This window comes from Natronorubrum halobium, assembly GCF_051351675.1.
GTDB lineage: Archaea > Halobacteriota > Halobacteria > Halobacteriales > Natrialbaceae > Natronorubrum.
In genome coordinates, this window is the sequence record NZ_CP195595.1 from 2,367,928 (window position 1) to 2,819,971 (window position 452,044).

Genomic DNA, 452,044 nt, shown 5'->3' on the forward strand with positions numbered 1-452,044 from the left:
GGCTCGCGTAGTCGCGACTCGATTCCCGCGGTCCGCTTTTTTCGCCGGTCTCGGGCAGCCGATTTGGTGGACCCGTTCGCGACGGTTAGTGGATCCGTTCGGTCCGGTATCGACCGACTACTGGCGACGCTACTCGCTCGAACCCGTCCACGTCGCCGTCAGGGCGACGTACAGGCCGATGCCGAGTAGCAACAGCAGGTAAAACGACCACTGTGGCCACGACGTCCCGAGAAAGATCAGCGTCAGGAACACGACCCAGCAGGTGACGATGAGCAGATCACCGACGAGTCGAGCGACGTTTCTCACGATTCCGCTTGACGGGCGATCCGAGCGGTCGGAACTGGTGGAGTTATCGGTTGCCATTGGGTTGACGGGGGACGGAGTGTAGGTGTCGAGTGATCATCGGTATCCGGTTGGTTAGAAGTGATAGCCGTAGTTCTCGGTCAGTCTGTAGGCGCCGACGCCCCAGACGTAGCTCTGCCCCGGCCACCAGGTGCGGGCGTTGTTGAATCCCGCGATGAGGACGTCTTCGTCGTCGCCCTGCGGATCCGAGTAGTAACTCACCGAGCCGCTGTCGCCGTCGGTCAGATCCATCTCGCCGCCCCAGCGGATCTGGCCGTGCCGACAGAAGTTGTCGGTGAAACAGGTGACCGCATCGATACCCTGAATCTTTCCCCTGGTGTGGCCGGTCACCGCACCGACCTTCTCGAGTTCCTCGTTACGAGCGATGAGATCCGCGAGTCCGAGTCGGGTGAGCTGGCCACGCACACGCGACGGCGACGGTGTATCGATCGCGGTCGAGGGCTGCACCCGACCCTCGGGCTTGATCGCGGCGACGTCCTCGGCCGGATGGGCGTGTGAGACGGACCCCAATTCGACGGAGTCGGACCCATCGACCGGGAGGCTGAGCCGGTCGCCGCTCGGATCGGCACCGCCTTCGAACGCGTGTTCGGCGGTCACGAAGAACTCCTGTTCGCTGTCGGGATCGTACATGACGGGGCCCAGCGTCGCGATGCTGTCCGCCGTCTCGCAGGCGACACCGCTCGGAACATCGTCACTCGAGACGGAGTCGACGAGTCGCGGCTCGATATCCTGAGGGCCGCCGTCCTCGATGTCGTCGACGTCGCCGATCGTCTCGATATCGAGGGAGATGTCCTCGAAGAGCCTATCGAACGTCTCTCTGAACGAACTCGGGTCGCTCGAGATGCCGACGGAGACGGTGGCCGTTCCGCTGTCGTACGAGCCGGGAACGACCGCGCTCCCGAGATAGCCGGTAAACGCCGTTCGTGACAGCAACTCGTTCAGTTCGAGGGCCTTCTGGACGGACGCGTACCACTCCGCGGGAACGGATCGCGTTCGCTCCTCGAGCGACCACGGGTCGTCGGGGTCGGCTCGGACGTATGCCGTGACGATGGGGACCTCGCCGTCCTCGGCCGCGAGGAAGTCGTCGACGCCGAGCGCTCCGGCGACGCCGAGCGCGTAGCCGCCGGTAACGAGGGTCCGAAGAAACTCGCGACGATCCATGCCGGTCTCGACCCGGTCACGAATCGTTGCGATCCGATGAACGAGATGCTCAGTGTGTGTGCCTTCCATACCGCGATTCTGGTGTCTGCAATGTGCGTTCAGTCCACGACGCTAAAGCTAATGTCCACATACATCGGCGGGCCGATGGTACCCGAATATAACGACGAAATCGGCGATACCGATTGTGCCTGCACCTGCTACTCGTTTTGTATCACGCGTTTTGTGACCTGTAGACGGCAACGGGAGCAGTATCGAAACGTTCGTAGGCGGTCACAAACCCGGTCCCGATATAAAACCTGTACGACTGAACGCGAGCGTTCGTATCGGTTCGCCATCCAGTAATAACTGTCTTCGTGCTGGTGACCACGAAGGCAGCTACTGGCGGGCAGCAGTTGCCCACTAGTGCGACTCACTCCCGATCGGTTCGCGTCCACGACACACGATCCTCCTCATCCCTCGTGGCGAGCTCCGAACGATCAGTGTTGGTCGGACGCGAACCGTTTTTCTCCTCTCCTCTGTGCCGTTCCCCCCGCTGACAGCTGTGTGTACTCGTTCGATCGCTGCTGAACGATGTCCTCGGTCGGTCACGGGCTCCACTGTAGCGTTCGAGTCGCCGCCGATCTAGGTTCCGGAGCGACGGGAAACCGGGTCCGATCGGCGAAAACGGTTTTTGGTCCCCCCACACATCGTATATCATGCACGTCCGTATCGCGGCAGGGGCATCCGCCGAGGAAGCGTCGGCTATCGCCGCCGCACTGGCCGAACACGTCGGCGAATCGGTCGAGGTGTACGTTGGTGACGACGACGAGCCGCTGGCGACTCAGGAGACGCCAGACTCAGGAGCGTCCGGGGAGATGCAACCCGGGTCCGGCTCTGGAACCGACGCTCCCTCGAGCGAATCCGCAGGGACCGGACAGCCGGACGACCTCGGCCCGACCGACCGCGAGCGACGGCTTCGGGCGGAGATCGAGGATATCCTCGAGGGCGGCCCCGAGAAGTATCGCGAGCAACTGGAAGAGACGGACAAACTGTTCGTCCGGGACCGCCTCGAGCTGTGGTTCGACGGCGAGAACAGCGCGTTCCAGTTCGAGGACGGCAGGTTCGCGGCGTTCGACGACTGGCATCCCGACGGCACCGGCGAGGAGACCGACGATCGGCTGCCGGCGGACGGACTCATCACCGGCGGAGCGACTTTCGAGGGACGGGACGTCCACTTCATGGCCAACGACTACACCGTCAAACGCGGGAGCATGGCCAAGAAGGGCGTCGAGAAGTTCCTGCGGATGCAACAGCGCGCGCTGAAGACCGGGCGGCCGGTGTTCTACCTGATGGACTCCTCCGGCGGCCGGATCGACCAACAGACCGGCTTCTTCGCGAACCGCGAGGGGATCGGGAAGTACTACTACAACCACTCGATGCTCTCGGGGCGAGTCCCGCAGGTCTGCGTGCTCTACGGCCCGTGTATCGCCGGGGCCGCGTACACGCCCGTCTTCGCCGACTTCACGATCATGGTCGAGGGGATGTCCGCGATGGCGATCGCCTCGCCGCGGATGGTCCAGATGGTCACCGGCGAAGAGATCGATCTCGAGGAACTCGGCGGCCCGCAGGTCCACGCTCGGGAGTCCGGCTCCGCCGATCTGATCGCGGAAGACGAGGAACACGCCCGGGAGCTCGTCGCCCAACTGATCACCTACCTGCCGGACAACTCGGACGAGAAGCCGCCCCGGCAGGAGCCGACGGCGCCGTCCCGATCGCCCGGCGGAATCGATTCAGTCGTCCCGCAATCGCCGAACAGGGGCTACGACATGACCGACGTCATCGATCGAATCGTGGATTCGGGGTCCTACTTCGAGTTACGGCCCGATTACGGGCCCGAAATCATCACGGCCTACGCCCGAATCGACGGCCGACCGGTGGGAATCGTGGCCAACCAACCCGCACAACGCGCCGGAGCGATCTTCCCCGACGCCGCCGAGAAGGCCGCGGAGTTCGTCTGGAAGTCCGACGCGTTCAACATTCCCTTACTCTACCTCTGTGACACGCCGGGATTCATGGCCGGCTCGCAGGTCGAAAAGGAGGGCATCCTCGAGCAGGGCAAGAAGATGATCTACGCGACGTCGTCGGCGACGGTCCCGAAACAGACCGTCGTCGTCCGGAAGGCCTACGGAGCGGGGATCTACGCGATGGGCGGCCCCGCTTACGACCCCGAGAGCGTCCTCGGGCTCCCCTCCGGCGAGATCGCGATCATGGGTCCCGAGGCGGCGATCAACGCCGTCTACGCGCGCAAGCTCTCCGAGATCGACGATCCGGAGGAGCGCGAGCGGATGGAACGGGAACTTCGCGAGGAGTACCGCGAGGACATCGACGTCCACCGGATGGCCAGCGAGGTCGTCATCGACGAGATCGTTCCTCCGAGCGAGTTGCGCGCGGAACTCGCCGCCCGGTTCGCGTTCTACGAGGACGTCGAGAAGTCCCTGCCGGACAAGAAACACGGAACCGTGCTCTGATACCGAGCAGCGCCGCTGGTAGTGACCGGTTTCTCGAGCGATCGGCTCGCCGTTTCTCCGCGCTCGTCTCGCCGGTTCGCGGATAGCCGCCTCGACCGTCTCCCAGGCCGCGTCGTCGACGGATTCGATCCGCCCTCGAGTCGGCCCTGCGTCGGTTTCGAGTCGATCGTAGTGACTGTTTGAGACGGATTTCACGGCGTTTGATGCTGGTTACCGTACCGAAATGCCGAGGCCGAGCGGCCTACGCCTGGCATAACAATACCCCGTTTGCTCGAAGCGCAGCGTGCGAGCGGCACGCTCCCGACGGTCGACGCTACCGACGACCGGTTCGACTCCGGCGGGGAGAGTATGAGCTCCGACGGCGCACACCTGCACTACCAACTGCCAGTCGATATTTCGCCGGTCGCTCTCGAGCGGTTCTTCTGGGTCCTCGTCGGCCTCTCGCTGGTCGGAGACATCGTGACGACGTTCGTCGGACTCCACCTGGGACTGGCCGAATCGAACCCGGTCGCGCGGAGTGCGATCGACGGCTACGGGCTGGCCGGAATGCTCGCCCTCAAAGGAGTGGCGATCGGGATCGGACTGGTCTGTCGACCCATGCTTCCGACGGCCTATCGAGCGATCGTTCCCGCGGGGCTCGCGATTCCCTGGACCGCCGCCGTCTGTATCAACCTCTACGTGATCTCGACGGCGATCTGAGAGTGGTGACCGACGCCAGTTCCGTGACCGCCGGGAGAAATATCCTGCCGGGCCTACCGTTGTGAGTCGCTAGAATCGTGCTCGAGCGTGACGCTCTCCGTTTCGGATTCGCCCGACCGTGACTCGGGCGACCGGTTTTGGGTGACCCCGCCTTCCTCCAGCGCCGTCCGAATCGCTCGCAGTTCGACGAGAATCTCCTCGAGCACGTCGTCCGAGTCGCCGCTCGTCGGTGACTCGGTGGTCGACCGGGCCCCGGACCGGGCCGGCGAGACGCGGCTGCTGATCAGTTGCTGGATCTCACGGGGGGTCGGGATGGTTCGAAAGCGCATCTCGACGCCGGAGCCGCCGGCGGAGCTGACTTCGACGGTGCCGTAGCCGACGCGAGTTCCGATCGCGCTCTGGCTGTAGGACGTGTTCTGCACCTTCTCGAAGTCGATCCGTTTGACGTCTCGAGAGAGGATACCCCGCTTCTCGTAGAGGCCGCTGGTGGTCACGACGTAGTCCGTGCTGCGGATCCAGAGCACGGACCAGCCGACGATCGGGACGACGACCAGCGCCAGCACGGCCGTCAGCACCAGTCCGGCGACCGCGTTGAACGGGACGACGAGCAGTGCGAGGACCGGGAACGCGAGGAGCGCCGCCGTCGGCGCGATCGTTCGCCGGTCCGGGCCGCCGGCCCAGAGGACCGACTCGTCGTCGTCCAGCGAGAGCCACTCGAGGCCGCGGTCGCCGTCGGTAGGGGCTGTCGATTCCGTCATCGCTCACTCCTCCGCGTGCTCGCGTTTCAGCGAGAGCACGGTGCGGTCGAACTCGCAGACGAGGTGGTCGTCCTGATTGAAGACCTCGACGCGCATGGTGACGATCCCGCGCTCGCCGTCGCTGGTCTCGCGTTTGTCCGTCACCGTCGACCGGGCGCGGATCGTATCGCCGTGGAAGACGGGACGGGGGTGTTCGACGTCGTCGTACGAGAGGTTCGCGACGATCGTCCCGTCGGTCGTCTCCGGGATCGACACGCCGACGGCCAGCGACATCGTGTAGAGCCCGTTGACCAGTCGCTCGCCGAACTCGGTCTCGCCCGCGAACGCCGCGTCCAGATGCAGCGGCTGCTGGTTCATCGTCATATCGCAGAAGCGCTGGTTGTCGCTCTCGGAGATCGTCCGTCGGCGCTCGTGCTCGATCGTCTCCCCCACGGTGAACTCCTCGTAGTACAGTCCGGACATAGGTTCGGAGTCGCACAGCGCCGATAAAAACGTGGTGCTCGCCGAGGCGGGAACGTTCGCGTCACCCGAGGGTGAGACGCCGCCTATCGAGCGGTGAGTCGTCCGATACGCTATAGTCTCGAGCGGCGGAATCGCCACTCGAGTTGATCGGATACGAATGGGAGTGACCGATGCGGAAGCCGCCACGGCCGTCGCGACAGCCGCGGCGATCGGCGTCGTGTTGCTCCTCTCGGTCGGCGTCGGTCCCTCGAGTGCGGCGCTGGATACGGACTCCACCCGGCTCAGCGGAACCGTCACCGACGAGGACGGGGAGACCATCTTCGCCGCGAACGTCACCGTCAACGGCTCCGGCCAGGTGGCGAGGACCAACGCCGACGGCTTCTACAGTCTCGAACTCGAGGGAGGCGAGTACGAGGTCACCGCCGAGGCGGACGGCCACGAACCGAAGACGTGGACCGAGACCCTCTCGGCCGGACGATGGACCCGAACCGACGTGACGCTCTCCGCCGCCCCGACGGAACTCGAGGGGACCGTCACGAATCCCGACGAGGAACCGGTCGAGGGCGCGACGGTCCGCGTCGTCGGCACCGACCTCGAGACGACGACCGACGAAAACGGCAGCTACGCGTTCGAACTCGAGCCGGGGAGCCACTCGCTCGAGACGAGCGCGGAGGGCCACAACACGAGACGATCCGGCGTCGTCGTCGCGGAGAGTCGGGTGACGACGCGGGACGTTCAGCTATCCGACGGCGGTCGGAGCGACGACGGTGAAGACGAGGAGAGCGACGCGGATGAAAACGGGGACGACGAGAGCGCGGAAGAGGACGGCGAGGGCAGCGATGACGAGACGGACGGTGACGACGAGCGGAGCGACGAAGACGAGCCTGCTGGAGCGGACGATACCGACCCCGACGGTTCGACGAGCGCCGAGGGTTCCGACGGAGGAATCGAGGCCGACGCGTCCGGCGGTGACGCTCGAGAAGCGGACTCGGCTCCGGCCACGAATCGCGAACAGGTTCTCACCGTGCTGTTTTTCGCCGGAACGTTTCTCGCCGCGATGATCACCGCGGCGGCGGTCGGTCTGTATCGAAATCGGTCGCGGTAACCGTCACCGCGTGCCCGACGAGCGCAAGGCACATATCGAAGCCGCTTCGGACCGGACCAGCGACGAGGTGAGTCACGTGACCGGACAGCGAATCGCAGGGACGGACCGATCGAGCGATCCGGATCGGGTGGCGGCCGCCATTACCGACCGCGGGACGGCGCTTCGAGACGGCCTCGAGGACCTCGTCGACGGAATCGCCGACGCCGACGTGGTGTTGCTGGGCGAGGCGTCCCACGGTACCTCGGAGTACTACCGCCTTCGCGCCGAGATTTCGGCGCGGTTGCTCGCCGATCACGGGTTCGAATTCGTCGCCGTCGAGGGCGACTGGACCGACTGTTTCGACGTGACGGAGTACGTTACGGGCCGATCTGACGCTGATAGTGCCCGAAACGTCCTCGAGTCGTTCGAGCGCTGGCCGACGTGGATGTGGGCCAACCGGGAGGTCGTCGAGTTTCTGGACTGGCTGGCCGACCGCAACGCCGACCGCGAGCGGGGCGAGCGCGTGGGCTTCTACGGTCTCGACGTCTACAGCCTCTACGAGTCGATGGCCGCCGTCATCGACTACCTCGAGGACCTCGACCCCGAACTCGCGGCCCGTGCGCGAGACGCCTACCACTGCTTCGAACCGTACGGCGAGGACGCCCGCGAGTACGCCCAATCGATCCGACTCGTGCCGGAGGACTGCGAGGACGAGGTTCTCGAGGTGTTGCGATCGCTTCGCGAGGACGTCGCGGAGCAACGGACGGACGCGGCGGGGCAAAGTGCGGAAGACGGCGACGACGATCCGCTCTCCGATTTCGCCGCCGAACAGAACGCACTCGTCGCGAAGAACGCGGAATCGTATTACCGCGAGATGGCCCGCGGCGGCAGCGAGTCCTGGAACGTCCGCGATCGACACATGAGCGAGAGCCTCGAGCGCCTGCTCGAGTTCCACGACGGACCGGGGATCGTCTGGGCGCACAACACCCACGTCGGCGACGCTCGCGCGACGACCATGCGAGATCGCGGCAAACTCAACCTCGGGCAACTCGCCCGCGAGGAGATCTGCGCCGACGATTCGGACGTCGCGTGCGTCGGCTTCGGCTCCCACCGCGGCTCCGTCATCGCTGGCGACGAGTGGGGTGCGTCGATGGAGCGGATACGGGTACCCGAGGCGAAAACGGGAAGTCTCGAGGCCGTCTTTCACCGGAGCGATCTCGAGGACGCGATCGTCCGGTTCGATCGCGGATACGGAACTGCCGACGACGAGGATCCGCTCGCGGACCCGCGCGGCCACCGCGCGATCGGCGTCGTCTACGACCCCGAATACGAGGGCGGTAACTACGTTCGGACGGTGCTCCCGGATCGGTACGACGCGTTCGTCCACGTCGATCAGACCGAATCGCTCCACCCGCTGGGACTCGAGGGCGGAGAGACGCCGCCGGAAACGTATCCGTGGGGGCTCTGAAGGCTCGCGGAACCGAGCAGCGCGTCACTCCACCATCTCCGTCTCCTCGCCGGCGTCGCGTTGCACCCAGATCGTCTTCGCGTTCACGAACTCCCGGATCCCGTCGCGCGCGAGTTCGCGACCGTAGCCGGAGTCCTTCACGCCGCCGAAGGGTAATCGAGGGTCGGATTTGACGAGTTCGTTCACGAACGCGAGTCCCGACTCGAACCGGCGAGCGACCCGTTCGCCGCGCTCGAGGTCCGCCGTCCAGACGCTCGCGCCGAGACCGAATCGGGTGTCGTTGGCTTTCTCGATCGCGGCGTCCTCGTCGGGCACGCGAAAGATCGACGCGACCGGGCCGAACAGTTCTTCGCGATCCGCCGGGGCGTCGTCGGGGACGTCCGTCAGCACGGTCGGTGGGTAGAACGCGCCGTCGCGGTCCATCGGTTCGCCGCCGAGTCGGCAGTCGCCGCCGGCCTCGAGAGTCTCCTCGACCTGGCCGTGGAGTTCCTCCATGAGGTCCTCGCGGGCCTGCGGGCCGAGGTCGGTGTCCTCGTCGCTCGGATCGCCGACGGTCTGTTCGTCCATCGCCTCGACAAAGCGGTCGACGAACTCGTCGTAGACGTCGTCGACCACGATAAACCGCTTCGCCGCGATACAGGATTGGCCGGAGTTGATCAGACGGGCCTGGACTGCCGTCTCGACCGTTTTCTCCATCGGCGCGTCCTCGAGGACGACGAAGGGGTCGCTGCCGCCGAGTTCGAGGACGTTTTTCTTGAGTTCGCTCCCGGCGGTTTCGGCCACCGCGCGGCCCGCACCGTCGCTGCCGGTGAGCGTGACGCCCTGAATTCGATCGTCCGCGATCACGTCGTCGATCTCGTCGGAGCCGATGAGCAGCGAGGTGAAGGCACCCTCCGGGAACCCGGCCTCCCGGAAGATCTCCTCGATCGCTTTCGCACACCCGGGAACGTTCGAGGCGTGTTTCAAGAGGCCGACGTTGCCCGCCGCGAGGTTCGGCGCGGCGAATCGAAACACCTGCCAGAACGGGAAGTTCCACGGCATGATGGCCAGAATCGGCCCCAGCGGCTGGTAGGCGACGAGCGTGCGCGCGTCGGGTTCGCCGGCGACGACGTCGTCCGCCAGGAACTCGGCGGCGTGTTCCGCGTAGTACTCACAGACCCACGCGCACTTCTCGACCTCGTCGCGGGCTTGCCCGATGGGCTTACCCATCTCCTCGGTCATCAGTTGGGCGTACTCCTCGGCACCGTCCCGGAGGACGTCGGCTGCCGTCGACAGCAGTTGTTGGCGATGCTCGACCGGCGTCTCTCGCCACTCCTCGAAGGTCTCCGTCGCGCGCTCGAGGTGCTCCTCGCGGTCCTCGGCCGACGTCTCGTCGAAGGTGTCGACTACCTCGCCGGTCGCCGGATTCTGGCTCTCGATGGACATGGCAGCTTCGACCACGGGGAGGCGCTTCAAACGCAGGGGTGGCTATGGAAGGAGCGTCTCGAGTGGCTCGGTCGACGGTCACGAGCACCCGACCGGGGAGGGGATGCGTTGGCAAGCCGACGTACTTCCGCGGCCGCGACGTAGACGGACTCACGAATCCGATGACTGTCTCAGACGCAACAGCGAAGCCGGAGGAATCGGAGAGCGCCGTCGAAACGGCCCGCCGCCAACTCGAGCGGGCGGCCGCCCACCTCGACGTCGATGCGGGCGTCGTCGAACGACTGCGACACCCGACGAGCGTCTATCGCGTCACGGTGCCGCTGGAGCGCGACGACGGTTCCAGAGAGATGTACACGGGGTATCGCGCCCACCACGACAGCGTTCGCGGGCCGTACAAGGGCGGGTTGCGCTACCACCCCGACGTGAGCGAGGAGGAGTGCGTCGGGCTGTCGATGTGGATGACCTGGAAGTGCGCCGTGATGGACATCCCCTTCGGCGGCGGCAAAGGCGGCGTCGTCGTCAATCCGAAGGAACTCAGTAACGACGAGAAGGAGCGACTCACCCGTCGCTTCGCGGAGGAACTTCGCCCCGTTATCGGCCCGATGGAGGACATCCCCGCGCCCGACATGGGGACCGGCCCGCAGACGATGGCCTGGTTCATGGACGCCTACTCGATGCAGGAAGGCGAGACGACGCCGGGCGTAGTCACCGGCAAACCCCCCATCGTCGGCGGTTCCTACGGCCGCGAGGAGGCACCCGGTCGCAGCGTCGGCATCATTACGCGCGAGGCGATGGACTACTACGACTGGGATCGCGAGGAGACCACCGTCGCCGTTCAGGGCTTCGGCAGCGTCGGAGCCAACGCCGCCCGGTATCTCGACGAACTCGGAACCTCCGTCGTCGCCGTTTCGGACGTGAACGGTGCCATCTACGATCCCGACGGCCTCGACACCAACGACGTCGAGGATCACGACGAGACGCCGGGGATGGTCTCCGGCTACGACGCACCCGAGACGCTCACGAACGACGAACTCCTCGAGTTGGACGTCGACGTGCTCATTCCCGCCGCGATCGGGAACGTCCTGACCGCCGAGAACGCCAGCGACGTCAGCGCAGACATGATCGTCGAGGGGGCCAACGGGCCGACGACCTCGAGCGCCGACGAGATCTTCGAAGAGCGCGGAATTCACGTGATTCCGGACATCGTCGCCAACGCCGGCGGTGTCACGGTCAGTTACTTCGAGTGGCTGCAGGACATCAACCGCCGGAAGTGGCGTCTCGAGCGCGTCAACGAGGAACTCGAGACCGAGATGCTCCGTGCCTGGAACGCCGTTCGAAAGGAGTACGAGGCGCGGGACGTGACCTGGCGCGACGCGACGTACATCGTGGCGCTCGAGCGGATCGCCGACGCCCACGAGACGCGCGGGCTCTGGCCGTAGCGAGGGCAGCACCGGTGTACCGATCGCGTGTCGGCTCGGGTTCGGAGTACCGATCGAGTATCGATCCGGAGTTCGAGTGTCTGAACCCGGTGGTAGCCGATGCGACACGGACGTCTCGAACCGAACTCGTCGGCCCCGAATCGAAAGTCACACCAGAACCATTGTAATCCGGAGGCCCAACATTCGAACGATGACTTCGACTGGCCGCAGCACGCTCGACCGACGGACGGTCCTCGCTTCGATCGGCGCCGGTTCGCTGGCCGCACTCGCGGGCTGTACGGGTGACGATGACGGCGACGAGGACGACGAGTCCCCCGTCGAACCCGAAGCGGTCGACGTCGACGAGAGTGCCACCTGGCTGACCACGACGGTGACCGACGAACTGACCGGCGACGAGTTCACCATCGGCGACTTCGATCAGCCGGTCGTGGTACACCGGTTCACGATCGGCTGCGCGGTCTGTCACAGTCAGCACTACGAGTTCGACGAATTCACCACGGCCACCTCCGCGGACGTCGAAATCGTCGATCTGACGATCGATCCGCACGTCAGTTCGGACGACCTGCGAAGCTACGCCGACGAAGACGGCTTCGAGTGGCGATTCGGCGTCTCCTCGGAGGCGATGACGAGAAGCCTGGTTTCGGACTTCGGCCGGGAGATGAACAGCAGTTCGGCCTCGCCGATAGTCGTCGTCTGTCCGAACGGCGAGACGTATCGGGTCGGAAAGATCGTCGACGCCACCGAACTCGAATCGGTGATCGAGGATGTCTGCTGACCATCTGTACGGCCGTCTGCTCACCATGTACGGCCGTCTGCTCACCATGCACGGCCGTCGTTCGTCGTCGGCTCGGTTCCGACTCGCTATCGCCCCGTTCGCGTGGCGACGAGTCCCACGATGACGTCGACGGCCGCCGCGTTGCTCGAGTTCTTTCTGCTCGGGCTCGCGACGCCCCTGACCGCGGCGTGCGTGATTCCGCTCTACCCGGGTTTCATCGCGTACCTGGCGACGACCGGTGAGCGCGATCGTAGCCCGCCCGTCGGCGTGCTCGGCGCGCTCGTCGTCGCGGGCGTGATCGCGTTCATGATGACCGTCGGGCTTCTCTGGACCGCGGTCTTCGGCACGAGCGTCACGAACGCGGTCGATCGCGTTTCGCCGATCGCGTTCGGGGTACTGGCCGTCGTCGGGACGGTGCTCCTCGTCGCCCCGACCGCGTTCTCTCGGCTGCCGTCGGTCGAACCGCCGCACTCCCGGTATCCGACGCTGTCCGCGTTCGGATACGGCTTCTTTTTCGGCGGGATCGTCATCCCCTGTAACCCCGGACTGATCGCGTTGTTTTTCAGCCGGTCGACGGTCGCGTTCCCCGCGTTCGACTCCCACCTCGAGGTCATGCTCGGTTTTCTCGCGTTCGGCCTGGGGATCGGCACGCCGCTGCTGGCGTTCGCACTCCTCTCGCAACCGTACAGTCGCCGCGTTACCCGGACGCTCGCGCGATACAGTACGCCGATCAACCGGGTCGTCGGACTCGTGCTCGTCGCCGTGTCGCTGTACTACCTGCTGTTCGTCTTTCGCGTCGTTCCCGGTTTCGGCGGCCTCGAGCCGGTACTCGACGTCTCGGTACGCCGTCCCGGCTACTGACCGAGATCCCGCGGGTTGGCTGCCGGCTGGCCCGTCCGCCCTGAAGACCCGCCCCGAGCGGCGTCGGTTTCGGTCCCCCACCCCTCGTTCAGAGTGAAAGCGCGGTCGTGGGTGGGGTGGACCGTCGGGTCGGAATCGCTCGGAGCCGGCTCAGGAAAAGGAGGAGAGATCGGCGTCGTGCGCTCTCGACGGACTCTCGGTACCCGAGAGCCGATCGTACGTCGGGAGATCCTCGAGCGAGGAATCCCGTCGAACGGCCTTCACGATGTGTTTCGGATCGGTGACGAGCCGGTGCAGGAGATAGCTCCTCTGGGAACGACCGCCGCCGGTCTTCTCGGACTCGATGACGCCGAGGAAGGCCTGTTCCTTGAGCTGTCGATACAGCCCGTTCTCGGTGATCGGATCGGTGGCGACCAGTTCGCAGATGCCGACGTAGCGCTCGTAGACCTCCCGGGTCTTGTACGTCTCGCGGTCGCCGGTGATGATGCGACTCGCCAGCGCGTACAGCGCGAGTTTCGCGTGGACCGTCGCGCCACTCGTGAGTTCCTCGATCCGGTTGATCTCGGCGACCTCCTGAGCCTGCTGGATGTGGTCCTCCGAGACGGTCTCCGAACCGGTGCGGCGAGCGAGTTCGCCGGCTTCTTTGAGGATCTCGATCGCCTTTCGGGCGTCGCCGTGTTTCTTCGCGGCCAGCGCCGCACAGAGTTCGATCGTCCCGTCCTCCAGGACGTCGGGCTGGAACGCGTCCTCGCGGTTGCGCATGATCTCTCTGAGTTGGGAGGCGTCGTAGGGATGGAAGAACAGCTCGCGATGCCCGAAACTGCTGTCGATGCGTTCGTCGAGCGTCTCCCGGTACTTGACCTTGTTACTGATGCCGATCACGCCGATGTAGGCGTCCGTCTTCTGGGCTTCCCGGGCGCGGGAGAGTTGCATCAAGATGTTGCTGTTGTCCAGTTTATCGATCTCGTCGAGGATGACGATGATCGAGTCGAAAAACTGCTCGAGAATCTCCCAGATGTGCTGGTAGTACTCCATGGTTCCGACCCCCCGGACGGGAATACTCCCCTGATAGCCGGTTTGTTCCTTCAAACTGAGCGCTAACTGACGCGTCGCGCGCGTCTCCGTGTTCGCCTCGGAGCAATCGACGTAGAGGACGCCGCAGTCGATCTCGTTGGTTCGGGCGGCGTTCTGCGCTCGCGTAGCCACGTGTCGGGAGATGAGACTCTTTCCGGTGCCGGTCTTGCCGTAGATCATCACGTTGTTCGGCGGATCGCCGCGCGTAATCGCACCGACTTCGGCCGCGACGGATTCGATCTCGTCGTCCCGGCCGACGATACGGTCCTCGTCGGGAACGTGACCGACGTGGAGGAGTTCCTTCCGATTGAAGACGGGATCGTGAGAGTGGAAGAGCGGGTCCCCAGCCTGATCAGCCATACCTCCGTCCTCGAAGACGGACATAATAAAACTATGGAAGGTAGTTCAGACTGATAGCCGGCCGGTAGCTGTAGTGGTGGGCGACAATTCGGCCGTTTCTACTCGAGGCGGCTATGTCCCGGATTCAGACTGAACCGGTATCGAGACCGGTCCAGATAGCGAACCGAGTCGCTTCCACTCCCGACGGTCGTGATCAGAACACCCACACCCCTCGTTCAGAGTGAAAGCCGGGAGCAGAAGTGGTCGGTACGAGAGCCGACGGAGCGGAGTCCCGGAAGAGAGATGCGAAACGATGCAGTCGTTCAGGGACGGTACAGACCGGAAAGACGCTCAAGGTCGTTACGGATCGGAAAGACGCTCAGGATCGTTACAGACTGAAAAGCAGTTCAGAGACGGGACAAATCGGAACGGCCACCCACTGGCTGGGAAGGAGACGCACCGTATCCCACCCATACACGGTATTCTTCGCATCTATCTTCTTCGATCGATATTCGTCTAGCTAGTATAGTAGTATTGTATGTTGTGGTGCCGGTAATAGTTTCCTTGAACTACTATCTTGAAACCATCATCCCCTGTGGGTAGCCGCTCTGTTCGTGTCACCTCCCACCGGCCACGGCTACTGACGCGCTTTCACTCTGAATTGGGTGTGTGGGTCCCGGTCCATCGCGTCGGTTGCCGTGAGACGACTCGACGACGGACCCGCCTCGAGCCCCACCCCCAGTTCAGAGTGAAAGGTTCCTGAACCGATAGAACGGATCCACGGCACTGTTCGAACGCTCGTCCCTACACGTTCATCACCATCCGCCGGAGTGAACGAAGAAGCGGGTGAGTCTTTTCACCAGCCCGGAATATCCGCTCTGGTTGCTCCCAAACTGACGAGACCCACCTAGAGGGTAGTACTCGACGGCGTCTCTCGTGATGTGAATCGGATACCGACCTCGGATTACCGCTTTCGAGGTCGTCCCATCCGGTGTCGTCCGTCACCGCTCCCACCGTTCCAAATCCACACTCACAGACCGACCCGTCCCGCCGTCCTCGTTTCACTCTGAACGACGGGTCTCCCCCTATCGAGTATCGCAGATCGGAGGCCGTCGGGACACCCCACCACCCGCTCGAGCCGTTTCACTCTGAACGAGGGGTGTCCGTCGACCCCCCGCTCCCGAATCAACGTTGGGTCCACGGCGCACGCTGTTGACCTACGGATCCCGTCACTCGTGGCTCGGCGACGGCCATACGGCTCGCAGGCGCGCCCTCCCTGAACAAATCCGGAATCGGACGGCGGCAGCGAGCGGAGAAAAGTGACCGTCCGACCAGTATAAAAGGACGTATCGAGAGCCTGGATTGACAGGGCACTGTACACCATGATAGATATTCGCTACGCTTATCCTCCCGACCGAAAAAGAGGCCAATATGACCGAGGGCGTGAATCCATTCGAAAGCCTGCAGTCACAGATCGACGAGGCTGCAGCCCACCTCGAAATCGGCGACGACGTAATCGAGCGGCTCAAACATCCCGAGCGCGTGCTCGAGACCAACCTCACGATCGAGACCGACGACGGTGACCTCGAGCGATTCAAAGCGTTCCGATCGCAGTTCAACAACGACCGCGGACCGTACAAAGGCGGCATTCGCTATCACCCGCAGGTCTCCCGCGACGAAGTGAAGGCGCTGTCCGGCTGGATGACCTACAAGACCGCAATCGTCGGCATTCCGCTCGGCGGCGGGAAAGGAGGGATCATCATCGACCCCGACGACTACTCGGAGGCCGAACTCGAGCGCGTCACTCGCTCCTTCGCGAAGGAACTGCGCCCGCTGATCGGCGAGGACCGCGACATCCCCGCGCCCGACGTGAACACGGGTCAGCGGGAGATGAACTGGATCAAAGACACCTACGAGGCCCTGGAGAACACCACCGAGCCGGGAGTCATCACGGGCAAGAACATCGCCAGCGGCGGCAGCGAGGGCCGCGTCGAAGCGACCGGCCGGTCGACGGTGCTCACCGCCCGCGAGGCGTTCGACTATCTCGACAAGGATCTCGAGGGCGCGACCGTCGCCGTTCAGGGCTACGGTAATGCCGGCTGGATCGCCGCGAAGCTGATCGACCGCATGGGTGCGACCGTCGTCGCGGTCAGCGACTCGAGCGGCGGCATCTACAACCAGTCCGGACTCGATCCGGTCGCGGCCAAAGACCACAAGAACGAGACCGGTAGCGTCGTCGGCTACGAGGAGGGCGAGGAGGAACTGACGAACGAAGACGTTCTGACGCTGGACGTCGATCTGCTGATTCCGGCCGCCCTCGAGAACGCCATCGACGCCGACCTCGCCGAAGACGTGCAGGCGGACGTCATCTCCGAGGCCGCCAACGGGCCGTTGACGCCCGAGGCCGACGCGACGCTCGAGGAGAAAGACGTCTTCGTCATTCCGGACATCCTCGCCAACGCCGGCGGTGTGACCGTCAGTTACTTCGAGTGGGTGCAGAACCGCCAGCGCTTCTACTGGACCGAACAGCGGGTCAACGAGGAACTCGAGGAGATCATCGTCGACGCGTTCGACGCCCTCGTCGCGACGCTCGAGGAGTACGACCTCGATAACCCCCGGACCGCGGCCTACGTGGTGGCGATTCGGCGGGTCGCCGAGTCGTTCGAGGAAGCCGGCACGTTCCCGTAAGTCGCTCGAGGTTCGGAACGGCCTGATACCCGTTCGATTCGATCGATTTTCGAGGTATTACGGATCAGTTGTTTCCGTATTCATCGTTTGTACACGACTACTACACCCCGCGCATTCACGCCGTAACTCGGTATCTTTTTGGCGGTTGCTGGCGACCGACGCACAGAGCGAATGGTACGCGAACGGCTCGCCGACTATCGTGATCGCGTTCGTGGCCAACTCCTCGCGGCCTTCCGCGAGGAGCACACCCCGCACCAGGTTGCTGCGAGCTTCGCGATCGGCGTCTTCATCACGGCCATGCCGACCGGTGGACTCGGAATCGGGCTATTTTTCGTCCTGGTCTCGATCTGGTCGTGGATGAGTAAACCAGCGTTATTTGCGTCCGTCGCCGTGCTCAACCCGTTCGTGAAACCGGGTGTCTACCTCGCGAGCTTCCAGATCGGTGCGTTCGTGCTCAGGTCGGATTCGGTGGGTTCGCGCGACGGCACGACGACCGAGTCCGCGTGGACCGCGGTCAAGCAGCTGTTGGTCGGCAATCTCCTCGTCGCGACCGTCTTCGCGGTTCTCGGATACATCCTCGTCCTCTATCTGACGCGATCGCACCGCCGTCGAATCGACCGATGCTCCGGCACGTCGCTCGTGTCGCTCGTTCTGGGCCGATTCCGACGATAGTGATCGCCGAAGCAGCGGGGCTGTACGTGTTATCGACGCGACAGACAGTCACAGATCCAATAAACATTTAGCAACCGGACAGTGATTGGTGGGACAATGAAACGCAGAACGGTACTCGGCGGACTCGGTGCTGCGGGACTCGCGAGCCTCTCCGGGTGTCTGGGCCTGGTCGGCATGGACGAACACGAATCGTCACCGGTCGGCGTCGCCGCGAGCGTCCGTGACGAGACGGGATACGCCCAGACGGCGATCGACGATATCGTCGTCGAAGAGGAGGTCGGCGTTAGCGCCGCCACGGAGACGATCTCCGTCACGAATTACCTGACCGAACACGAGAAAGAGGTGAGCATCGGGCCACTCGTCAGCCAGCGCGCAGCGGTCTTCATCGCGCTCACAACGCCACAGATCGGCATCGCCGGGCGGAACGTCAACCCCGTCGAAGACATGACGACCGAGGAACTCATCGAGTTAGTCGAGGAGAACTACGACGATATCAGCAACATCTCCCGCGAAGAAGACGACGAGATCACCGTTCTCGGGTCTGAAACGACCCGCTCGCGGTTCGACGCCGACGCGACGTTCGACGGCCACGAGTTCACGGTCGACGTTCACGTCAGCGAGGCCGTCGAGACGGAAGACGACGACCTGCTCGTGACCATCGGGGTCTATCCGCAGGAACTCCGCGGGCAAGAAGAGGAGAACGTCCTCGCGCTCATGAACGGGATGACCGCCGATATCGATACGAACGATGACGGGGACGACGAAGGGACCGGCGACGAGAGCGACGAGAACGAAAACGACGAGAGCGGTGACGATGGTAACGACAGTGAGAACGGTGACGACGACGGCGATGAGGACGACGACGGCGGGGTCCTCGGAACCCTCGAGTAATCGGTCGATTCGATACGCGCCCGCGTCGCCGGTTCTCGGTTCGTCGCTCAGACGATGCCGAACCCGTACGCGAAAGTGACGAGTCCGACGGCGACGAGGACGGCACCCGTTCCTTTCGTGGCCCGAACTCTGTCGGCGTCCTCGAGGTCGGCACGGTCGTCGTCGGCGAGCGGTGCCATCCCCTGTCGGTGCTGAGCGGCGACGATGGCCGGTGCGTATCGGATGCCGGCGACGCCGAGGCCGACGAGGACGAGACCGAGGAGTGCGTACCTCACGGTTCCACGGACGGCGCTACAGTCCCAACTCGCGACCGATCACGAGGTGCTGTATCTCGCTCGTTCCCTCGCCGATTTCCATCAACTTCGCGTCCCGGTAGAACCGCTGGGGTGCGAAGTCGGTGGTGTAGCCGTAGCCGCCGAGTACCTGGACGGCGTCTTCGGCGACCTCGCGGGCGGCCTCGCTGGCGTCGAGTTTCGCGAGGGCCGACTCGCGAGTGACGGGGTCGCCCCTGTCGTAGGTGCGAGCGGCGCGGTGAGTGAGCAGTCGGGCCCGTTCGGTCTTCCGGTGCATGTCGACGATCTTGTCCCGGATGGCGTCGAACTTCGAGATGGGCTGGCCGAACTGCTCGCGCTCCTTGCTGTAGGTCTTCGCGTGGTCGTAGGCTCCCTGAGCGAGCCCCGTCGAGAGCGCGGCGATCGAGATGCGGCCGCCGTCGAGCGTCTTCTTCGTCTGGTTCCAGCCCTCGCCTTCCTCGCCGAGGAGGCGGTCTTCGGGGAGCCGGACGTCCTCGAGGCGAATCTCACAGGTCGGCGAGGCGTTCAGCCCCATCTTCTCCCAGATCGTACTCACCTCGAAGCCGTCGTCCTCGCGAGGATCGACGATGAACGTCGAGATACCGTCGTAGCCCGCGTCAGGGTCCGTGACGGCCTTGACGAGAATCGAACCGGCCTCGGAGGCGTTGGTGATGAACTGCTTGGTGCCGTTCAGCACCCACTCGTCGCCCGCCTTCTCCGCCGTGGTGTTCATATCCGACGCGTCGGACCCGCTTTCCGGTTCGGTTAGCGCCCATCCGCCGAGATACTCGCCCTCGGCGAGCGGGCGCAGCCAGCGTTCCTTCTGGGCGTCAGTGCCGAACTGCTCGATCGGTTTCGACGCGAGCGACGTGTGGGCGACGTAGGAGAGTCCGATCGACCCGGACACTCGGCCGAGTTCTTCGGCGACCAGCGCGTACATGAGCGTATCGCCGCCGAGACCGCCGTAGGCCTCGTCGATCGGAACGCCCATCATATCCAGGTCCGCGAGTTGCTCGAAGATCTCCGCCGGGAACCGGTGTTCGTCCTCGATCTCCTGAGCGATCGGTTCGATCTCGGTCTCGCAGAAGTCCCTGACGGTCTCCCGGATCATCCGGTGTTCGTCGGGTAACTCGGTGTCCATACGCAATACTTGCCGAGGGATGGAATAAACGCACCGACCGAGTTCGCCGTGAGAGGGGACCCAGGTCGACTCCATGTCGAACGCTCGAGTCGGCGCCGGTTCGCCCGCTTGCGTTACCAGCCGCGGTCGTCGTCCCGATCGTCGTCGCGGCCGTCGGACTCGCTCGAGTCGTCCCACGGATCCGAGTCGTCCGTCTCCTCCGCGTCGCTCCACGGATCGGAACTGTCGTCCCACTCGCGGCCGTCGTCGGTCGATCGGTCCTCGTCGCGGTCCGTCCGCTCGCGGTCGTCTCGAGCGTCGCCGTCCCACGTGTCGCCTCGGCCGGCCAGTTCGCCGCCGTCGGAGCGCACCGCGGCGCGCTGATCGGGGATGAGGTCGAGTTCAGTGTTCGTATCGCCGAGCAACAACAGCGCGTAGTACTGGAAGTAGGTCGCGATCGGTGTCCAGACGAGCGCGACGAACAGCAGGATGGTCAGCAACGCGACGATACCGACCAGTACCGACAGAATCACGCCGATCTCACCGGCGAAAACCACCAGCAGGGCGATCACGATGCCGAACGGGATGAGCAACGCGAGAATTCCGAACATCATCACGAACGTGGCGGCGATTGCGATCGCGAGCGAGAGGATCCAGGCCAGCACGAGGTAGACCACGTACTCCGTCCAGTGGCCCGTAATCGTCGGCCAGAACCGGCTCCACCCGTTGAGAACGCCGCGATCCTCGAGCAGCATGACCGGCGCGACGAACTCGTCGGTGAAGCGGCGGACGAGCGAGTAGACGAGATACAGTCCGATTCCGTACAGCGCGTACAGTCCGATGAGAGCGTTCGAGAGCGTGTCAAAGCCGCCCTGAAGCCAGAGCACCGCTGCGGGGGCGGCTCCGAGGGTCCCGGCGACGAGCAACAGACCGACTCTAAACAGGAACAGTCGGAGCCCGTTCCCGAGGTTCGCCTTGAAGTACCGCCGTACGTGAACCTCGGTCGATCGTAACGACTCGACGAAGACGAACTGCATGACGGCGCTGATGATCGCGTACAGCAGCCAGAGGAACAGCACGATCCCGCCGACGATCAACAGCAACAGCAGTATCTCTTCGACCGGTACGTCGTCCTCGAACTCTTCGACTTCGGTGGGCGTCTCTTCTTCGAACGTCGGCTCGTCGGCGAACGTGCCGACGTCTCCGCCGGGGGCCGTCGGTCCCCCCATTCCGAAGGAACTCACGAAGAAGACGATGACCGCGAGTTTGATCCACAGTCCCAGACTAACCGGTGTCAGGAAGTTCCGAGTCGTCTCGAGCGCGTCGCTGAGATTGTCGATCGCATCCATTGTCTATACATTTCATTGCACTGTTGATAATAATACTGCTCCGGCGCCGCTTTGCGGCCGCAACGACCCGATCGGCTGCCAACGGGCGCCCGGTGGAAACATTGCTGCTGGACACGTCTCATCGACGACAGTTCGGGACGCATTTAACACCAGAGCACCCACATCCGATGTATGGACATCCGCCGGCTCGCACGAGGGAGCGTCGAGTGGGATCGCCTCGAGCGCGTGATCCGGACGCTGGCGGATCGGTACGACCGCGAGGAGGTTCGCGTGGAGTTTCTCGAGGCCGACAACTGGCTGTCGACGCCCTGTGTCATCGACGAGCGGTGGTTCGTGAAGATCGTCTCCCGACAGAACGCGCTCGTCCACGCGGTGTTGACGACGGGCCGGAACGTCGGTGCGGTGTCCGCGGGTACCGGCGGCTTCTTCGGCCGGTTCGACACGCCGCGGCAGATGGTCGAACACGAGTACGAGGCGACCGAGCGGATGCGCGAAATCGGTATCAACGCGCCCCAGCCGATCGAGGCCTTCGAGGTCAACGGGCTGGGCGTGCTCGTCCTCGAGTATCTGCCGGAGTTCCGGTCGCTGGACGACGCGCCCAACTGGCTCGTCGCCGAACGGGCGCCGGAACTGTTCACGATGCTGGCCACCCTCCGCGACCACGGGATGGCCCACGGCGACCTGCGCGCCGAGAACATCCTGCTGTGTGAGGACGAGTTCTACTTCATCGACGCCACCAACGTCCACGACGACCGCGTGGCCGAGACCACTGCCTACGATCTGGCCTGTGCGCTGGCCGTCCTCGAGCCACGGATCGGCGCTCGAGACGCCGTCACGGCGGCTGCGGCGGTCTACGAATCCGAGGAGCTACTCTCCGCCCGCCGATTCCTCGATTTCGTCCGCCTCCGCCCCGATCACGAGTTCGATTCGACGACGTTACGCACCGAACTCGAGAAGGCGGCCGATCTGGAGCAGCGCTGAGCGGGTGGGTCTCGAGCAGTAGCCGTGTCTGTCGGACCGGGATCGGCCGAAATCAATAGATCGATTACACAATGTCGGTTTTATTGGATCGGACGGTGGGAGAGTGAGGTGAGAGGCGGATACGCACACGTCGCTTCTCCTCCCAATGACCGACCCGACAGCGCACTCACCATCAATACGGGCCGTACTCTATCTCCGCCACCGGGCGTCGCCGGACACCGTCCAGCGACTCAGAGAGCTCGCCGAACGGGTCCGTCGGCTCGAAGCCGATGGCATCGCCGAGGCGGCGGTCGAAACCTGGAGCTGCGTGACGCCCGCCGTCGAAGAGCTCGGCGATTCCGGCCCGTCGGTTTCGCTTACTGTGAAAGCGTTTCGGACGTGGGCGTCCGACGAGGGATACGCGCTCGAGCCGGGCTCGATCGACGCGAGATCACTTCGATATCCGGCTCCCGATCGACCGTCCGGATTCGGGTCCCGATCGCCTGTCTGGCCGTCTACGAGGGCGAGGAACTCCGTTGTATTGCTCCGTGCTCGGACGGCGAGCGGACGTACTCCGTCGAACAGTGTCTCGCCGCGCTCGAAGCTAGCCTCACCGAACCGTTCGCGTTCCACGACCGTCTCGACTCGGCACGCGAGGACTCGACGGAGAACGATCCCTAGCCATACGGTTCGGATTGGCGACTGGTGTCTCTCACTCGGAAGTGAAAGCCAAATCCGAATCGTAACCCGCCTCAGGTGTCGTTTCGTGACGGCCGAACCGTCGGGGTGGAGTCGCTGGCCTGTGCAGGCACCACACGCTTTGAGCGGATGACTCTACGTTCGCCCATGTACTCGCGATTTACCGACGCCGACGTCGGCAAACGGGTCGAGACGGCCGCCGGTGAGCCCATCGGGGTCGTCACGATGACCGGCGACGAGACGGCGTACGTCGAACTCGAGTCGGGTGCGACGGACTCGATCAAAGCCATCCTCGACTGGAACGCCGATACCGACAATATCGTTCCGATCGGCGGGGCCGTCGTCCGCGAGGTGACTGCGGACGTGGTTCGACTCGAGGGGGAGAACACGCAGGCGGCGACCGAAGCGGGAACCGACCCCGTCTTCGATCGCGACGACTCCACCGGTCAGGAGGGCGACGAACGCGAACAGCGAGCCGGTGGCGGACGCGGCGACGAAGCGGACGAAGACGACGCCGACGAAACAGCCGCTGCAGGCGAGGGGAGATCGGGCAAGGCGATGGAGCCCGAAACGGACGAGATGACCGAATCGGGGACGGAACGCCACCCCGAGAGCGAGGACCAGCCGCCCCAGGGTGACCGAACGGTGACGAAAGACCGCGGCGAGGAGGAGGATCGATGAGCGAGGGAACGGTCTCGAGTGCGGCGAGGCGAGTGGTCTCGGATCCGCCCAATCGGTCGCTTCCACGACGGTCGTCCTCGTCGAACCAGAACAGCCTGTCCGCCGAAGCCTGCCGTTCCGACGGGATCTCCTGAACTGAAACATGTCGCGTGGCATCGGCGAGTTCGATCTCGTCCAGGAGTCGATCCCCGAGTGGCTGGCCGTCGTCATCGCCCTGCTCACGCAACTGGGCGACGTCTGGTTTCTGGTGCTCGTCCTGACCGTTCTCTACTGGATCGACACGCCGAATCGCGACGATATCGCCGCCGTCGCGGGCGTCGCGCTGGCCGGAATGGGTCTGTACAAGGGCCTCAAGGAGGTGTTCGGTCTGCCCCGTCCCGAGGCACCACTGATCGATCCGTTGCTGTTGCCGTGGCTCGTCCAGCCGCTGTACGAGGCGACGGCGACCGCCGGCGGCTACGGCTTCCCGAGCGGCCACGCCGTCAACGCGACGATCGTCTACGTCGGCCTGGCGAGCGTCCTCTCGGCCGGCTCGAGACGACTCCGATACGGCGTCGCCGCGACGCTCGTCTCGCTGGTCTGTGTGACGCGCGTCGCGCTCGGCGTCCACTACGTCGTCGACGTCGCCGCCGGCGTCGCGGTGGGATTGACCCTGCTGCTCGTCGCTCAAGCGCTCCTCCAGCGGGAGTTCGCCGACCGCGCGACGATCACGTTCGCGCTCGGCATCGGGTTCAGCGCGTTCTTCCTCGTCGCGAGCGATCGGTCGCCGAGCGCGACGTTCCTGTTCGCCGGCTCGCTGGGTGCCTTCGGCGGCTGGCAACTGGTCATGCTCGGACGACGACTCGTCGACGTCCCGTCGCGCTCGAGTGCGCTTCGCCCCGTCGTGTTGCGAGGTGGGGCGGCACTGATCGTGACGATTCCGCTCGTCGTCGCGCTCGATGACGCCGTGCTCGTATCGATCACCACTGCCGCCGGAATCGTCGGACTCGTCGCGGCGGTCGTCGTCGTGACTCCCGTCGCTCGGCACTCGGATCGGGCACGAGAGCTGTACGCTCGCGTCCGTCGGCCGGGGCGATCGGACTAGCGGCGGATCGGGGCGCGATTCGATCCGTGAGTTACCGATGCCATCCGACGCCTGCTCGTGTGTGACCCACCATCAGGATTTTTCACGTCGCTCGTCGTCCGTTTCGGTATGAGCAAGCAAGCGACCGAACGGGAGTACGGCCACTACATCGGCGGTGAGTGGACGGATGGCACCGGCGACACGTTCGACAGTCGAAACCCGGCTACCGGCGAGACGCTGGCGACGTTCCAGCGTGGGACGGTCGACGACGTCGACGCCGCCCTCGAGGCCGCCGAAGACGCCTTCGACGAGTGGCGCTCCCTGTCCTACATCGATCGCGCGGAGTACCTCTGGGATATCTACCACGAACTGCGGGACCGCCATGAGGAACTCGGCGAGATCGTCACGAAGGAGTGCGGAAAGGAGATCTCCGAAGGGAAAGCTGACGTGACCGAAGCCTGGCACATGGTCGAGTGGGCTGCGGGCAACGCCCGGCACCCACACGGCGACGTCGTCCCGAGCGAGGTCGCGGGGAAGGACGCCTACATGCGCCGCAAACCCCGCGGCGTCATCGGCTGTATCACCCCGTGGAACTTCCCGGTCGCCATCCCGTTCTGGCACATGGCTATCGCCCTCGTAGAGGGCAATACCGTCGTCTGGAAGCCCGCCGAGCAGACGCCGTGGTGCGGCCAGACCATCGCGGAGATGATGGACGACGCGGGGATACCGGACGGCGTCTTCAACATGGTCCAGGGCTTCGGCGACGCCGGCGCGGCGATCACGGACGACGACCGGGTCGATACGGTGCTCTTTACGGGCTCCGCGGAGGTCGGCCACGAAATCTCGGGCAAGGTCGGCAGCGAACCCGGCAAACTCGCGGCCTGCGAGATGGGCGGCAAGAACGGGATCGTCGTCACCGAGGAAGCCGACCTCGACATTGCCGTCCACTCGGCGATCATGTCGAGTTTCAAGACGACCGGCCAGCGCTGCGTCTCGAGCGAGCGCCTGATCGTCCACACCGACGTCTACGACGAGTTCAAAGAGCGGTTCGTCGATATCGCCGAGGATATCGCGGTCGGTGACCCGCTCGAGGAGGACACCTTCATGGGTCCCGCCATCGAGGCCGACCACGTCGAGAAGATCCGCAAACACAACGAGTTGGCCCAACAGGAGGGTGCCGAGGTGCTGGTCGATCGGTTCGAACTCGATGACGAGGAGATTCCGGACGGTCACGCCGAGGGTCACTGGGTCGGCCCCTTCGTCTACGAGATCGAGTACGACTCCGAGCTGCGCTGTCTGCAAGAGGAGTGTTTCGGCCCGCACGTGGCCTTACTCGAGTACGAGGGGGACATCGATCGGGCGCTCGAGATCCACAACGACACGCCCTACGGGCTCGCCGGAGCCGTAATCTCGGAGGACTACCGCCAGCTCAACGCCTTCCGCGATCGCGCCGATCTCGGCCTCGCGTACGCGAACCTGCCGTGTATCGGCGCGGAGGTTCAGTTGCCCTTCGGCGGCGTGAAGAAGTCCGGGAACGGCTACCCGAGCGCCCGTGAGGCTATCGAGGCCGTCACCGAACGGACCGCCTGGACGCTGAACAACTCGAAGGAGATCGAGATGGCACAGGGACTGTCGGCTGACATCACGACGAGCGAGGACTGAACGCGAACCGGACCTCGAGTAGCGTTCGATCGGCGCCTCGTGACGGCGTTGATTTTACCGACCGTTCCGATTCGGATTCGACCGTGAGTAGCGCTCAGTTCAGACGAAGACGGTACCGGAGCGGTCATCTACCTCTCCGATAGCTGTCAGAAACGGCGTGCTGAATACAGATGCTGAGTTCAGCACGGATCGCCATCTCTATCCGGAGTTGAATATCTGAATCAGCCGTCACGTACGACTGCGTATTGAACGGACGCCGGAAATGATGAAGTGACCATCACCGGTCGTTAGTTCTCCTCCCGGATGAAGGCAAGTACTTCTTCGGTGAAACGATCCGGCGCGGTGAGCATCGCCTCGTGTGCGTGCCCATCGAAGGTACTGATCCGGCTGTTCGGGAGTGCGTCGTGGACCGGGTCCGTTGCATCTTTCAAGAGCGGAGGGCTCTCGCTGCCGGACAACAGCAACGTCAGCGTCGTCATGTCGGCGAACCGGGTTGCATCGAATTCGTACTCGCCGACCGCTGATAAGCTGCGGGGCCAGACGTGTGCCGCGTCTACGAGGTCCTGCCAGTCCGGTGCTGAGCGTTGCGCGTCGATTTCCTCTGGCGTAGATCAGGCGATTTCTTGCAGGAACAGGACAAGCACCTGCTCGTTTTTACCGTCGTCCAGCAGCCGTTTCATTTCCGCGAGCACCTCATCGGAGTAGAGTTCGTGATCGTCGAACGTAATGGGTGGCTCGTACAGGATGAGTTTGCGTAGATTATCGGTTCGCAGGGCCGCTTCAAGCGATAAGAGGGCACCCGATGAGTGCCCAAGGAGGGTTACAGGTTCGTCAACCGCCTTGACGACCGCAGCCACGTCCTCGAACTCTCGTTCCAAGTCGTACTCGTCCGCGTCGCCGCTCTCACCGACACCACGGCAATCCATCGCGTAGACCGTGCAGTGGTCCGCGAAGGTGGTACGGACGTCGGATAACTCCCAGAACCTGTGGTCACAGACACCTCCGTGGACGAGCACGAGCGGTGGCCCGCTCCCCGTCCGTTCGAAGGCAATCTCAGTCCCGTCTGCGGACGTGGCTGTTTCCATTTCCCCACCCGTGTTTGGTGGTGTTGCTTCTGCCATAGGTGGTTTACCCTCATTCCTCTATGAGACGCAACCACATAGAGCCATCTTGTGAAAAACCTCCATGGTCTGAACAGGAAGTACGACTCGCCTTGAGTCGAGCAGTCGGCGAACGATATGCACCCTGTATTCAACACGACTCGCTAGACGTTATCTGAAACGGATAGGAACCTCATCGGTCAGTTCGCCCGACAGGTTTCCGGTTCTCGTACCGATGCTCGACGAACCAACAACGGACGGGAGTTCGTCGTACTCCCTCGCTCAGTTCACGATCGATTCGGCAATCGCGATCAGTTCGTCGTCCGCGAGTTCGCCGCTGACGGTGTAGGTGAGTCCGTCGTCGGTCCACTCGACGATCGTCCTCGTCTCGGTGACCTCGCGAATCGTCGCGTCGACGTCACCGACCTCGACGGGGTCGCTGTCGGGTTCGAAGACCGGATCCTGCGCCTCGTCGGCGACGCCAACGGTCAGGAACGAATCCGTGTCGTCCGCGTACTGCAGTGTCGCGCTCCAGCCGACCATGTTCTCTCCGGCCAGTACGCTCTCGAGGGTGTACTCGGCGGGAACGTCCGGGTGGGGGAGATCGAACGGTACGTCGGCGTCGGCGGCGTCGACGTCGTCGTACTGCTGGGGCACGAGATCGTCGAACTCCCTGATCTCTGCGTCTTCCGGCGGTTCGAACGCGAAGACGTCGTCGTCGATCTCCTCGTCGAAGGCGACCTCCTCGAACGCGATCGTGGTCGTCAGCTCCTGCCCGATCGACGACGTGACCTCCTGTTTCACGGGGTAGTCGGTCTCCTGATCGATCCAGAGCGTCGCCGACTCGTAGAGTGCATCGTCGCCGTCGGCGGTGAGTTCGAGGACGTAGACGTCGCGGTCGGCGACGGTATCGGTCCCCTCGACCGACGCGTTCATGTCGGTCGTGAAGGCCTCGACGAACCCGTCGTTCAACGCCTCCCGGTCGGCCTGATCGAACCCGAGATCCATCTGGACGGCCTCGTTGTCGTCTTCGTCGTACATCCAGATCGTCGAGCCGTCGGTCACCATCACGTCGATCGGTTCGGGTTCGTCGCTCTCGACGACGTCGGCCCGGTACTGGTCCGGTGCTCGCTCCCACACGTTCTGCGTCGTCGTGACGGATTCCGATCCGTCGTCAATCGTGACCGTCTGGGTTCCCTGGACGGTCTCCACGTTCGATTCGGCGTCGATCGCGGCCTCGAGCAGCGCGTCCGCATCGGGCAGTTCCTCGTCGGACAGGTCCTCGTCAGGCAGTTCTTCGTCGGGGTCTTCGTCGACACTCGCGTCGTCCCCGGTGCCCACCGCGCCGAGACAGCCGGCGGTGACCAACAAGAGGGCGACGATCACTGTCGAGACGTGTGTTCTCTTCATTGCTTCTCGATCACATCTCTGGAATCCGATCATATAAATCGTCGATCGCGTTTTCCGGATCAGAATAACCGGGTGATGGTGTCAGAGAGCGAATGCGTCTCGCTACGCGGTAGCGAATCGCTTATCCGACGGTTCGTGGAACAACCGAACACATGAAAGCAGTCGTCCTCGCGGCGGGTCAGGGCACGCGCATTCGACCACTCTCGGATTCGGTTCCGAAACCGATGCTGCCGGTGGCTGACCGGCCGCTCGTGGCCCACACTATCGACGCCGCGGTCGACGCCGGAGCGGACGAAATCGTCCTCGTTATCGGCTACGAAGCGGACACCGTTCGCGAGTACTTCGGTTCGGAGTACCACGGCGTCCCCGTCAGCTACGCCGTCCAGACCGAACAGGCCGGCACGGCCCACGCCGTCAACACGGCTCGCGAACACATCGAGGGCCCGTTCGCCGTCTTGAACGGCGACAACCTCTACGATCCCGCAGCGATCGATCGACTCTTTTCCGAGTGTCCGGCCGTCTGCGCCATCGAGGTCGAGAACCCGCGCAACTACGGCGTCCTCAGTACCGAGGGCGAGTCGGTCACCGGGATCGTCGAGAAACCGGCCGATCCACCGACGAACCTCGCCAACGCCGGGGCCTACGCCTTCCCCGCGGAGGCCCGCCAGTGGCTCGAGGTGCCCGAGAGCGAGCGCGGCGAACACGAGATCACCGACGTGCTGGCGACCGTGATCGACGAGTTCGACGTCACGCCGGTCACGCTCTGTCGCTGGCTCGATGTCGGCCGACCCTGGGAGTTACTCGAGGCCAACGAGTGGAAGATCGGCGATCTCGACCGTCGGATCGACGGCGACGTGAGCGAGGACGCCCACCTGGCGGGAGACGTGGTCGTCGAGGACGGCGCGACGGTGAAGCCGGGCGTCGTCGTCGAAGGCCCGGCGCTGATCCGATCGGGCGCGACCGTGGGGCCGAACGCCTACGTTCGGGGGGCGACGCTGATCGACGAAGGTGCGAAAGTCGGCCACGCCGCGGAAGTGAAAAACAGCGTGCTCTCTCGAGACGCGGCGGTCAGTCACCTTTCCTACGTCGGCGACAGCGTCCTCGGTCGCGACGTCAATTTCGGCGCCGGGACGAACGTTGCGAACCTCCGGCACGACGACGAGGATATCGACGTTACGGTGAAAGGCGAGCGCGTCTCGACCGGTCGGCGAAAGTTCGGTGTCATCGCCGGCGACGGCGCGAAAACGGGGATCAACTCGAGTCTGTCACCCGGTCTGAAACTCGACACCGGTGCGACGACGCTGCCCGGTGAGTCCGTCAACCGAGATCGGTAGCCGAACGCGACCCGCTACGCGGTACTGCTGCGATCGAGAGGGACGAATCCGCTGGAATCGGGCGCTGTAACCACAGGATACTGTTTCCTCGGTGAGTTTCGAGCGGCTACTCGAGCGACGTGAGCCCTCGAGCGAGTCTCCAGAACGGGCTCGAACGACACCAGGAACCCCCCTGCGTCCGAGTACTCGGTTCGAGACCGAATGCGCGTAGCGACCACGACACCGCTCGAGCGGTCTGTACGACGAGGCTACTAAAGGAGTCCCCCGGCGTACGGTCGCCCCACCGTCGACCCCCATGGCTCCAGCTATCGTTCACTTCCTCGTCGGTGCGTCGCTGCTTCTCCTGTTGGCGACCCCGTTGGCGCTTCGATTCGAGACCGTCCGTCGATACCAGTTGTGGCTGATCCTCTCTGGCGGGCTCTGGGGACTCGTCCCGGACGTGCACCACGTCGCTCCCGTCTCCCAGCGCCGCCTCGAGTCGCTCCACGCCTCCTCGTGGGCCGACCTGTTCGCGTTCCACAACACGCTCGACCAGCCGCCGCTGGCCGACATGAGCCTCGAGCTGATATTCGGTGCGATACTGCTCTTTCTGGTCGCGATCACCGTTTTCACGGCCGTGGGGAACAGGTCCGCGGGGAACGGGCACGGAACCGCCTCCGAGTCACCGCTCGCCCAGTTCGTCACGGCCGTCGTCTGCGTCGCGCTCGCCGCCCTGATCGCCGGGGTCGTCCTCGGCGCCGGGTTACACGCCACGAACCGACTCGAGTCTGTCGCCGCGCTGTACGGACGGGAGGGGGCCCGAGCGGGGGCAGTACTGTTGCTCGCGTGGAGCGTCGTCACCGGAGCAGGAATCGCGGCGATTATCGCGGTAACGGACGAGACCATGCGGGCGACCGATCCGGTCGCGGGAATCTCGGTCGGACTGCTCGTCGCCGTCGTGGGCTGGCTCTTCGGCATCGCCGTCGCCCTTCCCCTCTGGATGCAACGCTTCTTCGCGGTCTCGCGCCCGTTCCCGTATCTCCACTGGCAGAGCCTGATCGGATTGCTCGTCTTCGGGTTCGTCTTCGGACTCTGCTACTCGCTGCTTCGCCGACTCGTCGGCCCGCTCCCGACCGAGAACTCCGACGTGCAGGCATCGAGTTCGACCCAATAGCTCGGCCGTCCGGCACTCTCGGTTCGGTCCCGCGGATCCGCGACCGAACGCAGCGACCGCTCGGTTGCCGTTATCGCTCGGTCGCCGTCTACCGTTCGCATCGAGCGACGGCTCCAAATCGTGTTGGGTTAAAGACTATCACTAAAACCGGTATACTACGCTACAGCGGGAACTCCGCTCGTTCGTTTCCGACGAGGAGTCGTGATTCCCGCTCCGAAGTCGCGGTGTGGGCGATGGGACCGCAGTGGTGTGTGACTCGTAAGTGGTGTGTCAACCGCAGCCCAGCCCACGTACTCTTGGCTCGAGTGGAACATAATCAGTGTATTGGATACCGCCTGGCCACTGAACTAGACTGACGTTTCGTGGACGAACCGCTCCGTCTGCTGCGCTGACGTAACGCTCGTGGTGATCGTAACCGTTCTGTTGTTGTTTTCGATCGCGAAAGCGCTCAGTGCGTCGATCTCGATACGCTGGGTTCGAGTGACGGTCGTGCCGGCCTCGAGGCGTCCGATCTCCTCGTCGCCCTCCCAGACGAGCGTCTCACCGGCGAAGACGGTAGCGACGGCCCGAACGCCAGTCGCGTCGGCGGTGCCGGTGTTGGTGAGCGTCGTGGTGGCCTCGCGGCAGGCCGCCCCGCACTCGGTTATCTCCACGATAGTTCCCTCGAAACTGACGTCGCTCTCGACGTCAGTCGCCGGACGTTCGGTCGCGGCGACCGGGTCGACGGCGTCGTCGGTCAGTGGCTCGTCGACGGCGGGTATGGTGGTGGTCGAGTCGATGGCGCCCCCAGTCACGAGCGGCAGGCTAGCGCCGGTGATCACCGCGAGGGCCGTCCGTCGATGCATGAGTATGTCGAATCTCGTCGAAACGTCGGTGAGGGGACCGCTGGGCCGGAAGCACCCGCCACATCGCGGAGAACGATCACTGATCCCTGTCTCTCTGTTAGGCGGCTCCCGGATATGAACGTAGCTTGCACACCCACACTCCGACGCGACCGTCGCTTCGGCAGATCGCTTCGTGGAGGCGGTTGGCTCCCGCTTCGTCGCGTCTCGTCGTGTCGCACGCTCGAGACGGTGGCGAGCGACGATCACGCCGTCGGAGACCGGCGACGACCACATCGTCGGGACGTGCGACGACTACACCTCGGGGACCTCCGACGTCCGGTGGACATCCCCGAACTGATAGCCGCGTTACCTGCTGTCAGCGGTTCTAGACGGCTCCGGTGTCGACCGCCGTCCGCGCGTAGAGGTCGATCATCGAGAGGGCGATGACGGTGAGCGGAAACGCCACGTCCGCGAAGGTGGTCGACTCGAGCCGAAGCGCGGTAACGACGATCGGTTCGGTGAGCGTTCCGGCGACGAGGAGCGTCCCGGGGCTGAGAAACACGAGCGCGAGTCCACAGAGTGCGGCCCAACTGAGACCGCGCTTCCACTGGCGGCTGTACAGGTGTCCGGTGCCCGGGAAACAGAGGGCGAGGAGGTACGCCGGCCACCTTCTCGCGTGCCCGCCGAGACGCCGCGGCAGGCGCATCGTCACCTGCGTTAACGTCATCGGTGTCGCCTCCGGTAAGCCGTGGATCGATGGTCGACGCGATCCGGTTCGACTGTCCTCGGTGCGTCCATACTAGCCGGGTCCACAGTCTCATTGAAAAACGTCAGTCAGACGGTCGTACGACACGACCCCGCTACCGTCCTGCCAGACCCACGACCGAACAACGGCGAACGACGCAGCTCGCCTATAATAGCCCACAGAATACACCGCCCCGTTTTTGTAGACCGGTCACAGAACACGCCCATGGACGACCAGTACAGTGGACCGACTCGTCCATCGTGCCACCACCGAGTCGACGAGCCGACCACGTGTTGTACCTGCGGAGCCGAAATCGGACCGCGCGAACGACGCCTGACGTGGCGCGTCCGCGACGGCGAGGAACTCTTCCGCTATCACTACTGCGGCGACGCCTGTCTCCCGACCCCTGCGTTCGGATCGGATTGACATCCTCCCGCGCCTGAAGACGTCCCCAGAACGCTCCGCGTTCTGGTGTGCGAACGAGACGCGACGCGTCTCGTTACCGCTGGAATCCCGGTCGCGGTTGGGATAGTTACGGGTTTGGGTCGTCGCCGTCGTCTTCTTACTGCTCCTCTGGCTCAGACTCGTCGGCACCGCGCCACCGATTCCGCTCCTCCACTGGGAGAGCCTCGTCGGGTTGCTCGTCTACGGCGCACTCATCGGTCCAGTGTTCCCCCTGGCGAAGGCGACGGTGGAAACGAACGCTCGAGCGACGCGATCGCAGTGATCGAACCCTCCGTCGTCACCCGCTAGCAGCGATCGACGGGAACGGAAGACATTTGTCGCAGCTAACCGATCCACTCGAGGAACACGCATGTCCGAGCCGTACGGCCAGCGCGGTCGCGTCCTCGCCGGCCTCGTCCTTCTGGCGCTGCTCGCCGGCTGTCTGGTCTGGGCGGGCGCGACGACCGGCGATCTGACGGAAAGCCGATATCCGGACGAGGTCGAGGTCACGCCGGACCGCGAGTCGTACGTCGGTGACCGGGTCGTCCTCGGCGGGTTCGTCGTCGACACCGACCCGGTCGTCATCGCGACGCGTGCCAGCGGCCACGGCCGGTTCACGCTCGTGGACGCTGACACACAGCTCAAAAGCGGTGACGGGCCGCTCGAGGAGGGCGATCGAGTGACCGCGTTCGGAACGCTCGAGGACGAGTCGACTCTCGTCGTCGAACGCACGATCACTCGCGAGTCGTCCGAGACGGGCTACATGCTGCTCGTGTCCGCCCTGGGTGGGCTCGTGAGCGCGTGGTGGTTCGTCCGCCACTGGCGCTTCGACCGGGGCGCGCTCGCGTTCGTGCCGCGAGCGCGACCGCTCGGTCTCCGAACCGCTCGCGAGCGCGGAGCGAGCGGGGATCGTCGATCGCCAGTCGAAACGGAGCGTCGGTCCGAACCGCCGCGAGAGGGTGACGCCCCATCGTCCCAGGACGACGGTCGATCCGCAATCGAACACGCGGACCAACGCGGGCGAGCCGCCTCGGACGGAGGTGACCGACGTGCCTGACGTCCTGACGCACGTCCTCGCCGGCTACGTCATCGGCACGCTCCTCACCTTTCGAGAGGAGTCGCTGCGGCCGGCACACGTCGCGCTGGTCGTGATCGGCGCGCTCTCGCCGGACTTCATGAAGATTCAGCTCCTGTTTCCGGACGGCTTCGTCGCGTGGACGCTCGGCGTGCCGTTCTCCTGGAGTCCGCTGCACACCGTCGCGGGCTCCGTCCTCGTAATCGGGCTGGGCAGCCTGCTCGTGGCACCGGCCCAGCGCAAACGGGCGCTCGCCCTGCTCGCGGTCGGTGCGCTCTCACACCACGTCCTCGATCTCCTGCTGTTGACACCGACGGGGGAGTCCTACGCCGTCTTCTGGCCGCTGCTCGAGCACCGGGTCCCCTCGGCGGATCTGTACCTGAGCAGCGACCGCTGGCCGGCGATCGTCGCCGGTCTCTGTGCCCTCGTCGTCTGGGTCGTCGACCGCCGTCGCACCGGTGCGCCGGAGACGGCCCTCGAGTGACCTCCCCATCGTCCGCGACCGACCGCACCAGTTATATTTCGCCTCCACTTCATCCCGGCCAGCATGTGGCCACTCGGACACGTCGCCGTCGCCTATCTCTGTTACACGCTCGCGACTCGAGCCCGCTTCGACGCCCCGCCGGCGCACGTCCCCGCGCTGATCCTCGTCGTCGGGAGTCAGTTCCCGGATCTCGTGGACAAGCCGCTGGCGTGGTACCTGGGTATGATTCCGACGGGGCGATCGCTCGCCCACTCGCTGCTCCTCCTGGTCCCGCTCTCGATCGCCGTCTCTCTGGTCGCCGACCGACACGACCGCGGCGAGTACGGAATCGCGTTCGCGATCGGCGCGCTCTCGCACACGTTCGTCGACGTCCTGCCGGTGATCTGGAACCCCGAGACGAGTCCGAACCAACTCCTCTGGCCGATAACCCCGGTCGAACCCTACCCGAGCGGGCCGCCGACCGTCCTTGGACTGCTGCAGGAGTCGATCACGGAGCCGTACTTCCTTCTCGAGTTCGTCCTCGCCGCCGTCGCGTTCACGCTCTGGCGTCGCCACGGCTCCCCCGGCCTCGAAGTGCTTCGCACCGCGCTCGAGCGGGTGCGACCGACGCCGAGTTAAACTGCTCAGTCGAAATGCGAGTCGAAGCGACCGCTATCGACGGGTTGTTCGACGGCGTCGACAATACGCCCGTACCCGGGGCACTGAGCAACGATAGAAGCGAAGACGACTATCGGATCTCCTTCCACTCCGCGTCGCAGTCCGGACAGATCCGGACGGTCTTGATCTGATCCGGGTCGTTTTCGGTCTTCAGGGGTTTCTCACACTCGCCACAGACGAGTCGATCGTACGTGTCCTTCTCGAGTTCGCCTTCGCGGAGTGCCTTCCGGACTGATCTCATGTTGCCCCCCTACGAAGGTAGGGGTCAAAAAGACCGGTGCTTATTTCGAGGCCGTTCCGTCACCGATCCAACAGCTTGTCTCCGCCGGCGTTCGTTTCGAAAGAATTGACCGTCCCGCCGAGACAGGACGGGTATGAACGAATCGGCGGCCGTTCACGGGCGCTTTCCGGGACGAACCTCCGTGTTCGGGTCGCTGTGCGTCGTGGTCTTCCTGGTCAACCTCGGTCGCGTGATCTACGCGCCCCTGCTCGAGCCGTTTCGGACGACGTTCGGCGCGAGCGCGGGGGCCGTCGGCTTGCTCGCGACGCTGGCCTGGATCGGAAGCGGAGCGCTGCAGGTGCCGACGGGCTATCTCCTGACGCGCGTACCGCGTCACTGGGTGATCCTCGCGTCGGGAGCGGTCCTCGCGGCCGCCTCGGCGTTCGCGGCGACGGCGGCGAACCTCGAGGCGCTCTACGTCGGCGCGCTGTGCATGGGCTTCGCCAGCGGCGCGTACTTCGTGGCGGCGAATCCGCTGGTCAGCGAGTTGTTCCCGGCGCGGGTGGGGCGAGCGATCGGCGTCCACGGGATGTCGAGCCAGACCGCCGCGGTCGTCGCGCCGCTGCTGGTCACCGCATTCTTCGCGGTGATCTGGCCGATCGCGGCCTGGCGCGTCCTCTTCCTCGCGATTTCGCTCGTGACCGTCTGTGCGACGGCCGCGTTCTTCCTCGCTGCGAGACGCGCGACGCTGCCGACGGCCGGGGAACTCGACCGGAACCTCCTGGCCGCGCTTCGACGCCAGTGGCCGATCATCGCGACGGGAGTTGTGATCGTCGGACTCACGAGCTTGGTCTGGAACGGCGTGTTCAACTTCTACGTGACCTATCTCGTCGAGGTGAAGGGGCTCTCGGGGAGCTACGCGCGAACCCTCCTCACCCTGCTCTTTCTGGCCGGCGTTCCGGCGTTCGCGCTCACCGGCTGGATCGCCGATCGGATCCGATTCCTGCCGCTGTTGCTCGCCATCGTCGGCGGTTTCGTCCTGTCGTTGCTCGCGCTAACCGTCGTTCAGGGCACGTGGTCGATCCTCCTCGTGACGGCGCTCATGGGCTACGTGATCCACAGCATCTTCCCCGCCTCCGACACCTACCTGCTCGCGTCCGTTCCCGACGACAACCGCGCGAGCGCGTACGCCCTGTTCACCGGCATCATGATGCCGATTCAGGCGCTCGGGAGCGCGATCCTAGGCGCCGTCGTCGACGCGGGCTCCCGTTCGACGACGCCTTCCGACTCGCCGCGGTCGGTCTCGCCGGCTCCCTGTTCGTCCTCGTCGCCCTCGCCGCTTCGGGTCGGCTGCCGTCCGGGGACAACGGTTGACGGCGCGCTCCGGTCGACGTTCGGCGCGCCCTTGACTCCCCCGCGGTTCACCTGCTGCCCCGCGGTCTATCTGGCCGGAGTCGTGGGCGTTTTACCGGTCCGGCCGAACACTCCACCGATGGAGTACGTTCAGGAGCGGATCGCGACGCTCCACGCATTCGGCGGGACGAACGGGGATTCGGGTGGCACGCTCGCCCGCGACGCCGCCGCCGCGGTCGCCGATACGACCGTCGTCGTCCCGATGACCGCCCGCGAACACGAGAACCCCGCCGCCGAGCGCGTCCTCTCGGAACTCGAGACCCTCGAGCCCGCCCCAGCGGCCGTCGTCGTCCCCGTTCGAGCCGACGCCGCCGAGATCGACCCGTTTCGGCGGTGGCTCGAGTCGTTCGCCCTGCCGATCCAGGTCTGCTGGTGTAACGCACCCGAAGTCGAGACGCTCCTCGCGGACGCGGGGCTGGCGAACGGGTTCGGAAAGGGACGGGACGTCTGGCTCGCGCTCGGCCCCGCCGCCGAGGCCGGCGAGTACGTCGTCGTCCACGACGCCGACGCCCGGAGCTACGAGGCCGCACACGTCCGACGACTGCTCGCCCCGCTAACGATGACGTTCGACTTCTCGAAGGGGTACTACGCGCGCGTCGAGGACGGACGGCTCTACGGGCGGCTCTTTCGGCTGTTCTACGCGCCCCTGATCCGAACGCTGGCGGCCGATAACGACGCCCCCGTGGTCGACTACCTCGAGGCGTTCCGGTACGCGCTGGCCGGCGAGTTCGCCGCCACCGCGGACCTCGCCCGACGACTTCGGGCCCCGCGGGCCTGGGGTCTCGAGGTCGGCACCCTCGGCGACGCCTTCGACTACGCCGGCTTCGATGGCTCCGCTCAGGTGGACCTCGGCCGACACGAGCACGATCACCGCGCGGTCGCCGGCGAGACCGGCCTCGAGGGAATGAGCCGCGAAGTCGCCGCGGAACTGTTACGCGTCGTCGAGGAGCGCGGCGTCGAACCCGACTACGAGACGCTGCAGGAGCGGTACCTCTCCGCCGGCGACCGGCTGATCGAGCAGTACGACGCGGATGCGGCGTTCAACGGCCTCGCGTACGACCCGGCGAGCGAACGCGATCAACTCGCGCGCTACGCGAAGTCGATCGCCCCGCCCGGTGCCGATCGCCGACTGCCGCGATGGGTCGACGCCCCCTTCGAACCGAGCGCGGTACTCGAGGCGGCCCAGCCCTGGCGGACGGACCGGCGGGCCGGTCGACGCCGGCCCGATCGGATCGACACCGGCGCACAAGACTAATCTGCCCACCCTTCGTTGTGGCGGGTATGAACGCGACCGCCGACGAACTGGCAGGGGTCGTCGACCTCTTCGGCGGGTTGACCCGGCCGGAACTCGAGCGGGCGCTCTCGGAAGCCGCGTTCCGCGCCGACGGGCAGTCCGTCGACGAGTCGGCGCTCGAGGCGGCGATCGACGACGCCCTCGAATCCTTCGCGCTCGTCGAGTACGAGCGGAGCGTCGACGACGACCGCCAGTCGCTGCTGGTCGCCGGGCCGACGGCGTTTCCGTCGGTTCCCGAGCACGCCGAAGACGTCCCGCACATCCTCGATATCGACCGACGCCACCTCGACCGCGACGCCCTCGGCGAGCGGGTCCACGACCAGTTCGTCGAGGCCGCCGACGCAGCCGTCGACGCCGACGACGGCGATCGGATCCGGCACCTGCTCGACGTCAGTTACGACGTCGAAGCGTGGGCGCCGGTCGATCTCGCGAGCGAACGAGACCGTCTGGAGGAGACCCTCGAATGAGCCACGAACCGACCGCAACCCCGTGAGCGACTACCAATGTCACAGAAGACCTTGACCCTCGAACCGGTCGCGAGCCACGAACCGGTCGAGATCGGCGACCAGGAACACGACGCGGCCGTTCTCGCGCCGGTCATCGAGCGCGACGGCGAGGATCACCTGCTGTTTACCCGGCGGGCCGACCACCTCGGCGAACACCCCGGCCAGATGAGCTTCCCCGGCGGCGGTGCCGAACCCGTCGACGAGACGATTCTCGACACCGCGCTTCGGGAGTCGAACGAGGAGATCGGCCTCGAGTCCCGGGAAGTCGAAGTCGTCGGCCAACTGGACGACATCCGGACGATCACGGAGTACGCGGTCACGCCGTTCGTCGCTCGCGTCCCCGACCGCGAGTACGTCGGCGACGGCAACGAGGTCGCAGAGATCGTTATGCTGCCGCTGTCGGGACTGCTCGATCCCGACAACTACGAGTACGAACGTCGGGACCACCCCTACTACGGCGACGTCGTCATCCACTACTTCCACGTCGACGGCTACACCGTCTGGGGCGCGACGGGTCGGATTCTCGTGCAGTTGCTCGAGTTGACGACCGAGTTCGAAGCGCCCGAGGGACTGGATCGCACGCACTACTAGCGACGTACGAGGATTCGCTCGCTGCGATTCTCCGAAACCGCCCTAGTTCCGTGGCGGCTTCCCGCCCGACTGCATCTCACCGACGACGGAGAGCGACGCGTCGTCGATGGTTTCCTCCGCCTGATCCGCGTCGCCGAAGCCGGCGCTGACGACCCGCGTCAGCGCTTCTTCGACGGTCTCGTCTAGCTCGGTGATCTCGTCCGGGGACACCTCGAGGACGAACCCCGTCGTGATGTTCGGCGACGTGGGCAAGAAGAGCAGGACCCGTCCGTCCGGCGTGGTGCGCCCCGTCTTGAACGCCGTCATCCGCAGTCCGCCCCAGGTATCGATCCTGACCGGCGTCTGGAGGGTGTCCCCCGAACCGATCGTCGTCTCGGTGGCCGTCTTCGAGGCGTTGTAGACGACGCGAATGACCGGCACGCGATTCGCCAGATAGTCGACGATTCCCTCGAACACCTCGCCGGTCGTCGTCTCCGTCGTCTGCCCGATGGCGTACATCGAGAGCGCGATTGCGCCCACGAACGTCACCACGCGGAGGAAACCGGCGAGCTGCTCGCGAGCGTACTCGCCGACGCCGGGGAGGAACGCCTCGAGCGTGGTGGCGTTGAGCAGGATTCCGGGCGTAACGCTCGCGATGAACGAGTAGAGCGTGTAGACGATGAACAACGTCACGAGGACGGGCCCGATGACGATGAGCCCGCGTCCGAAGTCCCCTTTCACCGAGTTCATGTCTCCACTCACGGTCTGAGTCAGGGGCCCCTCCTACGAGTAGATTGTGGACTCGCCGCGACCGAATTCGACTCCGCGTTCGGAACGCCAGGTTTTTGCGCGCCGACCGCACAGAACGGCTATAGTCGCGTAGACGCCACGACTCGCGACCGGCACCGATCGTCGGTTCGACGACGCGTCGCGCGAGTACTCCACCGATGTTGACCACGAGCACCGTCGCCCGCGCCGGACTCGACGCGATCGCCCTGAAACCCGCCGAGTGTGACGTCTCGAACGCAACCGACCTCCCCGTCGAGACGATCGCGATCGACTACGAGGGCCGCGACCATCTCCCGGCTCACGAAACCCTGTCGACGCTCTCGAGCGGCGCGGACGTCCTGGTCACGACGCCCGTCCGCGCTGACGGCTTCGATCCGCTGGGCGACGACTCGCTGGTCACCGATCTCCCCGACGCGGTCGGGCGCGTTCTCGTCGCGGGTCACCCCGCCTACCTCACCGACGAGGAACGGGACCGGGCCGTCGCGCCCCGCCTCGGTGCCGCCCTCGAGACCGCTCCCGACGCCTGGGTCGGCACCGAGAGCGTCGAACGGATCGCGATGGCGACCGGTGCGACCCAGTACGACCTGCTCTCGCGGACGACCCACCGAGAGCTCCAGGCACTGCGATCGGCCGGGTTCGACGGCGAGATCGCTATCTACGCGCCGACGGTCCTGACCGACGACGAGGATCGCATCCTCGAGGCCGTCGGGGAGTACGTCTCCCGCCGACGGCCGGTCGCGCGGGCGCTGCCGGACGACGCCGCGACCGACACGAACGCGACCGGACGCAGCCGAGAGATCCTGCTCGAGGCGGCGACGGACTACGCGCTCGCCGGCACTCCGGACGACGTACGCGCACAGACCGACGCGCTCCGCGAGGCCGGCGCGACCACGGTCGTCGGCTATCCCGCGCAGGGGCTCGAGCCGTTTCTCGCCTAATCGGCTACGCTCTTCGTGAGACTGCTCGAGTGAACGTCGTTGTGACCGGAACGAGTGTTCTGCAGTTGCTGGCGGCACGGATTTCCACGTCCTCCCCAGCCGATTCGTTCCCTCACTCCGTTCGGTCACTCATCCAATGGAAGACGCTTTGCGTCTTCCAGGCCGTCCCTCGCTGCGCTCGCGACGACCTCGCACGGTTTTGAGCGGCGTCGAACCGATTGTGAGACGCCGCTTAGCGCGCGCCACGGCACGTGGATCGACCGGTCCGATTTCGACGCGGCCCCGAAGGTCACCGCTTCGAATGACCGACACTATAAGTGACGCGGATGCGCAGGACAGCGCATGTCGCTACTCGCCGAACACACCACCACGACCGCCGCCGACGCCCTCGAGCGGGCCGAGGTCGCGGTTCTCCCGACGGGGAGTACCGAACAGCACGGCCCGGCGCTGGCGCTCGGAATGGATCACCTGGCCGCCGAGGCGTTCGCTCGACCGGCGGCCGATCGCGACGATGCAGTCGTCCTGCCGACGATACCCGTCGGCGTCAGCGTCCATCACCGCCAGTTCGACGGCACGCTGTACGTGACCGAAGAGACGTTCGAACGTTACGTCGAAGAGACGATCTCGAGTCTCGCCGAGCACGGCGTCCGAAAGGCCGTCGTCGTCAACGGCCACGGCGGGAACACGGACGCGCTCCGACGGGCCGCACGAACCCTGTGCGAGGACCGAACGGCCTTCGCGCCGCCGTGGAACTGGTGGGACAGCGTGGAAGACGTCGCCGACGACCTGTTCGACGAAGAAGGTGGCCACGCCGACGCGATGGAGTCGAGCCTGCTCTGGCACCTCCGTGAGGACCTCGTCGATCCGGACGCGCTCGAGGAAGCGGAGGCCGGCGCGAGCGAGGCGTGGGGCGAGTCCGTCCACGGCGCCGCACTCGGCTTCGACACGATCGATTTCTCCGAGAGCGGGGCGGTCGGTCGGCCGACGCAGGCCGACCCCGAGAGGGGAGCGCGGGTGTTCGACGCCGGACGCGACCAGTTGCACGCGCTGCTCGACTGGCTCGTCGACCGACCGCTCGCGGACTGCTGGGCGCGTGATCACAAATGAGCGGGAACGGAGACGACCCCGAACTCGCCGTCGGCGCGGACGCCTTTACTCAGTCGGGTACCGGCCTCGAGATCGCCGTCGTCGGCGCGGGGGCCGTCGGCGCGACGACGGCCTACGATCTCGCGTGCGAGGGTGCGGACGTGACGCTGTACGAGAAGGGACGGATCGCGAGCGGCTCGAGCGGCCGCGCGGCGGGCGTCTGTTACAGCGCGTTCGCCGATCCGATCGATAGCGAGATCGGCAGCGACGCGATCGAACGGTTCCGCGACTTCTCGGGCGACGACACCTTCCCGTTCGTCGAGTGCCCGTACGTCTGGCTCGCCCGCGACGAAGACTCGGAGCGGGCCGACGCGATCCGCGAGCAGGTCCGGCGGATGCAGGAGAACGGCATCGTCGCGCTCGAGGCCGACGGCGACGCGCTCGCGGACCGCTTCCCGACGCTACGGACGGACGACGTGGCCGTCGCGGGAATCGCCGGCGCGGCGGGCTACACCGATCCCGCGACGTACACCGCCTGTCTCGCCGCTGCCGCGAACGGGGCCGGCGCGACCCTCGAGCCCGATACGCCGGTGCAGGTTCGGACCGATCCCCCGCGGGTTATCCTCGAGGACGACACCGAACGCGAGGTCGACGCGGTGGTCGTGACCGCCGGCGCCCACACGAAACGGCTCCTCGCGGACGCCGGCGTCTCGATCGCGATGAAACCCTATCGCGTGCAGGCGCTCGTCGCGAGCGCCGACCTCGAGGAACCGATGTGTTACGACGCGACGGACTCGTTCTACCTGCGACCGCATCCCGAGGGCCTTCTCGCGGGGAACGGGACGGAACACGTCGAGGCCGATCCCGACGACTACGAGCGCGACGCTGATCCCGACTTCGCGGACGACCTGCTCGCACGCGTCTCACACCGACTCCCCGACGCGGACCTCGAACTCGAGCGCGCGTGGGCCGGCCTCTGTACGGCGACGCCGGATCGGGACCCGCTGGTCGGGGAGCTACGGGACGGGCTGTACGTCGCGACCGGGTTCCAGGGCCACGGCTTCATGCGCGCGCCGGCGATCGGTCAGCGACTGGCAGAACAGGTGCTCGGCGACGACGGAATCGACGCGTTCGATCCAACCCGGTTCGACGGCGACGAGTCGTTCGAGATCGTCGACGGGATGTCGATCGAGTCCGAGCAGTAATCCGAATGGAAAAGCGGGGTCGGCGACGGTGAGTCAGTCGTCGACGGCGATCTCGTCCGCTTCCGGGGCGGACGCGGCCTCGGAATCGGCGTCGTTCACCGACCCGTCGCCGTCGATCGAGGAGTCCTTCGGAATGTCGATGCGCAGCGTGCCGGTTTCGGTCAGCGTCGCCTCTCCCGCGTCGGGATCGACGACCGCGTCGTTCGGCAGTTCGGCCTCGCCGTTGAGTTCCATCCCGCGGCCGGGAAAGCGCATCTCGTAGCCGTCGCGGAACTGGCGGAATCGCTCGATCCGAATCTTGACGTTTCCTTCCAGATAGCGGACCTGTACGTCGTCGGGTTCGGCACCCGGGGCGTCGAAGACGACCTGATAGCTCGTCTCGTTCTCGAGGACGTCGACGGGCAGCGAGCGGTGTTTCTGGACGCGGCTGTTCGCGCGGCCGACCTGTCGGTAGAGGGCGTTACCGATCGACTTGCGGAGGTCGCTGGGGCTCACGGGGAGTCACCTCTGGACGCGACGTTCGAGGCCGCAGTGGGGACCGGGAGGTGGGTCGAGGACATGACTTACCATCGGCTACACTAGCCCCATTCATATCTCTTTTGATAGAACAAAATAAACGTCTGACGAGTTCCGCGTTCACGAAACCGGGACGGGGCCGTGAAGCTATAGCTCGACCCGCTCGAGACAGTCGCTTCCCCCACAAACCGGACACGAGAGGTCGGTCACCTCGAGGTCCTCGGGCTTGTCGTAGGTGTAGTGGTTCTCGAACAGGTCGAGAAAGCAGTCCTCCGCGGTACAGACGAGTTCCTCCGTCGGTGGCATGTAAGGTAGTACCGTCACGAGGACCATCAACGTCGGGGTATCGGCACCTCGAGTCGGCGCGTTCGGTAGTGCTGTCATTTCGTAGCGATTGCGCCGACTGTGACTGCAGCAAGAGGCGTGATGATTCGTGTACGCTGCTCACGCTGGCGGCGGTGATTTCCACGTCCTCCCCAGCCGATTCACTCATGGTTCGAGAGACCTTCGGTCTCTCGTCATCAAGCGAAACCGAAGGTTTCGCGGACCTCGCGAATCTTTGATTCGCTCAGTCACGAAAGACGCTTTGCGTCTTTCGAACGACTCCGTCTGCTCACGGGCGCGAAGCGCCCGTTCACGGGTCACTTCGTTCCCCGTTCACCTCGCGGTTCTCGCTCACGACGTTCGCTCCGAACCGCTCATCGTTCGCATGGTATGCGGGACCGTTGGTCCCGCACTACTCGCATGGTCTGCGAGACCTGCGGTCTCGCACTATTCGCACGGTCCGCGGGACCAAGATCCCGCGCTACTCGCGACGACCTCGCACGGAGTTGACTCGCAGTTCGCCAGTGGCTCACTGCGAGACAGCGCGCGCCACCGCAACGTGGCTCGACCGGACCGACGTGGTACGTAGATCACCGCTACCAACCGCGGATTCCACGAGTAGTTCGGTCCCTGACGTGTCTGGAAGCCGGTTCGATCGAAACTCGCGCGAACAGTACCCGATCCCTGCCTTCGTTTCGCCGTTTCGGTGCTCGAGACGTGAACGAGGCCCGACGGTATCTCGTGTGTCGGCCGCCCGACCGAACCACCGCCGGGTGGGACTGAAAGGGGCTGCCGGTCCGCCGCGGAGCGGCGCGACCGGCAGGGGCTTTCAGGTAGTCACGGTTTTACCGCTCGAGGCGCTACCCGACGATATGACTGACCCCGAGACGCTGTCGGTGACGATCGTCGACGGCTACGTCGACGAACCCGCCCACTTCGGGGTGCCGCCGTACATTTCGACGTATCCGCGATACGCGGCCGGAGCGCTGATCGATGCGGGGGTGCCGCGCGAGCAGATTACGTACCACACGATCGATCGGCTTCGCGACGAGCCGGATTACTGGCGCGACGTCGACGAGGCCGACCTGCTGCTCTACCTCGGCGGCATGACCGTCCCCGGAAAGTACGTCGGCGGCACGCCCGCCGAACCGGACGAAGTGCGAAAGATGGCCTGGACGGCCAACGGGACGAGCCTGATGGGCGGTCCCGTCAAGTTCGGCGTCGGCGACGAGAACGCCGGCGCGACCGAGACCGAACGTCAGGATCTGGACTTCGATTTCGTCGCCAAAGGCGACGTCGAGGCCGCCGTCTACGACCTCGTCGAGAGCGGCCTCGAGGGGTTCAACAACCGGATGCGCGACGTCGACGAGGTGTCGCGGTGGGCCCAGGAGGGCGCCTTCATCGTCGAGCAACACCCGAACCACCCGGACCACCTCATCTGCGAACTCGAGACCTCCCGCGGCTGCGCCTACCGCTGTTCGTTCTGTACGGAACCGCTCTACGGGAATCCCACGTTCCGGTCGCCGCCGTCGGTCGTCGGCGAGGTCGACGCCCTCTCGGACTACGGCGTCCAGCACTTCCGAATCGGGCGGCAGGCGGATATCCTCGCCTACGGCGGCGATGGCGAGGCGCCGAATCCGGACGCGCTGCGACAGCTCTACAGCGGCATTCGGGAGGTCGCCCCGGACCTCGAGACGCTCCACCTCGACAATATGAACCCGATCACGATCGTCGAGTGGCCCGAGCAGAGCCGCGAGGGGATCCGGATCATCGCCGAACACAACACGCCCGGCGACACGGCCGCCTTCGGCCTCGAGTCGGCCGATCCGCTCGTTCAGGAGGAGAACAACCTGAACGTCACCGCCGAGGAGTGCTTCGAGGCGGTCAAAATCGTGAACGAGGAGGCCGGCTGGCGACCCGGGGAAGATCCCGAAGACGCCCCGACGTTCGGCGACGACGCTCCGCGACGGCTCCCCAAACTCCTGCCCGGGATCAACCTCCTGCACGGCCTCAAGGGCGAGCGCGAGGAGACCTACGAGCGCAACCGCGAGTTCCTCCAGCGGGTCTACGACGAGGGCTACATGCTCCGGCGGATCAACATCCGGCAGGTGATGGCTTTCGACGGCACCGACATGAGCGAGACGGGGGCCGAGATCGCGAACGAGCACAAAACGCTCTTCAAACGGTACAAACAGCGGGTTCGCGAGGAGATCGACCGGCCGATGCTCGAGCGCGTCGCCCCGCCCGGAACCGTCCTCCCGGACATCCACCTCGAGTACCACCAGGACGGGAAGACCTTCGGTCGCCAGCTGGGGACCTACCCGTTGCTCGTCGGCATCCCGGGCGAGCGGGAACTCGAGCGGACGATCGACGTCGCCGTCGTCGATCACGGCTATCGCTCCGTCACCGGCGTCCCCTATCCGCTCGATCTCAACGACGCGTCGATGGACGAACTCACCGCCGTCCCCGGTATCGGCGACCGCACCGCGGGCGACATCGTCGTCAACCGCCCCTACGACACCGTCGCGGACGCCGACCTCGAGACCCAGTTCGACCTCTCGCAGTTCATGACGACGCGAGCGCTCGAACGCGTGCAGTGATCGACGCCTCGAACAGCCACGATCGTCTCTCTAGAGCCGTTTCCGTCCGTTCCCGCCTCGGTTGGTAGGTGCTCCCATCCGACACCCGGAGTTTCTTTCAACTGTTCAGACTGCCGATCTGTCGGTAGTTCTATTACGAATGAGAATCAGAGGTGAAATCGAGGGTCTACTGTGGAAATATCTGAAAAACTCCTGTGTCTGTTCAGTGCGGACGTTTCGGCAGAGGAGGATCGTTACGTCATCGAGGTACCACGTCAAGAGGTCGAAACCGGCGACATCGACCCGGAGGAAATTTACCGCGTCGCACTTATCTCCCGGGAGGAGTCGACAGAGACCGAGGAGACGACGGCACAGCCACAGACGGCACCGTCGGAACCACAGCCACCGGTCGACGTCGGCGAAACGCGCTACGTCGAGATCGAAGATATCGGCAAACAGGGAGACGGCATCGCCCGCGTCGAGCGCGGCTACGTCATCATCGTCCCCGGTGCCGACGTCGGCGAACGCGTCAAGGTCGAAGTCACCGAGGTCAAATCGAACTTCGCCGTCGGCGAGATCATCGAAGAGACCTTTTAGCGGCAGTCGCCCGGGTCTCGAGCGGCTACGGGCCGCATCGATCCCGACTCGCGTTCGAGCGCTGCCAGACGAAACCGCGATCCCGCTCGAGTGGGGCGTCAGCGGGCGTACTCGTCGACACCGAGCTCGGCCGCGACGAGACCGGCCTGTCCGCGCCGCAATAGATCGGATACGGTCGACACCGCGTATCCGAGTTCGGTCGCAATCTCCTCGAGCGTGGCGGTCCGCGGAATGTCGTAATAGCCGAGCTCCCAGGCGGTCCGGATCGCCCGTCGCTGTTTCGCCGTCAGTCGCGACTGCGAGATCCGCGGCACCGAGCCGACGGAGACGACGTCGACCGTCAACTCGTCGGGAATCTCCTCGCGGAACTGCCGGAATTCGCGGGACGTGACGACGAGTGTGACGATCATTCGCCGGTCCGGGAGGTATTCGATCGGTGGAATCACCGCGAGCGTGTCGCGCTGAAACGCGGTCGCGAGGTCCCGGTTGTACGCGTCGAGTTCGTTTCGGAGATACGAGTAGCAGCCGTCGGTCCCGTCCGAATACACCTCGTACTCGTCGACGTCGAGTTCCGTCCGAAGCGCCGACTCGTACGCGTCCGGGTCGCCTTCGACGTAGTTGATCGTCGTCTCGACCCCGTCGGCGGTCGTCACGTAGAGTATCAGTTCGCGCGTCAGTTCCCGCTCGGAACAGACCAGCGAGTGGATCGGATGTATCGTCGTTTCCGTGTGCGTGATCGCGATTCGTATCGCCCGCATCTCTCGGTCTGTTCTTCACTTCCGGTCGCGCACTTATAAAACTGCGAAGCGTTTCGTACGAACAGTTTGGCCAGCAGGGATCCGTGTTTCGACACCATGCGTCTCTCTGACGAGCCGGACGAGGATCAGGCAGTTCCTCCCGATGAATTTCTCGAGCTACTGGGCGATCGATACGCTCGCCGAATACTACAGCTGCTCTGCGACGAGCCGATGGCCGCACGAGGGATCGCCGACGCCGCGGAGATCTCGGAGCCGACCGCGTACCGCCGCCTCGACCAGCTCGAGGCGGCCGGGCTCGTCGAATCGGAGCTACTGCTCGATTCCGACGGAAACCACTACAGGCAGTTCCGCACGATCCTCGAGCGAGTGACGGTCCGGTTCGGTGAGGACGGTCCGACGATATCCGCTCGCACCGACCGACTGGAGTCCGATCACGAACGCGCCCGGCGGAACGGACCGCTCGACGCGACCGTTACCGATCGGTGAGGTCGTCCGCTCTCGACGGACTGCACGACTGCGAGAGCGGAGCCGAGTCCCTACTCCGGAATCGTCTCCCGAAACGTCTCCGGATCGTCGTGGAAACAGTCGCCGACGACGATGGCGTCCGCGCCGGCCTCGAGGATCTCCGTCGCCTTCTCCCGACTGTCGATGCCGCCGCCGTAGAGCAGCGTCGTCTCCTCGAGATACCGCGCTGCGGCCTCGACGTCCTCGGGACCGCCGTAAGTGCCGGAGTACTCGACGTAGAAGATCGGAAAGCCGTAGAACGTCTCCGTCGCGAGCGCGGCGCCGGCGACCTGGTCGGACGTGTAGGTGGTGTCGACCCCCGAGGTGACCGCCGCCGTGGACTCGAGGTGCTGGACGACGTAGCCCTCGCCGATCAGGGACGCCGTGAGATCGGCGATGGCGTCGACGCCCTTCGAGGCGATGAGATCACCGACGATCGGTAGTCCGGCCCCCAGAAGGTCCTCGGGTGCGCGTCCGACCTCGGTGAAGAGATCGACGTGCTTGCCGACGAAGTGGTCTCGATCGCCGTTGTAGACCGCCGGCACGGCGACGAAATCTGCGGCCTCGATCGTCTCTCGAGAGACGTGGTCGGAACTGTACGGCTCCTGAAAGACGGGTATCGACGGGTAGGTCTCCGCGATCGCTCGAATCGCCTCGAGCGTGTTGGCTTCCGTGACGTCGTCGGAGCCGCCGACGATCACTAGATCCGTCCCCTCGAGAGCGCTGATATCGGCCGGCAACGGCTTCGCCGGATCGACTTTCGTGATGTGGGAGATCCCGTCCCAGTCGAGAGTCATGCCGGCACCTTCGAAGAACGGTCTCAATTCCCTGTCGATTTTGCGGTCGACGGGGATCGACCCCTGCTCGCTGGCACCTTATTCCTCGAGCGGCGTGCCGTCCACCCGCTTCGCTCCCTCGGAGTCGTGGACGACGACCTCGTCGACGTCCGGAGCGGCGGGCTCGTAGCTGTCCCGAACGGCGATAGCTTCCTCGAGTTCTCGTACGGCGCGCTCTTTCAGCGCGCGAGCGAGGTCCTCGGCGTCCTCGCGGGAGATGTCTCGCCCGAGTCCCTCGCACTCGTGCGCGCGGACGAAGCCTTCCTCGTCGCCGGTACCACCGGCTTCCCGTTGCGCTTCCAGCGCAACGCTGTCGACGGCTTCGCCCATCGGCTGGCTGGTTCCAGAGAGGGCGACGCTGAACGGGTACGTCTGGCAGATCAGCGGTCGATCGTCGTGAGCAGCGCAGGCGCCAGTCCCATCCTCTCCCTCCTCGTAGAAGGTGCAGTCGCCGCAGTCGTCCGTCTGGAGCGCCCACTCGAAGGTCTCGCCCGCGAGATCGCCGTCGTCGTCCTCCGTGAGGCCGTACGGCATCGGCCGGGCGACGTCGCGCCAGTCGTACCCCCCGTCGTAGGCGTCGCTCTCCTCGAGGTCGCGGACCTCGTCCGGAAACACGGTCGCGGTGTGTTCGTCCTCGCCGTGGCCCTTACAGCAGGCCCCACAGCGGGTACACTCGAAGCCGATCGACTCGATGGCGTCCGCGAGGTCGTCGATGATGAGGGTGCGGGCCTCCTCGAGTTCGGCTTCGAGCGATTGCACACCGGATACTACCGGCGAAGGCGGAAAAGTCAGTCGCTCTGCGAGGGCGGAACAGTCAGTTACTCCGCGAGACCGGCGTCGCCCGTTCGCCGTTCCACGCGAGTCGCCCCTCGACGTCGAGCTTCTCGAGGTGGGCCGCGACCGTCGCCCGCGCGAGATCGCGGACGCCGGAGAGATCCTTCTCGTAGGCCGCGTCGAGGACCGCCTCGAGCGTGTGCGCCCCGCTCTCGACGGCCTCGAGGATCTTCCGTTCCCGGCGCTTTCGGTGGGTGAGCAGGCGCTCGAGGGTCTCTCGGGGGGCGTCGATCTCTGGACCGTGGCCGGGATGGAGCGCCGGCGGATCGATCGCCCGGAGGCGCCGCAGGGTCGTCACGTAGGCGCGCATGTCGCCCTCGGGCGCCCCGACGACGACGCTGCCCTCGCGGACGGCACAGTCGCCGCACAGGATCGGCCCGTCGCGGCCGGCCTCGAGTGCGACGTGGTCGGGCGCGTGGCCGGGCGCGTCGAGGACGCGAACTCGCTCCGCTCCGAGCGAAATCGTCGTTCCCGGCGTGAACGTTCGATCGGGGTCGAGACCGGTCGCCTCGCGGAAGCGGTCGACGCGGCCGTACCGCGCCCAGACGGTCGCGTCCGTTTCGGCGGCGTACGCGTCGACGGCGCCGACGTGATCGGGATGAGTGTGCGTGACGAGCACGTGTTCGACCCCGCGGTCACGGACCGCGCGGTCGAGTTCGTCGGTTCGCGCCGCGGGGTCAACGAGCATCGCGGACTCGTCGCCGAGCAGGTAAGCGTTGGTCGCCCCGCCCGGCGCGCGCGTCGCGACCGGAATCGCCAGTTGAGTGAGATGCATATCTCGAGCGTTGCAGCGGGCGAAAAAGTGTGTGTCGACAGGTCGCCCGAATTGATGCCGGCGGGCCACCCCCATCCGTACCCCCGTACAGATGTGGACCGGGTGCCGGGCGGTCAGCGTTTGAGGAAGTAGACCTGTTTGCGCGCGTCGCGGAAGCTGTATCGGGAGCCGACGAGGCCGACATCCTCGAGACGATTGAGCGCGTAGCGGACGGTTCGGTCGGGCAGAAGCGACTCTTCGGCGAGCTGACCCTGCGAGAGCGGCGAGTCGGTCTCGAGCACTTTCGCGACCAGTTTCGCGCTCGGCGGGAGGTCACGGAGGCGGTCGCGGTATTCGTCCTCTGAGAGGGTATCTTCGGCGGCACCGGCACGGTCCTCGGCTGTACTCATGCTCATACCTACCACAGCGGAATCGGTGTTGGTAAAGCTTCCCTATATGTAGATACGAATAGTCCAGTTTGTATAAGGAGTATGAATGAGGTATTAACACAGAACTCGGAACCGGGCCACGTCGCTCGATTGTAGTTATATACCCCCGCTCTCGAGCGACGGACTCGCACCGACCGAGTGTTCGACGATCACGGGTTCCGGAATTCCGGATTACACGGACCGAAACCAGCGAATTTCCCGAACCGCGGCGATCGATCCGGTTCGTCGTCCGTGCGTCCGCTCGCCGATAGACTCCAGTATCGTTTTATCCTCCGGCTACTGTAGTTGCGTCCAGTGTGAAAGGACAGGAGTGGTACCAGGCCGACGACGTCGCCGAGGAGTACGACGACAAGCGGTTCTCCCAAGGCGGACAGCTGATCGACCGCCGGGAGAAAGAAGCCGTCCTCAAGGCTATCATGCCCGTCGAGGACCGAAACATCCTCGAGATCGCCTGTGGTACCGGGCGGTTCTCGGTGATGCTCGCCGAGCAAGGCGCCGACGTCGTTGGACTCGATATTTCGGCGGCAATGTTACAGCAGGGTCGCGAGAAGGCCCGGAACGTGGAACTCGAGGGGTCTCTCGAGTTCCTTCGGGGTGACGCGGGGCGGCTCCCGTTCCCGGACGATCACTTCGACACGGTCATCGCGATGCGGTTTTTCCACCTCGCGGACGATCCGAAGGCGTTCTTGGAGGAGATGCGTCGCGTGTCGCGCGAACAGATCGTCTTCGACACGTTCAATCGGTTCAGTTCGCGCAGCATCTACAACTGGGCGCTGCCGATGGGATCGCGACTCTACTCGAAGAGCGAAGTCGCCGTCCTCCTGGCCAAGACGAACCTGACGCTGGTCGACGTCGAGGACGACTTCATCGTCCCCTACGGGTTCTACCGGTCGATTCCGAACGGGCTCGCGTCACCGATCCGAACGCTCGACGAGGCCATCGGGAAGCTGCCGGTGTCCGACCACCTCGCGTCGGTTTCCTACTGGAACACGCAGGTACGCTGACGGAACCCACCACTCATCGACGCTGCTGTCCAGTACGGTACTCAGCCCGATAGGCTGTTCCCGCAGTGGGACGGGATCGAGACGAGACGGTTCCGGACGGTCGTCATCACTCGGCGGAAAACCCCCCTGTTTTTACTACCGACGAACGCTACCACAGGGTATGGAGCTCTCGGTAGTGGTCTCGACGCTCAACGACCGGGAGCAGTTAGTGTCGTGTCTCGACGCCCTCGCGGAGCGAACGCCCGCGTCGACGGAAGTGATCGTCGTCAACGGTCCCTCCTCCGACGGAACGACCGGCGTCGTACGCGAGCGCGCTGACGTGGACGTGCTCGTCGAGATTTCCGAGCGAAACCCCAACGTTTCGAGAAACGCGGGCCTCGGAACGGCCACCGGCGACGTCGTCGCCTTCCTCGACGGCGAGTACGCGATCGAACACAGCTGGTACGACGCCGTCGAACGGTCGATCGCCAACGGAACGGACGTCGTCACCGGTCCCGTAACGGGCGGTGGCACTGATTACGATCTTCGGAAGCCACGATCCATCGCGGGTCGCAGCGTCACGCACTTCGACGGCGACAACGTCGCGTTCGACCGAACCGTCCTCGAGGCCTTGGACGGGTTCGACGAGTACCTCGAGGCCGGCGGCGAGCGGGACTGTGCCCATCGCGTAGCCGCCCTCGGCTTCGACGTCACCTGGGACGCGGAGATGGCAGCCAGACTCGAGGTCGGGACCGACGGCGGCCAGACCGACCGCGACTGGGGGGCCACCTACCGCTCGCTCGCGTATCGTCTCGCGAAGAACTACGGGCCGCGACCGACCGTCCTCGGCCGAACCGTCGGCAGCGCGCTCCGCGACGGATTGACGAGCATTCGCGGTGTCCTCGCCGGTGACGAGAAGCCGACCGGGTGGGTGTCCGACGGCACCGACGTCGTCGCCAACACGGCCCGCGGACTGGGAGACGGCCTCCGTGCTCGCTACACCGATCGGTCGGCGCACCAAAACCCGAACGGGCTATCGGTGCGTCACGACCGGGCGGTACAGTTGTACGATCGCCGCGAGGAGTAGTCGATCCTGCCGTCGATTTCGGTACTCGGTGCGGAACGGCAGCGCTCAACTCTCGTTACTCGGTGCGAAACACCGTTCTCGAGTCCCGTTACTCGCCGCGGAACTCCGGCTCTCGATCCTCGAGTCGCGCCTCGAACCCCTCGCGGTAGTCGTCGGTGTCGTCCAACTCGTACCCTAACTGCCGTTCGTAGGCCAGCCCCTGCTCGAGCGGCATTTCGAAGGCGGCGTTGAGCGCTTTCTTGGCGTTTCGAAGTCCGAGCGGCGCGTTTTCACACAGTTCGTCGGCGAACGCTATCGTTCGCTCGTCGACGGCGTCGGTCTCGACGACCTCGTGGACCAGCCCCATCTCGGCGGCCGCCTCGGGGTCGACGAACTCGCCCGTGAGAACGATTCGCTTCGCGTTCGAGAGCCCGACCAGTCGCGGCAGGCGCTGGGTCCCGCCGCCGTGGGGAAAGGTGCCGAGTTGGACCTCGAGCAGCCCGTATCTCGCCTCGCGGCCGATGATCCGGAAATCACACGGGAGGGTGAGTTCGAACGCACCCGCGGGCGCGGCGCGTTTGATCCCCGCGACGACCGGTTGACGGGTCTCCTCGATGGTCTCGAGGAGGGCCGGGAAGACGTCGCGATCGATCTCGGAGTCGGGTTCGACCCGATCGCGCATCATCTCGAGGTCCATCCCGGCACAGAAGACGGGGCCCTCGCCGAGCAGCGTCGCCGCGCGAACGTCCTCGTTGTCGTCGACTCGTTCGAACGCCTCGCTCAGGTCGCACATGAGGTCGACGGTCATCGCGTTTCGCTTCTCGGGCCGGGAGAGATAGACGTCCGCCCGCGCGTCGTTCCAGTCGATCGCCGCGAGTCCGGTGCCGATGGATTCCATAGCCATTCGATCGATTGCCAGCCACGTAACTGTAGTAGCTAAGATTGTCCTGTTGCTCGGAGTGAGTCGTGAAACCGGCGTTCAGTATAGGTAGAGACGTTCCTACTCCGAGTCGGCCAGACCACGTGCGGTGGCGCGCGCTGAGCCGCGGTGAGCCGACGGTGAACCGCGGCTCGAATATGCGCGGGGTCGTCGCGAGTAACACGAGCGACTGCGTGGAAGACGCGAAGTGTCTTCCTTTGGATGAGCGAGCGACCGTGGAGCGAGCGAATCGGTTGGGGAGGACGTGGAAATCATCGCCGCCAGCGTGAGCAACATGCTCGAGTCGACTCCATCTCATTCATGAAACGAATCCGACATGCAAACCGCCGTTGCCGTAATTCCGGATGACGAATCGTCGGCCAGGTCAGAACGAATCGACTAACCCTCGAGCACTTCGTAGGAAACGTCCGCGTCCCGGAGCGTATCGGTCACTCGGCCGACTTCGTTGGCCGTGACGACCGCGGTCACCTCGAGGCCGCGTTCGGCTCCCTCGGCGGCGACCTCGCCGGCCGCGAACGGGAGGGTCGGATCGGTCCCGGCCTGCCGGCAGGCGACGACGGCTTCGACGCCGGCGGCGACGACGAGATCGGACTCGTCGCAGCGTTCCGACACCTGCGTCGAGTCGACCGCGCGACTCCCGCCGGTGCGAACCGCGGGGACCTGCAGGACGGTGACGGAGCCCGGCTCGAGTTCCATGACGCCCTCGAAACTCGTGACGCCGACGTCGGTGCCGGCCTCGGCGTCGGTCGTCGCGACACCCGTTGCCGGCCCCTCGCTACTGGGGGTCGCGTGGAGCAAGCCGTTCTGGACCGAGAGCGTGACGGTGTCGCCTTCCTCGACGTCGTCGGTCGCGAGGTAGGCCGCCTCGCTCATCGCACCGAGGACGTCCCCGGTCACGTGATCGGCGAACCGGCGGACGTCGTCGGCGGTTCCGAAGAGCCAGTCGACCCCTTCCGGCGTCACGCGATAGCGCGAACGGCCTTCCTTCTCGACGAGACCATCGTCGACGAGTTCGCGGATGTACTCGCTGACGGCCTGACTCGTCACGCCGACTTCCTCGGCGATCTCACCCTGGCTGACGGCGGGCTGGCGCTCGGCGATCTGGACGAGGATCCGAAAGCGCGTCGCGGCCCGCTTGTTGTCGAGGACGTCGACCATACGTCTACAGTTTCACGAGCGCGCCAAAAAGGTACGCGGTCGGCCGCGGATACGTCCGGCGATCGGTGAGTCACGGAAGACCAACGCCACGAAACGGCGATTTTCTCGGAGAGTCACGAGGCGTCAAGTTGATAGCAGGAGGGTGCTTCACTCTTCCATGAATATGTCGCCCGCTTCCGCCGCGATCGACACGGCGTCGGTCACCGGCCTCGAGGCTGCAGGCGCGACGCTGACGCCGGCAGTGCTCGGTTCGATGGGATTGACTGACGCGCTGGCGTGGGTCGCCATCGCGGCGTTTCTCGCCGCATTGCTCCTCCGATGGCAGGGCGTCCTCGAGCCGGCACGACACCTCGCGATGGGCGCCTGGCTCGCCTTCGGCGTCTTCTGGCTGACGATGGTGCCGTACTACTACTACGACGTCCAGAGCCCGCTGCAGACGATACTGGCGCTCGCTGCGCTCCCGCTGTGTGCCTACACGGGATATCTCCTCTGGGACGGACGCGACTCGCTGTTCCTCCTGACGAAAGCGGTCGCGTTCATGGGGCTCATCTACCTGCCCGCGGAGACGATTCCGATCGTTCGAACGTGGCTGATCGAGACGACTGCGGCCCAGACCCACTACGGAATGGAACTGTTCGGCTACAGTCCCGGTCTCACCGAAGGCACGAACGGCTACGAGAGTCGGTTCGACTTCGACTCCGAGGAGACGGTGACCGGACGGACCACCTACATCATCCTCGCCTGTACCGGACTCGGCAGTATGGCCATCTTCGGCGGGCTCGTCGCCGCCGTGAAGGCCCCGCTTCGGCGGAAGGCGACCGCCTTCGCGATGTCCGTCGGCGTCATCTGGTTCCTCAACCTCGTTCGAAACGTCTTCATCGGGTTGGCCTCCCCGTGGGGCTGGTTCCAGCAGGACTGGCTCGTCTCGTTCATGACCGCGTACATGGGTGCCGAGGAGAGTCGCGTCTCCTTCCTCGTCGCGCACAACTACATCGCACAGTCGCTCTCGGTCGTCGCCCTCGTCGGGATCACCTACCTGCTCGTCAAGATCCTCCCCGAGATCCTCGAGCCGCTCGAGGACGTCCTCTTCATCCTCACGGGCAACGAGTACGACCTGTTCGAGGCGCTCGGCAAGGACGACGTCCGGGCCGACGGTGGCCTCGACCAGCAGTGACCGAAACCGTCGACCTCCCCGTCTCGCCCGTCGGACGCGCGCTTTTCGTGCCCGAAGCCGATGCGCTCATCATTGCGGACGTTCACCTCGGCAAAGCCGCCGATTCGAGCGTCGACGCGCCAATCGACGACGGGCGAGACGTTCGCGACCGACTCGAAACCCTGCTCGCTCGCACGGACCCCGACACGGTCGTCGTCGCGGGCGACCTGCTCCACGCCTTCGACCGAGTCCCGCGCGGCGTCGAACGCGACCTGGCCGCCTTCGAGGCCGTCGCCGACGCGGCCGGTGTTTCCCTCGTCATCACGCCCGGCAACCACGACACGATGCTCGAAGGAGTGTTCGACGGCGAAAGGGGAGCCGAGTATCGCCTCGCGGACGGCGAAACGGTCGTCTGCCACGGCCACGAGGAACCCGACTGCGAGGCCGCTCGGTACGTTATCGGCCACGACCACCCGGCGCTCTCCGTCGACGGGCGAAAACTGCCGTGTTTCCTCTACGGACCGGGCGTCTACGAGGGAGCGGACGTGATCGTCTGTCCCGCGTTCACGACGCTCGCGGCGGGTGCGACGGTCAACGGCATGCGCGCGCGAGACTTTCAGTCACCGCTGGTCACCGCTATCGATCGCTTTCACCCGGCGGTCTGGGACGCCTCGAGCGAGGAGCCGCTGTGGTTTCCGCCGCTGGGCGAGTGTCGACAGCTGTTGTGAGCGACGGATTGACGGACTAGTTCCGGCGTATCCACCGGAGGAGTGTCTCTCCGAACCGGTGTAACAGCAAGACGATCAGGGATGCAACCGTCAGCGAGATGCTCATAACGACCACGAACAGCCGGGCGAGCCGTCGATCGACCCCTTCGGGTCGCCCTGTACCGTTTCCCGTCATTCCGTGAGGCTACCACCTGGAAACGGAAAGTGACCGTGCCTGATCGTCCGGGCCGCTGCACTCGGCTCCCCGCGACGCGGCGAGGTATCGCGTGCCCGCCGACAGAGTAGGCTACCGAGACAGGTCCTCGAGCACCGCGCCCGACGCGAATCGGCGCAGGTCGAGGGTCTCGAGATCCAGTTCCCGCTGCACTGCGGGGCAGGCGGGAAAGAGTACCTGAAAGCCGCGATCGAATCGATAGCCGTCCCGCTCGAGCGTCCGAACCCGGCCGCCGACCGTCTCGAGGCGCTCGAGGAGCGTGACGTCCACCCCGCCGCCGAGGTGGCGGGCCGCGACGAGACCGGCGAGTCCACCGCCGACGACGACCACCCGTGGAGTCGGCTGCATACGTCACCCGTCACACCGAGGGCGGTAAAATCGCGGACCTACTCATGCAGCCGATTCGGTGCTCGCGGCGCTCGACGGGCGCGTACGTCGACTGCAGTTGCACGTCACATATCCGTCAACACTCGCAGTGCGAACCCGGTAAGGATCAGGAGGATTCCGGCGATCATCGCGAACGGCGGAATCGGGACGGGGATGAGGACGACACCAACGACGATCATGATCGTCGAAATGCGAACCATACGGCAGCTACGACGGACCGCCAGGTAGGGCTACGGCAAGCATGCACAGCGACCCGCTCCGAGAGCCCGCCGCCCGGTCGACAACCCATCCCGCCGATATTTATGAGCTGCCGACTAGCTGTGTCACAGCATGGTTTCTGCGACCGTTACGCCGATCGAGCGCGGCACGATCACCACCGACGTCAACAACATCATCGAGGGCTTTACGCTGGGAACGGCCGACGAGCCGAATCCGGAGACGACGATGGGTGACGGCCCCGTCTACAACCTCGTGATCGAACACCCCGAGGCGACGATCCTCTGGGACACCGGGTCGCATCCGGAGGCCGATTCGGGACACTGGCCGCCGGACCTCTACGCCTCGTTCGAGCACACTGGCCTGCGCCCGCTCGAGGACGACCTCGCCGACGCGGGCTACGAAACCGACGATATCGACTGCGTGATCCAGACCCACCTCCACCTCGACCACGCGGGCGGCCTCTACGCGTTCGAGGGCACCGACACGCCCGTCTACGTCCACGAGCGGGAACTGCAGTTCGCCTACTACAGCGCCAAGACGGACGCGGGGGACGAGGCCTACGTCGCCGGCGACTTCGACCGCGATCTGAACTGGGAGATCGTTCACGGCGACCGGGAGTACCGCTTCGAGGACCTCGAGTTCGTCCACCTCCCCGGTCACACGCCCGGCCTCCTCGGCGTGCGACTGGACCTCGACGACGCCGGAACCGTCGTCCTCGCCGGCGATCAGGCCTACACGCGAGCGAACTACCGCGACGAGCAGCCGATGGGCGGCCAGTTGCTCTGGAGCAAGCGCCACTGGCTCGAGAGCCTGCGCACCGTCAAAGACCTCGAGCGTCGCCACGACGCGACCGTCATCTGTGGCCACGACGGGGACGACCTCGAGACGTTGGAATCGCTGTAACGTCGCGAACGAGTCGGGGAGTCCGTCGCAACTCCGCGCTCGACTGCCGCGACCGGACTGCCGTAGCCGACACGATTTTCCCCCTCGGAACGGCGATAGGTGTATGGAATCCGCTGACGAAACCGACCGGCCGGCGTTCCAGCCCGTCTTCGAGAACCGCGTTCGATTCGCCGAAACCGACCAGCAGGGAATCGTCTTCTACGGCGAGTACTTCACCTTTCAGGACGAGACCGTCTCCCAGTTCTTCCGAGAAATCGACTACAGCTACGAGCGGATGGAAGCCGACGGCTGGCAGGTCCACGTCGTCAACACGGAACTGAACTATCGCGACGCGGCCGAGTTCGGCGACGTGCTCGTCAACGAACTGCGCGTCGCCGAGATGGGGACGGCGAGCATCACGTTCGAGTACCGCGCGAGACGGAAGTCCGACGACCGACTGCTCGCCGACGGCAGCGTCACGCAGGTCGCCGTCGACCTCGAGACCGAGGAACCGATCGCCGTCCCCGACGCGTTCCGGGAGGCCGTCGCGGCGTTTCAGGGCGGTCTCGAGACGGCCGACTAGCGGCGTCACTACTCGAGGTCGGGTCCGAGTCCGAAAAATCGTCCCGAAACGGCGCTAGTGAACGCCGACGTACGCCTCGCGAACGTACTCGTTGTCGTGGAACTCTTCGGAGGTCCCCTCGAGTTCGATCTCGCCGGTTTCGATCAACGAGAGCCGTTCGGCGTGACGAAGCGCGAACGTCGAGTTCTGCTCGGCGAGGAGGATCGTGAGTCCCTCGTCCTGAAGCCGTTCGATCGCTTCGCTGATGTCCTGGATGATCACGGGTGCGAGCCCGATCGTCGGTTCGTCCAGCATGAGCATCTCGGGATCGCTCATCAGCGCGCGACCGATGGCGAGCATCTGCTGCTCGCCGCCGCTCATCGTCTCGGCTTCCTGCTCGCGACGCTCGTCCAGCCGCGGGAACAGTTCGTAGACCATATCGAGGTCCGCCTGGACTGCGTCGCGATCGTCTCGGAACTGAGCGCCCATCAGCAAGTTATCGTGGACCGAGAAGAACGGGAACAGATCCCGGTCCTCCGTGCAGTAGATCAGTCCCTCGTGGACTCGTTGCTGTGGGCCGACCGTCGCCAGATCCGTTCCGTCGTAGGTGATGGACCCCTCGTAGTCGACGAAGCCGGCGACCGCGTTCAGCATCGTCGTTTTGCCGGCCCCGTTGGGGCCGATCACGCCGTAAATCTCGCCCTTCTCGACCGACAGCGAGACTCCCCGTAGCGCGTGTGACTTGCCGTAGTAGACGTTGAGATCTTGAATGTCGAGCATTGTATCGGACATTATATTCCCTCCCCAGCGAGGTAGGCCTGCTGGACCTGCTGGTTCTCGGCGATCTCCTCCGGGGAGCCCGCCGCGAGCTTTTCGCCGTTGTTGAGCACGACGACTCGATCGACGAGTTCCATCAGCCCGCCCATGTTGTGGTCGACGACGACCATCGTCATCCCTTCCTCACGGAAGCGCTCGATCTGCTCGGCGAGGGCGGTTATTTCGGCCTGATTCATCCCGGCGAACGGTTCGTCGAGCAACATCATCTCCGGTTCGGTCGCCAGCGCCTTGGCGATCTCGAGTCGCCGGACGTCCGCGTGGGGCAACTCGTCGGGCATCTCGTCGAGTTTGTCCTCGATGTCGATCCGTGCGGCGTACTCGTAGATCTCTTCGTCGCTGGCACCGCCGTGGAGTGAGGCGATGCTGTTCGGCAGCGTGAACAGCTTGATGTTGCCGGCGACGGGGTAGAGATCGATCGGGTTCGACTCTTGAGAGACCCGCGAGAGGCCCTTGTTGACGACTTCGTGAGTCTTGTCGTCGGTGATCTCGTCGCCGTTGAACCGGATCGTTCCCTCGGTGACGTCGTAGATGCTCATGATGCAGTTGAACACCGTCGACTTGCCCGAGCCGTTCGGGCCGATCAGACCGACGATCTCTCCCTCGTCGACTTCCATCGAGAAGTCGTCGACGGCGACGAGCCCGCCGAATCGTTTCGTGAGCCCGTCGATCTCGAGGACGCTCATTTCTCGTCACCTCCGATCGCTCCGAGGCGGTGCCAGATCATGCGGAACAGTCCGTCTCGTGCGAACACGAGGACGAACAGGACCAGCAGCCAGAGCATGACCCAGCGCGTGGAGTGGCCGAACCAGAGACGCAACACTTCGTCGCGCAACAGCACGAACAGGAACGCGCCCCCGATCGGACCGAGGACGGAGCTCATGCCGCCGATGACGGCCATCGCGATCATCTCGATACTCCGTTCGACGACGACGAAGGTGTACGGATCGACGTTGCCGCCGAAGTGGGCGAGCAGGACGCCGCCGATCCCCATCGTGAGCGAACTGAGGACGAACGACCAGAGCTTGAACTTGGTCGGGTTGAGTCCGGCCGCGGAGACGGCGGACTCGTTCTCGCGGATCGCGACGAGGATCATCCCCACGTTCGACCGGGCCACGAACGTCAACGCGGCTGCGATGAACAGCATCGGGATGAGCATGTAGTAGTACCGCATCGTGAAGTCCCAGGTGAACACGTCGACGGCCTGGAACCCGTTCTCACCGCCGAACGTGCCGCTGAATCCAATGGTCAACCGGTAGAACAGGAGCACGGCGACGAAGGTCACGAGCGAGAAGTACGGCCCGGACAGTCGAAGCGAGGGGAGCCCGATGAGCAGTCCCAGCAGCAAGGCTGCGAGGATCGAGAGCGGGATCGTGAGCCACATCGCCATGTCGGGATTGACGTGGACGACCAGCAGCGCGGTCGTGTAGCCGGCAGCGGCCGATAGCACCGAGTGGCCGAAGCTGATGTACCCGGTGTAGCCGCTCTGGATGTCCCATCCCATGGCGAAGATCGCCCAGATACACGCGAGCGTGAGCGTTCGCATGTAGTTGCCGACGAGCAACGGCGCCCAGGTCGGGACGGAGAAGAGTGCGAGCAGCGACACGACGAGCGCGCCGAGTTGCAGACCGGTAACTTCCCCGAAGTACGATCCGAGGGTGCGGTTGAACAGGTTCGCACCGGGCTGGAACGCCCGATCGACCGGTCCGAGGACGCGGTTGGCCGCTCGACCGCCCGGCTCGAGGATCGTTTTGCGAACGGTGCTTCGTAGCTGTCCGACGCGCGTAATATCTTCACTCATGGACGAACTCCCTCCCGTACAGTCCCTGTGGGAGCAGGAACAGCACGACGAGTAGTATTACTAACGAGAGGATTCCCCGGAAGCCCTGTCCCATCACGGCGACGGTGAGCGTCTCGGTGTACCCGATCAGGTAGGCGGCGATGATCGAGCCCTTGATCGAACCGATGCCGCCGATGACGACGATGATGAACGCCAGTGCAAGCGGGTTCAGCCACATCAACGGCGTCGCAGCCTGATTGCCACCGAGGAAAATCCCGGCGATTCCCGCGAGTGCACCGGCGATGACCCACGTGCGCGTCTGCACCGAGTGCAGGTTAACGCCGGTGAGCTGTGCACCGCGTTCGCTCATCGACGTCGCGAGGATCGATCGGCCGCCGTCGGTCTGGGTCACGTAGTACCACAGCAGGCCGATGGCGAGCCAGGAGATGACGAATCCGGCAAGATCGTTGTACGAGACCGACGTCCCGGCCAGACCGACGGAGCCGCCGATGACCGTGTAGGAGTACGGCTGGTCGCCGAAGATACCGAGTGCAACCTCCGTCCCCGCAGTCGCGACGACGACCGTCGCGAGGAACGTAATTATGGGGTTATCTTCTATGTATCGGACCAGACCCATATACAGTCCGAGCGAGAGCAACGCGATGATCGCCACAGCGAGCGGGAAGACGACGATCTGGGGCAATGCAACCGATTCCCAGATCACGTCTCGGCTCAGGATCATGAACACGTACGCGCCGGACATGATCAACGCACCGTGGGCGAGGTTCAACACGCCACCGACGCCGAAGATCATCGTGAATCCGATGGCGATGAGTGCATAGAGGGCACTGATCATCGCCCCGGTAACCAGTATCGAGAGGAACGATTCCAACATTCCTAGCTCATCCAGTGGGGTGCCGTGTGGTCCTCAGTTCGGTGCTTCTCGGGGAACACGCACTCGATGTCGCCTTCGGGGAGCCACTGGGTTACCGGGAAGTTCGTGATCGTCCCGTCGTCGTCACGCTCTTCGACGTTATCGTGTGGATACTCGTCGTCCTCGCCATAGAACGAGATGTCGGCTGCGGTACCCGTGTACTCCATCGACAGCATCGAGTCGACGATGTCGTCGAGATCGCTGTCGTAATCTGCCGTACCCGCGTCTTCGACGGCCTCCGTGTACAGATGGATCGCGTCATAGGTGTTGAATCCCATGTACATTGGGAGCGACGGTGCGTCGTCGTCGTCCTCGATGAACGCCTGGTAGTCCTCGACAAAATCGAGCGTCTTGTCGGTGATGTCGGTCGTGCCGGCGGCGCCCGACTGCGACGTTGTCTCGTAGGTCGCAGCCCCTTCCGAGAGTTCGTAGAAGTCCGGCGTCATGGATGCGACGTGGATCCCTTCGATACCGAAGTCGAGTTCCTCACGGTGCCACGCCCCGAGCAACTCGGAGCCGATAATGTGAGCGAAGAACCGGAAGACTGCGTCGGGTTCCGCCTCGACGAGATCGCTCACGACGGGGCTGAAGTCGTCGATCTCAGTCGACAGTGTCTCCTCGTGGACCACGTCGTAGCCACGATCCTCGAGTTCCGCAGGCAGGTTTTCGGTAAACGGTTCCGTCCAGGCTGCGTCGTCTGCAAGGTATGCGAACGTATCCCAGCCGTGTTGCTCGTTGAGGTAGTCGGCGTAGTCACCCATCGCCTCGGACTGGAAGTTCGAGTTGATCGGGCCGGATCGGAAGATGTTCTTGTGTGCGTCGTAGTCCGAGCCGGTCGATCGCTCGATGATCGCCGGTGATGCCGATCCAGTGACGATGTACGGCACACCCTCCTCGGCGATCATATCCATAATATTGAGCGAAACCTCACTGGCGAAGGTCCCGATGATCACGTCGACGTTCTCCTGATTGATCAACCGAGACGTCTCGTCCTGGGCTGGCGAGGCCTGACCGCGAGTGTCCGCGGTGATGAGTTCGACCTCCTGGTCCAGAATCCCGCCATCGTCGTTGAGTTCTTCGACGGCCATCTGTGCGCTTCGGTCGGACCCAGCCCCCTGGGTGTTTTCCATCGGCGCGAGATGGCCGATTCTGAAGACATCGTCGTCGTCGCCGCTGATACAGCCCGCGAGCGTCGTCGTTACCGCACCCGCACCGGCAGCCCCCAGAAACGTTCGTCGTCCAATCGCACTTTTCCCCAATTTATTCGAGCCGCAAATATTATTGTCGTTAGTCATTATCAACCACTTAGGTACCGTTTCCCATCCACCCCTTCCGATCCGTACTTAATAAATATGAGGGAAGTTAGCAAATATCGGTTGGAGGACAAACATCTGTGTGTTGGTGAGCCTTTTCAGATAACATTGTCACTGCAGTTTAGCCCACAGGATACCACTGATTAGACGACCGACTGCGGTGTCACCGTTCCGTCTAACAGACGATACTCACCGTTTTCGCGTGCGACGACCCCTTCGTGAAACAGGTGGTCGAGGTGGGCAAACGCCTCCCCAGGCCCGTGGACGACGTGGATCCCCTCCAGGTCGCCGAACAGCTCCGCGCTGACCGTCCACGCGTCTGCCGGCCCCTGCTTCCGGAGGACGTCGAGAATCGACTCCGTTCGATCCCGGTGATGTCCGATAATCTCTCGTGTACGGGCAGTCGGCGTTTCGATCGGATCGCGGTGGCCGGGCCAGACTCGCTCGTACTCCCGGGCTGCGATTCGCTCGAGGGTGTCGAGGTACGTCGCGAGCGGACGCTCGACGCGGACGTCGGCGCCGCCGACGTTCGGTGTGTACACCGGCAAGACGGCGTCACCGACGAACGCCGCCGATCCGTCGCTCGTCTCGAAACAGCAAAGCCCCGCCGCGTGACCGGGTGCGTGGACCGTCTCGAGGCTCCGGCCGCCGACCTCGAGCACCGTGCCGTCATCGATCGGTGTTACGTCGGCCGGCTCGCCTTCGGTATGGGACAGTTCCGTGAGAAAGGCCAGTAACTCCGCCTGTTGCTCGTCGGGGACGCCCCACTCGTCCAGGTACGCTCGTCGCTGCTCGTCGACGGCAGCCATCGCGTCGGAATCCTGCTCCACGAGTGGCGCGTCGGCCTCGTGGACGTACACCGTCGCGCCGCTTTCCGTCTGGATCTCGCCGGCGAGTCCCGCGTGATCGACGTGGAAGTGTGTCAGGACGATATCGTCGACGTCCGAAAACTCGTAGCCCCGTTCGGCTAATCCATCGCGGAGTTCCTCGCGAATGTCGGTCGTCGCGAGGCCGGTATCGACGAGTGCGAGTTCGTCGTTCGCCTCGTCGGCCAGGACGTACACGTTGTTTCGCCCCTCGAACTCGTCGTTCCCCAGCGTGATGCGGTTCATGTCGTCACTGCACAGGCTATCCGCTCGTAACTGTACTGGTAGCGGCACCGGTTCTGGAATCGGGGGACGGGTCGGCGGAAATCAGGTACGTGCAGAGATCGCCTGATCGCAGAGACCGATTGACTACAGAATCAACGGTCACAGAACCGACTGGCCACAGAATCGAACGGCTACAGCAATCAGTCAACTACAGCACGTGTCCGTGCTCAGCTCTCGAGTTCGGTACGCAACAACTGGTTGACGTCACCAGGGTCAGCACTCCCGCCGGTCTTTTGCATAACCTGGCCGACGAGGAAGTTGATCGCCCCGTCGTCGCCCGACTCGTAGTCGTCGACGGCGTCGGGGTTCTCGTCGATCGCCGCGACGACGGCCTGCTGGACTTCGTCCTCGTCGGTCTTGCCGAGCCCTTCGTCCTCGACGATCTCGTCCGGCGCTTTTTCGTCGTCGAGCATCGATCGCAGCACCGTCTCGCGGGCGTTTTTCGCCGTGATCTCTTCCTCGGCGACGAGTTCGACGAGTCGCGTCACCTCCTCGAAGCGTCCCTCGAGATCCGTAATCTCCATGTCGCGGTAGTTGAGTTCGCCCAGCAGGTTGTCCGCGACCCAGGTGGCGGCGAGGTCGGGATCGAACTCGCTCGCGACGTCCTCGTAGAAGTCCGCGACCTGCTTCGTCGAGGTCAGTTTCGAGGCGGCCTCCTCGTTCAGGCCGTACTCCGCCTGGAACCGCTCGCGTCGCGCGGAGGGGAGTTCCGGAATCGAGATCTCGTCCTTCCAGTGGGAGACTCGCAGCGGCGGCAGATCGGCCTCCTCGAAGTAGCGGTAGTCCTTCTCCTCTTCCTTCGAACGCATCGAGACCGTGATCCCGCGGGACTCGTCCCAGTGGCGGGTCTCCTGTTCGACGGCGCGACCGCGCTGGATGGCGTTCTTCTGGCGGGTCTCCTCGTAGGCCAGGGCCTTCTGGGCGCCCTTGTGGCTCGAGATGTTCTTGACCTCCGTCCGATTCGCGGCTGCGAGCGCCTCCGCGCCGATATCGGTCACGTCGCCGCTCTCGATCTCGTCCTCGGGGATGATCGAGAGGTTGGCGTCGATTCGCAGGCTGCCGTCCCGTTCGGCGTCGAAGACGCCCAGGTACTCGAGGACCTCCTCGAGTTTCGCGAGGAAGGCGCGAACTTCGCCCGGACTGCGGAAGTCGGGAGCCGTGACGATCTCCATCAGCGGCGTCCCCGCGCGGTTGTAGTTGACGAGGGTGTACTCCGCCGAGTCGATGCCGCCACCGCCGCCGACGTGCTGGAGGCTGCCCGGATCCTCCTCCAAGTGGGCGCGCTCGATCGCGACCGTCCGACGCTCGCCCTCGACCGAGACCTCGAGTGCTCCCTCCTGACAGATCGGTTCGTCGTACTGGGTGATCTGGAAGTTCTTGGGCAGGTCGGGGTAGTAGTAGTTCTTCCGGTGGAACCGGGTTTCTTCGGGGATGTCGGCGTCGATCGCCTTGCCGATCTTCACGGCGCCCTCGACGGCGGCTTCGTTCAGTACCGGGAGCGCGCCGGGCAGTCCGAGACAGACCGGACAGACGTTCGCGTTCGGCTCGTCGGTCTGGTCGGTCGAACAGCCACAGAAGATCTTCGTGTCGGTCTCCAGTTGGACGTGGACCTCGAGGCCGATGACGGTCACGAGATCACCCTGCTGGACGGTCTGGGCAGTCATTGGGCCTCGATTCGGGCCCGCAGGGGTAAAGCGTAACGACTGACGGTGCGCCGCGGTACACTCGTATTACATCGACGGTCGAACAGGTTACGGTCTCGATTACTCAATTCGATCGGGAGAACGGTCTCGTGTCTTTTTGCTTCGCGAACACGCACAGTAAACGTGGGTGTGATCAATGTCAACAAGTAGCTTTCGGTTGTCCTGGCGACGGTATCGCGCGATACCGATCGTCTACCGAATCGGTGCCGCGTTCGTGCTCGGATCGATCGTCGGTCTGCTCGTCGGCGAACCCGCAACGGTACTCCAGCCACTGGGCGATATCTTCGTCCGGCTGCTGAGTATGATCGTCATCCCTATCGTGATCTTCACGCTGTTGATGGGGATCAGACGGATCTCGCCGTCGACGCTGGGGAAGGTTGGTGGACAGGTGATCGCGTTGTACGCCGTCATGTCGGCGATTGCAGTGTTCATCGGGCTGGCAGTGGCAAACCTCGTCAATCCCGGGACAGGGATGACCCTCGCGGAGGACGTGGAGTTCGAACCGGCGGATACGCCCGATTTCGCCGAGGTGTTGATCGGCATTGTCCCGGAGAACCCGATCGGGGCGATGGCGGAGGGCGACGTGCTCGCGACGATCTTCTTCGTCATCGTCTTCGGACTCGCGCTCTTGTTGCTCGAAGAGAGCACCGAAGACGAGGCCGTCCGATCGGGTGTCGAGTCGATCTTCAACATAGTCGAGGCTGGTACCGAGGCGCTGTTCAAGATCGTCTGGGGCGTCATGGAGTACGGCGTTATCGGCGTTTTTGCCCTCATGGCGGCGGTCTTCGGCGAGGCTGGTGCCGATGCGATCGTCCCCTTCGCCATGTTGATTGCGGCGCTTACCGCCGCGATCCTGATCCACATCGGGGTCGTCTATCTGGGCGGGCTTATCATCGTACTCACCCGGCAGTCGCCGATCGCGTTTCTTGCAGGTTCGAAGGACGCGATCGTGACCGCGCTCTCGATTCGCTCCTCGAGCGGGACGCTGCCGGTAACGATGGCCAACGCCGACGACAACTTGCGAATTAACGAGGGTATCTACGGGTTCTCGCTGCCCCTCGGCGCGACGATCAACATGGACGGAACGGCGATGTACCAGGGCGTCGTGGCCATTTTCGCCGCCAACCTCGTCGGCGTCCAGTTGACCCTCGTCGAACAGGTAACGGTCGTCCTTATTGCTGTGCTCGCGAGCATCGGCGCCGGGGGCGTCCCCGGCACGGGACTGATCATGCTGACACTGGTGCTGACGCAACTCGGCCTTCCCCTCGAGGTCGTCGGCTTCGTCGCCGGCGTCGATCCCATCCTCGATCGGCTGCGGACGATGACGAACGTGACCGGCGATCTGGCCGTGACGACGGTCGTGGCTCATTGGAACGACGCGATCGACTTCAACGGCGGCTCCTGGGTCGACCCGACACGCGGCCTCGAGATCGGCGACGACACCGCCGCGAGCGGGGACTGATCCCGCTCACGGCGTCCCGCCTCGGAATCGCCGCTTCGGTTCCGTCGCCGCGCCGAATCCGTTCTCGAAAAAAGGGGAGCGGTGCGCTTCGGACGGGCCGGGTTCCGGCCCGCCGACTCCGATCACTCGTCGCGCGTCGTCGTCGAATCGGTGTCCGCCCCGATCGTTACGACCGCCGTTCCGAACGGTTGCAGCGTCTCCTCGAAGGTCGCGGTCGATTCCGTGTCCGGGAAGATCCCGATGATGTGAGCCGTTTCGTCGCCACCGTTGTAGAGGCCGTGCGGCGCCATTTCGGAGACGACGGTACACTGTCCGTTCCGGAGGTCGATCGTGTCGTCAGCGATCGTCGCCTCGACCGCCCCGCGGTCACCACGAGCAGTTCCTCGGTGCTGTCCCGGTGGGACGGCAGGTAGTTTCCGGGCTCGATTTCGATGCTGACGATCATCATCTCCTCGGCGCCGGCGTCGGTCCCGTTCGGCATCCCCGGCGTCAGCGGGAAGTACCCGCGCAACCGGGCGTGTTCGTCGCCCTCTTGATAGACGTCCGCGCCCTCGAACTGGTACAGATCGACGGCTCGAGGCACCCCGGTGTTCGACTTCGATGTAGTTGCCATACTGTCTCTCCTCGGTGATTGCGGGTCGTCACGCGACGGCGTGAAAAGTGCCAACTCGATGCGGGGCGGCCTGAATCACGTAGACAAACGCGCGCTCAGAACACAACGGTTCCTCACGGCGGACGGAGAGACCCCCTCCCGACAGAACGGGGCGACGGCACACTGCGGGATCAGATCCGGCGGTAGCGGGACTCTCTTTCTGCGAGGAGAGAATCCGCCCTTCAGGGCGGGGAGGACGTCACCTCGCTTCCTCGAGTTCCTCGAGCGCCTCCGGATTCTCGATGCTGCTCATATCGCCCAGATCCTCGCCCGTGTACGTGGCCTCGATGGCTCGGCGGATGATCTTGCCCGACTGGGTCTTGGGGAACTGGTCGACGAACAGGATCTCGCGCGGCCGGAACGGCTTCCCTAACTCCTCGCCGACCTGCGCGCGCAGTTCCTCGCGCAACTCGTCGGTCTCCTCGTAGCCGTCGTCGAGGACGACGTAGGTGACGACCGCCGTCCCGGTCGTCTCGTCCGGGGCCCCGATAGCCGCGGCCTGGTTCACCGACTCGTGGTCGATGAGGGCCCCTTCGACCTCCGCCGGGCCGACCTTCCGTCCCGCCACGTTGAGCGCGTCGTCGGCCCGACCGTGGAGGAACCAGAAACCGTCCGCATCCTTCTGAGCCCAGTCGCCGTGGTTCCACAGGTCCTCGAACGTCGACCAGTACTCGTTCAGGTAGCGCTCGTCGCCGGACCAGAGCGACTTCGTCATCGAGGGACAGGAGTCCTTGGCGACGAGGAAGCCGCGCTCGTTGTCCTCTTTCACCGACTCACCCTGCCGATCGACGATATCGATATCCATGCCGAGCCCCGGCCCGCCCAGTGTACACGGCTTCAGCGGTTCGGTCGGCATCGGCATCAGGAAACAGCCGCAGATCTCCGTGCCGCCGGAGATGTTGATGATCGGCGCCTCGCCGCCGCCGACGTTCTCGTAGAACCACTGCCAGGATTCGGGGTCCCAGGGCTCGCCGGTCGAGCCAAGCAGGCGGAGCGAGGAGAGGTCGTGTCCGGAGAGCCAGTCGTCGTCTCCGGCTCCGCCGGAGCCGGATGGCTCGTCAGACTCCGTCTGACGCTTGCCGTGCTTGCGGAGCGCCCGAATCGCGGTCGGCGAGATGCCGAACTGCGTGAGTTTGTGCCGGTCGATCATCTCCCAGAAGCGATCCGGTTCGGGGTAGTCGGGTGCGCCCTCGTACATGAAGACCGTCCCGCCGAAGGTGTGGGTGCCGATGAGGGTCCACGGTCCCATCATCCAGCCGATATCGGAGACCCAGAAGAACCGGTCCGAGGGTTTGAGGTCCATCCCGAAGTAGACCTCCTTGGCGCACTGTACCTGCACGCCCGCGTGGGTGTGGACGATCCCCTTCGGTTTGCCCGTGGTGCCTGAGGAGTACAGCAGCATCGACTCCTGACTCGAGTCGAGCGACTTCGTCTCGTAGGCGTCGTCCTGCGTTTCGACGGCGTCGGTCCACCACTCGTCGCGGTCGTCGCGCCAGGGAATTTCGTGTTCGGTGGCCGAATCGCCGGCACCGAGTCTGTCAAAGACGATCGTATTCTCGACGTGTCCCGCTTCCTCGATGGCCTCGTCGGCCGCCGATTTGAGGAAGACCGGCTTCCCGCGGCGGTAGAAGCCGTCACCGGTGAACAGGAGTGAACACTCCGAATCCTCGATCCGAGTCGCGGCCGCGTCGACCCCGAAGCCGGAGAAGATGGGGACAGCGATCGCGCCGACCTTGAAACAGCCGTAGAGGATCGAGACGACCTCGGGGACCATCGGCATGTAGAGCCCGACCGTGTCGCCCGTCTCGATGCCGCGTTCCTCGAGCGCGTTCGCGACCTGATTCGACTGTCGGTGGAGTTCGTGGTAGGTTACCTCTCGGACCTCGCCGTCTTCGCCCTCCCACATGGTCGCGACTTTGTTTCGCCGTTCGTCGTCGACGGCGGCGTGGCGATCCACGACGTTGTGGGCCACGTTGAGTTCCCCGCCGGGGTACCAGTCGGTGAACTGCGGCCCCTCGCTGTCGTCTCGTACCTCGTCGTACGCCTCGTAGAACTCGATGTCGAGGTAGTCGACGAGCTCGTCCCAGAACCAGTCGACTCCGCTCTCGGGTTCGCCGTCGACCTCGCTCGTCGTCCGCTCGATGAGATCGTCGTAGTCGTCGATCCCGTACGTCTGCATGAAGTCGTAGACGTTCGTCGACTCGACGAACTCTTGGCTCGGTTCGTGGACGATCTGATCGACGTCTTCGAGGCTCGGATCGGTAGTGTTCCCTGTCATCGTTACTCGTAGGTTAGCGTCATGCCCCCATCAAACATTAGGTCTCCGCCGTCGAGGTGTCGGCCGAGATTGGAGAAGCCGATCAGATAGAGGTTGGCGACGTCGACCGGTTCCATCATCTCCTTGACGCGGGACTGGCCGAGCATCACGTCCTGGATCACCTCGTCGACCGAGATGCCGCGTTGTTCGGCGGTGTCCTCGAGCTGGTCCGTCACCAGCGGCGTCTTCACGTAGCCGGTGCTGACCGAGAACGCGCGGATCTCGCCCTCGCCTTCGGCGGCGATTGACTGGGTAAGGCCGCGCAGGCCGAACTTCGAGACGTTGTAGCCGACCTTGTCGCTGGTGACGTAGTGGCCGTGAACCGAGCCCATGTTGCCGATACAGCCCTGGCCGTTCTCGGTCTCCCGAAAGTGTGGCATACAGAGCTTCGAGAGGTACAACGGCGCTCGAAGCATGATCCGGTGCATGAGGTCGTACGTTTCCATCGGGAAGTTCTCGATCGAGTCGATGTGTTGCATCCCCGCGATGTTCGCGAGATACTTGAGGTCGCCGTGCCGTGCGGCTTCCTCGACGATACGTTCGAGATCGTCGTCGTCGGTCAAGTCCCCGACGATCGACTCGATCTCGCCCTCGAGACCGAGTTCCTCGCCGCGGTCGATCGTTTCCTCGAGTCCGTCCTCGTCGATGTCCGTCGCGGCGACCGTGAGCCCGTTTCCGGCGGCAGCGAGGGCCGTTGCCCGCCCGATCCCCGATCCGGCGCCCGTTACGAGACAGACGTTCCGGGCGGTAAACGCGTCGTCGTCGATCGATTGAATATCGTCCTGTGTCACCGTCGGCGGCGTAACCTGATCCTGAGACATATCTATCGCTCGGTGTACGTTACCTCGGGACGCGCTAAAAGTCGTCTGTTAACATATCAACGGTCGTTTCGTCTGGCCATTCCGTGTGCGCGCCTATTCGCCGGGTAGGTGGCTCGAGAGTTGACGATTCGTGCGGATTTGCAAAATCGTATACGTATCCCGCGTCAGTGATCGAAAAATTCGAGTCGGAGAGATGCGATTACGGATGAGTAATATTAATACCTTGTATGTGATTTGCTCTCTAGTAATGATCGATCTCGATATCGACATGCGGCAGTACGATTGCCCGTTCATCGATACGACTGACGATGTCGATATCGCCTTCTCGGCCGTCCAGTGGCAGTTGGACACCGACGACGAAAAACTCGAGACGCGACTCATCGCGAAGGGGAAGTCGACAGGCGCGCTCGAGACCGGGCTGCGCGAACTCCGCGAGCACCCGAACATGACGGAGTGTTACATCCTCTCGAAGCGCGACGCCGTCGCCCAGATCGGAACGAAGATCGAGGAGACGAACGCGATGCGAACGATCGACCGGAACGGCGGTTACATCACCGGTCCGTTCCGGATCGAAGACGGCCGCGAACGGTGGCACGTCGGCTTCGACGACGACGAGGACGAGGATCACACGCTCGCCGAACTCGAGCGCCACAACGACTACACCGTCGAAGATCGCGACCAACTCGGCCCGACGGCGCTGTTCGACCTGCTGGAGAACTCCGATAGCGCGATGCGGCTGCTCGAGGGCTGTCGATCGCTCACCGAGACCGAGCGCACGACGTTCGAGGTCGCCTCCAGAGCGGGCTACTACGAGACGCCGCGCGAGACGACGCTCGAGGAACTGGCCGACCACTTCGACGTCTCGAAGACGGCCGTTTCGATGAATCTGCGCCGCAGCGAACGGAAGGTCCTGAAGGCGGCGTTGACGGCCCTCGAAAACATCGACGACGGCGAAAGGCACTGAGAACTTCCTCTCGTCGACCTCTAGTCGGAGTCCGTATCCGATCGTCCGAGCGATGAGACGCGACGCGATACCTCGACGGCCGACTCGAGCGACCGATCCGCGTCCGAGCCGCGTCCGAGCCGGCTTCGACGCCCCGTCCTCGAGCGTTGTCTCCGACGCGAGTCGTGACGACGATACCGAACGCGACGGACGCGAGTAGTCCGCCCCGCGATTCCGCATCAGGCCTCGAGAATCTCGTCCTCGTCGTCCTCGGGAACCGCGAGCGACCCGTCTAAGACGGACACGCCGCGTCCGCCGACCCGGACGCTACCGTCGACGCGAGCCCGAACCAGCCCCGGGCGGTCGACGTAGTGGCCTTGCTCGAGGCGGAGCTCGTCGGGGAAGTCGTCGTCGAACGCGCCGAACCGATCGAGATACGCGCTGACGGATCCGCTCGCGGTGCCGGTGACCGGGTCCTCCGGCACGCCGGCCCCTGGCGCGAACATTCGGCCGTGAAGCGTCGACTCGCGGTCGAGCGCGTCGAACGTGAAGAGATAGATGCCGGTGGCGTCGAACTCCTCGGTCAGGTCCTCGATCGCGTGCATATCGGGGTCAGCACTCCCGAGGTCCGAGAGGTAGGTGATCGGGACGATCAGGAAGGGGAGGCCCGTCGAGGCCACCGCGAGCGGAATGTCGTCGCTCGCACCCTCGAGGGCCGCCTGACCGACGCCGAGCGCGTCGGCGACGCGGTCGTAGCCGACGTCGACCTCGCGGATCTCCGGCGTGTCCTGTGTCATCCAGACCGTGCCGTCGGGTTCGAGTTCGATCTCGAGTTCGCCGACGTTCGTCTCGAGGGTGTACGTCCCGGTCTCGAGGCCCTCGTCGTGGAGGTGGGCGAAGCTTCCGATCGTCGCGTGTCCGCAGAGGTCGACCTCCTGCGTCGGCGTAAAGTACCGAACCCGGTGATCGGCGGTCTCGCTCGAGCGAAGGAACGCCGTCTCGCTGACGGCCATTTCGGCGGCGATCGATTGCATCTGGCCGTCGGAGAGGCCGTCGGCCTCGGGGACGACGCCGGCGGGGTTCCCCGCCAGCGGCTCGTCGGTAAAGGCGTCGACCTGCAAGATCCGAGTCGTGTCCATACCACGTCCGTGGGACGAACGACGTATCAATCTACTGTCCTCGGTATCGCCGTGACCGTCGACTCCGGACGGCACGGTTCGTCGACCGTTCTCAGTCGTCGCCGGTCTGCTCGACGGACTGGCCGTCGTCCCCGACCGTCGGCAGATCGCCCGACTCGTGCGTCCCGACCGGCGGACGGTTCACCTCGGCCGCGGCCGAGGCCTCGAGATCGGTCGTCGACTCGAGTCGCTCCATCGTACCCGCTTCTCTGGCGTCCTGATCGATCCGCATCGAACAGAACTCGACGCCGCACATCGAGCAGAAGCGAGCCTCCTTGTAGTTGTCCTCGGGCAGCGTCTGATCGTGATAGTCCCGAGCGCGGTCGGGATCGAGCGCGAGATCGAACTGCTCGCGCCACTCGAAGTTGTAGCGCGCCTCCGAGAGCGCGTCGTCCCAGTCGCGCGCGCCGGGGCGTTCGTTCGCCACGTCGCCGGAGTGGGCGGCGATCCGGTAGGCCGCGAGGCCGTCGCGGACGTCTTCCTCGTCGGGGAGGCCGAGGTGCTCTTTCGGCGTGACGTAACACAGCATCGCCGCGCCGGCCTCGGCCGCCATCGCGGCCCCGATGGCGCTCGTGATGTGGTCGTAGCCGGGCGCGATGTCGGTCACGAGCGGCCCGAGGACGTAGAACGGCGCGCCGTCACAGACCTCTTGCTGGCGCTCCACGTTCTCGGCAACCTTGTGCATCGGGACGTGACCCGGACCCTCGACCATCACCTGCACGTCGTGCCCCCAAGCGCGACGGGTCAGTTCGCCCAGCGTATCCAACTCGGCGTACTGAGCCTCGTCACAGGCGTCGGCCAGACAGCCGGGTCGGAGGCTGTCCCCGAGGCTGAAGGTGACGTCGTGCTCGGCGAAGATCTCGCAGATCTCGTCGTACACCTGAAACAGCGGGTTCTGTTCGCCGCGGGCCTCCATCCACGACGCCATGATCGACCCGCCTCGGGAGACGATTCCCGTCTTCCGGCCGTCGGTCAACGGCAGGTGTTCCGCCAGAATCCCGGCGTGGATCGTCATGTAGTCGACGCCCTGTTCGGCCTGTTTCTCGATGACCTCGAGCAACAGCTCCGTCGTGATCTCCTCGGGATCGCCGGCCCGCTTTACCGCCTCGTACAGCGGCACCGTGCCGATCGGCACCGGCGAATGTTCGACGTGCGTCTCGCGGATCTCGTCGAGATCGCTTCCGGTGCCGAGATCCATCACCGTGTCCGCGCCGTAGTGGACCGCGGTGTGGAGTTTCCGGAGTTCCTCCTCGAGATCGCTCGTCGTCTCGCTGTTGCCGATGTTCGCGTTGACTTTCGTCGCGAACGCGCGGCCGATGATCATCGGATCGAGCGCGTCGTGATTGACGTTCGCCGGAATCACCGCCTGTCCCTCGGCGACCTGTTCCCGGACGAACTCCGGCTCGCGGTTCTCGCGCTCGGCGATCCGTTCCATCGCGTCGGTGACCGTCCCCTCGCGGGCGGCTTCGATCTGTGTTCGCGCCATCGATAACTAGGTTGTATCATCGAGTTATATAGGAGTTGTGCTGTCCGCGGCGAGACCGAACCCACGGTTACTGACGATCCTCAAGTCGGGATCGATGATCGGTGCGACACCGATGGCGGTCAGTAGCGGTGATTCAGGCTCCAGTTCAGACCGTCGAACACGTGCAGTGGTGCGCGCTGCGGCACGGCGAACGAACAGTGAGTCGTGCCTCAACGACGTGCGAGGTCGTCGCGAGTAGCGCGGGACCTTGGTCCCGCGGACCGGGCGAATAGTGCGAGACCGCAGGTCTTGCAGACCATGCGAGTAGTGCGGGACCAACGGTCCCGCATACCATGCGAACGGCGGCTTTGCCGCCGTGAGCAGACGGGCCGATGGCCCGCGAGCAGACGGGTGCGAAGCGCCCGTAAGCAGATGAAATGAGCGACTGCGTGGAAGACGCAAAGCGTCTTCCTATGGACGAGTGAAAGAGCGGTAGCGACTGAACGTTAGCGCGGAACCGGCGGTTCCGCGAACCATCCTTACGGCGCAAAGCACCGTGCGGAGAAATCGGCTGGGGAGGACGTGGCAATCACCGCCGCCAGCGGCAGCAGCGTACTCGTCTTCGTGGAGCCACGTTCAAACAGGTCTGTGCTGTCCAAACGAACGTAAACAGTTGTACCGCGAGGAGAACGATCTACACGGGAGGATACATCACTCGAGCGTCCCGACGGGCCCACCACGAACACGAACGGTCAGCGAGTCCTCGAGACCGTCGGGGACCGAGACTGGAATAGTCACCGCTGCCTGCCCGCGTGACTCGGGGCCGTCGTCCACGGGAATCGTAACCGTCCTCTGCTCGTCCTCGATGGCGAGCCAGTACGCCCCGGGCTCGGCACCGACGGTGACCACAGCCTCGACGCTCTCGCCCGGCCGAATCCGATCCTCGAACCGAATCGACTCGAGCGAGAGCGACGGCGACTCGAGGTCGACCGAGAGCGTGTGATCGAGGGTCGTCGTACGGACAGGTATCTCGGCGCTCCCGTCGACATCACCGCCCGTATCCGGTTCGTCGGTCAGAATCTCGACGCCGAGTTCGGACTCGACCAGCGCGATCCGGTTGCAGATCGTCTGCTCGGCCGAGCCGGCGAAGAGCAGGCCGACGAGCGCCCCGTCCTCGAGGAACACCGGCGACCCGCTGTCGCCGCCCTCGGACATCGGGCCGGTAACCAACTGCTCGCGGAGCAACACCGGGCCGTGGTCCTCGCCGAAGTTCACGCGAACGCTGGCGCTGGTCGCCTCGATTTCGGCGCTCGTGACGCCCGTCGTGCGCCCCGTCTTCGTCACCGTCTCGCCCTGTAGCGCCTCGTACTCCTCGCGTCGGATACCGGTCGGCCATGACGCCTCGAGTTCGAAGTAGTCTGCTGACTCTAGCTCGCGCTCGACGGACCGGGCGGCAACGTCGACGCGGACGCCCTCCTCGATGGGAACGTAGCCGACGAGTTCGCCGACCGCGTCGTCGGCTTCCCCGCCGTCGTGAGGCGAGGGCTGGAGGATCGGTGCACCGGGGTCCGCGGCGTTCGACCGGGCGTAGACGTGGTTGTTCGAGAGGCGAACAAGGTCTCCCGACTCGATATCGTCGCGCCAGACGATATCTTCGGCGTCCGGATCGGTGACGCGTGCCGGGTACGGCCCGCCGGTTCCCGCCGTCAGATTCGTGTTGCTCTCGCTGACGCCGGCGGGTACGGGTCGGTGGCGTCCCTCTCGACCGGGTGCGGCTTCGGGGACCGTCTCGAACATCGACAGCGCGTCGAACCCCTCGCGCTCCTCGTCGTAGCCCGCGTCGACGACGTCGATAGCGACGTCGTCGCCCGCGTCGGCCACGCGCTTCTCGACGTCGTCTTCGTCCGCGAGACAGTCGGCGGGCTCTTTCTGGGTGACGAAGACGGTCACCCGATCCTCGCGCTCGTCGTAGTCGACGCCGATCACGTTCTTGCACTCGAGGAGGTACTCGTAGTCCTGGGTAGTGGGCATGGGCTATCTCACCGTCTTCCACAATATTCTTCCCACTGCATATTGAATTTAATCGACACCGACACGCAGTGAGGACTGCGGGTTTCAGCCCACTTATGGGCGTCGCCACCCTGCCCCCGAACGGGTGCCATCAGATGTCCGATCTCCCGGACGACTTCGACTGTACGATCACTACCTGGAAGTATATCTACGGCCTGTGTCGCGACGTCAGCGACGAGGTTCGCGAGGACGCGTTCGAACCCGACGTCGTCGTCGCGCTCGCCCGCGGCGGCTGGTTCGCGGGGCGGTGTCTCTGTGACTTCCTCGGACTGGACGACCTGACGAGCCTGAAGATGGAACACTACGTCGGGACCGCCGAGAAGAGCGGCGAACCCACCGTCCGTTACCCCATGCCCGAGGGCAGCGTCGAAGGGAAGGACGTCCTCATCATCGACGATATCGCCGACACCGGCGGCTCCATCGAACGGGCCTACGAGTACGTCGCGGAGCGGGACGCCGGCGAGGTCCGAACCGCGACGCTCCAGTTGCTCGGAACCAGCGAGTACCAACCCGACTACGTCGGCGAACACTTGGACGAGTGGACCTGGATCGTCTACCCCTGGAACTTCATCGAGGACATGGTCGATCTCATCTCCAGCGTCATGGCGCAAGCCGAGCAGGACTCGTTCACGCAGGAGGAGATCCGCTACTATCTCTCGGAGTTCCACAACATCGAGCGGATCGAAATGGAGATCGCTCAGCCGGACCGCATTCCGGAAGTATTGAACGAGATGGAGCGGCGCGACGTCCTCGAGTCCGCCGGACCGGGCGAGTGGATGCTCGTCAGCGACTGAGCGGCCGGTAACTGCCGGCGGACGGGCTGTCGCCGCATCGGTCGCGATTCTCGAGCGTCGCTCGAAGCCGCACGGAGCTTACGACGAACCGAGCGAGGGCGGGACCTCGAAGGCGACGACTTCGTGGCGCGTCTCTCGGTGGTGATCGGTGCCGATCGCCGTCGCGCTATCGCGCCCGTCGGCCGTGTGTTCGAACGAGCAGCTCTCGCACGTCACCAGATACTGCTTCGGTCCGTCGTCCCGATCGGTTGACTCCCTGTTCGTGAGCATACGCCCACATACACCACCACCTTGCTTGAGGGATTTTCCAAACAGATTTGGATTGAAGGAAAAACGGTACGTGTCTCCTACTGAGAGGTTCAGCTGGTATCTCGATCCTTGCTGGCGGTTACGACACGGTTCCGAACGGACAGATAACGTACCGGACGCGTTCGTTACTCGGCGACCGATTCGGCATCGCTCGAGTCGGGTGGCCCCGCCCTCGAATCCGTCCCTTCGTCGTCACTCTCGTCGAGCAGCGACTCCTTCCACGTGCCGCGCGTGAACCACGCGACGGCCGCGAGCGCGCCGACGATATCGCCGATGACGACGCCGGTCCAGATCCCCGTCGTCCCCCAATCGGCGACGAAGATCAGGTAGTAGGTGACCGGCACGCGAACGATCCAGAGGCCGAGGACGGCGAAGGCGAGTGCCGTCTTCGTATTCCCGGCTCCGCGGAACGCGCCCTGAACGACCTGCATGACGCCCATGAAGACGAACGCGAACGCGGCGAACCGGAGGTAGGTGACGCCGTGAGCGAGCGTCTCGGCTCGGCCCGCCTCCTCGGCCGTGAGGAACACCGCGACGAACGGCTCCGGGAAGAGGAACGCGAGCGCGCCGGCGACGAACATGATCCCCGCGACCACGCCCGAGGCGATCCACGTCGCCTTCGCCGCCCGGTCGGCCCTGCCGGCGCCGAGGTTCTGGCCGACGATCGAGTCTGTCGCCTGTCCCACCCCCATCGCCGGTAAGAACGCGAGCGAGATCAGCCGGTTGCCCAGTCCGTAGGCCGCGACGACCGCCGGCGGGAAGGTGACGACCATCGCCGTCATCGCGACCAGCGCCAGCGCCGTCATCGACTGCTCTATCGCCGTCGGGACGCCCAGCCGGGTGATCTTGGAGACGTACTCGAGGCGCGGGCGGAGGTGTTCGATCCTGATATCCGGACCGACGTCCGTGTAGTACAGCAGGTAGAACCCGATCAGCGTCGCGATCCCTCGAGAGACGACGGTCGCGACGGCGGCCCCGGCGATCTCGAGGCGGGGGAGCGGCCCGACGCCGAAGATGAGCAGGGGGTCGAGGACGAGGTTGATGACGACGCTGATGACCATGACGCGCATCGGCGCGCGGGTGTTGCCGTAGCCCCGCATGAGCGCGGCGAAGACGAAGAAGCCGAAGACGAAGGGGACTCCGAGGAAGAAGATCTGGAGGTAATCGGCCGCCAGCGGGAGGATTGCCGCCTCGGTGGCGCTGTCGGCGGGCAAGATATCGAGCATCGGCTGCGTCGCGAAGTATCCGACGATGCCGAGGACGATCGCGACCAGCGAGATGAACGAGATCGTCTGGCCGGCGATCAGCCCGCCCTCACCGCTCTCGGCACCCGTGTGCTGGGCGATCAGGATCGCGCCGGCCGTCGTGAAGCCGGCGCCGACCGCGATCACCAGAAAGAGCAGCGGAAAAGCGAGGCTCACCGCACCGACGGCGTCGGGCGAGAGCGCGCCGAGCCAGAAGGTGTCGCCGACGTTGTAGGCGACCTGCAGGAGCTGGATGACCACGAGCGGCCACGCCAGCCTGAACATCGGCCGGACGAGCGACCCCTCCGTGAGGTTACTTTCGTCCAGCGACTCGCCGGAAGACATACTACCAGCGTATCGCTCGACTTACTTGTTTTCTCGTGAGGTGTGATATCGCCAACCACTCCCGGCGACTACTCGTCGTCGAACGCTCGCGCAACCTCGAGCGCCGTCGTGTCGTCGTGCAGATCGACGCGGCGGACGATGTCGGTTCCGGGCTCCGCATCGTGTTGCTGGCCGTGTGCGGTGTCACCGGCCGGATCTGCCCCTTTCCTCGGGTTCGCCGACTCGTCGTCTCCGCCGACGGTCGATCCGGGGACCGACTCGCGGTCCTCCTCCGGTTCGGAGTCGCTCGCTCCGTTCGGATCGACGTCGAGACAGTCCGGACAGAAATCGTTGTCTCCCCAGGCGAGCGTGTGAACCGGCACCCCGAGAACGACGAACTGACGCGCGTAGCGGCGGTGGGTTCCGTCGTCGATCGCCGTCTCACAGCGAACGCACCGGCGCGGGTCCGCCTCGAACCGCTCGTCTTCGAACCGGTACTCGATCCCGAACGTGTGGGCCGGATACAGCGGGAGTCCCTGGAGCGTCCAGAGGACGAACACCGTCCCGAAGAAGAGCGCCATCGAGAGCCAGACTGCGGCGCTCGAGTCGACGAGGAAGAGCGGACCGGCGAGCGATCCCGCGAGAACTCCGATCGGGAGTACCCGCCGGATGAGCGCGAACGTCTCGACGCGGACGCGAAACGCCGCGTCGTCCGGACGCGCGTCAGTTGGCCTGGACATCGACCCGACGTTCGAACGGTGTTCGGTAAACGTTTGTGGCAGTTCCGCAGTCGGTCGGTCCACGACCGCCCGTCAGTTCCGCCTCCGCTCGAGTCAGTCCGCAACCGCTTCGGTCGCTTCCGTCTCGATCGCCGCGTCCTGCACCCAGAGGTCGCCGAACAGTTCGTCCTGCTGGAGGCGGACCCGGCCCCGGTGGGCGAGAAAGAGGAGGGCCAGATAGGTCATCACGCGGGTCCCGCCGATGCCGTCGATTTCGGCGTACAGCACCTCCTCGCGGCCCCGTTCGTACTGGGACTCGAGTTCCGCCTCGACGTCGTCGATGACGGCCTCGATGTCCTCCTCGTGGGTCGTGTGCGTGACGTCGTCGCTCGTCGGCTCGTCGTCCACCCGGAAGTCGTCGCCCGAGTGGTAGTTCAGCTCCTGCATCCCGCGGTCGTAGCCCCGCGGCGAGTCGCTCGTGTCGTAGGTCCGGGACTCCTTCCACCAGGTGCCGCGTTCGGCCCCGCGCAGTTCCCGCACCAGTTCGTCGAGCGTCTCCGGCTTCCCGCGGGCCTGCTTGCGCTCGAGGCGGCGTTCCATCTCCGCCTCGAGGCCCTCGACGGGGTCGAAACCGGGCGGGCCGCCGTCGGCGTCGGGGTCGCCGCCGTCCATCGGCCCCTCGTCCGCGAAGGGCGCCTCCCACGGCGGGAGTTCGTCCTCCTCGGGTTCGTCCGGGGCGAACAGCTCGTCGCTTTTCATCCGCAGGAGGACGCTCGCGTAGAACAGCGCCCGACCCGAGGTCCGCAGGTCGGCGTCGTCCAGCGCCTCGAGGAACTTGTCCGTCACCGCGACGATGTCGATGTCCCAGGGATCGATCTCGCCGTTCTTGGCGAGCTGGACCAGGAGTTCGACGGGTTCGACTTCGTCTTCGTCGTCTTCCGCGTCGCCATCGTCTCCCGTCGTGATGTCCCCGGCTTCGGAGAACTCGAGGACCGATTCCTCGGAGTCCGGCGCTCGGTGATCGGTGCTCGAGTCCGATGGTTGATCCGACGACTCGCCCGGCGGCTCGCCGTCTCCCGGTTCTCTCCGGTCGCCGTTCGACCGTTCGGAGCCGCCTGACGGCGGCTCCCTATCCTCGTGGCCGGCGATGTTCAGCGGAATGTCGTCCTTCCCGCCGTCCGTATAGAACTCGTCGTCGCGCCGTTCGCTTCGCTCACGGTTCGCTTCGCTCTCCGGTCGCGTATTCGAGGACCCCTTCGTCGCCTCCGGCTCCTCGGGCTCCTCGCTAGTCACTCGCCGGCACCTCCTCGCCCTCGTCGGACCCGTCGCTCAGGTCGATGCCGGTCACCGCGCTGACGTTGTCCTGTTGCATCGTGACGCCGATGGCCCGCTCGGAGCGATCGAGCATGGCGCTGCGGTGGGAGACGACGACGAACTGCGCCTTCTCGGAGAGTTCGTCGACCATCTCGCCGATCCGGTCGGCGTTGACGGCGTCGAGGAACGCGTCGACCTCGTCGAGCGCGTAGAACGGGGCCGGGTTGTGCCGCTGGATGGCGAAGATAAAGGCGAGCGCCGTCAGGGACTTCTCGCCGCCGGACATCGCGTCGAGCCGCTGAATCGGCTTGTCGCCCGGCTGGGCCTTCATCGTCAGCCCGCCGTCGAACGGATCGGCCTCGTTCTCGAGGTGGAGCGTCCCGGTCCCCTCCGAGAGTTTCTCGAAGATTTCCGTGAACTGCTCGGCGATCTCGTCGTAGGAGTCCATGAACGTCCGCTTCTTTTGGGTCTCGTACTGCTCGATCCGGTCGCGGATCCCCTCGGCCTCCTCGACCAGCGTCGCCTTCGCGTCCTCGAGTTCCTCGAGATCGCTCCGGACGTCGTCGTACTCGTCGATCGCGAGCATGTTCACCGGCTCCATCGCCTCCATATCCGCGGTCAGGTACTCGATCATCTCGAGAACCGTCTCGTGGTCCGGCACGTCCTCGGGGTCGTAGTCCCCGACCTCGCTCTCGAGGCTCTCGATCTCCCACTCGAGGTCGCCGACCCGGCTTCGGGTGTTCTCGAGTTTGCTCTCGACGGCGTTGACCCGATCCTGTTGCTGGTCGCGTTTCGTCCGCGCGTCTGAGAGTTCCTCTTTGAGGTCGCCGCGCTCGTCTTTCAACTCGGCGAGTTCGTCCTCGAGGTCCGCGACGGCCTCGCGTTTCGCCTCGAGTCCCTCCCGGTTCTCCTCGATGGCTGCCTCGTACTCCTCGATCCGGTCTTCGTGCTCGGCTTTGCGGTTCTGTGCCGTCTCGATGTCGTCGTGGAGGTCCTCGATGGCGTCCTCGGCGTACTCCTTCTCGAGGCTCAGTTCGTTGAGTTTGCTGTCGAGATCCGATATGCGGTCCTCGCGCTCGTCGATTCCGGCCTCGAGTTCATCGATCTGTGCGGTGAGTTCGGGGATCTTCGAGTCGGCGAGTTCGGTCTCGAGATCGTCGATATCGGCCTCGATCGCCTCGACTGCGGCGGTCTTCTCCTCGATCTCGCTCGAGATTTCGGTCATCCGCTCGTCGACGGAGTCGCGTTCGTCCTCGAGCTCCGCGAGGTCGTCCTCGAGCGTCTCGATCTCCGTTTCGATGGAGTCGCGTTTCGCCTCGAGGTTCTCGAGTTTGCTCTCGATCGAGCGCACCTCGTCGGCCGCGTCGGTCTTGCGGTCGCGAGCGTTGTCGAGTCGCTCCTCGACGCCGCGCAGTTCCTCGCGCAGCTCCTCGCGTTCCTCCTGTAGTTCCGTGATCTGTTTCGCGACGCGCTCGAGTTGGCCCTCGCCGCCGCCGGTAAAGGAGTAGCGCGAGCCGCCCCCGGAACCGCCGGTCATCGCGCCGCTCTTCTCGACGAGGTCGCCGTCGAGGGTGACCATCCGGTAGTCGCCCATGTACGAACGGGCGGTCTCTAGGTCCTCGACGACCAGCGTGTCGCCGAGCACGTAGGAGAAGACGCCGCTGTACTGCCCGTCGAACTCGACCAGGTTGTACGCGAAGTCGACGACGCCGGGATCGCTCGGCGCGTTGGGCAGCCGACGCTGGTTCATGTCCGTCATCGGCAGGAACGTCGCTCGGCCCGCGTTGCGCGACTTGAGGTGGTCGATACACTGCTGGCCGATGACGTCGTCGTCGACGACCACGTTCGCGAGTCGGCCACCCGCCGCGGTCTCGCAGGCCACGGCGTACTCGCCGGCCACGGTACCCAGCTGAGCGACTGCGCCGTGGACGCCGTTGATGCCCGCGTTGAGGATCGTCGTCACCGCGCGGCCGAACGAGGAGTCGCCGCTCTCGCCCGCGTTGGCCTCGAGTTCGGCGTACTCCTGCTGTTTCGCCTGGATATCGTCGTCGACGTCGTCGACGTCCGACTGGATGCGTCGCTTCTCGCCCTTGAGGTCGTCGACGACGCCCGCGATGTTCTCGCGGTTCTTCTCGGCCTTCTCGAGTTCCCGCTCGAGTTCCGAGCGCTTGCTCTCGATCTCGGGAATCTCCTCGCGGCGCTCCTCGATCGTCTCTTCTTTCTCGCTGATCTCGTTCGAGCGCCGGCGCGCCTCGTCCAACAGCCGATCCTGCTCTCGCTGGAGGTCGTTTTTGGCCGTTTTGGCCTCCTCGAGATCGTCCTTGCGGTCGGCCAGATCGGCTTTCAGCTCGTCGAACTCGGTGTCGACGGCGTCGATCTCGGCCTCGAGTTCGTCGCGTTCGGTCTCGCGCTCCTGGATCTCGCTCGTGATCGAGGCCTTCTCGAGTTTGTGTTCGCGCATCTCGTCGTCGAGCTCCTCGATCCGCTCTTGCTTGCGGTCGATCTGGACGAACGCCTCGCGGCGGTTCGACTCGGCCTCCTCGATCGCCTCCTCGCTGGATTCGATCTTGTCCTCGAGCCGGGAGATCTCGCCTTTGATCTCCTCGATCTCGCTCTTGATCCGGAGCTGTTCGTCCTCGCCCTTGCGTTCGATCTCGGCGTTCAAGTCCTCGAGGTCCTCCTGCAGGCGAACGACTTTGCCTTCCCGTTCGTCGAGTTCGCGCTGGAGGTCCGCGAGGTCCTCGGCGAGTCCCTCCGCCTTCGACTCGGCGGACTCGAGGTCCGCGCGCTTCTCCTCGAGTTCGCTGGCCTTCTTGTAGCCCTCGTACTCCTCCTTCTCGCGGCGCAGCCGGCGGTATCGCAACGCTTCGCGCCGCTCGTCTTCGAGCTGGGCGAGCCGGTCGCGTTTCTCCTCGATGCGCAACTCGGCCTCGTCAATGCGCTCTTCGACGACCTCGAGCTCCGCGAAGGCGTCCTCCTTCTTCGCGTCGAACTCCGCGACGCCGGCGATCTCGTCGATGATCTCCCGGCGCGCGTGGGGGGTCATGTTGATGATTTCGGTGACGTCGCCCTGCATGACGACGTTGTAGCCTTCGGGGGTGACGCCGGCCTGTGCGAGCAGGTCCTGGATGTCGGAGAGGTTGACCGAGCGGTCGTTGAGGTAGTAGTAGGAGTAGTAGTTGTCCTCGGTCTCCTTGACCCGCCGGCGGATGCGAATCTCGTCGATGTCGCCGACGTCTTCGCTACCGGCGGCGTTGACGACCTGCGTCCGCTCGAGCGTGTGATCGGAGTTGTCTAAAATCACTTCGACGGTGGCCTCGCGCGGGCCGCCGGAGTCGTTGCCGTCCTCGTGACCGGGGTTGTAGATGAGATCGGTCAGTTTCTCGGCGCGGATCCCGCGCGTACGAGCCAGTCCGAGCGCGAAGAGGACGGCGTCGATGATGTTCGATTTCCCGGAACCGTTCGGTCCCGTGACGACCGTGAAGTCCTCGTAGAAGGGGATCTTCGTCTTTCGGCCGAAGCTCTTGAAATTGTCCAGAACGAGTGCCTTGATATACATTCTCTTCTCGAGCCCTCCGTCCCTACCGGGGATCGTGGCTGGTGTCGTTGCGAGGTCGGCTGCCGTCGATATCGTCGACGGTCGACCGCTGTCGCGACGTCGCCACGCAGTTATGCGACAATAATGTCGTCGCTACCTGAGTCTTCCGCTTCGTCCTGAGCCGCGGCCTCCTCGCCGTCGGCATCGGCCGCGGCTTCCGCGACCTCGTCGGGTGCCGCTTCCTGCGTCACGTCGCCTTCCGGGGCTTCTTCCTCGCCGCCGCGTCGGTTGGGCACGCGGGTCGGCGACTCGGTATCGAGTTCGGCCTCGAGCACGCGAATTCGCTCTTTGGATTCGATGAGTTCGTCCGTCAGCCCCTCTACCGTCGACTCGAGTTCTGCAACCGTCGATTCGAGTTCCTCGACGCGATTTTTCGACATATCTCCTAGCGGTCGGTCTGGCCACATAAACGTACGTCAGACAAAATTAATTTGTCTGGTACGTTCCAGTCGGCTACAGAGCACTGCATCGCCCGATAGTCACTCCTGCTCGGACCGGCGGAGAGGATGGGTGAGGCGGTTAGTTGTCGTCTTCGCGCCACTTGTGCTCGCACTCCGAGCAGATGAAAAAGCGCGTCTCGCTCTCGTCGGCCGACCGAATCTGTTGCATGTACCAGTGGGCGCGATCGTGGCCGCACTCGGGACAGCGGGCGTCCGTCTCCGGCAGGGAGGTCTCGCCGGAGGACTCGATGACCTCGCCCGCCTCCTGGTCGTCCGTCACGATGTACTCGTCGGCGTCACCTTTCGGCTTCGTAAAGCCGCAGCTACCGCACTCCCAGCGCCCGTCGTTGGCTTTCATCATCGAACCGCATTCGTCGCAAAATTCCATTAGTATCCGGGCTACATCGGCCGAGAGACTTAAACGACCCGTTTGGAGTCATCGGCGGGAACGATCCGAACGCACTCCGGCGGGAACGAGCCGAACGCGATCGGGAGCGGGACCGTGAGCGCGAGCGGACGAATCCGCCGCAGCGCTCGAGCGTCGACCGGTGCGGTAATCGCTCTCAGAACGCCGGACGGAAATCCGATTTTTATATACCCAGTCGTGATACCTTCGGGCATGTTTGGAACGAGCGGTATTCGTGGGGCGGTGGGCGAGGAAGTAACGGCCGAGTTGGCGCTCGCCGTCGGCCGTGCGCTGGCGTCCGAGGGGTACGAACGCGTCGTCGTCGGCCGCGACGTCCGCGAGAGCGGAACGATGCTGGTCGACGCACTCACGGCCGGGATCCGGGAGTGTGGCGGCGACGTTATCGAGATCGGGATCGCCCCGACGCCGACCGTCGCCCGCGGCGTCGACTGGCTCGACGCCGACGCCGGCGTCGTGATCACCGCCTCGCACAACCCGAAGACCGACAACGGGATCAAACTCTGGTCGCCCGCCGGCCAGGCGTTCGACACCGACCGCCGCGCGGCGATCACGGATCGAGTCGAAAACGAGCGCTACGACCTCGAGCGCTGGGACGGTCTCGGCGACCGACACGGGCACGAGGGGCTGCTCGAGCGACACGCCGAGACGATCACGGACACCGTCGACGACCTCTCGGGACTCGACGTCGTGGTCGACGTCGGCAACGGGGCCGGCAGCGTCACGGCCGAGGCGCTGGTCGAACTCGGCTGCGAGGTGCGAACGCTGAACGCCCAGCAGGACGGTCGGTTCCCGGGCCGACCCAGCGAGCCCAACGAGGAGACGCTCGAGGACCTCCAGCGACTGGTCGGCGCGACGGACGCGGACCTCGGCGTCGCCCACGACGGCGACGGCGACCGGATGGTCGCGGTGGACGAACGCGGCGAGTTCGTCCCGAAGGACCTCCTGCTCGCGCTGTTCGCCCGCGAGGAAGCCGGTGACGGGGACCGGGTCGCCGCGCCGGTGGACACGAGCCTCGCCGTGGACGACGCACTGGCGGCCGTTGGCGCCTCGGTGACGCGAACGGCCGTCGGCGACGTCTACGTCGCGGAGCGGGCGACCGAACCCGACGTCGTCTTCGGCGGCGAACCCAGCGGCGCGTGGATCTGGCCCGACGAGACCCTCTGCCCGGACGGCCCGCTCGCGGCCTGCAAACTCGCCGCGATGGCCGAGCGAGCGGGCTCGCTCGGCGACCTGATCGACGACCTCGAGACCTATCCGATCCGGCGGACCTCCATCGAAGTGGCGGACAAGGCGGCCGTTATGGAGCGCGTCGAGGCAACGGTTCGCGAACGCGACCTCGAGGTCGACGCGCTCGACGGCGTTCGGATCGAACACGGCGACGGCTGGACGCTCGTTCGCCCCAGCGGGACCGAATCCGTCGTCCGGATCACGGCCGAGGCGCGCGACCCGGACCGCGCCGAGGAACTGTTCGAAGACGCTCGCGGGATCGTCCTCGAGGCGGCCGAGGGTGACGAGTCGACCGGAGCTACTGAGACGCCGTCCGCCGAGTAGCTCGCGGTCCCGAACCGACCGACTATCGCTCGCCGGCCATCGCCGAAAAGAGCCGCTCTTCGAACTCGGGCTTGCTGATCCCGTCCGAGGGACCGATCCCGTTCATGTGATCGACGGACACCTGGCCGCCGCCCATCCGGGCGTGGCCGCCCGCGTTGGCCATCGGGATGTCGCTGATCGCGTGTCGCAGGGTCTCGCCCATGTGGACCCGGTCGTCCCGCGAGCGACCCGAGAGGTGGATCGTGCTGTCGTTCTGGCCGTAGACGACGACCGCCGTGACGCCCTCGAGATGCATGAGTTCGTCCGCGGCCTGCGGGATCGCGTCGGTGTTCGAGAGCTTACCGACGTCACAGACGGCGAAGGGGCCCTCGACGCGTTTCTCGGTGATGGCCGTCGCCTTGACCTGCAGGACGTCGTCGCTGACCTGCGGGTTGGCGATCCGATCGAGTAGGTCCTCGTCGATACCCGAAAACAGCGAGGCGCAGGCGTCGAACTCCGCCCGCGAACAGCCGTTCGTCAGCTGATTCGTGTCCGACTGGATACCGTACAGGAGACCCGTGGCGAGCTCTTCGGAAACCTCGAAGCCCCTGCCGTCTTCGCCCTCCATCGTCGCCCCGAGTTCGTCGAGATACTCGACGACGATCGTCGACGCGGCACCGTACTCGGTACGAACGTCGGTAAACTCCGTTCCCGCACCGTTGCCGGGATGGTGGTCGACGACCGCGACCGGTTCGACGGTCTGGGACCCGGCGAAGCCGCGCGGGGTGTTGTGATCGACGAGAACGACCGCGTCGGCGGCGAGTTGCGAACTCGCTTCGATCGACTCGAGGTCCAGGTTGAGGACGGTCCGGAACGCGCGGTTTTCCTGATGGCGGATCTCGCCGGCGTACTGCAGCGTCGTCTCGGTCTCGACGGCCTCGGCGATCCGAGCGATCCCCATCGCACAGGACATGGCGTCCGGATCCGGGTTCGGATGCATCAACACCGCTACGTCGTCGTATTTCGCCAGCAGGCGCTGGAGACGGGCACCGGGCGGCCGACGAAACCAGCGCACGACCCACCAGCCACCGACGACGGCGGCGACGGTCGCGAGGACGAGCAAGGAGAGCACCAGCGGCTCGAGGGACTGTAGTTCGTCGACGACGGTCTCGACCAGCAGCGCGTCGGCCTCGAGAAACGCGCTGCTGATCGAGAGGTCCCGGTCGCTCATACCCGACAATCAAATCGAACCCCCAAGAAATTTCCCCCTCACTCGACAGTTTTCAGTCACTAGCCGCTCGTATCGTCGCGGTATGGCCCTCAACGGCGACGGTAGGCCTCGATCGCGTCCCGATACCCCTCCCGATACGTCGGGTACGCGAACTCGTAGCCCAGCGCTCGCAGTTTTTCGTTGGAGCAGCGTTTACTGGTCAGGATGCGGCGCTTCCCGGCCGCGGAGATGTCCGCGTCCTCGAGTCGCTCGGCTTTCGTTTGCTTCGGCGGGTATTCGAGGCCGCACTTCTCGGCCAGCCAGTCGGCGAACTCCCACTTGTGGGCGGGTTCGTCGTCGACGACCTGGACCACCTCGCCGCGGGCGCGGTCCTCCTCGAGGAGGTAGCGGATGGCCCCGGCCGCGTCGTCGCGGTGGACCATGTTCAGGTAGCCCTCGGTGACCGGCCCCTCGAGGTAGCGCTCGAGGCGGTAGCGGCCGGGGCCGTAGAGGCCGGCGTAGCGCGCGACGGTGCCCTCGAAGCCGTACTCGGGGGGCACCTCGAGGGCGATCCGCTCGGCCTCGGCGAGCACGTCGGTCTTTTCGGTCGTCGGATCGATCGCGGTCCCTTCGTCGACCCAGTCGCCGTCGTGGTCGCCGTGGACGCCCGTCGAGGAGGTGTATACTAGCCGCTCGGGGCTGTGCTCGCGCTCGCCGAACTGTTCGATGGCCGTCCGCAGCCCGTCGACGTAGACCTCGCGGGCCGCGTCCGCACCTCGGCCGCCGCTGCTGGCCGCGAAGACGATGGCGTCGACGTCGGGGACGGCCCCGAGATCTTCGGGATCGGTGACGTCCGCCTGGACGGCCTCGAACCCGGTCTCTTCGATCTCCGCGACACCCTCGTCGGAGCGGCGGACGCCGATCGCGTCGTGACCGCGCTCGGTGAGTTGGCGGCCCAACTCGAGGCCGACGTGACCACAGCCCAGGATTGCAACGTGCATAGCGTCTCTCGTGGGCGGACGTACATAATTTCCGCGCTCGAGACGAAAACGGATACCCCGCGACGGCTACGACTGCTTCTCCGTCGCAGTTGCGAGGGGGGCGGGTACCGACGAGATCCTCACGATTCGGGTGTGGCTCGAGATGGCCGTGCTATCTCGGCATCACGAGAGACGACGTCTCTCGAACGACAACGAGACGCACGCGTCTCGTCATGCCCCTTCGGGGCGGGGAGAATGTCAAGGGGCGCCGTCGGCGATCACGTACTGGATGTGGACGAACTCCTCGAGCGACATCGGGGCGCGCTGCTCGAGTTTCTGCTGGACCTCCTTCGCGTCCAGTTCGATCTCGAGTTCGCTCTCGATCGCGTCGACGTCGAGGACGGCCGTCGACATGCCCAACAGGAGGTGTTCGCAGGCGATGGTCACCATCTCGTCGGGCTCTGGTTCGCCGTCCTCGAGCGACTGTATCTGGGCCGCTTCCGGGAGCGTGAGCGCGGGCGACTCGGACTCGAGGAGCGCTTCCGCGGTCTCCCGGTCGACGTCCGTCCGCTCGGCGACGGCGTCGACACCGTGCTGGTCGACGACGGCCCGCAGATCGTCCTCGTACTCGTCGCGGAGGTCGGCGGGCGAGTCGGGGACGGTCATCCGCTGGTCGTAGAACATACGCGACGAAACGGGCATCCCGCTGAAAGGTATTATCATACGCGCCGACCCGCCCGTGTACGGTCGCGGGCCGATACGTTCGTTCTCGGACCGGTCCGTTCGTCCGCGCTCGATGTAATTGTCCACCGGAACGTTCAATTACCCGTGCTTACATGAAATCCGTATGAAAGTTGCCCTGATCGGCGTTGGTCAGGCCGGTGGCAAGGTCACTGAACGGCTCACCCGCTTCGACGCGGAGATGGGTTACGGAGCCGTCCAGGGCGCACTGGCCGTCAACTCCGCGGAACCGGACCTCCAGTCCCTCGAGTTCGCCGATACGCTGTTGATCGGCGCGGACCGCGTCAACGGTCACGGCGTCGGCGGCGACAACGAACTCGGCACCGAAGTCATGCAGTCGGACATCCAGCAAGTGCTGGGCGCGCTCGACGGTCGCGTCACCTCGAGCGCCGAGGCGATCTTCGTCGTCGCTGGCCTCGGCGGCGGCACCGGCAGCGGCGGCGCGCCGGTTCTCGTCCACCACCTCCAGCAGGTCTACGACGTTCCCGTCTACGCGCTCGGCGTCCTCCCGGGGCGCAACGAGGGCGCGCTCTACCAGGCCAACGCGGGCCGGTCCCTGAAGACGATCGTCCGCGAGGCCGACTCGACGCTGCTCATCGACAACGACGCCTGGCACGAACAGGGCGAGAGCGTGGAAGGCGCGTTCGACACCATCAACGGCAAGATCGCCCAGCGTGTCGGCTTGCTCTTCGCCTCCGGCGAGGCCGTCGAGGGCGTTGGGGAAAGCGTGGTCGACTCGAGCGAGGTCATCAACACCCTCCGTTCGGGCGGCGTCTCCGTGCTGGGCTACGCCTCGGAGGTCGCGAGCGAGGACAGCGGCGAGAACATCCGGACCGCGATGAGCGTCTCGCGACAGGCTCTGCTGACGGGAACCAGCCTCCCAGATGCGACGACTGCCGATTCGGCACTGCTGGTCATCGCCGGCGAACCCGAACGGATCCCGCGGAAGGGGGTCGAACGCGCGCGCCGCTGGCTCGAGGACGAGACCGGTAGCATGCAGGTCCGCGGCGGTGACTTCCCGCTCGACAGCGACCGACTCGGGGCGCTGGTCCTGCTCGGCGGGGCCGAACGCTCCGATCGAGTTCAGGAGTTCATGAATCGCGCACGCGAGGCGAACCGGGCCCAGGAACGCGAAGAAGAGCGATCCGATCCCGCGGAGCAGTTCGCGGACGACCGCCTCGAGAACCTCTTCTAGCTTCCGCCGAAACGTCGGAAGGGCTTTTTCGTTCGGGTTCCGTGACTGTGCCAATGAATGTCGAGTGGACTGGTGGTGTCGTCGAGCGAGAGGACGACGGCGGCCCGCCGACGGTGGAGGAGTGGCGGTCGATCGCCGTCCCCGAATCGCGGGCGGCGTTCGCGGACGCGACGAAACCGATCGCCTACCGAACGACGGTCGCGGATCCGCGCGCCGACGAGACCGAGCGCGCGCTGCTGGAACTTCGCGGGAGCGCCGCTCGAGTCGAGGTCTGGTTGAACGGAGCCAAGATCGGTGACTGCCACCCGTTCGTCGGTCCGTTTCGGACCACGTTCGATCCCCGACCGGAGAACGAACTGGTCGTCGTCTGTGAGCGAGCGAACTCGCTGGCCGGTGGTGCGACCGTCGACACGATGGACGACGGCCCGACCGCGGACACGACTGACGACGGACCGAGCGCACGCGCCACGCCGGGCGTCCGGTGGGAGGTCGACGTCGAGGCCCGGCCGCAGCGGTTCTGCCGGACCCTCGAGGCGCGGCCCCGATTCACCGACGACGGGGGCGTCATCGACGTCGAGTGCGAGATCGACGCCGGCGAGGCGATCGACAACGCGATCACGTTCTCGCTGCGGCCGGAGGGCTTCCGCGGGAGCGCGGCGATGCAACGCGTGCCGGTACGGGCGGCCGCGGGCGAGCGAGTGACGGTGTCCGACACCCTCGAGATCCGGGAGCCGTCGCTGTGGTGGCCGCGGGGGTACGGGCCCCAGCACCGGTATACGGTGCAGGCGAAACTCGGTGGCGATACGATCGCGAAGACGGTCGGCTTCTGCGACGTCGAACGCGACGGTGAGGACGTCCTGGTGAACGGACGGCCGGTTCGTCTCCGCGGGTTTACGCGGCTGCCGGGCGGGGATCCGGTCGCGGACGTCGAACGCGCCGCCGCCGCGAACGCGACGCTCGTGCGCGCTCGAGCGCACGTGCCGTCGGAGTCGCTCTACGCGGCCTGTGACGAGGCCGGACTCCTCGTCTGGCAGGACGTCGCGGGAGTCGAACCGAACGGAGGAGCCTCGGCCGACCGCGCCGGAGCGCTCGCAGCGACGCTCGAGGAGCGGTACGCCCACCATCCCAGTCTCGGAATCTACGGCGTTTCCGACGAGTCGGACGGTCCGTTCGACGGATTGTACGGGAGGGGGTTCCTGACGAAATGCCGATTCCGCTATCGGGCGTGGCGAGCGGACGCCGATCGCGATACGGCCGAATCGGTCGCCGAAACGGTTGGGAAGCGCATCGCGGAACCGGCGGCTGCCGAGTCGGTCGATCGATCGGTGCCGGAACGGCGTCCCGTTATCTCGAGTACGGGTCCGCCGGGGACCGATCCCGACGCGACGCGCCTCTCTCCCGGCTGGGAGTACCTCGCGGCCGCGGATCTCGAGTGGCTGCTCGAGCGCGATCCCTCGCTGGGGCGGCTCGTCGCAGGCTTCGACGCGGGATCGCTGGCTGCGGAGGACGTCGACGCCGCCGAGATTCCGGGGCTCGATGCGGGGATCCTCGAGCGGCGAGTCGGAACCGACGCCGGTCTCGAGGAGAGCCGGGCGTATCAGGCGCAAACGTTGAAGACGGTCGCGGAGACGCTTCGTCGCCACGAGTCGGGGCTGCTGACAGGGCCCCCGCTTCGCGACGCGGCTGCCGGCGGCGGGATGGGTGTCCTGACCAGCGACGGCGACGAGAAGCCGGCGTATCGCGGACTCGCTCGGTCGTTCGAGCCGGTTCAGGCGGTTCTCGACGGGCCGCCGGTTTCCGGGTCCGTCGGGATCACGCTCTGTAACGACACGCACGACGGCCTCGAGGTGACCGTCGCCTGGGCGGCCGGCGACAACGCGGGTGAGACGACGGTCGACGTCGCCCCCCTCGAGACGACGGCCGCTGGAACGGCCGACATTCCCGGGACGGCGAGCCGAATCGAACTGACAGTCCGGGTCGGTGATCGGCGGGTTCGTAACCGGTATCGTTTATAAGCAGCCCGCATACCATGTTACAGGCCGACACAGTCCGTGGAGGCCCCTGCTAACGGTTTTCAGGGGTTACCCTACCGGTACATTTAAATTGGAGGCGCCAGTAGGTATGGCTACCAGAACGCCACCGGGGCGCGTATCGCTCGACGATCGATGACAGGAAATCTTATTCACCGAGGTTTCGCAGATCCTGAGCGAACGCTGTACACGGTCACTCGTCTCTCACCTACGACACACACCCGACCGCCGGGTATGGGTCGTACTCGAGGCAGTCGACCGGCGCTCCGGTGCGGGTATGGCACAGAGGTTTGACTAACACATGGTAGACGAATCGAAAAACATCGAACTGACAGAGGACGACCTAGAGAACAAATCGAAAGGGCAGCTCATCAAGATGGCCGGGCAGCTGCGAGACCGGCGAAACGAGCTGAACCAGATGGCCTCCGACCGGGCTTCCAAACGCGACGATCTCAACGCCAAGACGCGCGAGAAAGTGGACGAAGCCCAGGAACACCGCGAACAGCGCGACGAGCTCAACGAGCAGGTCCAGGAGCACAAGGACAAACGCAACGAGCTCAACGCCGAGGCCAACGAGCTGTTCGACAAGGTCGAGAAGCTCAAATCGGACATGGAGCTCGACGAGGGCAAGGATCTCGAGGAGCTCGAAGAGGAGATCGAGCAACTCGAGTTCAAACAGCAGACCGAAGTCCTCTCGAGCGAGGAGGAGAAGGAGCTCATCGAGAAGATCGAGGGCAAACGCGAGGAGTACGAGGAGCGAAAGGGGAAACTCGACCAGAACGAGGACCTCGAGGAGCTCGTCGAGGAAGCCGAGGAAGTGCGATCGGAAGCCTCCCAGCACCACCAGAAGGTGACGGAGCTCGCCGACAAGGCCCAGGAACACCACAACCAGATGATCGAGGCCTATCGCGAGGCCGACGACATCCGTGACGAGGCCGACGACATGCACGAGTCCTTCGTCGAGGCCCAGGAGGCCGCCGACCAGCACCACGAGGACTTCGTCCGCGTCCAGAAGCGCCTGCGCGAACTCGACAAGGAAGAAGAGCAGGAGCGAAAGTCCGAGCGCGACAAGAAGAAAGAGGAGGCCAAGGAGGAGGCCGAGGAGATTTACCAGAAGTTCAAGGAAGGCGAAACCCTCGACACCGAGGACCTGATGAAGCTCCAGAAGACGGGACTGCTCTAGGTCGATCTCGTCTACCGGCACGATTGCCGTTTTGTTCTCTTTCGTTTCTAGACCGGACGGCGTCTCGAGACAGGACGCGTAGTCGTCGCTGTGTCGAACCGCCGAACCTGGCGGTCGGGTCTCGAGATCGGGAATCGGGACGAAGCGATGGCTGTACCCCTGGCGCTAACACATCCGTTCGACGTACTGTTTGTAACCTGAGTGTTTTCACACTGTGTGAACGGAGTGAGCTATTTTGTGCGCTCGCGTTATCGACGTGATATATCAGGATCATGGAAACGAATACGCATCGTTCGACGAAGGGTACGGCGAACCGGGAACTGCTCACCGAGTTTTATGCCGGCTTTAACCACTTCGTTACGAACCGTGATGGACGAGCGGACGTGGCCGCGGCGCTGGCCGACGACGTCAGCTGGACGGCGATGACGAGCGGCGGGCAGACGGAACGAACCTATACGGGTATCGACGACGTCGTCGAAAACGCCGCCGCGACACCCCGTGAGGGGGCGGATCACCTGCAAGCGCTTCCGGAGCGGTTCACGGAGGCGGGTGAAACCGTCGTAGTAGAGGGAGCATACGTCGGGACGGCCGACGGAACCCCGTTCGATATCGCGTTCGTCCACGTCTACGAACTCGAAGACGAAACGATCCAGCGGTGTCGGGCGTACACCGACACCGCACTCGAGCGACGGACGTTCGCTCACTAACACCGTGTCCGTGACACAACACGCGAATTCCGACCACCGATCCGAAGTATCCACCTCATACCGATGACAGTCGATCAGCATTCATCAAGCATGCAACGAGACAAAACTGACGCAGGTGTCCTCGTCCCCGGCATCGATGCACCGAGCACCGTGGCCTGTCTGCGGTCGCTCCGGCCGCGCGGCGTCCATACCGTCGTCGCCTCCGACTCGACGGCGACGCCAGCGGCCGCCTCGAAGTACTGTGACGAGTTCGTCCGCGTGCCGGATCCGACCGACGACATCGCTGCGTACGGTGACGCGTTGCTCGAACTCGCCGAACGGTCGGACATTCGAACGATTATCCCGGTCCGAGAGGAGGACGTGTACGTGCTCGCCGACCGGAAGAACGCGTTCGCGGAGGTCGTCGACACCAACTGGCCCGATTTCGAGACGCTGCGACAGGTCCAGGACCGCGTCGAACTCTTCGCCGCCGCCGACGCGGCCGGCGTCGCCGTTCCCGAAACGGCGTTACTCGACCAGTGGGACGACTGGGACAGCGAGACGATCGTGAAGCCGCGGTATACGGTCGCCGCAGCCGGCTATCTCGGGGATGACTCCGGGCGAGTCGAAATCGGCTCGACGGAGTACCAGACGCCCGGCTCGCCGCCGGATCCGCAGGCCGCCGTCGAACGACGCGGCCACATGCCGCTCGTGCAGGAACGGATCTCCGATTCGCGGGAGTTCGGCTTCTTCGCCCTCTACGACGAGGGCGAAGCGGTCGCCACCTTCCAGCACTGCCAGCGCCGCGGCTGGGAGTACTGCGGTGGTCCGAGCGCCTACCGAGAGGCCGTCTACGATCCCGAACTCGAGAGCGCCGGCCGGGACCTGCTCGACGAACTCGAGTGGCACGGACTCGCGATGGTCGAGTTCCTGCGCGACACCGACGACGAGGAGTACAAACTCATGGAGATCAATCCGCGATTCTGGTCGTCGCTCCCGTTTTCCGTCACTGCGGGTGCGGACTTTCCGTACTACTACTGGCAGCAGGCAACCGGCAAGCGAATCGAATCGGACGCGACGTACGAGCCCGGAACCGGCGGCCACCTGCTGCGGGGCGAGCTCAGCTACCTCCACAGCGTCGCGACCGAGGAGTACCCTATGGTCGAACGACCGTCGTTCGCCGGGGCACTGCGCGACGTCGCGACGTCGCTCGTGCGCGAGCCGCGTTTCGATTACGCGGTCGCCGACGATCCGGCGCCGTTCTTCCAGGACGGACTGAACCTCGTTCAGGCGTGGCGAGCGAGCCAGTCGAGATCAGATCCGCGCGACGAGAACCTCGAGGACGACGACTCGACACTGGCCGTCGACGACGGCTCACGGGACCCGGAGGAGTCGGAGCCCCCCTCCGCGGAGCCCCACGGGGCACCGCCGTCGCAGGCCTCACAGCATCTCGACGACTGAGAGGGTCGGTTGTAACTGGTTACCGGAACACCGCGAGACGGTTCGCGGTTGCGCCGGAAATGACGTCCAACCGGCCCTATGACACTGTCCGAACGAACGACGGACAGTTCTTTTCTCACGGATACAGTAGGTAGAGGAACACGGCGTAGCCGACGACGAGACCCGCCCCGTCGAGTCGCGTGAGTCGACGGCCGTAGCCCATCATCGCGACCAACACGATCGTAAAGACGACCAGCACCGGGAGCTCGAGCCGTAGCGTACTCGTCGCGATGTCGATCGGGGTGATCAGCGCGACGATGCCGAGGACGGCGAGGATGTTGTAGATGTTCGAGCCGACGACGTTGCCGATGGCGAACTCGGTCTCGCCGCGGAGGGCGCCGACGACCGAGGCCGCCAGTTCCGGCAGCGAGGTGCCGAGTGCGAGCACGGTGAGCCCGATAAAGAGGTCCGAAAAGCCGAACGCCGAGAGCAGGCCGGTGCCACCCGAGACCAACCAGCGCGAGCCGACGACGAGCGCGATCAGGCCGCCGACGACGAGCGCGACGTCCCGGAGTGCGATTCCCTCGCCGGCGTCGGGATCGTCGGCCATCGGTGCCGGGTCGGCGTTGACGTAGTAGACCAGATACGCCGTGAACCCGGCGAGAACGAGGAGCAAGATCGTGCCCTCGAGCCGACCGATCGTCCCGTTGGCGCCGAGGACGACCAGCAGGACGGCCGCGAACATCATGAACGGGACGTGCCGGCGCATGACGATCGGACTGATTCGGAGTGGTTTGATGAGCGCGGCGAGGCCGAGCACCAGCCCGATGTTGGCGATGTTCGAGCCGATGACGGCCCCGAGTCCGATGTCGGTCGAGACGTTCAGTGCGCCGATGGTCGAGACGAACAGTTCGGGTGCGGTCGTCGCGAACGCGATCACCGTCACGCCGACGGTCGCCGCTCGGAGCCCGATCCCCAGTGCGAGCCGTCCGGCACCGGCGACGAGCAACTCGGCACCGCCGTACAGCGCGACGACGCCGGCAGCGAGGAGAACGAGGTAGAGCGGAATACCGGAGAGCATGGCGGCGGCTACACGCGAACAGCGTAAAAGCGGTCCGAAACCGAGTGCGTTCGCCCGGCTATTGGTCGGCGATTCGCGCCCGCGATCACCGGACGATCGTCACCGGAACGGGTGCCCGACGGACGACGCGCTCGGCGACGTCATCAGAACGCAACGCGTTCTGATTGGCTCGAAAATCTGGCGGGTTTTCGAACGCTACCGAGCAAGGGGAATCGCCTTCGCGAAGTCACACCCATTATATCCCCGCCGGATCGACTGTCCGGTATGGCTATGGACGTCTTCGGGTTGCTCGGCAACCCGGTCGGTCACTCGCTGTCGCCGCCGATGCACGAAGCGGCCTACGACGAACTCGGTCTCGAGGCGCGGTACGTCACCTTCGAGCCCGACCCCGAGGACATCGCGGCCGCAATCGACGGGGCCGAGGCGCTCGGGATCACGGGCCTCAACGTGACGATCCCGTTCAAACGAGATGTCCTCGACTGCGTCGCAGCCGACGAACTGGCGTCCCGGATCGGCGCGGTCAACACGGTCGATTTCACCGGCGAGCGACCGACGGGCCACAACACCGACGCGGTCGGCGCGCTGCGTGCCCTGCGCGACCACGACGTGACCCTCGAGGACGCACGCGCGGTCGTCGTCGGCGCGGGCGGTGCCGGGCGAGCGATCGCGTTCGGCCTCGCCGACGCTGGCGCGACGGTCGAGATCGCCAACCGGACCGAGTCGACGGCCCACGAGCTCGCCGCGGACGTGCCGAACGCGACGGGACACAGCCTCGAGGAGGACGAACTCGCCGATCTGCTCGCGGAGGCCGACGTGCTGGTCAACGCCACCAGCGTCGGGATGGAAGAAGACGCAACGCCGGTACCCGCCGAGGCGCTCCACGGGGAACTGGCCGTGCTGGACGCGGTCTACCGGCCCCTCGAGACGCGACTCCTCCGAGAGGCGGCCGAGGTGGGTGCGACGACCGTCGACGGCGCGTGGATGTTGCTCTACCAGGGTGTCGAGGCGCTCGAGCTGTGGACGGGGCGGGACGCACCGGTCGACGCGATGAACGAGACGCTTCGCAAACACCTCTGAGGCCGCCGAATCGGCCCGGTATCGAGCCGGTGGAGGATCGTATCAGGCGAATTTAAGTGATGGAACCAACTATATCGGCACAATGGCAATCCTCCAGAAGTTGAAATCGCTGCTGGGGTTCGGTGATTCGGACCCGGAGCGAGGGCGCAGTCGAGAGGTCGGGGTAACGGTCGAACGGGAAGGGGCGCAGGAGGACAGTGTCGAATCCGAATCGACCGAGACGGAGTCGGAACCGACCGTACCGTCGAGTCCCGCCGACGCGTCGGAGACCGAATCCGCCGACGACGGCGATGTGGACGCTACCGCCGACGAATCGGCCGCCGCCGACACGACCGCCGCGGCGTCGACTGACTCCATGACTGAGTCGACCGACGAACCCGAGGAAGCGGCCGAGCCCGCGGAGGCGGCCGGCCCGTCTTCTGCAGACGCGACGCCGACGGACGAGAAAACACCTGACATCTCCGAGGACGGGGTGCCGGTCGAGGAGGCCGAACCGGAAGAACTGGCCGAAGACATCGAGTCCGAGGAGTCGGCCGACGAAGGCGAAGCCGCACCCGACGCCGTCGAAGACGAAGCCGAGCCCGACGCCGACGAAGTCGAATCGGAAACGGATGACGGAGACGAGACGGACGCGGAACCGGAATCCGAGACGGAACCGGAACCCGAGACGGAACCGGAACCGGACGAGCCGGCGGACGACGCGGCCAGTCGGGAACCGGTCGATTCGATCAAGGGGATCGGTCCCGCCTACGCCGACCGCCTCGCGAGCGCGGGTGTCGAGACCGTCGCCGACCTCGCCAGCGCGGACGCGGCCGAACTGTCCGGCCAGACCGACATCTCCGAGAAGCGCCTGCAGGGCTGGATCGACCGCGCGGAAGTCCGATAACGACTCGCCGGCCGATTCATCGTTCCGTTCTCCACTCTCGCGATTCGTTGCTTCGCACGTCGTTTTTGCCGGTCAGTTCCCGTCACGGCACGGTCCGGATTCCTTCGCCGAACCGCAAGAAGATTAGGCTCCCGGCCCCTCTCGAGGCACATGAGCGATCCGCGCGTCGTCACCTCGCTCGAGTCGTTTCGAGCCGCCCTCGGCGATCGGCTCGAGCACAGCGCTCCAGCAGCCGCTGACGCGACGACGCACACCAGCGGACTCCGCGTTCCCGTCGAGCTCCGGGTCGCCGTCGACGATCCGTTTCTCGCCTACCGTCGAGCGCGTGCTCCCGAGAGTCGCGGCGGCGTCTTCCTCGAGACGACCGGCGGCCAGCCCGGCTGGGGCTACTTCGGCGTCGACCCCGTCGACCGGCTGACGGTCGGTGCCGACGCGGTCATGCGACCACGAGCCGACGACGGCTCCCCCACGCTCGCGGTGCTCGAAGCGCTCCTCGAGCGGGACGAACTGGTCCGCGGCGACTGCGACGTGCCCTACCCCTGCGGAGCGATCGGCTGGCTCTCCTACGACGTCGTCCGCGAGCTCGAAGCGCTCCCCGAATCGGCCGACGACGACCGCGGCCTCCCGCGACTCGAGGTCGGGGTCTACGACCGTCTGGCCGCCTGGGAGGCACCCGCCGACGACTCGGCCGAGGGAGTGACGCTGCGCGTGACCGCCTGTCCGCGGCTCGCGGTCGACGGCGGTGGCGAGACGGCTGCTCCCGCCGACGAGAGTATCGAAGCGGCCTACGAACGCGGCCGCGAGCGCGCGCTCGAACTCGCGCGGGCCGCACTCGAGGGCGATCCGACCATCGGCGAGCCGTCGGTCGCGACGCCGAAGGCGACGTTCGAGAGCGACTGCGGCCGGGAAGCGTTCGCGGATCGCGTCCGGCAGGTCAAGCAATACATTCGCGACGGCGACACCTTTCAGGCGAACATCTCCCAGCGGCTGGTCGCCCCCGCCGCGGTTCACCCCGTCGCGGCCTACGATGCGCTCCGGCGGGTGAATCCGGCCCCCTACTCGGGGCTACTCGAGTTGCGCGCGGCCGATCTGGTGAGCGCCAGCCCCGAACTGCTCCTCGAGCGGGGGGAGCCACGCTCCTCGAGTTCCTCTCGCGACGGCGATTTCGTTCGGACGGAGCCCATCGCGGGCACGCGACCGCGCGGGGAGACGGCCGCGGAAGACGCGGCACTCGAGGAGGACCTGCGCACCGACGAGAAGGAGCGCGCCGAGCACGCGATGCTGGTCGATCTCGAGCGAAACGATCTGGGAAAGGTCAGCGAGTACGGCTCCGTCGAGGTCGACGAGTACCGCCGGATCGACCGCTACTCCGAGGTGATGCACCTCGTCTCGAACGTGACGGGCCGCCTTCGATCGGACGAGACGCTGGCCGACGCGCTCGCCGCGGTGTTTCCCGGCGGGACGATCACGGGCGCACCGAAGCCGCGGACGATGGAGATCATCGACGAACTCGAGTCGACCCGGCGCGGCCCCTACACGGGCAGCGTCGGCATATTCGGCTTCGACGGACGGGCGACGCTCAACATCGTCATTCGGACGCTGGTCCGTCACGCCGAGGAGTACCACCTGCGCGTCGGCGCGGGCATCGTCCACGACTCGGATCCCGGACGCGAGTACGACGAGACGCTGGACAAAGCTCGCGCGCTGATCACCGCCGTCGACGAGGCGCTCGGCGAGCGGGCGGGGATGGCGCTCGAGACCGGCGGAGGTGAGGAGCGTGAGTGACGCGACGACCGATGGGAGCCGAATCCTCGTCGTGGACAACTACGACTCCTTCGCGTACAACCTCGTCCAGTACGTCGCCGAAGCGATCGCTTCGGCGGGCCCTGCGACGCCGTCGCAGGACGTCGGCGAGGTCGCAGAGCAGATCGTCGTTCGGCGCAACGACGAGATCGATATCTCGGACCTCGAGCGGATCGATCCGACCGGCATCGTCGTCTCGCCGGGTCCGGGGACGCCGGCGGAGGCGGGGATCTCGATTCCGCTGTTCGCCGAGACCGAGTACCCGATTCTCGGCGTCTGTCTGGGCCATCAGGCGCTCTGTGCGGCCAACGGCGCGCCGGTCGTCCACGCACCGCACGTCGTCCACGGCAAGCCCTCGACGGTGAGCCACGACGGGAACGGACTCTTTGCGGAACTGCCGGAGACCTTCCAGGTCGGACGCTATCACTCGCTGGCGGTCGACCGCGAGGACCTCCCCGACGAACTCCTCGAGACGGCCCGGACGACCGACGAACGCGGCGTGCTGATGGCAGTTCGACACCGCGAGAAGCCCCATATCGGCGTCCAGTTCCACCCCGAGAGCATCCTCACGCGCAGTCACGGCGGGGCCGCGGACGGGGACGGCATCTCGCTCGCGGTCGGCAAGCGGATGATCGCGAACTTCTGCCGATTCGCCGCGGAAACCGAGGCGAACGCTGCGAACAGCGAGGTGTGAGCGTCCGTGAGCGACGACCCGATCTACCACGTCGACGGCGACCTCGTCCCCGCGAGCGAGGCGACCGTCAGCGTCGACGATCGCGGCTTTCGGTACGGCGACGCCGCCTTCGAGACCCTGCGGGCCTACGGCGGGACGATTTTCGAATGGGAGGCCCACGTCGAGCGGCTCGAGCGAACCTGCGAGGCGCTCTCGCTCGCCCACGGCCTCGCATCCGGCGATCTCCGGGCTCGGATCGACGAGACGCTCGCGGCGAACGACCTCGAGGACGCCTACGTCCGACTCTCGATCACTCGAGGGGTCCAGCCGGGCAAACTAACACCTCGTCCGGAGGTCGATCCGACCGTCGTGATCTACGTCGCACCGCTTCCTCGCGGGGGGCTCGAGGGCGACTCCGTCTGGGACGGACCGGCGACCGTGCGGACGGTCGGGACGCGCCGGACTCCCGACGAGGCGATTCCGTCCGCGGCGAAGACGCACAACTACCTGAACGGGATACTCGCGCGTGCGGAACTGCGAGCCGAGAGCGAGGACGGGACCGGTGGGGCGGACGAGGCGCTGATGTGTGACCTCGACGGATACGTCGCCGAGGGTGCGACGAGCAACCTGTGTTTCGTCCGCGACGGGACGCTCCACACGCCGTCGACCGACGGGCCCGTGCTGCCCGGGATTACGCGAGATATCGTGCTCGAGTCGGCTGCAGAGGTCGGGATTTCAGTTACGGAAGGTCGGTACGAACTCGAGGACGTGTGCGCCGCAGACGAGGCGTTCCTCACGAATCGGACGTGGGAACTGCGGCCGATCACGACGCTCGACGGGCGGGATATCGGCGGCGGGCCGGTCACGGACCGACTTTCGCGACTGTACGACGAGCGCGTCGAACGGGCGTGTTACGAGTGATCGCGTTCGCTCGAGGGGCTACAGGCTGTTATCGGAACGGTCGTAGCAGTACCGCGCCACCGAGAACCGTCGCCCCGAACGCGATCGCGGCGCTGTGCGTCGGATCGGCGACCAGCGCGCCGGCGAGCAGGTAGCCCCCCGCGAACAGTCCGCAGGCGATCGCAGACGCGGCGATAGTCCACGACACGTCCCACTTCCAGCCCCGATCCTGTGCGCAGTGGGTCTCGTGTGCGTAGGGGACGAGCACACCGACCGGCAGGAGCAGCAGAAAACCGGCGGCGAACGCGTCCCAGTACCAGCCGCTGCCGAGGCCGACGACCATCGCGAGCGGAACCGCCGTGAGCGAGACCGTCAGGGAACCCGATCGGAGATCGTCCCGGAACCGATCGCGGAGACTCGAGTTCGTGGCGGACATTGTGTTATCCTGAAACGAGGGCCGCGGATAAAAGTCTATCCGGAATACAACAGATCCGATTCCGAAACCTCCGTCTCAGGTGTCGCGGGACCGAAGCGGGAGTACCGGCATTGCGACCGTGAACCCGATCCCCAAACCGACCGCACCGCCGAGGTACTGGATCGGCTCGAACCGACCGAAGACGAGCACTTCGGCGGACGCGATGAGTACGAAGCCGAAGATGGCCCACAGGAGTACCGAGAGAACGATATTGCGGACGATCCACTGGCTCACGTATCCGCTGCTCGTTCGGAGAGCGAGCCCATAGTCGTATCGGGAATCGGCTTCTATACGCTGACTTCGTCATCGGTGGCTCGCCCTCGATGTCGGCTTCAACAGGTTCAAGCGGGCCACCGTCCGATTCCCTATCGTGCTTTCCGGCGGCCGACGACGGCTGTTCGACCTCTGGCGGCGCGTGTTCGACCTCTCGTGGCCCGTGATGGTCGAGCAGTTCCTCCGGACGCTGATGCGGACGACGGACATCATCGTCACCGGCCTGTTCTCGCCCGCGGCGGTGGCAGCCGTCGGGCTGGCGGATCTGTACGCTCGGCTCCCCCTCCGGATCGGGCTGGGGCTCGGCAGCGGGGTCATCGCGCTCTCGAGTCAGGATACGGGCAGCGGGGCGACGGCGAACCGGGACGAAGCGATCACGCAGGCGATACTGCTCGGCGCGGCGGCCGGCCTGCCGTTCGTCCTCTTCGGATTTCTCTTCGGTCAACGGGCGATCGACGTGCTGGGTGCCGAATCCGAGGTCGCCCGCATGGGCGGGCTCTACCTCGCGATCATCTTCGCGACGAGCCCCGCCAGACACGTCGCACTCGTCGCTGCGCGATCGATTCAGGGCGCCGGAGACACGCGGACGCCGATGTACGTCAACGTGGTTTCGAACGGGCTCAACATCGTCGGGACGCTCGCGCTCGGACTGGGGCTCGGGCCCGCGCCGCGGCTGCACATCATCGGCGTCGGTATCGCGACCGCCTTCGGCAACGTCTTCTCGGCACTGGTGCTCGTCGCGGCCGTCTGGAGGTCGCGGACGCCCGCCGGCTTCGTCCGCCCGCGCCAGTGGACGATCACGAGACAGTTGCTCGCGATCAGCGCCCCGCGAATCGCGGAGGGGCTGGCGACGACCATCATCGAGTTCCCGTTCAACTCGATCCTGCTGTTCTTCGGGACGGAGGTCAACGCCGCCTACCAGATCGGGCGGCGGGTCTACCAGCAACTCACCGGGCCGCTCTCGCGCGGCTATCGCACCGGGACGAGCATTATCGTCGGCCAGACGCTGGGCGACGGCGATCCCGCCGGCGCGCGATACAACGGCTGGGCTGCTGCGGCCCTCGGGGTGGTGACTATCGGCTCGCTCGGCGCGATCCTCTTCGCGGCCGCCGAACCGCTGGTCGCACTGTTCACCGACGACCCGGAAACGCTGTTCTACGCGAGCGGCTTCGCCCGCGCGTACGCCCTCGCGGCACCGGTCACCGCCCTGTACATCGTCCTTGCAGGCGCACTCACGAGCGGCAGCGACACGCAGACGCCGTTCATCGCCCGCGTGTCGGGAATGTTCGTCGGCATGCTCGGCGTCTCCGCCGTGGGAGGGATCTATCTGGGCTACGGCGTGCCGGCGATCTACGCGTCGATCGTCGTCTACTACGTCTGGGCGACGACCTACGTCGCCGTCGGCTTCTATCGCGGCGGCTGGATCGAGCGAACGCGGACCATGATGGACGAGCGCGGCAGCACGCCCGGCGAGGACTGAAGCGGTCACGGCTCCGTCCGCCGGTCTCAGTCGTCGGACTCGAGTGCCGACCGTTCGGGTTCTCTGGATTCGGTCGGCGCCGCGACGAGTTCGCGGTCCGTTCCCGTCAGCCCGAGGACGAACTCGCTGCCGAACGCCGACGCCGGCGTCTGGAAGCCGGTCGGAACCCGATTCCGGGATCCGTCGCGGCCCTCGATGAGTCGCTCGGCGGCGGTCACCGCGGCCTCGGCCGTGAGCGCGTAGGGGTTCGGCGTTCGGAGTCGAGCGCGGGCCCGACGGCCGGTCGGGGCGTCGACCGCCTCCCCCCAGATCGTCGCCGTATCGGCGGCGAGTTCCCGTTCGTCGGGGCCGTCGACCTGCGCATCGACCAGCCGTTTCAACCCGCCTTTGATCGGCCGGCGCTCGAGCAGCCAACTCATCGAGTCGACGACGGTCATCGCGCGGGCCGCCCACGGCGGCACGGCCGCGTACACCTCGATCGAATCGATCCCCGTACTGTGAGCGGCGGTGACGACGTCGGCCCACGGGACCGAGACGGCGTGCTCGGGGCCGGTACCGAAATCGATCTCGCGCGTCCGAAAGGCCACCGGAACCTGGATCAACCGACCGTTTCGGCGAATGACACCGTCGGTTCCGAGCTGTTCGACGAACGTCCGGGCGGTCCCCCGCGAGAGCGGGCCGTTACCTTTGACGCCCAGCGAGAGATCGGTCGCGGACGGCAGTTGCTCGTGGAGAAACGCCGCCAGACAGTCCGAGGGGACCACCTCGAAGCCGACGCCGGGCAGAAGCGTCACGTTCGCGTCTCGAGCCGCGTCGTTCCGTCGGCGCAACCGCTCGAACACCCGAAACTCGCCGGTGATGTCGAGATAGTCGGTTTCGGTCTCGAGACAGGCCTCGACCAGCGGCTCGGCCGTCTTCACGAACGGGCCCGCACAGTTCAATACGGCGTCGAAACTTCTGACGTGGGCGGCGACGTCGTCGGAGAGGTCGAAGGTGCGTCCTTCGACGCCGAGTTCGTCGGCCTGCCGGGCGACGGCGCGTCCGTCGCGACCGGCGATGGCCGGCGATCCTCCTCGAGAGACGGCTTCGCGGGCGATCAGTCGACCGGTGTAGCCGTACGAGCCGTAGATGAGAAGGGAGTCCATTGGCCGTCGTTTGGCTCTTAGGGTGTTAAAGTTGCGTCAGACGGGTACCGTATCGAAACGTTCACCACAGCAGATCAATAACCGAGGCGCCAATGGATGCCTCACAGCGGATTACCGCGCTCGAAGCGGTACCGACGGAGTCGACGGTGGTCTTTCGGGTGACGAACGACGACGACGAGGAACGGGAAGCGATTCTCGTGTCGACCGACTGCGCTGACGGATCAGCCGGCGACTGCAGCGATGGACCGACCGACGACTACGAGGACGAGCAATCCGGCAACCGCACCGACGGCACGCGAGTCACCTGCTGGCTGAACTACTGTCAGCACCTCACCCACATCAAAATCGACAAAGGATCGGGGGCGCCGATGCGAGACGGGGAACTCGTCTGTGCGAACCACGGCGCGTACTTCGATAGCGGTTCCGGGAAGTGTACGTACGGTCCCTGTGAGGGCGCGTATCTCACGGCTCTCGAGGTCACCGTCGACGACGGCGACGTCTATCTGACGGACGACGAGTACGCGTTCGTGGGTGCGGGGCCGATCGACGACGGCGACGATCTCACGTCGACCTCGAACGTCAAAATCTAGTCCACGGATTAGGGGATCGCAGCGGGGAAGACCAGGTCTCGTTCCTGATCGTACTCGAGCAGTCCGGCGTCGACCAGCCGCGGCAGGTGGTCGTGGTAGAGTGAGATGTAGACCTCGTGGACGCGCTCGGCCGAGATGTTCGTCACCTTGCGGCCGGTTTCGCGAACGGCGACCTCCTCGGCGGCGTCCGGTAGCGTCAGCGATTCGCCGTAGGTCCGCATCACCTCGAGCAACAGCCGTCGACGCTGGTCGGCGAGCAGACCGAACGCCCGGTCGACCGTCGTCGCTGACAGTTCACAGGACTCGAGGTTGTCGAGGACCGCCAGCACGAACTCGACGCAGTCGGACTCGGAATGGGGTGTGGCAGTCATTCGTAGGCTCCGTGAGACCGCTCGGGGCGGACGACTTCCCGCGACGCGACGACGAAGTTGGTGAGAGGTGTCGATGGGACGCGCGGGTCGGCCGTCCGCCGTTCGAGGGTACGTACCGATTTCTCGGCTCCACAGTAAATATTAGTATCGAATCCGTTTCAGGTTGTCAGCGAAAACTGATTGTATCGCCGAGCGGTACGTCTCACTCGATCGTTAGCGTCGGCTCGGAGACGGACTCGCTCTTGCAACTGGGGCATCGCGACGGCAGGTTCAACAGGTCGTCGAAGTCGTCGAAGCCGCAGTCGCGACACGTCGGCGGTGCGACGAGCAACTGTTCGTCCGTCTCCGCGCTGTCTACCGACCGGAAGACGTGTTCGGCGTGGCGGAGCACCGAGTGGGGCGTGAGATCGAGCCGGACCGCGAGCTCGCTCGGCGTTGCAGGTTCCTCACGGAGGGCGTCGGCGAGTCGCTGCCGCGTCGTTTCGTCGGCCTCGCGCATACCCGAAGGACGTGCGTCGGACCCTTACATGTCCCGCTCGCGTCCGGCGACTCGAGAACTGCTGAAAGGACAAACCACTTACCCCGCGCTGGTGAACACCGTGACATGAAGGCCGTCGTCCTTGCCGGCGGATACGCGACCCGCATGTGGCCGATCACGAAGCATCGGCCGAAGATGTTCCTCCCGATCGGTGAGTCGACCGTCATCGATCGTATCTTCGCCGAACTCGAGTCGGACGAACGAATCGACGAGGTCTACGTCAGCACGAACGAGCGGTTCGCCCCCGACTTCGAGGCCCACCTCGCCGACAGCGAGTTCGAGAAGCCGACGCTGTCGATCGAGGAGACGAGCGAAGAAGACGACAAGTTCGGCGTCGTCGGCGCGCTCGCTCAGCTGATCGACCGCGAGAGCGTCGACGACGATCTGCTGGTCATCGCCGGCGACAACCTGATCAGCTTCGATATCGCCGACTTTCTCGACTACTTCGAGGAGCGAGACGCACCGACGCTGGCCGCCTACGACGTCGGCTCCCGCGAGAAGGCCAAATCGTACGGGCTGGTGGAACTCGACGGCGAACGGGTCGTCGACTTTCAGGAGAAACCCGACGATCCCAAGAGTACGCTCGTCTCGATCGCCTGTTACACGTTCCCCGCCGACTCGCTCTCCCTGCTCTCGACCTACCTCGAGGACGGGAACAACCCCGACGAACCCGGCTGGTTCGTCCAGTGGCTCCAGAACCGCGAGGCGACCTACGCCTACACGTTCGAGGACGCCTGGTTCGACATCGGCACGCCCGAGAGCTACCTCGATGCCGTCGCCTGGCATCTCGACGGCGACTCGCTGGTTGCCGACTCGGCGACCCTCGAGAACACCACGATCGGCGACAACGTCCACGTGATGGCCAACGTCACCCTCGAGAACACGAACCTCGATCAGGCGGTGATCTTCCCGAAGGCGACGGTTCGCAACGGCGACATCCGCCGATCGATCATCGACGAGGGGACCCATCTCGAAGAACTCGATCTCGCCGGCGCGCTCATCGGTGCCCACACGACGATTACGAACGGCTCGCCGCGGTAAGCGGACCTGGCTAGCGCTTCTGCCAGCGAACGGGGAACCGCCCGACGACACCGCTGGACGATACAGCTATACGTCTCCCGTGTGATGTGTGTCGACAAGCTACATGTCCGAGGGGGTTCAAGCGATCCTCGACCGGCGCGCCGAGGGCGTTCCCTGCGAGGAACTCGCAGCCGCCTTCCGCGAGCACCGCCGCTGGAGCGGCGACGATCCTCGGCTCCTCCTGGCCGAGGCCGCCGCGTCGACGACCGGCCAGGGGTTCGTCGGTGGCATCAAGCCGACCGTCGAGCGGTTTCGGGAGGCGTTCGTGGCCACCGAGCGCGTCGACTCCTTCGACGCGCTCGCGGCGCTCGATCTCGAAGACGACGACCTGATCGACGCGTTCGGTGCACAGCGAAAACGTCACGTCCTGCTCGAGGCCGCTCGCGCGCTCGCGGATCGACCGGAAGCCGACGATCTTGACGCACTACTCGGCTGGGCGAGCGCGGCGAACCAGTATCGGTACGACGCGGATCCCGTCGGCTCGATCGCCGGCGTCGGGCCCTCGAGTTTCCAGTACCTCCGTCAACTGGCCGGAATCGAGGCGATCAAACCCGATCCGACGGTCGTCGCCCTGATCGACGATATCGACGACGACCTCGAGCCGTCACCGCTCGAGACGACGACCGATCTGCGGACGATCGCTTCCGGCGAGTGGCTGGCCCTCGAGTCCTCGTATACGCCCCTGGAGATCGACCGCCTCGCGTGGTGGCTGTTCACCGACGCGGACGACCGGGAGACGATTCTCGAGGCGTACGGATCGACCGTCGAACAGGGCTGATCGCGGCTCGGCAGCCCCGCGCGATACTCGTCAGTGCAGTTACGCCGGCAACTGCTGTATCCGCTCGAGTCCGCTCTCGGCCTCCCGTTTCGTCCGCTCGAGCGGCTCGACGATCTCTCCGGGCAGGTCCATCCGATCGGCCAACGTCAGCAGCGTCTCGAGTTTCGTGATCTCGAGGCGTTCGATGGCGCGGCCGTGTTCCGCCTCGACGAGGTCGCCCAGAACGGGATCCTGCAGATCGTCGACGACACCCTCGCGTTCGTCGCGCAGGCCTTCGAGCGCCGAACTCTCGATCGGGCCGGGTTCCTCCTGGAGCCCCTCGAATATCGGCTCGAGGCGACCGATCTGCTCGGTCGTCGTCTCGCTGTGGGCCGCGTAGTACTCCGCTAGCTCCTCGTCCGTCGCCGACTCGGCCAGTTCGGTCTGGAACTCCTCGAGTTCGCGTTCAATGTGGTAGAGTTCGCGAAGCTCTCGGACGAACAGGTCGCGTTGGGATTCGATCATGCAACCGACGATGTCGCCGTCGAGTCGCAAAGAGATTCGGCCGTCGAGTGAAACGCTACCTCGAACCGCTCCCCCGCTCCCGGAACGCGGCCTGCTCGTTCCAGCTGTAGAACCTCTCGAACCCCTCCCTCACGTCGTTCGCTCGGATGCAGAACCTCACTCGAGTCGCGCATCCGAGATCCGCAACCGCCCCCGCGTCCCCTCCCACTCCGTCTCGTACTCGAGGTCGATCCGCCGCTCCATGTGCGGCCCGTCGACCACCAGCGTCTCAGAACCACCTTTTTCCGCCTCGGGTGGCTTCGCCACCACTCGGCGCAAAAATCTGGACCAAAAAGAGCCGCTCGTTCACTCCGTTCACTCGCGGTAGAGAATCCTCTACTCGAGTCGCGCATCCGAGATCCGCAACCGCCCCCGCGTCCCCTCCCACTCCGTCTCGTACTCGAGGTCGATCCGCTGCTCCATGTGCGGCCCGTCGACCACCAGCGTCTCGAACTCGCCGCCTTCCCCGAGGATGTGGACACCGTACTCCTCGTGTAGATCCTCGAGTTCCTCGATGGCCTCGCGATCGAGCGTCCGGCCGAGCCACGACTCGTCCAGTCCTTCCGCCGCGACCTGAATGATCGTCATTTCGAAGCCGGCCTCGAGCATCGCGTCGGCGAGTTCCCGCGGCTCCTCCTGCCAGAGCGGGGCGTACAGCTCACAGCCGAGTCGATCGCACATGCCCTGGATGCGGCTCGTCTGGTACTCGCTCTCGACGGCCCCGGCGGTGACGCCGGCGATGCCGCCCTCGAGTTCCGCGTCGAGTTCGGTGAGCGCGGCCTCGAGCGGCTCGAGTTCGTCGTCGCCCTGCGTGCCCGAGTCGGCCGCGTCGGCGGCCTCGAAGTCCTCGGGTTCGACGTCGACGAGCGGGATCTCGGTGCTCTCGGCCGCGAGCGCGGCGAGATCGGTGGCGGGAACGTGGTACATGTAGGAGTCGCCCGTCGGGTGGACGGTGACGAGGCGGGAGACCTCGAGCCCGTCCTCGAGAGCCCGGTACAGCGCCCAGGAGGAATCCTTGCCGCCCGAAAAGAGACTCACCCACGTGCCGTCTGTCTCGCTCATGGTCGTCACTACGGGTACAGGAGTAAATGGGTACCGAGTCATCCTGCGAGGGCGTTACTCCCTCGAGTCCGGGTCGCCGTCCGACTCCGGGTCGGCCGCCTGTTCCGCAGTCGATTCCGGATCGACCGTGGATTCGGTGTCCGGTTCTGGATCGACCGTCGGGTGCGGTTCCCTCGCCGGTCCGCCGTCGGTAAGTTCCGACGGGATGTTGGCGTTGGATCCCTGATTCGACGCTCCCGTCCCCGATCCATCGGCGAGTTCCGCCTCGTCCTCGTTTCGAGTCCCGCTGAAGTACGACGCGACTCTCGCACCGACGAGACTGACCACGATCGCGGCGACGACGAACAGCGCGAGCCGTTCGCCGGCCGTCACCGCGAAGCTCTCGTTTGACACGGCGCCGAACTCGTAGGCCGGCACCGCGAACGGCTCGATCACGCCCTGTTGCTCGAGGAAGTACGCGGAGAAGCCCCGGACCACCAGCGAGACGGCGACGACGATAAAGGGGAGGTTGAGGAAGGACGACCGTATCGGCTCGTCGCCGATGGCCTCGTCGAGCAGTCGGCCGGCGCTGGCCGTCAGGGCGGCCATCGCGAGCCACGGCACGGCGTCGAAGGCGAACTGCATCGCCGGGATCACCACGCCGGGCGGATCGTCGAGACTCGAGACGCCGAGGACGCCCGCGAAGAGCCCGACGAGGGTCAGTCCGCCCGCGACGACGTACGTGACGACCGAGACCTGCCCGGAGTACAGCGACTCGCGCACCTGGTGGGCGACTCTGGCTATCCAGTCGTCGATGTTGAACCCCTTGTAGAGCAGGAAGATGCCGATGACGGTCGTGATGGCGGCCGCTCCCTGTGCGGGGCCGAGGAAGGTCGCGAGCATCGGGAAGACCAGAAACGTCAGCCCGATCGGTACGAGCACGGTCTGGCGGAGCTCCTCGTCGGCGAGGAACTGCTTGAGCAGGTAGTACGTCGACTCGATGTCCCGCGCCTGTCGAACCACGACGCGGTCGACCGAATCGACCTGCACGCGGCTCTCGACGATCGGTACCAGCCGCTCGTCCTCCGCGCTGTCGATGACGACGACCGCGGAGTCCGGATCGTACGTGGCCGCGAGTTCGTCGATCTGCTTGGCGACGGCTCGGTCCGCCGAGACCATCGACTCTCGGTCCCCGGAGACGACCGCGACGACGACCTCTTCGTTCTCGTCGCGCAGGTTCTGGGCGACGCGCAGCGTCTCGAGCAGGGAGTTGACTCCCGAATCCTCGGGATCCGCCAGCCCGACGTCGGTCACGAGCGCGCGGACTGCCTCCCAGCCGACGACGGGCGACCGAAGACCGGTCTTGCGACCCACGTCGTCGGTCCGATCGAGACAGACGACCAGCGTTGTCACGGTTGCTGTTCCATGCTGTGTGACGATAAAACCACTTACTCGTTCGAATCGTTGACAGGCGGCGTTCGGCGTGCGTCGACTCAGGTCCGCAGCCGGAACTCGCGGTCCTCGGCGAGCCCCGAGACCCCGGCTCCGAACGCGTAGGCGACCTGCTGGGCGCCGGTGCCGACGCGGGCCATCAGCGGCCGGTCGGGTTCGAACTCCTCGACGGCGACCTCGTCTCGATCCAGCCGGTCCGCCAGTTCGGTCTCGATCTCTCGGCGCGTCCCGAGGTGGTCGACGAGATCCATCTCGTGGGCCTCCTCGCCGAGGTAGATCCGGGCCTCCGTGTCGCGGACGAACTCGCTATCGAGGCCGCGGCCGTCGCTGACCCGCTCGACGAACGTCTCGTAGTAGTCGTCGATCAGTCCCTGCAGGTACTCGCGTTCGGCCTCCTCGAGGTCCTTCAGCGGCGTCCCGGCGTCCTTGAACTCCCCGGCGGCGAAGCGCTCGTAGGAGAGGCCGACCCTCTCGGCGAGGTCGCTCGCGTTCACCCGGGAGCCGATGACGCCGATGGAGCCGACGATGCTCCCGTCGCGGGCCCAGAGTTCGTCACAGCCGCTGGCGATCCAGTAGCCGCCGCTGGCACAGACGTCGGTCGTGTACGCGACCGTCGGCCCGTCGAAGCGTTCGGCCGCGAGCCGGATGTCGTCGCTCGGGACGACCTCGCCGCCCGGCGTATTGAGCTTCAGGAGCAGCGCGTCGACGCTTCCGTCCTCGTCGGCTCGATCGATCTGGTCGACGATGTCGTCGGCCGGGGTCGACCCCGGACTCGAGGGGAACCGCCCCCCGCCGCCGTCGCGGGTGATCGGCCCCTCGACGGCGACCTCGGCGACGTCGTAGTCCGGAAACAGCGAACTCGCGACGTTCCCCGCGATGCGGAGACCGACGAGCACGACCGCGAGCGCGAGCACGATGCCCACGAGGTCGGTCATGTTCGCCGGCGCGACGACGAACAGGGCGACGCCGACGGCGGCGAACACCGCGGCGCCGAGCGCGACGATCAGGAGTCGACCGAGTCCGTCACTGCTGACCATAGTTCGCACCTCGAATCATATCGCTACCTGCGGGTGGCATCCGTTAAGCACTGGTGGTTCCCGGCCCCCGAACTCGGGGGCGCGAGAAGCGACTCACAGCGGAAACGGCGTCGCCTGCTCGCTCAAGTCGCTGGCGGCACAGCGAGACTCGAGCCGGTCCAGTCGCGGCCCGACGTGTTCGCGGACGAGCATCGCGAGCGCGTTTTCCGCTCCTTCGCCGGTGATCCCAGTTACGCGTGGGTCGCCGTTCGAACTGGAGTCGTCGATCGTTGCGAGCAGCACTCGGTCGCGGTCGGCGAACACGACTCGTCCGTGGTGGACGCCGTCGACGGGATAGTTCAGCCAGTCGAACTGCGGCTCACAGATCGTCGCCTGCGGCACGGCGGAGCGGACGACGTTTCGAACCTCCTGCGAGCGCGACCCGACGTAGACGTCGACACCGCGCTCGGCGGCGGCCCGCCAGCGCTCGAGGCACCGGCTCTGGATCATTCCCGCGTCCGGAACCGTCACGAACAATTCCTCCTCGGCGCTATCGGCGATGTCGTGGCCTCGAGAAACGACGTTCTCCCGGCCCTCGACCGTCCAGCACGCACCCGATTCCGTCGGATCGATCGCGGACGCGGGATCGAATTCGGAGCCGGTCGAACCGTCGGCGAACCGTTTTCGGGCCGGCTCGAGTCTCGCGGTGATCTCCCCGAGCGGGCTCGCGGCCAGCCAGTTCGCTCGCCACTGCGATGCGTCGGCCGCGAGCGCGACGGTCTCGCTGGAGGCGTCGTACTCGACGAGGCCGACGTCGGCGAGGGCGGGCAGGTGATTGTGAACGAGCGTCGTCTCGACGGGTCGCCGGTCCGATTCGGTGACGTCGACGAGGCGGGTCTCGTCCTCCCGCGCGACGAGCATCGCGGCCAGGTCGGCGACGGGAAGCGCCTCGTCTCGCCTCGAGAGCAGGGCACAGGCGATTCGACTGCGTGCGGGCTGAAACGCGTCGAGCGTCCGATTCAGCCGTTCTTCGTCGTCCACCGGTCGATCGGTCAGGGTTTCGAGGAAGTCGGTGACCCACTCGGTCTCGAGAAGCGGATGGTCGGCGAGAGCGACTCGGCGCGTCTCGTCGTCACCGACCTCTCGAAGCACACCGAGGTCGAGCAGTCGCGGAACGTGGCGGTGGACGAGTTCGATGTGTACCGTCCGAGACTGGTCTTCGGTGACGATCGGAGACCGATGCGTCCGAACTGCGACGTCGGTTGCGAGCTGCTCGAGCGACAGTGGCTCGCCCCGTTCGAGAAGCGTCGAAAGCACGTATCGGCGACCGGGATCGGCGAGAACGTCGAACGCAGTAGTCGTCCGCTCGGTAGCGAGGTCCGAATTCATTGACGGATAGAAACGATGGGTGCGGGAAAGGAGTGTACCAGCGTGCTCTGGTATGACCGGGAAGTATAGCTAGGGAATCGTGACGTTCATCCGTCACTCGTCTCGTCGCTCTCGAAGTAGGCCGTGAGGAGTTTCTCCTGTGCGACCCGGAGATGCTGGTGAAACGTCTGGCGAGCGATTCCGAGTCGGTCGGCGATTTCGCTCGCGTCACTGCTTCGCGTCGGCCACTCGAAGTAGCCGCCGTAGTAGGCCGCCTCGAGGGCGGTTCGCTGTTTCGTCGTGAACTCGCGCTCGAGTTGCTGGCGGAAGTCACCGCGGGTCTCGACCGCCTGCTCGTCCGTGCGTTTCGAGACGAGTTGCATGTCGGGATAGGCCGTCGTCACCGCCTCGACGAGATCGCGAACCTCCACGTCCGGGCTGACCTGCACGATGCAACTCGAGACCCCGTCCTCGACGACTTCCGAGCGCATTCGGGCGCCGTAATCCGCGAGCAGGCCGGTGATCGTCGGACCCCGAACGACGAACTCCCAGTGACTGTCGTCGCCGTCGGTATCGATGCGACGCAACTCGTCGATCGACGGGTGGTCGCCGGCGATCGACCGGATCCGATCCGGGTCGACGTCGCTGATCGTGACGTAGTAGACGAACGTCTCGTCCGTCAGCGGTAACACGTGATCGAGGGACAGTCGACAGCCGGTTCGAGCCGAGAGATCGATACAGACGTCCTGCCGGTCGGTCGACTCGAACTCGAGTTCGACGACGGTGTCCAGATAGAGGAGTCGACGCACCGCCATCGCGTTGATCGCGTGACCGATCGTGCCGCCGAACTCCTGGAGCACCCCCCGTTCGCGGTCGGCGAACGCGGCCGATTCGTGGGCGGCGACGACGAGCAGGCCGTACGCTCGCCCGCTCGCGACGATCGGAACGACCGCCACCGAGCCGTAATCGCGCTCTCTGGCGTCGACTCGCCACTCGTCGACGGGACTCTCGCGAAGGTGCCGATAGCACTGGACGGTTCCCGTTTCGACCGGCGATTCGCCCGAGACGTCGTGTTCCGGGTCGACGAACGACGAGAGGACGTCCTCGACGCCGTCCGCACTGATTCCGGCCCACACCTGGGGCTCCCACGGGTAGCGATCGAGCGTCACGCCCGTATCGACCCGGCCGATGGCGGCGAACTGGTAGGCGTCGGCGGCCGCGAACGCGTCGACGATCGCGGTCTCGATCTCGTCGCGCGTCTCCGCCGCGACCATCGTCTCGTCGATCGTTCGAATCGTCGCGTTGAGGCGCTCGAGACGCTCGAGTTCCCGTTCCCGGGCCTTTCGGTCGGTGATATCCCGCCCGACGCCGGTGAAGCCGAGGACGGTCCCGGTCTCGTCGGTGATCCGTGCGCTGTTGAACTCGTAGGGGATGTGCGCTCCGTCTTTCGTCAACACGCGCCCCTCGGCGGTGACGCGCTCGCCGTCTTCCATGATCCGTTCGATCGCCCGCTCGATGCGGTCCCGATCCGGCGGCGCGATGAACTCGAGCGGGGTCATCCCCTCGAGTTCGTCGGCGTCGTAGCCGGTGAGTTGCTCGAACCGGTCGTTCCAGTGGATCAGATTTCCGTCGACGTCGTAGGCGTAGAGCAGGTCCGGTTGAACCTCGAAGATACTCTCCGTGAGTGCCTTCTCTTCGCGGAGTTCGCGCTCACGCGCTTTCCGGTCGCTAATATCCCGCCCAATGCCGGTAAAGCCGAGGATCGTGCCGTCGTCGTCGGTGATTCGAGCGCTGTTGAACTCGTAGGGGATTCGGTCCCCGTCGCTCGTGAGGAGATTCGCTTCGGCGGTGACGTATCTGTCTTCCTCGAGAATCCGCGTGATCGCGTCGGCGATCCGCTCCCGGTGCTCCGGTGCCACGAACTCGAGGGGAGCCATCTCGGCCAGTTCCGCCTCGGTGTACCCCGTCACCTCCGGAACCCGGTCGTTCCACTCGATGTAGTTTCCGTCGGCGTCGAACGCGTAGACGATGTCCGGTTGGGCCTCGAAGACGCTCTCCGTGAACGCCTTCTCCTCCCGAAGTTCTCGCTCCCGTTCGTACGCCGCCGTCCGATCGTGAACGAGTATCGCGTAGCCCAGGAGATCGTCGCCCCGGTCACCGATCGGCTCGGTGGCCGACTCGTCGCGATCCGATTCGGACGCGACGGCCACGTCGTCGCCTCGGACCGGCGCGATCACCTCGCGGACCCAGAGTCGACTCCCGTCGCTCCGGAGTCGCCAGCCGTCGTCTTCGGTTCGTCCCTCGGTACGAGCCCGTTCGAGGAGCTGTGACGGACGCCCGGTTTCGCGGCTCTCGGGCGGGAAGAAGGCGCGATAGTTCGTCCCGACGATCTCGTCCTCGTCGTACCCCGTCAGCTCCGACGCACCCTCGTTCCACGTGACGACACGTCCGTCGGCGTCGAGCAACCAGACGGCGTGGTCGCTGACGAGGTCTGTTAGCTGTCGAACGTCGAGACTGAACTCGGCCGGGAATTCGGCGTTCGTCGGGGGCTCGGGTTCGTCCGAGCCGCCGTCACACTCCGACGATGAATCCGTCATTGGAAATCAAACGGGGTCGGTCATCGAACGTCCCTCATCAATGTTTATGCAGATTACTACGACCACTCTAGCACGGGAAAAGCTGATGGTAGCTAGCGCCACCGTTTTATCCCACAGCGACGGCAGCGACGCGGATTGGCCGCGAACAACTATCGGAAACCGACGACGTTACCGGCTCCCAGTCCGCCTACTCGAGTATGACTGATATCGCTATCGTCGAGAGTCGGGCCGATCGCGCGTCGGTCCACATCTGCGACCAGTTGCGCGAACTCGCCGACTGGGAGACCGCGGCGGACGACTCCCGGCCCGCGGCCGCGGGGGGCGGAACCGTCTCTCGACTCGACGGCGTCGAAATGCGTTCCTTCGACGACCTTCACCTCGAACTCGAGCGCCCCGTCGACGCCTTCGACTGCGACCCCGACCTGCTCGTCTTCGCCTCGCGACACTCCGGTGACACGGGGCCGCTGCTGACGGGGCACTTCACGGGGAACTTCGGCCCGGCCGAGTTCGGCGGCGAGGACGACGCCGTCGCCGAGGCGTGTCCGAACGCGCTCGCACGCCTGCTCGAGGCGTTCGACGAGTACGCGCCCGACGGCTACGACGTCGGGATGGAGTGTACCCACCACGGCCCCACCGACATCGGCTGTCCGTCGCTGTTCGCCGAACTCGGGAGCGACGACGAGCAGTGGGACGACCCCGATGGTGCCGCGGCCGTCGCCCGCGCGATTCTCGACCTCCGGGACGTACGACCCCACCGCGGGACCCAGGTCGTCGGCTTCGGCGGCAACCACTACGTCCCTCGATACGAGCGTATCGTCCGCGAGACGCCGTGGGCCGTGGGCCACGTCGCGGCCGACTGGGCGCTCGAGGCGATGGGCCATCCGAGCGCCCATCGCGACGTCCTCGAGTCGGCGTTCGCGGCCAGTGGGGCCGACATCGCCGTGATCGACGGCGAGTGGCCGGTTCTCGAGGAGACGCTCGCGGAACTGGACTGCCGACTCGTGAGCGAGACCTGGCTGCGCGAGGTCGGCGACCGCTCGCTCGACCTGGTCGCCGACGTCGAATCCGCACTCGGGAGCATCGAGGACGGAATCCGGTTCGGTGATCGACGGGACCCCTCGTTCACCGTCGTCGACCTCCCGGCCGAACTGGTCGACACCGCGGAGGGGATCGACCCCGACCGCGTGCGAGCGACCGTCGAGACGAATGCCGTCGCCTTCGCAACCGAAAACGGCGGCAGTCGCGTCGGCGCTCGGGTCGCGGTTCCTGACGCCGAAACCGACGAATCGGGCACCGATACGGCGAGCGCGCGCGAGACGATCGTCGCGGAACTGGCGACCGTCCTCGAGGAGAAGTACGAGACTGTGCGGCTCGAAGACGATGCCGTCGTCGCGGAACGGAGCGCCTTCGACCCGGCGCTAGCGCTCGAGGCCGGCGTTCCGGAGGGACCGGCGTTCGGCGCGCTCGCGAACGGCGAGTCGGTTACCGTCGACGGCGAAACCATCAATCCCGAGAGAGTTCGTGCGAAACGGACTGATCAGTTCCCGATCTAATCGGACCGAATCGAGCAGTAATGGCCCCATATCGGGGCCGGTATCGGCATTCGAGGCGTCAGCGAAGGGTCAGTAATCGATCCGTACCGTGTCAGACATCCGTCTGACGTGTAGGGGAAAGGTAATTATGCTCCATCTTCTAGACTGGGCCAAGAATGGACTCCATCATCGACGACGCCATCGACGAGGCTGAAAACGGGGAGTCGGGAGACGCCCCCGACGATGCCCCACCACAGGGCGGGCAGTCGCCGACCGGAGACGAACCGAACCAGACCGGAACGATGACCGACGACGAACTGGAGGACGTACTGCAGGACCTCCAGACCGACATCACCGTCGTCGGCTGTGGCGGTGCCGGCGGAAACACCATCAACCGCATGCACGAAGAAGGGATTCACGGCGCGAAACTCGTCGCCGCGAACACCGACGTGCAACACCTCGTGGAAATCGAGGCCGACACCAAGATCCTGATGGGGAAACAGAAGACCAGCGGCCGCGGCGCCGGCTCGCTCCCGCAGGTCGGTGAAGAGGCCGCCCTCGAGAGCCAGCAGGACATCTACGACGCCATCGACGGCTCGGACATGGTCTTCGTCACGGCGGGTCTCGGCGGCGGGACCGGGACCGGTTCCGCCCCGGTCGTCGCCAAGGCCGCCCGCGAGGCCGGCGCGCTGACGATTTCGATCGTCACGACGCCGTTTACCGCGGAAGGTGAAGTTCGGCGGACGAACGCGGAAGCGGGCCTCGAGCGCCTGCGCGACGTCTCGGATACTGTCATCGTCGTCCCCAACGACCGCCTACTCGACTCCGTGGGCAAACTGCCCGTCCGACAGGCGTTCAAGGTGAGCGACGAAGTCCTCATGCGCTCGGTGAAGGGCATCACGGAACTCATCACGAAGCCCGGCCTCGTCAACCTCGACTTCGCCGACGTTCGGACCGTCATGGAGCGCGGTGGCGTCGCGATGATCGGTCTGGGCGAGTCCGACTCGGAGGCCAAAGCCGAAGATTCGGTCAAAACGGCACTTCGATCGCCGCTACTCGACGTCGACATCTCGGGCGCGAGCTCCGCTCTCGTCAACGTCACCGGCGGCAACGACATGGCCATCGAGGAAGCCGAAGGCGTCGTCGAAGAGATCTACGATCGAATCGATCCCGACGCGCGCATCATCTGGGGGACCTCGATCGACGAGAGCCTCGAGGGCAGCATGCGGACGATGATCGTCGTCACGGGCGTCGAGTCGCCGCAGATCTACGGCCGACCCGACGGCGAGGCCGTCCAGCCCGAAGCGCCGGCTCAGGGCGAAGACATCGACTTCGTCGACTGATCGAGACCGGGAACGAACGCGGAACCGAGCGACTGCGCGTCGGCGATTCGAGTCCCATCTCGTTGCTGCTCGTTTCTCCCGTACCACACGCCAGAACCGGCTCCCCAGTTGCTGGTTTCGAGCCGACGGCCCCTCCCCCTTTACTCGGCCTTTCTCAACAGATCGGCTTCGGATCGAGGCCGAGGTCGTCCAGTGACTCCGCGTACGTCTCGTAGGCGACGCCTATCGCGTCCTCGGCGGCCGTCCGCGCGCGATTCCAGTCCTCGGGTCCGTCACAGAGTCCCTCGAGTACCTCGAGCGCTCGATCACCCTGGGCCGCGGTTTCGGTCCGCAGTTCCCGGAAGACGTCGGCGCGCCGCTCGTCTCCTTCGTTGACGAAGAAGCTCACGACCTGCAGGTGCGTCCGTTCGCCGACCAGCGATCGACCGACGAGCCCGCCGAGGCGGGCCGCCGTCGTCTCGAGCGATCGAAGCCGATCGTGCAGTTCGCTGGCGTCCGCGTCGGCTTCGTACTCGCCGTCGAGGAAGGCCACAACTCGATCGTAGTGTTCACGCTCTTGCTCGCAAAATTCGGCGAAGGCGTCCTGTGCGTCCGTGTGTTCCTCATCATCGGCCCACGACTCGAAGGTCTCCATCGCGGCGCGTTCGCTGTTCGCAACCGTCCGAAGGACCGACTCCTCGGTCAGGTCCGCGTCGGTGAGCGCGACGAGGAGTTTCGACGATCCGAGTCGCTCGAGTTCGTCAGACAGCGATTCTTCGACCGAGTCCTGGAATTCGGCGGCGTCCATACCGAGACGACACCGCGAAGCGTGTTGAACGTTGGTGACAGTCCGGCTCGGCCACGGCTTTAACCGCCGAGAACGCGTATCGATTGCCATGACCGACCGGAGCGACGCCGACGAGCGACCGACCGACGAAACGCCTTCGATCGCTCCCGACACGCTGGCCGACCGTCTTCGATCCGACGACTCCATGACCGTCCTCGACGTCCGCGACCGCGACGAGTTCGAGCGCTGGCACCTCGCGGGCGACGGGGTCGAGGCCGTCCAGATTCCGCACATGAAGTTCATTCAGGCCCAGGCCACCGGCGACGTGACCGACCTCGCGGCCGATCTCGAGGAACCGATCGTCGCGGTCTGTGGTCACGGGGAGGCGAGCGCCCACGCCGTCGGACTCCTCCGGGAGGCGGGCGTCGACGCGGCCAACCTTGCCGGCGGGATGGACGCCTGGGCCGACCTGTACGTGGCCCGCGAACTCGACGTCGACGCGCCAGCGACGGTCGTCCAGTACGATCGGCCCTCGAGCGGGTGTCTCGCCTACGCGATCTACAGCGGCGGCGAAGCGGCGGTGATCGATCCGCTTCGAGCGTTTGCCGACCGGTACGTCGCTGCTGCCGACGAGCGGGACGCGGAGATCCGGTACGCCATCGACACGCACGTCCACGCGGATCACGTCAGCGGCGTTCGAGCCCTCACGGAACGGACTGGCGCCGAACCGGTCGTTCCGGAGGGAGCGACCGATCGCGGGCTGACGTTCGACGCGACGACGATCGGCGACGGCGACGAGTTACGGGTCGGCGACGCGACGCTGACCGCGGTCGCGACGCCCGGCCACACGACCGAGTCGCTCTCCTTCCGACTGGACGACGTCCTGTTCACCGGCGACACGCTGTTTCTCGAGGGTGTCGGTCGCCCGGACCTCGAACGCGGCGACGACGGCGCGGGCGCTGCCGCCGGACGGCTGTACGAGTCGCTTCGGCACCGTCTCTCGGCGTTCCCTGACGAAACGACGATCGCGCCGGGACACTACAGCGAGGCCGCCGATCCGGGAGCCGACGGGACGTATACCGCGCGACTCGAGACTTTGTCTGACCGACTCGCGGCGCTCTCGATGACCGAAGACGAGTTCGTCGCCCACGCCACGAACGACCTCCCGGCGCGGCCGTCCAACCACGAGCGGATCGTGGCGGTGAATCTCGGCCTCGAGGACGTCGACGGGGAGACGGCGTTCGAACTCGAACTCGGGCCGAACAACTGCGCGGTCGCCGACTGACGGCGAATCCGCTCGAAACGAGAGAAGAGCGCAACGACCCGTCGACGATACCGGTTCGTGAGATCGCTATTCGGGACGACGGTTCTCAGTCGTCGGCGACCGCACCGTCGTTCGCGCCGCCTGCGAGGTCGCCCTCGATGCTCGGCGGGTACTTGCCCCGATCGAGTTTCAGGTCCGACTGCGGACGCGCCATGCAGGTGAGCGCGTAGTTCTCGGCTTCCTCCTCCGTCAGGCCGCGAGCGGCGGGCTGGGTGACCTCCCCCTCGAGAATCTCGGCCGAACAGGCCAGACACATCCCGACGCGGCAGGAGTACTCCTGAGCGATGCCCTCCTCGAGACAGCGACTGAGGATCGTCTCCTTGTCCGTGCAGGTGATCGTCTCGCCGGTCCCGACGAACTCGATCGTGTACTCTGTCATACAGGCCGCTACGAAAGACCGCACTAAAACTCTTTATTCCCCAATCTGTCGTGGTCGGCACAACGAGAATCTGTCGTCGAAACCTGTTCGAGAGGGTGAACGCGACTCGAGCGCGCGGAGGGCTCCGTAACTGGCTTCCGCGCCCGTTTTTGGCGCTGCGTACGCGACAAATCACACATAAAACGTTTTCTTCCCGTGGTCGGACAGTGTGGGTATGAGCACGCAGGAGCAGTCGGCCGCCACCGCCACGTCCGAAACCCAGTCGCCGGACGTGGTCGTCGTCGGTGCCGGGACTGCAGGATGTTACGCCGCAGCGACCGTCGCACGCGAGGGCTACGATGTCGTCGTCCTCGAGCGCAAGACGGAGACAGAAGCGGGCCACATCGCCTGCGGGGACGCACTGAAGGGTGCCGACGCGTTCCCCGAGGCGATCCCGAAGTCGAAACTCGAGCCCGCCTTCACGAACACGGGCGTCGACCACGGGCGCTTCGAGATTCCACAGGAGGATACCGTCCTCGAGATTCCAGTGCCCGGCGAACTGGCGGTCATCGACCGCTGGGAGTACGGCCGCCGCATCATCGAGGGTGCCGAGGAGACGGGCGTCGAGTTCCAGTATGACACCGTCGTCAAGAACGTCACGCAGGCCGACGACGGCCGCGTGACTGGCGTCGAGGCGATCCGAAAGGGCGACCCGGTCAACTACGAGACCGATATCGTCATCGACGCCGCGGGGTCGCTCTCGGTGCTGCAGGACAACGTCGATTTCGACGACTCCACGTTCGATACGAACGTCAACTACACCCACTTCTGTTCGGCCTACCGCGAGATCGTCCACGTCGAGGAACCCGTCGAGTGGCACGACGCCCTCGTGTTCAAACCGACCGAACGCGCCGCGGGCTACCTCTGGTACTTCCCGCGCACGGACACCGAGATCAACGCCGGGCTCGGGTTCCAGATGACCGAGGAGCCGATGAAGCTCGTCGAGGATCTGAAAAACGACCTCGAGAACCGCCCCGAGTTCGAGGGTGCCGAAGTCGAGGACAAACTCGGTGCCGCCCTTCCGACGCGGCGGCCCTACGACTCCGCGGTCCACCCCGGCTACATGGCCGTCGGCGACGCGGCAGGCCACGTCAACCCCACCACCGGCGGCGGCATCGCCGGCGCGGCCTACGGCGGCAAGTACGCCGCCGATCAGGCGATCGAGGCGCTCGAGACCGGGGACTACGGCGAGGCCACCTTCTGGAAGTACAACGAGCGCGTCATGGAGCACTTCGGCGCGCGGTACGCCGCGCTGGACGTCTACAACATCCTCTCGACGGCCGTCGACGTCGACGACCTGATGGGGCTGCTCGCCGCGATGCCCGGCGACAAGCTCGCCGAGGCGCTCTACTCGGGGAGTACGGAGATCGGGCTGAAGCTCAAACTCGAGTCCCTGATCAAGAGCCGCGGCCACTGGGGCACCATCTGGAACCTCTACCAGACCAAACGCTGTGCCGACGACCTGCTGGCCCACTACGAGCAGTATCCGACCAGCCCCGAGGGACTCGCGGGCTGGCAGGACCGCCGCGACGAACTGATGGAGCGGGTCTACGAGACGACCGGGGCGGACCCGAAATACTAACAACGACCTTTTACTCTGCAGTCTTGCGCGCTGACGGCAGCGTAGCTGCCGCACAGCGCGCTGTCCTTCGGTAAAAGGTCGATCAAAAGCACTCCTCCTTCCCCTTCAGCCGCGTAAACGCGGCTTCTGGGTCAGTCGTCGGCCCGCTCGCTCACTCCGTTCGCTCGCGGTCAGTAACGGTGAATCGCCTGCCCTTCCCCGAGTCGCGGTCTCCTCGCGGTGCTCGGAGCCCGCTCCCGGCCGGAGAGTTTGCGAGTGAGATATCGATCAGAAGCTGTTTCGGCGCCGGTCCATTCGCTTTTCGGTCGGCGGGTGCGTCCCGAACAGCCTGCGCGAGACGAACCGACGCGCGCGGTCGAAGAAGCACCGTTCCTCCCACGGCGTCGGAACGATCGCGAACGCGGCCGCGGTGCGATGCTGTCGCAAGTCTTACACAGGTCGTCGGGCGACCGACCGGTCGAGGGTTTCGAGTGCACTCGCGAGCGCGGCCGGATCGCCCGTGATCGCGACGGCGTCGTCGTCGGCCACGTACTCCCGGTACCGAGCGACGATGATGACACACCAGTGGGAGATACCCTGGAGTATCAGCGCGAGAAGGCCGAGGTGTCCCCACCGAAACGAATGGGATCGGGAGACGTTGATTAGGGGCGTTCGATACTGATCCGTTCGATCGCGCCGGAGACGACGTCGATGCCGTGAGCGAGACTCGCCTCGTCGACGTCGAACGTCGCGGTGTGGTGGCCGCCGGGGTGGTCCGTTCCGATGCCGACGTAGCAGGCCTTGCCGCCGTTTTCCTGCACTGCACGCATCAGGAACGTCGCGTCCTCGCTGCCGCCGAGTTCGTCGCGCTCGAGAACGTTGGTGACCCCCTCGGTCCGGCCCGCGACGCCGGCGACGATCGAGACGAGTTCCTGATCGCTCGTCGCGCTCGGGGCTTCGGCACCGGTCGAGAACTCGACGTCACAGCCGTGCATGTTCGCGGCGTTCCGGACGATGTGGCGGGCCTTCCGGTCCATGTAGTTCATGAGTTCGGTCGTCTCGCCTCGGACCTCGGCGAGGATGCGCGCCTCTTCCGGAATCACGTTGGCGGCGCTGCCACCCTCGACCACGCCCGCGTTGATCCGGGTCTTGCCGTCGTTGTGCCGCGGGATGCCGTAGAGGTTCTGGACGGCCGTCGCCATCGCCTGGACGGCGTTGCGGCCCTGTTCGGGGTGGCCGCCCGCGTGGGCCGACTCCCCGGTGAACTCGACCTCGAGGTGTTTCACGGCCAGGAAGCCGTCGATCCCGGCGACGATCTCGCCGGTCGGGTGGTCCAGTCCGATGTGGATCGCGAGCAGCGAGTTGACGTCCCGAATGTGCTCGCCCATCGCCATCGACTTCCCTCCGCCGACGACCTCCTCGGCGGGCTGGAAGAACACCTTCAGCGTGCCCTGGAAGTCACTTTCGGCGATAGCCTCGAGCACGCCGATGCCGATCGTCGCGTGGGCGTCGTGGCCGCAGGCGTGCATCGCGCCCTCGTGTTCGGACCGAAAGCCCTCCGCGGCGGGAGCGTGGTCGGGATCGTCGCTCTCCTCGCGCGGGAGGGCGTCGATGTCGACGCGCAGGCCGACGGTCGGCCCCTCGCCGCGCTCGAGGACGGCGACGGCTCCGGTGTGACCGCCCTCGAGTCGCTCGAGGACCGCCTCGTCGGCACCGGCCTCTCGTGCTCGATCGAGCCAGAGGGCCAGTTCAGCGTCGTCGGGGACGGCCATCCGATGGTCGCCCGCGATGGCGTCCGGGCCGACGTGAAGTTCGTCGAGTTCGACGCGCTCCTCGAGTTCCGTAACGATCCGTGCCGTGGTATAAAATTCACACCAGGCCGGTTCGGGTTTGCGGTGCAGGTCTCGACGGAGGGAAACGAGATCGTCAGTGCTCATACCCTACACTCGTCGGGAACAGTAAAAAGTGCTTTAGCTCGTTTCGGGACGATCGGCCGACCGCCGGTCGGCGCGATCAGTTCCCGCGGCCCGCGCCGTGGATCTGCTCGACTTCGGCTTCGATGTGGACCGAGTCGGGGAAGTTCTGCGAGGCGATGTTGCGCGCGAGACTGTCGTGGCCGTGGATCTCGAGTTCACGGGTGAAGACGGTGTACTCCCACGAGTCGAATCGGCGGTCGTCGTCGCCGTGGAGTCGACATCGCTGGGGAACCGATAATTTCTCCGGCGGATGGGAGTGCGGGCCTTTCAGCGCGGCCCCTTTGCGTTCGGCGGAGGATTTGATGTCCTCGACGATGCCGTCGAGCGCGGCTCGATCGCCGCTCTGGAGCGTGAGACGGGTGACGAAGGTCATTGCGGTATCGTACGAACGTGGACGGTCGGCGCGTAAAAACCTGCTGAGATACCTCTACGGAGGACGAACAGTCCGATATTCTCTTAACGTCGCACCTGTTAGCCCAGTTAATGGCAGTCGAAGCTACGAGCGCAGGCGCGATCCTCTTCCGCGATACGCGGGGCCGGCGCGAGTATCTTCTACTCAAGAGCCGCCCAGGCGATTGGGAGTTCCCCAAGGGCGGTGTCGAAGGAGATGAAGAGCTACAACAGACGGCGATCCGCGAAGTAAAGGAAGAGGCAGGCATCGACCAGTTCCGGCTACTCGACGGCTTCCGAAAGGACTACAACTACGTCTTCGAGGCGAACGGCACGACGATCCACAAGACCGTTCACCTCTTTATCGCGAAGTCCTTCGAGGCGAGCGCGGAACTTTCGAACGAACATCGCGACCTCCAGTGGCGCGACTACGAGCAGGCAGTAAACACCGTCACGCAGGACGGACCACGGGAGATCTTAGAGGACGCACACGTGTTCCTCGACGAACGGGAGGAGGAAGACGAAGAGTAGGTCCCTCGATGTTCGCGATCGAATCGGTCTGTCGCCCGGCCCCAGCGACGCTTCCGGCGAGCCCTGCGGCGACCAGTTCGCGCCTGTAGTGTCTTCCAGGAATTCGGTTCCAGAACGGGGTCGTCGAAGCGGAACGCCCCTGCCACGAGGTGCCAGCGTTAGCTGGTACGCGGGGAGCGGTCGGTCACCGCTGCTTGACGACGACCGTATCCGCGACGAAGTCCCCGACGCGCTGGTTATCGTCGGTGAACAGGATCAGCACGATACCGACCAGGTTGAACGCCGGCAGGCTGTCGATGAGCCACAGCAGGTTGCGCAGGATCGACGAACCGACTGTACAGTTGGAGCCGTCGGATTTGACGACGACCAGTCCGAGCACGTACTTGCCGGGCGTGTAGCCGTAGAGTCCCTCGAGGAGGAACCCGTAGACCAAGATTCCGACGAAGCCGACGAGTGACAGCACCAGAAAGCCGATATCGCCAAGAACGGTACCGAGCCCGATAATGACGCCCCAGAGCAGCCCCACGATGAGCCCGTCGAGCAGGAAGGCGAGGACTCGCTGACCGATTACGTCGCCGTTCGTTCCGAGTTGCGGTGCGGGATGTTTCTTCATACGCCCCGATTAGCGTCAAATTTGATAACAGTTTCTATGTGAATAGAGTCGCCTGAGGGAGATCCTCTCGAAACGCTGACTCGCGTCGCTGACGTCCCCGGGTTCGGGACGCGACCGATCACGGTCGCCAGCGCGGGTGCATCGAGTAGCGCTTTTCGTTCTCCGCTACGTACGGCACGTGTGGATCGTCACACCGCCGAGTTCGGCTTCGAGTTGCGGACCTGCCGGTGGGCCGAACGCGCCTGGCCGCTCGAGTCCGCGAGCGACGACCGCGCGGTCGTCGTCGCCCGGCAGCTCGGGACGAAACGCCGCCGCTGGGATACGATCGTCCTCGAGTGCGATCCCGAGGCCCTCCGCGAGCGCGCGAACTTCGGTGCGAAACGGCTCGACGGCGACTTGCTCCACGTCGTCCGGAACGCGCCCGCGGAGTGGCGCTACTACCGGGACTGCCTTCCCCACCCCGGCTACCCGTGGCGATACGTCCGCGAGGCGATTCATCGGGCCGACGACCGCGGGATCGTCGAGACCCGCAAGACCGGCAACCGCATCGAGATCCGACGGAAGTGGCCCTACCCCGACTGGCTCAAGCGAATCGTCGCCATCGAGAACAAACCCGACCTCGACGCCAGCGCCGCACGCGTGCTGGGCGCACAACTCGAGTACGACGTCGCGATGGGGCTGGCCGACGAGGTCTGGGTCGCCACTCGCGAGACGGGCGACGCCGTCGAGCCCGCGCTGTTCGAGGATCTTCCGGTCGAAGCGGGAATTCTCACCCTCGAGCCCGACACGCTCGCCGCGGCAGTCGAGTGGTATCCCCGGGCGCTGGCCGTCGACGAGCCCGGCACGCGAATCCTTGAGCGTCCCGACGGCGGGAAGCGGGACGGCTCGGCGGCACGGTTCGAGTACGTCGATCCGGCGGAGAAGGCCGACAAACGCCTCGCGATCGCCGAACGCGCCTACGAGCGCGGCTGGCGCTCGTTCGTCGACACCATGCGGTCCGACTGTCGACACTTCGAATTGCGCGCGGATGACGGCAGCCAACTGCGCCCGCACTGTGCCGAGAAGGGGCGCTGCCAGACGGCCGCCGAGTGTTCCGGGAACTGTCCCGCGTTCGAACCGGAGCCGCCCGTCTGGCGAACCCGGGGCTGGCCGATCGAGGGTGGGCCGGGGAAACGCTGTCGACAGCTACTGGAGGGCCGACGGCGGCGACGCCGACCGGGGCTGTAGGCGGTTCCGAAAAATTAGTGCTGTGGCCCATGGTCGGTCACGGTAATCTCGCGTGACTCAGTCGGAGACGTCGACCTCGAGGTCCTCGCGCTCGACGGCCAGTCGGAACGTGGGGACGGTGCGGTACTCGACCTCGACGACGCCCTTGCGGCGGAGGCTCTGGAGTCCCGACCGGACGTCCTCGGAGTCGGGGTCGACGCCGAACTCGTCCCGGACTTTGTGCAGGACCGAGACCACGCTCTCGGAGTCGTCCTCGGGGCCGGCCAGCACCGCGACGATCCGTGCGTGGAGTTCCGGCACGCGAATCCGTGACGGGACGCCGTCGTCCTCCGGATCGCTCTCGATACCTGGTTCGACGTCGACGAGGTCGTTCGCTTCGGCGGTCGCGCGGATCAGGCTGTTGTCGTCGCGAAAGTAGTAGTCGCCCAGTTCGTTCTCGAGGTACTGGTGGACCTCGCTGCCGCTCTCCATATCCCATCGTTCCTGTAGTTCCGAGTTCTTCGTCGGCTGTAGCTCCACCACGTCCGCCAGTCGTTCTGTGGCCTCCTCCGAGAGCGTCATCGTCGAATCGTATGCGGATCCGCTACTTTTGCGTTGCGTCCCGACGCGACGCCGCCCGGTGGGTCGGCTGCCCGTCCGAACACCCTCGAGAGGAGCTTCTATACGATTTCGGGCCCGGGATTGGATCTCGCGGACGAACATTCGTCGGTCCTCGACGAACGAGGTGAACCCGTCAATCGCTCCCGACGACCGGCACCGACCGCGTAGTCTCGAGGGTCTCCTCGACCTGCGTGTAGACGAGAATCGCCCCGAGGGTGGCGAGGACGGTCCCGAAAACGAAGGGGGCTTCGAAGCCGTAGCCGATCAGCGCGCCCGACGAGAGCGGGCCGACGGCGATCCCGAACCCGAACGCCATCGTCAGGATCGAGAGCTTCGAGCCGGATTCACCCTCGCCGGCGAGGTCGCCCGCTAGCGCGAGCGACGGCGCGAACACCATCGCGCCCGCGATGCCTTGCCCGAGTCGGGCCGCGAACATGAGTTCCGAGGACGTGATGAATCCCTGAACGAACGTCGTCGGGATCAACAGGACCATTCCGCCGACGATGAACGGCCGCCGTCCGTAGTAGTCGCAGGCCCGGCCGATCGGCGTCTGTAACAGCACCTGTGCGAGGATGAACGCCGCGAACTGGAGGCCGAACCAGGTCGATCCCTGCTCGAGTTGCTCGTTGACCTGCGGCTGGATCGTCGCAAACAGGGCGATCGCGGCCGCCATGAACAGCGAGGCGACGCCGAGGGTGAAGATCGGATCGAGCAGGTGTTTGCCGGACGGGTCCCGAATCGCGATCGAGAGATCCGCACCGGCGTTGGCCTTCGTCGCGTCGGGATCCGTAATGAGGACGGTCACCAGCAGCAGGCTGAGGACGGCCGTCACCGCGGCGACGTAGAAGGCCGCGTCGAAGCCGCTGATCGTGGCCCTTGCGGGGAGGGAGTACGGTCCGAGATTGACGACGGCCCCGGCAGCGACGGGGCCGGCACCGAAGCCGACCAGTCGAAACGTGTTGTAGACGCCCATGTTGCCGCCCCGGTCCTGCGTCGTCGCGAGTTCGTTGACGAGTGCGATCGACGCCGGAACGATGAACGCGACGCTGACGCCCTGCAAGCCGCGAATCACCACCAGTGAGAGATACGACTCGGCGAAGACGTACGCCAGGTTCGTCACCGCGAGTCCGCCGAGACCGATCAGGATGAACGGTTTTCGCTTCCCGAACCGGTCTGAGAGTCGACCGGTAACCGGCTGGAAGCTACTGTTGAGAAAGCCGAAGAGCGAGAGGATGATCCCGATGACCATGGCCTCCTTGAGGCCGAGCGTCGTCCCGCCGACGATATCGCTCCCCACGTACAGCGGGATGACGATGATCAGAAACGAGTTGCCGATACCGTCGGCCATTCGAGCGAACGCCAGCGCGAGGACTCGTCGGTCGACGGCGAACTGAGCGGCGATCCGCCCGGGGAGGTCCCGCATCGGCCGTACGTGTGTCGTCCCGCCCAATGATCGTTTCGAATCGAAATACCTGCTGACCGGTGAGTATCGACTCCGCAGGCCGGTATCTCGTGACGAGCGAGCGACGGGTGTCAAAAAATCGGGTACCGAGAGCGACCCGGCGGATCGGGTCGTACGGTTACCGTCAGTTGATCGTCGTGTGTTCGGACTCCTCGTTCAGCGCGAGGTTCGCCGCGATTTCGGCGTTTCGCATCGCGTACTGGGCGGTCTGTTGGAGGCTGACGAGCACCTCTCGGATGCGAAGCAGGTCCTCGTTGTCCATCTCGGGCAGCTCGGTGAGGATCTCTTTCTCCTGGTCGGAGATCTCGTGGAACAGCGCGCGAACCTGGTTGGACTTGTCGTAATCGCGTTCGACGGCGGCCTCGACGGCGAGCGACGTGATCTCGTCCACCGACTCGTTCAGTTCGCGGATGTCGCGCATGACCGAGCTATCGACGTTGAGGCTGTGGCCTTCGGTTTCGATGACGATGTCGGCGATGTCCTCGCCGTTGTCGGCGGTCAGCTCGAGGTTCTTCGCGATCGATCGGTAGCCGATCAGCGGGAAGCCGGTGTTGAGTCCGACCGCACGCGCGAGATTGGGGTTCTGGTAGGCCGTAAAGATCAGTCGAAGCAGGAGGACGAAGATCTTGTTCGCCTGCCGCTCCCGGTTCAGGGCTCGCTGTGCGAGGTCGGGGTTGCCGTGAGCCAGCGCCTTGATTCCTTCACCGCGCATCGTCTGGCCGGTCCGCTCGAGGCGTTCGAGGAGGTTGTCGAGCGTGAAGTCCTCGGGGTCGACCGAGCAGCGAATGGAGATGCTCTCGGGCGTCTCTTCGATGACGCCGAGCCCCATCAGCTGGGTCTCGGCCTGGTAGACGGCGTTGATGTGTTCCGACTCGAGGGCACCGTCTTCGGTGTCGATGCGGATGACGCGGCGGCCGAGCACGTACTGCGCGACGATGGCACGTTCGACGGCGTCGGCGTCGAGGTCGTCGGCGTGGATGATCGCCTCCGTCTCCTCGGAACTCGCCGATTCGGGCATGACGGTCAGCGTCCCTTTCCCGCTGGTTCGGAGGGAGACTTCGTCGCCCTTCTCGACGTCGTGTTCGGAGGCCCATTCTGCGGGGAGGGTCATGGCAAGCGTCGACGGACCCAATCGTTGCACTTTCCGCGTTTCCATATGTGTTCCGTAGGAAGGACCGGACCTTAATCTTGACTATATGGCCATTATATCTGGATCAGATAATTATATGGTTGATTACGAGGGTAGTTCTCATCCACTCCTTAAACAACTTTGACGAGGCGAGTCGTAAACCGTCCCGTTCGGACCTGAATCCACCCTCGAAGGTCGTCGTCGAGACCGTGATCGTCGGTATCGACGCGGAGTGCGTCGATTCCGTCGAGTTTCGTCCCCGAGGCGACGACCTCGATCTCGTCGGCCCGCCGGATGACCGCCGGCGAGAGCTGGTGGTTTCCGCGGCCGAAGAGAAACCCCTGTCCGCCGATCGGTGAGATGACGATCGTCGCCGGTTCCTCGAGCGCGTCGAGGATCTCGCTCTCGGACCCGTCGCGGGCGAGTAGTTCCCCGTCGCGCCAGACGTCGACGCCGAGCGGCGAGGGCTCGATCCCCAGTTCGGTTTCGATAGCACCGACGGTGCCCCCGGGGCCGAAGACGTACGTCCGTTCCGACTCGATTTCGCGAGCGAACCCGGCAGCCAGCGAGTCGACGTTACCGCTCGAGACCTGCTTGCTCGACTGGATGTCGGGAGCGACGGGGACCGGGACGACGGCCTGGAGTTCCGTCCGGACCTCCCCCTCGCGGTAAGCCTCCTCGTCGATGTCGTTGACTTCGCGGGCGGCGACGCGGTCGAACTCCGCGACGATCCGGCCCGCGTCTGCGGGTGTCACGGCGAACACCGAGGAGTAGATCTTGACGCCGGCGGGGACGCCGAGCATCGGCGTCGCGTCGTCGCTCGCTTCCTCGAGTACCGATGCGACGTCGACGGCCGTTCCGTCCCCGCCGACGAAGAAGACGAGGTCGACGTCGTGCTCGAGAAAGGCTTCGACTGCGGCACGCGTATCGGCGGCGGTCGTCTTGGCGGTCGCCGCATCGACCGGTTGCGCGCTATCGCTCGAGCCGGCATCGTCGTCGGCAGTTTCGTCGCCGTCCGTCTCGTCGCCGTCCGTCGCCGGATCGTAGACGACTACGGGGTCGTAGCCGGCGTCTCGTACCGCGCGTTCGCCCATCACGTCCGCAGCCGTGTAGACGGTCAGATCGGGTGCGCGTCGGTGAAGCGCCCGGAGCGCTTCTCGCGCCCGGTCTGGCGCACGCGGCTCGGCCCCGCGGCGTCGCGCTTCCTCGAGTTTGCCATCGGTTCCCTTCAGCCCCACCCGACCGCCCATCCCGGCGATCGGGTTCACGACGACACCGAGAGACTCCATAGCGAATCTACGCGAAGCCGATCCAAAAGCCGTGTGGTGTTTCCGGCGAGCGACGGACTCGAGAGGGGCCGACGGACACGCCGGCCGTCGCGCGAGCGGAGCGCCGTGAAGAACTGGCCTCGTCGGGTTTCTGAAAGATTAAGAGGGATGGGAACACACCGCCGAACATGAACCAACTCGCGTACGCCGTGCTCGAGACGGGGACGGAACTGCCGATGGAGATCACCGGCTGGGTGGTCCTGGCACTGAGTCTTCTCGTGACGATCGGCTGGCTCGTCTATCTGTACCGGTAACGGAGCGTCGGTCGTCGAACGTCGACGATCACTCGTCCGGTTCGTCGACGCGCTCGCGGAGCCACGCCGCGGCCTCCGCGACGGTCGCTTCGTCGGTGCTCTGCAGCGAGAGCCGAACCGTCCCGCCCGGATAGCTGCCGACGTCGACGTCGAACCGTTCCCGTACGTCCGCGATCCGATCGAGCAACGCGCTTTCCGGCTCGTCGGCGATAACCTCTTCTCGGTACGTTCTGGTGCCCGCGAACTCGGATTCGATCGATTCGAACATCGCCTTCATCTCCGAGGGGACGCCCGGGAGCACGTAGATGCCCTCGAGGACGGCCCCGGGTGCGACCCCCGTCTCGTTGTGCAGTGCGCGTGCACCGCTCGGCAGGTGGGTCGTCCCGTCCGTCAGGTCGGCACGCGAGTAGCCGTCTTCCTCGAGCCAGGCGAGGGCGTCCCCGTGTTCCTCGAGCGAGCGGCCGACGGCCGCGGCGACGCCCGCCATGGTGACGTCGTCGTGCGTCGGTCCGAGGCCGCCGGTGACGACGACGGCGTCGTACTCGGCGCGGTACTCGTTGACGACGCGAGCGATGTCGGCGATCCGGTCGGGAACCGTGGTAACGCGTTCGACCGAGACGCCGCGGTCGTCGAGTCGTTCACAGAGCCAGGTGGCGTTGGTGTTCGTCGTCCGTCCGGCGAGCAGTTCGTCTCCGACGGTGACGACCGCGACGTTCATAGCGACTTGTTCGGGCCGCGGATTGAAACGAGTATCGAGGCGACGGCTCGCTCCCGTCGTCGACGCCGCGCCGCCGGTCGCCATCCCGGTGTCAGACCGCTATAACGTTCGCTGCTCACCGCTCGAACTTATAAAGTCAACCCCAGGACAACCACAAGATTAAATCTTGATAATTCATTACACAGTGAACGATGTCTCACAGTCGGAGGGAACGAGCCGAGTCGGACTCGACTACGGTCCTCTCAGCACTCGGGAACAAATACAGCGCAGAGATCCTCTGTGCTGCAGGCACACCGAAATCAGCACAGGCACTGAGCAACGATATCGAAATCCCGATCGCGACGTGTTATCGTCGCATCGAAGAACTCGTCGACGCCGGGCTGTTGACCTGCGAGGGCCGACAGCTTTCCGAAGAGGGGCGTCGGACGAACATCTATCGACGGACGCTCGACGAAATCGAAGTCGACTTCTCCGACGAGCGGCCGCAGTTCTCCCGGAAACGGCGAACTGAAGCCAAAAACAGGCTCCAGGATCAGCTCAAGGATTGACCGCACACGTCGCGACCGACGGCAGTCGGTGAACTACACGGTGGAGAGTAGTGGAGGGGGGCGAGAGCGGAGTCGGCTTCGATCGACTGCGATCGCGTCCGCTGTTTCTGACGCCGTTGTCGAACAGTTTCGGGGGTCTCGAGTGACGACAGTCCGAGACCGTGTGGCCCGTCGCTCGAGACGCGTCCAGACGTATTCGTATCAGTACGTGCGATCGCTGCGCTGAGAGCAGGTGCGACAGTGCGGCGAGTGAATCATCCTTAAGTACTCCTACGAGAATACTGGGATATGACTGAACGAGGAACGACGACCGATCGGCAGGGTGAGACCGGTACCGATCACGGTGCGAGTACGATCACCGGTACCGAGCGCGTCCTCCACGTCGGGCGAGACCGCCCGATCAGAATCAGCGCTGGGCACCGGATTCTTCACCACGACGGGAAGTGTTCTCGCCCCCACGGCCACAACTACGAGGTTGCCGTCACCGTCACCGGCGAACTGACCGAAGAGGGGTGGGTCGCCGACAAGGGCGATATTACCGACGTGATCGACGAGTGGGATCACATGTTCCTACTCGAGGCGGGCGACCCCCTCGTCGAGGCCTTCGAGGCGGCCGGCGACGACGACGGAACGATCGTCCTCGAGCATCCGCCGACGGCGGAGGTGATGAGCGTCATCCTGGAGCGAAAGCTCGAGGCCGCGCTGCCCGAGAACGTCACCGAAATCGCCGTCCAGGTCAACGAAACGAGCGAACTCTGCGGAGGGGGCGCGCTCTGAGATGCCGGTCTCCGACTCGGTCGACCGGGAGGATACGGCGGACGGGACGCGCGTTGACGACGACGGCCCGACCGACGGTCTCCCGATCAACGAACTGTTCTACTCCCTGCAGGGGGAGGGAACGCTCGCCGGCGTACCCTCGGTGTTCGTCCGGACGAGCGGCTGCAACCTCCGATGCTGGTTCTGTGACTCCTATCACACCTCCTGGGAACCGACCCACGCTTGGCTGGACCTCGAGGCGATCCTCGAGGAGATCGAGTCCCACGAACGGGCGGACCACGTCGTCCTCACCGGCGGCGAACCGATGATCCACGAGGGCTGTGTCGACCTGCTCGAGGCGCTCGAGGAGCGTGGCTATCACACCACCGTCGAGACCAACGGGACGATCTACCGCGACGCGCCGATCGATCTCGCCTCGATCAGCCCGAAACTCGAGAGCAGTACGCCGACGGCGGAGCGGGATCCACGGAGCGAGATTCCGGAGGAATCTCGGAACGATGAACGGCGACCGACGGGAGCCGCGAACCAAGGAGACGGCGGGTGGGCGGAGCGCCACGAGAACGACCGGATCGATACGGCCGCGCTCGCCCGTCTCGTCGAGGCGTACGACTTTCAACTGAAGTTCGTCGTCACCGACGACGACGATATGCCCGAAATCCTCGAGTTGCTCGCGGACCTGCGAGACGCGGCGTCCGTCCCGATCCGCGACGACGACGTCCTCCTGATGCCCGAGGGCGCGACGCGAGACCGACTCGAGAAGACCCGCGAACGAGTCGCCAAGCTAGCGATGGACCACGGCTTCCGGTACACGCCGCGACTCCACGTCGACCTCTGGAACGACGCCCCCGAGACGTGATTCGACCATGACCGACACCACACGTTCTACGACCGACGAATCGACACCGAAACGCGCCGTCGTCCTCCTCTCCGGCGGGATGGACAGCGCCACCGCCGCCTACGAGGCCCGCGACCGCGGCTACGAGATCTACGCCCTGCACACCTCCTACGGCCAGCGGACGGAGGACCGCGAACTCGAGTGCGCCCGCCGACTCGCCGACGAACTCGACGCCGCGGACTTCCTGCGGATCGAGACCGGCCACCTCTCGGCGATCGGGGCCTCGAGTCTCACCGACGACGAGATGGCCGTCGAAGATGCGGATATGGAGAGCGACGAAATTCCCACGTCGTACGTGCCGTTCCGGAACGCGAACCTGCTCTCGATGGCCGTCTCCTACGCCGAGGCCAACGACTGCGAAGCCGTGTTCATCGGCGCCCACAGCGAGGACTTCGCGGGGTATCCGGACTGCCGGCCCGAGTTCTTCGAGGCCTTCGAGCAGGTCGTCGACGTCGGGACGAAGCCCGACACCGAGATTTCGATCGCCGCGCCGTTCGTCGACTGGTCGAAGACCGACATCGCCGAGCGAGGGGTGACGCTCGAGGTCCCCTACGAACACACCTGGAGCTGTTACCGCGAGAACGAACCCGCCTGCGGCACCTGTGACTCGTGTGCGTTCCGGCTGCAGGCGTTCCAGAACGTCGGCGTTCGCGATCCAATCGACTACGTCGAGCGGCCGTCGTACGTCGACGAGGCCGGCGAGCAGTAGGTCATCCGGTGAGCAGTAGGTCGCCGTCGACCTCGCCGAAATGGTTATCATCCAATACGTCCGAATCGATAGCAATGGCCGCCTCCCTCCTCGAGTGGTTCCGCGACGACGACGACGGGTGGACGACCCCGGACGGTCGCCGCGGCGAACTCGTCGGCCTCGTGATCGGACTCCCGATATTCTGCTTCGCCGTCACGCGCGAAACGGGGCTCCCGAATCCCTTCGAGAGTCCCGGCGCCGTGCTCCTCGGAACCGCCTGCGGATTCTGCTACGCGGTGTACTGGCGCCAGCGGCTCTGCTCGCTCGTCCCCGAAGAGCTCCGGAACTTCGTCGTGGGCTCGCTTCTCAGCGGTGGCCTCGGACTCTCGCTCCTCGAGATCGTCGACCTCGCCGTCCCGACGGTGTTGTTCATTCTGGCGGCGATCGGCGCGATCCTCGCGATTTACCTCGCGTGGCTGCTCTCCCCGATGCAGGACGGACTCCGGCCACCGCGTCGCGGCGTCAGCCCGCCGCAGTCGGTGGACTCGACACCGTCGGATCGGTGATCGGCGAAACGCCGGTAACCACCCACTTCCACGCGCCTACCACGCCCGCTCGAGGATCCCTTCGATATCCTCGACCGACGGATCCAGCCCCGGCGGCGCGTTCGCCACGAGGCGGTCGGCCAGCACGTACTCGGCGACCGCGGTGAACTCGTCGGGCTCGGGTCCGTCGACGTCGCGGAGCCGCGAGGGAAGGCCGAGTCCGTCTCGAATCTCGGTGACCGCCTCGACGACCGCAGCGCCGTGGTCGGCGGCGTTGGCGACCCCGAGCGCGTTCGCGAGCATTCCCTCCCGCGTATCGACTCCCTCCCGCTCGAAGAGGTACTCGAGGACGTGCGGGACGACGACGGCGTGGGCGGCCCCCTGCTGGACGTCGTACGTGTGGGTCAGTCCGTGACCGAAGGCGTGAACGATCGAGAGCATCGATCCGCTTGGCCGCGAGATGCCGTACTGGACCAGTACGATGCCCTCGAGAACCGTCTCGAACGTGCCGATATCCCGGTCGCCGTCGCCGAACGCGCGGAGGCCGTCCTCGAGTTTCTCGAGGCCGTGTCTGGCCGTCGCATCGGTCACCGGCGTCGCGTCGGCCGCGTAGATGGCCTCGATACCCTTGTCGAACCCGTTCATCGCTGAGCCCGCGAGGATCGAGTCGGGTGTGGTCGCGACCAGTTCCGGATCGTAGATCGCCGCAGCGGGCATCAGTCCCGGATCCGAGATGCCGCCGCTGATCTCCTCGTCTACCAGCCCCGAGTCGGGGGCGGCGGTGAGACCCGCGGCCAACGAGAGATCGGCTCCGGCGAGGGTCGTCGGAACCGCGACGATCGGAACCAGTCCGTCGTCCGGGACGGTCAGCGTCCCGGTTTCGGCGAACTCTCGGGCGGCGGCCGCCGGACCGAGGTCGGCCGCCGCGAGGACGCTGACGGCCTTCGCGACGTCGAGACTGCTGCCGCCGCCGAGACTCACGAGGACGTCGGCGTCTTCGACCTCGAGTCGATCTCGACCCTCGAGAGCCGTCTTCAGGCGCTTCTTCGGCGTCGTCTCGTCGAAGACGCCGACCAGTCGGTCGCCGAGTCCCTCCCTGACAGGGTCGATCACGTCGGGCGTGCTCCCGACGGTCGAGCCACAGACGATCAGCGCGCGCTCGAGTCCCTGCGCGTCGAGTTCGGCCGCGAGGTCGTCGACGCACCCGGTACCGAATCGGATCGTCGCCGGGTCGTACTCGAAGCGAACGGACCGTTCTCGTCGATCGTCGCTCGGGTGAGGTGGAGTCATAGACGGTGGTACGGGCGGATCGGTGTTAAAAGCGAGAACTGCGGCGATCGAAGACATCTGGATGCCGACGTTCTGAGTGAACGATCGGGAACCGATCACGCTCGAGTCCCGGGCGGGATACCCGCTGGCTCGACGAGCACGTCTTTCTCGTCCGGTCAGTCCTCGACGGGGCCCGTCGAACGCCGGTAACTGGGCTTCGATCCGCTCGCGTTCGTCCTCGAGTCGTTCGAGGAGCGTCAGGCTCGAGCCCAGTCCCTCGCGGTCTTCGTCGGCCGTGAAGCCGGGATTCATCGTCGCCATCTCGAAGCGGACGCCGCCGGGTTCGCGCGTGCAGATCGACCGGAAGTACTTCCGGTCGATGATCTGCGAGGGCGAGAACCCGTGCTCGCCGTCACGTGGTGCAGTCCGGGTGTGTCCGGTGACATTGCTACCCCGTACGCGCTCGACGCGGAGACCGTTTGCTCACACTCGTCTCACCCGGGGACACGAGTGTTACGGGGATCGTTCGTCACGGGAGTGAGATCAGTTAGGACTGTCGGGTGTGGCGACTGGCCGCGTTTCGGTCCACAAAAAATCGGTCGTGCTGTCGTCTCTCGATCGCGAGTCCGACCGTCGAGTCGCGATTACTCGGCTGCGACGTCTTCTTCGTCGACGTTGACGGCGGTCGCTTCCTCTTCGGCGACTTCCTCGGGGTGGGCCTCGAGGGTCGTCTTCTGGATCTCGACGCGGCGCAGCGGGTAGATCGTCTTGGCTTCGCCGTAGATCGCCGAGGAGAGTCGGCCCTCGACGACGCTGTCGATGAGTTCCTCGAAGTCGCGTTCGGCGGCGGCCTCCTCGATCATCGCGACCATCTGCTCGCGGATGGCCTTCTCCTGGCTCGCGTCGGCCTTCTTGGTCGTGAAGGCGACGGGCTGGATCTGGACGCGGTAGTCGTCCGTCGTGAGGACGGTGACGTAGGCCTCGACCTTCGAGGCACCGCGGCGGACCAGCGAGCGCAGGTAGTCCCGCGTCAGCGAGTGTTCGACGAACTCCGTGTACGCCGAGTCGCTGCCGACGTCGTTGATCTTGAAGGTCAACTTCGTGTTGTTCTCGCTGGCGTTGTTGGTCAACTCGCCGAGCGTCGTGACGATTGTTCGGCCGTATACTTTCTCCGGTTCGTCAGCGGGGGTCTCGCCGAGTTCCTGCCGGTCGAACTGCTCCGGTGCCAGGATGGTGTACCACCGCTTTTCCTGTTTCGCTCGTGAAACTGATCGTTCACTCATTGTGTATCGTGTGTGGTGTTGCTGTCTGCGTCGGACACAGTCCCTGTGTCCAGTGGTCGTCCGCGTTGTTCGTCTCCGTTCCGCGCCGCGTGAGCGACGTCGATCGCGACCTCGAGATTGACCACGTAGTCGTCGACGTTCGAGTGGAGTCCGCCGGTCGTCTCGCGTTCGATTCGCGTGACGACGGCTCCGGCGTCGTCGCCGTCGGACTGCGTCCGATCGCTCGCGGGATCGGCTCCCTTCTCGACGCTCGTCTCCATCTCGTCGGTGTTGTCCGGGCGCAGGGCCCGGGCGACGAGTTCGGGGTCGTCGTGTGTCGTTCGAATGGTCGCGCGTCTGCTCACAGTAACTCCCTCACTGTCGCGATGATCGTCGACTCGTCCACGTCGGCGTCGTACCGCAGATAGCCGCGCCGTCGGCCGCTGTCGTAGGCGACGTCGGGGATCCCGACGTCTTCGAACTCGCGGGCGACGGCCTCGACGGTCGCGCCGAGGGGGTCGTCGCCCCGGGTCGCGACCGCGGCCTCACCGTCAGCGACGGCGAGAACGGACGGCTCCGGCGATCGGAACGCTGCGGCGATGCGGGCGACCGCGGCGACCGGCCCGTCGTCGATACCGACGACGAACAGACCGTCGTAGCGGCCGGTCGACGCGCCCTCGAGTGCCGTATGGGCTCGGCGGCCGTACTCCCGCCAGGCCGCGAGCGCCGGCTCGTGGGCATCGTGACCCATCGCGAGCGCCGCGCCCGTTCCGGGCTCCGTCCGCGCGGTCGCCTCGAGGACGTCCGCGTAGCCGCCGACCGTCGCGAACCCGTGATCGGGCGTCGCGTACGGCCGGAGTCCGCGCTGGATCGTCTCCGCGGCGACGGGGGCCGCGTCGTCGTCGCCGATCACGTCGAGTGCGACGGCCGAGCCGATCGCCCGGTGGTCGTCTCCCCCGAACGTCTCGGGGGCGTCGAGATCGACGCCGAGTCCGTCGAGTGCGTCGCGCGCTGCGTCGGTGTCGCCCGACCACGGCGCGTGCAGCCGCGTCGAGTGGGCGACGCCGTCCACCGGATCCGCGGTCGGAACCGCGAGTCCGGGTCGGCGGTCGACGAGCCCGCGTTCGCGGGCGGTCTCGAGGAGCCACTCGCTCTCGCCGGCACCCGGCTCCACGCCCGCGGCGACGAGGCCGGCGAGTGCGAGCACGGGATCCGGTGTCGCGTCGAGGTCGCGGACGAGGTCGAGCGCCGCGAGCGTGGCCGGTCGGTCGGCGGTCTCGAGGCGCGTGACCGCCGCGTCGACGGCACCGACGCCGATCGTGGCGTCGTCGGCCGCCGGCTCTCGCTCGCGGACGCGTGCCGTCCGGTCCGCGACGGTCCGTCCGACGCTCACCTGATACGGTGTCTCGCGCTCGCGGAGCGCCCTCGCGAGGAGGCCGCTCGCCGCGAGCGCGTCGCCGTCGGCTCGTGCCACGATGTGGACGAAGCCCGCACTCTCGAGTACGCTCGCGGTGGGGGCGGACGACTGCTCGGCGGAACGGCCCTCTGTGGACATCTGTGAGGTGCGGTTACTCTTCGAGGAGGTCCTTCGCGACCTCGTAGGAGTACGTGAAGTCCGGCTCGAGCTCGTTGCCTCGGTAGTAGGTGACGAGACGACGGACCTTCGATTCCGTGTTCTGTAGGGCGCGCTTGTTCTGGTAGTCCTGCTGGTTCTCCTGGATGTGCTCGCGCAGTCGAATCGCGCGTTCCATCAGGTTCTCGAGGTCCTCGGGGAGGTCCGACTTGGCGTCGTTCTCCTCGAGGATCTCGGTGAGCTTCTTCCCGGTCGCCAGCTTGACGTCCGGGATGGGCGTGCCCGTGACACCTTCGTCACGCAGCTTCATCCCGATCTGGCTGGGATCGTAGCCCTGCTCTGCCAGTTCGACGACGCGGTCTTCGATCTTGTCCGCGTCGACGTCGCTCCACTCCGGCGGTTCGTCTGCCGCTGGCTTGTCCGAACCGGACGAGCCTCGGCGGCGGGTATGCATTCGTGCCATTGGTGAGGATAGGAACCGCACTGACCGCTCGATTGTGCGATAGTCGGCCACCCGACTACCGTTGCACTTCCGCAATCCCAAGCCGTCCGAAAGAGTGGACGGCACAGTCAGATTTGCGGCCGTGCGCTTCCCACCAGCGTTTTCGCTCCAACGGACTAAAGGGTTTCTAGACGGGGCTCGATCGCCGTGCGTGTTACCGTCAGGGGTGGCTCGAGCATTTCGAGGGGTTTATCTATTCCCGAGGAAAATGGAGGAATGCGAACGAGGGCTCGTAGATCAGAGGTAGATCACTCCCTTGGCATGGGAGAGGCCCCGGGTTCAAATCCCGGCGAGTCCACTCGAAATTAACTCGTTTACAAATCACCCGACAGCGTCCGGTTTTACCGTCCTAAGTTGACGTTGAAGGGGGCAGTGAATCCGGCCACCACTCGGACTGTTGTTTGAGCGGACAATATTGCATGTGTTTGCGTGCTACTTCATTCTATCGGGGGTAACAACCGCGTGCAGGATACTACCCAAGAGCCCCAAATTATCGGCTGAGAAAATCTCCTCAAATTTGTTCCTTGTCGCTCATGAAAATACAGTATTTGAAGAGACGTGGCTGATATTCTGCGAATCAAGCATCTATTGTGGACTCACGATCGGCTGCCTTGCGTCAGCCGATCAATCGCCCAAACCGCCTAAGGATGTACCCCTGTGTATATATTTCACAAGTGTGCAACGACAATGAGCATCGCCAAGAGCGGGCGATCATGTGCTAGGGTGAGCTCAGATTGCGTAGTAGTCGTGGGAGCAACTCATCCATCAGTGAGGTAGAATAAAATTGCGCCCGGCCCCCGTTCCAGTGGATCGTATGGAGGGGTATTTTCCAGTGTAACATCTCTCTCTCAAGCGCGATCACTACCGCCAGCGTTCATCGATTGACTGCTTCATTTCTGTTCGAGCGAGTCTCATCACCGCGTTATCCGACATCAACGGATCATGACGGCGAGCCAGAGGTTGAACGCGAGGAGGATCGAGATCCCTCGTGTTGTAGCGCCGAGATCAGAAAGAGGACGAGCGTACAGAAGGCGAGTCTGCCGATCAGCATCGCGTAAATCCAGAACATTGATCTCCAGTCTCTTCTCGATCGAAAGCAAATGAAACGGTGGGGTGTCTTCCTACTGGTCGAGATATTCCTCCACGAGCGCGTACGCGTTGTGCTTCTCGATCAGCCAGCAGAGATCTTCCCCGTTAATTAGATTGATCCTGGCGTGGTTCGCGATCCGCCTGGCCGGCTGTGTGAAACGGCCGGTTGAGACGATCGTCAGCGTGTTCTCGACCTCGATGTAGCGCTCAATAGTCGAACCCGAGATCGGTCTGCTTGGATCGTACCGTTTGACCTGGATCGCGAACAACGGTAGTCTCCCGTTCGGATCGATCTCGTCAGAGACATAGATATCGACTCCACCGTCCCAGCTTCCTTGCGTTAACTGTGTCACGTACTCGTGCTTCTCCTCGTAAAATCTCGCGACGAACTCTTCGAGATCCGTCGGGGTCATACCACGGTGCAGGTCGGTCGGTCTGTATCTTGGCGACATCACTCGAACCAACGGCTCGAATGGAAATATGGTCACGTCTGAAGGCAGAGATCACACATTCCCTCAGCATTAATGGCCTCCCGACGGTCGTTCTGGAAAACACTCAAGACCCTCCCGTTTTCACCCTCGAGGTTAATTGGTATTGGGACGTTCAGCGTGAATCTGCGTAATTACCGCTTGTCTGCGTGTATATCCATATCGAAATAGCCGAGTAGCACAATTATGTTTGATTAGACATAAATTCAATCTCGTCCTATTGAGTGCGTAGATGGCACCTTTGCTTCCTTATCCTGCTGATTTTGAGCGACAATGACTGTTTGGCCAGGGCGTCATCATGATCTTCGCTTGCGCCGAAAAGGATAGCGCACCTCTGAACATTAGGAATCCGAAAGTGGTTCATATAATGTTCTCTGACTTAGAGATATGACAAATCTCATTTGCCCGATTGAGAATTGTACAGCGACCTTCGATGACGGTAATGCGCTTGCTGGTCATGTGGCTTCACGAGCTCAGAAGGATGAAGGTCATCATCAACAAAAGCAATCAAAACATCACAACCCCGAATGGTATGAGCAAAAATGTTTAGACGATAACCAGTCTAGACTGTTTTGAACTTAGTGGGTTTATTTATCGTTAGCATTGGATCAATCTCGCGTATAATCTGTCGTGAATTTGACCCAATAAACGGTACTTGATGACTGGTATTTAACCATAGCTCCAAACACACGGTTTTTTATAACGGGACCGTTCACCACTCAATCCATCGGTATCGACACCACAATTAACCGGCAATCATCCAGCAAAAGGTTTACATTCATCGAGACCGTACATTGTTCTATACAAGATGGATCCTTCTTGGGACCCATCACCGGCTTCGTTCAACGATTCACTGTCGCACTATCGCAGCAAAGTTTGAGGGGGTCTGGTGAGCAGATCCCTCGAACTTGTGGAGTCTCGAACCGACTCCTCAAAGTAAGCCCGCACCGAACTCGCGTAAGCTGAGTATCCCGCTGCCTCTGCTACTGGGGTACGATGCATTCCGAAGCCGTGATGGGGGCCCGGAACTAAGTACGGGCCAAGAGATATTGGATCACGTCGGACAACTCGTCCGTAGGTGGAGATCGATACTGCTTTTTCGGTATCAATCCATCTGTGTAGGGACGTCAGGGTGTACTCCAGAGTCTTCTCTCTACCCATCTATCGTCGTAATGGACGTAAATTGCAGATGTCTTAGACAAACACGTTGTGTACCAATGGACGTACTTTTTTGGACTGTACAGCACCGCACAGCAGGCGACTCGAGAAATATTCTAGCGAATATTTCGAGTCTTGACGAACTGTAGAAGGATGGGACGGAGGGTTGGACGGCTCCTGCCACGGAGCGTGGTAGTTTGAAGACTATCTCATCGGTTTCAACTGGATATCTGATAGAAACCGTCAAGGATGAATTCGGCTTGTTCGCGATCGAGCCCGTAGCCATGGAACGTGCCAGCATCGAGTTCGGCTTGTACGTTCTATCGTTCGTCTGGAACCGTCGCTGCGTCGATGTCGAGATGATCGCACATGTGGGTACCGACACTTCCTACTCTAGGCCGACTTCAACATCGTCAGGGCGGACACTGATCGCAATCGAAGTAGACTGTATCGAACTAGCTGACTGTCCGGTCGGAGCGTATCGGAGAGCGACTCGAGTTCGTTCACGGTCGACTGAAGCGCGACCGACGACAATGTTGCACACTGTTATGTCGTACTCCCCGCAGTTGACACAGTAGTATTTTTGTGTGATCCAACGAATCCTACTCAAGGAGGCAGGCCTGTCAACGAGAGCTCTGTCGGTCTGAAGGAGAGTTCGATCGTCACCGGCCGGCGGACGACACCGTCCAGAAGTGGGATCCCAGTCTGGGTGTAACCCGATCGATGTCTGGTCACGGTGTAACCGTTCACAAAGGACGTTATAGAACGGTTCGCATACCTTCTTCGTGACTACTCGACGAATAATAAGTACAGGGGAAGGAATGTGCACTCATCGGAAGCGAACGAAGTGCGCGAGCGGGCGGACGACCGACCCGTAGGGAGGAAGGAGTGCTTTTCATCGAAGCTAAGCGGGATCTTCGCTCCCGTGAGGTCCGAGAGAGCTCCGCTCTCACGAGATTTGTCGAGGGCCAGCTTTGCTAGCTCGCAGAGTAAAAGTTCGTTGTGCAGACAAAATTGGCGGGCTAAAATGACAAGAGACCGCCAAAAACTGAACAAGACGATAGACACCTTATTCCCGCAAATAGGATCGGACCAGTGTCGCGTTTGTGACGAGTCGGTTGTCGACGGTCGCTGAAACTACTGGTCGTCCCGATTCCGGGAGATTGCCAACGGCGTACGGCGGATGTTCATCTGGAATACTGTTCTTGACCAGGTTCTTGAGCAACATTGTGTTCTAATCCCTTTCGTGGGCGCGATTACGTTGTGACTGAGCAGCGTGTCTTCGTCGAAGGGACGATGTACCAGTTTCAATCCTGTTCGTGGGCGCTATTGTGACAAGACACGGACGTCCAGGCGCTGCGCGAGCTCGCGGTGTTTCAATCCCGTTCGTGGGCGCTATTACGTTGTGACCGAGCGACCACGGTGATTGGGTCGGCAAATGCATGTTTCAATCCCGTTCGTGGGCGCTATTACGTTGTGACGACCGCGAGTGGCATGCGGTCCGCACGGAACTGCCGTTTCAATCCCGTTTGTGGGCGCTATTACGTTGTGACAGGTATCGTTTTCGACAGTGACGGGAATACGTTCGTGGTTTCAATCCCGTTTGTGGGCGCTATTACGTTGTGACAAGCGAGATGGTTCGGCGAGACCAGATCCGAATCGTGGTTTCAATCCCGTTTGTGGGCGCTATTACGTTGTGACGGCGCCCTCTTGAGTGCCGCCCAACAGCATCCGATTGTTTCAATCCCGTTTGTGGGCGCTATTACGTTGTGACCCGAACTGATGCGACAGGCGGTCATCAGCATCGACGTTTCAATCCCGTTTGTGGGCGCTATTACGTTGTGACGTGGTGTGTTTGCGTCCGTCATAGAGCAATAACACCGTTTCAATCCCGTTTGTGGGCGCTATTACGTTGTGACTTTGACAGGTCGTGGGCCAAAGCCCAGACCCAAGGGTTTCAATCCCGTTTGTGGGCGCTATTACGTTGTGACAGGGGGTGGAAAGCCTAGGAACTCCCCTATAGAGCGATGTGGATCCGTCAATGGAAACACTTCTTTCGTGGACCCCTGCTGTACAGAGTGTTGATGTGGGTCGATGAAAAGCGTTGTTGCCCGACGTTACTGCTGACCATCTCTGATTCTCGTTCTCTAACCACTAATAATATAGTGTACCGAGACAACACTTCCAGTGTGCTTTGGTTATCATCAACGGAGGTGTTGGTAGATCCGCCTGTATATTAGTGCTGACAGTGGGAGTAATCCACGGTTCCACCTCCCCTGGAACTATCATTTGAGTATGCAGTCGTTCATTTACGACGCACTCAACAAATACGAATCAGAATTTGCGACGGAGCTGCACCAACTCCCACACGCGCCTCCATTCGTATTCAGCGAGTTCGTACAGACAGGACCGTACCAAGCCAACGAAGATGGCCTTACGTGCGAACGCGGATACTGGGTCATCAATAGTGATCGAAAGACGATTATCGACGCTGTAGCAAACCATGCTCGCCATAACGAGGTTCAGCTAGGGCACACGGAGGTCCCTATTGAAGGAGTTGATTTAGAGGCCGTTGAAACAGAGATTCGAGCGAAATATCGGGCCATGAGCCCGGTATATGTGAGTCAGTATGAGGATGACGAGCGTGTCGATCTCCATCCTGATGACGGAATGTGGTTCGCTCAAGTAAGAGATAACGTTCGAGATCGCATGGAAGCCAACTGGGGAGAAACCCCAGACGAACTCATTATCGAGGACATCCATTGGTTCAAGACATCGCGCCTCCGTACCAGCGGAGATGGGTGGGCAACTGGAACTCGTATGGAGCTCACGCTCCGGACAGATCCACGAACCAGTGAGTTCATTCAGACGATGGGGCTGGGTGAGCGAACCGGCCTTGGTTTTGGCTGCGTGATGCCAGTCAATCAGATTCCCGAGAGGTGGCGATAGTGGGCAATCAACTCACCCTTGATGAGATTTCCGCTGGTGAGACGATTAACACAGATCAGACAGTTCTGTTTCGACTGACAAGCGATCCATTCGTCAACGAAGCGGTCGCCGATCTCGCCCAGAAACTCAACTTGATGGGCAACAAGCAAGTCTCGGTCTATCCGGATTGCATCGAAGCTCTTGACGAAGCAGATCTCAATGATGTGCTTTCCGATCTGAAATCACATATCGAGGACCGGATAAAGCATACCCACCGTCGATCAGCTCGAGCCCTCGCGGTCAACCGAGCACTCGATGAACTCGGCGCACCGGATGATGACGATCGGCGAATTGACAAGCCACGGACTCCGTACCCAGATGAGCAACTAACAGTCTACGAAAACGACTATATCGACGAACAAACGCTTGACGATGTTGGAATTGATGTCGACCTTGTCGAAGATGTACTCGGTCGTAGTCTGAGCGGTGGCGGTGCTGCATTTATTCTTTCGCCAGAGTACGTCGGCAATCCAAGCAGTCGGTCGGGGCCAAAACAGATCGACCGCTTCGAGCGATACTTCGCTACGTTCGAAGCCAGTCTTCTCGGAAATCATGAACTCGCTAAAGGCGACCATCCTTGCATGATCTGCGGATCCGAAACGATACCGACGTACAAAGGCGTCAAGAATAAGAATCTAGAATATAATCAGAGTTTCAATATATTCGCGTCTACTACTGGTGATGCAACCCCCTTGGGACAGAAGTCACGAAAAGACAAGCACCGTGGCCGATGTGCAGCCTGCCTTGTAGCTGGATTCTACTATATGTCAATGCCGAAAGTCGTACGACAAACGGCTATCGATGGGAACAATGCCCGCCTCTTTGCACCGGTCGGTGATCTCGAGACGCTCTACACCATCCGTGGAGACCTAAACCGTGTATTAGAGGATATGACCGATTCCACCGGCGAGAAGCGGTCTCGGAAGCGAACACTTGGGCAGTTGTTCACCGAGTCCGCTGGGTTGCAGACGCTTGATTTCTACGAAGAGGTCTTACGAGAGGTCAATACTCAGCAAGAGAACCCATTCGAAGAGATCGAGCGCCGACCAACAGCCCTGACTCACTTTGTCAGTGAAGTCGGTCAAACCCGAACGATCGACTCGATGCAAGAGGTGGAACCGGGTGAATGGGCATACTCTGCCGTTGAAGAACGGTCTATTGAAGATAACGACACGTACTGGCCGGTACGCGACGTGCTACTATGGTTCGCCAGTACGACTGACGGCAGTTCAGGACTCGTTGATTTCAAGGACGATATTGGATTTGGCATCCTCGAGAAGCGACTCGAGTTACTCGAACGCGGAACGTTTGAGATCTCGAAAGCAGTGATCCGTGGCGACGCGGGCGCTAGGTACATACCACGGATGCAGTACGTAAGCGACTACTTCACTACCATCATGCAAAACATGACAGAAGACGCTGAGATCGATTCAGAGAGTATCGAGAGCATCAAACAAGTCGCCTCAAATATTGGCCGACTGTTCCACGGTGGGAACGATATTGGGGTGCTCATCCAGCTACAGAACGCCGGCACTCCCGAACAGTTCCTACAATCGTTTGAAAAGGCAGCTATGCAGGCTCAGAAGAAGTCACTCGAGAACAATCAGAGTGACAGCTGGGTAGCATCGAAAGACGATGATGTAGAGCGAGTACTTAACCTGATAACCGACAAATCGACCTTCGACCCAACAAAACGCATGTTCGTTATTCACGCTTCCTTGGCTGCACAGTACGAGAACGTCGTCAACAGCACCGAAGGTGATGACGATGAGTGAGATTGCCCAGATCGGGATCGCCCACTTGACTCACGTCGATCTCGGTAACCACAACGCTGGAGAGGGAGGGAGTCAGCTGTCGGATCTCAAAAAGATAGGGAACCAGCCATATATTAGCGGACAGGCGTACCGGCATGCAATCAAAGACGCTCTGAAAGCCCAGACAGCAGAAGGGGTTGATTGCCATGCTGCACACCAGTGTGGGAGAATCAGCGAGTGCAAGCTCTGTGACCTCTTCGGGTACATGAACCCAGAGGAGTTAGATGATACCGACGATATCCCAGTTAACCGAGTGTCGCCACTACGAGCGACGCCACTCGTTGGTCAGTACGATCAGCCGGTAACGACAGATATGATTCTCCAGTACGATCCTGGTGTCGATGCTGAGAGTGTCACAGATTCGGATCACAATATCGGATATCGAGAAATGACAGAAAACGTATTCCGTGGTGCACTCGCTATTGATGTTCCTGCGATCGGTCAACGCGAAATCGAGAGTGTCGAAGAGACCGATGATGGGGTCCGAGCAAGGCGAGAACTCACTAACGAACTTGACGATAATGACAATGGCGACGACCGTAAAGACCGCATAGAGGAACTCCTGACGGCTATCCAGAATACCTCGAATCTCGCCGGCCAAGCGAGGCATATGGCAGACTTCATGCCAGATTTCCTAATAGCGTCAACCCAACCCGTCTACAACCAGCGCGTCTCTAATGCGATCAGGACCGATCCCGAAACCGGTGAAGTCGACCCCTCGACACTCGAGAGCGTTCTCAAGGACTTGATCGCCCTCGAGGCGGACGTGTGGGTTGCAGGCACGCGAAACCCATCAGTGATGAACAATTGGGATGAAGTGATGGATGTCGCCGAATCCGTTGACGGCGTTGAAACTCAAGACTCCGTGGTAGCGACATTTGACACGCTCAAGAGCCACGTCAAAAAGAATCTGTAGTATGAGTGACCAAGTCCTCCGGGCAACACTGGATGTCCCGTTTGAGTGTGCGTTCGCCAAATCCGGAGCGATGAACGGCATTCCGTCATACAGGGTACCACCAATCCCTACGCTGCAAGGGGTCGTGTACGCTGCACTCGGTCGTCCCTCGATCATCGGTTCGACTCGAGAAGATCGTGGAAACGAACCAGAAGCAGAATTTCGAGCACAGATACAGGAGGAATGTCGGTTTGGCGTGCGTATCGTTGATCCGCCGGAACGTCACCGTGACCTGCGATCCCGAATGAAGCGCTCGAAAACAGGGAACGTGTCCGATCAGGGTGTTTATGAATCGACACCGACACAGGTGGAATCCCTGATCAAGCCGACCTATAAAATGTATATCGGTGGACCAGAACACTACCTGAGTACGTTCGAGAAGGCGCTCAAGGACCCCGAGCGGTTGCTCTATCTAGGGCGATCAGACGACCTTGTTGATATCTGCGAAGTGTCGATCGACCCGATTGAACGAGTCGATGAACCAGCAACAGTTGATTGTGTGATCCCCGAAGCTGGTGACGACCCCGAGCTCCTACCGGTTGAACCGGATTACCTTGGCTATCGAAATGTCCCGAAGCCAGCACGTGTCGAGACAGTATCGGTAACCGGGGGCGACGTCGACCACTACTACGAAACACCAGACGGGGAGCGATTCGTCTATGTCCTATAACGAAATCCTCGCGAAGAAATCACCAGCCGTCTCTTTTATTGATCATAGCCGATCAGTCGCAGAACACGCTAGTCTATTCGCGAACCAGGAATTGCTTTCACAGCGGTTAGATGCGGTTGGAATGCAGATTTCTGGAGACCGTCTGGCGGAGCTTGTCGAGATGGGTGCCTGGTTACACGATACGGGAAAAGTACATCCTGATTGGCAAGCATGGATCCACGGTGATAGAGCGGAGAAACCGAATCACAGCGCCCGGAGTGCAAGGTACACGCTCGAGTTTGCCCGCAATCGCGATTTGCCACTGACTGAAACGATGGCGCTGACGATTGCTGTTCTTCACCACCACACTGCGCTCACACGGGACCATATGACACCAGAAACGGTAGGGAATGACTCGAGGGTAATCGGTGACCCAGCTGAACAGTGGATAGATACTCTCTCATCGGTCGAAAGTAGTGAGTTTGCGTACCCACCACTCTCGTTGACTGGAGAGGCCAGCAAGGAATTCGAACGCTTTCTGACCTATACACGACAGCAGTTACACGATGACCAAACAGAGTACCAGCGTGTTGGCACATTAGGAACGGTGATTCGGTCGGTTCTAATTCAGGCAGATCACTACGCGAGTGCGAGTGCAACGGGCACCGAGATCGGCGTTCCCAAGCAGTTGCACGCCGACGATATCTCATTATTTGACTCTCTCCGCCCATACCAGCAAACAATCGATTCAGCAATCGACGCGCCACTAGTGGGTTTAGCGGGATGTGGTGAAGGCAAGACACATTCTGCTCTCCAGTGGGGTCGCGAGCTCGCAGCACAAGGTGAAATTGATCGACTAGTGTTCGCGATGCCGACTCAAGTGACGACCAACAATCTCCTCCTATCGATTACTGACGACACCGAAGAAAGTGGTATACAGTCAGATCACGCATCACTGTACCACTCGGCGAGCGAGACGTTTTTAGAGAGCGAAGCCGGGTCAGAGCGGTGGGATACATCCGACCCTATGCTCGAGGAGCGGTCTCGACGCTGGTTTCAAAATCCAGTCACTGTTTCGACTGTTGATCATGTTCTTAGCACGCTTATCAACGGCTATCAGTGGTCATCAATTGCGAAAGGAAATCTCTATCGGGCAGGGATCGTCTTCGACGAGATTCATGCCTACGATATGCAATTAACTGGGCATCTTCTCGGAGCGCTGCGGAAGCTAGAAGAGTACGACATTCCGTGGTACGTAATGACCGCTACGCTTCCATCGTCTATTCAGAACACAGCTGCCATCTCTGGAGCGACAACGGTTCGAAGTGATGGTCGCCTCGCAGCTGATCAACCACCTCGAGAACCATTTGTTGTAGATGTCTCTGAGCGTGAGCTCACTGCTGATCGCGCTCTCGAAGTCGCTGATAAGACGGATGCGAAGAAAGTGATGGTTGTCAAGAACACTGTTGCTTCAGCTCGCGATCTTGCGATGCAACTCCGAGCTGCCGGCGAGACAGTAACATACTATAGTAGTGAGTTCATCCGTTCACACCGTCAAAAGAAAGAAGAAGACATTCGAGAAGGGTTTGGCGTCAACGCTACTGTCTCTGGTGATCGCGAGTTTTTGGTCTCGACACAGGTCTGCGAGATTAGTTTGGATCTCTCAGCCGACCTTTTGTTGACCGACGTCGCACCGATTGATGCGATACTTCAGCGAGCTGGGCGACTCCATCGATCTGGTGTAAAACCAACCTCAGAAGATTGCCGTTCAATAACGGACTGTTCGCAGTGCAAGGGTCTCGAGAATCACCAGTACGAATGCCGAGTCTATGCGCCACTTAACAACGCTAAGTCATGGTATCCCTACGCTGAAAATTGCGATTCAGACGAATGGAAGTTACTCGAGAGAACAGCGACAGTTCTCGGAGGGGCAGGAACGTACCGTTTTGATCGGGCCCAAGAGTGGATCGAGAAGGTATACAACGGGTTCGAACCCGAGTACAATACAGCAACAATCCGAACGGCAATCAGCGAGGATTGGCTGTTTGGACCCCATCGTCCTGTTGCGGAGGATTCCGGCGGAACGGACAATATTGCACTCCGATCGATATCGTCCTACAGAGTACCCGTACTGGCAGCCAGCTACACTGAACCAGATGGAAAGACGTGGTCGCCTGAGGAAAGATGGGAGGAAGAGCACACCTGTTCCCGACCACAGTGTTCTGTGACAGCGACCGATACGACGTGTCGGTATGATCTCTGGAAGTTTATTCAGGACTATGCTATCGAGATTCCCGCATGGTGGATTCGTGACGGTCTTAATACAGAAACGTTCCCCGAGAGCAAGGACGAGATGCCGATATCGAAAGCGAAGGTCGCTTACTTCTATGATCGGGGTATTCTGCGAGAGTAAGGATTTTCATGGACCCACTTGAATGATGTGTACGGCAGGGGTCCACGAAGCCCGAGATTCAATCGGCATCTCGAGAAGCCAAAAGATGGTCTATCCCCCGATTTCAACCCCCCGTCACAACGTAATAGCGCCCGAGGATGGGATTGAAACTTCGAACAACTGCCTCACATCCCGGTCGAAGTCCGCCGTCACAACGTAATAGCGCCCGAGGATGGGATTGAAACGGTGCTGGTAGTCTTCAGATCCACAGTCCCCACAGGGTCACAACGTAATAGCGCCCGAGGATGGGATTGAAACCCGACCTGATCGACGACCTCCAGTTTTACGTCAGCCAGGTCACAACGTAATAGCGCCCGAGGATGGGATTGAAACCAGTCCTCAACATCAACTACGTCGACCGGTTCACGAGTCACAACGTAATAGCGCCCGAGGATGGGATTGAAACTAGCCGCTACTCTGTGAGGCGTCGATCTGGTCGTAATGTCACAACGTAATAGCGCCCGAGGATGGGATTGAAACAGCTAATTGTATTCAGAGATCCCCGACTTGCTGAACACGTCACAACGTAATAGCGCCCGAGGATGGGATTGAAACGTCGGTTTCGGTCGGCGTCCAGCTCGGGCGATCGGGTCACAACGTAATAGCGCCCGAGGATGGGATTGAAACGCCCCGGCCGAGCACCACAGGCCCGCGCCGATGGCGGTCACAACGTAATAGCGCCCGAGGATGGGATTGAAACTTGAACGCTCCACACTTGAAGAGAAATATCAGAAGGTCACAACGTAATAGCGCCCGAGGATGGGATTGAAACTTCTCGTTGATCGCGTTCGTGCTGACGAGCCCGGAGGTCACAACGTAATAGCGCCCGAGGATGGGATTGAAACCAGTATTCCAATTGCCAAGGAAGCGTTACTGGCCCTGTCACAACGTAATAGCGCCCGAGGATGGGATTGAAACTCGCACCAAGTCACACGCACACAATCACCCACCAGTTGGTCACAACGTAATAGCGCCCGAAGATGGGATTGAAACTCTGCACCCTCGGTCAGCATCACCGACGTCTTCTGTCGTCACAACGTAATAGCGCCCGAGGATGGGATTGAAACTCAACCCAATGACCACGACCGACCCCAACCACGACCCGGTCACAACGTAATAGCGCCCGAGGATGGGATTGAAACTACGTCCGCCGCTTCGGTGGCTGGCCCGACGCCAAAGGTCACAACGTAATAGCGCCCGAGGATGGGATTGAAACGAGATAGGTGGGGAGACGTTCGTGGTCTCTGTCGATGTCACAACGTAATAGCGCCCGAGGATGGGATTGAAACTACCACGGACGCTCGGACTTCTGGGGTTGTACTGTACGTCACAACGTAATAGCGCCCGGGGATAGGATTGAAACTTAACTTCGGCGGTGGAATAATTATTCAGTTGTACACTACCATTTTGCTCACTGGAATACAGACGCTGTTGCTAATTTGCCTGTCGTGGATAACCGAGACATTTACATTCGTCAAAGCAGTAGACACTATTGTTGAAGACACTCTTGTAACGAAGAGGGTGTGTCGGAATGTCGCATGTTTGCCCGTAGCCAATCAATCCATAGTGCACCCGACAGAGTGACACCTCTGTCTATCCGGATAAGGTTCATTGTGGTACTAATTCCAGAACAGGTGGACGCTAGTCTGCCTTTTTTGATTATTTGGTTGGGGCACATGCCACAAAATAATGTCAATTAGAAACACAACTAATCCAGTCCCTTCACACTGGAGCTACAGAACCTTCTTACGCGAACCAGCACATCCGTTGGATGATAATCGAGTATCAATCAATACCCAAATCAATCCAGAGAACTCCTCTGAGACCTACAGGCGAGCGGATTTGTCTTTTGATAGAGGAGAGTGGCAGGCTTGGGATCACAATGAAGATGTCCAAAGCGATGGGTACCTGTCAAGCACTCGGACGACGTTCTACGTCAACGATCTTTCTGAGATGAATTTGAGGAGTCAGAAGAAACACGATCGACTCTGGAAGTTCCAGATGGGTCGTGGGCATACCTGGGAAGACGATCCAGATCGAAAGAAAATCGTAGAGAACGAGGCGACCATCAAACTATGCGATTCGCTTCTCCAGCTTTGTGAGACGCCTAGGTGGGCACGAAAGATCGCCTTGTCTAAAGTACACAACATGTCCCTAAACGGGTTCAATAAGCACTACAAAGGCATCAACGGTGCCTGTTTCGGCTTCGCTTTGTTAGCGATGTGTGATGGTCCCGAAGAAGCTAAAGAAAACTTAGTGGCAAAGCGGGCTGCAACCCAGTTACCGCTGGAGGGGTTCAACCGAGAATTCATAGATAGTCTAATCGACTACGTGTTTCGAAAATACGGGGATAACAAATAATGTCTTCTTCGACTAACCAGCAAGGAGAACACGCGTGGGGGGACATCCCCGAACCCCTCCGTAAACGAAATCAGTGGATCGTCACGAAAGAGAAGGGGCCAATCAAGCCTACTCATGGATGGCAGCATTCCGACAACCAGCTGTCGTTCAAGGAAGCCTGTACTGTAGCTACAAGTCACGATGGAGAGCCAGCCTTCGCACTTCGTGCAGAGGACCCATATGTTATCCTCGACTTTGATCACGTCCGACAGTCTGTAGGAGGTCATATTACTGAGGAGCTCGCTGTAATCCTCGATCGGCTTAATACCTATTCCGAGAGCAGTCGTTCCGGAGAAGGCCTCCATACGGTCTGTATCGGTTCACTGCTTCCAGGCCGTACTGGACAGGCAAAACTCGAAGAAAGGGGGAAAATGGAAGTGTTCGACTCCGGACAGTATGTGGTCCTAACTGGCGACCAAATCGGATCGTACAATTCGATCAGGGATTTCAACACGGAGGAAATCAGCAAAGGTAACCCTCTACTGGATGTCCAGCGAGAGTATCTACCGAAACGGACTGAGCCAATAAAAAAGGATCCCGAGGTAAGTGAGTTCGATCTTGAGAGTGTCTCAGACCAGTCGATCAATCTCGCACCTGAACAGATCAAACGCACGCTCGAAGAGTACGCAAAAAGTGGTAGTCAGGAAGCTAAGCGGGCACTCAGCCGATGGATGTCGCCATCAGGTTCCGATCGTGAGTTCCCCTCTGGTTCAGAGGCAGATCTGGGATTCGTCTCCGATCTCGCGTTCTGGTGCGAAGAGGACGTTCATCTAATCGACCAGTGCTTTCGTCGGTCTCGACGAATGCGAGGAAAGTGGGATGAAGTTCACTATACTAATGGCCGAACCTACGGTGATGCAACTATCCAAGTGGCTATCCGATCGAACTACGATACGTTCTCGGGCCATCACGTGAGGACCAATTAATACACATATTGAGTTACCTCCACAGTTAGTCCATGTTTTTTATTCCCCCCTCATCGAGAGACGGAGCGAGCATACTATCAGCGCTGACTGTCTCTCAATCGCGTCTGACGTGGTTGCCAGCATCCTGCGAGTACTTTCGTCGACCTTGATTTCGCTTTGTTTGTGCGACGACATTGTCGTTGGACGAGAATGAGCTTGATCAGCGCGAAGCCAAGTGGGTAACGGAGCGGTGATCAAATCTACCGATACTGATCAAGAAAGGCCTGCTGAATATAGAGGGTAGATTCCGCAAACACCCTCGATGTCTTCTGATTAATTCGTGCTGAATCAACCGATGAGTGAAAACACGGACTGAATGGTGAACTCCAATCAGATCGTGCTGCAAGATGAGGAGTCTGTGCAGCCTACGAATCAGGAACTTTGCACAACCACTGATTTAAGATCGTAGAGGGGGTGAGAGCAAACAATGGCCGAATACGAGAAACAATATGATCGAATGTTGCGTTGGTTGGAAAAAATAGAAAGTATGGTCAAAGGAGATAGTCAAAGGGTAGATAAAGAAGAGTTTCATGACCACTTTATAATATATTTTCAACTTTGCTACCACCTGAAAGATCATCTTGAAAATGACCCACAAGTTAGTATATCGGAATCAGATGTGGAATCCTTTATCGATACGAATGACCATATGAGTCTTTGTGCTGACATATGTAATGCAACAAAACATCTTACATTAGATAATTCTGGAAGGAGTGGAGAAAAACCCGAATTACATGAAGGGAAAGGCGTGACAATAAGGGTTGGAGAAGGCGATTCACTAGTCACAAAGAAGGTTAAAACAGATTCTGGTGAATTAGATTCCTACGAGCTTGCGAAAGAATGTAAGGAAGCTTGGGACACGTTTTTACAATCTAACAGATTATTCACTTCGTGATAAAACAAATATTACGATATCTACGATGTCAAGCAACGTCTTCGACACACGTCACTGACCACTACCAACCGTATTTACAGTCACTTCAACCGCGTCTGACCCTTTATTCACTTGATGGACTTGAAAGGATGTTCTCTCGATAGTAGTCTTCAAATTCGTTAACTAACATATTCACGAATTCATCCAACTCATCCTCGCCTATTCCCCTAGGATGAGGGAACTCTCGATCAACTACCCAGTCAGCATCAGTATAGAGATTTAGCAAATACGTAGTATCCTCCATTGCGAGTATCACTGCGCCGGTCACGTCTTTCCGAGTAGACAGCCCAAATCCCTCACCGGACATCATCAATACCCCTTCAGCACGTTCAATACGATCAGAGTGTTCTAGCGCTTTGATCCCAGACCTCGTTAGAGGCTTTTTCGGTAGACTACTGAATTGAACGTGCTCTACCCCACATACTGGACATTCTTGGTTAAGATAATCCTTAGACTTGTGTGACTCAATTTTTCTCTTACGCTCTTTTTGATACGTTTGAAAGCTTTTAGATTCAAGAACTTCCTCAGGATTTTCTGATATCCGGTCAAGGATTTTTCAATCTCTCTGTCTGATAAGTCATTGGTAACAAGTTCCGATCGACCGAATATGAACGATCCCCACTCTGGATTGACTAATTCCTGTGGAACACTAATTTTACCCTCATCTGAGACTTTTGTACCATTAAAACCGTCAATGGATGTAGGAGAGATACAGGACACAAAGACCATCTGCGGGAATTTAAAGTATACGTGCATATCTCCTTCTGACTCAGCGATCGTTGCATCGATTCCACGGTCAGAGTAGAATTCCCACTTCTCAGGGAGACCCTCTGCCGGTGTCTCTATATCTCCAAGAAACAACAGGTGATGATCCCGATCTTCATCAGAAAGACTGGAATCCCCTAAAATCAGTTTCCCCCATTCTTCCTTTGTTTGCCGGATCACCGTTTTCGTGGATTCATCAAACTCATCCAGAGGGGTCCGATCGGCCTCAAGAATACGCCAAGAGACAGAAATAATAAATTTTTGAAGCCACTTGCTATATTCAAACTCTTCTTTCTGATCTCGGAGAAATGGATAGAAGATTGCACCTGCGAATTCTCCCTCCCAGTCAGAGAGGATCTGTTCACAGTCATTGCACAGCATCGGCTCTTTGTAGTCCTGTATTCTCGTCTCTGGGTTTTCTGCCGTTCTAAGAAAAGACGTTGCGCCCGATTTCTTGATCCAACGGATTACAAAGTTTGGGATGATATGGCTGTCTACTAACTCTTTTTCCTGTTGACAGAGGGAACATTCCGGTGGCATGAATGCTATTCAGTACTTAACCTACTAACGCTCTTTGGAGGAATTCTTGCACTAGTAGAAGAGATTTCGCGAGCATAATACCTTCACCGACTGCGCCCCGTCTATATGTTCAAACGCTCGATAGATGGCCTCTGTCGTCTGATTCTACGATGTGCATAGAATATAGTGGAGGGTTTGAGATGGAGAATGCTTAGACGAACACGTTGTATACTAACGGACGCGTTCTTTTCGGACTGTACAGCACCGCACAGCAGGCGACTCGATAAATATTCTAGCGTATATTTCCGAGTCTTGACTCACGATATTCTGACCGTGTCAGAAATCGTTCGTCGAAACCGCAGAGGGATGGGGGCGGAGGGTTGGACAGTTCCGCAACGGAGCGTGGTAGTTCAAAAACAACTCCGTCGGTTCAATTGGATAGTGGGCGACTCCCGTACTACGTTGCTACAGGTGGGAGGTGGTTGCTACTAATCTAACACGCTTCTCTGGTACAAGACCTGTGTACTCGCCTGTCACAGGGCGTGGTTCTATACACGATAGAAACCGTCGAGAGGAGGGATTTGCTCGACCGCCATCAAGCCCGTAGATACGGATGCGCCAGCGTCAAGTTCGGACTGTACATTCCATCCCTCGTTCTGATCTGTTGGCTGTATCGATGCCAAGGCGGTCGCGCATGGTCGGTACTGATGCTGCCTACTCTCGACCGACGTCAACCTCGTCAGAGCGGACAGCGATCGCGATCAGAGTAGAGTATAGCGAACTGGCTGACTGTCTGGTCGGAACTAGCACAGTCGAGCGCGACTTGAGCTCGATCAACTCGATCAATACTGTTGAAATGCTTAGCGGGTGATAGGTTTGATACGGTGTACTGAATACAGAGGATGACTTCAGCACGGCGGTTTCGGTCGTCTCACGCCGGAGCCAATGAACCTTAGTGGAGGCACTGGAAACATTCAAGAACAATGCCGAGTAGACAAACGTCACAGACACTGCCGGTTCAACTAAAATCCCCTGAAAGAGAAGTCACGCGACAGCTGAAGAATGAGCACTATCATCGCGGAATGGAGTAATGAAGAGGTTATCATATGGGAATACAGGCCTCTTCGCGTGTCCATCATCCTCTAATCGGATGACACCAAGAGCTTCTAACTTCGTCAGTTCTGCATGTACGTTCTTTTTGTCGCGATCAACAAGGCGAGCAGTCTCTCGGATACTGGTTGGCGATTCTTCTCGAATTATACGGAGTAGCTTGTATGTTCGCTCATTGAATATCTCACCCAACATTTCCTCATTCGGGAGGGTAATTTTAGCGGGCTGCTCCACAGGCTCTCCATCCTTGAGGGACTGAATCGCTTCGAGTCCCTCTTCGTACATTCCCTCTCCTCCGTCGATCGTCACTAGTAGTATCTTATTTTCTGTCATTGTCTTCACCCATTAGTTGGCCCGAACTTCGGTTTTGGAATCTCGTCCCAGAACCGCAGATATAGCTCCTCAATACCTGGGAAGTTGATAATTTCTGGCTCAGGATCTGGAGCGACGTGAATTTCGTGTCCCTTTGTATCCTCGTGTGCGTTGTCGTATCGACGGATTGTCCCATCTTCCAGAGTCTGCTCGTCAGGTGTGAGAGAGCCGTAGTGGAACGTATATCGCCATCCGGACGGATATGCTGAGTCCGACGTACGACGGATGGATATACGGACGACTGTGCCGTCCTCGTACACGTTGGCTCGTTCGTACCCATCCAAGTCATCTGCATCAGGATCTATCCTCTACCCGTTGGTTATGGAGCCAACGAGTTAAGTCTAGTGCAGGGCAGCCGAGCTCGAGATTAACCAACAATTGCGATCCCAGTTTACTGTGTTGGTTAAGTCCGAACAGACTTTGCGATTCTCTCCTCGAGGGATCGCAAGACCTCCAAATCTCTACGAGAGTCCGAAAGTCCTCCACGTCCGCGATCGACATCGACGTCGGCCTGGACCCAGTCTCGATCCCCAACGATCGCGATCGTTATTGGGCGACTCAAGGCACTGTCCTAGAGGCATCCCCCGATCGATTGCGGGCCACACCCGTCGACTACATCGCACCAATCTAGACGTCGCTGTGTCCGTCTGTGTTCGAATCTATGTGGGCAGAAGGCGCTCTCTTTCCTGCGATATTCGGCGTCCGAGAGATCAAATATGTTCCAAACGAGGATCCTCAGGATTTCGACAACGGTTGCGCCCCAGAAGGCTGTGAAAAGGCACTGTCGACTCGTCAGCGCGATCGGTAGGACCCCTAAATGGTTTGCCGTCTCGATTTCGAGGCGCCAACTGGATGCCCGATCGGCCTCGAGGGGGTTGGCGTCCGCCTCAAGTGGGCTCACTTGGCGCCGACGATCGGTTGACCAACAATCGCTATTGTCGACTATCCTGTTGGTTAAATTCGAACGGATTCCCACACACTTCACGATCGATGACGTCGGTGTCCGCTTCGAACAGGACTGGATCCCTAATAAGTGCGATCACTTTTTTAAAAATTGCTCCGACTATCAAGAACTAATGCCAGTAAACATACTTATCGATTCGATCTGGTCGAATGTTTCCATTTTCTGTTTTGCCATTCACTTCCATGTGCTCCGTTGCAGTCTTTCTTTCTGCATCAAATGACCCCAAGTCCATTTCCTTAGCATGACTTTCAAGCGCAGCGAATGATGATCGATTCATACCTGAAGATTTGACAATCTCTTTCCACCGTTTCAAATCGTCTATAGTTACTTGATTGGCTAAATGTATTTTCTGAGCAATTTTATCATATTCAGATAGAATGTTCGCCACTCTTCTCGAAGAATTCGCAAGTTCAACATACAATTCCGCATCTAATGTCTCGAGAAGTGTTCGCCGATCTAGTACTTTTTGGCAAAAAAGTACCTCTAATAGTTCGATGTGGGTAACTTTCCTCATGAACTCACCTTGCTGTGAAGGTTGTATATGTTGTTTTATACGTTTGTAAAGCCCTTGGCTTTTAGCTCGACCAACATAATAAATGTTGTTTGCTTCATTCGCTAACTCTTCAGACAATGGATAGTAATCTGTATTATCTTTATTGGTTATGACTTTTTTATGTACTCTACATAAATTTCGGCTGCTTTTTGGAGATATATACTTTCTTGGAACGCGGTTGAACCGTTTCCGACCACTTAGATGGTCTGATGTGGCTATGTATTTATCCTCGTAGGCTGGCCTGCTATCGTTTATATTACATTTGAGCAAGTATACAGCAAAGTCGTAGGTTCGATTATTATAGGTAGATTCTATTAGTTGTGGCATCACAACTCCTATTCAATTTCAGTATAGAAAAGTGTAATTTCCACAATAACAGTACATCACATGCATATTTTCGAGGGTTTGGCGGTTATATATTTAATTCGCCATCACGACTTGGTACTAACTCGTGGCGGCCGGTAGTTGCAGTGGCTCTGGTGAACCCCTCAGCAGATGACAGGAGGTGGCTGCTGAATACCGAGGGTGGAATCAGCAAGCAGTCATCATTTGTTTCAGCCAGTCAGACCAGTACGATCGTTAGGTAGGTGTGCTTCTGTAAGAAGGAAAACGAATTTCCTGACTGACTCGTATCGATGCGTATGCCCAATCCGTACGAAGTCCTCGGAATAACAAAAAATGCAAATGAGGTTGTTGTTGAAGCTGCATATCGAGCGCTGGTAAAGGAACACCATCCAGATCACGGTGGGAGCCAAGAGCGTTTCCAAGAGATTCGGGATGCGTACAAGCAGATACAGAACGGTGACCCCACCGCTGGTACCACAGACGGTGCCAGTACGTTCAGTGGGTTTGCTCGCGGACTTGTGGCGCTCGGTACACCTGTTAGTGAAACGTCGATAGAGAGCACGCTCGCAGATGATTTGACAATCGAAAAGGACCCGCTTCGCGTGTCTCTTGTCGGACTGTTTCGAACCGACATCGAACCACTCGCTTGGCCCCATGAGGTCGATTCTATCCAGACTGAGGACCGATTTCTCTGTGTAACTCGCGTCGAGAACACCTCCGAGTACGTGCAAAAGTGGAATGGGCTCAGTAAAACGAAATTCGTCGGGAGTGACGGGCAAACTTATTCACCGACTCATGATTTAGCATCGACAGAGACCGATATTCCACCCATTGTAGACCAACGTGATACGCAGCTATCTCCACAATTCTCCACCAACTACAGTAAACTTGAACCGAAATCATGGACGCTTGGGATAACGGTCGCGCCGAACCTTCCAGGGGAGGTGGATATTCAGCAGGTGTCCTATACCCATAGTGTATTTGAGGGGCATCAGACCGATGGGATTGTGAAGGAAAAGATTCGGTATGAATTCTCGATTACTCCGGAGAGGCAGCAGCAGATGCTTTCGCTTATCGCGCAGGAACTGATGGACGAAGTCCCGGAAGAAACACCGTTGCAAGCGCTCACGCCTGTGGAAGACACCTCGGCTTCAACGCAGATTATGGAGGGCAATTCACAATCTACGCAGGATGGTCCTGAGTCGCAGCAGGCTTCGACACCAATGACTGATGACTCTGGTTCGGTGAGTGCTGGTTCTTCGGCGAGACATGGGTTTTCGGAGCAGGATCGGGAGCGAGTGGCAGATATTGTTCGCTTGGCACCGACGTCGAACGGGGAACTCGCTTCGTCGTGGGGTCTCGAGACAGGAAAAGAGGCATGGGAGTACCTTTCGCAGCACCTGGATGACTACTACTATCGGAACAAAAATAGTCGTATTGAGCCGACGGAAGAGGCAGTTCAGATAGTTAAATAGCCGATCTGTACTTAGTGATTCTCACGACGATTGATGTTGCCCCAATCTATGACCGACTTGTGCTTTCTATTCAACACGGATGCTGAAAACAATCGTCAACTGAGGATTTCAACAGAACCGTTGCGGTATACTCTGGCATAACTAGCAGTCGAGGTCGTAGTAGCCTCTAGGCCACGATATCTGCCGTTTCAATACCTAGAGACTCCGGCGCTTGATCGATATCCACGTTTTGATGATGCATCTGCGATCGCGCCAAACTGGAGTTCCGCTTTGGTCATTCCATCGGACACGTTAGCTTCTGGGTCGGCAGTGCCGGCATGGGGCAGTTGGTTCGCGACGTACCGAGCTATTGCAGTAGCTGGCTCTCTGTTTTTGTCAGCCGGAAATATCTTGAGATCTGTATTTGGGTCGTCATTAATACGGACTGCGCCAGACGGTATCTCGTGTGTGTCTGGATCGAATTCCCGAATGTTTGATGGGAGTTTCTCCTGTGCCCGACAGACTATCGTTTCTAGATCCGTCTGGAGTCCGTTAACATCAGTCTCGTCTGCCCAGACGATTAGGTGCCAATGCGGTACGCCGTTTGTCCCAGTTCCTGCCTCGATTAGCGCATACTCTGCGTTTCGCTTCTGTCGAAGTCGGTATTTAATCGTTTGTGCTGCCCCATCTATTCCTTCTGCGAGAACCTGCTCATAGTCCAGTATCGGTCCATAATTGGAGTCCATAGGACTATATTTCCCAAAAATAGTGGCCAGTCCGACTAGAGGGTTATCAAATTCTGCGCGGAACGTCCTGTCGGCTTTGTATATTGCAGCCATTTTTTGCTTAGCCCTCTGCTGAAGTCCGCCCATGTATCCATTTGCGTCAGAACTTGCTTCTTCACCTATGCGGTGGTTTCGGTAATTCTCCACAGCTACATTCCAGGATACTGGACGGCCATTATCGGAGAGGTACCGGTCTGGGAGTTCGTCTGCAAGCGATTCTGAGGCAAATGAGATTTTATCTGCATATACCGATGTATTTGTAGAGGGAACTGTAGTCTCAACTTTGGCGGTATTTACCTCAGACATTCGGATCACTGCACAGATCAGCCGATTCTTTTTGCCTTGTATCTCTTGAATTCAATACTGACTCAATCGGGACTGGTGAGTATTCATCGCTGGCGTGTAGTCTTCGGTGCTGTGACTGCTCTATTACACAAACGCCACTTGGAATATCGAGTTTGATTCCTGCACTTTGGAAGGTTGGAGTCAAATGGTGTACTTCCGCATTCTCAGAGAAAACGTCTCGAGGATCGTTTTCAACGAGTGCTACAAGTTGATGTGTACGAATCAGTGTATTGCTCTCTCGGTCAACGTACGTAGTATACCCTCTTCCATCAGTAAATTGATCTAGCATGCGACAGACGAGCGACCGCGGTCGGTGTTTCTCCAAATAATCGTACACGTGGTGTCCGATCGGTCTGGACCAAGAGAATCCTGAAAAGAAGTACTGTGATTTCAGACCTTTGTGTCTACAGCCTCTCTTGCGAATATATTAACAGATGTATTGTAATTACCATGGATCTGTTTCAAAGTACCAGGGTTATTCACTTTTCGTTAGTAGATACCTCAGATAGCGAGTCCAGTGCATCGGTAAGAGTCTCGTGGAGGGCTGTTTTGGCAGGAAAATCCTGGTATTCCCCATGGATGCGATGGATTTTTTCGAGTTTGTCAGATGGTACAGTTATAGTCGATTTCGAGTTATCAGGCATTGCGACAGGGAGGAGGTGGTTCGTGGACGAATACCAGCGATAATTAGAGTCCTATAGTTTCTCCTCATGGATCAGTAGTCCAAGCGAATACTAAATGCGAACAATGTAGGTAATTACCCCGTCATTGGGTTCTCTGGAGTTGATTATTTTTGCGAGTCTTCTCCCCCAACCTGCACTATACGGGCTCTAACTGCATATAAAAAAACGAGGCAGTAAATGCTAGTCCCAGAATGAGATAACAGTCGCCTGAAAGAGGGTCGAAGTCGCGGAGTCCGACCGATTCTCACCTCGACCTCTACTTGAACTCGAACATATTCTGGTCCCCAGAGAAGATCGGCCGACTGGACGTCTGGTTCCATCTGGCCTCACCACTCAGCCGTCCCTCAAGAGTCTCAGGCCGGTGTCAGACGATCCGCCGTCTCGAGCGGTCCCAATGTGGGCTTAGCCTCCAACCGCCTCAAACGGCTCTTGTCCCCGTCTCAAAACCTCTCAACTTCACGTCCGTCTGAATCACCATGCCTCGATTTCTGACTGTCCGAATCTGTTTGAAAACCTCTCCATAGCAGCTGAGTTTGGTCGCTTGGGTCCAAATATCTCCGAACCAATCGTCTCCTTCCAGTGACCTCGCACGACTAGTGACTGGAAAAGCCTTCTAATTAACCATAGTTCAACTAAGTCTCTACAAAAACTCTCAGAAATACTTATAATTCTAGAGATTGTATATATTGTATACGCTGAGATATCGGGATTTCAACCCCGGTTTCTACTATTGTCGCACCAACTGTGGCCTAAGTCGCAAGCCACTGGTCGAAAAGTACATCCGCATATACCAGAAGCGTTCTTGTCCCATAGTGGGCATCAACGCTACGGACACATCGGAGTACGGGGATTCCCGGAAACACTGGGGAAACAGTGGCACTCGAACGAGTGTTTGGCTCTCTTGATTGGGAGTATCTGCGCTTGACGTAGATAGAAAAGGACGATGTGGAACGTGAGGATTGTGGACAATTTAATTGGACGAGTTTGCAGCTGTACGGGACGAAGGGAAACAGTAGCATCAGAAGTGAACCAAGATTAGCTAAGCACGATTCAACCCCGCAGACGACGGCTCGAAACGATCTAAGAATAGATCGCCGAGCCTTGGACTCTCGCTTTTCTGCTTGGCAGCAGAAAACCGGTTCGTCAATACTGCGATAGGGATGGTCCCCTGTAGAAGGCGATACCACCCTCTTATAGCACCGATCCCTCTTGCGGTTGCAGTGGGCGCGAGTGCCGGATGGACGGTAGCCCGGAACGCGCAACGCAGTGAGCGCAAGCCCGGACCGTAGGGAGCACAGCGCAGCGAGCGACCGGCCTCGTTCCGGCCAGGGAGCGCCCAGTACAATCGAATGATTGACTGCAACTAGCTATGCTTGAGCAGATCAAACATTAGCACAGATAATCCGAACAGCCTGCTATTAATATGAATGTAAATCACTATATTCTGATAGTATTTATTTCACGGGTTAATATATGCGCTGAGACCTATTCTAACGTCATGGGTCAAAAAACAGAGCAGAACAATCCAAAACAGAAGACTGATTCAACAACTAACCTTGTGGTTGCAACCGATGGGGCATCGAAAGATAACCAAAATGAAGAAAACCGTCGGGGCGCAATTGGCTACATCGTTGAGGAGAAGAACGAACATGTCCGAGAGCACAATGAACTGTTAGGGCATGACCCTGAGTGGACGAACAATCGTGCAGAGTATCAAGCAGCTATCGAGGCACTCAACTGGGTTCTCTCGAACTATGACCGAGCCAGTTGCTCAGTCCGACTCCTATCTGACAGCGAGCTCATGATCAAACAGATTCAAGGAGAATACAGCGTAAACAGCCCAGATATCAAGCCGTACTTTCGGGAAGTTACCGACCTTGTCGAAGAGTTCAGCCAATTCGAACTGGAACATCAGTCACAAGAGCCTGGAAACCGAATCGAGCGGGCTGACGAGCTCGCTGGTCTGGCTTTCGATGATTGATAGGGAGGAGCCGACGGTGTCATAGAAGTCTTTCCACAGCACTAATTTCTACAGTGGATTTAATAGTAGATAGGTCGGTGAAGGTACCGTTGGCATTTCTACCAATTACAAACGATGTTCGTACCGTTGTGCAAATGACACAGGGCGCGTATGCAGCAATCGAACTGAACAGTTCGGTGTAGCCCTATGAGTGCCGAGGCCACCGATTTACATGTACCACTTCTGTTTTCTCATAGACTGTCAAACTACAGTCGTGCCTGAAGAAAAGTACACAAATCAATCGAGGAGAGAGGTTGTTGAACGACTTCAAGTATGACTGGATAGGCAGTGTAGAAAACTTCAAGTTGCTCGAATTGATAGTTTCTATAAATGAAGTATCACGGTTATGACCGAAATGGAGGTGGATAATGTCATTGGAGCCATGGAGAGGACATCCTGTTGAAGATTCTCCTGATGTTCTTCAGGTCCCTGCTGCTAGTGATAAAGAAACAGAAAACGAATGCCTAGTATATTGTCTCTGGATGTCCGTCCAGTATGTTACTAACTTTCATCCAGAAGATTGGGTGAGAGAAGAGGCAACTACTCTAGATCTAGATGAAATTCGATCTAATCTCACCCTCAGAGAAGCAGGCTGGGTTCCTGACCAGAATGATCTTGATGACGTTTCGGATTCGGTTGGCCCAATCCGTTTTGAACATAAACTTAAACAAAAATCTCCTGCGCATAGTACACTTGAACGGATTATCACGAATCAGTTGAACAAAGACATGCCAATTATACCTATAATCAACGCTCGAATTCTCCGAGAAGATAGAAAAGGCGGTGTTCATGCAGTTGTTGTCACTGGAATGGATGATGACAGCATAGCAATTAATGATCCTTGGGGTTATCTGTATGACACAGTAAACAAAGAGCGCTTCGTGAAAGCGTGGGATGATACAGTAAATCAAGTGATCACAGTCTCAATTGGAGAACAACAAGCAATTTCGAACGAGGATCAGAAAGGAGGTGATTTACAATGAGCTTGGGAGATGGACGGATTCCGGAGAAAGAAGCGGAACAAGAAGCAGAAGAAGAACTCCGACTAAATATTGGTAATCTCCCTCACCTGGGGACGTCTAGTGACGAAAATGGTGAATACCGTTTCCCAATCCTCATTAGTCTCCCTCGAGTCATTTTCAATCAAACTGAAGAGGGTGTAGAGGCTGTTGATGTACGCTTCCTATCGGAAGCGGAGATTGGCGAGATCAGAGTTGATGCCCAAACGGGAGATATCATAGATAGAACCGACGTCGATGAGATTAATTCTCAAATCAGAGACCGTCGACGTGAAATTGAGCGAGCAGTGCAAAAAGCCCTGATCAAATCGTCCGCAAAGAAGTTCTCACTATTGCCCTATCCTACCCACCGCTACACCCCAGTCCAAGACATGTTGTCTGAAGTGATACTCTCTGGCGAGATCCCTGAAAAGCGGTTCCAAGAGTTGAATCACGATAACAGAGAAAAATACGAAACTCATCTCTCAATTCTGATGGAGGTTAATCTCCTCCAGAAGCGGGATGGGTACATCGCCGCGGATGATGAGCTCATTCAACTTCAGGCGGACCACGATCGGCCATCAGAGACCTTGAATGAAGCGATGGCCCATCTCTTAGAAGAGAAGGTAGACGATATTGAGATGCTAGAGAATATCCTTGGACCATATCTTCGGATCGCAGGCTACTACTATCGACGCGCAATTGAGTCCGAAGACCTGCCCAAAGTTAGCAAAAAAGACATCCGTAGGCAGATGGAGAAGGAGTATAGCGGTGAACAGAGTCGGATCAAGCAATTGCAGACAGCTAGATATCTTCTTCAGCTAGAACAAGTTGGATTACTTGAAAGCACTACAGAATATGGAAGTCGAATGTGGACAGGGGAGGAAGATGTTAAATCAGACGTTCTGGATCAAGAGAAGCAATTGAGCCCAATCGCAGAAATAATTGCCACTTGATCCTATTCTCATACTATTCCTTGAGTAGCTAAGAGGATAACAAAGTTAGGAAGTGAAGCAGAAAGAGTGAGAGCTATTCTAGACTCTGGGAACCACAGAAATTCGATAAGATCTCGTGAATCAATATACCAAAGAACGGGTACAAGAATATCTATTAAACCAGCCCAAACGACTAAAACTGTAGTCAAACTCTCTGAGCCGGTGATTTGCAGACCCAAGAAAAGAAACAATCCAAATATCCCAAACAAAAACGATAACGAATAGCCAATCGTGAGAAGATCTGTTTCTTCTTGCGATTCTGCTTCTTCGCTTCCGATAGCAGGTAGTTCGCTTCTATCAACCTCTTGATCTGATCCTTCTGGAGGAGTAATATTGAGGCTTAAATCGTTTTGTATGCGTTTTATGTAATATTCCCAGCTAACGGATGCCACGAGAATAATGGTTCCCACGGTGATCAGATAGATTCCAATCATATAGGACATTCAATTACGATTACAAATAAATATATTGATCGGCACCTGAGAGGTATTTCGTATTAGGTGAATTTTTAGTCTAGGAAAATGTTATGATACCTATGTTGGATACAGTCGCAAAAGTCAATCTCTTCAAACAAACTTTCTTGCCAGTGAATACGCTGACAGATGAATGTCTAGTTCACTTTTATGAAGATGGTATAGCAATCCCGGCCGTTGATCGGGCAAGGATGGCGACTGTTGATGTCACAATCCAAGCCAGCGCATTTAGCTCCTACAATAGCTCGGGGCTTGATATTGGAATTAAACTCAAAAAATTGTCTGACGCGTTAAATATGGCTAAGAACTCGGATATGGCTCGTATGCACTTTAATGAAGAGGATCGACTTCTTGAACTCAATGCAGGAAATAAAGAATTTGTTCTTGGTCTTATAAATCAGGACGAGATTTTAAATCAGCCAGAAATGCCCAACATTGATCATCCAGTTCGATTTACCATATCGCAGGATGAGCTGGAAGAGACAATTAAAACTGCCGAACTCTTTTCAGACGAGTTGACTTTTGTGTGTTCTTCTGACTCACAGCAAATAGATGTGCTTGCTCAAGGGGATGTTGACCGTACTGTTGTTGAACTAACTAATGAAGAATTAGAGGATCTAATAGTTGGAAATATAGAGAATGAATTCAGTCTAAAATATTTGAAAAAGATTGTTTCAGGTATTCCTTCAGATACAGCCGTAGATATCCAACTTTCACATGATCGCCCCATTGAGATACACTATTCAATTGCTGATGGGCTTGGAAGAGTCAGTTATGCTCTCGCACCCTACCAATCATCATAGGACTTAGATTCCATAGATCCCCTTAGCATTTTCAGACACTATCTGGCTCTGCGGCTTGAGCTTTTCAGCAGAAATGTAACCATATATTATACCTCATCCGATATTTGATCTCATATGGGAGACGGAAGACGTCTCACGACAGACCGTTATTTTGGTGACCTTGACACTCGTCTCAGTAATCTAGAGGTTGCTCTGGAGACTCTAACAGTGCTTGGCTCTTTGGAGAGCAGCAACTACGAGGAGACAGTAACCAGTGAGTCAGAGATACGATCCAACCAGACCTAAAGATGATTGGCCATGCCGATCAAGAACTCTGGTAGAAGAGTACTGAGGATTCCCTGGGTCAACTGGCCAACAGGCTTAATCGGAAGTGGTCGGATACCTCAATTGGCGGGGAGTGAAATACTGTCGTTGCTGATGGTATCCGTTCGCTTGAGACATCCTAACCCGCCGGTTGATCAAGACCGCTCGTCGCCCATCCAACCGACATGCGGTCTTTGATCACCTATCCACACCCACCAGAGAAGGAACTGAAGTCGGCCATATTAACTATTCATTTATCAGGGATCATAACAGAGATCGCGGAAATTAATAATGATCTATTACCGGTATCTAAAACAGTGTTGTGATGATTATGCCCTTATATGAGTGTCATAGTCAAACTTAGAGTCCCGACAGATGATTTCCTTTTAGAAGATGCATTAGATAAACACCGCAGTACAACTGTTGAACTTGAGCAGCTAATTCCTGTTCAAAAAGACATCTTCCCACTATTTTTTGCATGGGGATGTGAAAATCATACTCAATTTGAGGAATTGGTTCGGAAAGAGCCGGAGGTGGATCAGTTAACAACTGTAGAACAAATGGAGAACGGAGTTCTATACCGTGTTGACTGGGCTGAATCTGCTGAATATTATTGTCAGGCCATAACCCAAACAAATGCATCTCTCCTTCAGGGTGTTGGAACACACGAGGATTGGTATTTTGAACTTCGATTCATGGATTCAGCTGATGTCTCGGTATTTCATAATAAGATTAAGGAAATAGGAGTACAGTTTGAGGTAGAAACGGTTTACCAAATGAAAGAGCTGGGCGATAGCGGATATCATGGGTTAACACACCGACAACGAGAAACACTGATTAGTGCATATGAGGAAGGGTATTACGACGAGCCGCGTGAGGTTACGCTCTCCGAATTGGGAGAGAAACACAATGTGTCTTCTGGAGCAATAAGAGGACGTTTGAGAAGAGGAATATCAACGTTGATTGAGCATACACTTCTCAAGCGTATATGACTCCCCTTTTAAAGACCTGTGTATATTTACCACTACAACCACCCACCTCACTCGATTATATGATAATGACGTGACTGAAGAAGACCGCAATACTGTTCTACCCAGTAAGAACACCGATACAGTGCTGTATACTACTTGGAGGGATAACAGAGAAGGAGAGAGCCTAAGTATGGCAGTCATTAGGGCTGTTGCAGCTGTCGACAACTCTGACCCATTGGAGATGGAACCAATTTATGCATATATAGACCCGGATGCTTTGGACACAATTTTCCAAAATTATGATGGAAACAATATAGTCGAGTTTGAATACATAAAATATAAAATAAAAATATTCAATGGAAAGCGGATCGACATCTCTCCTTTAAGTGGTGCCAACAACTGAATAACGGGCGGCGTTGGTTGATACGGAATGATCTTATTCATCAAACATACATAGGGATATAATGAAACACCACTACGACATCCTTGGGGTATCTCTGGATGCCGATCAGAAGGAGATTAAGCGTGCTTATCGAGCACTGATAAAGGAACATCATCCCGATCACGGTGGCTCTCAAGAGCGATTTTTCCAACTTAAACGAGCATATGAAGCGGCGACTGGGATAGATGCGGAGACAAACACAGACTTGGGCGTTCTTGAAGATAGGGAATCTACCGAGGATAAGCATCCGGAAAATGTGTATGGAAGAAGCCTATCGAAGCCCGAGTCTGATCCGACATACGATCCTAAATCAAAAGTGTGTAGATCGAAAACCGGTTATGAGTTACGCGCTGACGGAGACCTATTGACTGTATCGCTTGTCGCACTGACAGACAATGTTCTACTTTCATCGCTCGCTGGCGAAATTAACTCGAATATCCGGCGGCCGGTTGCATTCTTCGAAGTGAAAAACACCAGCGATAAACCACTAGAGTGGCACGGGCAGGCAAACACGACATTCATCGGTGACGACGGATTTATGTATGAGGGATCAGATATTATCTCGCCGTACGCGACCGCTCTTCCAGAGCGATGGTGCGCTACGCAAGTCTTGCTCGAACCCGGCCGCGTACTTGATGCAGTAGTCATCGCTCAGAATGTTCCCAAGGAAGTTAGTATCAAGACGGTCATTTATACTCAAGATCTCATAAACGAAGCAGCAGAAGATACTGAACGCTATCTCTTCGATATCAAGCCAGAAGTCAGAAATACCCTTAATTGCATCCCATTCGATCTCGTGTAAGATTCTGCGCTATTCTCGACAATAGCACTTATCTAACAGGTTCTACTGACATAATGATAGAGCAGCAAGTATTGATACGATTTTTAATCGCTGCCAATACTTATATCAGGTTCATAATCTCTAGTCATACCAAGCATGTCTTCATTGACGGAAACGCTCTCTACTGAAAACGTGGTCGCCTCCACAAGCATTGAGCAGGAATTGGATCTCGAGACGTTGTCTGGTGATCTCGAAAGCGTTCGTTTTGACCCAGAGAATTTTCCAGGTTTAGTTTATCGAGCGCAAAATCCGAAAGCTGCATCTCTAATATTCCGCTCTGGCAAGATTGTTTGCACAGGAGCCGCCTCCGTAGAGGACGTCGAAGTTGCTCTTGGGAAAACCTTCGATACTCTCCAAGAGTTGGGTCTGGAAGCCCCAGACGAACCTGACATCATTATCCAGAATATCGTGACTACTGGTGATCTTGGTGAACAGTTGAACTTGAATGCGATTGCTATCGGCTTCGGATTAGAGCAGATCGAGTATGAACCGGAACAGTTCCCAGGCTTAGTGTATCGACCTGACGATCAAGATGTGGTCGTCCTCTTGTTTGGAAGTGGGAAGCTGGTGATCACTGGCGGGACACGTACGAAAGAAGCGGAAACCGCTATCGAGAGTGTTGCAACGAAACTCCGTGATCTAGGTCTTCTGTGAGAAGCCCAACTCCCCCTTAGAGATCAGCTCATGAAGATTTTGACACAGGGATGGTTCGAGGATCTATTGGGCTATGGATATTCCAAGAGTAGCCGCTACGAGGAGAGAGTCATTAGTGAGTCAGAGATTCGATCGACGTCGAACTGAAGATGATTGATCATGCGGCTCGAGGAATCGATTAGAAAATGAATGATAGCTACTGTCGCTACTCTTTTCGAGTTCTAAAAACCGTCTCGAGAGCATCGCAGCTATACATGTCCTGAGCGTGACAAACTCACCGAACCGATACCATTGCCTGCATTTCTTGCTATCGATATAGACCGGATTATCGCTATTATCCAGCGCTATTCAGATCTTGACCATCTCTTCTGACTTCTCGATTCTAACTGTCACTGTAACCGTCTCGTTTATCGTGGTACTCTTCTCCCTCTTGGGTCTGTGATTCGCCAATCTCAACCAGTGTATGATAGATTTCTTTGTTTTGGTTAGGTATTATCTCGTCCACATCATGCTGGGAATCAGCACAATACGAGCAAGGTGTCATTCCCCACTCAAGGGCTGCTGTTGTTTTCCATGTGCGCTTTGAATCTGGACAATATGAACAGTCCTCTGAGACATGAAAAACGCGTTTTTCCGTTGTTCGCTGGACATAAGCCGTATCCGGCAGGTTGTCTGTCCTAATCGTAGTGTTCCCGCTCTCGTCGGCCGTGGATTGATCTTGTGTCATAGGGATCACGATGTTCTATGCAGTTATCTACAACTGTTCTCAGTTAACACGCTCCAGGCAGTCGCTGAATTTTGTGTTCTCGACCTATCATCTTCCCTATCGATTTGCTTCCACATTATCAGTGACTGGATCATCATCATAGATAAGAACACGCTCGTCACTTTTGACAAGAACTGTGTACTCTGCGATCTTGAATTCGAGACCGACATAGCAACCGGATGCCTGGGCATGATGAAGGAATCTGTCCATTGCTTCCGTTTGGATCTGATCGTACAGTGGGCCGACATCTGTATCGGCAATACCCTTGAGAGCAGCCAATCCTTTCACAACTGCGTAGGTTGGTGATTTGTCATCACTGTAATTAACTTCAATCATAGTTCCTCCATCAGCGATCGGATATTCATTCTTATGAGGCAACATATACGATAAACTGAACGCAACATAATTGTAGTTCATGGCCAATATATTAGGTAACAGAACTTTTTTTGATAATATGGGTGGATGCTACATTTGGAGTATATACGAATGCATGGTGCTATAGCTGGTACGAGTACAGTTCTTGAGAATCGATTAAATAAGTCTGAAACAATTTAAAATCATATATTATAATTACATCTCATGAATTCGAAGCAGTATCGCAAGCTTTGCACAGACTACTGCAGTTCCGAGGAGAGCAAGACCCACCCCTAAAACAGTGATAAGTGTTCCTTCAGTTGATCCCATTTTGAGCATATCACTACCGAACATAGTATGTAAAATATGACGTCCAGTGAAATACAGGATCACCCCATATATAGAACCCAGGAAGCCAAGGATTACGAGTATTTGTCGCCCCATGGGTCAGAAATACCCTATCAACCTAAGAAACTTAGGGCCGATTCCGCGACTTTTATACAGCACGAATAGATATGAAATTGAACTATACTGATGAAGAATGATCCTCGGAGAGTTCGCTAAGGAAACACTGAATAATACTTCCCAAATCTTTAATCGCGTTTGGATCTAACGCGATAGCTGTCCCCGATTTCTCTCCATGAGGAAAGTGGAGTTCTATTGCTTCAGCAAAGTGACGCACTATGCAATTCAGTTCTCCATGGACATACATCTGTTCGGTGTGTTCCTTTCCTAATGAATCGAAGGATAAATCATTGAAGACGGTTTGTATCTCATTTTTAGAATATAAGTCTTCAATATCACCTCTTACATACAGTAATTCTCTTTTGTCTTCGTCGAAGTATGCTACGCTCCGCACTAAGGTGCCCGCTTCTTGTTGTATGAAGGTGACTAGCTCTTCAGCGCGATTCTTGCACATTATGTGATTTCGATTTACACTCTAAGTAGAAAAGAGTAATCGCTAGAAATCCCACATAATTACGTTTGAGATAGGATATAACTCACCGTACCTTCCTAGCTGTAATTATCATTCAACAACTTCGACTGTTGCGGTAGTCTGCTCCTGTAGATGTAATTCTACTGCAGGTTCGTTCCCTATGAGCATACTGAGCAAACGCCGCCATTTTGGCTTCTGACTTTTACCGATTACCACGACATCTGCATCCAACTCAATCGCTTCAGTTGAAATCGTTTCTTCTACAAGAAACCCGCTCCTAGTGATTACAGTAGGTGAATGTTCCTCAAAGAGAGGGGAGATTGCGTGACGTATGTCATTCCGATGAGTTTTATCACCGTTCTGAAATAGATTCACATGAAGGACGTAAATATGTCCTTTTTCGACGGATTTTCGGATATCGTTTGCAAACATAAGCGTCTGAATGCTCTTTTTTGTTAATGGATATCGAATTGGAGTTAATATCGTTGTTTCGTTCGTTATCATGATGATTTAGAGCGTATCATCATATCTGCGAGTAGGACAGAATATATAATTAGTGGCCAATCGCAATTTCCTTACAATAGATAGTATTGCTTTAGAAGTTTCAACTATCTATTGCTTCAAGAGATAGGTTGATGGTTCCTCTAAGATCATCAATTGCACCAGCGTCAACTGCTGCCATAAGTCCCTCAGTCTCGCTTAAAATAATATGTAATTCTGTGGCATCTTCAAAACACCGTAATGTACATTGCAACGACCCATGGATATACATTGACTCTTGATGCTGATTACCGATCGCTTCTAAGCGAGCTTCTCGAAAAACACGGTCTAAGTCTCCATTTTTGTACTCTGTCTCAATCTCTTCTCGGATATGTTCAATATTATTCCCATCACCATCGTAGTAGCAGACACTACGTAGGGCGTCACCAAACCTTTCCTCAAACTGTTCGTAGAGCCGGTTTGCTTCGGCAGATGCCATAGTAGATAACGTCTACAATCCCCAATAAATTCGATGGCCGTAGAGGTGAGTCAGAGTACTTATATCCTCTATAGATTGATATGGGATCTATGTTTACTAACAAACGCGATTTGTTGTGCAGAAACCATCGGCTATAGTCAATAATAGTGCAAGTTGCACCTTCCAGCTTTCTAATGCTCGGTGATAAAACCTAGCCAATTATAATAAGTACTTTCAATAATAACTCAATATTACATGAGTGAAGATATCAACTCATCCGAACTCTTCCTCGGAGGAGCGGGAAGAATAATGTCAGATGAGTCGGAACAATATACTCTATCCATTGGATCCCAGGCTACGGATCAAGATATTGAAAGCACCGAAAGCAGCATTTCTAGCATTGACTGTGAGCTTGAGGAACTAATGGAACAAGTCGTCAACACCTTACCAACAAACGGGCTCCAGTTTGAAGAGGCGATCATCAAAGAGAACCTCGAAGAGGTCCTCCTGATGCTCATTGCGCTTCATGGTGAGACACACGGAAAAGAACTCCTCACGGACTTGACTCACCATTTCGATGTCCAGCTGAGTCCCGGCACTGTGTATCCATGCCTCCACGAACTTGAGGAAGAAGAGCTCCTTGCGATGCACGCCATGGTACGCACGAAGGAATACTCGATCGAAGACGAAGATGCTGCTCGTGCGACCATAGAACGAACAATGGTCCAGCACCTCGCATTCGGACTTCTACTGTACGCATTTCTTCCTCGACTCTGATTATACCGAAAGTGATTCCACGAGTTGCTCATTGACATACATGAGTAGTTCTTCGATGGTTTGCCACACCCCCCGTTAGTTCCCGCTCGACCAGATCATCAACTGTGATTCGGGATCCTGTCTACCTCTGGGCTCGAGTTTGGTCTAACTCGTCTTGAAGCTCTTCGATTCGGAATTGAAGTTCCTCAACTCGCTCATCTTTCGAGGCAATAACGGGAAGACTTCCGTCCCGATAAGAGCGTGCCTCTTGGATGAGGTCGTAGAGATACCGGCTGAGACTTTGTCCCTCGTGGTTAGCTTCTTTTTTCCATTCTGTTTTATGGTCTTCGTGGCAGTAGACGTCTGCTCTCCCTCTATCTTCGCGTAATCGATTCCAGGCTCGGTCAGCCTGCTAGCTTTTTTCATACTTATTATATATTAGACAATAGAAATTGAATAGACGATTGTCATATTCGAAACTCGTTAATAATCGTGCTCTGAAGGTCACTATTCCATATCCAAAATAGTGAAACTTTTATTGTTATCTTTGGGTCTAGTGATGAAAAATAAACGGACCTTCCTGATTTAGCTAGGTACAAATTGTTAGTCTACCACTGCTTTTCCGCCTATAGATAAGCCGAATCACGGCGGTGGTATAAAAAATTAGTAAGTGATCGTCGGCCCCCTATTACAATATAGCTTAAAGATAAACGGTTTGACTATCATTTTGATTTTTGATATGTGGTAAGAGAATATGCTATTACACACTATATTCTTCCGACATCTAATTATACCTAGTAGCTGAATAAAGATTTAATAAATATACTGAGACAGTATTCGCATGCCAAATAATAAGTCGAATCTTCCACATCGAGTACGATATGATAGCCCTAAGGATGGTCGAAATGAGAAAGCATTCGTGATCAACGACCGCGACCAAGAGCGACTGGCCGTGCTCGAAGCATTAGCAACTACGACGTTCGACGAGTCTATCTATAAATTAGATGTTTATTTAGCAGCGCTCAGGTCAGGACTTAACGATGATAAAGCGTTTCTCGAGGAAATGCGTAAGATCGGATACGGCTACTTTGATTAAATCGTAGCCAAATACCCTCGTCGCTTCTCCATCTTTTCTATTTCTGTCATCTCGTTATAGTGGTTATCAAGCACATCCGGGCTCACGTCAGCCCAGTCGGACTTGCAACATACTGTTCCCCACCAGACTTGTTTTTCGGTGGAGTACCGTAGTCTGCGCAGTGAGCGATACGTATATATCCCTCTTTCAGATCTACAACGTCGACATTGATGGAACGTACCAGTGTGTATCGCCGTGCACCACAAAAGAAGGAAGATAACATGTCGTCTGCTCAGTTGTAGTCAGCTTCAACTAGACTTCGTCGTGTTCCAGTTCCTGATTGTTCTTAACACTCGAATATTTTCCACCAACCTTGCGCAGCTAATATATAAAATTTCATTAATTAATTGTATTAAAACTAGTTTCCTCTTAAGACATTCCGAAATATTTGTTTGTATGGGAATTGTCGATTTGGTTCTGCTCGAATATCGTCTTTTTCTACTATTGTCGCTTAGCTAAGTGCGATTCGGTCCCACAGACGACGGCTCGGAACGATCAAAGAATAGATCGCCGAGCCTTGGACTCATGATTTTCTGCTGTAGCAGAGAACCCTTCGTCAATACCGCTAAGGGATGGTCCCCCGAAGAATGCGATATCCCCTCTCCTTTACTACTGATACCACCACTCCTACTATCATCCCTCTGCAGTTGCGGTGGGCGCGAGTGCCGGATGGACGGTAGCCCGGAACGCGAAACAAAGTGAGCGCAAGCCCGGACCGTAGGAAGCACAGCGTAGCGAGCGACCGGCCTCGTTCCGGCTAGGGAGCGCCCGGGACAGTTGAGTGGTTGTATACAACTAGGCTGTGTCCAATCGTATTCAAGTCACTAATCTAAGAAGACTACATAGCAGTAGTTGCGGATTCTGTACCCGATATTGATCGTGAAGAGGCTGCTACGTACAGGTCAAGAAGGTAACGGAGTAGTAATCGGCTTCACTAATAGCTGTCAAGAGTGACGGCGATCGCATAGAGACGATCCTGATAATTCCTCTTAGAGTTGATCGAGATACCGTTCCTTGTTCTGTCTACATTGCTCCTTTTCTCGCACCGTAATTTGCCACCATTCTGTTTATAACGGTTCTCTCCGTCTTGATTTCCATCGGTACCCGAATTATCTGTTGGGTCCAAAGTTTATCGCTAATCCTGCAATCCTGTGTCAAAACTTGTAAAGGAGATTTCATACTCGGTATGTCCTTTGTCGAACGTTATTTCGCGTTCACCGAGTGCGTCAATTGAGACTGTTGCCGAAATCGTTGTGGAATGATCCGGTGCGTTTCCAGTCACGCTGAGTTTTCTTACTGGCGAGAGTGTGTCCCAGGAGACTAGGAACGTTGTTCTTCCGGTCGGACCGCCAAACCATCGCCAAGTGTCCTCATTATAGGACTCACCATTATAGGCGCCTTCAGTAAACATTGGATCATCATTCGTACCGATATCGTAAGATTCTACAACTTGAGACTCACTATCCAAGAGAGTGATTTCGTGGCATACAAATGCCAGATCGCGTGAAAATCTATCTGCGTCTGGGTTGAGCTCCTTCTCGTCGATAAGGCTCTCAAAGTCAATCGTTACTCGACCGTAGCGGTCTCGGTTCTCGTAGGTTTCTTCGTGGGTAACGAGGTTCCCCTCAACGATTTCAAGGTATCGAGTGTTCCATTCCTCAGTTGGTTCAATGATCGTGCCTTCATACCATTCATTGAATGAGGTGATCAGTGCAGCGTTGACATCTGGATCGAATTGCCGAACTGTTTCCCGGCAGTACTCCGCGAACTCCTCTGGTTCTGGCGTGAGAACAGCTTGATCCATGCCATCTCTGTGGTAGCTTTTATCAAAGGCGGGTCCGACAGCAGGTATATAGTTGACATCACTGTCTTCTAATGCGAGCATCCACTGCTGGGAGTTTGAAAGAACTTCTTCAGGGTAATTCTCTTCCACATCGTCCTCATCAGCGTAGAACGGGACATAGTCACTGACGGCCTCAAATTGATCAATGAGGTCATGATCAACAGGTTCCCATTCGCCTACTTCGAAATCACCAATGATGTAGGGTTGAACGCCTGTTTTATCACGTACTGCTTCAAACGTACCTGAGACGTCGCCCATGAATCCTTGTGCGAGGTAGATGTAGACGGCTGGCTGATCGTTGATATGAAGGTAGTTCTCGCGGTCAAAGTACGTTTCTGCGAGATAGGAGAAATCTTTCACGAATTGCTCTTTGTTAGCGGGATCGTCGAAGTCAACTCGCCACCCATCAGTTATATCCAGCATGTCATGAGGTTCGTACAGAATTGAGATTTCGATGTCATCTGAGCGATCTGCTTCAGGGAAGTAGTCTCGAAGGGTGATATCCGACCAACTATCGCGTCCCCACCAGCTGACGGAGAACCAGTTGATACCATGGGCAGTTGCCCACTCAATATGCGTGTCGATGACGTCGGGGTCACGAGCGTTGTACTCGCCAAGAACTGGCGTTCCCGGATATCCCTCGTTCCAGTGCCAATCGGCACCCCACCAGACATAATAATGAGTTCCAATGAGACGATCTTTGTCTACCTTTGTCGTCGGTGACGGCACATACCCTATCTGGCGGGTGACCTCATCAGTCCCGTTATCGTTCGTAACTGTTGCTGAGAGGGTATACCGCTGTCCACCATCGAGTTCTATCGTCGCATCCACTTCTTCTTCATCGATTGGGATTACAGTTCCATCTGAAAGTTCAATCTTCGCAGTTCCGTCTGATCCAATGGTAAGTTCACCAGATACGCGTAATTCTCGACTCTCGATAGCAGTCTTGTTGTCATCAAGTTCATAGGAGAGATCAAGGACAGCTGGATCTGAGACTACTGAAGATGAAGGGACTCTATCTTGATTGCTTCTTGAAGAGGCCGGATCTCCATCAGTGTTATTCTCTGCACATCCCGAGATGGAGGTGTACCCAATCCCTCCAAGAGCTGCGAGGAGATGTCGACGATTCATTGGCTCTAAGCTTACATCGAAGTTATAAAACATTCACTATTCCTCATATTTAGCCATAGATGAAATGGCATGTGAGAGTAATAAAAGAAATGGTCTATTGGAATAGTATGGCCCTGAGAGTTTCTTGGTAGCCATTGTAGATATAGTCAAGAGTGAACAGGACAGCAACAGAGATCTCCGATAACTGTTAGAGTAGGTGTGCTGAATAAAGAGTACTGTAGTCCCGGTATTTGACTCACCCAGTTGACAAACCCGTGAAATCGCCTGATCCACAGAAGGGGTACCTCTGTGATCCCCGGCCCTCTTCATCCCTCTGCGGTCTCCGACCGTTGTCATTCGGCGTCGGCCGGATGACAGCGGTCGTATAGTGACGACCCTAGTGGTTCGCTCCTACAACCGATCAAGATACCGTTCTCTGTTCTGTCTCCGTTGCTCCTTATCTCTCGCATCATAGTGCAAATCAAGCGTCTCCGTTGATAGGGACATACGTTGAGAGCAGACCTCGGCTGGAACGTCCTTCGAAAGGTGATGAGTGATCGAAGACCGTCTCACTGGGTGGCTTGATATAGAACTAGGACATTTGCTGTAACTACCGTACGCTGTCGCTTCACATTCCTCTGGATCCCTATCGTGCGGACACTCGGCCCCGATCCAACAAGGGCGTGTGACTTTGTAACAAATCTTCGTCACACTCTGATAGTGCATTCTTCCGTGGTTCGAGGCGATCAGCGGTTCCCGTCCGTGATCGTCCGTAACACTTGGACGTTGATTCTCGATCCAGTCATTGAGCGCGTCGACAAGTCTCTCGTCATTCACCGTAACCTGACGCTCGCCTCGCTCTCCCAGCTTCAGACGAGTCCCTTGCTCGGGACGATGCTGGAGGTCAAGATATCGCTCTTCTGGATACCAGTCTGAGACGTCTAACGCTCGGAGCCCACTTCGTCGCATTCCACAGTGATACAGCGTATGGAACACGATATGAGCCGTCGAGGTCCACTCGTAGCGACAGAGGTAATCGATCAGATCTTTAGCCCGTTCACGCGAGATAGCGACATCTCGAGCCTTATCCTGTGAGCTCACATTGGGTATTACGACTTTATCGGCGGTGCTCTCCGATACGAGATCAGCCTGTTCGGCCCATCGGAGAAACACTCGGAGCGTGTGGAGATGCTGTTCGATAGTGACGAGATTACAGTCAGGCGCAGACTCTCCATTTGTCCGCCAGTTCTTGTACCGCTGCAGATCGAAGCCATCGAGCTCGGTGAGAGACTCGATCGATTCCTGTTCGGTCCACTCAACGAAGTATTCGAGCCTATAGCGGTGGTTGTCAAGCGTCGACTCTGTTACGTCGTGTCGTGACGATAGATACTCTTCTACGGCCTTTTCGGGGGGGATTTCGTGCAGTTCTGTCATACCGGATCCGTCCGCTCTTATCCGGTATATGGTGATCTCATCGGGTGATTGATAGAGTGTGAAGACTCGGAGGGGACCAGGGCCCTGATCCGCATTGACTAGTCAGAGGCCCCGGGTTTATTGTCGTACTCTGCGACGCGCAGCAAGCAGAGTCGACCGGCTGCTGGCCCGCGAGCGGACGCGAGACGGCCAGCAAGCACTCCCGGCGAGTCCACTACAATTTCTCCGCCATAATCAGGGTTCTACACCGCAAGGTACGGACCTTGAGGCGGACGGATTCGCCACTTTTGGGCTGACGACTACTCCCTCACAGAATAGACTTCATCAGAAAACCGTACGCGGGCCGACGCCTGTTGGCGGTTTTCTGAGGGAATCGAGGTGGTTAGCGTGATTCGACGCCAGAATGGTGTCGAACGTGCGCCACTGATCTGTGAGTTCTGCGGCTGCGAGATCGACTATCCGGAAAAGCGCTGCCCGGCGCTCGAGGATGGGAGGTGTCAGCCGTGACTCGAAAGGAAACCGCGAGAGCCGGTCACTCGTCCAAAGTTACCTCGGCTCTCTGCGGCGCACTGCTCCGTTCTCCGGGAGCAATCACCCGACCAACGGAGGTGATCGGGCGTGCGGAATGACCGCACGTTCCGGTTTGAAACTTCCGCTACCCGAAGACAGCGGCTCACAGTTGGGTGGTTACTGTGAGCGCGCGGAAGTTCCTGCGGTTCCAGTGCCACGAGTTCGACGGTCACTTCCACCTCGTGCGCGACGGATTGAAGCCGTATTACGCGCTCACTGACGTCCGGAAGGACCACGATTGGTCCAACGAAGGGAAGCCGTCCGGCACTTTCGAATCCGGTGACGAGACGTGGCACGTCTGTCTCGACTACGACGAGCAGCCGATCCTCCCGTGGGATGATCCGTCCTACAAGCTCGAGACGGCGTATCTGTATCGGCTCTACTTCGTCTGTGAGGACGAAACGTACGATGGCGAGCGAGCAGACCAGAGTCAACGGGTCAAGGGTGGGACGATCACGTTCCGGCCCCGCTGGCCCGATATGAAACGTCGAGCGAAGGCCGATACCGACGACGATGGCCAATGGACCGGTCCCGTCAAGGATGTGAACGGGTACATGGATCTCGGTGTGCCGTACATCGATGCGCAGGTCCAGGGATCGAACATCGAGTTCGATCGCTACCCCAGCTTACTCGCAGACGCGGCGGCGACGTTTGGGATTCCCCGCCGGTACTTCGACGAGTTCTACCAGACGAGCACCATCGTCGACGCGGCGGTATACGTTCGACTCCAGCGATCGAAGTCCGGTCCGATCTATGCGGCGGATGGTCCGATTGCTCGGATGCATTCGCTTTTAGAATCCGATCGGTCCGGGTTCCGGAAGCACGTCGAAGACAATCGCGACCGCCCCGGTGACTACGTGACGAGTGTCGTCGACGATAGGCGAGCCGGGAAGATCATCCGTGGACACGAGATCGGAAAAGAGGTCAAGCACTACTATATGAAAGATCCCGATAACTACGATCCCGACGAGTTCGGTTGGCATCCCAAGCTCGAGGTTGGATACCAGACGAGCGTCACCGATCGAACCGTCTACTGGGAGCGTGACGATAGAGAACTCGACTGCGAGGATCTCCGCCGCGAGCTCGAGGAGTTACTCGTGAACCTCCTCGATTGGGGCGGGTTCGACGAGACTGGTGGTGGCGGTGATAGTGGATCGTACCAGGAAGACGCATACTTCGATCCCGACGATCGCGAGCGCCGCTCACTAAAGCTGGTCGACTGCCCGCTCCCGGAAATCGAGAGTGAGCAGGAGGCTGCGGTGATGCGCCTCTGGGGCGACATGAACCCGTCTGACGAAGCTCTCGTCGGTACGCTCCTTACTGACGGGGGTGAGATATCGCCTCAAGACGCGGCCGACAAGACCGGCTATTGCTACGATACGATACTACGAGCCGTTGACCGTCTCGAGGGATTTATCGAACACACCTACGGCGAGTTGGCGATCGAGAGCGACTATGCGGCTCAGTCGATGCTCAAGCGCGTGCGTTCGGCCGAGGAGCAGTTCCGTCGATCGATCGGGTCAACGGTAATACAAGTGGCCGACGACGCTCAGAACGTCGAGACGGACGCGCTCGACCGATTCGTCCGGAACTACGATGTCGGTATCGACGAGAATCGAAACGACTGTCGTGCCTTGCTGAAACCGCGTTACATCGCCTCGGATAAAGACGACGCGAAGAATCTCGCGAGGGAGGCCCACGTTGCACTCCTCGAGAGACACGGGAACTCCTGCGGGTTCCAGATGCGAGTGGAACTCGCTGACGGGACGATCAAGCGTTTCCGTGACCTCGAACAGGGTTGGGCTGGCGCCGCCTGGGACTACGAAGCTGCTCGCCGGAAACGGGAGCAGCAACTTGAGAGACAAGCTGGTGCGGACGGTCGCGACATCAATCCCGAGGAGATCGACCTCGAGAAGGCGTGGAAGCAATTCGCCGAACTCGACGAGCGAGTCAACTACTCGACGCTCCATATGATTGTTTCGAGGGTTACAAACGATGTCGACCGTGCTCTTGAAGTCCTCGAGGAGAACGGTGTAATCGTCACCGGCCAGGGTCGCGGCTTTGCGATTTCACCTCGGTAGCGCGGCTCTGTATAGTGGCGACACTATTGTGACACCTATTTTCGGTTAGATTAGCCCGTATTATTCTCGTTTAGAGTCTCATAGCACGTACGGCGAGACCAACCTGTGTTATAGCTAATGTCAACACTACAACATTCAGGTAGAAATCCGACTCGCAGGGTCGAATTCCGCGTTAGGGGGTGTGGCTAAGGCCAATGGGCCAAACCAACCGCTATACCTTCGGAGGGAGGGGGGAGATAATAGGTTTATAGAAGACGGCCAAATAGGGATAATCCTCAGTCAATGAGTAATGTGGATTGCTGCTCTATAACACTTTGTATCAAATGAGTATTAGCCGCTCCAGCAGAGGTGATTGGAAAAGTCAATTCACAAAAATACCATTGGCCGACAGCTTCCGCGGCAGTAGACTTCGGGGACCAGAAGCACGCGCATAGCGTACCGAGTGCGGCGGTCACGTCAGTAAGACGTTCGTTACGTCCCCAGAACGTACTCGTTACCCACGCAAACACGGAGCGCCTGCAGTCGAACACCGATCTCGACGGCCTCGTACTCTCGGCGCTCTCCGTCGAGGCTGAACCGCACCGGATCGTCCTTTAGGGCGACGATCTCGAGTTCTGACGCCTCGATCGTTTCGATGTGAGGCGTCTCTCGATCGAGGAACCGTTTCGTGACGGCTTCGGTGACCGCGTCCGTCGGCGGCAGTCGATCGACGACCGTCACCTCGAGCCGTCCAGTCTCGGCGTTCGAGGGGTCGTCCGGGCCGGTAAACCTCCGAAGGGCGCCGATGAACAGACAGGTGCGTGGGACGATCCCGATGCGGCGGTCGGCGACCCGGACGAGGCGCTGGCCGACGCCGACGAGGAGACCCGCGAGCGACTGCGCGAACTCGGCTATCTCGAGTGATATTGAACTGTAGTCGTCTCTTGGTCTGCGATCGCAAGAGCATGGTCGATTGCGGCTATGCTTGGATCGCTCCCGTCTGTTGGGACCAGGATATCGATGTACAGAGGTGACCTCCGACTGTGATACAAAAACCGGACGCGAGCAATTGCATGGGATCACTCCTCGGGGACAGTTTCCGAGGGATAGTCCCCCGAGCGGTTTACCGGTCGGTTGATCCAACTTGTTCCTGATCCAGCGGATCTTCGATGTCGCCCATTACTGCCTCGAGCAGATCGGTTACAGTGACGAGACCGACAACCATGCCGTCTTCGATCACAAGCGCGAGTTCCTGATTTTCGGCCTGAAACTGGTCGATGGCGTCGCTGATATCAACGTCGGGCGAGAGCGTCATCGGCGGAGCCGCGATGTCGGCGAACGTGACGTCGCCCTCGAGCAGGTCCTCGCGGTACTTGGTGAGGATCGGCAGGTAGACGATCCCTCGGAAGTTAGTCAGGTCGTCTCCGACGAGCGGATAGCGCGTCTGCGGTTGGTCAGCTATTCGTTCGAGATTCGTTTCCGGATCGATTGTCGTGGACAGCGCAACAATCTCATCAGCCGGCACCATCGCGTCGCGGATCGGTTGCTCGCCGATCGCGAGTGCGTTTAACACTTCTTGGCGACGTTCATCGGAGACTTCGCCGCGGTCGAGTACCGATCCAAGTTCCTGGCGGAGGTTCGCCCGCGATTCGATCACGTCCGTCTCGGTTTCCTCGAGCCAGGCGCCGGTCATCTCGATCCCGAATAGTCTGAGCGTTCCTTTTGCCACCCAGTCGCCGAACTTGATGAACGGCGAAATGACGAACGCGAACCAATACAGCGGTCGCGCGCCGTACCGGCAGACCTGTTTCGAGCGCTCGACGCCGAGGTAGGTCGGCGTCTGCTCGCCATGGGTGAGGTGGACCATGTTAATGAGGAAGAACGCGAACAGCGATCCGGCGCCAGCCGACGCGAACGTTGGGAACGAGTTCTGGAAGAGGGGCTCGAACACGGCTGCCAGTCCCGGCTCGGCGACGACACCCAATGCAATGCTGGTACCGGAGATCCAGATCTGGCAGCTCGTCAGATAGAACTCAAGGTCGTCGGTCATCTCCCAGGCACGGCGGAGCCCTGGCGTGTCGAATTCCGATTCAGGGTACTGACGGGCCCGGGTCAGTGCGAATTCGATAGCAACAAAGTAGGCGTTGATGAGGATGAGACCGACGCCCGCGAGGATTCGCGCTCCGATTTCGAGTGAGTTCATAACCATGGGACTCACTCTCAGATGTGTTGTCTTTCTGAAGAGTGGGTCTGAGACTGGTTCCGAATTGAACCTGTGAGTAATGCTGCCGCAACTGCGTCGCTCATGAACCCAGCAAGAAACATAACTATTAATATTAGCATCGCCAGGGGGATAAGAATTATATCCCTATCCATACTTCTCCCGTGATACTTGCGTGTATATCCCCGAGTTCTCGGTTGACTGGCTCTGCGAATTGCTGTTCATTGGCTGATAATCAAATTTGTAGTCGGACACATAGCAGTGTTAGCTTTCAAATGAAGGCGCCCTCCCTGAAACAAGCCGTTAGTGTAACAGCTACTCCCTATACTTACCGTGATTTTCACTCTCAACTCTGAATAAAGAAACCGTACTACCAACTACTGCTAATCGATGTGCTCGAAGAGAATGATTATCTCGGCGAAGAGAAAGCGCCCGTGTTATGGACTAACATACTCAGTTCGGTCGAACTGGTTGATCTCCCCGCGGAAGAATAGCTTGTTCAGGCGTTACGATTCGTCTCCCTCCGGGTCGACAAGATTGGACAATCGGTCTCGCCCGAACAGAAGGACAATCATCGCTCCGAGCAGGTCGAAGACGAGATCGCCCACGGCGTCGAGCCGCCCGTAGTGGACGAGTAGGGGGTCGAACCCGATCCGATTGCCGAGCGCGTGGACGATGTATTCGAATACCTCCCAGACGAAACCGAGTCCGAACGTGATTCCGGCGACGAACGCGGTTCGAGAGCGCCTCGAAGCGCGGCGTTCCCCGTCGATGTCGGATCGGTACACCACATCCGCGGCGCCGGCGAAAACCACCCCCGAGAGCGTGTGTGCGAGGTGGTCCCACCACCAGACGCGATCGTACGGGCCGAGCATGCCGAGCGTGTGGATCAGTGCAGCCGTCGAGATCCACTCCCGCTGCCACGGGCGAAAGCGAACGTCGTATCGCCGTTTGAGGTACCGCGGCAACGAGACGAACGTCAGCGAGAGGGCACCGTTGACAATTACGCTCGGATCGCGACGTCGAATTCCCGCAGCAAGCGCGGCGACAATTCCCGCGTGCAAGAGGCGATTCACGATCCGCCGAACGCCGGTTTCATCTGTTCGCCGGACGCGTGGTTGTGGTGCCGTCACGGCGAATCCGAACCGTTCTAGACCATTACTGGGATCCGGATAATCGTTCGCCGTGTCACTGCCACTTCGTCGACGAGCACGTCCGGCGACGGGAGGACGTCACTCCGTCGTCGGATCAAACGGTATACCGATCCGGACCGTAGTCGATGACGGTCATGTACGACCGCATTCTCGTTCCCATAGACGGGAGCGATTCGGCGACGATAGCGCTGGACCACGCGTTCGAGATCGCCAGCGATCACGACGCGCCCGTCACCCTCCTCTACGTCGCGGACACGAACGAGCCGAGTCAGACCCGCATCGGTACCGACGTCGTGGACGTCCTCGAGCGCGAGGGCAACGAGATCGTTTCGGACGCGCGGGAACGGGCTGCGGACAGCGACGCTCCCGTTACCACGGACATCGTTCAGGGAGTCCCCCACGAAGCGATCGTCGACTACGCCGAGACGAAGGACGTCGATCTCATAGCGATGGGGACCCACGGTCGAGACGGTTTGGAACAATATGTCGTCGGGAGCGTCGCCGAACGCGTCGTCAACACGGCGCCGATGCCGGTACTGACGGTTCGTGCGATCGACAACACGCCGATCTATCCGTACGAGTCTATCCTCGTCCCGACCGACGGAAGCGAACACGCGACGACCGCGTTGCGCATGGGCGCGGCCGTCGCGAAGCACCACGGCGCGACGCTCCATCTCCTCGCCGTTCTCGAGGACCAGCTCCTCGGATCGCTCGGCGGGGAATCCGACCGTGAGAGTCGAGCGATGGACCTGCTCGAGGACGGCGAGGCAACGGCCAACGACGCGGGCGTCGACGACGTCGTGACCGCCGTCGAGTCGGGATCGGTACCGACAGAGATCACTTCGTACGCCGACGCCACGGGGATCGATCTGGTGGTGATGGGAACCCACGGTCGGACGGGACTGGACGAGCGATTTCTCGGCAGTATCTCCGAACGAGTACTCCGCACTGCGTCGACCCCCGTCCTAACGACGAATCGCCGCGACGTCTGAGGGCGGCGAAGCGCCGATCGAACGGTCAGTCGAGCGATCCCTGCGAGTCCTCGGAGAACCCCCAGCGGTCGTCGGCAGTCGTCGGCACCTCGTCGGTCGACGACTGCACGCTGCGATACAGGTACTCGAGGTCGTCTATCGTGCGCTGGACGTCGTACCGTTCGACGGCGCCCCTGGTATCGCGCTCTGTCCGGAGGCAGCTCTCGATGGCGTCTACCATCGCCGCACGGTCCCCGTACTCGAAGCGCTCGCCGTTGGCTGGGCCGATCGTTTGCTCGAACGGAGGCACGTCGGCAGCAGCGACGGGCGTGCCACAGGCGTTGGCCTCGAGGGTCGACAGTCCCAGCGTGTCCGCTGTTGAGGCGGTGACAAAGGCGTCGATCGAGGAGTAGAAGATCGACAGTTCCTCGCGGGGGAGGAAGTCCCGGATCTCGACGTTGTCGGGGGCCTCGCGTTCGAGGTCGTCGCGATAGGGGCCCTCGCCGACGACGACGAAGTTGTACTCTGGGAGTTCCTCGGCGACGCGGAGGATTTCGCTGACGTTTTTCTCCATACTGAGTCGGCCGCTGTAGCCGATCACCAGCCGGTCCGGATACCAATCCTCCTCGGTCGGCCGGAAGAACTCCATGTCAATCCCGACCGGGAGCGGCACGTGTTCGACGTCGCGGTCGATCCGCTTGGTCGAGGCAGTCACGACGTCGAAACTCCGGAGAAACGCGTTCTCGAGGGGAACATAGAGTTTCGATAGCGCGGCGGCGACCGATGCGAATTTGATGTTCTGATGGAAGTACTCTTCGAGCGGCGTGTGGTGAGTGTACATCGCGGGCAGTTCGTGTTTCCGCGCGTAGTAACGACCGAGGATGCCGACCGGTGCCGGACCGTGACAGTGGACGACGTCCAGTTCGGGAAGCGTCGACAGCCGTCTAAAGAGTGGAATTCGATAGCCGGGGTAGAACGGGTTCGAGACCGATGTGACCGGTATTTCGCGGTCACCGGGCTCGTAGTCGCCCTCCGGGTAGACGACGTACACCTCGTGTCCGTTTCGCTCTAACTCCTCTCTCCAGAGCTTGATCGTATACGTGACACCGTCGATTTCGGGGAAGTAACTGTCCGTGAAGAATCCGATTTTCATTCAGGCCACCTCGCTGTAGAGCGTCCGGTACTGGTCCGTGACTGCCTCGAGCGTGAACGCCTCGCTCCGGTCGGCCGCGTTCGATCCGAGCCGCCGACGGAGGTCGGGATCCCTGAGCCGTTCGATGGCGTCGACGAACGCATCGATGTCCGACGCCGACGCCGCGTCGACCTTTAGACAGTCCTCGCCGTCCTCGAGCCACGAGAACGTCTCGATGTCGCGGACGAGGATCGGCTTGCGGGCGACCATCGCCTCAAGCAGCGCGATCCCTTCGTTCTCCTCGTGGGTCGGGAAACAGAAGATGTCTCCCGCCGCGTATGCGCCGCGGATGTCGTCGACGTAGCCGGTAAACGTGCAGTTGTCGGGGGCGCCTTCGATCAACCGCGTCGTCTCTCGTCCCTTTAACGAGCGGTCGAGCTGACCGAACCACGCGAAGTCCAGGTCGGGCAACCGGCGAGCCAGTTCGACGAACGTCTCGAGCCCCTTGCGCTTGATTACGTGCCCGACGAGGAAGACCGTCGGCGGTTCGAGATCGTAGCGGTCACGGTACTCCGTCTCGAGGGACTCGAATCCCGCGAGTTTCTCCCGATCGACGCCGTTCGAGATGACGGTCGTCGTCACGCTCGTATAGCTCTCGATCAGTCGCCGATTGTACTCCGACGGGCAGACGAGAACGTCGGCCAGTCCGTAGGCCTACTCTAGGTACGGTTTCAGCGGTTTAGCGAGCGTGTTTGTGAAGCGAAAGCTCTCTCCGAAGTCTTCGGCAGTGACGTGTGTGTGCGCGACGACCGGAACGCCACGCGAACGCGCCCGCTTCGCATACCAGACGGACCGCGGTCCCATGAGATTACAGTGAAAGACGTCGGCGTTCGGTGTCGGCGCTGTCGTGTACTGCAAGTCTAGCCGATCCAGTATCTTCCGTTGGTGAGTAACCGATTCGCTGATCCCGCCGGTAACCCAGTTCTCGAGTTCGAAGTAGTGGCTGATTTTCATCCCGGACGTTTCGAGTCTGTGATACTTGTGGTGGCTGTGATCGCTTTGACCGAGAGTGATCGAATCGAGAGACTGCTACGATACACTACGTGACCTCGAGCCACGGGACCTCCATGAGCGGTGGGATGTGCGTCTCGATGTGGTGCTCCCAGACGCCCTGCTCGCCGAACGCCTCTCCGTGGTCGGCGGTTACGACGACCCGTCCGTCCAGTTCCGGAATCAGGTCGGCGACGGCCTCGAGCGCGATCCGTAGATTCTCCTCGTACAGTTCGAGGGCGGCCTCTCGAGTGCCGTTCCTGACGAGGCCAGTAGGGTCGAGTTCGAGCCACAGACCGGCCTTCTGGGCCAGTTCGCTCTCCTCGAGTTTACTCTCTATCTTCGGTCGGATCGTGTCCCCGAGCGACGACAGCGCACTGCCTCCACCGTCCGCCACCGTTTCGGCCTTCTCCTGTCTCCGAATCCCCTTTTGGATCTGTCTGAGCTTTTGTCCCTTGCCGCAAGAGAAATACGGGGCGTGTGGTTGCATATAATGGAGTACCGTCCGATCGGCCCGTTCGACGGCCTCGGAGTGATCGCGGAACGCCGCCGCCAGGCTCTCCGGCGGGACCGTCCCGAGATCGTCGTCCCAGCCGGTCTTCCAGACGTCGAAGACCTCGCCAATGTGGTTAGCAGCCGTCCACTCGTAATCGCAACTGGCACCCCACTTGAGTTCGTTCAAGGGGATCCCGAGGTCGTTGATGAACGGATTCCCCGAAAAGTACGCGATATCGTGGTTGTCGGTGAACGTTCGATAGGCCCACTCCGGTGTCGACGAGCCGGGACTCCGTCGCTTTGCCAGCTCTCCGTCGAGGTAGTCATCGTACACCTCGCTAAACACGTCGTACCGACAGGCGTCCAGCACCAGACAGTAATCCCATTCGGACTCGAGAAAGCGCTGGTCCTCCATCAACGGGGTAGGCCTTTCGAGTCGATCTACGTATTCTTATTGGTATCTGGACAGTCATGGTAGATTGTTCGTCTCCGCCGAGCGGGAGATCACAGGAGTCGAGGAACGCGTACCGTGAGACTCGCGTTTAATCCAACCAGCGGTCGCACCGATTATCGCGGCCGCACGGCCTTCCAGAGGAGTGTTCTGAGGATACACGAGAATTCCTGATCCTATTGTGAACACAGCCGAACCGATCCCAGATCCCCCTTATAAATCATAAAACCTGCAGCGTTGCAACCAAACCAGAATCGGATGCAACTCAATCAATAGAGGATCGATCTGATATCCTTTTACGCGGCGTAACGCTCCTATCCGGGTCCGAGGGCGCAAGCCGTCCGATTTCAGGTATACCCTACTCTGAGCGCGGAATAATCTGGACAACGCTGACTATCTCCCCCGCGTCGATAGCAACCAGCACAGTCCGGTTACGAACCCACTCGGCAACATCATCTGCACCATACTCAAGAGCGCATCATGAGCAAAACTATTTGCTCCTGTGTTGATAATTGGACGAATAATGGTCGAGTCGCCCTCACCTTCCCTTGCTCTTACCGAGAGCGTTTCTCGACGAGAAGTGCTTACTTTGACGGGAGCAATAGGCTCGATCCCTGTTTCGGGATGTAGTGATTTCGTCGTCTCCACGGACACAGAGGGAGAAGGTGACACAATTGAAATTATGGTCGAGAACCGAACGGAAGAACCTGCAACGATAGGCGTCCGAATAGAGGATGACGATGGCGACCCGTTGATTAGTCGGGTATACGAACTCGAACCCGGTCACCTCGATCCCGCTGCTGGTATCGAAACGATCCCGTCAACGGTGACAGTTTTCACTCCGGAAGGGAGTTCCGCTACGTGGAAGTATGCGCCTGATTTGGACATCGACTGCGACGGCGAAGATATCGGAATCACATTACGAGCAGATGGTTCGATCGATTCGTGGTACGCCTGTTAAGTACACTACCTGTACTTACCGTCTGTCGGATAGTCGCAAAAGGGTATGAGACTGTCTATGACATCCTGACAATTTTGGGTAATATCTCGCAAGTACTGTCTGGGAAACCCCCCTTTCACACACCCCTCTGATTAACGTTAATTCTAATAGTGATACTACCATTGGTGGGAGTAATGCCGAAACGGACCACCACGACCGTCTCACAGAACAGTAACGGCCAGTATCAGGTCACCATTCCGAAAGCGATGGGAGACGCCCTCGAACTCGCAAACGAAGAGGTCGAGTGGGATATCGTCTCGTCTACGAAACTCGCCCTCGAGAAAGCTGATGAGTAGAGCCGCCGCGTTCCTCCGCAAGTCACAAGGGAGCGATGACGACGTCTCCCTCGAGTTACAGCGCGAACGTGTCCCGGAGCTCGCGGAGCGGCTGGCCGACGAGGTCGACGTGATCGACCTCGGCGTTCACACCGGGTTCAGCGTACATATGAAGGCTGTCAATGAGGAACGGATCGACGCGAACCCGGAGGTAGAGACATTACTCGAGGCACTCCGCGGCGGAAAATACGACTACCTCGTCGCGTGGGACGATACGCGCCTGGCCCGTGACCAATTCTACTGGGAACTGAAACGGGCGGCTGTCCTCGGCGACTGTCTGCTCGAGTTTGTCGAGGACCTACCGGAGGACGAACTTACGTTCCGGGTCCAAAGAGCCGTCGAGAGCGACGTTAAACGCCGGGAGATAGAGAAATCCCAGGCCGCGATGGATGCCCGCGAACAGCGGGGGGACGACCACGGACGTCCCCCCTTCGGTCTCTGCTACGATGATGAAGGAAGGCGGTGGGTTGCTGACCGCGAGAGTGGGGAGTTCGCGACTGCCCTCGAGGTGATTCGACTTCGAAAAGCCAACTGCTCGTGGCGGGGGATCGCCGAGGAAACGGGCGTGAACCGATCAACCGCCCGTGGAATCTACGATCGGCGAGACCGCTACCTTGAGGAAGCCGAATCCGGAGTAGTAGCATAATCGCGGTTTCCCAGACAGTATTTATTGGTCTGTTATGAAGGGGCGCTGGCTGGATTGCCCGTCGCTATCTCAACTGGCCGGAGAACGAGGTCCGGTCATTCCCAACAAGCGTCGTATAGGCCTCCTGAATTCGCTTGAACTCGGCGGCGGTGCCACCAGCATCGGGATGAGCTTCTTTGACCAGTTCTCGATACTGGGATTTAATTTCGTCCGCTGTAGCAGGGGGCTCGATTCCGAGGACTCGATACGCCCCCTCCTCGTCGACCGTCTGCGACCCATTTTTCGAGGTATTTGACCATGAATGGTTCGCTCGGCCGCCCTTGGCAGCGCGTGAGCGATAATAGGAGGCGTCGCCGGACGGGTGGAGACTCGAGTCGGTAAGCAGTTGAACGAGCTGAGCCCCGTCGACCAATTCGATAGCGGTTCCGAGGTCTCGCGAGGCCTCGCGTGCGGTTTGCGTGAACCCTGCCGACGAAACGATCACCGCCTTGTCTGCGCCCGCTTGGGCCATCGCCCCAATCATCTGTTGGACGGTAGGGCGACCGACGCTGTTCCCGCTGCTGTACTGCTTGACCTGGATCGCGAGGACCTCCCGCGGGTTCCGCGCGATGACGTCGATCCCCTTGTCACCCTGCGCGTCAGTCACGACCACTTCGTAGCCCATGTCCGCGAACAGCGCCGCGACGAGGTACTCGAACTCGACCGGCGACACTGAGAAGAGATCGCTGTGCGACCAGCGGCCGGCCTGGAGGTCGTGGAGTTCGCTCGCGAGCGACCGTAGTCCGCTCGCGTCGCGGTTCGCGAAGCAGGTCCGAGCGCGGTGGGTATAGGTCGCCCGAGAGGCGTCGATGGCGTCGAACTCAACGGACTCGAGCTGCTCTTCGACGCTCGCGGCGGCACTGAAGAGGGCGTCGTACTCACCGACTCGGTCGATCGCTTCGGCCGTGATTTCGGACGGCTGGCGGAGCAGTTCCTCCAGCGTCGATCCGAACGGATCGAGGTCGAACGTTCGAAGTGACCGCCGGTACGACTCGTAGGCCGTGATCCCCTCCTCGAGGGACCGAAGGGCGGTCTCGAGCGAAACCTCCTCGATCGCGCCGTCGGGATCGCCGAGTTCGCGGTCGAGGAGGACAGTGAGATCGTCCGCGGCGGCCGTCAGCGAGGCATCCGCGATCGTTCGCTCGAGCGACGCGACTCGCTCGAAGAGGGTTTCCGCCGTCGAAACGCGGTCGAGCAGGGACTCGATTCGATCGACGTCGCCGGCGTCGACGGCGTCCCGGAGATCGCTCACCCAGGCGGCCGGAACGCGTGTGCGGTTGATGTCGCCGAGCGTGACCGACGCCTCGACCAGCTCTGAGTGGAGGTCGGCAATGCGGTCGGCCCGCGAGAGCAGGTCCGCGTAGTCGTCCGAGAACACGGCGCGCAGTTTGGGTCCGCGGACCGTCCCGATCGAGTCCCGGACGGTGGTGACTTGCGCGAGCAGTTCGGTCGGTTCCGCGCCCTCGAGTTCGCCGCGCTCGATCGGGTAGCGGGACTCCAATCGCTCGGCCACGCTCGCCAGTCGACGACGGTGCCAGCTGCCCGCACCGACCCGGGTCGTGCCGTACGCGGTTCCGACGCCGGCAAGCCCTAACGCGCCTCGTACCGCTTGCCGCCGTCGTTCGGCCTCGACGAGGAGGCTGTCGGCTTTCTCGTACTGCCCCTCCTCGATCGCCGTCTCCGCCTGGGAAACGTAGTCCCGCCATCCCAACAGCCCCGCGATGGTACCGCTGATCGTCTCATCAGCCTGCTTTGCGCGCTCGAGGGCGGTCATCGCTCTGCCCCGCCGACCGCTGTACGCCCGAAGCGGGGCGCCGTCCCCCGAGACGTAGAGGAAACCGTCCCGCATGTCGATGCTCAGTCTGTCGACACCGACAATCCCGTTTTCCCAGACGCGTTCACCGGTCTCGACGTCGAACGCGTAGACGGTACTGTCGGCGGCGACGAAGACGACTTCTCGCCGGGCGGTAATGGACTCGGGTGCCGCCGGAACGGACGTTCGCCAGCGTTCGGTGAACTCTTCGCCGTCGATCGCGATCAGTTCGTCCGGCGTGCCCAGTAAGAGCAGATCTGGCGTCGGACCGCTTCGAATCATCGTGACGGTCTCCGACGGATAGCGCGGGTCGGACGTGATCGCGGACCCGGTGTGATCGAACACAGTGATACCGCCGTCGGATCGCGACACGATCACGTGCTCGTCGGTGACGTAGTAATCGTCCCCCGCGTTCTCTTGCTCCCAGAGGCGGCGTCCATCGGCCGAGAACCCGAACAGATCGTCGGCTTCGGTGAGCGTGAGGATCGTCCCGTCGTTCTCGTGGAAGAACCGCGGATTGATCCAGTCCGACGACCACTCCCTGTCGCCGGTCATCGCGTCGAGCGCGACGAGCCGACCGTCCTCGTAGAACAGTTCGTCGTCGGTGAAGTGGCAGTCGCTCTCGCGGACGAAGAGCTGCCCGTCGACGTGGCTGAGGCTCCAAAAGCCGTGATCCGAGTGTTGTCGCCACTTCAGTTCACCGTCGTCGAGTCCGAGCGCGTAGAGCGTCGATCCCGTCACCTGCTGTACGTACTGTCCCTCGTGGAGTTCGCTGGAGATATCGAAGCCGACGGCAAACACGTGCCCGTCCGAGAGCCCGGTCTGAACGACCAAGTCGCCGGAGAGCCGCTGTCGCCAGCGCTCCTCACCCGTCGACGCATCCCAGCACTGGATGCTGTCGTCTCCGTCCATGTACAGGTTTCCGTCGGTTTCCCGCGGATTCAGCACGTAATCGCTCGTGTTTTTTGACCACTCGAGGTCGCCAGTAAAGCGGTTGACTCTGGCGACTTCGCTGTCCGCTTCGACCGTCGCCGTCGGATTGAACGAGACGAAGAGGTGGTTGTCACGGATCGAACCCATGGAGGCGTCCGATCGGTCGGAATCGACGTTCCAGGCCCGTTCGATCGGGAACCCGAACGCCGGCGTTTCGTCACCGTCCGCTCGTGCGATATTGGCCGTCCCCTCAAGTTCAGACAACACCGTAAATGAACCAATAGACGATAAGAACCCGCGTCGACTAACCCCTTGTCGCTCCATTCGTACTCACTCAATGAAGTCAGTGTAATATGACTTTCCATCCAGTAAGTTGATTAATTCGGGAATTTATTATTCGAACTATAGAGAAGCTAAAATGGGTAATCTGGGAGGCCTGTCCGTTGTGCAGATCTGGTACAAGCGGACATAGATCCCCACTTTCATCACGACCCACTCGCCACTTCTGCTTTGACTTAAATCCCCGCTGGTATTTGACAGGGGTAGTCGATAGGTATACCTTCTCGACAGGGCTGGTGACCTGAGTCACATATGGAAACAACCGACTATTGGCACTCTTTTACAGTAGATCGTAGTATGGTTTCTTTATTTAGAAATATGCCCGAAACCGAATCGGGCGATTCGGTAACTACGGGTGCGGACTGAACGGTGAAAATCATATCAAACACAGACTATGTTCGTCGAATCGTGCTGAATACAGAGCGCGTATCGGTCACTGATATCTCAGCCGTTGGTGAGAAGACGAATTGGTAGAGACAGAGGAACAAGATACTGCGTCGGATCTTAGCGTTGTGATTCGCGGAGGATCAGCGGCTCGATGGCAAGTGTCCGTTTTGCTATGGTGACGATGCGAAGGACGTACGAGACGAACAGCATGAATGGAACGAGCGTCACCGCAAACGCACCGCCCACGACGAGGATGATGTGATCGAGACCGAGTGTGCTTCCTGGGAACGTCCCCGCATCGACGATTCCGACCATGATACCCGCAACGGCCAATGCCGGGACTGCAGCATAGAGAATCATCTGAGACAAGTCGATGAGTGCCCACTGGAAGTACAGCGTCTTGATGTGTTCGCGCGCCGGACCAAACAGAGACAGCGCTGTTTTGAGGTCGTCAAGCAAGCCGCGTTCTTCCTCATTGAGGCTCTCTTCGTATTCGTTCGCGAGACGTTCAACTTGGAAGATTTTCCAGCTATAATTGAAATTTAGTGCAGCGAATAACACATCGAACGAGCCGAACTGCGCATCCTCAAGTTGGTCACGCACCGTGTCAGCGTTCCCAGTGACACTTTCAGCGAATTCATCGACCTCTTCTCGGAGGTTCTCGTTATCATTCTTGTCAATAGACTCTCGAAGAGCCGTCGTCCGTTGTGCCGTGATTCCGATGATCTGCCGGAGGAATTCGGATGGATCGGCAGGACTCGGAGATCCGATTAATTCTTCAGTAAAGTCCCGGACATCCATCGAACTGGCCATCCGCTCGCGTTGATCACCGAGCGGGCCGTTCTCTTGGGAAAGGACGAGCTGACCGATCGTGACGACGAGTGTCGTCCCAGTCACGATGACCGTGATCATCGTCGAGAACATCGTGTCGGTCATGTCGCCGGACTCGATTTGCTGTGAAAACGGTGGATCGAGGACAGCGACGGCGATGACGAATGCGACGAACACGGCACTGGTCAGGACGATGGAGACGAGAAAGCGGTTCGCGCGCAGCAGCAACCAGAGTTTAATCCGACTCTCGCCTGAGCGCTCACGCATCGTGTTGGCCGTACTGATGTCGGTCTTGTCAGTCATACTGGCTCACCCGATTGGGCAGGTCGCTTGAAAACGAGGTACTTGGTGCCGCCTCCCTCGTAGTCGATCGTCTCCATAAACTCCCAGCCTTCTGCACCGAGTTGATTCAACTCTGCTTTCGGATCCTCTGCTTCTTTTTGGGTCTCATCGCGCGGTGGGCGAAGCGTCTCGTACTCCCAGCGGATCGCCTCTGATTCGGACATCACTCCTAGTAGGTACTGCAGCCCTCTATATCCCGCTCCACTACCGAGACGGTACGTTATACGGAGAACGGATTTATCGGTCTGTCTCTTTCCAGTCGTCCGTGTCTCCTTCACGGAATTCACCCTTGGCATGGCGCTCGCGGGGCCAGAAGGTGACGCCCAGCAGTACGACGTAGAACACACTCACAACGGCAACCACAGCAATCCCGGGGATACGGGCGATTCCAGCGGTTGTCAGCCAGTCTTGGCGCGGCGCGAACGCTGTAATCCTGACGACCCACGCGACCAAGAGGACACTGAGCAGAGCGAGGTACACACGCCGGAGCCGGTTTACGAGTGCTTCGTATAACGAGACTTTCAGCGTCGGCCTGCGATAGTCCCTGCTCAGTTCCGCTCGCCAGTCGTGACGTTCAGTGCCTTGGGACGGATCGAGGGCGTTTGCGAACAGGTTCTCTTGGATGACTCGAGCACGAGAGCGAAAGACATCGTAGTCCCGGTACCGCCGTGCTTCGATGCCCAGAAAGATGGTGACGACAACGATCCCGATCAGCAAGAGATAGTGTGGGTTATCGGTACTCGAAAACGCCCACGTCAAGATTGCTGCCATCAGCGTCACCGCCCACGTCGTCGTCTCGTCGAGGCGCTGCCGCCACGTCCCCACTCGGTCTATCTCTCCGCGATAGGCGTGGGCCATCACCGAACCGAGTCCCGTACTGTCGTCAACCATTTCGCGGCCGATCTCCCGTTGGTCTGGTGCTGTTGGGTCGAACTCGTCGCTACTCGAATCGGTCATAGAGGAGAGACATCTCCTCGCTCCATAAGCAGGTATGGTGACGGCGTAATCTGAGTGTCATGTACTGGAGAACATCATAACAGTACGCACCACAGTCCTACCAGTCAATTCGGACAGACGCCGTCGAAATAAACCAGTGTGTAGTGCTAACTGTACCCTCTGTATTCAGCACGCATTTCTTTCCAGAATTCGTATGGGTTGGAGGTAGTCGTGCTGAATAGATGGCGTGGTTGCAGCAAGTGGTGACTGCCATGTTAGCATCACGACCGAGGTGCGTCGCCACCATTGGGGCGGGCTGGGAAGCAGGCGTAGGACACGCCACTCCATCCTCCCGAGGCCCTCGAATGTAGAGTCGCCTGTCTCTCCCCACGGTAGAAACGCTAAGCTCTTCGCCCCCCTACATAGCCTATGACTGCGGGAATCGACAATATCCAGTTCTTGGCCGCATCGGCCCACCGCGTCGGCGTCCTCGAAACATTGCACGACGGACCGACCGACCGTCAAAAGCTGTGTGAGGCCACCAGCGCTTCCTCGCCGACCATCGGACGGGTGCTCGCCGACTTCGAAGAGCGGAAGTGGCTCGTCAGGGACGGTCCTACGTACGGGCTGACCCCCCTCGGCGAGTACGTCGCCGATCGGTTTCTGGCTCTCCGGGACGCGATGGAGATCGAGGAGAAACTCCGCGACGTCTGGCAGTGGCTGCCGGTCGAGATGCCGGGCTTCTCCGTCGACCTCTTCGCCGACGCGGTGGTCTCCTACCCCGGGCCGGGTTACCCCTACGAGCCCGTCGAGCGTCTCAGTCAACTCATCGCGTCGACCTCGTCGTTGCGCGGGTTCGACAACATCGTTTACAAGTCGAGCAACCTCGAGACGGCCTGCGGTGCGGTCCTCGAGGGAATGACGTTCGAGTACGTGTTCACGCCCGAGGCCCTGGAGGGGATGTTCGCGTGGAACCCGGATCGGATCGTGGAGGTCACCGCCTGCGAGAACGCGACCGTCCTCGTCCACGACCACCTCCCCGACGGCGACCGCTGCGGCCTCGGCATCGTGGACGACCGGGCCGGCATCTGCTGCCACGACGCCGAGACCGGGGCGCTCGTGGCGGTGATCGACACCGACGCCCCGGAGGCCCGTGACTGGGCCATCTCGGTCTTCGAGCGGGTTCGCGCGGAGGCGACCCCGGTAGACACCGCCGCCTTCGAATCCCTTGCGCCGTCGTAACACCGCTGGCGACGACCGCCGCGAGCGCGCCGGCGAACCGGTCAGCCGAGAGCCTCTGACGTAGCAGCACCCGGCTTACCCGGGATTTCGAGGCGTGAAATCCTGCACGCGGCATCATCATCTCCCTCCGGCGCGTACGTTTACCGAGGAACAAACGCATGACCGAACGATACGACACCGTCGTCATCGGCGGCGGCCAAGCCGGACTGGCGACCGGGTACTACCTGCAGCAGCATGACCAAGACTTCGTCATCCTCGACGCGAGCGACCGCGTCGGCGACGCATGGCGGGCCCGCTGGGACTCCCTCCGGGTGTTCACGCCCGCCCGTTACTCGAGCCTACCGGGGATGGACTATCCGGGCTCACCGTACGCCTTCCCCACGAAGAACGAAGTAGCCGACTACCTGGAGACCTACGCCCAGCGGTTCGACCTGCCCGTCGAACTCGGCGTCCGCGTGGACGGGTTGGAACGGAGCGGCGATGGCTTCCTCGTCACCGCGGGCGATCGACGGATCGAGGCGGACAACGTCGTGGTGGCGATGGCGAGCTATCAAATCCCGAAGGTCCCAGATTTCGCGGCGGAGCTCTCCGACGATGTCGTCCAGCTGCATACGAGCGACTACCGCAACCCCGATCAGCTCCAGGACGGGGACGTGCTCGTCGTCGGGGCGGGCAACTCCGGTGCCGAGATCTCCCTCGACGTCGCCATCGAGCACGAAACGTGGCTGTCGGGCCGGGACGTTGGCCACGTGCCGTTCCACATTGACTCGTGGGTTGGCCGTCACCTCGGGGTCCCGTTCGTGATGCGCGTGCTCTTCCACCGGATCTTCACGACAGGGACGCCAATCGGGCGCCGTATCCGCCCGAAGGTGCTCTCACAGGGCGGCCCGCTGGTACGCACGAAGCCGAGTGACCTAGCCGCAGCCGGCATCGAGCGGGTGCCTCGCATGACCGGCGTCCGCGACGGTCGCCCTGTCGTCGGGGACGATGACGTTCTCGACGTCGGGAACGTCATCTGGTGCACTGGCTTCCGCCCTGACTTTTCGTGGATAGACCTTCCGATCTTCGACGGGAAGGAACTGCCCAAGGAGCCCGTCCACGTGCGCGGTGTCGTCCCGGACGAGCCGGGACTGTACTTCGTCGGCCTATTCTTCCTGTACGCGATGACGTCGGGGCTGTTCACCGGCGTCGGCAGGGATGCGGAGTATGTCGTCGACCACCTGACGTCGACGGCGCGGCAGCAGCCGCCTCGTCCGAGCTATACCGGATCGGTGGACGGACTTCCACAGCAGTCATAGTCGAATTCGGCGTCGGCCCCGAGTCTAAGAAAGTATATGCAGTGGAGTGACCAGCCAACGGGATCATTCGGGAGCGAGGGTGTGAGAGCCCGGAACCGAAGCCCGAAGGGGGGGAGTGGCGTGACCGACGACCCACGCGACCAATAGGACACTGAGCAGAGCAAGGTACACACGTCGGAGCCGGTTTGCGAGTGCTTCGTATAACGAGACTTTCAGCGTCGGCCTGCGATAGTCCCTGCTCACCGTCGCCTTTGAGCCATGCACGTACCCATTCGTCGCCCCACAGGTCGGCCTCATGGAACGCCTGTCTATCGTCGACGTCGTCGTAAAGGCACCGGGCGGTCCACGTCGCATGGTCGAGATACTGCTCTCCGAACGACTGTTCGAACGGGTCCCGGTCGGGGAACTCGTCGATCGCGACGACTCGCGGACGGCGTCGCGTCCCGGCGCCGCCGATGTGAGCGTGCCCGTAGCCGCCAATCAGCAGGTCGAAAGCCTGTTCGCCGTCGGTGACGCGTCTCCACGCCGGCGAATATGGGCCGTCGTCGGCTGTCGGTGGCTCGTCGCCGAACAGCGCCGCCCCCCGAGTAAGGATTTCCCGTGGTGTGTGGCTAAGTTCGCGAGCCACTTGGAAGGCGAGTCCCCACGCGTCGCCGTGCTCGCCGTTCGCGGTCGGACAACTCGCCCGCTCGAGGTTGATGTCGTCCTCGCCGTCGAAAACAGGGTGATCCAGCTGGGACACCAAGGTGTCGCGGTCCTTGAGCATGTCTTTCCCCTCCTCGCGGACGATCGCAAGCGCCTGGCGGAGCGCGTCCTCTGACACCTGTCGCTCGGCGAATACAGGGAGGTGCATGTAGCTGATTCAGTATTTCTCTGCCTTCTCGGCCACCTCTTCTTGCAGTTCTTTCCGGGGACCAAGGTAGAGGGCGGAGTTTCCCGGACAGTGCTGGGGCAATGCAGCGGATACTGTCGACTGTCACTCGCGAGTGGCCTGCAAGAAAGATCTGAGATCACCTATTTGACACCTGCTGCTGACTTAGATACCCTCACCTTTTCGACAGAGTGTTAGGAAGGTATACCTTTTCGACAGCCCTCCACAACTCAATTCATCCATACTATAGGATATTGGAGAGATGAATTAGCGGTAAGATATATTATAGAGCTTTGGTCAACTCAGTGTTCGAAACGAGTACTGATCTGCCACTCGAGTTGATTGTGTATCAAAATAATACTTCTACTAAGGGGCTACGAGATAACTGTGTCAAAGATAGCTACTAAAATAGGGATATCTGATCGAGGACAAGTTGGGATTGGGACACTGATCGTATTCATAGCGATGATACTCGTTGCGGCAATTGCAGCAGGTGTTTTAATCAATACAACAGGGTCACTCCAGAGTCAGGCCTCTGATACCAGTACCGAAACACAGTCAGCCGTAGCGAACCAGATTCAGGTAGTTCACGCATCAGGCGATCTCAATCGGAGTGACGAGTTCCTAGAGATGCATGACGAACCATATCTGGAAGCAGTCAACTTGACTGTCATGAAATCACCCGGCTCAGAGCCGATCGACTTGACGGCAATGACAGTCCAGTATACTAGTGAGAATGTGGATAAAACGCTGACGTACAATGAGTCCGACTATATCACCAATTACGAATCAAGCGAACATGCTTCTGGATGGGAGGAATTTCTCACAAGCGAAAGTGGTGGCCAAAGTTACGAATCCCTTATCAATACTAGTGATAGGGTTACAATAACAGTATTTGTTCGCGCTCTTGAGGAACAAAGTAATGGAAGTCCGGAGGATATGAAAGGTAAGCCAGGCCTTGAGCCAGGAGATAATGCGACGATAAGACTCATTGATCAATCAGGAGCCCAATTTACCTATGGAGTAAGTGTTCCTTCGACATTCGGTGATAAAGACGTCGTATTGGTTTAGATAATTGATATAAACGATTGAAAGAGACTATCGCACCTCGGAATACGGGAGCTGCCTTCCCGACGGTCGCCGACGGGACTTTTCGTCGGCAGCACCTCAATGCGATGGCGGGCGAGGAGGAGTGATCGTACCGCACTGATTCGCGCGTAGACTCCTCGCCAACGATCGCAGGTAATCTCCTTATCGTTGGGTGCCACGACAACAGCGAGTACGCGCTTGACACCGCGAGCGGCGACATGCAATGGGAGTTCCCCACGGGGAGGGAGGTCGTTTCGTTGCCGACCGTCGTCAACGGCACAGTGTGCGTTGCGAGCGTTGACGGCTCGCTCTACGCGCTTGACGCGTGAGTCGACGTCTCCAGTATGGGTTCGAGGGTGTTACTCGAAACGCTCGGTCAGCACGACGGTGACGTTGAGCCGTGGTCGGCGGACACCGGTGTCAGTGCCGACGACGGAGCCGAAGACAGTGATGGTGAAACCAATGACGACAGATCACCCGACGGATCCGACTCTGGTAACGCAGACGGCGATGGTCTCTCTGGTCCGAGGCTCGTCGGAACGATCGGAACCCTGGGCGCGACCGCGTATATGCTGGTGTGCCGCCGTCGATCAAACTAACGGATAGTGAGCAGTCGAAAGCGATGTTAAGCGCCGGGAGATCGAGAAATCCAAGCAGCAATGGATGCTCGCGAACGACGCGGTGGCGATCACGGCCGGAAGCCATTTGATCTCCGCTATGACGGTGATGCCCGACGAACGACACAGTGACTTATCCTACGAAAGCTGGTAAGAACTGATTGGTTCGATCTGCTAGCTGGCGACTCGTGACTCGATTTGTATGTCTCGAAAGGAAGACAGGGTAGCACTGAGAAACCCTCTCAGTAGCACCGAGAAGGGCTCTCCTGGGGGTTTTTTAACAATTCGCTCCAATGAGGTCAATGGCGATCAGATGACGAACACGCTGAACGCACGAATTCCGTGCTCTCGATCGACTCGTCAGCTCGTGAAATCATGTAAGCGAGGTGGAGAGTCATATGACGAGCTACTACGGAAAATGGTGCGTCAATACGATCCAGAAGGCTGAACGCTAACCCCGAGTGAGATGCCACTCGGACGGTAGAACCGAACGACGTCACGGGGCCACGTGTGCAAAACTGTCCCCGGACGTCGAAACGATCGGAGTCGGAGCGAACCGGTAGGACGGTGCTCCGTATGTCCTCCCACGCGGGCATACGGTAAATGCGTTATCCATACTCTCCTATCGCGTTCATTCTGGGGTCTGTCGAGCCCAAAATCGACACTCCCTCAAACGAATGCAACTCGATTCGAACACCAATCGCAACCGACTCGGCTATGAATACCCGTATGCAGACACATTAGATGACCGCAAAGAAGAACTCTATTGGTCGGCCACACAGAGGGCGGAAGATTCGCTATCTCGGATTTGGAAGGTACAAGACGATCGTATCGATGAGAACGGCGATATCAATTGGCGACTCACGATGGACCATTTCTGTGAGTTAAAAGAGGCTATAACAGAACTCGAAGAAGCGATTACCTACCTTGACCTGATAGCAAGAGCAGAAGATTGGACGGTACGGAACCAGATGTTCCGCGAGGCTTTTTGCGAATTAATTGAGGCAGGGGTTGAAACGGACGAAGCTCTTGACGTGCTTAATCCCGGATATGACATAGAGGAGGTTCTTGATGAGTAAATCGGACGATCGGCGAAGTACCTTTCCCGATGCAGCGAGACGCAAGCCTCGGGGTTCCATGAGCGATGAACTCACACCTACGACGCCTGCCGAGGCCGTGGAGTGGTACCTCGCCGAACGCGACCCCGAACTCTCTGAAAAGTCGAAGCAGAACCAGCGGTATAGGCTCGAGCAGTTCCTCGCGTTCTGCTCCGATCACGAGTTAGACGATATGAACCGACTCACCGGACGTGATATCCACCGGTTCCGCGTCTGGGCCAGCCAGGATATCGAGACGGTCACGCTCCGTGGCTATCTCCAAACATTCCGCGTCTTCCTCGAGTTTTGCGCGGCGATCGACGCCGTCGAACCGGGAATGCGCGAGCGTGTCCAGATTCCAGAGATCGAACCGGAAGACGAAGCGCGTAACGAACACCTCGAAATTGGACGAGCGGGACCAATTCTCGAACATCTCGAGCGGTTCGCGTACGCCAGTCGAGAGCACGTCGTTACCGCCATCCTCTGGCATACCGCGTTTCGATTGGGGACTCTCCGATCGTTCGACGTTGGTGACTTCGATCCGGATGGCGAGTGCCTCAATGTACGGCATCGTCCAGAAACGGGTACGCCGCTTAAGAATAAGAAGGCGGCAGAGCGATCGGTCGCTGTCGGCTCGCACTACTGCGACGTGATCAAGGACTATATCGAGCACAACCGCGAGGATGTGACCGACGACCACGGTCGTCGTCCGCTAATCACTAGCTCACGTGGTCGACTTAGCGAAGGCTCGATCCGCGAGACAATCTATCGCGTGACGCAGCCGTGTGAGATCGGTGATTGTCCGCACGACAAAGATCCGAACACATGCGAGTACCGACAACACAGCCAACGGGCTGGTTGTCCATCTTCGCGTTCCCCGCATGGGATTCGACGCGGAGCGATCACCAATAACCTCCGAAACGGCGTACCGCAACAAGTTGTTTCGGAGCGAGCGAACGTCTCCGGCGACATCCTCGACCAGCACTACGACGAACGGACCGAACGCGAGAAGATGGAGATTCGACGCGAATACATCGAGGGGATGTAACCCAATGATGGACTCCACTCCACGACTGAGCGGTACGCGTTTTACTCGAGCCTCGGCAGGTACCCGTATTGCGCAAGCCCCGGCGAGTCCACTACAATTTCTCCGCTGTGACTCCAGCGAGCACAGCAAGGCCCAGCAGCGCCGGGATAACAAGCTCTGGATCAACCGGTACCGCTCCAATCGTTGGCCATGACGGATACGGTCGTGGCAGATCAGCAGCCGTGATGAAACCGATAAGGAGGACGACTGCCGCAAAGAAGCTCTCAACGGCTCGGAGGACGGATCGAGTTCTGGGCGACATCACATTTGAATGCTGATAAGTAACGTAAAAAGCGTTTCTACCGTCCTGAACAGGGTAAAAAGGGCTGTTCTATGGAGCAGTTGGACCTACTCCCTGCGTGTCGTCACCGCAGTACCCGAAAGATTGACCCACAGCATGCCCTCTCCCATCTCCTCATAGTCGAATGTCGCTCCGATAACGGCGTCGGCACCGAGATCTTGTGCCTCCGCTTGGAGATCGTTGATTGCTTCTCGACGGCCCTGCTCGATCTTTTTCTCATACGAGCCGCTCCGTCCACCGACAACGTCTCGGATACCGGCTGCGATATCACTGACGACGTTGGCGCCGATCACTGCTTCACCCGAGATCACGCCGAGGTACTCCGTGACCTCTCGTCCTTCAAGGCTGTCCGTCGTGGTGATGGTGACGTCTGTGTCTGCCATGCCTGTCAACGGTTGACCGGCTTAGATATAAATGTGGAGCTGTGACTGCAGAATCAGTCACGACGATTATCCACTCTGCTCACTTTGAACTCTGACGGTATACACGGCGTATTCGAGCACACCGGTCAGCAGCGTGATTCCGAGGAAGATGAACCATGCTCCCGCGTACAGCGCATGAGGATCACCTGGACCGGCATACTGCTGTGAATAGACGCTGTTCACGAACAGGACCGCCGCAACCGTAAGCGGGACAACAAGCCTGTGCCGGACCAACAGATACGCCGGCACACCAACCATCAGGATACCGCCGACCAACATCCAAATCACCATCACCAGGTCATCGCCCACTCCCCATCGCCACGCATACGCGACTGACGCAGCGGCGTGCATGACTCCCGCTACAAGCCCAACGAGCACAGCCTGCCTGGAAGACCCTGATATGTGGAACTCCCAGCCAGGAGCAGGAAGCCACCGACTCCGGGCCCGCACCATATGTTCTACTCCCCCCAGTAATCCGGCACCAACCGTCCAAACGTACCACTGGCTCGCATACTTCACAAGGTGAAGCCCATCTTCAATGACGGTGATCCCGGTCGGCCTGTCGACACTGGGCTCAAGATCAGCGACGTCCCGGAACGTTGGCTCTGGCGGCGTCAACTCCGCATAAAACGCAAGACCGGCAAGCACCGTGATCAGTGCGATTGGGAGGAGCAACCGGTCCTCGAGCACAAGCCAGACCGGGAGAGCACCGAGGACAACGAGTCCACCGTACCGCCAGACAACGATATGAGGCGGATAGGCAGCGGGACCGACATCATACCCATACCGGAGGGCAACACCGAGAACCAGACCAGCGTGGACGATGCCAACAATGAGTGCGGCCACCGTACGGGGAACGGACCAACGCATACGAGATAATCATCCACTGGCCGGAAATATTTTCACAAAAATAAGGTGTTTTGGAAGTATCGATCTCTCACTAGGAGAACTACCGGACTCAATACACCCCATTCAAAAGCACTTATAGTATTGGTGACAGAGGATGCCATATGGCTACTGAATCTGGCTCCGCACCAATCAATCTCCAAGAAATCCTCAAAGAAAGTGTCCGAATCGCTGCGATCCTCTTCTGGTGAGGAGTTCTTGCTGCTATTGCCCGCTTCGGCATCGGAAATATCGGATATTCCCGCCCTGGGAGCTTCTTCTACACATTGGGGAACGGAATGGCATCCCTGTTCCTCGTGACGGGAATTGCGAGCGTCCTCATCTATGTTATCGCTCGCGGCATCCAGCTCTCACGCCGCTAACTACCGTTTCCCATCAGACAGTTATGCGTCACGGACCAACTGGACATCGCCCATCACCAGCTGATCCGGTTGCCACCTATCATACTGGTGGATCGGTGGCTCCTCCAGTGGATCATATAACTGATCGAATGGACGGCCACACACCGGGCACTGGTCTCCATGAACTCTACCTCCTCTCTGTACTGCTCATTTAATACCTCATCCCGCCAACCATCCGTATGGCGGCAACAACCGGGAACCGTCCACGCCTGCAAGACCCAGCAGTGAGAGCTACCTCCGCATTTTTCATACTGACACTGCTACTCTCGCTCGGTATCGGTCTCCTGATCGCAGCCTCGACACGCGGAACACTTCAGCTAGCCGTCCCGGAAACCCTCGCCACCATCATACTGCTGACTCCGACGATTGCCGCCATCGTACTCACCGTCGCAACGAACGGGTGGCGCGGCCTCCACGACCTATTATCTCCACTGTTGACGTGGCGAGTACCAGTACGGTGGTACCTCGCCGCACTGCTGTTTCCAGCAATCCTCAACCTCTCCTCCATCGCGGTCTACAGCCAACTGGGCAGATCGCTCCCCGCAATCCCCGGTGAGGTACCCGCTGACTTCGAACCGCTCCTCACCGGGAGCATTGCCACGACAGTGCTGTTCATCTCGCTCTTCTTCTTTCTCGCCAGCCTGTTCGAAGAGATCGGATGGCGTGGCTATGCACTTCCACGCCTCCAGTCACGGACAACCGCCCTTTCCAGCAGCCTCATCATCGGCGTAATCTGGGCGGTCTGGCACGTCCCCACCTTCTTTCTGTTACCGGAAGCCGCCCAATCCGCAATACCGTTCCTGTGGTATGTCCCATCCGTACTGGCCATCTCGATCGTGTTCACCTGGCTGTACAACAACACGAACGGCAGCCTCCTGCTCGCGACCATCCTCCATGCCTCGCTCCAAGTAACAAACCTCGTGATCCCGAATCTACACTCTGGCCCCGGAGGTACGCAGTTGTACCGGCTGAACGTCATTATCCTGTTCGTCCTCGTAGCGATCATCGTCAGTACCAACGGCTCCCAGCACCTCTCACGAAACCATCGGAGAGTAACCCGCTAAGAAGCCCACAACGGATTACGATTTCTGGAGTTAGACTTTCTGCCGACACTCTCGTTTCTGGTCGTGGTACCGGCCACAGTAAATGCACAGTTCACGCCCGTTCTTCACTGTGGATCACCTGTCCATCCGCAGTCGCTGCACTCGAAGGGGTCGATCCTATAGACCTTGATTTCACCCTCTACGACCACATCTATCCCGATGCTCTCGATACACTCATCCAGTCAGGCAACGTCACAATCACGTTCACCGTCGCACAGTATGATATTCACGTTACACCAAGCGGTACCATCCGGATCACCAGTTGATCATGGCGGTTTGCCCAGCCACACATCCGCCAACGACCAGGGTCTGATCCTATGAATAAATAAAAAACGGCAGGTAGAGAATCGCACTACTCAGGAGAGAAACTCCTGAATAGAGCAGCACCCCGATAGAAGAAAGCATATATGCGAATGGTTTCACCACAGATTACGAATATCCAATATGTTCGGGCCGTCAACGAGTGTTAAATGCTGGTATAGAAGAATGGCTAGATCAGCTCTTCGCGCCGTGACTGAAGTCCTTCAAAGCGATCACAATGACAGGAACCCGCAGTAGCATCGGTGCATGGAGCAAGCACACGTTCTGGAGTCTCATCGCAACATCGGTCGCTCTCGGTGTAGTACTGCTCGCACTCAACGGACCGTTCTCGAACATCCGAAATCTCCTCCTCGTAATGTTCGTAACACAGGTGCTGCCCCTCGTGATAGCGGTTCTCGTCTATAGTCGTATCTATCCCACAGTAACTCTTCTGGAGCTCCTTGGCGTAGCCATCTGGGGATATATCGGAATCAGTATTGCCGGGGTATTCGGATACTTCGCGTTTGCAGGGCCATCCAGTGGGTATCCCGGTCCCACTCAGGAGATGGTGAACGATATCACACGGTTCCTCCTGACAACCGCTGTGGTCGGCAGTATCTATGCAATCGCCGCCTCCGTACGAGATTGCCCACTATTGACAGGCATAGTACTGCTGGGCGTTCCGGTCGGACGATTCATCCTCTATACTATCGTCTAACCAGGTCATATCCCTTAAGGACGGGAGCGTGTTTTTCTGCTACTATCGATCCTTCATTTCGACGGTAGTAGAATTTCCATACCGCGATGTTTGGTCTGGAGAACCGTCGTCCATCACCTGCTCCATCTTACGTTCGAACTCCGCCTCGCTGATTTCACCAGCGATATATTGTTCTTTGATCTGCTGTTTGCGGTCTTCAGTCGTCGGTGTGACTTTCCCTGAGGCATCAAACTGTCGCAGTACCGGATACTTGCGTTCAACCCACTCCACGATCGAGACAAGCCGATCGCTACGGGGAATTGACGTACTCCGGAGGATAGAAACCACAGTCGCAGCAAGAAACAGCACAGCGAATAGCCCGAGGATCAACCCGACCATGACCCATTCGGCGGCTTCCCCAAGCATCGCCAGAAGGATGAACTCCTCGCCGTAGGACATACCTCCAGAGAGCACCGACAATGCATCCACTATACCGATCAAACCAGCACCGACTAACAAAACCGCGGAGATCACGAACCCACTGAAGTACAGCCAATGACGAGACACCATACTTCGAATATTGGGATGAGAAGATGTTAAACGTACGGAACCGATAGACATGTCATCCAGGATTAAGCAGAATTCCTTGTTCAATATATATGAAGAACATGTCGTTCACTACAAGTTAATCCTATCCATCATCCGAAATTTTTATGCGGCTATTATTATGATACCAACGTGATGAGGATCAAATTTGCGGTTGCTGCGGGCATTTTTGCGGCCCTTAGTGCAGGAGTCGCTTTATTAATGCAACCCACATTTATAGAATCCCATGTGGGGCACATAGCTCTAGACGGTCTTTTCGTCGGAGCAACCGTCTATATTGGTCTCAAAATGCTCGAACAAACTACAGATTCACAGTAGTTTATACATTCAGTTGCCGTTCAGTAGAGGCGAAGCACATACCGCGCAACGCTCAAACCACCTATATATTGTCAAGAACCGCGTGCAAGATATAGAGGTTATCTATCACGACGACCCCCTATTCCAGTTGATTTGAGTGACTGTAAGATTTAGTGGAATTTTCAGCACCACAGCTACGCTGCTGTCACCGGTGTTGGACGACTGCGGATATCTCTACTTCGGGCCGAAGAGAGAGTGTCGGAGCGAAGGACAACGGTTTTTCGACTGAAACATCCAGCGTGACGCGGCCGACCATCGTCGCCAGCGCAAGGTGCAGTTCCAGCCGAGCGAAATGCATCCCAATGCAGTGACGTGGGCCGCCGCTGAATGGGAAGTAGGCATATTCCGGCCGGTCGCGTTCTCCCTCCCATCGCGACGGTCGGAACTCTGTGGGGGACTCCCAGAACCGGTTGTCTCGGTGGAGCACCCATTGTGGAAGCATGAGTTCTGCACCTTCAGGCAGCCGATAGCCACCGAGCGTAACCGGCTGAGTCGTCTGCCGCATAGTGTTCCACGTCGGCGGATAGAGCCGCAGTGCCTCTGCAACGACGTTTCGAAGCCCACTGAGGTGTTCGCGGGACTCAACAGTCGGCCGCCCCGACTCAACGTGTTCGTCGTATTCTGCAATGAGCGCGCTGTACACGTCGGGGTGGTCGCTCAGCAGGTACCAGCAGTAGGTGAGGCCGAGCGCAGAAGTGTCGGAACCGGCGAGCAACAGGGCAACGAGATTGTGGCGGACCTCTTCCATAGTCAACTCGTCGCGGTCATAGGCGTCGAGCAACACCGAGCAGGCATCGTCGCCGCGGGGTCCCTCTCGTCGGACAGAGAGACACCGATCAACGTATGAATCGAGAGTAGCCACTTCCCGTTGGAACCGACGGTCGGTCGGGGTCGGAATCCAGTCTGGGAGAAGTTGGCCGAATCGTCTGGGGTCAGCTCTATCAACGAGCGCGTCAGTGGCATCTAATACGACGTCTTCATCCCCGCCGATCTCGACGCCGAGGAGCGTCTCAGCGAGGATATGGAGCGTGAGGAGTCGCATCTCGCGGTGGAGGTCAATTTCCTCGCCATCGTCCCACGTGTCGATTCTGATAATTGTTTGCTCGACCATCCCATCGGCGTACTGATCGATTGTATTCCGGGTGAAAGCGGGATGGAGCGCTGTACGGAGCCGTCTCCATCGGTTGCCGACGGTGATTGTCACGGCATGGTCTTCAACGTCAGCGAACGTCTGACGTTGTTGTTCTGCAATCGTGAACTGGTTCTCAACATCGTGGAGAATTGTCTCGATAAGTGCAGGATCGGAGACTAGGTAGAGCGTCTCTCCCGGGAACTCGAGTTGCACGATATTGCCGTGGTCGGCCCACCGCTCCAGCGCACCGAATGGATCACGGGAAAACGCGCGTGTATGACCGAGAAGTGGCACGCTGTCCGGAGTCGGAGGCATCACCGGTTCACTCATGACCAGGTGTATACACGGTTACTCCATATTTTATATCGTTGATCGCTGCATTCGCACCCTGTATTCAGCACGACTCTATGAACATAATCTGACGGATATTCCACTGTTTAGTTTGTATGTAAACTTATTAGCTGATTCTGTATACCGGCATGCGGAATGTAACTTACAGGTTTGTCTTCTACGGGGACTGTCTGGGAAACCCCGCCTTCTGGAAACAGGGAGTGTAACTCCACTTGTAAATGTCGATCAGAAGCCCTTATACAGTGTCCTACAATATGGTCGATGAATGACTTCCTCTCCTCACGCGGATGTGGATTCGGAGGCCTCCACTCGCATCCGCCAGCAGGAGGTCGTCGCCGAACTCGGACAGCAGGCGCTCGAGACTGACGACCTCGATCAGTTGATGCACGACGCCGCCGCCGCTGTTGCCGAGACGCTCGACAACGAATACGCGAAGGTTCTCGAATTGCTCCCCGACGGCGACGAGGTCTTACTCCGACAGGGCGTCGGCTGGCGCGACGGACTGGTCGGTTCGGCGACGGTCCCGACCGACGTAGATTCACAGGCGGGATACACGCTCCTCTCCGAAGAACCGATTATCGTCGATGACCTTCGAACGGAGGAGCGCTTTTCCGGTCCCGAACTACTCATCAGCCACGACGTCGTCAGCGGGATCAGCGTCGTCATCGGCTCGATCGAAGACCCGTGGGGTGTCTTGGGCACGCATACGACCGAGTACTGCGAGTTCACACAGCACGACGCGAATTTCGTACAGAGCGTTGCGAACGTACTCGGGTCGGCGATCGAGGAAGCGGAGACGAAACGAGCGCTCCGAAACCGCGAGCGGGACCTGCGGGAGACCAAGAACCAACTGGAACTGGCGACTACGGCCGCTTCTATCGGTCTTTGGACGTGGGATATTCGGGAGAATATCGTTACAGCGGACGACTTTCTCGCAAAGACGTACGGCATCGATCCCGACGCCGCGAGCGCCGCACCGATGGAACGGTTCTACGAACCGATCCACGAAGAAGACAAACAGCGGACGTGGGAACAGCTCGAGAAGGCCGTCGAGGAAACGGGCGAACTCGAGGCCGAGTACCGAGTTCGGGACGCGGATGGGAACACGAAGTGGGTCGTCGCTCGAGGCAGGGTCACTGACGACGAGAACGGCGAACCGATTCGACTGAACGGTGCGATCACCGATATCACCGAGCGCAAACAGCGCGAACGCGAACTCGAGACCCTCTTCGAGGTACTCCCGGTCGGCGTCGTCGTCGCGGAGGCCGACGGTGAAATCGTCGAAGCCAACGATACCGCACACGCGATCTGGGGCGGGGACGTGTTCGACGCCAGTTCCATCGAGGAGTACGAACGGTACTCGGTGCAGTGGGCCGACTCAGGCGAGCCGGTTCCGCCCGAAGAGATGACGCTGGCCCGAGTGGTTACCGGCGAAGCAGTGACCGAACCCGACATCTTAGAGATCGATGCGGTCGACGGCGAGCGTCGGATCGTCGAACTCCAGGGGATGCCGATTCGGAACGATGCCGGCGACGTGGTCCGCGGGGTCGTCACGATGAACGATATCACCGAGCGGAAGGAAGCCCAACGCCGGCTCGCGGAGTCCGAACGACTCTATCGAACGTTGGCCGAACACTTCCCGAACGGGGTTGTCGGCGTCTACGACTCCGATCTCCGATACTCGTTGGCGGCAGGTGAGTTGATTGGAGACCCGGCTCCCAGCGTGGAAGAAGTCGAGGGAACGAGGATGCCGGACCTCTACCCGGACGAGGTGGTCGAAGACCTCGAGCCGCTGTTCCGTGCAGCCATCGAGGACGGCGAGACCGGGAGTACCCGAACCACCGTCGTCGGCCGACGCTGGCAGGTATGGGCGACACCGCTGCGGGACGCCGACGGCGAGATCTTCGCGGGATTGAGCTTCGCACAGGATATCACCGAGCAGATCGAACGCGAGGAGAAACTCGCGGAACTCGTCGAGAAACTCGAGGAGTCGAACGAGCGCCTCGAACAGTTCGCGTATGCGGCCTCGCACGACCTCCAGGAGCCGCTTCGAATGGTCTCGAGCTACCTCCAGTTGCTCGAGAGTCGCTACGCCGACGACCTCGATGAAGACGCCGAGGAGTTCCTCGAGTTCGCGGTCGACGGCGCCGAGCGGATGCGCGAAATGATCGACGGTCTCCTCGAGTACTCGCGAGTCGATACGCAGGGCGACCCCCTCGAGCCGATCGATTTGGATCACCTCGTTGCGGAGGTACAGGAAGACCTACAGATGCAGATCGCCGAGAGCGGCGCTCGGATTACGACCGAGGACCTTCCCCGCGTAGAAGGTGACGACAGTCAGTTGCGTCAGATCTTCCAAAACCTCTTCAGTAACGCGATTACGTACAGCGGGGATGAGGAACCGAAGATCCACGTCGAAGCCGATCATCGGGGACGGAAATGGCTGATCTCAGTCCACGATGAGGGTATCGGCATCGATCCTGGTGATCAAGAGCGCGTCTTCGAGGTGTTTCAGCGCCTTCACGGCCGGGAGGAACATCCCGGCACCGGGATCGGGCTGGCACTCTGTCAACGGATCGTCGAACGTCACGGCGGACGCATATGGGTCGAATCTGAACCTGGCGAGGGATCGACGTTCTCCTTTACGTTGCCAACAGCAACTGATAGCGGCACATAGATCACCTGTACTTACCGCGGAGCCTACTGGAGCGATTACTCTCTGAGGATTCAACAGGCCCTCTGCTCATTAAATCACTCCGAGTGGAGCGACTTCTCACTGATCGGCCAGTGACACTCCCAGTAGAGGTACTCCTGGTCCCCGTCTGGAAAGTGCGTGAACCGAGTAACAGTGTCACTCGAGGAGCAGTGTTCGCAGTAGTGCGCCATCAGACGAAGGCTCCCGGTCCGGTCTGCAGCTGATTCTTGACCGCCGTATAGACCGTGGGTTCTGTTGATGCAAAACCACGAGCAACCGCGAACCTGTCGAGAAGACTTCGAGAGACCGTCCGACACGATCAGTCTGGTAAGTCACCGGTGAGGTCCAGCCGTTCAGCCGGGACGGTTCAGCCGATCCGATCTCTACTACTCCGAACTGCCGCGCGGATAGTCCCGGAATCACGCTCGTGAACCGCTCATCGCCACGTTTCGAGTCCTGGCTAAAGCACGATTCGTCCCTTTCCGACTGCCATCACTCTCGAGCCCGCTCAGCCTCCGCCCTCGCAGCCTCGACCTTCTCCTCCAACTTCTTCAGAACAGTGTATTTGAACTCGTCGGGCATCTGGCCGTAGGTGATATCGACGGTCAACATCGCGTCGCAGTCGTCGACGATCTCGGGCGCCCAGCTCCCCTGAGCGAGTTTCGAGGTCTCGGTGACGATTGCCTCGCCGTCTTCGACGTCGATGAACGCCGTCACGGTGTTCCAGATGTTGGGATTGGTCGTGGTCGCCTCGTCGAACAGGCCCTCGAGTCGCGACTCCTTGATCGGCTCGTCGGCCACTTCCTCGCGCAGGTCGTCGAGCGCGTCAGCCAGGGCTTCGTACTCCGCGGCGGGTCGCTCGGCATCGTCGAGGATCATCGATCCCACCTCGAGTCGGTGTTGAGACGCATGCTAGGTGAGCGTTGGGACTGGACCACTAAGTCTTCCGTCCTTCGTCGCCCCGGACAGGGAACGCAGCGCCGACTCCGCGCCACCGGTGGTAGTCGACGAGCCGACACGTCCGCGTAGCCGTCGCTCGAGGGCCGAACACCGCAACGAACGGCGGACCGACTGGAGTCAGCGGCGACGCTCGAGTCGTCGCTACTCCGCACCAGCCCCGGTCGGTGAATCCTCCCCCTCGTCATCGACGATTTCGAACGTGTTCGCGCCACACGAACAGTCTTGTTGTCCGATCAGTCGAACCGTTCCGTCGGGCCCGTGCGGCATAAACCGAACCACACGCTTCACACGCGGCGAGAACCCGCGTTACGTCATCTTTGTGTGCCATCCCCACGCTGTGAAGAGGCGGATATCCGGAATGAAACTTTCTACTCGGCGCACGCTCGAGCCGAACGTAACGTATAGCTGACTAGTTCTGCGTTCCTCGAACGAATTCGATATCGGGAACAGGCGGTCCAACCGTCGATGCGGATAGTTCGAGTGACAGCGCTCCAGTCAGTTGTTTTGTAGGTGCAATAGATAGCCGGAGAAATACTGGCTTCGTCGAAAGACCGGCAGCCGAGACACTACTGCATCGAACACTCCTCGCGAGAGACGACAGTCAATATCGAACTAATGATACGCACCCCGATATAATGATCGAGGCCGTCAGGCCGGTCAATATCGCCGTACTCGAGCGAACGATCCGTTTCTGTTAGATTTAGTGACAACCTATTTAATAGTGGGCCCCTCGACGAGCCATCTGTGACGATGACCGACCAGTTCGGGGGTCGTACGCGGGTGGCGTACCGGGATTCGGGGAGTATGGCGTCTCACTCCAGCACACGACGGGGACGGGGGTGGCACGATTCCCGAATCGGGACCGCCACTGACTCGCTCGAACGCGGTCGGGATCACTCGAGGCTCGGACCCAGTCACGGACGGGACGGGAGCCACGCGACGGTAGGGCAGGGCCGAGCCACTCCAATGGGGGGAGAGGTTGTGGTCGGACGGACGAACGCGACGCGAACGCAGATCCAGATCAACCGATGAATAGCTACGATACGAAGCGAGACAGACCGATGGACTCACAGCGGGACAGGATTATCGTCGACGTCGTCGAGGCGTTGGCCGAAGCCGATCGACTCGAGTTAGAGGAGGTCGAGTACACCCTCTACGAGTACGTCAACCCGACGGTCCTGACGGAGTTGGCCAACCACGACACCGGCACCTGGACGTTTCGGTTCGATATCGCCGACCACGAGGTGACGGTGACGAGCGACGGCCGACTGTTCGTCGACGGTGTCCTCTGTCGGGACGACCTGCTGCTAGAGCAGTCGTCGTCGACCTGTTGTTAGCGCAGTCGCCGACCCGTGCCCACAGGGAGCGCCGGAGTCGACTCGAGACGCCGGGCGAGCCCTGCGTTCGGAGTCGACGTGTGGTGATCCGCGTCGAGCAACGGCTGTGCGGGCGTCGGTCACGTGGCTGGAGGACGATCAGTGCCAAACGGAACGCGCTGGTGCTGTTCGCGACACACTCCCGGTAGGCCCGGGCAGTGTTTGTCGTGACAGCCTCCGCTCGGAGTGACACGCTCGCTACCGAGCGACCGCTGTCCGTCGCGAAACCGTCCGACCGACGGTATTGTTGCGAGGACGCCCGCGGTGGGCGGCGGTCCTATCCTCGCGCCTCGCTCACAGCAGGAACGAGACGATCGCGAGCACGAGGAAGATCAGTACGAGCCACTTCGCGATGGCCATGGACATTCCTGCGACGCCGCCTGCGCCGAGTGCGCCCGCGATGATCGCGATCACGAAGAACAACAGTGCCAGTTCTAACATACCTACGAGTAGGTCAGTTCGATGGAAATGAATTCGGCCTGAATACGCCACAGAGCCGGTTCCGTATAGCTGGTATCGCGCCGTCCGTCGACTCCGATTGGGGGTGTCTGTCGAGTTTCGAACCAGTTCTGTCTCGCTCGAGCGACCGTCGCCACCGACTGTGAGTAGCCTCTAGCCTGGACAGAGCCGGTGCTCCCGGACGGGAACGCGAACTGTCAAAATCTCGTTCACGCGATACGAGTCGAGGTCGTAGAACGTCCGGCAAACGGTCGCCACCGACGCTCGTCGAAACTCCGGCCAGCGAGTCCGTCACCGGCGGCCGCTACTCGTTCAAGTGCGAGCGATAGCCTTTGGGTTCGAATCCGCGCCGGCAGATAACCCGCTTGCGCCCGACGGTGATCGCGCTGACCTGGCCCTCGTCTTCCATGTTGTTGATGACGTCCTCGAGATGGTCGTCCGACCAGCCGGTCTCGTTGCGGACGGTCGATCGATCGACGCGCCCGCCGCGCTTGACGAGCAGTCTGAGGATCTTGTCCTCGTCGGGGAGATCCCGCTCGTCGACACCGTACTCGATCTCCTCGGCATAACTCAGTGTCTCGTCGTCTGTCTCGTCCGATTCGTCTGTCGAAGACTCGCCGTCCGCCGTCTCGTCGGTCGACCCGGTCGACCAGAGCGACGAGAGGCGGGTCCAGAGTGTATTGAATACCATTGTCGATCACCCGCGTCGGAAACTATCGCCATTCGTACGCGCACCGTCCTTGTTCTTCTGTTTCATTCGTTACCTATCCCTGTCGCTGCTCGTTACGGTATGACTATCGTAACGCTTCCGTCGTCGAATAGCGACGGCCTTGCGACCCGCAAGTCGGTTATCACTTCACCAACGCGACACTGTTGAATCCCGTGAACAGTGCTCATAGCCGATCACGCACCTGACGAACGATCTCGTCGACATCGTACGTCTCCTCGTGCTTCTCGAAAACGACCTCGTCGTCGACACGGACCGCGAAAACCCCGTTCGCGCCCGTCGCAAGCGTCACTGCATCGAGTTGCTCGCCGAAGGTCGACAAGAGTGCGTGCTGGACGTCCTCGGCACGCTCGAGGAAGCCACACGGGACGCAGTATTCGATCTCGACGCTCGTCATAGGTGACGATTCACCATCCCGATACAAATCAGTTCGGTAGCCGATGCATTCTCGCCGCCGGAGCGGCAGTCTCGGTGGTGTCGACGAAACGATAGGTTACTGATCGACCGGGCCACCGGTTTCGGGATACCGCTCCGCGAGCGCGGTGAGCGCCTCGTGATGATTCGTCGAGTGCGGAGCCGTGAGCGGCGAGACGCTGATACGACCTTCGACGACGGCCCGGCGGTCCGTCCCGTCGGGGTCCGGAAGCGTGTCGGGATCCATCTGCTCCCAGATCCGGTCCCGCATGTGGACGCGACTCCCGTCGCGTTCGGCGTCCATCTCGTAGCGTTTCGAGGGGTGGGTGATCTCGATCGGTGCGGGCTCGCCGCTGGCGACCGGGACGTTGACGTTGAGATAGGCGGCGTGGTCGAAGACGCCGGCCTCGAGCGCGGTATCGACCAGATACGACGTCACGCGGGTCGCTTCGGCGTACTCCTCGGGGCCGAGTTCGATCTCGGAAAGCGGCGTCTCCGAGACCGGGACGTACATCGAGGTCGCGATGGCGGGAACGTCGAAGAAGGCGGCCTCGACGGCGGCGCTGATGGTTCCCGACCGGCCGAGGACGTACTCGCCCAGATTCGCACCCTTGTTACAGCCCGCGACGACGATGTCGGGTTCGGGGCCGAGTTCGGCCAGTCCGGCGACGACGCAGTCCGACGGGGTGCCGTAGACGGCGTAGCCCAGGTCGCGCTCTTCGACGTCGACTTCGTGTGACATCGAGCGGCCACAGGCGCTCTGGTCCGTCGCCGGAGCGACGACGGTCACGTTGCCGTGGTCGGCGAGGGCGTCGTGTAGCGCCCGGATTCCTGTACTCTGGATCCCGTCGTCGTTGGTCAACAGGATCTCGAGGGGGTCGCTCATATCAATCGGGTCGGAGGCCGGCGCGAAAAGCCCACCGCTTCAGTGGATCGAGAGCCCATCGCTTCGGCGAATCGGAGATCTACCGCTTCGGCGAATCGGAGATCTACCGCTTCGGCGAATCGGAAATCAACCGCTTCGGCGGTCGAGAGTCTACCGGTTTGGCGGATCGAGGGTCGATCGGGGACGAAAAAGCGGTGAGACGCGACGTCAGCCGATGCGGTCCACGATGGTCTCCTCGTCGACGACCAGGTTGTACGCGCCCTCGTCGTCGTTCCAGAGCGCGAGAATCTGCTCGAACGAGCAGATCTCCCCGTAGTCGGCCTCGAGTAATGGCCGATTGAGCGAGGTCTCCCCCGTCAGGACGGCGTAGTGGTCGGTCGATTCGCTGCCGTCGCTGATCTTGAACAGCGGGTTCGAACGGCTCGAACCGCCGTCGTCGCCGTCACTGCCGCTCAGCGACCGACTGAGTTTCGCCGCGACGAGATCGATCCGGTTCGTCACGTGTCGCTCCATGTCGGCCATGCGCGCCCAGTCGCTGGCATCGAGCGAGACGCTCATCCGTCGCTGCCCGTCGAGACGCAACAGCGAGTAGGAGAACTGAACGTCGACGTTGACGAACTCGCCGGGCGCGTGCTCCTCGTCGTGTTCGGGCGTCGCCTCGTCGAGTTTCCGCTGGAACGACGGTACCTCGAGGTCGGGTCTGGCGTCGAACGACCAGCCACGATCCGATGGCCGCGCGCCCGGCCAGAGCCGGACGGTGGGGCCGTAGACGGTCACCTGTCCGTGCCGGCCGGTGTCGTCAGGGTTGCCGGTGTCGTCACTCCCGTCGCTGTCATCGGTCCCGTCACCGGACTCGGTCTCGTCGATCCCCATCTCTTCGGACGTCCACAGGCGCTCGTCCTCGAGTTCGCGTTCGACCTCGCGCAACTCCGTGCTCGTGTTCTTGTCCGCCGGGGAGATCGCGAGCAGCGTCCCGTCGGGAGCGAGGAGTTCGAGCGCGGAGCGCGCGACGGCGACGGGATCCTCGAGTTCGCTCAGCACGTTCGCGGCGATCACGAGGTCGAAGCCGTCGTCGGGAACCGTCGGATCGAAGCCGCTGGCGCTACCGGCGTCGGTCTCGTCGCCGTCGGCACCGGTCGCGATGACGCTCGGGTCGAACGCCTCCGCCGTCGTTCGGTGAATCGTCGGGTGGACGTTGCGGCCGGTCTCCTCGAGCAGTTCCGCGAGCACGTCCGCGGCCGCGCTGGGTTCGATCGCGTGGTAGTCGACCAGGGCGTCGTCGGGGAGGTAGTCACACAGCCCCAGTGCGGGGCCGCCGACGCCAGCGCCGACGTCGAGCACGCGCAGATTCCGACCCAGCAGACCGCCTTCGGCGAGGTCGTCGAGCGCGTACTGGATGGCGGCGTAGTAGGCCGGCAGGTGGTAGATCGCGTAGCCGGCCGCGACGTCGTCGCTGTACTCGACGTACTGGCGCTCGAGGTATCGAGCCTTGAACCGGCGGACGGTCGACCGCAGGAGGTCGCCGGTGGTGTCCTCGTGCCAGTCGACGCCGTAGCGATCGACCAGGAAGTCCTCGAGTAGGCGTTCGTACGTCGACGGGAGCCTCTCGACGGGACCTCGGTTCGGTCGAACCGGCCCGTCGTCGACGGGGACGAAGGTGCCGTCGTCGCGCTCGAGCAGTCCGAGGTCGGGGGCCTCCTCCCGGAGGAGTTGGCGAACGACGGCCGGATGCGGATTCCCGTCGATGTAGTCACAGATTTCTTCGGGATCGATCGGTCTGACGTTGCGAAGATACTTGGCGTTCGAGCGGACGGCCTCGCGTTGGTCGGTCATTTGGTGGTCTCGTTAGTCGTGTCGTCGTTCGTCTCGGCCTGCATCTCCGCGTCGTCGTCGGTGCGCTCGGGTTGCCACTGGCGGGCGGCCTCCCGATACAGCGACTCGAGTTCCGCCGCGTCGGCGTCGGCGACGGTGGCGGCGGCGTCGGCGACGGTGTCGGCCCCCGCGAACGTCTGTTGAATGTCGGCGTAAACTCGGGGGGTCCCCTCGGTCAACTGCTCGGTCAGGGTTCGCAGCCCCTCGTAGATCGGCGTCTCGAACCCCTCCGGGACCGAGTCCGCCGCGAGGGCAAAGGAGAGGACGGCGGCGTGAGTCGCCGCCTGGACCGACTCCATCGCGTCGTCGTGTTCCGTCGCCGTCGTCCCGAGGAGGTCGTTGCCGCGCGCGTCGAGGGCCTCGAGCAGCGCGTCGATCGCCGGCCCGCTCTCGTCGCGGACCACCGCGATCGAACCGGGGGCCCGTTCGGGTGCGAACAGCGGGTGGAGGCTCGCTCGTTCGAGGGCCGGTGCGTGCGTCGCCATCGCCTCGAGCGGGGGTCCCATCACGCCCGAGACGTCGACGATCGCCCGTTCGGCCCGATCGGCGTGGTCGGCGACCGCGTCGACGACGTGGGTCATCGGCACCGCGAGACAGACGACGTCGTAACTGTCCGTTCCCTCGAGCGCGGTGGTCTCGGCGTCGGGACCGATTCGCTCGGCTGCCGCGGCCGCGGCGTCGGCGTCCACGTCGGCGAACGTCACCGAGGCGTCCGTGGCTCGGCCGAACCACGTCCCCATCGCGCCCGCGCCGACGATCAGTACGTCCATCGCTCGCTCCTACCGCCCGGCATCGCAAAAGCCGTTCGATCGATACGCTCGAGTGACTGTCCGCGCGACGGATCGATCGTCGGTTTAGTTCCGCGGAGGGCGACGGCTCGCCCGCCGAGTCGGTGGTCCGCGGACTGCGTGCCAACACCTCCCAAACTCTAAACCCGAGGTCGTCGTACCGACCCTATGGGAGCGATGGAGCGACCGACGTTTTCCTCGGACGCACGCAAACGACTCTACGAGTACGTCGAACGGAACGGAACCGTCAAGCGACACAAGCTACTGGACGTCGTGTCGCTTCCGTCCGCGGAGTTTCGGGACCACCTCGAGGCGTTGAAATCGGACGGCTATCTGAAAGAGGAGGAGGGCACGCTGGAGATCGCCCTCGAGTTCGGTGCCGTCACGGAGTACACGATCGACGGTCTCACGTTCCTCGTCCGTCCCGGCAGGCAGGCCGATTTCGACGGCCTCATCGACACGATTCGGGACGTGACGGCGGCGGAGACGTACGTTGTCGCGGAGACCATCGCCGAGGAACTGCTCTACGAGGACGCCGTGACCAGACACAACAGCGTCAGATCCCGGATGTTCTTCGTCGCGACGGTCGACGGCGACGTCGTCGGCTGGACCCACCTCGATCTCCCGCAGATCGAGCACGCACAGGGTACCGCACAGCAGACGATCGGGGTCCGCGAGACCTACCGGGGCCACGGTATCGGCACCAAACTGCTCGCCCGCGGGGTCGAGTGGGCCGAAGCCAACGGCTTCCGGAAGGTGTACAACAGCGTGCCGATCACCAACGAGCGAGCGCTCGAGTTCCTCACCGTCCACGGCTGGGACACCGAGGCGATCCGTCGGAATCACTACGAGATCGACGGCGAGTGCGTCGACGAAGTGATGATGGCTTACAAACTGTAGCCGGAACTCGTCGTTTCGGGACTGGTCGCATCGGGAATCACGAGTTGGGGTCTCCGTAGGCCCGCAATACATACCCGACGGGCCCGGAGTAGTCACCCACATGACTCGAATCGGTATCGTCGGTGCCGGCGCGGCGGCCGCAGCCGCGGCGTACGCGCTCGAGGACGCACCCGAGAACCCCGAGATCACGGTCCTCGAGAAGTCCCGCGGCCTCTGTGGACGCGCGGCGACGCGACGCCGGGACGACGTGGTCTACGACTACGGCGCGAACTACGTGAAATCGGACGACGAGCGGGTCGTCGAGTTGCTCACGGAGACGCTCGACACTGCGGGGCTGGTCGACGTCACCGAGCCGATCTAGACGTTCGACAGCGCGGGCGAGGTCTCGAAGGGTCGGGACGATGACGAGCACAAGTGGACCTACCGCGAGGGACTGACGCAGATCGCGACGCGACTCTTCGCCGCGACGGACGCGACGATCCACCGCGAAACGCGCGTCGAGCGGATCGTCCGCGAGCGGGACGACGACGGTCGTGAGGCGTGGCGACTCGAGGACGCGGCCGGCGAGCAGTACGGCCCGTTCGACGCGGTGGCCCTGTCCCCGCCGGCGCCTCAGACGACCGCCCTCCTGCGGTCGGCCGCGTGGGAGAGCGACGTTCGCGACTCGCTCGTCGACGCCGTCGACGACGTCCCCTACCGTACGATATGGACCGGAATCTTTCACTACCCGTTCGAACTCGAGGTGCCCTACTACGCGCTGGTCAACACGGACAAGGACCACGAGATCGGCTGGATCTCTCGCGAGGAGTGTAAACCCGGCCACGTCCCCGACGGTGAGTCGCTGCTGATCGTCCAGGCGAATCACGACTGGTCCGTCGATCGCTTCGACGAGGACCCCGAGGCGAACCTCGAGGAACTCGCCGAACTGACCGCCGACGTGATCGGGGACGATCGACTGCGTGACCCGGACTGGACGGACCACCAGGGCTGGCGCCACGCGCTGCCGGAAGCCGGCGTCGATCGGGAACCGCTCGAGCGGGCCGAAGCGTCGGGGCTGTACTGTCTCGGTGACTGGGTCGCCGGCGAGGGGCGGGTCCACGCGGCGTTACGATGCGGGCTCGAGGTCGGTGCCCAGGTCGGAAACGGAAAATAACAGATAAAGGTACAGTACAGAAGGCTTATCACTTCTCCTCGCAACGGATGGGTGTGAACAGACGGGGATTTCTCGGACTCGTCGGGAGTAGCTGATTCGCGGCCGCGGCCGGCTGTACGGCAGCGGACGACGACGGGACCGTCGTGCTCGAGGAAACGATACCGGCGGGCGACGACGGATCGGTCTTCGAGTTCGACGCGACCGAGGGGCAGTCGCTCGCGGTGGTGATCGACTGGGACCGGGACGAGTACGATCGTGCAGTCGGCCTCGTCGTCGCACGCAACCCTCTCTTCGAGTACGTCCTCAACGGAGTCGGGACCCCTCCCGTAGACGAGGCGAAACTCGAGGCCGTCGATCAGATCGCCGGTCGCGTCGACGGCGAGACGCTGATCTACCGGACTACGCCGTCCAGGCGGTTTCACGTTCCGGTCGAAGCGACCGGAACGTACAGGGCCTCCGTCACCATGACCATCGCCCGAGGGCGGCCGCCGCTTCCGGAGACGCTTCCGACCGCTGTCGAACTAGGTGTCGGACTCGCGGACGATCCGAACGCGAACCCGCTCTGAACCGCTGTCGATGGAAATCCGCCGGCTGGAACGGGGGCACCTCGAGATCGCGGATAGTGGAAAACGGTAGTGCGACTCTTGACACGGTACCATTCGGCCAGAACAGACCGAGTCGGTGTGCGATCCAGCGTCCCGTGCCGAAGTCGGTGAGGTCGTTACTCGCGCCGTGGCTCGAGTCCTACCCGATACTCCGTCAGGTTCTCGTAGCCGTCCTCGGTGACGACGACGAGGTCCTCGATCCGGACGCCGCCGACCGCGGGATCGTAGATGCCGGGTTCGATCGAGATCACGTGCCCGGCCTCGAGTTCGCCGCCGGACGGCGAGACGCTGGGCTGTTCGTGGATGTCCAGGCCGACGCCGTGGCCCGTACTGTGGATGAAGCCGGTCTCGGTGCTCGGATCGCTGCGCAGCGTCTCGTAGCCGGCGTCCTCGATGACGTCGCAGGCCGCGCCGTGAACGTCGGCCCCCGTGACGCCCGCCTCGACGGCCTCGAGGGCGGCCTCGTAGGCTTCTTTCGTCACGTCGTACCGCCGTCGGGCCTCCTCGCCCGGGTCGCCGCGGGCGAAGGTGCGGGTCATGTCCGCGAAGTAGCCCGTCTCCTTGTCCCGCGGGAAGATGTCGATCACGATCAGTTCGTCGGCCGCGAGCGGGCCGCTGCCCCGGTTGTGCGGGTCCGCGCCGTCGGCCCCGCAGGCGACGATGGTGTCGTCGAGTCCGCAGCCGTGGCGGAGCAGGGTGACTTCGATCTCCTCTTTGACTCGTTCGCTCGTGAGCGCCTCGCCGTCGCGGACGAGCGTGCCGTCGTCGTCGATATCTGCACCGGCGATCAGCTCCTCGGCGGTCGCCATCGCCGCCTCGTTGGCGTCCTGGGTCGCCTCGATCTGCTCGCGTTCCCACTCGGTCTTCCTCGCCCGGATCTCCTCGACGATGCCCTCGGGTTCGACCGTGATCTCGAGCCCCAGCTCTCGCAACCCGTCCGCGGTTCCGGTCGGGAAGTTCCGCGGGACGGCCAGCGAGCCGACGTCGTGGTCGTCCAGAAACGCCACGAGCATGCGGCTCTTCGCCTCGTAAGGCCCGTATTCGGCGACGAGTTCCTGATAATCGTACGTCGAGCGACGCGTCACCGAATCGGCGCTGGCTTCCGAACTCGCGCGGCCGTACTCGAGCCCCGAAACGAGCAGGTGAACGTCGTCCCGCGTGACGAGCGTCTGGTAGGGATCCGGCGTGGTGAAGCCGGAGACGTACCGCTGGTCGGAGTCCGACGCGTCGTCGTCGATCAGGTAGCCGTCCACTCCGTTCGCCTCGAGAGACTCCCGTAGCGAAGAGAGGTCGACGTCGATATCCATACGTCGGTGTCCGACCGGCGGCCACATAATATCGCGGATCCCGGTCGATGTCGAGCGAGCACGTGATGGATTCGACCCACAGACTTATGATTTAACGACGTTCATCCGTTCGTATATGAATCGTCGACGGGTTCTGACGGCGGGGGTAGCCGTCGCGCTGGCTGGCTGTGTTAGCTATCCTAGCGACGGCGACGACGATCCGCCCTCGAGCGAGGAGCTCGTCCGGGATGCGATCGGGACTCGCCGCCGCATGAGCGAACTCGCAGCCCGTCGGACGATGACCGTCGAAACCTCGGACGGCACCGTCGAACGCACGGAGCGGATCGCACGGCGACCGCCGGCCAAACAGCGCATCGAGGTCGTCGGGTCGACCGATCCGGACGCGCCGGTCGGATCGGTCTCCGTGACGAACCGGGAGACGACGTGGGAGTACAATCCCGAGACGGCAACGGTCGACAAGCAGTACCACCCGAACAAGGTCGACACCGACCGAACCCAACGGGTCCTCGAGAACCTCCTCGCGGACTACCGCCTGGGATACGAGGGACCGGCGGTCGTCGACGGCCGCGAGGTCCACCGCATCGAGACGCGGCCGCCGATCGAGGACATCGGGCCGACGATCGATCTCGTCGTCGGGGATACCACGTACGTCGTTCCGTTACGTGTGACGGGAGATCTCGAGGAGTTGGACGTCTCCCGGACCGTCTGGATCGACGACGAGTATCGGTACCCGATCAGGGAGCGAAATGCGATCACCGACGGCGACGAGACGCTCCACAGCCTGACGGTCACGTACGAGGACCTCGAGATCGACGCGGGGCTGGAGCCGGGAACGTTCACGTACGAGCCGCCGGCGGATGCGACCGTCGTCACGGATGGACCCGAACCCGAGGGCGTCTTCGAGTCGCGAACCGCCGCCGAGGCCATCGTCCCGTACGAGTTACCGGAGCCGGACGTTCCGGAGCCGTACGACCTCGATCGCGTCACGGTCGTCGAGAAGGCTGAGCGGTTCGGAACGACCACGAGGCTGTGGTACAACGATCCGAACATCGTTGCGCGCGAACTCTTCGTGACCGTCCGCGAAGTTCAGCGGTTCAGCACGGACGCACTCGAGGAAATCGAGATCGATGGCCGGACGGCTTACTACCGCGACGGTCGGCTGCAGAGCATCTTCTGGGAGTGCGGCGCGCTGAACTACGAGGTCTCGAGTCTGCTAGACGACGATCCGCTACGCGACATCGCGGCATCGATCGGCTGTCCGTAGCGCGGTCGCCTCGACTCGAGACCCGCGTACTCCAACGCCGTTCCGCAGCGGACGACTCGTAATTCGAAAATCGGATCGTGGGAACGTCCCTAACCGTCACAATTATTTATGTTCTACGGATCGAATGGGGGAGTATGACCGGAGTACGGTACGAGAACGGAAAACGCGTCATTCGCGGCTGGAACGCCGTTTTCAGGGCCGTCTCGGCCGAACCACGTCGGCAACTGATCGTCGCCCTGTTAGACAGTCCGGCGGACCAGCCTGTTCCACTGCCCGAGAGTGCGGTGAACCCGAACGTACCCCCCGATCCGGACGACCATCGACGGGAGCTGCTCCACTGTCATCTCCCGATGTTGGCAGATATGGGGTTCGTCGAATGGCAAACCGAGCCCTTCGTCGCCTCTCGTGGCCCCCGATTCGACGAAGTCGCTGCGGTTTTCGAAGCCCTGCAAGCGGACGCGGCCGGCATTCCCGATTCGTTAGTCCTCGGCTGTCAACGCCTCGAGGAGGAGCGGGAACTTCGACCCAGAGACTAAGACCCATCGTGCGGGTCGTCTCTCGACGGCCGTCTCCGCTCGTTCGATCCGCTGTCCCCTATTCACTACTTCGAGGATCGGTATCGGTATAGGGAGGCCACTCCACAGGCCAATCATGAACGTCACTATCACGCCCTCGAGCCTCGAGGGATCGGCCCAGGCACCGCCGTCGAAGAGCTACACCCACCGGGCGATCCTCGCCGCAGGATACGCGAACCGCGCGTCGGTCCGCGACGCCCTCTGGAGTGCAGACACGCAGGCGACCGCCCGCGCCGTCGATCTGTTCGGCGGCGACGTGGAGCGACGCGAGGACGGCACGCTCGAGATCGACGGCTTCGATGGCCGGCCGGACGTTCCCGCGGACGTCATCGACTGCGACAACAGCGGAACGACGATGCGTCTCGTGACCGCCGCGGCCGCGCTCGCGGACGGCACCTCGGTGCTCACCGGGGACGAGTCGCTGCGCTCGAGACCGCAGGGGCCGCTTCTCGAGGCGCTCACGGACCTCGGCGGCGAGGCGTTCAGCACCCGGGGCAACGGCCAGGCGCCGCTGATCGTCACCGGCCCGATCTCGGGCGAGGAGGTCTCCATTCCGGGCGACGTCTCCTCGCAGTACATCACCGCGCTCCTGATGGCGGGAGCGGTCACCGACGGCGGGATCGACGTCGTCCTCGAGACCGAACTCAAGTCCGCCCCCTACGTCGATATCACGCTCGAGGTGCTCGAGGACTTCGGGGTCAAGGCGCGTCACACCGAGGACGGTTTCGCGGTCGACGGCGGGCAGTCCTACGATCCGGTCGGCGGCGAGTACGCCGTCCCCGGCGACTTCTCGTCGATCTCGTATCCGCTCGCGGCGGGCGCCATCGCCGGAGCCGACGGCGCGGGAGTCCGTATCGAGGGCGCTAACCCGAGCGCGCAGGGCGATACCGCCATCGTCGACATCGTCGATCGGATGGGTGCCGACGTCGAGTGGGACCGCGAGGCGGGGACGATCGACGTCTCGAGCGCCCCGCTCTCGGGGATCGAGGTCGACGTCGAGGACACGCCCGATCTGTTACCGACGATCGCGACCCTCGGCGCCGTCGCCGACGGCGACACCCACATCACGAACGCCGAGCACGTCCGGTACAAGGAGACCGACCGCGTGAGCGCGATGGCCGAGGAGTTGGGCAAGATGGGCGTCGAGACGACCGAGGAACGGGACTCGCTGACGATCCACGGGAGCGACTCCGCCCTCGAGGGGACGACGGTCTCCGGCCGTCACGACCACCGGATCATCATGTCGCTCGCGCTCGCGGGACTGATCGCCGACGGCGAGACGACCGTCGAGGGCGCCAACCACGTCGACGTTTCGTTCCCCGGCTTTTTCGCGATGCTCGAGGAGTTAGGGGCCGGACTCGAGCGCGACGACGGGTAATAGCGACGGTCATCCCCTTCGAGGAACGGCCGGACGATCGCCGCGATCGGACAGCGCGACGGGTCACTCGGGAATCTGGAAGCGGTCGAGTACGATGTGGTGCTCTCCCTCCGGCCCCCTCCACGTGACCGCGAGGTACTCGCCGGAGTCGGCGCTCGGAACCGCGACGGTGAGCGCGTCGCCGGCGGTAATCTCGCCGGCAAACTGTTCCTCGGTGAGGCCGCCTTCGAACCCGACCTGAACGTGTTCTCCCCGGAACGCGGGACCGTCCTCGTGGACGATCGTAATCGTCTTCGCGTCGGGATCGTACTCGAACGAGAAATCGACCACCGGGGCCGGGTCGTCTTCGTCCGCCTCGTCGTAGTCCGGAGCAGGCGGACCGACTCGAGCGGGACCTACGGCGGCGCCGATTATCGATTCCGCTTCTTCGAGCGCCGTCTCGTCCCACTTCCTGTTCGTGAGGAACACCTGTCTCGACTGGTCGGGATGTTCGGTCTCGGGCGGCGTCTCGCCGTACTCGAGGGTCGCGCGGTAGACGCCGTCGTGATGCTCGGTGAACGCCGCATCGTGCCCGCGAACCGGCTGGTCCTCGTCCGATTCCGTGTAGAACCGTCCGATCCAGAACTGCCGCGTGTCCCTGGCCTCGTAGTACGTCTCGTCGGCGTAGGCGTGGATCTCCCAGTTTTCGGCGTCGGCGTCGTACACCGGTGCCAAAAAGAGGTTCTCCACGTCGTCGGTCGTGTCGATGACCGGATCGACGGCCAACTCGGGGGTCGATCCGGTCGACTCTTCGGACTCGAGAACCCGTTCGTACCACCAGACGACTTCGGGATCGCCGGCGTAGGAGAGCTGCTGGGAGTCGTCGATCGACGCCGATCGGTCGCTGACGGCGTCGATGTCGACCCGGTAGACGCCGTCGGCCGTGGGCGCTAAGTCCGGCGGAGTATCGTCGTCGTTCGAGTCCGTCGACTGATCGTCGCTGGAGGGATCGTCGCTCACGCAGCCCGCAGTACCGGCCGCTCCGGCGGCGAGCGTCGCGAGGAGGATTTGGCGGCGTCGGACCATATTGAATTGTTGTCAAGTAATCAATTAAGTTTTTTGATGAGAAACGCGCCGAAATGATGGAGGAGTGGCGGAATTGACGGCGCTCGCGCTCACGGATCCGGTCGTCGACCTCGAGCGCCGCGACTCGGGTATCGTCCGTCCCGACCGCTCGGAAGCGACGCCGGCAGCTACTCGGTAGGTTCGCTCGTCGCTTTCCGGAGAAGTTAGCTATTTACGATCACGAACGATTGTGTTATACAATGGCAGATACCACACCGGTAATCGTTAGCGCTGTTAGAACGGCACAGGGAAGAGAAGACGGTGCGCTCTCCGAGTTCCGCAGCGAAGACCTCTCGATTCCGCTGGTCAACGAGATGCTCGCGGAAACGGGACTCTCCGGTGACGACATCGACGACCTGATGTGGGGCTGTGCACAGCAGCGCGACGAACAGCGAGCGAACATCGCCCGACAGATCGCCCTCTTCTCCGATCTCGGCGAAGAGGTTCCCGCGACCACGATCGACCGACAGTGTGCGTCCTCCGCACAGGCGATCATCAGCGCCGCGGACTCGATCGCCGCGGGCCGACAGCAAGCGGTCTTCGCGGGCGGCGTCGAGAGCATGAGCCGCGTGAAGATGGGCTCCGCAGAGAGCGGGAGCATGCACCCGAAACTCGACGAGGAGTACGGCATGCGCAACCTCCAGATGGGGATGACGGCCGAGAAGGTCGCCGAGAAGTACGGCATCTCCCGGGATGAACAGGACGAGTACGGCGCTCGGAGCCAGCGGCGCGCCGTCGAGGCCACCGAGGAAGGGACGTTCGACGACGAGATCGTCCCCCTCGAGACGGAAGACGGGACCCACGACGAGGACGAGGGCCTGCGTCCCGGAACCACCCCCGAGAAGTTGGCCGAATTACCGACCGCCTTCAAGGAAGACGGCACCGTCACGCCCGGCAACGCCTCCCAGATCGCCGACGGTGCCGCTGGCGTCCTCTTGACCAGCCGCGACTTTGCCGACGAGAACGACCTCGAGGTCCTCGCCGAAGTCGGCACCAGCTACGTTGCCGGCGTCGATCCGACCGAGATGGGGATCGGCCCCGTGCCGGCGACCGAAGGGCTGCTCGAGCGCGCCGGTCGCGAGATCGACGACTACGGACTCGTCGAGATCAATGAGGCCTTCGCCAGCCAGACGCTGTACTCCCAGCGCGAACTCGGGATTCCGGACGACCAGTTGAACGTCAACGGCGGCGCCATAGCCATTGGACACCCGCTGGGCTGCTCCGGCGCCCGCCTGCCCGTCACGCTCGTCCACGAGATGAATCGGCAGGGCGTCGAGCGCGGGATCGCGACGGAATGCGTCGGCTTCGGGCAGGGAGCTGCGATCGAGTTCGAACTCCTCTGAGACGAGTGATCTGGGCCTTTTGGTCTCTTCGCGAACGAAGTGAGCGAAGGTCAGCGAGAGCTCCGCTCTCGCCGGACAGATTTTGCGAGGGAGACCGCGAGCAAAGCGAGCGCATCGACCGAGACAAAAGGTGGTCGCGTCAGGGTGCGGCGATCGAGTTCGAACTGCCCCGATCGCTCGAGTCGCAGACCGTCTCAACAGTGATCGGCGTCCGACTCCGTCGTCGATTCGAACTCCCCGTTCTCGAGGACGAACAGTTCGGTCCCGGGGCAGGGGTCGTCGAACGACGACGCCTCGAGGTCGGTCGTGTTCGTCGCGCCGTCGATATCGACGGTCAGGTCGTACTCGTCTCGCCCGTGAAGGAAAACGACGGCGTGGGCCTCCGGATCGAGATCGTAGCCCCCGTCGAGGGCGGTAGTCCCGTCGGCCGATTCGATCACGAGGGAGACGGATCGCTGTTCGTCGTCGAGATTCCAGAGGCGGACGCGGTGGGGCGGCTCGTCGTCGCTCTGCGGACCGATCGTCGCTCGAGCGATCGGCTCGTCGGGATCCGCCGGTGGTTCGGGATCCGGGGATGTCTCGGGACTCGAATCGTCCTGTAGGGCTGCCGCCTCGGTCACCGAGAGGCGGCCAGCGACCGCGGCGCTCGAGCAGGCAACCCCCGCGAGAAACGAACGGCGGTGCATGGTATAATGTGACGTGCGTTACTGGAGAGCAAGAGCGTTGGGGATGGGTGTGCAGCCTTAATTTCCGAACGCCGTTGCGGAATCACGTACCGCTAAGTGGCCCCGTCCCCGAGGGGCCTGTAATGAACGGCAACCGCTTCGGTCGCCTCTTTCAGGTGACCACGTTCGGTGAGAGCCACGGGGAAGCGATGGGCTGTACGGTCTCGGGCTGTCCCGCCGGCCTCGAACTCTCCGAAGACGACATTCAGGAAGACCTCGATCGACGCAAACCCGGCCAGTCGATGATCACGACCAGCCGCGGCGAACCCGACGCCGTCTCGATCAAGTCGGGCGTACAGGACGGCTACACCACGGGCACGCCGATCGGGCTGGTCATTCAGAACAAGGACGCCCGCTCGGGCAAGTACGAACCCTTCATCACCGCGCCGCGGCCCAGCCACGGCGACTTCACCTACTCCGCGAAGTTCGGCACGCGAAACTGGGGCGGCGGCGGTCGCTCGTCCGCGCGAGAGACGGTCAACTGGGTCGCTGCCGGCGCCATCGCAAAGAAACTGCTCGCACGGGAGGGGATCGAACTGAAGGGCCACGTGAACCAGATCGGCGACATTGAGGCCCCTGACGTGAGTTTCGAGGAGATGCTCGAGCACAGCGAGGAAAACGACGTTCGCTGTGCCCACCCCGAAACCGCCGACGAGATGCAGGACCTGATCGCCGACTACCAGGAGGAAGGCGACTCCATCGGCGGGAGCATCTACTTCGAGGCGCAGGGCGTCCCGGTCGGCCTCGGCGCGCCGCGATTCGACTCGCTGTCCGCTCGGCTCGGCCAGGCGATGATGGCGGTTCCGGCGACGACGGCGTTCGAATTCGGACTCGGCACCGAGGCCGCAGAGTGGACCGGGAAGGATCGAAACGACGACTGGGAGTTCGACGACAGCGAGGCGCACCGCGCCTCGGATGAGAGCGGCGACGAGCCGCGAACGTGGGGGAACCCGACGCCCGTCGAGAACGACCACGGCGGCATTCAGGGCGGCATCTCCTCCGGCGAGCCCATCTACGGCGAAGTCACTCTCCACGCGCCCACGTCGATCCCGAAGAGCCAGCAGACCGCCGATTGGGAGACCGGCGAACTCAAAGAGGAGAAGGTCATCGGCCGCCACGATCCCGTCCTTCCACCCCGAGGCGTCCCCGTCGTCGAGGCGATGCTCGCCCTGACGCTCGTCGACTTCATGCTCCTGTCGGGCCGACTCAACCCCGACCGCGTCGACGACCAACCGGGCGAGTACGATACGGACTACCATCCGAGTAACCCGAACAACGAATAGCGACCGTTTTCGCGTTCGTACGTTTTCGCAGTACTGTCCGACTCTCGGCGGTCTCGTTCGCTAGTCTCGAGCCGTCAGTCGGCTGATCTTCGTTCGTGTGGGCCACGGTCCGCCTCGAGCGTTCCCGATAGATCGCCGGACGGCGGACACGTGAGAAACTGATTAGGAGGCCATCCGAGCCCGTTATCAGAAACAGATATATAATAATTTACCATCGCGCAAGTATAGCAACGCCGACACCGTTCTACGAACGGTCAATCGTTCACAAACAATAGGTAAATTCACTAGTACACCGAACGTTCACGGTCAATAATCTCGTATATTGTGTGGTTGTTCATTCTTCACGATAGATGCATGATAATCTATAGCAAAGGCTTTAGGTCACGTGGATCAAAATCAGGGTACGGTTGGCCATACCGGCCACTGATCTACTATGAGCGACGACGAACTCATCTGGCGAGTTGCAGGCGGTTCCGGAGACGGGATCGACTCGACGAGTCAGAACTTCGCAAAAGCGCTGATGCGCTCGGGGCTCGACGTATTCACCCATCGGCACTATCCGTCGCGGATTCGCGGCGGCCACACATACGTCGAAATCCGAGCCGCAGCCCACGAGGTACAGTCACGGGGAGATGGCTACAACTTCCTGCTCTCGCTGGGCGACTCCTTCGCCCGCAACCCGCAGGAGGAAGCCTACTACGGCAACGAGGAGATCAAGCCGCTGTCCGAGAATCTGGACGAACTGCGAGAGGGCGGCATCATCGTCTACGACGAGGGTCTGATCAGCGAGGAAGACGTCGAGGAAGTCAACCTCGAGGAGCGTGCCGAGGAGAACGACTGGCACGTCTTCCCGATGGACCTCCGCGGACTCGCTAAAGAGCACGGCCGCGAGGTCATGCGCAACACCGCCGGTGTCGGTGTCACCGCGGCCCTGCTCGACATGGACCTCGAGCACATCGAGGATCTGATGTCCGACGCCATGGGCGGGGACATCCTCGAGGCGAACCTCGAGATTCTCCACGAGGCCTACGACACCGTCAACGAGGAGTACGACTTCGAACACGACCTTCGTGCTCCGACGGGCGAACACGACACCGAGCAGGCGCTGCTGTCGGGATCGAACGCGATCGCCTACGGTGCGATCGACGGTGGCTGCCGATTCATCGCCGGCTACCCGATGACGCCGTGGACGGACGTGTTCACCATCCTCAGCCAGAACTTCCCCGACATGGGTGGCGTCTCCGAGCAGGTCGAAGACGAGATCGCCGCCGCGGCGCTCGCCGTCGGTGCGAGCCACGCGGGTGCGAAGGCCATGTCCGGGTCCTCCGGCGGTGGCTTCGCGCTCATGAGCGAACCGCTCGGACTCGCCGAGATGACCGAGACGCCGCTCGTGCTCGTCGAGTCGATGCGTGCCGGTCCCTCGACCGGGATGCCGACGAAGCCCGAACAGGGCGACCTCGAGTTCGTGCTCTACACGAGCCAGGGCGACTCCTCGCGAGTCGTCTTCGCGCCGGGCAACATCGAGGAGGCCTACGAACAGACTCGGCTGGCCTTCGAGATCGCCTGGGACTACCAGATCCCGACGATCATCATCTACGACCAGAAGCTCTCCGGCGAGAACACGAACGTCGACGTCGAGTTCTTCGACCGCGAGCCCGAACCCGGCCTGGGCGCGACGATGACTGAAGCGGAACTCAAAGAAGCGGCCCACGACGCGAGTGGGAAGTTCAAGCGCTTCAACCACGAGGACGCCGAGGACAACGTCGCCCCGCGGTCGATTCCCGGCCAGAAAGGCGGACGCTACCTCGCGACCGGGAACGAGCACTCGCCCGTCGGCCACATCAGCGAGGATCCCGACAACCGCGTCGCACAGATGACGCGGCGCATCGAGAAACTCGAGACCATCCGCGAGACGCTCGACGAAGAGTACGACTCCAACCAGACGTACTTCGGCGACGAAGACGCCGACTACGGCATCATCACGTGGGGCTCGAGCCAGGGTGCCGTCGAAGAGGCGGTCGAGCGCCTGAACGAGCAAGGCCACTCCGTAAAGGGGATCGGCGTCTCCGATATGATGCCCTTCGCCGAGCGGGAAGTGACCGAATTCCTCGAGAGCGTCGACGAGGCGATGGTCGTCGAGATGAACGCCACCGCCCAGTTCCGCGGCCTGATCCAGAAGGAACTCGGTCGCTTCGGCGACAAGATGACCAGTCTCCTCAAGTACAACGGGAACCCGTTCGAACCGGCGGAGGTCGTCGAAGGCTACGAGGTCAACCTCGCAGACGACGACCGCGAGCCGACCGCACAGGTGCGAATCGAACCCGCTGCAGGTGACTAACCATGAGTGCATTCAACGCAATCGGAGAGGAGCGAGAGATCGACCGGGACGAGTTCACTCCCGGTGTCGAACCGCAGCCGACCTGGTGTCCGGGCTGTGGCGACTTCGGCGTTCTGAAGTCGCTCAAGCAGGCCCTGCCCGAAGTCGGCAAGACGCCCGAAGAGGTGCTGACGGTTACCGGGATCGGCTGTTCCGGCAAGCTGAACAGCTACCTCGATACCTACGGTTTCCACACGATCCACGGCCGCTCGCTGCCGGTGGCTCGTGCCGCAAAGCTCGCCAACCCCGAACTCGAGGTCATCGCCGCGGGCGGTGACGGCGACGGCTACGGGATCGGCGGCAACCACTGGATCCACACGGCCCGGGAGAACCACGACATCACCTACATCGTCTTCAACAACGAGATCTTCGGCCTGACGAAGGGCCAGACCTCGCCGACCAGCCCGAAGGGCCACAAGTCCAAGACGCAGCCCTCGGGCAGCGCGAAGACGCCGCTACGACCGCTGTCGATGTCGCTGAACGCCGGCGCGAGCTACGTCGCTCGGACGGCCGCCGTCAACCCGAACCAGGCCAAGGAGATCATCGCGGAGGCCATCGAACACGACGGCTTCGCTCACGTCGACTTCCTGACCCAGTGTCCGACGTGGAATAAGGACGCTCGCCAGTACGTCCCCTACATCGACGTCCAGGAGTCCGACGACTACGACTTCGACGTCCACGACCGGCGCGAAGCCGCCGAGATGATGCACGAGACCGAGGACGTCCTCAAAGACGGGACCGTCCTGACGGGCCGATACTACGTCGAGGACGATCGGCCGTCCTACCAGGAGGAGAAGGCCGCCGTCGGCGAACTGCCCGACCAGCCGGTCGCCGAGCGCTACTTCGACGAGGATAGCGAGTGGGAGCGCAGCTACGACCTGCTCGACCGACACAAGTAACCGCGGCGACGCGTTTCGGCGCCACTCGAGACGACTTTCGATTTTTGGCCCAGATTACGGGAACGAGCAACTGCACCCGCTCGGTTGGAATCAGTTCGAAACCGACTCGCGTTCGACGGTCGCCGACTCTGGTGGCTCGAACGTGAATCGATCGTCGTCGATGCGCTCGTCGAACGTCACGTCGCTGTACGTGATCGATAGTTCGAGGTCGCCGGCTTCGACGTGATACTCGAGCGGGAAGAATCGCTCCTGGTCGGTCACGAGTTCGGCCGAATCCGCGTACGTGCCGTCGACGTCGCTGGTCTCGAGCGGCAGGACGTACTCCGTGTCACCGACGATGATCCCGACGGAGCGTTCGATCGTCTCGTTCGCCGGCGGATCGAACGCCGCGCGGTAGGCGTCGTGGCCGTCGACCGTCGTCTCCTCGACGGTCGTAACCGCGTACTCCTCGAGGTAGCGCTCCTGTTCGGTGTACGCGAACTCGAGGTAGTGCGTGTCGGTCGCGTTCGAGTCACGAACCGTCACCGCGTCGTCCCCGCCGTCGTACGTCCAGACGCGGTCGCCGTCGTCGACTCTGACGAACTCGCTTCCCTGCTCGCGGTCGCCGATCCGACTCGTGCCGTCGGCGCGGAGCCAGACCGGTTCGGTGATCGTCTCGCGCTCGCCGCCGCGGTCGATCGTCACCTCGAGGGTAGCCGTGACCGCGGCCGGTGGATCGGTCGCCGCGAGCTCGTCCTCGAACTCCGTCGCGGTCGAATCGTCACCCGAGAACGTGACACAGCCGGCACCGAGTACCGTCACGGTGAGGACGAGTATCAGCACCGCAACCGACGGCAGTGTGCGATCGGCCCGCGACATTTTCAATCGTCTCTCTCAGCAGTAGTAATTAGTGTACCGACTGCGATCGTTAACACTCCGTCGGAAGTGACTCTCCGATCGCAGTGGCAGTTTCGCTCCCGTATCCGCCGCCGGCGAACACGGAGTAGTACAGGCCGTCACACGACCACTGGAGTTCGGTCCCTTCGTCGGTGTGTACGATCGTCCCCGTCGCGTTCCCGACGTCGATCGACTGTCCGCCGATCGCGAACTGCCGCTGGCCGTCGCTCGTGGTGACCGCGACCGAATCGCCGTCCCCGTTCCGGTAGCTCAGCGTCACCTGCGTCCGGTTCTCGTCGTGGAACTCGTATCGACTGATCTCCTCGAGTTCGACCGCCGCCGGCAGCGCGTCGGTCTCGGGTTCGGCGACCGTGAACGGCGCGGCGGCGTCGGCCTCGTCGACCGACTCGTGATTGGTGATCGTCGGAAACACGAATTCGTCCGGTTCGCTCCCGTCGTCCGCCTCGGGCGGTTCGAACAACGCCTCGTCGAGCGGCTCGTCGAACGAGAGCGCTCGATAGGTCGTCTCCAGTTCGATACCGTCGCCGGCGATACTGTGTTTGACGGGGAACATGGTCTCCCGATCGAGCCAGAGTTCGACGCGGTCGGCGCTTCGCTCGGCGGTATCCACCTCGCTCGTCTCGAGCGGCAAGACGTACTCGTCCGGTCCGAGTTGGACGCTGATCGATCGATCGATCGTCTCGTTCGCCGGCGGATCGAACGTGACGTGGTAGGTGTCGCGGTCGTCGACCGTCGTCTCCTCGATGTCGGTCACGTCGTAGGCCTCGACGTACCGTTCGGGCTGTTCGTAGAGGGCCTCGAGGTACGGCGTCGCGTTCGAATCGATCTCGTAACTCCGTACCGTGTCCGCCTCGCGGTCGTGGAAGTAGCGCTCGCTGCCGTCGTTGACGATGACCATCTCGCTTCCGTCTTCGGTTGTCTCGATTCGACTGGTGCCGTCGGCGCGCAGCCAGACGGTTTCGGTGTGGGTGGTCACCTCACCGTCGACCGTCTCGGTGACTTCGACCGTCGCCGCGAGTTCCTCGGGCGGCTCCGTCTCTGCGAATCGGTCCTCGAGGTGGTCCTGCGAGACGCCCTCGTCGGGAAGCGCCACGCAGCCGGCGCTCAGGCAGGCGAGCGCGACGACCACCAGGAGGAGGGCGGACCGGTGAGTGGCATCGCTGGGGGACATGTTCAGTGAGTCGACACTCGAGGTATATTACGACACCGATCGAATCTGAACGGAACGGCGGCTGTTCGGATCGGGAAGGAGACGGCACGTTACTCACAGGGGATCGACGACGCGACGTCGACCGCCGTTTCGCGCTCGAGGTCCGCCGGCGCGCCGACGTAGTAGTCGGTGTCCCCACACGTCCACGTGACGATGTGGGTGCCCGTCGTTCCCTGCTCCGTGTAGGTTCCCGTCGGTCCGTCGAGGTCGACCGCTTCGCCGTCGAACTCGACCGCCGAGAGGTCGTCGCTCGCCTCGACCGAGAGCAGCGCACCGTCGGGACCGGTGTACGCGAGTCTCACGTTCGTCCGGTCGTCTTCGTCCGCCGAGACGGTCACCCGGTCGAGTTCGTACCCCGCCAGAACGGTCGTCGGTTCGTCGACGTCGAAGGCGACGGCCGCGTCGGCGTCAGCGACGCGATCGTACGTCTCGTGGCTCGGCAGGGTGGTGTCGATGAACTCGACGTCTTCGGGCGGTTCGAACAGGTCGTCGTCGAGTTCCGGGCCGAACTCGAGCTCCCGATAGGTCATCGTCAGAGACGCGTTCTCGTCCCCGAGTTCGTACCGGATCGGGAACATGGTCTCCTGCTCGAGCCGGAGTTCGAGCCGATCGACGTCTTCGTCGGTCGACGGTACCTGCGCGTCGTCCGTTTCCGACAGGCCCTCACTCGCGTCCGTCTTCGTCGCGTTCGGATCGAAGACGACGCGATACGTCTCGTGGCCGTCGACCGTCGCCGTCTCGACCGCCTCGATTTCGTACGCCTCGAACAGCACCAGGGAGTCCTCGTAGAGTCGCTCGAGACCCGCATCGGGCGGCTCTCGAGCGTCGTGAGAGGTTCCGTAACTCCCGTCGGCGGGGAAGTTCCAGACCGTCTCGCCGTCGCTGACCGTGACTTGCACGGAACTGGTGAGTTCGCTCTCGCTGCGACGTTCCCCGCCGGCACGCATCCAGACGGCCTCGGAAAACGCGAACGGGACGCCGTCTATCGTCATCTCGGTCTCGAGCGTCGCCGCGATCGCGTCCGGCGGATCGGCGGCGGCGAACTCGGCCTCGATGTCGTCGGGAACGTCGGCGTCCGTTCCGATCGCTTCGTCTGTCTCATCCGTTCCGACCGTCTCGTTCGAGTCGCTCGAGTCGTCCGAGACGTTCGCAGTCGTGCCGTTAGAGGTGCTCGCGGCCGGTTCAACCGGTTCGTCGGCCGACTCCGTCTCGTTTCCGTCGTCGGTGACGGCGCCGGCACAGCCGGCGAGGGCGACGACGAGGACACAGAGGAAGACACACCCGAGGACGCGGATGCGGTGCTGTTTCATGCCGGATCTGTTTCGATCACGACACTATTAATTTGCCGACGCGAGTCGATATCCGTTAGACGGGGTTCGGAGTGCAACACCCGCTCTCAGCCGCGGTATCCCACGCCGCGTGCGAACAGCTTCGTGAGGTAGCTCAGGACGAGCAACGCGACGAGTAACGCGCCGAGTGCGGCGGGCCGAAAGCCGTAGAGCATCTCGCGAATCCCGTAGGCGACGACGAGCGCCCCCATGAGCAGGGCGGTCCCGCCGGCCCACCGAGAGACGTACGCCGGATCGACCGACTCGTCGTAGTTCGCGTGCAGGTCGGCCCGTCCGCGGATCGCGATGAGGTAGCCGAGAAACAGGATCGCGATCCCACAGAGTAGCCAGACGGTTCCGCTGATGAGGCTCGGGTCGACCATGTCCTTCGCTGAAACTGGGGTCAGTACGCGAATAAGTTCCTCGGTCTCGCCTCGGTGGGTATCGCCGCGATGTGACGATGGCTGTCGTCGCCCCGATACGTGTCCGATAGCCGACGTTTGACTCCCCTCATTACGGCGCCGTCCCCGGGATTTCCGTCGTTTTCGTATACAAAAGATATTTTTCCGTCGGAGCAAAACAGTATCACATGAGCACACAGGCGACGGAGGATCGCATCCTCGAAGTTCTCGAAGAGGATGCACAGGCGTCCTACGCCGAGATCGCCGATCGGGCGGACGTCTCGAAGCCGACGGTTCGAAAGTACATCAATCAACTCGAAGAAGAGGGCGTGATCGTCGGCTACTCCGCCGACATCGATCCGAAGAAACTCTCGAGCAAGACCATCGCGATGGTCGGAATCGACGTCGCGAGCGAACGCTACGTCGAGGCGACGAAGGCCCTCAAGGCCCTCGACCAGATCGAAGCGCTCTACAGTTCCAGCGGCGACCACATGCTGATGGCCGAGGTTCGCGCCGCGGACGGCGACGCGCTGGGCGAGATCATCTCCGAAAACGTTCTCGAGATCGACGGCGTCACTGCAGCCCATCCGTCGTTCCTGCAGGAGCGACTGAAATAATCGGGACCATCCGTCCGGAACACCGTTCGGCCGTTTCGTTTTCACCCCTGCCGCCGTGGTCACAGCTATGCCGACCTACGACCGTCAGACGACGATCGACGCACCGCTCGAGGACGTCTGGCAGTTTCACTCGCGAATCGAGGGGCTGGAAGCGCTCACGCCCCAGTGGATGGGGCTGCGCGTCGAGTCGATGATCGGGCCGAACGGCGAGACGGACCCGGAGGTGCTCGAGGCCGGCACCGAGATATCGCTGTCGATGCGCCCGTTCGACGTCGGCCCGCGCCGGTACTGGACCTCGTTGATCACGGAGCGCGAGCGGGGCGACGGCGTCGCGTACTTCCGCGACGAGATGATCCGCGGCCCGTTCGATCACTGGGCGCACGCGCACACGTTCTTCGCCGACGGCGCGGAGACGATTCTGCGGGACCGCGTCGAGTACGAACTACCGCACAGCGGGGACGCCGGTATCGGTCGACTCGTCGACGCGGCCGCCCCGTTCTCGCGGATCGGCTTCGAGGGGATGTTTCGAACGCGCCACCGGATGACGAAAGCGCGACTCGAGTGAACGGTCCCCCCGGTATCGGACGGAACGGCGGTCGATTCGGCGACTGAACCACGTCCGTTTTGGTGATCGGACCGATACCTACGCGTATGACTGAGCGCGAGAGCGCCCCACTCGAGCGACGACGGCTGCTCGGTCTGCTCGGGACGGGTGCGTTCGCCGGACTCGCCGGCTGTAGCGGCGGCGACGACGAGGACGACGACAACGGTGACGGCGACGACGGGCCGTCGTTCGAACCGAACATGGAGCACCCGGGCGACGGCCCGGTCGAGTTCAGCAGCAGCCACAGCTGCCCGGTCTGTACGATGACTCCGACGGATTACCCTCGATGGCACAGCCAACTCGCACACGAGGACGGAGCGGGAGCCGTCTTCGATGCGCCGGGGTGCATGTTCGCGTACCTCGTCGCCCACACTTCGGACTCCGATATCGCCGGTGCGTGGACGATGGATTACGCGAATCGAGACCTCATCGACGCCACCGACGCGTACTTCGTTCGCATCACCGACGACGACGCCGCCGACGATCCGATGGGGATCGAACCGCGCCCGTTCGCCGAGGAGGAGGACGCACTCGAGTTCCTCGAGGAGTGGGAGGCCGAGGACCTCACCGAAGACGACATCATCGGGCTGGACGACGTGGACGAGGACGTCGCGATAATTTACCGAGCGAGATACTTTTAGAGCGACTCGAGCCCCATTCTCCGACACCGACTCGAGCGGCGGTCGAGCGCTCACGTCCGACGGTGGATCAGGAGGACGCCGACGACGACGAGTCCGCCGCCGACCACCGTCGCGGCCGTCACCGATTCGCTGAGTACCGCTGCCCCGAGGACGACGGCCACGGCCGGTTCCGCCGTACTGACGATGCCCGCTCTGCTCGCGCCGATCCGTTGAAGTCCGGCGTACAGCAGGAGGATCGGTACCGCCGTCGAGAGGATCGCCAGCGCGGCCAGTACGCCCCAGGCCGTCGTCTCGGTCGCCGACGGCACCGCGAACGTCTCCATCGCGACTCCGATCGCGAGAAAGGCGACGCCGGCCGCCGGCAGGACGTGCGCCGTCAGTAGCTCGGAGTCGGCCGACTCGAGGACGCGCTCGCTGCCCATCACGTAGCCCGCGTAGCTCACGGCCCCGGCGAGCATGATGAGTACGCCTCGCGGATCGGCACCGGCCGGATCCGCGCCGACGATCAGGGCGACGCCGCCGAGCGACAGACAGAGCGCCGCGACGAGCGATCGGCTAACGCGCGACGGATTCGAGAGTATCGTCGTCGTGACGATGATCGCCGGATACGTGTAGAGGACGATCGCGACCAGCCCCGCGGTCAGATACTCCAATCCCCAGAAGTAGAAGCCGCTCATCCCGCCGAAGCCGGCGATGCCGAGGACGATCGCCCAGCCGAACGTCCGGCCGGTAAGCGGGCGCGCTCGGCCGCGAAGCCCGAGCAACAGCCAGAGGACGACGGTTGCGATGAGAAACCGAAAGACGAGGACGGTCGGAATCGAGAGACCGAGATCGCTCGCGAGCGTTCCGAAGATGCCGACGGCGCCGAACCCGACGGCAGATGCGAGTACGTACGCGATACCGACCGTCCGCTCGTTCATACGTGAACTCCCCGGTTCGTCCGTATAGTGTCGGCGATCCCGAACCAACGATCTCCGCCGTCGCGAGCGGGTCGAGTGGAATCGATACCGGGGACCGCATCACCACGTTTCGGAAGCGGTTTGGGGGCCCCCTGAGTGGCCCACGGTATGCGCGGATCCGATCTCGAGGTGACGCCCGTCGTCGCGCTGGCCTTCGCGGTGTTCGCGGCGAGCACCAGCGCCATCCTGGTCCGCTGGAGTGCGGCCCCGAGTTCGGTCGCGGCCTTCTACCGAGTGCTGTTCACGACGACCCTGCTCGCACCGGTCGCCCTGCTTCGGTACCGCGAGGAGTTCACCCGACTCTCGAGGCGCGATCTCGGCTTCGCGGCCCTCGCGGGAATCGCGCTCGCGATCCACTTCGCGGCGTGGTTCGAGAGTTTGAACCACACGAGCGTCGCGGCGAGCGTTACCATCGTCCAGAGCCAACCCATCTTCGTGGCGCTGGGGGCGGGGCTCGTCCTCGGCGAGCGGATCAGCCGCGAGACGGTCCTCGGAATCTCCGTCGCCGTGATCGGGGCCGCCGTGATGTCGTTCGGCGACGCCGGACAGGCGCCGATCTCCGACGCGACGCTGTACGGCAACGCCCTCGCGCTGCTCGGGGCGGTCACCGTCGCGGGCTACGTGCTCGCCGGACGGTCGATCCGCCAGCGCGTCTCGCTGTTCCCCTACGTGACGGTCGTCTACACGGCCTGTGCGCTGACGCTGTGTCTCCTCGTCGGCGTTCAGGGTCACGAGTTCGTCGCCTACCCGGCGCGCGAGTGGCTGCTCTTTCTCGGGATGGCCGTCGGTCCCGGCGTTTTCGGACACACCGTCGTCAACTGGGTGTTGAAACACCTCGAGTCGGTCGTGGTGAGCGTCGGTTGGCTGGGCGAACCCGTCGGGGCGACGCTGCTCGCGCTGGTGTTTCTCGCCGAGGTGCCCGACGCGGTGACCGTGGTGGGTGGGCTGGTCGTCCTCGCGGGGATCTACGTGACGACGATCGAGCGGGAACGGCGACAGCGCCCGGGATCCTGACCGTCGCGCGATCCACCTACTCAGAAAGCGTCTCGAGGTATCGCTGGCCGGTGTCCGTAATCGTGTACACGCCGCCCGAAATTTGGCGAATGTGACCGTCGGACTGCAGTTCGTGACACTCCTTGCTCACCGTCACCGGATGCACGTCGAGTGCGTCCGCCAGCGACGTCGTTTCGACCGCCCCGCGCTCGTCGAGGACCCGCAAGAGCACTCGACTCGAGCAGTTGGTCATTGTATAACCATATACCAAGGCAAAATATGGCATAGTTGTTTCGGTGGGGTGTCGACTTGAGAGAAGCTCAGTGTTTCGTGCTAATAATTCGTCGAATCGAACCGTCCGGCCGAGGACATCCCTCCGGAAGGGTCAGAGGCCGAGAATCTCGCGCGCCTGCGCCGGCGTCGCCACCTCGCGGCCGAGTTCCCCGGCGACGCGGGCAACGCGGGAGACCAGTTGGGCGTTACTCTCGGCGAGTTCTCCCCGGCGGTAGTAGACGTTGTCCTCGAGTCCGACGCGGACGTGGCCGCCGAACACGATTCCCATGGTCGCGAACGGGAGTTGATGCTGACCGAAGCCGAGAGTGTTGAATCGGGCACCGTCGGGCAGGTTGTCGATCGCGTTCAGAAAGTTTCGCGGTCGCGGTGGCGTCAGCGTGCCGGGGCCGAAGATGAGCGTCGCGTACACCGGATCGGCGAGGTCGCGGCGCTCGAGCAGGCCGTGAGCCTCGTTCAGGTGACCGTCGTTGAACACCTCGAGTTCGGGCTTGATCCCGCGCTCGACCATCTCCGCGTGGAGCGAGTCGACCAGTCCGCGGGTGTTCTCGCTGGTAAGGTGGTCGTACCGGTTCAGCGGCCCCATATCGAGCGAGGCCATCTCCGGTGCGGGATCGGTTCGAAGCGGGAGGTGGCGGTCGGCGTCCGGCGCGCCGGTCCCGCCGGTCGAGTGCTGGATGATCGGGTCGTCGGCGTGGCGGCGAATCGCGTCGTCTATCTCCTGAAACCGCTCGGTTTCGAAGGTGCGCTCGCCGTTCGGCCGGCGGGCGTGGACGTGAACGACGGAGGCGCCGGCCTCCTCGACGGCGGCCGCCGCGCGGCCGATCTCGGCCGGCGTCTCCGGGAGGTTCGGATTCGCCTCCTTCCCGTGGACGCCGCCGGTCAGCGCCGCCGTGATAATCACCGGGTCGCCGGCGAGGAAGTCGCTGTAGCTCATTCGTCCCCTCCGGTCGTCCGGTCGTCGTCGGCCGCGTTTTCAGCACCGGCACCGGAGTCGGAATCCGTATCGGTCCCGGGATCGGTCTCGATCTCGTTCGCGTCCGCGTGCTCGAGGAAGATCTCACAGTGGCGGTCGTGTGCGAGGTCGTAGCGGTCGTTGCAGACGTCGGCGCGCATCGGCTGGACGAACCGCTCGGCGGCGGTGCAGTAGGCTCGCGGTTCCGCGAACTGCATCTCCGCCGACTCCTCCCGGTAGGCCAGATACGGACAGGTCATAGGGGTTCGTTACGGGCGATCGGTGTTAACGATTGGCAGTCCGGCGATTCGGTCGGTATCGGCGATTCTTTGGGACCGGCGAGGTCCACTGGCGCGACGAGGGCGGCACGACGGCGGCGAACATCGTCTCCGGCGTCGAGAACGCACTCGAGGCACGGGAGTCGACGGAGGACGACGAGACGGCAGCCTACGGCGGGGAGACAGCGGACGATGAGGGGACGACAGACGACGGCAGGGAGATAGCGGACGGCGAAGAGACGGCAAACGGCGACGAAGAGTCGACAGACGATAGCGACGGAACGGCAGACGGCAACGGGGAGACGGCAGACGATTCTCGGGACTAGTCGCGCGCCGGGAGCTTCGGGTACGACTGACTGCCACCGCTCGAGTTCCGAGCCACGAGCGTCGCGACTGCGGCGATGCCGCCCGAGACCGGCCGCCGGCGCTCCTCGTAGGAGAGGATCGTCAGGTCGAGACACGCCCGGAGGAGGTCGTTCGATCGGTATCGAAACCGCTCGCTCGAGGGGCCGACCTCGACCGCGTCGCTCGAGCGCAGGTGGTGTTCGTAGACGAGCACGCCGCCGGGCGCCAGCGCCTCCTTGAGCGCGGGGAGGTGCTCGAGCGCCGCAAAGAAGCTCACCGCGATCACGTCGTAGGCGTCGGTCTCCGGATCGAAGTCGGCCAGATCGGCGCGGATCCAGTTCACCTCGAGGCCGCGTTTCTCGGCGCGCTCTCGGGCGTCCTCGAGTGCGACGTCGGAGATGTCGACGGCGTCGACGTCGTACCCGTTGGCGGCGAGAAAGCGCGCGTTCCGCCCGGTTCCGGTCGCGACGTCGAGGGCGCGCCCGTCCGGCAGGGTCCCGAGCCGCCGCTCGAGTTCGGGGACGGGGTCGTCGGGAAGCTCCCACTCGACGCGACTGTACTTCTCGTTCCACCGTTCGCGCTCGTCGCTCATGGCCGTCCAGACGTGCGAGCGGTACTTGGTCGTTCAGTTCTCCGCTCTCGCAGTCGACTGTGCGAACGGACACCGTCGCGCGGTCGAGAACTGTCGGGATGGGATTCGAACTGGGTCGCTCGCGATTTGCCGAGCGGAGCGTTTTTGCTACTGCTCTCCACCGCCGAGCCGCGTGAACAGCCCGGAGATGGAATCCGTCAACGAGGAGTTCGAGTCGCCGATCACCCTGACCCCGGTGTCGCCGACGGCGCACAGTCGACCGCTGGCGACGGCCAGCGACGACACGGACTCTCCGCAGTCGTGGTTCCACAGCTGTGACCCGTCCGAGATCCGCAGTGTGGCGACGCTTCCGTCGTCGAGCCCCGCGCAAACGGTCCCGCCGATGGCGACGGGGCCGGTCGTCGCCCGGCCGACGGGGGTTCGCCAGCGTTCGGTTCCCGTCTCCGTGTCGACGGCGTAGACGCTGGCGTCCGAACTGACGACGTAGGCCGTTCCGTCGCCGACGGCGGGCGGCATCTCGATCCGACCGCCGGTGTCGAACCGGCACTCGCGCGAGCCGTCGGCACTCGAGAGCGCCACGAGCGACTCGCCGGCGACGACGTACACCGTTCCGTCGCCGACGGCCGGCGGTGCGCCCGCGGTGGTCTCGAGGGCGGTCTCCCAGCGCGGACTCCCGTCGGCGGCCGCGACCGCGAACAGTCGCTCGCCGGCGGCGACGTACACCGTCTCGTCTGCGACCGTGGGACCCGCGACTGGGCCGCGTTCGATCTCGCCCTCGAGGTCGACGGTCCAGACGGGCTGGCCGGTTTCGGCGTCGATCGCGTGGAGCGCGTCGCTACCGACGTAGACCGTCTCGTCGACGGCGACCGGTGCGGTGCGGACGCGACCGTCGGTCTGGTAGCGCCAGGCTCGCTCGCCGGTTTCGGCGTCGAGCGCGTAGACGGCACCGTCGTCGCTGCCGACGTAGACCGTCTCGTCGACGACCGCCGGCGCGACTCTGATCGGGCCGCCGGCTTCGAACCGCCAGCGCTCGTGGCCGTCCTCGAGTGCGAGTGCGCTCACGCTGCCGTCGTCGCGCCCGACGACGACCGTCTCGTCGACGACCGCCGGCGCGGCCTCGACGTCGACGTCGTCCGCGAGGTCGACCCGCCAGCGTTCGCTCGCTCGACGGGTGAGCGCGTCGCCGGCGACGTGCCCGGATCGCGTCGGCCCGGCGCGGACCTGCGGCCAGTCGATCTCGTCGCTCTCGTCGCTCCCCTCGCCGTCACGCTCCCGTGCGGCCTCGAGCCGCGTCGTCGCGTTCGACGCCGCCTCCGAGACGGTCGGCACCGGATCGTCGGTGAGCGTGCCGATAACGGGCAGCGAATCGGTCTCCTCGAGCGCCGCGAGCGCTCGGACTGCACGGGCGCGAACGCGGCCGTCGGGATCGGCGAGAGACGCGCGGAGGGGCGCGACGTGGTCCCTGCCGGCGTCCTCGAGTCGGGGTCCGCCGTCGGAGTCGGCGCACTCGGCCAGCGCTGCGGCCGCGGTCGCCCGGACGTCGCCGTCGGGATCGTCGAGCGCGTCGAGCAGCGCCGGGAACGCCTCCTCGAATCCCGCGGGATCGTCCGTTGCCATCGTCTCGAGGACGCGTCCGGCGGTGACCCGAACGATCGGACTCTCGGCCTCGAGTCCGGCGGCGATCTTCGCGACGCCGGTCGGTCGGAGACTGTCGGATTCGTCGGCCAGCACGGACAGTGCGAGCAGGGCGAGTCCGGCCGCCCACGGGTCGCCGTCCAGCCGACGCCCCATCCCCGAGAGCTGGTTGTTGATGCCGTCGGTGTGGGTCGGCGTCTCGCCGCCGGTGGCGAGCGAGGCGGCGTCGAGCAGTCGATCGTCGACGTGCTCGAGCGCCGATCCGAGCGCGTCCCCGTCGTCGTGGCCGGTGATCGCGAGCGTGCCGAGTGCGAGCGCGGCGTAGCCGCGAACCGCCTCGCCGTGGCCGGACTGGGGCTGACTGCTCGCGTCGTCTCCCGCCGCACCGGCCTCGAGCAGGGCGCGCAGTCGGTCCCGTTCGGCGACGACGTCGTCGGGGGTCGTCGCGGCCAGTCGCGCGATCTCGCCGGCGATCGCGCGTCGATCCCCGTCGGCCTCGAGTCGGTCGAGCAGGAGTCCCGTCACGGGGTTGCCGTCGCCCGCCTCGACGACCGTCGTCAGCACGCCCAGGAGCGCGCGTCGTTCGGCACCCTCGGCCGCGTCGAATCGGTCGAGAAGCGGCTTGGCAGCCTCGCCGACGAGCTCCGGATCGCTCCGGGCGACGTCCGCGAGCGCGTCGGCGACGGCGACCGCGCGGTCGTCACCGGCCGCCAGGACCTCGAGGACGGCGTCGGTCGGCGTCGGCTCGGCGTCGACGTCGGCCGAGAGCGTCGTCTCGAGCGTGGACAGCGCCGCGGCGCGAACGGCCGGCGTGGGTTCGACCAGCAGTCCACAGAGGGCGTCGACTACGGCCTCGGTCTCGTCGCCGCTGGTCACGCCGAGGGTCGCGAGCGCCTCGCAGGCGGCTACGCGGACCCGCTCCTCGTCGGCGGTCGTCTCCTCGACCGCGACCGCGACCGGTGGTCGACAGCCGTCCGCGCCGTCGGGAGCGATCGTCGAGAGCGCGTTCCGGACGGTCGCCTCGATCGTTCGGTCGGCGTCGTCGAGCGCGCCGAACACCGACACCAGCACGTCGGCCTCGCGGACGTCGTCCGGATAGCGCTCCGCGAGTCGGGTGAGCGCGATCGCCGCGTTGTTCCGGACGGTCGCGTCGTCGTCACCCAGTCGGTCGCCGAGCGCCGAGACGGCGCCGCGGACGTCGTCCGGGTTCTCGGTCGCGACGGTGACGAGATCCCGCGTCGCCGCCCGTCGAACAGGCGTTTCGTCGTCCTCGAGCCGCCGGCACAGCGACCGAACCGCCGGGTGGGCGTCCGCGACCTGTGCGCTGGCGACCTCGGCGAGCGCGCGGGCGGCGTATCCCCGGACCCACTCGTCGCCCTCCTCGAGTCGGTCGACGAGCGCGGGAACGTTGGGTTCGTCTCCGGCCTCGCGGGTCGTTTCGCTCCCCGCTCGGTGCTCCGAGGCGCTTTGCGCCTCGCCGGCCTCGAGCGCGATGGCGCTCAGCGCGTCGGCCGCGTGGTGGCGCACCGGTTCGTGCGAATCGTCGAGCCGATCGGCGAGATCGGAGACGACGGGCCGCACCGGATCCGACGTGGATTCGGCGACGGCGGCGATGGCGCGGGCCGCGTCGAGGCGGACGATCTCGTCATCGTCGTCGAGGACGCCCGCGACGTCGATAACGATGGGTTCGACGGCCGTCGGTCGGGCTTCCGCGACGGCCGCGATGGCCGCGACGCCGTGGCTCCGGATCTCCGGCGTTCCCTCTTCGAGCCAGTTAGCAAGCGGCGCGACGGCATCGTCGACTGCGGCGGGTTCCTCCGACGCGACGGCCGACAGCGCCGCGGCCGCGTCCGTTCGGACGTCCTCTCGGGAGTCGTCGAGTCGCTCGACGAGTTCCGGGACGGCCGGAACGACCGCGGCGGGATCGCTCTCGGCCGCGTCCCGGAGCGCTCGAGCGGTTTCGCGGCGAACCTCGGGGACGTCGTCGAGGCGGTCCGCGAGCGGTTCGACGACGTCGGTGACCGCGTCCGGGCGATCCGCGGCGACGGCTGCGAGGGCGACCGCGGCGTCGGCTCGGATCTCCACGTGGGCGTCCGCGAGCCTGCCGGCGATCGGTTCGACCTCGGTCGCGACCGCCGCTGGTTCCTCGAGTGCGATTTCCCGAAGCGCACGCGTCGCGTTCGCTCTGATGACCTCCTCGTCGCCGGACTGCGTCCGGCTGTTCTCGGCGGTTCGCTCCGCGTCGTTCTCGAGTCGGTCGACGAGGGGGGTAATCGTCTCGAGTACGTCCTCGGGGCTCTCCGCCGCGACCGCAGCGAGGATCCCCGTCGCGTTCTCGCGGACGGCGGCCGTCTCGTCGCCGGTCGCCTCGGCCACCTCGTCGACGACCGCGGCTGCCGTCTCGGGGTCGGCGTCGGCGACCGCGGCGAGTGCGTCCGTCGTGCGGACGCGAACGCGTTCGTTCTCGTCGGTCACGTGGGCCCCGAGCGCGTCGGTCGATTCGGTGACGATACGCGGCTCGTCGGCCGCGACCGCGGCGAGGGCGTCGGCCGCGTCCGCTCGGATCGTCGTCGAGCCCTCGAGACGCTCGGTCAGGGCCGGTACCGAGTCTCGGATCGCCGCGGGGTGGGTGTCCGCGAGCGCCGACAGCGCCGCGGCGGCGTGGGACCTGATCGCGGGGTCGTCTTCGAGGCGGTCGGTCAGCGCGTCGACGGCCGACCGAACGTCGTCGGGGCGCTCCGCGGCCTCGTTCGCCAGCGTCTTCGCCGCGTACTCCCGCACCTCGGGATCCTCGGCCGTCAGAAAGGCCTCGAGTTGCGTGATTCCGACGGTGACTTCGATCCCGTCGCCCTGTTCGTCCAGTCGGAGGTCGGTCGGCGTCGTGTCTTGCCCAGTCATATGTAGCACCCGTGTCACGACGCGCGTGAGCGAGACACACGTCGTCGCGCAGATAGTTGTGCATACGGACACACCAAGTTAATTCTATCTCTGAGTGACTGGTTTCCAACGGGTCGCTAAACCGGCGATACCGATGCTGACGGCGGCAAATAGGGACGTGGCGATCGGTCGACCGTTCCGAGACGGGTCCGTCGCGAGCGTCTCAAGCGTTCGCCTGCCAGGACCGGACGCGATCGGCGCTGACGCCGTCGACGTCCTCCGCGACGACGTCCGCGTCGGCGTCGGTCAGGTCGTCGAGGCTCTCGATGCCCGCGTCGGCGAGTTTCTCGACCGTCTTCGCGCCGACGCCCTCGAGCGCCTCGAGATCCGAGCCGGTCTCGCTCTCGCGGGCCTGGAACTCCTGGTAGTTACAGATCGGACAGCCCAGTTCCCAGGGCTCGTCACCGCTGTGGACGACGAGTTCGGGCAGTTCGTGTTCCTCGCAGCGCTCGTCGGTGACCTCGATGTCGCCGCGTCGGGGCAGCGGCAGCGAGTACTCGCAGTCGGGATAGCGCGTACAGCCGACGAGTCTCGAGCCGCTCTGGAGGGTCTTGACGGCGAGTTCGCCGTCGTGTTCGTCTCCACAGTCGGGACAGACGCCCAGAATCGGCCCCTCACCGGCGTCCTCGGCCTTGCAGAGCGGGCAGCCGTGAACGAACGTCTGCCGGCCGGCGAGCATCTTGACCTCGTTCAGCCCGTGGTCCTCGCACTCGCTCTCCATGATCAGCGGCTTGCCCGTCGAGGGCAGCGGCAGCGTGTTCTCGCAGTCCGGGTAGCCGTCGCAGCCGACGAAGTACGAGCCGTGGCGACTGCGCCGGACCAGCAGGTCCTCGCCGCACTCGGGGCACGGACCCAGCCGCTTGTCGTCCTTGAGCGACTTGCGCAGTTGGTCGCCGATCTCCTCGCGCGACTCCGCGAGGTTGGCGAAGATCTCCTCGAGCATGTGCCGGGAGTCGTCTGTAACGTCTTGGAGCGTCGCTTCGCCGCTCGCGATGGCGTCCATGTCTGCCTCGAGCTGGGCCGTCATCTCCTCGCTGACGACGCGGTCGGCGTGGTCCTCGGCGGCTCCGACGACGGCCATCGCGAGTCGCGTCGGTCGCGGCGGATCGCTCTCGACGTAGCCGCGATCGTACAGTTTCTCGAGGATGTCGTGGCGGGTCGATTTCGTCCCGATCCCGAGATCCTCCATCGTCTCGATGAGCCGCGACTGGCCGTATCGGCGCGGCGGCTGGGTCTCCTTCTCCTCGAGTTCGACCGCCGAGAGGTCGAGTTCCTCGCCCTCGTCGACGTCCGGAACGAAGTTCTCGGTGCTGTTGAAGTAGGGATAGACGTCGTGGTAGCCCGCTTCGACGAGGCGCTTGCCGTTGGACTTGAGCCGGTAGTCGTCGACCTCGGTGACGACCTTGAGGTGCTCCCAGATGGCCGCCGCTGCGACCGTCGCGTAGAACCGGCGCACGACGAGTTCGAAGATCTCCCACTCGTCGTCGCTCACGTCGCCGCGGGCCGGAATCTCGCCCGTCGGGTGGATCGGGGGGTGGTCGGTCGTCTCCTCGTCACCCTCCGTCGGGGTGATCTCGTCGGCCTCGAGCAGCGACTCGGCGCTCTCGCCGAGGGTAGGGTGGCCGACGAAGTCGTCGAGCAGTTCCTCGGGGTCCAGATCGTCGGGATAGACGGTGTTGTCGGTCCGCGGGTAGGTGATGTAACCGGCCGTGTAGAGGTCCTCGGCGATCGACATCGCCCGTTTCGCCGAGTAGCCGATCGCGCTCGCCGCCCGGATGAACTGGGTCGTGTTGAACGGCGTCGGGGGCGTGTCCGTCCGCGTTCGGCGGTTGACGTCGACGACCGTCGCGCTGTCGCGCTGGGCGAGGGTCTCGTAGACCTCGCTCGCGGCGGCCTCCTCCCAGACGCGTTCGGCCTCGTTATCGTCCTCATCGCGGTAGAAGTACTGCGCGTCGAACGTGACCGGGTCGTCGCCCGCATTACGCTTCCGGAGGTCGGCGAACAGTTCCCAGTACGTCTCGGCGTCGAACGCCTCGATCTCGCGTTCGCGGTCGACGATCAGCTTGAGCGTCGGCGACTGCACGCGGCCGACGGAAATGAAGTCGTTGCCGAGTTGGCCGGCGGAGAGCGAGAGGAACCGCGTCAGCGCGGCCCCCCAGATGAGGTCGATGATCTGGCGAGCCTCGCCGGCGGCCGCGAGATCGAAGTCGAGGTCGTCGGGTTCGTCGAAGGCGTTCTGCACCTCGTTCTCCGTGATCGAGGAGAACCGGACTCGTTGGATCGGGACGTCTGCGTCGACGTCGCGGACGATGTCGTAGGCCTCCTTGCCGATCAACTCGCCCTCGCGGTCGTAGTCTGTCGCGATCGTCACGCGAGTAGCCTTCCGCGAGAGGATGCGCAGCGTCGCGACGATGTTCTCCTTCGTGGCCGTCTTCTCGACCGACGCGTCGATGAGTTCGACGGGTTCGACGTCCCGCCAGTCCGAATACTCGGCGGGGAAGTCGACGCCGACGACGTGGCCCGACAGCCCCACGCAGCGCTTGCCGCCCCACTCGTAGACATTGACGCCCTTCTCGCGACTCGAGTCGTACGTGCCACCGCTCAGGATGTCGGCGATCCGTCGCGCGGCGTTGTTCTTCTCCGTGATTATCAGTTCCACGACGGCTCACCTCCTCGAGCGGTCGGTGCCAGCTTGTGCGGGCGAGTGGTCTGCATTGTCGGCCGGTACGACTGAGGATCTGATAACGCTTTCGCCGAAAACCCGCCGACAGCGCGGGTGTGCGTGCGCCGTAGGCGTGTGCGCTCGAGCGGTTGCGCGTGCGCGAGGACCAGATCTGGTGACCCGACGACTGCCACTACGGGAGGGACGGATGCACCTCCTGTCCGCGTCGGATGAGCCGAGAGACCGGTGACGAGACGTCTGCCGCGGGCGTCCGCGTGGCGACGAGAATCGGATTCCTGCCCGTTCGATGCCGGCCGAGGTACTCCCGCGTGACATCGAAGCCGAATTCGGCCAGCATCGACTCGAGTTCGTCGACGTTGCCGTGGGGTTCGACGTAGAGCCGTCGACAGGGACCGTTCGAAAGCGTCGACTCGAGGCCCGCGAGGACGTCCGGCCCTGCACCCTCCACGTCGATCTTCAGCACCGTCGCCGACGGGAGTTCGCCGGTCTCGATCAGGGTGTCGCCGCGCCGAACGAGTATCTCGGTCGTATCGACGACGGCCGTCGACTCGCGGTACCGCTCTGCCATCGTGTGTTCCTGTGTGCCCGGTTCGTCGTCGTAGCGAAGCGCTATCTCGACTGTTCCGTCGTCGTCTCCGAGCGCAATGGGGACGACGGTCGCGTCGACGTCGTTCGCGTCGAGGTTCCGTTTTAACAGGGAGACGTTCGGCCGATACGGCTCGAACGAGACGACCTGGCCGTCGCCATCGCGCAGTTGCGAGCCGACGAAACAGCTGTACGTCCCGGCGTTGGCGCCGACGTCCCAGAAGACGTCGTCCGGTCGAACGTACGCCATCAGGTCGCGATAGATCGGTCGTTCGACCGTCTCTGCGACGCTCAGGACGCTAAGTGCCGAGCGCGTCGGGACCGCAAAGGTCGCCGTTTCGTCGCCGACTCGAAGCGTCTTCGTCCCGCCGTTGATCGTCTGATACCCCGTCCAGAGCCCCCACTCGAGCCACTCGTTGATCCCCGTCGCGTGCGCCGCTCGCTTGACCGGTCCCCTGTAAACCGTCTGAAAAAGACGTTCGATGGAGTCGATCACGTCCATGAGATATGTACACAATGACCACGGATAAGTGATAGCCAAGAATAATTCATCCGAGTGATGGGAGACTCTCGGATTTCTCGAAGACCGACACGCTGGGGGCACTCGAGGGGCAGGGAACTCGACGAAAACCTGCCCTTACAGCGGTGTGAACGGAATCGACGCCAGGGAGTCCGCGTCGTAGTCGAGCGCGTCGGACTGGTCGACACCCGGCGGCGTCAGGAGGTCGATGACGCGCGGAGCGTTCTCGACCGCGTCCGCCCGCGCCCCGCCGAAGGTGTAGCCGCCGGCCTCGACCTCGACCGGACGGAACGCGCCGAAGTCCTCGGAGCCGACCACCGGGACGACCTCGGCGTTCGCGATGTCGACGTCCAGCGCGTCCTTCTCGACCGAGAGGATGACCGTATCGGTCTCGAGGTCGACGAGCGTCTCCGGCGATCCGAGTTCGGTCTCGCTGGCGTCGACGAGCGTCGACTCGAACCCGCTCGCGGCGATGCGGTAGTGCCACTCGGATTCGAATTCGGCGGTGATCGCCAGGTCGCCGACCTCGGTCGTTCGACCGCCTTCCCGGGACGGATCGCGGAGGTACACGACGACGTAGTGGGGCGAGAACTCGCCGCCGAAGACGTCGTAGAGTTCCTCGACCTCGAGGGCGAACAGGTAGTCGGTGTCCGACTCGTAGACGCCGAACGAGCGCAGATCGAACACGCCGTCGCGGAAGTCGTCGCTGGTCGGATAGGTGTACTCGCCGGGACCGTAGTCGTCGCCCTGCGGATCGCCGAACTCGGCGACGACGTCGCCGGGTGCGACGGTGACCGTTGCCGACTCGAGGACGCGCCCATCGTCCGGATCGCGCAGGACGACGTCGTAGGTGCCGACGGACGTGATCGCGTACCCGAACTCGAACGTCTCGTCGGTCGCGCCCGGCGAGAGTCGGACGTTGTCGACGGTTACGCGGTCGCCGTCGACCTCGATGGCGACCGTCGTCCCGCCGACGAACGCGCCGTCGTTCGAGCCGGTTGCCGTAATGAACGGCTCGCCCGGCCCCGCCTCCTCGTCGATACTGTAGCTGAGATCCTGTGTCGGTCGCTCGTAGGTCGGGAGCTCCTCGCGTTCCCGTCCGGTCGCCCGTCGGAGTCGGATCGCCGTCCCGCCGCTGCGGGCCATCGAGGCGAGTACCGTCGTGTTCGGGTCGACGACGGCCCGGTCGATCCTGACGGTCTCGGGGTCGGATTCGTAGCCGCCGCCGAGGCCGTCCGAGTAGATCTCGACGACGTACGTGGGCCCCTTGGGGCCGTTGCCTCGGCCTGCGGTACCGGACTCGCCCGGCGCGAGGAAGTCCAGTGGAACGTCGATCGCACGTCCGCCCTCGTCGGTCATCGCACCGAAGTACCACTCGTCGTCCTTCCGTCGGGCGGTGACGATGTAATCGCCGATCTGCGAGTCGACGACGGTCGTCTCGTCCCAGCCGGCAGCGGGGACGGACTCGATGAACTCGAACTCGGGTTTCGCGTCGAAGTTCTCGTTCTCAGGCGTGTAACCCTCGTACTCGGCTGGAACTGGAGAGGGCGCGTCGACCTCGCTGATCCCGACGGTATTGCAATTGAAGCCGCCGACGTCGCCCTCGAACTCGTCTCCCGAATCGTCGTACCGGAGTTCGATCGCGATCTCGTTGTCGCCATCGTCGAGATCAACCGTCGTCGTGTACACCTCCCACTGGTCCCAGTACGCCGTGAATTTGGGATTGATCGTCCGCGTCGAATCGTTGACCCGCAGGGTCGCCTGTGGCTCGCCGGCGTCGACCACTCGAGGCGCGTTGTCCTCGGGAGCGGCCGCGTACCGGAGGTGGATCGTACGTGCCCGCGTCGGCGTCCCGGACGGTGAACGAGACCGACGAGCCCGACGGCACGCGGTTCGGGTCGATCGCGACGTAGTTCGTTCCGAAGGCGTTGCGCCACTCGTCGAGCGTGACGAAGCCGTCGATATCGCCCGACGCCGCCTGGAGACACTCGCCGACCTCGAGCGTCTCGTCGACGTAGGCCTCGACGCGGTCGGCGACCATCTGCAGCCCGCTGAGGTAGTTCGCGTACATCGCGAGCTGTTTCGCTCGCGTCGTCTGGATCCGATCGCCGCGGTCGTCGGTGAACGTGACGTCGAAGATCCCGGGCTGGAAGCTGACCGGACCGGCCAGATTTCGCGTGAACGGCAGCGTGACGTGGTGGTCCGCGCCGACGTTTGAACTCAGCTGATCGAAACCGTCAAACTCCTGGGCCTTCACGACTTCGCGGTTGGCCACGTTGGGGTAGGTCCGGATCTCCCCGGTCGGTTTGATCCCCTCGTGGATCTCGAGCAGCTGGCGGTTCGCCGCGGCGGCTTCGATGACGAGCCGGTGGTGATTGACGGCGAGTTGGTTGTGCTGGTTGTGGGTCGGATCGGAGCCGTCGCCGTCGATACCGAGTCCCTCGTCGGAGACGTAACCGTTCTTGATCGAGCGGATGCCGACGTCCTCGTACTGCCCGAAGACGGTCTCGTTCAGAATCGCGTCTTCGTAGTGGGGTACCGCACCCGCCGTCTCGTTGTGCATCGTCATCTCCACGTCGTTCTCGAGGTTCCGGCCGAAGTCGGTGACCTCGCGCACGTCGAAGTCGGGGTAGGAGTCGTCGACGCCGAATTCCAGCCCGGTCCCGTCGCCGGGGTAGGTGTCCCAGCCCTGGTTCCAGCCCTCCACGAGCACGCTGTCGATGCCGTTCCGGTCGGCGAACGTCATGTACCGCTTCATGCGCTCGGTTCGGGCCCCGTGGATGTATCCCGCCGCCTCCTCGAGGCTGTCGAACGACTCGTCGGGACGGTACTCCCAGTGAGCGGAGCCGGCGATCATCGTCCACCAGATGCCGAGGTACTTTCGCGGCTCGATCCAGTCCGTGTCGGGTTCGCCGTCGACGGTCGGTAGTACCGACTCCTTTAGCTCCGAACTCAACAGCGGGATCAGCTGTGACTCGATCAGGTCCCCCGGTCGCCGACCGATCTGGATCGTCCGCCACGGCGTCGCGTTCGGCAACTCGAGCGACGCTTTCGTCCCGTCGGGAAGCGGCGTCAGTTCCGTGGTGAACGCGGTGCCACCCTCGTCGTCCTGCGGTGCGAGGGTTGCGGACGCGTAGTCCTCCAGGTCCGACTCGTGAACGCTCAGGTAGGCGTCGCCGTCGTCCGCCTGCACCGTCAGCGGCGTGTGTGCGCCGTTGCGAACCGGTGTGTCCGTCGGTCGGGTCTCTCGCGAGCCGCCCGGTATCTCGCTGAGCGCCGTCTCGACGTACTCCTGTTCGAAGCGGGGGTTAGTGACCTCGTTCGCGATCCACCACGCGGTGTAATCGTCGGCGAACTCGAAGCCGGTGTTCTCCGCGGTGAGGACGGCCCGCTCGCTGTTGCTCGCGAAGCTGTCGTCGAAGACGACCCGAAAGCCCAGCCCGTCGTCGAACACACGAAGCTCGAGGTTGGCGGATCGGTCCGGATCGGCCGTCTCTTCGACCCCGAGGACGAGGGCGTTGTACTCGGCGGAGACGCTGTCGTACGCGCCCCAGACGGGATCCCACTGCTCCGTCTCGGCGCTTCGGTCGCTCCCGGTGACCTCGAGTTCGGTTCCCGCGGTACCGCCCGCCGCGGCTCCGAACGTCGGCTGGTTCCGAAAGTCGAACCCGACGGTCGACGACTCGATGTACGTCGTCCCGTCGAACGCGACCTCGTAGCTCGGCGTCCCGTCCGAAACGTCCACCGTCACCGAAATCGAGCCGTCCGGCGAACTGACCCGCTGGACCGCAGCGTCGTCGCCGTCGGTCACCTGTGCCGCGACGTCTCGGGGCACCGCCCGCGTGTAGGCTGCGGCGGCCAACGCCGCCGTCACGCCGCCGAGGAACTGCCGCCGACTCGGTTCTGAGTATGTTTGTTGTAATTGTTTCTCAAACATCGACGAGAACGAATGCCATACCCTCGAGTATAAATGTACTGAATTTTATACACGGGGTTTTATCTCACTATAAACTGGATGATGTTCCAGGGACGGGACGGATTGAAAGATCGTCTGTCACGAAGCCTTCGAAGCGAAAACGAGCGTTAAGCGATCGTTCCCCCGTATACGACTCACAAAAATTCGGAAGTTTCCATCACTATTCGTGAACGTTCAGCAATTGCTATCCGGAGACTCGCGAGCCATAACTCACCCTTCTGAACGATCGAATACTGTTCTTGACTCGAACTCGGGTACTGTCCGTCACCGAAGTACACCGTCCGTTCCGATTTCGGTACCGCCGCGACGGATCGCGCTACTCCGTAAGCGGGAGGAGAACGCCGAAGATCCACGGCGAGAAGAAGGCGGTGACGAGTCCGATCGCTTCGGCGGAGACGAACAGCGTGTGTTCCCACGCGGGAAGCGTCCCGAACAGGAGGGAACCGAGCAGTTCGCCGCCCGCACCGAGTGCGAACAGGCTCACTCCGACGAGGAACCCGGCTTTGGTCAGGAAGGAATAGTCGAGGTTTCCGTATCGTCCCATGGGGGAGGGTCGGGGATTACTCCCATAACAGTTGTGGACCGTTCCGAGCGAGTGAGAAGGACGCGGACGGTTCTACGGCCGGCAACGAGCGGCCTCCGGCGGTGTCCGACGGAGCCGGCAACCCACCCCGAGAGCCGAGCCCTTTTCACGGATCCGGGAGAGGGACGAACGAAACGAGACCGTGGCAGAAACGGATTCACAACGCAAGCGCGTCGATATGACGACGGGGGCGATCCCCCCCAAACTGGTACACCTCGCGTGGCCGCTGGTCCTCGGCAACCTGCTCCAGACGTTCTACAACCTCGCGGACATGTTCTGGGTCGGCCGCGTCAGCAGCGAGGCCGTCGCCGCCGTCTCGCTCATGTTTCCCCTCTCGTGGATGTTCGTCTCGACGGCGATGGGGATCACCGCGGCGACCATCGCGCTGGTCTCCCAGTACGTCGGTGCCGACGACGACCGGATGGCCGACAAGGTGGTCGGTCAGACGATCCTGCTCACGCTGGCCGTCTCGAGCGTCCTCGCGGCCGTCGGCCTCTACTTCCGACGCCCCCTGCTCGCGCTGATCGGCGCGCGCGATCAGGTGTTCGTCGAGGCGCTCGCCTACATCGAAGTGATCTTCCTCGCGCTGCCGCTGACGTTCCTCTTCTTCGCCTTCCGATCCTCCTTACAGGGCGCCGGCGACACGAAGACGGCGATGTGGCTCGTCTTCGTCTCCGCCGGGATCAACGTCGTCCTCGACCCGTTCCTCATCCTCGGCTGGGGCCCCTTCCCCGAGATGGGCACCCGCGGGGCCGCCGTCGCGACGTTCGTCGCCCGCGGCTTCGCCACCGTCGCCGGCGTGTACATCCTCCTCGACGGGCGGTACGGCGTCCGCCTGCGACTCGAGGACCTCGCACCCGACGTCGGGATCCTGAAGCAGTTGGTCGACATCGGCTACCCCTCGACGATCGACGGCTGGGCGCGCAGTTTCGCGTCGGTCGCGATGGCCGGCTTCGTCGCTCGCTTCGGGGCGAACCCGACGGCGGCATACGGGATCGGCGTCCGACTGATGTCGGTCACTTGGGCCGTCTCGGGGGCCGTCGGCAACGCGACGGCGACCGGCGTCGGCCAGAATCTCGGGGCCAAGACGCCGGACCGGGCAGCGGCCGTCGCGCGAACGGCGACCGCGGGAACGATGGTCCTGATCGCCGCCGTCGCTGCCGTGCTGATCGCCTTCCCGGCACAGGCCATGCGGATCTTCGTCGCCGATCCCGACGTGATCGCCGAAGGCGTCGTCTTCCTGCGGATCATGGCCCCCTTCTGGGCGCTCTTCGCGGGTGTGATGGTCATCCAGGGGGCGTTTCGCGGGGCCGGCAACACCCGCGAGGCGATGGTGCTCTCCTTCCTCTCGCGGTGGATCTTCCGGGTCCCCGTCGCGCTCGTGCTCGCCTTCGCCTGGACGGTGACGGTTCCCGTCTTCGGCCTCGAGGTCGGCGGCCTCGAGTGGGGCATCGAGGGCATCTGGTGGGCGTACTCGTTCGGAATGGTTGCCTCCTTCGTCGTCGCCGTCGGCTGGTTCCGACTGGGGACGTGGACGGAGGGCGTCATCGGCGAGGACCAGGCACCAGCGGACGAGACGGGTGGATCTCGGGACCGGTCCTCGAGTCGGGACGCCCCTCGAGCGGTCAGCGGGGACGAAAGTCACGGACCGGGAGAGGAGAACCGGTGAGGCCGTAGCCCGTTCGAGCCGGAGACGGCGACTCGAGGCCCGAAGTCGTTGCAGAGGCAGGTGCTACCTTTACTCGCCGCTTGACTGTTCGTTGCTAACGGGTTTGTGTAATGACCGACACACTCGCGATACGACCGTCGTCGCGTTCCGTACACCGTCGCGTCGAGGTTCCCCGGCGGGATCGGAGTCGTCGCCGATGGACCGCAGGAAGCGGAGATCGAACGGCCGACCAGTACGGAGGGAACCGATGAAGGCCCTCACCTGGCACGGCGAACAGGACGTCCGCGTCGACGAGGTCCCCCGGCCGGAAATCGCCAACCCGACCGACGCGATCATCGAGATCACGGCCACCGCCATCTGCGGCTCCGACCTCCACCTCTACAACGGCTACATGCCCGGGATGCGAGAGGGCGACGTGCTCGGTCACGAGCCGATGGGGGAGGTCGTCGAGGTCGGCAGCGAGGTCGAGACGCTCGAGGTCGGCGACCGCGTCGTCGTCCCCTTTACGATCAGCTGTGGCTCGTGTTGGTTCTGCGGGGAGGAGCTGTACTCGCTGTGCGACAACTCGAATCCGAACGCCGAAATCGCCAGGAAGGCGATGGGCCACTCGCCGGCGGGACTGCTCGGCTTCTCGCACCTGCTGGGCGGCTACGCCGGCGGTCAGGCGGAGTATCTGCGGGTTCCGTACGCGGACGTCGGCCCCATCACCGTCGACTCCGACCTGCCGGACGAGCAGGTGCTCTTCCTCTCGGACATCTTCCCGACGGGATACATGGCCGCCGAGAACGCCGATATCGAGGCGGACGATACGGTCGCGGTCTGGGGCTGTGGCCCGGTGGGTCAGTTCGCCATCCAGAGCGCCTGGATGTTCGGCGCGAATCAAGTGGTCGCGATCGACCGCGTACCGGAACGCCTGGAGATGGCGAGCAGCCACGGCGACGCCGAGACCATCAATTTCGAGCACGAAGACGTCTACGATCGGCTGATGGAGATGACGGGCGGTCGCGGACCGGACCGGTGTATCGACGCGGTCGGGACGGAGGCACACGGCACGGGCCTCAAGGGAGTCACCGAGAAGGTCAAACAGGAGATGCGGCTGCAAGACGACCGGGTTCACGTCCTCCGGCAGGCGATCAAGTGCTGTCGGAAGGGCGGGACGCTCTCGGTTCCGGGCGTCTATCTCCGCGAAGGGGACAACGTCCCGCTCGGTCCGTTGATGAACAAAGCGCTGACGGTGAAGACCGGACAGACGCACGTCCAGCGCTACCTCGACCCGCTGATGGAGAAGATCGAATCCGGCGAGATCGACCCCTCGTTCGTCCTCACGCATCAGGCGTCGCTCGAGGACGGGCCGGAGCTGTACGAGACGTTCAACAACAAGGACGACGACTGCATCAAGGTGATGCTGACGCCGTGAGTCGGCGACTACCTGCTCGGAATCCACTTTCTGAGCGTGGGACTGAACTCGGCGGCCATCTGCGCGTCCGCGTCGGTGAAGGCGTCCGTCACGATTAGGGTGAGCAGGTACGTGCCGACGACGACGACCGGGAGCACGGCGACGATGATCGTGTCCGACTCGAGGAGGTAGACGATCGGTGCGCCGGCGATAGCCGCGGGAACGCCGGAACCGACGATTTTGGCGAAGTCCCGGGTGAAGGGGTGGATGCCGTCGAAGTAGTAGATCTCGACGAGAGTCATGCCGCCGACGAGGAAGAGCGCCGTCGCCGATCCGATCGCCGTCCCTTCGATCCCGACGAAGGGCACGAGCGTGAACGAGACGAGGAAGTTCGTGCCGAAGAGGACGAGGGTGTTTCCGAAGACGACCCGCGAGTAGCCCAGCCCCTGTAACAGTGAGCCGTCGGGACCGCCGAACGTGACGTTGAACAGGAACGCGACGGCGAGCAGCGCGACGACGGCGCTCGCTTCGGAGTACTGGGGCGTGTACAACACCGCGAGGTACGAACTCGCGCCCAGCGAGAGGAAGATCGCGATCGGGAGGGTGATACCGGCGATCCAGCGGGCCATGATCCGAAACCGCTCTTCGACCAGATCGATGTCGTCCCGCGTCTCGGCGATCAGCGGCTTGAACACGGGCGACAACGAGTTGAAGATGATCATCAGTCCCGAGCCGAGCATGTAGCCGACGCGGTAGATGCCGACGTCGTCCGAGTCGAGGAAGAAGCCGAGGACGAAGTAGTCGACGTGGCCCATCAGGACGAAGACGACGCTGGTCATCGCCAGCGGGAGGGAGTACTTGACGAGCGGCCCCGGTGCGACGAGTTCGATATCGGCCGTCAGGAGGTTCCAGGCCTTGTAGACGAAGACGGCTGCGCCGATCGTGATCGCGACGAACAGGCCGACGACGTAGCCGGTGATCAGTCCGAGCAGCCCGTATCCGACGAGCAAGAGCCCCGCGGTGACGGTAAAGCGGACGATCGGCCGGACCAGATCGCGCATGATGACGCGGTACTGGAGCTTCTTGATGCTGTAGTAGGAGGTCAACAGGACGTTGTAGATCGCGAGCATCGGGATCGTCACCGAGAGCAGGAGGAGGCCGACGCCCATCGCAGGCTCCTGAAAGAGTTCGGCGATGTACGAGGCACTGACGGCGAGTGCGAAGGCGACCAGCGAGGACGTGATCAGCACGGTGGCGGTCACCTGGACGATCACGCCTTTGGCTTTCCCGTGCTCGCCGTCTTCCAAGTACTGCGGCACGAAGTAGTCGATCGCCAGCGGCAGGCCGAGGTTCGCGAACACCTGCATGAACAGGATGACCGACGTCGCCAGCACGAACAGCCCGTAGACCGAGGGGCTGACGAATCGGGTCATCAGCATGACGATCGCGAACCCGAGCGCGCCGTTGATGACGTTTCCGACGAACGTGATGCTCCCCTGTTTCGCGAGCGTCGAGATTCCTTCGTCGTGGTCCGGGTCTGACGTCGTCTCGGAATCGGACTCTGCACCGAGACCGAGTCCGGCATCCGAATCCCGGTCGGGACCAACACCGGTGTCACGGTCGGGTTCGGAACCAGCGTCGCGGTCGGAATCGCCACCCGCGTCGCGACTGGGATCGCGGTCGGTTCCCGAGTCGCGATCCGGATCGCCGTCGGTCACGCCGACCACCCCTCCCGCCCGCTCGTCGCGGTATCGACTGCTCGCGGCTCACCCGAGTGACCCGTAAGCGAGCGCGTTCGGTACGTCCACTCCATGCGCGTAACGATCAGACCCCCGTTGCCGGTTCGAGTTCGTACGTCGTGACCGCCGCTGCGTCCTCGCCGAACCTGGGAAACTCGATATCGAACGGCCACTCCTCGCCCGACGAAACGTCCGCATCGACGTTCTCGATGACGGACTCGAGTTCCTCCCCCTCCTCGTCGAAGAACGTCGCTCGGATCTCGAGGTAGGAGAGCGTTCGATCACCGACGTTCCTGACCGCTCCCCAGACCACAACCCGCTCGTCGTCGGTACCGATATTGTCGCGAACGAGGTCGGCCCAGACGATCTCGACGTCGCCGGGTTCGGTGATCTCCTCGCCATTGTCCTCGAGGAACTCGAGACACCCCGACAGTGGCACGAGAGCGGCACACGCGAGAAACGCACGACGATCCATCTGTCTGGTATAGACGAGGCCGAGCCTTCAGCGTTCGGGTCCCAGCGTGTCGACTGGACTCGAGTACGCCGGTGGATGCCCGGATCTGTCGATGGTCGCCGTTCGTCCGTTGTGTTTTCCACTAACTACTATGTACATTGAACGTTCGGCCGGCGGACAGCACGACAGACTTTTCACCACAGGGTCCTACCACCCAGTTGTATGAGCGAATTCGAACAGTTCAGTCAGGTCGGCGAAGCCGACGTAACGCGCGCAATCGGACAGGAGTGGACCGAGGAGTTCATGGACTTCTCCGACTCGGACGTCATCATCGTCGGGGGCGGCCCCTCGGGGCTGACGGCCGCGAAGGAACTCTCCGAGCGCGGTGTGAAGGTCATGGTCGTCGAGAAGAACAACTACCTCGGGGGCGGGTTCTGGCTCGGCGGGTTCCTGATGAACAAGGTGACCGTCCGCGACCCCGCACAGCAGGTGCTCGACGAACTCGACGTCTCCTACAAGCAGTCCCAGGACAGCGAGGGGCTCTACGTCGCCAACGGCCCCGAAGCCTGTTCCGGCCTCATCAAGGCCGCCTGCGACGCCGGCGCGAAGATGCAGAACATGACCGAGTTCACGGATATCGTCATCCGCGAGAACCACCGCGTCGGCGGCATCGTCATGAACTGGACGCCGGTCCACGCGCTGCCCCGCGAGATCACCTGCGTCGACCCGATCGCGGTCGAGGCCGATCTCGTTATCGACGCGACGGGCCACGACGCGATGGCCGTCAAGAAACTCGACGAGCGCGGCGTCCTCGACGCGCCCGGCATCGGCGACGCCGAGGAGTCGGCGACCGGCATGGACCAGACCGGCGACGACAGCTACGGCGCGCCCGGCCACGACTCGCCCGGCCACGACTCGATGTGGGTCGGCAAGTCCGAGGACGCCGTCGTCGAGCACACCGGTCTCGTCCACGACGGCCTGATCGCCACCGGGATGGCCACCGCGACGACCTACGGCCTCCCGCGCATGGGGCCGACCTTCGGTGCCATGCTCGTCTCGGGCAAGCGCGCCGCCCAGGTCGCGCTCGACGAACTCGAGGTCGACGCCGAACCCGTCGAACTCACCAGCCGCGCCGCGCCCGCCGACGACTGATCGACGCCGACTCGCGGTCTCGAATTTTTTGCGCCCGACTCACGACCAGCGGGTCTCGTCCGTCCAGCTACCGTCCGGAGAATCGTCGGTCAACGGTTCCGCACAGTAGTCACAGACGCCGTCGGCTGTCGTTCGAGCGCCACACGACGGACAGTTGATCTTCGATGGCTGGGACGACGACTCGCCGGAACTCGCGAGCGCGTGAAGTCGTTCGAAGTCGACGATGATCCGTAGCACGACGATCGCCCCGACCGCGGCGAACACCGCGACCGTTGCCAGTGTTTCGGCAGTACTAGACGAGACGAGAAGCGCGAAATCGTACGCTATAGCTGACATGTGCCGCGATTTCTCGAGACCAATCGTAAATCTTGGTATCCACCCTCGCTCGAGACGTTCGAACCGCCTGTTCTCGTCGTCGCCGTCAGCGTGCGGAAATCCACACCGTTTTCGCGACCCGCGAGCAGCGTTCGACCATGAAACTCGTCGTCACCGGTGCGACCGGCGGTGCGGGTAGTTGGATCGTCGATCACGTCGCGGATGCCGGCCACGAGGTGATCGGAATCGACCTCGAGCGACCGCCCCGCGAGCGGGATAACGCGACCTTCCTCGAAGCCGACCTCACCGAGCAGGGACAGGCGTTCGAGGCCGTCCTCGACCCCGAACCGGACGCGGTGATCCACTTCGCGGGAATTCCGCGCATGGGAATCACGACCGGCACCGAAACGTTCCTGACCAACGTCTCGAGCGCCTACCACGTCTTCGAAGCGGCGGGGCGGGCCGGTGCGGACGTGATCTGGGCCTCGAGCGAGAGCCTCTACGGGATGCCGTTCGCGGCAGAGCCGTTCCTTCCGGACTCCCTGCCGATCGACGAGAGCCACCCGATGCGCCCGGAAGACGGCTACGGGACCTCGAAACTCGTCGGCGAGGAACTGGCCGCGAAGACGGTCCGCAAGCACGGGATTTCGGTCGCCTCGATTCGGCCCTCGTGGATTCAGTACCCCGGCGAGTATCGGGCGACCGACGGCAACGCCGCGTTCGATCCCGAGACGGCCGACCCGAGCGGCAACTTCTGGTCGTACGTCGACGTCCGCGACGTCGTCTCGATCGTCGACGCCGCCCTCGAGGCCGATATCGATGGCCACGAGGCGTATCACGCGATAGCCGCGGAGAACTACCTCGGTCGGGAGACCGGAGACGTGATCGAGACCGTCTTCGGCGACCTGCCAGCAGCGTGTGATCTCGAGGGCGAGCAGTCGGCCTTTTCGACGGCGAAGGCCCGGCAGGAACTCGGTTGGGAGCCCGAACACTCGTGGCGCGAGGCCGAGGACGCAGACGTGAACGGACCGTCGTTTCTGGATCTCTAGGCCCCACTCGAGGCCGTCGCTCGAACGACCGATCCGCGACCGCAAACGTTTCACCGAGTGGTACGACTAGCGAATACATGGTCGATAGCGTCATCCTCTATCGCGCCCCCTCGACCGTCGTCGAGGCGGACGAAATCGGCGACTGGCTCGAGCCCCGAATCGACGCGTCGATAACGGTTCGCGACCGCTTCCTCGACGTCCACCGAACCGACGCCCTCGCCGAACAGTTCGCCCAGGCGCGGGTGAGTTCACCCTACGACCGCAGCACCGGCAACACGATGCTGGGGATCGTCCGGTACGAGGAACGCGCCCTCGAGAACCCCGAGCGCGAGGGCGGCGTGCTCTACGATGGCCTGCAGGTTCAGCGGGCGCTCAACAGCGCGCTGCCGACCGACGAGCGCGGCCTCGAGACGCTGCACGTCCCGGTTCTGGATCGGGCGATCGGCACCTGGGGGGACCACGACGGCCGCTGGCACAAGCGGGTGAACGTCCTCGGCCAGCCCGCGCTGGTGTCGGTGCCCGGACTCTACGAGGCACCCGCCAAGCCCGAGGAATACTACAAGGAAAAGCAGCGTCACGCCATGCTCTCCGGCGATACGCCGCCGCGAGAGGTGCTCGAGAATCAGGTCGAGGGCGACTTCCTGATCGAGGACGACCCCCGGACAACCGACGCGCTGTGCGGCTACGTCCTGCAGGCGTACCACTACCTCGAGACGGGCGAATCGTTCTGCGACCGCGAGGTGTGTCGGCTCTACAACGCGCACTATCACGAGGAACTGATCGACGCCCAGTTGCGCGATCCGCAGTTCTGTACGGCCCACGCGCGGCTGTACGAGTAGAGCATATCGTCGGCCGACAGCAACTCGGATATCCGCACGACGGCGGGCCGATTGCCAGAACCATAGCTCTCTTTTGTATCAGCCGGTTACGGACACACAATGAACCATCCGTTTACCGTTTCGGTCCCCGTCCAGTATCGCGACCTCGATCCGCTGAATCACGTCAACCACGCCGTCTACGCGAGCTATCTGGAGGTCGCCCGCACGGACTATCTGGAGGAGGTCGGCGGCATCGCCGCCGAGGACATCTCGTTCGTCATCGCGAACCTCGAGATCGACTACCGACGGCCGATCCTCAAGGGCGACGATCCCGAAATCTCGGTCCGAATCGGCCGACTGGGCGACTCGAGTTGCACGATGGAGTACGAGATTCGCGTCGGCGACGACGTGGCCGCGACGGCCGAGACGACGATGGTCCATATCGACGCCGACTCGAAACGGCCGTCGCCGCTCCCCGACGAGATTCGAGAGCCGATCGAGGCGTACGAGGGGCTCGAAGCGCCGGCATAGGTGCTCGAGACACCGGCGTAGCGCTCGAACGTTGTTTTGGCCGTTCGTCCTCCGGTTAGCCGTCGATCGCCTCGAGCACGTCGCTATCGAGCTGTTTCGCGTCTGTGAACACGTACCGACTGACCAGAAACGTGCTCGCCACGCTCGTCAGCGCCCCCGCCGCGAAGAGCATGAGCATGATGACGAACTGGTACTGGGCGGCGTAGATCGGGTTCGCGCCGGCGATGATCATCCCGGCCATTAGCCCCGGGATCGAGACGATCCCCAGGCTCTTGATCCGATCGAGCGTCGGGATGAGCGCGGCGTAGACGCTCGTCGAGACGTACTCGCCGACGACGCGCTCCGGCGGGACGCCGACGCTCAACACCGCCTCGATCTCGGCCTGATTGGTCGAGATTTCGCCCGTGAAGCGCTCGAGCGCGAGCGAGTTGGTCTTCATCGCCATCGCGATGACCATGCTGCCGACGACGATCAGGTCCCGCATCGTCCGCTCGATCGCGCCGGCGAACGCCATCGAAGCGATGACGATCCCGGAGCCGAGCGCGATCGCCGCGAGCGACGCGCGAAAGGAACCGGGCAGGTCGGCACCCCGCTCGTGAGAGATCCAGGCCGCAGCGGCGATCATGAACGCGAGGACGACGCTCGCCCACGCGATGTGGGCCGCGAGCAGCATCCCGATCACCGCGCCGGTGGCGAGGATCTGGACGAGGCCCCGTCCGCTCGTCGCGAGGAGTTCGCGTTCGAAGCCGAGGTTCCGGAGAGAGGTGACTACCAGCACGAGTAGGGTGAGCGCGACCGCGATGCCGATCTGGACGAACCCCGTGCGTATCTCGGGATCGGTCAGGTACTCGAGCGCCGTCGCGAGCGCCGCTTCGGTCACGGGATCACCTCTCGCGGCGTGCCGACTTGCGTCACTCTCCCGTCCTCGAACCGGACGATACGGTCCCCCAGCCGACGGGCCTGATCAGTATCGTGCGTGACGACGACGCAGGTCAACTCGTCTTCGCGGATCAACTCCTCGAGTAAACCCTCGATCTGCGATTCGGTTTTCGAATCGAGGTGCGCGCTCGGCTCGTCGAGCAGGACGACCTCCGGATCGACGTACAGCGTTCGCGTGATCGCCACGCGCTGTTTCTCGCCGCCGGAGAGGTCGTCGATGGACTCGTCCCGGTAGCCGCCCAGTCCGACGCGCTCGAGGAGACGGTCGACGCGCGCGTCGTCGACGGGTTCGTCTCGCAGCCGATCGCCGACGGTGACGTTCTCGGCGACCGTGCCCGACCGTAACGCGGGTGACTGGGGAACGAATCCGACCCGCCGTCGGACCGTCAGCGGGTCGATCCCGCGATAGTCGCGGCCGTCGAGGTAGACGGTTCCGTCGGTCGGTTCGTCGAGTCGATTGAGCAATCGGAGAAACGACGACTTGCCGGCCCCGGAGGGACCGATGACGGCTGCGACTTCGGCGACCGGGATCCGAACGGAGACCGAATCGACGATCCGTTCGCCGCCGACGACCCGCGTGAGATCCTCCGTCTCGAGTTTCGACGCCATTCGGGTCGATCTTCGGTCGCGGGACGGAAGTCGTTGTCCACGAGGCTGCCGGGAACCTGACGTTGAGCCGTCTCAGAAGCGTCGCTCGAGGCGGCCGCCTTTCGAATCGCCCCCTCGCTCGAGGTGCCCGTCATTCGAGCCGTCCCCTCACTCGAGTCGCCCGCCGGTCAACCGCACGACGCCAAAGACGTGCGTCTCGTCCGCGACGGCTGCAGAACGCTCCCGCAGCCGCCCGTGTGCGGCGTCGATCTTCGCGTCGAGTCGACGGTCCGGCTCGTTTTCGTAGCGCAGTTTCGTCGTCGGCGGCGTCGAGAGGATAACGATCGCCTTGAAGGCGGCGTTGACCGGCGGCGCGTACCACTCGTCGGTCCGGGCGGCGTTGGCGAGGACGACGTGCCCGTCGGGACCGACGAGGTCACACCAGTCGTCGACCGCGCCAGCGGGGTCCTGGAGCATTCCGACGACGAACGTCGCGAGGAGCGCGTCGACGTCCTCGACGTCGAGCGGCGGCTGGGTCGCGTCGGCTCGAACCACGTGGACGTTGTCGTACTCGGCCGTCAGTTCTCGAGCGCGCTCGAGCACCGGCCCGGTGAAGTCGATCCCGACGACGGTCCCGTCGGGGCCGACCCGTTCGCGGAGAGAGGGGAGGTTCGCGCCCGTTCCACAGCCCATCTCGACGACGGTGTCGCCGGGTTCGAGCCGACAGGCGGCGGCCGCCCGCCGGCGCAGCGCCGGGATTCCGGGGGTTCGTCTCGCGATGACGTCGTAGAGGTGCGCCCAGCGGCCGTAGAATTCCTGCGCCGTCTCCGGCTCCATCCGGGGGAGCTTCGATCTGAGGTCCGCCATCTCAGATCAGCGACCGGACCGTGTCGGCGACCGATTCCGCGTCCGATCCCAGGACGTAGATCAGCGGCTCGATCCCCATCCCGCCGGTCTGGTAGAGCACCGTCGCCTCGGGTTCGTCTTCGATGGCCGCCCCGACGCTCGAGGCGACGTCGCTTCCCTCGTCGAACTCGGCGGTGACGTGGCCGCTCTCGGTCAGTTCGGCGAGCAGCTTCCGGTCGTACGTGATGTTGATCGCCGCCGACACGTCGGCGCCGTGATCTCGCGCGGCGAGCAACACGGACGCGACGTGTTCGGAGACGCCGAACTCGGGATCGGACGGCACCGTCGCCTTCCCCTTGACGTCGAAGACGCGGCCCGGGACGCCCGCGACGTCGTCGACGTCTTCGGCGTCGGGAATGCAGGCGACCAGGTTCGAGCCGACCGCGGGAATCAACGTCGCGAAGCCGCTGGCGTTCTCGAGGATGCGCAGCCCGCGCCGGAGCGAGGAGAGCACGCGCTCGCTCGTCCGCAGATCGCTCTCGGGGTCGTGGACGCGGAAACTCGAGCCGTGGTCCGCGAGTTCGGGGACGGCCTCCTCGTGGAGTTGCGCGAGGAGGTCGCCGCCGGTCTCTAGCTCCCGGACGAGTACCTCGATCTCGATCAGCGCCTGGACGGGCGTGATATCGCTCGCCGCCAGTCCGTCGGCGAGTTCCTCCACGAGCCGCTCGACGCGCTCGTCGCCGGCGATCCGGTCGTTGGTCGCGACGTCGCCGTGTGCGTACTTCGAGACGGCGCTCTGGCTGATCCCGAGGACGTCGGCGACCTCGCTCTGAGTCAGCCCACGGCCCCGGAGTGCCCCGGCCAGCAACGACCGAACCGTCGGCAGAAACTCGTCGACGACGATTTCTTCGACGAATTGCATTGCCGGAGGCTACGGCCGCCGTCAAAATAACTTGTGGGTCTCGAGAGCGGCGTTTGTGTCGGTTATTTCGGACGATATCTCCGCGGTGGTGTGCGCTGAGTCGCGGTGAGTGTGAGCGAGGTCCGAACGGAGTGAGGGCCTCGAAAGTGAATAGTGCGGGACCGGAGGTCCCACAGACCATGCGAACGGGCGCTGCGAGGCGGTTGCACCGCCTCGAGTTCGCGGCGCGTCGCGCCGCGCACGGCCCGTGAGCAAATATCACGAGCGACTGCGTGGAAGACGCGAAGCGTCTTTCTGTGGATGAACGAGCGTCCTATGGACGCGAGTAAATCGGCTGGGGAGGGCGTGGAAATCCTGGTGGCCACGATAACAGCGTGTTCGCCGTCGGTATCGAGACGCAGATACGACAGTGCACCGATCGTTACTCGTTTCGATCGAGTTGGTCCCCGCCGAACTCGTCGTCGCTCTGAATTCGGGAGGCCTGCGGGCCGTTCTGGTCCTGGTACTTCGAGCCGCGGTCGCTGCCGTACGGCCGCTCGGCTTCCGTCTTCAGTTCCGTGAAGGTCAACTGCGAGATCCGCATCCCCGGCGTCAGCGCGACGGGAGCCGTTCCGAGGTTCGATAGCTCGAGGGTAATCTGCCCGCGATAGCCCGGATCGCACAGCCCCGCCGTCGCGTGCACCACCACGGCGAGCCGACCCAGCGACGAGCGGCCCTCGACGTGGGCGATCAGGTCCGCGGGGATCTCGACGCGCTCGTAGGTCGTCCCCAGCACGAAGTCGCCGGGATGGAGGATGAAATCGTCCCCGTCTTCGACGACGGTCTCGGTGACGTACTCGTCGACCTCCTGTTCGGAGTTCGGGTGAATACAGGGGATGTTCGTCCGCTGGAACTCGAGGAACTCCTCGCCCAGCCGGAGGTCGACGCTCGCCGGCTGAATCTGGAGTTCGAGGTCGTCGAGGGGGTCGACGACGAGGTCGCCGTCCTCTAAGCGCTGCAGGATGTCCGCGTCGGAGAGGATCATATCGAGTAGGAGCGAACACGGGGTCCTAATACTGTCGGATGACATCCTCCGCGGCGTGAACAGAGAGGGAGCTTCGCTCCCTCAAGCAGTCGGGCTACGCCCGACGACGCCGCGGTTTCCCGTACCGCGTTGGGATATTAGGGTTCGCGGTCCACGACCTGTTCTCGCGGGGCGAAACGGCCCTCACTACGGTCGAACAGGCGAACCGCTGGCTGTGCCATCCAGCCGTTATCCCTATCCCGGCCACCGTCAGTGGCGAGATTCGGGAGTACCTTTCGTCTGATATTCTCGGCCCCGTTAATGTCTGCATTGGCGACTGTTCCACAGTCGTCACAGACGTACAACCCCCGCTCGATGCGCTGGTTCCCGTCTTTCGTCCCACACGTCGAACACGTCTTGGACGTATCTCGCTCAGATTCCCGTTTGACTGAGATACCTTCGTCCTCGGCTTTGTATTCGAGCATCGACGTGAAGCGGTCGAACGCCCACCCGTGAAGGTTGAGGTTGCCCTGGTCGCCCCAGTTGCGGGCGTCACCGTTCTCGTCGTCGCGGATACCGCCGAGATCACCGACCACGATGGTTCCGACGCTTCTCTTGGCGCATTCCGAAACGATATGTTTCGAGAGCGCATGCAAGAAGTGGCTTCGGCGTTCGGTCTGTTTCCGGTCGAGTCGGCGCGCTTCTCGGGAGGTTGAATCGTCGCACTTCGCTCGCTCTTTGGCGAAGTAGTAGATATCCTCCTTGAGCGCGCCACCAGGATATAACGTCGCTTCGTCGCCATACGAGACGGTGGCGAAGTTGCATATCCCGAGGTCGATACCGGCGGTTCGGTCGCCCGAGGAACTGGTTTCGACCTCATGCCGTTCGCAAGACGTGCTACGTCTTGCGTGCCAATCAGAAATCACAGATTTCTGATGACGACAGACGATATGCAAGCGCCACTCGCCGTGTTCGTAGACGGCACGAACCAGTTGGACGTTCTCGACCTTGGTGTCCGGTCGGGTTTCGTATTCGCACAGAAGGAAGTCCGACCAGTGTGCTTTGAGGTTCCGTCCTTTCGAGAGGCGGATACGTCCGTTCTTTGGGTCGTGCTTAAAGCCGTCTTCTTTGAACGTGACGGTTGAACGAGGGTGGTCGTCGCCGTGTTTTCGGTAGCCGGGCGGATTCGCGTTCTGATTCCCGTTTCGGCGGTGGCCGTACCACGATTTGAACGCCTCAGACAATTCTTCAAGAACTGCCTGACTTGACTGTGCGTTGAGGTCAGTGTAGCGTTCGTTACCTTTGAGGTACGACTTAAGCGTGCCTTCGCCGGGAACCGTCCCCGTTTCGTCCCAAATGCGCCCGATGGTCCACCGGGCAACATTCCAGAGTTTCGAGGCAGCGAATCCGAGCGAATCGAGACCGTCGCGGACCTGTTGCTGGTTGCGTATGGACGCAACGTGGGTCCGGGTGACGGTCCTTTTCGCCATACATAGCCTATGTCGGTGTATGGAGTTATAGGTTGGCCGTGCGGGGTGAAAGTGAATATCCCGCCCGCCACCGACGGCAGTTGCGCAACGGAGCTTACGCGATTCACGCCCGCTCTTCGGCCTCCGGCCTCAGGACGGGAATTCTCTCGCTGTTGAGAGATAGAAGTCAGCGAGCGGTCGGTCTCGAACGCCCGACTGACCGATCTTCGAGTCGGTCCGGCAGTATCACTCGCCCGATCCAACGACGGGAACGTGATAGAAATTCGGACTCTCTTGTTTTCGGCCCGAATCGATTAGTACGACGGATCCCGAACGCCATTCCATGGCGGGGCAACGAGAGCGGTTCAACGGCGACACGCGGTTGTTGCACCAGCGAGCGGTCAGAATACCGCTTCCCGACGTGGACGCCGAGCGGGTGTTCCACGAGAATATGCTGACTATCGCGGAGGCTATAGAGCGGAAGGCGGACCTGCTCGCGGACCCGGACGTTCCACTGCTTAGCGCCTACGAGGCGGAGCTCGATCACGCCAGCGAGAGCTTCGAGCGCCGGCTGCGGCGGATCGCGGGCGACGACTACGAGGAGGTCGCGATGGCGTACTACCGGGGCGAGCGCGACGACCGAATCGCCGAGATCGCGGCGTACTACTTCGAAGGGGCCTGGCGGATCCAGCAGCGAGCCACCGTAACCGACATGGTGTACGCCCCGCTGCTCGTGCGCTATCCCGACTGCTTCACGCTGAACATTCGCTTCGCCAGCGGACACACCACGCCGGAGTCGATCCACTACGAGTCGCCGGCCCACTCCGCCGAGGAGCTAGCCGACGAGTACGTCGAGACCTACTACGAGGAGAGCCAGTACTCACAGCGGCAAGCGGCGGCGTACGTCAGGGACGCCGCGGCGATGATTCGCGAGGAGTTCCCCGACCCGGACGAGACCTCCTTCGAGGAACGGAAGTACGGCGGTATCGTCTCGGCGGGGGGCCGCCGAGGGTCGGTCTTCTCGACGGTAGCTAAACGCGTCGATCCCGATCCCAATCGGTTTTCGGAGCCGGCCACCGAGCCGACGCTCGTCGAAGCGGGAGCGGAGGCGAGACGGACAGAGCGAGACCTTCGTCTCGAGGGCGAGATTATTCACTGAGATCCGACGGACATGGACACGGGTGTCGCCCGTTTGGTCCGACCAACGGTGCCGATCGGTACTACGTCGCAACCGGGAGCAGCAACAGCCCCGCACAGATCCCTCCCGTGAGCAGGGCCGTCGACGTTGCGGTCGAGCGCTCGAGGCCGGACCCGTACCGGAGCCCGCCCCGCCAGATGTAGGCGGCCCAGCCGCAGGCGAGTAGCGTGAGCGGGACGAACAACCAGAGGTCGGGTTCGGGGGGAACGGCGGCCGAATCGATCTCGAGTGCCGAAGCCGCGTACAGGAACAGGTTCGAAACCGCCTCTCCGGCCAGCAACGGGACGAGTCCCCACGCGGCGAGAGCCAGGGCGTCGGCCGGCTCGAGGTCGGCACCGAGCGCGTGGCCGAGTCCGTACAGCAGAATTGTCGGAACCACCCAGTAGAGCAGCGTCGCCTCGAGCGTCTGGAGCAGATACCGCAGCGTCACGGGTTCGACCGCGATCTCGCCGGTAACTCGCCAGAGCAGTCCAACCGCGAGAGAGCCGAGCCAGTAGACGACCACGAGCGCGACCGCTCGCGTGAGGGAACCGGCGTCCGCTCGAGCGAAGTACTCGTCGGGGTCGACGAGCGGCGTGGACGGCATATTTCGACCCACTAACTAATTCGGTAAAGTAGTTGGGATCCCGACTGGTGGTCACACCGACCGCACGACGGAGCGGCTCGGAGGCGTTCCGCACGAAGATTCTCGAAAGCGTACGTTCGGGACTGGGTCGTGAGCCAGCACACCCGTTCGCAAAATCCCCTGCGAGATGATGGATGCGGAGTCCACCGAACCGGGCGTCGATGAACACGCCTAACTAGTTCAGAGAAGCTTGAAGAACAAGTGGACTATATCGACGGCGGCACGGCGGTAGACGCAGCCCTGCTCATGGCGAAAGCAGTTGGTGTGGGCATCGTGTTGTTTCTCCCCTTCGGCTGGGCACTCGAGAGTGGCTCTCCCGTTATCGGCCTCGTTGTATGGCTTATCGGCATCTGGTGGGTGCTCTATCTGCTCCTCAACCACGTCGAGCGACGGATCGAAGAGAAGAGCAACCAGGACACCGGACCCGAAGCGATCGAAGAGAAGAGCAACGAGGACACCGGGCCCGAAACGGGTGATAGCGTAACCGAAACGCCAGCGGAGCACGAGTGTGGACAGTAAACTTCGTCCTGTGAACCGCCGTGGCGGCGGCGTACTACTCTGCGGGTCGGGAGTACACCGGTTTTCAGTGGCAACTATAGGGGTCCGCGTTCTCGCCTCTGTCATGAAACAGGCCATCGTCGCCCGCACTGACATCGGCATGGGACAGGGAAAGCTCGCCGCACAGGTCGCCCACGCGTCGCTGTCGGCCTACGAGAAGGCGGACGACCAGCTCCGGAGCCAGTGGAAACGGGGCGGCCAGAAGAAGGTCGTCCTCAAAGGCGAGAGCGAACGCCAACTGCACGAACTCTCGGCCATCGCCGACAGCGAGGGAATCCCGAACGCGGTCGTCAGGGACGCGGGGCACACCCAACTCGAGCCCGGAACCGTCACCACGCTCGCCGTCGGTCCGGCGGCGGACGACCGGGTCGATGCCGTGACCGGCGAGCTATCGCTGTTCTGAGCGACGACTGTCGAATCGCGCCACACCCGCGTACCGGGGGCTGTGGCGACGGCTGACCCGCAGCGAGTCCAGACCACGGGGCATCGAGTCCCGCTCCCAGTCACCTTGGCCCTCGGCGGTGCGGAACGGGGGCTCTCCGGTATCTTGGACGGCAGTTAATGTCATAGAAAAATATTTACAGGGCCTCTTAGATATAGTACACGTGAAACGTCCCTCCAGACGGAGCTTCCTCACCAGTAGCGCCGTCACGGCAGTCGGCTTCGCCGGCATCACGGGCGGATCGTACGCACAACAACTCGAGAGTCTCGACGTCGACGTCCCCGACGGGGCCGCGGGTGCACTCGCACTGGTCCCGTCGGAGTCGGCCGCGGATACCGACTACCGGATGGTGATCCTCGCCGACGTCGCGGACGCCGAGGACGAGCACGGCTACGAGGTAGGGCGAGTCCTTCGATCGTTCGACGACCTCGACGTCGGTGACGTCTCCCACGTCGCCGCGGGTCACAGCATGGATCCTCCCGGCCAGCTCGGCGTCGCGGTCGGCTCCTTCGACCAGCCGAAACCGGGCGAGGAGACCGACGAACAGGACGACTGGCGGCTCGCCGAAGCGACCGATCGCGCGTACGCGACCGCGGAAGACCGTGCGGCGGTCGCCCACGGCGACGAGGCCGCGGCGCTGACGAGCGCGGCCGTCGACGTCGATGCGGGCGACGCCGAGGCATTTCTCGACGCTCACGAGGACGCGGGTACGGCGTTCGAACTGCTCGGCGACCAGCCGCTCGTCTACTTCGCGCCGGACGTCGAGCAGGTGGGCTTCCCCGGCATCGACTCCGACACCCTCGACGCGTTCGCAGCGGGCTTTGCGGACGATCCGAATACGTTCGAGGGGACCGTCGAGAACCGATACGCCCTGTTCCCGGCCGACGGCAGCGACCTCGACGACGAGACCGCCGAAGCGATCGTCGCCGAACTGGAACCCGGCGTCGTCGCCGAGATCGATATCGATCGCGAAGACGACCTCGTTCACGCGACGGTGGTCGCCGAGGAGCCGCCGGAGCGCGACCGCGAGGCGGCACCCGACGCGCAAATCGTCGCCGAGGTCGACCACGACGAGGGCGTCGTCGTCTTCCGTCACCGCGGCGGAGAGCCGGTCGATGCCGACGACCTCGAGCTGTGGCACGACGGCGAACGCTCCGACGACGGCCCGGCCGCGACGTTCGACGTCTTCGAAGAGGGCGACGAACTGACCGTCGCCACCGACCCCCTCGCCACGGTCACCCTCCGCTGGTTCGACGAGGACGCAAACGCGTTCTACACGTACGCCAGCTACCTCGTCGGACGGGACTCCTTCGAGGCCGACTACGACTTCGACACGGAGCACCTGGCGATCGAGTACGTCGGCGATCGGGAGGCCGATCCGTCGAAGCTGACTCTTCAGTCCTACTCCGACGTCGATGTGGAGTCGCACGACGGCTTTGCCGACGAGTACGACGCGCTGACCGCGGGTGACGCGGTCAGCGTCGAGGGCGTCGGCGTCGGCGACCACGTCTCGCTGGACCTCGACGTGCCGAACGAACCCCGCCGATCCCCGACGCAACTCCTCAGCCACCGGGTGCGTCCGCCGCGAGTCTTCCTCCACCGCTACCGGGATCGCGGTGTCGTCGCACAGTATCACGACGAGCGGGAGCGCGACGCGGCGGCGTTCCGCCTGCTGGTCGACGGTCAGGAGGCCGAGACGCAGTTTACCGACCTCGTGGACACCCTCGAGCGCGGCGACGACGTCGAACTCGGCGACTACGACATCGGCACGCAGCTCACCGTCGAGTGGACCGCGCCGGACGAGCCGATGGAGGTCGGTGAGCTGGTCGTGCGTCCGAACGCGCGAGTCACCATGGAGTACGACGGCGACAGCGGCGAGCTGACGGTGGCCCACGACGACGGCGACGCCGTCGACGCCGACGACCTCGAACTGCGCGTCGGTGGCGAACCGACGCCCGTCCAGCCGGCCGACGAGTACGATCGGTTCGAGCCAGGCGACGAACTGACGGTCGAAGCGGAGCCGTTCGCAGAAGGGACCCTCTCGTGGGCCACTGCAGACATCGACCGAGAGTACACGCTCGGTCGGACGGTGACCGCTGCAGACGCCTTCGAGGCAGCCTACGATCCCGACGCCGACGAGGTCGAACTCTCCTACGTCGGCGAGCAGGAGGCCGACCCCGAGCGACTGGGTATCAACCGCCGAGTTCCGGGTTCAGCTACCGCCCACGAGCCGGAGTCGCTGTTCGCCGACGAACACGACACGCTCACGACGGGCGACGCGGTCGTACTGTCGGATGTCGAGGTCGACGAGCGCATCACCATCGTCCTCCACGACGACGAGGGCCGGTACCGCCACCACGTCTTCAACTTCACACCGAAGCCTCGATTCGCGTTCTCCTTCGAATCCCGGGACGGTAGCATCGTCGCCGTCTACCGCGATACGGTCGCCCGCAGTAGCACCGAGTTCCGGGTCCTCGCGGACGGCGAAGCGACTGCCGTGCAGCCGGACGACGAGCACGACGAACTCGCCGGCGGCGACGAGATCGATCTCGGTGAGTTCGAGACCGGAACCGAACTCGTCGTCGAGTGGACCGTTGCGGACGACCCCGTCGAGGTGAGCGACCACGTTATCACACCGAACGCCGAGTTCGAGGTCGACTACGACGAGGAGGACGAGACGCTGACCGTCACCCACGAGGGCGGCGACGAACTCGAGGCCGACGAGGTCCAGCTGTTCATCCAACCAGTGAACTCCGAGCCGACACCGTGGGGCGACGACGGCACCGTCGAGGAGGGTGACAGCCGGACGGTCGAACTCGAGACCGATCCGGAGTTCGTCTTCGTCGTCTTCCGCGAGCGCGAACTGCTCCACGAGGAGCAACTCGGCGACTGATCGACGACTCGTCGCCGTGCTGGGCGACGGGACACGACTTCTTCGTGCCGGTTCGGCTGTCGGAACGAGCGATCAATTTTCGTCCGAGCACCTGCCTCACGGCTCGAGCGGCGGGAGCGGGGAATCGTTACGGACTCGGAATCCGCATCGATGTGGACCGTAGTCGCGAAGACAGATAGCGAACGCCGAGGCAACGGTGATCAGTACAGCCACCACGCCGCCCCGAGCAGTCCCGCCGACAGGACGATGGCACCGACGCGAGCCGTCCGTTCCTCGAGCGGGCCGTCGATAGCCGACAGCGCGAGCACGACGAGGGGGACGGACAGGATGCCGATCACGAACCCCGGTCCGAGACGGTCTCCCGCCACGAGCGAGACGAGACCGATTCCGACGGCGAGTCCGACCGTCAGCGCGAGCGCCTGTCGGACGTCTTTCACGTCCATACGTCCCATTCGGTCGACCTGTCGATAACGAGTTCGGTTTCGGGAGTGGAGAGTCGAGTGAACGGACGTGGTAACTGAGAAGTCGCGAACGAGAGTCGTCTCCCGCGAGAGACTGGTCAGTCAGCGACGGACTGCTCGCCGGTGAGATCGTACTCCGAGACGAAGTGACTGACGACCTCGCGGTGCGTGTGGCTCCCGACGAGATGGTCGTCGAGGCTGCGGTCGGGAGCTAACGTCTCCTGACAGATCGGACACGTGGCCGGCATCTGGAATGTCATGTTCCGATATTCAGGTTCAGCAGCCAAACCGAAACAGCCTGCATACGCTCACCGGAGCGGTTCGATCCGGGATCGTCGCCGCGGAGAACGGGTGTGAGGAGTATCGAGACGAGCGGCGAGGACGGCCGTGACTACAGTCGGCGCATCCGAATCTCGTCGTCCGTAATCGCCTCGACGTTCTCGGTGTCGAGCGCGTAGGTGTCCTCGTCCGCATCACCCCAGCCGAGTTTCGATTTGACGTTGTCCGTGATACCCGGGTCGGGATTGACGTAGACGTCTCCCGCTTCGACGTGTTCGACGATCCCGATCGCGTCGCCGTTTTCGTTGACGACACGCTTGCCTTCGTCGTCGCTCGTGAATGTCGCACACATTGTTCTCGACCGATCGAACAGACAACCGGAATCACCGTCAGTCCTATACATGGGAATGCTTGGCAGGGGCGTCGCTCGAGCCCCGTCGCTGCAAGAACGAACCGATTTACCTCCGGCTGCCGAAGCGTCGCCAAGTAGTATGCGTCCGGCACACCCCACAGAGCAGGCCGTCGGGATGGAACACTACGCCAGCGACGCCGACGGCGTCGGCGGCCAACTGCGCGAGGACGACGAACACTTTCGCGTGCGCGAACTCGAGCGCTTCGCGACCGAACCGGTCGACGCGCCCACGGACGCGTACCCCCACCTCGTCTTCCGGGTGACGCTGTCGGGCTGGGACACGAACGACTTCGCCTCGCGACTCTCCGACGCGCTCGGCATGTCCCGAGAGCGCGTCAACTGGGCCGGCACGAAGGACAAGTACGCGGTGACGACCCAGCTGTTCTCGGTCTACGGGGCCGACCCCGAGGATCTCCCGGACGTCGACGGCGCGGAGGTGGAGGTGGTCGGACGGGCGGGCCGGTCGCTCGAGTTCGGCGACCTCGCGGGAAACGCGTTCGAACTCGTGGTCAGCGATCCCGACAGGCCCGCGAACGCGGCCGAAATCACGGACGAACTGCACGCCTTCGGCGGGCTCGAATCCCCCGACGCTGCTGGGGTCTCGATCGGCGTCCCCAACTTCTTCGGCCAGCAGCGCTTCGGCAGTCGTCGCCCGGTGACCCACAAAGTGGGCCTCGAGATCGCCCGCGGAAGCTGGGAGGGTGCCGTGATGGCCTACCTCGGAAACCCGACGGACGAGGAACCGGAGGGGACACAGGAGGCTCGCGCGTTCGTCCAGGAGACCCGCGACTGGCAGGAGGCCCTCGAGCGCTTCCCCAATCGCTTGCGCTACGAGCGCTCGATGCTCCACGGGGTCGTCGAGTGCGACGGCGAGCCGGGTCCGGAGGAGTTCAGAGCCGCCCTCGAGCGCGTTCCCTCGAACCTCCAGCGACTGTTCGTCCACGCCGCCCAGTCGTACGCGTTCAACCTGATGCTGAGCGAGCGCCTCGAGCGCGGCCTGCCGTTCGACGAACCCGTCGAAGGGGACGTGGTCTGCTTTTCGGATACCGACGCGCCCGAGGGTCTCGAACTGCCCGACACCGACCGTCTCCAGCGGGTCGACGAGCGCCGCGTCCGGTCGGTGACGCGTCACTGCGAGCGCGGCCGGGCGTTCGTCACCGCGCCGCTCGTGGGAACCGAAACCGAACTCGCGGACGGCGAAGTGGGCGAGATCGAGCGGCGCGTGCTCGACGACCTCGATCTGGCACCCGAGGACTTCGATCTCCCCGGCGAGTTCCACTCGACCGGCACCCGACGCGCGATTCTGGTGCGGACCGATCTCGAGTCCGAGACCGACCCCCTCACGCTCTCCTTTGCGCTCCCGAAGGGGTCGTACGCGACGGTCGTGCTGCGGGAGTACCTGAAGGTGGATCCGGTGGATCTCGGGTGACGATGTCGAGACGCGAAGGAGCGTTATACTACCCTCACGAGTAGAACCACTACCGACGAATCGACAGGACACCGAGTATGATTGGAACGACGGACGACCGTCACATCGTCGACTGGCAGAAGCGAGACGTGGACGGCGAGACTGCGTACGAGATCGAGTACAGCGAACCGCTTTCGGAGCCCGTGATCCGGAATCCGCCGCGGTTCGGCCCAACGAGCGGCGGGACGGTTCCGAACGGTGAGCAGGTCGTTCGGCTGCCGGACGGCGAGCGGATTCCCGCGGCCGAGGTGGCCCTCGAGGTCGACGGAACGACGCTTCGGGTTCGGCGACGGGAGCCGTCCGTGTGGACTCGCGTTCGACGACGGATCCCGTTCGTCAGATGAGCGGCCACTCGGAGCGTCGTCTCAGTCGCGATGTCGCCTCGAGACGGCGTCCAGTAGATCGTATGCGACGTCGGCATCGGTGCCCCTCTCGACCGTCCCCGTCTCGGAGTCGTAGCGAATCACTCCCGCGTCTGCCATCAGCGGTAGATGGTGGTGGTGGAGTGCGATCTCGATCTGGGTCGTTTCCTCGAACTGTTCGCCGCCGTCCGCCTGATATCTCTCCGAATCGGCGAGGGACCGCACGACCGCATCGACCGTTTCCATCTCGGTTCCTCTGAGCGTCTCCAGAACGGCTCGTCGCAGTGGGTGCGAGAGGATCCCATAGAGACGGTCAACGGGATTGCCATTCCCTCTATCAGCGTTCATTGTACGAACGCTAAATTACACTCACTGTTCCGACTGCAGGTGGTCATAACAACCACTTTATTACCGGAATCGAGGGATCGGTGAATCTCGCGCGATTAGAACCGTTCGCCCGGGTTGAGCAAGGCGCCCTGAAGAACCTTCTCCGCACCACGACGAACGAGCTTCGAGGCTGCCTGCTGGGAGATTCCCACCTCGTCGGCGATCTCGGAGAGCGTGGTCTCTCGAGGAACGCTATAGTAGCCGTTCTGGACGGCGAGAACGATCGCCTCGCGTTGTTCGGGTGTCAGATCGAATATGCGGCCCGCTCGTGAGGCTTCGGCGAGCGTGTACACGCGTTCGACGTGAATGGAGATCGCCCGTTCGGTACAGAAGTTGTAGAACTGACCGAGCAGGTCGTGGTTCGGAAAGCGCACGCGAAAGTTCCAGCCGTTTTGCATCGTCATCGCTTCGAGAACGACCGCCTCCGTTTCCGCGAGCCCGTCGAGGAGGCCGTCGACGTTGCGAGCCCACTCGGCACGATACAACGCCGTCTCGTCGATTCGGTCGAGCCTCGTAATGCTCTCGATATCCGGATCGGAGAGAACGTGCCGTTCGAATCCGTCGAAGTCCGTCCCGGTCGCCCAGAAGTAGGGGACGACCCGGTTGCCCGTCGGAACGATCGCTTCGAGTTCGATGGCCATCTCCTCGACCGTTTCGAGGGCTGACCCGAAGACGAACTCCTCGGTTGAGAGGGTGAATTCGACGATAACGCTCATACCAGCGGTTCCGTTCGAATCGGCTTTACAGTGACCCCGGGACGTGCACGTTTTCCGATGAGTATCGACGTCACTGCGCGCCGATAATACCGTTCGAGACGGGAGTTCTGTTCTCGACAGTTATCGCGAAAACGCCGTGACAATCACCTTTCGAAACAGGTCTCGAGTCCTGACAACCGGTTTTTGCCCGTTCGATTCCTACACCCCTCCATGAGAAGCACCCGTTTGCAACGCCAGATCGACGACCTCGTGGCACAGGGTTGGACCATCGAGGACGAGCACCGCGACCGCGTCGTGATGGTCGACCGGGAGTTCGGCACGGTCGGCTCGCACATCCTCGTCGCGGTTCTAACCGCCTGGTGGACGATGGGAGTCGGCAACGTCCTCTGGGGGGCGTACAACTACGTCTCGAACTCGAGGCGACAGGTCCTCTGGGACGAGACGACCGGCTGTCCGTCCTGTGGAGCGGACGTCTCCGTGGACGCGTCGTACTGTCGATCCTGCGGCGAGGACCTCGAGGCTCGAGCGGACCGAGAGTCGGTCGACGAGAATGGATTGGTCTGTCCGGAGTGTGAGGCGATGGTCTCCGAGGGGGCACGATACTGCCGGTCCTGTGGTACGAAGCTCGCGGACGCGCTGGGACCCGAGGCGAGCGCCGAATAGGTACTCGTATCCACGCCGAATCCGAAGCCAGGGTATGGACGCGGACGACCAACCGGAGATTCTCCTGACGAACGACGACGGGATCGACGCGCCGGGCATTCGAGCGCTGTACGACGCGCTCTCCGAGGTCGGCTCGGTCACCGTCATCGCGCCCGATCGAAACCAGAGCGCCGTCGGTCGGTCGCTGTCGTACGGTCGGACGGCGACGGACGACGACGACCCGGAACTGACGACGAGCATGGCCGACGGGCTGTTCACCTCGCCGGTCCCCCACGCCGACCACGAACTCGGCTACGCCGTCCGCGGGACGCCCTGTGACTGCGCCATCGTCGGCGTCAACGCGCTCGAGCCCGAGCCCGATATCGTCGTCTCTGGCTGTAACTCCGGCGCGAACCTCGGAGCCTACGTCTTCTCGCGGTCCGGAACCGTCAGCGCCGCGATGGAGGCGGCCTACCTCGACACGCCGTCGATCGCCGTCTCCATGGACACGCTCGGCATCGAACGGGACCTCGAGCCGGCCGACTTCGAACGCGCGGGCGAAATCGCCGCGACGCTCGTGGCCGGTGTCCCCGGAACGGGGCTGTTCGACCGCGTGGATTACCTGAACGTCAACGTCCCGCGGCCCGACGTCGAGCCCAACGGCTTCGAACTGACCCGACCGACCGAGGTCTACGAGATGGACGCCACCATCGAGGACGGCGGCTTCCAGTTGACCAACCGCCTCTGGCAGCAGATGGCCAACCGGGACATTCCCGATCCCGACGACACCGACCGTCACGCTCTACTCGAGGGCAAAGTCTCAGTCTCCCCGATGCGGGTCCCCTTCGACGTCGTGGAGACGGACGCGGTTCGGACGATTCTCGAGAAGATCCTGTAGCAGCCCAAACGGTCGAGCGCCGCAATCGAAAACGCGGTCATTTTACACGCGTCTCTCGAACCACGGTTATGGAGTGTCGCCACTGCGCCTCGCCGCTCGAGAAACCCGGCGATTTCTGTCTGGTCTGCCGGGAGACCAACACCGCGGCGATCGTCCTCGAGGCGGGGCGCGAACGGACGACACTAACGATGCTTGCAGACGACAGCGACGAGGACACGGCGACGGCGAGCGAACCTGCCGATCCGGTACTGGGTGAGACGACGATTACGACGACGCCCGAGGAGGGCGAGAACGAGGTCGTCGAGTTGCGGAACTTCGCGGGGCTGATCGGCGACGAGATCCGCCGCAAGCGCCCCGAAGAGGTCTACGCCGGCGGCGAACGGGCGGTGATTCAGGCCGTCCGCGAGGATATCCACCACCCGTTCTACCGCGTCGCGGACGACGATCCCGTCGAGGCGGTCCTCGAGCGCCGCGGGGAACCCGCACTCGACGTGGTCGAGACGCCGCCGGCGGAGAAGATCGGCGGCAGTCACACCACGCTGATCGGCGGCCGCACGGGGATGCGGGCGATCCACACCGTCGCTGACCACCCCCACGTCAAGAAGGTCATCCCGGGACCCATCGATGCCGGCGGGAAAGGCTCCCAGTCGGGACTTCGGGCAAAAGTTACCCGCGCCGACGACGGCGGCAACGTTCGCATGCTCCTCCGGGACGGCTCGAGCGTGCAGGAAAACCGGGTCGTGACGACCGCTCCTGGCCGGGAGATGGGCGAACGGATCCGCGAGGATCTGAACGACGTGCTGTCCGACGCGGAGTTCCGGTAACCGGGCCGTCGACCCACATCGTGCAAGAACTGTCACGACCTCACGGAAGTGACACTGGCTGCTGGTTCTCGGACCCTTTTCCGACCGGCGGTAATGAGATATAATTAGCCATGTTCGAACGACCCGACGCCGTCCTGGCTGCGATTCCGCTGCTCGCGATGAGTGGCCTCGTCGTCCGAACGGCCATCGCGGTGACGGGTGTCGGAACGGGGCTCCTCGCCGCACCGCTGGCCCCGGTCGGCTACCTCGCCGCGCTCGCGCTGGTCTTCCGGGAACTGCTCACGGGTCCGGTCGCCGAACGGATGGAGAACGGATCGGCGTAACTCAACAGGTTTAAGAATCCGCTGACGATAGCTACCACCATGTCTGATAAAGGAGACGTCGGGAGTGCAGGCCGCTTCGGCGCACGTTACGGTCGCGTTGCCCGACGTCGCGTCAGCGAGATTGAAGACGACATGAACAGCGCACAGGTCGACGGTGACGACGTCAAGCGCGTCGGTACCGGCATCTGGAAGAACGAGGAGACCGGCGAGGTTTTCACCGGCGGCGCCTACCGCCCCGAGACCCCCGCCGGCCGAACCGTCAAGCGCTCGATCCGCGCTGCACTCGCCGAAGACAGCGAATAATCCCCTTTCACCCTGTATGAGTTACAAGTGCTCCCGCTGTAAACGCGACGTCCAGATCGACGAGTACGGTGGCGTCCGCTGTCCGTACTGTGGCCACCGCGTGCTCCTGAAAGAGCGCAGTCGCGACGTCAAGGAAGTCGACGTCAACTAACGACCGCGCGTGTCTTCTCACGACGCAACCCTCGAGTTCGACTACGAGACCCCGGCTCGCGCCGCGCTCGTCGCCGAGAGCGTCGCCCGCGAGATCGGCGAGATCGACGACGACCGCTCGCGGACGACGATCGATCGCGAGGGGGCGACCGTCAGGGTCGACGTCGTGGCCGCGGACGTAATCGCCCTTCGAGCGGCGCTCAACACCTGGTTCTCGCTGATCGACGTGGCCGAGCGAACGGCCGAAATCGGCGACGCGGCGCTCGCGGATCGTTGAGCGACCGGTCGCGTCGAAGCGGCTCGAGTGAGTGCCGGTCCACTCGAGGATAGACCCTGCTACGCGCGGCAGTTGCGGGCTTTCGTTTTTTCGCCGCTGCCGTCGTGGGTATCGTATGACGACAACCGGCAGTACGCGTCGTCGGCTCCTGCTGGCCGGCGGAACGATCGGGTTCGGGTTCGGCGCCGTCGTCGATACCGTCATCTTTCACCTGACGTTCCAGACGCACCACCTCCTCTCGGGGTACTACGATCCGTACAGCCTCGACGGACTGCGAACGAACGTCATGTTCGACGGGCTCTTCCTGCTGGCCACGCTCGGGATCACGGCCGTCGGGATCGGACTGCTCTGGGCTACCGTCAACGGAACTACCGAACGGCTCTCGACGCGCTACCTCGTCGGCTGGATCGTCGTCGGGGCCGGCGTGTTCAACGTCTACGACGGCATCGTCGACCACTACGTGCTCGACCTGCACAACGTCGTCCACGGAACCGAAGCGTGGAATCCCCACTGGGTCGCCGTGAGCGTCCTGCTGCTCGCACTCGGGCTGGGTATCCTCTGGACGGCCGACGGACACGTCCCGTCCACCGAGACGGGCCAGCCCGAGTGACGGATCAGCGACCCCGAGTCGACTGACGCGATGACGTCAGCCGTCACCGAGGGAGATCGTCACCGCGGTCGATTCGAGAAACGCGGTCTCGTACCCCTCGTGGCGAGCCACCTGCGGAGGCGTCTCGAGTTCGATCGACAGTTCGTCGCCGCGCTCTACGACCGCCGGATCGACGGGAGCGCCGTAGTAGTGGCCGTACCGCGGGTCGATCGTCTCCTCGAGCGAGCCGTCGGCGATCCGCTCGCCGCTCCGAGAGATCGTCGCCGAGAGCGCTGCGAACGGAAGCGGATACCGGTTGTACGGCGTCCGCGCCATCACTGCGAGTGCCGAAGACTCCGTTCCGCTCCCGTCGTCTTCGACGAGCGCGGCGCTGTAGACGGTATCGTCGCCCGTTTCAGATCCGAGTCGAGTCGCGCCCTCACCGTCGAACGCCGTCTCGCCACGGTCCCCGTCGTGCTCTCCCATCGGCGCAACCGCGTCGGGTTCGCCGCGACCCTCGTCCTCGTCAATCAGCCGGCGCTCGAGTCCCTCGATTCCGGCGGCTTCGTACTCGAACTCGAGGTCGACGGTCGTCGGCTCTTCGAGGTCGCCGAGGGAGCCGACCGGTTCGGCGCTCGTCGGCCCGATCCGAATCGTCGCCGTGTAGGTGCCGTCGTCGTCGAGCGGGACGTTGTCGCCGTAGTGTGGTCCCATACGCTGGGAGAGCATCGGCCAGAGATCCCGCTGATCGATCCGGTCGCCGTTGGCGCCCTCGCTTCCGCTCCGGATCCGCGTCGTCACCGGCGCGGGGACGATCGCGCCCGTCTCCGCGTCCCTGACGTCGACCATCAGGTGGAGCGCGTGTCGCGATCGAACGTCGGCCCGACTCCGTTCTGCGCCGGTGGCGACCCAGAACGAGTGAGGTCGCGTCGCCAGGAGCGTGATTTCGCGTCCGACCGCGGTCGTCGACCCGTAGGGAACCGTCTCGTCCGTGTGTGGCGGAACGTAGACGCCCTCAGGCGGGTCGACCACGAGTTCGCGCCAGGCGTCCTCCCGGCGAAGCGTCTCGAGGCAGCCGGCCGCCCCCGTTGCGAGCAGACAGCCGCCGGTAGCGAGCGCCTCGCGCCGTCGCATCGTCACTCCCACACCGGCTCGGCAAAAAGACGTGTGGGCTGCTGTCGACGGCTCCGCTCGCCGACGTCAAAGCTTGGCTTTATCAGTGCGGAGGGCGACGGTCGAGATATGCAAGGCAATCTCCCACCGGAAGCACAGGAGAAAATCGAACAACTGCAGGACCTTCAGGAGACGGCCCAGACGGTCGCCATGCAGAAGCAGGAAGCCGAGTCGAGCCTCTCCGAGGCCGAAAACGCTCTCGAGGAACTCGAGAACATCGACGAGGAGACCGGCATGTACCGAAAGGTCGGCGAGCTGCTCGTCGAGACCGAGTACGACGCGGCCGAGGAAGACCTTCAGGACAAGGTCGACTCCCTCGAGATCCGACTCGAGACCCTCGAAAAGCAGGAAGATCGAGTCCAGGAGCAGTTCGAGAGCCTCCAGGACGAACTCGAAGAGATGCTCGGCGGCGCGGGCGGCGGCATGGGCGGCCCGGCAGGCCCAGGCGGACCAGGCGCAGGCGGCGCATAAATGCCGACCGGCGAGCCGACGGACGACGAGGTCGTCCAGACGGCCTCCGACGCTGCGGAAGGCTACGTCTTCTCGCAGTACAAGCAGTCCGAGGTGCGTGATCTCGACGTCACCGTCACCTTCGAGGAGGGCGTCCTCGAGGTCGACGTCTATCTGAACGCACCCGAGACCGAGGACGGACCCGATCCCGAACAGATCGCCGACGACGCAGCGCTCACCGCGCGTGAGGCGGTCGACGAACTGTTCGACGAATAGCGGATTCCCTTCTTCGACGACCGGTTCACGTACGAGAGCGACGACGACGGACCGTCTCGAACCCGCGCTCGGTGCTGCCGACCGCAACGAATTTATCGTTCGACCGTAACGTTCGACGTAGGCCGATGGAGACCCTTTCCTCTCGCTGAGCCGGGATTCGCGCAACCGTTACGCCGATCGTGCGGTTCGATCAGTCGTTCGACACGCGACCGCCCGGGCCGTACTCGCCCCGATAGCTCCTGCTGGCGGTCGCTCGAGGCAGGAGCGGGGTCCGTACCGATACCGAACACATGCTTCCAACAACACTACGATGTCACGAACTTACAGCACAGGTCGACGCACAGTCATCGCGAGTCGATCGACGACCACCCCCGTCGAGACCGACGAAATACGGGCGCTCACCCGCGCGGCCGGCGACGAGGCCGTCGCCGAACTAACCCAGACCGGTCCGGAAGATGCCGGGACCTACTTCGGGCGCGGCAAGGTCGACGAACTCGCCGAAACCGTCGCCAGCCACGACGCACAGCGCGTCGTCGTCGACGGGGAACTCACGCCGAACCAGCACCACACGCTCGAGTCGCTCCTGCCCGACGGGACGGCAGTCCGCGACAGATACCGTCTCGTTCTCGAACTCTTCGAGGCCCAGGCCGGGACGCGACGCGCGCAACTGCAAGTCGAGTTAGCACAACTCCGGTACGATCTGCCGCGGATAATCGAGTCCGCGGACGAGGGCGCGCTCAACAAACGGACCGAGAAGGGATCGCCCGTCTACGACGTTCGCGATCGAATCGACCGTCTCGAGGGAAAACTCGAGGCCCTTCCGAATCCGGCCGAACAGTTCCGCGAGCGCCGCCGCGAGGAGGGGTTCGATCTCGTCACGATCACGGGCTACACGAACGCCGGGAAATCGACGCTGTTGCACCGACTCGCCGACGACCTCTCGCTCGAGCAGTCGCGGACCGACGACGATTCGAACCCTGACGGTTCGAGCAAGAACGCCACCGCAGCGATCGAGAATCGGCTGTTCAAGACGCTCGAGACGACGACTCGGCGGGCGACGATCGACGGCCGGCCGGTGCTCGCGACCGACACGGTCGGCTTCGTCGACGACCTACCCCACGACCTCGTCGAGTCGTTCAGTTCGACGCTCTCGGAGGCCGCCACAGCGGACGTCGTCGTCCTCGTCGCCGACGCGAGCGATCCGCCCGCGCGATTTCGCCGACGGCTCGAGGTCTCGCACGAGGTGCTCGCCGCGCAGGACGTCGCGGACGAGCGGATCGTTCCCGCGTTGAACAAGGCCGATCGTCTCCCGGCGGGCGAGCAGACGCGCCGACTCGAGATGGCGGCGGATCGTCTGCCGGCTTCGACAGCAGAGCCGATTCCGGTGAGCGTACTCGAGGGGACGAACCTCGAGACGCTGCTGACGGCGATCCGGGAGCGGCTCCCGACGGAATCCGCGACGATACGGATGCCCAACTGCGACGAGGCGATGGCGATCGTCTCTGCGGCCTACGATCGGACGACCGTGGAGACGGTCGACTACGACGGGGACGAGGTGCGACTCGAGTGTCGCGGTCGGCCGTCGGTGCTCGAGCGGTTCCGAAGTCGAACCGAGGCGCTCGAAGCGGCGCGATCGTAGCGACGGGGACTCACCGCGCGGAGTGGACGCGAGCGCTGACACGAGACACCGCTTTCAGCGGCCGTCGTCTCGGGCGTCCGGCGCCAGGATCTCGATCGGATGCGGGACGGCCCGTTCGAGCAGCGTCTCGAGCTGGTCGCCACAGGACGTCCCCGAGGCGACGACCGTCTCCGCCCGTTCGAACTCCCGCGCCAGACGGTCGCCGACGTCCACGCTCACCTCGTAGTACTCCCGCTTGTAGCCGAAGGAGCCCGCCATCCCGCAGCACTCGACGGTCGAGGTCTGGGGCGCGTAGCCGCAGCGCTCGAGTAACGCGGTCGTCGGCGCCTCGAGCCCGAGCGTGCGCTGCTGACAGTGGGAGTGGTAGGCGATCGGCTCGCCGCGGTCGGTAGCGCCGCCAGCACTGCCAGCGTCACCGTCGGCGGTCGAGAGCGCGTCCGCGTCGGCCCCGTTCTCGAGGAGTCCGTAGACGTACTCGCAGATCTCGTAGCTGTTGTCGCGAAGTCGCTCGAACGACCGCTCGGGCAGGAACCGCTCGTACTCCCGGTGGAACGCCGCCAGATCGGAGGGTTCGACGACGACGAGGTCGCGGCCGGCGTCGAGGTCCTCGGCCACGGCCCCGTAGAGTCGACTGGCCTGTCGGTCCGCCGTCGCGACCATCCCCTGTGACAGCGGTGCGCGACCGCTCTCGGGAAGGTCGGGAACGCTGACCGGGATGCCGAGGGTCTCGAGCGTCCTGACGGCGGCCTTTCCGCGGTCGGTGTCGACGTAGTTCGTGTAGACGTCGGGGTAGAGGACGACCTCGCGGTCGATATCGGCGCCGTCGGTTCGAGCCGCGGCCCGTTCCGCTCGCCGCATCGAGGCGGCTTCGTCGCCTCGCTTTTCGAACCAGTCGACGAGGGACTCCCGCTGGAAGGTCGGCAGGTCGCGACGGCGGTCGATCCCGAGGGTCCGCTCGAGCAGCGCGCGGATAGGGCTCGTCTCCGCGAGCCAGTTCGAGACGGGAGCCGTCGCGGAGCCGAGTTTGGCGGCCGTCCCGACGTTGCCGAAGAATCGCTTCCCGAGGTCGAGCCCACCCTCCTCGGCGTCCGGGGTCAGCCCGTCGACGAGGAAGTCGTACGTCTCGGGGTCGTCGCTGCGGTTGACCCGGTCTCTGACGACGGTGTTGATCCACGGGATGTCGATCTTCACCGGACAGGCGTCGACGCAGCGCGTACAGCCGGTACAGAGGTCGTTGAACTCGGCCGCCGACTCCTGGCCGTGGACGCCCGCCTCCCAGCCGGTCGCGATGCCGCCGGAGTAGGTCTCGCCGCCGAAGCCGTGGCCGCCGACGGCCTGGAAGTTCGCACACGAGTTCGAGCAGGCCCCACACCGAATGCAGTACAGCGTCTCCCGGAGCTGGTCGTCCTCGCGCATGTCCAGCCGGCCGTTGTCGAGCAGGACGAGGTGGAACTCGCGGTCGCTCTCGGGCGTGTGGGTCGAGTCGGCCGACGCATCGTCAGCTTCGGCGCTCGCGAGCGGCGCGTCCGGCTCGTCGAAGTCCAGCGTGGGCGACTCGGTCGGCGGCGTCAGCATCGTCACGTACTGGGAGATCGGCTGGCCGGTCGCGCTCTTGGCGATGATGTCGACGAACGGCTCGAGGTCGCGAGCCGTCGGAATCAGCTTCTCCACGCCCGCGACCGCGACGTGCGTATCCGGCGTGACGGCGCACTTCCGGGCGTTGCCCTCGTTCGTGATGAGGGTCATCGTCCCGCTCTCGGCGACGACGAAGTTCGCACCCGTGATCCCCACGTCGGCCTCGCGGATGCGTTCGCCGAGGTGATCCCGGGCGAACCGGGTGAGTTCCTCGGCCGTCTCGAACGGTTCGTCGGGGTCGAACCGCTCGTTGAACAGGTCGGCGATCTCCTGGCGACTCAGGTGCATCGCCGGGCCGACGATGTGGGAGGGCGTGTCGTCGGCCACCTGCAGGACCCACTCGCCGAGGTCCGTCTCGTAGACGTCGACGTCCTCGCGCTCGAGGGCGTCGTTGAGGTCGATCTCCTCGGTGGTCATCGACTTGGATTTGACGACCGAGGGATCGTCGTTCTCGGGTGCCTCGTCCTCGACCACGTCGGCGATGTACGCGTTCGCGTCAGCGGCGTCGTCGGCGACGTAGACCGTCCCGCCGTTTTCCTCGACCGCCACGCGGACCGTCTCGATCAACTCGGGAAGCCGATCGATGGCGTCCTCCTTGATCCCCCGCGCCTGCGTTCGAAGCGCCTCGAGATCGTCGGTCTCCTCGTAGATCTGCGTTCGACGGAAGTTCGAGACGCTCGCCTGTGCGTGGACGGCCTCGCCCTCGGTCTCGAGGAGGTGCCGGAGTCGCGCGGCCGTCTCGTTCCGCGTCTCGGGCGGCTGGGTTCGCTCTGCCATCGTGATCACCGATCCTCCAGGACGATCACGCGGACCTCGCCGGGACCGTGAACGCCGTGGACGAGGTCGCCCATATCCGCCGTCGCGCTTCGCCCGGTCGCGAAGACGACGCTGTTCCGCTCGGCGAACTGCGTCTCGAGCCGGTCGAATCCGGCCTCGAGATCCGGCAGTACGTCGCTCGCCGCGACGACGGCGACGTGCCGGTCCGGGTAGACGCTGATCGGTTCGTCGCCCTCGGCGCGGGACTCGATCGCGACGCTCCCGTACTCGGCGATCGCGAACGTGGCCGGGGTAACGCCCGTCCGCGCGGTCGCGACGTCGCCGTTGGTCGGGCGCGTCGTCACCGTCTCCGGTTGTGAGACGCCGTCGAACGGGAGCGGCGTTCCGACCGCGGGTGGTTCTACCACCGATGCGATCCGCTCGCTCGCGTCGGCCGCCGACACGCGCTCGAGGCCGACCTCGAGGTCCTCGAGTGCGCGTTCGAACCGGCCGACTGTGTCGGTTGTCATCGTGTATCGAATTTGGGGCGACGGTCAATAGCGTGACGGTCGTTTCCGACGGGTGAAGTGGTTCGCACAGCGTCGTTACTGAAATCGAAGCGGCCAGAAAAAACCGCGGTCGTTAGTTCGACGAGTACTGCATTGCCTCGACCCAGCGGGAACCGACGCCAGGCCCTCCTCGTCCGCCCACCCGTTCTGGCGGAGGGAGGACTCGAGGTCCGCGAGCTCGAATCTGAGGTGCTCCTCGAGCGCGTCGATATCGGCCCTGTAGCCGGCCCCGTTGACCCACTGTTCTTCGTAATTCGTGAGTAGTCCGAAAAGCTATTTATTACGGTACATGGTGGGTGAGATATGAAGCGAAGCGCGTTCCTCGCTTCCGTGGGTACCGCCGGTTCGATCGCCCTCGCCGGGTGCCTCGGGAGCGTCCCATTCACCGAGGAAGGCGCCCCGAGCGAGTGTCCCGACCCGGATCTAGAGAATCCACTGGAGTACGACGCGTTCGATTTCGAAGGCGGAATTCTAGAGACGGACGAAGCGGAGGTGGTGAACATCCTCGCGAGTCGTCAGGACGTGGAGCAGTTCCCGGAGGAGACGAATATTCCGGAGGCAATGGAGTCGGTGGACTTCGAAACGCAGTACGGTGTGGTTGCAGAGCGCTCACTGCACGGAAATTGGGGTTCTCATCACGTTATCGGAGTCGATCAGCAAACCGAACGGACGATCGAACTGCACGTCTGCACTCCCGAACGCCCGGAATCTCCGCCGAACGATGTGATAACGACGATGTCCATCGGCCTTATCGTCGAACTCGATGGAGAAGCGCTGACAGACGGACGGCTACAACACCACTACTGAAGTCCGCTATCAGCGGAGAGTATCCTCGGTCTGGTATACCTGACCGCAACTGACTACTGCATCGCTTTGACCCAGCCGGGAACCGAGGCCATCCCCTCCTTGTCCTCCCAGCCGTTCTGGCGGAGATAGGTCTCGAAGTCCGTGAACTCGAAGCCGAAGCGCTCCTCGAGGGCAGGAATATCGGCGCTGTAGCCGACCTCGTTGAACCACTCGCACATGACGGTGAACTCCTCGCCGAAGGAGTCGTAGGCGTCCTCGATGGGGACGTGAACCGGGTCGACGTCCCGGCCGGTGACCTCGCTCAGCACGTCGGCCGCCTCGTCGAGGGTCAACTCGTCGCCCGCGAGTTCGACGCGCTCGCCGACGAACTCGTCGGGGTTCTCGAACGCGACTGCGGCGGCGCGACCGACATCGTCTACGTCGATCATCTGGAGGGAGACGCCCTCCTCGAGCGGCAGCGCGATCTGACCGTCCTCGACGACGTCCTCGGCGAAGGCCTCGAAGTTCTGGAAGAAGAACACGGGCTGGAGGACGGTGAGCGGGAGGTCGAGGCGCTGTGCGTGCTGGTCGATCTCGTCGGCCGAATCGAAGTGCGGGACGCCGGTATCCTTCTCGTGGCTGCCGACGCCGCTGAGGACGAACTGGTCGACCCCCTCCTCGGCGGCGACTTCGGCGATGTTCTCGCCCTGCTGGACCTGCTGTTCGTACCCCTCGGTCCAGAAGTTGGTAACTGCGAAGACGGCGTCGACCTCGGCGACGTGGGGTGCGAGGGAGTCCGTCTCGTTCAGATCGCCTTCGACCATCGTCACGCCCTGCTCGGACAGTTCCTGTGCGCGGTCGCCCGACGCGTCGCGCGTGAGTCCGTAGACGTCGAAGTCGGTATCAGATTCGAGCAGGTGTTCGACGACGCTGCCGCCCTGATTGCCGGTCGCACCGGTGACGAGGACACTTGTGGTCATCTCGAGTCACCTCCGACGTGAGTTTCCGGGTGGTCGTAGCCGATACGAACGCGCTCGACGACGCCGCTCGTAACTGGTTTCATCACGTTACCTGATTCGCTTTCGAACCTATATATGCGTGTGGCGACACGAACGATACCAACTTACACCGGGGTTACCGACACGTCCGCGAGAATGGATGAAACCGGCGCTCGAGACCGAGGGGAACTCCGAATAGTACGGACTGGGACGGATCGGTTTCTCGAGAGTCGAGACGAGTTCGGACCGAGTCGGCGAGAGTCCGGTTCCGAATCGGTCGCCGCTGTCAGGCGTAGGCGTCGAACTCCCGGCCGAACAGTGCGAAGTAGCCCACGCCGATCATTCCGATGGCCGAGGCGACCACGAAGGACAGTTCGGGGCTGGCGAACTCCCAGAGAACCCCGCCGAGCGCGCCGCTCGGAACGACGATCAGGTTTCGCAGGAAGTAGTACGAGCCCGTAACCCGGCCGCCGGCGTCGCGTTCCGCGGGGCCGACGACGAGGGCCTTGTGGGCCGGAAGGCCGGCGAACCGAAGCCCGGAGAACGCGAACAGCAGGGCGAGCACTGCCGCGTTCTCGGGGGCGAAGATCAGGAGGACGGGGAAGACGGCGTAGACGAAAAAGCCCAGCCCGACGACCGCCTTGAGCCCGGTGTACTCGGCGATCTTCGCGGTGGGAGCCATCGTGACCAGCGCGACCAGCATCTCGATGGCCAGGAGGACGCCGAAGAAGGCCGCCGGAGAGAGGGAGATCCCTCCGACCGCCGGAAGCAAGATCGAGAGTCCGATATCCATAATCTGAGTGATGACGAGGATGAAGAAGACGTAGACCATCCCGTTGGCGAAGCGAACGAACGTGTCGGCGACCAGCAGCGGCCGAAGGGGAGCCGGCATCCCGCGCAGGTCCGAGAGGATCTGGCCGAAGCCCTCGAACTCCTTGCCGATGGTGTCTTCGGCCTCGTAGAGGAAGTGCTGGCCGACCGTCCCGATCGCGCCGAAGGCGAGCGCGATCGCGAGCACGAACAGGAAACCCGGCATGAGGCTGTCGGCGACGAGCACCGCGACGATCAGCGGCGCGAGCAGGAACGCCGACCGCCGGAACGTCTCCGTGCTGGCGAACCCGCGCGCCAGTCGGTCGGGCGGCACGCTCTGCTTGACGATCGCGTAGGTCGCGCCGACGCCGAAGGACTTCCAGCCCTGCGCGAAGAGGAGGCCGACGAACACCCAGATCCAGGGCTCGAGCACGATCACGCCGAGATCGATCGCGGGGACGAACGCGCCGGCCAGCCAGATGCCGAAGCCGATCGTCGAGCAGAGGCCGAAAATCGTGAGCGAGAGTCGAGAGCCGAAGCGGTCGGAGACCACCCCGCCGTAGTAGGGGAAGACGGCACCGATCACGTTGCCGAGCGTGGCGTAGAGTCCGACGACGAAGCCCGTCGCCCCGAGGAAGACGAGGTAGTCCGGCAGAAACCGGTTGGTCATCTGGAAGCCCAGGCTGAACGCGAACATCGCGAGCGAGAGGACCAGCACGTCGCGCTCGAGCGAGAAGAACTGCCGGTAGACGTCCGTCGGACTCGTTGTCTCCGCCTGCTCTTCGGCCATGGTCGAAGATGGAAATGAGCCGGGTAAGAGACTCGTGAACCAGAAAATTCTGTGGGTTATTTCGTGCAGTCACGAATCCGCGTGTGCGACCCTACGTGTTGTACTCGAACCGGGACGACGACCGTCACGATTCGGGTGGCGACTGCTACGACTCGAGTGACGCTACCGTTCGCAGATCTCGAGGAAGTTCTCGAAGATCTCGTCGCCCTCCTCGGTGTGGGCGACCTCGGGGTGCCACTGGACGCCGTAGAGGTCGCGGTCGGTGTCGCTCATCGCTTCGACGCCGCAGACGTCGCTCTGGGCCGTGAGTTCGAAGCCCGCGGGGAGTTCCTTGACCTCGTCGGCGTGGCTCGCCCAGACGCGGGTCTCGGGGTGCAGCGAGCCGGTCAGCGGATCGTCGTCGTCGACGATCTCGACGGTGACGTCGGCGTAGCCGCCGTACTCGCCGCTGCCGACGCGACCGCCGAGTTCCTCGGCGATCAGTTGCATGCCGAGACAGATCCCGAGGACGGGCACGTCGGCCTCGAGGTAGTCGGCGGAGTTACCGATGCGGTCCATGTCCGGGCCCCCGGAGAGGACGACGCCGTCCGCGTCGAGATCTTCCGGCGGCGTTTCGTTGTCGATCAGCTCCGTGTCGACGCCGAGGTCGCGAAGCGCCCGGCGCTCGAGGTGGGTGAACTGTCCGTGATTGTCCACCACGACGATTGTCGTCATTGACTGGCCCTAGCCAGTCACCCGGTAAAAACGGTCCGGAACGCGTCCTCGAGTCACTTCGATTCGACTGGGAGCCGATCCGGTCGTCGTAACGGGGTTCGCCCCACCCGCATTTCCTATTGGGCAATTATTCTCCCTTTTAGATTTATTTGGCCGGTATTTTGCTCTATATATCGAACTCTTCAACCACTGATTGGAGACGTACCAAAACGTTCATGGATACCAACGACATATCGACACCTATGACACTCGAGGCAGAAGCGGTCGGGAGTCAGCTGGGAGACGACGCCGACGTCGTCGCCGCAGTCGACGAGATCGACGGGCAGTCACACCTCGTCATCGCCGACATCGCGCGGGACGAGACGTGGCTCTCGATGCCCGAGCGAGACGCCGCCTCGCTCGACGCGTGGCGGTAACCGCCGTCAGTGGTCAGTGTCACCGTCGCGCTCGAGTCGCCGACCGATCCCAATTTTCGGTACGTTTATACTCGTCTCACCGGACGGTAGCAGTATGGCAGTCGATCTCAGCGAGTTCGAGCATCCGTCGTGGATCACCGCGGCCGGAACCGGTATCGGCTATCTACTGATCCTCGCCGTGCTGACCGTCGCGTTGTTTATCGTACCGTGGCTGATCTTCACGGCCCTGTAACGGGTCCGTGCCGGCCTCGACGGCGGTTCCCGTCGAACGCGCTCGTCTCGCGTGTCTCGTGGCGACCGTCCAGTAGCGTCGACACCTCGAGTCGGTACTGACATCGGTCTCTCTCGTCGTGGTCTCGTTCTCGAGTTCGGCTGTGACTCTCGCGTCCCGAACTCACCCTCGGGACGCGAACGCCGACGCTATCTGATTCCGTCGAACCGAGAGGAGAAAACGGGCCGCTCAGGCGAAGGTCTTCGAGACTTCTTCGTTGGTATCGGAGTCGGCCTGGACCTTGTCCCAGGCGTTGCGGAAGTCTTCCATCCGAATTTCGGTGCGGTCGTCGCGGATGGCGAACATCCCGGCTTCCGTACAAATCGCCTTGACGTCGGCCCCGGAGGCCTCGTCGGCCTCCTCGGCCAGTTCCGCGAAGTCGACGTCGTCGGAGACGTTCATGCCGCGGGTGTGGATCTGGAAGATGATCTCGCGACCCTCTTCGTTGGGCTTGGGCACCTCGATGAGGCGGTCGAACCGGCCGGGGCGGAGGATGGCGCGGTCGAGCATGTCGAAGCGGTTGGTCGCGGCGATGATGCGGATCTCTCCGCGGTCCTCGAAGCCGTCCATCTCCGAGAGGAGTTGCATCATCGTCCGCTGGACCTCGGCGTCGCCGGAGGTCTTGGACTCCGTTCGCTTGGCGGCGATTGCGTCGATCTCGTCGATGAAGATGACGGCGGGTTCGTGCTCGCGAGCGACCTTGAACAGGTCGCGGACGAGTTTGGCACCCTCACCGATGAACTTGTGGACCAGTTCCGAGCCGGCCATCTTGATGAAGGTAGCGTCGGTCTGGTTGGCGACCGCTTTGGCGAGCATCGTCTTGCCGGTCCCCGGCGGGCCGTAGAGCAGGACGCCGCTCGGCGGGTCGATCCCGACGTCTTTGAACGCGTCGGGCTTTTCGAGGGGCATCTCGACGGTCTCGCGAACTTCCTGCATCTGTTCTTCGAGTCCACCGATATCCTCGTAGCTGACTTCGGGGCTCTCGGTGACTTCCATCACGCGAGCGCGCACGTCGGTCTCGTTGGAGAGCGTCTTGACGATCGAGAGAGAGTTGTTGACCGCCACGCGGGCATCGGGGTCGATGTCCTCGCGCATCTCGTCGGTGACCTCGGTGAGGGCCTCCTGGTTGTTCCCGTGCTGTTTGATGATGACGCCCTCGTCCGTGATCTCCTGGACGGTGGCGACGAACAGCGGGGACTGCTTGAGTTTCTTGTTCTCGTGGGTCAGTCGCTCGAGTTTCTGCTGGTACTTGTTGTTCTCGGCGTTGGCATCGAGGAGCTTGTCCCGCATCTCCTCGTTTTGCGCCTCGAGGATCTCAAGCCGGTCCTCGAGTGCCTGGATCTTCTCCTGTTGGGACGCCTCGTCCTCGTCGTATGGGAGGTCGACGTCGTCCACGGTGTCGCTCATCACCCGTCCTTTGGGTGTTGGTTCATAAGAGACTTCGGGTCGGTACACCCATGTCAGACGTATAACTCCTAGGCATTTTTCGAAACAGAAAATATTATCACGCTGTATTGGCTACGGTGTAGTGATGAGTGCTTCAGAGTCGCTGCGACACGAGACCGACCAGCGGGGAACGTGGGACGACGTCAGGGACCTCCCACCGAGCGCCAAACTCGTCGCGAAGGTACTCGAGTACAACGAGACGATGACCCAACAGCAGATCGCCGACGAGACGCTGCTCCCCTCGCGAACGGTACGCTACGCGCTGAACCGCCTCGATGAGGAGCACGTGATCGACTCGCGCTTCTCGTTCTCGGACGCGCGAAAGCGGCTGTACAGTCTCGATATCGAGGCGTAACGAGCGAACTCGAATCGGCGTCAGTATCGTCCTAACGGCGTTCAAAACGTCTTTCCTGCTTCTTTCGGTTGCGTTCGCCTCGATCGAGAACGCTCGTTGACACCCCCTCGAGTGCCGGATCGGAGTAGCGTGTGCGGTGGCGCGCGTTGAGTCGCGGCGAGTAGTAACGAGACGCGACTCGACACCGTGCGGGGTCGTTGGGAGTGTAACGAGCGACTGCTCGGAAGTCGCGAAGCGTCTTCCGGTGGATGAGCGAGCGACTTTCGGGAGTGAGTGAATCGGCTGGAGAGGGACGTGGAAACTCTAGTGCCCAGGTAAGCGAGACGCTAGTCTACGATATCGCACGGAATCAGGCAGCGTATCCCTAACCCATAACAGGATGCTGACTGACCTGCTCACGCTGGCGGCTAGGGTTGCCACGTCCTCCCCAGCCGATTCGTTCAGTCGCTGCGCTCCTTCACTCATCCCTCGCACGGGGTTCTCGACCGCCCTCACTATCGTTCGGTCGGCCGACAGCGCGCGCCACTGCATGGAGGTCCCAATCGAGTGTTGCAGGACACCTCACTCTCTGGTACGAAGATTCCACCGTCGCACACATTCACGCTTTACTTTCACTTCGGTCGCGGAACCCCTTTAGGGCGGGCCTGCCAACGAGGCGACAATGACGCGGGTTATCCACACGGGCGACACCCACATCGGGTACCAGCAGTACAACGCGCCCGAGCGACGACAGGACTTTCTCGAGGCCTTTCGCTCCGTCGTCGACGATGCAATTGCCGACGACGTCGACGCCGTGATCCACGCCGGCGACCTCTTTCACGACCGGCGACCGGGACTGATCGACCTCCAGGGAACCGTCGAAATCCTTCGCGTGCTCGCCGACGCCGATATCCCCTTTCTCGCCGTCGTCGGCAACCACGAGTCGAAACGCGACGCGCAGTGGCTGGACCTCTTCGCCGATCTCGGCCTCGCGACGCGACTCGGTGCCGAACCCGAAGTCGTCGACGACGTGGCCATCTACGGGCTCGATTTCGTCCCCCGCTCACGACGCGACGACCTCGAGTACGAGTTCGAACCGGTCCCCGACGAGGCCGAGCACGCGACCCTCGTGAGCCACGGGCTGTTCGAACCCTTCGCGCACGCCGACTGGGACACCGAACGATTACTCGAGGAATCGACGGTCGACTTCGATGCCGTCCTCCTCGGCGACAACCACAAGCCGGACACGGCAGAGGTGCTCGACACCTGGGTCACCTACTGCGGTTCGACGGAACGCGCGAGCGCCAGCGAACGCGAGGATCGGGGCTACAATCTCGTCGATTTCGAGGACGCCGACACCGTTGGGATCAGCCGCCGCGGCCTCACCGACACCCGCGAGTTCGTCTTCGTCGACGTCGAACTCGAGGCCGGCGAGGGCGTCGACCGGATCCAGGAACGCGTTCGGGAGTACGACCTCGATGACGCGGTGGTCGTCATCACGGTCGAGGGCGACGGAAAACCGATCACGCCGGCGACGGTCGAGGGGGCCGCCATCGACCGCGGCGCGCTCGTCGCTCGCGTGAACGACCGCCGGGAACTGCCGGACGAGGACGAGGAGGTATCGGTGAGTTTCGCCGATCCGGACGCCGCGGTCCGCGAGCGCGTCCGGGAACTCGGGCTGAGCGACGCCGCCCGAAACATCGACGAGACCGTCCGGAACGACGAACTGGTCGACGCGAACGTCCGCGAGACCGTTGAACGGCGCGTTCGCGACCTGCTCGAGGACGACACGTCCGCGTTCGACCCCGCACCCGAGCGCAGCCCCGACGACGAGGACGTGACGACGGTCGCGGACCACCTTTCCGGAGCGGCCGAAGGAGCCGAGGCAGTCGAAGCGGCCGAAGCGGTCGAGGAGGGCGGCTCAGCCGACGAGGTCGAAGCCGCCGTGGAAACGAACGATGACCGAGGCGTCGCAACTGCGGACGGTGCCGAAGACGGACCGACAGCAGCGGACGGCGACGATGCCGCAGCGGCAGACGGCGGCGCGGACGAACCACCAGTGAACGACGAAGAGACTCCGACGACGGACGAGGCCGAGAGCGACGAATCAGCGGACGCCGACACCGCCTCGCTGGGTGATTTCGCGTGAAAGTCGACCGCGTTCGCCTGCTGAACTTCAAGTGCTACGGCGAGGCCGACCTCGGTCTCGAGCACGGCGTCACCGTCGTCCACGGCGTCAACGGCAGCGGGAAGTCAACGCTGCTCGAGGCCGTTTTCTTCGCCCTCTACGGCTCGAAGGCGCTGGACGATCGGACCCTCGACGACGTGATCACGACCGGCGAGGAGGCGGCGGAGGTCGAACTCCGCTTCACCCACGACGGCCGCGAGTACCGCGTCGAGCGTCACCTCAAACTCAGAGGCGACCGAGCGACGACCACGAAGTGCGTCCTCGAGACGCCCACCGAGACGATCGAGGGCGCGAGAGACGTCCGCCGAGAGATCACCGAACTCCTGCGGATGGACGCCGAGGCGTTCGTCAACTGCGCCTACGTCCGGCAGGGGGAGGTCAACAAACTCATCCACGCCTCGCCGAGCGACCGCCAGGACATGATCGACGACCTCCTCCAGTTGGGGGCGCTCGAGGACTATCGCGAACGGGCCAGCGACGCCCGCCTCGGCGTCAAGACGGTGCTCGACGGGCAGCGGGAGGTCCTCGAGAACGTCCGTCAGCAGGTCGAACAGAAGGAAGACAAGGACCTCCACGAGCGACTCAACGGCCTCGAGTCCAACCGGGCAGACGTCACCGAAGAGATCGATCGCTTCACGGACCAGCGCGAGCAGGCCAGACAGACGCTCGAGACCGCCGAGGACGTCCTCGAGCGCCACGAGGAGACCCGCGAGGAGATCGAGCGGCTCGACGAGGAGATCGACGACCTCCGGTCGAAGATCGAGGAGACCGAACGCGAGCGCGAGGACGCGAAAGCGAAGGTACGCGATCTCGAGGAGCGACGCGAGGAACTCGCGGCCGAGCGCGACGACCTACTGGCGGCGGTCGACCTCGACGCCGGATCGAACGGTGGCGACCGAGAGGGCGCGGTTGACGAACGCATCGCGGCTCTCGAAGCTCGCGACGAGGAACTCCGGGACGACCTCGAGGACGTCCGCGTCTCGATCACGGAGACCAACGGCGAGATCGAACGCCTTCGCGAGGAGGCCGAGGACCTCGAATCGCAGGCCACGGAGGCCAGCGAAGAGGCCGACGAACTCGAAGCGACGCTCGAAACCGACGAGGAGGCCATCGAGGACCGCGAGGCGGACCTGGAGGACCTCGAGGAACGGATCGAGACGGCGCGCGAACAGTTCGATAGCGCACCGATCGAGTTCGGCGAGGCGACCACTCACCTCGAGTCCCTCGAGACCGACCGCGAGGAACTGACCGACGAGATCGGCGACGTCACGGCGGACATCCGAACCGTCGAGAACGCGATTGAGGAGGGCGAGCGACTGCTCGAGGAAGGGAAGTGTCCCGAGTGTGGCCAGCCCGTCGAGGACTCGCCGCACGTCGACGTGCTCGACGAAAAGCGGGAGGAACTCGCCGATCTCGAGGACCGACTCGAGACGCTCGAGGGCGACCGCGACGATCTCGACGAGCGGATCGAGCGCGCGGAGGACCTTCGCGAGGCCGAACGGCAGGTCGACCGGCTCGAGGAGAACCGCGACAACATCGAGACGCTGGTCGCGGAAAAGCGCGAGACCCTCGCGGACCGACGCGAGCAGCGCGACCGACTGCGCGAGGACGCCGAGGAGTACGAGACCGACGCCGAGGAGAACCGCGCGAAAGCCGAGGATCTCGAGGGAGAGGTCGACGACGTTCGATCCGAACTCGGATCGATCAACACCGAACGCGGCGAGATCAAGGACGATCTCGAGTCACTGCGCCGCGTCGCCGAGATCGACGCCGAGCGCGCCGATCTCGCGACCGACGTCGAGAACCTCCGGGAGCGTCGCCGGGACTGGCAGACGATGAACGACGAGCGCCGCGAGACGCTGTCGAGCAAACGCGAGCGCAAGCGCGACCTCGAGTCCGAGTTCGACGAGGAGCGCGTCGAGACCGCCCGCGAGGACAAGCAAAACGCCGAGAACTACCTCGAGAAGGTCGACGCGAAACTCGATGATCTCGAGGCAAAGCGGACGAACCTCCAGAATGCCATCGGGGCCGTCGAACGGGAACTCGAGGAACTCGAGGAGCGACGCGAGGAGCTGGAACAACTCGAGGAACGCTGTGAACGTCTCGAGTCGCTGTACGACGAGGCCGAAACGCTGCAGGCGACCTACGCCGACCTGCGGTCGGAACTGCGCCAGCGAAACGTCGAGACCCTCGAACGGCTGCTCAACGAGACGTTCGATCTTGTCTACCAGAACGACTCCTACGCGGCGATCGATCTGGACGGCGAGTACCGGCTAACCGTCTATCAGAAGGACGGCGAAGCGCTCGAGCCCGAACAGCTCTCGGGCGGCGAACGCGCGCTCTTCAATCTCAGCCTGCGCTGTGCGATCTACCGACTGCTCGCCGAGGGCGTCGAGGGCGCCGCGCCGATGCCGCCGCTCATTCTCGACGAGCCGACCGTCTTCCTGGATTCGGGCCACGTCACGCAACTCGTCTCGCTGGTCGAATCCATGCGCGATCTGGGCGTCGAACAGATCGTCGTCGTCAGCCACGACGAGGAACTCGTCGGGGCGGCCGACTCGCTGGTCAGCGTCGAGAAGGATGCGACGTCGAACCGCTCGCGCCTCGAGCGCGGCGCGCCGCCGGAAATCGAACTGCTCGCCTCCGACTGAGGCGGCCGCTGATCGGATTGGCTGCCGCGAATCCGACCGCGAGGGGGAGCGTTCGGACTGGTGCGAGGAGCGGGTGGTTATCGGACGGTGCTAGGACTGGCTTTCGTTCGGTTCACTCGGCGAGGCGTCCGACGTCTCGGCTGTGGCCGTCGGCTCATCGTCGTCGACGCGAATCGTCTCGAGTGCGCGCACACAGGGCTCCGTGATCCGATACCCACGCTCGCCGGCGACCTCGGTCTCCTCGAGCAGACCGGCCGCCGTCAGTACCGTGAGTCGCCCGTGGAGGTCGCTCTCACAGAAGTCGTAGGCGTCGAGGACGGTGCGGACGCCGAGCGGGCCGCGCTCCTCGAGTTCGACGAGTAATCCGAGCGTCGCCTCGTCGTGGACGCTCGTCAGAAGCGTTTTGACCGGGTCGCTCACGCTTCGTGCGGCCGTCTCGAGCGCGGACTCGCTGTCGAGATCCTCGAGACGGTCGTTCTGGACGTAACACTCGTTGCCGTTCTGTGGATCGCGGACGAGGCTCGCGTGTTCGGACCGTTTGAGAAGCAGATATCGTTTGCCGGTGTCGTCTTGGACGGTTTTCATGATCGGTCGTGATCGGCCGATGACTGTTGTTGGGTGACTCTTCCTGAAGTAGTTTCGCCTGCGATCAACTATTTCCGCTCGGTGTCACTGCCCGTCGTCTCGTCGGCCTGTTCGCCGTCCGTAGCCGTTGGCTGGCTGCTGGATCGGTCACTCGCCGTCGTCTCGTCCGTCCGTTCGTCGTCTGGTGACGAAGAATTCGCTGAGTCGGACCCCTGACCGTCGGTATCCGGATCGGACTCGACTTCGCGCTGAAAGGATCGGTATCGTGCGATGGCGAACCCGGTGAGGACGAGTCCGGCCGCGAGCAGGTAGCTGGCGTACGCGGTCGCCCCCTCGAAAATCAGGAACAGGAGGCCGAGCGCGTACGCCAACACGGCGACGTTGATCACGAGCACCAGCGCCCAGAAGTTCTTGAGTGTCTCTCCGTCGACGTCGGCGGTCGACACCTCGGGCGTCTCGACCGCGTCCTCCTCGAACTCCGCTTTCAGATCGGAGCGCAGGTCCGACCCCGCGTTCTCGGTCGACACCTGTGGAATCGTCAAGGAGTCGCTATCCGGGTCTCTGAACTCCTCCTCGGGGTCGTACTCGTCGGGTTCGTGTTCGCTCCGGTCGAGTCCCACACTCGAACGGAGGGCGAGTAACTCAAAAAACGTTCGCGTTCGGGGCGGTTCGCGGTCGGCGGCGTGCAGTACGTCGATAGATCGGTTAGGCGAGTTCCGTGAGCGTGAGCGTCTGGGAGGTTTCCACCCACGCGAGCGGATTCTCGGCGTCGTAGAAGACGACACCGTCGTCCGTCTCGTAGGACTCGACCGTCGCGGTGCCCTCGGGTTCACTACTCGGCTCGCTTCGATCCGTCGTGTCGTCGTTCACTTCGGTGGACACTTCGATCACCTACTTCTATGGTATGTGTTACCACGCTATATGTCTTGTTGCCCCTGCAAAACTCCGGGCGACACGCTCGGGTGCAGCGAGCGGGGTCGACCAGCCGAAGTGTGGGGGTTTTTATTCGACCGCTGCCAACCCCGATACCATGACTGAGGCGGGCCAAACTGGACTCGAGGCATTTTCCGACGAGTCCGCCGAGCGACCGGAGGAGGAAGCGAAAGCCATCGCCGGCAACGGCGGCTCGAGCGCTGCCGACGTGATCGACGTCGTCGAGGAGACGCTTCCCGAAGCCGCGGGCGAACTCGAACTCGCCGTGATGCAGGTGGACTACACCATCGCCGGCTACGGCGATGAGGAACGACCGATCATGCACGTCTTCGGCCGGACGGCGGCGGGCGAACTCGAGCACGTCCAGGTCGTCGGCTTCCGACCGTACTTTTACGCGCCGACGGACTCCCTCGAGCGACCGCCCGAGGAGCAGTACGACCGGCTGACCGACAGCCGCGAGGTCGGGGACAACGGCGAGCCCTACGAGAGTATCCGCGGCGAGAAACTGACGAAAATCTTCGGCCAGACCCCGCGCGACGTCGGACAGGTGCGGGACGACTTCCAGCACTTCGAGGCCGACATCCTCTTCCCGAACCGGTTTCTGATCGACAAGGACATCCGCAGCGGGATCCGCGTGCCGGAGCGACGCGCCGACGACGACTCGCTGGTCGTCCCGCACAACGAGGTCGAAGCGGTCGACGTCGACGCCGATCCGCGCGTCAACACCTTCGACATCGAGGTCAACGACCGTGCGGGCTTCCCCGAGGACGGCGAGGAGCCGATCGTCTGTCTCACCAGTCACGACTCCTACCGCGACGAGTACATCATGTGGCTCTACGAGGCCCCGGTCGGCGACGGGCCGATCCCCACCGAGATCGACGAGTACGAACCGATCGAGGGCGAGATCGACCACGAGGTGCGGGCCTTCGAAGAGGAGGAGGCGATGCTCGAGGCGTTCGTCGACTACGTCCGCGAAACCGACCCCGACGTCCTCACGGGCTGGAACTTCGAGGACTTCGACGCGCCGTACTTCTTAGACCGCCTCGAGGAACTCGCGGGCCCCCACCACGACTACGACCTCTCGATCGATCGGCTCTCGCGGGTCGACGAGGTCTGGCGCAGCAACTGGGGTGGCCCGGATATCAAGGGCCGCGTCGTCTTCGACCTGCTCTACGGCTACCAGCGGATGGTGTTCTCCGAACTCGACTCCTACCGACTCGACGCCGTCGGCGAGGCGGAGTTAGGCGTCGGCAAGGAGCGCTACACCGGCGACATCGGCGACCTCTGGGAGGTCGACCCCACGAAACTGCTCGAGTACAACCTCCGGGACGTCGAACTCTGCGTCGAACTCGACCGCCAGCAGGAGATCATCCCGTTCTGGGACGAGGTGCGCTCGTTCGTCGGCTGTAAACTCGAGGACGCGCCGACGCCCGGAGACGCGGTGGACATGTACGTCCTCCACGAGGCCCACGGCCGCTTCTCGCTGCCCTCGAAGGGCCAGCAGGAGGCCGGCGAGGAGTACGAGGGCGGGGCCGTCTTCGATCCGATCACGGGCGTCAAGGAGAACGTCACCGTGCTCGACCTGAAGTCGCTGTACCCGATGTGCATGACGACGGTCAACGCATCGCCGGAGACGAAGGTCGATCCCGACGAGTACGACGGGGAGACCTACGTCGCACCCACCAAACCCGAACCGATTCACTTCCGCAAGGAGCCCGACGGCGTCATGCGCGAGATGATCACGGAACTGCTCGCCGAGCGTGAGGAGAAGAAGGAACTGCGCAACGAGCACGAACCCGGATCGCTGGAATACGAGCAGTACGACCGCCAGCAAGGGGCAGTAAAGGTCATCATGAACTCGTTATACGGAGTGTCAGGGTGGGAACAGTTCCGACTATATGACAAGGAAGCTGCATCCGCAATCACGGCTACTGGCCGTGAAGTGATCGAATTTACGGAAGTTGCCGCAAAAGAACTTAATTATCAAGTTACGTATGGAGACACTGACAGCGTTATGCTCGAACTCGGCCCCGACGTTCCGAAGGCGGAGGCTATCGAGCAATCCTTCGAGATCGAGGAACACATCAACGCCCGATATGACGATTTCGCGCGCGAGGATCTAAACGCCGAAGAACACCGGTTCCAGATCGAGTTCGAGAAACTCTACCGACGGTTCTTCCAAGCAGGGAAGAAAAAACGCTACGCTGGGCACATCATCTGGAAGGAGGGCAAGGACGTCGACACCATCGACATCGTCGGCTTCGAGTACCAGCGCTCGGATATCGCACCAATAACGAAGGAAGTTCAGCACAAGGTTATCGAGATGATCGTCAGGGACGGCGACGTCGAGGGCGCGAAGGAGTATGTCAACGGCGTCATCGAGGACGTTCAGTCGGGCGAGATCTCCCTCGAGCAGATCGCCATCCCGGGCGGCATCGGCAAGCGCCTGGACAACTACGACACCGACACGGCCCAGGTCCGCGGAGCGAAGTACGCGAACCTCCTGTTGGGAACCAACTTCCAGCGCGGGAGCAAGCCCAAGCGGCTCTACCTCGACCGGGTCGACCCCGCCTTCTTCCGCCGCATGGAGAGCGAGGAAGGGTTCAATCCCCAGACGGACCCCCTCTACGGCGCGTTCAAACGCGATCCCGACGTGATCTGCTTCGAGTACGACGACCAGATCCCCGACGAGTTCGAGGTCGACTACGACAAGATGCTCGAGAAGACGTTGCAGGGGCCGATCGAGCGGATCCTCGAGGCGCTGGGCGTCTCGTGGAACGAAGTAAAAAGCGGTCAGGAGCAGAAAGGCCTAGACAGCTTTATGTAGCGTCTACTGCCCTGAAAGCAATCACAATTCGTTCTCTTCCATAGACGGATCTACTAGTCCTCCACGAAATATGTTCCAAAGCCGTCCAACGACGTTCCGAAATACGCTCGAAAAAACCGTCAGCGAACCCGGCCATTGTTTCTGTTTCGGAAACTTTGTTTGGTGATGTGAGACCGTATCCAATTGGATACGAAACCGTTATCAGTCAGACGACCCACCGTTCAAGTGACAGAGTACTATGGCACGTCTCGAACTACGCAATCTGCACGCGGAAGTGGCTGAGGGCGACGAGAAGATTCTCGAGGGCGTCGACCTCGAGGTCGAGTCGGGCGAAATCCACGCCCTGATGGGGCCGAACGGCTCCGGGAAGTCGACGACTGCGAAGGTCATCGCGGGTCACCCCGAGTACAAGGTCACCGAGGGAGAGGTTCTGCTCCACCTCGAGGAGGGCGAGTTCGGCGACGAGATCGAAATCGACGAGGACCAGCGCACCTGGGACCTGCTCGATCTCGAGCCCAACGAGCGCGCGGCACTCGGGGTCTTCCTGGCCTTCCAGTATCCCGCCGAGATCGACGGCGTCACGATGACGAACTTCCTCCGAACGGCGCTCAACGCCAAGATCGAAGAGCGCGAAGAGCTCTTCGAGGACGAGGAAGCCGAGGAGGAAGAAGCGGAGGACGAAGGCTTCGAGACCTCGCCGATGGAAGGCCCCGCGGACGAGGGCGAGATCGGCGTCGCCGAGTTCCAGCAGATCCTCCAGGAGAAGATGGAGCAGTTAGACATGGACGAGAAGTTCGCCCAGCGCTACCTCAACGCCGGCTTCTCCGGCGGTGAGAAGAAACAGAACGAGGTCCTTCAGGCGGCCATCCTCGAGCCCTCGATCGCCGTCCTCGACGAGATCGACTCCGGGCTCGACATCGACCGCCTGCAGGACGTTTCGAACGGCATCAACGCGCTGCGCGACGAGCAGGGCACCGGCGTCCTCCAGATCACCCACTACCAGCGAATCCTCGACTACGTCGAGCCCGATCACGTCCACGTGATGCTCGACGGAAAGATCGCCAAGAGCGGCGGTGCCGAACTCGCCGAGCAGCTCGAAGACAAGGGGTACGACTGGGTCCGCGACGAGGTCTACGGCACGGCGTAACCGAATTCGGCTAGAACAACGGTAATAACCCTACGGCCGTAACCACATACACAATCACATCATGAGTTCCGATCAAGATCACCTAAAAGAGACAGACACTGAGGCCCGGTTCGAGTTCAAGAAAGAGGAGAACTCCGCAGTCAGATCCGGCAAAGGCCTGACCGAGGAGGTCATCCGCATGATCTCCGAGGACAAGGACGAGCCCGACTGGATGCTCGAGCGACGTCTGCGCGCGCTCAAGCAGTACCAGAACATGCCGATGCCGACGGACTGGCCCGGCATGCCGGATCTCTCCGAACTCGACATCGAAGAGATCGTTCCGTACATCCGCCCGGACGTCGACAAGCGCGAAGGCGTCGACGACTGGACGGAGCTGCCGGACGAGATCAAGGACACGTTCGACAAGCTGGGCATTCCGGAAGCCGAGAAGAACGCCCTCTCCGGCGTCGGCGCCCAGTACGAGTCCGAGGTCGTCTACCAGAACATGCAGGAGCAGTGGGAGGAGAAGGGCGTCATCTTCTGCAACATGGACAAGGCTGTCAAGGAGCACCCCGAGCTCGTCAAAGAGCACTTCATGACGACCTGCGTCCCGCCGAGCGACAACAAGTTCGCGGCGCTCCACGGCGCCGTCTGGTCCGGCGGCTCGTTCGTCTACGTCCCGGAGGACGTCACCGTCGAGATGCCGGTCCAGGCGTACTTCCGGATGAACTCGGAAGGGATGGGCCAGTTCGAGCACACGCTCATCATCGCCGAGGAGGGCTCCGAGGTGCACTACATCGAGGGCTGTTCCGCACCGAAGTACGGCACCCACAACCTGCACTCGGGCGGCGTTGAGGTCTTCGTCGGCGAGGACGCTCACGTCCAGTACTCGACCGTCCAGAACTGGTCGAAGAACACGTTCAACCTGAACACCAAGCGCGCAATCTGTGAGGCGAACGGCACGATGGAGTGGATCTCCGGCAGCATGGGCTCGAAAGCGACCATGCTCTACCCGTGTACGATCCTCAAGGGTCGCGGCTCGACGGACACCCACATCACCATCGCCTTCGCGGGCGAGGGCCAGAACATCGACACCGGCGCGAAGGTCTACCACAACGCGCCCGACACGAGTTCGACCATCGAGTCCAAGTCGATCTCCAAGGACGGCGGCCGCACCAACTACCGCGGCCTCGTCCACATCGCCGACGGCGCGGAGAACTCCTCCACTGCCGTCGAGTGTGACGCGCTGATGTTCGACAACGAGTCGACGTCGGACACCATGCCGTACATGGAGATCGAGGAGTCGAAGGTCGACGTCGCCCACGAGGCGACCGTCGGCAAGATCGGCGACGAGGACATCTTCTACCTCCAGTCGCGCGGACTGGACGACGACGACGCCAAGAAGATGATCGTCGCCGGCTTCATCGAGCCGATCACGGAGGAACTGCCGATCGAGTACGCGGTCGAACTCAACCGCCTCATCGAACTCGAGATGGAGGGGAGCCTCGGATAATATGAGCGCAGGAACACAGGTACACGCCAATCTGACCGACGAACAGGTACGCGAAATCAGCGGGGATCTCGACGAGCCCGACTGGCTCCTCGAGACCCGTCTCGAGGCGCTCGAAGCGCTCGAGGACCTCGACATGCCGGACGTCATCCGGACGCCGGGTCGGGACTGGACGAACCTCCACGAACTCGACTTCGAGTCCCTCGTGGACCCGCTGAACGCGGCCGAGGACAAGGACCAGATCGGACCGGACGAGGTCGACGTCCTGTCGTGGGCCGACGCGGTGCAGGAACACGACGACCTCCTGCAGGAGCACTTCGGCTCCATCGTCGATCCCCAGGAGAACTACCTGACGGCGCTCTCGACGGCGCTGTTTAGCACCGGAACGGTCGTCTACGTCCCCGAGGGCGTCGACGCCGAAGACGTCACCATCCGGACCGAGCAGAACTCCCGCTCGCTGTTCAACTACACGCTCGTCGTCACCGAGGAGTCGTCCTCGGTCACGATCCTCGAGCGTCAGTCCACCGGCGAGAAACAGGACGAACAGTACTACAGCGGTATCGTCGAAATCGCCGCCGGCGAGAACAGCTACGTCCAGTATGGCAGCCTCCAGAACCTTTCGGAGGACGCCTACAACTTCACCCTCAAGCGCGGTGTCGCCGACACCTACGCGACGATCGACTGGATCGAGGGCAACATCGGCACCCAGCTGACCAAGACCGAGGTCTCGACGCTGCTCAGCGGCGATAGCTCCGAAACGCAAATCGTCGGGGCCTTCTACGGCCACAACGATCAGCACTTCGACCTCGACGTGAAGGTCTGGCACCGCGCCGAGCACACGACGGCCGACCTCGTCACTCGCGGCGTCACCGACGACGTCGCCCGCTCGGTCTACGAGGGCGTCCAGGACGTCGGGCAGGATGCCTGGGACACCAGCTCCTACCAGCGCGAGAACACGCTGATGCTCAGCGACGACAGCGAGGCCGACGCCTCCCCGAAGCTGATCATCAACAATCACGACACCGAGGCCAGCCACTCCGCGACGGTCGGCCAGATCGACGCGGAGGACCTGTTCTACATGACCTCCCGCGGTGTCGACCCCCGCGCCGCACGCAACATGCTCGTGGAAGGGTTCTTCGTGCCCGTCCTCGAGGAAGTCGACGTCGACGAACTGCGCGACGATCTGGTGGAACTGATCGGCACGCGGCTTCGCGAGCGAGAGTAGCGAGGTTCTCTAACGAGAACCTCGAACGAACGGGACGCGTTTGCGTCCCGTGAGTAGCGAGACTCGGAACGCAGTGGGAGTCTCGTTTTGCGAACGGAGCGACACGCTCCGTGAATAAGCGAGCGAGTGAACGGCTCGGAGGATCGAAGATCCTCCGACGACTGCGTCAGCGCGACTAACGAGGGTCGCTTTCGGTTCTCTGTTTTCTTTCTCCCGACCGACAGCCGTCGCTCGAGTCCGTCTCGATTTCCGGTCGAATCGCCTCGAGTCCGACGCGACTGCGTCTGACGATCCTTTTTGTAGCCGAGCGTAAAACCACCACCCGATGCAGGCCCTCTCCGTCGAACTCGAGGACGAAATCGTCGCCGCGCTCGAGGCCGAACGGGAACTGTTCGGCTTCGAGAGTCGACAGGCGTACGTCCGGTGGATCATCGAACACCGCGGCTCGATCGAGGCCGACGGCTACGACCTCGACGGGGCCCAGGATCGGCTGTTGGCCGATCACAGTCGACGACTGGCGCGGCTCGAGGAGCGAGTCGCGACGATCACAGCGCAGCTCGAGCGCGATGGGGACGGCTCCGGAGCAGCCGACGCTTCGACGACGGCGGCCGAGGCGACGCGAACGAACGAGATCCCAGGCGAGACTTCAACGGGATCGGGTCACGAAGGCGACGACACCGACGCTCGAGACGATTCGCGTGACCGCCAGCCCCGTCGCGACACACCGGACCGCGAGTCCCCGATCGAGGTTCACGGGTCACCGCGAACGGTTCGACAGGGCCCCGACTCGACGGTTCGATCGGACGATAGCGCGGACTCGAGTCCCTCTCGTGCGCGTGAGGAAGCGCGATCGACGGAAAGGGACGAGAGTGATCCGGGTCCGGGTTCGAACGCAGAGTCAGCGGTACCGTTCGAGTCGGCCGCCGAAGAATCCGGCGGGCTGGCACCCGAGCGAATCGCACGGATTCGGGAGGATCCGGTCCACGAGGACGCCGGGGTGCTCGGTAACGTCGAAGCGGAACGGCTCGACGAACTCTCCCGGCGAGCGGTCGCGACCACGCGAAAGCGGCTGAATCGCGACGTCCAGACCGGTCTCGAGTACACCTCCTCGACCCGACTGGCTGGCGGCGGCGTTCGTCCCGGCGACGATATCACCGATCTCGACGCGCTCTCGATTCCGGGGCGCTCGACGGCGGTCCTCGAGAAGCGTCGCCACGCCGTCGGTCGTGCGCTCGCGTACCTGCGAGACGAGGATCGGGCACGGCGCTCGGATTTCGTCGACGCGCTCTACGCGGAGTGTCCTGCCGGCTACGAGACGGCCGATAGCTGGTGGGAGTGTATCAAGGAGGGGCTCAAACAGGTCGACGCGGTCGACGGCGGCGAGGGAACGCGCGTGTGGCAATATCGGGAGTGAGCGAATCGGATGGGGTGTCGATACCGACGATACGATCGGTGTCTCCCACTCGAGGAGGCGGCTACGGCTCGGACGACGTGGACGGCCAGCCGTGAAACACGATGGAGAAGACCGCGAACGCAACGCCGCACACTACACCGTGTTTGAGAGCGTACCCGACCGGAACGTCCGTGCTGAGGGTCGCATAGAGCAACAGTGCACACACTGGAGACGCCACGTACAGGACGAACGTGACGATCGGATGGGACTCGAGCTACCGGTTACATCTCGTATGCGCGTTCCGTGCGGCATCGAGGCGGCCCGTACTTCACGCGGAAAAGAGAGCAAGGTACCCTCACACGGTGGTACGGGTTCGGTAGTCGATACTGTCCGCGAAACTCACAATACGTGCAGAGGATGGATTCAGCAGAGAAAGCAGGCCAAGTGCTTCGGGGTCAAGCCTCGAGCGCAGTCACTTCGTTGTCGCAGAGTGAAGAGAACGGGCGCTCCATCCAGCAATGAGTAATGGAGCAGCCAATAGCAGAATCAGTGGTATTAGGGCGAGAACGACTGGGATAGAGAACGCTGCGATTAGAATTAACCAGCCCCCGTTTATAAGAACCAGAACTGGTATGGCTACGAGCATAGCGACTGGGATTACACAGAGGCCGCCGATTGCGTAAAATCGTTGACGGCGTGTGGATGCAAATCCGAGTGGAAACCCCCATGCGGCCACATAACAGGCAAAAGATGAGAATGACGCGAGTGCCTCGACACGAACGACTCCACTCTGGATAACCTCCCAATATAGTAGCACCCCGCTGCTCGCCACTAAGGCAACGACTCCAGCCAGTACTGATTCTGAAAACGAAAATGAGCGATTCAGCTGCTCGTTACTCAGGAGGACGAGCCCGAAGACGATGTGAATAGTGCCGATTCCAATCGACCCAGATACAACCTCCGACGGATAGAGTCCAAGTGCCCCAGTCAACTCTGTTGCCAGTGGTTGGAGGCTGATCCATCCCAAGCCGATCATACTCAGTGAGACCCCAATCAAGCGGTCGTCGGCTTCTCGTAATTTGGTGAGGCGCACAGTATTCATGCCACGAATAATATCAGTGGACGATAAATATTTTCTGCAGTATCGGTAGATCGGTCCGCGGTCAGTTCGCAGATGTACGTACCGATGCGGGCGTTTCAGTTTCAGATCTTCTCCTGAACGAAGAAATCGTCTCACCAACTACTGATAACGCTACTGAAGACGTCTCTGGAACGGATCGATCCCCCGTCAGGATCGACGTCTTCGATGGAACCGACGCTCGTAACGATTGCCCTCCCCCGTCGACCACTACCGAGCGAACAGTCCGCGAGTAGGGACGGTTAAGTATCAGCGGCACGGACGACGTGATATGAGTCTGGGACAGCGCGTCTCGAGCGACCATCAGCTCGCCCGATTGCTTCAGATCGGGGTCGTACTGGAGGAGGTCGTCGAGTCACGCGCCGCCCATCACCTCGACTCGCTCCCGCCAGCCGAACGGACGGCGATCGACGAGGAGATACGCGAGTTGCTCGCAGAGGCCGCCGACGAGTCGGCCGACCACCGCGGGCGACTCGAGGCGCTGATCGACGATCTCGAGGCCGAGACCGTGGCGTACGAGGAAATCAACGCGTTAGTCGATGCGCAGTACGGACCGCCGGAGGACACCGACGGCGTGCTCTACGACCAACTCGCGAACGAGGAGACCGCCTACAAGTTCTACGACGATCTGATCGACGCGGTCGAAGCCTCCGAGTCGGAGTTCGCCATCGATCGCGACCGACTGCTCGAGACGCTGTACGAGATCCGGGAGGAGGAAAAGGAGGGCGTCGAAGAAGTGGCCGAAATCATGGAGCACAGAGCATGACCGGGACGCTCCAGTCCGTTGTGACCGTGAGCGTCACCGACAGCGCGGACAGCACCGACGGAGGGACCCGATGAACACGGCAGATCAATACCTGAAGGCGATCTATCTCGCCCAACGGATCGAAGATGGCCCCGCATCGACCGGCACACTGGCGGACCTGCTCGAGGTCAGTCCGGCCAGCGTCAACGAAATGATCGGCAAACTCGAGGGCCGAGGGTTCGTCGAACACGAGAAGTACAAGGGGGTGAGCCTGACCAGCGAGGGCATCGAACGCGCCCACGACGCGCTTCAGACCTACTGTATCATCGAGCGATTCCTCGCCAACGTCCTCGAGGTCGAAGAGTTCCGCGACGAGGCTCGCGCCCTCGAGAGCGTCATCGACGACACTGTCGCCGAGCGCCTCGATACGATTATCGATCGGCCCGGCGAGTGTCCGGACTGTTTCGACCCCGAGCAGGATTACTGTGAGCATCTCGAGGTCGGTCCCGACGGCTGTGCGGACTGAGCGGCATCGTCTCTACCGGCGTTCGACGCATCCACACTACTCAGGCCGATCGAACTACATGCGGTGGCGCGCGCTGTGTCGCGGTGAGTGAACAGCGAACCGCGACGCAACTTCGTGCGAGGGATGAGCGAGTGAGTTTGCGAACGAGTGAATCGGCTGGGGAGGGCGTGGAAATCCGTACCGCCAGCGCGGGCAAAGCGAACGTGGTTATCAGTATTCCCTACAGCGCGGGATACTCGTGTGAACGTCTCCCGATCGATACCGAACTACACGTCTCCGAACCGAACGTATCGATGCCCGACCAGCGCCGCGAGCGCGAGCGCCACGACGACGGTGACGCCGAGCCCGAACGGCAGCGCCCACAGTCCAACGTCTCCCTCCCAGTCGTCCGCGAAGACACCCGCGTAGTACGCCGCCACCTCCTCGCCGTGGAGTGCGAGCAAGACCTCCCGATTGTTCTCGAAGGCGTTCTCGTTCCAGTTCGCGCTCCCGACGACGGCGATCTCGCGGTCGATCACGACGCCCTTGGCGTGGATCTTCTCGAAGCGATCCGTTTCATCGAGGAGGCGAACCTCGAGCGACAGCGATTCGTCCGCGGCCGTCTCCTCGAGCTCCCGTGCCAGCGCCTCGTTCGCGTCCTCGTGATACCAGCTCGAGTCCAGCAGGATCTCGACGTCCACGCCGCGGCGGGCCGCCTCGAGCGTCTCCTCGAGGACGGAAACGTCGTCGACGATAGCGGCCTGTTTGACGAGGATCTCGTCGTCGGCCTCGCGCAGCAACTCGAGCAGTCGGCCCTCCGCGTTGTCCGGTGCGACCAGCAGTTCGGCGGCGTCGACCGGGACCGTCTCCGGCTCGTGCTCGGTCGGAAACGACTGTGACGACGTTCCGGTGCTCTCGTCGTCGACGAACGACGCGTTCGTCCGGTAGGCGGACCCCGATACGGTATCCCACCCCTCGTGATCGGCTCGGAACACCGCCGCGAGATCGGCAGCGAGCGAGTCGTCCTCGAGGCGGACGCCCCAGCCGCGACTCGAGCCGCCGCCGATCCCCGACGGCTTCCAGTTCTCGGTGGTGACCAGCACGCGGTCGTCGGCGACGGCGTATTTCGGATGGTGGTAGCGATACCGGGAGTCCTCCCCACCGATCGCGCGAACGTCGACGTCGCCATCTTCGAGCGTCTCGAGGACGGGGTCGGTCGCTTCGGGCGTCCCGCCGACGGGCCCGGACTCGAGGAGGACCGCGACGTCGACCCCGCGAGCGGCCGCGTCGACGAGTTCGTCGGCGACCGCCTGGGACGTGAGGGTGTAGCCGGCGAGCAGGAGTCGATCGTCGGCCTCGCGGATCGTCTCGAGCGGCAGATCGGTCTCGTCGGGGAGGACGAACGCCGTCGCCTCGTCGATTTCGGCACTCGAGACCGGCAGGCAGGTGGCGCCTCGCGGGTGCCAATCGCCGTCGGCCGACAGTTCGCCGTTCTATACGTCCTCGCTTCGATACCAGCGCTCCGCCGTCGGAGCTCGGTCGTAGGAAACCGAATCGACCGGCGTCGTTCCGTTTCGCAGTTCGAGGTCGTCGCCGTCGACGGCGAGACGCAGGTGGCCCTCGAGTTCGAGCACGGGATCGTCGGTCAACCCGTCGGTGACGGCGGGATCGGCGCTCGCTGCGACGCGTCCCGAGACGGTCTCGTTCGGCAGGTTGGCGGTCGTGTGGCCGTCGGTGATCGTCCAGTTCTCGAGTCGGGTGTCGGGCGGGATTTCGAGGACCAGATACTCGCCGACGTTCCCGTGGGTCGTCGGATTCGGATAGAGTTCGACGATTTGGGGCGTGCTGCCGCCGGTGGCGTCGGGCTCGTCAGCGGTACCGTTCGAGTCGGCCAGGCCGGTCGAACCCACGACGCCAACGGGGCAGGATGGGGCGGTGGAGCCACCGTTCGTCGCCGAGCCGTCGGTCGCCGCATCGGACGCCGGAAACCCGCCGCTCAATCCCCCGAGAACGAGACCGACTCCGACGAGGGCGACGACCATCGCTCGACGACGATCCATCGGGCGATCTGGCCGCCTGCTCGTATATAAACTGTCGGGCGCGAAAACGAGCGATGTCGATCGTGACTGCTCAGGCCGCCGGCTCGAGGCTCGCCTTCTCGGCCTCGGCCTGGACGAGATAGGCCCGATCGTCGCCGTAGTCGGCGACGATCTCGAGGGCTTCCGCGGTACCGATCTGGTTCAGTGCCCAGGCGGCGCTGGCGCGGACGCGGTCTTCCTCGTCCGCTTCGAGGACGTCGGCGAGGGGGTCGATGGCGCGGGTGTCGCCGATCAGCCCGAGTGCGCGTGCGGCCCAGCTACGGACGTCGGGGTTCTCTTCGACGAGTTGGTTGGCGATCGGCTGCACCGCCGCCTCGGCGCCGAGTTCGCCCAGCGCCCTGAACGTGGGCTTCTGGAGGTTCGGGTTGGAGTCGACGTAATCCAGCAAGGTTTCGACCACGTCGTCGCTGGCGACGCCGATGTTCCCGAGGATCCGCATCGCGGCGGTGTCCCGGCGGTTGGCCTTCTGGAGCATGGGGTCGATGGCCTCCTCGGGACCCATCCGCTCTAAGGCCTCCATGCAGTGTTCCTCCATGAAGTCCGAATCGAACGTCTCCAGGGCCAGCAGAATCTGCTCGACGTTGCCGCGTTTCTCGTGGATCTTGATCGCGTGCCACTCCGGCGGGAAGTCCTTGACGTGGTCGAGCACGTCGTAGAACCCCTCCCGTCGCAGCTGTTCGCGGATCTCGAGGTCGGTCCACTCGGTCGCGTCGTCGATATCGGACTCGAGGTCGTCGGTCGCCTCGAGCAGGCCGGCGATCGTCTCGGCGTCGTCGTCCGCGTCGAGGGCGGCGGCCTCGACGGCCTCGCTCGCCCCGTCGAGGGTCGCCTCGAGCTGTTCGGGGACGCCGTCGCCCTGGTTGACCAGCGTGACCGAACTGCCGAGCAACTCGTTGAGGTCGTCGAGGAAGTCGTCGACGGCCTCGATCAGTTCGGCGTTGCCCTCCTCGGTCCAGCGGGTGCCCGTGATCGTCCCGCTGGCAGCCTCGATCTCGCCCACGACGTCCTCGCCGTAGGGACCGCGCTGGTCCTCGAGGTCGTCCTCGAGGTCCGAGAGGTCGTCCTCGATGTCGTCGTAGCGCTCCTGAAGCTCTTCTTCCGGCGTAATCTCCTCCGCTTCGTCGTCTTCGTCCTCGTCGTCTTCCGTTTCGGGCGGCTCCGGAATCTCGATCTCCTCGAACGCTTCGCGGAACGACTCGAGGTCCGCCTCGACGCCGTCGAGATCGTCCTCCGTTTCGGCCGCTTCGAGGTCTCCCTCGAGCGATTCGACGTCGTCCTCGAAGCCTGCGAGGGCCTCGCGAATGGCCTCGAGGTCGATCGGTTCCGGTTCCTCGTCGGCCGATTCGTCCTCGGCGTCCGCTCCCGTATCGGCTGCCTCGTCATCGCTCATGGTACCACCTGGATCTGGACCCGGAGATAACGCCGACGCGTGGCAGTGTACATGCGTTACAGTCGTCCCAGGAAGGCCCTAAGCGTTTCCATGCAGTTCGGGTTCCGTGCGGCGTTCGCGCTCGCCCCAGTAGAACCAGGGACTGAGCAGCATGTAGGCGATGCCGAGCGTCAACAGCGCGTAGGGGAACGTTCGACCGGCGACGGTGGGGACGAGGATGGCGAGCGCGTGGACGACGCCCATGATCCCGGCGTCGCGGGCGAGCAGGTCGGGGTACTGGATCCGCGAGACCATCAGGTAACAGAACGCGCCCGTGACCGCGAGGACGAGCCACGGCTGGGTCTCGCCCGCGAGGATGGCTGCGCCGAGGACCGTCGCCGCGAGCGTCGTCTGGACGCCTTCGGTGTAGCTGCCGGAGATGTCGTAGGCCGTGTACATCCCGAGTCGGGTGACGGCCATCGCGACGAAGAGGGCACAGATCGCGGTGACGAGGAGGAGTTCCCCGCTGACCGCGTCGAATCCGACCTCGAGGCCGTCGGTGACGACGACGAACGCGAGGGCGGCGGGGGCGACGGCGAAGGAGGCGACGTCGGCCAGCGAGTCCAGATAGGGGCCGGCGTCGGTGCCGCCGTAGCGGCGGGCGAGGATGCCGTCCAGTCCGTCAGCGATGGCTGCGAGCAGGATGAGTCGGGCGGCGAGCGCGATGTCGACGAACGCGATAACGATGGCGACGAACCCCAGCGCGGCGTTGGCGATCGTCACCGCGTCGGCGACGCCGAGCCGTCCGACGAACCGGGGGAGCATACTCGCCGAATCGACGGGCAGCCACCTTACGTGTTTTCGTTTCAACACGGACGGATGCGAGCAATGACCGTCGACGCTGGAGACGCGGGCTGGCCGCCCGACCGGTCCCACATTCGAGGAATGAACCGGGGCGGTTATATCGCGACTATCCCAACGCGTTCGTATGAACAGGCGCGCCTACCTCGCCCTCGTCGGGTCTTCCGTATCCGCCAGCCTGGCGGGCTGTTCGTCCGTTCGTAGCGCCTTCAGTGACGACGAACTCTGCGGCGGGGACGACTGCGATATCGGGATGACCAGAAACGGGTTCGTCCCCGAGGAGTACGAGGCGAGCGTCGGAGAGACCGTCGTCTGGAAGAACACCAGCGACGCCGACCACACCGTAACCGCCCTCGAGAACGGGATTCCCGACGACGCGGCGTACTTCGCGAGCGGCGGCTACGAAGACGAAGAGACCGCTCGCGACGCCTGGGAGGACCGAGGCGGGCGAATCGGGACCCGTGGAACGTACGAACACACGTTCGAGGTTCCCGGGGAGTACACCTACATCTGCATCCCCCACGTCGACGGCGGCATGATCGGGACGGTCGTCGTCTCGGAGTAACGGCCTGCTTCTCACACTGACTCACGGAGGCGGCTGCGATCGTCGACGCTGTCGCGACAGTGCTCGTCGTGACTGACGAACGAACGGTTGTGGCTGGTCGGCTCCCAGTCGTCGCGTTCTTCGTCACCGTTTGTGCGCGGTCACTATCATCGCTATCGAGCTATCGTCGACCGATTAGAATTATTTCTGACTCGAGTATATTCTCTCATATACCACATTTCGGACAGTATTTGGGTCCGTAACGGACCGGTTACGAACGGCCCGTTAACGGGTATGAACAGCCATACGTCACGTAGTCACTGGGTAGAACGTGACACACACCGGTCAAAACCCTCCATGTTTATACATCGTGCTGTTGGTGGGTTACGTATATGTCCGAAACCGGGGCGGAGTCCCGTCCGCTGGCCCGACAGCTTCCCGACCCGACGACTGCGTCGAACGTCCGGTACAACCCATCACTCGAGGAGCTTCGTAAACTCGCGGCCGACGACGAGACGACGACCGAATTCGGTTCCCCGTCGTACGTCAGCGAGTATCGGTCGCGGAGTTCGGATCGGACGAAGAATACCGTCGACCACGAGTTCGACGACGACGATCACGACCTGGTCGCCGACGCGATCGCCCTCGCCCGCGACCGCGAAATGATCTGCGTCGACCGTCTCATGGGTCGTCACTCCGATGCGACGTACTGTTGCCGTCTCTTCGTTCCCGTCGAACACGCCCGGATCGCACTCGCGTGGGCGAATCTGTTCGAGCCGACCGACGGTCGCGATCCCGACCTCTACACGGTTCAGGTCCCCGACTACGACGAGACTGCGATCCGCGTGCTCCCCGACAAGAACGTCACCGCAGTGCTCGGCAGCGACTACACCGGCGAAGCCAAGAAATCGTTCCTCCGGCTGTTCATGTACCGGATCAAAGAACAGGGGGGAATCGGCCTCCACGCCGGCAGCAAGCGGGTCTGCGTTCGTGACGACGACGGCGAACTGCAGACCGTCGGCCAGGTGTTCATGGGCCTCTCGGCGACCGGAAAGTCGACCCTGACCTCCCACGGCTGCTGGCTCGAGGGCGACGAAGACGCCGCGATGTTACAGGACGACGTCTGCGGTCTCCTGCCCGACGGCTCCGTTCCCGGCAGCGAGGGCGAGGGCCTGTTCATCAAGACCATCGGCCTCGACGAGGACGAGCAGCCCGAACTCTACGAGGCCGCGACGGACGAGTCCGCGATCCTCGAGAACGTCGCCGTCGACGACGACGGCTCCGTCCACTTCGACGAGGACCGCTACACCTCGAACTCCCGCGCGATCGTCCAGCGCGAGCAACTCGAGAGCGCGGCCGAGGATATCGACCTCGATCGGATAGATCAGGTCTTCTTTATCACCCGGAATCCGCTGATGCCGCCGGTCGCGAAACTTACCGACGAGCAGGCCGCCGTCGCCTTCATGCTCGGCGAGTCGATCGAGACCAGTGCGGGCGATCCCTCTCGAGCGGGAGAGTCGATCCGTGTCGTCGGTACAAACCCGTTCATCATGGGTTCCGAGGGAAAAGAAGGGAACATCTTCCGGGATCTGATCGGCCTACTCGACGTCGAGTGTTACGTCATCAACACGGGCTATCTCGGCGAGAAGTCGGCGGATATCGGCGTCGAAGAGTCGGTGACGATCCTCACGGAAACCGCACGCGACACGATCGAGTGGACCGCCGACGACCGGACGGGCCTGACGATCCCCGAGACCGTTCCCGGTCTGGAGATCGAGGACTACTACGTCCCCGACCACGTCGAGGACTACGACGAGGCCGTCGCCGACCTGCGGGCCGACCGACGCGGCTATCTCGAGCAGTTCGACGAACTTCGCGAGGAGATCAAAGACGCCGTCTACTGATCGAGGCGGCGTCGCGCCGATGTTCGGGGCGAGTTCGGGGCGATGGGGTTGAGTCGGCTGAATGCAGTCTCGGTCGTTTGTAGCGTTTGGTCGTTCGCAATGTTCGGTCGTTTGCAGCGTTCGATCGCTCGTAGCGTTTGCTCGTTCGCAATGTTCGCTCGTTGGACGCCGCTGTCCGCTCCCGTTCCGACCGACGTGTATATTTACTCGTGACGGAGTAGTATTTCTATGCTCTGGCAGGATCTCATCTTCGTGCTCGGTAGTCTGTTAACCGTCGCCGTTCTCGTCCCGCCGATTCGAGACGCCGATTCACGCATTCCCCTGATCACGAGCGTGCCGAAGATGGGACTCGGTGTCGTCTACGCGGCGACGTTCGCCTCGTTGGGGATGACCCTCGCCGCGATCGCCGTCTTCGCCACTGCAGTCATGTGGTCGCTGATCGCGCTCTACCGCTCCCCAGGAGGCGGCCTCTTCCCGGTCGTCCAGCGTATCGGGCGGAACGCACGCGGACGCTCGAGGACCGGCGAACAGCCCGTCGACCGAGACCGAACGCAGCTCTGAGCTGGCCTCGGTAACCCGTCGTTTCGCGCTCGAGTAAGCAGTCGATTCGTTTGAAGTCCCCGATTTATTCGACTCGATGACTTTCCGAATCGCTGTAAGGCAGCACTTGCCGGAGGGGAACAACATTATGTGTGTGTGGTTCTCACAGTGCGATAATGAGCCTACACGTACGGACGCCAACCGCCCGCGTATGCGAACGGTGCAGTCGAGCAGAACACTGGGACGAGCGCCTCGAAGCCTGGCAACTCGTCCGCGAAGACGGCGAAAAGCAGGTCGGAAACCCCCACTGCCTCCACGAGTGGGATATCAACGGGACGTTCAATCCGGTCGTCGAAAATCGGAGCTAATCTCGCGGTTCTCGGTCCGACACCATCTGCTGTATCGGCCGATCGACGAACGATCTCTCGCGCGCAGCGCTCGAGCGACGTGCGCGGCGTTTTTTGTGCCGTCGCCCGTATCTCGAAGCGATGCCGACCGTCTACATCACCGCACCGCCGTCCGAGGCCGACGAGATCGCCGAACGACTGGTCGAGGAGCGACTCGCAGCCTGCGTCAACCGGCTGTCGACGACGTCGACCTATCGCTGGGAGGGCGAGATTCACCACGACGACGAGGCCCTCTTGCTCGCGAAGACCACGGACGACGCCTACGACGACCTCGTCGATCGACTCGAGGAACTCCACCCCTACGACGTGCCCTGTATCGAGCGCTTCGACGAGAGCCGCGTCCTCGAGTCGTTCGCCGAGTGGCGAGCGGAAGCCGTCGAGTAGCCGAGCGGCGAGCAGTGCCCCCGACTCGCCGAGTGGGCGTCACGACTCACCGGTCGACCCACGGTAGTCAGTGACAGGCCGTGATTGGGCGAATTAGCAACCCTTAAAACTCGCGCACGGGTTTTCATGGGTATGGCTGGAACCATCGAAGTGCTCGTTCCGGGTGGCCAGGCCAACCCTGGCCCGCCGCTCGGTCCCGAGCTCGGACCGACCCCCGTCGACGTGCAGGCAGTCGTACAGCAGATCAACGACCAGACGGAAGCGTTCGACGGCACGGAAGTGCCCGTCACCGTCGATTACGACGACGACGGCTCCTTCAAGATCGACGTCGGTGTCCCACCGACGGCGGCGCTCGTCAAGGACGAAGCCGGATTCGACACCGGGAGCGGCGAACCCCAGAAGGACTTCGTCGCCGACCTCTCGGTCGATCAGGTCAAGAAGATCGCCGAGCAGAAACACCCCGACCTGCTCGCCTACGATACGATCAACGCCGCGAAGGAAGTCGTCGGCACCTGCGCCTCGATGGGCGTCACCATCGAAGGCGACGACGCGCGAGAGTTCAAGGAGAAGGTCGACGGCGGCGAGTACGACGACGTTCTCGCCGGCGAAGCGGAAGCGTAATCCGATCGGACGTCGACGCCGGGCGAGACCCTTTTTCGGCACCCGTGGTCGAGAGCCGCCGGTCCGCGAGTGACCAGTTTACTGAACGCGTGCCAGAACGTCGAGATTGTGCGCGACGTAGACGAGGTCACCGTCCTCGAGTTCGCGCCACCGACGGTCGAACCACCGCCAACGAGCGCCGGCGTCGAGTTCGGGCGACGGCACCGCCTCGAGCGCGTCGGCCATCGTCTCGAGGACGCGAGCGACGACCGCCCGTTCGTCGCCGGGATAGCTACCCTCGACCGATCGGACGAGCCAGTCCGAACCGCCGGCGGCGAGGACGTCCCAGCCGTGTCGGGGAAGCGTCGCGACGAGGGCGCTTCCGGCCCGACTGCTCCCTTCATCCCGAATGTCGTCCATGTGACGGTGATACTGGGCTTCGATCCGTTCGTCCAGCCGATCCCGCGGGGCGAACGTCGTGGCCCCGTCGTACGTGATCGGCGCGTAGCACAATCCGTCGTCCGCGAGGAGGTCGGCGACGGCGGGCACGGCGTCCTCGAGGGCGACGATATCGAGCAGCGCCGCCGCGACGACGGCGTCTCCCTCGTCCTCGATCTCGAACGCGTCGGCGACCTCGAGCGTGATCTCGAGTCGCGCGTCGGAGCGATCGGCGTTCGCGGCGGAGCGGTCGGCGCTCGTATCGGTTCGACTGTCCTTCGCGTCGACCGGGCGGGCGACGAGCGTCGTCGATTTCGGGACACCGTCTCCGACCGTCTCGCCGGTGGCCGACTCGGAACGGTCGACCGTGTATCCACTGGCCTCGAGCCACGCGGGGACCAGTTCGCGCGCGCGTTCGATGCTGGCCGCGTCCCGATCGACGGCCCGGTAGGAGACCCGCGCCGGAAGGGAGCCCCACTCGGCGAGGCGAGCGATCATGGTGCCGACGCCGCAGCCGAGTTCGAGGATCCGCACCGGCTCCGGTCGGCCGGAGAGTTCCGCCGTGAACCGCTCGAGGACGCGCCGGTTCAGCGCGCGGTCGTCGACGGATCGCTTGGCCTCGAGGTACGACTGAATCGAGTCGGTCACGTCGGTTCACCTCCAGTGGGTTCCGTCTCCTCGCAGCACTGTCGGAGGAACGCCCGAACCGAGCCCAGTGTTTCGGCCCACGCGGGATGGGCCGCCGCCGTCTCGAGCGCCCCGGTGCCCAACGCTGCGAGTCGGTCACGGTCGGACGCGAGCGCGGAGATTCGATCCGCGAGCCGATTCGGATCGGTCGGATCGACGACGAACCCGTTCCGGCCGTCCGCGACGAACTCGCTCGCGCCGCCGACGCCGCTGGCGATCGGCACGACGCCGTACTCCATCGCCTCGAGGTAGACCATCCCGAACCCCTCGTAGCGGGCCGGTACCGCGAGGGCGTGCGAACGCTCGAGGATCGACTCGAGAGCGGCCGTCTCGACGCGCCCGGTGATCGTCACCCGGTCGTCGACGCCGAGCGCGGTCGCACGCTCGCGAACCGAGCGAGCGTATTCGGGGTCGGCCTCGAGGGAGCCGACGACGGTCGTCCGCCAGTCTCGATCCCCCTCGCCGAGTCGTGCGAGCGCCTCGAGCAGCGTCGTGACGTTCTTTCGCGGGACGACGTTCCCCACGAACGCGATTCGGAACGGGTCGGCCCGTGCGCGTTCGCGGACGACGCTGGCTGCGAGTACCGCGTCCTCGTGGCGGCCGGCCGGCGGCGCGACGAGCGTCGGCAGCACGCTCTCGGTGAGGGCCGCCGTCCGATCGCGAGTGTACGCGCTGGTACAGACCGCCGCGTCGACGGACTCGAGGTAGCGCCGCTCGCATTCGCGCACGCGCGAATCGTCTCCCGTCGGATCGGGTGTCCGGAGGAGATGGACGAGCGCGACGACCGCTCCGGGGCGCTCGAGATGCGTGTTGTGCTCGACCAGCGTGGGGTAACAGAGTTCGTCCTGCAGGAGGACGTCGTACGGTCGGTCCAATCGCTCGCGGATCGCCGGATCGAGTTCGGGAGCGGCGGAATCCTTCTCGAGCACGGTCTCTCGAGCGTCGTCCGGCCGCGCCGGGAGCGAGATCACGTCGACCTTGTCCCCCCGCGCCTCGAGAAACGAGACCAGTTTCCGATCGTAGCGGTAGCCGCCCGACGTTTGCTCGAGATCACCCTCGACGACCAGGCCGACGTGCATCGTCAGATCGGGCGCTCGTGGGCCACGCGGGCTACGTCGTCCTCTTCGATCTCGATCCGGAGTTCGGTGACGCCGTCGGTCTCGAGCCGTTCGAGCAGCCGGTCGCCGAAGAGACGGGCGAATCGCTCGGCGCTCGGGTTCGCGCCCTCGAACGCGGGAAGCTCGTTGAGCGTTCGGTCGGTGTAGAACTCGACCAGCGCGTCCATCGCGCGGGTCACGTCGTCGATATCGACGAGGTACTCGTACTCGTTTAGTTCCGGACCGCGGAGGGTCGCCTCGACCGTGAACTGGTGGGAGTGCAACTCCCCCTCGGGACCGGGATCGGGAACGGTCAGGTAGTGTTGGGCGACGAGGGAGCGGGAGACGGACACCGAGTACATGGCCCGCGATACGACGGTGAGGGACTAAATTTCGACCGTGCGTTGCAGTCGGTGAAGCGGGGTTCGCTCATACGGACTGCTGTAAGTCATTTCCGGAGCAACCGCGACTCGTCCTACGGTTGCTCCAGTAAATCGTTACAGCAGACCGTATCAGTGGCTCGTCTCCGATCGAGCCGACACCGACAGTCCGGGGAGTCCGCTCGGATCCGGCGTCGTTACGGATAACTGGTCGAGCAGCGGTGTGAGTGAGACCAGTTCGGCGGTTCGGTCCCACTCGATGATGCCCGCATCGGAGAGCGCTGGGAGGTGGATGTGATTCAGCAGCAGGGCCAGTTCCCCTTGTTGCTCACCGGTCACGTCTTCGCCGGGCACTCCGCGTTCGACTGCGGCGAGTTCGAGCGCCAGTCGGTGCACCGTGACCGGGTCCCGGTGGGTCAGCAGATACTGGAGGGCGTTCCGTCTGGTCGCATTCGCCAGTACCGTGTAAAACGTATCGAGGAATTCGGGAGTCTCGACCTGCTCGAGACGGAGTTGTTCGACCATACCTCTCTACTAGAGCATGACTACCAAAGCCTGATATCCGGTCTACTCATGCTCTTTATGTAGTACTCAGAGTTTCCTGAATATTACCGGTACGCGATTCCTGGCTCCTAATTTCGAGAGTTCCGGGAATTTCGTTGGCGAAACACATCCTGAAGCACTTTATCCGCTCCGCGCCGGATCCGTTCGGAGAGCGCCTGGACCGAAACGTCCAGTTCCGCGGCGAGTTCGTCGTACTCGACGTCGCGTGGCACTTTAAAGTAGCCGCGTTCGACGGCGAGCGAGAGGGCCTCGTACTGGGCCTCGGTGAGGCCGTAGTCCCGCTCACCCGACTCCATCTCGTCCATCGAGGAGACGCGACTGAGTCGATAGTTGATATCGTGGGTCCGACAGTACGTGTTGAACTGAGCGAGCCCGGAGTGGTCCTCGAACCGGATGCGAAACAGCCACTCCTCGTCGCTGTGGGCCTCGAGAATCGTCGCGTCCGTCTCGGTAATGCCGGCGATCAGTTGTTCGGCCGGATCCTCCCACTCGATCTTGTACAGCGCCCGATCCTCGTACTCGTCGAGCACGGCGATCGATCTGACGTTCGGGCTCTCGTTCATCGCGACCTCGAACGCCTTCAGGTCGGTTCCGTACCCCCAGATGTACGGCATGATCCGATTGTCGGCGGGGACGACGCGCTCGATTTCGACTGACAGGCCGGGATGTTCGGCGATGATCTGTCCCAGCAGAAACTCGTCCCCCTCGATCGAAATCTCGGCGATGATAGCCATGAGCCGTGTAGTCGGCCCAGCGTAGTAACGATCAGGGGTTACTCGACCCGCCAGCTCGACTACTCGTAGGTCAACACCACCTGAATCGCCTCGTCGGGGCGTTCCTCGAGCAACTCGTAGGCCTCGCCGGCGTCCTCGAGCGGCACCTCGTGCGTGAGCAGTGGTGCGACCTCGAGCCGCTGCAACCACTCCCAGGTGAGGTCGTGACGGCGCTCGCGAGACCAGCGGCCGGAGAGTCGCGGATCGATCGTACTCACCTGACTGCTCCGGATCTCGATTCGGTCGCGGTGAAAGCGGCCGCCGAGATCGAGCGTCGCGGACTTCGTGCCGTACCACGAGCCGACGAGCACACGGCCGTCGAACCCGGTGGTCGCGACGGCGTCGTTCAGCGCGTCGGGATCGCCCGAGAGCTCGTAGCTCAGGTCCGCCCGGTCGCCGGCGATCTCCCGAAACGCCTCGGAAACGTCGTCGTCCGCCGGATCGAGCGCGCGGTCCGCGCCGAACCGCTCGGCACGCTGGCGGCGGTTCTCGTCGGGTTCGAACGCGACGAGGGTCTCGAGGGGCGTGCGAGCCAGCAGTGCCGTCGTCAACAGGCCGACGGTCCCCTGTCCGAAGACGGTAACCCGTTCTCCCAATCGGGGCTCGCCGTCGAGCAGGAAGGTAACCGCCGTCTCGAGGTTCGCGAAGAGCGTCGCTTCCCGCGGCGGGACGCCGTCGGGGACCGGAAGGAGCGTCTCCGGCTCGGCGACGAACTGACTCTCGTGAGCGTTGTACGCGAAGACCGTCCGCTCGAGCCACTTTTCGGCAACGTTCGCGCCGACGGCGGTGACCTCGCCGACCGCGGCGTAGCCGTACCGGAGCGGAAAGGAGAGGTCGCCGTCGAACGCCTCGAGTTCCTCGTCGGCCGGCAGATCGGTCGGGGCTTCCCCCCGGTAGAGCAGCCCCTCCGTGCCGGCGCTGATCGCCGACGCGGTGGTCCGGACGCGAACCTCCTCGGGTCCGGGCTCCGGGACGGGGCGAGACCTGACGGCGACGGTCCCCGGGGCGGTGAAGTAGAGGGATCGCGCCCTCGAGTCGGCCTCCGGCTGCGCGCGGGTCGTGTCGGGGTCGGTCACGCTGGCGCGACGTTCCACGGGCCGACACTTGGTCGTTTGTACGGGCGACGCGAGTACGCGATCCGTACGAACCGAGCGGGCCGTCCCGGCCGGACGATCGGCAGGTGTAGGTGACGATTTCGTCACCCGTCTCGACCGGTTACGAGCCGAGACGTCCGGAAACGGCGAGCCAGTCCCGGCAGAAGTTCGCCAGGAACGGAACCAGCACGATCGTCGCGAGCGTACGCGTAACGGCCGTTTCGAGGCCCGGCACCAACGCGAGCCAGACCGCGAGCATCGCGAGCGCCCCGAGGGGCCGGCGAAACCGGTTCGGCGGGAGGTCGAAGACGGGACGGTTGCGACGGGTTCGCCACCACCGGCCGGCGACGAACAGGTACCTGGCAGCGCCGACCGCGAGAAAGACGAGCGGGAGCGCGCCGTCGACGACGGCGACGAGCGTCCCCACGAGCACGACCAGCGCGTCCGTCTCGACGTCGAGGCGAGCCCCGAGATCGGTGACGCTGTCGGTCGCCCGCGCGAGCACACCGTCGACCGCGTCGAGCGCCGCGGCGACGGCGAACAGCGCGGCCGGCACCCGCGAAACGAGTCCCGTCCCCGCTGGCGGTCCCGTGACGACGAAGCCGGCGAGCACCGCGACGGCCGCGCCTCGGGACACCGTCACCCACGTCGCGAGTGTGACGGGTTGGGTTCCGAGTCCGTCGACGACGCCGAGGAAGAGCGCCGACTCGAGCGCCACCACCAGCCCGACGATTGCCAGAAAGCCGGCGGACGGGCCGGCGGCCCATCCGACCTCGAGTGCGACGAGCGCGAGGGCGATCATCGCCGCGTTGCCGGCGGTGACGCGACCCCACCGCGGGAGCGTCCGTCGCCGAACGGCCAGCGTCGAGTCGTCGGTCATCGGTCACTCACGGCGGTAGAGCACCACCAGAGCGGCGATCAACAGCAACTGTGCGACTTTATCGACGACGCCGGCAGCCGTGAGTTCGCCGAGGCTGGCGGGCTGGTTGACCGTGTACCAGAGGACCACCTGCCCGACGGTAAAGGGAATGCCGAGGAGGTAGACGAGCCGTCGGCGATAGTCGAGGAGGACGAGTGTAATTCCGAGACCAAAGCCGGCGGTCGCGACGAGGAAGGCACCACCCATCCAGTGGGGGAGAAAGCCGATGCCGAGAAGCAGGTGGACGGCCGCGGTCACGAGCGCCAGCGCGATCGCCACCCAGCGGAGCGTCGACATCGACTCGGGGGCGACTCGATCGCCGGGTGCCATACTCGCGCTCTCGACGCGTGTGAAGAAACGCCTTACGCCGGATTGCTCGAGTATCCGACGCTTAAATCTTGTTCGCGGGCGGAACGGTGCGCTCGCTGGGATGCGTCGAGCCGCCGGCGCCTCGCATCACGCGGATTCCGGCACCGGTGCCGAGTGCACCGGCGAAGAGGCCAGCGACGAGGGTAATGGGGAGGGAGAGTGCGACGAGGCCGCTGAGGAGGCTGCCGACGACGACGCCGACCCACAACTGATCGCGGCCGAATCTGGCGGCGATCGCGTGGCCGACCGCGACGAAGCCGACGATCGTCAGTACCGGAACGACGGTCAGGCCGACGGCGACCAACACGATACCGAAGAACGTCCCGAGGCTCGTTCCGATGATCAGATAGCCCGTACTCACGACGGCGCCGATGACCAGGAGGGTCGGGATGCCGATACAGATCGAAATTACCGGGCTCCGACGGGATTTCGTAACTGTTTGCGGTCCAAAGTTCTGGAGTAATCCGAGAACGACCATCGCGACGACGAGTGTCACCCCGGCGTGGACGCCCGCTCGCTCCAGTGCACCCAACGCCTGATACGTCTCGAGTCCGAGACCGGCCGCGGCGAAATGGCCGATTGACTCAAGTACCGCCCCATTGACACCATATAAATCTACTGGCCCCATACTCGAACAATATACTTTCACGTTCAATAATATTTTCGGTCTGTGTTACTCGGTGTCACCTGTGAGGAGAACTCGAGAGACGGCTCGTATCGAGGGGATGGTAGGCCGTGCGGAGCGCAGTTCGACGGGTTTAAGTTCGCGATGGCACTTCGTCCAAGGGAGACAGGCATTGCCTGTTTCACTGACCCGTAGGAGCACTCCTGCGTACTACGGAGGTGAACGATGGCAGATTCGGATATTGAAACCGCAGTCGCTCGCGCACTCGACGAGGCACCCGATCGGAACTTCACCGAAACGGTCGACCTCGCGATCAATCTGCGCGACCTTGACCTAAACGAACCGTCGAATCGTGTTGACGAGTCTATCGTCCTGCCGTCCGGAACCGGCCAGGAAACCCGTATCGTCGTAATCGCCGAGGGAGAAACCGCCGTCCGCGCCGAAGAGGCAGCGGACGAGGTCCTCTCGGGAGACGACGTGGCCGATCTGGACGACGACGAAGCCAAAGATATGGCGGACGAGACGGACTTCTTCATCGCCGAAGAGGCGATGATGCAAGATATCGCCCGGCACCTGGGTACCATTCTCGGTCCCCGGGGGAAGATGCCGGATCCGCTCTCGCCCGACGACGACGTCGTCGAGACCGTCAACAGACTCAAAAGTACCGTGCAGCTTCGCTCCCGGGACCGACGAACGTTCCACACGCTCGTCGGAGCCGAGGATATGGATGCCGAAGACATCGCCGACAACATCGACGTCATCCTGCGTCGCCTGCACGCCGACCTCGAGAAAGGCCCACAGAACATCGATGGCGTCTACGTAAAGACGACGATGGGGCCGTCTCAGGAGGTTGTCTAATATGAGCGCACAGGCTGAACGCAAGACCGAGAACCTTCCCCAGTGGAAGAAAGAGGAGGTCGACGAACTCGCAGAACTCATCGAGAACTACGAGAGCGTTGGCATCGTCGGCATCACCGGCATTCCGAGCAAACAGCTCCAGGACATGCGTCGCGACCTGTACGGCACCGCCGAGTTGCGCGTCAGCCGCAACACACTGCAGGTCCGTGCGCTCGAAGACGCCGGACTCGGCGACCTCGTCGAACACATCGAAGGGCAGGTGGGTCTCGTCGGAACGAACGAGAACCCCTTCTCGCTCTACAAGGAACTCGAGGCGTCGAAGACGCCGGCACCGATCAACGAGGGCGAAGTCGCCCCGAACGACATCGTCGTTCCCGAGGGTGACACCGGTGTCGATCCGGGGCCGTTCGTCGGCGAGCTGCAGAGCATCGGCGCGAACGCCCGCATCGAGGACGGTTCGATTCAGGTCATGGAGGACTCGACGGTCTTAGCGGCCGGCGAGGAAGTCTCCGCGGATCTGTCGAACGTCCTCAACGAGCTCGGGATCGAGCCCAAGGAGGTCGGTCTCGACCTTCGCGCCGTCATCGCCGACGGCGTGCTGTTCGACCCCGAGGACCTCGACATCGACATCGAGGCCTACGAGAGCGACGTGGCGACGGCCGCCGCTCGCGCTCGAAACCTCTCGATCAACGCGAGCTACCCGACCGAGGCCACCGCGCCGACGCTCATCGCCAAGGCGACGGGCGAGGCCAAGAGCCTCGGCCTGCACGCCGCGATCGAGGACGAAGCACTCATGCCCGACCTCGTCTCCAAGGCCGACGCACAGCTGCGTGCGCTCGCGGCCCGGATCGACGACGAGGACGCCCTGCCTGAGGAGCTGCAGGGTGTCGAAGCGCCCGCCGCCGAACCGGCGGCGGACGCCGAGGGCGACGACGAATCGGCAGACGACCAGGACGACGCTGAGGCCGACGCCGCCGAAGATGATGACGACGACGATGACGACGAAGACGCTGGCGGCGGCGAAGGACTCGGCGCAATGTTCGGATAATCACGACTGGAGGATACAACAATGGAATACGTTTACGCTGCACTCATCCTGAACGAAGCGGACGAAGAGCTCAACGAAGACAACCTGACGAACGTACTCGACGCTGCCGGCGTCGACGTCGAAGAATCCCGAGTCAAGGCGCTCGTCGCCGCACTCGAGGACGTCGACATCGACGAGGCGGTCTCCGAGGCTGCCGTCGCACCCGCTGCCGGAGCCGCCGCAGGCGGCGCCGCGGCCGGTGAGGCCGCAGGCGACGACGAGGACGAAGAGGTCGAAGAGACCAGCGACGTCCCGGACACGACGGACGACGACGAGGACGAAGACGAGGACGCCGGCGGCGAGGGCCTCGGCGAACTCTTCGGCTAAGTCGCGACGCGACGATTTCGCAATCCCGATTTTTGTTCGACGCTCTGGGTGCACAGCGACGGGTATCTTCCGCGTGAGCGAACGCCGGTGAGTGCTGCCGACGAGAGTCAGTGACGTCCGCCCTACTCGAGCGGATCACGTCGTCTCGGAGCCTGTCCGCCTGAGGGTGTGACCGGCGTGTTTTTTCACGGACTGGTTCGATGGGGTGACTATCGTGACGACCGGCAGATTCGCATTCGACATCGAGACGATCAATCCCCAACTTGAGCCGGATCGGCAACCGGACTTCCAGAACCCGGACCACTTCGAACTGTTCTCGCTGTGTTGTGCCTACCAGCCCGATCGAGACGCGGCGATCGAACGCGAGGTGTTCTTCCGCGAGGGTCGCACTGGCGCGGCCGAACTCGATCTCGTCGAACGGACGCTGGACTGGTTCGACGCTCGCGACGGCGAGTCGGTACTCACCTACAACGGCGAGTACTTCGATTTCGTCCAGTTCGAAGGCCGTACCCGCATCGCGAGCGAGACGCTCGGCGACCGACACGGCCTCGCCGATCGGGTCGCGTCGTTCCTCGAGACGGTCGAGAGCGACGACCTCCGGATCGACGCCTGGGACTGTTTCGGCGAGTACACGTCGTTCGAAGACACCTGCGAGCGCTGCGAGATCGACGTGCCGCGGACGATGCTCGAGGAGTACGAGGTACGGACGGACGAGTACGCCGCCCATCGCGACACGCTGGACGCGATGAAACCGTACTTCGTCGGTGCCGACGTCCCGGTCGTCGGCGAGCGGTATCTCGACTTGCTCGAGGCCGGCGCGACCGAGACGAAGACGTTCGCGGAGCTTCACGCGATGCTCGAGCACTACGCGGTGACGGACGTGGTGCCGCTGTTCGATCTCGCGGACGAGCGGCCGTTCGGCGCGTCCGCGTAGGTAGTTCGGACGGTGGGGCCGATCGGGACTGAGACTTTTTCAGTGAAGCCGCGGCCAGACAGGCCGATGGCCATCGCTCCGGTCGAGTTCGTTACCGAGCCGACATTGACACTACAGTTGCTCGGCTGGATTCTGGCCGGGGCGTTGCTCGGAAGTTGTAGCGGACTCGTGCCGGGGTTGCACGCGAACAACTTCGCGCTGCTGCTCGCCGGCTTCGCGCCGTCGATCCCCGGCGAGCCGCTGTTCGTCGGCTGTGCGATGCTCGCCGCGGGCGTCGTTCACACCTTTCTGAACGCCGTTCCCGCGATGGCGCTGGGGGTTCCCGACGCCGAGATGGCAGTGACCGCGCTACCGGGGCATCGGATGGTCCTCGAAGGCCGGGGCTACGAGGCGATCCGACTCTCCGCGCTCGGAAGCGTCCTCGCCGTCCTGCTGGCGGTTCCGCTGGCCCTGCCGATCACGTGGGGCGTGACGGCCGCCTATCCGACGATTCGTGACAATCTGGGGCTCCTGCTGGCGATGGTCGTCGTCGCACTGATCGCCTCGGAGTACACGTGGCGCGCGCGGATCGGTGGATTCGTCTCGTTCGTGCTCGCCGCCGCACTGGGTCTGCTCACGCTCGATCTCTCGCCGGACGCGCCGCTCGAGGCCGGCGGGATGCTCGCGCCGCTCTTCGCGGGGCTGTTCGGCGCGCCGGTGTTGATCGACGCCGTCTTCGGAAGCGGCATTCCGCCGCAGTACGAGGAGCGCATCGAAATGCCCCGCTCGCTCGTCGGTGCGACGGCGTTCGCCGGCGCGCTCGCCGGTGCGGTCGTGGGCTACATTCCGGGCGTTTCGGCGGCGATCGCCGCCGTCGCGGTCCTCGTGCTGGTTCCCGGCCAGTCCGGTGATCGGGGCTACATCGTCGCGACGAGCGGCGTCGATACGGCGAACACGATCTTTGCGCTCTTCGCGCTGGTCGCGATCGGCCAGCCCCGAACCGGCGTGATGGTCGCCTTCGAGAACGTGAACGCGCCGCTCGAGTTACCGATCCTGGTCGCGGGGGTCGTCCTCGCCGGCTTGTTCGGGTTCGTGCTCGTGATCGTCGTCGGGGAGACCTACCTCGATATCGTCGGGACGATGGAGTACTGGAAGATATCTGTGGCCGTCCTCGGCCTGCTGTGCGCGCTCTCGTACCTGTTTACGGGGCTCGTCGGTATCGTCGTCTTCGCGGTCGCGGCTGCGATCGGGATGGTCCCGGTGCGTCTTCGGGCACGGCGCGTCCACCTGATGGGCGTCCTGATCGGGCCGCTGTTGCTGATGCAGTGATCGGTACCGGGTCTCGATCGCGCGAGAACGTGCTCGCTTCCGTGAACGTCTGTGAATGGCACACAAATGTTTTTGATCGGAAATGATGTAGGGGTTCGAGGTGTCATTCACATGGTAAATGCGACGATCGACGTCCTCTATCGCGGGGGACTCGAGTGCGATCAGAACTACATGCTCGAGGGCCACACCCTCGGAACGCACGACGAACCCAACCCGGACGTGGACTACGACGAGATTCCCGTCTGGAGTCTCGTCATCGATCACCCCGAGGGAACGATCCTCTGGGACACCGGTAACCACCACGAGGCGCTCGAGGGACACTGGCCGGAGGGGCTGTTACAGGCGTTCTATCCGTACGACGCCGACGAACACCGTCTCGACGACGATCTGGAAAAGGCAGGGTACGGGATCGACGACATCGACTACGTCTTCCAGTCACACCTCCACCTCGATCACGCCGGCGGCCTGGAGTTCTTCGACGGCACCGACGTGCCGATCTTCGTCCACGAGGAGGAACTCAAGTACGCCTACTACAGCGCGAAAACCGAGAAGGGGAGCGGCGCGTACATCCTGGACGACTTCGACCACGACCTGAACTGGGAGGTGCTCCACCGGGATCGGGAGGAACGTTTCGAGGACCTCGAGTTCGTCCGGTTCCCCGGCCACACGCCGGGGTTGACGGGGACGATGATCCACCTCGACGACGACGGCACGGTCGTCTTCACCGGCGACCAGCTCTATCGGGCGGAGAACTTCGAGGAGGAGATTCCGCTGGGCGCGTTGCTCCTCTGGGGCAAGACGGAGTGGTTCGAGAGCCTCCAGCGGATCAAGGAACTCGAGCGCCGCCACGACGCCCAGATCGTGTACGGTCACGACAGCGGTCAGTTCGAGGAAATTCGGGACGGGTGGGGGCAGTGAGATGAGCTACGAACGCTCCGTCTCCGCGCCCGAACACGACCTCCAGCCGGAGACGGTCTGGCACCTGCAGATGCCCCAGATCCGGTGTGGCCGTGACGCCGTCGAGGAGTTGGCGTTCCAACTCGCCGATCTCGGTGTCAGCGCCGACGGCGACCCCCACGGTCTCGTCGTCACGGACGAGACCCTGGTCGACATCGGCCACGCGGGTCGGGTGACGGACCACCTCGAGGACGCGGGCTACGACGTGACCGTCTGGGACGGTGCCGAACGCGAGCCGTCAATCGAGAACGTCGACGGCTGTATCGAGTTCGTCCGCGAGAACGAGGGCGAGGACGGCTACGACTTCTACGTCGGCTTCGGCGGCGGCAGCTGTATCGACGTGGCGAAGGCGACCCGCGCGGTGATCGCCAACGGCGGGCGGGTGCTCGACTACATCGCCGAACCGACGGGTGAAGGCGAGGCGCTGACCGACTCCGGACCGCCGCTGGTGCTCATGCCGACGACGGCGGGGACGGGGGCCGAGATTTCCCCGGTCGCCATCCTCTCCGTCGAGGAGAAGAACATCAAGGAGGGCATCTCGAGCAACCACATTCGGGCCGACGCGGCCGTCCTCGATCCGACGTTTACGACGACGCTCCCGCCCGAGATCACCGGTAAGACGGCGATGGACGCGCTGGGTCACGCCATCGAGGGCTACACGACTCATCCCTTCGACGGCCTCCTGCGAGCCGCCGATCCCGAGTCCCGACCCGTCTACGCCGGACGGACCGAACTCACCGAGATGTTCTCGGAGAAGGCGATCGAACTGTTATCGGGGAACGTCCGGACGGCGGTCCACAACGGCGACAACCTCGAGGCGCGCGCGGCGATGCTCAAGGGCGCCCTGTTCGGCGCGATCGCCGGGCTGACGGCCGGCGCGAGTCTCGCTCACGCGATGGCCTACCCAGTCGGAAACCGGTATCACACTTACCACGGTGAAACTATCGCGGTGTTGACGCCCGCGAGCACGCTGGGCTACAACGCGGCCAGCGACCCCGAACGGTTCGTCGCGGTCGCCGACATGCTGGGTGCCGACACCGACGGTATGGGGACCCGCGAGGCCGCCGATCAGGCCCGGAAGGAGTACGTTCGGCTCCAGCAGGATCTGAACGTGATCCCGAGCGGCCTCGAGGAGCTCGCCGGGATCACGGAGGAGGACATCGACTGGCTCGCGAGCCAAACGGTGGAGACCCAGCAACGGCTGCTGCGCTGTAACCCGCGTCCGGTGACGGAAGACGACGCCGCGGACATCTTCCGGGACGCGCTGCACAACTGGGAGTGAGTCGTGCGAGCGGTTACGACCGACTCGAGTCCCGCGCTGCCACGACGGTTTCGACGCGCTCGCTCGAGACCCGGTTCGTCGTCTCCCCGTCCTCTTTGAGCGCCGTGCCGACGATCACGCCGGCTGCACCGGCCTCGAGACAGTCGCCGATCGTCTCGCTCGTCACGCCGCTGCCGACGAAGACGGGCGTGCGGTCGTCGGTTGCTGGCGCCGTGAGCGTCGTGGCGACTCGGTCGACGTCCTCGAGTGCCGTCTCGGAACCGGTTCCGGCACCCGAGACGACGATCCCGTCGGCCCGGCCGCGTTCGGCCGTCTCGAGTGCGGCCTGCTCGATATCGGGGTCGCCGACGGGCGTCGCGTGTTTGACGTGAACGTCCGCGAGGATCGCCACGTCGGCGTCGATCCGGTCCCGGAGTCTGACGGTCTCGTGAGCCTGACCCTCGAGGACCCCCTGATCGGTCGCCGCGGCACCGACGTGAACGTTGATGCGGACGAAGTCGGCGTCCGCGGCCGCGGCGATCGAGAGCGCGGCGTCGGCGTCGTTTCTGAGGACGTTGACGCCGACCGGGACGTCGACGGTACTCGTGAGTTCCGACGCGAGCGTCGCCATCTCCGCGACGACGTGTTTCGGAACGTCTTCGGGATAGAACGGCGCGTCGCCGAAGTTCTCGACGACGATCCCGTCGATGCCGCCGGCCTCGAGTCGACGGGCGTCCGCGAGCGCGCGGTCGGCGACGGCGTCGCGGTCGCCGTCGAATGCTGGTGCGCCGGGCAGTGGTGGGAGGTGGACCATCCCGACGACTGGGTTGGCCGCGTCGAACCGGTCCAGCAGCGGTGTCGGCGTTGTCATAGCGGTGCTGTGGGCTCGAGTGGGATAAGTCGGGGTGAATTCGTCCCACCGCGACGATCAGTCGGCCGCTCGCGACGAGCGGTCATCCCGGTAACGTCGAGCGTCCTGCTCACGCTGGCGGCTAGGAAGGCCACAGCCTCCCCAACCGATTTCTGTTCGAGGGCGCTTCGCGTCCTCTGCTCATGGACCGTCGGTCCGTCTGCTCACGGCGCGACACGCCGTCTGCTCGCGGGCCGACGGCCCGCTCGCATAGTCTGCGAGACCTGTGGTCTCGCACTATTCGCATGGTATGCGGGATCGTTGGTCCCGCACTACTCGCATGGTCTGCGGGACCACCCTCGCTCGCTGACGACAGGGCGTCGCAGTGACCGGACCAGTATCGGCGCGCTGTTCGCTAGCGAGCGGTCGCTCGAGACCGAACGGGTTCGACGATCTCCGGCAATTTTTGACGCGTATCGCGTACTAGCCGAACATGGTTGTTAGCCGTCCCAACGGGTGGGAATTAGGTGTCTTTTTCAATGGGATACGGCCGCGAGTGGTCAGTACGAGGTCCATGACTGTACACACCCGACGAACGGTTCTGAAGGCGGCAGGGGCATCGACGATCGCGGCCGTCGTCGCCGGTTGTTCCGGTAGCGACGATGACGATGGCGACAGCGACGACGACACGTTCGAGATCGACTCCGGAACGGAGATCGTCGTCCACGGCTACAACTCCCACTGGGAAGGGGCCGCACCCGACGATATCGACGACCTAGAGAACCCGACGCTCGTCCTCGAGGAAGGCGAGCAGTACACGATAGAGTGGGTCAACGGTGACGACATCGCACACGACCTCCAGATCTGGGACGCGGACGACGAGGTCGTCGACGAACTGGCTACCGAGGAGGTCGCCGACGAAGGCGAGGGCGCCACCCTCGAGTTTACTGCGGACGCCGAGATGGTGACGTACGTCTGTAGCTTCCACTCGGGATCCCAGAGAGGCGAACTCGTCGTCGAGTAACGGGCGACCGGTTCGCGACGAGGACTTCCTTCCTCGCGACGGCGCCCGAATATGTAGTATCGGTGGCACCCGGCCGACTCGTTTCTCGGTTTCTCAGTCCTCGGGCGGCGAGACCGCGCCTCTCGGCGTTCGAGGCTCTTCGATGCTGAACCCCTCCTCTCGAGCCGTGTGAACCCGCTGGGGGTAGGGAATATCGATCCCTTCCCGATCGAACGCGGCCACGATCGCGTCCATCATGTCCGTCTGTGCGTCGTGTTTCCGACGCATCGTCGGATCGGCGATCCAGGCGCGACACTCGATGACGATCGCCGAATCGTCGAATCGCTTGCCGACCACCTGCGGGTTCGGGGCGTTCTTGATCGACTCGAGGTCGCTGACGGCGTCGGCGACGGCCGAGCGGGCGCGTTCGAGGTCGGCGTCGTAATCGATGCCGACGTCGACCGCGATACGTAACTGATCGTTCTGCGAGTAGTTCGTCAGCTGGCTGTTCGTCACCTCGTCGTTGGGGATCAGGACGTGTTTGTCGTCGAAGGTCTGGATCTTGGTGGTGAAGATGGTCACGTCGGTGACGATGCCGGTGGTCTCGTTGACTTCGATCCAGTCGCCGACGTGGAACGGCCGCGAGAACAGCAGGATGAAGCCGGCCAGCATCGCCGTCAACGTTTCGCGGGCCGTCAGCGCGACGATCGCGGTGATCGCCCCCGCGCCGATGAATACGTTCGTGAGGTCGATCCCCCACAGCGTCAGGATCATCGTTCCGGCGAACGCGACGATCGCGACGTCCGAGACGTGATAGGCGACCTCGCTCTGGTGTTTCGTGATCGCTCTCGTCTGGGCCAGTTTGTCGATCGATCGATTGACGAACCGGATCGCGAGGTAGGCGGTCAGGACGATCGCGCCGGTTACCAGCTGCTGGGCGGCGAGCCACCGATCGATCGCCATCGTCCGCAGCGTGTACTCGAGGACGAACGTGACGTGCCAGATCACGCTGAACGCGTAGACGCCGGCGACGACGACGGCCCCGAGGAGGACGACCGAGCTGGCCTCTGCGATATGAGTGCCGTACCACCGGCGAACGACGCCCTGAAACCGTGACGCGCTGCCGAATCCGAGGATCACGAGGACGGTAAGCACGACCGTCGCGAGGAGTTGTACCTCGAGCGAGGTGAGATACGTCTCCTGAACCCACTGAATCGGATCCGGTCGAAGAGTCGACGACTGGAAGAGAACGCTCGAGACACGCCAGATCATTCGACAGTACTAGTAGCGTATCAGTCGGTATCAGCGAAAAGCCGGCAGACGCAACCACGAGGGGACCCTGTAGTGCTCTGGATTCCGGATCGGGTATTCTTACTCGTCACTCGTCGGTCCATTTGATCGAACAACCCTGCGAGGGCTGCCACTCCAGGTCGACCGACTCCCCCTCGAGCACCGAGTCGATGGCCTCGCGGACGTGGAACCGCGTGGGTTCGTCGTCGGGGTTCAGGGCGTCGTCGAGACGGCCCTGGTAGACGAGTTGGAACGCTTCGTCTGCTTCAGACCACGCAAACAGGAACGGATCCGGCGTACAGACCGCGCCGTACTCCCTCGCGACCTCCTGGCTCTCGTCGCGCAGGTAGGCGTCGTACTGAACCCGGCCGTCTCGGACGTAGTCACGCATCTTCTCGAGCGAGTCGTCGGGGTATTCTTCGGCGTCGTTGGGGTTGATGCCGACGACCGCGACGTCGTCGTACTCGGCGGCCAACTCGTTGAGCAGGTCGAACTTCGCCTTCGCGTACGGACAGTGATTGCACGTGAAGACGAGCAGGAGCGCCTCGTTGTCCGCAAAGGACTCGAGCGTGTACGTCTCGCCGTCTGCACCCTCGAGTTCGAAGTCGGGAGCGGGGTCACCTGCGTCCAGTTCGGTGTCAGACTCTTTCAATACCATACCGGCGGATTCCGGACGTAATCCCTTAAGCGTCGTGTTCGTCTCATCGTTCGGACGGCTGGTTACCGACTCCCTTGGCGATCAATACTCGTTCTCAGTTCAGACCGACCAGACCACGTGCGGTGGCACGCTTAGCCGCGGTGAACGAATGCGAGGCGCGACTCTGGGAGCGCCTCGAAAAGTGAACGGCGACTACCGGGAGCCGTGAGCAGAGTGAACCGCGGCTCGACAATGCGCGAGGGTTCGCAGACCAGGCAAACGGACCGACGGTCCGTGAGCAGACGGTTGCGACGCATCCGTGAGCAGCGATCGGCTGGGGAGGACGTGGAAACCGCTGTTGCCAGTGTGAGCAGAGCGCTCATCTTCATCGCACTCACGACGAAAACTCGACCAGTAAGTACGCACAGCAACTGAACAGTAGTTCCACGAGGGTGGCCCGTCCCACTCCCGGATGGAGGCGCGAAGCACGACCCACCTATTTGTACCCCCCGCGACATCGATGTGGTATGAAGACGCTCGAGGTCACTGACGAACAGTACGCAGTCATCCAACAGCTCCGCGAAGAGATCTCCGAACAGGTCGTCGGCAAGTACGGCTTCGTCCGCGAACGCGACGCCGTCCAGTACCTGATCGACAACCTCGACGGCGAGACCGAACTCGATATCGAACTCGACGCGGACCTCGACTCCTCGGCGACCGACGACGTCGCCGCCTCCGTCGGCGCGGCGATCGACGGCGACTCGACCCCGGAGGATCTCGAGGAAGTCTCCTACATCGAGGACGACTCGGTCGACGAAGACGATCCGGAGTCCGACGCGGATGCCGACGACGCCGACGGTGAGGACGGTGGGTCCGACGAAGACGCCGCAGACTCGAGTGACGACACCGCAGACGCAGCCGACGCGGACGCCGCGGACGACGGCGCGGACAGTGACACTGGCGGGGATGGCTCGGCCGACGACGACGATATGCTGGACGAGATGATGAGTCTGCTCGAAACTCACGACGACAAGTGGTCGGAATCCGACTCCGGGGACTACCGCTACAGCGTCGAACTCCCGGACGGGACGACGGAAGACGTTCAGACGAAAGACGACGTTCGGGCGCTGTTGTTCAAGAACTATCGGTAGTGTCGGCGCGATCCGGCAGCGGTCGGCCGCGGATCGGTCGCGTCGGTCCGTGGGCGCAGTTGTCGGTACTCGATCGGACTGCGATCGCGGGCGGCCGTCGTCGATACGCGCGTGAGAAACGATCGGTGCGCAGTCGGCCGTCGTCGATCAGCACGTCGCGTGCTCGAGGTGGGAGCGACCGATCACGCAGCCTGCCGAAACCTCGGAACCCGTGAAAGAGCGACTCTCTTGACAGTTCAACTATGCGTCGATGTACTTTATGGTAGTAGTCGGTAAACTGGTAGACGAGATCACACTATGAGTCGAGCATACCCATTTCAACTGGAGGAGGATATCACCTGCCCGGATTGCCAGCGGAGCGTTCCGATGCAATCGCGAATCTGTCCTCGCTGTGAATCGTCGCTTCATTAGGTCCGGCCGTCGATCCGTACGCAGTGCGTTGCCGACCGAACAACGGTAGACCTTTACTCACGCTCGCGCTTCGCAGATGTATGAGCGAACGCGAGGTACTCGAGTTGCTTCGTGAGAACGCCCGATATTCGACCGACGATATCGCGCGAATGACCGGTCTCGACGAGTCCGACGTCGAGGCGGCGATCGAGGAACTCGAGGCGGCAGGCGTGGTCCGCGGCTATCAGGCGGTCGTCGACTGGGACAAACTGGAGGACGAACGCGTCCGCGCCGAGGTCGAGTTGAACGTCAGGCTCGATCGCGAGACGGGCTACGACGAGATTGCGGCCCGTCTCGCACGGTTTCCACAGGTCAAAGCCCTGCGACTGATCAGCGGCGACTACGACTTCGATATGGAAGTCGAGGGCGATTCCATCCGCGAGGTCTCCCAGTTCATCAGCGAGAAGGTCGCGCCCGTCCCCGAGATCACCCAAACGGTCACCCACTACGTGATGGCCTCCTACAAGGAAAACGGGATCGAACTCGGCGACGGCGAGGGTGACGACCGACTGTCGTTCTCACCCTGATCATGACGTTCGAACTCTCCGATCGCGTCCAGACGGTGCCGCCGTCGGGAATCCGACGGTTCTTCGAAATCGCCGAGGAGCGCGACGACGTCATCTCCCTGGGTGTCGGCGAACCCGACTTCGCGACGCCGTGGGCGGCCCGCGACGCCGCGATCGCCTCCCTCGAGCAGGGCAAGACGTCCTACACCGCGAACCGCGGGAAGCGCGAACTCCGCGAGGCCATCGCCGACTACGTCGCCGACCGGTTCGACCTGGGCTACGACCCCGACGAGGAGATCATCGTCACCGCCGGTGCGAGCGAGGCGGTCGATCTCGCGTTCCGGGCGTTCGTCGACCCCGGCGACACCGTTGCGATCGCCCAGCCGTCGTACATCTCCTACGAACCCGGCGTGATCTTCGCGGGCGGCGAGGTTCTCTCCGTCCCGACGAAACGGGAAGACGACTTCCGGCTGACCGTCGAGGAACTCGAGAAAGCAGGCGCGGACGAAGCCGATATGCTCGTCCTCTGTTACCCCAACAACCCGACGGGAGCGATCATGACGGCCGACGACCTCGAGCCGATCGCGGACTTCGCCCGAACGCACGACCTGACGGTGCTCTCGGACGAGATATACGCCGAGTTAACCTACGACGTCGACGAGTCCCACTCGTCCGCTCGGGAGACGGAGTTTTCCGCTGGCAACGAGCACACCTCCATCGCGAGCTTCGAGGGCATGCGCGAGCGCACCATCGTCTTCAACGGGTTCTCGAAGGCCCACGCGATGACCGGCCTGCGACTGGGCTACGCGCTCGGCCCCGCCGAGGCCATCGGCGCGATGAACAAGATTCACCAGTACACGATGCTCTCGGCGCCGACGACGGCCCAGCACGCCGCGCTCGAGGCGCTCGATTCCTGTGACAACGACGTGCGAAAGATGGTGAACCAGTACGACCGCCGCCGGCAGTTCGTCCTCTCTCGGTTCCGCGAGATCGGGATGGACGTCTTCGAGGCCAAGGGGGCGTTCTACTGCTTCCCCGAGGTTCCCGAGGGCTTCACCGCCGAGGAGTTCGCCGAGGAGATCCTGCGCGAGCAGGGCGTCGCGGTCGTCCCCGGCGACGTCTTCGGCGAGGGCGGCGAGGGTCACCTCCGGATTTCGTATGCGACCGGCCTCGAGGACCTCCGAGAGGCGCTGGCCCGGATCGAGGCGTTCGTCAGCGACCGCTCTTGAGTGGCACTCGACCGGGATCGTCGCACTGTGACTACTTTCGTCGGAAACGACCGCTCAGTCGGGACGCTACGCGTGTGATGGGACCGAGCCGTCCAGTTCTCGTGCCCCGTCGGTGTCCTCGTATACTGGTCGTTGCATAACAGCGGATTACCCACAGCGCCGGTATCGCACCGAATTCGTGTTCGTCGATACGACTGTTTCGAAGGTTCTACGGGCTCATTGCCGCCGAACTCGAGCGCTCACTGGCTGTCGTGATCGTGACATCGCGTTCTGCGAGCGAGGGCGTTCGGATCACATTCACAGCCGCGAGTACGCGCGATTTTTGTGGCGCTGTCAGCGGGCAGGGACTGGCAATCAGCAGAGAGGTTTCCAGCCGTCGTATTGGTGTCGAACGAGTTACAACAGAATTGCCAGCGACCACGAGACCGGTTCGGATGGCAACTTCCTGTTATCGACGACGGCGGAGGGGTGGGGTGGTAATATGCGTCGCACAAAAACTCGAGCGCGGTGTGTTCCTCTCCTCGTCCGCTACGGTCCGTTCCCCTGCAAGTCGCGGTAACGGACAGTTCCCCAAAGCTGGCAACGCCGGCGTCGAGCGGGCAGATTGCCGACACGATCGTATCAACTCCATTACAAAGCGCGTCCAGAGCCTCCGCTGAGACGATGGTACAACAACTGCCGCTGCAGCAGGTACAGCTACCAGAATTCCTCCAGGACACCGTCGCCAATATGGTGGCGTTCGTGCCCCGATTGGTCGGCGCGCTACTCATCCTCCTCATCGGATGGATCGTCGGCCGCGTCGTGGCCGGCGTCGTCATGCGAATCGCCGACGGTATCGAACTCGATCGGATGGTACTCGAGACCCCCCTCGGACGAATGCTCGGCGGGACCGAGAGCGCGGTCTCGCACGCGTTCGGCACGCTCGCGAAGTGGTTCGTCTACGCCATCGCGATCCTCGGAGCGTCGAACGTGCTCGCGATTCCGGAACTGTCCGCGTTGGTTGCCACCGCCGTCACGTACTTGCCGCTGCTCATCGCCGGGATCGCCGTCATCGTCGTCGGGTTCGTCGTTGCCGATTTCATCGGCGACGTCATCGAACGGACCCAGGCAGCGACGGGCTCCGGAGCCACGAAAATGTTCGCCAGCGGCGTCAGAATCTTCCTCTACTTCACCGCGATCGTGATCGGTCTCGACACGATGGGGATCGACGTCGGTATCCTGTACGTGTTCGCTCGAGCGCTCGCGTGGGGACTCGCCGCGGCCGTTGCGATCGGCGTCGGCGTCTCGTTCGGCCTCGGTGGCCGCGAGTACGTCTCGGAGAACATCGGCAACTGGGCGAGTCGCACCCCGTCGCTTTCGCAGTCCGATCAGCGGGAACGGGGTGCCGGCCCGAGCCCTAGTGGAGACGACGACTGACGACTGATCAGGCGGACTGGTCCCCCGAAACGACCCGGTCGAGCGCCTTCGGATCGTCCGATTTCGAGAAGAGGGGTTTGACCGGGACGACGACGTGCGATTTTTTGTACCCGCGACGACATCGCCGGGTCTTCGTGTAGTGGACCACGTTGTAGACGTCGCCGTACAGGTCCTCGATCCCCGCGACGAACCGTTCGAACGCGGATCGATCGAACTGCTCGCATGCGACCGTATCCGTCGTCACAACCATCCGTTTCCTCGTGACGGTGACGTCGAGTCGTCCCTCGAAGGCGTACTCGAGGTGGTCGATCCGATTACGGAGGGCGCCGAGCGCCGGACCGTCGGTCGACGGTCGGGAGGGAAACGACGCGTAGACGTGGTAACAGTCCGGGTCCGGGTTTCGAGCAACGTATCGCTTCCAGAGTCGGGATAGTGAATCCATGGGTAGCAGGTCGTGTGTGGGCTGTCCGTGTCGGGGACGAAGACGACGCGAGTGATCCGCCGTCTGGTTACCGTCGCGCTTGCCACTGGTCTGGAGACGGTAGTAATACGTCTTTGGAACGACGTCGCTCCAGTCGACGGACCTATTCTCGTTGCAGAACGTCTCGGTTCTGGTCTCGTTCGGTATCCGAATTCACGGTGGACGGACTGTCGAAGCGTTCGCCGGGGACACCCTTCGAATAGGTCCGACTCGCGGTCGATCGTCGTCTCGTATCGGCCGGACGGGAGCCGACACGGCGACGCAGTCGCCCGGTTACGCCTCGAGCGTGGCGGCGACGAATAGCCACTGCTCGTCGTTGTCGGCGAACGTACCGGCGGTGCCCCATTCGTCGGTGATCGTAAACCCAGCGGCTCGCAGTTGGTCCCGCGTGGCGTCCGCTCCCGCAATGTTCCATTGCATTTCGACGCCGCTCTCGAGCCAGTCCGAATTCGTCCCGCACCACTCGTCCGGGCCTTCGGACAGGAGTACGCGACCGCCGGGACGCAAGACGCGTGCGAACTCGTCGATAGCCGTCCCGTGGTCCTCGAGCGGGACGTGAATCAGCGAGTGAAAGGCGATAATGGCATCGCACGCGTCGTCACGAAGGGGAAGTCTCGTCATCTCCCCCTGTACGTACGCTGCTTCGGAAACGTTCGCCGCGGCCACGTTGAGTTGTTCGCGGGATAGATCGACTCCGAAGGCGGTCGCTTCCGTACGCAATTTCCGAAGGACGGGGACGCCCGGACCGCAGCCGACATCGAGGATCCGCGCCGGAGTCGCGATCGAATCGAGGAACTCGTCGAGTATCGTGTTCCCGCGGTCGTCTCCCGCACGTTCCGCCTCGTACGTCCCCCTCAATTCGTCGTATCCCCGACGAACCACGTTCCTGTCGACCATACGAAACGAATTGTGAACCGCGACTGTTCAGTCTTCGGGCTGGTTCGAACGCGACACCGTCCTCGAGGCAGTCCCAGCGAACGGCCTGCTACACGAACAGTTTTTCCGGTCGCCCACACTCTCGTTGGCATGGTCGACTATCGTCCCATCCCGGACGAACGGGACGTCTTTCACGAGTATCGAAGCTACGCCTTTCGACCGGAATCCGGAGTTCCGGCCTACGATCCCGACGAACACGAGGGGCCGCGGGGCTCCCTCGGTTCCCGTCGCGGCCTCTACGCCACCGAGGCGGCTGACGACGCGAATCCGCGCTGCGTCTGTCGACACTACTGGCTCGAGTCCCGCGTTCGCGGTGACACCCATCGAACCGCCGGTCTGGCGTCCGTCGCGACGCCGCCCGAGTATCGCCGACGGGGTCACGTCCGGCAGTTACTCGCCCACTCCCTCGCGGAGTATCGCGACCACGACGTCCGCTTTTCGGTGCTGTGGCCGTTCCGCTACCGGTTCTACCGACAGTACGGCTGGGACACCACCAACCGAGTCGTGACCCACGAGTGCGAGCCAGCGGCGCTGTCGTTCGCGACGGAGGCGATGGACACTGTTGGCGCCGATCGTACAGCCTTCCGCCGCCTCGAGGCTGACGACTACGACCGAATCGAGGCCGCCTACGAGACGCATCTCGAGCGGTACGGCCTCGCCCTCGAGCGCGACGAGACCTGGTGGCGTCACCGGGTGTTCGCCGGCGGCGACCGCGACCCGTTCGTCTACGCCTACGAGCGCGACGGCCGTGTGGAGGGGTATCTCGTCTACACGATCGACGGCGAGATGGGAGACCGAACGCTGTCGGTGTCCGAACTCGTCGTCACCGATCACGACGCCTTGCTGGCACTGCTCTCGTTCTGCCACGATCACGATTCGCAGGTCCAGCGCGTGCGGCTTCGAGTGCCCGAGGACGTTCCGGTACGCGAGATCGCTCGAGACCCCGACGAGATCGACACCGAGGTCACGGACGGCCCGATGGTTCGGATCGTCGACGTGGGGGAGACGCTGTCTCACCTCTCGTATCCGGACCGCGAAGCGAATCTAACGATCGCCGTCGAGGATTCGCTGACCGACTGGAACGACGGCACGTTCCGACTCGAGGTCGCGGACGGCCGCGGCGAGTGTAACCCGGTCACCGCCGACGAGTCGGATATCCGCCTCGGAATCGGTGCACTCTCGCAACTCGTCGTCGGTGCGCAGTCCGCGACCGATCTCGAGCGAACGGGGCGACTCGAGGCGACGGATTCGACGGCCGTCGAGGCGCTCTCGACGCTCTTCCCCGAAGTCGAGACCTATCACGGCGATCGGTACTGACGTCGCTTCGGCCTCGAACCCATCACTCGAGGTACACACTGATATGGCAGTGGTGTCAACGATCGTGTATGGCTGAGACGATCGTTATGGTCGGATTGGCGCTGGTGCTGATCGTACAGTACCTGGGTGCCATCGCGATTTACTACGATGCGAAACGACTCGGCATCGAGAACCCGTCGCACTACTCGATGGGGGTCTACGTACCCCTCGGCGGCGTGCTGGTGATTCCGGTGTACGTCTCGCGACGGGCCGATCTCGCAGGTACCGACCGTGACGAACCGTCCGATTCGGATACCGACTAACAGCTTTCAGACGACGTTCCGCTCCGTTCGAGCCGTCTCCCGCTCGAATCGATCGCTCGAGAGCGCCTCGATATCGACCAGCGACGCCTCGCCGTCGGTGACGAGTTCGGCGACCAGTTTCCCGGTGGCGGGTGCGTGCTGGAAGCCGTGGCCCGAGAAGCCGGCTGCCGTGATGAAGCCGGGAACCGTCTCCTCGAGGATCGCGCTATCGTCCGGCGTCACCGCGTAGAGCCCGGCCCAGCCGCGTTTAACCGCCGACTCGGGGCCGAAGTACGAGGTCCACCCGGCGACGGTCTCGAGGGCCTCGACACTCCACTCGAAGTCCATCGACCGCGCGTAGCCGTCCGGATCCGCGGCGGGATCCGACGCACCAAAGTGACCGCCGATCAGCGCGTCGCCGTCCCGATCCGGCCGGAAGTAGGAACCGCTCTCGAGGTCGATCGTCAGCGGATCGGACTCGGGAACCGGGCTCTCCGGTTCGACGACGGCGATCTGGCGTCGCTTCGGGACGATCGGCAGCGAAATATCGGCCAGAGCCGCGACCTCGCGAGCCCACGGTCCCGCGGCGTCGACGACGTAGTCGGCCTCGAGTCGCCCGTCCGGCGTCTCGACCCCGAGCACCCGCCCTGATTCGTCGCCGCCGCGAGCACCGGTCTCCCTGATCACGTCCACGACGGGCGTCTTCGTTCGCACGTCGACTCCCGCATCCGCCGCCGCCCGTGCGTATCCCTGCAGGGCGAGGTGGGGATCCGCGAAGCCGTCCGTCGGGGCGTACGTCGCCGCGACGAACCGATCGGGGTCGATTCCCGGGCAGTGTTCCCTCGCCTCTTCCGGCTCGAGAACCTCGCTCGGAACGCCGCGGTCGTTCTGCATGGCGACGGTCTCCTCGAACTGCGCGGCGGTCTCCTCGCTCCGGGCGAGAAAGAGGTATCCCGGCCGCCGGTAGTCGATATCGGTCCCGAACCGCTCCTCGAAGCCGTTCCAGACGCGCATGCTCTCGAGCGAGAGGTCGACGTTGACCGGCGCCGAGAACTGCGCACGGATGCCGCCCACGGATCGTTCGGTGCTCCCCGATCCGATCGATCCCCGTTCGCAGACGACGACGTCGACGCCGCGACTGGCGAGTTCGTACGCACTCGAGAGCCCGACGATACCCCCGCCGATCACGACAACAGTCATACGATAGCGAACAACACGGTCCGGGATAAGGATTCGCTCGCCGCCGGAACCCCGATACGCGACCGGAAATGCCGTCGACTCGAGCCGACGGTGCAGCCAAAAGCACTCAGAACCGATTCGGCGAGAGCCGCTCCCGATAGTCGCTCTCGAGAGTCCCCTCGAGCGCGTCGTGAACGACGTCGGCGACGGCGGGTGCGAGCGTGATTCCCTGCCCGGTCAGTCCGCAGGCGACGACGAACCCGTCGACGCTCGTCTCGCCGACGATGGGTCTGCCGTCCGGCGTGACGGTCCGGCAACCGAGCCACTCGTCGACGACCGTCGCGCCCTCGAGCGCGGGGACGACGGCCGCGAGTTCCGCCGCGGATTCCGCAAATCCGTCCGGAACGGCGCACTCGTCCGGATCGTAGCGCCGACCGTCGTCGTACGCCGTCCGGTACTCGCCGATCCACGCGCCCGTCCCGTCGGCGCCGCTGGTCGGGCGAACGTACCGTTTGGACTCGAGGATCGTCACCGGGCTCTCGATCGGGTCCTCGCTCTCGAGGGCCGCCATCGGTCCGAGCGTCTGTCTGAGCGGGAGCGAGACGTCGACCATCTCGTTGAGTTCCGGTGCCCACGGACCGGTCGCGTTGATCACGCAGTCAGCGTCGAAACCGCCCGTTTCGGTGTCGACGCTCGAGACGGCACCGTCGCGCGTCCGAACGTCGGTGACGGTTTCGCCCGTCCGAACGTCGACACCCGCCCGCCGGGCGCAGTCGGCGAACCGGTTCGCGACGGCGACCGGATCGCAGAGCCTGTCGTTCGGCGTGTACAGTCCGCCGACGAAGCCGTCGGGATCGACGCCGAGGTCCGCGAACTCGCCCTGCGACAGGAACGACGCTTCGACGTCGTGTTCGCCGAGCGTCGCAGCGGACTCCTCGAGCCGCTCCGCAAAGCGGTCCGTTTCGGCGAGATAGAGGACGCCGATCCGCTCCGATTCGAGCGGACCGCGATCGAACAGTTCGTCGTAGACCGAGCGGGCCCGTGCCCGAAATCGCAGGTCGAACGGCGTCGGGTCGATCACGGTCTCCATCAGGATGCCCGCGGAGGCGGCCGTCGTCTCGGTTCCGATCCGCGAGCGCTCGAGGAGCGTGACGTCGTGGTCGGTCTCGCCGAGTCGCGCCGCGATCGCGGTCCCGACGATGCCCCCACCGGCGATGACGATTTTCATGCGGGACGGTACCACGGCCAACTACAAACGCGCTCCGCCGACGGGGTGGCGGGACGGGTCCGAAGTCGGCAGTGTGTCGGAACGGATGCCCGTCGGCGATGGTCGGGACGAATCCGAAGGCGCGAACGACGGCACCACTGAAGTGGGCCTGCAACGAGTTTCGCGTATGGTTCGCGTGCTCTCCGACGAGGACGTCGCGTCGGTACTCGACCTCGAGGCGCTGTTGCCCGTCGTCGCCGACGCATTCGAGCAGCAACGAACGGGGGCGGTCGAACGACCCGAGCGACCACACTATCCGATCGGGACGGGGCTCGACCCCGACGCACCCGCCGAGCCGACCGGGACCGGCCTCTGTATGCCCGCGTACGTCCACGGCGCGGCCTACGCCGCGACGAAGCTCGTCGCCGTCGTCGAGGACAACCCCGAGCGCGGATTGCCGACCGTCACGGCCCAGATCTCGCTCACCGACGCCGAGACCGGCCAGCCCGTCGGCTACCTCGCGGGCAACCGGATCACCAACGCGCGGACGGGCTGTATCGGCGGCCTCGCCGCCCGCGAACTCGCGGCCGACGGCGTCTCGCGGGTGTCCCGCTCGACTGACCGCGGATCGTCGCTCCGCGCGCCCCTCGACCTCGCCGTCGTCGGCGCGGGGGCGCAAGCGCGCTGGCAGATCCGAGCTATCGCCGCTGCGATCGGTGTCGACCAACTCGAGTCGATTCGGGTCTACTCGCCGAGCGAGTCCCGGATCGAGTGCGCCCGCGATCTGGAGTCGGAACTCGGCGTCGAGACGACGCCGGTTTCGAGTCCGCGCGAGGCCGTCGCGGACGCTTCGGTCGTCGTCACGGCGACGACGAGCACCGAACCGGTGTTTCCGGGCGACGCGCTCGCCGACGGCGCGCTCGTGATCGCCGTCGGCGCGTACACGCCGGAGATGCGCGAACTGGACGACGTGACGATCGACCGCGCGGCTCGCGTCGTCGCCGACGTGCCCGACGAAGCCGTCGAGACGGGGGATCTCCGGGGGCACGCCGACCTCGAACTGTGTTCGCTGGGTGACGTCCTGGCCGGCAATCACGGCCGCGAGTCCGCCGACGAGATAGTCGTCCTCGAGAGCGTCGGAACGGCAGTTCTGGACGCCGCAGCGGCCGAGTTCGTCTTCGATCGAGCGGCCGAACGAGGGATCGGGACGACGACGTCACTGTGAAGCCGCCCAACGCTACCGATCGCCGTGTCATCGATCGGCCACGACACTAAAATAGTCGCTCCGCAAAGTACGAGCAGACTGTCTCTCGATGATCATCGCGACAGTGCGAGCCAGTGGGCTCCGAGATGGGGAAATCGTGGCACCGTCGTCGGACGGCCACGGGGGTGCGGAGCCGTGACGCTGCGATCCGTCCCGATCGTCGACCGGGTCACCGACGCCTTCTTCGCGCTCGATACGGACTTCCGATTCACCTACCTCAACGAGCGTGCCGAGACGTTGCTGAAGCGGTCCCGGGCGGAGCTGATCGGACGCGTCATGTGGGACGAGTTTCCACAAACCGTGGAGACGCAGTTTCCCGACCGGTTCCACCGCGCGATGGACGAACAGGTCCCCGTCTCCTTCGAGGTGTACCACGCCCACCTCGAGACCTGGTTCGAGGCCCGGGCTTACCCCTCCGAAAGCGGCCTGTCGGTGTACATGCGCGACGTGACCGGGCGAAAGTCACAGGAGACGACGCTCGCCCAGCACGCGGCGGTCGTCGAGGCCGTTCACGACGCCGTCGTCACCCTCGATCGGAACCGCGAGATCGTCACCGTCAACGGAGCGATCGAGAACCTGCTCGACACGGACAGACGGGAACTCGTCGGCGAGCACGTCGAGGTGCTCACCAGGCGAGCGGGGATCTCGGACGACGACGCCGTCGAAATCGGTCGGGCGATCACCGACGTCGACGTCGGCAACGCCGCCAAACGCCAGCTCGAGCTGCCGTTTACCGACGCCGGTGGCACCGACCGAATCGGCGAGTTCCGGTTCGTTCCGATCGAAGACGACGTCGCGACCGTCGCGGCCGTCGTCCGCGACGTGACGGATCAACACGAGTACGAACGCGTCGTCACCTCGCTCCACGAGATCACTCGCTGGCTGCTCGAGTCCGACGATCCCGAAGAGGTCTGTGCGATCGCCGTCCACGCCGGGAGCGACCTGCTCGATCTCCCGATCAGCGGCGTCTGGCTGCTCGAGGAGGAACAGGGCTATCTCGAACCGGTCGCCGGAACCGCCGGCGCTCACGACGAGTTCGGCGGCCTGCCCCGCTTTTACCCCGGTGAGGGGCTCGTCTGGGACGTCTTCGAGTCCGGCGACGTCGAGCGGTTCGACGACCTCGCATCTGTCGACGACATCTACAATCCCGACACGCCGATCCGGTCGGAGATCATCGCGCCCATCGGGACCCACGGCGTCCTCATGACCGGGTCGTTCGACCCCCACCAGTTCGACGAGACCGACGTCGACCTCATCTCGACGCTGGTCGAGAACACCCGCGCGGCACTCGACCGGGCCGACCGCGAACAGGTGCTCCGGGAACGGACCGCCGAACTCGAGCGCCAGACCGAACGACTCGAGTCCGTCGCGGAGGTCCTCTCGAGCGATCTGAAACAGCAGCTCTCGACCCTCTCGGACGCACTCGAGGCGGAGGAGGGCGAACGTTCGACGGCGTCTCGAGCTGAGACGGCGGAGAACTGGGAGTTCCCGCTCGCGGAGGACACGGTCGAGGCGACGCTCGATCGGACCGAACGGCTCGTCGACGACGTCCGGGAGTTCGCCCGGAACGCGTCGGCCGTCGGCCCCCGAAGTCGGGTCGACCTCGAGTCGGCGATCGACGACGCCCTCGAGCGATCGCGACTGGACGGCGAGCGCGTCGTCGTCGAGCGGTCGGCGACGCTCAGAGCCGACGCGGACCGATTCGTCCGTCTCCTCGAGACGGCGTTCGACGACGCCGCGGCCCGTGCCGACGGCGAAGTGACGATTCAGGTCGGCCTCGTCGGCTTCGGCACCGCCGATCGCTCGCGCGGCTTTTTCCTGCTGGACGACGCGGCCGAAATACCGCCGACCGCTCACGAACCGGTTCTCGATCCGACGACCGACGACGGCGACGCGACTCCGACCGACGATGCGGACGCCGGTATCGAGGCGAGTACCGACGGGTTGGGACTGGCGCTCGTCAGGGCGATCGCCGAAGCCCACGACTGGACGCTGACGGTCGACAACGGTACTAACGGCGGTACGCGACTCGAGATCCGCGACGTGACGACCCTCGAGCGCGAGTCCGGGAACTCCGCCTAACGAACCCGGTCGAGACGACTCAGTTCGACTCCTGTAAAATCGAGTCCCGAGAGAGGTCCTGACAGAGCTGTCGGTAGCCGTCCGTCTCGAGTAACTCCTTCATCGTGTCGTTGACCTGCGCACGGAGCACCGCGAGTCGGTCCTGCAGCCGAGCGTACTCCTGGCTCGATTTGCGTTCGGCCTCGGTCTTCTCGGCGTCCAGCAGGGCCTTCTTCGAGGCGAGTGCGAAGAACTCCTGGAGCTGTTCGTCGTAACTCGATCGCAACTGTAACTGCTCGACGATTCGAGTCAGTTCGCCCTTCGAGACCGGCTTGACGAGGTAGTCGTCGAACCCCATACCGATGATATCGAAGTCCGGTTCGACGGCGGTCACCATCGCGACCCGACAGTCGAGGCCGCGCTCTCGAATGGTCGTGAGAATTCGATCGCCCGAGAGCCCGGGCATCCGCCGGTCGAGCAGCACGATATCGATTCCGCCGTCGATGGCGTCCAGTGCCGCCTCTCCGTCGTAGGCCGTCTCGACCTCGCACGACTCCTCGAGCCAGGCGGCGTAGAGATCCGCGAGGTCCGGTTCGTCTTCGACGATCAGGACGGACGGGGTGTTAGTGGCCATCGAACGGTATCCTCCGGACGATCAGTTCGTCGTAGGAATCGTACTGAGGGTATATCAAGATATCGGGCGCTCGGTAATTGTCGATTCGAACAACACACCCTCGAGTAGTGCCGGTTACGCCAGTTCGCGCTCGATCGTCGCACGTCGGTCCCGAATCTCGGCCGCGTCCGTCGTGATCGTTCGATCGCCGACGGAGAGCGCGAGGGTGCCGTCGTCGGTCGCCGAACCGAGTTCGACGACCGGTGCGACGCCCTCGAACGCCGCGCTGACGGCGTCGGGCGACTCGGTCTGGATCACCGCACGACCCGGCTGTTCGTGGAAGAGGGCGGCCGCAGCAGCCGTCTCGTCGTCCGCGTCGTCAGCGACCGGGAGCGAGACCTCGAGGCCAGCGTCCTCGGAGACCATCTCGGCCAGCGCGACGGCGAGACCGCCGTGGCTGACGTCGTGGACCGCGAGCGTCGCGTCGTCGTTCGCCACGTCGGCGAGCGTCTCGACGACGGCCGCGGGATCCGCGGGGAGTTCGGGGAACTGGTCGCTGCCGCCGTGGCGGGCGAGGTACTCGGAGCCGCCCAGGCTGGTGTTCCCGCTCTCGAGTGCGAGGTCGCCGACCAGCAGGAGCGTGCTGTCAGGGGTGGCCTCGACCGACAGCGGCGGCGCCTCGTAGCCGGTTTTCGTGCCGACCATCGCGAGCGTCGGCGTCGGCGGGATCGGCCCCGCAACGGAGTCGTTGTACAGCGAGACGTTGCCGCCGACGACCGGCGCCGACAGCGTCTCGCACATGTCCGCGAGGCCGTCGACGATTCCCTCGAAGCCGCCGTATACCTCCGGCTTCTCCGGGTTGCCGCCGTTGAGACAGTCGACGGCGGCCAGCGGCGTTGCGCCCTTGGCCGCGATGTTCGTCGCGTTCTCGAGGGCGATCGCTCGAGCGCCATCGAACGGCGCGGCGGTCGTCCAGTTCGGTGCGGCGCCGGAGGAGATGGCGAGCCCTTGCTCGGCTTCTCGAATCGCGATAATCGCCGCGTCGTCGCCCGGCCCCACGCTCGTCCGGACGCCGACTTCGTGGTCGTACTGTCGGTAGACCCAGCGCTTCGAGGCCGTGTTGGGACTCGAGACGATCGTCTCGAAGGCGTCCTCGAGGTCGATATCGGGGAGGTCGGTTGCCGGCTGCTCGGGTTCCTCGCTCGGAAGGTCGTTCATCGGCGCACCTTCGCCGAGGAAGTAGGCGTCGACGTCGACCACCGTCTCACCCTCGAACGTGCAAGTGTAGTTGCCGTCGGTGACCTCGCCGATCACGGAACAGCCCAGATCGAATCGCTCGGCGATCTCGCGCACGCGGTCGACGTTGTCCGGTTCGACCTCGTAACACATCCGCTCCTGGGATTCGGCGAGCAGGATCTCGAGGGCGTTCATGTTCGGCTCGCGCTGGTGAACCCGCTCGAGTTCGATGTGCGCGCCGAGGCCGCCTTTGGCGACCAGTTCGCTCGAGGCACCGCCGAGGCCGGCGGCGCCGAGGTCGCGGGCGGACTCGATCAGACCCTCGTCGACGAGCCGCTCGTTGGCCTCGATGAGCAGTTTCTCCGCGTAGGGGTCGCCGACCTGGACGGCGGGTCGGTCCTCGGTTTCGGCGTCCTCCGCCAGATCCTCGCTGGCGAAGGAGGCGCCACCCAGGCCGTCGCGGCCGGTGCCGTTGCCGACGAGGACGAGTTTGTTACCGGGCTCCTGGGCGACGGCCGTGACGAGTCGCTCCTCGTTCGTCAGGCCGACGCAGGCGACGTTCACGAGGGGATTCCCCTCGTAGTCGGGGTGGAAATCGACGCTGCCCGCGACCGTGGGGACGCCGATACAGTTGCCGTAGTGGCTGATCCCCTCGACGACGCCCTCGAAGAGGTACTTCGAGTGCTCGTCGTCGAACTCGCCGAAGTACAGCGAGTCAGCGAGGGCGATCGGGTAGGCACCCATCGAGAGGGTGTCCCGGACGATGCCGCCGACGCCCGTGGCCGCCCCGTCGAACGGGTCGACGTAGGAGGGGTGGTTGTGGCTCTCGATCCCCATCGTAACGTAGGTCGCGCCCTCGTTCGTGCCGCCGTCCTCGCTCCCGGGCAGCGCGACGACCGCCGCGTCGTCACCCGGCCCGATGACGACCTGCTCGTCCTCGCTATCGAAGGCCGAGAGCAGCGGTCTCGAGGAGCGGTACGCGCAGTGTTCGCTCCAGAGGTTCTCGAACAGCGCCGCCTCGGCTGGAGTCGGCTCTCGCTCCAACTCTTCGACGACGAGTTCGCGGTCCGAATCGGCAAGACTCATTCATGTCGGTGATGGAAGTCGGGTAGTAAAGGGGTTTCTATGTGCACGTTCGTGTATCGATCTGGCGTTTCGACCGGCCGACGAACCGTGTGCGGTCGGCGCGCGCTGGAGACGCGCTCGAGCGACGGTGAGAGCGCGTCGACGGCGTCGTGCGAGGGATGAGCGAACGAAGTGAGCGAATCGGCTGGGGAGGACGTGGAAATCCTCGTGTCCACGATTTGTGAGTCGAAGGTAGCAGTAGGTATCGAATAGTGCGAACAGACGACGTGTCCTGCACCCCTGTCGGCGAGGAGGACCACGACCTCCCCAGCCGATTCGTTCGTTCCCTCCGCTCACTCACTCATCCCTCGCACGACGTTATGCTGCGGTTCACCGCCGGTTCACCACAGCACAGCGCGCGCCACCGCACGTGGTTTGCACTTCCGGCGTGATTCGAAGAGTGCCTGTACAACCCGCAAAGTGCATCACCCAGTCCTCGACTGTGAAGTGTGCAGAACTGCAGTTCGGGCTCGAGTCGTTCTCGCTTCCGGTTCAGACCTCGAAGTCCTCGAGCCAGGAGCCGGCCCAGCACTCGATTTCGTCGAAGACCGGCTCCAAGGACTCGCCTTTCGCCGTCAAACTGTAGTAGGTCGCGATGGGGGCGTCCTCCTCGATCCGGCGTTCGACGAACCCCATCTCGCCGAGGTCGTCGAGGACGCGCGAGAGGGTGCGCGCGTTCGCGTCGGTCGAGCGCTTGAGTTCGTTGAAGCGCTGTTCGCCCTCGAGGAGTTCGTGGAGGACGGCCAGACGCCACTGGGAGCCGATCTGCTCGAGCGATTCGATGACCGGACAGGCGTCGAGTTGGTCGTCCTGGGAGGGTGACTGCTCGTCGCGGGATTGGGGCTGTTGGGAAGCCATCGTCTGAATCTGCTCTGGCTACGGCGCGAACCATTTTAGCAGTTCGGGTCCGAACCAACTAACACGACGTTAGTAGCCTCGGGCCGAACGCAGAGTCACCCGCATGACGGACTCACCAGCGACAGACGAGACCGAACCGGACGAGACCGACGACGGTACCGAATCGAACGGCCACAACGCTCCCCTCGAGATCGATCCCGATACCCACTCGGGATCGCTCTATCGCGTGCTCTCGAGTGCAGTCGTCCCCCGCCCCATCGCGTGGGTGAGCACCCGCAGCGCCGACGGCGTCGACAACCTCGCGCCGTACAGCTTCTTCACCGTCGCCTCGGTCGAACCGCCCGTCCTGCTGTTCGCTCCCGTCGACGGGGCGGACGGACTCAAGGATACCCCGCGAAACGCCCGCGAATCGGGCGAGTTCGTCGTCAATATCGTCACCGACGGTCTCGAGGCGGCGATGAACGAGACCAGTGCGAGTTTGCCAGCGGGCGAGAGCGAGTTCGATCACGCGGATATCGACCGCGCCGCCTCGAGCGTTGTCGACGCGCCTCGAGTCGCCGACGCGAAGATCGCCTTCGAGTGCACGCTGCGGGACCTCCTCGACGTCGGCGGCTCGACGCTCGTGCTGGGGGACGTCCGGTACGTCCACCTCGACGAGTCGGTGACGACCGACGGGAAGATCGACGTGAACGACGTCGACGCGGTGGGTCGGCTGGCGGGGAGTCTGTACGAGCGGACGGAGGATCGGTTCGGGCTCGAGCGACCGCCGTAGCTGGGAGTCCATTACCGGGGCGAGTGACACCGGATCGAGCAACATCCTCAATCATTAAAGAGACATTCTGCATTTAATATCAATTGACATATGTTTATCTCCTCTCACGTCGTATCTATCGTTGTATCATGGGAACAAACATCAAGAAGTCGGATTTGACCGGTGAAGAACGTGAGACCGAAGAAATCGGCAAGGGCCGTTCGAGGCTAGCGTCGGCTCGAGCAGGGGCGTTCTATCTTCCACTCTTGCTAGCTGGCGTGATGACAGTGTTGTTCCTCCCGGACCTGCTGGCCACGCTCGTGACGGGATGGACCGCTGAGGGCGGCGCGGAACTCGGCATCCACCGCCTCCACATAATGGGTATCGCCGCCGTCGTGGCGGTGTTCTTGCTCGGCCTATTTGCACAGGCGTACCAGCCGAAAAAGCGCGTCGCGTCGATGTGGGGAGCCTTCGTCACCATCCTCGTCGTCAGCGCAGGTACCGTCGTGTTCGGTGTCGGGCGTCCGGAAGAGGTCCTTCCGTTCCTGCTGGTCACGAGTCTCGCCCTCGTTGCGCACCCAGCGGGTCGAAACGTGCTTCGACGCGGTAACTCCTACAGCCCGGCACTACTGGGGTTGGTCGCCATCGCCGCGATTCCGCTACTCGCGTTCGCCATCACTCAGCTGAGCCTGTCGTCGAGTACGACCGATCCTCACGCCCTCGACGGCCACTACGTGATGATGGTCGGTCTCCTGATCGCACCGCTCGCATACGGTAGCTTCGCCGCACTCGGTTTCGTCGGATGGCGTCTCGCCTCGTGGCTCGCCGCCCTTCCGATGGCCTACTACGGCCTGCTGTCCGTCTCCTTCCCGATGCAAGCGAGCTCGGCGGGTCTGCTGTGGGGAAGCCTCGCCATCCTCTGGGCCATTGCGTTCGTCGCGACCGCCGAGTACTCCCGCGTGGGGACATCCGCGACGCTCCGGCGAGCGATCGGACGGTCGATATGACTGTTCGGTGACCGTTTCGACTCGGTGTTCAGTTTATCGGCTGGATTCTCCTCGGATTCTGGTTGCTCGGTATCGGCGCACTCGGCCTCCGAACCGAGACGGTTGGAACGCGCATCTGGTGGGCGGCGGTGGTCGCCGGTACTGGAACCGCTGGCGGCATGCTATCGCTCGTCTACTCGTATGCAGTTGGTTCGTTTACGCTCGCGTTCCCGCTGTTCATGATGCTGTACGTCGTCGGCTTCGTCCTCTGGGCGTACTGGCTCGGGACGGAGTTCAGGGACGAGGTGACGAAACCGTCTCCGTCGGGTGCGGACCGCTCGGAGAATAGCAACACGTGATCGCTGACGTACTCTCGTTCGCAGGGCGGTCCCGGACGAAACGGAGTGACGTGAGCCGACTCGAACTCGAGGAGGATCGTGCTCGATATCGTATGCAGCGCAACTCAAGGAACATTATTAGCATCTGATGGAAGCTTCAGCGTTCGGTTCGCGCAGAGACGTAGCGACGCCTGAGACCCGTCTATTCGACGAGCAACTCCTCGAGTCGCTCGAGCGCCCGCAGACAGACCGGCGCGGTGCCGACGGCGTGCAGCGGGAGTTCGAAGACGATCCGACAGCGACCGCCCTCGAGGTCGTCGACCCGGTGAGCCGCGACCGGCACTCCGGAGATTCGCCAGGCCCACCGCCGCTCGGAGCAGTCGGCGATCCGGAACGAGACCCAGACGCCGGACACCCGCACGCGACCGGTCGTCCCCGTCCGGACCCGCCGGTCGGTGGACTCGACGCCGTTGACGAGCGGCGACCATTCGGGCCACCGGGTGGTGTCGACGAGCAGGTCCCAGGCGTCGTCCGCAGGGGCTTCGAGGACGTGCGAGGCCTCGAGGTGGCGACCGTCCGGGGTGTGTGCAGTCCGGAGACGGGTCATGTGTATTACGAGTACGGTTTCGTGGAGTATGGAGGTTTGGCACGATCGACTCGAAGCGAGACCACGAACGCTACCGCCGTCTCCGTTTTCGCCTCACCGCGCCAGCGTGCTGTCTGAATCGGCACGTCACGAAACGCGACGCGCCCACTACTTGTCATCCTCTCGTCATTTCCGCTTCCCGTTCGTATCAACAAACTAGACTTGTGGTTTCTATTTCCGTCTGGAATTCGAACGTGAACGCATGCCGCATGGACAAGACGTTGAAGGCGATACCACAGAGATATCGTCCGAGTACGAGTGTCTTCAGTGCGGAAGGATCGTCAAAGCCGAGACGAACCCCGGCGAGTGTGAGAAGTGTGGCGGCGACTTCCAGAATCGCGCGAAATCGGTCGAATAGTGTTCTATCGGCTTCCGACACCGTCTACTAACTGATTTTATACTGGACTGCAGGCGCAAAACCCACGACTTCAGTCGTGGGAGCACGTCACTAGAACCTCGACGGAGCCGAATCAGAACCTTCTGACGGCCGAGACCGTCACTAGCCGCTACACTTTACTGACGTCTCTTCGACGGTCGAGTAACGAATGGCGATACTCGAAGTGGACGACCTCCGAAAGGAGTACGGCGGCTTCACCGCCGTCGAAGGCAGTTCGTTTGCGATCGAGCGCGGCGAGGTCTTCGGCGTCGTCGGCCCCAACGGCGCGGGCAAGACGACGACGCTGAAGATGCTCGCCGGCCTCATCGAACCGACCGGCGGCACCGCCGTGGTCGCCGGCCACACCCCCGGCGATCCCGAGATGGCCCGCCGACTCGGCTTTCTTCCGGAGGAGTCCCCGCTCTACGAGGAGATGACGGCGACCGATTACCTCGAGTTCTTCGCGGATCTCTACGACGTGCCCCGCGACGCCGCCCGCGAGCGGATCGACCGCACGCTCGAGCGCCTCGATCTCGAGCATCGGGACCGCCGACTCGGCAACATGTCGAAGGGGATGAAACGCAAGGTGGCCATCGCGCGGGCGCTGGTGAACGACCCCGACGTGCTGATCTTCGACGAACCCGCGTCGGGTCTCGATCCGCTCACGACCAACTACATCATCGAGTTCACAAAGGAACTCAGCGACGAGGGGAAGACGGTCGTCTTCAGCGCGCACAACCTCTTCCACGTCGAGAGCGTCTGCGACCGGATCATCATCATGAACGACGGGCGGATCGTCGCCCGCGGGACCATCGACGCGATCCGGGAGGCCCACGGCGGGACCGAGTACCACGTCTACGCGACGGTCGACGCCGGCGGTGGCGCGCGCGTAGGCGGTGACGATAACGACGAGACTGGAACGGGCGACGGCGACGGCCAGTTCCGCCACGTCGTCGCGGATATGGCCGCCGTCGAGGCCGTCCGCGAAACCGTCGAGGGCGAGGGCGGCCGGGTGACCGACATCCAGACTGAAACGCCCACGCTCGAGGACATCTTCCTCGAGGTCGCGAGCGAATCGGCAGGGACTCGGCGTGATTCCGAACCCGATGGCCCGTACAGCGGTTCCGAGAGCGACGACCGAGACGGCGACTCGCCCAGTGAAACGGATTCGGGCGAGGACGCGGCGGAGGCGCGGACGTGAGCGACGAGCGCGAACGGAAGCGTCGACGTTCCATCGCCCGACTCCGCGACGCGCTGGCGCGGACGGCACGGATCGCTCGCTGGGAGATCTCTCGCAGCACCGGCACCGTCGACCGGAAGTCGGCGCTCGTGCTGGTGGGGCTGCTGCTGGCCGTCGGGGTCGTCGGTCTCTCCGTCGCCGACGAGGGCCTCGGCCTCGAGGACGAACTCTACGTGATCGCCGTCGACGAGGACAGCCAGTACCACGACGTCGCCGTCGAGAGCGACTCGTTCCGGGTGATCGGGATCGAAGATCTCGAGATCGACGACGGCGGAGCCGACGCGAACGCGGACGTGGTGATCACTCGGCGGGGACGGATCGGCCACGTCGGTCCCAACGGCGAAGCCGCCTACGACGCGTTCCGCGACGCGGTCGAGCGGTACAACGAGCGGCGGTTGAGCCGGGAGGCGAATCGGACCGCGGCCTATCCGGTGCTGGTCGACCTCGAGTATCGGGACCGCGATCTCGGCGATTCGGGCGAGTCGACGGCGGGTGACGACGGTACCGGATCGGGCAGCGACGACGTCGAACCGGACGGCGACGCTGCGGGAGGTGGCGACGACTCGAGCGACGGCGAATCCACTACCGACGGGATCGGCGACGGAGCGGACGACACCGGCGACGGTTCCGGCACTGACACGGACGACGCAAGAGGGGACGAGGCCGGTGGGGCCAACGACGGAACTGGCGGCACGGGCGACGGTAGTCTGCGGGTTCCCGACGTCGCCAGCGGAGCCATCGAGGATTCGTCCGGAACGCCGGGATCGATCTCGCCGCCGTTCCCGTTCCAGTCGCTGCTGCTCGCGTTCCTGTTCGTCGTCCCGATGAATTTCGTCATTCAGGCCTACGGGAGCACGATCATGGACGAGCGAGTCAAACGCCGCGGCGAACTCCTGCTCGTCTCGCCGGCCTCGAGCCGCGAGATCGTCGCCGGGAAGACGCTGCCCTACCTGGCCGGTCTCGTCGCCATCGCCGTCTCGATTACCCTCGCGGTCGGCGGCGGGCCGCTCTCGGTCGCCGCGGCTGTCCCGATCGCGCTGCTGTTTCTGGCGGCCACGTTCGCCGGCGCGATGCTCGCGCGCTCGTACAAGGAACTCACGTTCGTGACGGTCACGATCAGCGTCTTCCTGACGACGTACACGTTCATTCCGGCGGTCTTCACCGACATCACGCCGATCGCGCTGATCTCGCCGCTAACGCTGATCGTGATGGACCTGCAGGGCGAGTCGGCCCGACTGGGCGAGTATCTCTTCTCGACGGGGCCGTTCCTCGCCAGCGCGGGCGTCTGCTTCCTGCTCGGACTCGGCGTCTACCGCGAGGAGGACATGTTCGCCCAGAAGGCGATTCCGGTGAAGGTGATCGACGCCGTCGCGAGTCGCCTCCGCGGCTACCGGAGCGTCCCGATCCTGTCGACGCTGTTCATCCCGTTCGTCTTCACGGCCCAGTTGCTCGCCGTCGCCCTGTTGTTCGCCGTTCCGGAGACGATCGCCCTCCCCGTGATCATCGTCCTCGCGGCGGCCATCGAGGAGTTCGCCAAGAGCATCCACGTCTACGCCGGCTTCGCCCGCTCGAAATTCGAGTCCTCCCTCCGGGTCGCCGTCCTCGTCGGCGCGCTCTCCGGTCTCGGCTTCTTCGTCGGCGAGAAGTTCACCCACGTCGCCCAGTTCGTCGGCCTCCCCGAACTGACGGTCGGCGTCGCCGCCTTCGGCCCCGCGCTCTCGAGCGATCCGGTGATCCTCGTCGCGCTCTTCCTCGCGCCGCTGGTCTTGCACGTCGTGACCGCCGTGATCTCGGCGCTCGGCGCAAGTCGCGGGGAGAACCAGTACGCGGTCGCGTTCGTGATCGCCACGCTCGTCCACGCGGCCTACAACCTCGGGGTGATCGCCCTTGTCGCGTGATCGCGACGGAACGGGCGGTCGTGATGGGACGCGCGGCCGTGACGAGCCGCGCAACTCGAGCGACGAGGGGGCGCGCGACGAGCGGATCCCCATCCAGCGCGGTCCGAATCCGCCGCGGCCCACCGACAGTCGGTCACAGCACGACTCCCGTCTCGGCTCGCTGCTCGGTCCGCTCGGTGCACGCTTCGGCCCTCGCTGGGCCGTCGCCCGCCGCGAACTCGGCTCGCTTCGCTCGGAGAAGACGATCGTCCTCGCGCTGGCGATCCAACTCGTCATCGCCGGCTTCTCCTCGTTTCTCGTCGTCGGGCTCGTCTCGCTGTACGATCCGGGCTCTGCAGAGGGCTACGGCGCCGATATCGTCATCGTCGGCGAAGATGCCGAGGACGTCCAACGGCTTCGCGCGCTCGCGGACGACCGAGATGGCCTCAGACCGACCGTCGCCGGGAGCGGTGACGAAGCGCTGCAGGCGTTCGACAATGGCAGATTCGAGGCCGTCCTCGAGGTGACCAGGGACGCCGAGGATCGGCTCGTCGTCGGGGTGACCGCGGCCGACGACGGCCTCGAGACGACCCTGCTCGTCGTCCAGTTGCAGGACCTCCTCGAGGCGCTCGAGCACGAGGAACGCGTCGCCAACGTCGGCTCCCTCGAGGCGCCGCCGCTGACCGTCCCGAACGAGGCCGCGGCGAGTCCGTACGTCGAGTTTACCTACACCGTACTGGTGCCGCTGCTGCTGTTCCTGCCGGTGTTCATCAGCGGCTCGATCGTCGTCGACTCGCTGATCGAGGAGCGCTCGCGCGGCACGCTCGAGTTGCTCCGGGTCAGCCCGCTGTCGCTCGTCGACGTCGCCGACGCGAAACTGCTCGCGATCGCGGCGCTGGCGCCGCTGCAGGCGGTCGCCTGGCTCGGCCTGCTCGCGTTCAACGGAACGATCATCGCGTCGCCGATGGCGCTCGTCGTGTTCGTCTCGGCGCTCGCGTTACTGGTCACCGCGGCCGGAACCGCCATCGCACTCGTCGCGCCCGACAGGCGGCAGGCGCAGATCGGGTACTCCGTCGGGATCGTCGCCGCGTTAGTGGTCGCGACGCTCCTCCCCGAACATCCCGCGAACACCGTCGCGAAGCTCGCGATCGGGAGTCCGACGGCGACGACCTGGCTCTCGCTCGTCGGCTACTGTCTGGTCGCGGTCGCCGTCTTCCTCGGGGTCAGGTCGGCGATCGCTCGACTCGGCGCCGATTCACTCTGAACCACGGGCCGTCGTTCACGGGAGCGGTCCGTCAGCGTCGCCGAGCGACCCGATGTCCCCCTCCCAAACTTTCCACAGCGTGACAGTTAAGTCGGCGGCACCGAATCGTGTTGACTGTGCCATCAGACACCACACGCCGGGGCCTGCTCGCGGGTACGCTCGCCGCGGGGATCGGCGGACTGACGCTGACCGGGGCTCGCGAACTGCTCGAGCAGTTCGCCCCCCTGTCGGGACGGGCCTGGAACGCGGCCGACCGGTCGCTTCCGGAGTCCGTCGAGAGTCCCTACGGTGAGGCCGCCCTCCGGGTCGACGACCACGGCGTTCCGCACGTCGAAGCCGACGACGAGGCCGCGGCGTACTTCGCCGTCGGCTACGTGCAAGCGTTCGACCGGCTCTTCCAGCTCGATCTCCAGCGGCGGGTCATGCGAGGTCAGCTCTCCGAAATCGTCGGCGAGGCCACCGTCGAGGACGACGAGTTCCACGTCAGGATGGACTTCGCCGGCGCGGCCGACGCGACCTGGGAGGCTGTGGCCGAGACGCCCGCAGGCGCACTCGTCGAGGCCTACGCCGACGGCGTCAACGCCGTGATCGAGGACGGACGGCTCCCCCTCGAGTTCGAACTCCTCGGCTACGAGCCCCGCGAGTGGACGCCGACCGACTCGATGCTGATGGAGAAACAGATCTCGTGGGATCTGACGGGGAATTTCGGCGAACTCCGGACGGCGCTGGTCGCCGATCGGCTCGGCGAGACCGTCGCCGACGACCTGTTTCCCGAACGGATGGACCACGACGTGCCGATCCTCCGCGACGCCGTCGACGCGGATCGGCTCGAGGCGGGAGGCGGCGACGGTAACGACGAAGACGGCAGCGACGGCGATAGCGGCGACGGCAACGACGGAGGCAATGACGATGGCGATAGCGGCGACACCAGCGACGGAGCCGACGCGACCGGTGCCGTGGGCGACGCCCTGACGAACTGGCTCTCGCGATACGAGTCGCCGACCGGCGTCGGCTCGAACAGCTGGGTCGTCTCGGGGGAGCACACGGAGCGCGGGGAGCCGATCGTCGCGTACGATCCCCACCTCACGTCGATGACGCCGCCGCTGTGGTACGAACAGCGCGTCGAGACCCCCGAAGCCTCGGTTCGTGGGGCGACGTTCCCGGGCGTGCCCTTCGTCATCGCCGGAGCTAACGACTCGGGGACGTGGTCGTTCACCAACGTCGGGGCCGACGTCCTCGACTGCTATCGGTACAAGATCGACGACGACGGGGAGCGGTATCGCTACGACGACGAGTGGCGCGAGTTCGACCTCGAGGAGCGCGAACTCGCCGTCGCCGACGCGGAGAACCGGACGATCGCGATCAGAAAGACGGTCCACGGACCGGTACTCGAGCGGGAGGAGCGGACCGTCGGCGTCGCCTGGACCGGCCACACCGCCACCCGGACTACGGGGGCGATCTACGAGTTCGGCCGCAGCGACGGTCTCGAGGAGCTGCTCGAGGCCACCCGACGGTTCGACCTGCCGACGCAGAATCTCGTCTACGCGGACGCCGACGGGCGGACGCTGTACTACGCGACGGGGAAGCTTCCGATCCGGACGATCGACGGCGAGGAAGTGGCCGGCAACCGGATCTTCGACGGCTCCGCGGGCGAGGGCGAGTGGGAGGGGTTCACCCCGTTCGGCGAGTCCTCGTGGGACGGCTTCGTCCCGTTCGAGGAGAAACCCCACGCGATCGATCCGGACGTGCTCGCGACGGCCAACCAGCGCGTCGTCGACGATCCCGAGCACTACGTCGGCGTGGCCTACGCTTCGCCCTACCGCGGCGCGCGCATCTACGAGCGCTTGGACGAGGCCCTCGAGAACGGCGAGGGAACGGACCTCGAGTTCCACCGGGAACTCCAGTCCGACACCCGCGACGGTCGGGCGGACCAACTCCTGCCCGACCTGCTCGACGTCGTCGAGAGCCGGGACGTCGCCGACCGACTCGCGGACGCCGCGGCGACGCTCGACGACTGGAACCGTCGGATGGACCGCGACGAGGAGGGGGCGCTCCTGTTCGCACGGTGGATGGATCACTTTCGGCGGCTGACGGTCGAGCCCCAGTTCGAGGAGGGTGATCTCAACGACTCGTACTATCCAGGCGACTGGGCGGTCGCAACGCTCTCGGCGGACAGCGACCTCTATGCGGATCGCTCGCGCGAGGAGACGATGCTCGATGCCCTCGAGGCGGCGCTGGACGAGATCGACGACGAGGGCTGGGACGTCTACGGCGACTGGAACACGACGCGGGCGATCGAACACCCGTTCGGCGTGGAGGCCGCGTTTCTCAACTACGACGAGCGACCGCTCGACGGGTCGCGCGCGACTGTCAACAACTATCGCGTCGGATCGGGCGTCGGCTCGAGTTGGCGGATGGTCGTCGAACCCGGCGGTGAGGCGACGGCGATCCTCCCCGGCGGGAACTCGGGCGACTACTTCTCGACTCACTACGACGACCAGTTCGAGCGCTGGATCGACAACGACCAGAAACCGATGGCGCTGACGACCGACGCGGACGTCACCGTCTCGTTCACGGAGGGATCGTCGTGACCGGAGACGACGCGACCGGCGGGAACGACATCGGGACGAACGACGCGCTCGAGGACGGTGAGAACGTCGCTGCCGAGGACGACGCGAACGACGAGACTGAACCGGGCGACCCCCGCGATGCCCCCGCGGCAGACGACCGAACCGACGGTGTGGCCCGCCGTCTCGGGACGCTCCTCGAGCGCGTCAGAACCCAGCCGCGACCGCACGCCGTCGCCACCCTCCTCGCGGTCGGCCTCGGCCTGCTCCTCTCGTGGCTCCACTGGTTCGGACTCGTCCTCGGCGGTGCGCTGGTGGCCCTCGTCGCGCCGACGCTTCGGCGCGGCGTCGTCGGGGCGATCGGGTTCGGCGTCGTCGTCCTCGTCGCCTTCGCGCTCGCGCTGGGCAGTTCCGCGGGGGCCGTCCTCGAGATGACGCCCGTCGTCTACCTCGTCGTCGCGAGCGCGATCGGCATGCCGGTTCTCGGGTCGCTCGTTCGGGGACTCGAGTGAGCGGGTTGAGCCTCGAGCGTCAGGTCGGTCGAGCCGGGCGATCGTCTCCCCACCTATCGGTTCAGTCGACGTCGTGTGAGTATCGCTTCAGTCGGTGGCGCGTGCTGAGCGCCAGTGAGCCACTGGCGAACTGGTGCTCGAACGCACGCGAGGGACGAGTGAGTGAAACGAGCGAATCGGCTGGGAGGACGTAGACATCCCTGCTGCCAGATTGGGTAGCACGTTCACGGTCCACCAGTCTCGCAACGATCGGACTCGAGACGCCCGCTGCGTGAGCAGTTGTCGCGAGTACGTCGTCGATTCGAAAGACATAGCGAGTACTGCTGACGCTGGCACCGAGGATTTCCACGTCCTCCCCAGCCGATTCACTCACTGCGTTCGCTCATCCCTCGCGCAGAGACGGACCGGCGTTCGCCGACGGCTCACTCCGGTCCAGCGCGCGCCACCGCACGTGGTTCGATCGATCCGAAATGAACGCTTGACCACCCGTACCGCACAGCACGAGCCGATACCGGGCCGATGGCGTTCGACGGCAGCTTCCGGTTCTCTCGACCTCCCGCGTCTGAAGATTCCGTTCGCGGGTATGCACTCACACTCTGTCTCACGGGAGCTACGCGGGGATCCTCCCGATCACCGACGACGAAAAAACGGAACCGACGGAAACGGCCGATCGCGACCGTGTTCAGTCGCTGCGGCTGAACACGCGCTTGATTCGCGAGACGATGCCACTGTCGTCGTTGCGATTCGTCTCTCGAGTGTCGTGTTCGTCCGCCATGCCTCGGTTCCAGCTCCCGTCCGTATTCAACTAAAAAATAACGAAATTCCAGCACGGATCCCGCCGTCCGCGTCCCGTGTTGCCCCAGCACGTACAGTTTTTTCGACGGCGACCGTCGCACTCGTATGGAGTACACGACGCTCGGTTCGACCGGGATGCAAGTCAGTCGACTCTGTCTGGGCTGTATGAGCTTCGGCTCGAGCGACTGGCGCGAGTGGGTGTTAGATGACGAGGAGAGCAAGGAGATCATCGAGCGCGCGATCGATCTCGGGATCAACTTCTTCGACACGGCCAACATGTACTCGCGGGGCGAATCCGAGCACATCCTCGGCGAGGCGCTCGAGGGCCATCGCGAGGAGTCGGTCGTCGCGACGAAGGGCTTCTTCCGCATGCGCGAGGACGACCCGCTTTCGGGCGGCCTTTCCAGAAAGGCGATCGAACAGGAACTCGCGGCCAGCCGCGAGCGACTGGGGGTGGATACCATCGACCTCTACCAGCCACACCGCTGGGACTACAAGACCCCGATCGAGGGGACGCTTCGGGCGCTCGACGACGCGGTCCGTCGGGGTCACGTCCGGCACGTCGGGGCGTCCTCGATGTGGGCTCATCAATTCGCGGAGTCGCTGCACACGAGCGACCAACTGGGACTCGAGCGCTTCGCCACGATGCAGAACCACTACAATCTCGTCTACCGCGAGGAGGAACGGGAGATGCTGCCGCTCTGTGAGAACGAAGACGTCGGCGTGATGCCGTGGTCGCCGCTGGCTCGCGGCTATCTCACGCGCCCGCACGAGGAGATCGACGGGACGACGCGCGGCGAGACGGAAGAGCGCATCTACGAACACCCCTACCGGGAGGGCGGCGGGCAGGAGATCAACGAGCGCGTCGCAGAGGTCGCCGCCGAAAAGGGCGTGACGATGGCCCAGATCGCACTCTCGTGGTTGCTGCACAAGGACTGGGTCGACGCACCGATCGTCGGCACGACGAGCGTCGAACACCTCGAGCAGGCCGTCGAGGCGCTCGAAATCTCGCTGTCGGAGTCGGATATGGCGTACCTCGAGGAGCCGTACGAGCCGGTTCCCGTTTCCGGTCACTCCTGAGTACGGTCCGTCTAACCTAATCGAGGCGAAAAACGGTCCCGCTCGCGCTGGCGGCTATGCGATCCAATTCCCTCGACGCGGATTACGGGAGTTCGTCGACGACTGCGACGAGATCGTCCTCGCTCTTCCAGTGATAGAGTCGATCCTCGGCCTCGAGCAACTCGAAGACGCCGTCCTCCATCCAGCCGTAGGGGTGGTCCTCGTCGGCGTCGGGGTACGCTCGCTTGAGCACGTGGCTCTTCTCGAAGTACTCCTCGCTGCCCACGAGCAGGCCCTGTTCGACGAGGAAGCCGCTCGGCTCCCGCTCGGCGACGCCGACGATGTGGGTGACGAGGTCCGCGATCAGACAGAACTTCTGGATGCCGTTGTCCCAGCCGCCGCGAACGTCGCTCATCCGGAACGCGTAGGCGTCTTCCCGGCGGTTCAACCGGTCGACGACGCGCTCGAGCCGGCCCAACGGTGCCGGATCGTAGTTCCCGAGGACGAAGTAGGACCGATCGCGCTCGTAGATCGGCGTCAGCTCGCTCAGCGCGTGGAGGAGTTCCTCGTTCTCCGCGAGCGTGAGCTCGTCGGCCTCGAGTCGCTCCGTCGCGCTCGTGAGCACCTCGTCGGGGACTGGCGGCGACTCGTCGGTCATAGCCGCTGTTTCACAGGAGACGACAATAGGATTTACTACACCGTTTCCGTTTCCGAAAGCGGTCCGCTGTCGATCCGTGGTTCACTGCAGGGTAATTTACTCCAGGGTAAACTACTTGGTGGATGACCGCGTAGGTGGGCGCATGAGTACCGACGTGGGGCCGGTGGCGGGAACGGAAACGCGCGAACTCCTCCACTTCGTCACGCAAGAGACCCGGTTCGCCTTGCTCACCAACATCCTGCAACACCCCGAACAGTTGCCCTCGATGTACGAACTCGAGGAACTCAACCCGAGCGTGAGCGAGGCGACGGTCTACAAGCACGTCCAGAAACTGATCGACGCCGGCGTCGTCGAGGAGGTCGCCCTGCCCGACGGCGAACGCCGACAAGGCTACCCCTGGAAGTTCTACGGCCTGACCGACGAGGGTCGGGCGTTCCTCGAGACGCACGACGTGCTCGCGGCCGAGGAGACGCTCCAGCGAATCTACGAGACGATTTCCGACAAGCCCGAAAAGATGATCAAATACGAGAACGCGCCGCGGCCCGACGTCGAACGCGAGTAGTGCGAGCGGAGCCACACGATCGGTCCCAGCCCGCTCGAGGTTCTCGGTGTGATTTTCTTCGATGCCGCTTGCAACTCGCTCGACGCGTGCATATGTCGGCGAGACTACTATCCGGAACCAGTACGGAGTCTTCGCTATGGGACGACCTCGTGGAACGCGTCGTCGTCTGCTCCGTGCGGCCGGCGCCGTCGCGGCGACCGCCCTGTTCGCCGGTTGTGGCGGTCCCGGGGTGGATCCGAACGACGAAGACGGTGCGGACGACGAGAACGGGACTACTCCCGATCAGGGGGAGGGAGCCCCGGACGACGGCGAGCAGGAAGACGAAGACGAGGACGAGTAACCGGTATCCGCATCGATCTCCCGGAGCCGATGTGATGCCGATTCGATGAGACGGCCGTTTGAAGGTTCGTTCGTGACCTCGATACGCGTCTCTCTCGAGTCAGCCGTCCGTCTCTGGCAGTGAAAACTCGCTACTCTCCCGTCCGTTCGAGCGACCTACTCGGGCGATGGGTCGGTCCGCGAGTGAATCCAGTTTCGGACGCGCTCGGAGAACGTTCCGATACCGAGTCCCGCGAAGAACGTGAGGAGGCTCGGGACGAGTACCCACAGCAGGCTGGGATGTTCTGTTCCGGTGTGGAGTAGCGTCTCCATCATATGGCTCGGGATTCTCGGTTCGGTACCCTCAATCTACCGCTTTCGAAACGCCGCTGCGTTGCCAGCGAGAGCCGACGCAGTCACGATCGACTCAGGAGAACCGCGCGGCGATGTCCGCCTCGGTGATGATCCCGACGGTCTCGCCGGCCTCGGTGATCATCACGGCCTTGTAGTGCTCGAGCAGGTTGCCGATCTCGTCCAAGGTGGCGTCTTTCGACACCGTCGGGAAACTCTCGCTCATGTGGTCCTCGACGGGTTCGTCTCGCGCCTCGGAGTCGAGGTGGACGAGGTCGCTCTGGCTGATCGAGCCGACGGGAATGCCGTCCTGGATGACCGCCAGCTGGGAGTAGGCTTCCTCCTCCATCTTCCGGGCGGCCTCCTTGACGGCGTCGTCCGGCGCCACGTTGACGACGGCTTCGTTCATCAGATCCTTCGCGCGGACGACGTCACCTTCCGCCTTCTCGAGGGCGTTGACGATCCGTCGCAGCGTCGACAGCCGCGGATCGACGTCACCGCCCTCGATCCGGGCGATCAGCGGCTGGGAGACGTCTGCCGTGTCCGCGAGTTCGCTCTGGGTCAGCCCGAGTTCGGTTCGGCGCTGGCGCAAGTCCGCGGGCGTCGGAAGTTCCATACGGCACAATAACTGGGGGTAATCAAAAATCCTTTGGGTTCCCCTACGATTCGCGGTGGGGAGCGTACACACGGTCGGCTGCTCGGATTGAATTCAGTCCTCTTCCGGCGTTTCCATGATCTCGACGACGCTCAGCGGAACGTCTCGCAGCGCACCGCCGACCTCGCTCTTCGCGATCCGGGAGGCGTGTTCCTCGCCCTCGGCGTTGAAGACCTCCATCTCGAGGCCGAGACCGACGAGCGCGGTGTCGGCCGCGATGAAGGCGGAGTCGAAGGGTTCGCCGCAGGCGGGACAGCCCGTGGCACCGACCTCGACCTCGACGTAGTCCATGTTTTCGCTGTTGAGTCGTTTCCCCGCTTCGCTGACGGCGACGCCGATAGCGTCGTCGATCTCCTCGACGTCACGAACGAGCCACGCGGCTTCCATCGCGACGAGATAGTTGGCCATACGTCGTGGTCGTTCCGGGGGGTTTCCTGTCTTGCGGTTCGTCGGCGGCAGCGGAGGGGCGTTCTCAGCACGTGCGAGACAATATCGTCCACCACCCCCGCGCTCGAGGTGCGCACGTGAATCGGATAATGCCCATAAGTTATGAGAATTGTTCGGGTCGATTGTCGCCTACTTAGCCGTACATCGGCTCGAACCCGTCTCGAATTGTCCCTACTGAAAGCTGAGTTGAATCGCCCGACTGCGTCGACCTCCTCGACGAACATCGATCGTTACGGATTCCACGTTGCAGAAAAGCTTATACATGCCCCCGATCTGTGCCCGGTTGAACGCTGATGATATCCCGCGTCTTCCGCGCGACGCTGTTCGCACTGTACCAGCTGTGCATTGTGATCGGTATCGCCGCGATGCCACTCGCAATGGCCGCCCGTCAGGCTGGAGTTACCATCCCGATCCACCGCATGCTCGAAACCGTCGAGGCAGCTTACGAGACCACTCAATCCACCGACGCCTGATCGACCCGTCCCCGAAGCCCACTGATCGACCGCTGTTTCTCTCGCAGATCGACTCGAGAGCGACTGGTACCGTCACCCCCGCTGAAACCGGAAACCCCGGCGGTGACCGCCGGTGTTTTATATCGTGCCAGACGTACCCTTCGGTCAATGCGAGCGCCTCAACATAATTCGGACTTCTCCCGCACCGTCGACCAACTGGCCGACCACCCGGACCCCTACGGGCCGGAGATCGGCTCGACGCCCCAGAACGACCTGTCGCGTGCCGATCTCGACAACGTCAACAAGACCGGGACGACGACGATCGGTATCACGACGACCGACGGCGTCGTCATCGCGACGGACATGCGCGCCAGCCTCGGCGGCCGCTTCGTCTCGAACAAGAACGTCCAGAAGGTCGAACAGATTCACCCGACCGGCGCGCTGACCCTCGTCGGCAGCGTCGGCGGCGCACAGTCGTTCATCGGCAGCCTCCGTGCCGAAGTCAACCTCTACGAGGCCCGACGCGGCGAGGACATGAGCATCGACGCGCTCGCCACGCTCGCGGGCAACTTCGCCCGCGGCGGTCCGTTCTTCGCCATTCACCCGATCCTGGGCGGCGTCGACGACGAGGGCAGCCACGTCTACAGCATCGACCCCGCCGGCGGCGTCATGGAAGACGACTACACAGTCACCGGTTCCGGGATGCAACTCGCCTACGGTCACCTCGAGCAGGCCTACGAAGACGGCCTCTCGAACGACGAGGCGAAGACCATCGCCGCACGCAGCATCAAGTCCGCCACCGAACGCGACACCGGCTCCGGTAACGGTGTCTTCCTCTGTGAGATCACCGGGGACGGCGTCGACATCCACGGTCACCACGACTTCGAAGAAGTCATCTAACGCGGCTCCCCTTCTCTCGGCTCACGAACGCTGCCCGACCGTAGTGCCGACGCTCTCAGTGGTACCGACCCACGCCGTCCGTTGCACTCCCGATCACGGCGGCGAGCACACTGTATTGAAATCGTTATACGACACCCGTTCGTTTGACCGGTAATGGCGCTGCTCGTAGACGAGGGAGTCCGCTACCCGTTCCGGGGCGATCGATCGACGGATCTCCTCGCGGCCGGCGGCCTCCTCGGAATCGTCGCGGCGATCGTGTTGCAGTTGGCTGCCGCCGCCTACCCCTCCCCGCTCGCGATCCCGTTGGTCGCCCTCGCGGGCGGGTCGGTCGTCGCGTTACTCGGCTACCTCCTCCGCGTCTACGAGGCGACCGTCGCCGGAAACGATACGCCGCCGCGGTTTCGCCCGTTCGACGGCTTGCTCCGCGACGGCTGTCGGCTGCTCGTCGTCTCTCTCGGCTACGCCCTCGGACCGATAGCGATCGTCGCCGTCACGGTCGGCGGACTGACGCAGGTCCCGTTTGCGGCCGATTCGGCCGGCTTTATCGGCTCTCTCTTCTTTTTCGGCGCGTCGACGGTCGTCCTCTGTCTCGTCGGCGCGTTCGGCTACGTGTACCCGGCGGCAGTCGGTCGCGTCGCCACCGGCGGCCGGGTTCGCGACGCCGTCGACTTCCGATCGCTTCGGCCGGTACTCGGTCACAGCGGCTACTTCGTCCCCTGGCTGTTCGCCGCGCTGTTCGTCGTCCCGGGCTGGGCCTTTCTCCTCACCGCCCTCTCGAGTGCGACGGCCTTCGGCGTGGTCGCGGTCTTCGTGACCTTTTACGCACACGTCGTCGCGACGCGACTCGTCGCGAGAGGGTATCGGACGGCAGCGACGGAACCGACCGCTGACTGACGGAGCGTAAGCGGAGTGCCGGAAAAACGACGGGTGAGTGAGGCTTATATCTGCGGCTCGGTCATCGTCTGCGTGTCGACCGTCCGGTTTCGGAGTGCGCGACCGGTCTTCCGGTCGAAGACGTGGATCGCCGCCTCCGGGATGTGGGCGACGACCGACTGCCCGTCCTCGACGTGCTGGAGGCCGTCGATCGTCGCGACGAACGTCTCGTCGCTGCCGTCGAACGTGAGGTAGACGTTGTTCTCGTTGCCCATCGGCTCGACGACGTCGACGGTGGCGTCGTAGCTGTGTGGTTCGTCGTAACTCGAGCGAACCGCGACGTCTTCGGGACGAATCCCGAGGACGAGGTCGCCGTGCCCGTCGACCGCGCTGGCCGTCTCCGGCGAGAGCTCGTACTCGAACTGCTCGTGGACGAGCGCCTCGCCGTCGCGCGTGACGTCGAAGAAGTTCATCGACGGCTCGCCGATGAAGCCGGCGACGAAGCGGTTCGCCGGCTCGTGGTAGCACTCGAGGGGCGTGCCGACCTGCTGGAGTTCGCCGTGGTTCAGGATCGCGATCTTGTCGGCCATCGTCATCGCCTCGGTCTGGTCGTGCGTGACGTAGATCGTCGAGACGCCGAGGTCCTCCTGCAGACGCTGGAGTTCCGTCCGCATCTGGGCGCGAAGCTTCGCGTCCAGGTTCGAGAGCGGTTCGTCGAGCAGGAAGACTTCGGGGTCGCGAACGATCGCGCGTCCGAGCGCGACGCGTTGTTGCTGGCCGCCGGAGAGGTCGTCCGGCTTCCGGTCCAGGAGTTCGCCGATTCCGAGCATCTCGGCCGCCTGGTCGACCGTCGCCGTGATCTCCTCGTCGGGCATCGAGGTCGACTCCTCGAGGCCGAACGACATGTTCTCGCGGACGGTCATGTGCGGGTACAGCGCGTACGACTGGAACACCATCGCGATGTCCCGGTCTTTGGGTTTCATGTCGTTGACGACCGTGTCGCCGAGCCGAATCCGGCCGGCGCTGACGGTTTCTAACCCCGCGACCATCCGGAGGGTCGTCGATTTGCCACAGCCGGACGGACCGACGAGGACCAGAAACTCCCCGTCGTCGATTTCGAGCGATACCTCGTTGACGGCGGTGATCTCGTTCCCGTCGTCTTCCGTGAATACTTTGGTTACGTCGTCGAGTTGTAGGTCAGCCATTGATTCTCGTGTGTGTCAGATTGTTTGCCCCTTGGCGAACTGTTCTCCGAACAGGATGTACACCAAGATCGTCGGTAACGCCGCGATGAACGCGCCCGCCATCTGGACGCTGTAGTCCGTCGCCATCGCGCCCGCGAGTGCGTTCAACTCGAGCGTGACGACGTAGTTCGACCGATTGCTGAGCAGAACCAGCGCGAACAGGAAGTCGTTCCAGACCTGCGTGAACTGGTAGATCAGCGTCACGGCGAACATCGGCAGCGACAGCGGAAAGACGATCTTTCGGTAGATCCGCGCGATGCTCGCCCCGTCGAGTCGGGCGGCCTCGATGAGTTCGTCGTCGAGCGTCTGGTAGTACGCCCGGAACAGTATCGTACAGATCGGAATCCCGTAGGCGATGTGGGTGATCGTCAGTTCGATCAGTTCGCCGCGGTCGTGAAGCTGCGAGAGGCCGACCATCGACCAGAACTGTCGCAGCGGGACGAGCACCGCCTGATAGGGGATGAACACCGCCGCGAGGAACAACACGAGCAGGAACACCTGCCCGCGCCAGTCGACTTTCGTCAGGCCGTAGGCCGCGAGGCTGCCGAACAGCGCCGACAGGGCCGCGGCCGGAATCACCATCGCGAAGCTGTTGACCATCGAGAAGGCCAGTTCGCTTCCGGCGGTGGTCCAGGGTTCGATCGTAAAGCCCTCGATCGGGGGCTGGAGCGGTGACGTTTCTCGGTACGCGTCTCGGGTCTTGAACGCGGTCGTCAGGCCGCTGTACAGCGGCGAGAGATAGGCGGCAACGAGTCCGAGCAACGCGCCGTAGAGCGCGACGCGGCTGAGTTCGATTCCGTTCTGCGTCTCGGTGTCGTCCGATTCAGTGGTCGTGGTCGCCATCAGAGTGCACCTCGCTTGTACTGCGTGTAGGCGTACGGGCCGATGATCGTCAGTGCGAGCGCGAAGAGGACGACGGAGATCGCGGCGCCGTAAGCCCACTCGCTCGAGGAGAACGCCTCGCGGTACATCGTCACCGCGAGGATGTCCGCCGACCGGCCGGGGTTGGTGCCGAACATGACGTAGATGAAGTCGAACGCCTTGAGCGCGAACACCATCAGGACGACGACGGCACCGACCGTCGACGAGCGAAGTTGCGGGATGATAACCCGCCAGTACAGCTTCAGCGTCGACGCGCCGTCGATGCGGGCCGCCTCGTAGTGTGCGTTCGGAATCGAACGCAGCCCGGCGAGGTAGACGATCATACAGTAGCCGCTGAACTGCCAGATCAGCGCGAAGACGACCGCGGCGAGTTTAAACCGCGGATCGCCGAGCCAGTCGCGAGCGAACCAGCCGAGGCCGAGTCCGTTCAGCGTGGTGTTGATCAGGCCGTTCGTCGCGTACATCCACGACCAGAAGATCGCGGTCACGACGAACGACAGCGCCATCGGCAGCAGGTAGATCGTCCGGAACGTGTTCTCGAAGCGGATCTTGCGATCGACGAGCAACGCGAGTCCCAGCCCGACGATCAGCGAGACGCCGGTGAACGCGACCAGAAGGGCGATCGTGTTCCGCAGCGACGCCACGAAGTTCTGGTCGGACGGCATCTGGCGGTACATCTCGAGCGTGAAGTTCGTGTAATCGGGCTGTCCGAGACCGGACCAGCCGGTAAACGAGATGACGACGTTCCAGCCGATCGCCCCGTAAACGAACAACAGCACGAGCGCCGTCGCCGGCAGCCAGAACGGCATCGACTCGAGGAAGTCGCTCCCGCGGAGACCGTCGACGACGGAGCCGCCACCGGTCTGGCGATCCTGCTCGTCGGCCTCGGGCGCGGAGAGCGGATTGAGTCGTTGTAACGAGTTGCGTAACGAATCCATAGTGTAGCGACCGATCCTACTCGAAGCTGTCTACGAGTTCCTGGTACGTCTCGTCGACGTCCCAGTTGTCGATGAAGTTGGCGAACGCGCCCTCGATGTTCGTCTGGATACCCGGTCGCACCGCCAGTCCGTGGGCGATCGACGGCGGCTGTTCGGTCGACTCCTCGAAGTCGGCCATCTGATCCTGCAGGAACGGCGTGAACGCCTCGTCGGAGACGTCCGTTCGCGGCGGGATCGAGCCCTTGTTCGGGTTGAACCGCTCCTGTGCGTCGGCGGTTCCCGCGTACTGCAGGAATCGCACCGTCGCGTTCGGCGACGGATTGTGTTTCGGGAAGACGAAGGAGTCCATGACCAACGTGTACATCTCCCCGGTTCCCGGGAACGGAACGAGATCCCAGTCCTCGCCGTACTCGAGCTCGTCGTCGGCCTCGTACTCGCCGGCGGCCCAGTCTCCCTGGTGGAAGAAGGCTGCTTCGCCCTCGTTGATGTAGCCGCTCGCGTCGTCCCAGTCGTTCAGCGAACTCGCGTCCTCGTTGAAGTACTCGCGGTAGTCGACGACGATTTCGAGGGAGTCGCGGACTTCCGATTCGACCGCCTCGATGTCGCCCTCGATGAACGACTCGTAGACGTCCGTGCCGTACTCCCCGAGTAGCACCTGCGCCCAGAGCTGTAGCGTCGACCACGCGGCCTGGGTCTGCTGTGCCATGCCGACGTAGCCCGCGTCGTCGACGTCTTCCATCGCCTCGAGCAGTTCGCTCGGGGTTTCGATCGACTCGGGATCGACGCCGGCGTCGTCGACGACGTCGACGTTGTAAAACAGGTTGTTCAGTCGGTGAATGTTGATCGGAACGGCGACGTAGTCGCCGTCCGGTCGGGAGACTTCGACGGGGCCGTCGAGGTACGCCTCCTCCATCTCCTCGTCCCAGACGTGACCTTCGATGTCGTAGAGCAGTTCCTCGTCGGTGTAGTCGGTCAACGCCTGTCCGGGCCAGACCTGGAACGTACTCGGCGGGTTCTGGTCGACGACGCGGTTACGAACGTCCGCCTCGAGCGCGCTGCCGGCTCCACCCGGCGACGGCGACGGATCGACTTCGATATCTGGATACTCCTCCTCGAAGCCCTCGATGAGGGCGTTAAACGCTCGCTCCTCGCCACCCGCAGTCCACCAGTGGCCGATCTCGAGCGGTTCGAACTCGTCGGGATCGTCCTCGAGGAGTTCGTCCAGATTTTCAGCTTCGTCGCCACCCAGGCACCCGGCGAGTGCGGCAACGCCGACGGCACCCGTTGCCTGGAGTACAGCTCGTCGCGATTTCCCGTCCCCTGTAAAATTTCTTCGGTCCATAGTCAACGTTCTACGTAGACGATGATGATGGATTCCCTCTTAAGATCTTTGATGTAGATTGACAACCGGACTGATGTAGGGAATTATTCAAATGCAATTACGAAAGGGAATACACCTACCGAATGGGTCAGTTTGTAGGGAACGGGCGATCCTACGGTGAGAGCGGCTTTCGTTTCGAATCACGGATTTCGGTCCTCGATTCGTTCCGATCTTCTCACAGGACCGATATCCGGTACAGTGCCCGAAGTCGGTCGACTACGAGTGCGCCACCCTCCGCTCAGATCCCGTAAGACCACGCTGGGCGACGGACTACTGTGAGGGAGTCGACGGTCCCACCGAATTCAGACCGAATCGAACGCGAAAACGCGAGAACTGGAGGATCGTCAGTTGAGTCGTGCCCGCTGCTCGGCCTCGAGCGTCGGTTCCGGAAGCTGCGTCGCGCGGCCGGTCTCGCTCGAGCGGTAGATCGCCTCGATCACGCGCTGGACCGTCAGGGCCTCCTCGACGGTGTTCGTCGCGGGAGGGGTGCCGGCGGCGACGGCCGTGAGGAACTGTTCGTCCTGTTCCGTGTACCCGGTCAGCGACGAGTCGCCCGTGAGGCTCACGTCGGCGTAGTGATCACAGCCGGCAGTTCCCGTCTCGAGGATGTCGAGGGCCGTGTCGCCGATTTCGAACTGCGCGCCGGCGTTCGTGCCGCGCACGCGGAAATCCATACTTTCCTCGCGGTTGGTCGCCCACGCGGCCTCGAGCGAGATGGTCTCGCCGCTCGCACAGCGGACGAAGGCGCTGACGGAGTCGTCGACCTCGTAGGTCTCGCTCTCGGCGTCCCAGTTGTCGCCGAAGCCGTCGGGGTCGGCGTACTCTTCGGTCGTTCCGAACGTCGTTCTGGTGACGCCGGAGACCTCCGTGATCTCCGGGAAGTCGAGCGCGTAGAGGGCGAGGTCGAGCGCGTGGACGCCGATATCCAGCAAGGCGCCGCCGCCGGCGAGTTCGGGGTCGGTGAACCAGGAGCCGGGGCCGGGAACGCCCCGTCGCCGAACGTAGTTCGCCTCGACGTGCGTGAGGTCACCGAACCGGCCGCGAGCGTGTTGGTCGCTGAACATGGCCATCGACGCGGCGTGACGGTTGTGAAAGCCGACCATACAGATGCCGTCCGCTCTCGCTGCCGTCCGGACGATCCGCTCCGCGCTCTCTAAGGTGTGCGCGAGCGGTTTCTCGACGAGGACGTGACAGCCGGCCTCGAGGGCGTCGACGGTGATCGGTTCGTGGAATCGGTTGGGAGTCGTCACGATGACGGCGTCGACGGCGTCGTCTTCGACGAGCCCCTCGTGGGTTTCGTACGTCTCTGCACCGAACTCGTCGGCGAATCGTTGGCGCTGTCCCTCGACGAGGTCGGCACCCGCGACGACGTCGGCACCGAGTTCCGTGATACTTCGCGCGTGGAGGTGGCCCATTCCGCCGAGGCCGACGATCCCGACGCCGATTCCGGTACCGATCATCGCGAAACCTCCGATTGCTGACGCGTCACGAAGGAGGCGCAGTGAGAAACAACCCATTTCGATCTCGTTTGTGTACGATTCCAGTCCATAGAGAGAAGGGGGCGGCGATCAAAATAAGGGTTGTGACCGATTAATCTATGTAATATGATTATCTTTCTCCGTGCATTACAGTATTACTCCAAGTACTTTCGAGAATAGTATCCATAATTGTATATTTTTCCGTGACTGTTCCGGCTCCGTACCAGCTACCATAAGAGCCTGGCCGCTGACGACCAGTCGATGGCTGGAGTCACGATCTGGAACGAGTTCCGACACGAGCGCGAAGACGACGACGTCGCGGCCGTCTATCCGGACGGCATGCACGCGTCGATTGCCGATGGACTCGACGACCGCAGTGGTGAGTCCGAACACGACATCCGTACCGCGACGCTCGACGAACCCGACCACGGACTCACCGAGGCGGTCCTCGAGAGCACTGACGTCCTGCTGTGGTGGGGCCACGAAGCCCACGACGAAGTCTCGGATACGGTCGCAGAGCGCGTACAGGAGCGCGTGCTCGAGGGGATGGGCCTGATCGTCCTCCACTCCGGTCACTACTCGAAGCCGTTCAAGCGGCTCATGGGAACCACGTGCAGTCTGCAGTACCGCGAGGACGGCGCGAAAGAGCGGCTCTGGGTCGTCGACCCCGGGCACCCGATCGCCGACGGACTCGAGGAGTGTATCGAGCTGCCACGAACGGAGATGTACGGCGAGCCGTTCGACGTTCCCGAGCCGGATCGGCTCGTCTTCAACAGCTGGTTCGAGGGCGGCGAGGTGTTCCGCAGCGGCTGTTGCTACCGACGCGGGAGCGGCCGGATCTTCTACTTCCGACCGGGCCACGAGACGTATCCGATCTACGAAAACGACGACATTCGGCGGGTGCTCCGCAACGCCGTCGATTGGGCCAGCCCGACGGAGGGCGCGCCGCGGACGTTCGGCGAACGGGACTGAGCGGCGACCGGCGACCGCGACGCGTGGCGGTCAGCCACTTCGCTGGGTATCGATCAGTTCGACGGCGACCTCGAGATCAGTGCCCGTCGCTTCCTCCAGCAGTTCCCGGACGGTGTCGGCGAAGTCGGGCGGTTCCTGCTCGCCGGGCGGTCGCTCGACGAGGACGGTCACCGACGGCCGACCACCGCTGTAGACGTCGACGAGTTCGTACTCGATGGTGCTCTCCTGGAAGTACAGATCGTCGAAGGCCGGGTCGTCGGACATCGCCTCGAGTTCGGTTCGGATGTCGTGTTCGACGGCGGCGGTCTGATAGGTTCCGTAGGTAACGCCGCCGAGCACGAGCGAGAGCACGGCGATCGCGACGAGGAGCACGACGACTCGCGAGCGCAACTGGCCGTACGCGTGATCGATACGGTCCGTTCGGTGCGGGCGGTAGCCGGAGAGCCACAACAGGATCAGCGCGGTGAGGTTGATCGAGAGCAGGTTGACGAGGACGAGCGTCCCGGCGGTGACGACGACGGTCGGGTGGCCCCAGGCGACGCCGAGTCCGGCGGTGGCGGCCGGCGGCACGAGTGCAACCGCGATGGCGACGCCGACGAGCACCGAGCCGACGTTACGGACGAGACTGACGACGCCGGCGACGCCCGATCCGAGCGCGAGAAACAGCGCGAGAACGTTCGGCGTGATCCGCTCTCTGATCTGGGGGACCGTCGTGATGTCGAACCCCGGCGGGAGCAACACCGTCCCACGCAGCAGCCAGCCGATCACTGCCGCCGTCGCGACGGCGACGACGATCCCGGCGACCTGCAGGAACACCCCGCGTCTCGCGAGCGCATCGTCGTCCACGACGACGCCGACGCTCGCGGAGAGCGCGGGCCCCATCAACGGCGCGACGACCATCGCACCGATGATGGTCGCCGCGGAGTCGAGCAACAGCCCGGCCGTCGCGATGGCGGTGCTCACCACGAGCAGCACGAAGTAGGTCGACGCAGCGGGCGCGAGATCGGCCGCCCGCGACTGGAGCTCTTCCCGGGAGATCCTGGTTCCGGCGAACTCACGGTGCAGTTCGTCCGCCCGGCTCGAGACGACCGTTTCGGAGGCCGTGACTACCGTGTACGACCCTTCGCCGAGACCGGCCGCTCGAAGGTCCGAGAGAAACGGTTCGACCGCGGCCGGCGGAACGGGAACCGAAACGAGCGCCTCGAACTCGCCGCGACTCGTCTGTTCGGAGACGGCGTAATCGACGCCCGTCGCTTCCGCTGTCTCGAGGACGAGCTCCAGATCGCCGCGTGGGACGAACACCTGAACGAGGCGCATACGGGTGTTACGACGGAAACGGGGATAGGCTGTCGCCACGGCGACGTGACTGTTCAGCCGCCGTGTCGGTGTGAGCGGACCGCTCCCGCAGCAGTATCGGACGAACCGCTCTCCGTCGACGATCGAACGGGTAAAACAGAACTCGAGGAGTTAGAACTCCTGACGCCCTTCGTCCGTGACGACGCTCTCGAGCAGTTCGACCGGCGTCGCGTCGTAGTTCGGATTTTCGACGGCGAATCCTTCGGCGGGTTCCGGCATGACCTCGCTGCCCGTCCGGAACTCGTTCTCGAAGACGAACCCCTCGCTGACGATCTTTGACGCCGACCCCAGTACGGTGACCGGCACGTCGAGTTGGGCGGCCGTCGCCGCGATCGGGAACGTCCCCACGCGGTTGTACAGCGTGTCGTCGACGATGCAGTCCATGCCGACGACGACGCGATCGCACTCCGCGAGATAGACGCCGTGTGCGCTGTCCGTGATCAGCGTCGCGTCGACGTCGTCCATATCGGCGAGCGTTCGGGCCGTCTTGCGGCCGATGTAGCGCGGTCGCGCCTCCGTGATGTAGACGTCGAAGTGCTTGCCCGCCTCGGTCGCCCGCTCGAGCGCCTCGAGCACCGTCGAGGAGTAGTCGTGGGTCAGCAGCGTCGCGCCGTCCTCGAGGATCTCGGCGGCGTTTTCGGCCGCCAGTCGTTTTCCGGACTCGACCCGCGAGACGACCGCGTCGATCTTCTCCTGGGTGAGTCGTTTCGCCTCCTCGACGCTATCGGGATCGGCGTCGGTGACGTCGTCGACGACGGCTCGAACCGCGTTCTGCAGCGAGGCGTGCGACGGGTTGGCTCGTCGGAGCACCGAGCCGTTGCGCTCGAGCGACCGGACGTACTCCTCGACGGTGGCGAACTCCCGATCGACCAGTTCCTCGAGGGCCCGCGTCGCGCGTACGGCAACCACCGAGGAGCTGTGACTCTGCATCTCCTGGATCTCCTCGACCGTCTCGTCGATCATACCTGCACAGATTCCCGTCAGCGGGAAAGGTGTTCCGGGTGGGTACGGCGACCGAACCCGGACTCAGTCGGCCGATTCGAAGCCGAAGATTCGCCGTAGCTCGCGTTCGATTCGCTCGACGAGTTCCTCGAGGACGACGTCGAACTGCTCGTGGTCGGCGACCGCACCGACGCGTTCTCGCGCGTCGTCCGGTACCTCGACGCGGAACTCGCCCTCTCCCTCGTAGAACGGCTCGCTCTCGCTCAGCACCTTCCGGTCGATCGCCTTGAGCACCGTCGAGTCGTACCGGCCGTGAAGCTGGTTGTAGGCGTTCGAGTAGGCCTCCTCGAGTTCCTCGAAGTAGTGGATATACTTGTCCTCGAACTTCTCGGGATCGAACTCGGTCATAGTCGGTCGTGGGGTAGCGGGCGGGTAAACGGTTCGGGACTACGTCGCGTAGGGACCGTCGGCTTTTGTTCGATTACTGGAGAGAAAATCGAACTCACCGTTATCAATCGGGATAAATCGAACTTACTGCTATCGTGGCAACAGGAATTTCCACGCCCTCCCCAACCGATTCGCTCACTTCGTCTGCTCACGGGCGCAACGCGCCCGTTCGCATGGTATGCGGGACCGGAGGTCCCGCACTATTCGCTCATCCCTCGCACGGTGTCGGCGATGCCCCTTCGCACTGCTCGGGACCTCGCCAGCGCGCGCCACAGCAAGCTTACCTGCTCGAGTCGCTTAGGCCCCGCCGATGACCGTCACCGTCCGCTACACCTGTCCCTACTGCAACGCCGTCGTGAGCCTCGAGCGACCGCCGGATCTCGCGGATCGGTCGGTCACGAAAGTTCGTCAGCCGGGCTGGGAGTACGCGGACCCCGACGATCCGGACCGCGAATCCGCCGACGGGATCGAGTTTCTCTGCGGCGAGGACGGTCCGGTCACCGACCTCGAGGGCGAAGCAGTCGACGGCTGTGGACGCCCCTTCTATCTGAACTTCGTGCGGTACGAGCAGGGGGTCGAACTCGAGCCGGATCCGCCGACCTACGGCGGGCCGCGGTTCGATTTCAACGCGTAACCATCTGTACCGGATGGATCGCTCCGACGAGCCGAGTCTCGCCGCGCAGCTCTACGGCCTCGACCGCCTCGTCGAGGGCGAGAGCATCTGGCAGGACAGAGATGAACCGGTGACGTGGGACTGACGGTTCGAGTGGGTCGCCGTCTCCATCTCCGCCTCTCGAGTCGAACACAACCCTTTTCGACGGTCGGTGCTACCTTCGGATATGGACGAAGCCGCCGTTCGCGACCGCCTCCGGACGGTCGAAGATCCGGAACTCGGCGACGATATCGTCTCCCTCGGACTCGTCAACGACATCGCCGTCGACGGCGACCAGGTCGATATCGATCTCGCGCTGGGTGCACCGTACTCGCCGACCGAGAGCGACATGGCCGGCGAGATCCGCGAACTCCTCCTCGAGGACAGTCTCGAGCCGGATCTCTCGGCGAGCATTCCCGACCGGGACGATTTCTCCAGCGAGGACCAGGTACTGCCGAACGTCAAGAACGTCATCGCCGTCTCCTCCGGGAAGGGCGGCGTCGGCAAGTCGACGGTCGCGGTCAACCTCGCCGCCGGACTCTCGCAACTGGGAGCGCAGGTCGGCCTCTTCGACGCCGACGTCTACGGGCCGAACGTTCCCCGGATGGTCGACGCCGACGAGCCGCCGATGGCGACCGAGGAGGAGACGCTTGTTCCGCCCGAAAAGTACGGCGTGAAGCTGATGAGCATGGCCTTCCTCACGGGCGAGGACGACCCGGTCATCTGGCGCGGTCCGATGGTCCACAAGGTCATCACCCAGCTGACGGAGGACGTCGAGTGGGGCCACCTCGACTACCTCGTCATCGACCTCCCGCCGGGGACCGGCGACACCCAGCTGACGATGCTCCAGACCATGCCCGTCACGGGCGCAGTCATCGTCACGACCCCGCAGGACGTCGCGCTCGACGACGCGCGCAAGGGCCTCGAGATGTTCGCCAAACACGACACCGTCGTGCTGGGCATCGCCGAGAACATGTCGACGTTCGCCTGCCCCGACTGCGGCGGCGAACACGACATCTTCGGCTCCGGCGGCGGCCGCGAGTTCGCCGACGAACACGAGATGCCGTTTCTGGGTTCGATCCCGCTCGATCCCGCCGTCCGCGAGAGCGGTGACGGCGGCAAGCCGACCGTCCTCGCGGACGAGTCCGCGACCGGCGACTCGTTCCGGACGATCACCGAAAACGTCGCGAACAACACCGGGATCGTCCACCGCCGAGGCGTCTCCCAGACCAGACGCAGCGGGGCCGCCTCTCCGGACCGATGACCGTCGACGGCGAAGACGGCGGTGTCGATACCGACACGGAGGCCGCGTTCCACCCCGACCCCGAACGGGTCGAGTTCCTCCGCGAGATCGCCGACGAGATCCGGAGCGACTCCAGCGAGAGCAAACAGCTCGCGAACGTCCTCTACCGAACGAGCGACCTCTACGACGCGGACGAGGAGACGACGCCCGAAGAGATCGTCCGCAACGTCAAGTTCATTCTCGAGGTCACCGAACGCGGCGGGCTCGAGCGCTGAACGGTCGGGTTCTCTGCCGGACGACGGGCCAGACATCTGTCGGGAGGCCAGTTCCCGCCACGATCAACTATTCCATTCCTAGTCGCGACTGGCTATCCAGTCGCAACATCTCCCAACGCCGCATCCACGGCGCTTGAGCGATACGTACCCCGGTAGTTGATTACGGTGTGACACGTGAGTTTGAAAGCTCCAGACTGCAGTCGGTCGCTATGATATGCCTCTCTGTGGTGTCAAATACCCTCTAAGACCATTTAGGGGTATCCCTTATCCGTCTGGAACCTGTTCGTCCGGCTAGGAAACAGCGACGAGGCACCGGACGCCTCGTCACTGGTACCGTCACCATCATGACCGACACAACGTCACCCATCGAAACCACGTTCGAAATGCAACGCCAGTCGATCAAACAGAGCCAGAAGCTGTTCGAGCAGGGACTCGAGTTTCAGGAGAACGCCGCCGAATCGTTCCTGCGTAACGGCTTTGCCGCTCAGCGAAGCGCCCAGCGCCAGGGAACCGAACTCGCCCGACACTTCTTCGACGCACAGCTCGAGGCCCTCGAGTCGTCTCTCGACGAGAACGGACGCGACGTCCGGTCGACGATCGACCAGCAGTTCGAGGAGGGGACGAAACAGACCCAACAGCTGCTGAACGACGGGTTCGAGCAGAGCGCCGACCTGTTCCAGCGCATGCTCCACGCCCAGTTCGACGCGCTCGAGACGGCCCTCGATAGAGACGGCTCCGACGTGTGTACGGCCGTCGATCGGCAGTTCGCCGAGTTCGAACGGACCCAGGACGAGGCCTGGGACGAGTTCGAGACGGAGTTCCTCCACGCAGTCGAAGACCTCACCGACCAGCAACAGCAGTTGTTCGCCGACTCGATCGACTCGGTCCTCGACGTACAGCAGGAGACCGAACAGCAGACCGTCGAAGGGGTCCGCCGAGCCGAGGAGACCGCCGAGACCGTCCAGAAACAGACTGAGGAGGTCGCTGAAACCGTCCAGCAGGGAACTGAAGCGACCGTGCGAACGACCCAGCAGCAAACCGAACAGATCGCCGAGACGACGCAGGAGAGCGCACAGGATATCGTCGGCGAAGCCGCGGAGGCAACCGAGGACCTCGCGGTCGACACGACGAACGCGATCGAAACCGCGACCGAACAGGGTACCGACGCTGCAGAGCAGAACCTGCAAGCCCTCGAGGGCGTCGGCCAGACCTACGCCGACCGTCTCGCCGAGGCGGGTATCGAAACCCTCGCCGACCTCTCCCGGGCGCAAGCGAACGCCGTCGCTGAGGCCGCCGAAATCTCGCAGGCCCGCGCGTCCGACTGGATTCAGGCCGCACAGTCCCAGGCCTGATCGACCGTCCCACGTACCACCGGCAGCGCGGTCCGCAGCCGACAGTTCGATTTTTCGAGTCGTGTTCGCTCCAGCGGACGGCCGCCTCTCGAAAGAGAGGATCGTCGGTCTCGGTCGTTGCGCGACACTCACGGGCCAGGCGCGTCGCTTTTAGCTTCCCCGTCCGAAACGCGGGTGTGGACGCGAATCAACGGTCTCGATCGAACCCGTACGGTATGGACGAGGAGTGCCGAAATTGTCCGGCGCTCTGTGAGACGCGGACGCAGGTTGTCCACGGCTACGGCGACGTCTCGGCGGACTTTCTGTTCGTCGGCGAGCGACCGACCGCGAGCGCCGACGAGTTGGGCGTGCCGTTCGCGAGCCCCGAGCCGTCGTCCGACGACGACGGCGCGGACGCCCGATCGGGAACCAGCCTCCGGCGGATGCTCGAGCGACTCGGCCTCTGCGATTCGACCTCGCCGGCGGAGGAACCCGTTCTCGAGAACGTCTACCTGACGAATCTGACGCGGTGTCGCGATCCCGACCGGCGGCCGACCGACGAGGAGATCGGCAACTGTGACCCCTATCTCACCGCCGAGATTCGAATGATCAACCCCGAGATCCTGATTCCCGTCGGCGAGCGAGCGCTCCGTGAACTCGGGATGGAGTACACGACGACACCGGCCGGCGAACTCTCGCTGCCGGCCGATCACGCGACGCGGATCCGCGGCCGCGGATTCGAACTCGTTCCCATGGTGGAACCACGCGACCAGTCCGACGGGCAGACACAGGCGTGGCTCGAGGCGTTCGTCGATCTGATGGCGTCGGATTATCGCCAGACGAAGGGGCAGCGGGATCGGTGATCGAAGCGCGAATCTACAGGCGGTTCACCAGTACGGGCCTTCGAGCCACCGTTTGGAGCGCGCGCCGAGTACGACCAGTGCGCCGACGAAAGCGATCGTCGCGATGAGCACGGCGATCGTCGGCGCGAAGTAGTCGCCGGACTCGATCAGGTAGCCGTCGGCGAAGCTCCAGAGCCCGATCACCGCGAGCGAAGCGATGGAGAGCGTTCCGAGCAGTCCAACCGAGCGCGGAATCGATCGCGTAACTGTTTGATCGTCCATACGGAATTCCTTACGTCCCACCACTATAATTCGTCCGACGCCGGCCGATAGGTGGATGCGAACTCGCGGCCTCGTAGAAGGAGGAACGCGAACTCGCGGCTCGTGAATCGATCGTCGAGGCGTCCGCCGGAAGCGCCGCGTTCAAGGTCGGCGGACACCGAGAGCCGTCCATGAACGTCGTCGTTCCGGTCGATCCGCCCCGGGAGGGTCTCGTCCTGTCGTCGCTCGTCGATCGAACGCCGCTCTCGGACGCCGAGGCGCGCAGTCTCTACGAGGCTGCCGTCGTCGACGTGCTCCGGGCGGTCGCCTCGAGCGGGGGCGAGCTACTGGTCAACTACCGCGACGCGGAGACGCTCCCGGACGAGTTCGCCGGCGGCGACCCCGAAGCCGAGGTCCGCGCGTTGGCCGCCGACGCCCTCGGTGCATTTACCGAGGACACCGGCGACGGTGACGATGATGGCGTCCGATTCGAACGACAGGTCGGCTCGAGTCGAACGGCCAGGGTCGGGAACACCGTCACGCACCTTCTCGAACGCGAGGAGGTGGGGAGCGTCGGCGTCCTCGAGCCGACGGTTCCCCTCGTCGCTCGCACGCACATCGACGGTGCCGCGATGTCGATCCGTCGGCACGACGTCGTCCTCGGACCGTCCTCTGAGGGCCGAACCTATTTCGCGGCCTTCAGGGATTCGATCGACTTCGGCGACGCGTACGCCGTTCCCGAGGTGGTGACGCTGGCCGATCGGGCACGCGAGGCTGGACTCGGCATCGGCTTCGCGCCGATACGTCCGACCGTCGCGACGCCCGCGGGGCTTCAATCGACGATTGCGTTGCTCGAGGCCGGACGGATCGCGGAGAAGCCGGGTGCCGAGGCGACGGCCGCCGTGGTGGACGAACTCGGACTCGAGATCGGGGCTGACGGGACGCTCGAGCGGACGTAACCGACAACCCTTTTTGAACGGACGGAAAAGGCGGAGGTGAGGTGGGGTGGCAGAGCGGCCTAACGCGCCTGCCTTGAGAGCAGGTGGCTGTCAAGCCTCATGGGTTCAAATCCCATCCCCACCGTTGCTGTCCTCAAAAGAGTGCGTCGCACTCTTTTGGACATCGCGGAGTCTGGCGGGACGTATGTCCCGCTGACCTCGCGGGAACTTCGTTCCCGCTTAGCTTCACTCCGCTCAGTCGCGAACAAATTCGTGAGCGACAGCGAGTACGATGGCATTCGAACGTGATCGAGGCGCTCCACGGAGCGTGCTGTGCGTGGGCGACTCCCGCCAGAATGGAGCGGTTCTCAGTCGACTGAAGACGGGCCACAGCGCCCGGAGAAACTGGTCTGCCCGGCAATCTCCCGAATCACCGAGCGTGGAGCGACCAGATATCGCTGACTCTCTTCTCAGAACTGGTATTCTCGTACAACTGTAGGTTATCCGCTGCAAGAATACCGTCCTTTCTCAAACTGGACGACAGTGTTCCACCTATGAGTGGGGACCAGATAGAACGGCGAACGCTCCTCAAAGGAGTCGCAGCAGGTGGTGTCGTGGCAGGTGGCGTTGCGAGTGGCAGCACTATCAGTAATGAAACGTCTCGAAGAGTACAGAACGTCGATCGCGAACACACCGTGCAACCGGGAGCGCGAATCCTGTTCGAGGCCGACATCGAGGATCCGGACGCAGACTGGGACGTAGAGTGGCAGATCGACGGCGAACGCGTCCGGTACGACGCTCATTACGACGCGCGAACGCAGGACTACTATCAGTACGTCGAGCAGTACGGCGCGACGTACTTCACCGAAACGTTCGACTCGAGCGGGACGTACGAGGTCACCGCCTACGTCTTCTACGATCCGGACACCGAGAATCGCGACGATCCGGACTACGACCAGGCCGACGTGATACAGTGGGAAGTACACGTCACATCGGACGGGACGACGCCACCGTCCGTCGATAGTGCAGATCCGGACCCCGGCGAAACGCTCGCGGTCGGGCGCAACGAGCCCTTCGAGATCGACGTCGACGTGTCCTCGCCCGACAGCGATCTCGATCGCACCGTCTGGTGGCTCAGTCAGGCGGACGTCGTCCTCGAGTTCGGCGATCCGGACGGGAACGACGCGACGCTGGAAGTCGACGGGGGCGCGGGCTGTCACACCTGCGCGATCACGTCCTGGCTGATCACCGAGGACAATCTGCTGGCGAGGCCGGAGCCGTGGGTGCTCAATCACGAGGAAGACGTCCCGGCAACGTTCCGGGTCGCGGAGATGCAGACGAACTCCCCGATCGGGGGCGGGGAGACCCTCGAGGTCACCGCGACGATTCACAACATCGGTGACGAAACCGGGACGACCGACGTGGACCTCGTCGTCGGCCATGACCCCGAGATCGAAGACAGCCAGATGCTGACCCTCGATCCCGGCGAATCGACCGAGATCACCCTGCTGTTCGAAGCGGGCGACCCGGCGGGCGAGGTCGAGGAGTTCCCGGTGGTGGTCGACACCGGTGCGGACACGGCCTCCGAAATGGTCGCCGTCGAGTCCGATGGACCGACACCGGCGACGTTCAACGTGATGGATATGACGACCAACTCGCCCGTCGGCGGCGGGGAGACACTCGAGGTCGACACCACGATCGAGAACGTCGGCGACGAAACGGGGACCACCGATATCGAACTCGTCGTTGGGCACGACCCAGTAGTCGAGGATAGCGAGATGTTGACGCTCGAGGCAGGCGAATCGGCCGACCTCACGCTCACGTTCCAGGCGGGACAGCCGGCGGGTGACACCGAGGAGTTCCCGGTGGAAGTCGACACCGGCGCGGACACGGCGTCGGAAATGGTCGTCGTCGAGTCCGATGGGGGGACCACGCCAGCGACGTTCAACGTGATGGGGATGTCGACGAACTCCCCGATCGGTGGCGGGGAAACGCTCGAGGTCGATACCACGATCGAAAACGTCGGCGACGAAACCGGGACCACCGACGTGGACCTCGTCGTCGGTCACGACCCCGAGATCGAAGACAGCCAGATGCTGACCCTCGATCCCGGCGAATCGGCCGACCTCACGCTGACGTTCCAGGCGGGCCAGCCGGCGGGCGACACCGAAGAGTTCCCGGTAGTAGTCGACACCGGGGCGGACACGGCCTCCGAAATGGTCGTCGTGGAGGCCGACGAAACGGTCCCGGCGACGTTCAACGTGATGAGTATTAGCACGAACTCACCCGTCGGCGGCGGGGAGATTCTCGAGGTCGATACCACGATCGAAAACGTCGGCGACGAAACCGGAACTACCGATGTAGTGCTCATCGTCGGCCACGATCCGGCAGTCGAGGACAGCGAGATGCTGACGCTCGAGGCCGGCGAATCGGCTTCGCTCACGCTGACGTTCCAGGCGGGCCAGCCGGCGGGCGACACCGAAGAGTTCCCGGTCGAGGTCGACACTGGAGCGGATTCAGATGCTGTCATGGTCGTCGTCGAGCAGTAATCGACTCGTCGAGGGTGGTAGCGATCCCGTTCCAGATTCGCCCCTCACTGCGCAATCGTCACTCGAGAAGTCCTGATTTCAGCTGCGACAGCCGACCGGCCGACGCTCGGTCTCGTACGGCACGAAAAAGCGACGTTCGGTCGTCGAACCCGGTCCGTATCCGCCTCGAGCGTTACTGGTAGGAGAGGTCCAGATCCCGAGCGCGCTCGAGCAGGCGCTCGTCGTAGTACTCCTCGGTCTGGGCGGGTCGGGTGTCGTCGATCGACCGGACCTGCTGGATCGTGTTGCGGAAGACCTTGAATGTGGCTTCGTCGACCATCTGGCCGTCGAGGGTGACCGCGCCGGTGCCCTCCGCCTTGGCCTCGTTGAAGCGCTCGATCTTGCTCACGTCGCGTTCGAGCTCCTCGGGCGTGGGCATGTGGATCGTGTTGGCCTGGATCGTCTGCTTGGGGTAGAGCGACCAGGAGCCGTCGAGGCCGAGGTGGGCCTCGTGTTCGACCTGATCCGCGTAGGCGTCGGCGTTGTAGTAGGTCAGGCCGGCGCGTTCCTTGAACAGGTCGTCGAAGGGGCCGCCGATACAGAGCAGGTCGCCGGCACTGGCCTCGTTCGAGAGCGCCTCGAGCAGGCCGTCCCAGCGCGGGCGACCGTCACCGAGGTCTCGGGCACCGAGTTCGGCCGCGTAGTCGACGGGGCCGAAGACGAGTGCGGTGAGTCGGGACTCGGCACCGTACTTCGAGATTTCGCGCAGGTCAGAGCGGGCGCGACCGGTCTCGACGATGATCGAGAGCTTGATCGATCCCTCGTCGTAGCCGTGCTCGGCTTCAGCGTCGGCGACGACGTCGGCGGCGCGCTCGACGTCCTCGATACGGCCGACCTTCGGGACGACGACGCCGTCGATCTCGTCGCCGATCTCGCCGACGAGCTGGTCGATCTGTTCGCGGCCGCGGTCGCGGAACGAGGCGTCCTCGTAGCTCCACTCGACGCGGGGCCAGATCTCGCCCGCGAACTCGTGTTCGGGGACGAGTTCGATCGTGTTCTCGAGCCCCTCGTCTTTCATGTTCGGCGCGGTGCCGTCCTCCATGTCGGGGACGAGCCAGTCGGGGGCCTGGAAGCCCTCGGCCTCGAGGCCGGAGCGGAGGTACTTCGCCGAGTCGTCTTTCGGAACGGCGGCCGGTGCGGTCTGGAAGGTTCGGCAGAGTCGGATGTCTTCAGTCATGGCTTGTGAGTCGGTGGTGTTCTGTCCGCAGTTGTCTGTGATTCGCTACCGTGTTAGGTCGGTCGCTTTCGGATCTCCGCCGTGCGCGTCCCCGAGTAGACGGGTTCGTCGTCCTGATTGAACGCGATGTGCTGGAAGCGGACGGTTCCCGCTTCGTCGCTCCCACTGTCGTTCTCGGACGACGTCCGAGAGCCAGTCGAGGTTTCCTCGACGTTGTCTTCGGCCTCGAGGACGCGCGTGAAGGCGTAGACGGTGTCGCCCACTGCGACGAACGTGTGGAACGACTCGTCGTCGAAGCCGACCTCGCGCCAGGTCCGCTCGTCCGAGCGAGCGTGACCCAGCGCGGTCGAGCGGGTCACGTCGCCGTAGGTGACGATGTCGCCCGACGGCGAGTCGCTCATCACGTCGACGTTGTGGTGCTGTTTGGCCGTATTGAGCGTCGACAGGGGCAACGAGGCGACGGTGACGTCGTCCTGCGTGCGACCGCGCTCGTGGCGGTAGGCGACGGCCGCGTTCTCGTCGTTGGCCGTCTCGAGGGCCTCGACGAAGTCCTCGAAGTAACCGCCCTCGGGGGCGACGAACGTTTCCGGGAGGTCGGGCCCGTCGCCGTCTTCTTCAGCAGCTGCAGTTCCGCTTCCGTCGGTCGCGACCGGTTCGCGACGCGGGATCATGTTCGTGCGCTCGTAGGAACAGAGCACGTCACCGGTCTCGGCGTCCTTCCCGCGGGTGCGCCAGGAGACGATGCCGTACTCGGGTCGGGAACTCGAGGTCGCTCTGTTGACGACCTCGCTCTCGACGTGGAGTTCGGTGCCCGTGTAGACGGGTGCCTCGGGGAATCGCACGTCGGTGCGGCCGAGGAAGTAACCCCCCTTCTCGCTCAAATCCTCGACGGTGATGCCGAGGGTTGCAGCGGTCAGATAGTCCGGGTGGACCGGGGGTTCGTCGTAGCCGCGGGCTTCGGCGGCGTCGGTCCGCCAGTAGGCGGGGTCGTGGTTCAGCGTCTGGCTCATCCAGGACTCGTTGCCGAACTGGGTGAGCGTGAGTCCGGGGTCGTGTTCGATGACGTCCCCCTCCTCGAAGTCCTCGAAGCAGTTGCCCTTCTCCTTGGTCTCGACCTGTTCGAGTGCCTGTACAAACGTATCGGGATCGGTCCAGTCAGTCATCGGCGGTAACTTCGTCAGTGTGTGTTGGTAACTCTTCGCGTTCGCGCCGCGCGATCGTTCGTCGCATCTCGTTTTCGACGATCATGTACCCCTCGTCGAAGCCCATGCCGGGCTTTGCGAGCACCTGCGCCGCGTTCGTCGCGAGCGCGACGTGGGCGCAGGCACGCGCTGAGGTCTCCGTTTCGTTGCAGGTCCCGCCGAGATAAGCGCGGGTCTCGGTCCCCTCGCAGTAGCGCACCGCCAGTCCGCTGCGGTGAATGCCGCCCAGGTCGGGCGTCTTGATCTGCACGAGATCGGCCGCTTCGGCGTCGACGAAGGCCTGGACGTCCTCGAAGGTGTTACACCACTCGTCGGCGACGATGTCGACCGAAACGCCCGCATCGGCGAGCCCCTCGCGGAGTTCGACCATCGCGTCGATCTGTCGCTCGCGGTCGCCGACGTCCATCGGTCCCTCGATCTGGATCGGGTACGGCGCGGCGGCCGCCTTGAGGTCGGCGAAGTAGTCGACCACTTCGTCGCGGTCGTATGGCGCGCCGAAGGTCTCACCGATCATGCCGTAGACGTCGATGTGGAATCGCGGCTCGTAGCCCTCGGGGCCGAGTTCCTGTGAGCGCTGATTGAGCCAGTCAACGTACTCGAGCAGGGTCTCGCCGTTTTCGCCGATCTTCTCGACGCTGTTGATGAGCGCGTGGGGCAGGACGGGGACGCCCTTGACGAACATCTTCTCGGTGTTGTTGTAGCGGTCGTCGCCGGACTGACCGAAGACGGGCACCGGCTCCGTCGCGGGCTCGGTGTCCAGTGCGTCGGCCATGACGTCCGTCCGCGTCGTATTGTCGGCTTCCGCTGCGGCGGCGAGCAAGGCCTGTGAGACGCCGTACCGGATCGCGGTGTGGAGGCGGTCTCCATCTACTTCCATCTCCTCGAGCAACTCGGCGTTCGCGAGGAACTCGGTCGCGTCCCGGCCGACGAGTTCGTCGGCGACGGGACCCTCGATGACGGGTGCGTACTCCTCGGCCTGGAACAACGGATCGCGCCCGCCGGCGCCGGAGTACTGGACCGCGGCGCAGTCACCGCGGACGACGGTACCGTCAGCGAGTTCGACGTCGACGATGATCGACTCGCCGGCCTGGCGAATCTCGTCGAAGCCGTCGGTGACGGGGACACCCTCGTAGGTGAACCCGTCGTGTTCGGCACCCTGCTTGATCGCGCGCTGGTCGTCGAAGAAGAACCCGGAGTAGCCGGGCGTTGCGTACACTCCTGTAATATTCATGGTTTGACGTCACCCTGTGGTCTGCCGATGAGTTTGCCGTCACTGATCGCGTCGACGTCGTCCGCGACCATGCGGAACGACTGTTCCCGGCCCTCCGTCGCGGCGCGCTGGGAGAGTCGGGCCTTGTGAATCTCCTTGATATCGTCGTCCATCTCGAGGTCGGCCCACTCGAAGATGCGGACCCGACCGTCGTCGTCTCGAGCCGGAAGCACCGCACCGGCCGCGCTGTCGCTGGGTGCGAAGGGCACGTCAAGTGCGCCCGAGTCGAACGCCTTAAGCGTCCCCTGGACGACGTCGCCGTCGCCGTGCTCGAAGATGGTGTCCATCAGACACCGGGTCTCGCGTTCGATGAGGTCCTGCTCCTTCTCGATGCCGTCGATGTCGATCTGCTGTTCGATCGCCATGTCGATGACCTGCCGCGTGGTGCGCAGGCCGGCGGAGTTCGCTTCCTTCGTCGGGACTCCCTGGAACTCCTGTGGGGACTTGGTGATGACCTTGTCCGGCTGGGCGATGGCTGCGGTCATGCCGCCGAAGCTGATCACGCCGTTAGCGCGGGCCTCGTCCGGCGGGAAGCCGCCCATCCACTCGTGGAAGACCGTCGTGACGACGACCTCGTCGGGCAGATACTCGTTGCCCAGCTTCTTGAGCGCGTTCAGGGCCGCGACGTCTTGCACGACGTTGCCGACCTGTCCGTAGCCGAGCGTGATCGATCGCACGCCCTGGGTCGCCGCCAGCTGGCCCTCGACGATCATGATCGCGATGGCGATCGAGGGCGGGACGAGCGTCCCGGTCAGCGGTCCGAACGGCTCGCGGTTGATCCGGATGCCGCGTTCGGTGTACGCCCCCGCCAGTCGGTCGACGAACTGCCACCGCTCGATGGTCTCCTCGAGGCCGTGACGTTTCGTGTAGGGGATGTTGTAGGAGATCGGCCCGCCTTCGAAGCTCTGAAAGCCGCCCGCGAAGGTGATCGCCGCCAGCAGCCGGGCGTCCGGCGTGCCGTGACGAACCTCGATCGGGGCGTCGACCGCGTCGATCAGCTTCCGGCAGCCGTCGATACCGTGGTTGACGGCCGGAAAGCCGTTGAGCGTGTCGTCGCCCGTCTCGCGGGCCTTCTCGAGCCCTTGCTGGGCCTTCTCGTACTCGTTGTCGCGCGTGTACGAGTCGATCGTGGTCGGCAGGAGATCGGCCTGGCCCTCTTCGTGAAGGTACTGGAGGAGTTCGATCTGGTCGTCGAGTCGGGGCACGCCGGCTCTCGGCTGGAGGAGCGGTTTGTCGGCCGACTCGAGGACGTCCGCGAATCGCTTGTGCTGGGGGAGCGACTCGTGGTACTCGATGGCCGCTTCGAAGTCGACTTCGTCTCCGGTGTGCCAGTCGGACCGAATCTCCTCGTCGATACGCCGTAGCTCGTCAGCGGGAATACGTTCGTCTCGTATCATCTAGGAACTGATAGTAGCGCGTTCCGACTCGGTCGGTGTAATCTGCAGGTCCTGTCGGAGCGCCTCGATCGCGTCTTCGGGATCGGTTTCGGAATCGAAGACGCGATCGAAGCCGAGCTCCCGGAACGTTCGCCGGGTCTGCTCGAAGTCGTCTTGGCCGACGGCGAGGTTGCCACCGATGTAGGTGACTGCGTCGACCCCCGTCGCGTCGAGGACCTCGTGGAATCCCTGACAGTCCTGCTCGGCGTGGCCGTAGAGCGACGAGACCAGTACGGCCTCGGCGTCGTGGTCTACAGCGGCGTCGGCGAACTCCTCCTGGGAGGTCTGGACACCGAGGTTGACAACGTCGAAGCCTGCTGCGCTGAAGGCCTGCTCTAGGATTGTGATTCCAACGACGTGGGCGTCTGAGCCGATCACGCCGAGGACGACCGTTTGGGACATCGTATGCAGAACCATGAGGAACGCCCCTATAAACTTAATGATCTTCCATGATAATACTCCTTAAACATCCTAACAGGGTCCCTATGGGACGATGTCACAATGTACATTATCGATGGTAAGGATTTTGGTCGTGGTCTGGGAAGGGGAGCGTACATGGGAGCACTTTCGAATCTACGCGTGCTCGATCTGACCCAGGTCCTCGCTGGGCCGTACTGCACGATGTTACTCGCGGATATGGGCGCGGACGTCGTCAAAATCGAGCGCCCGGGCGGCGATATGATCCGCTCGAACCCGCCGTTCGTCGACGACCCCGAGACGGAAGCCTACGGCGGCTACTTCCAGAGCGTCAACCGCGGCAAGAAGAGCATCGAGCTGAATCTCGGCGACGAGGAGGACCGCGCGGACTTCCTCTCGCTCGTCGAGGAGGCCGACATCGTCGTCGAGAACTACCGTGCGGGGACGATGGAGAAGTACGATCTCGGCTACGAGACGCTCACGGAGTACAACGAGGATCTCATCTACTCCTCGATCCGCGGCTTCGGCGACCCGCGCACGGGAGAAACCGATCGGCAAGGCCAGCCCTCCTTCGACCTCATCGCTCAGGCGCTGGGCGGCGTCATGGAGACCACCGGCCAGCCCGACGGCCCGCCGACGAAGACCGGTCCCGGCGTCGGCGACCTCTTTACGGCCACGCTGAACTGCATCGGTATTCTGGCTGCGGTCAACCACCGCGAACAGACCGGCGAGGGTCAGTACGTCGACACCGCCATGTACGACTCGATGCTCAGCTTCACCGAGCGCGCCGTCTACCAGCAGTCCTACACGGGCGAGGCACCCACCCGTCGGGGCAACTCCCACCCGACGCTGTTCCCCTACAACGCCTTCGAGACCGACGACGGCTACGCCGTCATCGCCGCGTTCAACAACAACCACTGGGCGGAACTCTGTGAGATCATGGATCGCGAGGATCTGGCCGACGAGCACCCCACGACGCCCGAGCGACTCGAGAACCGCGAGATGCTCCGAGAGGAGATCGCCAACTGGGCGCTCGAACAGACCAACGACGAACTGGTGGGGAAACTCGAGGGCCGCGTCCCGGCCGCACCCGTCCAGACCACGGAGGAGATCTTCGAGGACGAGCACGTCCGGATTCGAGACATGCTCGTGCCCGTCGAACAGCCCGGTGCCGACCGCGACGTCGAAATCGCGGGTAACCCGATCAAGATGAGCGAGACGACGCCGCAGCCTCGCGGGCGTGCGCCGCTGTTGGACGAGCACCGCGAGGAAATTCTGGGCGAGGAAGAAGCGGAAACGGCGGCCGACGACTAGTCGGGGTCGCTCCGCTCCACGCTCGCCTCAATCCAGTTCTCGACCCACTGCGTAGCGTCTTCGTCCCACTGCGTACCGTCTTCGTCCGCGATCGAAAGACTCGAAACGACGACGGACCGCGCGAGCGCCGCTCACGCATCGGCGACGTTCGCGCACGCGTTCGGCTACGTTCGTGGCGAATCCACCTCTCTAACGATTTCGAACCGAACAGTCAGCCACAACGGGGACGTTGCCGGGCCAACGCTCAAGCCGAACGCTCTCGACAGGGCCACTACGACGAAGCCGTCGACGCGCTACCCAGTGCTCGACGGTCCGGGACAACGAACACTATGGTTGACGACTCAACGCACGGGACGAGTACCGACGATTCTCGCCTCTCGCGTCGCGGGTACCTCGTCGCGGCCGGGGGTCTCGGAACCGGTCTGGCGGGCGGCTACGCGGGTTATCACCGTCTCCTCGAGCAGCGGTCGGACGACGAATCGTCCCCGCTGGGCGATCCGCCGGGGCCTCGAGAGGACTTCCTCTGGCTCGGCGGCAGCCTGTGGCGGGACGACGCGGTTCGGGAGAATCTGTTCGCGTTCGCGCGCCGCCACGACCTCGCGGTCGCGCTCGTGAAGACGCACTCGGACGAGAACCCGCTCGACGAGAACCTCGAACCGCTGTTGACCGCCGCGAGCGAGTTCGATCTCGAGGTCTGGCTCAACGTGGGGCTGCTGAACGACCTCCCCGCCGAGGAGTTCGTCACCGACGCGGACGCCCGCGAGCGACACCTCGATCGACTTCGGGAGGTGGCGCGCGTCCACGGCGAACTGTTCGACACCGGCCGCATCATCCTCTGGCAGGAGGCGCCGGTCATGGGGGAGTGGGTCGAGGGCGGCGACTGGAACGAGGCGGCGGTCGAGAACCTGATCGAGTTCGGGCCGGAGATATTCGACGCCCAGAAGCGGGCCATCGAGGGGGCGAACGACGCGCTCGACGTCGGTCCGTTCGTCCACTTTCCGTACATCGTCGACTCGAAGCGCTCCGAGGTGTTCGACGCGCTCGCACGCGGCCTGCGGAGACGGAACGCCGATCCCGACTTCGGATTCGTCGACTTCTACCGGGGCTGGTACGAGAAGGACGTCGGGCCGGAACGCGCCGACGACGCCGTCCGCAGCCTCGTCTCGAATACCCGCGAGGCCCTCGAGCGACCCGTGTTCTACCTCGGGCAGTGCCACACCGTCAACCCGAACCACACGCCGAGCAAGCAGGCGATGCGGATGAATTTGCGGGCCTCGATCGAAGCCGGGGCTGCCGGTCTGAGCTGGTACGTCCGCAGCGGCTACGAGCCGACCGAGAGCGGGTTCGATCCCTTCGTTCCGAACGTCGAGGGCGCCGAACTCGAGGGCGACTCGATCAACACGCTGACGATCGCTCGCGACCGGTTCCTGTACCCGTGGCTGGCGACGCTCGAATCCGGTGACGGCTTCGAGGCGGACGAGGCGTTCGATCTCTGGCTGCTCGGCGACGGCTTCGACTTCTACGACCACCGGCTGTCGGTGCGGACCGCGGACGGAGACGGCGACGAAACGTGGGAGTACGTCGGGGACTTCGGCGGGTACGCCGAGGGCGACTACCCCGACGGCAGCGAGGCCACCGATCGGGCGACCGTCTTTCGCGGCCTGGATCGCGACCGCCTGCTGACGGGGGGCGCGCTCGAGTGCCGCGTCGAGACGACCGACAGGGGTTCCAGCGCCGAGTTGCAGTCGGCGCTCGTGATGCCCTGTGAGACGGACGCCTACGTGAGCGAGCGAGAGGCGGCGGCGTTCGCTCGCGGGGACGCGCCACTCGAGGAGTGCAGTCTCGGACGGGTGGACGAGCGAACCGCGTTGGAGCCCGGATCGGCGCAGCAACTCGCGATTCCCGTCGACGGCGGGGGAGCGTCCCTCGAGCGCCTCCGTCACCCCGATCACCTCGAGTCGATCCGCCGGCTGGCGTCGTTCGAGGAGCGCGAGACCGTCGATCCGTCCGATCACTTCGATCTCTGGCTGCGCGGCTCGGACCTCGCTGAGCCGTCCGCCGTCCCGTCGATTTTCGACGCGGACGGGACCGAGCGATCCCCTGCAGCCGTCGGCGTCGTCGCGTCGACGGACGAACTCGCCGTCTGCTACGGCCTCGAGCGAGACCGGTTCCTCGGCGCGGACGGGATCGGACTGAGGGACGACACGGACGCAACCGTCGCAGCGGCCTACGCGATGCCGTACGCCGGCCGCGCCGCGTTTCGCTCGCCCGCTCGAGCGGCCGACCTGCTGGCCGAGCAACCCGGCGAAGCGGAGACGTTCAGCCTCGAGTACGTGGAACTGGAGTGAATCCTCGAGAAGGGTCTCGGACAACGTGTTAGCCGATCGATCTCGAGAGAATCGGCTTCGAACTGATGGCCGAGGGAGAGCGGCTGGAGCGGAACCGACCGGCGAGTACAACCATCCGATGATACCGACACGGATCGCTCGTAACGAGAATCGTCCGTTTCTGTCGAGTTCGATCTACCAGTGGATTCTTGGTATGGCAATTCGAGGTAGCGAATATCATGAGTCAGGCGACGCTGTCGGAGCGGCCGTATGCAAACTCGAATCTCTTCTCCGGTCACTATCTCGACGAGCGGATTCAGGATCGTGAGGAGTGGGACTGCGACGAAGAGGCGGTTGAAGCGATGGCGGAACTGCAAGAACTATACGAACTCGAGTCCGGCTTAGTCGACGGTTACAAGGAGGATCCGCTGATCGACAACTGGATCGACGAGGTGCTCGACGTACTAGGATTCGGGACGAACGTCGAAACGACGTTGCCGGGCGGTGGAGGGTATGTCGACGCGTTGCTCTTCGAAAATACCGAGGTGCGTCGAGATGCAGCCGAGGTCTATCTAAGCAGCGAAGATACAACGGACCTGTTCGATCGCGGAATCGGCTTGGTAGAGGCAAAACAGTGGGACGCCGACTTTACGAAACGGTTCAGCGAGCAGCGGCCCTACCGGAACGCCTCCCATCAGATCAAACACTACCTCGAGCGAACGCCCGAATCGATTCAGTGGGGTGTGCTGACGAACGGACGCAAATGGCGACTCTATGGGACGAAAGACTACGAGACGCAGACGTACTACGAGATCGATCTGCCGGAATTGCTCGAGCGTGGCGACCTCGAGGCGTTCAAATACTTCTATCTGTTTTTCCAGCCGGAAGCGTTCCGGACCGCTGGCGGAACGACATTTCTCGATTCGGTTTGGTCCGAGAGCGAAACGGTCGCTCAAGAACTCGGAGAGGACCTACAGGACAACGTCTTCACCGCAGTGCGGGTACTCGGCCGTGGTTTCGTCGAGACGAACGATCTGGACATCGATCCGGACGACGAAGATGGTCTCGGGGAACTCAAAGAGCAGTCCCTCGTTCTTCTGTACCGGTTGATGTTCGTCCTCTACGCCGAATCACGGGGCCTGATCCACCCGGAGGGCCAGGATGCAGTGACGGAGTACGAGGAGAACTTCAGTCTGGACGAACTGCGCCTCGATATTCACGAGGAGATCGGCGAGGTCGACGAGGGTTTCGATACCTACAGCGAGCGCTCGACGACGATGTGGAGCAGACTCGAGGATCTGTTCCGACTCGTCGACGAGGGTGAGGAGTCGCTCGGCATTCCGCCGTACAACGGCGGACTGTTTAATCAGGACAAACATGAGTTCCTGACCGAACACGAGGTCAGCAATCGCCATATCGCGGAGGTCATCTACCGCATTTCGACGACCGAGAACGACGAGGGACGGTACGTGCTGGCCGACTACGCGGATCTCGACACGCGTCACCTCGGCAGCGTCTACGAGGGGCTGCTCGAGCACCAGTTCCGGATCGCCCCCGAAGACTACGCCGCAGTGTCAGAAGACGGCGGCGAGGTCTGGAAGCCCGCGACGGAGGTGTCGGTTGCAGACGCGGTCGAAACAGTGAACGAGGGAGGACTGTACGTCGTCAACGACGAAGGCGAACGAAAGGCTACAGGCGCGTACTACACGCCGGACTACGTGGTGACCTACATCATCGAGGAGACGGTCGGGCCGCTGGTCGACGAGATCAAAGCCGACCTCGAGGAGCAGGGCTTCGAGCCGGGAACCCACGAGTACCTCGGCGCGTTCTACCGGCGAGCGACCGACCTGAAGATTCTCGATCCCGCGATGGGCAGTGGACACTTCCTCACGCGGGCGACCGAGTACCTCGCGGAACAGGTGATGACCGAGGTACGGGAGATCGAAGAGGCAACGGCGTTCGACGAGCAGCGAGTCCGACGGGACGTCGCGAAGGAGTGTATCTACGGTGTCGACCTGAACGGGATGGCCGTCGAACTCGCGAAGCTCTCGATGTGGCTCGAGACGCTGGCGGCCGACCAGCCACTCGCGTTCCTGGATCACCACCTCAAGGCGGGCAACTCGCTCGTCGGTTCGGACGTGACGGAGGTGCTCTCGAGCGAGACCGACAATAGCGACGGCCAGCTCACGCTCCAGCAGGCGCTGGCGCGGGTGCGCCAGAATACGCTGGAACACGTCATGGAGCGGATGCAGGAGTTGCTGGAGATCGATAACGAGACGCTCGAAGACGTCAAGTCGATGGAGGAGCTGTACGACGAGGTGCGGGGCGATCCGTTCTACCAGCGCCTGTTCGAGTTGACCAACGTGCACACCGCGGAACGCTTCGATCTGGACGTTCCTGAGGGTGCGTACGAGCGGATGGCTCGAGCGATCGACGACGAGGATGAGTGGGCCAAAGTGCAGGAGGAAGACTGGTTCCAGACCGCACGAGAGATGGCCGGTGGAGAGGCGTTTTTCCACTGGGAGTTGGAGTATCCAGAGGTGTTCTTCAATGAGGATGGGGAAAAGCGAGAGAATGCTGGGTTCGATGCGGTGATTGGGAATCCGCCATGGATGGACTTCCAAAAGATTCCAAGCCAACATAGAAAATATCAGCGTGAAAATTACCAATCTGCGAAGGGGAAATATGATCTATATGTCTCATTTGTGGAACGTGGAATATCTCTGCTCGCGGAATCACACGGACAGTTTGGATATATAATCCAAAACCGGTTCCTATCTAGTAGTTACGGTGAAGGAGCAAAACAAGTTTTGAGTGACAAAACGAACGTAAAAGCGATTCTTGATTTCGAAGATGCTAATATATTTGCTAATACTACCACATATCCTCTCATTCTACTCTCATCCATGAAGGATGTAACGGATTTTGAATATGAACATTTGGTAGATGCAACTACAAGTGATGTATCTGATTTCTTACAGGGCGATAAAAGAGGGAATTTCATTTCTACTGAAAAGCTTGATCCAACCCGCCCTTGGATATTCCCTACTGTCGAACAACAATCCGTACTAGAAAGTATTGGAACAGCACAAACAACTCCTCTCAAAGAACTCACAGCGGACATATCCACAGGAGTAAAGACAAATCTAAAAGAGGCATATGTATTCGAAAAACCGATAGAAGAAATCTCTGTTGAGGACACACTGTTACGACCGGTTCTTGACGGAGGCGATATTAGACGATATTCATCACCCAACATTGACAAATATATCTTGTATCCATATCTTGAGTCTGAAAGTGGGGATCTCATTCCAATTGATCTAGAGGAATACCCTCAAGCAAAAGGTCACTTAGAATTATATGAAGAGAGCCTTCGTGATCGACTTTTCTATGAAAAAACGGTCATGGAAATGGGTAAGGATTGGTTTGAATTTCCGTATACAAGTGAAAGTCTACTCCAGAAGAAAATTCTTTTCCCGGATATTTCACCTGAACCACGTGCAACATTCGATCCCACGGGGGAAGCATTAGTACTTAATACAGCTTATGGTGCAGTGCTATCTGCTAAGACCGACCTCGATGAGGCATTCATATCTGCCCTATTTAACTCCACTACGCTGAGGTTTGTATTTACTGTTATCAGCCCACAACTATCTGGAGGATATTATCGCTTCCAAACCCAATATGTGGGTCGATTACCAATCGTTAATATTAGAGAACAAAGTGATAATGTAGACTGTATAAAAACCGAACATCTTCAACTCGGGTTAGAAGAGGATATGGAGAAGGTTGTGTCTAGATATGATTATTTAGGAGACCGGAACTGGGTAACTCATGACCTAGTCAAACAATTAGCTGAAGAAATGGTAACTCTCCAAGAAACAAAAAGCGGATTTAACCTCGATTTGCTGGATTACTTCGGCTCATATCCTACTGATCAAACCCTCGCAGAGGTTGGACTCAGTCAACCGCCTAAAGGTGTTGTCGATTCAATCCTCTTGGACACCACTGAAGACCATGACAACCTACGAATTGGGACCGTCGAGATTGTCCGCGCGTCACCGACCAGCCTTGAGATTCAACTCACAGCCCGCTACAAACCCAAGGACGGAGACGAGTACGAAACCGATCAATGGGGATACACTGAAACCGAACCTCTGCCAGCCCTCCGAATCTCGGACCTCACCGAGACCGAAGCCGACCTGATCGAGGCCTTCGTCCCCGTCGCCGTCGACGAGGCTGGCGGATTCGCCAACTTCCGCGAGACCGCTACCAAGACCAACTCGCCGGTGGATCGCCTCCGAAAGCTCACTCTCCCGAACGTGGACGACGTCCGCGACGGACTGGAGAGCTACCTCGAGACCAGGGAACGAGCGGACGAACTCGAGGCGAAGATCGAGAAGACTGACGAACTGATCGACGAAATCGTCTACGAACTGTACGGGCTGACCGAGGAGGAGATCGAGATCGTCGAGGAAGCGGTTGGGGAGTAGTCCCGCGAGCGACTGACAGAAGCGAGCGGCTTTTTGGACCGGTTTTTGCGTTAGTGGCGAGCGGGGGACCGAAAGTTCTGCGAACCGTTCGCGCGGCGCTGCCGCGCGAAGACGAAGCGAACCCGAGGGGAAGATGGAATCTCTACGATCATCGAGGAGTAACCGACGACCAGGCTACGCCCGGAACAAGGCCGAAGTGGGCTGGCGTGACTTCATCACTATTTTGAAACACCATGGTCGAAAGAATGGGAGTCACGTCGTCGAAGTCAAACCTGAAAACACGACGAAAGAGTGTGCTGCGTGCAGTGTGAAGACTGCGAAACCGTTGTGGGTGCGCGAACACTCGTGTCCGTCGTGCGGGTTCGAGTTGGATCGGGATTTCAACGTGTCGCTGAACGTGCTTTCTCGCGGGTTTGAGAAACTAGGAGTGGGTTACTCCGAAACAACGCCTGTGGAGACTGCGACCGCTGTGGACACTGTTTCCGTGTCTGCAAGTCGCGTTTGTCGAGGGAACCTCGACAGGCTGTCAGACGCAGTCTGACAACGTCGTCGAAGCAGGAAGCCCCTGCCTCAAGGAGCCGCCGCAGGCAGCGAGTAGGCAGGGGTAGTTCACCCGAAGTAAAAGTATAAACTTATCAAACCCAAACATCAGCGTAGAACCATGCCTCGAGAGGTACCGTTTGGAGAACCAGAACTCCTCGGGTATCGAGTTCTGGTTGGTCTCAAAGAGCAGAGCGACAGACAGATCTCGAGTGCGAAGTTTTTCAAGCTCTGCTGTATCGCCGATCGGTACCTCGAAGACGAACTCGGATGTGACGTCGATTTCCCCCGTTATTGGTACATGTACGGGGAAATCGCGGCCGACCAAGAATTGGGTGATTTCTATATCTCCCCGGGCGGATACGGCCCCGTCCAGCGCCAATTCATCCCGGACCGTGAACTGAACGCAAGCTACTGGGAAGACCAAACGACGTTCGAGGAAGGTGACGTAACCGAACCGACCCTTCGTAAAGACATCGAAGAAGACGATTTCGACGTTGATCAGGAGACGCGGTCGAAAATCAATGATGCAGTACGGTGGGCCGTTCACCGATTCGGAACACAACCAGCGAGCGAACTCAAGGAGTATCAGTACCAGACCCACGCTCCAAAGGAGTTTATTCGAGCATATAGCAAACTCCGATGGCAACTCAACAACGCCGATCTCGAATCACAGTCCAAATTGAGATCGTATACCGATTCAGGGACTCCGCCAGCGGAACCCCGAAACGAAGACTATGTAGCTCATCTGCTCGATGAAATGCAACTGACGTTCCCCGAAGAGTACGAAGAGATGCGGTCGCTCTACCTGCGCTGGGATGACACGATACGTCTCATGCTCGAGCAGAATCGGGATTATGAGGAAATAGCACAGTTCCTCGACTCCTTTATTGAAACCCTGAGTCAGTACACCCTCCGATTCGAACACGGGGAGAACATACCGAATTCTCGCATCGCGGAATGGCGAGACGAAGGAGACGACCGAGTGGACGAATTCGAAGAAGAACTCAGAGAGATTCGAGAGGGGGTACTGCTTAACCGAGAGGAGAGCGGGATTCTCGATTCGATAGCAGAACCGTTCGATGAGACCGTGCTTGACGACTTGAAAGAAGCATCTCAGAAGTAAGTATGGAGGTACACGCCTTTCTCGATACGGGTGTCGTGCTCGGATTTTGCTTTACAACAGACATGCACCACCTCAAATGTAAAGACTATATTCAGGACGATGAGAAGCAGTGTTACATCACAGCGGACGTCAACGAAGCCTACAAACGGAAAAAGCCCTATTTGACTGAACGATACTCCGATGCTATTCTGGATCATGCCGATAAGATCAAAGGATCTTCGTCCTTCGAGGGGCAGCTTGATTCACTCGACATCCGAGATATCCGTGAGGACCTCCTCAGTGCCGAAAACGACTCATACCAGTTTTTGTACTGGTACTACAAGCGTAAGGTTCCCAACTATATTATGGTCGAAGACCTCTGTCGACAACTCCGAGAAATCGCTCGAGATATCGAAGGAAGTGCACTCAAGCGAAAAGAGATCTTAGATGACATCCTCGAGATGTGGTGTCGGGAAAACGACTACGAATCGGTTGCAGACGCACTCTCGCCGGTTCATGCTGAAGATCGAGACATCTGCCTTGACGCTCACGATTTAGCCTGCGAACGAACCGGCACAATTGAACTCGCGACTACTGATCCGAAAGACTTCGTCAAAAACGGACATAGAGAGCTGATCCTCGAGAATACAGAGATATCCGACGTAGTCTCTCTGGCGATTACGAGCTAAGCGTAGCATAGTAGCAATCCAGTACCCAAGCTGACAAAATAGCGGGGTGCGTAGTGTGTTCGATGGCCGTGACATCGGTTGACTACCTTCCAATCTAACCCGTAACTCGAGCCCTCCTATTCGAACTCGAGCACCGGCGGAATCACCCGACAGCCACAGGGTGAGGCCGTCCCTTCGGTCGGTCCGACGACCGTCGTCGCGACGATCTCGGACCCGCAGCGCGGACACGCGGGGAATGACGTGGACTCGGTGTCAGCGTCCTCGAGATCGCTGTTCACCCCCACGAGGACCACCGTCCAGTAAGCGCCGCTGCTGGTCGATATCGGTACGTCTGCCGTTCGGGACGTTTATATCCCGACAGAATGTATGCAATCATGGCTTCGAACTGCGCGTTGGAAGCCACGTCTCGGGTGTCATCACCACCCGGGGCATTTCGATACCCCCTCGTGGAGCGCGGCTTCCGTTCTAATTGTTGACTTGTGGTGGCTTATATCTATCGACAACTGTCGGAAACGACGTCAGCGACGGCCTGAAACCTCGTCTGGCAGAGGGGACTCGAGTTTGCGAACAGAGCTTCGTACACGCACTCGAGGAGAGAACGGATTACAACAGTCGCGGTTGAGGCGACAACTGCACGAACCGTCGAGCAAGATCGTATAGCGTAGGAGATGCCGTCATATACTACCGAATGCTACCTCCCACATGGTGTCGAGAGATAACTGCCCCCTGTGCGGCAAGGACTGTGAACACAGGGATCACGTCCGATCTCACATGCACGAACACCACCGCAAATCCGAGATCATCGACGAGTATCTCGACGCGATCGACGAATAAGTTGGCCGACCGCGAGACCGCTCGAGCCGCACCTACTCCCCGGCGTCACGCGCCGGCAGCGAAAACGAGAACGTCGCCCCCTCGCCCGGTTCGGAGTCGACCCAGATGTCGCCGCCAACAGACTCACTTCGCTCGTCTGTCGAGCCCGGCCTCACGCTGTTCGCCCGGACGCCGTGGCGTTCGACGATGCGCTCACAGAGCGCCAGCCCGAGTCCCGTTCCCTCGTACTCCTCCCGGGCGTGCAACCGCTCGAACACGTCGAAGATCCGCTCCTGAGAGTCGGGATCGATCCCGATCCCCTCGTCGCGAACCGAGACGATCCAGTTCGAGCCGTTTCGCTCGGCGTCGACGTGGACCGTCGGCGGCTCGTCGCCGCTGTACTCGAGTGCGTTCCGAAGCAGGTTCCCCAACACCTGACGCAACTGGTCCTCGTCGCCGACGACGCGAGGTAAGGAGCCGACGGTGACCGCGCCATCGCAATCGTCGATCAGCACGGACTGTTCCTCGAGCACGTCGTCGAAAACGGCCTCGAGGTCCACCGGCTCGAACGGCTTTCCCTCAGTTTCCACGCGCGAGTACTGGAGTAGCCCCTCGATCATGCTGCGCATTCGATCGGCGCCGTCGACCGCGTACTCGAGGAACTCCTCGCTGTCCGCGTCGAGGTCGTCGTTTCGCTGCTCGATGAGTCGGAGGTAGCTCGAGACCATCCGCAGCGGTTCCTGCAGGTCGTGGCTTGCGGCGTAGGCGAACTGCTCTAACCGTTCGTTCGACGACGCGAGCTGCTCGTTGGCCTCCTCGAGGCGGTCGACCGTCTCCTCCAGTTCCAGTTGGATCTCCTCGAGTTCCCGGTTCCGCTGTGTGACTTCGTGTGCCCGCGTCCTGGCCCGTGCGTCGTGGATGCCGACGCCGAAGCCGGCGGTCGTGCTGAACGAGGTGAGGATGGGGATGGCGCGATCCGGATTGGAGATACCGCCCTCGGCCAGCACCTCGTAGAGGCCGAGAATGGCCACCATTACGGCGAAACCACCGAGACACCAGCCGGCGATGTAGGGAGCAAACTCCTCGCGAATATCGGTCTCGGGCAGTTTGTACCCGCCGTAGCAGAGAACGACACCGAAGACGCCGATGAGAAAGAAGATCGACAGCGCGCTCGAGAGCCGCGCGCCGTAGCTGGTTCGGACGAGCGTCCGTCCGACAGCGATCGCTACGTACGTTACGCCGAAGGCGAGAACGATACGTCGTGGACCGACCGCGGACAGCACTCGTTTCCAGCGAATCACTACCGCTAAACCGGTGGGCCACCTACAATAAGATTCTGCTCACGAATGTGTCAGTCGAAAGGTATTCATCGAAACCAACTTCCGGAATTACCTACCGGGGCCGAGCAAACAGCGCCCGGCGAAAACGCGATCCACACTGTCAGGGCCGACGGACTCAGTCGGACTCGAGCGCACCGGGAGCAATTCGACAGCCGCAGGGACTCGCGACCGCCTCGAGCGGATCGGTGACGGTCACTATCGTCACCGGCGTCCCACAGGAGACGCAACGAGGGAACGAGGACGCGTCCGCGTCACCGACCTCGCGCTCCTCGGACGTCTCTACCGGCATCCGGGCTCACCCCGGAACCCCTCGTTCGTCTGTCTGTCTCGGTCCCGGTTCAGTCGCCGTTCGGGGCGATAACTCCCCGCTACATTTGCTCCACTCATGGTTTCGTACCCGTCTGGGATGGAAGCCGCGTCTCGGGTGGTGCACACCGGACCGTTCCGTACACCCGGTGTGGGACGGAGCTTCCGTTCTGATTGTTGACTTGTGTACGCTCATAGCTACTGCTAATAGCGATAGGGTTGATCCGATACTCGGTCGTCGTCTCGGCGACGGAGAGTAACTCTTTTGCGGGACCCCTGCACACGTCGGAGTATGGACTGGCCACACGATCCCGACGGCGAGCAAGGGAGCGAGGGGATGCGCAAGTTCGACATGCGAATCATCGCCGACAAAGTCGACGAAGAGGAAGACTTTCCGATGATTCGCGACGAGTTCGTCGAGGAACACGGCGACGACCCGATCCGGATCAACTACCGGCGAGTCGTCCCGATGCGTGAGATCTTCGAGTACGTCGAACCCGAGGAGTTCGAGACGATCCTCGACATGCACAAGGCGGTCGGCAACGCGATGCGCGCCGGCGACTTCTGGGAGTACCACCCGAAGGGTGCGGATCCCGAGACGAAACACGCCTGAGCCCGACTCGAGTTCCCCGAATCCCGTTTTCCGGCCCCATCACGAATCTGGATTACGTATCACTTATACGATGGCGTTCGAAAGAATCCGTCACCGTGACTAATACGCAGGTGACGCTCGTTCAGATCGACAACTACGGGCCGTGGACCGTCACTCCCGAACCGCGACGGGAGGCCGATCTCCAGACGCTCCAGTCCCGGCTCTACGCCGACATCTCTCAGTTCGTCGGCAACCGAGGTGGCTACACCTTCTTCACTCGCTTCGACAACATGATCGCCGTCACGAACGGTCTCGACCTCGAGGACCACGCGCTCCTCCAGGAGTCCGTCGGCAACCGCTATCCCGTAACGCTCAGCCTCGGCGTCGCGACCGGTACCAGTCCCGTACAGGCGCTCGCGGACGCGACGACGCGCGTCCAGGAGGCCGGTAGCGCACAGGACAAAGATCGGCGGGAGTGCCTCGAGGGTCGCATCGTCGAGGACGGCCATCGAGCCGACGGCGACATCCAGATCGCCCACTTCGACGTTATCGACGCGACCGGCAACTACACGGACGAACTCAACGCCTTCGACACGTTCATCGAGATCGAACAGGGCTACGCCGAACTCATGCGCCACATGCGCTACGCCCACGATAGCCTCTCCTTTTTCGTCGGCGGCGACAACATCATCGTCGTCTGCCCCGACCTCGGCGAAGCCGAGTACGAAGAGGCCATCCACCACGTCGAGGAGGCCGTCGACGTCGAACTTCAGGTCGGCGTCGGCCGCGGCAGGAGCGCACACGACGCCGGCTTCGCTGCGAAACACGCCCTCGAGACCTGCCGCGCAAACGGCACCAGAGTCGAACTCGAGTGGTAACTGGCTCGAGAACCGCGTTCACGTCGGTTCCAGAACCCGACCGGTAGAAGCCCCAGAGCGCCGAATTACGAACCTTCGAGACGGATCTGCTTAAGTGTGGCGGGGGTAGCTTTTAGCCTATCTGTGGTCATTGTTCACACATGGAAACTGAACTGTCGGTCAGGGATGTCCTGACGAACGATTACGTCGGTGTCAGCGAGTCAGACACCGTTCGCGGCGCAGTGGGTCTCATGCGCGAGGAGCGAGCGAGTTGCGTCCTCGTCGTCCGCGGCGCGAGACCGGTCGGCATCATGACCGAGTGGGACGTCCTCGGCGTCGTCGACGACGACTACGATCCGGACGCGACGACCGTCGGCGACGTGATGAGTTCGCCGGTCATCACGTTCGATCCGGACCGGTCGCTCACCGACGCCGCGGACGTGATGGCCCGCGAGAACATCCGCAACGTAGTGGTCGAAGACGAGGACGGCATCCTGGGACTGGTCACCCAGCGCGACGTCATCGCCGCTGCGGGCTCGTTCCAGGCCACGATGACGCCGCTCCGTTCGAGCGACGCCGCACTCGAGCGAAACCAGGGGACCGGGACCGAGGAACGCGCCACACAGTCGGCGGCCGCGGCGAGCGAGGAACTCGAGACGCGACTGGTTGCCAACGGCGGCGACGAGTACACCACGCAGGGCGTCTGTGAGACCTGCGGTTCGCTCGCGGACGCGCTGTGGGATTCCAACGGCCAGCTAGTCTGTGCGGACTGCCGGACGGTCTGAGTCGCCGCTGATCGTCGAACGGTTCGAACGGCCGCCTTCTCTCGGCCGAAACCGACGGCCTACTTCCGTCCGGCATCGACAGTCACCGTCAGCGATTTCTCCGATGGAAAGACCTTTCGGGTGCGGCGGTGGACTGGTCGATAATGACCGATACCCTCGACGATCTGGACGTCGAAGGGACCACCGTCGGCGTCCGCGTCGATATCAATAGTCCTATCGGCGACGACGGTACCCTCGCCGACGACGCCCGTCTGCGTGCCCACGTCGACACCCTCTCGGAACTGCTCGCCCGCGGCGGCCGGGTCGCCGTCCTCGCCCACCAGGGACGGCCCGGCGGCGACGACTTCGTCTCCCTCGAGTCCCACGCCGACCGGCTCTCGGAACTGCTCGACCAGCCCGTCGACTATGTGGACGTGACGTTCAGCAGTGCCGCTCGCAAGATCGTCGACGGCCTCGACGACGGCGACTGCGTCGTCCTCGAGAACACCCGCTTCTACAGCGAGGAGTACATGGAGTTCGACCCCGAGCGCGCCGCCCGGACCCACCTCGTCGAGGGGCTGGCACCGGTGCTCGACGCCTACGTCAACGACGCCTTCGCCGCGGCCCACCGCTCGCAGCCCTCGCTGGTCGGCTTTCCGACCGTGTTGCCCGGCTACGCAGGTCGCGTGATGGAGTCCGAACTCGACGTGCTGGGATCGATCGAGGAGACGCCCGAACCGCGAATCTACGTCCTCGGCGGGGCGAAAGTCACCGATTCGATCGACGTCGCCTGGTCCGTCCTCGAGAAGGGGCTCGCGGATCACGTCCTCACCGCGGGCGTCGTCGGCAACGTCTTCCTCATCGCCGACGGCGTCGACCTCGGCGACGCCAGTTCCGACTTCATCTACGACCAGGGCTACTGGGACGAGATCGACCGCGCCACCGACCTGCTCGACGCCTACGGCGAGCACGTCGCGCTCCCTCGAGACGTCGCCGTCGAACGCGACGGCGAGCGACACGAACTCGGCGTCAACGCCCTGCCGCCCCAGGACGAGGAAGCCGCGATGGATATCGGGAGTTCGACGCTCTCGTACTACGAACGAATTCTCGAGGACGCGGGGACGGTGATCCTCAACGGCCCCGCCGGCGTCTTCGAAGAGGACGCATTCGAACGAGGGACTCGAGAGCTCTACGATGCGGCGACCGACGTCGAGACGAGCATCGTCGGCGGCGGCGACACCGCCTCGGCCCTGCGGCGACTCGGCGTCGAGGGCTTCTCCCACGTCAGCACCGGCGGCGGTGCCGCGCTGCGGATGCTCACCGCGGAACCGCTCCCCGCCGTCACGGCACTCGAGAATGGACCCACCCAACGACAGCCGGCCGACGATTGAACACGCCACTCGGGACGATATCGAAGCGGTCGCGGACCTCTGGGTGCGACTCGCCCGCGACCAGCGCGAGTACGATTCCGCCGTCCTCGCCGACCCGAATCGCGAGATGATACGGGACACCCTCACGGCCCACCAGGTCAATGACGGCCTGCTCGTCGCCCGCACGGGCGGAGCGATCGTCGGCTTCGCGTCGTTCACCCTCGAACGCGGGTCGCTCGCACTCGATACCACTCGCGGACTCCTCTCGAACATCTACGTCGACTCCGGCTATCAGAATCTCGGGATCGGGACGGCGCTGCTCGAGGCCGCCGAAACCGAACTCGCCGAGCAGGGTGCCGAGACGGTGATCCTCGAGGTGATGGCGGCCAACGACGATGCACGGCGGTTCTACGACCGACACGGGTACGACACGTACCGGGTCGCGATGAAGCGGGAACTCGCAGACGACGATCGGTCGGAAAACGATACACATTCAAAGGAGGACCGCTAACCGAAAATTGCGCCAGGGGAGCATGGGTGGTTCATGCACTCGACTTGTAATCGAGACTCCCGGGGTTCAAATCCCCGCCCTGGCTCTTCTGAACGCGAACGGATGTGAGCGTTCGAAGAGCAGATGCGGGGATTTGAATGACGGAACGAGGGAGCGTAGCGACCGAAGTTCAGGTGGTTCAAATCCCCGTCTTGCCGTCTCATCTTGACGCGCGTACGCCGCTCGAGACACCTCGTCTACCCGTTCCAGCGACAGCATCTCGAGACCCCACCCCTAGAAACCACAGTCTTAGCACGCTCCACGCGTAAGCATCGGCCAGATGGACTTCGTCGAGAAGTATCAGACGGTGTTCGTTCTCGTCGCCATCGTCGGCGGACTCGCGCTCGGTCAGGTTTCGGGCGTCCCTGCCGTCGCAGACCGTCTCATTCTGCCGTTTCTGATGGTCATGCTGTTCGCCGCGTTCGCCGGGATTCCGCTGTCTCGACTCCGTAACGCCTTCGGGAACCGCCGCGTCGTCGGCTCGAGTCTCCTGATCAACTTCGTCTGGAGCCCGCTGTTGGCCGTCGTACTCGGAGCCGTCTTCCTTCGAGACCACCCCGCGCTGTGGGTCGGGCTCATCATGCTGTTGGTCACGCCGTGTACGGACTGGTATCTCATCTTCACCGATATCGCCGACGGCGACGTTCCGCTGGCGACCTCCATTCTGCCGTACAACCTCGTCCTGCAGCTGATTCTGCTGCCGGTGTATCTGTACGCGTTCGCGGGAACGCTGGTCGAACTGCCGCTGGCCGTGTTAGCGGAGAGCGTAGTGCTCGTGCTCGTCGTGCCGCTCGTTCTCGGCGGGCTCGCTCGGTGGGGACTGACGCGAATGAAAGGAAAGACGTGGTTCACACGGCGGTTCCTCCCCAGACTGAGTCCGATCCAGATCGGCTTTCTGAGCCTCGCGATCGGCGCGATGTTCGCCTCACAGGGAGCGGTGATCCTCGCGAATCCCGAACTGCTCGCCCTCCTCGCCGTCCCCGTGATCGCCTTCTACGCGATCAATCTCGGCGTCGGCTTCGGCGTCGGTCGGCTGCTGTCGTTCTCCTACCGCGAGATGGTCTGTTTCAACAACACGATCCTCTCGCGGAACTCCCCGACGGCGCTCGCGATCGCCGTCGTGGCGTTCCCGCACGAACCGCTCATCCCGCTGGCACTGGTCATCGGGCCGCTGTTAGAACTGCCGCTGTTGGGGATCATCGCACAGGTTCACGTCGCCATTCGCGACCGAGACTGGTGGCCGTTCGATCCCGCCGCCCTGCTCGGCAGAACCTGAAGTGACGGCCGAAATCGAATGCAACGATTTCGAAATCGCGTTACCCCATATAGGATAGCGATCGCTGCTGGGTGTTGTGTCCGAAATGCCGGCCGGCGAAGGCCGACGTTGGAATGCGGTGATCGTTCGACGAGGGACGATGTCTCAGAGTCGAACCCCCTTCGTGGCAACGACTGGTGTTCTACCCCCGTCATTGCAGTGAACGTCGCAACTACTGATAGCTCTGGTCCCCAATTGTGTAGGTAGTGGATCCTCGAGCACCCGATATCGGGCCCTCCGCGAGGTGCCAGCTCCCGGTTTTCCTCACCTACGCAGGGCATCCGTCGGTGCTGCAGTCGGGACCGATGCAGACGGGAACCGCCCGGTCACGACGACGGCGGTTACGTCGAGCAGCCGTCGTCCGATGCGGAATCGGTCTGCGCCGTTCCCGTGTGATCGTCTCGAGGCTCACCGCCGTCGGATCCGTATTTGGCGGGTTTGTCACCTGGTTTGTCGGGTTTGGAACCAGACTTGTCGGGGTCGGCTCGAGGGTCGTCCGGTTTGTCTCGAGGTTTCTCGGGTTCCGTCGGAGGGTCGTCCCGAGGTTTCTCGGGTTCCGTCGGAGGATCATCGGGATCGACTCCGGGATCGTCGGGATCAGCGGGCTCACCGGGCTCATCCGGCTCGCCAAAGTCGACATCGACGTCGTCGACTTCCCAGAGGAACGCCGACGTGAACGTCCCGTCGCCGGTGATCACCCACGGGACGACGACGCAGGTGTGACAGAGGCCGCCGTCGACGGTGAGCGTCGCCGTGTCGCTCGCACCCGACACCTCGCTCACGCCGAGGATGGTGTCCGCCTGCGTGAGCCACCAGACGACCCGATCGAGGTTGCCGTCCGGATCGGCGACGTCGAGTTCGAGCGTGGTCGCGGTCGGATCTTCGCGGTCGACCTCGAGGATGCCCGCTTCCGGACGGGCGGCCTCGATAGTGGGATCGGCGAGACCCTCCGGCGCGACGGTAACGGTCCAGCTCGCACGGTACTGCTCGCCGTCGACATCGACGCCGGCGACGACCTCGTAGGTGCCCTGGGTCTCGAACGTCTCCTGCCAGAAGTGTGCGCCCTGTTCGAAGAAGTAGGTGCCCTGCCACGGATCGGCGAACGTGTCGCCGACCCGTTCGCCGTCGACCCACCACGTGGTCGTCTGGGACGCCTCGGGATCGACGGCTCCGACTTCGAAGTGAACCGTCGTCTCCGGCTGAACGGTGAGTTCGGATTCGGGGAACTGGAACGCCTCGTCCAGCTCGTCGGCGGGGAGGACCCGGACGGTTCGTTCGTCCGAATCGCCGTTCGCGGCGACCCGGACCGTTACCTCGTCCGCCGTCGCGACGGGCTCGGTCTGGTAGCTCGGTGCGGTCGGCCGTTCCGTCGCACCGGGACCGACCGTCAGCGTCACGGTTCCGAGCGACTCGCCGTCGACGGTGTACTCCACCGTCGGTCGGATCGGCTCGTCGGTCGGGTTCTCGAGTTCGACGGTCCAGTCGAGTAACGCCCCGCCGACGACCGTATCCGGTATCTCGACGATCCGAACGGATACGGGTACGTCACCGGTGTCGTCCGGTCCGGCGTCGTCCGCGTTCGGATCGTCCGCCGCCGTCTCGTCCTGTGTGCCGACCGATCCGGTAGCGACGTTCGTAGCCGGGACGATACTTCCAACTGCAACCCCTCTCAATAGCGTTCGTCTGTTCACGTGTCTGACCTCCTACCGGTCGTCAACCCGGAATCACAGCAAAAAGGGGTACTACCGTTGTGCGCACAAATCGGATATTTGGTTCGTGTCGCTCCCGACGTATATTCGATGGTGGACGTTACCGAACTGTTGTCTCCGGTTAACAACGGTACCGCGTCGGGATCTCGAGGGATCCGGCAGTCATCGGCTCGCTCGAGGAACCGGAGTTCCAGCAGTCGCAACTGTGCTGTCCGGTCGGCCTACTCGCGTCTCGCGACGCGGGCCTCCCCCGTGAGCGCGTCGACGTGAACGTGGACGGTTCCCGCGTCGGTCTCGAACGGGACGATCCAGGACGCGCTGGTTCGATGCGGATCCTCGAGGGTCGTGATCTCCTCGGCCTCGACCGAAGACGATTCGGCCGCAAGGGTCTCTCGAGCGATTCGTTCGGCCTCGTCCGCGTCCTCGATTCGGATGTCGTCGGTGAAGCGAACGGTCACGACCGGGACGTCGGCCATGCGGACGACCCGCTCGGTGACGCTGCCGACCAGCACGCGGTCGAGACCGGTGCGGCCCTGCGTCCCCATCACGATCATGTCGATATCGTGTTCGTCGGCGTACGCGAGGATCTCCTCGTGCGGAACGCCCTGTTCGACCGCCGTCTCGATCCCGACGTCCGCTCGCTCGGCCTCGGCCTCGACGCGTTCGACCGCACGGTGGGCGGCGGGCGCCGCCGCATCGTTTTGCAGCGTTCCGAGCGGTCCCTCCGGGACGATCGACAGGGCGTGAATCGTCGCGTCGAACTGCTTCGCGATCGTCAGCCCGTGGGTGATCGACTGTCGCGTCCCGTCGCTCCCGTCCGTCGGGATGAGCACGTCCTCGTACATCGGTAGGATATTGGGCAGACGGACGTATATAGCCCCGAGTCGACCGACAGAATCGTTCCGCTGGCCGACTACATCAACAGTCCAACAAGAATATATATCGGGATGGAGTAGTGTGGAATATGACTGGACGGTTCCGCCACGGGCTCCGGGTCATCGACGCCAGCCTCGACGTGTTTCGAGCGCGTCCTCGGCTCGCGATCCTCCCCCTATTGAGTCTCGCTGCGGTCGGGAGTGCGTACGCAGCCCTCGCCGTCGCGATCTTGTACTACGATCTCGTCGGCGCAGTGTTCACGAGCAACGTCGTGCAGTATAGCGTCATGTTCGTCGCGATCGCCATCGCCTCCGGCGTCGGCATCTTCTTCAACGCCGCGGTAGTCCACTGCGCGACGCGTCACTTCGCCGGCGAAGAACCGACGGTCAGCGAGGGGCTGGCCGCTGCGTGGGAAGTCCGGCGAACGATCGTCGCGTGGGGGCTCGTCTCCGCGACGATCGGGACCGTGTTCTACGTCGTCGAGGACAACGTCCCCGGCGTCGGGACCCTCACACACTCGCTGTTCGATCTGGCCTGGGGTCTCCTGACGTTCTTCATCGTTCCGGTGATCGTCACCGACCGGACCGACTCGCTCCGATCGGATCTGCGAAAGAGCGGTGCCGCGTTCTCCCGAACGTGGGGGGAAAGCATCACCGCAGCCTTTGGGATAGGTCTGGCCCTGCTCCCGGTGAGTATCGTCGGCATCTGCCTGCTCGTCGCCGCCTACGTTTCCGGCTCCGGACTTGTCGCGTACGCGATGGGAACGATCGGCGGTCTCCTCCTCGTCGCGACGATCGTTCTCGCACAGGTCCTCGGGATGATCGTCCGTGCCGCCCTCTACCAGTACGCGACCGACGGCAACCGCGTCGGCCCGCTCGAGGACCTCGAGCCGGACGGAATCTTCGTAAACGATTGATCGCTCGCGGTGCGGTCGGCGGACGCGTCGGTCGCTGACGTTCGACGGCGCTCGATTCGTTGCCGATGCGAACAGTCATGCGATTCGGACCGTCTTCGATGCGGAATATAGCTATTTAATCGCGTGCGCCGTCTGTTTTACGTGGCATGGTATCTGTTAACGAACTACAATCGATGTACGAGAACATGGTGACGGCGCGTCACTACGAGGAACGCCTGCAGGAGGAGTACCTCGAGGGGAAGCAGCCGGCGTTCGACATCTCCGCCGGTCCCATTCCGGGTGAGTTGCACCTGGCCGCGGGTCACGAGGCCTCCGGTGCGGGCGTCTGTCAACACTTACGGGACGACGACACGGTCACGGCTCCCCACCGGCCACATCACATCGCGATCGCGAAGGGCGTCGACCTGAAGCGGATGACCGCCGAGATCTTCGGCCGCGAGACCGGACTGAGCGCCGGGAAAGGCGGACATATGCACCTCTTCGATTCCGACGTCAACTTCGCGTGTAGCGGGATCATCGCCGAGGGCTGTCCGCCCGCAGTCGGGGCCGGACTGGCCGCGAAGAAGCGGAACACCGACAGCGTCGCGGTCGCGTTCCTCGGCGAGGGCGCGATCGATCAGGGCGCGTTCCTGGAGTCGCTCAACCTGGCGAGCGTCCAGAACCTTCCCGTCGTCTTCGTCGTCGAGGACAACGACTGGGCCATCAGCATGCCGAAGGATCGCATCACCGACGTCGAGAACGGGGCCGATCGCGCCGGCGGATTCGGTCTCCCGGGTGCTCGCGTGGACGCCGACGACGCCGTCGCCGTCTACGAGGCGGCGAGGGAGGCCGTCGGCCGCGCTCGCGACAGGAACGGACCGACGCTCCTCGAGGTGCAGGTCCACCGACGCATGGGCCACTTCATGGGCGATCCCGAGGAGTATCGGCCCGGCGAAGACAAGGACGCCGCCGAGGGACGGGATTCGATCGACCGGCTCGAGTCGGATTTCCGGGCGCACGACGCCGACGACGAGACGATCGACGACCTCCGCGACCGCGCTCACGAGCGCGTCGAAGAGGCCATCGAATGGGCGAAGGAACAGCCCGAACCGGAGCCGGAAGACGCCTACGACGACGTGTTCGTGAATCCGCCGTCCGGCGTGACCGACACCGAGCCGTCCGTTGCGGAAACCGGGGGTGACGACTGATGGCACAACAGGAACCACAGCGGCAAACGGACCGTTCGTTGACGATGAGCCGAGCGATGGTCGAGGCCATCGCCCACGAGATGCGCGGGGACGACGACGTCTTCTACATGGGCGAAGACGTCGCGGACTACGGCGGCATCTTCGACAGCACCGACGGCCTCCTCGAGGAGTTCGGCCACGACCGAATTATGGACGTTCCCATCAGCGAGACGGCGTACATCGGGGCCGCCGTGGGCGCGGCCCAGGCGGGAATGCGCCCGATTGCGGAGCTCATGTTCGTCGACTTCTTCGGCGTCGGGATGGACCAGATCTACAATCAGATGGCGAAGAACACCTACATGAGCGGCGGCTCCGTGAGCGTTCCGATGGTACTCACGGCCGCCGTCGGCGGGACGTACAACGACGCCGCCCAGCACTCACAAACGCTCTACGGGACCTTCGCACATCTGCCGGGCATGAAGGTCGTCGTCCCGTCGACCGCCTACGACGCCAAGGGGCTGATGCACAACGCCATCCGCGACGACGACCCGGTCGTCTACCTGTTCCACAAGCGGTTGATGGGCATCGGCTGGATGCCCGCACCGGACGGGCCGAAGACCGGCGTCCCCGAAGACGAGTACACGATCCCGTTCGGCAGTGCGGACGTCAAGCGCGAGGGGGCGGACGTGACCGTCGTCACGCTCGGCCTCCACGTCCACCGGGCGCTCGAGGCCGCCGAGTCGCTCGCCGACGACGGAATCGACGCCGAAGTGATCGACCTCCGGACGCTCGTCCCGCTCGACACCGAGACGATCGCCGAATCCGTGGCGAAGACCGGCCGGCTGGTCGTCGTCGACGAGGACTACCGCTCGTTCGGCGTCACGGGTGAAATCGTCGCGAGCGTGGCCGAAAACGGACTTGAGGACCTCGAAGCCGTCGAGCGGGTCGCCGTGCCGGACGTCCCGATTCCGTACGCCCGGCCGATGGAGAACGAGGTCATTCCGGACGCGGAGGATATCACGAACGCCGTCCGCGACGCTCACTCGAACGAATGAGTCAGGACGACGACCGCGTCGCCGTCGACACGGGCGACGTCTGGCCCGAGGATACGGACGAAACGGAGGGCGTCGTCGTCAACTGGTTCCTGAGCGAGGGGAGCCGCGTCGACGCCGGCGACGACCTCTGTGAGTTCCAGGTCGAGAAGGTGAGCGTCGACGTTCCGGCGCCGGAGCCCGGGACGCTCGAGGAGATCGTCCTCGAGGAGGACGACGAGTTCGAACGGGGCGCCGTGCTCGCCTGGATTCGGCCGGACTGATCGCACTCACTGCCGATTGTACAATCATCGTATGCCACCGACCGATACGGAGTCCGACCGGAACGACGACCAGTCGCCGGCGGACGCTGACGAGACGGGACGTACCGTCCGCGAGGAGAGATCCCTCTCTCGAATGCGAGAGACCATCGCGAACCGACTGCAGGAGAGCTATCGGAACGCGGTTCACGTGACCGCGAACCGGGACGTCGACGCCGAGGAACTGCTGCGGGCGACCGAGATCGCTGACGGTCGGCACGAGGCGGACGTCTCCGTCGTCGACCTCCTGTTGTGTGCGGTCTCGGCGACCCTCGATGACCATCCGGCGTTCAACGCGACGTTCGAAGACGAGACGCACCGGCTGTACGAGGAACACAACGTCGGCGTCGCCGTCGACATCGACGCGGGACTCGTCGCACCCGTACTCCGCGATGTCGGATCGAAGTCGCTCGGCGAGGTCGCGACGGAACGGCGGCGACTGACGGACGCGGTTCAGTCCGGCGAGTACACGATGAGCGATCTTCGCGGCGGCACGTTTACCGTCACGAACCTCGGCGCGCTCGGCGTCGATTCGTTCACGCCGGTCATCAACCCGCCGGAGATCGCGATTCTCGGCGTCAACCGGATCCGGGAACGACCACGGCGGAGCGACGACGGGATCGAGTTCCGGAACCGGATCGGCTTCGATCTCAGCTTCGACCACCGAATCGTCGACGGAGCCGACGCCGCTCGGTTCCTCGGATCGCTCGCGGAGTACACGGAGACTGCCGAGCGATTCGTCCCCGAACCGTAGGTCACTCGTCGCTCGGCCGATTCGGCGTACTCGAGGATCACGACGGCTCCGCCGTCGAACGCGTCACCCCGCTCGAGCACCGATCCGACCGTCGAGTATCGATTCGTTCCCGTCGGAATACGGCACCGGGCCGGCTATCGACTGCAACTGCACGGTTTTTCCGCGACCGGACCGGTACTGAATCGGAGTCCACCGTGAGGTAATCGTCCCGGTCGTTCGAACGCCAGTTTTCTCGTGGAAGGAGCAGCCGTGCTTTTCTTTAACAATCTTTTTGACGGTACACGGAAACGTATCGCACGGCGCATGACAAATCTTGTCACTAATCTCGCGGCAGCCGTCGAGGAGTACGGCGACAACACCGCGATCGGCTATCAGGGGTCTGAAACGAGCTACGAGGAGTTCTGGGGGCAAACCGGTGCCTTTGCGACCGCACTCGAGGAACGCGGTGTCGGCGCCGACGATCGCGTCGCGATCTATCTGCCGAACGTTCCGCCGTTTCTGATCGCCTTCCACGGGACGCTTCGCGCCGGCGGAGCCGTCGTCCCGATGAATCCGCAGTACAAGGCTCGAGAGATCGGGCACCTGCTCGGGGACAGCGAGGCCAAGGTGGTCGTCGCCCTAGCCGACCTCGTGCCGTTCGTCAAAGAGGTTCAGGACGAGACGAACGTCGAACACGTCGTCAGCGTCGGTGAGCGAAGCTCACCGGGCAATGGGACGTCGTCCCACGACGTCGGCGGCGAGGCCGAGGGGGCGGTCGAGCTGACGGAGTTCCTCGAACCGGGCGACCCCGACATCGTCGACCGAGCCGCCGACGACGTCGCGGTCCAGCCCTATACGTCGGGGACGACGGGCCAGCCGAAGGGCGTCCAGCTCACCCACGGGAACCTCGCGTCGAACGCGGATTCGGCGGCGCAGCTCGTTCCCGACGGAATTCGACCGGACGACAAATCGCTCGGCGTCCTCCCGCTGTTCCACATCTACGGGATGACCGTCGTGATGAACACGTCGCTGTTCAACGGCGGGGCCTTCTACCCGCTGCCGTCGTGGGACGCCCAGGAGGCTGTCTCGCTCATCGAGGACGAGCAGTTGACGATCATGCACGGCGTCCCGGCGATGTACAACGACGTCATCAACCAGCCGAACGCCGAGGAGTTCGACCTGTCGTCGCTGCGGTTGTGCGGCGTCGGCGGTGCCGGCATCCCGGTCGAGGTCCTGCGACAGTTCGAAGAGCTCTACGAGCCGAAAGTCTACGAGGGGTACGGTCTGACCGAGACCAGTCCGGTCACGCACTTCAACAGCCCTATCAAGGGCCGACGCGTCGGCAGTATCGGCAAGACCGTTCCCGGCGTCGACTCGAAGGTCGTCACCGAGGAGTTTGAGGAGGTGCCGCCGATCGAGGAGGGCCCGATCGACGAGGAGAGCGTCGCGGCGGAGACGCGACGAGGCGAAAGCGGCGAAGCCGCTGGAGCGGCCGACCTGCACGAGATCACCGGCGAAATCGTCGTCGCCGGACCGAACGTGATGAAAGGCTACTACGGGCTGCCCGAAGCCAACGAGGAAGCCTTCACCGAGGAGGGCGGCCGACGGTGGTTCCACACCGGCGACATCGGCTACCACGACGAAGACGGCTTCTTCTACGTCGTCGACCGCGAGAAGCACATGATCGTCACCGGCGGTTACAACGTCTACCCGCGCGAAGTCGAGGAGTTGCTCTTCGAGCACGAGGCCGTCGCCGACGCCGCCGTCGCCGGGATTCCCGACGAACGTCGCGGCGAGACGATCAAGGCCTTCATCGTCCCGACGCCCGACGCCGACGTGACGGCGGACGAGATCAGGGAGTACTGTCTGACCAACCTCGCCGAGTACAAACACCCGCGCGAGGTCGAGTTCGTCGAGGAACTCCCGCGAACCACGACCGGCAAGGTCCAGAAGTTCAAACTCCGCGAGGAGGCCGAATAATGGCACTGGGTGACGCAGTCCTCCTCGATATCGAAGACGACGGCGCCGCGACGATCACGCTGAACCAGCCCGATCGGCGCAACGCCCTCTCCGCCGAGATCAACGACGGCCTCACCGCGGCGTTCGACGAGATCGAGGGCAGCGACGCCCGCTGCGTCGTCGTCGAGGGCGCCGGCGGCGCCTTCTCGGCCGGCGGCGACATCCAGCGGATGGTCGAGGCGATCGAGAACGAGGTCCCGGCCGACGAGCGCGTGCGCCGACTCGAGCGCCGGACGAAGGAGCTGATGGTCCGGCTGGTCGAGTTCCCGATCCCGACGATCGCAGCGATCGACGGCCCCGCCGTCGGCGCCGGCGCGAACCTCGCGATCGGCTGTGACGTCCAGTTGGCGAGCGAGAACGCGGTCTTCGGCTTCGTCTTCCGCCAGGTCGGGCTGAGCCTCGACGCCGGGACCTCCTACCTGCTGCCCCGGATCGTCGGCGAGAACGTCGCCAAGGAGCTCGCCCTGACCGGCGACATCTTCGGCGCCGACCGGGCGAAGGAGCTCGGACTGGTCAACCACGTCTACGACGCCGACGCATTCGACGAGGAAGTCGACGCCTTCGTCGAGACGGTCGTCTCCGGGCCGCCGGTCGCGCTGCGCCACGCGAACCGGCTGCTCGGCGAGGGACTCGACAAGTCGCTCGAGCAGGCCCTGACCGACGAGGCGGTCGCCCAGGGGATCGTCTTCGAGACCGCGGACCACGAGGAGGGCGTCGAGGCGTTCCTCGAGGACCGCGAGCCCGAGTTCGAAGGGCAGTAGCGACTCTCTTCGGCCCGGGGAATCGATGGGATCGAATTCGTTTCGGGGGCGACGCTTTGGGCGCCGACTCTCGAGGTCGAAGCGAGGTGATCCGCCGCGCGAAAATCGACTCGACCGGTCAACAGAACGACTAATACGCGCGGACGAGAACTGTCGGTCGACGATGCAGTTTCGCTGGACGTCGTACGTTCGACTGTATGGGGTGTTCGCGTTCTTCCTAGCGATGGTTTTCGTCGGCCCGCTCGCCGCGATCATCGGACTTGCGATCGTCCTCGTGCTGTTGCCGGATCCCCCGGCGGACGAAGCGGAGACGACTGCCTCGAGTTCGTAGCCACTTAGCCGAACGCCGTGGGGTTCGGTCAGCCGTCCGCTCGCGAGCGCTCGCCGACCGGAACCAGCGTCGACACCCGCGCGTTCTCCTTGATCCGAAGGCCGCCCTCCGCAACGGTCAGCGGGATCAACGGCAGATGCGACGCGACCAGTACCGACGAATGCGAGCCGCCGCGAGCCAACAGTTCGTTTCGCGGCTGGAGCTGCACCGGCTCCTCGAGATCCGTCAGAAACTCGTTGTGCTGGATCACGTACTGGCCGCCCTCGAGGTCCCACCAGCCGTACTCGTCGTCGGGGTTTCGGAGTTCGGTGGGCACCGGCTCGAGGTCGGCGTCCTCGAGTTCGTCGCCGCCGAAGTCGAGCCGGCCGGGGGCGGCGACCTCGTAGATCGCGCTGACGGTCAGATCGATGCCGTGTTCGTGGACCTGTACCGGTTCGTAGACGAGGTTGTCGACGACCTCGGCGAGGGGGTTCTCGGCTGACATTTCGGTCCGATTGACGGTTTCGAGCGCCAAAAAGTATGGCCTCGCCGCCTCGTCGGCGGGGCCGATCGGTCGTCCGTCTCCGAATGTCTGACGGAAAGCAGACGCGCGTCAGAACACGATCCCCTACTGTTATATGGAGCGACAATGGCCCGCTGAATATGGCCCACGATAACGAACTCGTCCTCGAGATCGTCGAGACCGTCGCCGAGCGAGAGGGCGTCGAAATCACCGAGTTGGAATCCCCGCTGCACGAAGCGATCGATACGGACGCACTCGAGTCACTATTCGCGACGCCACAGATGGACGCGTCGGTGACGTTCGCGTACTGCGGCTACTCGATTCGGGTCGACGACTCGGGCGAGATTCGCGTCTCGGATCCGAGTCCCGAGGCGACCCCGACGAAAGCGAAGGCGTGACTGGCCGTTCCGGACGATCTGTATCCGTGTCCGCCGGAGTCGAATCCACCTCGTTTTTGCGTGAAACGAACACAGCTAAGAGCCACCATGATGACGGTAGGTCCAATGGTACACCTCGAGCGCATTCGTGTCCATCCGATCAAATCCTTCGACGCGGTGTCGGTCACCGCGGGAGAGATCGTTGACAACGGCGGACTCGCAAGGGATCGACGGTACGCGATCGTCGAGCAACCGTCGGAGACGAACGCGACGGGCGAGTCGGTCGGCCAGTACGTCAACGGCAAACGCGAGCCGCGGGTTCACCACCTCGAGGCGACGTACGACCTCGAGCGCGAAACGGTCACGGTCAGCGAACGCGGCTGCGACGAGACCAACACGTTCCACCTCGAACTCGATCGGGACTGTTTCGCCTCGTGGCTGTCGGACTACTTCGGCTATCCGGTCGAGGTCGTTCGCGACGACGAGGGCGGCTTTCCGGACGATACGGACGCCTCGGGGCCGACGGTCATCAGCACGGGCACCCTCGAGGCGGTCGCCTCCTGGTACGACGGGATCGACGCCGACGAGATGTGTCGACGACTGCGACCGAATCTCGTCCTCGACGCCCCGGCGTTCTGGGAGGATCGACTCTACGACGCACCCGGGCAGGTCGTCCCATTCGATATCGGATCGGTCGCGCTACGGGGAGTCAACCCGTGTCAGCGGTGCGTCGTGCCGACGCGTGACCCCGACACGGGCGAGAAGACGGAGGGGTTTCGGGAGACGTTCGTCGAGCGACGAGAAGCGACCCTTCCGGAGTGGGCCGGCGAGGCGTGGTTCGACCACTACTTCCGGCTGATGATCAACACGCGCGTTCCCGACTTGTCGTGGGGCGAGACGCTCTCCGTCGACGATCCCGTCAGCGTCGGTGAGACCGCTGTCGATCCCAATCCGGCCGACTAACGTCGACCGAACCGTCGTGGAGACCCGCTCTCTTCCCGGGGCTCGAGCTGACGTTCGTGCTCCACGGTCGATGGTCGTGGCGACGGCAACAAGCCGGGAGTAGGTGAACGGGGGCACCGATCGAGTACGCTCACAAATCTGTGACTGTCACCGACACTGATTTTCACATCTGGTATTCGAGACCAAAGCTCAAAGAGGACGCTCCGACTTCTCGGTGCCATGGGACACGGTCTCGATATCGGACCTGGGGCGCTCCGCGCGGCCACCGACACGGCCGACGGGGTGGCGATCGAATCGGTACCGCCGGTCGTCATTTCGGCCGACGAAGCGACGCTCGAGTCGGTCGGCGACGCGGTGGACGAGGAGCTGCTGGTCGAACACGACGGCACCACGTACGTCGTCGGGTCGGCTGCTGGTACCGTCGCCGATGCGACGGACGAATCCCCCGAATCGCTGTTTTCGAACGGGGTCCTCACCGTCGACGGGTACGTCGAACCGGTGCTCGAGGCGCTCGTCGACGACGTCCTCGACGTCGGCACCGCCGACGACCGACTCTGTTACACGACGCCGGGCACCGTCGTCGACGCGGCGGAACCGACCGACGCGCACCGCGACACCGTCGACTCGGTGTTCGAGGGTCGCGGCGTCGACGCGACGCCGACCAGCAGAGGCTTCGCCGTCGTCTACGACCAGTTCGCGGGCGACAACTACACCGGACTCGGGATCTGCATCGGCCCGCAGACGACGAGCGTCTCGCTCGCCTACTACGGCGTCCCCGCACTGGCGTTCTCGGTGGCGAAAGGGAGCGACTGGGTCGTACAGCGTGCGGCCGGCGACACCGGCCACGACCCGGCACAGGTCGCGAGCGTGCTCGAGGCGTTTGCGCTCGATCCCGACGCGGCGGCCGGTGACATCGAGAGCGCGCTCGCACGCGGCTTCGACGCGCTGATCGGCGACGTCGTCGACGCGATCGAAACTGAAGCGGACGAAAACGACGTACAGCAGGGCCTGGCCGTTCCGATCGCGGTCGCCGGATCGGGTGTCGTCGAGGGGCTCGAGTTTCTGCTGGGCGGCCGATTCGACGCCGCACCGCTGCCGTTCTCGGTTCGCGGGGTTCGACTGGCCGACGAGCCCGCTGCGAGCGCGGCCAGAGGTGCACTCGCGGCTGCCGAGGACGACGTCGACGCCTACGAGGACGTCACGTGGTCGGAGAACGGTACGGGAGACGGCGGTTCCGGCGGGGACGACCCGACCATCGACACGGCCGAGGCGGGCGGCGTAGGCGGACGAACGACCCTGTCGTTCGACGACGCGGTCGGCGATGGGGCCGAGACGGGCCACGATCGGTCGAACGACGCCATCGATCAGCTGTTCGATCGACTCGCCACCCGCGACGAGGAGATCCAGACGGTCCGCTCCGACCTCGAGTCGGCGTTCGAGGAACTCGACTACGTCGAGGAGCGAGCGGCCGACGCCGAAGCCGTCGCGGACCTCGACGAGCGACTCGAGGCGTTCGCCGACGACCTGCGCGACCTCGAAGCCGAGAGCGAGACCCACGCGAGCGAGGGAACCGTCGACGAACTCGAGGGCGACCTCCAGGACGAACTCGACGCCCTCTCGGACGCCTTCGACGCGCTCGAGGACGATATCGATGGTCTCGAATCGACGCTCGTGGACGATCTCGAGTCGCTCGAAGCGGATCTGGAAGGGGATCTCGAGTCGCTCGAAACGAGCCTGACCGACGACTTCGAATCCCTCGAGTCGACTATCGAGGCGGTCGAGAAAACCACTGCAACGGAACGAGCGGCTCTCGACGAGCGGATCGGTGATCTCAGCGGCGATCTCGAGGCCGTCACCGACCGAACGGAGCGGCTGGACGACCGACTCGCGGACCAGCGGGCGGACGTGGAGACCCTCGAGTCGGAACTGGAGACGCTGGACGCGGAATCCGCCTCGGCAACCGATCTCGAGGCCGTCACGGAGACCGTCTCCGAACTCGACGAGACGCTCGAGCGCGTCGACGAGGACGTCGACCGACTCCGGACCCGAGCCAAAGGGCTCGCCGGTCGGCTCGAAGAGCAGTCGGTCGAGATCGGCGGCGTCTCGGATCAGCTCGAGGCGCAGACGGAGCGAACAGCGGACGAACGCCGGGAACTCGAGGACGCCATCGACGCCGTCGAGGCGACGGTCGCGGACGAGATCGACGCTGTCGGTGCCGAACTCGAGGCCGTCGACGAACGGATCGACGACGTCGACGACCGACTCACCGACCTCGACGACGAGATCGATGCGAACGCGACGACGCTCGAGGCAGTCGACGACCGACTCACGGCTACGGACGAACGCGTCGAGACCGTCGCGGACGACCTCGGATCGACGGACGACCGCCTCGAGACGGTCGAAGACGATGTCGAGGCCGTCGAGAACACCGTCGAAGGCGTGGAAAGCGACGTCGAGAGCGTCGAGAGCACCGTCGAGAACGTCGAAACCGACGTCGAATCGGTGGGGGACGAGTTGGCCGACGTTCACCAGTCCGTTCGCGACCGTACCGAGGACCTCGAATCGCGCCTCGAGCGCGCACGGGAGGCGATCGACGAACTCGAGTCGACGACGGCCGACGACGAACGCGTCGACGGCGTCGAAACCGAACTCGCGTCGCTCGAAGTGGAACTCGTCGAACTCGGCGACTCGATGACGGCCGTCTCGGAGACGGTGACCGAACTCGAGGAGCGAGCAGCGTTCGAGTCGAGGGTCGACGACCTCGCGGCCGATCTCGAAGGAGTCGACGGCGACGTCGAGGACCTCACCGCCGAGGTCGAGTCGTTCGAAGAGACGCTCGAGACGCGACTCGACGAAACGATGGCCGAACTGGAGGCCCGACTTGCCGACGCGACCGCGGGCGTCGAGGACGATCTCGCAACGGCCGACGCCGATCTCGAGGCGCTCGAGACGGCCGTCGACCGACTCGAAGAGGGGGCGGCCGACGACGACGCGGTCGACGCACTGTCCGACTCGCTTGCCGACACGCGCGAGACGATCGAATCGCTCACCGAGGAGGTCGATTCCGTCGGAACTGACCTCACGGCTCTCGAGGCCAGCCTCGAGGAACTGGAAACGCGAGTCGAGAACGTCGAAACGACGCTGACGGACCGCGTCGACTCGGTCGTGGACGACCTCGGGGACGCCGTCACCGAGCTCCGGACGGAGATCGACGACGAAACCGATCGGCTCGAGACGCGGCTCGAGGCAGTCGACGACCGGTCGAACGGGATCGAGGACCGACTCGAGGACGTCGCAGCAACCGCCGAAACGGTCGACGCTGAACTCGACGACCTCGACGGGACGGTCGACGACCTCGGCGACACGGTCGGCAGTCTCGACGAGCGCATGGCGACGTTCGACGAGCGTGTGGCGACACTCGATGAACACGTAACGACGCTGGACGAGACGTCCGTCTCCGAGGACGCCGTCGCAGCGCTCGAGGAGACGATCGAGGCCCTCGAGCGGGACGTTACCGCGCTTCGGGAGGAGTCCGCCGCGCTCGACGACGCTCCCGAACGCATCGACGGTCTCGCGGACGAAATCGACGACGTCGAGGACCGGATCGACGGGATCGCTGCCCGCACCGACCTGATCGACGATCGGACGAGCGACCAGGGGGATCGACTCGAGAGCCACGCGACCGACCTCGAGTCCCACGACGCTCGTCTCGACTCGTTGGCAGCCGAGGTCGAGAACCTCGAGTCGGGCCCCGACGAAACGCCGGAGCACCCCCGAGACGACGACCTCGAGGCGTTGCGAGCGGATCTCGACGAGCTACAGAATCAGCGGGTTCGAGCAGAGACCGAGGGGGACTCCGACTCGAGTACCGGACGACAGCTCGGCGTCCCGGCGGCCGCCGGTGGCGGCGGTGCCGGGGTCGTCGCCGGCGGCACGCTCGTCTTCGCGGGCGACGCCGCCGTCGGTGCCGTCGCGGTCGTACTCGGATTCGTCCTGTTCGGGGTTGTAATCGCCCTCGGCCGGTGACGGGAGTGGTGAGGTAATCACAATTCGTTCCGTGTCGACCGCGTCCCGGAATCGAGTTCTCGCGGCTTTTCCATCGAGTATAGAAGCGACCGGTATCGGAGCCTGAGCGTCCACTGACGGCAGCAGTGGCGCCGCTCACAGGCGTCCGCGCTGTGGCGACGACTCAGCCGTTCAGCGACTCCGACTACCGTACCAGATCCACGTTGCGCATCTCGCCCCCGCATCGCCGACAGGTACTCACGAGCGCGTCCGCGACCGTCTCTCGGTGGCCACAGGACATGCACTCGTACTCGAGTGATTCGGCGAGTGACATACGAACGAATACGTCACGAGGTGTGTTAACTCTTTTCGTGGTAAATCGACGTTCGGGACGGATCGAGTCCGAGAGCGCTCACTCGAGAACCCAGAGCAACGTGCCGAGTGCCGTCGCGGAGATGATCGACGCTGCGAGGAGCCAGAACGCCGGCTGGAAGCCGGCGACTTCCGAAAGCGTGCCGACGATCACGGGGGCGACCGCACCGGCACCCATCAACAGCGTGCGGACGACGCCGAGTCCGCCGCCGGCGACGTCGTCGGGGATGACCGCCATCAGATAGGCCCCTCTGACGGGCCGAAAGCCGTGCGCTCCGATTCCGACGGCGATCAGTGCAGCGCCGAGGACGACCGGACCCCCGGTGTCGGTCAGGGAGATGAACGCGATCAGCGCGGCGGACGCGAGTCCGAGCAGCGCGACGATGATCGGGAGCTTCCCGACGCGGTCGCTGAGGTCACCGGTCGCGAGTTGACTCAGACTCGCGAGGAAGAGCGCGCTGTAGAGCAAGCCCGCGGTCGCGTCCGCCAGTCCGGCCTCCTGGGTGAGATACAGCGGTGCGAACGCGACGAAGCCGTTGTACGTGAAGGAAAACAGCACCGTCACGAGCGAGAAGACCGCGAATCGCCAGTCCCGGAACAGCGTCGCGTACTGGGAGAATCCGGCGGCCGAAACGGCCCTCGTGGCGGCGTCACCGTTAGTTGCGCTCGGAACGCGTTTCGGAACCCGAATCCGGAACGCGAGCGCGAGCGCGAGTCCGGCGAGTCCGGCGAACAGAAAGATCAGACGCCAGCTCGCCCCCAGCGCGAAGGTGATGCCGGCGACGGCGACGACGGCGGCCGGGGCGACGACTCCACCGAATGCGCCGAACGTGTCGAGGACGCCGAGCGCTCGTCCCGTTCGGGAGGGGTAGGCTCGAGACAGCAGTCGAACCGCGACGGTCTTGTGCGCGCCGGTGCCGGCACCCATGACGAGCATGGCGGCGACGAGGACGAAAAACGGCGAGTCGACGACGAGCACGAGCGCGGCGGCCGCCGCGACGAGCGCGCCCGCCGTGATGACGACGACCGAGCCGAATCGGTCCCCGAGCACGCCAGACGGGAACTGCATCGCCGCGTAGACGAGCATGAACCCGGTGTACGCAGCACCGAGTACGGCGTTCGAGACGCCGTAACTCAGCTGGAACGACTCGAACAGCGGTGGAAAGGCGTATCGCAGGAACTTCGCGAGAAACCAGATCGCTGCCGTCACTACGAGCACGTCGTAGCTGGTGAACCGACCGGCCCGCTCTCGAACCGACATATCGTTCTCGTCGGAGGATACGCGAGTGGACGGAGGAATACCCTCCGATTCGCGACCCGATGATCGCTACCCGTGCCGGGGTATTTCTCGGGCGGAGAATGAACGTCATCAGTCTCCCGGGCCGGGACTGAGCCGTTCTACTGCACGAGACGCTTCACGCTACGACTACCGGGGCCAGTCCCATTGTGATTATACAACACACAAATTGTAATAGATCTTAACCGATCAAACCTATACGATCGTTCCTGATAGATCTGCGCACCAATGGCTGTCAACACGACGACGAACTGGACCGATCCTATCGCCTGTCCGTTTTGCGGGGAGAAACTCGCATCGCCCGGTGTCGGATTCGTCGATCACATCGACGTCAATACCGACTGTCGAGTAGAGTTCGACCACTGGCGAGAAAACGTCGGCGGCGATCTCGCCGGCGAGTGGTCGGGCTAGGTGGCCCGCCGCGACCGACGGACGCGTGACCGCTCGCTCGAGCGGTTGGTCGTGCCGATGCCGAGGGAACGTCGGCCGCACCGAGCCGTCGCTTTGGACGTCCGTCCAGAGTATTAGGGTATTTGCCCCGACATAGTTGTCTAACCACCTATCAGGACAATGCTTTTTCGTGGTACGGTATCCCAATGCAGTATGGTCTACTCGGATCCGTACACGCCGACCCGATCGTACTACGAATGTCTCGACTGCGGCTACCGCGAAGCGACCGAGTCGCTCGGGTCCTGTCCGGACTGTGATGGCGTCACGAGAAATATCGCGGTCGGGCGGGAGTAGTTCGCTCGGCCGGCACCAGCCCGTAGCTCACGCAGCGGCCCGGTGTCGGTTTCGAGGATTTCGCAGTCTCGAGCGTCGTCGCTGGCGTCTCCATCCCGTCGTCGCCCCCTCCTCAGTCGAAATCCGGCAGATCTTCCGGCGGTTCGTACTCCGCTTCCCAGTCGATGTACTCCTCCTTGAGGGTCACGGAGACGATCTGGCCGAACTCGGTCAGTTCGGCGTTGATCGACGAGACGGTACCCCACGTATCGAGGTCGGGGTGGTACTCCCGCTCCTGCCAATCCTCCGGAATCCCGGGAGCGTGATAGCCGACGCGGTCGGCGAAATCGTCCCAGAAAAAGTCGAATCCGGCGAAGAGATCGAGGTCACGGGCGATCTCGTACGCCCGTTCCTCGAGGTCCGTGTCCTCGAGCCACTCCGCGAACGCCTCCTCCCAGGCGCCCTCCTCGAGGAACTCCTGAAGTTCCTCGCGACGGTAGTCGATCTCTTCGTCGCCGTCGGCGCTGATCGTCGCGTCCTCGTACTCGTTGGGATCGACGAAATCCAGTTCCGGCGGATCGGGGGCTTCGACCTCGAGTGTCATACCGACCCGTAGGGCCGGTGTGTGGAAAAGAATTCCCACCTCGTTCGGGTCGCTCGTCCGTCGTCGTCCGCCGGCGTCCGTGCGTCGGTCCCGTCCGCCCTCCGTTCCTCGTCCGCCCTTGGTTCCCGCTCGCGGCGTGCGTCGCTCGTCGCTCGAGTGGTGTCACCCGCCATGACCGATCCCTACAATTATTTTCGGACGGGCCGAAGGTCGCCTATGGGCAGTGAGAGCGGTGGCCGGAGTTACAGCCTCACGGAGATCTTCGCCATCAAGTTCGTCCTCGCCGATATCGTGATCATCGCCGTGTTACTATTGGCCGGTCCGTGGTTCGCACTCGCGATCACGCTGCTGTTCGTGGTGACGTCGTTTCTCATCTGGTATCTCGTGGAGCGTTCGGAGGCGGACGATACTCGCTCGGACGACGACACCGTCGACGAGTCGGAGACCGAACGCGACCCCGTCACGAGACTCCAGGAGCGGTACGCCGCCGGCGACCTCTCCGACGAGGAGTTCGAAACGAAACTGGATCGGTTGATCGATTCGAACGAACAGGCCGAAGCCGCCGGGATCGACACGGAGGAACTCGAACTCGAGCGCTCGCGGTAGCACCAGGATCACAATTCTGCGAGTCGATAACGGAGACGAACCGACCCGTCGGATGGCGGAAATCCACGCACGAATTGAGCGGAAGCTACGAACGCGCCGAGTCGAACGCTGGCGTCGATTCAGTCGACGAACCGTCTGGAGATGACCAGTACCGCGATTCCAGCGACGACGACGCCGATAATCGTCGGAACGAGCTGTCCGGATCCCCATTCCCAGCCGAAGAACTGCGTTCCCACGACTGCGACGACGGCGATGAGGAGCCCGAACGCAGTGATCACGGACGACTGATCGGTAGTATTGGACGCCATCCCTACCTGTCGTGTTGGTTCCCTGACGATAAAAGTGTATGCATTGTACTCCCCGCGAGTGTTACGTCTATCCGCGTACCGAACCCGTACGACGCACTTTGGGGCGCCGAACGCGTCTCGAGAAACCCAACACTCAATCGCCGGTCGACCGTAGACACGGGCGATGACCGACTACGAGGCGGCGATCCTCGACGTCGACGGCACGATCGTCCGCGGCGAGGAACTGCTTCCGGACGTGACCGACGGCTTGCACGCACTCGAGGACGCCGGCATCGATAGACTCCTGTTCTCGAACAACCCGACGCGCGGCAGCGACCACTACGGCGAGACGCTCGAACCCCACGGACTCGAGGTCGATCCGAACGCCGTGCTCACCTCCGCGACGGTGTCGGCGGAGTATCTCGCGACGACCCATCCCGGCGAACGGGTGTACCTCGTCGGCAGCAACCGACTCGAGGCGATCCTCGAGGACGCGGCCGTCGAGTTGACCGGCGACCCCGACGCGGCCGAGGTCGTGCTGGGGTCGTTCGACAAGGAGTTCTCCTACGGTGCGCTCTGGGAATCCCTGCGGGCGCTCGAGGGCGACACTCCGTTCTACGGGACCGATCCGGACGCGACGATCCCGATCGACGACGGGCTGATCCCCGGATCCGGGGCGATCCTCGCCGCGATGGAGGCCGTCGCCGATCGCGAGGCCGATTCGATTCTCGGCAAACCGTCCTCGGTCGCCGCTGCGGCGGCGATGAACCGCCTTGAGAGCGACCCCGATCGAACCCTCGTCGTCGGCGACCGGTTGAACACCGATATCGCGCTGGGAGAACGGGCCGGTATGACGACCGTGCTCGTGCTCACCGGCATTACGGATCGGGCCGATCTCGAGGCCGCGACCGTCCAGCCCGATTACGTGCTCGAGTCGCTCGCCGAGATCGAGACACTGCTGTAACGCCGTTTCGGTGTCGATCGCGAGCGGGCGAAACGCTGCAGTTCGTGCGTCCGAGAGACATATTTATCAGTGGCAGTCACGACATTCGAGGTATGAAAGCCCGTCTCAAACACGTCCTGCTCCGCGCCCGATACGCAGCGATGGGCGCGGCAGTCGGGGCCGCGATCGGTTCCGTGTTCAGTCGAAACGCGGCGAGTACCGGCGGTGCGATCGGTGCGATGGTCGGTGCGACCGTCGCAGACACGCGCGACTCGGCGAGTACGTACCTCGAGGAGGCCAGAGGGAAAGAGTTTGGTCCGCTCTCGAGCGACGACGACCGGAACGGCGCCTGACCGCTTTTTCGACCAGTGAACGGTCTCGGTCGATCGTTGGTCGCCCCGGGGTCGACGTTGCCGCTGTAACAGATACGTCTCGCCGTCTCGACCGATGAGGCCCCTCCGCGAACGGGCCAGTCGGATCCTCTCCGCGGAGCAGTAGCGGGATCGGCTTTCGATCCGTTGGAGACGGCTTTTCGATACGAACCGTACACTCAGCGTAAGGGACAGTTCGCGGTGGACGAATCGCGTATCCGGGTGCTCCCAGCGGTGAAGCACAGCGATCGTCATCCGACGATCTGTCGAGCGACGGTGACGAGAATGGAGGTACTAGATTCAGGAAATATTATATCTAGTAATATTTTCAGTAATTTATTCACAAGGACTATATCGAGACAGTTTCCCTTTCAGATATAGAAATGGCGATCAAAAAGGACCGTCTTCCTCGCTCTTTTGGCGACCCTTCCGTAGATTCCCGATCCGGGGAAACGCGGGAGCTGACCCAGGACGAGATCTTTCATATTCTCCAGACCAACCGCAGAAGAGACGTGATCGTCTATCTCCTGGAGAAGAACGAACCCGTCAAAATGAGGGACATTGCCGAGATCATTGCGGCGGACGAACACGAGACGACCGTCGCAGAACTGACCTCCACGCAGCGCCAGCGCGTGTACATCCCGCTGTACCAGACTCATCTCCCGAAACTCGACGAGAAAGGGGTGATAGCGTACAACAAGTCCCGGGGAATCGTCCGGCCGGCCGAGGGATTAGAGACGTTCCGACGGTATCTCGAAGCGGTCGACTCGTCCAACGGATTCGCTCGGCCGGAAACCGACTCCGGCCGATCTCGTCTCACAACGTCCGCCGACGACTACTGCATCACGGCCATGGCGATAAGCGTCAGTCTGCTGGTTGCCTCCGCAGTCGACTTGCTCGCGATCCCCGGAACGACGCTCGCGACGATCGTCACGGCCCTGTTCGTACTGGCCACGATCGCGCCGAGTCTTTCCGACTCGCTCGCGGCAACGGACGACGACACCTCGTCAACCGCACTGATGTATCGGGAGTGAACGACGGAGACAGCGACCCCGCTCGCCGATCGAGTTGCTGTGAACGCACCGGCCGCCTCGCTCTCCGCAAGCTGGTAGGTACCGGTGCGTTCAATTTCCGGCTGACTCACGATCATCGTGGGACCGCGGCAACGACGCCGAAGCACTCCGGGCGACACCTGCGTCGCGGATGTACTCGGAGTGCTGTGAACGGAGACGTCTCGAGCGATCCGTCGGAAACGAGACGTCCGGCGACACCAGTCGCATCTCAAGGACGACCCCGAACGTTGTACGTCGGTCGCACTCGCCAGCGGAAGCGATCACGACCGCCCTCGAGACGTCTACCCCTGCTCCGCCGAGCGCCTTCGATCACGGTGGCCGACGCCGATTCCGATCGAGGATCGCGTCGAAATCGATCCGCAAAACGAGACGATTCGGTTCGAGTGAGACCGAGCGGTTGGGTCCCGATTCGAGACGGGACGGGCTCAGCAGTCCCCGTTCTCTCTCTCGAGGGCCCGCGTCCGGAGTCGTTCTCCCTCCTCGCTGCTGACGGTCAATTCGGGGACCGCCGTCGGCTCCTTGTGCTCGTCGATGGCGACGTAGACGAAGTAGGACTCGGTGGTCTTCTCGCGCTCCCGGGTTCGCAGGTCCTCGCGCTCGGCGATCAGTCGAACCTTCACGCTCGAGGTACCCGCATCGTAGGCGTACGCCGTGATGTAGGCGGTATCACCGACGCGAATCGGACGCTCGAAGTTCATTTGATTGACCCGCGCGGTGACACAGGTTTCGCCGGAAAAGAGCATGGCGGACATGGCTCCCACCTCATCCATCCACTTCATCACGTTCCCGCCGTGGGCCGTGTCGAGCATGTTCGCGTGGTTGGGCTGAACCATCTCGCGGTTCTCGACCAGCGTCTCCATGAGATCCGTCATCGGTCGTCCTTGCGCGACGGCCCCAATCACTCTTGTCGTCGAGACGGACACGTAACGTCACCGCGGTGACGACTGTGCATACATACAACACGAACCGAACCGAATTTATTATTTCTCTGTAGTTCGATACTGGTAAAAGTCCCCGCCGAGTTGACCCGCTAATGAGCGATGCAGGCGACGCCGGCGTGCCGGAGCCCCCGGAGCCCCCAGGGGACGAACAGGGCTCCGTTCACGTTCTCGGGACAGCACACGTCTCGCAGGCGAGCGTCGACGAAGTCCACGAAACGATCGATCGCGAACAACCGGACATCGTCGCCGTCGAACTCGACGAGGGCCGATACAACCAGATGCAGGGCGGCACGCCGGACGATATCGAGGCCGAGGACCTCCTCTCGGGGAACACCGTCTTCCAGTTTCTGGCCTACTGGATGCTCTCGTACGTCCAGTCGCGACTCGGCGAAAAGTTCGATATCGAACCCGGTGCCGACATGCGCGCCGCCATCGAGGCCGCCGAACGCAACGGCAGCGGCGTCGCACTCGTCGACCGAGACATTCAGGTGACGATCCAGCGGTTCTGGCGTCGGTTGACGTTCACCGAGAAGCTGAAGATGATCGGCGGGCTCGCCCTCGGCGTCACCGATCCGCGGACCATCGGACTCACGTTCGGTGCCGCCGCCGGACTCTTCGTCGGGTTCATCTTCGCCGCGTTCCTCGCACCGATGCTCGGTCTCGGCGACCTCCTGCTGCTCGGCATCTCCGACGCGACCACGCTCCAGTACGCCGGCGCCGCCGTCGGCGGGGCCGTCGGCGGCGCGCTCGTCGGACTGCTCTTTCTCCCCTCGCTCGAGTCGGTCGGCGAGTCGACCGGCGTGCTCAGCGGGTTCTCGATACGCATCCTCGCGGGGCTGATACTGGGAGTCGGCGGCTGTCTCGCGCTGGTCTCGACCGAGACGTTCGTCGGGCCGCTTTCGGCGGGGATCTTCGAGAGCGCCGGCACTTACGCGATCCGCGGGACGGTCGGCGTGGTCGCCGGCCTCGGCGTCGGGGTCGCTATCGGCGCGGTGGTCGGACTCTTCCTCGACGCGCTCGGCGGCGACGTCGAGGACATCGACGAGGTCGACATCGAGGATATGACCGACGGCGACGTCGTCGCCGCGATGATGGAGGAGTTCCGCCAGTTCAGCCCCCGCGGGGCGAACGC

432 protein-coding genes, 3 tRNA genes, 12 pseudogenes and 2 CRISPR repeat arrays (2 of these 449 running past the window's edge) are annotated in these 452,044 nt (G+C 62.9%); of the genes and pseudogenes, 236 read left to right on the forward strand and 211 right to left on the reverse strand.

Annotation, left to right across the window (positions count from 1 at the left end):
• Positions 1–11: the 3' portion of a class 1 fructose-bisphosphatase gene (locus tag ACSFC7_RS11720; protein WP_436347861.1), read on the forward strand. It extends 859 nt beyond the left edge of the window; only the last 11 of its 870 coding nucleotides appear in the window; the start codon falls outside the window, past its left edge; its stop codon occupies positions 9–11.
• Between the two features lie 118 nt (positions 12–129).
• Here ACSFC7_RS11720 and ACSFC7_RS11725 read toward each other — a convergent pair whose 3' ends face one another.
• Entirely contained in the window at positions 130–363 is a 234-nt protein-coding gene (locus ACSFC7_RS11725) for a hypothetical protein (protein WP_436347862.1), read from the reverse strand.
• Between the two features lie 54 nt (positions 364–417).
• Entirely contained in the window at positions 418–1,593 is a 1,176-nt protein-coding gene (locus tag ACSFC7_RS11730; RefSeq protein WP_436347863.1) for a hypothetical protein, read from the reverse strand.
• Between the two features lie 626 nt (positions 1,594–2,219).
• Here ACSFC7_RS11730 and ACSFC7_RS11735 point away from each other — a divergent pair.
• Positions 2,220–4,031, forward strand: coding sequence for an acyl-CoA carboxylase subunit beta (locus ACSFC7_RS11735; protein WP_436347864.1), 1,812 nt, complete (start codon positions 2,220–2,222; stop codon positions 4,029–4,031).
• Between the two features lie 348 nt (positions 4,032–4,379).
• Positions 4,380–4,730 (forward strand): DUF5658 family protein, encoded by a 351-nt coding sequence (locus ACSFC7_RS11740; RefSeq protein ID WP_436347948.1) that lies wholly within the window; start codon positions 4,380–4,382, stop codon positions 4,728–4,730.
• A gap of 53 nt (positions 4,731–4,783) precedes the next feature.
• On the opposite strand, the gene ACSFC7_RS11745 is transcribed toward ACSFC7_RS11740, so the two are convergent.
• Positions 4,784–5,488 (reverse strand): PH domain-containing protein, encoded by a 705-nt coding sequence (locus ACSFC7_RS11745; protein ID WP_436347865.1) that lies wholly within the window; start codon positions 5,486–5,488, stop codon positions 4,784–4,786.
• Between the two features lie 3 nt (positions 5,489–5,491).
• A complete protein-coding gene (locus ACSFC7_RS11750; protein ID WP_436347866.1) occupies positions 5,492–6,226 on the reverse strand; it encodes a MaoC family dehydratase in 735 nt (244 codons plus the stop codon).
• Here ACSFC7_RS11750 and ACSFC7_RS11755 point away from each other — a divergent pair.
• Together ACSFC7_RS11755 and ACSFC7_RS11760 are read left to right on the forward strand one after the other, a co-directional pair.
• Positions 6,108–7,055 carry a carboxypeptidase regulatory-like domain-containing protein gene (locus ACSFC7_RS11755; RefSeq protein ID WP_436347867.1) on the forward strand — a complete coding sequence of 316 codons (948 nt, stop codon included), beginning with the start codon at positions 6,108–6,110 and terminating at the stop codon, positions 7,053–7,055. The two genes, ACSFC7_RS11750 and ACSFC7_RS11755, sit on opposite strands and share 119 nt — an antisense overlap.
• A 76-nt stretch (positions 7,056–7,131) precedes the next feature.
• Positions 7,132–8,502, forward strand: a complete 1,371-nt coding sequence (locus tag ACSFC7_RS11760; protein WP_436347868.1) for an erythromycin esterase family protein — start codon at positions 7,132–7,134, stop codon at positions 8,500–8,502.
• A gap of 24 nt (positions 8,503–8,526) precedes the next feature.
• On the opposite strand, the gene ACSFC7_RS11765 is transcribed toward ACSFC7_RS11760, so the two are convergent.
• Positions 8,527–9,927, reverse strand: coding sequence for an NAD-dependent succinate-semialdehyde dehydrogenase (locus ACSFC7_RS11765; RefSeq protein WP_436347869.1), 1,401 nt, complete (start codon positions 9,925–9,927; stop codon positions 8,527–8,529).
• Positions 9,928–10,088: 161 nt separating this feature from the next.
• Here ACSFC7_RS11765 and gdhB point away from each other — a divergent pair, with 161 nt between their 5' ends.
• The 3 genes from gdhB (at position 10,089) to ACSFC7_RS11780 (ending at position 13,002) form a co-directional block, all read left to right on the forward strand.
• The gene (gene gdhB, locus ACSFC7_RS11770; protein ID WP_436347870.1) at positions 10,089–11,366 is read left to right on the forward strand and encodes a glutamate dehydrogenase GdhB; all 1,278 of its coding nucleotides are present in this window, start codon (positions 10,089–10,091) and stop codon (positions 11,364–11,366) included.
• A 190-nt stretch (positions 11,367–11,556) separates the two neighbouring features.
• A complete protein-coding gene (locus tag ACSFC7_RS11775) occupies positions 11,557–12,141 on the forward strand; it encodes a TlpA family protein disulfide reductase (protein ID WP_436347871.1) in 585 nt (194 codons plus the stop codon).
• Positions 12,142–12,261: 120 nt separating this feature from the next.
• Positions 12,262–13,002, forward strand: coding sequence for a cytochrome C biogenesis protein (locus tag ACSFC7_RS11780; RefSeq protein ID WP_436347872.1), 741 nt, complete (start codon positions 12,262–12,264; stop codon positions 13,000–13,002).
• A 150-nt stretch (positions 13,003–13,152) separates the two neighbouring features.
• Here the strand turns inward: ACSFC7_RS11780 and ACSFC7_RS11785 are convergent, their stop codons facing one another.
• Positions 13,153–14,436, reverse strand: a complete 1,284-nt coding sequence (locus ACSFC7_RS11785) for a Cdc6/Cdc18 family protein (RefSeq protein ID WP_436347873.1) — start codon at positions 14,434–14,436, stop codon at positions 13,153–13,155.
• Positions 14,437–15,846: 1,410 nt separating this feature from the next.
• Here ACSFC7_RS11785 and ACSFC7_RS11790 point away from each other — a divergent pair.
• The 3 genes from ACSFC7_RS11790 (at position 15,847) to ACSFC7_RS11800 (ending at position 18,666) form a co-directional block, all read left to right on the forward strand.
• Positions 15,847–17,103 (forward strand): Glu/Leu/Phe/Val family dehydrogenase, encoded by a 1,257-nt coding sequence (locus ACSFC7_RS11790; protein WP_436347874.1) that lies wholly within the window; start codon positions 15,847–15,849, stop codon positions 17,101–17,103.
• A gap of 171 nt (positions 17,104–17,274) precedes the next feature.
• The gene (locus ACSFC7_RS11795; protein ID WP_436347875.1) at positions 17,275–17,775 is read left to right on the forward strand and encodes a DUF2062 domain-containing protein; all 501 of its coding nucleotides are present in this window, start codon (positions 17,275–17,277) and stop codon (positions 17,773–17,775) included.
• A 96-nt stretch (positions 17,776–17,871) separates the two neighbouring features.
• Positions 17,872–18,666 (forward strand): DUF6517 family protein, encoded by a 795-nt coding sequence (locus tag ACSFC7_RS11800; protein ID WP_436347876.1) that lies wholly within the window; start codon positions 17,872–17,874, stop codon positions 18,664–18,666.
• A 47-nt stretch (positions 18,667–18,713) separates the two neighbouring features.
• On the opposite strand, the gene ACSFC7_RS11805 is transcribed toward ACSFC7_RS11800, so the two are convergent.
• From ACSFC7_RS11805 to ACSFC7_RS11815, 3 genes are all read right to left on the reverse strand, one after another.
• Positions 18,714–18,941: a hypothetical protein gene (locus tag ACSFC7_RS11805; protein ID WP_436347877.1), complete on the reverse strand. Its 228-nt coding sequence runs from the start codon at positions 18,939–18,941 to the stop codon at positions 18,714–18,716.
• Between the two features lie 16 nt (positions 18,942–18,957).
• Complete coding sequence (locus ACSFC7_RS11810) at positions 18,958–20,100, reverse strand: acyl-CoA dehydrogenase family protein (protein WP_436347878.1); 1,143 nt, start codon at positions 20,098–20,100, stop codon at positions 18,958–18,960.
• A 113-nt stretch (positions 20,101–20,213) separates the two neighbouring features.
• On the reverse strand, positions 20,214–21,428 hold the full coding sequence (locus ACSFC7_RS11815) for a DUF7544 domain-containing protein (protein ID WP_436347879.1): 1,215 nt from the start codon (positions 21,426–21,428) through the stop codon (positions 20,214–20,216).
• 171 nt (positions 21,429–21,599) lie between these two features.
• Between ACSFC7_RS11815 and ACSFC7_RS11820 the strand changes: the two genes are divergently transcribed.
• The 6 genes and pseudogenes from ACSFC7_RS11820 (at position 21,600) to ACSFC7_RS11845 (ending at position 26,493) form a co-directional block, all read left to right on the forward strand.
• Complete coding sequence (locus tag ACSFC7_RS11820) at positions 21,600–22,409, forward strand: RIO1 family regulatory kinase/ATPase domain-containing protein (protein WP_436347880.1); 810 nt, start codon at positions 21,600–21,602, stop codon at positions 22,407–22,409.
• Positions 22,410–22,554: 145 nt separating this feature from the next.
• A pseudogene (locus ACSFC7_RS11825) lies at positions 22,555–23,069 on the forward strand (HTH domain-containing protein).
• 165 nt (positions 23,070–23,234) lie between these two features.
• Entirely contained in the window at positions 23,235–23,768 is a 534-nt protein-coding gene (locus ACSFC7_RS11830; RefSeq protein WP_436347881.1) for a hypothetical protein, read from the forward strand.
• Positions 23,765–23,902, forward strand: coding sequence for a hypothetical protein (locus tag ACSFC7_RS11835; RefSeq protein WP_436347882.1), 138 nt, complete (start codon positions 23,765–23,767; stop codon positions 23,900–23,902). The genes ACSFC7_RS11830 and ACSFC7_RS11835 overlap by 4 nt, the downstream gene beginning before the upstream one ends.
• A gap of 8 nt (positions 23,903–23,910) precedes the next feature.
• A complete protein-coding gene (locus tag ACSFC7_RS11840) occupies positions 23,911–24,852 on the forward strand; it encodes a phosphatase PAP2 family protein (protein ID WP_436347883.1) in 942 nt (313 codons plus the stop codon).
• A gap of 108 nt (positions 24,853–24,960) precedes the next feature.
• Positions 24,961–26,493 (forward strand): aldehyde dehydrogenase family protein, encoded by a 1,533-nt coding sequence (locus ACSFC7_RS11845; protein WP_436347884.1) that lies wholly within the window; start codon positions 24,961–24,963, stop codon positions 26,491–26,493.
• Positions 26,494–26,780: 287 nt separating this feature from the next.
• On the opposite strand, the gene ACSFC7_RS11850 is transcribed toward ACSFC7_RS11845, so the two are convergent.
• The 3 genes from ACSFC7_RS11850 to ACSFC7_RS11860 all read right to left on the reverse strand — a co-directional run bounded on the left by ACSFC7_RS11850 (position 26,781) and on the right by ACSFC7_RS11860 (position 29,003).
• A complete protein-coding gene (locus ACSFC7_RS11850) occupies positions 26,781–26,972 on the reverse strand; it encodes an alpha/beta fold hydrolase (RefSeq protein WP_436347885.1) in 192 nt (63 codons plus the stop codon).
• A gap of 132 nt (positions 26,973–27,104) precedes the next feature.
• The gene (locus ACSFC7_RS11855) at positions 27,105–27,614 is read right to left on the reverse strand and encodes an alpha/beta fold hydrolase (protein ID WP_436347886.1); all 510 of its coding nucleotides are present in this window, start codon (positions 27,612–27,614) and stop codon (positions 27,105–27,107) included.
• A 261-nt stretch (positions 27,615–27,875) separates the two neighbouring features.
• The gene (locus ACSFC7_RS11860; RefSeq protein ID WP_436347887.1) at positions 27,876–29,003 is read right to left on the reverse strand and encodes an outer membrane lipoprotein-sorting protein; all 1,128 of its coding nucleotides are present in this window, start codon (positions 29,001–29,003) and stop codon (positions 27,876–27,878) included.
• 152 nt (positions 29,004–29,155) lie between these two features.
• Here ACSFC7_RS11860 and glmU point away from each other — a divergent pair, with 152 nt between their 5' ends.
• Together glmU and ACSFC7_RS11870 are read left to right on the forward strand one after the other, a co-directional pair.
• The gene (glmU, locus tag ACSFC7_RS11865) at positions 29,156–30,337 is read left to right on the forward strand and encodes a bifunctional sugar-1-phosphate nucleotidylyltransferase/acetyltransferase (protein WP_436347888.1); all 1,182 of its coding nucleotides are present in this window, start codon (positions 29,156–29,158) and stop codon (positions 30,335–30,337) included.
• A 295-nt stretch (positions 30,338–30,632) separates the two neighbouring features.
• Entirely contained in the window at positions 30,633–31,490 is an 858-nt protein-coding gene (locus ACSFC7_RS11870) for a hypothetical protein (RefSeq protein ID WP_436347889.1), read from the forward strand.
• A 347-nt stretch (positions 31,491–31,837) separates the two neighbouring features.
• On the opposite strand, the gene ACSFC7_RS11875 is transcribed toward ACSFC7_RS11870, so the two are convergent.
• Complete coding sequence (locus tag ACSFC7_RS11875) at positions 31,838–32,335, reverse strand: hypothetical protein (protein ID WP_436347890.1); 498 nt, start codon at positions 32,333–32,335, stop codon at positions 31,838–31,840.
• Positions 32,336–32,699: 364 nt separating this feature from the next.
• Positions 32,700–33,041 (reverse strand): hypothetical protein, encoded by a 342-nt coding sequence (locus tag ACSFC7_RS11880; protein WP_436347891.1) that lies wholly within the window; start codon positions 33,039–33,041, stop codon positions 32,700–32,702.
• A 243-nt stretch (positions 33,042–33,284) separates the two neighbouring features.
• Between ACSFC7_RS11880 and ACSFC7_RS11885 the strand changes: the two genes are divergently transcribed.
• The 4 genes from ACSFC7_RS11885 to ACSFC7_RS11900 all read left to right on the forward strand — a co-directional run bounded on the left by ACSFC7_RS11885 (position 33,285) and on the right by ACSFC7_RS11900 (position 35,680).
• Positions 33,285–33,485 (forward strand): DUF7576 family protein, encoded by a 201-nt coding sequence (locus tag ACSFC7_RS11885; protein ID WP_436347892.1) that lies wholly within the window; start codon positions 33,285–33,287, stop codon positions 33,483–33,485.
• Positions 33,486–33,873: 388 nt separating this feature from the next.
• The gene (locus ACSFC7_RS11890) at positions 33,874–34,560 is read left to right on the forward strand and encodes a hypothetical protein (RefSeq protein ID WP_436342979.1); all 687 of its coding nucleotides are present in this window, start codon (positions 33,874–33,876) and stop codon (positions 34,558–34,560) included.
• A complete protein-coding gene (locus ACSFC7_RS11895; protein WP_436342980.1) occupies positions 34,544–35,062 on the forward strand; it encodes a metal-dependent hydrolase in 519 nt (172 codons plus the stop codon). The genes ACSFC7_RS11890 and ACSFC7_RS11895 overlap by 17 nt, the downstream gene beginning before the upstream one ends.
• 63 nt (positions 35,063–35,125) lie before the next feature.
• Entirely contained in the window at positions 35,126–35,680 is a 555-nt protein-coding gene (locus ACSFC7_RS11900; protein ID WP_436342981.1) for a metal-dependent hydrolase, read from the forward strand.
• Positions 35,681–35,789: 109 nt separating this feature from the next.
• Here the strand turns inward: ACSFC7_RS11900 and ACSFC7_RS11905 are convergent, their stop codons facing one another.
• Entirely contained in the window at positions 35,790–35,960 is a 171-nt protein-coding gene (locus tag ACSFC7_RS11905) for an HVO_0758 family zinc finger protein (RefSeq protein WP_162989778.1), read from the reverse strand.
• A 133-nt stretch (positions 35,961–36,093) separates the two neighbouring features.
• On the opposite strand from ACSFC7_RS11905, the pseudogene ACSFC7_RS11910 reads away from it, so the two are divergent.
• The 4 genes and pseudogenes from ACSFC7_RS11910 to ACSFC7_RS11925 form a co-directional block, all read left to right on the forward strand.
• Positions 36,094–37,092: pseudogene (locus ACSFC7_RS11910) on the forward strand (MFS transporter); the annotation flags it as partial.
• A gap of 339 nt (positions 37,093–37,431) precedes the next feature.
• On the forward strand, positions 37,432–38,607 hold the full coding sequence (locus ACSFC7_RS11915) for a glycosyl transferase family 2 (protein WP_436347949.1): 1,176 nt from the start codon (positions 37,432–37,434) through the stop codon (positions 38,605–38,607).
• A 26-nt stretch (positions 38,608–38,633) separates the two neighbouring features.
• Positions 38,634–39,113 (forward strand): DUF7109 family protein, encoded by a 480-nt coding sequence (locus tag ACSFC7_RS11920; protein WP_436342982.1) that lies wholly within the window; start codon positions 38,634–38,636, stop codon positions 39,111–39,113.
• A 36-nt stretch (positions 39,114–39,149) separates the two neighbouring features.
• The gene (locus tag ACSFC7_RS11925) at positions 39,150–39,743 is read left to right on the forward strand and encodes an NUDIX hydrolase (protein WP_436342983.1); all 594 of its coding nucleotides are present in this window, start codon (positions 39,150–39,152) and stop codon (positions 39,741–39,743) included.
• Between the two features lie 42 nt (positions 39,744–39,785).
• On the opposite strand, the gene ACSFC7_RS11930 is transcribed toward ACSFC7_RS11925, so the two are convergent.
• Positions 39,786–40,472 carry a DUF502 domain-containing protein gene (locus tag ACSFC7_RS11930; RefSeq protein ID WP_436347950.1) on the reverse strand — a complete coding sequence of 229 codons (687 nt, stop codon included), beginning with the start codon at positions 40,470–40,472 and terminating at the stop codon, positions 39,786–39,788.
• Positions 40,473–40,669: 197 nt separating this feature from the next.
• Between ACSFC7_RS11930 and ACSFC7_RS11935 the strand changes: the two genes are divergently transcribed.
• From ACSFC7_RS11935 to ACSFC7_RS11945, 3 genes are all read left to right on the forward strand, one after another.
• Positions 40,670–41,449: a DUF7388 family protein gene (locus ACSFC7_RS11935; protein ID WP_436342984.1), complete on the forward strand. Its 780-nt coding sequence runs from the start codon at positions 40,670–40,672 to the stop codon at positions 41,447–41,449.
• 342 nt (positions 41,450–41,791) lie between these two features.
• Positions 41,792–42,556 (forward strand): creatininase family protein, encoded by a 765-nt coding sequence (locus ACSFC7_RS11940; RefSeq protein ID WP_436342985.1) that lies wholly within the window; start codon positions 41,792–41,794, stop codon positions 42,554–42,556.
• The gene (locus tag ACSFC7_RS11945) at positions 42,553–43,740 is read left to right on the forward strand and encodes an NAD(P)/FAD-dependent oxidoreductase (RefSeq protein ID WP_436342986.1); all 1,188 of its coding nucleotides are present in this window, start codon (positions 42,553–42,555) and stop codon (positions 43,738–43,740) included. The genes ACSFC7_RS11940 and ACSFC7_RS11945 overlap by 4 nt, the downstream gene beginning before the upstream one ends.
• Before the next feature lie 33 nt (positions 43,741–43,773).
• Here ACSFC7_RS11945 and ACSFC7_RS11950 read toward each other — a convergent pair whose 3' ends face one another.
• Positions 43,774–44,235 carry an Hsp20/alpha crystallin family protein gene (locus ACSFC7_RS11950; protein ID WP_436342987.1) on the reverse strand — a complete coding sequence of 154 codons (462 nt, stop codon included), beginning with the start codon at positions 44,233–44,235 and terminating at the stop codon, positions 43,774–43,776.
• Between the two features lie 168 nt (positions 44,236–44,403).
• Positions 44,404–44,562, reverse strand: a complete 159-nt coding sequence (locus ACSFC7_RS11955; RefSeq protein ID WP_436342988.1) for a DUF7559 family protein — start codon at positions 44,560–44,562, stop codon at positions 44,404–44,406.
• 890 nt (positions 44,563–45,452) lie between these two features.
• Here ACSFC7_RS11955 and ACSFC7_RS11960 point away from each other — a divergent pair.
• Both ACSFC7_RS11960 and ACSFC7_RS11965 read left to right on the forward strand, forming a co-directional pair.
• Positions 45,453–47,180: a radical SAM protein gene (locus tag ACSFC7_RS11960; protein WP_436342989.1), complete on the forward strand. Its 1,728-nt coding sequence runs from the start codon at positions 45,453–45,455 to the stop codon at positions 47,178–47,180.
• A gap of 171 nt (positions 47,181–47,351) precedes the next feature.
• Positions 47,352–47,756: a TRAM domain-containing protein gene (locus tag ACSFC7_RS11965; RefSeq protein WP_436342990.1), complete on the forward strand. Its 405-nt coding sequence runs from the start codon at positions 47,352–47,354 to the stop codon at positions 47,754–47,756.
• Positions 47,757–47,854: 98 nt separating this feature from the next.
• Here ACSFC7_RS11965 and ACSFC7_RS11970 read toward each other — a convergent pair whose 3' ends face one another.
• A complete protein-coding gene (locus ACSFC7_RS11970) occupies positions 47,855–48,514 on the reverse strand; it encodes a helix-turn-helix domain-containing protein (RefSeq protein ID WP_436342991.1) in 660 nt (219 codons plus the stop codon).
• A gap of 96 nt (positions 48,515–48,610) precedes the next feature.
• Between ACSFC7_RS11970 and ACSFC7_RS11975 the strand changes: the two genes are divergently transcribed.
• Entirely contained in the window at positions 48,611–49,000 is a 390-nt protein-coding gene (locus ACSFC7_RS11975) for an ArsR/SmtB family transcription factor (RefSeq protein ID WP_436342992.1), read from the forward strand.
• 50 nt (positions 49,001–49,050) lie between these two features.
• Here the strand turns inward: ACSFC7_RS11975 and ACSFC7_RS11980 are convergent, their stop codons facing one another.
• The 4 genes from ACSFC7_RS11980 to ACSFC7_RS11995 form a co-directional block, all read right to left on the reverse strand.
• Positions 49,051–49,815, reverse strand: coding sequence for a heptaprenylglyceryl phosphate synthase (locus ACSFC7_RS11980; RefSeq protein WP_436342993.1), 765 nt, complete (start codon positions 49,813–49,815; stop codon positions 49,051–49,053).
• A 78-nt stretch (positions 49,816–49,893) separates the two neighbouring features.
• Positions 49,894–50,613, reverse strand: a complete 720-nt coding sequence (locus ACSFC7_RS11985; RefSeq protein WP_436342994.1) for a YkgJ family cysteine cluster protein — start codon at positions 50,611–50,613, stop codon at positions 49,894–49,896.
• A gap of 55 nt (positions 50,614–50,668) precedes the next feature.
• Positions 50,669–51,463 carry an MBL fold metallo-hydrolase gene (locus ACSFC7_RS11990; RefSeq protein WP_436342995.1) on the reverse strand — a complete coding sequence of 265 codons (795 nt, stop codon included), beginning with the start codon at positions 51,461–51,463 and terminating at the stop codon, positions 50,669–50,671.
• A gap of 113 nt (positions 51,464–51,576) precedes the next feature.
• Positions 51,577–51,858 carry a MarR family transcriptional regulator gene (locus ACSFC7_RS11995; protein ID WP_436342996.1) on the reverse strand — a complete coding sequence of 94 codons (282 nt, stop codon included), beginning with the start codon at positions 51,856–51,858 and terminating at the stop codon, positions 51,577–51,579.
• 329 nt (positions 51,859–52,187) lie between these two features.
• On the opposite strand from ACSFC7_RS11995, the gene ACSFC7_RS12000 reads away from it, so the two are divergent.
• Positions 52,188–52,895, forward strand: a complete 708-nt coding sequence (locus ACSFC7_RS12000; protein ID WP_436342997.1) for a class I SAM-dependent methyltransferase — start codon at positions 52,188–52,190, stop codon at positions 52,893–52,895.
• Positions 52,896–53,055: 160 nt separating this feature from the next.
• Positions 53,056–53,961, forward strand: coding sequence for a glycosyltransferase family 2 protein (locus ACSFC7_RS12005; protein ID WP_436342998.1), 906 nt, complete (start codon positions 53,056–53,058; stop codon positions 53,959–53,961).
• Between the two features lie 88 nt (positions 53,962–54,049).
• Here the strand turns inward: ACSFC7_RS12005 and ACSFC7_RS12010 are convergent, their stop codons facing one another.
• Positions 54,050–54,838, reverse strand: a complete 789-nt coding sequence (locus ACSFC7_RS12010; RefSeq protein WP_436342999.1) for an enoyl-CoA hydratase/isomerase family protein — start codon at positions 54,836–54,838, stop codon at positions 54,050–54,052.
• Between the two features lie 420 nt (positions 54,839–55,258).
• A complete protein-coding gene (locus ACSFC7_RS12015; protein ID WP_436343000.1) occupies positions 55,259–56,038 on the reverse strand; it encodes a DUF7839 domain-containing protein in 780 nt (259 codons plus the stop codon).
• 163 nt (positions 56,039–56,201) lie between these two features.
• Here ACSFC7_RS12015 and artA point away from each other — a divergent pair, with 163 nt between their 5' ends.
• Both artA and ACSFC7_RS12025 read left to right on the forward strand, forming a co-directional pair.
• The gene (gene artA, locus ACSFC7_RS12020) at positions 56,202–57,212 is read left to right on the forward strand and encodes an archaeosortase A (protein WP_436343001.1); all 1,011 of its coding nucleotides are present in this window, start codon (positions 56,202–56,204) and stop codon (positions 57,210–57,212) included.
• The gene (locus tag ACSFC7_RS12025; RefSeq protein WP_436343002.1) at positions 57,209–57,919 is read left to right on the forward strand and encodes a metallophosphoesterase; all 711 of its coding nucleotides are present in this window, start codon (positions 57,209–57,211) and stop codon (positions 57,917–57,919) included. The genes artA and ACSFC7_RS12025 overlap by 4 nt, the downstream gene beginning before the upstream one ends.
• Before the next feature lie 304 nt (positions 57,920–58,223).
• Here ACSFC7_RS12025 and ACSFC7_RS12030 read toward each other — a convergent pair.
• Together ACSFC7_RS12030 and ACSFC7_RS12035 are read right to left on the reverse strand one after the other, a co-directional pair.
• Positions 58,224–58,481: pseudogene (locus tag ACSFC7_RS12030) on the reverse strand (NAD(P)-binding protein); the annotation flags it as partial.
• A gap of 104 nt (positions 58,482–58,585) precedes the next feature.
• Positions 58,586–58,720 carry a transporter gene (locus ACSFC7_RS12035; RefSeq protein WP_436343003.1) on the reverse strand — a complete coding sequence of 45 codons (135 nt, stop codon included), beginning with the start codon at positions 58,718–58,720 and terminating at the stop codon, positions 58,586–58,588.
• 130 nt (positions 58,721–58,850) lie between these two features.
• On the opposite strand from ACSFC7_RS12035, the gene ACSFC7_RS12040 reads away from it, so the two are divergent.
• Both ACSFC7_RS12040 and ACSFC7_RS12045 read left to right on the forward strand, forming a co-directional pair.
• A complete protein-coding gene (locus ACSFC7_RS12040; RefSeq protein WP_436343004.1) occupies positions 58,851–59,642 on the forward strand; it encodes an N-acyl homoserine lactonase family protein in 792 nt (263 codons plus the stop codon).
• A gap of 103 nt (positions 59,643–59,745) precedes the next feature.
• Complete coding sequence (locus tag ACSFC7_RS12045; RefSeq protein WP_436343005.1) at positions 59,746–60,204, forward strand: acyl-CoA thioesterase; 459 nt, start codon at positions 59,746–59,748, stop codon at positions 60,202–60,204.
• A 54-nt stretch (positions 60,205–60,258) separates the two neighbouring features.
• Here ACSFC7_RS12045 and ACSFC7_RS12050 read toward each other — a convergent pair whose 3' ends face one another.
• The 7 genes from ACSFC7_RS12050 to gatB all read right to left on the reverse strand — a co-directional run bounded on the left by ACSFC7_RS12050 (position 60,259) and on the right by gatB (position 67,859).
• Positions 60,259–60,975, reverse strand: a complete 717-nt coding sequence (locus ACSFC7_RS12050; protein ID WP_436343006.1) for an ABC transporter ATP-binding protein — start codon at positions 60,973–60,975, stop codon at positions 60,259–60,261.
• Positions 60,975–61,703: an ABC transporter ATP-binding protein gene (locus ACSFC7_RS12055; RefSeq protein ID WP_436343007.1), complete on the reverse strand. Its 729-nt coding sequence runs from the start codon at positions 61,701–61,703 to the stop codon at positions 60,975–60,977. Before ACSFC7_RS12055 ends, ACSFC7_RS12050 begins: the two co-directional genes overlap by 1 nt.
• Complete coding sequence (locus ACSFC7_RS12060) at positions 61,700–62,818, reverse strand: branched-chain amino acid ABC transporter permease (RefSeq protein ID WP_436343008.1); 1,119 nt, start codon at positions 62,816–62,818, stop codon at positions 61,700–61,702. The genes ACSFC7_RS12055 and ACSFC7_RS12060 overlap by 4 nt, the downstream gene beginning before the upstream one ends.
• Complete coding sequence (locus tag ACSFC7_RS12065; RefSeq protein ID WP_436343009.1) at positions 62,811–63,692, reverse strand: branched-chain amino acid ABC transporter permease; 882 nt, start codon at positions 63,690–63,692, stop codon at positions 62,811–62,813. Before ACSFC7_RS12065 ends, ACSFC7_RS12060 begins: the two co-directional genes overlap by 8 nt.
• A gap of 2 nt (positions 63,693–63,694) precedes the next feature.
• The gene (locus ACSFC7_RS12070) at positions 63,695–65,029 is read right to left on the reverse strand and encodes an ABC transporter substrate-binding protein (protein WP_436347951.1); all 1,335 of its coding nucleotides are present in this window, start codon (positions 65,027–65,029) and stop codon (positions 63,695–63,697) included.
• 158 nt (positions 65,030–65,187) lie between these two features.
• A complete protein-coding gene (locus ACSFC7_RS12075) occupies positions 65,188–66,156 on the reverse strand; it encodes an MBL fold metallo-hydrolase (protein ID WP_436343010.1) in 969 nt (322 codons plus the stop codon).
• A gap of 206 nt (positions 66,157–66,362) precedes the next feature.
• On the reverse strand, positions 66,363–67,859 hold the full coding sequence (gene gatB / locus ACSFC7_RS12080; protein ID WP_436343011.1) for an Asp-tRNA(Asn)/Glu-tRNA(Gln) amidotransferase subunit GatB: 1,497 nt from the start codon (positions 67,857–67,859) through the stop codon (positions 66,363–66,365).
• 175 nt (positions 67,860–68,034) lie between these two features.
• Here gatB and ACSFC7_RS12085 point away from each other — a divergent pair, with 175 nt between their 5' ends.
• On the forward strand, positions 68,035–69,360 hold the full coding sequence (locus tag ACSFC7_RS12085) for a dicarboxylate/amino acid:cation symporter (protein WP_436343012.1): 1,326 nt from the start codon (positions 68,035–68,037) through the stop codon (positions 69,358–69,360).
• 122 nt (positions 69,361–69,482) lie between these two features.
• On the opposite strand, the gene ACSFC7_RS12090 is transcribed toward ACSFC7_RS12085, so the two are convergent.
• From ACSFC7_RS12090 to ACSFC7_RS12100, 3 genes are all read right to left on the reverse strand, one after another.
• Positions 69,483–69,650, reverse strand: coding sequence for a hypothetical protein (locus ACSFC7_RS12090; protein ID WP_436343013.1), 168 nt, complete (start codon positions 69,648–69,650; stop codon positions 69,483–69,485).
• Between the two features lie 561 nt (positions 69,651–70,211).
• On the reverse strand, positions 70,212–72,290 hold the full coding sequence (locus ACSFC7_RS12095; RefSeq protein WP_436343014.1) for an AMP-binding protein: 2,079 nt from the start codon (positions 72,288–72,290) through the stop codon (positions 70,212–70,214).
• A 2-nt stretch (positions 72,291–72,292) separates the two neighbouring features.
• Entirely contained in the window at positions 72,293–73,150 is an 858-nt protein-coding gene (locus ACSFC7_RS12100) for an SDR family oxidoreductase (RefSeq protein ID WP_436343015.1), read from the reverse strand.
• A 247-nt stretch (positions 73,151–73,397) separates the two neighbouring features.
• Between ACSFC7_RS12100 and ACSFC7_RS12105 the strand changes: the two genes are divergently transcribed.
• The gene (locus ACSFC7_RS12105; protein ID WP_436343016.1) at positions 73,398–74,114 is read left to right on the forward strand and encodes a helix-turn-helix domain-containing protein; all 717 of its coding nucleotides are present in this window, start codon (positions 73,398–73,400) and stop codon (positions 74,112–74,114) included.
• A 218-nt stretch (positions 74,115–74,332) separates the two neighbouring features.
• Here the strand turns inward: ACSFC7_RS12105 and ACSFC7_RS12110 are convergent, their stop codons facing one another.
• The 3 genes from ACSFC7_RS12110 to ACSFC7_RS12120 form a co-directional block, all read right to left on the reverse strand.
• A complete protein-coding gene (locus ACSFC7_RS12110) occupies positions 74,333–75,232 on the reverse strand; it encodes a PhzF family phenazine biosynthesis protein (protein WP_436343017.1) in 900 nt (299 codons plus the stop codon).
• A 91-nt stretch (positions 75,233–75,323) separates the two neighbouring features.
• Entirely contained in the window at positions 75,324–76,757 is a 1,434-nt protein-coding gene (gene thiC / locus ACSFC7_RS12115; protein WP_436343018.1) for a phosphomethylpyrimidine synthase ThiC, read from the reverse strand.
• 690 nt (positions 76,758–77,447) lie between these two features.
• On the reverse strand, positions 77,448–78,767 hold the full coding sequence (locus ACSFC7_RS12120; RefSeq protein ID WP_436343019.1) for a hypothetical protein: 1,320 nt from the start codon (positions 78,765–78,767) through the stop codon (positions 77,448–77,450).
• A 134-nt stretch (positions 78,768–78,901) separates the two neighbouring features.
• Here ACSFC7_RS12120 and ACSFC7_RS12125 point away from each other — a divergent pair, with 134 nt between their 5' ends.
• Positions 78,902–79,600: a phosphoribosyltransferase gene (locus ACSFC7_RS12125; RefSeq protein WP_436343020.1), complete on the forward strand. Its 699-nt coding sequence runs from the start codon at positions 78,902–78,904 to the stop codon at positions 79,598–79,600.
• Between the two features lie 78 nt (positions 79,601–79,678).
• Here ACSFC7_RS12125 and ACSFC7_RS12130 read toward each other — a convergent pair whose 3' ends face one another.
• From ACSFC7_RS12130 to ACSFC7_RS12160, 7 genes are all read right to left on the reverse strand, one after another.
• The gene (locus ACSFC7_RS12130; protein ID WP_436343021.1) at positions 79,679–79,870 is read right to left on the reverse strand and encodes a hypothetical protein; all 192 of its coding nucleotides are present in this window, start codon (positions 79,868–79,870) and stop codon (positions 79,679–79,681) included.
• A gap of 164 nt (positions 79,871–80,034) precedes the next feature.
• Positions 80,035–81,498, reverse strand: a complete 1,464-nt coding sequence (locus ACSFC7_RS12135) for an MATE family efflux transporter (protein ID WP_436343022.1) — start codon at positions 81,496–81,498, stop codon at positions 80,035–80,037.
• Between the two features lie 68 nt (positions 81,499–81,566).
• A complete protein-coding gene (locus ACSFC7_RS12140) occupies positions 81,567–82,217 on the reverse strand; it encodes a hypothetical protein (protein WP_436343023.1) in 651 nt (216 codons plus the stop codon).
• A gap of 93 nt (positions 82,218–82,310) precedes the next feature.
• Positions 82,311–83,489, reverse strand: a complete 1,179-nt coding sequence (locus tag ACSFC7_RS12145; protein ID WP_436343024.1) for a segregation/condensation protein A — start codon at positions 83,487–83,489, stop codon at positions 82,311–82,313.
• Positions 83,482–87,069, reverse strand: a complete 3,588-nt coding sequence (smc, locus tag ACSFC7_RS12150) for a chromosome segregation protein SMC (protein ID WP_436343025.1) — start codon at positions 87,067–87,069, stop codon at positions 83,482–83,484. Before smc ends, ACSFC7_RS12145 begins: the two co-directional genes overlap by 8 nt.
• 110 nt (positions 87,070–87,179) lie before the next feature.
• Complete coding sequence (locus ACSFC7_RS12155; RefSeq protein ID WP_436343026.1) at positions 87,180–87,488, reverse strand: DUF7518 family protein; 309 nt, start codon at positions 87,486–87,488, stop codon at positions 87,180–87,182.
• Between the two features lie 139 nt (positions 87,489–87,627).
• On the reverse strand, positions 87,628–87,936 hold the full coding sequence (locus tag ACSFC7_RS12160) for a transcription factor S (RefSeq protein WP_436343027.1): 309 nt from the start codon (positions 87,934–87,936) through the stop codon (positions 87,628–87,630).
• Positions 87,937–88,167: 231 nt separating this feature from the next.
• Between ACSFC7_RS12160 and glmM the strand changes: the two genes are divergently transcribed.
• Positions 88,168–89,526 carry a phosphoglucosamine mutase gene (gene glmM / locus ACSFC7_RS12165; RefSeq protein WP_436343028.1) on the forward strand — a complete coding sequence of 453 codons (1,359 nt, stop codon included), beginning with the start codon at positions 88,168–88,170 and terminating at the stop codon, positions 89,524–89,526.
• Positions 89,527–89,548: 22 nt separating this feature from the next.
• Here the strand turns inward: glmM and ACSFC7_RS12170 are convergent, their stop codons facing one another.
• The 3 genes from ACSFC7_RS12170 to ACSFC7_RS12180 form a co-directional block, all read right to left on the reverse strand.
• Positions 89,549–90,736, reverse strand: coding sequence for a DHH family phosphoesterase (locus ACSFC7_RS12170; protein ID WP_436343029.1), 1,188 nt, complete (start codon positions 90,734–90,736; stop codon positions 89,549–89,551).
• 89 nt (positions 90,737–90,825) lie between these two features.
• Positions 90,826–91,716: an SDR family oxidoreductase gene (locus ACSFC7_RS12175; RefSeq protein ID WP_436343030.1), complete on the reverse strand. Its 891-nt coding sequence runs from the start codon at positions 91,714–91,716 to the stop codon at positions 90,826–90,828.
• 237 nt (positions 91,717–91,953) lie between these two features.
• Positions 91,954–92,379, reverse strand: a complete 426-nt coding sequence (locus ACSFC7_RS12180; protein WP_436343031.1) for a DUF5791 family protein — start codon at positions 92,377–92,379, stop codon at positions 91,954–91,956.
• 163 nt (positions 92,380–92,542) lie between these two features.
• Here ACSFC7_RS12180 and ACSFC7_RS12185 point away from each other — a divergent pair, with 163 nt between their 5' ends.
• From ACSFC7_RS12185 to ACSFC7_RS12205, 5 genes are all read left to right on the forward strand, one after another.
• Positions 92,543–93,631, forward strand: a complete 1,089-nt coding sequence (locus ACSFC7_RS12185; RefSeq protein ID WP_436343032.1) for a tubulin/FtsZ family protein — start codon at positions 92,543–92,545, stop codon at positions 93,629–93,631.
• A 53-nt stretch (positions 93,632–93,684) separates the two neighbouring features.
• A complete protein-coding gene (locus ACSFC7_RS12190) occupies positions 93,685–95,646 on the forward strand; it encodes a glycoside hydrolase family 2 (protein ID WP_436343033.1) in 1,962 nt (653 codons plus the stop codon).
• Positions 95,647–95,962: 316 nt separating this feature from the next.
• Positions 95,963–96,844 carry a coiled-coil protein gene (locus ACSFC7_RS12195; protein WP_436343034.1) on the forward strand — a complete coding sequence of 294 codons (882 nt, stop codon included), beginning with the start codon at positions 95,963–95,965 and terminating at the stop codon, positions 96,842–96,844.
• Positions 96,845–97,116: 272 nt separating this feature from the next.
• Complete coding sequence (locus tag ACSFC7_RS12200; protein WP_436343035.1) at positions 97,117–97,551, forward strand: nuclear transport factor 2 family protein; 435 nt, start codon at positions 97,117–97,119, stop codon at positions 97,549–97,551.
• A gap of 90 nt (positions 97,552–97,641) precedes the next feature.
• A complete protein-coding gene (locus ACSFC7_RS12205; protein WP_436343036.1) occupies positions 97,642–98,991 on the forward strand; it encodes an ATP-grasp domain-containing protein in 1,350 nt (449 codons plus the stop codon).
• Between the two features lie 115 nt (positions 98,992–99,106).
• On the opposite strand, the gene ACSFC7_RS12210 is transcribed toward ACSFC7_RS12205, so the two are convergent.
• Entirely contained in the window at positions 99,107–100,051 is a 945-nt protein-coding gene (locus tag ACSFC7_RS12210) for a calcium/sodium antiporter (protein WP_436343037.1), read from the reverse strand.
• Positions 100,052–100,321: 270 nt separating this feature from the next.
• Between ACSFC7_RS12210 and ACSFC7_RS12215 the strand changes: the two genes are divergently transcribed.
• The 5 genes from ACSFC7_RS12215 (at position 100,322) to ACSFC7_RS12235 (ending at position 105,411) form a co-directional block, all read left to right on the forward strand.
• Positions 100,322–101,128 (forward strand): shikimate dehydrogenase, encoded by an 807-nt coding sequence (locus tag ACSFC7_RS12215; RefSeq protein WP_436347952.1) that lies wholly within the window; start codon positions 100,322–100,324, stop codon positions 101,126–101,128.
• 82 nt (positions 101,129–101,210) lie between these two features.
• Complete coding sequence (locus ACSFC7_RS12220) at positions 101,211–102,014, forward strand: helix-hairpin-helix domain-containing protein (RefSeq protein ID WP_436343038.1); 804 nt, start codon at positions 101,211–101,213, stop codon at positions 102,012–102,014.
• Between the two features lie 150 nt (positions 102,015–102,164).
• On the forward strand, positions 102,165–103,799 hold the full coding sequence (locus ACSFC7_RS12225) for an anthranilate synthase component I family protein (RefSeq protein WP_436343039.1): 1,635 nt from the start codon (positions 102,165–102,167) through the stop codon (positions 103,797–103,799).
• Positions 103,792–104,511, forward strand: coding sequence for an anthranilate synthase component II (locus tag ACSFC7_RS12230; RefSeq protein ID WP_436343040.1), 720 nt, complete (start codon positions 103,792–103,794; stop codon positions 104,509–104,511). Before ACSFC7_RS12225 ends, ACSFC7_RS12230 begins: the two co-directional genes overlap by 8 nt.
• Positions 104,512–104,517: 6 nt before the next feature.
• The gene (locus tag ACSFC7_RS12235; RefSeq protein WP_436343041.1) at positions 104,518–105,411 is read left to right on the forward strand and encodes an aminotransferase class IV; all 894 of its coding nucleotides are present in this window, start codon (positions 104,518–104,520) and stop codon (positions 105,409–105,411) included.
• A 28-nt stretch (positions 105,412–105,439) separates the two neighbouring features.
• On the opposite strand, the gene ACSFC7_RS12240 is transcribed toward ACSFC7_RS12235, so the two are convergent.
• Entirely contained in the window at positions 105,440–105,826 is a 387-nt protein-coding gene (locus tag ACSFC7_RS12240) for a hypothetical protein (protein WP_436343042.1), read from the reverse strand.
• A 75-nt stretch (positions 105,827–105,901) separates the two neighbouring features.
• Entirely contained in the window at positions 105,902–106,099 is a 198-nt protein-coding gene (locus ACSFC7_RS12245; RefSeq protein ID WP_436343043.1) for a hypothetical protein, read from the reverse strand.
• Between the two features lie 136 nt (positions 106,100–106,235).
• Between ACSFC7_RS12245 and ACSFC7_RS12250 the strand changes: the two genes are divergently transcribed.
• Entirely contained in the window at positions 106,236–107,618 is a 1,383-nt protein-coding gene (locus tag ACSFC7_RS12250; RefSeq protein ID WP_436343044.1) for an MATE family efflux transporter, read from the forward strand.
• A gap of 26 nt (positions 107,619–107,644) precedes the next feature.
• On the opposite strand, the gene ACSFC7_RS12255 is transcribed toward ACSFC7_RS12250, so the two are convergent.
• On the reverse strand, positions 107,645–108,763 hold the full coding sequence (locus tag ACSFC7_RS12255; protein WP_436343045.1) for a saccharopine dehydrogenase family protein: 1,119 nt from the start codon (positions 108,761–108,763) through the stop codon (positions 107,645–107,647).
• A 92-nt stretch (positions 108,764–108,855) separates the two neighbouring features.
• Between ACSFC7_RS12255 and ACSFC7_RS12260 the strand changes: the two genes are divergently transcribed.
• Positions 108,856–109,353, forward strand: coding sequence for a Rieske (2Fe-2S) protein (locus tag ACSFC7_RS12260; RefSeq protein ID WP_436343046.1), 498 nt, complete (start codon positions 108,856–108,858; stop codon positions 109,351–109,353).
• A gap of 8 nt (positions 109,354–109,361) precedes the next feature.
• Here ACSFC7_RS12260 and ACSFC7_RS12265 read toward each other — a convergent pair whose 3' ends face one another.
• Both ACSFC7_RS12265 and ACSFC7_RS12270 read right to left on the reverse strand, forming a co-directional pair.
• Positions 109,362–109,724, reverse strand: coding sequence for a DUF7344 domain-containing protein (locus ACSFC7_RS12265; protein WP_436343047.1), 363 nt, complete (start codon positions 109,722–109,724; stop codon positions 109,362–109,364).
• Between the two features lie 202 nt (positions 109,725–109,926).
• Positions 109,927–110,223 (reverse strand): transcriptional regulator, encoded by a 297-nt coding sequence (locus ACSFC7_RS12270; RefSeq protein WP_436343048.1) that lies wholly within the window; start codon positions 110,221–110,223, stop codon positions 109,927–109,929.
• Positions 110,224–110,328: 105 nt separating this feature from the next.
• Between ACSFC7_RS12270 and ACSFC7_RS12275 the strand changes: the two genes are divergently transcribed.
• The gene (locus tag ACSFC7_RS12275) at positions 110,329–111,303 is read left to right on the forward strand and encodes a sugar phosphate nucleotidyltransferase (protein WP_436343049.1); all 975 of its coding nucleotides are present in this window, start codon (positions 110,329–110,331) and stop codon (positions 111,301–111,303) included.
• A gap of 103 nt (positions 111,304–111,406) precedes the next feature.
• On the forward strand, positions 111,407–112,120 hold the full coding sequence (locus ACSFC7_RS12280) for a hypothetical protein (protein ID WP_436343050.1): 714 nt from the start codon (positions 111,407–111,409) through the stop codon (positions 112,118–112,120).
• Positions 112,121–112,159: 39 nt separating this feature from the next.
• Here ACSFC7_RS12280 and ACSFC7_RS12285 read toward each other — a convergent pair whose 3' ends face one another.
• From ACSFC7_RS12285 to ACSFC7_RS12315, 7 genes are all read right to left on the reverse strand, one after another.
• Positions 112,160–112,624, reverse strand: coding sequence for a DUF892 family protein (locus tag ACSFC7_RS12285; RefSeq protein ID WP_436343051.1), 465 nt, complete (start codon positions 112,622–112,624; stop codon positions 112,160–112,162).
• Between the two features lie 156 nt (positions 112,625–112,780).
• The gene (locus tag ACSFC7_RS12290) at positions 112,781–112,930 is read right to left on the reverse strand and encodes a hypothetical protein (protein WP_436343052.1); all 150 of its coding nucleotides are present in this window, start codon (positions 112,928–112,930) and stop codon (positions 112,781–112,783) included.
• Positions 112,931–112,999: 69 nt separating this feature from the next.
• Complete coding sequence (locus tag ACSFC7_RS12295) at positions 113,000–113,725, reverse strand: diphthine--ammonia ligase (protein WP_436343053.1); 726 nt, start codon at positions 113,723–113,725, stop codon at positions 113,000–113,002.
• A gap of 54 nt (positions 113,726–113,779) precedes the next feature.
• Positions 113,780–115,117 (reverse strand): DUF373 family protein, encoded by a 1,338-nt coding sequence (locus ACSFC7_RS12300; RefSeq protein WP_436343054.1) that lies wholly within the window; start codon positions 115,115–115,117, stop codon positions 113,780–113,782.
• A gap of 80 nt (positions 115,118–115,197) precedes the next feature.
• On the reverse strand, positions 115,198–116,193 hold the full coding sequence (sppA, locus tag ACSFC7_RS12305) for a signal peptide peptidase SppA (protein ID WP_436343055.1): 996 nt from the start codon (positions 116,191–116,193) through the stop codon (positions 115,198–115,200).
• Between the two features lie 93 nt (positions 116,194–116,286).
• On the reverse strand, positions 116,287–117,561 hold the full coding sequence (locus ACSFC7_RS12310; protein WP_436343056.1) for a DUF7344 domain-containing protein: 1,275 nt from the start codon (positions 117,559–117,561) through the stop codon (positions 116,287–116,289).
• 86 nt (positions 117,562–117,647) lie between these two features.
• A complete protein-coding gene (locus ACSFC7_RS12315) occupies positions 117,648–120,137 on the reverse strand; it encodes a PAS domain S-box protein (RefSeq protein WP_436343057.1) in 2,490 nt (829 codons plus the stop codon).
• A gap of 197 nt (positions 120,138–120,334) precedes the next feature.
• Between ACSFC7_RS12315 and ACSFC7_RS12320 the strand changes: the two genes are divergently transcribed.
• Together ACSFC7_RS12320 and ftsZ are read left to right on the forward strand one after the other, a co-directional pair.
• On the forward strand, positions 120,335–121,690 hold the full coding sequence (locus ACSFC7_RS12320; RefSeq protein WP_436343058.1) for a D-aminoacyl-tRNA deacylase: 1,356 nt from the start codon (positions 120,335–120,337) through the stop codon (positions 121,688–121,690).
• Between the two features lie 155 nt (positions 121,691–121,845).
• Positions 121,846–123,012, forward strand: a complete 1,167-nt coding sequence (gene ftsZ, locus ACSFC7_RS12325; RefSeq protein WP_436343059.1) for a cell division protein FtsZ — start codon at positions 121,846–121,848, stop codon at positions 123,010–123,012.
• Positions 123,013–123,166: 154 nt separating this feature from the next.
• On the opposite strand, the gene ACSFC7_RS12330 is transcribed toward ftsZ, so the two are convergent.
• Complete coding sequence (locus ACSFC7_RS12330) at positions 123,167–123,799, reverse strand: rubrerythrin family protein (RefSeq protein WP_436343060.1); 633 nt, start codon at positions 123,797–123,799, stop codon at positions 123,167–123,169.
• Between the two features lie 88 nt (positions 123,800–123,887).
• On the opposite strand from ACSFC7_RS12330, the gene ACSFC7_RS12335 reads away from it, so the two are divergent.
• A complete protein-coding gene (locus ACSFC7_RS12335; RefSeq protein WP_436343061.1) occupies positions 123,888–125,063 on the forward strand; it encodes an MBL fold metallo-hydrolase in 1,176 nt (391 codons plus the stop codon).
• A gap of 85 nt (positions 125,064–125,148) precedes the next feature.
• Here ACSFC7_RS12335 and ACSFC7_RS12340 read toward each other — a convergent pair whose 3' ends face one another.
• Positions 125,149–125,481 carry a 2Fe-2S iron-sulfur cluster-binding protein gene (locus tag ACSFC7_RS12340; protein ID WP_436343062.1) on the reverse strand — a complete coding sequence of 111 codons (333 nt, stop codon included), beginning with the start codon at positions 125,479–125,481 and terminating at the stop codon, positions 125,149–125,151.
• A 214-nt stretch (positions 125,482–125,695) separates the two neighbouring features.
• Here ACSFC7_RS12340 and ACSFC7_RS12345 point away from each other — a divergent pair, with 214 nt between their 5' ends.
• Positions 125,696–127,102: a geranylgeranyl reductase family protein gene (locus tag ACSFC7_RS12345; protein WP_436343063.1), complete on the forward strand. Its 1,407-nt coding sequence runs from the start codon at positions 125,696–125,698 to the stop codon at positions 127,100–127,102.
• A 267-nt stretch (positions 127,103–127,369) separates the two neighbouring features.
• On the opposite strand, the pseudogene ACSFC7_RS12350 reads toward ACSFC7_RS12345, so the two are convergent.
• The 3 genes and pseudogenes from ACSFC7_RS12350 to ACSFC7_RS12360 all read right to left on the reverse strand — a co-directional run.
• Positions 127,370–127,672, reverse strand: a pseudogene (locus tag ACSFC7_RS12350) (M48 family metalloprotease); the annotation flags it as partial.
• 71 nt (positions 127,673–127,743) lie between these two features.
• The gene (locus ACSFC7_RS12355; protein ID WP_436343064.1) at positions 127,744–129,018 is read right to left on the reverse strand and encodes an amidohydrolase; all 1,275 of its coding nucleotides are present in this window, start codon (positions 129,016–129,018) and stop codon (positions 127,744–127,746) included.
• A gap of 76 nt (positions 129,019–129,094) precedes the next feature.
• The gene (locus ACSFC7_RS12360; protein WP_436343065.1) at positions 129,095–129,430 is read right to left on the reverse strand and encodes a 30S ribosomal protein S10; all 336 of its coding nucleotides are present in this window, start codon (positions 129,428–129,430) and stop codon (positions 129,095–129,097) included.
• Positions 129,431–129,540: 110 nt separating this feature from the next.
• Here ACSFC7_RS12360 and ACSFC7_RS12365 point away from each other — a divergent pair, with 110 nt between their 5' ends.
• Positions 129,541–129,978, forward strand: a complete 438-nt coding sequence (locus ACSFC7_RS12365; RefSeq protein ID WP_436343066.1) for a bis(5'-nucleosyl)-tetraphosphatase — start codon at positions 129,541–129,543, stop codon at positions 129,976–129,978.
• Between the two features lie 184 nt (positions 129,979–130,162).
• Here the strand turns inward: ACSFC7_RS12365 and ACSFC7_RS12370 are convergent, their stop codons facing one another.
• The gene (locus tag ACSFC7_RS12370; protein WP_436343067.1) at positions 130,163–130,591 is read right to left on the reverse strand and encodes an RDD family protein; all 429 of its coding nucleotides are present in this window, start codon (positions 130,589–130,591) and stop codon (positions 130,163–130,165) included.
• A gap of 180 nt (positions 130,592–130,771) precedes the next feature.
• Here ACSFC7_RS12370 and ACSFC7_RS12375 point away from each other — a divergent pair, with 180 nt between their 5' ends.
• Entirely contained in the window at positions 130,772–131,818 is a 1,047-nt protein-coding gene (locus ACSFC7_RS12375; RefSeq protein WP_436343068.1) for a DUF5787 family protein, read from the forward strand.
• Between the two features lie 57 nt (positions 131,819–131,875).
• Here ACSFC7_RS12375 and ACSFC7_RS12380 read toward each other — a convergent pair whose 3' ends face one another.
• The 4 genes from ACSFC7_RS12380 to ACSFC7_RS12395 all read right to left on the reverse strand — a co-directional run bounded on the left by ACSFC7_RS12380 (position 131,876) and on the right by ACSFC7_RS12395 (position 136,298).
• Entirely contained in the window at positions 131,876–132,379 is a 504-nt protein-coding gene (locus ACSFC7_RS12380) for a DUF5797 family protein (RefSeq protein WP_436343069.1), read from the reverse strand.
• A 172-nt stretch (positions 132,380–132,551) separates the two neighbouring features.
• Positions 132,552–133,841, reverse strand: a complete 1,290-nt coding sequence (locus tag ACSFC7_RS12385; RefSeq protein WP_436343070.1) for an MFS transporter — start codon at positions 133,839–133,841, stop codon at positions 132,552–132,554.
• 163 nt (positions 133,842–134,004) lie between these two features.
• Positions 134,005–135,036 carry a PhoU domain-containing protein gene (locus ACSFC7_RS12390; RefSeq protein ID WP_436343071.1) on the reverse strand — a complete coding sequence of 344 codons (1,032 nt, stop codon included), beginning with the start codon at positions 135,034–135,036 and terminating at the stop codon, positions 134,005–134,007.
• A gap of 104 nt (positions 135,037–135,140) precedes the next feature.
• The gene (locus ACSFC7_RS12395) at positions 135,141–136,298 is read right to left on the reverse strand and encodes an ATP-NAD kinase family protein (protein WP_436343072.1); all 1,158 of its coding nucleotides are present in this window, start codon (positions 136,296–136,298) and stop codon (positions 135,141–135,143) included.
• 167 nt (positions 136,299–136,465) lie between these two features.
• Between ACSFC7_RS12395 and ACSFC7_RS12400 the strand changes: the two genes are divergently transcribed.
• Positions 136,466–136,591, forward strand: a complete 126-nt coding sequence (locus ACSFC7_RS12400; protein WP_436343073.1) for a hypothetical protein — start codon at positions 136,466–136,468, stop codon at positions 136,589–136,591.
• 28 nt (positions 136,592–136,619) lie between these two features.
• Here ACSFC7_RS12400 and ACSFC7_RS12405 read toward each other — a convergent pair whose 3' ends face one another.
• The gene (locus ACSFC7_RS12405; protein WP_436343074.1) at positions 136,620–137,309 is read right to left on the reverse strand and encodes a competence/damage-inducible protein A; all 690 of its coding nucleotides are present in this window, start codon (positions 137,307–137,309) and stop codon (positions 136,620–136,622) included.
• A 191-nt stretch (positions 137,310–137,500) separates the two neighbouring features.
• Between ACSFC7_RS12405 and ACSFC7_RS12410 the strand changes: the two genes are divergently transcribed.
• From ACSFC7_RS12410 to ACSFC7_RS12430, 5 genes are all read left to right on the forward strand, one after another.
• Entirely contained in the window at positions 137,501–137,857 is a 357-nt protein-coding gene (locus ACSFC7_RS12410) for a helix-turn-helix domain-containing protein (RefSeq protein ID WP_436343075.1), read from the forward strand.
• A 288-nt stretch (positions 137,858–138,145) separates the two neighbouring features.
• Entirely contained in the window at positions 138,146–138,634 is a 489-nt protein-coding gene (locus ACSFC7_RS12415) for a 6-pyruvoyl trahydropterin synthase family protein (RefSeq protein WP_436343076.1), read from the forward strand.
• Position 138,635: 1 nt separating this feature from the next.
• Complete coding sequence (locus tag ACSFC7_RS12420) at positions 138,636–139,490, forward strand: 7-carboxy-7-deazaguanine synthase QueE (protein WP_436343077.1); 855 nt, start codon at positions 138,636–138,638, stop codon at positions 139,488–139,490.
• Positions 139,491–139,497: 7 nt separating this feature from the next.
• Positions 139,498–140,238 (forward strand): 7-cyano-7-deazaguanine synthase QueC, encoded by a 741-nt coding sequence (queC, locus tag ACSFC7_RS12425; RefSeq protein ID WP_436343078.1) that lies wholly within the window; start codon positions 139,498–139,500, stop codon positions 140,236–140,238.
• A gap of 74 nt (positions 140,239–140,312) precedes the next feature.
• Positions 140,313–140,783 (forward strand): hypothetical protein, encoded by a 471-nt coding sequence (locus tag ACSFC7_RS12430; RefSeq protein WP_436343079.1) that lies wholly within the window; start codon positions 140,313–140,315, stop codon positions 140,781–140,783.
• A 36-nt stretch (positions 140,784–140,819) separates the two neighbouring features.
• Here ACSFC7_RS12430 and ACSFC7_RS12435 read toward each other — a convergent pair whose 3' ends face one another.
• The 6 genes and pseudogenes from ACSFC7_RS12435 to ACSFC7_RS12460 all read right to left on the reverse strand — a co-directional run bounded on the left by ACSFC7_RS12435 (position 140,820) and on the right by ACSFC7_RS12460 (position 145,329).
• Entirely contained in the window at positions 140,820–142,052 is a 1,233-nt protein-coding gene (locus tag ACSFC7_RS12435) for an iron-containing alcohol dehydrogenase family protein (RefSeq protein ID WP_436347953.1), read from the reverse strand.
• 168 nt (positions 142,053–142,220) lie between these two features.
• Positions 142,221–142,439 (reverse strand): annotated as a pseudogene (locus ACSFC7_RS12440) (ring-cleaving dioxygenase); the annotation flags it as partial.
• 236 nt (positions 142,440–142,675) lie between these two features.
• Positions 142,676–143,314 (reverse strand): 30S ribosomal protein S3ae, encoded by a 639-nt coding sequence (locus ACSFC7_RS12445; protein WP_436343080.1) that lies wholly within the window; start codon positions 143,312–143,314, stop codon positions 142,676–142,678.
• Entirely contained in the window at positions 143,311–143,658 is a 348-nt protein-coding gene (locus ACSFC7_RS12450) for a KEOPS complex subunit Pcc1 (protein WP_436343081.1), read from the reverse strand. Before ACSFC7_RS12450 ends, ACSFC7_RS12445 begins: the two co-directional genes overlap by 4 nt.
• Positions 143,655–144,848 (reverse strand): exonuclease, encoded by a 1,194-nt coding sequence (locus tag ACSFC7_RS12455; protein WP_436343082.1) that lies wholly within the window; start codon positions 144,846–144,848, stop codon positions 143,655–143,657. The genes ACSFC7_RS12450 and ACSFC7_RS12455 overlap by 4 nt, the downstream gene beginning before the upstream one ends.
• A 13-nt stretch (positions 144,849–144,861) precedes the next feature.
• A complete protein-coding gene (locus ACSFC7_RS12460; protein WP_436343083.1) occupies positions 144,862–145,329 on the reverse strand; it encodes a 30S ribosomal protein S15 in 468 nt (155 codons plus the stop codon).
• Positions 145,330–145,594: 265 nt separating this feature from the next.
• Here ACSFC7_RS12460 and ACSFC7_RS12465 point away from each other — a divergent pair.
• Positions 145,595–145,666, forward strand: a tRNA-Ala gene (locus ACSFC7_RS12465).
• Positions 145,667–146,489: 823 nt separating this feature from the next.
• Here the strand turns inward: ACSFC7_RS12465 and ACSFC7_RS12470 are convergent.
• The gene (locus ACSFC7_RS12470; protein ID WP_436343084.1) at positions 146,490–146,870 is read right to left on the reverse strand and encodes a restriction endonuclease; all 381 of its coding nucleotides are present in this window, start codon (positions 146,868–146,870) and stop codon (positions 146,490–146,492) included.
• A gap of 2,606 nt (positions 146,871–149,476) precedes the next feature.
• A CRISPR array of direct repeats spans positions 149,477–150,094; the repeat unit is 37 nt; unit sequence GTTTCAATCCCGTTTGTGGGCGCTATTACGTTGTGAC.
• 304 nt (positions 150,095–150,398) lie between these two features.
• On the opposite strand from ACSFC7_RS12470, the gene cas6 reads away from it, so the two are divergent.
• The 8 genes from cas6 to ACSFC7_RS12510 all read left to right on the forward strand — a co-directional run bounded on the left by cas6 (position 150,399) and on the right by ACSFC7_RS12510 (position 161,221).
• Positions 150,399–151,052, forward strand: coding sequence for a CRISPR-associated endoribonuclease Cas6 (gene cas6 / locus ACSFC7_RS12475; RefSeq protein ID WP_436343085.1), 654 nt, complete (start codon positions 150,399–150,401; stop codon positions 151,050–151,052).
• Positions 151,052–152,866 (forward strand): hypothetical protein, encoded by a 1,815-nt coding sequence (locus tag ACSFC7_RS12480; RefSeq protein ID WP_436343086.1) that lies wholly within the window; start codon positions 151,052–151,054, stop codon positions 152,864–152,866. Before cas6 ends, ACSFC7_RS12480 begins: the two co-directional genes overlap by 1 nt.
• Complete coding sequence (gene cas7i, locus ACSFC7_RS12485) at positions 152,859–153,821, forward strand: type I-B CRISPR-associated protein Cas7/Cst2/DevR (RefSeq protein ID WP_436343087.1); 963 nt, start codon at positions 152,859–152,861, stop codon at positions 153,819–153,821. The genes ACSFC7_RS12480 and cas7i overlap by 8 nt, the downstream gene beginning before the upstream one ends.
• Before the next feature lies 1 nt (position 153,822).
• On the forward strand, positions 153,823–154,530 hold the full coding sequence (locus ACSFC7_RS12490) for a type I-E CRISPR-associated protein Cas5/CasD (RefSeq protein ID WP_436343088.1): 708 nt from the start codon (positions 153,823–153,825) through the stop codon (positions 154,528–154,530).
• A complete protein-coding gene (gene cas3, locus ACSFC7_RS12495; protein WP_436343089.1) occupies positions 154,520–156,922 on the forward strand; it encodes a CRISPR-associated helicase Cas3' in 2,403 nt (800 codons plus the stop codon). Before ACSFC7_RS12490 ends, cas3 begins: the two co-directional genes overlap by 11 nt.
• Before the next feature lie 113 nt (positions 156,923–157,035).
• Positions 157,036–158,324: a CRISPR direct-repeat array (repeat unit 37 nt; unit sequence GTCACAACGTAATAGCGCCCGAGGATGGGATTGAAAC).
• 326 nt (positions 158,325–158,650) lie between these two features.
• Positions 158,651–159,322 carry a hypothetical protein gene (locus ACSFC7_RS12500; RefSeq protein ID WP_436343090.1) on the forward strand — a complete coding sequence of 224 codons (672 nt, stop codon included), beginning with the start codon at positions 158,651–158,653 and terminating at the stop codon, positions 159,320–159,322.
• Positions 159,322–160,287 (forward strand): phage NrS-1 polymerase family protein, encoded by a 966-nt coding sequence (locus ACSFC7_RS12505; protein WP_436343091.1) that lies wholly within the window; start codon positions 159,322–159,324, stop codon positions 160,285–160,287. The genes ACSFC7_RS12500 and ACSFC7_RS12505 overlap by 1 nt, the downstream gene beginning before the upstream one ends.
• A 466-nt stretch (positions 160,288–160,753) precedes the next feature.
• Positions 160,754–161,221 carry a hypothetical protein gene (locus tag ACSFC7_RS12510; protein ID WP_436343092.1) on the forward strand — a complete coding sequence of 156 codons (468 nt, stop codon included), beginning with the start codon at positions 160,754–160,756 and terminating at the stop codon, positions 161,219–161,221.
• A gap of 103 nt (positions 161,222–161,324) precedes the next feature.
• On the opposite strand, the gene ACSFC7_RS12515 is transcribed toward ACSFC7_RS12510, so the two are convergent.
• The 5 genes from ACSFC7_RS12515 to ACSFC7_RS12535 form a co-directional block, all read right to left on the reverse strand.
• Entirely contained in the window at positions 161,325–161,567 is a 243-nt protein-coding gene (locus ACSFC7_RS12515) for a hypothetical protein (RefSeq protein WP_436343093.1), read from the reverse strand.
• A gap of 104 nt (positions 161,568–161,671) precedes the next feature.
• Complete coding sequence (locus ACSFC7_RS12520) at positions 161,672–162,565, reverse strand: hypothetical protein (RefSeq protein ID WP_436343094.1); 894 nt, start codon at positions 162,563–162,565, stop codon at positions 161,672–161,674.
• Between the two features lie 1,023 nt (positions 162,566–163,588).
• Complete coding sequence (locus ACSFC7_RS12525) at positions 163,589–163,987, reverse strand: winged helix-turn-helix transcriptional regulator (RefSeq protein ID WP_436343095.1); 399 nt, start codon at positions 163,985–163,987, stop codon at positions 163,589–163,591.
• Between the two features lie 5 nt (positions 163,988–163,992).
• Positions 163,993–164,331 (reverse strand): toxin-antitoxin system TumE family protein, encoded by a 339-nt coding sequence (locus ACSFC7_RS12530; RefSeq protein ID WP_436347954.1) that lies wholly within the window; start codon positions 164,329–164,331, stop codon positions 163,993–163,995.
• Positions 164,332–165,099: 768 nt separating this feature from the next.
• Positions 165,100–165,870 (reverse strand): hypothetical protein, encoded by a 771-nt coding sequence (locus tag ACSFC7_RS12535; RefSeq protein WP_436343096.1) that lies wholly within the window; start codon positions 165,868–165,870, stop codon positions 165,100–165,102.
• A 314-nt stretch (positions 165,871–166,184) separates the two neighbouring features.
• On the opposite strand from ACSFC7_RS12535, the gene ACSFC7_RS12540 reads away from it, so the two are divergent.
• Entirely contained in the window at positions 166,185–167,363 is a 1,179-nt protein-coding gene (locus ACSFC7_RS12540; protein ID WP_436343097.1) for a DUF5797 family protein, read from the forward strand.
• A 188-nt stretch (positions 167,364–167,551) separates the two neighbouring features.
• On the opposite strand, the gene ACSFC7_RS12545 is transcribed toward ACSFC7_RS12540, so the two are convergent.
• The gene (locus ACSFC7_RS12545; protein ID WP_436343098.1) at positions 167,552–168,433 is read right to left on the reverse strand and encodes a hypothetical protein; all 882 of its coding nucleotides are present in this window, start codon (positions 168,431–168,433) and stop codon (positions 167,552–167,554) included.
• 2,220 nt (positions 168,434–170,653) lie between these two features.
• Here ACSFC7_RS12545 and ACSFC7_RS12550 point away from each other — a divergent pair.
• The 3 genes from ACSFC7_RS12550 to ACSFC7_RS12560 all read left to right on the forward strand — a co-directional run bounded on the left by ACSFC7_RS12550 (position 170,654) and on the right by ACSFC7_RS12560 (position 173,129).
• Positions 170,654–171,136 carry a ribonuclease HI family protein gene (locus tag ACSFC7_RS12550; protein WP_436343099.1) on the forward strand — a complete coding sequence of 161 codons (483 nt, stop codon included), beginning with the start codon at positions 170,654–170,656 and terminating at the stop codon, positions 171,134–171,136.
• A 407-nt stretch (positions 171,137–171,543) separates the two neighbouring features.
• Positions 171,544–172,158, forward strand: coding sequence for a hypothetical protein (locus ACSFC7_RS12555; protein WP_436343100.1), 615 nt, complete (start codon positions 171,544–171,546; stop codon positions 172,156–172,158).
• The gene (locus ACSFC7_RS12560) at positions 172,155–173,129 is read left to right on the forward strand and encodes a hypothetical protein (protein ID WP_436343101.1); all 975 of its coding nucleotides are present in this window, start codon (positions 172,155–172,157) and stop codon (positions 173,127–173,129) included. The genes ACSFC7_RS12555 and ACSFC7_RS12560 overlap by 4 nt, the downstream gene beginning before the upstream one ends.
• Positions 173,130–173,137: 8 nt before the next feature.
• Here the strand turns inward: ACSFC7_RS12560 and ACSFC7_RS12565 are convergent, their stop codons facing one another.
• Positions 173,138–173,602, reverse strand: a complete 465-nt coding sequence (locus tag ACSFC7_RS12565) for a hypothetical protein (RefSeq protein ID WP_436343102.1) — start codon at positions 173,600–173,602, stop codon at positions 173,138–173,140.
• A 101-nt stretch (positions 173,603–173,703) separates the two neighbouring features.
• On the opposite strand from ACSFC7_RS12565, the gene ACSFC7_RS12570 reads away from it, so the two are divergent.
• The 5 genes from ACSFC7_RS12570 to ACSFC7_RS12590 all read left to right on the forward strand — a co-directional run bounded on the left by ACSFC7_RS12570 (position 173,704) and on the right by ACSFC7_RS12590 (position 177,655).
• Positions 173,704–174,444, forward strand: coding sequence for a hypothetical protein (locus ACSFC7_RS12570; protein ID WP_436343103.1), 741 nt, complete (start codon positions 173,704–173,706; stop codon positions 174,442–174,444).
• A gap of 644 nt (positions 174,445–175,088) precedes the next feature.
• Positions 175,089–175,739 carry a helix-turn-helix domain-containing protein gene (locus tag ACSFC7_RS12575; RefSeq protein WP_436343104.1) on the forward strand — a complete coding sequence of 217 codons (651 nt, stop codon included), beginning with the start codon at positions 175,089–175,091 and terminating at the stop codon, positions 175,737–175,739.
• A gap of 70 nt (positions 175,740–175,809) precedes the next feature.
• Positions 175,810–176,121 carry a HalOD1 output domain-containing protein gene (locus ACSFC7_RS12580; protein WP_436343105.1) on the forward strand — a complete coding sequence of 104 codons (312 nt, stop codon included), beginning with the start codon at positions 175,810–175,812 and terminating at the stop codon, positions 176,119–176,121.
• Between the two features lie 61 nt (positions 176,122–176,182).
• A complete protein-coding gene (locus tag ACSFC7_RS12585; RefSeq protein ID WP_436343106.1) occupies positions 176,183–176,962 on the forward strand; it encodes a J domain-containing protein in 780 nt (259 codons plus the stop codon).
• A 135-nt stretch (positions 176,963–177,097) separates the two neighbouring features.
• Positions 177,098–177,655: a TATA-box-binding protein gene (locus tag ACSFC7_RS12590; RefSeq protein ID WP_436343107.1), complete on the forward strand. Its 558-nt coding sequence runs from the start codon at positions 177,098–177,100 to the stop codon at positions 177,653–177,655.
• 823 nt (positions 177,656–178,478) lie between these two features.
• Here the strand turns inward: ACSFC7_RS12590 and ACSFC7_RS12595 are convergent.
• The 4 genes from ACSFC7_RS12595 to ACSFC7_RS12610 all read right to left on the reverse strand — a co-directional run bounded on the left by ACSFC7_RS12595 (position 178,479) and on the right by ACSFC7_RS12610 (position 180,691).
• Positions 178,479–178,757, reverse strand: a complete 279-nt coding sequence (locus tag ACSFC7_RS12595) for a HalOD1 output domain-containing protein (protein WP_436343108.1) — start codon at positions 178,755–178,757, stop codon at positions 178,479–178,481.
• Between the two features lie 544 nt (positions 178,758–179,301).
• Entirely contained in the window at positions 179,302–179,694 is a 393-nt protein-coding gene (locus ACSFC7_RS12600) for a DUF7522 family protein (protein ID WP_436343109.1), read from the reverse strand.
• 108 nt (positions 179,695–179,802) lie between these two features.
• Positions 179,803–180,144, reverse strand: a complete 342-nt coding sequence (locus ACSFC7_RS12605) for a universal stress protein (protein WP_436343110.1) — start codon at positions 180,142–180,144, stop codon at positions 179,803–179,805.
• 172 nt (positions 180,145–180,316) lie between these two features.
• The gene (locus tag ACSFC7_RS12610; RefSeq protein ID WP_436343111.1) at positions 180,317–180,691 is read right to left on the reverse strand and encodes a hypothetical protein; all 375 of its coding nucleotides are present in this window, start codon (positions 180,689–180,691) and stop codon (positions 180,317–180,319) included.
• 234 nt (positions 180,692–180,925) lie between these two features.
• Here ACSFC7_RS12610 and ACSFC7_RS12615 point away from each other — a divergent pair, with 234 nt between their 5' ends.
• Positions 180,926–181,447 carry a helix-turn-helix transcriptional regulator gene (locus ACSFC7_RS12615; RefSeq protein ID WP_436343112.1) on the forward strand — a complete coding sequence of 174 codons (522 nt, stop codon included), beginning with the start codon at positions 180,926–180,928 and terminating at the stop codon, positions 181,445–181,447.
• 144 nt (positions 181,448–181,591) lie between these two features.
• Here ACSFC7_RS12615 and ACSFC7_RS12620 read toward each other — a convergent pair whose 3' ends face one another.
• Entirely contained in the window at positions 181,592–181,852 is a 261-nt protein-coding gene (locus tag ACSFC7_RS12620) for a hypothetical protein (protein ID WP_436343113.1), read from the reverse strand.
• A gap of 415 nt (positions 181,853–182,267) precedes the next feature.
• Here ACSFC7_RS12620 and ACSFC7_RS12625 point away from each other — a divergent pair, with 415 nt between their 5' ends.
• Entirely contained in the window at positions 182,268–182,522 is a 255-nt protein-coding gene (locus ACSFC7_RS12625) for a hypothetical protein (RefSeq protein WP_436343114.1), read from the forward strand.
• Positions 182,523–183,696: 1,174 nt separating this feature from the next.
• Here the strand turns inward: ACSFC7_RS12625 and ACSFC7_RS12630 are convergent.
• Together ACSFC7_RS12630 and ACSFC7_RS12635 are read right to left on the reverse strand one after the other, a co-directional pair.
• On the reverse strand, positions 183,697–185,535 hold the full coding sequence (locus tag ACSFC7_RS12630; protein ID WP_436343115.1) for a glycoside hydrolase family 99-like domain-containing protein: 1,839 nt from the start codon (positions 185,533–185,535) through the stop codon (positions 183,697–183,699).
• A 390-nt stretch (positions 185,536–185,925) separates the two neighbouring features.
• Complete coding sequence (locus ACSFC7_RS12635; protein WP_436343116.1) at positions 185,926–186,948, reverse strand: tyrosine-type recombinase/integrase; 1,023 nt, start codon at positions 186,946–186,948, stop codon at positions 185,926–185,928.
• A gap of 692 nt (positions 186,949–187,640) precedes the next feature.
• On the opposite strand from ACSFC7_RS12635, the gene ACSFC7_RS12640 reads away from it, so the two are divergent.
• Together ACSFC7_RS12640 and ACSFC7_RS12645 are read left to right on the forward strand one after the other, a co-directional pair.
• Positions 187,641–189,599 carry a DUF7845 domain-containing protein gene (locus ACSFC7_RS12640; protein ID WP_436343117.1) on the forward strand — a complete coding sequence of 653 codons (1,959 nt, stop codon included), beginning with the start codon at positions 187,641–187,643 and terminating at the stop codon, positions 189,597–189,599.
• Between the two features lie 636 nt (positions 189,600–190,235).
• Positions 190,236–190,502 carry a hypothetical protein gene (locus ACSFC7_RS12645; RefSeq protein WP_436343118.1) on the forward strand — a complete coding sequence of 89 codons (267 nt, stop codon included), beginning with the start codon at positions 190,236–190,238 and terminating at the stop codon, positions 190,500–190,502.
• Between the two features lie 199 nt (positions 190,503–190,701).
• Here the strand turns inward: ACSFC7_RS12645 and ACSFC7_RS12650 are convergent, their stop codons facing one another.
• Both ACSFC7_RS12650 and ACSFC7_RS12655 read right to left on the reverse strand, forming a co-directional pair.
• Positions 190,702–191,781, reverse strand: a complete 1,080-nt coding sequence (locus tag ACSFC7_RS12650) for a CNNM domain-containing protein (protein ID WP_436343119.1) — start codon at positions 191,779–191,781, stop codon at positions 190,702–190,704.
• 524 nt (positions 191,782–192,305) lie between these two features.
• Positions 192,306–192,875, reverse strand: a complete 570-nt coding sequence (locus tag ACSFC7_RS12655) for a hypothetical protein (RefSeq protein WP_436343120.1) — start codon at positions 192,873–192,875, stop codon at positions 192,306–192,308.
• 212 nt (positions 192,876–193,087) lie between these two features.
• Here ACSFC7_RS12655 and ACSFC7_RS12660 point away from each other — a divergent pair, with 212 nt between their 5' ends.
• Positions 193,088–193,945 (forward strand): universal stress protein, encoded by an 858-nt coding sequence (locus ACSFC7_RS12660; RefSeq protein ID WP_436343121.1) that lies wholly within the window; start codon positions 193,088–193,090, stop codon positions 193,943–193,945.
• A 25-nt stretch (positions 193,946–193,970) separates the two neighbouring features.
• On the opposite strand, the gene ACSFC7_RS12665 is transcribed toward ACSFC7_RS12660, so the two are convergent.
• The 3 genes and pseudogenes from ACSFC7_RS12665 to ACSFC7_RS12675 all read right to left on the reverse strand — a co-directional run bounded on the left by ACSFC7_RS12665 (position 193,971) and on the right by ACSFC7_RS12675 (position 197,016).
• Positions 193,971–195,077, reverse strand: a complete 1,107-nt coding sequence (locus ACSFC7_RS12665) for a glycosyltransferase (protein WP_436343122.1) — start codon at positions 195,075–195,077, stop codon at positions 193,971–193,973.
• Positions 195,078–196,070, reverse strand: a pseudogene (locus ACSFC7_RS12670) (glycosyltransferase family 4 protein).
• 85 nt (positions 196,071–196,155) lie between these two features.
• Entirely contained in the window at positions 196,156–197,016 is an 861-nt protein-coding gene (locus ACSFC7_RS12675) for a hypothetical protein (RefSeq protein WP_436343123.1), read from the reverse strand.
• Positions 197,017–197,575: 559 nt separating this feature from the next.
• Between ACSFC7_RS12675 and ACSFC7_RS12680 the strand changes: the two genes are divergently transcribed.
• The 3 genes from ACSFC7_RS12680 to ACSFC7_RS12690 all read left to right on the forward strand — a co-directional run bounded on the left by ACSFC7_RS12680 (position 197,576) and on the right by ACSFC7_RS12690 (position 199,033).
• A complete protein-coding gene (locus ACSFC7_RS12680; RefSeq protein WP_436343125.1) occupies positions 197,576–198,013 on the forward strand; it encodes a hypothetical protein in 438 nt (145 codons plus the stop codon).
• Between the two features lie 173 nt (positions 198,014–198,186).
• Positions 198,187–198,348, forward strand: a complete 162-nt coding sequence (locus ACSFC7_RS12685; RefSeq protein ID WP_436343126.1) for a hypothetical protein — start codon at positions 198,187–198,189, stop codon at positions 198,346–198,348.
• On the forward strand, positions 198,341–199,033 hold the full coding sequence (locus ACSFC7_RS12690) for a recombinase family protein (RefSeq protein WP_436343127.1): 693 nt from the start codon (positions 198,341–198,343) through the stop codon (positions 199,031–199,033). The genes ACSFC7_RS12685 and ACSFC7_RS12690 overlap by 8 nt, the downstream gene beginning before the upstream one ends.
• A gap of 64 nt (positions 199,034–199,097) precedes the next feature.
• Here ACSFC7_RS12690 and ACSFC7_RS12695 read toward each other — a convergent pair whose 3' ends face one another.
• From ACSFC7_RS12695 to ACSFC7_RS12710, 4 genes are all read right to left on the reverse strand, one after another.
• Complete coding sequence (locus ACSFC7_RS12695; protein ID WP_436343128.1) at positions 199,098–202,082, reverse strand: restriction endonuclease; 2,985 nt, start codon at positions 202,080–202,082, stop codon at positions 199,098–199,100.
• 579 nt (positions 202,083–202,661) lie between these two features.
• Positions 202,662–203,678 (reverse strand): hypothetical protein, encoded by a 1,017-nt coding sequence (locus tag ACSFC7_RS12700; protein ID WP_436343129.1) that lies wholly within the window; start codon positions 203,676–203,678, stop codon positions 202,662–202,664.
• On the reverse strand, positions 203,675–203,881 hold the full coding sequence (locus ACSFC7_RS12705) for a hypothetical protein (RefSeq protein WP_436343131.1): 207 nt from the start codon (positions 203,879–203,881) through the stop codon (positions 203,675–203,677). Before ACSFC7_RS12705 ends, ACSFC7_RS12700 begins: the two co-directional genes overlap by 4 nt.
• A gap of 73 nt (positions 203,882–203,954) precedes the next feature.
• On the reverse strand, positions 203,955–204,674 hold the full coding sequence (locus tag ACSFC7_RS12710; protein WP_436343133.1) for a DUF2270 domain-containing protein: 720 nt from the start codon (positions 204,672–204,674) through the stop codon (positions 203,955–203,957).
• Positions 204,675–205,082: 408 nt separating this feature from the next.
• On the opposite strand from ACSFC7_RS12710, the gene ACSFC7_RS12715 reads away from it, so the two are divergent.
• Positions 205,083–205,895 carry a helix-turn-helix transcriptional regulator gene (locus ACSFC7_RS12715; protein ID WP_436343134.1) on the forward strand — a complete coding sequence of 271 codons (813 nt, stop codon included), beginning with the start codon at positions 205,083–205,085 and terminating at the stop codon, positions 205,893–205,895.
• A 158-nt stretch (positions 205,896–206,053) separates the two neighbouring features.
• Positions 206,054–207,193 carry a flavin-containing monooxygenase gene (locus tag ACSFC7_RS12720; protein WP_436343135.1) on the forward strand — a complete coding sequence of 380 codons (1,140 nt, stop codon included), beginning with the start codon at positions 206,054–206,056 and terminating at the stop codon, positions 207,191–207,193.
• Between the two features lie 129 nt (positions 207,194–207,322).
• Here the strand turns inward: ACSFC7_RS12720 and ACSFC7_RS12725 are convergent.
• Positions 207,323–207,442 (reverse strand): annotated as a pseudogene (locus ACSFC7_RS12725) (DUF2270 domain-containing protein); the annotation flags it as partial.
• Between the two features lie 46 nt (positions 207,443–207,488).
• Between ACSFC7_RS12725 and ACSFC7_RS12730 the strand changes: the two are divergent.
• From ACSFC7_RS12730 to ACSFC7_RS12750, 5 genes and pseudogenes are all read left to right on the forward strand, one after another.
• Positions 207,489–208,013: a hypothetical protein gene (locus ACSFC7_RS12730; RefSeq protein WP_436343136.1), complete on the forward strand. Its 525-nt coding sequence runs from the start codon at positions 207,489–207,491 to the stop codon at positions 208,011–208,013.
• A gap of 438 nt (positions 208,014–208,451) precedes the next feature.
• Positions 208,452–209,135 (forward strand): archaellin/type IV pilin N-terminal domain-containing protein, encoded by a 684-nt coding sequence (locus ACSFC7_RS12735; protein WP_436343138.1) that lies wholly within the window; start codon positions 208,452–208,454, stop codon positions 209,133–209,135.
• 158 nt (positions 209,136–209,293) lie between these two features.
• Positions 209,294–209,482, forward strand: a pseudogene (locus ACSFC7_RS12740) (outer membrane protein assembly factor BamB family protein); the annotation flags it as partial.
• A 965-nt stretch (positions 209,483–210,447) separates the two neighbouring features.
• Positions 210,448–210,849, forward strand: a complete 402-nt coding sequence (locus ACSFC7_RS12745) for a hypothetical protein (RefSeq protein ID WP_436343140.1) — start codon at positions 210,448–210,450, stop codon at positions 210,847–210,849.
• Positions 210,850–210,907: 58 nt separating this feature from the next.
• Positions 210,908–211,915, forward strand: coding sequence for a tyrosine-type recombinase/integrase (locus ACSFC7_RS12750; RefSeq protein WP_436343142.1), 1,008 nt, complete (start codon positions 210,908–210,910; stop codon positions 211,913–211,915).
• Positions 211,916–212,302: 387 nt separating this feature from the next.
• On the opposite strand, the gene ACSFC7_RS12755 is transcribed toward ACSFC7_RS12750, so the two are convergent.
• Together ACSFC7_RS12755 and ACSFC7_RS12760 are read right to left on the reverse strand one after the other, a co-directional pair.
• Positions 212,303–212,638, reverse strand: coding sequence for a YbjQ family protein (locus tag ACSFC7_RS12755; RefSeq protein WP_436343143.1), 336 nt, complete (start codon positions 212,636–212,638; stop codon positions 212,303–212,305).
• Between the two features lie 66 nt (positions 212,639–212,704).
• The gene (locus ACSFC7_RS12760; RefSeq protein ID WP_436343144.1) at positions 212,705–213,523 is read right to left on the reverse strand and encodes a hypothetical protein; all 819 of its coding nucleotides are present in this window, start codon (positions 213,521–213,523) and stop codon (positions 212,705–212,707) included.
• A gap of 640 nt (positions 213,524–214,163) precedes the next feature.
• On the opposite strand from ACSFC7_RS12760, the gene ACSFC7_RS12765 reads away from it, so the two are divergent.
• From ACSFC7_RS12765 to ACSFC7_RS12775, 3 genes are all read left to right on the forward strand, one after another.
• Positions 214,164–215,048 carry a CPBP family intramembrane glutamic endopeptidase gene (locus ACSFC7_RS12765; RefSeq protein ID WP_436343145.1) on the forward strand — a complete coding sequence of 295 codons (885 nt, stop codon included), beginning with the start codon at positions 214,164–214,166 and terminating at the stop codon, positions 215,046–215,048.
• 113 nt (positions 215,049–215,161) lie between these two features.
• A complete protein-coding gene (locus ACSFC7_RS12770) occupies positions 215,162–215,353 on the forward strand; it encodes a HalOD1 output domain-containing protein (protein ID WP_436347955.1) in 192 nt (63 codons plus the stop codon).
• Between the two features lie 272 nt (positions 215,354–215,625).
• Complete coding sequence (locus tag ACSFC7_RS12775) at positions 215,626–216,105, forward strand: hypothetical protein (RefSeq protein ID WP_436343146.1); 480 nt, start codon at positions 215,626–215,628, stop codon at positions 216,103–216,105.
• 42 nt (positions 216,106–216,147) lie between these two features.
• On the opposite strand, the gene ACSFC7_RS12780 is transcribed toward ACSFC7_RS12775, so the two are convergent.
• On the reverse strand, positions 216,148–216,654 hold the full coding sequence (locus tag ACSFC7_RS12780) for an SHOCT domain-containing protein (protein ID WP_436347956.1): 507 nt from the start codon (positions 216,652–216,654) through the stop codon (positions 216,148–216,150).
• A 538-nt stretch (positions 216,655–217,192) separates the two neighbouring features.
• The gene (locus tag ACSFC7_RS12785; protein WP_436343147.1) at positions 217,193–218,509 is read right to left on the reverse strand and encodes a cytochrome P450; all 1,317 of its coding nucleotides are present in this window, start codon (positions 218,507–218,509) and stop codon (positions 217,193–217,195) included.
• Between the two features lie 286 nt (positions 218,510–218,795).
• On the opposite strand from ACSFC7_RS12785, the gene ACSFC7_RS12790 reads away from it, so the two are divergent.
• Positions 218,796–221,207, forward strand: a complete 2,412-nt coding sequence (locus ACSFC7_RS12790) for an ATP-binding protein (RefSeq protein WP_436343149.1) — start codon at positions 218,796–218,798, stop codon at positions 221,205–221,207.
• Between the two features lie 510 nt (positions 221,208–221,717).
• Here the strand turns inward: ACSFC7_RS12790 and ACSFC7_RS12795 are convergent.
• Positions 221,718–222,104, reverse strand: coding sequence for a hypothetical protein (locus tag ACSFC7_RS12795; protein ID WP_436343150.1), 387 nt, complete (start codon positions 222,102–222,104; stop codon positions 221,718–221,720).
• Between the two features lie 1,142 nt (positions 222,105–223,246).
• Here ACSFC7_RS12795 and ACSFC7_RS12800 point away from each other — a divergent pair.
• Positions 223,247–223,522 (forward strand): HalOD1 output domain-containing protein, encoded by a 276-nt coding sequence (locus tag ACSFC7_RS12800; protein WP_436343152.1) that lies wholly within the window; start codon positions 223,247–223,249, stop codon positions 223,520–223,522.
• Positions 223,523–223,855: 333 nt separating this feature from the next.
• On the opposite strand, the gene ACSFC7_RS12805 is transcribed toward ACSFC7_RS12800, so the two are convergent.
• From ACSFC7_RS12805 to ACSFC7_RS12830, 6 genes are all read right to left on the reverse strand, one after another.
• On the reverse strand, positions 223,856–224,002 hold the full coding sequence (locus ACSFC7_RS12805; RefSeq protein ID WP_436343153.1) for a DUF1328 family protein: 147 nt from the start codon (positions 224,000–224,002) through the stop codon (positions 223,856–223,858).
• 322 nt (positions 224,003–224,324) lie between these two features.
• Positions 224,325–224,711, reverse strand: coding sequence for a helix-turn-helix transcriptional regulator (locus ACSFC7_RS12810; protein ID WP_436343154.1), 387 nt, complete (start codon positions 224,709–224,711; stop codon positions 224,325–224,327).
• Positions 224,712–224,913: 202 nt separating this feature from the next.
• The gene (locus tag ACSFC7_RS12815; RefSeq protein WP_436343156.1) at positions 224,914–225,144 is read right to left on the reverse strand and encodes a SelT/SelW/SelH family protein; all 231 of its coding nucleotides are present in this window, start codon (positions 225,142–225,144) and stop codon (positions 224,914–224,916) included.
• Positions 225,145–225,240: 96 nt separating this feature from the next.
• Positions 225,241–226,047 (reverse strand): 5'/3'-nucleotidase SurE, encoded by an 807-nt coding sequence (surE, locus tag ACSFC7_RS12820; RefSeq protein ID WP_436343158.1) that lies wholly within the window; start codon positions 226,045–226,047, stop codon positions 225,241–225,243.
• 207 nt (positions 226,048–226,254) lie between these two features.
• A complete protein-coding gene (locus ACSFC7_RS12825; RefSeq protein ID WP_436343159.1) occupies positions 226,255–227,880 on the reverse strand; it encodes a small ribosomal subunit Rsm22 family protein in 1,626 nt (541 codons plus the stop codon).
• On the reverse strand, positions 227,877–228,689 hold the full coding sequence (locus ACSFC7_RS12830; RefSeq protein WP_436343160.1) for a prephenate dehydrogenase/arogenate dehydrogenase family protein: 813 nt from the start codon (positions 228,687–228,689) through the stop codon (positions 227,877–227,879). Before ACSFC7_RS12830 ends, ACSFC7_RS12825 begins: the two co-directional genes overlap by 4 nt.
• A gap of 186 nt (positions 228,690–228,875) precedes the next feature.
• On the opposite strand from ACSFC7_RS12830, the gene ACSFC7_RS12835 reads away from it, so the two are divergent.
• The 3 genes and pseudogenes from ACSFC7_RS12835 (at position 228,876) to ACSFC7_RS12845 (ending at position 231,326) form a co-directional block, all read left to right on the forward strand.
• The gene (locus ACSFC7_RS12835; RefSeq protein ID WP_436343161.1) at positions 228,876–229,607 is read left to right on the forward strand and encodes an N-acetyltransferase family protein; all 732 of its coding nucleotides are present in this window, start codon (positions 228,876–228,878) and stop codon (positions 229,605–229,607) included.
• A gap of 100 nt (positions 229,608–229,707) precedes the next feature.
• Positions 229,708–230,760: pseudogene (locus tag ACSFC7_RS12840) on the forward strand (NAD(P)/FAD-dependent oxidoreductase).
• A gap of 143 nt (positions 230,761–230,903) precedes the next feature.
• The gene (locus ACSFC7_RS12845; RefSeq protein ID WP_436343162.1) at positions 230,904–231,326 is read left to right on the forward strand and encodes a hypothetical protein; all 423 of its coding nucleotides are present in this window, start codon (positions 230,904–230,906) and stop codon (positions 231,324–231,326) included.
• 155 nt (positions 231,327–231,481) lie between these two features.
• Here ACSFC7_RS12845 and ACSFC7_RS12850 read toward each other — a convergent pair whose 3' ends face one another.
• On the reverse strand, positions 231,482–232,672 hold the full coding sequence (locus ACSFC7_RS12850; RefSeq protein ID WP_436343164.1) for a M24 family metallopeptidase: 1,191 nt from the start codon (positions 232,670–232,672) through the stop codon (positions 231,482–231,484).
• A 115-nt stretch (positions 232,673–232,787) separates the two neighbouring features.
• Here ACSFC7_RS12850 and ACSFC7_RS12855 point away from each other — a divergent pair, with 115 nt between their 5' ends.
• The 3 genes from ACSFC7_RS12855 (at position 232,788) to aroA (ending at position 235,889) form a co-directional block, all read left to right on the forward strand.
• The gene (locus tag ACSFC7_RS12855) at positions 232,788–233,936 is read left to right on the forward strand and encodes a LolA family protein (RefSeq protein ID WP_436343166.1); all 1,149 of its coding nucleotides are present in this window, start codon (positions 232,788–232,790) and stop codon (positions 233,934–233,936) included.
• Positions 233,937–234,070: 134 nt separating this feature from the next.
• Entirely contained in the window at positions 234,071–234,472 is a 402-nt protein-coding gene (locus tag ACSFC7_RS12860) for a hypothetical protein (RefSeq protein WP_436343167.1), read from the forward strand.
• Between the two features lie 115 nt (positions 234,473–234,587).
• Positions 234,588–235,889, forward strand: a complete 1,302-nt coding sequence (gene aroA / locus ACSFC7_RS12865; RefSeq protein WP_436343168.1) for a 3-phosphoshikimate 1-carboxyvinyltransferase — start codon at positions 234,588–234,590, stop codon at positions 235,887–235,889.
• 63 nt (positions 235,890–235,952) lie between these two features.
• Here the strand turns inward: aroA and ACSFC7_RS12870 are convergent, their stop codons facing one another.
• Positions 235,953–236,954, reverse strand: a complete 1,002-nt coding sequence (locus ACSFC7_RS12870; RefSeq protein ID WP_436343170.1) for a hypothetical protein — start codon at positions 236,952–236,954, stop codon at positions 235,953–235,955.
• 239 nt (positions 236,955–237,193) lie between these two features.
• Here ACSFC7_RS12870 and ACSFC7_RS12875 point away from each other — a divergent pair, with 239 nt between their 5' ends.
• A complete protein-coding gene (locus ACSFC7_RS12875; protein WP_436343171.1) occupies positions 237,194–238,336 on the forward strand; it encodes a thiolase family protein in 1,143 nt (380 codons plus the stop codon).
• Positions 238,337–238,530: 194 nt separating this feature from the next.
• On the opposite strand, the gene ACSFC7_RS12880 is transcribed toward ACSFC7_RS12875, so the two are convergent.
• Positions 238,531–239,022 (reverse strand): hypothetical protein, encoded by a 492-nt coding sequence (locus ACSFC7_RS12880; protein WP_436343172.1) that lies wholly within the window; start codon positions 239,020–239,022, stop codon positions 238,531–238,533.
• Between the two features lie 122 nt (positions 239,023–239,144).
• On the opposite strand from ACSFC7_RS12880, the gene aroC reads away from it, so the two are divergent.
• The 3 genes from aroC to ACSFC7_RS12895 all read left to right on the forward strand — a co-directional run bounded on the left by aroC (position 239,145) and on the right by ACSFC7_RS12895 (position 243,620).
• Positions 239,145–240,344 (forward strand): chorismate synthase, encoded by a 1,200-nt coding sequence (gene aroC / locus ACSFC7_RS12885; protein WP_436343173.1) that lies wholly within the window; start codon positions 239,145–239,147, stop codon positions 240,342–240,344.
• Positions 240,345–240,777: 433 nt separating this feature from the next.
• On the forward strand, positions 240,778–242,682 hold the full coding sequence (locus ACSFC7_RS12890) for a 2-oxoacid:acceptor oxidoreductase subunit alpha (RefSeq protein WP_436343174.1): 1,905 nt from the start codon (positions 240,778–240,780) through the stop codon (positions 242,680–242,682).
• Between the two features lie 2 nt (positions 242,683–242,684).
• On the forward strand, positions 242,685–243,620 hold the full coding sequence (locus tag ACSFC7_RS12895) for a thiamine pyrophosphate-dependent enzyme (protein ID WP_436343175.1): 936 nt from the start codon (positions 242,685–242,687) through the stop codon (positions 243,618–243,620).
• Between the two features lie 90 nt (positions 243,621–243,710).
• On the opposite strand, the gene ACSFC7_RS12900 is transcribed toward ACSFC7_RS12895, so the two are convergent.
• From ACSFC7_RS12900 to ACSFC7_RS12915, 4 genes are all read right to left on the reverse strand, one after another.
• Positions 243,711–244,478: a LolA family protein gene (locus ACSFC7_RS12900; protein WP_436343176.1), complete on the reverse strand. Its 768-nt coding sequence runs from the start codon at positions 244,476–244,478 to the stop codon at positions 243,711–243,713.
• Positions 244,479–244,527: 49 nt separating this feature from the next.
• Positions 244,528–245,688, reverse strand: a complete 1,161-nt coding sequence (locus ACSFC7_RS12905) for a LolA family protein (protein WP_436343178.1) — start codon at positions 245,686–245,688, stop codon at positions 244,528–244,530.
• Positions 245,689–245,777: 89 nt separating this feature from the next.
• Positions 245,778–247,037 carry a LolA family protein gene (locus ACSFC7_RS12910; protein ID WP_436343179.1) on the reverse strand — a complete coding sequence of 420 codons (1,260 nt, stop codon included), beginning with the start codon at positions 247,035–247,037 and terminating at the stop codon, positions 245,778–245,780.
• 86 nt (positions 247,038–247,123) lie between these two features.
• Positions 247,124–247,438: a hypothetical protein gene (locus ACSFC7_RS12915; protein ID WP_436343180.1), complete on the reverse strand. Its 315-nt coding sequence runs from the start codon at positions 247,436–247,438 to the stop codon at positions 247,124–247,126.
• A 206-nt stretch (positions 247,439–247,644) separates the two neighbouring features.
• Between ACSFC7_RS12915 and lrpA1 the strand changes: the two genes are divergently transcribed.
• From lrpA1 to ACSFC7_RS12930, 3 genes are all read left to right on the forward strand, one after another.
• Positions 247,645–248,073: an HTH-type transcriptional regulator LrpA1 gene (gene lrpA1, locus ACSFC7_RS12920; RefSeq protein ID WP_436343182.1), complete on the forward strand. Its 429-nt coding sequence runs from the start codon at positions 247,645–247,647 to the stop codon at positions 248,071–248,073.
• Between the two features lie 67 nt (positions 248,074–248,140).
• Positions 248,141–248,638, forward strand: coding sequence for an SRPBCC family protein (locus tag ACSFC7_RS12925; RefSeq protein ID WP_436343184.1), 498 nt, complete (start codon positions 248,141–248,143; stop codon positions 248,636–248,638).
• A gap of 86 nt (positions 248,639–248,724) precedes the next feature.
• Complete coding sequence (locus tag ACSFC7_RS12930) at positions 248,725–249,318, forward strand: nitrous oxide reductase accessory protein NosL (protein WP_436343185.1); 594 nt, start codon at positions 248,725–248,727, stop codon at positions 249,316–249,318.
• 50 nt (positions 249,319–249,368) lie between these two features.
• Here ACSFC7_RS12930 and ACSFC7_RS12935 read toward each other — a convergent pair whose 3' ends face one another.
• Positions 249,369–250,238 (reverse strand): DMT family transporter, encoded by an 870-nt coding sequence (locus ACSFC7_RS12935; RefSeq protein WP_436343186.1) that lies wholly within the window; start codon positions 250,236–250,238, stop codon positions 249,369–249,371.
• A gap of 147 nt (positions 250,239–250,385) precedes the next feature.
• Between ACSFC7_RS12935 and ACSFC7_RS12940 the strand changes: the two genes are divergently transcribed.
• The gene (locus tag ACSFC7_RS12940; RefSeq protein WP_436343188.1) at positions 250,386–251,291 is read left to right on the forward strand and encodes a DMT family transporter; all 906 of its coding nucleotides are present in this window, start codon (positions 250,386–250,388) and stop codon (positions 251,289–251,291) included.
• Between the two features lie 16 nt (positions 251,292–251,307).
• Here the strand turns inward: ACSFC7_RS12940 and ACSFC7_RS12945 are convergent, their stop codons facing one another.
• The 3 genes from ACSFC7_RS12945 to ACSFC7_RS12955 all read right to left on the reverse strand — a co-directional run bounded on the left by ACSFC7_RS12945 (position 251,308) and on the right by ACSFC7_RS12955 (position 252,776).
• The gene (locus ACSFC7_RS12945; RefSeq protein ID WP_436343190.1) at positions 251,308–251,502 is read right to left on the reverse strand and encodes a DeoR family transcriptional regulator; all 195 of its coding nucleotides are present in this window, start codon (positions 251,500–251,502) and stop codon (positions 251,308–251,310) included.
• A 153-nt stretch (positions 251,503–251,655) separates the two neighbouring features.
• Entirely contained in the window at positions 251,656–252,498 is an 843-nt protein-coding gene (locus tag ACSFC7_RS12950) for a 3-keto-5-aminohexanoate cleavage protein (protein ID WP_436343191.1), read from the reverse strand.
• Positions 252,495–252,776 (reverse strand): hypothetical protein, encoded by a 282-nt coding sequence (locus ACSFC7_RS12955; protein WP_436343192.1) that lies wholly within the window; start codon positions 252,774–252,776, stop codon positions 252,495–252,497. Before ACSFC7_RS12955 ends, ACSFC7_RS12950 begins: the two co-directional genes overlap by 4 nt.
• 32 nt (positions 252,777–252,808) lie before the next feature.
• On the opposite strand from ACSFC7_RS12955, the gene ACSFC7_RS12960 reads away from it, so the two are divergent.
• Complete coding sequence (locus ACSFC7_RS12960) at positions 252,809–253,120, forward strand: hypothetical protein (protein ID WP_436343193.1); 312 nt, start codon at positions 252,809–252,811, stop codon at positions 253,118–253,120.
• On the opposite strand, the gene ACSFC7_RS12965 is transcribed toward ACSFC7_RS12960, so the two are convergent.
• The 6 genes and pseudogenes from ACSFC7_RS12965 to ACSFC7_RS12990 all read right to left on the reverse strand — a co-directional run bounded on the left by ACSFC7_RS12965 (position 253,117) and on the right by ACSFC7_RS12990 (position 266,611).
• Positions 253,117–253,731: a class I SAM-dependent methyltransferase gene (locus ACSFC7_RS12965; RefSeq protein WP_436343194.1), complete on the reverse strand. Its 615-nt coding sequence runs from the start codon at positions 253,729–253,731 to the stop codon at positions 253,117–253,119. The genes ACSFC7_RS12960 and ACSFC7_RS12965 overlap by 4 nt on opposite strands.
• Positions 253,732–253,878: 147 nt before the next feature.
• Positions 253,879–258,264, reverse strand: a complete 4,386-nt coding sequence (locus ACSFC7_RS12970) for an outer membrane protein assembly factor BamB family protein (protein WP_436343195.1) — start codon at positions 258,262–258,264, stop codon at positions 253,879–253,881.
• Positions 258,265–258,466: 202 nt separating this feature from the next.
• On the reverse strand, positions 258,467–260,962 hold the full coding sequence (locus ACSFC7_RS12975; RefSeq protein ID WP_436343197.1) for a DNA topoisomerase I: 2,496 nt from the start codon (positions 260,960–260,962) through the stop codon (positions 258,467–258,469).
• 196 nt (positions 260,963–261,158) lie between these two features.
• The gene (locus ACSFC7_RS12980; RefSeq protein ID WP_436343198.1) at positions 261,159–262,073 is read right to left on the reverse strand and encodes an FkbM family methyltransferase; all 915 of its coding nucleotides are present in this window, start codon (positions 262,071–262,073) and stop codon (positions 261,159–261,161) included.
• A 135-nt stretch (positions 262,074–262,208) separates the two neighbouring features.
• Positions 262,209–266,028: pseudogene (locus ACSFC7_RS12985) on the reverse strand (glycoside hydrolase family 97 catalytic domain-containing protein).
• Between the two features lie 355 nt (positions 266,029–266,383).
• Positions 266,384–266,611 (reverse strand): DUF7860 family protein, encoded by a 228-nt coding sequence (locus ACSFC7_RS12990; RefSeq protein WP_436343199.1) that lies wholly within the window; start codon positions 266,609–266,611, stop codon positions 266,384–266,386.
• Positions 266,612–266,828: 217 nt separating this feature from the next.
• Between ACSFC7_RS12990 and ACSFC7_RS12995 the strand changes: the two genes are divergently transcribed.
• Positions 266,829–268,319, forward strand: coding sequence for an MATE family efflux transporter (locus tag ACSFC7_RS12995; protein ID WP_436347957.1), 1,491 nt, complete (start codon positions 266,829–266,831; stop codon positions 268,317–268,319).
• Between the two features lie 247 nt (positions 268,320–268,566).
• On the forward strand, positions 268,567–269,736 hold the full coding sequence (locus ACSFC7_RS13000; protein WP_436343200.1) for a zinc-dependent alcohol dehydrogenase: 1,170 nt from the start codon (positions 268,567–268,569) through the stop codon (positions 269,734–269,736).
• A gap of 8 nt (positions 269,737–269,744) precedes the next feature.
• Here the strand turns inward: ACSFC7_RS13000 and ACSFC7_RS13005 are convergent, their stop codons facing one another.
• Positions 269,745–271,232, reverse strand: a complete 1,488-nt coding sequence (locus tag ACSFC7_RS13005; protein WP_436347959.1) for a flippase — start codon at positions 271,230–271,232, stop codon at positions 269,745–269,747.
• Positions 271,233–271,539: 307 nt separating this feature from the next.
• Positions 271,540–271,929, reverse strand: coding sequence for an FxLYD domain-containing protein (locus tag ACSFC7_RS13010; protein WP_436343201.1), 390 nt, complete (start codon positions 271,927–271,929; stop codon positions 271,540–271,542).
• Positions 271,930–272,130: 201 nt separating this feature from the next.
• Between ACSFC7_RS13010 and ACSFC7_RS13015 the strand changes: the two genes are divergently transcribed.
• Complete coding sequence (locus tag ACSFC7_RS13015; protein WP_436343202.1) at positions 272,131–273,060, forward strand: sulfide-dependent adenosine diphosphate thiazole synthase; 930 nt, start codon at positions 272,131–272,133, stop codon at positions 273,058–273,060.
• A 39-nt stretch (positions 273,061–273,099) separates the two neighbouring features.
• Here ACSFC7_RS13015 and ACSFC7_RS13020 read toward each other — a convergent pair whose 3' ends face one another.
• Positions 273,100–273,396, reverse strand: coding sequence for a hypothetical protein (locus ACSFC7_RS13020; RefSeq protein WP_436343204.1), 297 nt, complete (start codon positions 273,394–273,396; stop codon positions 273,100–273,102).
• Between the two features lie 137 nt (positions 273,397–273,533).
• Here ACSFC7_RS13020 and ACSFC7_RS13025 point away from each other — a divergent pair, with 137 nt between their 5' ends.
• The 3 genes from ACSFC7_RS13025 (at position 273,534) to ACSFC7_RS13035 (ending at position 275,773) form a co-directional block, all read left to right on the forward strand.
• A complete protein-coding gene (locus tag ACSFC7_RS13025; RefSeq protein WP_436343205.1) occupies positions 273,534–274,424 on the forward strand; it encodes an NAD-dependent epimerase/dehydratase family protein in 891 nt (296 codons plus the stop codon).
• Positions 274,425–274,501: 77 nt separating this feature from the next.
• The gene (locus ACSFC7_RS13030) at positions 274,502–275,263 is read left to right on the forward strand and encodes a DUF7001 family protein (RefSeq protein ID WP_436343206.1); all 762 of its coding nucleotides are present in this window, start codon (positions 274,502–274,504) and stop codon (positions 275,261–275,263) included.
• Between the two features lie 99 nt (positions 275,264–275,362).
• Positions 275,363–275,773, forward strand: coding sequence for an acyl-CoA thioesterase (locus tag ACSFC7_RS13035; RefSeq protein ID WP_436343207.1), 411 nt, complete (start codon positions 275,363–275,365; stop codon positions 275,771–275,773).
• A 55-nt stretch (positions 275,774–275,828) separates the two neighbouring features.
• On the opposite strand, the gene ACSFC7_RS13040 is transcribed toward ACSFC7_RS13035, so the two are convergent.
• The 6 genes from ACSFC7_RS13040 to ACSFC7_RS13065 form a co-directional block, all read right to left on the reverse strand.
• On the reverse strand, positions 275,829–276,653 hold the full coding sequence (locus tag ACSFC7_RS13040) for an ABC transporter permease (protein WP_436343208.1): 825 nt from the start codon (positions 276,651–276,653) through the stop codon (positions 275,829–275,831).
• Entirely contained in the window at positions 276,650–277,321 is a 672-nt protein-coding gene (locus ACSFC7_RS13045) for an ABC transporter ATP-binding protein (protein WP_436343209.1), read from the reverse strand. Before ACSFC7_RS13045 ends, ACSFC7_RS13040 begins: the two co-directional genes overlap by 4 nt.
• Before the next feature lie 147 nt (positions 277,322–277,468).
• Positions 277,469–278,167 (reverse strand): class I SAM-dependent methyltransferase, encoded by a 699-nt coding sequence (locus tag ACSFC7_RS13050; RefSeq protein WP_436343210.1) that lies wholly within the window; start codon positions 278,165–278,167, stop codon positions 277,469–277,471.
• 1 nt (position 278,168) lies between these two features.
• A complete protein-coding gene (locus ACSFC7_RS13055) occupies positions 278,169–279,068 on the reverse strand; it encodes a thiamine-phosphate synthase family protein (protein WP_436343212.1) in 900 nt (299 codons plus the stop codon).
• 421 nt (positions 279,069–279,489) lie between these two features.
• The gene (gene dcd, locus ACSFC7_RS13060) at positions 279,490–280,092 is read right to left on the reverse strand and encodes a dCTP deaminase (RefSeq protein ID WP_436343214.1); all 603 of its coding nucleotides are present in this window, start codon (positions 280,090–280,092) and stop codon (positions 279,490–279,492) included.
• A 137-nt stretch (positions 280,093–280,229) separates the two neighbouring features.
• Positions 280,230–281,561, reverse strand: coding sequence for an RNA-guided endonuclease InsQ/TnpB family protein (locus tag ACSFC7_RS13065; protein WP_436343216.1), 1,332 nt, complete (start codon positions 281,559–281,561; stop codon positions 280,230–280,232).
• A 322-nt stretch (positions 281,562–281,883) separates the two neighbouring features.
• On the opposite strand from ACSFC7_RS13065, the gene ACSFC7_RS13070 reads away from it, so the two are divergent.
• Complete coding sequence (locus ACSFC7_RS13070) at positions 281,884–282,699, forward strand: hypothetical protein (protein WP_436343218.1); 816 nt, start codon at positions 281,884–281,886, stop codon at positions 282,697–282,699.
• Positions 282,700–282,760: 61 nt separating this feature from the next.
• On the opposite strand, the gene ACSFC7_RS13075 is transcribed toward ACSFC7_RS13070, so the two are convergent.
• On the reverse strand, positions 282,761–283,324 hold the full coding sequence (locus ACSFC7_RS13075) for a YIP1 family protein (protein ID WP_436343219.1): 564 nt from the start codon (positions 283,322–283,324) through the stop codon (positions 282,761–282,763).
• A gap of 240 nt (positions 283,325–283,564) precedes the next feature.
• Here ACSFC7_RS13075 and ACSFC7_RS13080 point away from each other — a divergent pair, with 240 nt between their 5' ends.
• The 3 genes from ACSFC7_RS13080 (at position 283,565) to ACSFC7_RS13090 (ending at position 287,256) form a co-directional block, all read left to right on the forward strand.
• Positions 283,565–283,882, forward strand: coding sequence for a hypothetical protein (locus ACSFC7_RS13080; RefSeq protein ID WP_436343220.1), 318 nt, complete (start codon positions 283,565–283,567; stop codon positions 283,880–283,882).
• Positions 283,883–283,985: 103 nt separating this feature from the next.
• Positions 283,986–284,324: a peptidyl-tRNA hydrolase Pth2 gene (pth2, locus tag ACSFC7_RS13085; protein ID WP_436343221.1), complete on the forward strand. Its 339-nt coding sequence runs from the start codon at positions 283,986–283,988 to the stop codon at positions 284,322–284,324.
• A 202-nt stretch (positions 284,325–284,526) separates the two neighbouring features.
• Entirely contained in the window at positions 284,527–287,256 is a 2,730-nt protein-coding gene (locus ACSFC7_RS13090) for a hypothetical protein (RefSeq protein ID WP_436343222.1), read from the forward strand.
• A 200-nt stretch (positions 287,257–287,456) separates the two neighbouring features.
• Here the strand turns inward: ACSFC7_RS13090 and ACSFC7_RS13095 are convergent, their stop codons facing one another.
• From ACSFC7_RS13095 to ACSFC7_RS13105, 3 genes are all read right to left on the reverse strand, one after another.
• The gene (locus ACSFC7_RS13095; protein WP_436343223.1) at positions 287,457–287,699 is read right to left on the reverse strand and encodes a hypothetical protein; all 243 of its coding nucleotides are present in this window, start codon (positions 287,697–287,699) and stop codon (positions 287,457–287,459) included.
• A gap of 116 nt (positions 287,700–287,815) precedes the next feature.
• Positions 287,816–287,977, reverse strand: a complete 162-nt coding sequence (locus tag ACSFC7_RS13100) for a hypothetical protein (RefSeq protein ID WP_436343224.1) — start codon at positions 287,975–287,977, stop codon at positions 287,816–287,818.
• Positions 287,978–288,108: 131 nt separating this feature from the next.
• Positions 288,109–288,348 carry a PRC-barrel domain containing protein gene (locus ACSFC7_RS13105; RefSeq protein ID WP_436343225.1) on the reverse strand — a complete coding sequence of 80 codons (240 nt, stop codon included), beginning with the start codon at positions 288,346–288,348 and terminating at the stop codon, positions 288,109–288,111.
• Between the two features lie 139 nt (positions 288,349–288,487).
• On the opposite strand from ACSFC7_RS13105, the gene truD reads away from it, so the two are divergent.
• Together truD and ACSFC7_RS13115 are read left to right on the forward strand one after the other, a co-directional pair.
• Positions 288,488–289,837: a tRNA pseudouridine(13) synthase TruD gene (gene truD, locus ACSFC7_RS13110; protein ID WP_436343226.1), complete on the forward strand. Its 1,350-nt coding sequence runs from the start codon at positions 288,488–288,490 to the stop codon at positions 289,835–289,837.
• Between the two features lie 77 nt (positions 289,838–289,914).
• The gene (locus tag ACSFC7_RS13115; RefSeq protein ID WP_436343227.1) at positions 289,915–290,220 is read left to right on the forward strand and encodes a hypothetical protein; all 306 of its coding nucleotides are present in this window, start codon (positions 289,915–289,917) and stop codon (positions 290,218–290,220) included.
• A gap of 21 nt (positions 290,221–290,241) precedes the next feature.
• Here the strand turns inward: ACSFC7_RS13115 and ACSFC7_RS13120 are convergent, their stop codons facing one another.
• A complete protein-coding gene (locus tag ACSFC7_RS13120; RefSeq protein ID WP_436343228.1) occupies positions 290,242–290,586 on the reverse strand; it encodes a DUF7344 domain-containing protein in 345 nt (114 codons plus the stop codon).
• A 95-nt stretch (positions 290,587–290,681) separates the two neighbouring features.
• Positions 290,682–291,341, reverse strand: coding sequence for a helix-turn-helix domain-containing protein (locus ACSFC7_RS13125; protein ID WP_436343229.1), 660 nt, complete (start codon positions 291,339–291,341; stop codon positions 290,682–290,684).
• Positions 291,342–291,551: 210 nt separating this feature from the next.
• Between ACSFC7_RS13125 and ACSFC7_RS13130 the strand changes: the two genes are divergently transcribed.
• From ACSFC7_RS13130 to ACSFC7_RS13165, 8 genes are all read left to right on the forward strand, one after another.
• Complete coding sequence (locus tag ACSFC7_RS13130; RefSeq protein ID WP_436343230.1) at positions 291,552–292,004, forward strand: zinc ribbon domain-containing protein; 453 nt, start codon at positions 291,552–291,554, stop codon at positions 292,002–292,004.
• A 34-nt stretch (positions 292,005–292,038) separates the two neighbouring features.
• Entirely contained in the window at positions 292,039–292,881 is an 843-nt protein-coding gene (gene surE / locus ACSFC7_RS13135) for a 5'/3'-nucleotidase SurE (RefSeq protein WP_436343231.1), read from the forward strand.
• Positions 292,882–292,949: 68 nt separating this feature from the next.
• A complete protein-coding gene (locus tag ACSFC7_RS13140) occupies positions 292,950–293,705 on the forward strand; it encodes a DUF2103 domain-containing protein (RefSeq protein ID WP_436343233.1) in 756 nt (251 codons plus the stop codon).
• Between the two features lie 110 nt (positions 293,706–293,815).
• A complete protein-coding gene (locus ACSFC7_RS13145) occupies positions 293,816–294,028 on the forward strand; it encodes a hypothetical protein (protein WP_436343235.1) in 213 nt (70 codons plus the stop codon).
• Positions 294,029–294,067: 39 nt separating this feature from the next.
• A complete protein-coding gene (locus ACSFC7_RS13150; protein ID WP_436343237.1) occupies positions 294,068–294,331 on the forward strand; it encodes a 50S ribosomal protein L37ae in 264 nt (87 codons plus the stop codon).
• A 16-nt stretch (positions 294,332–294,347) separates the two neighbouring features.
• Positions 294,348–294,482, forward strand: coding sequence for a DNA-directed RNA polymerase subunit P (locus ACSFC7_RS13155; RefSeq protein WP_117365043.1), 135 nt, complete (start codon positions 294,348–294,350; stop codon positions 294,480–294,482).
• A gap of 9 nt (positions 294,483–294,491) precedes the next feature.
• A complete protein-coding gene (locus ACSFC7_RS13160; protein WP_436343239.1) occupies positions 294,492–294,758 on the forward strand; it encodes a KEOPS complex subunit Pcc1 in 267 nt (88 codons plus the stop codon).
• Positions 294,759–294,873: 115 nt separating this feature from the next.
• The gene (locus ACSFC7_RS13165; RefSeq protein WP_436343240.1) at positions 294,874–295,368 is read left to right on the forward strand and encodes a DUF2243 domain-containing protein; all 495 of its coding nucleotides are present in this window, start codon (positions 294,874–294,876) and stop codon (positions 295,366–295,368) included.
• A gap of 36 nt (positions 295,369–295,404) precedes the next feature.
• Here ACSFC7_RS13165 and ACSFC7_RS13170 read toward each other — a convergent pair whose 3' ends face one another.
• A complete protein-coding gene (locus ACSFC7_RS13170; RefSeq protein WP_436343242.1) occupies positions 295,405–296,481 on the reverse strand; it encodes an iron transporter in 1,077 nt (358 codons plus the stop codon).
• Positions 296,482–296,589: 108 nt separating this feature from the next.
• Here ACSFC7_RS13170 and ACSFC7_RS13175 point away from each other — a divergent pair, with 108 nt between their 5' ends.
• The 3 genes from ACSFC7_RS13175 to hflX all read left to right on the forward strand — a co-directional run bounded on the left by ACSFC7_RS13175 (position 296,590) and on the right by hflX (position 298,885).
• On the forward strand, positions 296,590–296,991 hold the full coding sequence (locus ACSFC7_RS13175) for a prefoldin subunit beta (protein WP_436343243.1): 402 nt from the start codon (positions 296,590–296,592) through the stop codon (positions 296,989–296,991).
• A complete protein-coding gene (locus tag ACSFC7_RS13180; protein ID WP_436343244.1) occupies positions 296,992–297,246 on the forward strand; it encodes a DUF3194 domain-containing protein in 255 nt (84 codons plus the stop codon).
• Between the two features lie 310 nt (positions 297,247–297,556).
• Complete coding sequence (hflX, locus tag ACSFC7_RS13185) at positions 297,557–298,885, forward strand: GTPase HflX (protein ID WP_436343245.1); 1,329 nt, start codon at positions 297,557–297,559, stop codon at positions 298,883–298,885.
• Between the two features lie 54 nt (positions 298,886–298,939).
• Here hflX and ACSFC7_RS13190 read toward each other — a convergent pair whose 3' ends face one another.
• Together ACSFC7_RS13190 and ACSFC7_RS13195 are read right to left on the reverse strand one after the other, a co-directional pair.
• On the reverse strand, positions 298,940–301,297 hold the full coding sequence (locus tag ACSFC7_RS13190; protein ID WP_436343246.1) for an LUD domain-containing protein: 2,358 nt from the start codon (positions 301,295–301,297) through the stop codon (positions 298,940–298,942).
• 5 nt (positions 301,298–301,302) lie between these two features.
• The gene (locus ACSFC7_RS13195; RefSeq protein WP_436343247.1) at positions 301,303–301,806 is read right to left on the reverse strand and encodes an LUD domain-containing protein; all 504 of its coding nucleotides are present in this window, start codon (positions 301,804–301,806) and stop codon (positions 301,303–301,305) included.
• Positions 301,807–302,148: 342 nt separating this feature from the next.
• Between ACSFC7_RS13195 and ACSFC7_RS13200 the strand changes: the two genes are divergently transcribed.
• Positions 302,149–302,652, forward strand: coding sequence for a hypothetical protein (locus ACSFC7_RS13200; protein ID WP_436343248.1), 504 nt, complete (start codon positions 302,149–302,151; stop codon positions 302,650–302,652).
• Positions 302,653–302,705: 53 nt separating this feature from the next.
• On the opposite strand, the gene ACSFC7_RS13205 is transcribed toward ACSFC7_RS13200, so the two are convergent.
• The 3 genes from ACSFC7_RS13205 to ACSFC7_RS13215 form a co-directional block, all read right to left on the reverse strand.
• Positions 302,706–303,611, reverse strand: a complete 906-nt coding sequence (locus tag ACSFC7_RS13205) for an NmrA/HSCARG family protein (RefSeq protein ID WP_436343250.1) — start codon at positions 303,609–303,611, stop codon at positions 302,706–302,708.
• Between the two features lie 304 nt (positions 303,612–303,915).
• Positions 303,916–305,229: an MFS transporter gene (locus ACSFC7_RS13210; RefSeq protein ID WP_436343251.1), complete on the reverse strand. Its 1,314-nt coding sequence runs from the start codon at positions 305,227–305,229 to the stop codon at positions 303,916–303,918.
• 162 nt (positions 305,230–305,391) lie between these two features.
• Positions 305,392–305,943 (reverse strand): GMP synthase subunit A, encoded by a 552-nt coding sequence (locus ACSFC7_RS13215; RefSeq protein ID WP_436343253.1) that lies wholly within the window; start codon positions 305,941–305,943, stop codon positions 305,392–305,394.
• A 242-nt stretch (positions 305,944–306,185) separates the two neighbouring features.
• Here ACSFC7_RS13215 and ACSFC7_RS13220 point away from each other — a divergent pair, with 242 nt between their 5' ends.
• Together ACSFC7_RS13220 and ACSFC7_RS13225 are read left to right on the forward strand one after the other, a co-directional pair.
• Positions 306,186–306,359, forward strand: a complete 174-nt coding sequence (locus tag ACSFC7_RS13220) for a DUF7556 family protein (protein WP_436343254.1) — start codon at positions 306,186–306,188, stop codon at positions 306,357–306,359.
• Positions 306,360–306,453: 94 nt separating this feature from the next.
• Positions 306,454–306,591 carry a hypothetical protein gene (locus ACSFC7_RS13225; protein ID WP_436343255.1) on the forward strand — a complete coding sequence of 46 codons (138 nt, stop codon included), beginning with the start codon at positions 306,454–306,456 and terminating at the stop codon, positions 306,589–306,591.
• A 228-nt stretch (positions 306,592–306,819) separates the two neighbouring features.
• On the opposite strand, the gene pan1 is transcribed toward ACSFC7_RS13225, so the two are convergent.
• On the reverse strand, positions 306,820–308,037 hold the full coding sequence (gene pan1 / locus ACSFC7_RS13230; RefSeq protein WP_436343256.1) for a proteasome-activating nucleotidase Pan1: 1,218 nt from the start codon (positions 308,035–308,037) through the stop codon (positions 306,820–306,822).
• Positions 308,038–308,161: 124 nt separating this feature from the next.
• On the opposite strand from pan1, the gene ACSFC7_RS13235 reads away from it, so the two are divergent.
• The 3 genes from ACSFC7_RS13235 to rad50 all read left to right on the forward strand — a co-directional run bounded on the left by ACSFC7_RS13235 (position 308,162) and on the right by rad50 (position 313,249).
• The gene (locus ACSFC7_RS13235) at positions 308,162–308,431 is read left to right on the forward strand and encodes a MarR family transcriptional regulator (RefSeq protein WP_436343257.1); all 270 of its coding nucleotides are present in this window, start codon (positions 308,162–308,164) and stop codon (positions 308,429–308,431) included.
• 661 nt (positions 308,432–309,092) lie between these two features.
• On the forward strand, positions 309,093–310,559 hold the full coding sequence (gene mre11, locus ACSFC7_RS13240) for a DNA double-strand break repair protein Mre11 (protein WP_436343258.1): 1,467 nt from the start codon (positions 309,093–309,095) through the stop codon (positions 310,557–310,559).
• Positions 310,556–313,249 carry a DNA double-strand break repair ATPase Rad50 gene (gene rad50 / locus ACSFC7_RS13245; RefSeq protein WP_436343259.1) on the forward strand — a complete coding sequence of 898 codons (2,694 nt, stop codon included), beginning with the start codon at positions 310,556–310,558 and terminating at the stop codon, positions 313,247–313,249. The genes mre11 and rad50 overlap by 4 nt, the downstream gene beginning before the upstream one ends.
• A gap of 90 nt (positions 313,250–313,339) precedes the next feature.
• Here the strand turns inward: rad50 and ACSFC7_RS13250 are convergent, their stop codons facing one another.
• The 3 genes from ACSFC7_RS13250 to ACSFC7_RS13260 form a co-directional block, all read right to left on the reverse strand.
• On the reverse strand, positions 313,340–313,834 hold the full coding sequence (locus ACSFC7_RS13250; RefSeq protein ID WP_436343260.1) for a DUF7346 family protein: 495 nt from the start codon (positions 313,832–313,834) through the stop codon (positions 313,340–313,342).
• A gap of 68 nt (positions 313,835–313,902) precedes the next feature.
• The gene (locus ACSFC7_RS13255) at positions 313,903–314,454 is read right to left on the reverse strand and encodes a DUF7322 domain-containing protein (protein ID WP_436343261.1); all 552 of its coding nucleotides are present in this window, start codon (positions 314,452–314,454) and stop codon (positions 313,903–313,905) included.
• 85 nt (positions 314,455–314,539) lie between these two features.
• On the reverse strand, positions 314,540–314,725 hold the full coding sequence (locus ACSFC7_RS13260) for a DUF7331 family protein (protein WP_436343262.1): 186 nt from the start codon (positions 314,723–314,725) through the stop codon (positions 314,540–314,542).
• 139 nt (positions 314,726–314,864) lie between these two features.
• On the opposite strand from ACSFC7_RS13260, the gene ACSFC7_RS13265 reads away from it, so the two are divergent.
• The 5 genes from ACSFC7_RS13265 (at position 314,865) to ACSFC7_RS13285 (ending at position 322,869) form a co-directional block, all read left to right on the forward strand.
• Entirely contained in the window at positions 314,865–317,594 is a 2,730-nt protein-coding gene (locus ACSFC7_RS13265; protein WP_436343263.1) for a DNA-directed DNA polymerase, read from the forward strand.
• Between the two features lie 238 nt (positions 317,595–317,832).
• Positions 317,833–318,741: an ABC transporter ATP-binding protein gene (locus tag ACSFC7_RS13270; RefSeq protein WP_436343264.1), complete on the forward strand. Its 909-nt coding sequence runs from the start codon at positions 317,833–317,835 to the stop codon at positions 318,739–318,741.
• Positions 318,742–318,802: 61 nt separating this feature from the next.
• Positions 318,803–320,233: a Fe-S cluster assembly protein SufB gene (sufB, locus tag ACSFC7_RS13275; RefSeq protein ID WP_436343265.1), complete on the forward strand. Its 1,431-nt coding sequence runs from the start codon at positions 318,803–318,805 to the stop codon at positions 320,231–320,233.
• Position 320,234: 1 nt separating this feature from the next.
• Positions 320,235–321,455: a Fe-S cluster assembly protein SufD gene (gene sufD, locus ACSFC7_RS13280; RefSeq protein ID WP_436343266.1), complete on the forward strand. Its 1,221-nt coding sequence runs from the start codon at positions 320,235–320,237 to the stop codon at positions 321,453–321,455.
• Between the two features lie 325 nt (positions 321,456–321,780).
• Positions 321,781–322,869: a hypothetical protein gene (locus ACSFC7_RS13285; RefSeq protein WP_436343268.1), complete on the forward strand. Its 1,089-nt coding sequence runs from the start codon at positions 321,781–321,783 to the stop codon at positions 322,867–322,869.
• 451 nt (positions 322,870–323,320) lie between these two features.
• Here the strand turns inward: ACSFC7_RS13285 and ACSFC7_RS13290 are convergent, their stop codons facing one another.
• Positions 323,321–323,950 carry a hypothetical protein gene (locus tag ACSFC7_RS13290; RefSeq protein WP_436343269.1) on the reverse strand — a complete coding sequence of 210 codons (630 nt, stop codon included), beginning with the start codon at positions 323,948–323,950 and terminating at the stop codon, positions 323,321–323,323.
• A gap of 307 nt (positions 323,951–324,257) precedes the next feature.
• On the opposite strand from ACSFC7_RS13290, the gene ACSFC7_RS13295 reads away from it, so the two are divergent.
• Both ACSFC7_RS13295 and ACSFC7_RS13300 read left to right on the forward strand, forming a co-directional pair.
• Entirely contained in the window at positions 324,258–324,752 is a 495-nt protein-coding gene (locus ACSFC7_RS13295) for a ferritin-like domain-containing protein (protein WP_436343271.1), read from the forward strand.
• 70 nt (positions 324,753–324,822) lie between these two features.
• Positions 324,823–325,257, forward strand: coding sequence for a metal-dependent transcriptional regulator (locus ACSFC7_RS13300; RefSeq protein WP_436343272.1), 435 nt, complete (start codon positions 324,823–324,825; stop codon positions 325,255–325,257).
• A gap of 266 nt (positions 325,258–325,523) precedes the next feature.
• Here ACSFC7_RS13300 and ACSFC7_RS13305 read toward each other — a convergent pair.
• The 3 genes and pseudogenes from ACSFC7_RS13305 to ACSFC7_RS13315 all read right to left on the reverse strand — a co-directional run bounded on the left by ACSFC7_RS13305 (position 325,524) and on the right by ACSFC7_RS13315 (position 329,529).
• Positions 325,524–327,296, reverse strand: a pseudogene (locus ACSFC7_RS13305) (phospholipase D-like domain-containing protein).
• A 70-nt stretch (positions 327,297–327,366) separates the two neighbouring features.
• Positions 327,367–328,725, reverse strand: coding sequence for a HEAT repeat domain-containing protein (locus tag ACSFC7_RS13310; protein WP_436343274.1), 1,359 nt, complete (start codon positions 328,723–328,725; stop codon positions 327,367–327,369).
• A gap of 78 nt (positions 328,726–328,803) precedes the next feature.
• Positions 328,804–329,529 (reverse strand): protein sorting system archaetidylserine synthase, encoded by a 726-nt coding sequence (locus ACSFC7_RS13315; protein ID WP_436343275.1) that lies wholly within the window; start codon positions 329,527–329,529, stop codon positions 328,804–328,806.
• 163 nt (positions 329,530–329,692) lie between these two features.
• Between ACSFC7_RS13315 and ACSFC7_RS13320 the strand changes: the two genes are divergently transcribed.
• The 6 genes from ACSFC7_RS13320 (at position 329,693) to ACSFC7_RS13345 (ending at position 333,965) form a co-directional block, all read left to right on the forward strand.
• A complete protein-coding gene (locus tag ACSFC7_RS13320) occupies positions 329,693–330,130 on the forward strand; it encodes a cupredoxin domain-containing protein (RefSeq protein ID WP_436343276.1) in 438 nt (145 codons plus the stop codon).
• 371 nt (positions 330,131–330,501) lie between these two features.
• A complete protein-coding gene (locus tag ACSFC7_RS13325) occupies positions 330,502–332,013 on the forward strand; it encodes a phosphoenolpyruvate carboxykinase (ATP) (RefSeq protein ID WP_436343277.1) in 1,512 nt (503 codons plus the stop codon).
• 228 nt (positions 332,014–332,241) lie between these two features.
• On the forward strand, positions 332,242–332,574 hold the full coding sequence (locus tag ACSFC7_RS13330; protein WP_436343278.1) for a hypothetical protein: 333 nt from the start codon (positions 332,242–332,244) through the stop codon (positions 332,572–332,574).
• A 155-nt stretch (positions 332,575–332,729) separates the two neighbouring features.
• Entirely contained in the window at positions 332,730–332,921 is a 192-nt protein-coding gene (locus ACSFC7_RS13335) for an HEWD family protein (protein WP_436343279.1), read from the forward strand.
• 120 nt (positions 332,922–333,041) lie between these two features.
• Positions 333,042–333,344: a divalent-cation tolerance protein CutA gene (gene cutA, locus ACSFC7_RS13340; RefSeq protein ID WP_436343280.1), complete on the forward strand. Its 303-nt coding sequence runs from the start codon at positions 333,042–333,044 to the stop codon at positions 333,342–333,344.
• A 132-nt stretch (positions 333,345–333,476) separates the two neighbouring features.
• Positions 333,477–333,965, forward strand: coding sequence for a 50S ribosomal protein L11 (locus ACSFC7_RS13345; protein ID WP_436343281.1), 489 nt, complete (start codon positions 333,477–333,479; stop codon positions 333,963–333,965).
• A gap of 78 nt (positions 333,966–334,043) precedes the next feature.
• Here the strand turns inward: ACSFC7_RS13345 and ACSFC7_RS13350 are convergent, their stop codons facing one another.
• From ACSFC7_RS13350 to ACSFC7_RS13390, 9 genes are all read right to left on the reverse strand, one after another.
• A complete protein-coding gene (locus tag ACSFC7_RS13350; protein ID WP_436343282.1) occupies positions 334,044–335,030 on the reverse strand; it encodes a class I SAM-dependent methyltransferase in 987 nt (328 codons plus the stop codon).
• Positions 335,027–336,148 (reverse strand): glycosyltransferase family 4 protein, encoded by a 1,122-nt coding sequence (locus ACSFC7_RS13355; protein WP_436343283.1) that lies wholly within the window; start codon positions 336,146–336,148, stop codon positions 335,027–335,029. Before ACSFC7_RS13355 ends, ACSFC7_RS13350 begins: the two co-directional genes overlap by 4 nt.
• Before the next feature lie 2 nt (positions 336,149–336,150).
• On the reverse strand, positions 336,151–336,528 hold the full coding sequence (locus ACSFC7_RS13360) for a 6-pyruvoyl trahydropterin synthase family protein (protein ID WP_436343284.1): 378 nt from the start codon (positions 336,526–336,528) through the stop codon (positions 336,151–336,153).
• Between the two features lie 150 nt (positions 336,529–336,678).
• Positions 336,679–337,071 (reverse strand): DUF7344 domain-containing protein, encoded by a 393-nt coding sequence (locus ACSFC7_RS13365; protein WP_436343285.1) that lies wholly within the window; start codon positions 337,069–337,071, stop codon positions 336,679–336,681.
• 107 nt (positions 337,072–337,178) lie between these two features.
• Positions 337,179–337,844, reverse strand: a complete 666-nt coding sequence (locus tag ACSFC7_RS13370) for a helix-turn-helix domain-containing protein (RefSeq protein ID WP_436343286.1) — start codon at positions 337,842–337,844, stop codon at positions 337,179–337,181.
• A 59-nt stretch (positions 337,845–337,903) separates the two neighbouring features.
• On the reverse strand, positions 337,904–338,959 hold the full coding sequence (locus ACSFC7_RS13375) for a zinc-dependent alcohol dehydrogenase (RefSeq protein ID WP_436343287.1): 1,056 nt from the start codon (positions 338,957–338,959) through the stop codon (positions 337,904–337,906).
• A 139-nt stretch (positions 338,960–339,098) separates the two neighbouring features.
• A complete protein-coding gene (locus ACSFC7_RS13380; RefSeq protein WP_436343288.1) occupies positions 339,099–339,857 on the reverse strand; it encodes a CDP-alcohol phosphatidyltransferase family protein in 759 nt (252 codons plus the stop codon).
• Positions 339,858–339,860: 3 nt separating this feature from the next.
• Positions 339,861–340,226: a DUF7475 family protein gene (locus ACSFC7_RS13385; RefSeq protein ID WP_436343289.1), complete on the reverse strand. Its 366-nt coding sequence runs from the start codon at positions 340,224–340,226 to the stop codon at positions 339,861–339,863.
• Between the two features lie 61 nt (positions 340,227–340,287).
• Positions 340,288–340,893, reverse strand: coding sequence for a hypothetical protein (locus tag ACSFC7_RS13390; protein ID WP_436343290.1), 606 nt, complete (start codon positions 340,891–340,893; stop codon positions 340,288–340,290).
• 222 nt (positions 340,894–341,115) lie between these two features.
• Between ACSFC7_RS13390 and ACSFC7_RS13395 the strand changes: the two genes are divergently transcribed.
• From ACSFC7_RS13395 to ACSFC7_RS13425, 7 genes are all read left to right on the forward strand, one after another.
• Positions 341,116–341,748 (forward strand): 50S ribosomal protein L1, encoded by a 633-nt coding sequence (locus ACSFC7_RS13395; protein WP_436343291.1) that lies wholly within the window; start codon positions 341,116–341,118, stop codon positions 341,746–341,748.
• Between the two features lies 1 nt (position 341,749).
• The gene (locus tag ACSFC7_RS13400; protein WP_436343292.1) at positions 341,750–342,796 is read left to right on the forward strand and encodes a 50S ribosomal protein L10; all 1,047 of its coding nucleotides are present in this window, start codon (positions 341,750–341,752) and stop codon (positions 342,794–342,796) included.
• Between the two features lie 21 nt (positions 342,797–342,817).
• On the forward strand, positions 342,818–343,162 hold the full coding sequence (gene rpl12p, locus ACSFC7_RS13405) for a 50S ribosomal protein P1 (RefSeq protein ID WP_436343293.1): 345 nt from the start codon (positions 342,818–342,820) through the stop codon (positions 343,160–343,162).
• A gap of 214 nt (positions 343,163–343,376) precedes the next feature.
• A complete protein-coding gene (locus ACSFC7_RS13410) occupies positions 343,377–344,096 on the forward strand; it encodes a hypothetical protein (protein ID WP_436343294.1) in 720 nt (239 codons plus the stop codon).
• Between the two features lie 66 nt (positions 344,097–344,162).
• Entirely contained in the window at positions 344,163–345,404 is a 1,242-nt protein-coding gene (locus tag ACSFC7_RS13415; RefSeq protein ID WP_436343295.1) for a tripartite tricarboxylate transporter permease, read from the forward strand.
• A gap of 111 nt (positions 345,405–345,515) precedes the next feature.
• Positions 345,516–346,322, forward strand: a complete 807-nt coding sequence (locus ACSFC7_RS13420; protein ID WP_436343296.1) for an N-acyl homoserine lactonase family protein — start codon at positions 345,516–345,518, stop codon at positions 346,320–346,322.
• A gap of 1 nt (position 346,323) precedes the next feature.
• Positions 346,324–347,643, forward strand: coding sequence for a hydroxyacid-oxoacid transhydrogenase (locus ACSFC7_RS13425; RefSeq protein ID WP_436343297.1), 1,320 nt, complete (start codon positions 346,324–346,326; stop codon positions 347,641–347,643).
• A gap of 13 nt (positions 347,644–347,656) precedes the next feature.
• Here the strand turns inward: ACSFC7_RS13425 and ACSFC7_RS13430 are convergent, their stop codons facing one another.
• Positions 347,657–348,493, reverse strand: a complete 837-nt coding sequence (locus ACSFC7_RS13430; protein WP_436343298.1) for a BtpA/SgcQ family protein — start codon at positions 348,491–348,493, stop codon at positions 347,657–347,659.
• 553 nt (positions 348,494–349,046) lie between these two features.
• Between ACSFC7_RS13430 and ACSFC7_RS13435 the strand changes: the two genes are divergently transcribed.
• Complete coding sequence (locus tag ACSFC7_RS13435) at positions 349,047–349,496, forward strand: PKD domain-containing protein (RefSeq protein ID WP_436343299.1); 450 nt, start codon at positions 349,047–349,049, stop codon at positions 349,494–349,496.
• Positions 349,497–349,589: 93 nt separating this feature from the next.
• Here ACSFC7_RS13435 and ACSFC7_RS13440 read toward each other — a convergent pair whose 3' ends face one another.
• Both ACSFC7_RS13440 and ACSFC7_RS13445 read right to left on the reverse strand, forming a co-directional pair.
• The gene (locus ACSFC7_RS13440) at positions 349,590–350,747 is read right to left on the reverse strand and encodes a mechanosensitive ion channel family protein (RefSeq protein WP_436343301.1); all 1,158 of its coding nucleotides are present in this window, start codon (positions 350,745–350,747) and stop codon (positions 349,590–349,592) included.
• A 106-nt stretch (positions 350,748–350,853) separates the two neighbouring features.
• Positions 350,854–351,423 (reverse strand): thioredoxin family protein, encoded by a 570-nt coding sequence (locus ACSFC7_RS13445; protein WP_436343302.1) that lies wholly within the window; start codon positions 351,421–351,423, stop codon positions 350,854–350,856.
• Between the two features lie 506 nt (positions 351,424–351,929).
• Here ACSFC7_RS13445 and ACSFC7_RS13450 point away from each other — a divergent pair.
• From ACSFC7_RS13450 to ACSFC7_RS13465, 4 genes are all read left to right on the forward strand, one after another.
• Positions 351,930–352,553 carry a hypothetical protein gene (locus ACSFC7_RS13450; RefSeq protein ID WP_436343303.1) on the forward strand — a complete coding sequence of 208 codons (624 nt, stop codon included), beginning with the start codon at positions 351,930–351,932 and terminating at the stop codon, positions 352,551–352,553.
• Positions 352,554–353,044: 491 nt separating this feature from the next.
• Positions 353,045–353,530, forward strand: a complete 486-nt coding sequence (locus tag ACSFC7_RS13455) for an Lrp/AsnC family transcriptional regulator (RefSeq protein WP_436343304.1) — start codon at positions 353,045–353,047, stop codon at positions 353,528–353,530.
• A 2-nt stretch (positions 353,531–353,532) separates the two neighbouring features.
• Entirely contained in the window at positions 353,533–354,738 is a 1,206-nt protein-coding gene (locus tag ACSFC7_RS13460; protein WP_436343305.1) for a pyridoxal phosphate-dependent aminotransferase, read from the forward strand.
• Between the two features lie 663 nt (positions 354,739–355,401).
• Positions 355,402–356,154: a mechanosensitive ion channel family protein gene (locus tag ACSFC7_RS13465; protein ID WP_436343306.1), complete on the forward strand. Its 753-nt coding sequence runs from the start codon at positions 355,402–355,404 to the stop codon at positions 356,152–356,154.
• A 7-nt stretch (positions 356,155–356,161) separates the two neighbouring features.
• On the opposite strand, the gene ACSFC7_RS13470 is transcribed toward ACSFC7_RS13465, so the two are convergent.
• Together ACSFC7_RS13470 and ACSFC7_RS13475 are read right to left on the reverse strand one after the other, a co-directional pair.
• A complete protein-coding gene (locus ACSFC7_RS13470) occupies positions 356,162–356,596 on the reverse strand; it encodes a hypothetical protein (RefSeq protein ID WP_436343307.1) in 435 nt (144 codons plus the stop codon).
• Between the two features lie 312 nt (positions 356,597–356,908).
• The gene (locus tag ACSFC7_RS13475; protein WP_436343308.1) at positions 356,909–357,532 is read right to left on the reverse strand and encodes a class I SAM-dependent methyltransferase; all 624 of its coding nucleotides are present in this window, start codon (positions 357,530–357,532) and stop codon (positions 356,909–356,911) included.
• A gap of 129 nt (positions 357,533–357,661) precedes the next feature.
• Here ACSFC7_RS13475 and ACSFC7_RS13480 point away from each other — a divergent pair, with 129 nt between their 5' ends.
• Together ACSFC7_RS13480 and ACSFC7_RS13485 are read left to right on the forward strand one after the other, a co-directional pair.
• On the forward strand, positions 357,662–358,888 hold the full coding sequence (locus ACSFC7_RS13480) for a GNAT family N-acetyltransferase (RefSeq protein WP_436343309.1): 1,227 nt from the start codon (positions 357,662–357,664) through the stop codon (positions 358,886–358,888).
• Between the two features lie 68 nt (positions 358,889–358,956).
• The gene (locus tag ACSFC7_RS13485; protein WP_436343310.1) at positions 358,957–359,190 is read left to right on the forward strand and encodes a hypothetical protein; all 234 of its coding nucleotides are present in this window, start codon (positions 358,957–358,959) and stop codon (positions 359,188–359,190) included.
• Positions 359,191–359,196: 6 nt separating this feature from the next.
• On the opposite strand, the gene ACSFC7_RS13490 is transcribed toward ACSFC7_RS13485, so the two are convergent.
• The gene (locus ACSFC7_RS13490; RefSeq protein ID WP_436343311.1) at positions 359,197–360,369 is read right to left on the reverse strand and encodes an NAD(P)/FAD-dependent oxidoreductase; all 1,173 of its coding nucleotides are present in this window, start codon (positions 360,367–360,369) and stop codon (positions 359,197–359,199) included.
• A 106-nt stretch (positions 360,370–360,475) separates the two neighbouring features.
• Positions 360,476–361,576, reverse strand: coding sequence for an NAD(P)/FAD-dependent oxidoreductase (locus tag ACSFC7_RS13495; RefSeq protein WP_436343313.1), 1,101 nt, complete (start codon positions 361,574–361,576; stop codon positions 360,476–360,478).
• Positions 361,577–361,742: 166 nt separating this feature from the next.
• On the opposite strand from ACSFC7_RS13495, the gene ACSFC7_RS13500 reads away from it, so the two are divergent.
• Together ACSFC7_RS13500 and ACSFC7_RS13505 are read left to right on the forward strand one after the other, a co-directional pair.
• The gene (locus ACSFC7_RS13500; RefSeq protein ID WP_436347960.1) at positions 361,743–362,780 is read left to right on the forward strand and encodes an ornithine cyclodeaminase family protein; all 1,038 of its coding nucleotides are present in this window, start codon (positions 361,743–361,745) and stop codon (positions 362,778–362,780) included.
• 174 nt (positions 362,781–362,954) lie between these two features.
• Positions 362,955–364,901, forward strand: coding sequence for a PAS domain-containing protein (locus tag ACSFC7_RS13505; protein WP_436343314.1), 1,947 nt, complete (start codon positions 362,955–362,957; stop codon positions 364,899–364,901).
• 19 nt (positions 364,902–364,920) lie between these two features.
• Here the strand turns inward: ACSFC7_RS13505 and ACSFC7_RS13510 are convergent, their stop codons facing one another.
• From ACSFC7_RS13510 to ACSFC7_RS13520, 3 genes are all read right to left on the reverse strand, one after another.
• Positions 364,921–365,514 (reverse strand): HalX domain-containing protein, encoded by a 594-nt coding sequence (locus tag ACSFC7_RS13510; protein WP_436343316.1) that lies wholly within the window; start codon positions 365,512–365,514, stop codon positions 364,921–364,923.
• A gap of 114 nt (positions 365,515–365,628) precedes the next feature.
• Entirely contained in the window at positions 365,629–367,815 is a 2,187-nt protein-coding gene (gene purL / locus ACSFC7_RS13515) for a phosphoribosylformylglycinamidine synthase subunit PurL (RefSeq protein WP_436343318.1), read from the reverse strand.
• Positions 367,816–368,346: 531 nt separating this feature from the next.
• Positions 368,347–368,712 (reverse strand): winged helix-turn-helix transcriptional regulator, encoded by a 366-nt coding sequence (locus ACSFC7_RS13520; RefSeq protein ID WP_436343319.1) that lies wholly within the window; start codon positions 368,710–368,712, stop codon positions 368,347–368,349.
• Positions 368,713–368,815: 103 nt separating this feature from the next.
• Between ACSFC7_RS13520 and ACSFC7_RS13525 the strand changes: the two genes are divergently transcribed.
• From ACSFC7_RS13525 to ACSFC7_RS13535, 3 genes are all read left to right on the forward strand, one after another.
• Positions 368,816–369,484 (forward strand): flavin reductase family protein, encoded by a 669-nt coding sequence (locus ACSFC7_RS13525; protein ID WP_436343320.1) that lies wholly within the window; start codon positions 368,816–368,818, stop codon positions 369,482–369,484.
• A 128-nt stretch (positions 369,485–369,612) separates the two neighbouring features.
• Complete coding sequence (locus tag ACSFC7_RS13530) at positions 369,613–370,470, forward strand: hypothetical protein (protein WP_436343321.1); 858 nt, start codon at positions 369,613–369,615, stop codon at positions 370,468–370,470.
• Positions 370,471–370,532: 62 nt separating this feature from the next.
• A complete protein-coding gene (locus ACSFC7_RS13535; protein ID WP_436343322.1) occupies positions 370,533–370,808 on the forward strand; it encodes a hypothetical protein in 276 nt (91 codons plus the stop codon).
• Between the two features lie 181 nt (positions 370,809–370,989).
• Here ACSFC7_RS13535 and ACSFC7_RS13540 read toward each other — a convergent pair whose 3' ends face one another.
• Positions 370,990–371,394 (reverse strand): SRPBCC family protein, encoded by a 405-nt coding sequence (locus ACSFC7_RS13540; RefSeq protein WP_436343323.1) that lies wholly within the window; start codon positions 371,392–371,394, stop codon positions 370,990–370,992.
• A gap of 241 nt (positions 371,395–371,635) precedes the next feature.
• On the opposite strand from ACSFC7_RS13540, the gene ACSFC7_RS13545 reads away from it, so the two are divergent.
• From ACSFC7_RS13545 to ACSFC7_RS13575, 7 genes are all read left to right on the forward strand, one after another.
• A complete protein-coding gene (locus ACSFC7_RS13545) occupies positions 371,636–371,791 on the forward strand; it encodes a rubrerythrin-like domain-containing protein (protein ID WP_436343324.1) in 156 nt (51 codons plus the stop codon).
• Between the two features lie 187 nt (positions 371,792–371,978).
• Positions 371,979–373,010, forward strand: a complete 1,032-nt coding sequence (locus tag ACSFC7_RS13550) for an ATP-binding cassette domain-containing protein (RefSeq protein WP_436343325.1) — start codon at positions 371,979–371,981, stop codon at positions 373,008–373,010.
• Positions 373,007–374,947: a PrsW family intramembrane metalloprotease gene (locus ACSFC7_RS13555; RefSeq protein WP_436343327.1), complete on the forward strand. Its 1,941-nt coding sequence runs from the start codon at positions 373,007–373,009 to the stop codon at positions 374,945–374,947. The genes ACSFC7_RS13550 and ACSFC7_RS13555 overlap by 4 nt, the downstream gene beginning before the upstream one ends.
• Positions 374,937–376,190 (forward strand): ABC transporter permease, encoded by a 1,254-nt coding sequence (locus ACSFC7_RS13560; RefSeq protein WP_436343329.1) that lies wholly within the window; start codon positions 374,937–374,939, stop codon positions 376,188–376,190. Before ACSFC7_RS13555 ends, ACSFC7_RS13560 begins: the two co-directional genes overlap by 11 nt.
• Before the next feature lie 116 nt (positions 376,191–376,306).
• A complete protein-coding gene (locus tag ACSFC7_RS13565) occupies positions 376,307–378,781 on the forward strand; it encodes a penicillin acylase family protein (RefSeq protein ID WP_436343331.1) in 2,475 nt (824 codons plus the stop codon).
• On the forward strand, positions 378,778–379,269 hold the full coding sequence (locus ACSFC7_RS13570; RefSeq protein ID WP_436343332.1) for a hypothetical protein: 492 nt from the start codon (positions 378,778–378,780) through the stop codon (positions 379,267–379,269). The genes ACSFC7_RS13565 and ACSFC7_RS13570 overlap by 4 nt, the downstream gene beginning before the upstream one ends.
• A gap of 900 nt (positions 379,270–380,169) precedes the next feature.
• Entirely contained in the window at positions 380,170–381,144 is a 975-nt protein-coding gene (locus ACSFC7_RS13575; RefSeq protein WP_436343333.1) for an aldo/keto reductase, read from the forward strand.
• Between the two features lie 82 nt (positions 381,145–381,226).
• Here ACSFC7_RS13575 and ACSFC7_RS13580 read toward each other — a convergent pair whose 3' ends face one another.
• Positions 381,227–381,781, reverse strand: a complete 555-nt coding sequence (locus tag ACSFC7_RS13580; RefSeq protein ID WP_436343334.1) for a hypothetical protein — start codon at positions 381,779–381,781, stop codon at positions 381,227–381,229.
• Positions 381,782–381,923: 142 nt separating this feature from the next.
• Here ACSFC7_RS13580 and ACSFC7_RS13585 point away from each other — a divergent pair, with 142 nt between their 5' ends.
• Positions 381,924–382,343, forward strand: coding sequence for a PadR family transcriptional regulator (locus tag ACSFC7_RS13585; protein ID WP_436343335.1), 420 nt, complete (start codon positions 381,924–381,926; stop codon positions 382,341–382,343).
• Positions 382,344–382,479: 136 nt separating this feature from the next.
• Positions 382,480–382,683, forward strand: coding sequence for a hypothetical protein (locus tag ACSFC7_RS13590; RefSeq protein WP_436343336.1), 204 nt, complete (start codon positions 382,480–382,482; stop codon positions 382,681–382,683).
• A gap of 155 nt (positions 382,684–382,838) precedes the next feature.
• Here ACSFC7_RS13590 and ACSFC7_RS13595 read toward each other — a convergent pair whose 3' ends face one another.
• From ACSFC7_RS13595 to ACSFC7_RS13605, 3 genes are all read right to left on the reverse strand, one after another.
• Positions 382,839–382,997, reverse strand: coding sequence for a hypothetical protein (locus ACSFC7_RS13595; protein WP_436343337.1), 159 nt, complete (start codon positions 382,995–382,997; stop codon positions 382,839–382,841).
• Positions 382,998–383,088: 91 nt separating this feature from the next.
• On the reverse strand, positions 383,089–383,628 hold the full coding sequence (locus tag ACSFC7_RS13600) for a CBS domain-containing protein (protein ID WP_436343338.1): 540 nt from the start codon (positions 383,626–383,628) through the stop codon (positions 383,089–383,091).
• A 93-nt stretch (positions 383,629–383,721) separates the two neighbouring features.
• Positions 383,722–384,075: a DUF555 domain-containing protein gene (locus ACSFC7_RS13605; RefSeq protein WP_436343339.1), complete on the reverse strand. Its 354-nt coding sequence runs from the start codon at positions 384,073–384,075 to the stop codon at positions 383,722–383,724.
• A gap of 332 nt (positions 384,076–384,407) precedes the next feature.
• On the opposite strand from ACSFC7_RS13605, the gene ACSFC7_RS13610 reads away from it, so the two are divergent.
• The 3 genes from ACSFC7_RS13610 (at position 384,408) to ACSFC7_RS13620 (ending at position 386,360) form a co-directional block, all read left to right on the forward strand.
• A complete protein-coding gene (locus ACSFC7_RS13610; protein WP_436343340.1) occupies positions 384,408–384,587 on the forward strand; it encodes a hypothetical protein in 180 nt (59 codons plus the stop codon).
• A 147-nt stretch (positions 384,588–384,734) separates the two neighbouring features.
• Complete coding sequence (psmB, locus tag ACSFC7_RS13615) at positions 384,735–385,466, forward strand: archaeal proteasome endopeptidase complex subunit beta (RefSeq protein WP_436343341.1); 732 nt, start codon at positions 384,735–384,737, stop codon at positions 385,464–385,466.
• A gap of 153 nt (positions 385,467–385,619) precedes the next feature.
• Positions 385,620–386,360 (forward strand): DUF4013 domain-containing protein, encoded by a 741-nt coding sequence (locus ACSFC7_RS13620; RefSeq protein WP_436343342.1) that lies wholly within the window; start codon positions 385,620–385,622, stop codon positions 386,358–386,360.
• 44 nt (positions 386,361–386,404) lie between these two features.
• Here ACSFC7_RS13620 and ACSFC7_RS13625 read toward each other — a convergent pair whose 3' ends face one another.
• The 5 genes from ACSFC7_RS13625 to ACSFC7_RS13645 all read right to left on the reverse strand — a co-directional run bounded on the left by ACSFC7_RS13625 (position 386,405) and on the right by ACSFC7_RS13645 (position 392,244).
• On the reverse strand, positions 386,405–387,544 hold the full coding sequence (locus ACSFC7_RS13625; RefSeq protein WP_436343343.1) for an ABC transporter ATP-binding protein: 1,140 nt from the start codon (positions 387,542–387,544) through the stop codon (positions 386,405–386,407).
• A gap of 15 nt (positions 387,545–387,559) precedes the next feature.
• On the reverse strand, positions 387,560–388,426 hold the full coding sequence (locus tag ACSFC7_RS13630) for a carbohydrate ABC transporter permease (RefSeq protein ID WP_436343344.1): 867 nt from the start codon (positions 388,424–388,426) through the stop codon (positions 387,560–387,562).
• Positions 388,426–389,403, reverse strand: coding sequence for a carbohydrate ABC transporter permease (locus ACSFC7_RS13635; protein ID WP_436343345.1), 978 nt, complete (start codon positions 389,401–389,403; stop codon positions 388,426–388,428). The genes ACSFC7_RS13630 and ACSFC7_RS13635 overlap by 1 nt, the downstream gene beginning before the upstream one ends.
• A 16-nt stretch (positions 389,404–389,419) precedes the next feature.
• A complete protein-coding gene (locus tag ACSFC7_RS13640) occupies positions 389,420–390,745 on the reverse strand; it encodes an ABC transporter substrate-binding protein (RefSeq protein WP_436343346.1) in 1,326 nt (441 codons plus the stop codon).
• Positions 390,746–391,128: 383 nt separating this feature from the next.
• Positions 391,129–392,244, reverse strand: a complete 1,116-nt coding sequence (locus ACSFC7_RS13645) for a Gfo/Idh/MocA family protein (RefSeq protein ID WP_436343347.1) — start codon at positions 392,242–392,244, stop codon at positions 391,129–391,131.
• Between the two features lie 279 nt (positions 392,245–392,523).
• Between ACSFC7_RS13645 and ACSFC7_RS13650 the strand changes: the two genes are divergently transcribed.
• Positions 392,524–393,234 carry a ThuA domain-containing protein gene (locus ACSFC7_RS13650; RefSeq protein WP_436343348.1) on the forward strand — a complete coding sequence of 237 codons (711 nt, stop codon included), beginning with the start codon at positions 392,524–392,526 and terminating at the stop codon, positions 393,232–393,234.
• A gap of 30 nt (positions 393,235–393,264) precedes the next feature.
• On the opposite strand, the gene ACSFC7_RS13655 is transcribed toward ACSFC7_RS13650, so the two are convergent.
• The 3 genes from ACSFC7_RS13655 to ACSFC7_RS13665 all read right to left on the reverse strand — a co-directional run bounded on the left by ACSFC7_RS13655 (position 393,265) and on the right by ACSFC7_RS13665 (position 395,940).
• A complete protein-coding gene (locus tag ACSFC7_RS13655) occupies positions 393,265–394,551 on the reverse strand; it encodes a TIGR00341 family protein (RefSeq protein WP_436343349.1) in 1,287 nt (428 codons plus the stop codon).
• Positions 394,552–394,701: 150 nt separating this feature from the next.
• Positions 394,702–395,553: a translation initiation factor eIF-2B gene (locus ACSFC7_RS13660; RefSeq protein WP_436343350.1), complete on the reverse strand. Its 852-nt coding sequence runs from the start codon at positions 395,551–395,553 to the stop codon at positions 394,702–394,704.
• A gap of 63 nt (positions 395,554–395,616) precedes the next feature.
• Positions 395,617–395,940, reverse strand: coding sequence for a DUF5783 family protein (locus tag ACSFC7_RS13665; protein WP_436343351.1), 324 nt, complete (start codon positions 395,938–395,940; stop codon positions 395,617–395,619).
• 349 nt (positions 395,941–396,289) lie between these two features.
• On the opposite strand from ACSFC7_RS13665, the gene ACSFC7_RS13670 reads away from it, so the two are divergent.
• From ACSFC7_RS13670 to ACSFC7_RS13690, 5 genes are all read left to right on the forward strand, one after another.
• A complete protein-coding gene (locus ACSFC7_RS13670) occupies positions 396,290–396,613 on the forward strand; it encodes a hypothetical protein (protein WP_436343352.1) in 324 nt (107 codons plus the stop codon).
• A 205-nt stretch (positions 396,614–396,818) separates the two neighbouring features.
• Positions 396,819–397,895, forward strand: coding sequence for an Mrp/NBP35 family ATP-binding protein (locus ACSFC7_RS13675; protein ID WP_436343353.1), 1,077 nt, complete (start codon positions 396,819–396,821; stop codon positions 397,893–397,895).
• Positions 397,892–398,149 (forward strand): hypothetical protein, encoded by a 258-nt coding sequence (locus ACSFC7_RS13680; protein WP_436343354.1) that lies wholly within the window; start codon positions 397,892–397,894, stop codon positions 398,147–398,149. The genes ACSFC7_RS13675 and ACSFC7_RS13680 overlap by 4 nt, the downstream gene beginning before the upstream one ends.
• A 344-nt stretch (positions 398,150–398,493) precedes the next feature.
• Positions 398,494–399,501 carry a helix-hairpin-helix domain-containing protein gene (locus ACSFC7_RS13685; protein ID WP_436343355.1) on the forward strand — a complete coding sequence of 336 codons (1,008 nt, stop codon included), beginning with the start codon at positions 398,494–398,496 and terminating at the stop codon, positions 399,499–399,501.
• A gap of 215 nt (positions 399,502–399,716) precedes the next feature.
• Positions 399,717–400,343, forward strand: a complete 627-nt coding sequence (locus ACSFC7_RS13690; RefSeq protein ID WP_436343356.1) for a uracil-DNA glycosylase — start codon at positions 399,717–399,719, stop codon at positions 400,341–400,343.
• A 24-nt stretch (positions 400,344–400,367) separates the two neighbouring features.
• Here ACSFC7_RS13690 and ACSFC7_RS13695 read toward each other — a convergent pair whose 3' ends face one another.
• Positions 400,368–400,604, reverse strand: coding sequence for a hypothetical protein (locus ACSFC7_RS13695; protein ID WP_436343357.1), 237 nt, complete (start codon positions 400,602–400,604; stop codon positions 400,368–400,370).
• A 170-nt stretch (positions 400,605–400,774) separates the two neighbouring features.
• Between ACSFC7_RS13695 and ACSFC7_RS13700 the strand changes: the two genes are divergently transcribed.
• From ACSFC7_RS13700 to ACSFC7_RS13710, 3 genes are all read left to right on the forward strand, one after another.
• The gene (locus ACSFC7_RS13700; RefSeq protein WP_436343359.1) at positions 400,775–401,542 is read left to right on the forward strand and encodes a hypothetical protein; all 768 of its coding nucleotides are present in this window, start codon (positions 400,775–400,777) and stop codon (positions 401,540–401,542) included.
• Positions 401,543–401,582: 40 nt separating this feature from the next.
• A tRNA-Ser gene (locus ACSFC7_RS13705) sits at positions 401,583–401,666 on the forward strand.
• A 550-nt stretch (positions 401,667–402,216) separates the two neighbouring features.
• On the forward strand, positions 402,217–404,070 hold the full coding sequence (locus ACSFC7_RS13710; RefSeq protein WP_436343360.1) for a hypothetical protein: 1,854 nt from the start codon (positions 402,217–402,219) through the stop codon (positions 404,068–404,070).
• 172 nt (positions 404,071–404,242) lie between these two features.
• Here ACSFC7_RS13710 and citE read toward each other — a convergent pair whose 3' ends face one another.
• The 5 genes from citE to glmS are packed head-to-tail and all read right to left on the reverse strand — an operon-like array spanning position 404,243 to position 409,611.
• Positions 404,243–405,286 (reverse strand): L-malyl-CoA/beta-methylmalyl-CoA lyase, encoded by a 1,044-nt coding sequence (citE, locus tag ACSFC7_RS13715; protein ID WP_436343362.1) that lies wholly within the window; start codon positions 405,284–405,286, stop codon positions 404,243–404,245.
• 53 nt (positions 405,287–405,339) lie between these two features.
• Positions 405,340–406,449 (reverse strand): 2-methylfumaryl-CoA hydratase, encoded by a 1,110-nt coding sequence (gene mch / locus ACSFC7_RS13720; RefSeq protein ID WP_436343363.1) that lies wholly within the window; start codon positions 406,447–406,449, stop codon positions 405,340–405,342.
• Positions 406,442–407,719 carry a methylaspartate ammonia-lyase gene (locus tag ACSFC7_RS13725; RefSeq protein WP_436343364.1) on the reverse strand — a complete coding sequence of 426 codons (1,278 nt, stop codon included), beginning with the start codon at positions 407,717–407,719 and terminating at the stop codon, positions 406,442–406,444. Before ACSFC7_RS13725 ends, mch begins: the two co-directional genes overlap by 8 nt.
• Positions 407,716–409,155 carry a methylaspartate mutase subunit E gene (locus ACSFC7_RS13730; RefSeq protein WP_436343365.1) on the reverse strand — a complete coding sequence of 480 codons (1,440 nt, stop codon included), beginning with the start codon at positions 409,153–409,155 and terminating at the stop codon, positions 407,716–407,718. The genes ACSFC7_RS13725 and ACSFC7_RS13730 overlap by 4 nt, the downstream gene beginning before the upstream one ends.
• Positions 409,156–409,611: a methylaspartate mutase subunit S gene (gene glmS / locus ACSFC7_RS13735; RefSeq protein ID WP_436343366.1), complete on the reverse strand. Its 456-nt coding sequence runs from the start codon at positions 409,609–409,611 to the stop codon at positions 409,156–409,158.
• Positions 409,612–409,749: 138 nt separating this feature from the next.
• Here glmS and mct point away from each other — a divergent pair, with 138 nt between their 5' ends.
• The 6 genes and pseudogenes from mct (at position 409,750) to ACSFC7_RS13765 (ending at position 420,079) form a co-directional block, all read left to right on the forward strand.
• A complete protein-coding gene (mct, locus tag ACSFC7_RS13740; protein WP_436343368.1) occupies positions 409,750–410,925 on the forward strand; it encodes a succinyl-CoA:mesaconate CoA-transferase in 1,176 nt (391 codons plus the stop codon).
• Positions 410,926–411,254: 329 nt separating this feature from the next.
• Complete coding sequence (locus ACSFC7_RS13745) at positions 411,255–413,273, forward strand: hypothetical protein (protein WP_436343369.1); 2,019 nt, start codon at positions 411,255–411,257, stop codon at positions 413,271–413,273.
• A gap of 218 nt (positions 413,274–413,491) precedes the next feature.
• Positions 413,492–417,745: an Eco57I restriction-modification methylase domain-containing protein gene (locus tag ACSFC7_RS13750; RefSeq protein ID WP_436343371.1), complete on the forward strand. Its 4,254-nt coding sequence runs from the start codon at positions 413,492–413,494 to the stop codon at positions 417,743–417,745.
• 169 nt (positions 417,746–417,914) lie between these two features.
• A pseudogene (locus ACSFC7_RS13755) lies at positions 417,915–418,353 on the forward strand (zinc ribbon domain-containing protein); the annotation flags it as partial.
• A gap of 53 nt (positions 418,354–418,406) precedes the next feature.
• Positions 418,407–419,411 (forward strand): hypothetical protein, encoded by a 1,005-nt coding sequence (locus ACSFC7_RS13760; protein WP_436343372.1) that lies wholly within the window; start codon positions 418,407–418,409, stop codon positions 419,409–419,411.
• Between the two features lie 2 nt (positions 419,412–419,413).
• Entirely contained in the window at positions 419,414–420,079 is a 666-nt protein-coding gene (locus tag ACSFC7_RS13765) for a hypothetical protein (RefSeq protein ID WP_436343373.1), read from the forward strand.
• Between the two features lie 116 nt (positions 420,080–420,195).
• Here ACSFC7_RS13765 and ACSFC7_RS13770 read toward each other — a convergent pair whose 3' ends face one another.
• Positions 420,196–420,363, reverse strand: a complete 168-nt coding sequence (locus ACSFC7_RS13770; RefSeq protein ID WP_436343375.1) for a hypothetical protein — start codon at positions 420,361–420,363, stop codon at positions 420,196–420,198.
• A gap of 418 nt (positions 420,364–420,781) precedes the next feature.
• Between ACSFC7_RS13770 and ACSFC7_RS13775 the strand changes: the two genes are divergently transcribed.
• Positions 420,782–420,913 (forward strand): hypothetical protein, encoded by a 132-nt coding sequence (locus tag ACSFC7_RS13775; RefSeq protein WP_436343376.1) that lies wholly within the window; start codon positions 420,782–420,784, stop codon positions 420,911–420,913.
• A 32-nt stretch (positions 420,914–420,945) separates the two neighbouring features.
• On the opposite strand, the gene ACSFC7_RS13780 is transcribed toward ACSFC7_RS13775, so the two are convergent.
• Together ACSFC7_RS13780 and ACSFC7_RS13785 are read right to left on the reverse strand one after the other, a co-directional pair.
• On the reverse strand, positions 420,946–422,193 hold the full coding sequence (locus ACSFC7_RS13780) for an ATP-binding protein (RefSeq protein ID WP_436343377.1): 1,248 nt from the start codon (positions 422,191–422,193) through the stop codon (positions 420,946–420,948).
• Positions 422,194–422,347: 154 nt separating this feature from the next.
• Positions 422,348–422,521 (reverse strand): hypothetical protein, encoded by a 174-nt coding sequence (locus ACSFC7_RS13785; RefSeq protein WP_436343378.1) that lies wholly within the window; start codon positions 422,519–422,521, stop codon positions 422,348–422,350.
• Positions 422,522–422,830: 309 nt separating this feature from the next.
• Here ACSFC7_RS13785 and ACSFC7_RS13790 point away from each other — a divergent pair, with 309 nt between their 5' ends.
• From ACSFC7_RS13790 to ACSFC7_RS13820, 7 genes are all read left to right on the forward strand, one after another.
• Positions 422,831–423,151 carry a DUF5785 family protein gene (locus ACSFC7_RS13790; protein ID WP_436343380.1) on the forward strand — a complete coding sequence of 107 codons (321 nt, stop codon included), beginning with the start codon at positions 422,831–422,833 and terminating at the stop codon, positions 423,149–423,151.
• 95 nt (positions 423,152–423,246) lie between these two features.
• Positions 423,247–424,008 carry a GTP cyclohydrolase III gene (locus ACSFC7_RS13795; RefSeq protein WP_436343382.1) on the forward strand — a complete coding sequence of 254 codons (762 nt, stop codon included), beginning with the start codon at positions 423,247–423,249 and terminating at the stop codon, positions 424,006–424,008.
• Positions 424,009–424,148: 140 nt separating this feature from the next.
• Complete coding sequence (locus ACSFC7_RS13800) at positions 424,149–424,772, forward strand: CBS domain-containing protein (RefSeq protein ID WP_436343383.1); 624 nt, start codon at positions 424,149–424,151, stop codon at positions 424,770–424,772.
• A gap of 143 nt (positions 424,773–424,915) precedes the next feature.
• Positions 424,916–426,142 (forward strand): phosphoglycerate kinase, encoded by a 1,227-nt coding sequence (locus ACSFC7_RS13805; RefSeq protein WP_436343385.1) that lies wholly within the window; start codon positions 424,916–424,918, stop codon positions 426,140–426,142.
• Complete coding sequence (locus ACSFC7_RS13810; RefSeq protein WP_436343386.1) at positions 426,108–426,632, forward strand: N-acetyltransferase family protein; 525 nt, start codon at positions 426,108–426,110, stop codon at positions 426,630–426,632. The genes ACSFC7_RS13805 and ACSFC7_RS13810 overlap by 35 nt, the downstream gene beginning before the upstream one ends.
• A gap of 11 nt (positions 426,633–426,643) precedes the next feature.
• Positions 426,644–426,717, forward strand: a tRNA-Thr gene (locus tag ACSFC7_RS13815).
• 234 nt (positions 426,718–426,951) lie between these two features.
• Positions 426,952–427,947: an arsenic resistance protein gene (locus ACSFC7_RS13820; protein WP_436343387.1), complete on the forward strand. Its 996-nt coding sequence runs from the start codon at positions 426,952–426,954 to the stop codon at positions 427,945–427,947.
• Positions 427,948–428,327: 380 nt separating this feature from the next.
• Here ACSFC7_RS13820 and ACSFC7_RS13825 read toward each other — a convergent pair whose 3' ends face one another.
• Both ACSFC7_RS13825 and ACSFC7_RS13830 read right to left on the reverse strand, forming a co-directional pair.
• Positions 428,328–429,677, reverse strand: coding sequence for a hypothetical protein (locus ACSFC7_RS13825; protein WP_436343388.1), 1,350 nt, complete (start codon positions 429,675–429,677; stop codon positions 428,328–428,330).
• 239 nt (positions 429,678–429,916) lie between these two features.
• Positions 429,917–430,540: a universal stress protein gene (locus tag ACSFC7_RS13830; RefSeq protein ID WP_436343390.1), complete on the reverse strand. Its 624-nt coding sequence runs from the start codon at positions 430,538–430,540 to the stop codon at positions 429,917–429,919.
• Between the two features lie 119 nt (positions 430,541–430,659).
• On the opposite strand from ACSFC7_RS13830, the gene ACSFC7_RS13835 reads away from it, so the two are divergent.
• The 8 genes from ACSFC7_RS13835 to ACSFC7_RS13870 all read left to right on the forward strand — a co-directional run bounded on the left by ACSFC7_RS13835 (position 430,660) and on the right by ACSFC7_RS13870 (position 437,848).
• Positions 430,660–431,487, forward strand: a complete 828-nt coding sequence (locus ACSFC7_RS13835; protein ID WP_436343391.1) for a DUF6159 family protein — start codon at positions 430,660–430,662, stop codon at positions 431,485–431,487.
• Positions 431,488–431,660: 173 nt separating this feature from the next.
• Positions 431,661–432,674 carry a thiamine pyrophosphate-dependent dehydrogenase E1 component subunit alpha gene (locus ACSFC7_RS13840; RefSeq protein ID WP_436347961.1) on the forward strand — a complete coding sequence of 338 codons (1,014 nt, stop codon included), beginning with the start codon at positions 431,661–431,663 and terminating at the stop codon, positions 432,672–432,674.
• Positions 432,674–433,708: an alpha-ketoacid dehydrogenase subunit beta gene (locus tag ACSFC7_RS13845; RefSeq protein WP_436343392.1), complete on the forward strand. Its 1,035-nt coding sequence runs from the start codon at positions 432,674–432,676 to the stop codon at positions 433,706–433,708. Before ACSFC7_RS13840 ends, ACSFC7_RS13845 begins: the two co-directional genes overlap by 1 nt.
• A complete protein-coding gene (locus tag ACSFC7_RS13850; RefSeq protein WP_436343394.1) occupies positions 433,705–433,968 on the forward strand; it encodes a lipoyl domain-containing protein in 264 nt (87 codons plus the stop codon). Before ACSFC7_RS13845 ends, ACSFC7_RS13850 begins: the two co-directional genes overlap by 4 nt.
• Before the next feature lie 31 nt (positions 433,969–433,999).
• Positions 434,000–434,758 carry a 2-oxo acid dehydrogenase subunit E2 gene (locus ACSFC7_RS13855; RefSeq protein WP_436343395.1) on the forward strand — a complete coding sequence of 253 codons (759 nt, stop codon included), beginning with the start codon at positions 434,000–434,002 and terminating at the stop codon, positions 434,756–434,758.
• A gap of 303 nt (positions 434,759–435,061) precedes the next feature.
• Positions 435,062–436,717, forward strand: coding sequence for a long-chain-fatty-acid--CoA ligase (locus tag ACSFC7_RS13860; protein ID WP_436343396.1), 1,656 nt, complete (start codon positions 435,062–435,064; stop codon positions 436,715–436,717).
• Positions 436,717–437,517, forward strand: a complete 801-nt coding sequence (locus tag ACSFC7_RS13865; protein ID WP_436343398.1) for an enoyl-CoA hydratase/isomerase family protein — start codon at positions 436,717–436,719, stop codon at positions 437,515–437,517. Before ACSFC7_RS13860 ends, ACSFC7_RS13865 begins: the two co-directional genes overlap by 1 nt.
• A 163-nt stretch (positions 437,518–437,680) precedes the next feature.
• Positions 437,681–437,848, forward strand: coding sequence for a hypothetical protein (locus tag ACSFC7_RS13870; protein ID WP_436343400.1), 168 nt, complete (start codon positions 437,681–437,683; stop codon positions 437,846–437,848).
• Positions 437,849–437,876: 28 nt separating this feature from the next.
• Here the strand turns inward: ACSFC7_RS13870 and ACSFC7_RS13875 are convergent, their stop codons facing one another.
• Positions 437,877–438,332, reverse strand: coding sequence for a dCTP deaminase (locus ACSFC7_RS13875; RefSeq protein ID WP_436343402.1), 456 nt, complete (start codon positions 438,330–438,332; stop codon positions 437,877–437,879).
• 158 nt (positions 438,333–438,490) lie between these two features.
• On the opposite strand from ACSFC7_RS13875, the gene ACSFC7_RS13880 reads away from it, so the two are divergent.
• The 3 genes from ACSFC7_RS13880 (at position 438,491) to ACSFC7_RS13890 (ending at position 443,716) form a co-directional block, all read left to right on the forward strand.
• A complete protein-coding gene (locus ACSFC7_RS13880) occupies positions 438,491–438,748 on the forward strand; it encodes a HalOD1 output domain-containing protein (protein ID WP_436343403.1) in 258 nt (85 codons plus the stop codon).
• Positions 438,749–438,853: 105 nt separating this feature from the next.
• Positions 438,854–439,690, forward strand: coding sequence for an MOSC domain-containing protein (locus ACSFC7_RS13885; protein ID WP_436343405.1), 837 nt, complete (start codon positions 438,854–438,856; stop codon positions 439,688–439,690).
• Between the two features lie 219 nt (positions 439,691–439,909).
• Positions 439,910–443,716 (forward strand): chromosome segregation ATPase, encoded by a 3,807-nt coding sequence (locus tag ACSFC7_RS13890; RefSeq protein ID WP_436343407.1) that lies wholly within the window; start codon positions 439,910–439,912, stop codon positions 443,714–443,716.
• Positions 443,717–443,900: 184 nt separating this feature from the next.
• Here ACSFC7_RS13890 and ACSFC7_RS13895 read toward each other — a convergent pair whose 3' ends face one another.
• Positions 443,901–444,029, reverse strand: a complete 129-nt coding sequence (locus ACSFC7_RS13895) for a rubrerythrin-like domain-containing protein (RefSeq protein WP_436343409.1) — start codon at positions 444,027–444,029, stop codon at positions 443,901–443,903.
• A 78-nt stretch (positions 444,030–444,107) separates the two neighbouring features.
• Entirely contained in the window at positions 444,108–445,328 is a 1,221-nt protein-coding gene (locus tag ACSFC7_RS13900) for an MFS transporter (protein ID WP_436343410.1), read from the reverse strand.
• A gap of 264 nt (positions 445,329–445,592) precedes the next feature.
• Between ACSFC7_RS13900 and ACSFC7_RS13905 the strand changes: the two genes are divergently transcribed.
• Both ACSFC7_RS13905 and ACSFC7_RS13910 read left to right on the forward strand, forming a co-directional pair.
• Entirely contained in the window at positions 445,593–445,775 is a 183-nt protein-coding gene (locus ACSFC7_RS13905; RefSeq protein WP_436343411.1) for a DUF7501 family protein, read from the forward strand.
• Between the two features lie 192 nt (positions 445,776–445,967).
• The gene (locus ACSFC7_RS13910; protein WP_436343412.1) at positions 445,968–446,108 is read left to right on the forward strand and encodes a rubrerythrin-like domain-containing protein; all 141 of its coding nucleotides are present in this window, start codon (positions 445,968–445,970) and stop codon (positions 446,106–446,108) included.
• A gap of 112 nt (positions 446,109–446,220) precedes the next feature.
• Here the strand turns inward: ACSFC7_RS13910 and ACSFC7_RS13915 are convergent, their stop codons facing one another.
• The gene (locus ACSFC7_RS13915) at positions 446,221–446,691 is read right to left on the reverse strand and encodes a hypothetical protein (RefSeq protein ID WP_436343414.1); all 471 of its coding nucleotides are present in this window, start codon (positions 446,689–446,691) and stop codon (positions 446,221–446,223) included.
• Between the two features lie 216 nt (positions 446,692–446,907).
• Here ACSFC7_RS13915 and ACSFC7_RS13920 point away from each other — a divergent pair, with 216 nt between their 5' ends.
• Positions 446,908–447,297, forward strand: a complete 390-nt coding sequence (locus tag ACSFC7_RS13920; protein ID WP_436343416.1) for an SHOCT domain-containing protein — start codon at positions 446,908–446,910, stop codon at positions 447,295–447,297.
• A gap of 119 nt (positions 447,298–447,416) precedes the next feature.
• Here ACSFC7_RS13920 and ACSFC7_RS13925 read toward each other — a convergent pair whose 3' ends face one another.
• Positions 447,417–447,605 (reverse strand): multidrug transporter, encoded by a 189-nt coding sequence (locus ACSFC7_RS13925; RefSeq protein ID WP_436343418.1) that lies wholly within the window; start codon positions 447,603–447,605, stop codon positions 447,417–447,419.
• Positions 447,606–447,768: 163 nt separating this feature from the next.
• Here ACSFC7_RS13925 and ACSFC7_RS13930 point away from each other — a divergent pair, with 163 nt between their 5' ends.
• From ACSFC7_RS13930 to ACSFC7_RS13940, 3 genes are all read left to right on the forward strand, one after another.
• The gene (locus ACSFC7_RS13930) at positions 447,769–448,548 is read left to right on the forward strand and encodes an HAD-IIA family hydrolase (RefSeq protein ID WP_436343420.1); all 780 of its coding nucleotides are present in this window, start codon (positions 447,769–447,771) and stop codon (positions 448,546–448,548) included.
• A gap of 92 nt (positions 448,549–448,640) precedes the next feature.
• Positions 448,641–448,880: a glycine zipper 2TM domain-containing protein gene (locus tag ACSFC7_RS13935; protein ID WP_436343422.1), complete on the forward strand. Its 240-nt coding sequence runs from the start codon at positions 448,641–448,643 to the stop codon at positions 448,878–448,880.
• Positions 448,881–449,281: 401 nt separating this feature from the next.
• A complete protein-coding gene (locus ACSFC7_RS13940) occupies positions 449,282–449,932 on the forward strand; it encodes a DUF7344 domain-containing protein (RefSeq protein WP_436343424.1) in 651 nt (216 codons plus the stop codon).
• A 464-nt stretch (positions 449,933–450,396) separates the two neighbouring features.
• Here the strand turns inward: ACSFC7_RS13940 and ACSFC7_RS13945 are convergent, their stop codons facing one another.
• Entirely contained in the window at positions 450,397–450,843 is a 447-nt protein-coding gene (locus tag ACSFC7_RS13945) for an acyl-CoA thioesterase (RefSeq protein WP_436343428.1), read from the reverse strand.
• 161 nt (positions 450,844–451,004) lie between these two features.
• Here ACSFC7_RS13945 and ACSFC7_RS13950 point away from each other — a divergent pair, with 161 nt between their 5' ends.
• Positions 451,005–452,044, forward strand: partial view of a TraB/GumN family protein gene (locus ACSFC7_RS13950; protein ID WP_436343430.1) — the 5' portion only. Its footprint extends 730 nt past the window's final position; 1,040 of the gene's 1,770 nt are visible here — the first part of the coding sequence; it begins with the start codon at positions 451,005–451,007; its stop codon lies off the right edge, out of view.

Excerpts from the sequence above, each read along its gene's own strand:
- ACSFC7_RS13890 (WP_436343407.1), top strand. The coding sequence starts at position 439,910 with ATGGGACACGGTCTCGATATCGGACCTGGGGCGCTCCGCGCGGCCACC.
- artA (WP_436343001.1), top strand. The coding sequence starts at position 56,202 with ATGTCGCCCGCTTCCGCCGCGATCGACACGGCGTCGGTCACCGGCCTC.
- ACSFC7_RS11975 (WP_436342992.1), top strand. The coding sequence starts at position 48,611 with ATGCGTCTCTCTGACGAGCCGGACGAGGATCAGGCAGTTCCTCCCGAT.
- ACSFC7_RS13895 (WP_436343409.1), bottom strand. The coding sequence starts at position 444,029 with ATGTCACTCGCCGAATCACTCGAGTACGAGTGCATGTCCTGTGGCCAC.
- ACSFC7_RS13835 (WP_436343391.1), top strand. The coding sequence starts at position 430,660 with ATGACTGGACGGTTCCGCCACGGGCTCCGGGTCATCGACGCCAGCCTC.
- ACSFC7_RS12330 (WP_436343060.1), bottom strand. The coding sequence starts at position 123,799 with ATGGACGCCGCCGAATTCCAGGACTCGGTCGAAGAATCGCTGTCTGAC.
- ACSFC7_RS12285 (WP_436343051.1), bottom strand. The coding sequence starts at position 112,624 with ATGATCGAATCCCAACGCGACCTGTTCGTCCGAGAGCTTCGCGAACTC.
- ACSFC7_RS12380 (WP_436343069.1), bottom strand. The coding sequence starts at position 132,379 with ATGACGCTCTCGGAGGAGGCCACAGAACGACTGGCGGACGTGGTGGAG.
- ACSFC7_RS13015 (WP_436343202.1), top strand. The coding sequence starts at position 272,131 with ATGAGCGAATTCGAACAGTTCAGTCAGGTCGGCGAAGCCGACGTAACG.
- ACSFC7_RS12400 (WP_436343073.1), top strand. The coding sequence starts at position 136,466 with ATGAACCAACTCGCGTACGCCGTGCTCGAGACGGGGACGGAACTGCCG.
- ACSFC7_RS13750 (WP_436343371.1), top strand. The coding sequence starts at position 413,492 with ATGAGTCAGGCGACGCTGTCGGAGCGGCCGTATGCAAACTCGAATCTC.
- ACSFC7_RS12055 (WP_436343007.1), bottom strand. The coding sequence starts at position 61,703 with ATGAGCGTCCTCGAGATCGACGGGCTCACGAAACGATTCGGCGGGCTC.
- ACSFC7_RS12225 (WP_436343039.1), top strand. The coding sequence starts at position 102,165 with ATGAGCGATCCGCGCGTCGTCACCTCGCTCGAGTCGTTTCGAGCCGCC.
- ACSFC7_RS12110 (WP_436343017.1), bottom strand. The coding sequence starts at position 75,232 with ATGGACACGACTCGGATCTTGCAGGTCGACGCCTTTACCGACGAGCCG.
- ACSFC7_RS13430 (WP_436343298.1), bottom strand. The coding sequence starts at position 348,493 with ATGACAACGCCGACACCGCTGCTGGACCGGTTCGACGCGGCCAACCCA.
- ACSFC7_RS12620 (WP_436343113.1), bottom strand. The coding sequence starts at position 181,852 with ATGAAAAAAGCTAGCAGGCTGACCGAGCCTGGAATCGATTACGCGAAG.
- psmB (WP_436343341.1), top strand. The coding sequence starts at position 384,735 with ATGCGAGCGCCTCAACATAATTCGGACTTCTCCCGCACCGTCGACCAA.
- ACSFC7_RS13870 (WP_436343400.1), top strand. The coding sequence starts at position 437,681 with ATGCAGTTTCGCTGGACGTCGTACGTTCGACTGTATGGGGTGTTCGCG.
- ACSFC7_RS13580 (WP_436343334.1), bottom strand. The coding sequence starts at position 381,781 with ATGACCGACGAGTCGCCGCCAGTCCCCGACGAGGTGCTCACGAGCGCG.
- ACSFC7_RS12950 (WP_436343191.1), bottom strand. The coding sequence starts at position 252,498 with ATGAGCTACAGCGACTTCCTCGCCGGCGACCCGGTGATTATCACGGCG.
- ACSFC7_RS13440 (WP_436343301.1), bottom strand. The coding sequence starts at position 350,747 with ATGATCTGGCGTGTCTCGAGCGTTCTCTTCCAGTCGTCGACTCTTCGA.
- ACSFC7_RS12875 (WP_436343171.1), top strand. The coding sequence starts at position 237,194 with ATGGCAGATACCACACCGGTAATCGTTAGCGCTGTTAGAACGGCACAG.
- ACSFC7_RS12550 (WP_436343099.1), top strand. The coding sequence starts at position 170,654 with ATGGGTCAAAAAACAGAGCAGAACAATCCAAAACAGAAGACTGATTCA.
- ACSFC7_RS13145 (WP_436343235.1), top strand. The coding sequence starts at position 293,816 with ATGTTCGAACGACCCGACGCCGTCCTGGCTGCGATTCCGCTGCTCGCG.
- ACSFC7_RS11915 (WP_436347949.1), top strand. The coding sequence starts at position 37,432 with ATGGAGTACGTTCAGGAGCGGATCGCGACGCTCCACGCATTCGGCGGG.
- ACSFC7_RS11775 (WP_436347871.1), top strand. The coding sequence starts at position 11,557 with ATGACTTCGACTGGCCGCAGCACGCTCGACCGACGGACGGTCCTCGCT.
- ACSFC7_RS12815 (WP_436343156.1), bottom strand. The coding sequence starts at position 225,144 with ATGACGAGCGTCGAGATCGAATACTGCGTCCCGTGTGGCTTCCTCGAG.
- surE (WP_436343158.1), bottom strand. The coding sequence starts at position 226,047 with ATGAGCGACCCCCTCGAGATCCTGTTGACCAACGACGACGGGATCCAG.
- ACSFC7_RS13545 (WP_436343324.1), top strand. The coding sequence starts at position 371,636 with ATGCCGCATGGACAAGACGTTGAAGGCGATACCACAGAGATATCGTCC.
- hflX (WP_436343245.1), top strand. The coding sequence starts at position 297,557 with ATGTCACGAACTTACAGCACAGGTCGACGCACAGTCATCGCGAGTCGA.
- ACSFC7_RS13360 (WP_436343284.1), bottom strand. The coding sequence starts at position 336,528 with ATGTACTCGGTGTCCGTCTCCCGCTCCCTCGTCGCCCAACACTACCTG.
- ACSFC7_RS11935 (WP_436342984.1), top strand. The coding sequence starts at position 40,670 with ATGTTGACCACGAGCACCGTCGCCCGCGCCGGACTCGACGCGATCGCC.
- ACSFC7_RS11925 (WP_436342983.1), top strand. The coding sequence starts at position 39,150 with ATGTCACAGAAGACCTTGACCCTCGAACCGGTCGCGAGCCACGAACCG.
- ACSFC7_RS12565 (WP_436343102.1), bottom strand. The coding sequence starts at position 173,602 with ATGATTGGAATCTATCTGATCACCGTGGGAACCATTATTCTCGTGGCA.
- ACSFC7_RS12805 (WP_436343153.1), bottom strand. The coding sequence starts at position 224,002 with ATGTTAGAACTGGCACTGTTGTTCTTCGTGATCGCGATCATCGCGGGC.
- ACSFC7_RS11755 (WP_436347867.1), top strand. The coding sequence starts at position 6,108 with ATGGGAGTGACCGATGCGGAAGCCGCCACGGCCGTCGCGACAGCCGCG.
- ACSFC7_RS12420 (WP_436343077.1), top strand. The coding sequence starts at position 138,636 with ATGCCGGTCTCCGACTCGGTCGACCGGGAGGATACGGCGGACGGGACG.
- ACSFC7_RS13415 (WP_436343295.1), top strand. The coding sequence starts at position 344,163 with ATGGCCATCGCTCCGGTCGAGTTCGTTACCGAGCCGACATTGACACTA.
- glmU (WP_436347888.1), top strand. The coding sequence starts at position 29,156 with ATGAAAGCAGTCGTCCTCGCGGCGGGTCAGGGCACGCGCATTCGACCA.
- lrpA1 (WP_436343182.1), top strand. The coding sequence starts at position 247,645 with ATGAGCACACAGGCGACGGAGGATCGCATCCTCGAAGTTCTCGAAGAG.
- ACSFC7_RS13310 (WP_436343274.1), bottom strand. The coding sequence starts at position 328,725 with ATGAGCGATGACGAGGCAGCCGATACGGGAGCGGACGCCGAGGACGAA.
- ACSFC7_RS12990 (WP_436343199.1), bottom strand. The coding sequence starts at position 266,611 with ATGGGACGATACGGAAACCTCGACTATTCCTTCCTGACCAAAGCCGGG.
- ACSFC7_RS13670 (WP_436343352.1), top strand. The coding sequence starts at position 396,290 with ATGACCGTCACCGTCCGCTACACCTGTCCCTACTGCAACGCCGTCGTG.
- ACSFC7_RS13840 (WP_436347961.1), top strand. The coding sequence starts at position 431,661 with ATGTACGAGAACATGGTGACGGCGCGTCACTACGAGGAACGCCTGCAG.
- ACSFC7_RS12210 (WP_436343037.1), bottom strand. The coding sequence starts at position 100,051 with ATGCTCTCCGGTATTCCGCTCTACCTCGTTCTCCTCGCTGCCGGCGTC.
- ACSFC7_RS12870 (WP_436343170.1), bottom strand. The coding sequence starts at position 236,954 with ATGGTCCGACGCCGCCAAATCCTCCTCGCGACGCTCGCCGCCGGAGCG.
- ACSFC7_RS13915 (WP_436343414.1), bottom strand. The coding sequence starts at position 446,691 with ATGACACTCGAGGTCGAAGCCCCCGATCCGCCGGAACTGGATTTCGTC.
- cas7i (WP_436343087.1), top strand. The coding sequence starts at position 152,859 with ATGAGTGAGATTGCCCAGATCGGGATCGCCCACTTGACTCACGTCGAT.
- ACSFC7_RS11885 (WP_436347892.1), top strand. The coding sequence starts at position 33,285 with ATGGACGACCAGTACAGTGGACCGACTCGTCCATCGTGCCACCACCGA.
- ACSFC7_RS12140 (WP_436343023.1), bottom strand. The coding sequence starts at position 82,217 with ATGTCCAGGCCAACTGACGCGCGTCCGGACGACGCGGCGTTTCGCGTC.
- ACSFC7_RS13650 (WP_436343348.1), top strand. The coding sequence starts at position 392,524 with ATGGCTGGAGTCACGATCTGGAACGAGTTCCGACACGAGCGCGAAGAC.
- ACSFC7_RS12105 (WP_436343016.1), top strand. The coding sequence starts at position 73,398 with ATGATCGATCTCGATATCGACATGCGGCAGTACGATTGCCCGTTCATC.
- ACSFC7_RS12930 (WP_436343185.1), top strand. The coding sequence starts at position 248,725 with ATGACTGAGCGCGAGAGCGCCCCACTCGAGCGACGACGGCTGCTCGGT.
- ACSFC7_RS12490 (WP_436343088.1), top strand. The coding sequence starts at position 153,823 with ATGAGTGACCAAGTCCTCCGGGCAACACTGGATGTCCCGTTTGAGTGT.
- ACSFC7_RS11905 (WP_162989778.1), bottom strand. The coding sequence starts at position 35,960 with ATGAGATCAGTCCGGAAGGCACTCCGCGAAGGCGAACTCGAGAAGGAC.
- ACSFC7_RS13250 (WP_436343260.1), bottom strand. The coding sequence starts at position 313,834 with ATGAAAACCGTCCAAGACGACACCGGCAAACGATATCTGCTTCTCAAA.
- ACSFC7_RS12295 (WP_436343053.1), bottom strand. The coding sequence starts at position 113,725 with ATGAGCGAGACAGACGGCACGTGGGTGAGTCTCTTTTCGGGCGGCAAG.
- sufB (WP_436343265.1), top strand. The coding sequence starts at position 318,803 with ATGAGTTCCGATCAAGATCACCTAAAAGAGACAGACACTGAGGCCCGG.
- ACSFC7_RS12265 (WP_436343047.1), bottom strand. The coding sequence starts at position 109,724 with ATGACTGCCACACCCCATTCCGAGTCCGACTGCGTCGAGTTCGTGCTG.
- ACSFC7_RS12430 (WP_436343079.1), top strand. The coding sequence starts at position 140,313 with ATGGCCGCCTCCCTCCTCGAGTGGTTCCGCGACGACGACGACGGGTGG.
- ACSFC7_RS13500 (WP_436347960.1), top strand. The coding sequence starts at position 361,743 with ATGGTTCGCGTGCTCTCCGACGAGGACGTCGCGTCGGTACTCGACCTC.
- ACSFC7_RS12835 (WP_436343161.1), top strand. The coding sequence starts at position 228,876 with ATGGGAGCGATGGAGCGACCGACGTTTTCCTCGGACGCACGCAAACGA.
- ACSFC7_RS13150 (WP_436343237.1), top strand. The coding sequence starts at position 294,068 with ATGTCTGATAAAGGAGACGTCGGGAGTGCAGGCCGCTTCGGCGCACGT.
- ACSFC7_RS12710 (WP_436343133.1), bottom strand. The coding sequence starts at position 204,674 with ATGACCGATTCGAGTAGCGACGAGTTCGACCCAACAGCACCAGACCAA.
- truD (WP_436343226.1), top strand. The coding sequence starts at position 288,488 with ATGCGTCCGGCACACCCCACAGAGCAGGCCGTCGGGATGGAACACTAC.
- ACSFC7_RS11940 (WP_436342985.1), top strand. The coding sequence starts at position 41,792 with ATGTCGCTACTCGCCGAACACACCACCACGACCGCCGCCGACGCCCTC.
- ACSFC7_RS11830 (WP_436347881.1), top strand. The coding sequence starts at position 23,235 with ATGTACTCGCGATTTACCGACGCCGACGTCGGCAAACGGGTCGAGACG.
- ACSFC7_RS12730 (WP_436343136.1), top strand. The coding sequence starts at position 207,489 with ATGGAACGCCTGTCTATCGTCGACGTCGTCGTAAAGGCACCGGGCGGT.
- ACSFC7_RS11725 (WP_436347862.1), bottom strand. The coding sequence starts at position 363 with ATGGCAACCGATAACTCCACCAGTTCCGACCGCTCGGATCGCCCGTCA.
- ACSFC7_RS13050 (WP_436343210.1), bottom strand. The coding sequence starts at position 278,167 with ATGGCGGACCTCAGATCGAAGCTCCCCCGGATGGAGCCGGAGACGGCG.
- ACSFC7_RS13220 (WP_436343254.1), top strand. The coding sequence starts at position 306,186 with ATGACACTCGAGGCAGAAGCGGTCGGGAGTCAGCTGGGAGACGACGCC.
- ACSFC7_RS11820 (WP_436347880.1), top strand. The coding sequence starts at position 21,600 with ATGGACATCCGCCGGCTCGCACGAGGGAGCGTCGAGTGGGATCGCCTC.
- sppA (WP_436343055.1), bottom strand. The coding sequence starts at position 116,193 with ATGGTCAGCAGTGACGGACTCGGTCGACTCCTGATCGTCGCGCTCGGC.
- ACSFC7_RS13510 (WP_436343316.1), bottom strand. The coding sequence starts at position 365,514 with ATGGCCACTAACACCCCGTCCGTCCTGATCGTCGAAGACGAACCGGAC.
- ACSFC7_RS12720 (WP_436343135.1), top strand. The coding sequence starts at position 206,054 with ATGACCGAACGATACGACACCGTCGTCATCGGCGGCGGCCAAGCCGGA.
- smc (WP_436343025.1), bottom strand. The coding sequence starts at position 87,069 with ATGTATATCAAGGCACTCGTTCTGGACAATTTCAAGAGCTTCGGCCGA.
- pth2 (WP_436343221.1), top strand. The coding sequence starts at position 283,986 with ATGAAACAGGCCATCGTCGCCCGCACTGACATCGGCATGGGACAGGGA.
- ACSFC7_RS13165 (WP_436343240.1), top strand. The coding sequence starts at position 294,874 with ATGACGACAACCGGCAGTACGCGTCGTCGGCTCCTGCTGGCCGGCGGA.
- rpl12p (WP_436343293.1), top strand. The coding sequence starts at position 342,818 with ATGGAATACGTTTACGCTGCACTCATCCTGAACGAAGCGGACGAAGAG.
- ACSFC7_RS12095 (WP_436343014.1), bottom strand. The coding sequence starts at position 72,290 with ATGACAGGGAACACTACCGATCCGAGCCTCGAAGACGTCGATCAGATC.
- ACSFC7_RS12570 (WP_436343103.1), top strand. The coding sequence starts at position 173,704 with ATGTTGGATACAGTCGCAAAAGTCAATCTCTTCAAACAAACTTTCTTG.
- ACSFC7_RS12790 (WP_436343149.1), top strand. The coding sequence starts at position 218,796 with ATGACTTCCTCTCCTCACGCGGATGTGGATTCGGAGGCCTCCACTCGC.
- ACSFC7_RS12765 (WP_436343145.1), top strand. The coding sequence starts at position 214,164 with ATGGCGGCAACAACCGGGAACCGTCCACGCCTGCAAGACCCAGCAGTG.
- ACSFC7_RS13775 (WP_436343376.1), top strand. The coding sequence starts at position 420,782 with ATGGTGTCGAGAGATAACTGCCCCCTGTGCGGCAAGGACTGTGAACAC.
- ACSFC7_RS12410 (WP_436343075.1), top strand. The coding sequence starts at position 137,501 with ATGTCTCACAGTCGGAGGGAACGAGCCGAGTCGGACTCGACTACGGTC.
- ACSFC7_RS13875 (WP_436343402.1), bottom strand. The coding sequence starts at position 438,332 with ATGTCAGCCGAGAACCCCCTCGCCGAGGTCGTCGACAACCTCGTCTAC.
- ACSFC7_RS13575 (WP_436343333.1), top strand. The coding sequence starts at position 380,170 with ATGGAGTACACGACGCTCGGTTCGACCGGGATGCAAGTCAGTCGACTC.
- ACSFC7_RS12970 (WP_436343195.1), bottom strand. The coding sequence starts at position 258,264 with ATGACTGGGCAAGACACGACGCCGACCGACCTCCGACTGGACGAACAG.
- ACSFC7_RS12460 (WP_436343083.1), bottom strand. The coding sequence starts at position 145,329 with ATGGCACGAATGCATACCCGCCGCCGAGGCTCGTCCGGTTCGGACAAG.
- ACSFC7_RS12675 (WP_436343123.1), bottom strand. The coding sequence starts at position 197,016 with ATGGAGGACCAGCGCTTTCTCGAGTCCGAATGGGATTACTGTCTGGTG.
- ACSFC7_RS12980 (WP_436343198.1), bottom strand. The coding sequence starts at position 262,073 with ATGGACGTGATCGACTCCATCGAACGTCTTTTTCAGACGGTTTACAGG.
- ACSFC7_RS13855 (WP_436343395.1), top strand. The coding sequence starts at position 434,000 with ATGCCACCGACCGATACGGAGTCCGACCGGAACGACGACCAGTCGCCG.
- ACSFC7_RS11920 (WP_436342982.1), top strand. The coding sequence starts at position 38,634 with ATGAACGCGACCGCCGACGAACTGGCAGGGGTCGTCGACCTCTTCGGC.
- ACSFC7_RS13600 (WP_436343338.1), bottom strand. The coding sequence starts at position 383,628 with ATGGAACTTCCGACGCCCGCGGACTTGCGCCAGCGCCGAACCGAACTC.
- ACSFC7_RS13075 (WP_436343219.1), bottom strand. The coding sequence starts at position 283,324 with ATGCCGTCCACGCCGCTCGTCGACCCCGACGAGTACTTCGCTCGAGCG.
- ACSFC7_RS12130 (WP_436343021.1), bottom strand. The coding sequence starts at position 79,870 with ATGCTCACGAACAGGGAGTCAACCGATCGGGACGACGGACCGAAGCAG.
- ACSFC7_RS11955 (WP_436342988.1), bottom strand. The coding sequence starts at position 44,562 with ATGCCACCGACGGAGGAACTCGTCTGTACCGCGGAGGACTGCTTTCTC.
- ACSFC7_RS13125 (WP_436343229.1), bottom strand. The coding sequence starts at position 291,341 with ATGAGCGTTATCGTCGAATTCACCCTCTCAACCGAGGAGTTCGTCTTC.
- ACSFC7_RS13920 (WP_436343416.1), top strand. The coding sequence starts at position 446,908 with ATGGGCAGTGAGAGCGGTGGCCGGAGTTACAGCCTCACGGAGATCTTC.
- ACSFC7_RS13155 (WP_117365043.1), top strand. The coding sequence starts at position 294,348 with ATGAGTTACAAGTGCTCCCGCTGTAAACGCGACGTCCAGATCGACGAG.
- ACSFC7_RS13640 (WP_436343346.1), bottom strand. The coding sequence starts at position 390,745 with ATGGACCGAAGAAATTTTACAGGGGACGGGAAATCGCGACGAGCTGTA.
- ACSFC7_RS13845 (WP_436343392.1), top strand. The coding sequence starts at position 432,674 with ATGGCACAACAGGAACCACAGCGGCAAACGGACCGTTCGTTGACGATG.
- ACSFC7_RS13300 (WP_436343272.1), top strand. The coding sequence starts at position 324,823 with ATGAACACGGCAGATCAATACCTGAAGGCGATCTATCTCGCCCAACGG.
- ACSFC7_RS12180 (WP_436343031.1), bottom strand. The coding sequence starts at position 92,379 with ATGTTCTACGACCAGCGGATGACCGTCCCCGACTCGCCCGCCGACCTC.
- ACSFC7_RS12415 (WP_436343076.1), top strand. The coding sequence starts at position 138,146 with ATGACTGAACGAGGAACGACGACCGATCGGCAGGGTGAGACCGGTACC.
- ACSFC7_RS12170 (WP_436343029.1), bottom strand. The coding sequence starts at position 90,736 with ATGAGCGACCGGGACCTCTCGATCAGCAGCGCGTTTCTCGAGGCCGAC.
- ACSFC7_RS12575 (WP_436343104.1), top strand. The coding sequence starts at position 175,089 with ATGAGTGTCATAGTCAAACTTAGAGTCCCGACAGATGATTTCCTTTTA.
- ACSFC7_RS11970 (WP_436342991.1), bottom strand. The coding sequence starts at position 48,514 with ATGCGGGCGATACGAATCGCGATCACGCACACGGAAACGACGATACAT.
- ACSFC7_RS13785 (WP_436343378.1), bottom strand. The coding sequence starts at position 422,521 with ATGCCGGTAGAGACGTCCGAGGAGCGCGAGGTCGGTGACGCGGACGCG.
- ACSFC7_RS12010 (WP_436342999.1), bottom strand. The coding sequence starts at position 54,838 with ATGGAATCCATCGGCACCGGACTCGCGGCGATCGACTGGAACGACGCG.
- ACSFC7_RS12520 (WP_436343094.1), bottom strand. The coding sequence starts at position 162,565 with ATGCCACCGGAATGTTCCCTCTGTCAACAGGAAAAAGAGTTAGTAGAC.
- ACSFC7_RS11745 (WP_436347865.1), bottom strand. The coding sequence starts at position 5,488 with ATGACGGAATCGACAGCCCCTACCGACGGCGACCGCGGCCTCGAGTGG.
- ACSFC7_RS12500 (WP_436343090.1), top strand. The coding sequence starts at position 158,651 with ATGTCAATTAGAAACACAACTAATCCAGTCCCTTCACACTGGAGCTAC.
- ACSFC7_RS12190 (WP_436343033.1), top strand. The coding sequence starts at position 93,685 with ATGAATGTCGAGTGGACTGGTGGTGTCGTCGAGCGAGAGGACGACGGC.
- ACSFC7_RS12270 (WP_436343048.1), bottom strand. The coding sequence starts at position 110,223 with ATGCGCGAGGCCGACGAAACGACGCGGCAGCGACTCGCCGACGCCCTC.
- ACSFC7_RS12040 (WP_436343004.1), top strand. The coding sequence starts at position 58,851 with ATGGTTTCTGCGACCGTTACGCCGATCGAGCGCGGCACGATCACCACC.
- ACSFC7_RS11880 (WP_436347891.1), bottom strand. The coding sequence starts at position 33,041 with ATGACGTTAACGCAGGTGACGATGCGCCTGCCGCGGCGTCTCGGCGGG.
- ACSFC7_RS11795 (WP_436347875.1), top strand. The coding sequence starts at position 17,275 with ATGGTACGCGAACGGCTCGCCGACTATCGTGATCGCGTTCGTGGCCAA.
- ACSFC7_RS13025 (WP_436343205.1), top strand. The coding sequence starts at position 273,534 with ATGAAACTCGTCGTCACCGGTGCGACCGGCGGTGCGGGTAGTTGGATC.
- ACSFC7_RS11990 (WP_436342995.1), bottom strand. The coding sequence starts at position 51,463 with ATGCATCTCACTCAACTGGCGATTCCGGTCGCGACGCGCGCGCCGGGC.
- ACSFC7_RS12605 (WP_436343110.1), bottom strand. The coding sequence starts at position 180,144 with ATGTTTGCAAACGATATCCGAAAATCCGTCGAAAAAGGACATATTTAC.
- aroC (WP_436343173.1), top strand. The coding sequence starts at position 239,145 with ATGAACGGCAACCGCTTCGGTCGCCTCTTTCAGGTGACCACGTTCGGT.
- ACSFC7_RS12005 (WP_436342998.1), top strand. The coding sequence starts at position 53,056 with ATGGAGCTCTCGGTAGTGGTCTCGACGCTCAACGACCGGGAGCAGTTA.
- ACSFC7_RS13490 (WP_436343311.1), bottom strand. The coding sequence starts at position 360,369 with ATGACTGTTGTCGTGATCGGCGGGGGTATCGTCGGGCTCTCGAGTGCG.
- ACSFC7_RS12435 (WP_436347953.1), bottom strand. The coding sequence starts at position 142,052 with ATGACTCCACCTCACCCGAGCGACGATCGACGAGAACGGTCCGTTCGC.
- ACSFC7_RS13485 (WP_436343310.1), top strand. The coding sequence starts at position 358,957 with ATGGCTGAGACGATCGTTATGGTCGGATTGGCGCTGGTGCTGATCGTA.
- ACSFC7_RS13390 (WP_436343290.1), bottom strand. The coding sequence starts at position 340,893 with ATGGGGCCAGTAGATTTATATGGTGTCAATGGGGCGGTACTTGAGTCA.
- ACSFC7_RS12810 (WP_436343154.1), bottom strand. The coding sequence starts at position 224,711 with ATGGTATTCAATACACTCTGGACCCGCCTCTCGTCGCTCTGGTCGACC.
- ACSFC7_RS12085 (WP_436343012.1), top strand. The coding sequence starts at position 68,035 with ATGTCAACAAGTAGCTTTCGGTTGTCCTGGCGACGGTATCGCGCGATA.
- ACSFC7_RS12555 (WP_436343100.1), top strand. The coding sequence starts at position 171,544 with ATGTCATTGGAGCCATGGAGAGGACATCCTGTTGAAGATTCTCCTGAT.
- ACSFC7_RS13105 (WP_436343225.1), bottom strand. The coding sequence starts at position 288,348 with ATGTGTGCGACATTCACGAGCGACGACGAAGGCAAGCGTGTCGTCAAC.
- ACSFC7_RS12515 (WP_436343093.1), bottom strand. The coding sequence starts at position 161,567 with ATGTCCGGTGAGGGATTTGGGCTGTCTACTCGGAAAGACGTGACCGGC.
- ACSFC7_RS12680 (WP_436343125.1), top strand. The coding sequence starts at position 197,576 with ATGGTCGAGTCGCCCTCACCTTCCCTTGCTCTTACCGAGAGCGTTTCT.
- ACSFC7_RS12785 (WP_436343147.1), bottom strand. The coding sequence starts at position 218,509 with ATGAGTGAACCGGTGATGCCTCCGACTCCGGACAGCGTGCCACTTCTC.
- ACSFC7_RS13630 (WP_436343344.1), bottom strand. The coding sequence starts at position 388,426 with ATGGCGACCACGACCACTGAATCGGACGACACCGAGACGCAGAACGGA.
- ACSFC7_RS12590 (WP_436343107.1), top strand. The coding sequence starts at position 177,098 with ATGTCTTCATTGACGGAAACGCTCTCTACTGAAAACGTGGTCGCCTCC.
- ACSFC7_RS13010 (WP_436343201.1), bottom strand. The coding sequence starts at position 271,929 with ATGGATCGTCGTGCGTTTCTCGCGTGTGCCGCTCTCGTGCCACTGTCG.
- ACSFC7_RS12185 (WP_436343032.1), top strand. The coding sequence starts at position 92,543 with ATGAAAGTTGCCCTGATCGGCGTTGGTCAGGCCGGTGGCAAGGTCACT.
- ACSFC7_RS13530 (WP_436343321.1), top strand. The coding sequence starts at position 369,613 with ATGGGAACAAACATCAAGAAGTCGGATTTGACCGGTGAAGAACGTGAG.
- ACSFC7_RS11740 (WP_436347948.1), top strand. The coding sequence starts at position 4,380 with ATGAGCTCCGACGGCGCACACCTGCACTACCAACTGCCAGTCGATATT.
- ACSFC7_RS13930 (WP_436343420.1), top strand. The coding sequence starts at position 447,769 with ATGACCGACTACGAGGCGGCGATCCTCGACGTCGACGGCACGATCGTC.
- ACSFC7_RS11810 (WP_436347878.1), bottom strand. The coding sequence starts at position 20,100 with ATGGACACCGAGTTACCCGACGAACACCGGATGATCCGGGAGACCGTC.
- pan1 (WP_436343256.1), bottom strand. The coding sequence starts at position 308,037 with ATGAGCGACACCGTGGACGACGTCGACCTCCCATACGACGAGGACGAG.
- ACSFC7_RS13625 (WP_436343343.1), bottom strand. The coding sequence starts at position 387,544 with ATGGCTGACCTACAACTCGACGACGTAACCAAAGTATTCACGGAAGAC.
- ACSFC7_RS12310 (WP_436343056.1), bottom strand. The coding sequence starts at position 117,561 with ATGAATTCGGACCTCGCTACCGAGCGGACGACTACTGCGTTCGACGTT.
- ACSFC7_RS13935 (WP_436343422.1), top strand. The coding sequence starts at position 448,641 with ATGAAAGCCCGTCTCAAACACGTCCTGCTCCGCGCCCGATACGCAGCG.
- ACSFC7_RS12405 (WP_436343074.1), bottom strand. The coding sequence starts at position 137,309 with ATGAACGTCGCGGTCGTCACCGTCGGAGACGAACTGCTCGCCGGACGG.
- ACSFC7_RS13610 (WP_436343340.1), top strand. The coding sequence starts at position 384,408 with ATGATATCCCGCGTCTTCCGCGCGACGCTGTTCGCACTGTACCAGCTG.
- ACSFC7_RS13420 (WP_436343296.1), top strand. The coding sequence starts at position 345,516 with ATGGTAAATGCGACGATCGACGTCCTCTATCGCGGGGGACTCGAGTGC.
- ACSFC7_RS12340 (WP_436343062.1), bottom strand. The coding sequence starts at position 125,481 with ATGACAGAGTACACGATCGAGTTCGTCGGGACCGGCGAGACGATCACC.
- ACSFC7_RS13480 (WP_436343309.1), top strand. The coding sequence starts at position 357,662 with ATGGTCGACTATCGTCCCATCCCGGACGAACGGGACGTCTTTCACGAG.
- glmM (WP_436343028.1), top strand. The coding sequence starts at position 88,168 with ATGTTTGGAACGAGCGGTATTCGTGGGGCGGTGGGCGAGGAAGTAACG.
- ACSFC7_RS13685 (WP_436343355.1), top strand. The coding sequence starts at position 398,494 with ATGACCGACACAACGTCACCCATCGAAACCACGTTCGAAATGCAACGC.
- ACSFC7_RS13190 (WP_436343246.1), bottom strand. The coding sequence starts at position 301,297 with ATGGCAGAGCGAACCCAGCCGCCCGAGACGCGGAACGAGACGGCCGCG.
- ACSFC7_RS13680 (WP_436343354.1), top strand. The coding sequence starts at position 397,892 with ATGACCGTCGACGGCGAAGACGGCGGTGTCGATACCGACACGGAGGCC.
- queC (WP_436343078.1), top strand. The coding sequence starts at position 139,498 with ATGACCGACACCACACGTTCTACGACCGACGAATCGACACCGAAACGC.
- ACSFC7_RS12160 (WP_436343027.1), bottom strand. The coding sequence starts at position 87,936 with ATGGAATTTTGCGACGAATGCGGTTCGATGATGAAAGCCAACGACGGG.
- ACSFC7_RS13395 (WP_436343291.1), top strand. The coding sequence starts at position 341,116 with ATGGCAGATTCGGATATTGAAACCGCAGTCGCTCGCGCACTCGACGAG.
- ACSFC7_RS12390 (WP_436343071.1), bottom strand. The coding sequence starts at position 135,036 with ATGGAAACGCGGAAAGTGCAACGATTGGGTCCGTCGACGCTTGCCATG.
- ACSFC7_RS12880 (WP_436343172.1), bottom strand. The coding sequence starts at position 239,022 with ATGCACCGCCGTTCGTTTCTCGCGGGGGTTGCCTGCTCGAGCGCCGCG.
- ACSFC7_RS12755 (WP_436343143.1), bottom strand. The coding sequence starts at position 212,638 with ATGGCAGACACAGACGTCACCATCACCACGACGGACAGCCTTGAAGGA.
- ACSFC7_RS12780 (WP_436347956.1), bottom strand. The coding sequence starts at position 216,654 with ATGGTGTCTCGTCATTGGCTGTACTTCAGTGGGTTCGTGATCTCCGCG.
- aroA (WP_436343168.1), top strand. The coding sequence starts at position 234,588 with ATGAACGTCACTATCACGCCCTCGAGCCTCGAGGGATCGGCCCAGGCA.
- ACSFC7_RS11980 (WP_436342993.1), bottom strand. The coding sequence starts at position 49,815 with ATGACTCTCGACTGGGACGGGATCTCCCACATCACGAAAGTCGATCCG.
- ACSFC7_RS11870 (WP_436347889.1), top strand. The coding sequence starts at position 30,633 with ATGGCTCCAGCTATCGTTCACTTCCTCGTCGGTGCGTCGCTGCTTCTC.
- glmS (WP_436343366.1), bottom strand. The coding sequence starts at position 409,611 with ATGGTTCTGCATACGATGTCCCAAACGGTCGTCCTCGGCGTGATCGGC.
- ACSFC7_RS13525 (WP_436343320.1), top strand. The coding sequence starts at position 368,816 with ATGACGGACTCACCAGCGACAGACGAGACCGAACCGGACGAGACCGAC.
- ACSFC7_RS13195 (WP_436343247.1), bottom strand. The coding sequence starts at position 301,806 with ATGACAACCGACACAGTCGGCCGGTTCGAACGCGCACTCGAGGACCTC.
- ACSFC7_RS12585 (WP_436343106.1), top strand. The coding sequence starts at position 176,183 with ATGAAACACCACTACGACATCCTTGGGGTATCTCTGGATGCCGATCAG.
- ACSFC7_RS13830 (WP_436343390.1), bottom strand. The coding sequence starts at position 430,540 with ATGTACGAGGACGTGCTCATCCCGACGGACGGGAGCGACGGGACGCGA.
- ACSFC7_RS12915 (WP_436343180.1), bottom strand. The coding sequence starts at position 247,438 with ATGGTCGACCCGAGCCTCATCAGCGGAACCGTCTGGCTACTCTGTGGG.
- ACSFC7_RS11815 (WP_436347879.1), bottom strand. The coding sequence starts at position 21,428 with ATGGATGCGATCGACAATCTCAGCGACGCGCTCGAGACGACTCGGAAC.
- ACSFC7_RS13020 (WP_436343204.1), bottom strand. The coding sequence starts at position 273,396 with ATGTCAGCTATAGCGTACGATTTCGCGCTTCTCGTCTCGTCTAGTACT.
- ACSFC7_RS13620 (WP_436343342.1), top strand. The coding sequence starts at position 385,620 with ATGGCGCTGCTCGTAGACGAGGGAGTCCGCTACCCGTTCCGGGGCGAT.
- ACSFC7_RS13645 (WP_436343347.1), bottom strand. The coding sequence starts at position 392,244 with ATGATCGGTACCGGAATCGGCGTCGGGATCGTCGGCCTCGGCGGAATG.
- dcd (WP_436343214.1), bottom strand. The coding sequence starts at position 280,092 with ATGATCCTCTCCGACGCGGACATCCTGCAGCGCTTAGAGGACGGCGAC.
- ACSFC7_RS12255 (WP_436343045.1), bottom strand. The coding sequence starts at position 108,763 with ATGGACTCCCTTCTCATCTACGGCTCGTACGGCTACACCGGTCGACTG.
- ACSFC7_RS11730 (WP_436347863.1), bottom strand. The coding sequence starts at position 1,593 with ATGGAAGGCACACACACTGAGCATCTCGTTCATCGGATCGCAACGATT.
- ACSFC7_RS13900 (WP_436343410.1), bottom strand. The coding sequence starts at position 445,328 with ATGTCGGTTCGAGAGCGGGCCGGTCGGTTCACCAGCTACGACGTGCTC.
- ACSFC7_RS11765 (WP_436347869.1), bottom strand. The coding sequence starts at position 9,927 with ATGTCCATCGAGAGCCAGAATCCGGCGACCGGCGAGGTAGTCGACACC.
- ACSFC7_RS13200 (WP_436343248.1), top strand. The coding sequence starts at position 302,149 with ATGAAGCGAAGCGCGTTCCTCGCTTCCGTGGGTACCGCCGGTTCGATC.
- ACSFC7_RS13285 (WP_436343268.1), top strand. The coding sequence starts at position 321,781 with ATGCAGGCCCTCTCCGTCGAACTCGAGGACGAAATCGTCGCCGCGCTC.
- ACSFC7_RS12125 (WP_436343020.1), top strand. The coding sequence starts at position 78,902 with ATGTCCGATCTCCCGGACGACTTCGACTGTACGATCACTACCTGGAAG.
- ACSFC7_RS13880 (WP_436343403.1), top strand. The coding sequence starts at position 438,491 with ATGGCCCACGATAACGAACTCGTCCTCGAGATCGTCGAGACCGTCGCC.
- ACSFC7_RS13820 (WP_436343387.1), top strand. The coding sequence starts at position 426,952 with ATGGACTTCGTCGAGAAGTATCAGACGGTGTTCGTTCTCGTCGCCATC.
- ACSFC7_RS13120 (WP_436343228.1), bottom strand. The coding sequence starts at position 290,586 with ATGAACGCTGATAGAGGGAATGGCAATCCCGTTGACCGTCTCTATGGG.
- ACSFC7_RS12065 (WP_436343009.1), bottom strand. The coding sequence starts at position 63,692 with ATGTTGGAATCGTTCCTCTCGATACTGGTTACCGGGGCGATGATCAGT.
- ACSFC7_RS11995 (WP_436342996.1), bottom strand. The coding sequence starts at position 51,858 with ATGAGCATGAGTACAGCCGAGGACCGTGCCGGTGCCGCCGAAGATACC.
- ACSFC7_RS13550 (WP_436343325.1), top strand. The coding sequence starts at position 371,979 with ATGGCGATACTCGAAGTGGACGACCTCCGAAAGGAGTACGGCGGCTTC.
- ACSFC7_RS12750 (WP_436343142.1), top strand. The coding sequence starts at position 210,908 with ATGAGCGATGAACTCACACCTACGACGCCTGCCGAGGCCGTGGAGTGG.
- ACSFC7_RS13660 (WP_436343350.1), bottom strand. The coding sequence starts at position 395,553 with ATGATCGACGAGACGGTCGAGGAGATCCAGGAGATGCAGAGTCACAGC.
- ACSFC7_RS12345 (WP_436343063.1), top strand. The coding sequence starts at position 125,696 with ATGAGCACGCAGGAGCAGTCGGCCGCCACCGCCACGTCCGAAACCCAG.
- ACSFC7_RS11900 (WP_436342981.1), top strand. The coding sequence starts at position 35,126 with ATGTGGCCACTCGGACACGTCGCCGTCGCCTATCTCTGTTACACGCTC.
- ACSFC7_RS13940 (WP_436343424.1), top strand. The coding sequence starts at position 449,282 with ATGGCGATCAAAAAGGACCGTCTTCCTCGCTCTTTTGGCGACCCTTCC.
- surE (WP_436343231.1), top strand. The coding sequence starts at position 292,039 with ATGGACGCGGACGACCAACCGGAGATTCTCCTGACGAACGACGACGGG.
- ACSFC7_RS12370 (WP_436343067.1), bottom strand. The coding sequence starts at position 130,591 with ATGAAGAAACATCCCGCACCGCAACTCGGAACGAACGGCGACGTAATC.
- ACSFC7_RS13655 (WP_436343349.1), bottom strand. The coding sequence starts at position 394,551 with ATGCGCCTCGTTCAGGTGTTCGTCCCACGCGGCGATCTGGAGCTCGTC.
- ACSFC7_RS11785 (WP_436347873.1), bottom strand. The coding sequence starts at position 14,436 with ATGGCTGATCAGGCTGGGGACCCGCTCTTCCACTCTCACGATCCCGTC.
- ACSFC7_RS12690 (WP_436343127.1), top strand. The coding sequence starts at position 198,341 with ATGAGTAGAGCCGCCGCGTTCCTCCGCAAGTCACAAGGGAGCGATGAC.
- ACSFC7_RS12855 (WP_436343166.1), top strand. The coding sequence starts at position 232,788 with ATGAATCGTCGACGGGTTCTGACGGCGGGGGTAGCCGTCGCGCTGGCT.
- ACSFC7_RS13140 (WP_436343233.1), top strand. The coding sequence starts at position 292,950 with ATGGAGTGTCGCCACTGCGCCTCGCCGCTCGAGAAACCCGGCGATTTC.
- ACSFC7_RS12050 (WP_436343006.1), bottom strand. The coding sequence starts at position 60,975 with ATGTCCGATACAATGCTCGACATTCAAGATCTCAACGTCTACTACGGC.
- ACSFC7_RS13355 (WP_436343283.1), bottom strand. The coding sequence starts at position 336,148 with ATGCACGTCGGCCTGGTCGTCGAGGGTGATCTCGAGCAAACGTCGGGC.
- ACSFC7_RS11890 (WP_436342979.1), top strand. The coding sequence starts at position 33,874 with ATGTCCGAGCCGTACGGCCAGCGCGGTCGCGTCCTCGCCGGCCTCGTC.
- ACSFC7_RS12610 (WP_436343111.1), bottom strand. The coding sequence starts at position 180,691 with ATGGCATCTGCCGAAGCAAACCGGCTCTACGAACAGTTTGAGGAAAGG.
- ACSFC7_RS13295 (WP_436343271.1), top strand. The coding sequence starts at position 324,258 with ATGAGTCTGGGACAGCGCGTCTCGAGCGACCATCAGCTCGCCCGATTG.
- ACSFC7_RS12275 (WP_436343049.1), top strand. The coding sequence starts at position 110,329 with ATGAAGGCCGTCGTCCTTGCCGGCGGATACGCGACCCGCATGTGGCCG.
- ACSFC7_RS11790 (WP_436347874.1), top strand. The coding sequence starts at position 15,847 with ATGACCGAGGGCGTGAATCCATTCGAAAGCCTGCAGTCACAGATCGAC.
- ACSFC7_RS12455 (WP_436343082.1), bottom strand. The coding sequence starts at position 144,848 with ATGTCCACAGAGGGCCGTTCCGCCGAGCAGTCGTCCGCCCCCACCGCG.
- ACSFC7_RS12830 (WP_436343160.1), bottom strand. The coding sequence starts at position 228,689 with ATGGACGTACTGATCGTCGGCGCGGGCGCGATGGGGACGTGGTTCGGC.
- ACSFC7_RS13320 (WP_436343276.1), top strand. The coding sequence starts at position 329,693 with ATGAACAGGCGCGCCTACCTCGCCCTCGTCGGGTCTTCCGTATCCGCC.
- ACSFC7_RS12280 (WP_436343050.1), top strand. The coding sequence starts at position 111,407 with ATGTCCGAGGGGGTTCAAGCGATCCTCGACCGGCGCGCCGAGGGCGTT.
- ACSFC7_RS13400 (WP_436343292.1), top strand. The coding sequence starts at position 341,750 with ATGAGCGCACAGGCTGAACGCAAGACCGAGAACCTTCCCCAGTGGAAG.
- ACSFC7_RS13100 (WP_436343224.1), bottom strand. The coding sequence starts at position 287,977 with ATGACATTCCAGATGCCGGCCACGTGTCCGATCTGTCAGGAGACGTTA.
- ACSFC7_RS12100 (WP_436343015.1), bottom strand. The coding sequence starts at position 73,150 with ATGTCTCAGGATCAGGTTACGCCGCCGACGGTGACACAGGACGATATT.
- ACSFC7_RS13905 (WP_436343411.1), top strand. The coding sequence starts at position 445,593 with ATGGCTGTCAACACGACGACGAACTGGACCGATCCTATCGCCTGTCCG.
- ACSFC7_RS12335 (WP_436343061.1), top strand. The coding sequence starts at position 123,888 with ATGACCGACCGGAGCGACGCCGACGAGCGACCGACCGACGAAACGCCT.
- ACSFC7_RS13265 (WP_436343263.1), top strand. The coding sequence starts at position 314,865 with ATGACTGAGGCGGGCCAAACTGGACTCGAGGCATTTTCCGACGAGTCC.
- ACSFC7_RS12525 (WP_436343095.1), bottom strand. The coding sequence starts at position 163,987 with ATGACAGAAAATAAGATACTACTAGTGACGATCGACGGAGGAGAGGGA.
- ACSFC7_RS12650 (WP_436343119.1), bottom strand. The coding sequence starts at position 191,781 with ATGAACTCACTCGAAATCGGAGCGCGAATCCTCGCGGGCGTCGGTCTC.
- ACSFC7_RS13605 (WP_436343339.1), bottom strand. The coding sequence starts at position 384,075 with ATGGCCAACTATCTCGTCGCGATGGAAGCCGCGTGGCTCGTTCGTGAC.
- ACSFC7_RS13700 (WP_436343359.1), top strand. The coding sequence starts at position 400,775 with ATGAACGTCGTCGTTCCGGTCGATCCGCCCCGGGAGGGTCTCGTCCTG.
- ACSFC7_RS13335 (WP_436343279.1), top strand. The coding sequence starts at position 332,730 with ATGAGCCTACACGTACGGACGCCAACCGCCCGCGTATGCGAACGGTGC.
- ACSFC7_RS11875 (WP_436347890.1), bottom strand. The coding sequence starts at position 32,335 with ATGCATCGACGGACGGCCCTCGCGGTGATCACCGGCGCTAGCCTGCCG.
- ACSFC7_RS11930 (WP_436347950.1), bottom strand. The coding sequence starts at position 40,472 with ATGAACTCGGTGAAAGGGGACTTCGGACGCGGGCTCATCGTCATCGGG.
- ACSFC7_RS12470 (WP_436343084.1), bottom strand. The coding sequence starts at position 146,870 with ATGACCCCGACGGATCTCGAAGAGTTCGTCGCGAGATTTTACGAGGAG.
- ACSFC7_RS12195 (WP_436343034.1), top strand. The coding sequence starts at position 95,963 with ATGGTAGACGAATCGAAAAACATCGAACTGACAGAGGACGACCTAGAG.
- ACSFC7_RS11850 (WP_436347885.1), bottom strand. The coding sequence starts at position 26,972 with ATGACGACGCTGACGTTGCTGTTGTCCGGCAGCGAGAGCCCTCCGCTC.
- ACSFC7_RS12200 (WP_436343035.1), top strand. The coding sequence starts at position 97,117 with ATGGAAACGAATACGCATCGTTCGACGAAGGGTACGGCGAACCGGGAA.
- ACSFC7_RS12395 (WP_436343072.1), bottom strand. The coding sequence starts at position 136,298 with ATGGAGTCTCTCGGTGTCGTCGTGAACCCGATCGCCGGGATGGGCGGT.
- ACSFC7_RS12355 (WP_436343064.1), bottom strand. The coding sequence starts at position 129,018 with ATGAGCACTGACGATCTCGTTTCCCTCCGTCGAGACCTGCACCGCAAA.
- ACSFC7_RS13270 (WP_436343264.1), top strand. The coding sequence starts at position 317,833 with ATGGCACGTCTCGAACTACGCAATCTGCACGCGGAAGTGGCTGAGGGC.
- ACSFC7_RS13210 (WP_436343251.1), bottom strand. The coding sequence starts at position 305,229 with ATGGCCGAAGAGCAGGCGGAGACAACGAGTCCGACGGACGTCTACCGG.
- ACSFC7_RS13760 (WP_436343372.1), top strand. The coding sequence starts at position 418,407 with ATGCCTCGAGAGGTACCGTTTGGAGAACCAGAACTCCTCGGGTATCGA.
- ACSFC7_RS13690 (WP_436343356.1), top strand. The coding sequence starts at position 399,717 with ATGGACGAGGAGTGCCGAAATTGTCCGGCGCTCTGTGAGACGCGGACG.
- cutA (WP_436343280.1), top strand. The coding sequence starts at position 333,042 with ATGCCGACCGTCTACATCACCGCACCGCCGTCCGAGGCCGACGAGATC.
- ACSFC7_RS11735 (WP_436347864.1), top strand. The coding sequence starts at position 2,220 with ATGCACGTCCGTATCGCGGCAGGGGCATCCGCCGAGGAAGCGTCGGCT.
- ACSFC7_RS13065 (WP_436343216.1), bottom strand. The coding sequence starts at position 281,561 with ATGGCGAAAAGGACCGTCACCCGGACCCACGTTGCGTCCATACGCAAC.
- ACSFC7_RS12910 (WP_436343179.1), bottom strand. The coding sequence starts at position 247,037 with ATGAAACAGCACCGCATCCGCGTCCTCGGGTGTGTCTTCCTCTGTGTC.
- ACSFC7_RS13035 (WP_436343207.1), top strand. The coding sequence starts at position 275,363 with ATGAACCATCCGTTTACCGTTTCGGTCCCCGTCCAGTATCGCGACCTC.
- ACSFC7_RS13695 (WP_436343357.1), bottom strand. The coding sequence starts at position 400,604 with ATGGACGATCAAACAGTTACGCGATCGATTCCGCGCTCGGTTGGACTG.
- ACSFC7_RS13130 (WP_436343230.1), top strand. The coding sequence starts at position 291,552 with ATGAGAAGCACCCGTTTGCAACGCCAGATCGACGACCTCGTGGCACAG.
- ACSFC7_RS12445 (WP_436343080.1), bottom strand. The coding sequence starts at position 143,314 with ATGAGTGAACGATCAGTTTCACGAGCGAAACAGGAAAAGCGGTGGTAC.
- ACSFC7_RS12215 (WP_436347952.1), top strand. The coding sequence starts at position 100,322 with ATGGACGTCTTCGGGTTGCTCGGCAACCCGGTCGGTCACTCGCTGTCG.
- ftsZ (WP_436343059.1), top strand. The coding sequence starts at position 121,846 with ATGGACTCCATCATCGACGACGCCATCGACGAGGCTGAAAACGGGGAG.
- ACSFC7_RS13805 (WP_436343385.1), top strand. The coding sequence starts at position 424,916 with ATGACCGATACCCTCGACGATCTGGACGTCGAAGGGACCACCGTCGGC.
- ACSFC7_RS13365 (WP_436343285.1), bottom strand. The coding sequence starts at position 337,071 with ATGGTCGAACAACTCCGTCTCGAGCAGGTCGAGACTCCCGAATTCCTC.
- ACSFC7_RS12505 (WP_436343091.1), top strand. The coding sequence starts at position 159,322 with ATGTCTTCTTCGACTAACCAGCAAGGAGAACACGCGTGGGGGGACATC.
- ACSFC7_RS13675 (WP_436343353.1), top strand. The coding sequence starts at position 396,819 with ATGGACGAAGCCGCCGTTCGCGACCGCCTCCGGACGGTCGAAGATCCG.
- ACSFC7_RS12890 (WP_436343174.1), top strand. The coding sequence starts at position 240,778 with ATGAGCGACGACGAACTCATCTGGCGAGTTGCAGGCGGTTCCGGAGAC.
- ACSFC7_RS12045 (WP_436343005.1), top strand. The coding sequence starts at position 59,746 with ATGGAATCCGCTGACGAAACCGACCGGCCGGCGTTCCAGCCCGTCTTC.
- ACSFC7_RS11780 (WP_436347872.1), top strand. The coding sequence starts at position 12,262 with ATGACGTCGACGGCCGCCGCGTTGCTCGAGTTCTTTCTGCTCGGGCTC.
- ACSFC7_RS12595 (WP_436343108.1), bottom strand. The coding sequence starts at position 178,757 with ATGATTGAAGTTAATTACAGTGATGACAAATCACCAACCTACGCAGTT.
- ACSFC7_RS12600 (WP_436343109.1), bottom strand. The coding sequence starts at position 179,694 with ATGTGCAAGAATCGCGCTGAAGAGCTAGTCACCTTCATACAACAAGAA.
- ACSFC7_RS12315 (WP_436343057.1), bottom strand. The coding sequence starts at position 120,137 with ATGACGGATTCATCGTCGGAGTGTGACGGCGGCTCGGACGAACCCGAG.
- ACSFC7_RS13885 (WP_436343405.1), top strand. The coding sequence starts at position 438,854 with ATGGTACACCTCGAGCGCATTCGTGTCCATCCGATCAAATCCTTCGAC.
- ACSFC7_RS13225 (WP_436343255.1), top strand. The coding sequence starts at position 306,454 with ATGGCAGTCGATCTCAGCGAGTTCGAGCATCCGTCGTGGATCACCGCG.
- ACSFC7_RS13465 (WP_436343306.1), top strand. The coding sequence starts at position 355,402 with ATGGTACAACAACTGCCGCTGCAGCAGGTACAGCTACCAGAATTCCTC.
- ACSFC7_RS12220 (WP_436343038.1), top strand. The coding sequence starts at position 101,211 with ATGGCAATCCTCCAGAAGTTGAAATCGCTGCTGGGGTTCGGTGATTCG.
- ACSFC7_RS13520 (WP_436343319.1), bottom strand. The coding sequence starts at position 368,712 with ATGGCTTCCCAACAGCCCCAATCCCGCGACGAGCAGTCACCCTCCCAG.
- ACSFC7_RS13115 (WP_436343227.1), top strand. The coding sequence starts at position 289,915 with ATGATTGGAACGACGGACGACCGTCACATCGTCGACTGGCAGAAGCGA.
- ACSFC7_RS12860 (WP_436343167.1), top strand. The coding sequence starts at position 234,071 with ATGACCGGAGTACGGTACGAGAACGGAAAACGCGTCATTCGCGGCTGG.
- ACSFC7_RS13790 (WP_436343380.1), top strand. The coding sequence starts at position 422,831 with ATGGACTGGCCACACGATCCCGACGGCGAGCAAGGGAGCGAGGGGATG.
- ACSFC7_RS13765 (WP_436343373.1), top strand. The coding sequence starts at position 419,414 with ATGGAGGTACACGCCTTTCTCGATACGGGTGTCGTGCTCGGATTTTGC.
- ACSFC7_RS13290 (WP_436343269.1), bottom strand. The coding sequence starts at position 323,950 with ATGAATACTGTGCGCCTCACCAAATTACGAGAAGCCGACGACCGCTTG.
- ACSFC7_RS13345 (WP_436343281.1), top strand. The coding sequence starts at position 333,477 with ATGGCTGGAACCATCGAAGTGCTCGTTCCGGGTGGCCAGGCCAACCCT.
- ACSFC7_RS12385 (WP_436343070.1), bottom strand. The coding sequence starts at position 133,841 with ATGCGGGACCTCCCCGGGCGGATCGCCGCTCAGTTCGCCGTCGACCGA.
- ACSFC7_RS12075 (WP_436343010.1), bottom strand. The coding sequence starts at position 66,156 with ATGAACCGCATCACGCTGGGGAACGACGAGTTCGAGGGGCGAAACAAC.
- ACSFC7_RS12775 (WP_436343146.1), top strand. The coding sequence starts at position 215,626 with ATGACAGGAACCCGCAGTAGCATCGGTGCATGGAGCAAGCACACGTTC.
- ACSFC7_RS13380 (WP_436343288.1), bottom strand. The coding sequence starts at position 339,857 with ATGACCGACGACTCGACGCTGGCCGTTCGGCGACGGACGCTCCCGCGG.
- ACSFC7_RS13475 (WP_436343308.1), bottom strand. The coding sequence starts at position 357,532 with ATGGTCGACAGGAACGTGGTTCGTCGGGGATACGACGAATTGAGGGGG.
- ACSFC7_RS13170 (WP_436343242.1), bottom strand. The coding sequence starts at position 296,481 with ATGCGACGGCGCGAGGCGCTCGCTACCGGCGGCTGTCTGCTCGCAACG.
- ACSFC7_RS13800 (WP_436343383.1), top strand. The coding sequence starts at position 424,149 with ATGGAAACTGAACTGTCGGTCAGGGATGTCCTGACGAACGATTACGTC.
- ACSFC7_RS11840 (WP_436347883.1), top strand. The coding sequence starts at position 23,911 with ATGTCGCGTGGCATCGGCGAGTTCGATCTCGTCCAGGAGTCGATCCCC.
- ACSFC7_RS13910 (WP_436343412.1), top strand. The coding sequence starts at position 445,968 with ATGGTCTACTCGGATCCGTACACGCCGACCCGATCGTACTACGAATGT.
- ACSFC7_RS12955 (WP_436343192.1), bottom strand. The coding sequence starts at position 252,776 with ATGACCTGTCCGTATCTGGCCTACCGGGAGGAGTCGGCGGAGATGCAG.
- ACSFC7_RS12260 (WP_436343046.1), top strand. The coding sequence starts at position 108,856 with ATGGATGCCTCACAGCGGATTACCGCGCTCGAAGCGGTACCGACGGAG.
- mch (WP_436343363.1), bottom strand. The coding sequence starts at position 406,449 with ATGACTGACTGGACCGATCCCGATACGTTTGTACAGGCACTCGAACAG.
- ACSFC7_RS11800 (WP_436347876.1), top strand. The coding sequence starts at position 17,872 with ATGAAACGCAGAACGGTACTCGGCGGACTCGGTGCTGCGGGACTCGCG.
- mct (WP_436343368.1), top strand. The coding sequence starts at position 409,750 with ATGGGAGCACTTTCGAATCTACGCGTGCTCGATCTGACCCAGGTCCTC.
- ACSFC7_RS13865 (WP_436343398.1), top strand. The coding sequence starts at position 436,717 with ATGGCACTGGGTGACGCAGTCCTCCTCGATATCGAAGACGACGGCGCC.
- ACSFC7_RS13205 (WP_436343250.1), bottom strand. The coding sequence starts at position 303,611 with ATGACCACAAGTGTCCTCGTCACCGGTGCGACCGGCAATCAGGGCGGC.
- ACSFC7_RS12635 (WP_436343116.1), bottom strand. The coding sequence starts at position 186,948 with ATGACAGAACTGCACGAAATCCCCCCCGAAAAGGCCGTAGAAGAGTAT.
- ACSFC7_RS12660 (WP_436343121.1), top strand. The coding sequence starts at position 193,088 with ATGTACGACCGCATTCTCGTTCCCATAGACGGGAGCGATTCGGCGACG.
- ACSFC7_RS13070 (WP_436343218.1), top strand. The coding sequence starts at position 281,884 with ATGGCGGGGCAACGAGAGCGGTTCAACGGCGACACGCGGTTGTTGCAC.
- citE (WP_436343362.1), bottom strand. The coding sequence starts at position 405,286 with ATGACTGAAGACATCCGACTCTGCCGAACCTTCCAGACCGCACCGGCC.
- ACSFC7_RS13585 (WP_436343335.1), top strand. The coding sequence starts at position 381,924 with ATGAGTACCGACGTGGGGCCGGTGGCGGGAACGGAAACGCGCGAACTC.
- ACSFC7_RS12795 (WP_436343150.1), bottom strand. The coding sequence starts at position 222,104 with ATGATCCTCGACGATGCCGAGCGACCCGCCGCGGAGTACGAAGCCCTG.
- ACSFC7_RS12615 (WP_436343112.1), top strand. The coding sequence starts at position 180,926 with ATGAGTGAAGATATCAACTCATCCGAACTCTTCCTCGGAGGAGCGGGA.
- ACSFC7_RS12560 (WP_436343101.1), top strand. The coding sequence starts at position 172,155 with ATGAGCTTGGGAGATGGACGGATTCCGGAGAAAGAAGCGGAACAAGAA.
- ACSFC7_RS13850 (WP_436343394.1), top strand. The coding sequence starts at position 433,705 with ATGAGTCAGGACGACGACCGCGTCGCCGTCGACACGGGCGACGTCTGG.
- ACSFC7_RS12825 (WP_436343159.1), bottom strand. The coding sequence starts at position 227,880 with ATGACCGACCAACGCGAGGCCGTCCGCTCGAACGCCAAGTATCTTCGC.
- ACSFC7_RS13215 (WP_436343253.1), bottom strand. The coding sequence starts at position 305,943 with ATGACGACAATCGTCGTGGTGGACAATCACGGACAGTTCACCCACCTC.
- ACSFC7_RS13595 (WP_436343337.1), bottom strand. The coding sequence starts at position 382,997 with ATGATGGAGACGCTACTCCACACCGGAACAGAACATCCCAGCCTGCTG.
- ACSFC7_RS13450 (WP_436343303.1), top strand. The coding sequence starts at position 351,930 with ATGAAGACGCTCGAGGTCACTGACGAACAGTACGCAGTCATCCAACAG.
- ACSFC7_RS13730 (WP_436343365.1), bottom strand. The coding sequence starts at position 409,155 with ATGATACGAGACGAACGTATTCCCGCTGACGAGCTACGGCGTATCGAC.
- ACSFC7_RS11855 (WP_436347886.1), bottom strand. The coding sequence starts at position 27,614 with ATGGCAGAAGCAACACCACCAAACACGGGTGGGGAAATGGAAACAGCC.
- ACSFC7_RS12965 (WP_436343194.1), bottom strand. The coding sequence starts at position 253,731 with ATGAGCGACGAGCGCGAACGGTGGAACGAGAAGTACAGTCGCGTCGAG.
- ACSFC7_RS13030 (WP_436343206.1), top strand. The coding sequence starts at position 274,502 with ATGGTCGATAGCGTCATCCTCTATCGCGCCCCCTCGACCGTCGTCGAG.
- ACSFC7_RS12665 (WP_436343122.1), bottom strand. The coding sequence starts at position 195,077 with ATGAAAATCGGATTCTTCACGGACAGTTACTTCCCCGAAATCGACGGT.
- ACSFC7_RS12685 (WP_436343126.1), top strand. The coding sequence starts at position 198,187 with ATGCCGAAACGGACCACCACGACCGTCTCACAGAACAGTAACGGCCAG.
- ACSFC7_RS12545 (WP_436343098.1), bottom strand. The coding sequence starts at position 168,433 with ATGTCTGAGGTAAATACCGCCAAAGTTGAGACTACAGTTCCCTCTACA.
- cas3 (WP_436343089.1), top strand. The coding sequence starts at position 154,520 with ATGTCCTATAACGAAATCCTCGCGAAGAAATCACCAGCCGTCTCTTTT.
- ACSFC7_RS13860 (WP_436343396.1), top strand. The coding sequence starts at position 435,062 with ATGACAAATCTTGTCACTAATCTCGCGGCAGCCGTCGAGGAGTACGGC.
- ACSFC7_RS13370 (WP_436343286.1), bottom strand. The coding sequence starts at position 337,844 with ATGGCTATCATCGCCGAGATTTCGATCGAGGGGGACGAGTTTCTGCTG.
- ACSFC7_RS13665 (WP_436343351.1), bottom strand. The coding sequence starts at position 395,940 with ATGACCGAGTTCGATCCCGAGAAGTTCGAGGACAAGTATATCCACTAC.
- mre11 (WP_436343258.1), top strand. The coding sequence starts at position 309,093 with ATGACGCGGGTTATCCACACGGGCGACACCCACATCGGGTACCAGCAG.
- ACSFC7_RS12155 (WP_436343026.1), bottom strand. The coding sequence starts at position 87,488 with ATGTCGAAAAATCGCGTCGAGGAACTCGAATCGACGGTTGCAGAACTC.
- ACSFC7_RS12365 (WP_436343066.1), top strand. The coding sequence starts at position 129,541 with ATGGCAGTCGAAGCTACGAGCGCAGGCGCGATCCTCTTCCGCGATACG.
- ACSFC7_RS12700 (WP_436343129.1), bottom strand. The coding sequence starts at position 203,678 with ATGACTGACAAGACCGACATCAGTACGGCCAACACGATGCGTGAGCGC.
- ACSFC7_RS12895 (WP_436343175.1), top strand. The coding sequence starts at position 242,685 with ATGAGTGCATTCAACGCAATCGGAGAGGAGCGAGAGATCGACCGGGAC.
- sufD (WP_436343266.1), top strand. The coding sequence starts at position 320,235 with ATGAGCGCAGGAACACAGGTACACGCCAATCTGACCGACGAACAGGTA.
- ACSFC7_RS12905 (WP_436343178.1), bottom strand. The coding sequence starts at position 245,688 with ATGTCCCCCAGCGATGCCACTCACCGGTCCGCCCTCCTCCTGGTGGTC.
- ACSFC7_RS13540 (WP_436343323.1), bottom strand. The coding sequence starts at position 371,394 with ATGACCCGTCTCCGGACTGCACACACCCCGGACGGTCGCCACCTCGAG.
- ACSFC7_RS11845 (WP_436347884.1), top strand. The coding sequence starts at position 24,961 with ATGAGCAAGCAAGCGACCGAACGGGAGTACGGCCACTACATCGGCGGT.
- ACSFC7_RS13455 (WP_436343304.1), top strand. The coding sequence starts at position 353,045 with ATGAGCGAACGCGAGGTACTCGAGTTGCTTCGTGAGAACGCCCGATAT.
- ACSFC7_RS12320 (WP_436343058.1), top strand. The coding sequence starts at position 120,335 with ATGACTGATATCGCTATCGTCGAGAGTCGGGCCGATCGCGCGTCGGTC.
- ACSFC7_RS13745 (WP_436343369.1), top strand. The coding sequence starts at position 411,255 with ATGGTTGACGACTCAACGCACGGGACGAGTACCGACGATTCTCGCCTC.
- ACSFC7_RS12630 (WP_436343115.1), bottom strand. The coding sequence starts at position 185,535 with ATGAATCGTCGACATCTCCTCGCAGCTCTTGGAGGGATTGGGTACACC.
- ACSFC7_RS12175 (WP_436343030.1), bottom strand. The coding sequence starts at position 91,716 with ATGCACGTTGCAATCCTGGGCTGTGGTCACGTCGGCCTCGAGTTGGGC.
- ACSFC7_RS13385 (WP_436343289.1), bottom strand. The coding sequence starts at position 340,226 with ATGGCACCCGGCGATCGAGTCGCCCCCGAGTCGATGTCGACGCTCCGC.
- ACSFC7_RS13445 (WP_436343302.1), bottom strand. The coding sequence starts at position 351,423 with ATGGTATTGAAAGAGTCTGACACCGAACTGGACGCAGGTGACCCCGCT.
- ACSFC7_RS13045 (WP_436343209.1), bottom strand. The coding sequence starts at position 277,321 with ATGGCGTCGAAACTCGAGACGGAGGATCTCACGCGGGTCGTCGGCGGC.
- ACSFC7_RS12035 (WP_436343003.1), bottom strand. The coding sequence starts at position 58,720 with ATGGTTCGCATTTCGACGATCATGATCGTCGTTGGTGTCGTCCTCATC.
- gatB (WP_436343011.1), bottom strand. The coding sequence starts at position 67,859 with ATGACTGCCCAGACCGTCCAGCAGGGTGATCTCGTGACCGTCATCGGC.
- ACSFC7_RS12060 (WP_436343008.1), bottom strand. The coding sequence starts at position 62,818 with ATGAGTGAAGATATTACGCGCGTCGGACAGCTACGAAGCACCGTTCGC.
- ACSFC7_RS13725 (WP_436343364.1), bottom strand. The coding sequence starts at position 407,719 with ATGAATATTACAGGAGTGTACGCAACGCCCGGCTACTCCGGGTTCTTC.
- ACSFC7_RS12535 (WP_436343096.1), bottom strand. The coding sequence starts at position 165,870 with ATGCCACAACTAATAGAATCTACCTATAATAATCGAACCTACGACTTT.
- ACSFC7_RS13235 (WP_436343257.1), top strand. The coding sequence starts at position 308,162 with ATGAGTGCTTCAGAGTCGCTGCGACACGAGACCGACCAGCGGGGAACG.
- ACSFC7_RS12705 (WP_436343131.1), bottom strand. The coding sequence starts at position 203,881 with ATGTCCGAATCAGAGGCGATCCGCTGGGAGTACGAGACGCTTCGCCCA.
- ACSFC7_RS13945 (WP_436343428.1), bottom strand. The coding sequence starts at position 450,843 with ATGACGGATCTCATGGAGACGCTGGTCGAGAACCGCGAGATGGTTCAG.
- purL (WP_436343318.1), bottom strand. The coding sequence starts at position 367,815 with ATGAGTCTTGCCGATTCGGACCGCGAACTCGTCGTCGAAGAGTTGGAG.
- ACSFC7_RS13055 (WP_436343212.1), bottom strand. The coding sequence starts at position 279,068 with ATGCAATTCGTCGAAGAAATCGTCGTCGACGAGTTTCTGCCGACGGTT.
- ACSFC7_RS13810 (WP_436343386.1), top strand. The coding sequence starts at position 426,108 with ATGGACCCACCCAACGACAGCCGGCCGACGATTGAACACGCCACTCGG.
- ACSFC7_RS13315 (WP_436343275.1), bottom strand. The coding sequence starts at position 329,529 with ATGCTCCCCCGGTTCGTCGGACGGCTCGGCGTCGCCGACGCGGTGACG.
- ACSFC7_RS13635 (WP_436343345.1), bottom strand. The coding sequence starts at position 389,403 with ATGGATTCGTTACGCAACTCGTTACAACGACTCAATCCGCTCTCCGCG.
- ACSFC7_RS13330 (WP_436343278.1), top strand. The coding sequence starts at position 332,242 with ATGCTCTGGCAGGATCTCATCTTCGTGCTCGGTAGTCTGTTAACCGTC.
- ACSFC7_RS13435 (WP_436343299.1), top strand. The coding sequence starts at position 349,047 with ATGACTGTACACACCCGACGAACGGTTCTGAAGGCGGCAGGGGCATCG.
- ACSFC7_RS11835 (WP_436347882.1), top strand. The coding sequence starts at position 23,765 with ATGAGCGAGGGAACGGTCTCGAGTGCGGCGAGGCGAGTGGTCTCGGAT.
- ACSFC7_RS12850 (WP_436343164.1), bottom strand. The coding sequence starts at position 232,672 with ATGGATATCGACGTCGACCTCTCTTCGCTACGGGAGTCTCTCGAGGCG.
- ACSFC7_RS12510 (WP_436343092.1), top strand. The coding sequence starts at position 160,754 with ATGGCCGAATACGAGAAACAATATGATCGAATGTTGCGTTGGTTGGAA.
- ACSFC7_RS12625 (WP_436343114.1), top strand. The coding sequence starts at position 182,268 with ATGCCAAATAATAAGTCGAATCTTCCACATCGAGTACGATATGATAGC.
- ACSFC7_RS12120 (WP_436343019.1), bottom strand. The coding sequence starts at position 78,767 with ATGCCCACTACCCAGGACTACGAGTACCTCCTCGAGTGCAAGAACGTG.
- ACSFC7_RS12800 (WP_436343152.1), top strand. The coding sequence starts at position 223,247 with ATGGACTCACAGCGGGACAGGATTATCGTCGACGTCGTCGAGGCGTTG.
- ACSFC7_RS13590 (WP_436343336.1), top strand. The coding sequence starts at position 382,480 with ATGGGACGACCTCGTGGAACGCGTCGTCGTCTGCTCCGTGCGGCCGGC.
- ACSFC7_RS12940 (WP_436343188.1), top strand. The coding sequence starts at position 250,386 with ATGCGCGGATCCGATCTCGAGGTGACGCCCGTCGTCGCGCTGGCCTTC.
- ACSFC7_RS13095 (WP_436343223.1), bottom strand. The coding sequence starts at position 287,699 with ATGGACGTGAAAGACGTCCGACAGGCGCTCGCGCTGACGGTCGGACTC.
- ACSFC7_RS13460 (WP_436343305.1), top strand. The coding sequence starts at position 353,533 with ATGACGTTCGAACTCTCCGATCGCGTCCAGACGGTGCCGCCGTCGGGA.
- ACSFC7_RS13470 (WP_436343307.1), bottom strand. The coding sequence starts at position 356,596 with ATGGATTCACTATCCCGACTCTGGAAGCGATACGTTGCTCGAAACCCG.
- ACSFC7_RS12090 (WP_436343013.1), bottom strand. The coding sequence starts at position 69,650 with ATGGCGCCGCACGGCCTCTACAACGGTGGCGACGAAACGGCTCACATC.
- ACSFC7_RS12205 (WP_436343036.1), top strand. The coding sequence starts at position 97,642 with ATGCAACGAGACAAAACTGACGCAGGTGTCCTCGTCCCCGGCATCGAT.
- ACSFC7_RS13495 (WP_436343313.1), bottom strand. The coding sequence starts at position 361,576 with ATGAAAATCGTCATCGCCGGTGGGGGCATCGTCGGGACCGCGATCGCG.
- ACSFC7_RS11960 (WP_436342989.1), top strand. The coding sequence starts at position 45,453 with ATGACTGACCCCGAGACGCTGTCGGTGACGATCGTCGACGGCTACGTC.
- ACSFC7_RS13180 (WP_436343244.1), top strand. The coding sequence starts at position 296,992 with ATGCCGACCGGCGAGCCGACGGACGACGAGGTCGTCCAGACGGCCTCC.
- ACSFC7_RS12360 (WP_436343065.1), bottom strand. The coding sequence starts at position 129,430 with ATGACCTTCGTCACCCGTCTCACGCTCCAGAGCGGCGATCGAGCCGCG.
- ACSFC7_RS13175 (WP_436343243.1), top strand. The coding sequence starts at position 296,590 with ATGCAAGGCAATCTCCCACCGGAAGCACAGGAGAAAATCGAACAACTG.
- ACSFC7_RS13925 (WP_436343418.1), bottom strand. The coding sequence starts at position 447,605 with ATGGCGTCCAATACTACCGATCAGTCGTCCGTGATCACTGCGTTCGGG.
- ACSFC7_RS12540 (WP_436343097.1), top strand. The coding sequence starts at position 166,185 with ATGCCCAATCCGTACGAAGTCCTCGGAATAACAAAAAATGCAAATGAG.
- ACSFC7_RS13000 (WP_436343200.1), top strand. The coding sequence starts at position 268,567 with ATGAAGGCCCTCACCTGGCACGGCGAACAGGACGTCCGCGTCGACGAG.
- ACSFC7_RS12995 (WP_436347957.1), top strand. The coding sequence starts at position 266,829 with ATGACGACGGGGGCGATCCCCCCCAAACTGGTACACCTCGCGTGGCCG.
- ACSFC7_RS13425 (WP_436343297.1), top strand. The coding sequence starts at position 346,324 with ATGAGCTACGAACGCTCCGTCTCCGCGCCCGAACACGACCTCCAGCCG.
- ACSFC7_RS11860 (WP_436347887.1), bottom strand. The coding sequence starts at position 29,003 with ATGAAGAGAACACACGTCTCGACAGTGATCGTCGCCCTCTTGTTGGTC.
- ACSFC7_RS12925 (WP_436343184.1), top strand. The coding sequence starts at position 248,141 with ATGCCGACCTACGACCGTCAGACGACGATCGACGCACCGCTCGAGGAC.
- ACSFC7_RS12240 (WP_436343042.1), bottom strand. The coding sequence starts at position 105,826 with ATGTCCGCCACGAACTCGAGTCTCCGCGATCGGTTCCGGGACGATCTC.
- ACSFC7_RS12745 (WP_436343140.1), top strand. The coding sequence starts at position 210,448 with ATGCAACTCGATTCGAACACCAATCGCAACCGACTCGGCTATGAATAC.
- ACSFC7_RS12715 (WP_436343134.1), top strand. The coding sequence starts at position 205,083 with ATGACTGCGGGAATCGACAATATCCAGTTCTTGGCCGCATCGGCCCAC.
- cas6 (WP_436343085.1), top strand. The coding sequence starts at position 150,399 with ATGCAGTCGTTCATTTACGACGCACTCAACAAATACGAATCAGAATTT.
- ACSFC7_RS12935 (WP_436343186.1), bottom strand. The coding sequence starts at position 250,238 with ATGAACGAGCGGACGGTCGGTATCGCGTACGTACTCGCATCTGCCGTC.
- gdhB (WP_436347870.1), top strand. The coding sequence starts at position 10,089 with ATGACTGTCTCAGACGCAACAGCGAAGCCGGAGGAATCGGAGAGCGCC.
- ACSFC7_RS12135 (WP_436343022.1), bottom strand. The coding sequence starts at position 81,498 with ATGTCTTCCGGCGAGTCGCTGGACGAAAGTAACCTCACGGAGGGGTCG.
- ACSFC7_RS12900 (WP_436343176.1), bottom strand. The coding sequence starts at position 244,478 with ATGTCGCGGGCCGATCGCACACTGCCGTCGGTTGCGGTGCTGATACTC.
- thiC (WP_436343018.1), bottom strand. The coding sequence starts at position 76,757 with ATGGCGCGAACACAGATCGAAGCCGCCCGCGAGGGGACGGTCACCGAC.
- ACSFC7_RS13325 (WP_436343277.1), top strand. The coding sequence starts at position 330,502 with ATGTCCGAAACCGGGGCGGAGTCCCGTCCGCTGGCCCGACAGCTTCCC.
- ACSFC7_RS11945 (WP_436342986.1), top strand. The coding sequence starts at position 42,553 with ATGAGCGGGAACGGAGACGACCCCGAACTCGCCGTCGGCGCGGACGCC.
- ACSFC7_RS12015 (WP_436343000.1), bottom strand. The coding sequence starts at position 56,038 with ATGGTCGACGTCCTCGACAACAAGCGGGCCGCGACGCGCTTTCGGATC.